At 74.0% G+C, this 461373-nt stretch carries 421 protein-coding genes, 1 tRNA gene, 1 other RNA gene, 2 pseudogenes, 1 CRISPR repeat array and 1 riboswitch (2 of these 427 cut by a window edge); of the genes and pseudogenes, 248 read left to right on the forward strand and 177 right to left on the reverse strand.

Annotated features, from left to right (window positions below; genetic code table 11):
• The 8 genes from ACQUFX_RS01100 to ACQUFX_RS01135 all read left to right on the forward strand — a co-directional run.
• Positions 1-203, forward strand: partial view of a hypothetical protein gene (locus ACQUFX_RS01100; protein WP_428964162.1) — the 3' portion only. 133 nt of this gene lie to the left of the window's left edge; only the last 203 of its 336 coding nucleotides appear in the window; its start codon lies beyond the left edge, outside the window; the stop codon is at positions 201-203.
• 88 nt (positions 204-291) lie between these two features.
• Positions 292-597, forward strand: coding sequence for a hypothetical protein (locus tag ACQUFX_RS01105; protein ID WP_157528000.1), 306 nt, complete (start codon positions 292-294; stop codon positions 595-597).
• Between the two features lie 8 nt (positions 598-605).
• A complete protein-coding gene (locus tag ACQUFX_RS01110) occupies positions 606-1319 on the forward strand; it encodes a hypothetical protein (RefSeq protein WP_428964163.1) in 714 nt (237 codons plus the stop codon).
• A 1-nt stretch (position 1320) separates the two neighbouring features.
• Positions 1321-2655, forward strand: coding sequence for a hypothetical protein (locus ACQUFX_RS01115; protein WP_428964164.1), 1335 nt, complete (start codon positions 1321-1323; stop codon positions 2653-2655).
• 135 nt (positions 2656-2790) lie between these two features.
• Positions 2791-4284, forward strand: a complete 1494-nt coding sequence (locus ACQUFX_RS01120) for an SCO6880 family protein (RefSeq protein ID WP_428964165.1) — start codon at positions 2791-2793, stop codon at positions 4282-4284.
• On the forward strand, positions 4281-6029 hold the full coding sequence (locus ACQUFX_RS01125) for an ATP/GTP-binding protein (RefSeq protein ID WP_428964166.1): 1749 nt from the start codon (positions 4281-4283) through the stop codon (positions 6027-6029). Before ACQUFX_RS01120 ends, ACQUFX_RS01125 begins: the two co-directional genes overlap by 4 nt.
• Positions 6026-7858: a type IV secretory system conjugative DNA transfer family protein gene (locus tag ACQUFX_RS01130; protein ID WP_428964167.1), complete on the forward strand. Its 1833-nt coding sequence runs from the start codon at positions 6026-6028 to the stop codon at positions 7856-7858. The genes ACQUFX_RS01125 and ACQUFX_RS01130 overlap by 4 nt, the downstream gene beginning before the upstream one ends.
• Before the next feature lie 63 nt (positions 7859-7921).
• Complete coding sequence (locus tag ACQUFX_RS01135; protein WP_428964168.1) at positions 7922-8785, forward strand: hypothetical protein; 864 nt, start codon at positions 7922-7924, stop codon at positions 8783-8785.
• Positions 8786-8810: 25 nt separating this feature from the next.
• Here the strand turns inward: ACQUFX_RS01135 and ACQUFX_RS01140 are convergent, their stop codons facing one another.
• The 6 genes from ACQUFX_RS01140 to ACQUFX_RS01165 all read right to left on the reverse strand — a co-directional run bounded on the left by ACQUFX_RS01140 (position 8811) and on the right by ACQUFX_RS01165 (position 16523).
• Positions 8811-9782 (reverse strand): hypothetical protein, encoded by a 972-nt coding sequence (locus ACQUFX_RS01140; protein WP_428964169.1) that lies wholly within the window; start codon positions 9780-9782, stop codon positions 8811-8813.
• A complete protein-coding gene (locus tag ACQUFX_RS01145) occupies positions 9779-11155 on the reverse strand; it encodes a hypothetical protein (RefSeq protein WP_428964170.1) in 1377 nt (458 codons plus the stop codon). Before ACQUFX_RS01145 ends, ACQUFX_RS01140 begins: the two co-directional genes overlap by 4 nt.
• Entirely contained in the window at positions 11152-11478 is a 327-nt protein-coding gene (locus ACQUFX_RS01150) for a DUF6403 family protein (RefSeq protein ID WP_428964171.1), read from the reverse strand. Before ACQUFX_RS01150 ends, ACQUFX_RS01145 begins: the two co-directional genes overlap by 4 nt.
• Before the next feature lie 134 nt (positions 11479-11612).
• Positions 11613-14852: an ATP-binding protein gene (locus ACQUFX_RS01155; protein WP_428964172.1), complete on the reverse strand. Its 3240-nt coding sequence runs from the start codon at positions 14850-14852 to the stop codon at positions 11613-11615.
• A complete protein-coding gene (locus ACQUFX_RS01160) occupies positions 14852-15499 on the reverse strand; it encodes a hypothetical protein (RefSeq protein ID WP_428964173.1) in 648 nt (215 codons plus the stop codon). The genes ACQUFX_RS01155 and ACQUFX_RS01160 overlap by 1 nt, the downstream gene beginning before the upstream one ends.
• The gene (locus ACQUFX_RS01165; protein WP_428964174.1) at positions 15486-16523 is read right to left on the reverse strand and encodes an endonuclease domain-containing protein; all 1038 of its coding nucleotides are present in this window, start codon (positions 16521-16523) and stop codon (positions 15486-15488) included. Before ACQUFX_RS01165 ends, ACQUFX_RS01160 begins: the two co-directional genes overlap by 14 nt.
• A gap of 369 nt (positions 16524-16892) precedes the next feature.
• On the opposite strand from ACQUFX_RS01165, the gene ACQUFX_RS01170 reads away from it, so the two are divergent.
• Positions 16893-17309, forward strand: a complete 417-nt coding sequence (locus tag ACQUFX_RS01170; protein ID WP_428964175.1) for a hypothetical protein — start codon at positions 16893-16895, stop codon at positions 17307-17309.
• A gap of 143 nt (positions 17310-17452) precedes the next feature.
• On the opposite strand, the gene ACQUFX_RS01175 is transcribed toward ACQUFX_RS01170, so the two are convergent.
• Positions 17453-18325, reverse strand: a complete 873-nt coding sequence (locus ACQUFX_RS01175) for a helix-turn-helix transcriptional regulator (protein ID WP_428964176.1) — start codon at positions 18323-18325, stop codon at positions 17453-17455.
• A 196-nt stretch (positions 18326-18521) separates the two neighbouring features.
• Between ACQUFX_RS01175 and ACQUFX_RS01180 the strand changes: the two genes are divergently transcribed.
• From ACQUFX_RS01180 to ACQUFX_RS01190, 3 genes are all read left to right on the forward strand, one after another.
• A complete protein-coding gene (locus ACQUFX_RS01180; RefSeq protein WP_428964177.1) occupies positions 18522-20027 on the forward strand; it encodes an amidohydrolase family protein in 1506 nt (501 codons plus the stop codon).
• 148 nt (positions 20028-20175) lie between these two features.
• A complete protein-coding gene (locus ACQUFX_RS01185; RefSeq protein WP_428964178.1) occupies positions 20176-20445 on the forward strand; it encodes a hypothetical protein in 270 nt (89 codons plus the stop codon).
• Positions 20445-21482, forward strand: coding sequence for a hypothetical protein (locus tag ACQUFX_RS01190; protein WP_428964180.1), 1038 nt, complete (start codon positions 20445-20447; stop codon positions 21480-21482). The genes ACQUFX_RS01185 and ACQUFX_RS01190 overlap by 1 nt, the downstream gene beginning before the upstream one ends.
• Before the next feature lie 99 nt (positions 21483-21581).
• Here the strand turns inward: ACQUFX_RS01190 and ACQUFX_RS01195 are convergent, their stop codons facing one another.
• Positions 21582-23462: a carbohydrate-binding module family 20 domain-containing protein gene (locus ACQUFX_RS01195; protein WP_428964181.1), complete on the reverse strand. Its 1881-nt coding sequence runs from the start codon at positions 23460-23462 to the stop codon at positions 21582-21584.
• Between the two features lie 250 nt (positions 23463-23712).
• Here ACQUFX_RS01195 and ACQUFX_RS01200 point away from each other — a divergent pair, with 250 nt between their 5' ends.
• On the forward strand, positions 23713-24642 hold the full coding sequence (locus tag ACQUFX_RS01200) for an LLM class F420-dependent oxidoreductase (RefSeq protein ID WP_428964182.1): 930 nt from the start codon (positions 23713-23715) through the stop codon (positions 24640-24642).
• Between the two features lie 45 nt (positions 24643-24687).
• On the opposite strand, the gene ACQUFX_RS01205 is transcribed toward ACQUFX_RS01200, so the two are convergent.
• Complete coding sequence (locus ACQUFX_RS01205) at positions 24688-24942, reverse strand: hypothetical protein (RefSeq protein WP_428964183.1); 255 nt, start codon at positions 24940-24942, stop codon at positions 24688-24690.
• A 66-nt stretch (positions 24943-25008) separates the two neighbouring features.
• Here ACQUFX_RS01205 and ACQUFX_RS01210 point away from each other — a divergent pair, with 66 nt between their 5' ends.
• Positions 25009-26274 (forward strand): FAD-binding protein, encoded by a 1266-nt coding sequence (locus ACQUFX_RS01210; protein WP_428964185.1) that lies wholly within the window; start codon positions 25009-25011, stop codon positions 26272-26274.
• Positions 26275-26289: 15 nt separating this feature from the next.
• Here the strand turns inward: ACQUFX_RS01210 and ACQUFX_RS01215 are convergent, their stop codons facing one another.
• Positions 26290-27429, reverse strand: a complete 1140-nt coding sequence (locus ACQUFX_RS01215) for a site-2 protease family protein (protein WP_428964186.1) — start codon at positions 27427-27429, stop codon at positions 26290-26292.
• Between the two features lie 458 nt (positions 27430-27887).
• Here ACQUFX_RS01215 and pglW point away from each other — a divergent pair, with 458 nt between their 5' ends.
• Positions 27888-32033 (forward strand): BREX system serine/threonine kinase PglW, encoded by a 4146-nt coding sequence (gene pglW / locus ACQUFX_RS01220; protein ID WP_428964187.1) that lies wholly within the window; start codon positions 27888-27890, stop codon positions 32031-32033.
• On the opposite strand, the gene ACQUFX_RS01225 is transcribed toward pglW, so the two are convergent.
• Positions 32034-32222: a type II toxin-antitoxin system VapB family antitoxin gene (locus ACQUFX_RS01225; RefSeq protein WP_428964188.1), complete on the reverse strand. Its 189-nt coding sequence runs from the start codon at positions 32220-32222 to the stop codon at positions 32034-32036.
• Between the two features lie 140 nt (positions 32223-32362).
• On the opposite strand from ACQUFX_RS01225, the gene ACQUFX_RS01230 reads away from it, so the two are divergent.
• The 4 genes from ACQUFX_RS01230 to pglX are packed head-to-tail and all read left to right on the forward strand — an operon-like array spanning position 32363 to position 39871.
• Positions 32363-33700 (forward strand): DUF3696 domain-containing protein, encoded by a 1338-nt coding sequence (locus ACQUFX_RS01230; RefSeq protein ID WP_428964190.1) that lies wholly within the window; start codon positions 32363-32365, stop codon positions 33698-33700.
• Complete coding sequence (locus tag ACQUFX_RS01235) at positions 33690-34574, forward strand: hypothetical protein (protein ID WP_428964191.1); 885 nt, start codon at positions 33690-33692, stop codon at positions 34572-34574. Before ACQUFX_RS01230 ends, ACQUFX_RS01235 begins: the two co-directional genes overlap by 11 nt.
• A gap of 13 nt (positions 34575-34587) precedes the next feature.
• A complete protein-coding gene (locus ACQUFX_RS01240; RefSeq protein ID WP_428964193.1) occupies positions 34588-36294 on the forward strand; it encodes a DUF262 domain-containing protein in 1707 nt (568 codons plus the stop codon).
• 34 nt (positions 36295-36328) lie between these two features.
• On the forward strand, positions 36329-39871 hold the full coding sequence (pglX, locus tag ACQUFX_RS01245) for a BREX-2 system adenine-specific DNA-methyltransferase PglX (protein ID WP_428964195.1): 3543 nt from the start codon (positions 36329-36331) through the stop codon (positions 39869-39871).
• 106 nt (positions 39872-39977) lie between these two features.
• Here the strand turns inward: pglX and ACQUFX_RS01250 are convergent, their stop codons facing one another.
• The 6 genes from ACQUFX_RS01250 to ACQUFX_RS01275 form a co-directional block, all read right to left on the reverse strand.
• Positions 39978-40433 carry a hypothetical protein gene (locus tag ACQUFX_RS01250; RefSeq protein ID WP_428964196.1) on the reverse strand — a complete coding sequence of 152 codons (456 nt, stop codon included), beginning with the start codon at positions 40431-40433 and terminating at the stop codon, positions 39978-39980.
• Positions 40434-40447: 14 nt separating this feature from the next.
• Positions 40448-41101: a hypothetical protein gene (locus ACQUFX_RS01255; RefSeq protein ID WP_428964198.1), complete on the reverse strand. Its 654-nt coding sequence runs from the start codon at positions 41099-41101 to the stop codon at positions 40448-40450.
• Entirely contained in the window at positions 41098-41736 is a 639-nt protein-coding gene (locus ACQUFX_RS01260; RefSeq protein WP_428964199.1) for a hypothetical protein, read from the reverse strand. Before ACQUFX_RS01260 ends, ACQUFX_RS01255 begins: the two co-directional genes overlap by 4 nt.
• A 19-nt stretch (positions 41737-41755) precedes the next feature.
• Complete coding sequence (locus ACQUFX_RS01265; RefSeq protein ID WP_428964201.1) at positions 41756-42040, reverse strand: hypothetical protein; 285 nt, start codon at positions 42038-42040, stop codon at positions 41756-41758.
• A 290-nt stretch (positions 42041-42330) separates the two neighbouring features.
• Positions 42331-42522, reverse strand: a complete 192-nt coding sequence (locus ACQUFX_RS01270) for a DUF397 domain-containing protein (protein WP_428964202.1) — start codon at positions 42520-42522, stop codon at positions 42331-42333.
• Entirely contained in the window at positions 42515-43393 is an 879-nt protein-coding gene (locus tag ACQUFX_RS01275; protein WP_428966820.1) for a helix-turn-helix domain-containing protein, read from the reverse strand. The genes ACQUFX_RS01270 and ACQUFX_RS01275 overlap by 8 nt, the downstream gene beginning before the upstream one ends.
• 365 nt (positions 43394-43758) lie before the next feature.
• On the opposite strand from ACQUFX_RS01275, the gene ACQUFX_RS01280 reads away from it, so the two are divergent.
• From ACQUFX_RS01280 to ACQUFX_RS01310, 7 genes are all read left to right on the forward strand, one after another.
• Positions 43759-44073, forward strand: coding sequence for a DivIVA domain-containing protein (locus tag ACQUFX_RS01280; RefSeq protein ID WP_428964204.1), 315 nt, complete (start codon positions 43759-43761; stop codon positions 44071-44073).
• Positions 44070-44324, forward strand: a complete 255-nt coding sequence (locus tag ACQUFX_RS01285; RefSeq protein WP_428964206.1) for a hypothetical protein — start codon at positions 44070-44072, stop codon at positions 44322-44324. The genes ACQUFX_RS01280 and ACQUFX_RS01285 overlap by 4 nt, the downstream gene beginning before the upstream one ends.
• Positions 44321-46357, forward strand: coding sequence for a hypothetical protein (locus tag ACQUFX_RS01290; protein ID WP_428964207.1), 2037 nt, complete (start codon positions 44321-44323; stop codon positions 46355-46357). The genes ACQUFX_RS01285 and ACQUFX_RS01290 overlap by 4 nt, the downstream gene beginning before the upstream one ends.
• Positions 46358-46460: 103 nt before the next feature.
• Positions 46461-50315 carry a phage resistance protein gene (locus tag ACQUFX_RS01295; protein WP_428964208.1) on the forward strand — a complete coding sequence of 1285 codons (3855 nt, stop codon included), beginning with the start codon at positions 46461-46463 and terminating at the stop codon, positions 50313-50315.
• A 139-nt stretch (positions 50316-50454) separates the two neighbouring features.
• Positions 50455-53154: a BREX-2 system phosphatase PglZ gene (pglZ, locus tag ACQUFX_RS01300; RefSeq protein ID WP_428964209.1), complete on the forward strand. Its 2700-nt coding sequence runs from the start codon at positions 50455-50457 to the stop codon at positions 53152-53154.
• Positions 53151-54455 (forward strand): BREX system ATP-binding protein BrxD, encoded by a 1305-nt coding sequence (gene brxD, locus ACQUFX_RS01305; RefSeq protein ID WP_428964211.1) that lies wholly within the window; start codon positions 53151-53153, stop codon positions 54453-54455. Before pglZ ends, brxD begins: the two co-directional genes overlap by 4 nt.
• A 1-nt stretch (position 54456) precedes the next feature.
• Entirely contained in the window at positions 54457-56556 is a 2100-nt protein-coding gene (locus ACQUFX_RS01310) for a DEAD/DEAH box helicase (protein ID WP_428964212.1), read from the forward strand.
• Here ACQUFX_RS01310 and ACQUFX_RS01315 read toward each other — a convergent pair.
• Positions 56549-57442, reverse strand: coding sequence for a L,D-transpeptidase (locus ACQUFX_RS01315; RefSeq protein ID WP_428964214.1), 894 nt, complete (start codon positions 57440-57442; stop codon positions 56549-56551). The genes ACQUFX_RS01310 and ACQUFX_RS01315 overlap by 8 nt on opposite strands.
• Before the next feature lie 263 nt (positions 57443-57705).
• Here ACQUFX_RS01315 and ACQUFX_RS01320 point away from each other — a divergent pair, with 263 nt between their 5' ends.
• Genes ACQUFX_RS01320 through ACQUFX_RS01335 form a run of 4 tightly spaced genes read left to right on the forward strand, consistent with a single transcriptional unit; the run spans position 57706 to position 62144 of the window.
• Entirely contained in the window at positions 57706-59181 is a 1476-nt protein-coding gene (locus ACQUFX_RS01320) for a ferric reductase-like transmembrane domain-containing protein (protein WP_428964215.1), read from the forward strand.
• Positions 59182-59183: 2 nt separating this feature from the next.
• The gene (locus tag ACQUFX_RS01325; RefSeq protein ID WP_428966821.1) at positions 59184-60647 is read left to right on the forward strand and encodes an NADH-ubiquinone oxidoreductase-F iron-sulfur binding region domain-containing protein; all 1464 of its coding nucleotides are present in this window, start codon (positions 59184-59186) and stop codon (positions 60645-60647) included.
• 17 nt (positions 60648-60664) lie between these two features.
• Entirely contained in the window at positions 60665-61225 is a 561-nt protein-coding gene (locus tag ACQUFX_RS01330) for a TlpA family protein disulfide reductase (RefSeq protein WP_428964216.1), read from the forward strand.
• A gap of 10 nt (positions 61226-61235) precedes the next feature.
• Positions 61236-62144 carry a cytochrome c biogenesis CcdA family protein gene (locus ACQUFX_RS01335; RefSeq protein WP_428964218.1) on the forward strand — a complete coding sequence of 303 codons (909 nt, stop codon included), beginning with the start codon at positions 61236-61238 and terminating at the stop codon, positions 62142-62144.
• A gap of 90 nt (positions 62145-62234) precedes the next feature.
• Here the strand turns inward: ACQUFX_RS01335 and serS are convergent, their stop codons facing one another.
• From serS to ACQUFX_RS01360, 5 genes are all read right to left on the reverse strand, one after another.
• Complete coding sequence (gene serS / locus ACQUFX_RS01340; protein ID WP_428964219.1) at positions 62235-63518, reverse strand: serine--tRNA ligase; 1284 nt, start codon at positions 63516-63518, stop codon at positions 62235-62237.
• 151 nt (positions 63519-63669) lie between these two features.
• Positions 63670-64836: a DNA polymerase III subunit beta family protein gene (locus ACQUFX_RS01345; protein WP_428966822.1), complete on the reverse strand. Its 1167-nt coding sequence runs from the start codon at positions 64834-64836 to the stop codon at positions 63670-63672.
• Between the two features lie 149 nt (positions 64837-64985).
• Complete coding sequence (locus ACQUFX_RS01350; RefSeq protein WP_428964220.1) at positions 64986-66158, reverse strand: saccharopine dehydrogenase family protein; 1173 nt, start codon at positions 66156-66158, stop codon at positions 64986-64988.
• Positions 66159-66249: 91 nt separating this feature from the next.
• Entirely contained in the window at positions 66250-67434 is a 1185-nt protein-coding gene (locus ACQUFX_RS01355; protein ID WP_428964222.1) for an alcohol dehydrogenase catalytic domain-containing protein, read from the reverse strand.
• Positions 67434-67895 (reverse strand): hypothetical protein, encoded by a 462-nt coding sequence (locus ACQUFX_RS01360; RefSeq protein WP_428964224.1) that lies wholly within the window; start codon positions 67893-67895, stop codon positions 67434-67436. The genes ACQUFX_RS01355 and ACQUFX_RS01360 overlap by 1 nt, the downstream gene beginning before the upstream one ends.
• 183 nt (positions 67896-68078) lie before the next feature.
• Between ACQUFX_RS01360 and ACQUFX_RS01365 the strand changes: the two genes are divergently transcribed.
• Entirely contained in the window at positions 68079-71018 is a 2940-nt protein-coding gene (locus ACQUFX_RS01365) for a LuxR C-terminal-related transcriptional regulator (RefSeq protein ID WP_428964225.1), read from the forward strand.
• An 85-nt stretch (positions 71019-71103) separates the two neighbouring features.
• Here ACQUFX_RS01365 and ACQUFX_RS01370 read toward each other — a convergent pair whose 3' ends face one another.
• The gene (locus ACQUFX_RS01370) at positions 71104-71652 is read right to left on the reverse strand and encodes a DsbA family protein (RefSeq protein ID WP_428964226.1); all 549 of its coding nucleotides are present in this window, start codon (positions 71650-71652) and stop codon (positions 71104-71106) included.
• Positions 71653-71803: 151 nt separating this feature from the next.
• Here ACQUFX_RS01370 and ACQUFX_RS01375 point away from each other — a divergent pair, with 151 nt between their 5' ends.
• A complete protein-coding gene (locus ACQUFX_RS01375) occupies positions 71804-73702 on the forward strand; it encodes a hypothetical protein (protein WP_428966823.1) in 1899 nt (632 codons plus the stop codon).
• A 259-nt stretch (positions 73703-73961) separates the two neighbouring features.
• Complete coding sequence (locus tag ACQUFX_RS01380; RefSeq protein ID WP_428964227.1) at positions 73962-76697, forward strand: cellulose binding domain-containing protein; 2736 nt, start codon at positions 73962-73964, stop codon at positions 76695-76697.
• 60 nt (positions 76698-76757) lie between these two features.
• Here ACQUFX_RS01380 and ACQUFX_RS01385 read toward each other — a convergent pair whose 3' ends face one another.
• Entirely contained in the window at positions 76758-77942 is a 1185-nt protein-coding gene (locus ACQUFX_RS01385) for a cytochrome P450 (RefSeq protein ID WP_428964228.1), read from the reverse strand.
• 100 nt (positions 77943-78042) lie between these two features.
• Here ACQUFX_RS01385 and ACQUFX_RS01390 point away from each other — a divergent pair, with 100 nt between their 5' ends.
• A complete protein-coding gene (locus ACQUFX_RS01390; RefSeq protein WP_428966824.1) occupies positions 78043-79119 on the forward strand; it encodes a TetR/AcrR family transcriptional regulator in 1077 nt (358 codons plus the stop codon).
• A 291-nt stretch (positions 79120-79410) separates the two neighbouring features.
• Here the strand turns inward: ACQUFX_RS01390 and ACQUFX_RS01395 are convergent, their stop codons facing one another.
• Positions 79411-79818: a hypothetical protein gene (locus ACQUFX_RS01395; RefSeq protein ID WP_428964229.1), complete on the reverse strand. Its 408-nt coding sequence runs from the start codon at positions 79816-79818 to the stop codon at positions 79411-79413.
• A 147-nt stretch (positions 79819-79965) separates the two neighbouring features.
• Complete coding sequence (locus tag ACQUFX_RS01400; RefSeq protein WP_157527263.1) at positions 79966-80115, reverse strand: hypothetical protein; 150 nt, start codon at positions 80113-80115, stop codon at positions 79966-79968.
• A 630-nt stretch (positions 80116-80745) separates the two neighbouring features.
• On the opposite strand from ACQUFX_RS01400, the gene ACQUFX_RS01405 reads away from it, so the two are divergent.
• A complete protein-coding gene (locus ACQUFX_RS01405; RefSeq protein ID WP_428964231.1) occupies positions 80746-81108 on the forward strand; it encodes an STAS domain-containing protein in 363 nt (120 codons plus the stop codon).
• A gap of 49 nt (positions 81109-81157) precedes the next feature.
• On the opposite strand, the gene surE is transcribed toward ACQUFX_RS01405, so the two are convergent.
• The 6 genes from surE to ACQUFX_RS01435 all read right to left on the reverse strand — a co-directional run bounded on the left by surE (position 81158) and on the right by ACQUFX_RS01435 (position 88516).
• Positions 81158-81964: a 5'/3'-nucleotidase SurE gene (gene surE / locus ACQUFX_RS01410; RefSeq protein ID WP_428964233.1), complete on the reverse strand. Its 807-nt coding sequence runs from the start codon at positions 81962-81964 to the stop codon at positions 81158-81160.
• Positions 81961-82938 (reverse strand): PfkB family carbohydrate kinase, encoded by a 978-nt coding sequence (locus ACQUFX_RS01415; RefSeq protein ID WP_428964234.1) that lies wholly within the window; start codon positions 82936-82938, stop codon positions 81961-81963. The genes surE and ACQUFX_RS01415 overlap by 4 nt, the downstream gene beginning before the upstream one ends.
• A 137-nt stretch (positions 82939-83075) precedes the next feature.
• Positions 83076-84197, reverse strand: a complete 1122-nt coding sequence (locus tag ACQUFX_RS01420) for a coiled-coil domain-containing protein (RefSeq protein ID WP_428964235.1) — start codon at positions 84195-84197, stop codon at positions 83076-83078.
• Positions 84198-84200: 3 nt separating this feature from the next.
• Positions 84201-84333: riboswitch (cyclic di-AMP (ydaO/yuaA leader) on the reverse strand.
• A gap of 154 nt (positions 84334-84487) precedes the next feature.
• Positions 84488-85402, reverse strand: coding sequence for a cation diffusion facilitator family transporter (locus ACQUFX_RS01425; protein WP_428964236.1), 915 nt, complete (start codon positions 85400-85402; stop codon positions 84488-84490).
• A 299-nt stretch (positions 85403-85701) separates the two neighbouring features.
• On the reverse strand, positions 85702-87819 hold the full coding sequence (locus ACQUFX_RS01430) for a HelD family protein (RefSeq protein ID WP_428964237.1): 2118 nt from the start codon (positions 87817-87819) through the stop codon (positions 85702-85704).
• A 367-nt stretch (positions 87820-88186) separates the two neighbouring features.
• Positions 88187-88516, reverse strand: a complete 330-nt coding sequence (locus ACQUFX_RS01435; RefSeq protein ID WP_428964239.1) for a hypothetical protein — start codon at positions 88514-88516, stop codon at positions 88187-88189.
• A 329-nt stretch (positions 88517-88845) separates the two neighbouring features.
• Here ACQUFX_RS01435 and ACQUFX_RS01440 point away from each other — a divergent pair, with 329 nt between their 5' ends.
• From ACQUFX_RS01440 to ACQUFX_RS01455, 4 genes are all read left to right on the forward strand, one after another.
• On the forward strand, positions 88846-89337 hold the full coding sequence (locus ACQUFX_RS01440; protein WP_067362039.1) for a DUF3145 domain-containing protein: 492 nt from the start codon (positions 88846-88848) through the stop codon (positions 89335-89337).
• 160 nt (positions 89338-89497) lie between these two features.
• Positions 89498-91219, forward strand: a complete 1722-nt coding sequence (locus ACQUFX_RS01445) for a glycoside hydrolase family 3 protein (protein ID WP_428966825.1) — start codon at positions 89498-89500, stop codon at positions 91217-91219.
• Between the two features lie 83 nt (positions 91220-91302).
• Positions 91303-92286 carry a glycosyltransferase family 2 protein gene (locus tag ACQUFX_RS01450; RefSeq protein WP_428964241.1) on the forward strand — a complete coding sequence of 328 codons (984 nt, stop codon included), beginning with the start codon at positions 91303-91305 and terminating at the stop codon, positions 92284-92286.
• On the forward strand, positions 92283-94607 hold the full coding sequence (locus ACQUFX_RS01455) for a hypothetical protein (protein ID WP_428964243.1): 2325 nt from the start codon (positions 92283-92285) through the stop codon (positions 94605-94607). The genes ACQUFX_RS01450 and ACQUFX_RS01455 overlap by 4 nt, the downstream gene beginning before the upstream one ends.
• A 35-nt stretch (positions 94608-94642) precedes the next feature.
• Here ACQUFX_RS01455 and ACQUFX_RS01460 read toward each other — a convergent pair whose 3' ends face one another.
• Complete coding sequence (locus ACQUFX_RS01460) at positions 94643-97357, reverse strand: PIG-L family deacetylase (protein WP_428964245.1); 2715 nt, start codon at positions 97355-97357, stop codon at positions 94643-94645.
• 401 nt (positions 97358-97758) lie between these two features.
• On the opposite strand from ACQUFX_RS01460, the gene ACQUFX_RS01465 reads away from it, so the two are divergent.
• From ACQUFX_RS01465 to ACQUFX_RS01500, 8 genes are all read left to right on the forward strand, one after another.
• Positions 97759-98922 carry an ROK family protein gene (locus ACQUFX_RS01465; RefSeq protein ID WP_428964247.1) on the forward strand — a complete coding sequence of 388 codons (1164 nt, stop codon included), beginning with the start codon at positions 97759-97761 and terminating at the stop codon, positions 98920-98922.
• Between the two features lie 47 nt (positions 98923-98969).
• The gene (locus tag ACQUFX_RS01470; RefSeq protein WP_428964249.1) at positions 98970-100025 is read left to right on the forward strand and encodes an extracellular solute-binding protein; all 1056 of its coding nucleotides are present in this window, start codon (positions 98970-98972) and stop codon (positions 100023-100025) included.
• 147 nt (positions 100026-100172) lie between these two features.
• Complete coding sequence (locus ACQUFX_RS01475) at positions 100173-101246, forward strand: ABC transporter ATP-binding protein (protein WP_428964250.1); 1074 nt, start codon at positions 100173-100175, stop codon at positions 101244-101246.
• Positions 101243-103030 (forward strand): ABC transporter permease, encoded by a 1788-nt coding sequence (locus ACQUFX_RS01480; RefSeq protein WP_428964252.1) that lies wholly within the window; start codon positions 101243-101245, stop codon positions 103028-103030. Before ACQUFX_RS01475 ends, ACQUFX_RS01480 begins: the two co-directional genes overlap by 4 nt.
• Entirely contained in the window at positions 103027-103872 is an 846-nt protein-coding gene (locus ACQUFX_RS01485; RefSeq protein ID WP_428964254.1) for a creatininase family protein, read from the forward strand. Before ACQUFX_RS01480 ends, ACQUFX_RS01485 begins: the two co-directional genes overlap by 4 nt.
• Positions 103869-104822 (forward strand): amidohydrolase family protein, encoded by a 954-nt coding sequence (locus tag ACQUFX_RS01490; RefSeq protein ID WP_428964256.1) that lies wholly within the window; start codon positions 103869-103871, stop codon positions 104820-104822. Before ACQUFX_RS01485 ends, ACQUFX_RS01490 begins: the two co-directional genes overlap by 4 nt.
• Positions 104823-104885: 63 nt before the next feature.
• Positions 104886-106340, forward strand: coding sequence for an argininosuccinate lyase (locus tag ACQUFX_RS01495; protein ID WP_428964258.1), 1455 nt, complete (start codon positions 104886-104888; stop codon positions 106338-106340).
• Entirely contained in the window at positions 106337-107257 is a 921-nt protein-coding gene (locus ACQUFX_RS01500; RefSeq protein WP_428964260.1) for an ROK family protein, read from the forward strand. Before ACQUFX_RS01495 ends, ACQUFX_RS01500 begins: the two co-directional genes overlap by 4 nt.
• 55 nt (positions 107258-107312) lie before the next feature.
• Here the strand turns inward: ACQUFX_RS01500 and ACQUFX_RS01505 are convergent, their stop codons facing one another.
• The 3 genes from ACQUFX_RS01505 to ACQUFX_RS01515 form a co-directional block, all read right to left on the reverse strand.
• Entirely contained in the window at positions 107313-108008 is a 696-nt protein-coding gene (locus tag ACQUFX_RS01505; protein WP_428964262.1) for a lipoprotein, read from the reverse strand.
• Between the two features lie 84 nt (positions 108009-108092).
• Positions 108093-108992, reverse strand: coding sequence for a helix-turn-helix domain-containing protein (locus ACQUFX_RS01510; RefSeq protein ID WP_428964263.1), 900 nt, complete (start codon positions 108990-108992; stop codon positions 108093-108095).
• A 42-nt stretch (positions 108993-109034) separates the two neighbouring features.
• Positions 109035-109403, reverse strand: a complete 369-nt coding sequence (locus ACQUFX_RS01515; protein ID WP_428964264.1) for a winged helix-turn-helix transcriptional regulator — start codon at positions 109401-109403, stop codon at positions 109035-109037.
• A 94-nt stretch (positions 109404-109497) separates the two neighbouring features.
• Between ACQUFX_RS01515 and ACQUFX_RS01520 the strand changes: the two genes are divergently transcribed.
• Positions 109498-110172 (forward strand): NAD(P)-dependent oxidoreductase, encoded by a 675-nt coding sequence (locus ACQUFX_RS01520; RefSeq protein WP_428964265.1) that lies wholly within the window; start codon positions 109498-109500, stop codon positions 110170-110172.
• A gap of 106 nt (positions 110173-110278) precedes the next feature.
• On the opposite strand, the gene ACQUFX_RS01525 is transcribed toward ACQUFX_RS01520, so the two are convergent.
• The 8 genes from ACQUFX_RS01525 to ACQUFX_RS01560 form a co-directional block, all read right to left on the reverse strand.
• Positions 110279-110989 (reverse strand): class I SAM-dependent methyltransferase, encoded by a 711-nt coding sequence (locus ACQUFX_RS01525; RefSeq protein WP_428964266.1) that lies wholly within the window; start codon positions 110987-110989, stop codon positions 110279-110281.
• A 224-nt stretch (positions 110990-111213) separates the two neighbouring features.
• Positions 111214-112440 carry a beta-ketoacyl-ACP synthase II gene (gene fabF, locus ACQUFX_RS01530; protein ID WP_428964267.1) on the reverse strand — a complete coding sequence of 409 codons (1227 nt, stop codon included), beginning with the start codon at positions 112438-112440 and terminating at the stop codon, positions 111214-111216.
• A gap of 1 nt (position 112441) precedes the next feature.
• Positions 112442-112681, reverse strand: a complete 240-nt coding sequence (locus ACQUFX_RS01535) for an acyl carrier protein (protein WP_067362079.1) — start codon at positions 112679-112681, stop codon at positions 112442-112444.
• A gap of 215 nt (positions 112682-112896) precedes the next feature.
• A complete protein-coding gene (locus ACQUFX_RS01540) occupies positions 112897-113844 on the reverse strand; it encodes a beta-ketoacyl-ACP synthase III (protein WP_428964268.1) in 948 nt (315 codons plus the stop codon).
• 325 nt (positions 113845-114169) lie between these two features.
• On the reverse strand, positions 114170-115339 hold the full coding sequence (locus ACQUFX_RS01545; protein WP_428964269.1) for an ACP S-malonyltransferase: 1170 nt from the start codon (positions 115337-115339) through the stop codon (positions 114170-114172).
• An 87-nt stretch (positions 115340-115426) separates the two neighbouring features.
• Complete coding sequence (locus ACQUFX_RS01550) at positions 115427-116659, reverse strand: PucR family transcriptional regulator (RefSeq protein WP_067362087.1); 1233 nt, start codon at positions 116657-116659, stop codon at positions 115427-115429.
• A 42-nt stretch (positions 116660-116701) separates the two neighbouring features.
• Positions 116702-117379 carry a response regulator gene (locus ACQUFX_RS01555; protein ID WP_428964270.1) on the reverse strand — a complete coding sequence of 226 codons (678 nt, stop codon included), beginning with the start codon at positions 117377-117379 and terminating at the stop codon, positions 116702-116704.
• The gene (locus tag ACQUFX_RS01560) at positions 117376-118566 is read right to left on the reverse strand and encodes a sensor histidine kinase (RefSeq protein WP_428964271.1); all 1191 of its coding nucleotides are present in this window, start codon (positions 118564-118566) and stop codon (positions 117376-117378) included. The genes ACQUFX_RS01555 and ACQUFX_RS01560 overlap by 4 nt, the downstream gene beginning before the upstream one ends.
• Positions 118567-118755: 189 nt before the next feature.
• On the opposite strand from ACQUFX_RS01560, the gene ACQUFX_RS01565 reads away from it, so the two are divergent.
• The gene (locus ACQUFX_RS01565; RefSeq protein WP_428964272.1) at positions 118756-119115 is read left to right on the forward strand and encodes a hypothetical protein; all 360 of its coding nucleotides are present in this window, start codon (positions 118756-118758) and stop codon (positions 119113-119115) included.
• A gap of 140 nt (positions 119116-119255) precedes the next feature.
• On the opposite strand, the gene ACQUFX_RS01570 is transcribed toward ACQUFX_RS01565, so the two are convergent.
• Positions 119256-119909 carry a hypothetical protein gene (locus ACQUFX_RS01570; RefSeq protein ID WP_428964273.1) on the reverse strand — a complete coding sequence of 218 codons (654 nt, stop codon included), beginning with the start codon at positions 119907-119909 and terminating at the stop codon, positions 119256-119258.
• Between the two features lie 223 nt (positions 119910-120132).
• On the opposite strand from ACQUFX_RS01570, the gene ACQUFX_RS01575 reads away from it, so the two are divergent.
• A complete protein-coding gene (locus ACQUFX_RS01575) occupies positions 120133-120750 on the forward strand; it encodes a copper resistance CopC family protein (protein WP_428964274.1) in 618 nt (205 codons plus the stop codon).
• A 69-nt stretch (positions 120751-120819) separates the two neighbouring features.
• Here ACQUFX_RS01575 and gltX read toward each other — a convergent pair whose 3' ends face one another.
• The 3 genes from gltX to ACQUFX_RS01590 all read right to left on the reverse strand — a co-directional run bounded on the left by gltX (position 120820) and on the right by ACQUFX_RS01590 (position 124923).
• On the reverse strand, positions 120820-122229 hold the full coding sequence (gene gltX / locus ACQUFX_RS01580) for a glutamate--tRNA ligase (RefSeq protein WP_428964275.1): 1410 nt from the start codon (positions 122227-122229) through the stop codon (positions 120820-120822).
• A gap of 88 nt (positions 122230-122317) precedes the next feature.
• On the reverse strand, positions 122318-123595 hold the full coding sequence (locus tag ACQUFX_RS01585; RefSeq protein ID WP_428964276.1) for an MFS transporter: 1278 nt from the start codon (positions 123593-123595) through the stop codon (positions 122318-122320).
• Complete coding sequence (locus ACQUFX_RS01590) at positions 123592-124923, reverse strand: GH1 family beta-glucosidase (RefSeq protein WP_428964277.1); 1332 nt, start codon at positions 124921-124923, stop codon at positions 123592-123594. Before ACQUFX_RS01590 ends, ACQUFX_RS01585 begins: the two co-directional genes overlap by 4 nt.
• Positions 124924-125115: 192 nt before the next feature.
• On the opposite strand from ACQUFX_RS01590, the gene ACQUFX_RS01595 reads away from it, so the two are divergent.
• Positions 125116-125562 carry an SRPBCC family protein gene (locus tag ACQUFX_RS01595; protein ID WP_067366626.1) on the forward strand — a complete coding sequence of 149 codons (447 nt, stop codon included), beginning with the start codon at positions 125116-125118 and terminating at the stop codon, positions 125560-125562.
• 159 nt (positions 125563-125721) lie between these two features.
• Here the strand turns inward: ACQUFX_RS01595 and ACQUFX_RS01600 are convergent, their stop codons facing one another.
• The 3 genes from ACQUFX_RS01600 to aceE all read right to left on the reverse strand — a co-directional run bounded on the left by ACQUFX_RS01600 (position 125722) and on the right by aceE (position 131018).
• A complete protein-coding gene (locus tag ACQUFX_RS01600) occupies positions 125722-126726 on the reverse strand; it encodes a hypothetical protein (RefSeq protein WP_428964278.1) in 1005 nt (334 codons plus the stop codon).
• Positions 126723-128012, reverse strand: a complete 1290-nt coding sequence (locus ACQUFX_RS01605; RefSeq protein WP_428964279.1) for a choice-of-anchor B family protein — start codon at positions 128010-128012, stop codon at positions 126723-126725. The genes ACQUFX_RS01600 and ACQUFX_RS01605 overlap by 4 nt, the downstream gene beginning before the upstream one ends.
• 267 nt (positions 128013-128279) lie before the next feature.
• Positions 128280-131018 carry a pyruvate dehydrogenase (acetyl-transferring), homodimeric type gene (gene aceE / locus ACQUFX_RS01610; protein WP_428964280.1) on the reverse strand — a complete coding sequence of 913 codons (2739 nt, stop codon included), beginning with the start codon at positions 131016-131018 and terminating at the stop codon, positions 128280-128282.
• Between the two features lie 269 nt (positions 131019-131287).
• Here aceE and ACQUFX_RS01615 point away from each other — a divergent pair, with 269 nt between their 5' ends.
• From ACQUFX_RS01615 to ACQUFX_RS01645, 7 genes are all read left to right on the forward strand, one after another.
• Positions 131288-131734, forward strand: a complete 447-nt coding sequence (locus ACQUFX_RS01615; protein WP_428964281.1) for a hypothetical protein — start codon at positions 131288-131290, stop codon at positions 131732-131734.
• Between the two features lie 20 nt (positions 131735-131754).
• Positions 131755-132159 carry a secondary thiamine-phosphate synthase enzyme YjbQ gene (locus ACQUFX_RS01620; protein ID WP_428964282.1) on the forward strand — a complete coding sequence of 135 codons (405 nt, stop codon included), beginning with the start codon at positions 131755-131757 and terminating at the stop codon, positions 132157-132159.
• 267 nt (positions 132160-132426) lie between these two features.
• Entirely contained in the window at positions 132427-135105 is a 2679-nt protein-coding gene (locus ACQUFX_RS01625; protein ID WP_428964283.1) for a transketolase C-terminal domain-containing protein, read from the forward strand.
• Positions 135106-135216: 111 nt separating this feature from the next.
• A complete protein-coding gene (locus ACQUFX_RS01630) occupies positions 135217-135654 on the forward strand; it encodes a DUF3052 domain-containing protein (RefSeq protein WP_428964284.1) in 438 nt (145 codons plus the stop codon).
• A 121-nt stretch (positions 135655-135775) separates the two neighbouring features.
• Entirely contained in the window at positions 135776-136243 is a 468-nt protein-coding gene (locus ACQUFX_RS01635) for a peroxiredoxin (RefSeq protein WP_067366641.1), read from the forward strand.
• A gap of 94 nt (positions 136244-136337) precedes the next feature.
• Positions 136338-136409, forward strand: a tRNA-Val gene (locus ACQUFX_RS01640).
• Positions 136410-136921: 512 nt separating this feature from the next.
• Entirely contained in the window at positions 136922-137242 is a 321-nt protein-coding gene (locus ACQUFX_RS01645; protein ID WP_428964285.1) for a hypothetical protein, read from the forward strand.
• A 116-nt stretch (positions 137243-137358) separates the two neighbouring features.
• On the opposite strand, the gene ACQUFX_RS01650 is transcribed toward ACQUFX_RS01645, so the two are convergent.
• Entirely contained in the window at positions 137359-137571 is a 213-nt protein-coding gene (locus tag ACQUFX_RS01650; RefSeq protein ID WP_428964286.1) for a hypothetical protein, read from the reverse strand.
• A 180-nt stretch (positions 137572-137751) separates the two neighbouring features.
• Between ACQUFX_RS01650 and ACQUFX_RS01655 the strand changes: the two genes are divergently transcribed.
• Together ACQUFX_RS01655 and ACQUFX_RS01660 are read left to right on the forward strand one after the other, a co-directional pair.
• On the forward strand, positions 137752-138456 hold the full coding sequence (locus ACQUFX_RS01655) for a HEAT repeat domain-containing protein (RefSeq protein WP_428964287.1): 705 nt from the start codon (positions 137752-137754) through the stop codon (positions 138454-138456).
• Complete coding sequence (locus tag ACQUFX_RS01660; RefSeq protein ID WP_428964288.1) at positions 138450-139463, forward strand: HEAT repeat domain-containing protein; 1014 nt, start codon at positions 138450-138452, stop codon at positions 139461-139463. Before ACQUFX_RS01655 ends, ACQUFX_RS01660 begins: the two co-directional genes overlap by 7 nt.
• A 52-nt stretch (positions 139464-139515) precedes the next feature.
• Here ACQUFX_RS01660 and ACQUFX_RS01665 read toward each other — a convergent pair whose 3' ends face one another.
• On the reverse strand, positions 139516-140025 hold the full coding sequence (locus tag ACQUFX_RS01665; RefSeq protein ID WP_428964289.1) for an O-acetyl-ADP-ribose deacetylase: 510 nt from the start codon (positions 140023-140025) through the stop codon (positions 139516-139518).
• 77 nt (positions 140026-140102) lie between these two features.
• Positions 140103-141323 carry a helix-turn-helix domain-containing protein gene (locus ACQUFX_RS01670; RefSeq protein WP_428964290.1) on the reverse strand — a complete coding sequence of 407 codons (1221 nt, stop codon included), beginning with the start codon at positions 141321-141323 and terminating at the stop codon, positions 140103-140105.
• 417 nt (positions 141324-141740) lie between these two features.
• On the opposite strand from ACQUFX_RS01670, the gene ACQUFX_RS01675 reads away from it, so the two are divergent.
• The 9 genes from ACQUFX_RS01675 (at position 141741) to ACQUFX_RS01715 (ending at position 150491) form a co-directional block, all read left to right on the forward strand.
• Positions 141741-142541 carry a GntR family transcriptional regulator gene (locus tag ACQUFX_RS01675; RefSeq protein WP_428964291.1) on the forward strand — a complete coding sequence of 267 codons (801 nt, stop codon included), beginning with the start codon at positions 141741-141743 and terminating at the stop codon, positions 142539-142541.
• Positions 142542-142551: 10 nt separating this feature from the next.
• Positions 142552-143211 carry a 2'-5' RNA ligase family protein gene (locus ACQUFX_RS01680; protein WP_428964292.1) on the forward strand — a complete coding sequence of 220 codons (660 nt, stop codon included), beginning with the start codon at positions 142552-142554 and terminating at the stop codon, positions 143209-143211.
• Positions 143212-143672: 461 nt separating this feature from the next.
• Positions 143673-144764 (forward strand): IS630 family transposase, encoded by a 1092-nt coding sequence (locus tag ACQUFX_RS01685; protein WP_428964293.1) that lies wholly within the window; start codon positions 143673-143675, stop codon positions 144762-144764.
• Positions 144765-145227: 463 nt separating this feature from the next.
• The gene (locus ACQUFX_RS01690; RefSeq protein WP_428964294.1) at positions 145228-145620 is read left to right on the forward strand and encodes an NUDIX domain-containing protein; all 393 of its coding nucleotides are present in this window, start codon (positions 145228-145230) and stop codon (positions 145618-145620) included.
• 111 nt (positions 145621-145731) lie between these two features.
• The gene (locus ACQUFX_RS01695; protein ID WP_428964295.1) at positions 145732-146283 is read left to right on the forward strand and encodes a GNAT family N-acetyltransferase; all 552 of its coding nucleotides are present in this window, start codon (positions 145732-145734) and stop codon (positions 146281-146283) included.
• Between the two features lie 164 nt (positions 146284-146447).
• A CRISPR array of direct repeats spans positions 146448-146780; the repeat unit is 28 nt; unit sequence GGATCACCCCCGCGTGCGCGGGGAAGAG.
• A gap of 538 nt (positions 146781-147318) precedes the next feature.
• Positions 147319-147921: a hypothetical protein gene (locus ACQUFX_RS01700; protein ID WP_428964296.1), complete on the forward strand. Its 603-nt coding sequence runs from the start codon at positions 147319-147321 to the stop codon at positions 147919-147921.
• A gap of 123 nt (positions 147922-148044) precedes the next feature.
• Positions 148045-148437: a YciI family protein gene (locus ACQUFX_RS01705; RefSeq protein ID WP_428966826.1), complete on the forward strand. Its 393-nt coding sequence runs from the start codon at positions 148045-148047 to the stop codon at positions 148435-148437.
• A complete protein-coding gene (locus tag ACQUFX_RS01710; RefSeq protein ID WP_428964297.1) occupies positions 148434-149684 on the forward strand; it encodes an RNA polymerase sigma factor in 1251 nt (416 codons plus the stop codon). The genes ACQUFX_RS01705 and ACQUFX_RS01710 overlap by 4 nt, the downstream gene beginning before the upstream one ends.
• 9 nt (positions 149685-149693) lie before the next feature.
• Positions 149694-150491, forward strand: a complete 798-nt coding sequence (locus tag ACQUFX_RS01715) for an alpha/beta fold hydrolase (RefSeq protein WP_428964298.1) — start codon at positions 149694-149696, stop codon at positions 150489-150491.
• 25 nt (positions 150492-150516) lie between these two features.
• On the opposite strand, the gene ACQUFX_RS01720 is transcribed toward ACQUFX_RS01715, so the two are convergent.
• Entirely contained in the window at positions 150517-151464 is a 948-nt protein-coding gene (locus tag ACQUFX_RS01720; protein ID WP_428964299.1) for an aminoglycoside phosphotransferase family protein, read from the reverse strand.
• 108 nt (positions 151465-151572) lie between these two features.
• Positions 151573-152157 (reverse strand): dihydrofolate reductase family protein, encoded by a 585-nt coding sequence (locus tag ACQUFX_RS01725; protein ID WP_428964300.1) that lies wholly within the window; start codon positions 152155-152157, stop codon positions 151573-151575.
• Positions 152158-152233: 76 nt separating this feature from the next.
• Between ACQUFX_RS01725 and ACQUFX_RS01730 the strand changes: the two genes are divergently transcribed.
• Together ACQUFX_RS01730 and ACQUFX_RS01735 are read left to right on the forward strand one after the other, a co-directional pair.
• A complete protein-coding gene (locus ACQUFX_RS01730) occupies positions 152234-152806 on the forward strand; it encodes a TetR/AcrR family transcriptional regulator (protein ID WP_428964301.1) in 573 nt (190 codons plus the stop codon).
• A gap of 99 nt (positions 152807-152905) precedes the next feature.
• The gene (locus ACQUFX_RS01735) at positions 152906-154048 is read left to right on the forward strand and encodes a polysaccharide pyruvyl transferase family protein (protein ID WP_428964302.1); all 1143 of its coding nucleotides are present in this window, start codon (positions 152906-152908) and stop codon (positions 154046-154048) included.
• An 80-nt stretch (positions 154049-154128) separates the two neighbouring features.
• Here ACQUFX_RS01735 and argG read toward each other — a convergent pair whose 3' ends face one another.
• From argG to ACQUFX_RS01750, 3 genes are all read right to left on the reverse strand, one after another.
• On the reverse strand, positions 154129-155577 hold the full coding sequence (argG, locus tag ACQUFX_RS01740; protein ID WP_067366677.1) for an argininosuccinate synthase: 1449 nt from the start codon (positions 155575-155577) through the stop codon (positions 154129-154131).
• Positions 155578-155626: 49 nt separating this feature from the next.
• Positions 155627-155830, reverse strand: a complete 204-nt coding sequence (locus ACQUFX_RS01745; protein WP_428964303.1) for a hypothetical protein — start codon at positions 155828-155830, stop codon at positions 155627-155629.
• A gap of 91 nt (positions 155831-155921) precedes the next feature.
• Positions 155922-156791: a carbohydrate kinase family protein gene (locus ACQUFX_RS01750; protein ID WP_428964304.1), complete on the reverse strand. Its 870-nt coding sequence runs from the start codon at positions 156789-156791 to the stop codon at positions 155922-155924.
• A 98-nt stretch (positions 156792-156889) separates the two neighbouring features.
• On the opposite strand from ACQUFX_RS01750, the gene ACQUFX_RS01755 reads away from it, so the two are divergent.
• Positions 156890-160279 (forward strand): SNF2-related protein, encoded by a 3390-nt coding sequence (locus tag ACQUFX_RS01755; RefSeq protein ID WP_428964305.1) that lies wholly within the window; start codon positions 156890-156892, stop codon positions 160277-160279.
• A complete protein-coding gene (locus ACQUFX_RS01760; RefSeq protein ID WP_428964306.1) occupies positions 160276-161325 on the forward strand; it encodes an SWIM zinc finger family protein in 1050 nt (349 codons plus the stop codon). The genes ACQUFX_RS01755 and ACQUFX_RS01760 overlap by 4 nt, the downstream gene beginning before the upstream one ends.
• 119 nt (positions 161326-161444) lie before the next feature.
• Here the strand turns inward: ACQUFX_RS01760 and ACQUFX_RS01765 are convergent, their stop codons facing one another.
• Positions 161445-161708, reverse strand: a complete 264-nt coding sequence (locus tag ACQUFX_RS01765) for a DUF3040 domain-containing protein (protein WP_067366688.1) — start codon at positions 161706-161708, stop codon at positions 161445-161447.
• A gap of 461 nt (positions 161709-162169) precedes the next feature.
• Complete coding sequence (locus tag ACQUFX_RS01770) at positions 162170-162841, reverse strand: bifunctional DNA primase/polymerase (protein ID WP_067366691.1); 672 nt, start codon at positions 162839-162841, stop codon at positions 162170-162172.
• A 246-nt stretch (positions 162842-163087) separates the two neighbouring features.
• On the opposite strand from ACQUFX_RS01770, the gene ACQUFX_RS01775 reads away from it, so the two are divergent.
• The 9 genes from ACQUFX_RS01775 to mctP all read left to right on the forward strand — a co-directional run bounded on the left by ACQUFX_RS01775 (position 163088) and on the right by mctP (position 172953).
• Positions 163088-164305: a helix-turn-helix domain-containing protein gene (locus ACQUFX_RS01775; RefSeq protein WP_428964307.1), complete on the forward strand. Its 1218-nt coding sequence runs from the start codon at positions 163088-163090 to the stop codon at positions 164303-164305.
• 92 nt (positions 164306-164397) lie between these two features.
• Positions 164398-164913, forward strand: a complete 516-nt coding sequence (locus ACQUFX_RS01780; protein WP_067366715.1) for a flavoprotein — start codon at positions 164398-164400, stop codon at positions 164911-164913.
• A gap of 169 nt (positions 164914-165082) precedes the next feature.
• Positions 165083-165958, forward strand: coding sequence for a Nif3-like dinuclear metal center hexameric protein (locus ACQUFX_RS01785; RefSeq protein WP_428966827.1), 876 nt, complete (start codon positions 165083-165085; stop codon positions 165956-165958).
• Positions 165955-166692 (forward strand): zinc ribbon domain-containing protein, encoded by a 738-nt coding sequence (locus ACQUFX_RS01790; protein ID WP_428964308.1) that lies wholly within the window; start codon positions 165955-165957, stop codon positions 166690-166692. The genes ACQUFX_RS01785 and ACQUFX_RS01790 overlap by 4 nt, the downstream gene beginning before the upstream one ends.
• Positions 166693-166697: 5 nt before the next feature.
• Complete coding sequence (locus ACQUFX_RS01795) at positions 166698-167909, forward strand: bifunctional RNase H/acid phosphatase (RefSeq protein WP_428964309.1); 1212 nt, start codon at positions 166698-166700, stop codon at positions 167907-167909.
• Positions 167910-168046: 137 nt separating this feature from the next.
• Positions 168047-168127, forward strand: a complete 81-nt coding sequence (locus tag ACQUFX_RS01800; protein WP_355149468.1) for a putative leader peptide — start codon at positions 168047-168049, stop codon at positions 168125-168127.
• A 114-nt stretch (positions 168128-168241) separates the two neighbouring features.
• Positions 168242-170698 carry a M14 family zinc carboxypeptidase gene (locus tag ACQUFX_RS01805; protein ID WP_428964310.1) on the forward strand — a complete coding sequence of 819 codons (2457 nt, stop codon included), beginning with the start codon at positions 168242-168244 and terminating at the stop codon, positions 170696-170698.
• A 396-nt stretch (positions 170699-171094) separates the two neighbouring features.
• The gene (locus tag ACQUFX_RS01810) at positions 171095-171298 is read left to right on the forward strand and encodes a DUF3311 domain-containing protein (protein WP_428964311.1); all 204 of its coding nucleotides are present in this window, start codon (positions 171095-171097) and stop codon (positions 171296-171298) included.
• The gene (gene mctP, locus ACQUFX_RS01815; protein ID WP_428964312.1) at positions 171298-172953 is read left to right on the forward strand and encodes a monocarboxylate uptake permease MctP; all 1656 of its coding nucleotides are present in this window, start codon (positions 171298-171300) and stop codon (positions 172951-172953) included. The genes ACQUFX_RS01810 and mctP overlap by 1 nt, the downstream gene beginning before the upstream one ends.
• 131 nt (positions 172954-173084) lie before the next feature.
• Here the strand turns inward: mctP and ACQUFX_RS01820 are convergent, their stop codons facing one another.
• Entirely contained in the window at positions 173085-173846 is a 762-nt protein-coding gene (locus ACQUFX_RS01820) for a sulfite exporter TauE/SafE family protein (RefSeq protein ID WP_428964313.1), read from the reverse strand.
• 312 nt (positions 173847-174158) lie between these two features.
• On the opposite strand from ACQUFX_RS01820, the gene rnpB reads away from it, so the two are divergent.
• Positions 174159-174577: RNase P RNA component class A (gene rnpB / locus ACQUFX_RS01825), an RNA gene on the forward strand.
• A gap of 349 nt (positions 174578-174926) precedes the next feature.
• Here the strand turns inward: rnpB and ACQUFX_RS01830 are convergent.
• A complete protein-coding gene (locus ACQUFX_RS01830) occupies positions 174927-177188 on the reverse strand; it encodes an NACHT domain-containing protein (RefSeq protein ID WP_428964314.1) in 2262 nt (753 codons plus the stop codon).
• A gap of 406 nt (positions 177189-177594) precedes the next feature.
• Entirely contained in the window at positions 177595-177801 is a 207-nt protein-coding gene (locus ACQUFX_RS01835) for a helix-turn-helix transcriptional regulator (protein WP_428964315.1), read from the reverse strand.
• 158 nt (positions 177802-177959) lie between these two features.
• Between ACQUFX_RS01835 and ACQUFX_RS01840 the strand changes: the two genes are divergently transcribed.
• The 3 genes from ACQUFX_RS01840 to ACQUFX_RS01850 are packed head-to-tail and all read left to right on the forward strand — an operon-like array spanning position 177960 to position 179083.
• The gene (locus ACQUFX_RS01840; protein WP_428964316.1) at positions 177960-178211 is read left to right on the forward strand and encodes a hypothetical protein; all 252 of its coding nucleotides are present in this window, start codon (positions 177960-177962) and stop codon (positions 178209-178211) included.
• Positions 178204-178761, forward strand: a complete 558-nt coding sequence (locus tag ACQUFX_RS01845) for a hypothetical protein (RefSeq protein WP_428964317.1) — start codon at positions 178204-178206, stop codon at positions 178759-178761. The genes ACQUFX_RS01840 and ACQUFX_RS01845 overlap by 8 nt, the downstream gene beginning before the upstream one ends.
• Entirely contained in the window at positions 178745-179083 is a 339-nt protein-coding gene (locus ACQUFX_RS01850) for a hypothetical protein (protein WP_428966828.1), read from the forward strand. The genes ACQUFX_RS01845 and ACQUFX_RS01850 overlap by 17 nt, the downstream gene beginning before the upstream one ends.
• A 29-nt stretch (positions 179084-179112) precedes the next feature.
• On the opposite strand, the gene ACQUFX_RS01855 is transcribed toward ACQUFX_RS01850, so the two are convergent.
• The 7 genes from ACQUFX_RS01855 to ACQUFX_RS01885 form a co-directional block, all read right to left on the reverse strand.
• The gene (locus ACQUFX_RS01855; protein WP_428964318.1) at positions 179113-180666 is read right to left on the reverse strand and encodes a SulP family inorganic anion transporter; all 1554 of its coding nucleotides are present in this window, start codon (positions 180664-180666) and stop codon (positions 179113-179115) included.
• A gap of 221 nt (positions 180667-180887) precedes the next feature.
• Entirely contained in the window at positions 180888-181496 is a 609-nt protein-coding gene (locus ACQUFX_RS01860; protein WP_428964319.1) for a hypothetical protein, read from the reverse strand.
• Positions 181497-181690: 194 nt separating this feature from the next.
• Positions 181691-182914 (reverse strand): S8 family peptidase, encoded by a 1224-nt coding sequence (locus tag ACQUFX_RS01865; RefSeq protein WP_428964320.1) that lies wholly within the window; start codon positions 182912-182914, stop codon positions 181691-181693.
• 109 nt (positions 182915-183023) lie between these two features.
• The gene (locus ACQUFX_RS01870) at positions 183024-183824 is read right to left on the reverse strand and encodes a DUF4111 domain-containing protein (protein ID WP_428964321.1); all 801 of its coding nucleotides are present in this window, start codon (positions 183822-183824) and stop codon (positions 183024-183026) included.
• A gap of 66 nt (positions 183825-183890) precedes the next feature.
• Positions 183891-184355, reverse strand: coding sequence for a roadblock/LC7 domain-containing protein (locus ACQUFX_RS01875; protein ID WP_428966829.1), 465 nt, complete (start codon positions 184353-184355; stop codon positions 183891-183893).
• A 2-nt stretch (positions 184356-184357) separates the two neighbouring features.
• Entirely contained in the window at positions 184358-184729 is a 372-nt protein-coding gene (locus ACQUFX_RS01880) for a hypothetical protein (protein ID WP_428964322.1), read from the reverse strand.
• A 265-nt stretch (positions 184730-184994) separates the two neighbouring features.
• The gene (locus ACQUFX_RS01885; protein WP_428964323.1) at positions 184995-185525 is read right to left on the reverse strand and encodes an NUDIX hydrolase; all 531 of its coding nucleotides are present in this window, start codon (positions 185523-185525) and stop codon (positions 184995-184997) included.
• A gap of 198 nt (positions 185526-185723) precedes the next feature.
• Here ACQUFX_RS01885 and ACQUFX_RS01890 point away from each other — a divergent pair, with 198 nt between their 5' ends.
• The 4 genes from ACQUFX_RS01890 to npdG all read left to right on the forward strand — a co-directional run bounded on the left by ACQUFX_RS01890 (position 185724) and on the right by npdG (position 189547).
• Positions 185724-185927 carry a hypothetical protein gene (locus ACQUFX_RS01890; protein WP_428964324.1) on the forward strand — a complete coding sequence of 68 codons (204 nt, stop codon included), beginning with the start codon at positions 185724-185726 and terminating at the stop codon, positions 185925-185927.
• An 82-nt stretch (positions 185928-186009) separates the two neighbouring features.
• On the forward strand, positions 186010-187044 hold the full coding sequence (locus ACQUFX_RS01895; protein ID WP_428964325.1) for a hypothetical protein: 1035 nt from the start codon (positions 186010-186012) through the stop codon (positions 187042-187044).
• Between the two features lie 172 nt (positions 187045-187216).
• Positions 187217-188647: an RNB domain-containing ribonuclease gene (locus tag ACQUFX_RS01900; protein ID WP_428964326.1), complete on the forward strand. Its 1431-nt coding sequence runs from the start codon at positions 187217-187219 to the stop codon at positions 188645-188647.
• 201 nt (positions 188648-188848) lie between these two features.
• Positions 188849-189547 (forward strand): NADPH-dependent F420 reductase, encoded by a 699-nt coding sequence (gene npdG / locus ACQUFX_RS01905; RefSeq protein WP_428964327.1) that lies wholly within the window; start codon positions 188849-188851, stop codon positions 189545-189547.
• Between the two features lie 97 nt (positions 189548-189644).
• Here npdG and ACQUFX_RS01910 read toward each other — a convergent pair whose 3' ends face one another.
• The 4 genes from ACQUFX_RS01910 to ACQUFX_RS01925 all read right to left on the reverse strand — a co-directional run bounded on the left by ACQUFX_RS01910 (position 189645) and on the right by ACQUFX_RS01925 (position 193617).
• A complete protein-coding gene (locus ACQUFX_RS01910; RefSeq protein ID WP_428964328.1) occupies positions 189645-190142 on the reverse strand; it encodes a hypothetical protein in 498 nt (165 codons plus the stop codon).
• A 155-nt stretch (positions 190143-190297) separates the two neighbouring features.
• Positions 190298-190756, reverse strand: coding sequence for a hypothetical protein (locus ACQUFX_RS01915; protein WP_428964329.1), 459 nt, complete (start codon positions 190754-190756; stop codon positions 190298-190300).
• Positions 190757-190871: 115 nt separating this feature from the next.
• Positions 190872-191756, reverse strand: a complete 885-nt coding sequence (gene panB, locus ACQUFX_RS01920; protein ID WP_428964330.1) for a 3-methyl-2-oxobutanoate hydroxymethyltransferase — start codon at positions 191754-191756, stop codon at positions 190872-190874.
• 100 nt (positions 191757-191856) lie between these two features.
• A complete protein-coding gene (locus tag ACQUFX_RS01925) occupies positions 191857-193617 on the reverse strand; it encodes an NAD+ synthase (RefSeq protein WP_428964331.1) in 1761 nt (586 codons plus the stop codon).
• A gap of 185 nt (positions 193618-193802) precedes the next feature.
• On the opposite strand from ACQUFX_RS01925, the gene glnA (ACQUFX_RS01930) reads away from it, so the two are divergent.
• From glnA (ACQUFX_RS01930) to ACQUFX_RS01950, 5 genes are all read left to right on the forward strand, one after another.
• Positions 193803-195152, forward strand: coding sequence for a type I glutamate--ammonia ligase (glnA, locus tag ACQUFX_RS01930; RefSeq protein WP_428964332.1), 1350 nt, complete (start codon positions 193803-193805; stop codon positions 195150-195152).
• A 93-nt stretch (positions 195153-195245) separates the two neighbouring features.
• Positions 195246-195671 carry a DUF350 domain-containing protein gene (locus ACQUFX_RS01935; RefSeq protein WP_428964333.1) on the forward strand — a complete coding sequence of 142 codons (426 nt, stop codon included), beginning with the start codon at positions 195246-195248 and terminating at the stop codon, positions 195669-195671.
• Positions 195672-195783: 112 nt separating this feature from the next.
• A complete protein-coding gene (locus ACQUFX_RS01940) occupies positions 195784-196053 on the forward strand; it encodes a WYL domain-containing protein (protein WP_428964334.1) in 270 nt (89 codons plus the stop codon).
• Positions 196054-196142: 89 nt separating this feature from the next.
• A complete protein-coding gene (locus ACQUFX_RS01945; protein ID WP_428964335.1) occupies positions 196143-199472 on the forward strand; it encodes an NACHT domain-containing protein in 3330 nt (1109 codons plus the stop codon).
• Between the two features lie 381 nt (positions 199473-199853).
• Positions 199854-202868 carry a carbohydrate binding domain-containing protein gene (locus tag ACQUFX_RS01950; protein ID WP_428964336.1) on the forward strand — a complete coding sequence of 1005 codons (3015 nt, stop codon included), beginning with the start codon at positions 199854-199856 and terminating at the stop codon, positions 202866-202868.
• A 228-nt stretch (positions 202869-203096) separates the two neighbouring features.
• Here the strand turns inward: ACQUFX_RS01950 and ACQUFX_RS01955 are convergent, their stop codons facing one another.
• A complete protein-coding gene (locus ACQUFX_RS01955; protein WP_428964337.1) occupies positions 203097-203594 on the reverse strand; it encodes a hypothetical protein in 498 nt (165 codons plus the stop codon).
• Between the two features lie 130 nt (positions 203595-203724).
• Entirely contained in the window at positions 203725-204600 is an 876-nt protein-coding gene (locus ACQUFX_RS01960) for a S66 peptidase family protein (RefSeq protein ID WP_428966830.1), read from the reverse strand.
• A 385-nt stretch (positions 204601-204985) separates the two neighbouring features.
• Between ACQUFX_RS01960 and ACQUFX_RS01965 the strand changes: the two genes are divergently transcribed.
• The 5 genes from ACQUFX_RS01965 (at position 204986) to mptB (ACQUFX_RS01985) (ending at position 213696) form a co-directional block, all read left to right on the forward strand.
• On the forward strand, positions 204986-205756 hold the full coding sequence (locus ACQUFX_RS01965; protein WP_428964338.1) for a type 1 glutamine amidotransferase: 771 nt from the start codon (positions 204986-204988) through the stop codon (positions 205754-205756).
• 7 nt (positions 205757-205763) lie between these two features.
• Positions 205764-208967 carry a bifunctional [glutamine synthetase] adenylyltransferase/[glutamine synthetase]-adenylyl-L-tyrosine phosphorylase gene (locus tag ACQUFX_RS01970; protein WP_428964339.1) on the forward strand — a complete coding sequence of 1068 codons (3204 nt, stop codon included), beginning with the start codon at positions 205764-205766 and terminating at the stop codon, positions 208965-208967.
• A gap of 73 nt (positions 208968-209040) precedes the next feature.
• Positions 209041-210621, forward strand: coding sequence for a hypothetical protein (locus ACQUFX_RS01975; RefSeq protein WP_428964340.1), 1581 nt, complete (start codon positions 209041-209043; stop codon positions 210619-210621).
• Positions 210622-210695: 74 nt separating this feature from the next.
• Positions 210696-212114 carry a polyprenol phosphomannose-dependent alpha 1,6 mannosyltransferase MptB gene (mptB, locus tag ACQUFX_RS01980; RefSeq protein WP_428964341.1) on the forward strand — a complete coding sequence of 473 codons (1419 nt, stop codon included), beginning with the start codon at positions 210696-210698 and terminating at the stop codon, positions 212112-212114.
• 88 nt (positions 212115-212202) lie between these two features.
• Positions 212203-213696, forward strand: a complete 1494-nt coding sequence (gene mptB / locus ACQUFX_RS01985; protein ID WP_428964342.1) for a polyprenol phosphomannose-dependent alpha 1,6 mannosyltransferase MptB — start codon at positions 212203-212205, stop codon at positions 213694-213696.
• Positions 213697-213784: 88 nt separating this feature from the next.
• Here the strand turns inward: mptB (ACQUFX_RS01985) and ACQUFX_RS01990 are convergent, their stop codons facing one another.
• Together ACQUFX_RS01990 and ACQUFX_RS01995 are read right to left on the reverse strand one after the other, a co-directional pair.
• On the reverse strand, positions 213785-214960 hold the full coding sequence (locus ACQUFX_RS01990) for a hypothetical protein (protein WP_428964343.1): 1176 nt from the start codon (positions 214958-214960) through the stop codon (positions 213785-213787).
• Complete coding sequence (locus tag ACQUFX_RS01995; RefSeq protein ID WP_428964344.1) at positions 214957-215349, reverse strand: PadR family transcriptional regulator; 393 nt, start codon at positions 215347-215349, stop codon at positions 214957-214959. Before ACQUFX_RS01995 ends, ACQUFX_RS01990 begins: the two co-directional genes overlap by 4 nt.
• A gap of 243 nt (positions 215350-215592) precedes the next feature.
• On the opposite strand from ACQUFX_RS01995, the gene ACQUFX_RS02000 reads away from it, so the two are divergent.
• The gene (locus ACQUFX_RS02000) at positions 215593-216063 is read left to right on the forward strand and encodes a hemerythrin domain-containing protein (RefSeq protein WP_428964345.1); all 471 of its coding nucleotides are present in this window, start codon (positions 215593-215595) and stop codon (positions 216061-216063) included.
• A 78-nt stretch (positions 216064-216141) separates the two neighbouring features.
• Here ACQUFX_RS02000 and glnA (ACQUFX_RS02005) read toward each other — a convergent pair whose 3' ends face one another.
• Positions 216142-217566 (reverse strand): type I glutamate--ammonia ligase, encoded by a 1425-nt coding sequence (glnA, locus tag ACQUFX_RS02005; protein ID WP_067363743.1) that lies wholly within the window; start codon positions 217564-217566, stop codon positions 216142-216144.
• 306 nt (positions 217567-217872) lie between these two features.
• Here glnA (ACQUFX_RS02005) and ACQUFX_RS02010 point away from each other — a divergent pair, with 306 nt between their 5' ends.
• Positions 217873-218286, forward strand: coding sequence for an RDD family protein (locus ACQUFX_RS02010; RefSeq protein ID WP_428964346.1), 414 nt, complete (start codon positions 217873-217875; stop codon positions 218284-218286).
• Between the two features lie 19 nt (positions 218287-218305).
• Here ACQUFX_RS02010 and ACQUFX_RS02015 read toward each other — a convergent pair whose 3' ends face one another.
• From ACQUFX_RS02015 to ACQUFX_RS02025, 3 genes are all read right to left on the reverse strand, one after another.
• A complete protein-coding gene (locus ACQUFX_RS02015; RefSeq protein ID WP_428964347.1) occupies positions 218306-219649 on the reverse strand; it encodes a hypothetical protein in 1344 nt (447 codons plus the stop codon).
• The gene (locus tag ACQUFX_RS02020) at positions 219646-220200 is read right to left on the reverse strand and encodes a SigE family RNA polymerase sigma factor (RefSeq protein WP_428964348.1); all 555 of its coding nucleotides are present in this window, start codon (positions 220198-220200) and stop codon (positions 219646-219648) included. The genes ACQUFX_RS02015 and ACQUFX_RS02020 overlap by 4 nt, the downstream gene beginning before the upstream one ends.
• A 106-nt stretch (positions 220201-220306) precedes the next feature.
• A complete protein-coding gene (locus ACQUFX_RS02025) occupies positions 220307-220996 on the reverse strand; it encodes a DUF4191 domain-containing protein (RefSeq protein ID WP_067363755.1) in 690 nt (229 codons plus the stop codon).
• Between the two features lie 224 nt (positions 220997-221220).
• On the opposite strand from ACQUFX_RS02025, the gene ACQUFX_RS02030 reads away from it, so the two are divergent.
• Both ACQUFX_RS02030 and ACQUFX_RS02035 read left to right on the forward strand, forming a co-directional pair.
• Positions 221221-221391, forward strand: coding sequence for a hypothetical protein (locus ACQUFX_RS02030; RefSeq protein WP_428964349.1), 171 nt, complete (start codon positions 221221-221223; stop codon positions 221389-221391).
• A 164-nt stretch (positions 221392-221555) separates the two neighbouring features.
• The gene (locus ACQUFX_RS02035) at positions 221556-224516 is read left to right on the forward strand and encodes a helix-turn-helix transcriptional regulator (RefSeq protein WP_428964350.1); all 2961 of its coding nucleotides are present in this window, start codon (positions 221556-221558) and stop codon (positions 224514-224516) included.
• A gap of 115 nt (positions 224517-224631) precedes the next feature.
• Here the strand turns inward: ACQUFX_RS02035 and ACQUFX_RS02040 are convergent, their stop codons facing one another.
• The 8 genes from ACQUFX_RS02040 to ACQUFX_RS02075 form a co-directional block, all read right to left on the reverse strand.
• Positions 224632-226128 (reverse strand): NAD(P)/FAD-dependent oxidoreductase, encoded by a 1497-nt coding sequence (locus ACQUFX_RS02040; RefSeq protein ID WP_428964351.1) that lies wholly within the window; start codon positions 226126-226128, stop codon positions 224632-224634.
• A 59-nt stretch (positions 226129-226187) separates the two neighbouring features.
• The gene (locus ACQUFX_RS02045) at positions 226188-227858 is read right to left on the reverse strand and encodes a hypothetical protein (protein WP_428964352.1); all 1671 of its coding nucleotides are present in this window, start codon (positions 227856-227858) and stop codon (positions 226188-226190) included.
• 213 nt (positions 227859-228071) lie between these two features.
• A complete protein-coding gene (gene lipA / locus ACQUFX_RS02050) occupies positions 228072-229121 on the reverse strand; it encodes a lipoyl synthase (RefSeq protein ID WP_428964353.1) in 1050 nt (349 codons plus the stop codon).
• Positions 229122-229264: 143 nt separating this feature from the next.
• Positions 229265-229657 carry a VOC family protein gene (locus ACQUFX_RS02055; RefSeq protein ID WP_428964354.1) on the reverse strand — a complete coding sequence of 131 codons (393 nt, stop codon included), beginning with the start codon at positions 229655-229657 and terminating at the stop codon, positions 229265-229267.
• On the reverse strand, positions 229657-230295 hold the full coding sequence (lipB, locus tag ACQUFX_RS02060) for a lipoyl(octanoyl) transferase LipB (RefSeq protein WP_428964355.1): 639 nt from the start codon (positions 230293-230295) through the stop codon (positions 229657-229659). Before lipB ends, ACQUFX_RS02055 begins: the two co-directional genes overlap by 1 nt.
• Before the next feature lie 121 nt (positions 230296-230416).
• The gene (locus ACQUFX_RS02065) at positions 230417-232240 is read right to left on the reverse strand and encodes a DUF2079 domain-containing protein (protein WP_428964356.1); all 1824 of its coding nucleotides are present in this window, start codon (positions 232238-232240) and stop codon (positions 230417-230419) included.
• Between the two features lie 111 nt (positions 232241-232351).
• Positions 232352-233251 (reverse strand): TIGR01777 family oxidoreductase, encoded by a 900-nt coding sequence (locus ACQUFX_RS02070; RefSeq protein WP_428964357.1) that lies wholly within the window; start codon positions 233249-233251, stop codon positions 232352-232354.
• A gap of 144 nt (positions 233252-233395) precedes the next feature.
• Positions 233396-234406, reverse strand: coding sequence for an aldo/keto reductase (locus ACQUFX_RS02075; RefSeq protein WP_428964358.1), 1011 nt, complete (start codon positions 234404-234406; stop codon positions 233396-233398).
• 52 nt (positions 234407-234458) lie between these two features.
• Here ACQUFX_RS02075 and ACQUFX_RS02080 point away from each other — a divergent pair, with 52 nt between their 5' ends.
• Entirely contained in the window at positions 234459-234881 is a 423-nt protein-coding gene (locus tag ACQUFX_RS02080; protein ID WP_428964359.1) for a MerR family transcriptional regulator, read from the forward strand.
• On the opposite strand, the gene ACQUFX_RS02085 is transcribed toward ACQUFX_RS02080, so the two are convergent.
• From ACQUFX_RS02085 to ACQUFX_RS02095, 3 genes are read right to left on the reverse strand one after another with little or no spacing between them, the layout of a single operon-like run.
• The gene (locus tag ACQUFX_RS02085; protein ID WP_428964360.1) at positions 234853-235503 is read right to left on the reverse strand and encodes a hypothetical protein; all 651 of its coding nucleotides are present in this window, start codon (positions 235501-235503) and stop codon (positions 234853-234855) included. The genes ACQUFX_RS02080 and ACQUFX_RS02085 overlap by 29 nt on opposite strands.
• On the reverse strand, positions 235500-236927 hold the full coding sequence (locus ACQUFX_RS02090; protein WP_428964361.1) for an AAA family ATPase: 1428 nt from the start codon (positions 236925-236927) through the stop codon (positions 235500-235502). The genes ACQUFX_RS02085 and ACQUFX_RS02090 overlap by 4 nt, the downstream gene beginning before the upstream one ends.
• A gap of 9 nt (positions 236928-236936) precedes the next feature.
• On the reverse strand, positions 236937-237428 hold the full coding sequence (locus ACQUFX_RS02095) for a hypothetical protein (RefSeq protein ID WP_428964362.1): 492 nt from the start codon (positions 237426-237428) through the stop codon (positions 236937-236939).
• Between the two features lie 310 nt (positions 237429-237738).
• Between ACQUFX_RS02095 and ACQUFX_RS02100 the strand changes: the two genes are divergently transcribed.
• Positions 237739-237972, forward strand: coding sequence for a winged helix-turn-helix domain-containing protein (locus tag ACQUFX_RS02100; RefSeq protein ID WP_428964363.1), 234 nt, complete (start codon positions 237739-237741; stop codon positions 237970-237972).
• A gap of 140 nt (positions 237973-238112) precedes the next feature.
• On the opposite strand, the gene ACQUFX_RS02105 is transcribed toward ACQUFX_RS02100, so the two are convergent.
• From ACQUFX_RS02105 to lpdA, 5 genes are all read right to left on the reverse strand, one after another.
• Positions 238113-239033 (reverse strand): LLM class flavin-dependent oxidoreductase, encoded by a 921-nt coding sequence (locus ACQUFX_RS02105; RefSeq protein WP_428964364.1) that lies wholly within the window; start codon positions 239031-239033, stop codon positions 238113-238115.
• 110 nt (positions 239034-239143) lie between these two features.
• Positions 239144-239287, reverse strand: a complete 144-nt coding sequence (locus ACQUFX_RS02110) for a hypothetical protein (RefSeq protein WP_428964365.1) — start codon at positions 239285-239287, stop codon at positions 239144-239146.
• A 113-nt stretch (positions 239288-239400) separates the two neighbouring features.
• Positions 239401-240732, reverse strand: coding sequence for a low temperature requirement protein A (locus ACQUFX_RS02115; RefSeq protein ID WP_428964366.1), 1332 nt, complete (start codon positions 240730-240732; stop codon positions 239401-239403).
• Positions 240733-240953: 221 nt separating this feature from the next.
• Positions 240954-242807, reverse strand: a complete 1854-nt coding sequence (gene sucB / locus ACQUFX_RS02120; RefSeq protein WP_428964367.1) for a 2-oxoglutarate dehydrogenase, E2 component, dihydrolipoamide succinyltransferase — start codon at positions 242805-242807, stop codon at positions 240954-240956.
• Between the two features lie 67 nt (positions 242808-242874).
• Positions 242875-244305, reverse strand: coding sequence for a dihydrolipoyl dehydrogenase (lpdA, locus tag ACQUFX_RS02125; RefSeq protein WP_428964368.1), 1431 nt, complete (start codon positions 244303-244305; stop codon positions 242875-242877).
• Between the two features lie 137 nt (positions 244306-244442).
• Between lpdA and ACQUFX_RS02130 the strand changes: the two genes are divergently transcribed.
• Positions 244443-244772, forward strand: a complete 330-nt coding sequence (locus ACQUFX_RS02130; RefSeq protein ID WP_067372572.1) for a hypothetical protein — start codon at positions 244443-244445, stop codon at positions 244770-244772.
• A 60-nt stretch (positions 244773-244832) separates the two neighbouring features.
• On the opposite strand, the gene ACQUFX_RS02135 is transcribed toward ACQUFX_RS02130, so the two are convergent.
• Positions 244833-246404, reverse strand: coding sequence for a leucyl aminopeptidase (locus ACQUFX_RS02135; protein ID WP_428964369.1), 1572 nt, complete (start codon positions 246402-246404; stop codon positions 244833-244835).
• A gap of 164 nt (positions 246405-246568) precedes the next feature.
• Here ACQUFX_RS02135 and gcvT point away from each other — a divergent pair, with 164 nt between their 5' ends.
• Positions 246569-247693, forward strand: a complete 1125-nt coding sequence (gene gcvT, locus ACQUFX_RS02140; RefSeq protein WP_428964370.1) for a glycine cleavage system aminomethyltransferase GcvT — start codon at positions 246569-246571, stop codon at positions 247691-247693.
• Between the two features lie 156 nt (positions 247694-247849).
• On the opposite strand, the gene ACQUFX_RS02145 is transcribed toward gcvT, so the two are convergent.
• The 4 genes from ACQUFX_RS02145 to ACQUFX_RS02160 all read right to left on the reverse strand — a co-directional run bounded on the left by ACQUFX_RS02145 (position 247850) and on the right by ACQUFX_RS02160 (position 252423).
• Positions 247850-249142 carry a DUF2314 domain-containing protein gene (locus ACQUFX_RS02145; protein WP_428964371.1) on the reverse strand — a complete coding sequence of 431 codons (1293 nt, stop codon included), beginning with the start codon at positions 249140-249142 and terminating at the stop codon, positions 247850-247852.
• 65 nt (positions 249143-249207) lie between these two features.
• Positions 249208-250011, reverse strand: coding sequence for an adenosylcobinamide-GDP ribazoletransferase (gene cobS, locus ACQUFX_RS02150; RefSeq protein ID WP_428964372.1), 804 nt, complete (start codon positions 250009-250011; stop codon positions 249208-249210).
• A gap of 3 nt (positions 250012-250014) precedes the next feature.
• A complete protein-coding gene (locus ACQUFX_RS02155; RefSeq protein WP_428964373.1) occupies positions 250015-252135 on the reverse strand; it encodes a bifunctional adenosylcobinamide kinase/adenosylcobinamide-phosphate guanylyltransferase in 2121 nt (706 codons plus the stop codon).
• 81 nt (positions 252136-252216) lie between these two features.
• Positions 252217-252423: a hypothetical protein gene (locus ACQUFX_RS02160; protein WP_067367868.1), complete on the reverse strand. Its 207-nt coding sequence runs from the start codon at positions 252421-252423 to the stop codon at positions 252217-252219.
• A gap of 191 nt (positions 252424-252614) precedes the next feature.
• On the opposite strand from ACQUFX_RS02160, the gene ACQUFX_RS02165 reads away from it, so the two are divergent.
• Positions 252615-252815, forward strand: coding sequence for a hypothetical protein (locus tag ACQUFX_RS02165; protein WP_067367870.1), 201 nt, complete (start codon positions 252615-252617; stop codon positions 252813-252815).
• A complete protein-coding gene (locus ACQUFX_RS02170) occupies positions 252815-253609 on the forward strand; it encodes a site-2 protease family protein (RefSeq protein WP_428964374.1) in 795 nt (264 codons plus the stop codon). The genes ACQUFX_RS02165 and ACQUFX_RS02170 overlap by 1 nt, the downstream gene beginning before the upstream one ends.
• A gap of 43 nt (positions 253610-253652) precedes the next feature.
• On the opposite strand, the gene ACQUFX_RS02175 is transcribed toward ACQUFX_RS02170, so the two are convergent.
• Positions 253653-254651 (reverse strand): aldo/keto reductase family protein, encoded by a 999-nt coding sequence (locus ACQUFX_RS02175; RefSeq protein WP_428964375.1) that lies wholly within the window; start codon positions 254649-254651, stop codon positions 253653-253655.
• Positions 254652-254732: 81 nt separating this feature from the next.
• On the reverse strand, positions 254733-256973 hold the full coding sequence (locus ACQUFX_RS02180) for a WG repeat-containing protein (RefSeq protein ID WP_428966831.1): 2241 nt from the start codon (positions 256971-256973) through the stop codon (positions 254733-254735).
• Between the two features lie 3056 nt (positions 256974-260029).
• Here ACQUFX_RS02180 and ACQUFX_RS02185 point away from each other — a divergent pair.
• From ACQUFX_RS02185 to ACQUFX_RS02195, 3 genes are read left to right on the forward strand one after another with little or no spacing between them, the layout of a single operon-like run.
• A complete protein-coding gene (locus ACQUFX_RS02185) occupies positions 260030-260881 on the forward strand; it encodes an ABC transporter permease (RefSeq protein WP_428964376.1) in 852 nt (283 codons plus the stop codon).
• Positions 260874-261716 (forward strand): ABC transporter permease, encoded by an 843-nt coding sequence (locus ACQUFX_RS02190; RefSeq protein ID WP_428964377.1) that lies wholly within the window; start codon positions 260874-260876, stop codon positions 261714-261716. The genes ACQUFX_RS02185 and ACQUFX_RS02190 overlap by 8 nt, the downstream gene beginning before the upstream one ends.
• On the forward strand, positions 261713-262768 hold the full coding sequence (locus tag ACQUFX_RS02195) for an ABC transporter ATP-binding protein (RefSeq protein WP_428964378.1): 1056 nt from the start codon (positions 261713-261715) through the stop codon (positions 262766-262768). The genes ACQUFX_RS02190 and ACQUFX_RS02195 overlap by 4 nt, the downstream gene beginning before the upstream one ends.
• Here the strand turns inward: ACQUFX_RS02195 and ACQUFX_RS02200 are convergent.
• Positions 262725-263285: a helix-turn-helix domain-containing protein gene (locus ACQUFX_RS02200; RefSeq protein WP_428964379.1), complete on the reverse strand. Its 561-nt coding sequence runs from the start codon at positions 263283-263285 to the stop codon at positions 262725-262727. The two genes, ACQUFX_RS02195 and ACQUFX_RS02200, sit on opposite strands and share 44 nt — an antisense overlap.
• Positions 263286-263350: 65 nt before the next feature.
• Here ACQUFX_RS02200 and ACQUFX_RS02205 point away from each other — a divergent pair, with 65 nt between their 5' ends.
• A complete protein-coding gene (locus ACQUFX_RS02205; protein WP_428964380.1) occupies positions 263351-264148 on the forward strand; it encodes an AzlC family ABC transporter permease in 798 nt (265 codons plus the stop codon).
• On the forward strand, positions 264142-264450 hold the full coding sequence (locus ACQUFX_RS02210; RefSeq protein WP_428964381.1) for an AzlD domain-containing protein: 309 nt from the start codon (positions 264142-264144) through the stop codon (positions 264448-264450). The genes ACQUFX_RS02205 and ACQUFX_RS02210 overlap by 7 nt, the downstream gene beginning before the upstream one ends.
• 190 nt (positions 264451-264640) lie before the next feature.
• Here the strand turns inward: ACQUFX_RS02210 and ACQUFX_RS02215 are convergent, their stop codons facing one another.
• The 3 genes from ACQUFX_RS02215 to nadA all read right to left on the reverse strand — a co-directional run bounded on the left by ACQUFX_RS02215 (position 264641) and on the right by nadA (position 268100).
• Positions 264641-265240: a DUF3043 domain-containing protein gene (locus ACQUFX_RS02215; RefSeq protein WP_067367903.1), complete on the reverse strand. Its 600-nt coding sequence runs from the start codon at positions 265238-265240 to the stop codon at positions 264641-264643.
• A 90-nt stretch (positions 265241-265330) separates the two neighbouring features.
• Entirely contained in the window at positions 265331-266743 is a 1413-nt protein-coding gene (gene murA / locus ACQUFX_RS02220; RefSeq protein ID WP_245648369.1) for a UDP-N-acetylglucosamine 1-carboxyvinyltransferase, read from the reverse strand.
• Positions 266744-266900: 157 nt separating this feature from the next.
• On the reverse strand, positions 266901-268100 hold the full coding sequence (gene nadA / locus ACQUFX_RS02225; RefSeq protein ID WP_428964382.1) for a quinolinate synthase NadA: 1200 nt from the start codon (positions 268098-268100) through the stop codon (positions 266901-266903).
• Between the two features lie 66 nt (positions 268101-268166).
• On the opposite strand from nadA, the gene ACQUFX_RS02230 reads away from it, so the two are divergent.
• The 3 genes from ACQUFX_RS02230 (at position 268167) to ACQUFX_RS02240 (ending at position 271009) form a co-directional block, all read left to right on the forward strand.
• Complete coding sequence (locus tag ACQUFX_RS02230; RefSeq protein WP_428964383.1) at positions 268167-269306, forward strand: glycerate kinase family protein; 1140 nt, start codon at positions 268167-268169, stop codon at positions 269304-269306.
• Between the two features lie 154 nt (positions 269307-269460).
• Positions 269461-269829 carry an iron-sulfur cluster insertion protein ErpA gene (erpA, locus tag ACQUFX_RS02235; RefSeq protein ID WP_428964384.1) on the forward strand — a complete coding sequence of 123 codons (369 nt, stop codon included), beginning with the start codon at positions 269461-269463 and terminating at the stop codon, positions 269827-269829.
• A 202-nt stretch (positions 269830-270031) separates the two neighbouring features.
• Positions 270032-271009 (forward strand): carbohydrate kinase family protein, encoded by a 978-nt coding sequence (locus tag ACQUFX_RS02240; protein WP_428964385.1) that lies wholly within the window; start codon positions 270032-270034, stop codon positions 271007-271009.
• A 164-nt stretch (positions 271010-271173) separates the two neighbouring features.
• On the opposite strand, the gene ACQUFX_RS02245 is transcribed toward ACQUFX_RS02240, so the two are convergent.
• The 4 genes from ACQUFX_RS02245 to ACQUFX_RS02260 all read right to left on the reverse strand — a co-directional run bounded on the left by ACQUFX_RS02245 (position 271174) and on the right by ACQUFX_RS02260 (position 273791).
• Complete coding sequence (locus tag ACQUFX_RS02245; protein WP_428964386.1) at positions 271174-271365, reverse strand: DUF397 domain-containing protein; 192 nt, start codon at positions 271363-271365, stop codon at positions 271174-271176.
• 14 nt (positions 271366-271379) lie between these two features.
• Positions 271380-272225, reverse strand: coding sequence for a helix-turn-helix domain-containing protein (locus ACQUFX_RS02250; RefSeq protein WP_428964387.1), 846 nt, complete (start codon positions 272223-272225; stop codon positions 271380-271382).
• Between the two features lie 184 nt (positions 272226-272409).
• On the reverse strand, positions 272410-272643 hold the full coding sequence (locus ACQUFX_RS02255) for a sulfurtransferase TusA family protein (protein ID WP_428964388.1): 234 nt from the start codon (positions 272641-272643) through the stop codon (positions 272410-272412).
• On the reverse strand, positions 272640-273791 hold the full coding sequence (locus tag ACQUFX_RS02260; RefSeq protein WP_428964389.1) for a cysteine desulfurase family protein: 1152 nt from the start codon (positions 273789-273791) through the stop codon (positions 272640-272642). The genes ACQUFX_RS02255 and ACQUFX_RS02260 overlap by 4 nt, the downstream gene beginning before the upstream one ends.
• Before the next feature lie 173 nt (positions 273792-273964).
• Between ACQUFX_RS02260 and ctaC the strand changes: the two genes are divergently transcribed.
• Both ctaC and ACQUFX_RS02270 read left to right on the forward strand, forming a co-directional pair.
• Positions 273965-274936: an aa3-type cytochrome oxidase subunit II gene (ctaC, locus tag ACQUFX_RS02265; protein ID WP_428964390.1), complete on the forward strand. Its 972-nt coding sequence runs from the start codon at positions 273965-273967 to the stop codon at positions 274934-274936.
• Between the two features lie 11 nt (positions 274937-274947).
• Positions 274948-275373 carry a cytochrome c oxidase subunit 4 gene (locus ACQUFX_RS02270; protein ID WP_428964391.1) on the forward strand — a complete coding sequence of 142 codons (426 nt, stop codon included), beginning with the start codon at positions 274948-274950 and terminating at the stop codon, positions 275371-275373.
• A gap of 144 nt (positions 275374-275517) precedes the next feature.
• Here the strand turns inward: ACQUFX_RS02270 and ACQUFX_RS02275 are convergent, their stop codons facing one another.
• From ACQUFX_RS02275 to ACQUFX_RS02290, 4 genes are all read right to left on the reverse strand, one after another.
• Positions 275518-275769, reverse strand: a complete 252-nt coding sequence (locus tag ACQUFX_RS02275) for a hypothetical protein (RefSeq protein WP_428964392.1) — start codon at positions 275767-275769, stop codon at positions 275518-275520.
• Positions 275770-276084: 315 nt separating this feature from the next.
• Positions 276085-277131, reverse strand: a complete 1047-nt coding sequence (gene trpD / locus ACQUFX_RS02280; protein WP_428964393.1) for an anthranilate phosphoribosyltransferase — start codon at positions 277129-277131, stop codon at positions 276085-276087.
• Positions 277132-277214: 83 nt separating this feature from the next.
• Positions 277215-277610, reverse strand: coding sequence for a hypothetical protein (locus ACQUFX_RS02285; RefSeq protein WP_428964394.1), 396 nt, complete (start codon positions 277608-277610; stop codon positions 277215-277217).
• Positions 277611-277704: 94 nt separating this feature from the next.
• The gene (locus ACQUFX_RS02290; RefSeq protein WP_428964395.1) at positions 277705-278682 is read right to left on the reverse strand and encodes a cytochrome c oxidase assembly protein; all 978 of its coding nucleotides are present in this window, start codon (positions 278680-278682) and stop codon (positions 277705-277707) included.
• Between the two features lie 108 nt (positions 278683-278790).
• On the opposite strand from ACQUFX_RS02290, the gene ctaE reads away from it, so the two are divergent.
• The 5 genes from ctaE (at position 278791) to ACQUFX_RS02315 (ending at position 284006) form a co-directional block, all read left to right on the forward strand.
• A complete protein-coding gene (gene ctaE, locus ACQUFX_RS02295; RefSeq protein ID WP_067367938.1) occupies positions 278791-279390 on the forward strand; it encodes an aa3-type cytochrome oxidase subunit III in 600 nt (199 codons plus the stop codon).
• A gap of 72 nt (positions 279391-279462) precedes the next feature.
• Positions 279463-280299: a cytochrome bc1 complex diheme cytochrome c subunit gene (qcrC, locus tag ACQUFX_RS02300; protein WP_067367943.1), complete on the forward strand. Its 837-nt coding sequence runs from the start codon at positions 279463-279465 to the stop codon at positions 280297-280299.
• A gap of 67 nt (positions 280300-280366) precedes the next feature.
• Positions 280367-281446 (forward strand): cytochrome bc1 complex Rieske iron-sulfur subunit, encoded by a 1080-nt coding sequence (qcrA, locus tag ACQUFX_RS02305; RefSeq protein WP_428964396.1) that lies wholly within the window; start codon positions 280367-280369, stop codon positions 281444-281446.
• Positions 281443-283056: a cytochrome bc1 complex cytochrome b subunit gene (qcrB, locus tag ACQUFX_RS02310; RefSeq protein ID WP_428964397.1), complete on the forward strand. Its 1614-nt coding sequence runs from the start codon at positions 281443-281445 to the stop codon at positions 283054-283056. Before qcrA ends, qcrB begins: the two co-directional genes overlap by 4 nt.
• Positions 283057-283328: 272 nt before the next feature.
• The gene (locus ACQUFX_RS02315) at positions 283329-284006 is read left to right on the forward strand and encodes a DUF4142 domain-containing protein (RefSeq protein ID WP_428964398.1); all 678 of its coding nucleotides are present in this window, start codon (positions 283329-283331) and stop codon (positions 284004-284006) included.
• Between the two features lie 101 nt (positions 284007-284107).
• On the opposite strand, the gene ACQUFX_RS02320 is transcribed toward ACQUFX_RS02315, so the two are convergent.
• The 5 genes from ACQUFX_RS02320 to ACQUFX_RS02340 all read right to left on the reverse strand — a co-directional run bounded on the left by ACQUFX_RS02320 (position 284108) and on the right by ACQUFX_RS02340 (position 289684).
• A complete protein-coding gene (locus tag ACQUFX_RS02320; protein ID WP_428964399.1) occupies positions 284108-284395 on the reverse strand; it encodes an Lrp/AsnC family transcriptional regulator in 288 nt (95 codons plus the stop codon).
• A gap of 139 nt (positions 284396-284534) precedes the next feature.
• Entirely contained in the window at positions 284535-285398 is an 864-nt protein-coding gene (locus tag ACQUFX_RS02325) for a nucleotidyltransferase family protein (protein WP_428964400.1), read from the reverse strand.
• Positions 285395-285949: an NUDIX domain-containing protein gene (locus ACQUFX_RS02330; protein WP_428964401.1), complete on the reverse strand. Its 555-nt coding sequence runs from the start codon at positions 285947-285949 to the stop codon at positions 285395-285397. Before ACQUFX_RS02330 ends, ACQUFX_RS02325 begins: the two co-directional genes overlap by 4 nt.
• Positions 285950-286012: 63 nt before the next feature.
• Positions 286013-287803 (reverse strand): RelA/SpoT family protein, encoded by a 1791-nt coding sequence (locus tag ACQUFX_RS02335; protein ID WP_428966832.1) that lies wholly within the window; start codon positions 287801-287803, stop codon positions 286013-286015.
• A 126-nt stretch (positions 287804-287929) separates the two neighbouring features.
• On the reverse strand, positions 287930-289684 hold the full coding sequence (locus ACQUFX_RS02340; RefSeq protein ID WP_428964402.1) for a DEDD exonuclease domain-containing protein: 1755 nt from the start codon (positions 289682-289684) through the stop codon (positions 287930-287932).
• A gap of 126 nt (positions 289685-289810) precedes the next feature.
• Here ACQUFX_RS02340 and ACQUFX_RS02345 point away from each other — a divergent pair, with 126 nt between their 5' ends.
• Positions 289811-291301 carry an NYN domain-containing protein gene (locus ACQUFX_RS02345; RefSeq protein ID WP_428964403.1) on the forward strand — a complete coding sequence of 497 codons (1491 nt, stop codon included), beginning with the start codon at positions 289811-289813 and terminating at the stop codon, positions 291299-291301.
• Positions 291302-291442: 141 nt separating this feature from the next.
• Here ACQUFX_RS02345 and ACQUFX_RS02350 read toward each other — a convergent pair whose 3' ends face one another.
• Positions 291443-292291: a DUF4097 family beta strand repeat-containing protein gene (locus tag ACQUFX_RS02350; protein WP_428964404.1), complete on the reverse strand. Its 849-nt coding sequence runs from the start codon at positions 292289-292291 to the stop codon at positions 291443-291445.
• A gap of 67 nt (positions 292292-292358) precedes the next feature.
• Positions 292359-292850, reverse strand: coding sequence for a hypothetical protein (locus ACQUFX_RS02355; RefSeq protein ID WP_428964405.1), 492 nt, complete (start codon positions 292848-292850; stop codon positions 292359-292361).
• A 222-nt stretch (positions 292851-293072) separates the two neighbouring features.
• Between ACQUFX_RS02355 and ACQUFX_RS02360 the strand changes: the two genes are divergently transcribed.
• Complete coding sequence (locus ACQUFX_RS02360) at positions 293073-294332, forward strand: M48 family metallopeptidase (protein WP_428964406.1); 1260 nt, start codon at positions 293073-293075, stop codon at positions 294330-294332.
• A complete protein-coding gene (locus tag ACQUFX_RS02365) occupies positions 294329-295453 on the forward strand; it encodes a glycosyltransferase family 4 protein (RefSeq protein WP_428964407.1) in 1125 nt (374 codons plus the stop codon). Before ACQUFX_RS02360 ends, ACQUFX_RS02365 begins: the two co-directional genes overlap by 4 nt.
• A gap of 151 nt (positions 295454-295604) precedes the next feature.
• On the opposite strand, the gene ACQUFX_RS02370 is transcribed toward ACQUFX_RS02365, so the two are convergent.
• From ACQUFX_RS02370 to ACQUFX_RS02390, 5 genes are all read right to left on the reverse strand, one after another.
• The gene (locus tag ACQUFX_RS02370; protein ID WP_428966833.1) at positions 295605-297368 is read right to left on the reverse strand and encodes a putative bifunctional diguanylate cyclase/phosphodiesterase; all 1764 of its coding nucleotides are present in this window, start codon (positions 297366-297368) and stop codon (positions 295605-295607) included.
• A 25-nt stretch (positions 297369-297393) separates the two neighbouring features.
• A complete protein-coding gene (locus ACQUFX_RS02375) occupies positions 297394-298170 on the reverse strand; it encodes an SAM-dependent methyltransferase (RefSeq protein WP_428964408.1) in 777 nt (258 codons plus the stop codon).
• A 204-nt stretch (positions 298171-298374) separates the two neighbouring features.
• Positions 298375-299040 carry a response regulator transcription factor gene (locus ACQUFX_RS02380; RefSeq protein WP_067368580.1) on the reverse strand — a complete coding sequence of 222 codons (666 nt, stop codon included), beginning with the start codon at positions 299038-299040 and terminating at the stop codon, positions 298375-298377.
• Between the two features lie 7 nt (positions 299041-299047).
• Positions 299048-300754 carry a sensor histidine kinase gene (locus tag ACQUFX_RS02385; RefSeq protein WP_428964409.1) on the reverse strand — a complete coding sequence of 569 codons (1707 nt, stop codon included), beginning with the start codon at positions 300752-300754 and terminating at the stop codon, positions 299048-299050.
• A gap of 14 nt (positions 300755-300768) precedes the next feature.
• Positions 300769-302574: an AMP-dependent synthetase/ligase gene (locus ACQUFX_RS02390; RefSeq protein WP_428964410.1), complete on the reverse strand. Its 1806-nt coding sequence runs from the start codon at positions 302572-302574 to the stop codon at positions 300769-300771.
• A 204-nt stretch (positions 302575-302778) separates the two neighbouring features.
• Here ACQUFX_RS02390 and ACQUFX_RS02395 point away from each other — a divergent pair, with 204 nt between their 5' ends.
• The 6 genes from ACQUFX_RS02395 to ACQUFX_RS02420 all read left to right on the forward strand — a co-directional run bounded on the left by ACQUFX_RS02395 (position 302779) and on the right by ACQUFX_RS02420 (position 308062).
• Positions 302779-303234: an SRPBCC family protein gene (locus ACQUFX_RS02395; RefSeq protein ID WP_428964411.1), complete on the forward strand. Its 456-nt coding sequence runs from the start codon at positions 302779-302781 to the stop codon at positions 303232-303234.
• A 39-nt stretch (positions 303235-303273) separates the two neighbouring features.
• On the forward strand, positions 303274-303963 hold the full coding sequence (locus tag ACQUFX_RS02400) for a hypothetical protein (RefSeq protein WP_428964412.1): 690 nt from the start codon (positions 303274-303276) through the stop codon (positions 303961-303963).
• 62 nt (positions 303964-304025) lie between these two features.
• Complete coding sequence (locus ACQUFX_RS02405; protein ID WP_428964413.1) at positions 304026-304982, forward strand: ROK family glucokinase; 957 nt, start codon at positions 304026-304028, stop codon at positions 304980-304982.
• 53 nt (positions 304983-305035) lie between these two features.
• Positions 305036-305749, forward strand: a complete 714-nt coding sequence (locus ACQUFX_RS02410) for an endonuclease/exonuclease/phosphatase family protein (RefSeq protein ID WP_428966834.1) — start codon at positions 305036-305038, stop codon at positions 305747-305749.
• A 103-nt stretch (positions 305750-305852) separates the two neighbouring features.
• Positions 305853-307253: a flavin-containing monooxygenase gene (locus ACQUFX_RS02415; RefSeq protein WP_428964414.1), complete on the forward strand. Its 1401-nt coding sequence runs from the start codon at positions 305853-305855 to the stop codon at positions 307251-307253.
• Positions 307254-307327: 74 nt separating this feature from the next.
• The gene (locus tag ACQUFX_RS02420; RefSeq protein WP_428966835.1) at positions 307328-308062 is read left to right on the forward strand and encodes an alpha/beta hydrolase; all 735 of its coding nucleotides are present in this window, start codon (positions 307328-307330) and stop codon (positions 308060-308062) included.
• A 72-nt stretch (positions 308063-308134) separates the two neighbouring features.
• Here the strand turns inward: ACQUFX_RS02420 and ACQUFX_RS02425 are convergent, their stop codons facing one another.
• From ACQUFX_RS02425 to ACQUFX_RS02435, 3 genes are all read right to left on the reverse strand, one after another.
• Positions 308135-309553 carry an alpha,alpha-trehalose-phosphate synthase (UDP-forming) gene (locus ACQUFX_RS02425; RefSeq protein ID WP_428964415.1) on the reverse strand — a complete coding sequence of 473 codons (1419 nt, stop codon included), beginning with the start codon at positions 309551-309553 and terminating at the stop codon, positions 308135-308137.
• Positions 309554-309742: 189 nt separating this feature from the next.
• Positions 309743-310585: a DUF308 domain-containing protein gene (locus ACQUFX_RS02430; protein ID WP_428964416.1), complete on the reverse strand. Its 843-nt coding sequence runs from the start codon at positions 310583-310585 to the stop codon at positions 309743-309745.
• 286 nt (positions 310586-310871) lie between these two features.
• Positions 310872-311564: a Crp/Fnr family transcriptional regulator gene (locus ACQUFX_RS02435; protein ID WP_067368608.1), complete on the reverse strand. Its 693-nt coding sequence runs from the start codon at positions 311562-311564 to the stop codon at positions 310872-310874.
• A gap of 330 nt (positions 311565-311894) precedes the next feature.
• Here ACQUFX_RS02435 and ACQUFX_RS02440 point away from each other — a divergent pair, with 330 nt between their 5' ends.
• From ACQUFX_RS02440 to ACQUFX_RS02460, 5 genes are all read left to right on the forward strand, one after another.
• A complete protein-coding gene (locus ACQUFX_RS02440) occupies positions 311895-312392 on the forward strand; it encodes a polyadenylate-specific 3'-exoribonuclease AS (protein ID WP_067368610.1) in 498 nt (165 codons plus the stop codon).
• A gap of 101 nt (positions 312393-312493) precedes the next feature.
• Entirely contained in the window at positions 312494-313042 is a 549-nt protein-coding gene (locus ACQUFX_RS02445; protein ID WP_428964417.1) for a pyridoxamine 5'-phosphate oxidase family protein, read from the forward strand.
• A 101-nt stretch (positions 313043-313143) separates the two neighbouring features.
• The gene (locus ACQUFX_RS02450) at positions 313144-314172 is read left to right on the forward strand and encodes a 6-phosphofructokinase (protein ID WP_428966836.1); all 1029 of its coding nucleotides are present in this window, start codon (positions 313144-313146) and stop codon (positions 314170-314172) included.
• Positions 314173-314243: 71 nt separating this feature from the next.
• On the forward strand, positions 314244-315062 hold the full coding sequence (gene proC, locus ACQUFX_RS02455; protein ID WP_067368625.1) for a pyrroline-5-carboxylate reductase: 819 nt from the start codon (positions 314244-314246) through the stop codon (positions 315060-315062).
• A 91-nt stretch (positions 315063-315153) separates the two neighbouring features.
• A complete protein-coding gene (locus ACQUFX_RS02460; protein ID WP_067368062.1) occupies positions 315154-315504 on the forward strand; it encodes a DUF2203 domain-containing protein in 351 nt (116 codons plus the stop codon).
• Positions 315505-315622: 118 nt separating this feature from the next.
• On the opposite strand, the gene ACQUFX_RS02465 is transcribed toward ACQUFX_RS02460, so the two are convergent.
• The 3 genes from ACQUFX_RS02465 to ACQUFX_RS02475 form a co-directional block, all read right to left on the reverse strand.
• A complete protein-coding gene (locus ACQUFX_RS02465) occupies positions 315623-316693 on the reverse strand; it encodes a DUF4397 domain-containing protein (protein WP_428964418.1) in 1071 nt (356 codons plus the stop codon).
• A gap of 145 nt (positions 316694-316838) precedes the next feature.
• Positions 316839-320630 (reverse strand): tetratricopeptide repeat protein, encoded by a 3792-nt coding sequence (locus ACQUFX_RS02470; RefSeq protein WP_428964419.1) that lies wholly within the window; start codon positions 320628-320630, stop codon positions 316839-316841.
• Positions 320627-320953: a hypothetical protein gene (locus ACQUFX_RS02475; RefSeq protein WP_067368095.1), complete on the reverse strand. Its 327-nt coding sequence runs from the start codon at positions 320951-320953 to the stop codon at positions 320627-320629. Before ACQUFX_RS02475 ends, ACQUFX_RS02470 begins: the two co-directional genes overlap by 4 nt.
• A gap of 191 nt (positions 320954-321144) precedes the next feature.
• Between ACQUFX_RS02475 and ACQUFX_RS02480 the strand changes: the two genes are divergently transcribed.
• The 4 genes from ACQUFX_RS02480 to ACQUFX_RS02495 all read left to right on the forward strand — a co-directional run bounded on the left by ACQUFX_RS02480 (position 321145) and on the right by ACQUFX_RS02495 (position 326229).
• Complete coding sequence (locus ACQUFX_RS02480; RefSeq protein WP_428964420.1) at positions 321145-322761, forward strand: glycosyl hydrolase family 18 protein; 1617 nt, start codon at positions 321145-321147, stop codon at positions 322759-322761.
• Between the two features lie 169 nt (positions 322762-322930).
• Entirely contained in the window at positions 322931-323518 is a 588-nt protein-coding gene (locus tag ACQUFX_RS02485) for a hypothetical protein (protein ID WP_428964421.1), read from the forward strand.
• Between the two features lie 94 nt (positions 323519-323612).
• Positions 323613-325016, forward strand: a complete 1404-nt coding sequence (locus ACQUFX_RS02490; RefSeq protein ID WP_428964422.1) for a class II 3-deoxy-7-phosphoheptulonate synthase — start codon at positions 323613-323615, stop codon at positions 325014-325016.
• Positions 325017-325209: 193 nt separating this feature from the next.
• Entirely contained in the window at positions 325210-326229 is a 1020-nt protein-coding gene (locus ACQUFX_RS02495; protein WP_428966837.1) for a threonine aldolase family protein, read from the forward strand.
• Positions 326230-326322: 93 nt separating this feature from the next.
• Here ACQUFX_RS02495 and ACQUFX_RS02500 read toward each other — a convergent pair whose 3' ends face one another.
• Together ACQUFX_RS02500 and pknB are read right to left on the reverse strand one after the other, a co-directional pair.
• Complete coding sequence (locus tag ACQUFX_RS02500; RefSeq protein WP_428964423.1) at positions 326323-327186, reverse strand: deoxyribonuclease IV; 864 nt, start codon at positions 327184-327186, stop codon at positions 326323-326325.
• A gap of 1 nt (position 327187) precedes the next feature.
• On the reverse strand, positions 327188-329167 hold the full coding sequence (gene pknB / locus ACQUFX_RS02505) for a Stk1 family PASTA domain-containing Ser/Thr kinase (RefSeq protein WP_428964424.1): 1980 nt from the start codon (positions 329165-329167) through the stop codon (positions 327188-327190).
• A gap of 176 nt (positions 329168-329343) precedes the next feature.
• On the opposite strand from pknB, the gene ACQUFX_RS02510 reads away from it, so the two are divergent.
• Positions 329344-329736 carry an Rv2175c family DNA-binding protein gene (locus tag ACQUFX_RS02510; protein ID WP_428964425.1) on the forward strand — a complete coding sequence of 131 codons (393 nt, stop codon included), beginning with the start codon at positions 329344-329346 and terminating at the stop codon, positions 329734-329736.
• 115 nt (positions 329737-329851) lie between these two features.
• On the opposite strand, the gene ACQUFX_RS02515 is transcribed toward ACQUFX_RS02510, so the two are convergent.
• Both ACQUFX_RS02515 and ACQUFX_RS02520 read right to left on the reverse strand, forming a co-directional pair.
• The gene (locus tag ACQUFX_RS02515; protein WP_428964426.1) at positions 329852-330934 is read right to left on the reverse strand and encodes a polyprenyl synthetase family protein; all 1083 of its coding nucleotides are present in this window, start codon (positions 330932-330934) and stop codon (positions 329852-329854) included.
• Positions 330935-331071: 137 nt separating this feature from the next.
• Positions 331072-332520, reverse strand: a complete 1449-nt coding sequence (locus tag ACQUFX_RS02520) for a helix-turn-helix domain-containing protein (RefSeq protein WP_428964427.1) — start codon at positions 332518-332520, stop codon at positions 331072-331074.
• 268 nt (positions 332521-332788) lie between these two features.
• Here ACQUFX_RS02520 and metF point away from each other — a divergent pair, with 268 nt between their 5' ends.
• Positions 332789-333700 (forward strand): methylenetetrahydrofolate reductase [NAD(P)H], encoded by a 912-nt coding sequence (gene metF, locus ACQUFX_RS02525; protein WP_428964428.1) that lies wholly within the window; start codon positions 332789-332791, stop codon positions 333698-333700.
• A 45-nt stretch (positions 333701-333745) separates the two neighbouring features.
• On the forward strand, positions 333746-334453 hold the full coding sequence (locus tag ACQUFX_RS02530) for a CDP-alcohol phosphatidyltransferase family protein (protein WP_428964429.1): 708 nt from the start codon (positions 333746-333748) through the stop codon (positions 334451-334453).
• Positions 334454-334529: 76 nt separating this feature from the next.
• On the opposite strand, the gene ACQUFX_RS02535 is transcribed toward ACQUFX_RS02530, so the two are convergent.
• The 8 genes from ACQUFX_RS02535 to ACQUFX_RS02570 all read right to left on the reverse strand — a co-directional run bounded on the left by ACQUFX_RS02535 (position 334530) and on the right by ACQUFX_RS02570 (position 341328).
• Positions 334530-336017: a phytoene desaturase family protein gene (locus tag ACQUFX_RS02535; RefSeq protein ID WP_428964430.1), complete on the reverse strand. Its 1488-nt coding sequence runs from the start codon at positions 336015-336017 to the stop codon at positions 334530-334532.
• Between the two features lie 11 nt (positions 336018-336028).
• Positions 336029-337156, reverse strand: coding sequence for a glycosyltransferase family 2 protein (locus tag ACQUFX_RS02540; RefSeq protein ID WP_428964431.1), 1128 nt, complete (start codon positions 337154-337156; stop codon positions 336029-336031).
• Between the two features lie 13 nt (positions 337157-337169).
• Positions 337170-338000 (reverse strand): carotenoid biosynthesis protein, encoded by an 831-nt coding sequence (locus ACQUFX_RS02545; RefSeq protein WP_428964432.1) that lies wholly within the window; start codon positions 337998-338000, stop codon positions 337170-337172.
• Positions 337997-338608: a GNAT family N-acetyltransferase gene (locus ACQUFX_RS02550; protein ID WP_428964433.1), complete on the reverse strand. Its 612-nt coding sequence runs from the start codon at positions 338606-338608 to the stop codon at positions 337997-337999. The genes ACQUFX_RS02545 and ACQUFX_RS02550 overlap by 4 nt, the downstream gene beginning before the upstream one ends.
• The gene (locus ACQUFX_RS02555; RefSeq protein ID WP_428964434.1) at positions 338605-339342 is read right to left on the reverse strand and encodes a monooxygenase; all 738 of its coding nucleotides are present in this window, start codon (positions 339340-339342) and stop codon (positions 338605-338607) included. Before ACQUFX_RS02555 ends, ACQUFX_RS02550 begins: the two co-directional genes overlap by 4 nt.
• On the reverse strand, positions 339339-339827 hold the full coding sequence (locus ACQUFX_RS02560; RefSeq protein ID WP_428964435.1) for a YbaK/EbsC family protein: 489 nt from the start codon (positions 339825-339827) through the stop codon (positions 339339-339341). The genes ACQUFX_RS02555 and ACQUFX_RS02560 overlap by 4 nt, the downstream gene beginning before the upstream one ends.
• Before the next feature lie 114 nt (positions 339828-339941).
• Positions 339942-340181, reverse strand: a complete 240-nt coding sequence (locus ACQUFX_RS02565; RefSeq protein WP_428964436.1) for a hypothetical protein — start codon at positions 340179-340181, stop codon at positions 339942-339944.
• 133 nt (positions 340182-340314) lie between these two features.
• Entirely contained in the window at positions 340315-341328 is a 1014-nt protein-coding gene (locus ACQUFX_RS02570; RefSeq protein WP_428964437.1) for a trypsin-like serine peptidase, read from the reverse strand.
• Between the two features lie 913 nt (positions 341329-342241).
• Between ACQUFX_RS02570 and ACQUFX_RS02575 the strand changes: the two genes are divergently transcribed.
• The 9 genes from ACQUFX_RS02575 (at position 342242) to ACQUFX_RS02615 (ending at position 353063) form a co-directional block, all read left to right on the forward strand.
• A complete protein-coding gene (locus ACQUFX_RS02575; protein WP_428964438.1) occupies positions 342242-342691 on the forward strand; it encodes an SAV_6107 family HEPN domain-containing protein in 450 nt (149 codons plus the stop codon).
• 216 nt (positions 342692-342907) lie between these two features.
• Positions 342908-343840: a hypothetical protein gene (locus ACQUFX_RS02580; protein ID WP_428964439.1), complete on the forward strand. Its 933-nt coding sequence runs from the start codon at positions 342908-342910 to the stop codon at positions 343838-343840.
• A 91-nt stretch (positions 343841-343931) separates the two neighbouring features.
• On the forward strand, positions 343932-345488 hold the full coding sequence (locus tag ACQUFX_RS02585) for a DNA polymerase Y family protein (protein ID WP_428964440.1): 1557 nt from the start codon (positions 343932-343934) through the stop codon (positions 345486-345488).
• 27 nt (positions 345489-345515) lie between these two features.
• A complete protein-coding gene (locus ACQUFX_RS02590) occupies positions 345516-348902 on the forward strand; it encodes an error-prone DNA polymerase (RefSeq protein WP_428964441.1) in 3387 nt (1128 codons plus the stop codon).
• A gap of 177 nt (positions 348903-349079) precedes the next feature.
• Positions 349080-349250 (forward strand): hypothetical protein, encoded by a 171-nt coding sequence (locus ACQUFX_RS02595; RefSeq protein WP_169807177.1) that lies wholly within the window; start codon positions 349080-349082, stop codon positions 349248-349250.
• A 56-nt stretch (positions 349251-349306) separates the two neighbouring features.
• The gene (locus ACQUFX_RS02600; RefSeq protein WP_428964442.1) at positions 349307-350074 is read left to right on the forward strand and encodes a methyltransferase domain-containing protein; all 768 of its coding nucleotides are present in this window, start codon (positions 349307-349309) and stop codon (positions 350072-350074) included.
• On the forward strand, positions 350071-351228 hold the full coding sequence (locus ACQUFX_RS02605) for an alkaline phosphatase family protein (protein ID WP_428964443.1): 1158 nt from the start codon (positions 350071-350073) through the stop codon (positions 351226-351228). The genes ACQUFX_RS02600 and ACQUFX_RS02605 overlap by 4 nt, the downstream gene beginning before the upstream one ends.
• A gap of 58 nt (positions 351229-351286) precedes the next feature.
• Entirely contained in the window at positions 351287-352546 is a 1260-nt protein-coding gene (locus ACQUFX_RS02610) for a DNA polymerase IV (RefSeq protein WP_428964444.1), read from the forward strand.
• A gap of 115 nt (positions 352547-352661) precedes the next feature.
• The gene (locus ACQUFX_RS02615) at positions 352662-353063 is read left to right on the forward strand and encodes a DUF3040 domain-containing protein (RefSeq protein WP_428964445.1); all 402 of its coding nucleotides are present in this window, start codon (positions 352662-352664) and stop codon (positions 353061-353063) included.
• A gap of 509 nt (positions 353064-353572) precedes the next feature.
• Here ACQUFX_RS02615 and ACQUFX_RS02620 read toward each other — a convergent pair.
• Genes ACQUFX_RS02620 through ACQUFX_RS02630 form a run of 3 tightly spaced genes read right to left on the reverse strand, consistent with a single transcriptional unit; the run spans position 353573 to position 358426 of the window.
• A complete protein-coding gene (locus ACQUFX_RS02620; RefSeq protein WP_428964446.1) occupies positions 353573-356044 on the reverse strand; it encodes a transglutaminase TgpA family protein in 2472 nt (823 codons plus the stop codon).
• Between the two features lie 28 nt (positions 356045-356072).
• Entirely contained in the window at positions 356073-357371 is a 1299-nt protein-coding gene (locus tag ACQUFX_RS02625) for a DUF58 domain-containing protein (protein ID WP_428966838.1), read from the reverse strand.
• Between the two features lie 2 nt (positions 357372-357373).
• Positions 357374-358426, reverse strand: a complete 1053-nt coding sequence (locus ACQUFX_RS02630; protein ID WP_428964447.1) for an AAA family ATPase — start codon at positions 358424-358426, stop codon at positions 357374-357376.
• Positions 358427-358958: 532 nt separating this feature from the next.
• On the opposite strand from ACQUFX_RS02630, the gene leuS reads away from it, so the two are divergent.
• Positions 358959-361799: a leucine--tRNA ligase gene (leuS, locus tag ACQUFX_RS02635; protein WP_428964448.1), complete on the forward strand. Its 2841-nt coding sequence runs from the start codon at positions 358959-358961 to the stop codon at positions 361797-361799.
• Positions 361800-361879: 80 nt separating this feature from the next.
• Here the strand turns inward: leuS and ACQUFX_RS02640 are convergent, their stop codons facing one another.
• The 4 genes from ACQUFX_RS02640 to ACQUFX_RS02655 all read right to left on the reverse strand — a co-directional run bounded on the left by ACQUFX_RS02640 (position 361880) and on the right by ACQUFX_RS02655 (position 366190).
• Entirely contained in the window at positions 361880-363061 is a 1182-nt protein-coding gene (locus tag ACQUFX_RS02640) for a peptidoglycan recognition protein family protein (protein WP_428964449.1), read from the reverse strand.
• A 306-nt stretch (positions 363062-363367) separates the two neighbouring features.
• A complete protein-coding gene (locus ACQUFX_RS02645; RefSeq protein ID WP_428966839.1) occupies positions 363368-363997 on the reverse strand; it encodes a TVP38/TMEM64 family protein in 630 nt (209 codons plus the stop codon).
• A 233-nt stretch (positions 363998-364230) separates the two neighbouring features.
• A complete protein-coding gene (locus ACQUFX_RS02650) occupies positions 364231-364953 on the reverse strand; it encodes a type 1 glutamine amidotransferase (RefSeq protein ID WP_067373448.1) in 723 nt (240 codons plus the stop codon).
• Positions 364943-366190, reverse strand: coding sequence for a MurT ligase domain-containing protein (locus tag ACQUFX_RS02655; RefSeq protein ID WP_067373451.1), 1248 nt, complete (start codon positions 366188-366190; stop codon positions 364943-364945). The genes ACQUFX_RS02650 and ACQUFX_RS02655 overlap by 11 nt, the downstream gene beginning before the upstream one ends.
• 356 nt (positions 366191-366546) lie before the next feature.
• Here ACQUFX_RS02655 and mraZ point away from each other — a divergent pair, with 356 nt between their 5' ends.
• From mraZ to ACQUFX_RS02775, 24 genes and pseudogenes are all read left to right on the forward strand, one after another.
• On the forward strand, positions 366547-366978 hold the full coding sequence (mraZ, locus tag ACQUFX_RS02660; RefSeq protein ID WP_428964450.1) for a division/cell wall cluster transcriptional repressor MraZ: 432 nt from the start codon (positions 366547-366549) through the stop codon (positions 366976-366978).
• Positions 366979-367191: 213 nt separating this feature from the next.
• Positions 367192-368292, forward strand: coding sequence for a 16S rRNA (cytosine(1402)-N(4))-methyltransferase RsmH (rsmH, locus tag ACQUFX_RS02665; RefSeq protein ID WP_428966840.1), 1101 nt, complete (start codon positions 367192-367194; stop codon positions 368290-368292).
• Entirely contained in the window at positions 368289-368888 is a 600-nt protein-coding gene (locus tag ACQUFX_RS02670) for a hypothetical protein (protein ID WP_428964451.1), read from the forward strand. Before rsmH ends, ACQUFX_RS02670 begins: the two co-directional genes overlap by 4 nt.
• Positions 368889-368893: 5 nt before the next feature.
• Positions 368894-371062, forward strand: a complete 2169-nt coding sequence (locus tag ACQUFX_RS02675) for a peptidoglycan D,D-transpeptidase FtsI family protein (protein ID WP_428964452.1) — start codon at positions 368894-368896, stop codon at positions 371060-371062.
• 52 nt (positions 371063-371114) lie between these two features.
• Positions 371115-372695 carry a UDP-N-acetylmuramoyl-L-alanyl-D-glutamate--2,6-diaminopimelate ligase gene (locus ACQUFX_RS02680; RefSeq protein ID WP_428964453.1) on the forward strand — a complete coding sequence of 527 codons (1581 nt, stop codon included), beginning with the start codon at positions 371115-371117 and terminating at the stop codon, positions 372693-372695.
• Positions 372692-374092, forward strand: coding sequence for a UDP-N-acetylmuramoyl-tripeptide--D-alanyl-D-alanine ligase (locus ACQUFX_RS02685; RefSeq protein ID WP_428964454.1), 1401 nt, complete (start codon positions 372692-372694; stop codon positions 374090-374092). Before ACQUFX_RS02680 ends, ACQUFX_RS02685 begins: the two co-directional genes overlap by 4 nt.
• Entirely contained in the window at positions 374089-375222 is a 1134-nt protein-coding gene (gene mraY / locus ACQUFX_RS02690) for a phospho-N-acetylmuramoyl-pentapeptide-transferase (protein WP_067373262.1), read from the forward strand. Before ACQUFX_RS02685 ends, mraY begins: the two co-directional genes overlap by 4 nt.
• A 265-nt stretch (positions 375223-375487) precedes the next feature.
• Positions 375488-376892, forward strand: a pseudogene (locus tag ACQUFX_RS02695) (FtsW/RodA/SpoVE family cell cycle protein).
• Entirely contained in the window at positions 376892-377998 is a 1107-nt protein-coding gene (gene murG / locus ACQUFX_RS02700; RefSeq protein WP_067373260.1) for an undecaprenyldiphospho-muramoylpentapeptide beta-N-acetylglucosaminyltransferase, read from the forward strand. Before ACQUFX_RS02695 ends, murG begins: the two are co-directional and overlap by 1 nt.
• Before the next feature lie 34 nt (positions 377999-378032).
• Positions 378033-379598, forward strand: coding sequence for a UDP-N-acetylmuramate--L-alanine ligase (gene murC / locus ACQUFX_RS02705; protein ID WP_428964455.1), 1566 nt, complete (start codon positions 378033-378035; stop codon positions 379596-379598).
• Positions 379595-380491 carry a cell division protein FtsQ/DivIB gene (locus tag ACQUFX_RS02710; protein WP_428964456.1) on the forward strand — a complete coding sequence of 299 codons (897 nt, stop codon included), beginning with the start codon at positions 379595-379597 and terminating at the stop codon, positions 380489-380491. The genes murC and ACQUFX_RS02710 overlap by 4 nt, the downstream gene beginning before the upstream one ends.
• A 295-nt stretch (positions 380492-380786) precedes the next feature.
• Positions 380787-381896 (forward strand): cell division protein FtsZ, encoded by a 1110-nt coding sequence (gene ftsZ / locus ACQUFX_RS02715; protein WP_428964457.1) that lies wholly within the window; start codon positions 380787-380789, stop codon positions 381894-381896.
• A gap of 9 nt (positions 381897-381905) precedes the next feature.
• Positions 381906-382649, forward strand: coding sequence for a YggS family pyridoxal phosphate-dependent enzyme (locus ACQUFX_RS02720; protein WP_428964458.1), 744 nt, complete (start codon positions 381906-381908; stop codon positions 382647-382649).
• A gap of 192 nt (positions 382650-382841) precedes the next feature.
• Positions 382842-383549 carry a cell division protein SepF gene (locus ACQUFX_RS02725; protein WP_428964459.1) on the forward strand — a complete coding sequence of 236 codons (708 nt, stop codon included), beginning with the start codon at positions 382842-382844 and terminating at the stop codon, positions 383547-383549.
• A gap of 30 nt (positions 383550-383579) precedes the next feature.
• A complete protein-coding gene (locus tag ACQUFX_RS02730) occupies positions 383580-383879 on the forward strand; it encodes a YggT family protein (RefSeq protein WP_067365236.1) in 300 nt (99 codons plus the stop codon).
• A gap of 55 nt (positions 383880-383934) precedes the next feature.
• Complete coding sequence (locus tag ACQUFX_RS02735; protein ID WP_428964460.1) at positions 383935-384732, forward strand: DivIVA domain-containing protein; 798 nt, start codon at positions 383935-383937, stop codon at positions 384730-384732.
• 71 nt (positions 384733-384803) lie between these two features.
• Positions 384804-384983: pseudogene (locus ACQUFX_RS02740) on the forward strand (hypothetical protein); the annotation flags it as partial.
• Between the two features lie 1593 nt (positions 384984-386576).
• Complete coding sequence (locus ACQUFX_RS02745) at positions 386577-386885, forward strand: DUF167 domain-containing protein (protein ID WP_428964461.1); 309 nt, start codon at positions 386577-386579, stop codon at positions 386883-386885.
• A 271-nt stretch (positions 386886-387156) separates the two neighbouring features.
• Complete coding sequence (locus ACQUFX_RS02750; protein WP_067365247.1) at positions 387157-387576, forward strand: TraR/DksA family transcriptional regulator; 420 nt, start codon at positions 387157-387159, stop codon at positions 387574-387576.
• A gap of 64 nt (positions 387577-387640) precedes the next feature.
• Positions 387641-388282 (forward strand): signal peptidase II, encoded by a 642-nt coding sequence (gene lspA, locus ACQUFX_RS02755; protein ID WP_428964462.1) that lies wholly within the window; start codon positions 387641-387643, stop codon positions 388280-388282.
• 56 nt (positions 388283-388338) lie between these two features.
• Complete coding sequence (locus ACQUFX_RS02760; protein ID WP_428966841.1) at positions 388339-389217, forward strand: RluA family pseudouridine synthase; 879 nt, start codon at positions 388339-388341, stop codon at positions 389215-389217.
• A 121-nt stretch (positions 389218-389338) separates the two neighbouring features.
• The gene (locus tag ACQUFX_RS02765; RefSeq protein WP_428964463.1) at positions 389339-390052 is read left to right on the forward strand and encodes a hypothetical protein; all 714 of its coding nucleotides are present in this window, start codon (positions 389339-389341) and stop codon (positions 390050-390052) included.
• A gap of 245 nt (positions 390053-390297) precedes the next feature.
• Entirely contained in the window at positions 390298-391812 is a 1515-nt protein-coding gene (locus ACQUFX_RS02770) for an AAA family ATPase (protein ID WP_428964464.1), read from the forward strand.
• A 138-nt stretch (positions 391813-391950) separates the two neighbouring features.
• The gene (locus ACQUFX_RS02775; RefSeq protein ID WP_428964465.1) at positions 391951-392937 is read left to right on the forward strand and encodes a DUF2567 domain-containing protein; all 987 of its coding nucleotides are present in this window, start codon (positions 391951-391953) and stop codon (positions 392935-392937) included.
• Here the strand turns inward: ACQUFX_RS02775 and ACQUFX_RS02780 are convergent.
• Positions 392852-393556 carry an LON peptidase substrate-binding domain-containing protein gene (locus ACQUFX_RS02780; RefSeq protein WP_428964466.1) on the reverse strand — a complete coding sequence of 235 codons (705 nt, stop codon included), beginning with the start codon at positions 393554-393556 and terminating at the stop codon, positions 392852-392854. The two genes, ACQUFX_RS02775 and ACQUFX_RS02780, sit on opposite strands and share 86 nt — an antisense overlap.
• 108 nt (positions 393557-393664) lie before the next feature.
• On the opposite strand from ACQUFX_RS02780, the gene hisD reads away from it, so the two are divergent.
• From hisD to ACQUFX_RS02835, 11 genes are all read left to right on the forward strand, one after another.
• A complete protein-coding gene (gene hisD / locus ACQUFX_RS02785; RefSeq protein WP_428964467.1) occupies positions 393665-394987 on the forward strand; it encodes a histidinol dehydrogenase in 1323 nt (440 codons plus the stop codon).
• 55 nt (positions 394988-395042) lie between these two features.
• Positions 395043-396113, forward strand: coding sequence for a histidinol-phosphate transaminase (locus tag ACQUFX_RS02790; RefSeq protein WP_428964468.1), 1071 nt, complete (start codon positions 395043-395045; stop codon positions 396111-396113).
• Positions 396113-396724, forward strand: coding sequence for an imidazoleglycerol-phosphate dehydratase HisB (gene hisB / locus ACQUFX_RS02795; protein ID WP_428964469.1), 612 nt, complete (start codon positions 396113-396115; stop codon positions 396722-396724). The genes ACQUFX_RS02790 and hisB overlap by 1 nt, the downstream gene beginning before the upstream one ends.
• Before the next feature lie 16 nt (positions 396725-396740).
• Positions 396741-396914, forward strand: a complete 174-nt coding sequence (locus ACQUFX_RS02800) for a hypothetical protein (protein WP_428964470.1) — start codon at positions 396741-396743, stop codon at positions 396912-396914.
• Positions 396915-396960: 46 nt separating this feature from the next.
• Entirely contained in the window at positions 396961-397581 is a 621-nt protein-coding gene (gene hisH / locus ACQUFX_RS02805) for an imidazole glycerol phosphate synthase subunit HisH (protein ID WP_428964471.1), read from the forward strand.
• Positions 397582-397630: 49 nt separating this feature from the next.
• Entirely contained in the window at positions 397631-397954 is a 324-nt protein-coding gene (locus ACQUFX_RS02810) for a hypothetical protein (RefSeq protein ID WP_428964472.1), read from the forward strand.
• Between the two features lie 18 nt (positions 397955-397972).
• On the forward strand, positions 397973-398698 hold the full coding sequence (gene priA, locus ACQUFX_RS02815) for a bifunctional 1-(5-phosphoribosyl)-5-((5-phosphoribosylamino)methylideneamino)imidazole-4-carboxamide isomerase/phosphoribosylanthranilate isomerase PriA (protein ID WP_428964473.1): 726 nt from the start codon (positions 397973-397975) through the stop codon (positions 398696-398698).
• Positions 398699-398844: 146 nt separating this feature from the next.
• Complete coding sequence (locus ACQUFX_RS02820; RefSeq protein WP_428964474.1) at positions 398845-401679, forward strand: AAA family ATPase; 2835 nt, start codon at positions 398845-398847, stop codon at positions 401677-401679.
• Between the two features lie 46 nt (positions 401680-401725).
• On the forward strand, positions 401726-402094 hold the full coding sequence (locus ACQUFX_RS02825) for a hypothetical protein (protein WP_428964475.1): 369 nt from the start codon (positions 401726-401728) through the stop codon (positions 402092-402094).
• Complete coding sequence (locus ACQUFX_RS02830) at positions 402091-402642, forward strand: hypothetical protein (protein ID WP_428964476.1); 552 nt, start codon at positions 402091-402093, stop codon at positions 402640-402642. Before ACQUFX_RS02825 ends, ACQUFX_RS02830 begins: the two co-directional genes overlap by 4 nt.
• A gap of 37 nt (positions 402643-402679) precedes the next feature.
• Complete coding sequence (locus ACQUFX_RS02835) at positions 402680-403246, forward strand: hypothetical protein (RefSeq protein WP_428966842.1); 567 nt, start codon at positions 402680-402682, stop codon at positions 403244-403246.
• A gap of 78 nt (positions 403247-403324) precedes the next feature.
• Here the strand turns inward: ACQUFX_RS02835 and ACQUFX_RS02840 are convergent, their stop codons facing one another.
• Both ACQUFX_RS02840 and ACQUFX_RS02845 read right to left on the reverse strand, forming a co-directional pair.
• Entirely contained in the window at positions 403325-403810 is a 486-nt protein-coding gene (locus tag ACQUFX_RS02840; protein ID WP_428964477.1) for an SRPBCC family protein, read from the reverse strand.
• A gap of 3 nt (positions 403811-403813) precedes the next feature.
• Positions 403814-404137, reverse strand: coding sequence for an ArsR/SmtB family transcription factor (locus ACQUFX_RS02845; RefSeq protein ID WP_428964478.1), 324 nt, complete (start codon positions 404135-404137; stop codon positions 403814-403816).
• A gap of 85 nt (positions 404138-404222) precedes the next feature.
• On the opposite strand from ACQUFX_RS02845, the gene ACQUFX_RS02850 reads away from it, so the two are divergent.
• From ACQUFX_RS02850 to hisF, 3 genes are all read left to right on the forward strand, one after another.
• Positions 404223-404690 (forward strand): MarR family winged helix-turn-helix transcriptional regulator, encoded by a 468-nt coding sequence (locus tag ACQUFX_RS02850; RefSeq protein WP_428964479.1) that lies wholly within the window; start codon positions 404223-404225, stop codon positions 404688-404690.
• A gap of 93 nt (positions 404691-404783) precedes the next feature.
• Positions 404784-405785 (forward strand): NADP-dependent oxidoreductase, encoded by a 1002-nt coding sequence (locus ACQUFX_RS02855; RefSeq protein WP_428964480.1) that lies wholly within the window; start codon positions 404784-404786, stop codon positions 405783-405785.
• A 117-nt stretch (positions 405786-405902) separates the two neighbouring features.
• Positions 405903-406670 carry an imidazole glycerol phosphate synthase subunit HisF gene (hisF, locus tag ACQUFX_RS02860; protein ID WP_428964481.1) on the forward strand — a complete coding sequence of 256 codons (768 nt, stop codon included), beginning with the start codon at positions 405903-405905 and terminating at the stop codon, positions 406668-406670.
• A 136-nt stretch (positions 406671-406806) separates the two neighbouring features.
• On the opposite strand, the gene ACQUFX_RS02865 is transcribed toward hisF, so the two are convergent.
• Entirely contained in the window at positions 406807-407268 is a 462-nt protein-coding gene (locus tag ACQUFX_RS02865) for a hypothetical protein (RefSeq protein ID WP_067365300.1), read from the reverse strand.
• A gap of 166 nt (positions 407269-407434) precedes the next feature.
• Entirely contained in the window at positions 407435-408199 is a 765-nt protein-coding gene (locus ACQUFX_RS02870; protein ID WP_428964482.1) for a membrane protein YczE, read from the reverse strand.
• A gap of 58 nt (positions 408200-408257) precedes the next feature.
• Here ACQUFX_RS02870 and ACQUFX_RS02875 point away from each other — a divergent pair, with 58 nt between their 5' ends.
• Positions 408258-409715 carry a MocR-like transcription factor YczR gene (locus ACQUFX_RS02875; RefSeq protein ID WP_428964483.1) on the forward strand — a complete coding sequence of 486 codons (1458 nt, stop codon included), beginning with the start codon at positions 408258-408260 and terminating at the stop codon, positions 409713-409715.
• Between the two features lie 141 nt (positions 409716-409856).
• Positions 409857-411164, forward strand: coding sequence for a low temperature requirement protein A (locus ACQUFX_RS02880; RefSeq protein WP_428964484.1), 1308 nt, complete (start codon positions 409857-409859; stop codon positions 411162-411164).
• A 53-nt stretch (positions 411165-411217) separates the two neighbouring features.
• Here the strand turns inward: ACQUFX_RS02880 and ACQUFX_RS02885 are convergent, their stop codons facing one another.
• Both ACQUFX_RS02885 and ACQUFX_RS02890 read right to left on the reverse strand, forming a co-directional pair.
• Positions 411218-413044 (reverse strand): AMP-dependent synthetase/ligase, encoded by a 1827-nt coding sequence (locus tag ACQUFX_RS02885; protein ID WP_428964485.1) that lies wholly within the window; start codon positions 413042-413044, stop codon positions 411218-411220.
• A gap of 55 nt (positions 413045-413099) precedes the next feature.
• Positions 413100-413345, reverse strand: a complete 246-nt coding sequence (locus ACQUFX_RS02890) for a helix-turn-helix domain-containing protein (protein WP_428964486.1) — start codon at positions 413343-413345, stop codon at positions 413100-413102.
• Positions 413346-413467: 122 nt separating this feature from the next.
• Here ACQUFX_RS02890 and ACQUFX_RS02895 point away from each other — a divergent pair, with 122 nt between their 5' ends.
• The 39 genes from ACQUFX_RS02895 (at position 413468) to ACQUFX_RS03085 (ending at position 440175) form a co-directional block, all read left to right on the forward strand.
• Positions 413468-413692 carry a helix-turn-helix domain-containing protein gene (locus ACQUFX_RS02895; protein WP_428964487.1) on the forward strand — a complete coding sequence of 75 codons (225 nt, stop codon included), beginning with the start codon at positions 413468-413470 and terminating at the stop codon, positions 413690-413692.
• 178 nt (positions 413693-413870) lie between these two features.
• The gene (locus ACQUFX_RS02900; protein ID WP_428964488.1) at positions 413871-414560 is read left to right on the forward strand and encodes a hypothetical protein; all 690 of its coding nucleotides are present in this window, start codon (positions 413871-413873) and stop codon (positions 414558-414560) included.
• Positions 414557-415096, forward strand: a complete 540-nt coding sequence (locus tag ACQUFX_RS02905) for a hypothetical protein (RefSeq protein ID WP_428964489.1) — start codon at positions 414557-414559, stop codon at positions 415094-415096. The genes ACQUFX_RS02900 and ACQUFX_RS02905 overlap by 4 nt, the downstream gene beginning before the upstream one ends.
• Entirely contained in the window at positions 415093-415614 is a 522-nt protein-coding gene (locus ACQUFX_RS02910) for a hypothetical protein (protein ID WP_428964490.1), read from the forward strand. The genes ACQUFX_RS02905 and ACQUFX_RS02910 overlap by 4 nt, the downstream gene beginning before the upstream one ends.
• Complete coding sequence (locus tag ACQUFX_RS02915; RefSeq protein ID WP_428964491.1) at positions 415611-415862, forward strand: hypothetical protein; 252 nt, start codon at positions 415611-415613, stop codon at positions 415860-415862. The genes ACQUFX_RS02910 and ACQUFX_RS02915 overlap by 4 nt, the downstream gene beginning before the upstream one ends.
• Positions 415859-416092 carry a hypothetical protein gene (locus ACQUFX_RS02920; RefSeq protein WP_428964492.1) on the forward strand — a complete coding sequence of 78 codons (234 nt, stop codon included), beginning with the start codon at positions 415859-415861 and terminating at the stop codon, positions 416090-416092. Before ACQUFX_RS02915 ends, ACQUFX_RS02920 begins: the two co-directional genes overlap by 4 nt.
• Before the next feature lie 5 nt (positions 416093-416097).
• The gene (locus ACQUFX_RS02925; RefSeq protein WP_428964493.1) at positions 416098-416319 is read left to right on the forward strand and encodes a hypothetical protein; all 222 of its coding nucleotides are present in this window, start codon (positions 416098-416100) and stop codon (positions 416317-416319) included.
• A complete protein-coding gene (locus tag ACQUFX_RS02930) occupies positions 416316-417608 on the forward strand; it encodes a hypothetical protein (protein ID WP_428964494.1) in 1293 nt (430 codons plus the stop codon). Before ACQUFX_RS02925 ends, ACQUFX_RS02930 begins: the two co-directional genes overlap by 4 nt.
• Positions 417609-417707: 99 nt before the next feature.
• Positions 417708-418607: a hypothetical protein gene (locus tag ACQUFX_RS02935; RefSeq protein ID WP_428964495.1), complete on the forward strand. Its 900-nt coding sequence runs from the start codon at positions 417708-417710 to the stop codon at positions 418605-418607.
• Complete coding sequence (locus ACQUFX_RS02940; RefSeq protein WP_428964496.1) at positions 418604-418897, forward strand: WhiB family transcriptional regulator; 294 nt, start codon at positions 418604-418606, stop codon at positions 418895-418897. The genes ACQUFX_RS02935 and ACQUFX_RS02940 overlap by 4 nt, the downstream gene beginning before the upstream one ends.
• Positions 418894-419064: a hypothetical protein gene (locus ACQUFX_RS02945; protein ID WP_428964497.1), complete on the forward strand. Its 171-nt coding sequence runs from the start codon at positions 418894-418896 to the stop codon at positions 419062-419064. Before ACQUFX_RS02940 ends, ACQUFX_RS02945 begins: the two co-directional genes overlap by 4 nt.
• Positions 419065-419070: 6 nt before the next feature.
• Entirely contained in the window at positions 419071-419580 is a 510-nt protein-coding gene (locus ACQUFX_RS02950) for a hypothetical protein (RefSeq protein ID WP_428964498.1), read from the forward strand.
• Positions 419580-419891 (forward strand): hypothetical protein, encoded by a 312-nt coding sequence (locus ACQUFX_RS02955; RefSeq protein ID WP_428964499.1) that lies wholly within the window; start codon positions 419580-419582, stop codon positions 419889-419891. The genes ACQUFX_RS02950 and ACQUFX_RS02955 overlap by 1 nt, the downstream gene beginning before the upstream one ends.
• Positions 419881-420084: a hypothetical protein gene (locus ACQUFX_RS02960; RefSeq protein ID WP_428964500.1), complete on the forward strand. Its 204-nt coding sequence runs from the start codon at positions 419881-419883 to the stop codon at positions 420082-420084. Before ACQUFX_RS02955 ends, ACQUFX_RS02960 begins: the two co-directional genes overlap by 11 nt.
• A 3-nt stretch (positions 420085-420087) precedes the next feature.
• Complete coding sequence (locus tag ACQUFX_RS02965) at positions 420088-420372, forward strand: hypothetical protein (RefSeq protein ID WP_428964501.1); 285 nt, start codon at positions 420088-420090, stop codon at positions 420370-420372.
• Positions 420373-420481: 109 nt separating this feature from the next.
• Positions 420482-421552 (forward strand): HNH endonuclease, encoded by a 1071-nt coding sequence (locus tag ACQUFX_RS02970; protein WP_428964502.1) that lies wholly within the window; start codon positions 420482-420484, stop codon positions 421550-421552.
• Complete coding sequence (locus tag ACQUFX_RS02975) at positions 421549-422328, forward strand: DUF7341 domain-containing protein (protein ID WP_428964503.1); 780 nt, start codon at positions 421549-421551, stop codon at positions 422326-422328. Before ACQUFX_RS02970 ends, ACQUFX_RS02975 begins: the two co-directional genes overlap by 4 nt.
• Before the next feature lie 216 nt (positions 422329-422544).
• Entirely contained in the window at positions 422545-422889 is a 345-nt protein-coding gene (locus ACQUFX_RS02980) for an HNH endonuclease (RefSeq protein WP_428964504.1), read from the forward strand.
• A 135-nt stretch (positions 422890-423024) separates the two neighbouring features.
• Entirely contained in the window at positions 423025-423291 is a 267-nt protein-coding gene (locus ACQUFX_RS02985; protein WP_428964505.1) for a hypothetical protein, read from the forward strand.
• Between the two features lie 9 nt (positions 423292-423300).
• Complete coding sequence (locus ACQUFX_RS02990) at positions 423301-423813, forward strand: phage terminase small subunit P27 family (RefSeq protein WP_428964506.1); 513 nt, start codon at positions 423301-423303, stop codon at positions 423811-423813.
• Positions 423755-425539: a terminase large subunit gene (locus tag ACQUFX_RS02995; protein ID WP_428964507.1), complete on the forward strand. Its 1785-nt coding sequence runs from the start codon at positions 423755-423757 to the stop codon at positions 425537-425539. Before ACQUFX_RS02990 ends, ACQUFX_RS02995 begins: the two co-directional genes overlap by 59 nt.
• A gap of 11 nt (positions 425540-425550) precedes the next feature.
• Entirely contained in the window at positions 425551-425754 is a 204-nt protein-coding gene (locus tag ACQUFX_RS03000; RefSeq protein ID WP_428964508.1) for a hypothetical protein, read from the forward strand.
• A complete protein-coding gene (locus ACQUFX_RS03005; protein ID WP_428964509.1) occupies positions 425754-427712 on the forward strand; it encodes a phage portal protein in 1959 nt (652 codons plus the stop codon). The genes ACQUFX_RS03000 and ACQUFX_RS03005 overlap by 1 nt, the downstream gene beginning before the upstream one ends.
• Positions 427712-428503, forward strand: coding sequence for an HK97 family phage prohead protease (locus ACQUFX_RS03010; RefSeq protein WP_428964510.1), 792 nt, complete (start codon positions 427712-427714; stop codon positions 428501-428503). The genes ACQUFX_RS03005 and ACQUFX_RS03010 overlap by 1 nt, the downstream gene beginning before the upstream one ends.
• Positions 428500-429828: a phage major capsid protein gene (locus ACQUFX_RS03015; RefSeq protein WP_428964511.1), complete on the forward strand. Its 1329-nt coding sequence runs from the start codon at positions 428500-428502 to the stop codon at positions 429826-429828. The genes ACQUFX_RS03010 and ACQUFX_RS03015 overlap by 4 nt, the downstream gene beginning before the upstream one ends.
• A 73-nt stretch (positions 429829-429901) precedes the next feature.
• Positions 429902-430222, forward strand: coding sequence for a hypothetical protein (locus ACQUFX_RS03020; protein WP_428964512.1), 321 nt, complete (start codon positions 429902-429904; stop codon positions 430220-430222).
• The gene (locus ACQUFX_RS03025; protein ID WP_428964513.1) at positions 430206-430760 is read left to right on the forward strand and encodes a hypothetical protein; all 555 of its coding nucleotides are present in this window, start codon (positions 430206-430208) and stop codon (positions 430758-430760) included. The genes ACQUFX_RS03020 and ACQUFX_RS03025 overlap by 17 nt, the downstream gene beginning before the upstream one ends.
• Positions 430760-431107 (forward strand): hypothetical protein, encoded by a 348-nt coding sequence (locus tag ACQUFX_RS03030; protein WP_428964514.1) that lies wholly within the window; start codon positions 430760-430762, stop codon positions 431105-431107. Before ACQUFX_RS03025 ends, ACQUFX_RS03030 begins: the two co-directional genes overlap by 1 nt.
• A 9-nt stretch (positions 431108-431116) precedes the next feature.
• Positions 431117-431398 (forward strand): hypothetical protein, encoded by a 282-nt coding sequence (locus tag ACQUFX_RS03035; RefSeq protein WP_428964515.1) that lies wholly within the window; start codon positions 431117-431119, stop codon positions 431396-431398.
• On the forward strand, positions 431398-431826 hold the full coding sequence (locus ACQUFX_RS03040; protein ID WP_428964516.1) for a hypothetical protein: 429 nt from the start codon (positions 431398-431400) through the stop codon (positions 431824-431826). Before ACQUFX_RS03035 ends, ACQUFX_RS03040 begins: the two co-directional genes overlap by 1 nt.
• Positions 431826-432086, forward strand: coding sequence for a hypothetical protein (locus ACQUFX_RS03045; RefSeq protein ID WP_428964517.1), 261 nt, complete (start codon positions 431826-431828; stop codon positions 432084-432086). Before ACQUFX_RS03040 ends, ACQUFX_RS03045 begins: the two co-directional genes overlap by 1 nt.
• A 39-nt stretch (positions 432087-432125) precedes the next feature.
• Positions 432126-432668, forward strand: coding sequence for a hypothetical protein (locus ACQUFX_RS03050; protein WP_428964518.1), 543 nt, complete (start codon positions 432126-432128; stop codon positions 432666-432668).
• A gap of 95 nt (positions 432669-432763) precedes the next feature.
• Positions 432764-433312, forward strand: a complete 549-nt coding sequence (locus ACQUFX_RS03055; protein WP_428964519.1) for a hypothetical protein — start codon at positions 432764-432766, stop codon at positions 433310-433312.
• A gap of 197 nt (positions 433313-433509) precedes the next feature.
• Positions 433510-433662 carry a hypothetical protein gene (locus tag ACQUFX_RS03060; RefSeq protein WP_428964520.1) on the forward strand — a complete coding sequence of 51 codons (153 nt, stop codon included), beginning with the start codon at positions 433510-433512 and terminating at the stop codon, positions 433660-433662.
• A gap of 3 nt (positions 433663-433665) precedes the next feature.
• A complete protein-coding gene (locus tag ACQUFX_RS03065) occupies positions 433666-436332 on the forward strand; it encodes a phage tail tape measure protein (protein WP_428964521.1) in 2667 nt (888 codons plus the stop codon).
• Positions 436332-437183 (forward strand): phage tail family protein, encoded by an 852-nt coding sequence (locus tag ACQUFX_RS03070; protein WP_428964522.1) that lies wholly within the window; start codon positions 436332-436334, stop codon positions 437181-437183. Before ACQUFX_RS03065 ends, ACQUFX_RS03070 begins: the two co-directional genes overlap by 1 nt.
• Positions 437184-437195: 12 nt before the next feature.
• Positions 437196-438266, forward strand: a complete 1071-nt coding sequence (locus ACQUFX_RS03075) for a hypothetical protein (protein WP_428964523.1) — start codon at positions 437196-437198, stop codon at positions 438264-438266.
• Positions 438266-439396 (forward strand): hypothetical protein, encoded by a 1131-nt coding sequence (locus ACQUFX_RS03080; RefSeq protein WP_428964524.1) that lies wholly within the window; start codon positions 438266-438268, stop codon positions 439394-439396. The genes ACQUFX_RS03075 and ACQUFX_RS03080 overlap by 1 nt, the downstream gene beginning before the upstream one ends.
• Positions 439393-440175, forward strand: a complete 783-nt coding sequence (locus ACQUFX_RS03085; protein ID WP_428964525.1) for a hypothetical protein — start codon at positions 439393-439395, stop codon at positions 440173-440175. Before ACQUFX_RS03080 ends, ACQUFX_RS03085 begins: the two co-directional genes overlap by 4 nt.
• Here the strand turns inward: ACQUFX_RS03085 and ACQUFX_RS03090 are convergent.
• Entirely contained in the window at positions 440172-440399 is a 228-nt protein-coding gene (locus tag ACQUFX_RS03090) for a hypothetical protein (protein ID WP_428964526.1), read from the reverse strand. The two genes, ACQUFX_RS03085 and ACQUFX_RS03090, sit on opposite strands and share 4 nt — an antisense overlap.
• A gap of 37 nt (positions 440400-440436) precedes the next feature.
• On the opposite strand from ACQUFX_RS03090, the gene ACQUFX_RS03095 reads away from it, so the two are divergent.
• The 5 genes from ACQUFX_RS03095 to ACQUFX_RS03115 all read left to right on the forward strand — a co-directional run bounded on the left by ACQUFX_RS03095 (position 440437) and on the right by ACQUFX_RS03115 (position 442567).
• Complete coding sequence (locus ACQUFX_RS03095; RefSeq protein WP_428964527.1) at positions 440437-440697, forward strand: hypothetical protein; 261 nt, start codon at positions 440437-440439, stop codon at positions 440695-440697.
• 67 nt (positions 440698-440764) lie between these two features.
• Positions 440765-441766 (forward strand): hypothetical protein, encoded by a 1002-nt coding sequence (locus ACQUFX_RS03100; RefSeq protein ID WP_428964528.1) that lies wholly within the window; start codon positions 440765-440767, stop codon positions 441764-441766.
• On the forward strand, positions 441763-442026 hold the full coding sequence (locus tag ACQUFX_RS03105) for a hypothetical protein (RefSeq protein WP_428964529.1): 264 nt from the start codon (positions 441763-441765) through the stop codon (positions 442024-442026). Before ACQUFX_RS03100 ends, ACQUFX_RS03105 begins: the two co-directional genes overlap by 4 nt.
• Positions 442027-442045: 19 nt before the next feature.
• Positions 442046-442273: a hypothetical protein gene (locus ACQUFX_RS03110; RefSeq protein ID WP_428964530.1), complete on the forward strand. Its 228-nt coding sequence runs from the start codon at positions 442046-442048 to the stop codon at positions 442271-442273.
• 12 nt (positions 442274-442285) lie between these two features.
• Complete coding sequence (locus tag ACQUFX_RS03115; protein WP_428964531.1) at positions 442286-442567, forward strand: hypothetical protein; 282 nt, start codon at positions 442286-442288, stop codon at positions 442565-442567.
• Between the two features lie 104 nt (positions 442568-442671).
• Here the strand turns inward: ACQUFX_RS03115 and ACQUFX_RS03120 are convergent, their stop codons facing one another.
• The 7 genes from ACQUFX_RS03120 to ACQUFX_RS03150 form a co-directional block, all read right to left on the reverse strand.
• Positions 442672-443091, reverse strand: a complete 420-nt coding sequence (locus tag ACQUFX_RS03120; RefSeq protein ID WP_428964532.1) for an MmpS family transport accessory protein — start codon at positions 443089-443091, stop codon at positions 442672-442674.
• Positions 443092-443258: 167 nt separating this feature from the next.
• The gene (locus ACQUFX_RS03125; RefSeq protein ID WP_428964533.1) at positions 443259-444017 is read right to left on the reverse strand and encodes a PP2C family protein-serine/threonine phosphatase; all 759 of its coding nucleotides are present in this window, start codon (positions 444015-444017) and stop codon (positions 443259-443261) included.
• Positions 444018-444221: 204 nt separating this feature from the next.
• Positions 444222-444497 (reverse strand): hypothetical protein, encoded by a 276-nt coding sequence (locus ACQUFX_RS03130; protein WP_428964534.1) that lies wholly within the window; start codon positions 444495-444497, stop codon positions 444222-444224.
• Entirely contained in the window at positions 444494-445660 is a 1167-nt protein-coding gene (locus ACQUFX_RS03135) for a helix-turn-helix domain-containing protein (protein WP_428964535.1), read from the reverse strand. Before ACQUFX_RS03135 ends, ACQUFX_RS03130 begins: the two co-directional genes overlap by 4 nt.
• On the reverse strand, positions 445657-445818 hold the full coding sequence (locus tag ACQUFX_RS03140; RefSeq protein ID WP_428964536.1) for a hypothetical protein: 162 nt from the start codon (positions 445816-445818) through the stop codon (positions 445657-445659). The genes ACQUFX_RS03135 and ACQUFX_RS03140 overlap by 4 nt, the downstream gene beginning before the upstream one ends.
• Positions 445815-445982 (reverse strand): hypothetical protein, encoded by a 168-nt coding sequence (locus ACQUFX_RS03145; RefSeq protein WP_428964537.1) that lies wholly within the window; start codon positions 445980-445982, stop codon positions 445815-445817. The genes ACQUFX_RS03140 and ACQUFX_RS03145 overlap by 4 nt, the downstream gene beginning before the upstream one ends.
• Before the next feature lie 130 nt (positions 445983-446112).
• A complete protein-coding gene (locus ACQUFX_RS03150) occupies positions 446113-447306 on the reverse strand; it encodes a helix-turn-helix transcriptional regulator (RefSeq protein WP_428964538.1) in 1194 nt (397 codons plus the stop codon).
• A gap of 218 nt (positions 447307-447524) precedes the next feature.
• Here ACQUFX_RS03150 and ACQUFX_RS03155 point away from each other — a divergent pair, with 218 nt between their 5' ends.
• Positions 447525-447947 carry a winged helix-turn-helix domain-containing protein gene (locus ACQUFX_RS03155; protein ID WP_428964539.1) on the forward strand — a complete coding sequence of 141 codons (423 nt, stop codon included), beginning with the start codon at positions 447525-447527 and terminating at the stop codon, positions 447945-447947.
• A gap of 457 nt (positions 447948-448404) precedes the next feature.
• On the opposite strand, the gene ACQUFX_RS03160 is transcribed toward ACQUFX_RS03155, so the two are convergent.
• Complete coding sequence (locus ACQUFX_RS03160; protein WP_428964540.1) at positions 448405-449319, reverse strand: tyrosine-type recombinase/integrase; 915 nt, start codon at positions 449317-449319, stop codon at positions 448405-448407.
• A 376-nt stretch (positions 449320-449695) separates the two neighbouring features.
• Complete coding sequence (locus tag ACQUFX_RS03165; RefSeq protein WP_428964541.1) at positions 449696-450325, reverse strand: TIGR03085 family metal-binding protein; 630 nt, start codon at positions 450323-450325, stop codon at positions 449696-449698.
• Between the two features lie 158 nt (positions 450326-450483).
• On the opposite strand from ACQUFX_RS03165, the gene ACQUFX_RS03170 reads away from it, so the two are divergent.
• The 3 genes from ACQUFX_RS03170 (at position 450484) to ACQUFX_RS03180 (ending at position 455040) form a co-directional block, all read left to right on the forward strand.
• The gene (locus ACQUFX_RS03170; protein ID WP_428964542.1) at positions 450484-452379 is read left to right on the forward strand and encodes an ABC transporter ATP-binding protein; all 1896 of its coding nucleotides are present in this window, start codon (positions 450484-450486) and stop codon (positions 452377-452379) included.
• On the forward strand, positions 452376-454178 hold the full coding sequence (locus ACQUFX_RS03175) for an ABC transporter ATP-binding protein (RefSeq protein WP_428964543.1): 1803 nt from the start codon (positions 452376-452378) through the stop codon (positions 454176-454178). The genes ACQUFX_RS03170 and ACQUFX_RS03175 overlap by 4 nt, the downstream gene beginning before the upstream one ends.
• A 118-nt stretch (positions 454179-454296) precedes the next feature.
• Positions 454297-455040: a DUF2470 domain-containing protein gene (locus ACQUFX_RS03180; RefSeq protein ID WP_428966843.1), complete on the forward strand. Its 744-nt coding sequence runs from the start codon at positions 454297-454299 to the stop codon at positions 455038-455040.
• Between the two features lie 40 nt (positions 455041-455080).
• Here ACQUFX_RS03180 and ACQUFX_RS03185 read toward each other — a convergent pair whose 3' ends face one another.
• From ACQUFX_RS03185 to ACQUFX_RS03195, 3 genes are read right to left on the reverse strand one after another with little or no spacing between them, the layout of a single operon-like run.
• Positions 455081-455737, reverse strand: coding sequence for a TetR/AcrR family transcriptional regulator (locus ACQUFX_RS03185; protein ID WP_428964544.1), 657 nt, complete (start codon positions 455735-455737; stop codon positions 455081-455083).
• Positions 455734-456489: an ABC transporter permease gene (locus tag ACQUFX_RS03190; RefSeq protein ID WP_428964545.1), complete on the reverse strand. Its 756-nt coding sequence runs from the start codon at positions 456487-456489 to the stop codon at positions 455734-455736. Before ACQUFX_RS03190 ends, ACQUFX_RS03185 begins: the two co-directional genes overlap by 4 nt.
• Positions 456486-457295, reverse strand: a complete 810-nt coding sequence (locus ACQUFX_RS03195) for an ABC transporter ATP-binding protein (protein WP_428964546.1) — start codon at positions 457293-457295, stop codon at positions 456486-456488. Before ACQUFX_RS03195 ends, ACQUFX_RS03190 begins: the two co-directional genes overlap by 4 nt.
• A 150-nt stretch (positions 457296-457445) precedes the next feature.
• Here ACQUFX_RS03195 and hisI point away from each other — a divergent pair, with 150 nt between their 5' ends.
• From hisI to ACQUFX_RS03210, 3 genes are all read left to right on the forward strand, one after another.
• Positions 457446-457886, forward strand: coding sequence for a phosphoribosyl-AMP cyclohydrolase (gene hisI, locus ACQUFX_RS03200; protein ID WP_428964547.1), 441 nt, complete (start codon positions 457446-457448; stop codon positions 457884-457886).
• Complete coding sequence (locus ACQUFX_RS03205) at positions 457883-459436, forward strand: anthranilate synthase component I (RefSeq protein WP_428964548.1); 1554 nt, start codon at positions 457883-457885, stop codon at positions 459434-459436. Before hisI ends, ACQUFX_RS03205 begins: the two co-directional genes overlap by 4 nt.
• Before the next feature lie 119 nt (positions 459437-459555).
• Complete coding sequence (locus ACQUFX_RS03210; RefSeq protein WP_428966844.1) at positions 459556-460092, forward strand: Trp biosynthesis-associated membrane protein; 537 nt, start codon at positions 459556-459558, stop codon at positions 460090-460092.
• 93 nt (positions 460093-460185) lie between these two features.
• Here ACQUFX_RS03210 and ACQUFX_RS03215 read toward each other — a convergent pair whose 3' ends face one another.
• Positions 460186-460449, reverse strand: coding sequence for a hypothetical protein (locus tag ACQUFX_RS03215; protein ID WP_428964549.1), 264 nt, complete (start codon positions 460447-460449; stop codon positions 460186-460188).
• A gap of 491 nt (positions 460450-460940) precedes the next feature.
• Between ACQUFX_RS03215 and trpC the strand changes: the two genes are divergently transcribed.
• Positions 460941-461373 carry the 5' portion of an indole-3-glycerol phosphate synthase TrpC gene (trpC, locus tag ACQUFX_RS03220; protein ID WP_211271943.1) on the forward strand. It continues 371 nt past the right edge of the window, so 433 of the gene's 804 nt are visible here — the first part of the coding sequence; it begins with the start codon at positions 460941-460943; its stop codon lies off the right edge, out of view.

A 461373-nucleotide genomic window follows, 5' to 3' on the forward strand; every position in this document is an offset into this window, starting at 1 on the left:
TCAACCTGCTCGCCTGGTGCATGACGGCGGCGGCGGTGGGCGGCCTGATCATCGTCGGCATCCAGATGGCCATCCAGCTCAACCGGGGTACCCCGGGTGAGGAGTCCGACCACTTCCGTGGGCTGGCGTTCATCGCCCTGGCCTGCATCCTCGGGGCCGCCGCCGGCCCGATCGTCTCCATCTTCGGCGACCTCGGTCTCTGACCCGGTCGTACCCGGTGCCCCGACGCGGGGCACCGACCCCCCGGGCCCGCCCCCGGCCCGGTCCAGCCCGTTCCCAAGGAGAAACGCCATGTTCGAGAGCCTCGCCCTGCTCGCACCGGCCGGCCTGGTCGCCCGCCTCCCACAGGCCGTACCGCAGCCGGAGCCGGGTGGTGCGCCGGAGGAGCTGACGGGTCTGGTGGACACGCTGCTGAACCTGCTCGCCTGGACGGGCACCGCCGCCGGGGTGGCCGGTGTGCTGATCACCGGCGCGATGATGGGCATCTCGATGAAGCGGGGCGAGAGCTCCGAGCACCTCTCCCGGCTCGGCCTGGTGCTGTGCGGCTGCATCCTGGTCGCCACCGCCGGCCCGGTGGTCGAACTCTTCTTCGAGTGACGGCGGGGATGTCGAGTAGTGCGGGCCGGCGGCGTCAGCGGGCGGAGCAGCCGTTCTGGACCGAGCGCAGCTTCGTCCTCTCCGCCTTCTTCGTCGCCGGCATCCTGGTGATGGCGGGGCTGGTGCTGGTCACCCGGTCCGCCGACGAGCCGACGACGCCCCGCGCCCCCGCCGGGCAGGTGGCGCTCACGGACTGTCCGCCGGTCCCGGCCGCGCCCTCGGGCCGGGCCCAGCCGCCGGAGGACGCGACGTGGCGGACCTTGGAGGCGGGCCACGTGATTCCGCTCTCCGCGACCGAGGGGCCGACCCGGGCCGAGGGGGACGTGCTGCGCTGCTTCGCGCGGTCCCCGATGGGTGCGGTGCTGGCCGCGTACACCATCCCGGTCCTGTTGCACGGCCCGCAGTGGCGCGCGGTGCTCGACCGGCAGGTGGTGGCGGGGCAGGGCCAGGAGATCCTGGCGGCCCGGCTGGAGATGCTCGCCGGCGGCCCGGTGCGTCGGGTCGACGGCCGGTACGAGGGCTTCGCCGTCGACCGGTACTCGCCCGAGGCGGCCACGGTGCAGCTCCTGGTCCGGGGCTCCACCGGCGGCTACTCGGCGAGCCGGATCGAGCTGCGCTGGGACGGTGCCGACTGGCGGCTCCAGCCCTCCGCCGTCGGGCAGTTGTACCAGCCGGTCGGCGAGGTCCTGGGCAGCGCCGGCTACACCCTGTGGAGGCCCTGACGTGGACTGTGGACTGTCGCCCTGGACCAGCGTCTTCGACATCTTCAAGCTGATCGGCGACCCGATCGGCTGGCTGGTACGGATCATCGCCAACCTGGTCCTCGCCGCGGCGATCACCCTCTTCCAGGAGTTCACCAACGAGGTGCCGACCCTCGGCGAGGGGCCGGGCGGTGGCATGACCGTACCGGGACTGATCAGCGACCAGGTCGAGTGGCTGATCGTGTACCTCGCGGTGGGCTCGATCATCTTCGCCGCGGCGAAGATGGCGATGGACCGCCGTGGCGAGGCCGGCAAGACGGCCCTGTACGGCTTCCTCCGGGTCATCCTGGTCGCCGGGGCGGGTTCCTGGGTGGCGATCAAGGCCGCCGCCGTCTCCGACAACTTCACCAGCCACCTCTTCACCGAGGCGTCGCTGACCATCATCAAGAGCATCCCCTGCATCGAGCAGGGCACCAACCTGGAGGGCTTCCTCCTGCTGGTCGTGGCGTTCCTGCTGCTGATCTCGGGGATCGTCCACGTGCTGATGCTCTACATCCGGCTCGGCGTGATGATCCTGCTGCTGGGCACCCTGCCGCTGGCCGCCGCCGCCTCGATGACGGACTGGGGCGCCGGCTGGTGGCGCAAGCACATCGGCTGGACCATCGCCTGGCTGCTCTACAAACCGGCGGTCGGCCTGATCATGTTCGCCGGGGCCGAGATGCTCGCCGAGGGCAACCGGCAGAGTTGGGCGCACGGCCGGATCGCCGGGGTCGGCATCCTGCTGCTGTCGGCGGTCGCGCTGCCCGCGTTGCTCAAGCTCGTGGTGCCGGCGACGGCGGCGCTGGGCACCGGGAACCCGGCCGGCACCGCGATCTCCGCCACCACCGGCGCGGTGGCCTCCGGCGCGAAGAAGATCGCCGGCTCGGCCCTCAGCCACAGCGGCGGCGGAGGCGGTGGCGGCCGGGGCGGTGGTCCCTCCGGATCGCGGGACACCGGCGGTGGTCAGGGCCCCGCCGGGCGCAGTTCCGGCAGCAACCCCCGCACCGGGCGGGACGGCGGCTCGGGCCGGGACGGCGGCGCCGGCTGGGGCGGCGGCAACGGCTGGGACGGCGGCTCCGGCACGGACGGCGCGTCCGGTGCGGACGGCGGCCCGGGTCGGGACGGCGACGCCGGCTGGGACGGCCGTGCCGGGGGCACCGGCAGCAGCGGCGCACGCGGGGCGGGCAGCGCCGCCGCCCGGCTCGCCGGGCCGGCCGCCGCCGCGATCGAGGTGGCGCACCGCAGCGCCCAGGTCGGCCGCCAGATGGCGACCGGCGCCATCGAGGGGGGCGACGGCGAGGCCGGCCACAACCGCTGACCACCGCCGCCACCGGGGAACACGCCCGGCCGGCCGCCGAGCGCCGGCACGGAGAGCACCGACGGTACGGGCCCACGGGGGCCGCCGGGACACCCGGCGCGCCCGCCGGCCCGGGGACAGGGAAGGGACAGGCACATGTCGACGGATGCCGCCATCGAGCCCACGTACGGCAACTGGCGCCGGCCCCGGCGGGCCGGGTTGGGCCCGTTGGGGCTGGCCGGCACGGTGGGGGTCTTCGGCGGGTTGGTGGTGGTCCTGCTCGCCTCGCTGATCTCGATCCAGGCGGCGCTGGTGGTCGGCGCACCCTTCCTGATGGGGATCGCCCCACTGGCGGTACGCACCCAGGACGGGCGCAACCTGTACCAGCTCGTGGCCCTGCGGATCGGGTGGTCCCGGCGTCAGTCCAGGAAGGAGCACCTGTACGTCTCGGGGCCGCTGTCGGCCCGCCCCGAGGGCCGCTTCCAGCCTCCCGGGCTGCTCAGCGGGGTGGTCTCGCGGGAGGGGCGGGACGCCTACGACCGGCCGTTCGGAGTGCTGCACCACAAGAACCGCCACCTCTACACGATCGTGCTGCGCTGTGAACCCGACGGCGGCTCCCTGGTCGACCCCGACCAGGTCGACACGTGGGTGGCGCTGTGGGGGGAGTGGCTGTCCCGGCTCGCCCACGAGCCCGGCCTGCGGGGGGCCTCGGTGGTGGTGGAGACCGCACCGGACCCGGGCACCCGGCTGGCGACCGAGGTGCTGCCCCGGCTCGACGACTCGGCCCCGCCCGCCGCCCGCGCGGTGATGGAGGAGGTGGTCGACGACTACCCCTCCGCCTCGTCGGAGATGAACTCGTACATCACCCTCACCTACGCCCCGGTCGGCGGTCCGCGCCGCGATCCCGAGGACGTGGTCACCGACCTGGCCATCCGGGTGCCCAGCCTGCTGACCGGGCTGATCAGCGCCGGTGGCGGGGTCGCCGAGCCGCTCACCGCCGAGGAGATCGCCGAGGTGGTCCGGGTCGCCTACGACCCGGGCTGCGCCGGTGAGGTGCTCAGCGTCCGGGCCGAGCACGGCCACACCGGCCTGGAGTGGGCCGACGCCGGGCCGGTCGCCGCGGTGGAGACGGTCGACGCGTACCAGCACGACTCCGGGGTCTCCCGGACCTGGCTGCTCACCCTCGCCCCCCGGGGCACCGTCCGCTCCAGCGTGCTGCGCACCATGCTCGACGCCTCCGCCGGTACCCGGCGCAAGCGGGTGGCGCTGCTGTACCGGCCGATCGACCCGGCGACCTCGGCCCGGATCGTCGAGTCCGACCGGCGGACCGCGCAGTTCATGGCCACCTCCGGGCGGGGCATGGTGCAGGCGCGGGCCGCCGCCGAGGTCCGCGCCGCCGAGCAGGCCGCCGCCGAGGAGGCCACCGGGGCCGGGCTGGTGGAGTTCTCGCTCATGCTCACCATCACCGTCGACCGCCACGACCAGCTTGACGACGCCTCGGTGCTGGTCCGCAACATGACCGGGGCGACCCGGATCGCGATGCGCCCGGCCAACCGGATGCAGGCGGCGGCGTTCACCTGCACCCTGCCCACCGGGATTCTCCCCTGGGAGCACACCATGCTGCCGCACGAACTCCAGGAGGCGATGTGACCGGCAGGACCGACCTGCGCGCCGGTGTCCGGACCGGCGACCTCGGTACCGGTTGGCCGGCCGGCAGCTCCGGCGCGGCCACCGCGCTGACCGGCGTGGTCGGCGACCCGGACGACGAGGCGCCGAAGCCGCCGAAGGAGACGAGGCCCGCCCGGCCGTCCCGCAGCCTGCCCGTGTCGAACCGGGGCTGGGAGGGGCCCGGCGGCGGCAAGGTCGGCTACCTCGACGCCCCCACCATGTGGCGGGCCACCACCGTGCAGGCCTGTGGGCTCTGGCCCTTCTCCGCCGGCTCCGGGGCGCCGATGTCCGGGGTCCCGCTCGGGCAGCACCTCTTCACCGGGGCCACCGTCTGCGGGGACCCGATCTCCTGGTTCACCCGGGCCCGGTACATCTCCAACCCGTCGCTGTTCATGCTCGGCATGCCGGGCCTGGGCAAGTCCACCCTGATCAACCGGATGGCGGTGGGCCTGGCGGCGACCGGGGTGGTGCCGCTGGTCCTCGGCGACCTCAAGCCGGACTACGCCGACACGGTACGGGCCCTCGGCGGGCAGGTGATCCAGATCGGCCGGGGGGTCGGCGGGATCAACGTGCTCGATCCGGGGGCGATGGGGCTGGCCGCCGAGCGCATCGGTGGGCAGGCCGGCCAGGCGCTGGCCGCCGAGACCCACGGCCGGGTGCTGAACATGGTGGCGGCCCTGCTGACCATCGTGCGGGGCCGGGCCCTGGACGACCACGAGCAGGCGGTCCTCTCGGCCTGCCTGCGGCACCTGCGGGAGCACACCCCGAAGCACCGCGCCCCGCTCCTGCCCGACCTGCTGCGGGTGCTGGAGGAGGGGCCGGACCGGGTCCGGGCGGTGACCCTGGACCGGGGTCAGGAGACCCGCTACCGGGACGCGGTGGACCCGTTGCACCGCTCCCTGCTGGGCATCCTGGACGGGGCGCTGGGGGACACGTTCGGCTCGGTCACCTCCACCCGGATCGACCCGGACGCCCCCGCCGTCTGCATCGACATCTCCCGGATCGGAGAGGCCGACACCCAGCTCACCGCCGCGGCCATGCTCGCCGCCTGGTCGGACGGCCTGGGTACGGTCGCCGCCTCGCACGCCCTCGCCGACGCCGGGCTGGCCCCCCGGCGCTGGTTCTTCACCATCCTGGACGAGCTGTGGCGTCCGTTGCGGGCCGCCTCCGGCATCGTCGACCGGATCGACGCCCTGACCCGGCTCAACCGGTCGCTGGGTCTCGGCGATGCGAAGATCACCCACACTCTCAAGGACGCCGAGGCGCTCGGCTCCGACTCCGACCGGGCCAAGGCCCGGGGTTTCGTCGAGCGGGCCGGCATCGTGGCCTGCGCCGGCCTGCCGGCGGCGGAGATGCAGGAGCTGGGCCGGGTGATCGGGCTGTCCCGGCGGGAGGTCGAGCTGGTCTCCTCCTGGTCCTCCCCGCCTGGCTGGGCGAGCACCGGCAGCAACGAGGAGCCCCCCGGGCGGGGCCGGTTCCTGATCAAGGTGGGTGGTCGGCCGGGTATCCCGATCCGGGTCTCCATCACCGACACCGAACGCCGCCTGCACGACACCAACCAGCGGTGGGTGCAGAACGGGTACGCCGCGCAGCAGGCGGCCGAGCGGGCGGCGGCCCGGCAGGCGGCCTTCGAGGCCGAGGCGGAACTGGGCAACCTGGGTACCCGACCGGAGTTCGCCCACCGGGCCGACGGGACCGCGCCGGCCGACCGGGGGTGGCGGGCGTGAGCGGGCCGTCGGGGGGCCCGCCGAAGGGGTCGGACCTGTTCTTCTGGGCCTTCAGCCTGGTGGCCCTCGCCAACCTGGGGATCTTCCTGGTCGCCTGGCTGGGCGGCAGCCTCGGGGCCGGGCTGACCGGACACGGCTGGCACCTGCCGCCGTTCACCCTGCGCTCCTACCTGGCCCTGGTCGGCGGGGACACCGGGGCGCTCTGGCCGGGGGCGCCCGCCTGGGCCGTCTACACCGGGACGGTGGTGACGGCGGCCCTCATAGTCACCCCGCTGGTGGTCGGCGGGCGGGCCCTGCTGGACCGGCGGCGGCGCGGCATCGGGCTGGCCCGGGCCCGGGACCTGGCCTCGCTGGCCCCCGCCGGGATCGCCGCCCGCGCCCGGGAACTGCGCCCCTCGCTGGCCGGGATGAGGCACCTGCCTCCGGACGAGACCGGCAACCTCCTCGGCGACCTCGCCCCGAGCGGCCCCGAGCTGCGCTCCTCCTTCGAGGACGTGGAGCTGGACCTGATGGCGCCCCGGGCCGGCAAGTCCACCGGCATCGCCATCCCCCGGGTGCTGCGGGCCCGGGGCGCGGTCCTGCTCACCTCCAACAAGTCCGACGTGTACGCGGTGACCCGGGCCGAACGGGAGCGCACCGGCACGGTGTGGACCTTCGACCCGCAGGGCATCGCGCACAGCCACCGGGAGATGTGGTGGGACCTGCTCGGCGACTGCGGCACCATCGAGGGCGCCCGGCGGCTGGCCGGGCACTTCGTGGCCTCGGTCAACGACGACACCACCAAGAAGGACTTCTGGATCTCGGCGGCGCAGAACACCCTGACCGCGCTCTTCCTGGCCGCCGCCCGGGGCGGGGCCTCCGTCGCCGACCTGCTCGGGTGGCTGGCCGACCCGGCCGACCGTACCCCGGTCGACCTGCTGCGCGACGCGGGGCTGCACGCCATGGCCGAGCAGTTGCAGGGCACGGTCCGGGGCGCGGTGGAGACCCGCGACGGCATCTACGAGACCGCCCGGCAGTGCGTGGCCTGCCTGCTGGACCCGGAGATCCTGGCCTGGGTCACCCCGGACCCGTACCTGCCGCAGTTCCGCCCGGACCGGCACGTGCTCGGCCGGGACACCCTCTACCTGCTCTCCAAGGACGGCGGCGGGTCGGCGGCCGGGGTGATCGCCGGGCTCGCCGACGCCACCCTGCGCGCCGGGGTGGTCGCCGCCGAGCGGATGGGCGGGCGGCTGGACCCACCGATGACGGCGGTGCTGGACGAGGCGGCGAACGTCTGCCGCATCTCCGACCTGCCCGACCTCTACTCCCACCTCGGCTCCCGGGGCATCAACGTGGTCACCCTGTTGCAGAGCTACCGGCAGGGCTCCCGGGTGTGGGGGGAGGCCGGGATGGACGCGCTGTGGGGGGCCGCCACCATCAAGCTGCTCGGCGCGGGCCTGGACGACGCCGACTTCGTGGAGAAGGTCTCCAAGCTGGTCGGCCAGCACGACGTCAGCACGGTCAGCGTCTCCCGCAGCCGGGACGGCTCGTCGCGGTCCACCTCCTACCGGCAGGAGCACGTGCTCCCGCCGGACCGGATCCGGGCCCTGTCCAAGGGCACCGCCCTGCTGCTGGCCACCGGCATCCGCCCGGCGGTGATCACGCTGCGTCCCTGGTACAAGGAGCCGGACGCCGGCCGGATCTCGGCGCAGGCCAAGCGGGAGGTCGCCGCGATCACCGAACGGGCCGCCGCGCGGGCGCTGCCCGGCGCGGCGCACCCGGGGCCCCCACCGCCCCCACCGTTCCCACCGGTAGTCGACGGTGGCGAAAAGCACCTCCGGAGCGCCTGAACCGGGGTGCCGGGCCGGCCGTAGAGAGAGCGTCATGCTCCCACGCAGCAGAGAGGTACGCGGATGCCCAGACAGAGCCAGTCGGGAAGCGGGTCGAACAGCGGCGACGAGATCGGCCCGGAGCAGGAGCAGCAGTACTCGTACCAGATGTACCCGTACCAGACCACGAACGCCGCGTCGAGCAGCGTGTACAGCCACGCCAGCGACAGCAGCTACTACCAGGAGTACCAGCCGAGTCCGGTGGGGAGCACGAGCACCACGTCGTTGCCCGCCGGGTACGGCCAGTACACGGCGAGCGACTACCAGGCGTCCCTGCCCAACGTCTCCGCCAACTCCTCGGTGGAGCGCCTGGAGAGCGCCTTCGACGGCCACAACTTCGACGTCGAGGGCCAGTTCTACCGGATGGAACCCCGGGCCAACGGGCGGGGCTTCGACCTCCAGCACTGGACCGGCCAGGCGTGGAAGGCCATCAAGAACGAGGAACGGCGCAACCAGGTCCTGCTGGGGGCGGCCTTCGTCACCCAGGCGATCGGCACCCTGGCGGGATGGCCGAACGTCTACGCCGGTGGGGTCGGCGCGGGCGGGGCGCAACTGATGAACACCGTCCTGACCGCCGCCTACAACCAGTGGCAGATCCACCGGAACCCCCAGAACCCGCACCCCAAGCCGAACCTCTGGCAGATCGTGCCCGCCGTGGCCAACGCGGTGGGTCAGGGCGTCTACGGTGGCCTGACCCCGTCGAACCCGCAGGCCGCGGGGTACGGCGCGGCCGTGGCCGGGCTGAGCTACGTGGCGAGCGGCCTGCTGCCCCAGCAGGGCCAGTACGTCCCGCCCACCACCCAGCCGAACACCTCGTCCGGGCAGCAGAACCAGAGCAACACCACGGGGACGCAGCTCCCGCCCTCGGGCAACGTCCGCCGACGGTGACCCGCGCCGAGGCAGGGTCGGGCGCTCACCGGCCGGGGCGGTCCGTCCGGTCGGCGAGCGTGGTGGCCTCCCGGCCGAGCGCGTCGACCCGCTCCCGGAGCCGCCGGACGGCGGCGGCGTCACCGTCGACCGTGGCGAGGTCGTCGAGCAGGGCGACGTACCCGGTGGTCAGGTTCCGGTAGCCACGGAGGAACGCGTGGTCCTTACCGGCGCGGGTGGCCTGGCGGTGCACCTGGGCGTACCGTCGATCCAGGTCGATGATCTGCTGGGCCAGGACGGCCGCGGCGGCGCTGAGCGCGCTGCGGCCGTCCGCGCTCTCGTCCCGGCGGGCCCGGCGCACGGCCGCGAGCCGGCCGGCCCGGCGACCGCCGACGTAGAGCGCGGTCGCGCCGGCGACCACCCCGACCAGCGCCGCGCCGGCGAGCAGGAAGCGGGGCAACGAGGGGCTGATGGTGCGCCCGCCGTCCGGGACGATGGCGGCCCGCACCAGCCGGTCGTAGTTGACGACGACGACCTTCAACGCCTCCAACGGGCGGTCGACGAACCCGTCGGTGCCCCGGGAGATGGTCGTCTCGGCCACCACCGCCTTGCCGAAGTCCTTCGCGTCGTCACCGGTGTACCGGGCGCAGCCGTAGGTGTCCCAGTCGTCGCCGTCCGCGCTCATCACCAGCACCAGGGTGCCCTTCGCCGCCTGGCCCACGTCCTGGCAGGCGGCGCGCAGGTCGGCACCCGGCGCCATCAGCAGCACCACCAGCCGGCGGTTGCCGATGATCCGCTCGGCGGCGGCCCGGTCCAGGTCGACGCCGGGGGCGGCGTACACCGAGGAGGTCCGCACCTGGCGGGCCATCGGCCCGTCCAGCAGGCCGCCGGACCACAGCGCCCAGCCGGCCAGCACCACGCAGGCCAGCACGGCCAGGCCGAACGGGGTGCTGACCAGGTCACCGAGCCAACGTCGGACGGCGGGGCGGGTGAACCACCGGCGTGCGGCGGGGATCACGACAGCCTCCCCTGGAGGTAGAGGTGCGGACGGTAACCGGCGATGCCCAGCGTGCGGGCGGTGTCGTCCAGTTCGGCCGTCGCCGTGTCGAGCAGGCGGGTCACGTGCCGGTCCGGCAGCCCCTCGTCGAGCGCCTCCCGGGCCGCCTGGAGCGTGACGATGCCCCGGGTCAGCGCGGGGTTGCTCCGTGCGTCGGTGAGCAGGGAGACCTCCAGCGCGAGGGCGGTGAGCCCGGCCAGCCGGGCGGGCACCCCGCCGCGCTGCGGGTCGCCGGGACGGGCGAGCAGGCCCCCGCCCGAGCGGCGCAGCGACCGGATCGACAGGACCAGGAACGCGGCCACGCAGCCGGCGAAGACCCACGGCAGGGCGGGCAGCGCCACCCGCAGCGGGTCGAGCGGCCGGTACGGCAGGGGCCGGTCGAACAGCCCCGCGTACCGGATGTCGGTGACCTGGTTCAGGTACGCGGTGAGCACGTTCTGCTGCGGATAGGCGTACCGGCTGAGCCGGCTGCCGAACTGGGCGTAGAAGCTCGCGGCGGCCAGTTCCGCGAACTCCTCCCCGGCCGGGCCGTGGTACTCGATCCAGGTGCCGTACATCAGCACGATCGGCTCGTCGGGGAAGAGCCGGGTCAGCACCGGCCCGTACGCGGGCAGCGGCTCGCCGTGCGGCTGCGCGGGCAGCACCACGTACCGGGCGCCGTCCGGGAAGGCGTTGCGGGCGGCGTCGGCCGGTACCCGGGTCAGGGTGGCCCCGGCGGCGACGTGCGGCCGGTCGGCGCGCAGGTCGGCGGCGACCCGCTCCACCTCCGCGTCGGTCGGCTCGCGCCAGCGCAGCTCGTCCCGGTCCTCCGGGCGGGGGTCCTTGTTCAGCGTGGTGATCAGCGTGACCAGCAGGTCGGTCACGTCGTGGGTGGCGAACTGCGCCCGCCAGCCGGGGATCCGGTCCGGGGTGACCTCGTACAGGCCGCCGCTGACCTGGGTGCCGATCACCCGGATGGTGGCGTTGTCGACCTCGCGCAGGTGCTTGCGCTGCTCCTCGTCGAGGCCGGGCGGCGCGACCAGGATGCGCACGTCGTGCGCGCCGATCGCGTCCCTGACCCGGGACTCGTTCCAGGCGGCGACGGCCCCGGGCAGCCGGACCACCGGGTCGGCGGCGACCAGCGCGGTCATCTCCTCGACCGAGGGCAGCGTGACGTCGCTCAGCTCACCGGCCGACCCCTCCTCGATCCGGCCCGACGCCGACGGGGACTGGCCGTAGCTGACCTCGACGCTCTGGTGCTGGGCGAGCAGGAACACCACCAGGACCACCACGGCCACGCCGAGGAAGACCCAGCGCAGCCGGTCGGCCCGGCGCAGGAGCTGACGGCCGGTCACGCCGTACCTCCCCCGGCCCGGTGGCCCGCCCGCCACAGCTCGTCGGCGCGGCGCGCGTACCCGGTCGCCGTGCGGGCCGCCGTCGGCCCGCCGCGCCCGGCGGCGAGGTGCTCGGCGCGGGCCAGCAGGTGCTCCGCCTCCGGCACCGGGTGCCGGGCCGCGTCCCGGCTGACGGCGGCGCTGTCGATCGCCGCCCGCGCCGCCGACCAGGCGACGACACGGTCCTGCGCGCGGGCCCGCCACCGGGGCAGCAGGGCTGTCACGAAGCCCGCACCGAGCAGCAGGACGCCACCGAGCAGCCAGACCAGGAGGGGTTGTGCCATGTGCTCCAGCCGTCCCAGGAGGTGTTGTCTGCGTTCCTGTCTAGCGCAGGTGCGCCAGTGCTGCTCAGGTGGGGTGCGCGGCGGGCCGGAGGGTCGCCGGGCGGTGCCGGGGCGGTGACGGATGGTGTCGGACGCTACGGGTTGCGGGCCCGCTCCAACACCTCCTCCACCGTGAGCGGACTGGCCGGGTGGTGGCTCAGCGACAGCGGGGTACGGATCTTGACCGGGGCGGCCCCCTCGGCGGCGAGGTAGAACTCCCCGGTGCCGAGCCGGGAGATGTCGGGGACGTCACCACCCTTGGCGCGGGCCATCTCGCGGGCGGCCTCGATCTGCACCGGGGCGTTGAGCCGGCCGTAGAGCTGGGTCGCCGCGTTGCCCGGGATCCGGTTGTGCAGCGACTTCGGCGACTGGGTGGCGAAGACCAGCCCGAGGCCGTACTTGCGGGCCTGGGCGGCCAGGGCCAGCGTGCTGTGCGTACAGGCGGTCATCGCGCCGGAGGGGGCGAAGGTCTGCGCCTCGTCCATCACCAGCAGGCCGAGTAGCGGCCGGTCGTGGGCCGGGTTCCGCTTGATCCAGGCGAACAGACTCAGTTGCAACTGGTTGACGAAGCTCTGCCGGGTCTCGTCGGAGTTCAGACCGACCAGGTTGACCACGGAGATCCGGGCCGAGCGCCCCGGTGGCGGGGTGAGCAGCAGCCCCGGGTCCACCGGACTGCCCTCCCCGCCGAACAGCGGGTCGTTGACCATCGCGGCGGCCAGCGACTGCGCCAGGGCGGCCCCGATCCTGTCGGCGCCGTCGATGTCCACCAGGCCGTCCGGCAGGTCGGCGAGCAGGTCGACCAGCCCCTGGACCCGGCTGCCGCCCCGCCGGCCGTAGTGCTCGACGGCCTTGCGCAGCACCGCCAGGCCCAGGTGGGCCCGGCTGGTACGGCCGGTGAGCTGGGCACGGGGCGCCAGCGCCGCGACGGCGGCCTCGACCGCCTCGGTGAACTCGTCCGGGTCGTCGAGCACGGCCCGGAAGTCCGGCAGCGGCTGGAAGCTCAACGGGCGCCCCGCCGAGCGGCGCGGGGTCCAGACGGTCACCTCGGTCCCGGCGAGGTACGCGGCGGCCCGCTCCGCGTCCCCGGGACCCCAGTGCTGCGGGGGCTGCGGCCACGCGTCGCCGAGCCGGGCCAGGTCGTTGTTCGGATCCAGCACGATGGCGGAGACGCCCTGGAGGGCGCACTCCTCCAGGATCCGGCGGATGAGCACCGTCTTGCCCGACCCCGAGCCGGCGAAGATCGTGGTGTGCTTGCGCAGCGCCTCGAGCGCGAGCCGCACCGGCGTACCGTCGCCGTGGTCGTGCCCGACGGTGAACACCGGGCCCTCGTCCCGGGGCCGGGCGGGCGTCACCCGACCACCGCCCCCGTCCTGCCCGGTGGGGGAGCTGTCCGGCCCGGCGGGGGAGCCAGCGGAGGGCTCGGCCGCTGTGGTGGCGCCTGCTGTGGTGGCGCCTGCTGTGGTGGGCTCGCCGGGGGGCGGTGCGGCCGGGAGCCAGTCCCCGACGTCGGCGAGGGCCCGGCGCAGGACGGCGACGTCCCGGGCGGGCCGCCGCGCGGCCAGCCACCCCCGGACGTCGACCGGCGCCTCCGCCAGCAGGCCCCGCAGCGCCCACAGGGTGCGCAGGTCCTCGTCGGTCAGGGGCAGCGTGGTCCCGCCGGCCCGGTGGAACGCCTCGACCGCCAGCTTCGTCTTCGCGCCGCCGGACCAGGCGGCGTTGCGCAGCAGGAACAGCCTGCGTCTGGCGACCCGTTCGTCGAGCCCGGTGGCGGTGCACGCCTTGCGCAGCCGGGTCAGCGCCGCGATGGCGTGGTGGCCGTCGCTGACCGCCCGGAAACACCAGTGGACCTGGTCCTCGGTGGCCTCGTCGAGGGTGAGCCGCAGGCGCGCGTGCAACGGCGGGTCGGCGCTGGGCGGCGGGTCGACGCTGAACACCCCGCCGGTCTCGCCGCGCTCCAGCACCCAGGCGGTGAGACCGGCGGCGAGCAGCGCCGGGACCGTGCCGTCCTCGGTGTCGCGGGCCAGCGGGGCGGCCACGTCCGCCTCCGCCCGGAGCTGGGCGAACCGGGCGTCGAAGCGGGCCAGGTCGGCCGGTGCGCAGACGTCGACGGGCGGCGGCGGGGCCGGGTCGGTGCCCGGGTCGCCGAGCCGGGCCAGTTCCCGTACCTCACCGGCGGCGAGACAGGCCCGGATGTGCCGGTCGATGTCGATCAGCAGTTGCCGGGGCGTCATCGCGCCGGCCCCGGCGAACGCGTCCGGCAGCACCGGCCAGGACGGGTACGGCGGCACGAACCCGAGGTCCGCGAAGTGGAGGGCGAAGCGCTTCTCGATGATGGCCCGGCCCAGGTCGACGTCGTCGATCGTCTTGAGCTGGGGCGGCTGGCGGAACCGGTCACCCACCGTGTCCACGGTCTGGTTGCGGATGATCGTCCAGGACGTGGGCAGGCAGGCGACCAGGGTCAGCGTGCGGCGGGTCAGTTGCCGCAGGGTCATCAGCCCGTCGGCGAAGCGGGCCAGCGCCGCCGCCTGCTCCGGGTCGTCGCGGACGTCGACCCGCTGCTGGGCCGGGTCCGCGACGAGCACCGACTGCGCGATCATCGTGTCGATCTGGTCGACGGCGATCACCGTCGGGCCGGTCAGCGCGAGCAGCCAGGAGAGGTCCTGCACGAGCTGCTGCGGGGGACGGGGCGCGCGCCGCATCCCCCACGCCGCCCGTTCCGCCGGTGTCTCCTCCTCGCCCGAGGCGAAGTAGTTCTCGGCGATGTCCCGGTGCGCGACGTCCTCCGACACGCTCAGCGCGAGCGCCCGTACCGTGTCCTGGCAGCGGGTCACCACGTGCCGGTCCAGCCGGGTCAGCCCCGCGACGAACGCGTCCAGCGCGGCCCGGGTCAGCTCGGTCTCCCCCATCACCGCCCGGCGCGCGGCGCGGGGCGCGCCCACCATCGCCGACAGCCGGCGCAGCAGCAGCCGGAGCTGGGTCTGTCCGGCGGACACCGGCCGGGCCAACCCGTCGAGGACGGCGGTCAGCACGCTGTTCCAGAAGCCCTTCGGGTCGAGCAGGCCGACCAGGAAGAAGTACCCGTCCTGCGCCTGCACCTGCTGGCGGGTCCAGCCCAGCAGGTGGGTCTTGCCGGAGCCGCGCTGCCCCTGCAACACCAGGCCGATCGGGCTGCCGTCCACACTGGCGCGGGCGTCGGCGAGCCCGTCGAGCACGTCCCGCACCACCGCGCCGTGCAGCCCCTCGACGTGGAAGGGGGAGGGCCGCCAGACGTCGTCGGGTACCGGCGCCCAGTTGAACCTGATCGCCGCCAGGGCGGCGCGTTCCGCCTCCCGCATCACACGCCGATCGCCAGCAGGTGCTTGTCCTGGCCACCGATCCGTACCGCCGCCGCGACGTCCTGCGGGGTCAGCATCTTCTGGTTCGACTCCGGCACGATGTTCACGTCCGGCTCCCGCTCCAGGCGCCGCAGCGCCTCGTCGAGGTCGGCGACGTCGACGTCGCCGAAGAACGGCCGGAGCCGGGTCAGGCCGACCCACTCCCCGGGGCCCGTGGCGAGGGCCGCGTACGCCTGCCGGAGCCGGGTCCGCAGGACCTGCGGTCCGCCCGTCGGCGGGGTCGCCGCCCGCAGGTCGGTCAGCGCGAACAGCTCGCCGAAGGACCGGTAGTCGTCGCGGGGGGCGATCCGGTCCCGCAGGTTCGCCAGCAGCAGGGTCAGCGCGCCGCCGAGGGCGCGGGCGCCCCGGGCGTCGAGGGGGAGGTCGTGTTCCACCCGGGCCCAGCCCCGGTCGGCGAGCTGGTGCAGGTACGTCCGGCCGGACTTGCGGCTCTCGACGTACCGGAGCCGGTTGAGCTTGTCCCGGTACCCCTTGCGGACGTCGATGTGGTACCGCTCCTTCAGTTCGGTGTTGGGGATCTCCCGCGCCACCGCCATCAACGCGACCAGGATCGCGCTCTCGCTCGGGGTGAGGTCATCGCCGGGCATGGAACCTTCCTTCCGCCATGGCACGTCGCCGGTCCCGCAGGTAGGTGCCGATCTGGTGCACCACCGAGCCGACGTCGTGGCTGATCCGTGCGTTGGTGAAGCGCAGGACGGCGTAACCGTCCAGTTGCAACCGGACGTCGCGCTGCCGGTCCGCCTCGAACCGGGCCGGGTGGCAGTGCTCCGGCCCGTCGACCTCGACCACGCAGCGCTCGGCCGGCCACACCAGGTCCAGCCGGACCGGCGCGGTGAGGACGTCCGACTGGTACGACTGGTTCCACCGGCGCCCCGCCGCCCAGCTCTCGGCGGCCAGGGCGGCCTCCAGCGCGGCCTCGGCGGCGCTGGCCGGGTGGGGCCGCCCGACCACCGGCGGCGGCGCGGACCGACCCGGCGTCCCGCCGCCCGCCGGCCCGGTGGCAACCGGGCCGGGCCGGGCGAGGTGGACGACGGGGACCCGGTCCACCCGCAGCGCCCCGCCCACCAGCCAGACGCCCAGCCGGCCGTGCTGGGCCAGCCACTCGGCCGCCGCGACGAGGGCCTGCTCCGCCTGCTCGGTCGGGTCGGCGGGGAGGTCGACGAGCAGGACGAGCCCGGACCGGTCGAAGCCCTCCGCGACTACCCGGGCCAGCCCGAGGCAGCGCTGCTCCAGCGCGAAGGCGTCGCCGCGCGGGCGTCGGCCGGTGAGCGCGGCGGTGGCGAGGTGCGTCAGGAAGGCCGCGGAGTGCCGGGAACCACGGGCCCGGCCGGTCGCGGCGGCGCGCACGGCCGCCAGGCTGAGCGGATCGGTACGGCCGACCTGCGCCGCCTCGGGGAGCCATCCGGGCAGCAGCGCGTACGCCACCTGTTCGAGCCGGTCCAGCGTCGTGCGGACGACGTCGAGCGGGCCACCCGAGCCGGGGTCGAGGACGACGGCGGCATGGTCGGTCAGGCACCGGGCCGCCGTCTCGGCGACCACCTCGACGGTGGGGCCGCCGAGGTGGACGACCCGGTCGGTCGGGAGGCCGGCGAGGTCCCGGGCGAGCGTCATGCCGGGCCGGGCGCGCGCGGGGGACGGGCGGCGGATGTCAGCGTTCTCAACCCCTCGGGCGGCCGGCGTCGGGCGAACCCGAACACCCTACGAACCCCGACGGTGCCGCACCATAGCGATCCGGGTCACCGGCTCCGCCGGGCCGGCTGCCCGCCGGGTCGTCCACCGTGGCCGGTCCGCCGGGGCGGGGGCATCCGCGCTGGTGGGGACGGCCGTTCCGGGTGGCCACCGACGGGGACCGGTGCGCCGCCACCGATCAGTCGGGCATCGGACACTCGCCGGGACCGGGCTGGCCACGACACCACCGGACCGGCGGGCTGAGTACGGGTACCCATCCGTTCCGTCGGGCGGACCGGAATGATCAGGGCCGTGGACACGTCGACACGTACCCGCTCCCTCGCCGGGGCTCTGCTCCTCGCCGCCGCGACGGTGGCGGTGTGGTGGGCGTGGCTGGGCTGGCACACCGGCCACCCCACGGACCCGCGGACCGGCTCGGCGGCCGGCGCGTACGCCGGTTGGCAGGTCTTCGGGGTGGTGCTCTCCCTGGTCGCGGTCGCCGCCGTCGCCGGGTGGCTGCTCAACCCGTGGCTGGTGGTGCCGGTGATGACGGCGGCGTTCACCGTCGCCTGGTCGCAGCAGGCGTCGGCCGGCGCCGAGTCGGGCCTCTGGGCGATCAGCGCGATCCTGGTCCTGGTCGGCATGGCGGCCGGGGCGACCCTGGTCAGCGGCGGAAGTCACCTGCTGCGCGGCTCCCAGCACCGTTCGGGGGTTCCCGCCGGGACCTGACCCGGCCCCCGTCGGCCGGTACCGGCGCGGGGGAGGCCGACCCCGGGGGGAGCGTCGTGGGGTCGGCGCCGGTACCGGCGTCCACCGGCCCCGCACGCGGTCCTGGTTGGTCGCCCCGCACGCCGTTCTTGTGCGGGTCGGCCTCACGCCGTCGGTCTGCGCCCCGGCCCCGGCGGCCGTGCCGGTGCCGTCCGGTCCCGTCGGGTCGCGGCGAGGGTGCCGAGCAGGGTGAGCGCCTCGGCGCTGCGGCTGCCCGGCTCGGCCTGGTAGACGATGAGCTGCTGGCCCGGGGCGTCCCGCACGTCGAAGGTCTGGTACGTCAGGGACAGCGCGCCCACGTCCGGGTGGTGCAACTCCTTGCCGTCGGTGGTCTTGCCCCACACGTCGTGGGAGTTCCACAGGGCGAGGAACTCCTCGCTGGCCCCGCCGAGGGTCCTGATCAGCGCGTGCAGCCGGGGATCGCCGGCGTCGTGCCCCACGGCCTGCCGCAGGTGCGCCACGGCGGCCCGCGCCGCCCGGTCCCACCGGGCGTGGAACCAGCGCCCCGTCGGGTCGACGAAGATCATCCGGGCCAGGTTGTCCGCCGCCGCGAACGGGGCGAACAGCGCGTCCGCCAGGGCGTTCGTCGCCAGCACGTCGAGCAGCCGGTTGGTGACGAACGCCGGTGCGGTGAGGTGCAGGTCCATGAGCTGCCGCAACGCGGGGGCGACGGTGTCGCGTACCGTGCCCCGGCGGGCGGTGGCGGTGAGCCCGGCCAGCCGGTACAGGTGCTCCCGGGCGTCCGGGTCGAGGTCCAGCGCCTCGGCGAGCGCGTCGACCACCTGCGCCGACGGGTGCCGTTCCCGGCCCTGCTCCAGGCGGGTGTAGTAGTCCACGCTCACCCCGGCCAGCACGGCGAGTTCCTCCCGCCGCAGCCCCGCGACGCGGCGCTGCCCGTACCGGGGCATGCCCACCTCCTCCGGCCGACGGCGGGCCCGGCGGGCCCGGAGGAATTCGCCGAGTTCGTTGGCTGCCATGCCTCGACGGTAACCAGCCACCCGGCCGGCTGCCTGGGTGTGTCGCACCCAGGCAGCCGCCGCCCCGCCGGTCCGTGCCCGGACGGCGCGCACCCGGGCGGGGTGCGCCCCGGCGCGAGGTGCCCTGCCGCCGGCCGCCGGAGCCGCCGACAGTGGGCCACGGCAGGCGCGTTTCTTCGACCCCGGAGCAGCTGACATGACCAGGACCACCCCCGACGACCTGCGGCAGGCCCACCGGACCGGCCGCCCGATCCTGCTCACCGGCGGCACGATCGTCACCATGGACCCGGACCTCGGCATCCTCGACCGGGGAGACCTGCTGATCCGGGGAGACGTCGTCGCGGCCGTCGGCACCGACCTGCGATCCGGGGCCGCCGTCGGCACCGACCTGCGGTCCGGGGCCGCCGTCGGCACCGACCTGCGGTCCGGGGCCGCCGTCGGCACCGACCTGAGGACCGGGGCCGCAGCGGGCGGTGCGCGGCCCGGGGCCGCGACCGAGGGCGCGCTCGTCGTCGACGTCACCGGCGACATCGTCGCGCCCGGGTTCGTCGACACCCACCGGCACGCCTGGCAGGGGCAGTTGCGCCGGATCACGCCGGACGTGGACGACCTCGGCGCCTACCTCGGCACCACCCTGGCCGGGTACGCCCCCGCCTACACCCCCGAGGACATGTACGTCGGCACCCGGCTCGCCGCGCTCACCGCCCTCGACTGCGGCATCACCTGCCTGCTCGACTTCTCGCACAACTCGCGCTCGGCGGCGCACTCCGACGGGGCCGTCCAGGCGCTGCTCGACACCGGGATCCGGGGCGTGCACGCGGCGATGCGGCCGCACTTCGGCGCGTGGGACCGGCAGTGGCCGGCCGACCTCGCCCGGCTGGTCGACCGGTACGGCGACGACCCGCTGCTGACGGTCCGGCTGGCCGCGCTGGCCACCGACGAGATCGCCGGCCCGGACCTGGCGTACCGGCCGGAGCTGGCCCGGCTGGCCGGGGAGCTGGGGATCGGGGTCAGCGTCGACGCCGTCTTCGGGGCCACGTCGTCGTCGGCGATCCTCGGCTGGGCCCGGGACGGCCTGCTCGGACCCGACATCACCCTGATCCACTGCACCGGGCTGACCGGTGCGGCGTGGCGGGCGATGGCCGACACCGGCACCACGGTCTCCCTGGCCCCCACCTCGGAGCCGCACCTCGGGCTGGAGAACGCCGTGCCCGCCGTGGACGAGGCCCTCGCGGTCGGCATCCGTCCCGGGCTGGGCATCGACGTCGAGGTGGCGCTGGCCAGCGACATGGTCACCCAGATGCGGGCGCTGTACGCCATCCAGCGGATGCGGGCCGTCGAGGCCGGGTACGGCTCCGGCGCGTCACGCCCCCGGCTGCGCGCCGCCGACGTGCTCGACTTCGCCACCCGGCAGGGGGCCCGGACCAACGGGCTGGGCGACGTCACCGGGTCGCTGACCCCGGGCCGGCAGGCCGACCTGCTGGTGGTGGGGGCGGCGGAGCTGAACACCATGCCGCTCAACGACCCGGTCGGCACGCTCGTGCTGGGCAGCGACGCCCGCAACGTCACCGCCGTGTTCGTCGCCGGCCAGGTCCGCAAGTGGGACGGCCGGGTGCTGGACGTCGACCTGGACCGGCTCCGCGCCGACGTCCACCGGTCCCGCGACCGGATCCTGCGCGCCGCCGCGCAACCGGCTGGCTGACGCCGGCGGGGTCCGATGGTTGACCGGCAGCAGCCGGCGCCCGGTCGTTGTACCAGGTGAAACCGGGTTCCACCTCCACCCGGGGCGGACCCGGTCTCCCATCCGGCGCCGCCGGTCGTGCCGACCGGCCGGAAGAAGGGAGGCGGGGATGGCCACACCCACCGTCACCGCCACGTTGCACAAGTCCAGTTTCGTCTCCGGCGAACCGATGCTGCTGACCGTGCTCTACGGCCACCCGGACGGCCACCCGGTGACCGTCACCGTGGTGCTCACCGACGCCGCCGGCCGCAGCAGCGCGCCGGTGAGCGTCACCACCGGCTTCGAGCCGCTGACCGTCACCGTCACCGACGACTCCGGCCGGGTCTGGAGCCGGCTGTCCGACGACGGGGCCACCGCCGTCCACCAGGCGGTGGCCTGATGCCCCGGGTCACCGTGGCGGTGCGCGACAGCGCCGGGCGGACCGCCACCGCCCACGTCGACTACGCCGTCCTCGCCCCGGTGCTCGGCGGCTACTACCTCTCCGGCAACGCCGACCCCACCGCCGACATCGCGGGGAGCAACATCCGCTCGCTGACCCAGTACCGCAGCCTCGCCGACGGGTACGTCTTCCCCGGCTGGCAGAAGCCCTGGCTGGTCACGCTGGGCCGGCAGGGCGTCCGGCTCAACATGGTGCTGGAGCTGAAGCACTACGGCGCCCCGGACGCCGGGCCGCAGACCGTCACCGTCGACGGGGTCAGCTACCCGGTGCCGGCCCCGAACATGACCATCCAGCAGCGGCCGGGCACCACCTGGCCGAGGGCGTACGGGTACGGTCAGGTCCTCGCGGGTCAGTGTGACGGCCTGCTGGCCCGCGCGCTGTCCCAGTACCGGACCCTGGGTTTCGGGGTGAACCTCCAACTCGCCTCCGAGCTGGACACCGACCACGAGTTCGGCACCACGGAGGGCGGGGTCGGGTACACCTGGGCGCAGGCGGACGCCCGCGCGGTGAGCGCGATGCGCTACGTCGTGGACTGGTTCCGGGCCCGGAGCCTGCCGGTCGGGACGACCTTCTCGCTCGGCGTCGGAGGCTGGGACCGGACCGCGTACCGGCGGCTGCACCCGGAGTCGCTGATGAGCCGGCTCGACTTCCTCCAGTGGAACGCCTACGCCACCGACGCCGCGCACACCGCCCTGGCCCGGTTCCGTCGTACCAAGGACTGGGTGGTGGCCGACCTGGGGCCGGTGGCCCGGTCCCGGCCGGTCCTGATCGCCGAGTGGGGCGTCCGGGCGGCGGAGGTACCCGACCAGGCCGGCTGGATCGCCACCGTGCCGGCCGCCGTCGCCCAGCTCAACGCGGAGGGCGGCCCGCAGATCGTCCGGACCAACTACTTCAACTCCGGCTGGGGCACGCTCACCCCGAAGTCGACCGGCCTGGTCGCACTGCGCGCCGCCTACCTCCGCCCCCCGTACGCCTGACCCGCCCGCTGAGAAGGAAGGGCCCCTTGTTAACAGGCCGAGAGTGAGAGGGGTGACCTTCTCTACCGTAGGCGTTAACAAGGGGCCCTTCCTTACACCTCAGCGCCAGGTGCCGGTGATGGTGCCGCCGGCGGTGGAGACCCGGTTCGCGCCGCTCTCCCAGACGGTCTGGCCGTTGCCGATCTTCACGAGCTTCCACTCGAAGGAGGCGCCGGCCGGCAGGTCCACCGTGCCGGTCCAGCTCGGGTAGGTGCTCGTGCCGGTGCTGAGCTTGACGCCGCTGCCCGGGTTCCAGTTGCCGAGCTGCGGGATCGAGCCGACCACGTAGACCTCCTGGCCCCAGTTGGTGGTGGCGGTCACCGTGAAGCGGGTGGCGCCGGCCGGGATGGTCGGGCTGGGGCTGCTGGTCGGGGTGGCCGTCGGGGTCGGCGTCGGCGTGGCGGTGGGGGTCGGCGTCGTGCCGTCGGTCCGGGCGTTGACGTGCAGCGCCACGCCCCGGTCGGCGGGGATGCTGGTGGTGAAGCTGCCGCCGGTGACCGTGATCGTGCCGCCGGTGCACGCCTTGGTGGCCGGGTTGAAGGTGCCCCGGGCGACGTTGCAGTACGTGCCGTTGGGCAGGTTGGTGCTGAACGACCGGCTCCACGCGCTGCCGGTGGCGTTGAAGGCCGCGTACCCCCGGTTGCCCCGGGCGAAGGCGAGCCGGCCGTTGCCGTCGGTGAGCTGGTTGCTGATGCCGGTGCCGGCGACCGCGTTGCGGAAGCCGGGCATCCCGGCGACCTGCTCGTTGCGGTGCTCGCAGATCCACTCGGAGCTGGCGCAGTTGGTGGCGTTGGTGGTGCCGTTGCCGCTGCTCGGCGGTCCCTGCCCGTGCACCGACCCGAAGGCGTAGCTGGACATCAACTGCGGCCGGCCGTACGGGTGGGCCATCATGAACGAGTCGGCCAGGTAGTACCGGGCCCCGCTCTTGTAGGTCAGCGTGGGGCTCTCGCGCTGGGTGTCGTGGTTGTCGATGAACACGATCGCCTGGCTGGCGGTGAGCCCACCGTAGTTCGGCATGTTCCCGAGCTGAGCGATGTTGCCGTCGCGGAACGCCGAGGCGACCGAGCGCTGGTAGTCGAAGTTGGTCACCCCGCCGTACGGGGCGTACGCGGTGTAGGGGATGGTGCCGTCGCCGTACACCTCGTGGAACAGGTCCGGCTTGCCGCCGAAGACCGGGACGTCCTTGAGCCGGCTGATGATGTCGGCCAGGTGCGACTCCTGCACGTGCTTGGCCGCGTCCACCCGGAAGCCGGCGACCCCGAGGTCGATCACCGAGTTCATGTACTTGGCGACCTTGCGCCGGACCTCCGGGTCGGCGGTGTTCAGGTCGGCCAGGGCGAGCAGTTCGCAGTCCTGCACCTCGGCCTTGTTGCCCCAGTTGCTGATGGTGCGGTAGCAGGGGCCGAAGTCGGCGTACCGGTAGCTGTCGCCGGAGCCGTCGTTGAACAGGTTGGGGTACTCGTACTTGCTGTAGACGGTGCCCGCGCTGCCCGGACCGCTGCCCACCGAGCCGGTGCCGGTCATGTGGTTCAGCACCATGTCCACGTAGATCTTGACGCCCTGGTCCCGGCACCGCTGGATCATGTCGACGAACTCGGCCTTCGTGCCGCGTCGGGTCTGTTCCACCCGGTACGACACCGGCTGGTAGTCCTGCCACCACGGGTAGGTGGCGCCCTCCGCGGTGGGCAGCACCACGTGCTCCTGCGGCGGGGAGACCTGCACCCCGCCCCAGCCGTTGGGGCCGAGGGTGGACTCGCACTCCTGCGCCACCGAACTCCAGCGCCACTGGAACAGGTGCACGATCGAGTCGCCGTTGGCCTGGGTGGCGGCGGTCTGCGCGACGGCCGGCGGTCCGGCGGTGAGGGCGGTCAGGGTGGCCGCCACCATGGTGGCGGCCAGGGCGGCGGCCGGTACGGCGACCTTGGGTCGGGGAAGTCTCATCCACACTCCTCGGGGGACGGAGGGATGCCGCGGACAGGCAACGGCAAGGTTTCCTGCAAGTTGCGCAAGAAGTTGCGGGTTGCCGAGACCGTAACAGTGATGCGGGTGATTGTGAACCACGGATTTCCGGGCAACCGCCTGATGGCATCGTTGTTGCCAGGGCTGCAAGCTCCTGCAAGACTTTGCGAATGCCGTCTTCCCGGGTGGGTGTCCGGAGACGCGGTCGGGCGCGTCTCCCTATGCTCGGCTCATGGAACTGCGGATCTTCACCGAGCCCCAGCAGGGCGCCAGCTACGACCAGTTGCTCGCCGTGGCCCGCTGCGCCGAGGACGCCGGGTACGGCGCGTTCTTCCGTTCCGACCACTACCTGAAGATGGGCTCCGTCAGCGGGGACCCCGGACCCACCGACGCCTGGATCACCCTGGCCGGCCTGGCCCGCGACACCAGCCGGATCCGGCTCGGCACCCTGATGACCGCGGCCACCTTCCGGCTGCCCGGCCCGCTCGCCATCGCCGTCGCACAGGTCGACGCGATGAGCGGCGGCCGGGTCGAGCTGGGCATCGGCACCGGCTGGTACGCCGAGGAGCACACCGCGTACGGGATCCCGTTCCCGCCGCTGGCGGAGCGCTTCGACCGGCTGGAGGAGCAGCTCGCCGTCATCACCGGCTTCTGGACCACCCCCGCCGGGCAGACCTTCGACCACGCCGGCCGGTACTACCCGGTGACCGCCTCACCCGCGCTGCCCAAGCCGGTGCAGCGGCCCCGCCCGCCGATCCTGCTCGGCGGCATGGGCCTGAAGCGGACCCCGCGCCTGGCCGCCCGGTACGCCGACGAGTTCAACCTGCCCTTCGTCTCCGTCGAGGACACCGTCGACCAGTTCGGCCGGGTCCGCGCCGCCTGCGCCGCGATCGGCCGCGACGCCAAGGAGCTGACCTGGTCCAACGCGCTGGTGGTCTGCTGTGGGCGGACCGAGGAGGAGATCGCCCGGCGGGCCGCCGCCATCGGCCGGGAGCCGGCCGAACTGCGTGCCAACGGCCTCGCCGGCACCCCCGCCGAGATCGTCGAGCGGATCGGCCGGTACGCCGAGGCCGGCAGCCAGCGGATCTACCTTCAGATCCTCGACCTGGCCGACCTGGACCACCTCGAACTCGTCGCCGCCGAGGTGGCGCCCCAGGTGTAAGGAAGGGCCCCCTGTTAACGCTTCCGGTAGAGGAAGGGCCCCTTCCTAACCAGCCGGCCGGCCCGCCCCGGCGCGCGGCGGCGGGCCGGGTGGCCCCGGCGGGGGAGTGGGGGAGGGCGCGGGTACCGGCGCCGGCGGTGGTCCCGGCAAGGGCGCCGGCTCGGTGTCGTCCCGGAACGTCACCCGGTACGCCGGCCCGGGTGGCGCGCTCGACGGCAGCGGGCCGATCCCGGTCGGGTCGAGCTCCTCTTCGGACGGGTGGACGTCGCCCCGCAGGGTGGGGTCGCGGTAACTGCTCATCGTCGTACTGTTCCCCGTTCCCACGACGGCAACCGTGGACGGCCGGCGGCCGGTATCGTCGCCGGGATGGCGACGACTCCCGTGGCGGACGACGTACCGCGACGCAACTGGGCGGGCAACGTCCGCTACACCGCCCGGCGGTACCATCGCCCGACCTCGCTCGACGAGCTGCGCCGCCTGGTCGCCGGCAGCACCCGGCTGCGCGCGGTCGGCAGCGGACACTCGTTCAACACCCTCGGCGACACCGCCGGGGACCTGGTCACCCTGGCGGGCCTGCCGCCGACGCTCCGGCTGGACCCCGAGCGGCGTACCGTCACGGTGGCCGCCGCGCTGCGCTACGGCGACGTGGCGACCAGGCTGCACGCGCAGGGGTACGCCCTGGCGAACCTCGCCTCGCTGCCGCACATCTCGGTCGCCGGGGCGGTCGCCACCGGTACCCACGGCTCCGGCCCGGCCAACGGCAACCTGGCCACCGCCGTGGCCGGCCTGGAGCTGGTCACCGCCGACGGGGACCTGCTGCGGGTGGACCGGCACACCGGCGGCGACGAGTTCGCCGGCATGGTGGTCGGCCTCGGCGCGCTCGGCGTGGTCACCGAGGTCACCCTGGACGTGGTGCCCGCCTTCGAGGTGCGCCAGTACGTCCACCACGACCTGCCCCGGGACGCGCTCGACGCGGCGCTGTCGGCGGCGTACAGCGTCAGCGCGTTCACCGACTGGCGCTCGCCGCGCTTCGGCCAGGTGTGGCGCAAGCAGCTCGCGGCGCGGCCGGCGCCCCCGCCGGACTGGCTGGGCACGACGGCGGCCGACGGCCCCCGGCACCCGGTGCCGGGGATGCCGGCGGAGAACTGCACGGCGCAGCTCGGCGAGCCGGGCCCGTGGCACGAGCGGCTGCCCCACTTCCGGCTCGGCTTCACCCCGAGCAACGGCGACGAACTCCAGTCGGAGTACCACCTGCCCCGCGCGGCGGCGGCCGGGGCGCTGGCCGCGCTGGACCCGGTCGCCGACCGGATCGCCGCCGTGCTCCAGGTCTGCGAGCTGCGGACGGTCGCGGCGGACCGGCTCTGGCTCAGCCCCAACCACGGCCGGGACAGCGTCGCGGTGCACTTCACCTGGGTCGGTGACCCGGTCGCGGTGGCCCCGGTGGTGGCCGAGGTGGAACGCCGGCTCGCCCCGTTCGGGCCGCGCCCGCACTGGGGGAAGGTCTTCCGCCTCGATCCCGCCTCGATCGCCGCGACCTACCCGCGCTGGGGCGACTTCGCCGCCCTGCTGGCCCGCCTCGACCCCGCCGGCACCTTCCGTACCGACCTCCTGGACCACCTCTTCCCCCGCTGATCCCGGCCGGTCGGCTCAGCGGTCGGTGGTGACCTGGTCGCGCAGCGTTCCGCGCTGCACCGCGCGGCTGATGTCGGTGGGCGAGACGATGCCGACCAACTGGTCACCGGTGACCACCAGCGCCCGGCCGTCGGCGCAGGCGCTCAGCCGGGGGAGCAGGTCGGTCAGCTCCTCCTCCGGCCGGGCCAGCACCAGGTCGTCGGCGCGGCAGGCCACCTCGGCCAGCCGGGTGGTACCCCGCTGGTCGGGTGACACCCCGCGGACCCGGTCCAGGGTGACCAGGCCGACCGGCCGGCCCTGCTCGACCAGCGGCAGCGCGGTGTGCCGGTACGCGAAAAGGTAGTGGTCGACGAAGTCCGCCACGGTCATCTCCCCGGAGGCGGTCTGCGGCTGCGCGGTCATCACGTCACCGACCCGTACCCCGCGCAGCGCGCTGCCCACCCGGGCCTGCCGCTCCTCCAGGCCGGCCGCCCCGATCAGGAACCAGCCGATCAGCGCCAGCCAGAGCCCGCCGACCCCGGCGCCCACCAGGAACCGCCAGAGCCCGAGACCGATCAGCGCCACCCCGAGGACCCACCCGGCGCGGGCGGCCACCACCGAGCCCTTCGTCCGGTCCCCGGTCGCCTTCCACACCGCCGCCCGCAGCAGCCGCCCACCGTCGAGCGGGGCCGCCGGCAGGATGTTGAAGACCGCCAGCAGGACGTTGATCCCGGCCAGCCAGGAGAGCGCGCCGAGCAGCAGCCCCCGCTCCCCGGTGACCGCGACGGCCAGCGCGATGCCGCCGAAGAAGAGCCCGAGCAGCAGGCTGACCAGCGGGCCCACCCCGGCGATCCGCAACTCGGCCCCCGGGTCCTTCGCCTCGCCGCGCAGCTCGGCCACGCCCCCGAAGAGCCAGAGCGTGATCCCCTCCACCGCCAGCCCGTTGCGCTTGGCCACCACCGCGTGCGACACCTCGTGGGCGAGCAGGCCGAGGAAGAACACCACCGCCGCGCTCAACCCGGCGAGCAGGTACGCCCAGCCGGGCCGGCCCGGGTACACCTGGGGGAACTGGCTGGCCGACAGGGCCCAGGCGATCAGGGCGAAGATGACCAGGACGCTCCAGTTGACCCCGACCGGTACGCCGGCGACCCGACCGATCCGGAAGCTCGCCCTCATGCCCGGCTGGTACCCGTTTCCGGCCCCGCCATGCTCGCGGGCGAGGTGTCGGCAGGATGCCCGCTCGGGCCGTGTCGAGCTGAGTCGTCTGCGTCGTCAGGTCGACAGGGTTTGGCGGGTGCGTCGGTGGCGCACCGCAGGCTTCTTGGTGTGGTGCCCTGCGGCTCCTGTCGACCTGCACTCATAGACGGGGCAGGGCGCGGCGGGCGTACCAGGCTGAAGGCGGGCCGGTGCGGTGGTTGCCACTCGTGTAACGCCAGCACCTGGATGTCGATCGCTCGATCCCGGAGCTCGTCGGGCATCGGAAGCCGCTGAGGAGGACACGCCAAGGATGGTGCCATTTTCGTGTACCGCGCATAGGCAGCGGTCGGGGGCGGCCGAACCAGTGGTTCTTCGGATCGTTGTCCGGCAGGTAAGGTGCGGTGGCTGGGCCGGACAGCGGGTGGAGGGAGCGGCCGGTGCGTGAGGACTCGCCGCGCTGGAAGCAGATCAACGCCAGTGCCTACCCGTGGGAGCAGGACGGGCTGCGGGAACTGGCCAGCTACCTGCCGGACGCCGACCCGTACCACGTCTGGGCGAACGTCGAGTTCGTCGGGACCGACGGCTCGATCAACGAGGTCGACGCCCTGGTGCTCACCCCGAGCGGCCTGTGGGTCTTGGAGCTGAAGCACTGGCACGGGGAGATCCGGGGCGACGGCGCACAGTGGGTGCGCCGGGCACCGAACAGCCGGCTCATCCCGGAGGACAACCCGTACGTCCTGGCCAACCGGAAGGCCAAGCGGCTGGCCAGCGTGATCCGCTACTACGCCCGGCAGCAGGGCCGGCAGGACGACACCCCGTACGTCGGTGCTGCCGTGTTCCTGCACGCCCGGGGGATGCGGGCGGACCTCGACGCGCTCGGTGGCCAGCACGTCTACGGTCTCGACGGGCACGACAGCGGCCTGCCCAGCCTGAAGACCTTCCTGACGGCTGCGCCGCGCAACCCGGCGCATCTGGTGGGGGAGGAACGGGGCCGGCAGATCGTGGAGCTGGTCCGGGGCGCGAAGATCAAGCCGTCGGTGGCGGACCGTAAGGTCGGCCAGCTCCTGGTGCATCCGAAGCCGTTCGCCGAGGGGCTGGGCTGGCAGGACTTCCTCGCCGGCCACACCCTGGACACGTCGTTGGTCCGGCGGGTGCGGTTCTATCTGACCAGCCGGGCGGCCGAGCACGAGGTGCCGAGCATCCGCAAGGCGGCGGAGCGGGAGTTCCGCCTGTTGCAGGGCATCCACCACCCCGGGGTGGCCCAGGCACACGACCTGGTCGAGCACGCCTGGGGGCCGGCGGTCGTCTTCGAACACCAGGAGGAGTGGGTACGCCTGGACCAGTGGCTGCTCCGCCGGGGTGACACCCTGACCCTGGCCCAGCGGCTGAGCCTGGTGCAGGAACTCGCCGAGATCATCCACTACGCGCACTCCCGGCGACTGGTCCACCGGGCCCTGTCACCCCGGGCGATCTTCGTGAAGGACCCGGACGGGTCGGCGCCCACGCTGGTCGTGACGGACTGGCAGACCGGGGGCCGGATTCCGGTCACCAGCCTGACCCGGCTCGGCCCCTCCAGCGACCCCGCCAGCCTGGAGCTGTTCTTCGACGACGAGGTACGCCGCTACCAGGCCCCGGAGGCGGAGAACGCCGCCCGGCTGCCGGGGCACCAGCTCGACGTCTTCTCCCTCGGTGCGCTGGCGTACCGGATCTTCGCCGGGCGGGCTCCGGCGGCCACCAGGGAGGAGCTGGTCAACGAGGTCCGGGACAGCGGTCTACGGCTCGACGCCGCCGTCGACGGCATGCCGGACACCCTGGTCACGCTGGTCTACGACGCGAGCCGGGGGGATCCGGCGCAGCGCCTGTCGGGGGCGTCGGCCTTCCGGTCGGGCCTGGAGAAGGTGTGGGAGGAGTTGACCGCCCCGGATCCGGAGCCGGTGGTCGATCCCCTCTCCGCCCACCGGGGGGACCTGCTCGACGGCGGGTTGACGGTCAAGGACCGGCTCGGTTCCGGGGCCACCGCCGTCGCCCTCCTGGTGACCCGCGAGGGGGACAGCCGTGACCTGGTGCTCAAGGTGGCCCGGGACGAGCAGCACGAGGAACGGCTGACCGCGGAGGCCCGTACCCTCGGGGGTTTGAAACACCACCAGGTGGCCGCGCTGGTCGACGGCCCGGTGCGGGTCGGTGGCCGGACCGCCCTGCTGATGGAGAGCGCCGGGCCGCGGACCCTCGCCGAGGAGCTGCGCGGTGGCCGGCTCGCCCTGGACCTGCTGGAACGGTACGGGCGGGATCTGCTCGACATCGTCAACTACCTGGATGGGCAGGGGGTCTGGCACCGGGACCTGAAGCCGGCCAACCTGGCGGCCCGCCCCCGGCCGAAGGACAAGCAGCAGCACCTCTGCGTCTTCGACTTCTCCCTCTCCGCCACCCCGGCGGACCAGATCGCGGCGGGGACCGTCGGCTACCTGGATCCCTTCCTGGGGCCGCCGCGCCGGCTGCGCTACGACGCGGCGGCGGAACGCTTCGCCGCCGCCGTCGTCCTGTACGAGATGGCCACCGGCAGCCTGCCCCGGTGGGGCGACAACGCCAACCCGGCGGCGATCAGCGGCGAGGTGACCCTCGACCCGGCGGTCTTCGACGCGGCGGTCGCCGACCGGCTGGTGGAGTTCTTCCGGCGGGCCCTGGCCCGGGACGCGGCGGCCCGGTTCGACACCGTCGACGAGATGACCGACACCTGGCGGGCCATCTTCCAGCAGGTGCCACAGCCGGCGGTCACCCCGGTCGGGCCGGTGCCGCCGGTGGTGGGGGTGACGGTCGAGTCGCCGCTCACGGCCACCGACCTGACGGCCCGGGCCCGCTCGGCCCTGGAACGGCTCGGCCTGCACACGGTCGGCGAGCTGCTGGATGCCGAACCGTCCGCGTTGACCCGGGCCAAGGGGGTGCCGGACGCCACCCGTAAGGAGATCCTGGCGCAGGCGCGGGCGTTGCGGGCGATGCTGGTCGTCGAGGACGGCGGGCCGGCCCCGGTCGACGACCAGCCGCAGGGGCAGGGCGTCGAGAAGCTCTGCGCGAGCCTGCTGCCCGCCCCCAGCTCACGCCACCACCGGACGATCGCCGTCCTGCTCGGGCAGGCCCCGACCGCTGAGGGTCGGTTCCTGTCGTGGCCGGCGCAGACCGATGCGGCCAAGGCCACCGACCGGTCCCAGCCGCAGATCTCCAAACTGCTCGCCACCTGGTCGAAGACGTGGCTGGCCAACCCGGGGGTGACGGCGGTCCGCGACGAGATCGTCGCCCTGCTCGACACCCGGGGCGCGGTCATGTCGGCCGAGGAGCTGGCCCGGGCGCTGATCGCGGTCCGGGGTTCGTACACCTCCGGTCCGAAGCGGCTGCCGCAGGCGATCGGCCTGGTCCGCGCCGCCGTCGAGGCCGAGCTGAGCACCGGCGGCGACTCCCGGGTGGACCTGTACCGCTGCCGGCCCTCGGGGGTGGTCCTGGTCGGCCGGGAGCCGGACGACCCGACCGCCGAGTTCACCGCCGCCGACTTCCTCGGGTACGTGGTGGAGCTGGGTAACCGGGCCACCGAGCTGGCCGGTGCCGATCCGTTGCCCAGCCCGCAACGGGTGGTCGAGGAGCTGCGCCGGCTGGAGCCGCCCGAGGGGATGCCGACGCTGCCGGACCTGCGACTGGTGCAGCTCGCGGCGGTCGGCTCCAACGACCGGGTGGACCTCAACGCGCAGGGGCAGCTCTACCCGGTGGACATGCCGGCGAAGCGGGCTCTGGAGCTGTCGATCGGCACCCTGACCGGCCACAAGCTCAGCCCGACCCGGATCCAGGAGCGGGTGCAGGGCCGCTTCCCCCGGGCGCAGTCGATCCCCGGCCGGACGGCCCTCGACGACCTGCTCAGGGAAGTCAAGGTTCCGCTGACCTGGCACGTGGACGACCGGGTGTACGTCCCGGTGATCGCCGAGACCGCGGCCACGGCCACGGCCACCCGGATGTCCACCTGGACGCCTACCCCGCACGCACCGCTGCTCCGCCGATCCGCCGCCGACGAGGTGGCCGCCCGGCTCGCCGACACCGTGGACCGCAACGGTTTCCTCACGGTGCTCGCCCCGTGGCATCGACTGGTCGAGTCCCGGCGGGCCCTGCTGGCCCGGTTCCCGCTGACCGAGGTGGACGTCACGGCGATCCTGTTGGACCGGCTGCGCGCGCAGGGCCTGCCCTGGGATCTCATCGTGGCGGCGGACAACGGCCAACCGCTGGACCCCGACTTCCGGAGCCTGGTGGACCTGGTCCGCCACCACGTGGTCCCGGCGGTCGACGCGGCGATCACCGCCGCCGACGGGCCGGTGCTGATCACCGAGGCGGCCCCGCTGGCCCGCTACGGTCAGCTCGAACTCGTCGGAGAGCTCGCCGACCCGACCCGCCCCCGCCCGGCGGCCCGACTGCTGCTGGTCCCGGCCCGCCGGGTGAACCCGGTGGTCCTGGACGGGGTCCAACTGCCCCTGACCTCCCCGGCCAGCCAGTCCCTCTGGCTCGCCGCCCCCTGGATCGACGAGCCCCGGACGCACGTCGGGGCCACGTGATCAGTCGACGTGGCCGGTCAGGTCGGGTAGCCCTCCGCTCTTGAGCCAGTCGGCGAACTGCCGTCGCTTCTCCCGGTCGACGACATTCTTGAGGGCGGCGTTCACGGTGGCCTTCTTGGTCGTGGTACCCAGGATTCTGCCCGCTTCGGCGAGCAGTTCGTCATCGACGTCCAGGACCGTCCGGCTCACGGTTCGCTCCTCCGGTAGGCGGCACCCGGTCCCTGATCTCAAAGTCGCCCCAGATTGATATCACGGCCGCAGGTCGCGTACGGCGGTCTACCCACTCGCAGGGTCCACAAAGGATCACCGGCTGTGGTAGGACTCTAGGAATGCCCCTCAGCAAGATCGTGTTGGAGAACTACCGGTGTTTCCGGGAGCGGCAGGAGATCGAGCTGGCCCCGGTGACGGTGGTCCTCGGCAAGAACAACTCCGGCAAGAGCGTCCTGACCCGGGCGCCGTTGGTCATCGCGACCGGCTTCGACACGACGAGCACCGCGCCTCTCGACCTGGACCGCCTCGGGCCGGAGATGGTCGACGACTTTCGTGAGCTCTTCCACGACCACCTGACCGGTCGCCCCATCAAGCTGGGCCTGACGGTCGAGGGCGGAGCCCGGCGCTTCGCCCTCGAAGCCGCCATCCAGTACGTCGACAGTCTCAACAGCGCGGTGGTGTCGAGCCTGGACCTCATCTCCCCGGAGTTGAACGCGCTGTTCCTCTCGACCCGGCTGACCGGGACCGAGCAGTACGACACCCCGGACATCGACGGCATCTCCCCGACGCCGCAGGCCCGCATCAGCGCGGGAGAGAGCCTGGAATACGGCATCGAGGTGATCAGCCGGAAAATGAAGAGACAACGGTTGACCCGACGGGTGGGCTTCCGGGGGCTGCTGCCGGACCTGACCACCGTGCCGGAACTCGAGAAGTTCGGTGCGCCCGAGCTGAGCCCGGGGCCGGTCCGCTACCTGAGCCCCTACCGGGAGCGGGTCGCACGGCACCACCGGTTGCCGATGGGCACCCCGAGGGAGTTGGGTGTGCAGGGGGAGGGGACGGCGGGGATTCTCGCCGACGATGCCAGGCGGGCCGGTGGGGCGCTCGTCGACCGGGTCAACGAGTTGTTGGCCGACATCGTGCCGGGCTGGCGGATCGAGGAGATCCCTGCCGGGCCGCTCTGGTCGACCGTGTTGACCCGAGGCGGCAGCGACGTGCGGGTCAACCTGGCCGACGCGGGCACCGGGCTGGCCCAGATGCTGCCGATCCTGGTGCAGTGCGCCCTGGACGAGTTGCGCGGCAAGCCGCTGCGGGCACCGTTGCAGATCATCGAGGAACCGGAGATGCACCTGCACCCGGCGGCGCACGCCGAACTGGCCGACCTCTACCTGAACACCTCCCGGACGACGAGGACCCGGTTCCTCATCGAGACGCACAGCGAGACCCTGCTGCTGCGGCTACGGCGACGGATCGCCGAGACCGACAACGACATCACCGCCGACATGGTGAAGGTCTACGTCGTGGAGCAGCAGGACGGCGCCTCGACCGTGCGAAACGTCGACATCGACGAGCTGGGCAACCTCGACGACAGCTGGCCGGACGGCTACTTCTCGCAGGACTACCTGGAGGTCAAGGCGCTCGCGGCGGCGCAGATGGAGCGGCTCGACGATGCTTCTTGACATCCAGGTGGAGGTCTTCGACGGGCCCGATCACTCGCCGCTGATCCAGATTCTCACCCTCGTCGCGAAGGACCGACACGAGTGGCGGCCCAGCCCGGCGGCGGCGGTCCGGGCGACCTCGTTCGTGGCGAGCCTGGACAAGGCCAGCCTCAGGGTGCCGGTGCTGAAGCTCTGGGCGCAGAAGGAGGCCGAGGCGGCCGCCGATCGGGGCCGATCAAAGGCGGCTGCGCCTGCGACGGGTCGTCCGGTCGTCCGCATCACCCCGGAGACGGTTACGGCGATGGCCGAGGACCTCGGCAAGCCCGCGGTGCTGGTGGTGGAGAACCGGATCGGTGACGGCGGATTCGTCCGGGCGGTGGCCGCGGCGCTGCAGGATGAGCGGGTGGTGCGTGCCCTCCGGAAGCGGTGGCTGAAGTTCTGTCACGCCGGGGGCACCGGACAGATGGCGGAGCTCGCGGTCGACGAGTGCGGGGACTTCAATCTCGTGGTCCGGGTCGCGATGCTCATCGACAGTGATCGGAACAGCCCGGGACAGCCGAGCGGCAACGAGAGGAAGGTCGACCGGGCCCGCGCCGGTGGGGTCTCCCACGTCCACATGTTCACGTGGCGGATGGTGGAGAACTACGTGCCGTACCGGGTGTGGGAACGGCACTTCGCCACGACGAAGGCTGACAAGATCAGGGAGCTGCGGAGCTGGCCGCCCGCGACCCGGGGGTACCGGCATCTGAAGACCCACTTCGTGGGGGACCGGAAGATGCCCTCGCCGCTCATGCCGGAGGGGATGCGGCTCACCGAGGCCGACTTCGACGAGTTGGGGCCGGGAGTGGTAACCGAGCTGCGGCAGGTGCTCGCCATGATCCACATGATTCTGTAGGACACTGGCAGCCATGTTGAGCGACCGGGGCGAGAGCCGGCTCGATTCCACCATCCTGCACCTGGACGATGTCCTGGACGACATCGCCGAGGGCAGGATTCAGATCCCCGTCTTCCAGCGGCCGTTCGTCTGGCGGCCGGAGCAGATGCTGGAGCTCTTCGACAGCATCGAGCGCGGCTACCCCATCGGGAGCGTCCTGGTGTGGGAGACCAGGCAGCCGATCGAGTCGCTGCCCAGCGTCGGTGACGTGCAGGTGCCGCCGGCACCGGCCGGCCAGATGGTGTCCTACGTGCTCGACGGGCACCAGCGGCTCTCCACCCTCTTCGGGGTGCTGCGCCGGCTGGGTCGCCCGCCGCGCGCCGACGACCAACGGGAGTGGAAGTGGCGGGTCTACCGCGACCTGACGCCGAAGTCCGACACCGAGCGCTACCGCCACCACCGGGCCGCAGGCGAACCACCGCCCCCGGCACCGGACCACTACCTGCCGATACGGGTGGTGGGCAGCACGTTCGACTTCCTCAACTTCAGCCGTACGCTCGAACTGCGGGTGGGGCCGGCGCGGGCGGAACGTCTGGTCCGGGAGGCGGACCGGGTCGCCCAGCGGATCCGCAGCTACAAGCTCAACCTCATCCGGCTTCAGGGCGGCAACCTGGACCAGGCGGTCGACGTCTACACCCGGCTGAATCGCAAGGGTGTCCGGATGGACGCCGACCAGATGGTGTCGGCGTTGACCCACCGGCAGGACAAGCCGACCCTGGCCAGCCGGATCGACGAGATCGTGGAGTCGGTGGCCAGCACCGGGTTCGGGGAGCTGCCGAGACTGGCCCTGTTCCGGGTGGTGCTGGCGTTGGCCGGCGAGCAGGACGTGATGACCCCGAGATGGGAGGCGGTTGCCCGGCGGCTGCAGGACCACCTCGTCGACGCGGTGCCCGACGCCAGCCTGGCGGTCCACCGTACCGTCGACTTCCTCAGGTGGGCAGGGCTGCCGCTGGCCCAACTGCTGCCGTACGCGCACCAGCTCGTGGTGCTGGCCAAGTTCTTCCACCACTGTCCCGAGCCGAGCGAGGAGCAGCGGTACGAGCTGCGGCGCTGGTTCTGGGTGACCGCCTGGGCGGGGTCCTTCGCCGGAGCCACCTCGACCACCCTGCGCACGAAACTGCGCGAGATGCAGGACTTCGCCGAGAAGGGCACGACGCTGCCGCTCGACCTGGCCGACGTCCAGCCCATGCCGGACACCTTCAATCTGAACAGTGCCCGGACCCTGGCCTACGTGGCGTGGGAGATCGGGGAGTTCCCCAAGCGGCGGAACATCCTGGGGCGCGAGTTCGACGTAACCCAGCAGATCGCCGCCGGTGCGACCCAGGCCTACCGGCCGGTGGTCGCGGTCAAGGACATCCAGTCCAAGCCGGCGAACCGGCTGGTCCTGCCGACCGTACCGGGGATGAGCCTGTTGAAGTCGTTGCTCGAGCTACAGGTCGTCGGTGGGCTGCCGAACGACGGCTCCTTCAGTGTGCTCACCTCGGACGGGGCGAAACGAGTCCTGGCCAGTCACGGCATTCCGGAGCGGGCGTGGTCGGGGCTGCGGCAGTCCCGACCTGAGGTGTTCGTGGAGGAGCGGACCCGGCTGCTGGAGGAACGGATGCGGGCGTTCGCGGCCGGCATCGGGATCCCGCTCGGGGACCGCCTCGAAGGTGTGGCCGACGACGACTCGACGGAGTAGTGGTGGCGGGCACGACAGGCCATAGAATCTGGCGGTGCCGACGGTGAGAGAGCTCCAGGAACAGGCCAAGAAGCTCGTGGAGGACCTGAAAAGGGGCATCCTCGGCAAACTTGTCGACGACCTGCGGGTGCAGGTCGCAGGGGATGCGACGCTGCGGGCGGAGCTGCTCCAAGAGCACCGGGACGCGCAGGCGGCCGAGCGGGTCGGGGCCAGCTTCGAGACCTGGCTGGAGGACGTGCTCGACCAGGCGGCGGTGGCCTGGGTGCTCGGCTGTGTCTTCGTCCGGTTCTGCGAGGACAACGACCTGCTCACCGGAAAGCTGTGGATCGGCGGGGCCGAACCGGCGGCCCCGGCCGAGCAGGCGATGCAGCACCGGCAGGCGTACCTGATCGCCAACCCCCGGCACAACGACCGGCACTGGCTGCGGGAGGCCTTCGGCTACCTGGGCGAGCTGCGGGCCACCGCCAAGATCTTCGACCGGCACAACCCGCTGTGGCGGTTCGACCTCTCCGGCCCGGCGGCCGAGGAGCTCAGCGACTTCTTCCGCCGGGGCCCCGGCCAGCTGTCGCTGCGCCGCGACGACCTGGACACCCGCTTCCTCGGCGACCTCTACCAGGACCTGTCGACGCACGCGAAGAAGACGTACGCGCTGTTGCAGACGCCTGAGTTCGTGGAGGAGTTCATCCTCGACCGGACCTTCGAGCCGGCGGTGAAGGAGTTCGGCCTCAGCGAGACCAGCGTCATCGACCCGACCTGCGGCTCCGGCCACTTCCTGCTCGGGGCCTTCGGCCGGCTGTTCGACAAGTGGCGGGACCGGGAGCCCGCCACCGACGCCAAGATCCTTGCCGAACGGGCGCTCGGCCAGGTCACCGGGGTGGACATCAACGCCTTCGCGGTCGCCATCGCCCGGTTCCGGCTGCTGATCGCCGCCATGAAGGTCACCAACACCCGCACACTCGAACGCACCCCGGCCTGGCCCATCCGGGTCGCCACCGGCGACTCCCTGCTCCCCTGGGACAAGTACCGCTCCCGCGCCCAGGGCGATCTGTTCGCCGAGATGGAGGGCAGGGAGATCTTCGCGTACGACAGCGAGGACGCGGACCTGCTCGCGGAGTACCTGGCGGAGAACCAGTACACGGTGGTGGTCGGCAACCCGCCCTACATCACCGTCGCCGACGGCACCCGCAGCAAGCTCTACCGCAGCATCTACCCGACGGTCTGCCACCGTCAGTACGCCCTGACGGTGCCGTTCGCCAAGCGCTTCTTCGACCTGGCCAAGTGGTCCGACGAGCACGGCGAGGGGGCCGGTCACGTCGGCCAGATCACCGGCAACGCCTTCATGAAGCGCGAGTTCGGCAAGAAGCTCATCGAGGACTACTTCGCCCACGAGGTCGAGCTGACCGAGGTCATCGACACCTCCGGCGCCTACATCCCCGGCCACGGCACCCCCACCGTCATCCTCATCGGCCGCCCCAACAAACGCCGCCGCTCACCGGTCATCCGCACCGTCCTTGGTATTCGAGGCGAGCCGGAGACGCCAGAAAACCCGGCTGACGGCTACGTCTGGAACGCCATCGTCAACCAGGTCGACGGCCAAGCTTCCGAGTCTGAGTGGGTAACGGTTGCTGAGCTGGCACGCACGAGGATGCAGGTGCACCCGTGGACCCTTAAGGGGGGAGGTGCAACCGAGCTTACCCGTTTACTCGAATCGGGTGGACGAATTCGTTCTCTCTTATTAAGGGTTGGCTTCTTCGGGGACACCCATTCTGATGAGGCGTTTACGCTACCAGCTCGCGGGCCGCTTGCGAGGCGTGCAGAGGGGCTGCTGGGGCGTTTTTCAAGTCGCGGCGACCAAGTAAGGGACTGGGCGGCGATCGAGTCGGATATTGCGGTCTTTCCGTACGATGAATCGAAGAATGTTCTGGCATCTAGAGCCCTTCCCGGCGGTTTTGTTCAGCATTTCTGGCCACTCCGAACTGATCTTTGGTCGCGTGGAACCTTTGGTGGTGGAACCTACAGGAGTTCTGGGCGCGAGTGGTGGGAGTGGCATCAGCTTCCGAAAGACATTGGCGCTCATCCGTGGTCAATTTCGTTTGCATTTGTGGCTACGCATAATCATTTTGTGTTGGATCGGGGTGGGAAGGTCTTCAACCGGTCGGCGCCGGTGATCAAGTTGGCGGAGGGGGCGACGGAGGACGATCACCTGCGGCTGCTCGGGGTGTTGAACAGCTCGACCGCCTGCTTCTGGCTCAAGCAGGTCAGCCAGAGTAAAGCCGGCAGTGGTATCGGGCGTGGGATCCAGCCTGAGGCATGGATGGATCGGTGGGAGTTCACCGGGACCAAGTTGGAAGAGTTTCCGTTGCCGTCGGCGTACCCGGTGGGGCGGGCTCGGGAGCTTGATGGGCTGGCGCAGCGGTTGGCGGGCTTGACCCCGGCGGCGGTGGCCGCCTCGGGGGTGCCGACCCGGCAGCGGCTTGCGGAGGCCGAGCGGGAGTACCACTCGGTGCGGGCGCGGATGATCGCGGTGCAGGAGGAGTTGGACTGGGAGGTCTACCGGCTGTACGGGCTGATCGACGAGGACCTGACCTGCGCCGACCCGCCGGAGCTGGCGTTGGGGGAGCGGACCTTCGAGATCGTGCTGCACACCAGTGGGGCGCAGGCCGAGTGGTTCACCCGGCACGGGTCGAAGCCGATCGACCGGCCGAAGGCGGAGTGGCCGGCGGAGTACCGGACGCTGGTGGAGAAGCGGCTCGCCGCCATCGCCGACAACCAGCACATCAAGCTGATCGAGCGGCCGGAGTGCAAGCGGCGGTGGTCCACCGACGGGTGGGCGAAGATGCAGAAGGAAGCCCTGCGGGACTGGCTGCTGGACCGGTTGGAGGCTCCGGAGCTGTGGGGTGGGCCGCCGACGCCGCTGTCGGTGGCGCAGCTCGCCGACCGGGTCGCCGGTGACCAGGACTTCCGCGCGGTGCTGGAGCTGTACGTCGGGCACGACACCTACGACCTGACCCGGGAGCTGCGGGAGCTGGTCGCCACCGAGCACGTGCCGTACCTGCCGGTGCAGCGGTACAAGCCGGGGGGGCTGCGCAAGCGGGCCCAGTGGGAGCGGACCTGGGAGTTGCAGCGCCGGGAGGACGCGGGGGAGACCGTCGAGATCCCGGTACCGGCGAAGTACACCTCGGCGGACTTCATTCGCCCGTCGTACTGGAAGGCGCGCGGGAAGCTGGACGTGCCGAAGGAACGGTTCATCTCGTACCCGGAGGCGGGGCGGGACACCGACGGCACGGAACTGCTCGGCTGGGCCGGGTGGGACCACGTGGCCCAGGCCCAGGCGCTGGCCACTGTCTATCTTGACCGGCGAAACCAGGAGGCGTGGCCAGCACACCGCCTGCTGCCGCTGCTCGCCGGCCTGGCCGAGATCGAGCCCTGGCTGCACCAGTGGCACACCGAGGAGCGACCGGAGTACATGGGATCGCCCGCCGATTTCTTTACGATGTTCATCGACACCGAGGTGCGGCAGCTCAGCTCCGACCGGACGGCCCTGTCACTGCTCAGGGGAGTGCCGGAACTGCCCTGAAGGTGCCCTGACCTCAGTCCGGATGGACGGGTGGAAGCAGCCGCATGATCGGCCTAGGACACGGCCGAGCGCTTCGGCGTCGAAGTCGCCCGGGTGCAGGTCGTCGTCAGATGTCGGCGACCATCAGGAACCCGTAGTTGCCAGGACCGACCGACCGGTCGAGGGTCCGCCTGACGCGGTCGGGGTTGTCGGAGGGACCCTGCACGAAGTGGGGACGACCCTCCCAACCGAAGGTGATCCGGCCGGGTGGTTGCCACGGCCCCAGGTGGGCCGCCGCCGAGTAGTAGTCCGGGTGCGGTTCGAAGCCCAGACCCCGGGCGTACGCGACGGAACCGTGGACGAGCTCCTCAATCAGGCTGATGGGGGCGGGCATCGGCGGACGGGAGTACGCCCCGAAGAACTCGTCGATGAAGGGGGACACGTCCGGACCCGCCAGCGTGATCGCAGGCAGGGCGTTCTTCGCCCCGAGACAGTAGGTGTCGAGCAGGAAGCCGACCAGGCTGATCCGCTCGCCCTCCTGCCGGGCCACCACGATGGCGGTCAGCCCGGCGGTGTCAAACACCTCGGCCGGACGGGTCAGATCGCGGCTCGGTAGGCGGCCAGGCCGTCGGCGCAGCCGGTGAGTTCGCCGACCGAGTCGAGCACGTGACCGCGTGCGTCTTCCAGCCGGGCGTCCAGGGTGAGGACGATCTCGGGTCGGCCGCCGGCGAGTACGGCGTTGAGGGCGTTCTGGGCGTCCCACATGGCGTTGTGGATCTCGACGAGCTGCTTCGAGGCTGCGTTGAGCTGCTTCACGACCGCGTCCAATCCGCCGATAACCTGCCCGACGATGCTGACCGGGGCTCGGGAGCGCGCAACGGACGCCACGGTGCCGGGAGATCCGGCACTCCCCCCACTCGCATGACGCCAGCTTCGGGCCGCCCCGGCCCCCGTGGACGAGGTAGTCGCGGCCCGTTGCTCCCGCCGCTCCCGGATGTGGTCGAGGGACGCGGCGATGAAACCCTTGCCGACGCTGCCGAGCGCTCCACCGACGATCGCGCCGGTGATCACCGAGGCCGACGGGGGCAGGCCGGCCTTGCTGCCGAAGAGGCCCGCCAGGGCTCCGAGCGCGGCTCCGGCCTGTTGCACGAGGTTCCCACCACCCTCCTTCGCAGTCTCGAAGCCGATCCGTCGGACGTAGGCGCGCTCCGGCCTTTCCCCGGCTCGGTACTGCCGACGACGCCAGCTCATTGAAGGACGGGATCGAGGAAGCCGCATCCCGTGGCGATGATGAGCGGAAGGTGGTTCGCGACCTCGGTGGCAACTTCGGCAGGGGTCATGCCGAGTGGCTCCTCGTCCTCCATCAGTTCTTCCTGGTCGGCTGCGGCGTAGTAGACGCAGGCCTCCCACAGGCTGGGGCTCTGGAACGAGAATGACCAGAGACCGTAGACGCTGTTGGGGACAGCCAGGATGGGTTGGTTGGCGAGCCCTACCCGATGAAGGTGGGGTGCCTCGGCGGTGGAGCCGAGGCCCTGGCCGAGGGGTAGGAGCTTGTGGCGGCGGAAGATGGGTTCGAGGTTGCCGTCGGTGTCGAACTCGACGAGGAGGCCGCGTTCGATGAGTCCGTCGACCAGGGTGGTGGCCTGGGGCTCCGGCTTGGGGGCGGTCTCCAGGAGCCGGATCAGGGATTCCCGGTTGACCTGGAGCTTGGCGTGCCGTTCGGCGTCAACGAAGGCGGCGGCCCAGACGGCGGCCTCGGTCTCGGTCAGCTCAACCAGGTCGTCGCCGAGGTGGATCTCGTAGCACTCGGGGATGGGGTCCGGGGGGCGCACGTAGCGGAAGCGCGGGCCCATCGACAGGCCGGCCGGGACGATGACGCGGGGCATGGGGAGCCTTTCCGGGGGATCAGAAGCCGCTGGAGTACCGCTGGGTGGCCTCGACGGCACCCAGCGCGAGCTGGGATGCCTCGCCAAGTTTGGCTCTGACCTGCTCCATCCGGGCGATGGCTTCGCCGACGGCGGGGTGGCCCGTGCCGGCGGTGACCGCGCGGAGCATGGAGAGGCTCTGTTCCAGCGAGTCGTGGATCGCGCGAAGCTGGGCCACGTTCTGTTGGGTCTCCTGGCCGAACCGGTTGATCCCGGCCTTGACCTCCTCGATCGACGCCACGGCGACGGCTCCTCCCCAGACCATGAGCGTTACCGTGCGACCGTACCGGATCATGCACGCTGAGTCAGCCCCAGTCGCCTGTCGGACAGTGTGCGTGCACGGGCGCTTCAGGATCGGAGGGCTGTGAAAGCGACCGGTGGCCCGACGGTGGCGACAACGGCCGGGCCGGGTGCGGCGCTCGACCCCGCCCGGCCCGGCCTTGTGCACGCCGACGTCGCACGTTCTTCGCTCTCACCGACGTGCCGAGCCCTGCCCCGTCTATGGGGGCAGTTCGAAAGCCGGGAGGTCGGGCAGGGCTCTCGTCGGTACTCCGCTCAGTCGTGCTGCTTGACACCTTCGACGAACCGGGACCACGCCGCCGGCCCGAAGGTGAGGATCGGGCCGGTGGGGTCCTTGCTGTCGCGCAGGCCGACGACGCCAGGCAGGTTGTCGGCGACCTCGACGCAGTCGCCACCGTTGTTGCTGCGGCTCGACTTGCGCCAGATGGCACCGGTCAGGTCAGGCACGGGAGTACTCCTCTGCGACATCGTGAATGAGCTTCTTCGAACGGGATTCGTCGAGGGCGCGGTCCGCCAGGTCGGACCAGATGCTGTCGTAGGCGGCGGTCTCGTGAGGTTTGTCGAGGTAGATGGCACCGGTTGCGGCCTCCAGGTATGCCACCGGCGGCTCTGCCTCCTTGCCGTTGCTGTCCTCGGGGAACTCCATGATCGAGAAGGCACCCGCCATCGCTCCGGCGTGTAGCCCGGCAGAAAAGTCCAGCACCCGGACCGTCACGTTCGGTAGCTCTGCTGCCTTCAAGATCTGGTGGAGTTGTTCCACCATGATCGTGGCGCTACCGGCTGGGCGGCGCAATACTGCTTCGTTCAGGATCACGCTCAGTTGCGGAGCGCCGAAGCGGGTGAGCAGGCCCTGTCGCTCGATCCGAAGTTGGATGGCACGTTCTCGCTCTTCGTGATCTGCCGCGTTGACCGAACCTCCGGGCATTTCGAAGACCTGGGCCGCGTAGGCGCGAGTCTGGAGCAGGCCTGGCACCAGTTCAGGTTGGTACTTGCGGATTTTCGTGGCTGATGCTTCCAGACCGATGTAGAGCTGAAACCAGCGCGGTAGGCCCGAGCCGACGTAGTCGTGCCACCAGTTCTTGTTCTCCCGCGTGGCTGCGGCCATCGCCAAGACCAGCTCGGTGTCGTCATCCGATGCGCCGTACAGATTGAGCATCTCCTTGACGTCCGCTGCTCGGAAGCGGACGTTCTCTGCGCCGTTCTCGATCCGGTACAGGGTGGCCCGAGCGCGATCGAGCGCTTCGGCTGCCTGTTCCATGGTCAGTCCGGCCGCCTTGCGCAGGGCTTCGAGCTTCCTGCCGAGTTGTCGCCGAAGCATTGTAGATCCGGTCACGGACTGTGACACCGCCTGCCTCCGTTGTTTCGACCATGGTGGACGTGTCTCGTCTAATTAAAACCACTTCGTGTATCAGAATCAATAGACACGTCACGCTGAGTTCTATAGCGATGCGAATCTCCGAGAGAGTGGCGATTGTTAGACGTTGCATTTAAGGGTCGCTGATGCTTGACTGCGTTCGCGGCCACTGTGGATATGCGCAGGTCAGAGCCGTGTGGAGCCCTGCTGTCGTACTGCTGGTCGTGGCTGCGGTGGTAGGTGCCGGGGTGGGGCCGTCGGTTCGCGGCGGGCCGACGGACCCATCCCTCCCGACAGGTCAGTACCGACGGTGAGAGGCGGGTCCGGTCATGCCCTTTCTTCTTCAACTCAGGCGTCGCCAACTGCCGGTTCGGCAGCAGCCCACCTGCTACCGATCGGCGGCGTACCGGCCGTTGTCGCCCGGCCAGGTGCGGCAGCGGCGGTTCGGCTCGACCTCGGTGGGGCGGCGTGGGCTCGACCCGGCCGAGGTGTACGCGTTCCTCGACCGGATCGCCGGGGAGCTGTCCGCCGCGTACGACGCCCTGGCCCGCAGCCGGGAGGAGGCCGACCGGGTCAGGGCCGCCCTGCGGCGGTGGCAGTCCGAGCAGTTCCAGGCCCGCAGCGAGGGGCGGTGGCAGGGATGAGCGGGCGGTGGGTCATCCACCTGCCGGTGGGTGCGCCGGACCTGGCCGCCGCGCAGCGGATCGCCCGGGTGATCGCCCGGTGGGCCCGGATCCTGCCGCAGGTCGACCCGGGGGAGCTGACCGTCTCGGCCGAGGACGGCCAGGGCGTACGCCATCGGGTCTTCTGTGACCGGTTGCTGCCCGGCGGCCGGCGGTGCCAGCTCCGGGCCGACCACGACGGTGACTGCGCGGGCCGGATGGTGCTGCGGTGACCGGCGCGCCCACGGTGACCTGCCCGGACTGTTCCGGGCTGAGCTACACGATCACGCGGTGCGAGTGCGTCGGCGGCGGAGACCAGCTCGTCGTGGACGGGGCGGCCTACCGGGGCGAGCCCTACCGGGACTGCCGGCTGTGCCGGGGCGACGGCAGCGTGGTGCGGCCGTGCGTCTGGTGCGGGCGGACCGGGACACGCCGGGCGGAACTGGTGGTGTCGGTGGTGAACGTGGACACCGGGGCCGCCGCCTCCGAGCGGATCCGACCCGGCCGGATCACCGCGCGGTGCGACCCCGACGGTGCCTGGACGATGCCGATGCGCCCGGTCGTGGACCGGCTCGCCGCCCGGGTCGGTGCCCTCGACCTCCACCCGGCCTCGGTGGCCGGCGCGGAGCCGGACGGCCCGCTGGTGTGGCTGCCCCGTGACTGGCGGCCGGACCTGCCGGACGAGCAGCGGAAACGGATCGAGGCCACGGCGTTGGTCCGGGGCGACCACTCGCCGTGGCGGGTGCTCCTCGGCCGCAGCACCCCGGCGGCAGGTGCGCCGGAACCCGGCCGGCACCTGGGCTGGCTCTGCCGGGTGGCGAACCTGCTCCACCTCGACCTGGTGGTCGAGGCCCGGGAGCAGCACGGCCAGGTCGGCTGGGACGTCCGGTTCGAGATGCCCGGCGGGGTGGTGCCGGTCGACCCCGGCCAGTACGGGACGGACCTGGCCGCCGCCGTCCGCGCCAGCACCGTCGGCACGGCGACGGCCCGGCTCGCCGAGGCCGGGCTGACCGCCCCGGCGTACACGGTCCGCTCCTCGCTGGGGGTGCTGCCCGCACCCGAGGTCGTCGACCTGGCCGAGCTGGACCGGTGGATCCGGGTGGACCTCGCTGGTGGGCCGGGTGCGCAGGCGATCTGGCGCAACGGCCGGTGGTGGCACACCCCGTTGCGCGCGGGCACCCCGGTCGAGGAGCTGCACGAGTGGGACACCGGGCAGATCGTCCGGTTCGTCACGCCCCGCCTGCTGCGGGCCACCGAGCCGCCGGAACCGGCCTGGTGGGGTGCCCCGGTCCGGCACCGGCAGTGCCCGGACTGCCGGCCCGACAGCCGGCTGCGTCGGTGCCCCTGTCGGCGCGGGGACGCCGACCCGGACCGGGACTGTCCGCGCTGCTCCGGGGCGGGGATGGCCCCCGGCTGGGGGAACTGCGCCACCTGCGGGGACAGCCGCCGCCTCCCCTCGGCGCTGACGGTGACCGTCACCGACCTGACCCGCGCCGCCCACCGGCTGTGGCGGCCCGCCGCCGGTGAGCCGGTGACCCACGTCGGCACCAACCCCGACGGCACCCCGGTCCTCCAAGTGGGCGAGGACCGTCGGGTCGGCGGCCTCGCCGCCGCCTTCGGGGTGGCGGCGGAGCACCTGACCCGGCTCGACGACGGGCACCCCCTCAGCCAGAGCCTGCTCGACGGCACGGTCAGCGGCGTCGGGCCGGAAGAGGACCCGGCGGTCCGCCACGTCGAACAGGCCGCCCGGGGGTTGCCCGGGGCCCGGCTCGTGGTGCTGGCCCAGCCACCGGCGGCCCCACCGGTGACCGACCTGATCCGGGCCGGGACCGGGCTCGACCTCGCCGTCACGGTCGTCGCCTGCGACCACCGGCTCGACGACGCCGACCCGAACCGGCTGCACGGGAGGCGCTGGCGGGTCGACGTGACCGCCCCGGTGGTCCCGCCCGACCTGAGCCCACCCTGGTGGCCAAGCCTGGAGGCAGCCGTCGCGGACCGCCTCGCCCACCTCGGTACGGCGCTGCGGGAGTCGGTGCCGGCCGCCCCCAACCGCCCGTTGCCGGCTCCCACGACCCTCGGGCCGGTGGACGTCGGAGACCCGACAGCGGCACTGCGCCGGCTGGCCCGCCGGCACGCCGGACTGGTCGTCGCCGCCCGCCTCGAACGGAAGGGCTGCCAGTTCTGGCTGGCCGGGTCGACCGGGCCACGGGCGTTGACCCCGCCGGTGCCCCTGACGACCGCGGTGAGCACCCTCCGGCTCGACTGACGCCTGCTCGTCGCCCCGCTGTCCACGCCAGGTAGGCACTAAGATGCGGCGGGTCGCCGGTCGACCTCCGGCGGCCCGGGAAGCGGCTGAGTTGAGGAGCGGTATGACCCTGCTGCGCGACGTGATCGACATTCCGACCTCGGTCGGGGACGGCGACTTCGTGGTCAAGGCCGCCGAGGGCGCCGACCTGCGTCGCTATGTCGTCACCGACCAGCTCCGGGAGAGCTTCGCCGCCGCGCTCGGCAGCATCGGTCACGCCGTGACCACCGGGCGCTCCCAGGCGGTCTTCCTGCACGGCTCGTTCGGCTCCGGCAAGTCACACTTCATGGCGGTGCTGCGGGAGATCCTCCAGCACAACCCGCACGCCCGCCAGATCCGGGGCCTGGCCGAGCCGGTCCTCGCCGCCGATCCCTGGCTGCGGGACCGCAGGCTGCTCACCCTCACCTTCCACATGCTCGACGCCCGGTCGGTGGAGCAGGCGATCCTGGAGGGCTACCTCAACCAGGTCACCGTGCTGCACCCGGAGGCGCCCCGGCCCGCCGTGCACCGCTCCGACGCGCTCCTCGACGACGCGGCCCGGCTGCGGGCCCGGATGGGGGACGAGGCGTTCTTCGCCGCGCTGCACGACGGGGGCGGCGCGGCGGCCGGCGGGGGGCTCGCCGCCGCGCGGGCCCGGGCCGCCGGCTGGACCCCGCAGCGCTACGCCGCAGCCGCGGCGGACCCGCCCGGCACGGCCGAACGGGACCTGCTGGTCACCTCGCTGACCAGCAGCTTCTTCACCGGGGCGGTGCGCAGCGGAGAGTACCTCGACCTGGACACCGGCCTCGCCGTGATCACCCGGCACGCCACGTCCCTCGGGTACGACGGGTTGGTGCTCTTCCTCGACGAGCTGATCCTCTGGCTCTCCACCCGGATCAGCGACCACACCTTCGTCAACACCGAGGGCGCGAAGCTCAACAAGCTCGTCGAGTCCGCCGACGCCACCCGTCCGCTGCCGCTGATCTCCTTCGTGGCCCGGCAGCGCAACCTGGAGGACTTCCTCGGCCCCCAGGTCGGCGGCACCGAGCGGGAGGCCCTGGCGCACCTGATGCGCAGCCTGCAGGGCCGCTTCGGCGAGATCGTCCTCGCCGACACCAACCTGCCCGAGATCGCCGAGGGGCGGCTGCTCAAGCCGGCCACGGAGACGGGCAAGGCGATCATCGACAACGCCTTCGCGGCGGTGCGGGGCAACCGGGAGGTGTGGGACACCCTGCTGCTCGGCGCGCAGTACGGTGACGCCGGAATCGGCTCCGACGCCGCCGCCTTCCGCAAGCTCTACCCCTTCTCCCCGGCCCTGGTCGCCACCCTGGTCGCGCTCTCCCAGGCGTTGCAGCGGGAACGGACCGCGCTGAAAGTGATGACCGAGCTGCTCGTGCAGCGTCGGGACACCCTGCGGGTCAACGACCTGATCGGGGTGGCCGCGCTCTTCGAACCGCTGGTGCTGCGCGGCGAGCTGCCGGACCGGCCCAAGCTCAAGCAGCTCTTCCAGTCCGCCCGGACCCTCTACACCCAGAAGCTGCGCCCGATCCTGCTCAACCTCAACGGCATCACCGAGGAACAGGCGACCGGGCACCAGCAGTTCGAGCTCGACGACAAGCTGATCAAGACGGTGCTGCTCGGTGCCCTGGTCCCCGAGGTGCCGGCGCTGCACAACCTCACCGCCACCAAGCTGCACGCGCTGAACTTCGGCTCGATCACCGCCCCGATCCCCGGATACGAGCGCACCATCGTGCTCAACCGGCTCGGTCGGGTCGCCGACGCCGCCGGTGAACTGCACCTGACCAAGACCCCCGACCCGGTGATCAGCCTCACCCTGCACACCGTCGACTACGACAAGTTGCTCGACCTGGTGCCCGATCGGGAGACCACCACCACCGGGGTGCGCCAGCAGCTCATCCGGGAACTGGTCACCGCCGAGATGGGGATCGTCGGCGGCGAGGGGCAGCTCGGCGAGCTGCTCTACTCCCGGCCCTGGCGGGGACGCGCGCACACCGTCCAGGTCAAGTTCGGCAACGTCCGCGACGCCGACACCATGCCGGCCGACGCGCTGATCGCCACCGGGGATACCTGGCGGGTGATCATCGACTATCCGTTCGACCCGGAGGGGTTCGAGCGCAGCGCCGACCGGGCCCGGATCGAGAGCCTGGAACGCGGCTCCCGGACCCTCTTCTGGCTGCCCTTCTATCTCACCGACGACCTGATGACGAAGGTCGGCCAGCTTTCCAAGATCAATTATCTGCTCGGCAACGGCACCGGTGACCGGCTCAACTCACTCGCCGCCGACTGGCCGCTGACCGACCGGCAACAGGGCCGGGTCTACCTCCAACAACGCCAGAGCCAGCTCCGGGGCACCCTGATCAGCGCGCTCATGCAGGCGTACGGCTCGGCCACCTCCTCCGGCACGGACGTCCAGGACGACAGCATCGGGGTCTTCCACACCCTCGCCGAGGGACTGCACCCCGGCGACCCCCGTGGCGGCACCCTCGCCGAGGCCTTCACCAACCTCACCGGGGAACTCCTCGCCTGGTCCTACCCGGGCCGCCCGGCCATGCCCGACGACGAGAAGCCCGTCACCCGCAGCGAGCTGACGAAGGTCCTCGAGTACGCCCGCAGGGCGGTCGCCGACCCGGCCCGGGGAATCAGCGTGCCCACCGCCGCCGACCAGCGCATCCTGCGCCGGATCTGCAACAACCTGGGCCTCGGTGAACTGAACGACGGCCGGTACGTGCTGACCACCTCCACCTCCCGGTGGACGCGGCACTTCCTCCAGGCCGCCGCCAACGAGGGCTACACCGAGCACTTCCCGGTACGCCTGCTGCGCCGGCTCATCGACGAGCCGGCCCCCTTCGGCTTCGACCGTGACCTGCAGAACCTCATCATCCTCCTGTTCGGGCTCGACCAGCAGCTCGCCTGGTACCAGCACGGCGGCAAGATCGAGGTGACCAACCCGGCCGGTGTCCGCGACGAGCTGGAGCTGCGACACCCGCCGATGCCCGACGAGCAGGCATGGGCGGACGCGGTCCGCCGGGGATCGGCGATCTTCGGCACGGTGCTGCCCACGTGGCGTACCCCGGCCAACCTCCCCGAACTGGCAAAGACCCTGCGCGAGGCGGCCCGCGAGCGCAAACTGTCGACCATCACCCTGGTGGACGCCCTGACCCGGCACGCCGACGTGCTCGGCCTGAAGCTCGACGAGCCGACCGGCCGGCTCGCCAGCGCCCGGCGGACCGCTCGACTCGTCACCGACGTCGCCGGCGAGACCGACGACGTGGTGCTGGTCGAGACCGTCGCCCAGGCCGACCTCGGCGACCTCGACGACGAGGCCGTCGGCGTGATCGTCGGTCAGGCCGCAGACCTCAACAAGGCACTGGCGGGAACCCACCAGTGGGCGCTGCTGCAGGGGATCGTCGCCCGGGCCGACCGCGACGAGCGGGCCCGGGCGATCCTCGAACGGCTTCGCGAGGTGGCCCGACACGAACAGCACGGCCAGGACCTGGTCCCCGCCCTGCACCAGGCGGCCGGCGAGTCGGCCGCGCTCCTCGCCGCCGAACGGCCGACGCCGCCCACCCCGCCCCATCCGCCGGCCGACCCGCCGGGTCACGGCACCCCAGGTGGAACCTCAGGGGCGGACTCCTCGGGTGCGGGCTCCTCGGGTGGGGCGGCCGTCCCCGGGAGGCGTCTCCCGGTCGACGGTGGCGTGGTTCAGGTGCCCGACGGAGATACCGCGGGCTCGGGCGAGCCCGGTGCCGGTTCGGTTGCCACTGGTGCCGGCCCGGGGACGTCCGGGGCCGGCACCGCCACCGTCGTCGCCCAGCATCGGACGGTCGTCGACGCCGCGCAGTGGCGAGAGGTCGCCGCCGAGATCAGCGCCGAGATCGAGGCGGGCCGGCAGATCGTGATCAGTTGGGAGCTGCGGTGACCAGCGACCACAGCCAGATCGTGGAAGCGGACGTGCCAGCCACATTCCCCAGGCGGGAGATCTTGGAAGATTCCGGCCCTCATAGGGGCCATTCCGTTCCAAGGTCTCTCAGGGCGGGCCCCGCGAAACGGGGGGTTTCATGAGTGGGGCAGTGGGGGTGGCGCAGCCGGACGCGGTGCGGCGCAAGGTCGAGGCGTGGCTGGCCGAGAACGATCCGGGCGAGGTCATCGCGCTGAAGGCCCGCCCGGAGTGGCCCGACGATCTGACGCTCACCGTCACCGGCCTCCGGATCACGGTGGTGCCCTGCCCCACCCCGCTGGCGGCGCGGGCCGCCCTGCACGACCGGTCGGCCGGCGAACGGCTCGTCCTGCTCACCGACCTGGACGACAGCGAGTTGGGGGACGGGATCCTCGCCCACCTCAGTCGACAGAGGGTGCGCACCATCAACCAGTGGGACCTGGTCCGGCAACTGTTCGGCCGGGTGGCAACCCTCGACCCCACCCTGGTCAGGGCGGGTTCCTGGGGGGTGGCCGGTGCGCTCATCGACCACGTACCGGCCGACGGGTGGCCGACCCCGCCGGGCAAGATCCTCACCCGGGACCATGCCCTTCGCAGCCTCACCGCCGAACTGCTCGACGTGCCGCCGGGCGAACTCGACGACAGCGGCCTGATCCAGTGGAGCGCACGCCCCGACCGGCAGATGCGCTTCAGCAACCTTCCGGAGAAGGTCGCCGACGGGGTCACCGCGTACCTCACCGAGACCGCCGGCCCCGTCGCCGTGGCGGTCATGGCGGCTGTCCGGGCCGGGCACGGGGTCGACGCGATACCCCTGGGACTGCTCGCCGGGCTGCTCTGGCCGGCCCCCGACGGTCGGGGGACCACCGAGGTGGAAGCTGCCATCGGTCGTACCCGGCTGGAGCGGTGGTTCGGCGGGCACCGGCCCACCCGGGAGCAGGCCGAGGCGTTGCACCGGGCCGCCGAAGCATGGGTGTACCGGACGATCGACCTGGACAGCAACGGGCGGGACGAAGCCATGCGGATGCTGCGCCGAGCCGAGACGATCGCCGCCGAGGTCGAGGTCACCGGCCTGCTGGCGGCCTCCACCGTCCTGCCCAGCGGTTTCCTCCAGCGGCTCCGGGCCTTCGCCGACGCGGTACGGCTCGCCGTACCCGCCGCCGGCCCGGTGCCGGCCGCAGCCGTGGTCCGGGCGCAACGTGCCCTCGACGTGGTGGAGGCGCACCGGGCCGCCGAGCCGCGTCGGCTGGAGACCGCCCGGATGGCCGTGCGTCTCCTACGCTGGCTGCACACGGCCGACGGGCCCCCGCCGGCCACCCTCCTCGACGCTCTGCACCGGCAGGTCCGGCAGGACGGCTGGGTCGACCGGGCCCGGCTCGACCTCTTCGCCGGTGACCCCGACGAGCAGGTCGGCGAGGCGTACCGCCTGCTCCACCAAGCGGTGGGCGCCCGCCGCTCCCGGCACGACCAGCAGTTCGCCACCCTCCTCGCAGCCACCACCGGGGCGGAGTCGGAACCAGGGGCGCTGCTACGGGTCGAGGACGTGCTCGACCGGGTGGTCCAGCCGATCGTGGACCGGGGACGGCGGGTGCTGCTGCTCGTGCTCGACGGGATGGGGGTCGCCGCCGCCACCGAGCTGGCCGAGTCGGTGACCCACAGCGGCACCTGGGTGGAGTTCACCCCCGACGGCGGCCCCCGGACCGGGGTGCTGGCCGCCCTGCCCACGGTGACCGAGGCGAGCCGGTGCAGCCTGCTCAGCGGCCGGCTCGCCGTCGGCGACCGTAACGCCGAGAAGAAGGCCTTCACCCAGCGCTTCCCCACCGGGCGGCTGCTGCACAAAGCAGCGCTGCGCACCGGAGCCGGTACGGCCATCGACCCGGAGGTGCTGGCCGCCCTCCACGATCCGGCCATACCGGTGGTCGCCGCCGTGGTCAACACGATCGACGACGCCCTCGACCGCAGCGACCCGGCGACCACCGTCTGGGGCAGGGACACCATCACCGCCGTCGGTGACCTGCTCGCCACCACCACCGACCGGGTGGTCGTCCTCGTCTCCGACCACGGCCACGTCGTCGACCGGGGACCGGAGTCGACCGTGCTGCCCAGCACCGCCGGCGAGAACCGGTGGCGCCCGTCCGGCGGTGCACCGGCCGCCGCCGAGGTAGCCGTGTCCGGGAGCCGGGTCCTGCTCGGCGGCGGCTCGGTCATCCTGCCCTGGCGGGAGGAGGTGCGGTACGGCCCGCGCAAGGCGGGCTACCACGGCGGTGCCGCAGCCGCCGAAGCGGTGATCCCGCTGATCCTGCTGGCACCCGGGGACGAGCAGCCGGTGCCGGGCTGGGCCGGGGCGCCGGTGGCCAGCCCGGACTGGTGGCGGGAGCCGCTGACCGAGACCTTGCCCTCCGCCACCGCCGTCGTGGAGCCCCCGCGTCGGCCCGCCAAGCGGAAGGCACCGCAGACCGAGCAACTCTTCGACCCTGACCCGAGGCCCAGCGCCGCCCCGGAGCCGCACCCCGCCCCGGACACGGTGTCGGCCCTCCTCGCCAGTGCCCGGTACGCCCAGCGACGCGGTGCCCGGGCAGCCCTGCCCGACGACCGCGTCGCCGCGTTGCTCACCACCCTCATCGCCGGTGGCGGGCGGGCGAGGATGGACACCCTCGCCGCGCGGGCCGGCATCCCCGCGCACCGCATCACCGGCGCCGTCACCGCGCTGCGCCGCCTGCTCCAGGTCGACGGGTACGCGGTGATCAGGCTCGACCCCGACGGCCGGACCCTGCATCTCGACGAAGGGCTGCTGATCGAGCAGTTCGAGCTGGAACCACGGTGACCGTGGACATCTCCGCGCGCCGCCGCCGGGACATCATCGACGCCCTGCGACGGGGAGTCGTACCGAGCAACGGGCTCGACGCCCTCGCGGTCGGACTGGGCCGCTTCAGTGCCGCCCTCGACGACGACCTCGACCGGGTCGCCGGCGGCGGCAGCGTCTTCAAGGCGGTACGTGGGGAGTACGGCGCCGGGAAGACCTTCTTCACCCGGTGGCTGGCCGAACGGGCCAAACGACGCGGCTTCGCCACCGCCGAAGTGCAGATCTCCGAGTTGGAGACGCCCCTGCACCGGATGGAGACCGTCTACCGGCGGTTGGTCGAGCACCTCAGCACCGAGCAGTTCGCGCCGAGCGCGTTCCGGCCCGTGCTGGACGGCTGGATCTTCGCGTTGGAGGAGGACGTCCTGGCCGGCGGGACGGTCGCCGAGAACGATGCCGAGGCGCTCGAACGGGCGGTCAACGAGCTGCTGGAACGCCGGTTGGGGGACATCTCCCGCAGTACCCCCGGCTTCGCGTCAGCCCTGCGCGGATACCGGTCGGCCACGGCGACCGGAGACCACCGCACCGCCGAGGGCATCGCCGCCTGGCTGGGGGGCCAGCCGCACGTGGCGGGCCAGGTACGCAGGGCGGCGGGGGTGAAGGGGGACCTCGACCACTACGGGGCCCTGAGCTTCCTGCGGGGCCTGCTGACCGTTCTGCGCGACAGCGGACACCACGGGTTGCTGCTGGTGCTCGACGAGGTGGAGACGTTGCAACGGGTCCGTACCGATGTGCGGGACAAGGCGCTGAACTCGTTACGGCAGCTCATCGACGAGGTGCACCTGGACCGGTTCCCGGGCCTGATGGTGCTGATCACCGGAACTCCCGCGTTCTACGACGGACCGCAGGGGATCCAGCGCCTCGCGCCACTCGCCCAGCGCCTCGCCACGGCCTTCGACCAGGAACCGCGCTGGGACAATCCCCGTGCCACCCAGCTACGCCTGCCCGGATTCACGACCGACGCCCTCGTCGAACTCGGTACCCGGGTCCGGGAGATCTACGCCAGCCCGGCGGTCGACTCCCGGGTGGACGACGACTACCTCGCGACCCTGGCCCGAGCCGTCACCGGGGCACTCGGCGGGCAGGTCGGTGTGGCCCCCCGCGTCTACCTCAAGAAACTGGTCGCGGAGGTGTTCGACCGGGTCGACCAGTTCGCCGACTGGGACCCCCGCCGGCAGTACCACCTCACCCTGCGCGCCGACGAGTTGACCGAGATCGAACGCAACGCCGCCGCCTCGGCCGACGACATCGAACTGCCGATCTGACATGCCGCCGGACCTCGACCCGGTCGTCCTGCACCACGTGGTGAACACCCTCGGCTGGCGTGACCTGCGCCCGATGCAGCGGGCCGCCGTCACCCCGGTCCGGGCCGGCGCGGATGCCCTGCTCCTCGCGCCCACCGCCGGCGGAAAGACCGAGGCCGTCCTCTTCCCGCTGCTCACCCGGATGCGGGAGCAGCAGTGGACGGGCACGTCGGTGCTGTACCTCGCCCCACTCAAGGCACTGCTCAACAATCTGCAACCACGGATCGAGCGGTACGCGGACTGGCTGGGACGTCGGGCCGGGACCTGGCACGGCGACGTCAGCACGTCGCGCCGCCGGGCCATCCTCCACGAGCGGCCGGACATTCTGCTCACCACCCCGGAGTCGGTCGAGTCCATGCTGGTGAGCGCCAGGGTGGACCACCGGTCGTTCTTCGCCGGGCTGCACGCGGTCGTCGTCGACGAGGTGCACGCCTTCGCCGGTGACGACCGAGGATGGCATCTGCTCGCCGTGCTGGAGCGGCTGAGCCGGGTGGCGGGCCGACCGCTGCAGCGGATCGGCCTGTCCGCCACGGTCGGTAACCCCGCGCAGCTGCTGAGCTGGCTGCAGGGCTCGGGAGCCGGCCAGCGCCCGGCCGAGGTGGTCGCCCCCGAGACCGTCGAGACACCCAGCGGCCCGCCTCCGGGCGACATCGAGCTGGACTACGTGGGCTCCCTCGTCAACGCCGCGACGGTGATCGCCGGCCTGCATCGCGGAGAGAAGCGTCTCGTGTTCTGCGAGTCCCGGGAGACCGTCGAGAAACTCGGTGAGCTGCTCCGGGAGAAGGGTGTTACCACCTTCCTCTCCCACGCGTCCCTCTCCACCGACGAGCGTCGCCGGGCCGAACGGGCGTTCACCGAGGCCCGAGACTGTGTCATCGTCTCGACCAGCACCCTCGAGCTGGGCATCGACGTCGGCGATCTGGACCGGGTGATCCAGATCGATGCCCCGGCCACGGTTGCCTCGTTCCTGCAACGCCTCGGCCGCACCGGCCGGCGTACCGGGACCACCCGCAACTGCCTGTTCCTGACCCTCAGCGGCGACGCCCTGGCCGAGGCGGCGGCGTTGCTGCTGCTCTGGTCGCGGGGCTGGGTGGAACCGGTGAACGCACCGCCTGAACCGCGACACATCGTCGCCCAACAGATGCTCGCGCTCTGCCTGCAGGAGCACCGGATCGGCGACCGGCTCTGGACGCAGGCCTGGAACGGGCTGGGTCCCTTCGGCGAGAGCGCGGAGCCGATCGTCCGGCACCTCGTCGAACAGGGCTACCTCGAGCGGGACGGCGGCATGCTGTTCATCGGTCCAGCGGCCGAGCAACGGTTCGGTCGGCGGCACTTCATGGAGCTGACGGCGGTCTTCACCGGTCCGCCGGAGTTCACCGTGCTCACCGGTCGGGACGAGCTGGGTCGGATCGACCCGAGCCTGCTCACCGAGGAGGTGCGGGGGGACCGTCGCCTGCTGTTGGGCGGCCGTAGCTGGCGGGTCACCTACATCGACTGGCGTCGCCGGCGATGCTTCGTGGAGCCGGCCGACGCGGGGGGCCGCGCCAGATGGCGGGGCGCTGGCTGGGCGTACCTGGGCTTCGAGTTCAACCGTGCCGTGCGGGAGGTGCTGCTGGACGCCGATCCACCGGTACGGGTGACCCGCCGCGCGGCCGGCCGGCTGGCCGAGGTACGAGCCGAGAAGGCCCACCTGGTGCACCCAGGAGGCACGGTGATCGTGCGGGACCGAGACGGTGACCTGCGGTGGTGGACCTGGGCCGGCTTCCGCGCGAACGCCACCCTGACGGCGACCCTCGGCGAGGTCGTGGATCCGATCGAGAGGTTCGACGACTGCAGCATCCGGTTACGGGAGGACCTCACGGCGCAGGCCTGGCGGTTGCTCACCGCGGACGCCGCGCAGCGGCTGTGCCTGCCGGCGGTCGACGAGAAGGCGCTCACCGCTCTGAAGTTCACCGCCGCTCTGCCGAATCGGCTGGCCACAGCGACCATGGCGGCTCGGCTGGCGGATCTGGATCGAGCGGCTGCTGTGCTCGGTGAGCCTTCCCGATTCGTCGTCACCTGATGGCGTCGACGACCACGACGGGGCTGCCCGGTGGCACCTCGGCCAGGAGCAGGCGTTGGGCGCTGCGGGTCAGCCGGACGCAGCCGTTGGTGGTGCTGCGGCCCAGTTCGCCGTCGTGGTGCCAACTGTGGATGCCGATGTGCGCGCCGCGCAGGCTGGCCGGCACCGCGTCCAGGTCGTCGGGGATCGAGCCGAGGGCGTAGATGTCCACCCCGCCGTACACCGCCCCGGTGGGGGTGGTCCGGCCGAGGACGAAGGTACGCCCGAGCGGGGTCTCCTGGCCGCGCCGGCCGAGGCTGACCGGCCAGGACCGGCGCGCGACGCCGTCGCGGTACCAGGTCAGCCGGTGCGCCCGCCGTTCCACCACGATCTGGTCGCGCAGGTCGGTGGTGGTCCAGCCGCCCGCCGGCAGCCAGGCGAGCCGGCGGTTCGCCGAGGGCAGCAGCACCGCCACCCAGCCGGTCCGGCGCTGCGCGACCGGCAGGGTCAGCTCGACGCCCCGGATGGTCGGGTCGAGGAAGGCGAGCGGTCGCCCGCCGGGGGCGTCGTACGCGGCGATCCGGCGGGTCGGGCGCAGCCCCTCGGTGAGCGGGTCGACGTCCATCGTGCCGGGGTCGGCCGGGAACCCGGCGGGGGCCGGGTCGTAGTCCACCACCGGCAGGTCGTCGGGGGCGGACGCCGCCTCCGGTACGGCCTCGACGGCGTCGCCCGACGGGGACGGCGCGGACGGTGACCGGGTGGACGGGGCGGTCGTGGGTGGGGCGCTGGCCGGCGGCGCCGTCCCCCGGGTCAGGGCCAGCCCGGCGAGCAGGGCGGCCACCACGAGCGCCGGTACCGCCAGCACGGTGCCGAGCCGCCCCGGTCCACGGAATCCCAGGTACCTCATGAATCTACTTAAACCACACAATTCGCCGGGGCGGCGGAGGTACACGAGTTTCGGGCCGTACCGGTTCGACGGACCGGCGGAAAAATTCCGGGGCCGGGGTGATCCGCTCGTGCCGTCCGGCCGTACTCGATGGGGGAGCAGGGTCGGCCGGCGGTGCGCCGCCGTTAGACGATCGGGGAGCGATGGCCCGGGCAAAGCAGAAGCAGAAGGCCACGAGCGTCCGCACCATGAGCAGCAGCCGAGGGGGGAGGACGCGCTCGCCGATGACGATCGTGCTGCTGATCGGCTCGGCGCTGGCCCTCCTCTGGGCCGTCACGATGCTCACCAGCCTCGGGCAGGCGGTGTACGCGTACTCCTTCTTCTTCACCGACTACTTCGCCGGGGTGGTGGCCCTGGTCGCGTTGAGCCTCACCGTGATGATGGGGCTGCTCGCCACCGACCGGCTGGTGTTGCAGATCCCGCACCGGGTGCTGATGCAGTCCGCGCACCGGGCCACCGGCATCATCGGCGTGGCGGGTCTGGTGTTCCACGTCATCACCAAGATCGCCATCGGTCGGGCCGGGCCGACCGACCTCCTCGTCCCGTTCGTCGGCGGTCGGGGCCTCTACGTCGGGCTCGGCACGGTGGCCTCCTTCATGATGGTCAGCGTGCTCTGGACCGGCCTCATCCGGGCCCGGTTCGCCGGTGCCGGTCCGAAGTGGCTCTGGCGCGCACTGCACTCGACGGCGTACGTGTCCTGGCCGTTCGCGCTGATCCACGGGCTCAACGCCGGCCGCCCGGCGGCCACCTGGGTCAACCTGAGCTACCTCGTCTGCGTGCTGTTGGTGGTGGTGGCGCTCTTCGTCCGGCTCTCCGTGACCCTCGGCAAGCGCAGCCGCGAGCAGAGCCAGGCCGCCGCGCTGAACAAGGCGATGGCCGGCAAGCCGGTCGACCAGGGCATCGGCCGGTCGCTGCTGGCCAACCTGACCGGCCGCGGGGGCGACGGCGGCGAGAAGGAGTTGAGCAGGTCGGTTCGGGGGCGCGGAACCCGGGCCGGTGGCTGGGCCGAGACCACCACCGGCGGCTGGGCCACCGCGCCCGGCGCGCGACGCGGCGATCCGGACCGGTTCACGGTACCGGTGGTCCCCGAGCCCGGCACCCTGCGCGAACCCGTCCGCGCCGGCCGGCGGCGCGACGAGGAGCCGGCACGTCGGCGGCGGGACGAGGACGACCTCGTCCCGGCGGCCCGGCGCGACGACGAACGGCCCACCCGGCGACGCCGGGACGACGCCGGGGTCGAGGTGACCTCCCGGCGGTCCCGGTCCCGCGTGGAGGCCCGGTCGCGCTACTCCGCCCCGCCGGCCACCGCCGACGGACCCGAGGAGCCGTGGGACAGCCCCCGCCGCTGGGAGTCGGCCGACCCCGTCTCCGCCGCGCCCGTCGACCCGGTCTCCGCCGGCCCCCGCGAGCCGATCTCCGTCGCGCCGCGCAGCGGCGGTGGCTCTCTCGCGCCGCGCAGCGGCGGTGGCCGGCACAGCGCCGAGGACGAGGTGCCGGACGAGGTCCCCGACTACTGGCGTCCGCCGGGCCGGTACGTCGCCGACGACCTGCCGGTCGACGACACCCCGACCCTGGTCGACCTCGCCTCCCGGCGGGCCCGCCGGGCCGCCGGCGACAACCGGTCGAAGGGCCGTCGACGGGCCACCGCCGACGCGGTGGACGGCGCGTACTGGGCCGGGCTGCGGGGTGAGGCGAAGTGACGATGCGGACCACGGTGCCCCCGGTGGCATGCGTCGGGGAGCCCCGGCTGACCGCCGGGTTCGCCGAGTTCGGCCGGCTCGACCTGTACGCCCACGAGCAGGTGCACGGCCCGATCGGCCCGATGGAGCCGGCGAACCTGCTGGGCCTGGCCGAGGCCATCCAGCTCAAGGGCAAGGGCGGGGCGGGATTCCCGTTCGCGAGGAAGCTGCGGGCCGTGCTGGAGTCCTGCGAACGGCAGGACCTCTCGCCCGTGGTGGTGGTCAACGCCACCGAGGGGGAGCCGGCGAGCTGGAAGGACAAGGTGCTGCTCACCCGGGCCCCGCACCTGGTCCTCGACGGCGCGGCGCTGGCCGCGTACGCGGTGGACGCCGAGGAGATCGTCATCGGGGTGGCCGACGACGACATCGGCCGGGAGTCGCTGACCCTGGCGCTGGAGGAGCGCCCGATGCCGGTCGACACCAGCATCGTCACCGTGCCGCACCGGTTCATCTCCGGCGAGGGCGGTGCCCTGGTCAACGGGATCAACGGGCTGCCGCACATCCCGCCCGGCACCAAGAAGCGCTCCAGCGACTCGGGCGTGAACGGGCTGCCCACCCTGCTCTCCAACGCCGAGACGTACGCCCAGCTCGCCGTCGCCGCCCGGCTCGGCCCGTACGAGTACGCCGCGCTCGGCACCGACGACGAACCGGGCACGGTGCTGCTCACCGTCACCGGCGCGGCGGCCCGGCAGGCCGTGGTGGAGTGCGCGGCCGGCACCCCGCTGCGGGAGATCCTCGACCTGTGCGAGGTGCCGGAGGGGCCGGGCATCCTGATGGGCGGCTACCACGGCAAGTGGATCACGTCGGCGGCGGCGGACATGGCGGAGGTGTCCCGCAGGGGACTCGCCGCCGTCGGCGGCACCCTGGGCGCCGGGATCATCGTCCCGCTCGGCACGGACACCTGCCCGCTGGGCGAGGCGGCGCAGGTGGTCCGCTACCTGGCCGGCGAGTCGGCCGGCCAGTGCGGGCCGTGCAAGATGGGCCTGCCCGACCTGGCCCGCGCGGTCGACCTCGCCGTCTCCGGCAGCGCCCCGGTGGAGATCGTCCGGGCGGCGGCCGGCGACGTGAAGGGGCGCGGCGCGTGCAGCCACCCCGACGGTACGGCGCGTTTCGCCCTCTCCGCGATGGAGGTCTTCGCCGACGACCTGCGGCTGCACACCACCGGGGAGGGGTGCGGCCGGCGGGTCAAGGGCGTGATGGGGCTGCCCGGGGCGCCCGACGGCAACCCCCAGAAGCTGACCCTGGACTGGTCCCGTTGCGACGGCCACGGGCTCTGCGCACACGTCGTACCGGACTTCATCCGGCTCGACGCCAACGGTTACCCCGCCTTCCCGCCCACCCCCGTGCCGACCTGGCTGCGGGAGGGCGCCCAGAAGGCGGTCAAGGTCTGCCCGGAACTCGCGCTGCGGCTGGTCAAGGCCACGTAGCGGAGAGGAGCCCACGGATGCGCACGCGAGCCGTCACCGCGGTCGTGCTGGCCGTCGCCCTGCTCGGCACGGCGTCCTGCGCCGACGGTGGGGCGCTGCCCCGGCCGGTCGGCGTGACCCAGTCCACCGGCGCCGGGCCGGCCCCCACCGGGGTGCCGGCCAGCGCCGCGCCGGCCCCGGAGACGCTCCGGTTCACCGGGCGCACCCTGGACGGTGCGCCGTTCTCCGCGGCCGGACTGGCCGGGCGTCCGGTGGTGCTCTGGTTCTGGGCGCCGTGGTGCGCCACCTGTGCCAGTCAGGCGTGGACGGTCGCCGAGGTGGCACCCGCCTACCGCGACACGGTCCCGGTGATCGGCGTCGCCGGCCTCGGCGAGCGGCAGGCCATCCGGGACTTCGTCACCGAGTTCGAACTGGAGCGGGTGCCGACGCTGGACGACCGGGAGGGGGCGATCTGGCGGCGGTTCGAGGTGGTCGAGCAGAGCACCTTCGTCCTCATCGACCGGAACGGGCGGGTGACCTACCAGGGCTTCCTCGACGGGGAGGCGTTCACCCGGCGGCTCGCCCAACTCGCCGGCTGAGCGGCGCGGCGTGACCGCCCCGCTGCTGCTGTCGCTGACCGCCGGGATGCTCGGCGCGGTCAACCCGTGCGGCTTCGCGTTGCTGCCGGCGTACCTGTCGTTGCTGGTGGCCGGCCCGTCCGGCGCGGGCGGCGGCGTGGGGCGCGGCTGCGCCGGGCGCGGCGCGGTCGGCCGCGCCCTGACCGCCGCCGCCGCGCTGACCACCGGGTACGTCCTGGTCTTCGGCGCGGTCGGCCTGGCGCTCGCGCCGCTGGCCGGGTGGCTGCGGCCCCGGCTGCCCTGGTTCACCGTCGGACTCGGCCTGCTCCTGGTCGGGCTGGGCTGCTGGTTGCTCGCCGGTCGCCGGCTGCCGGCCCCACCCGGGCTCACCCGGGCCCCGCGCCTGACCCGCACCTGGCCGTCCATGGTGATCTTCGGCATGGCCTCCGCGCTGGCCTCGCTGACCTGCGCGATCGCCCCGTTCCTGGCGATCGTGGTGACCAGCGTCCAGGCCGGTTCCCCGCTGCGCGGCCTGGCCCTCTTCGTCGCGTACGCGATCGGGATGGGCCTGGTCGTGGCGGTGACCGCGCTCGCCGTCGCGGTGCTCCGGGGTCACCTGGTGGCCCGGATCCGGGGCGTCGGCGCGGTGGTACCCCGGCTCAGCGGGGCGGTGCTGCTCCTCGCCGGCGGCTACGTCGCCTGGTACGGCTGGTACGAGATCCGGCTCGCCGCCGGCCGGCGCGACGCGCTCGGCGACCCGGTGGTGGCCGTCGCCGCCCGCCTCCAGCGGGCCCTGGTCACCGGCCTCGACGCCGCCGGTCCGGTCGCCCTGGCCGCGCTGCTCGGGGTCCTCCTGGCACTGGCCGCCCTGCTCCGAGCCAGGTCGGTGAGCGGGTCGAGGGCCGACCCGGACGGCGCTGCGGATGGTCACGTCCGGTGATGAGCCTGCGGGCGTGCGGGTCGACTGAGGGCTCCGGCGCGGACCGGTGCCCGCCACACCCGGTGTCGTCGGGTGTGGCGGGGTGGGCCGTCAGCGGGGGGTGAGGCGGTCGGTGCCGACCCGGTCGCGGAGCACCTCGGGCACCAGCACCGAGCCGTCGGGCTGCTGGAACTGCTCCAGGATCGCCGGGAAGAGCCGGCTGGTGGCCAGCGCCGACCCGTTGAGGGTGTGCACGAAGCGGGTCTGCTTGCCGCCCGGCTCGCGGTAGCGGATGGCGGCCCGGCGGGCCTGGTAGTCGCCGGCCCAGGAGACCGACGAGACCTCCTTGTACTTGCCGGTGCTCGGCATCCACACCTCGATGTCGAGGGTCTTCTTCATCGAGGCGCTGGCGTCGCCCGCGGCGAGCAGGCTGCGCCGGTAGTGCAGGCCGAGCGCCTCGACCAGGCCCTCCGCGTGCGCCAGCATCTCCTCCAGCGCCGCGTCGGCCTGCTCGGGCAGGGTGAACTGGAAGATCTCCACCTTGTTGAACTGGTGGCCCCGGACGGTGCCGCGCTCGTCGGAGTGCGACCCGGCCGACTCCCGCCGGTAGCAGGGGGTGTACGCGAACGCCTTCAGCGGCAGCTTCGCGGTCTCCAGGATCTCGTCCTGGTACGCGCCGAGGATCGCCGTCTCCGAGGTCGGCAGCAGGAACTGCCCGCGCGGGGCGCTGTCGGCGTCGAGGTGGTACACGTCGTCGTAGAACTTCGGGAACTGCCCGGCGGCGTACCCGGCCGAGTTGAGCAGCAGGTGCGGCGGCAGGAGGAACTCGTACCCGGCGGCGAGGTGCCGCTCGACGAACCAGGTGACCAGCGCCCACTCCAGCCGGGCCCCGGTGCCGGTGTAGATCCAGAAGCCGGAACCGCCGAGCTTCACCCCACGCTCGTAGTCGACCAGGCCCAGCGCCCGGCTCAACTCGACGTGGTCGCGCACGTTCTCGATGGCCGGCGGCTCACCGAAGACCTTGACCACCCGGTTGGCCTCCTTGCCGCCGGGGACGATGTCCTCGGCCGGCAGGTTGGGCAGTTCGCTCATCCGGTCGCGCAGGCGGGACTGCACCTCGTCGAGCTGGGACTCCAGGTCGGCGACCTGCTTGCGACCCGCCTCCGGCGCGGAGGCCTCCGGCTCGGTGCCGGCCCGCTTCGCGGCGGCGTACGCCCGTGCCTCCGCCTTGCGGCGCTGCCGCTCGGCGTCGATCTCGGTGATCAGGCTCCGCCGGTCCCGGTCGAGCTGCTGGATCTCGTCCAGCGCCCGATTGACCTCGGCCGGATCGAGCCGCTTGGCCAGCGCGGTCGCCACCGCCTCGCGATCCTTCCGGATCAACTCCATGTCGAGCATGCTGCTCCGTACGCCTCCGTCCGGCCCGTCAGGTGGGAACCCCCGAATGCTACCGTCGCCGCCGGCTCGCGCCGCTGGCGGTGGAGCGGTGCCCCCGTCCACCGGGCCTGCCGGGCGGCCCGATCAGCGGCGGGACCGGCGCGGGCGGTGGTCAGAGGCGGATCGGCATGAGGACCGAGAAGAGGTCCGGGTCGTCGGGACGACGTATCGCCAGCGGGCCGATCGGCCCGTCCAGCTCCAGCACCAGTTGCCGGGCCCCGGCGGCGTCCAGCGCGTCGAGCAGGTACCCGCTGTTCACCCCGACCCGCAGCGGTCCCGGCCCGTCGGAGACCGGCCCCTCCGGGGTCAGCTCACCCGGCCCGAGCGGGCGCAACCCGTCCTGGTCGTGCAGCCCGAGCACGGTCACCCGGTGGGCCGTCCCCGCGTGCTCGCGCAGCACGGTGGGCGCGGTGCGCAGCGCCGCCCGCAGGGTGGGCACGTCCACCGGTACCCGTCGGACCGGGCGGTCGTCGACGGTCCGCCGCAGCAGCCGGCGGTAGTCGGGGAAGTCGTCCGCCGGCAGGTCCGCGCGGACCCGCCGGCCGGCGACGACGGCGGTGACCACCCCGGCGTCGAGGTCGACCGTGACGCTGCCGGCGGAGCCCTCCCCGGGCGGCGTGCGGGCGTCTCCGGCCGACGGGCCGGCCTCCGCGCGCGACGGGCCGGCCTCCCCGGCCGGCGGGCCGGTGAGCAGGCTGCGGAGGGCGTCGACGGTGGCGACCGGGACCGGGGCGCGGACCGCCGGGCCGGTCACCCGGGCCGGAGCACGGCCGAACGCCATCCGGTACCGGTCGGTGGCGACCAGCCGTACCCCGTCAGGGTCGACGTCGAACAGCACCGCCCCGAGCATCGGCAGGTCGGGGTCCATCCCCACCGCGAAGCGGACCGCGTCCAGCGCGGCGGCCAGGTCGACCCGGCGCAGCACCAGCCGGGTGGCCGCCGGCGCCGGCGCCGGCTCCAGCAGGGACCGTATCCGGGTCAGTTCGGTTCGGGCGTCGGCCAGCCCGTCCTCCAGCCGGCGCAGGTGGGCGTCGAGCAGCCCGCGCACGGCGGCCGGCTCGCCCCGGTGCCGCAGCACGGCCGCGATCCCGGCCAGCGGCATCCCCACCCGGCGCAGGCCGGCCACCAGCCGGGCCGGCAGCACCTGTTCCTCGGTGTACCACCGGTACCCGGTGACCGGGTCGACCAGGGCCGGCGGCAGGACCCCGGAGCGGTCGTAGAAGCGCAGGGCGCTCACGCTCAGCCCGCTGGCGCGGGCCAGTTCGCCGATGCTGCGCAGGTCGCCGTGCCCGGCCGGGGAGCTCTCCACGGCCAGGGATCCTGCCACCTCGACCAGGTCGAGGGTCAACCCGTCGACCGGCACGCTCCGCCGTCGGGTGTTTGGAAGGGGCCCTTCCTCTACCGAAAGCGTTAACAGGGGGCCCTTCCTTACTCCAGGACCTGGAAGGTGAGGCCGGCGCGGGTGAGGCGGTGGAGCAGGGCGTCGCCCATCGCGGTGACCGGGGTGACCTGGCCGGCGGTGGCCGGCAGGTCGTCGAGGGCCAGGCAGAGCGCCGACTCGGCGAGCATCTTCGCCGTCTCGTCGTACCCGGGGTCGCCGCCGGACACCTCGGTCACCACCCGGCGGCCACCGCCGGCGCCCACGAACCGGACCCGGAACCAGGACTTCGCCCGCTGCTCGGCGGTCGGCCCCTGCCCGGAGGCGAGCCGACCGAGCAGCCACCGCCGGGCGGGCGGTACCCGTACCAGGGCGGCCAGCCCGCCGAGGCCGGCCGCGCCGGCCAGCACGGTGGGCAGCCGTTTCACCGCGGCGAAGTGCCGGTAGCGGAAGTCCGGGCCGTACTCCGGGCGGGCCGCCGCCGAGCGGCGGACCACCTGCGGGTCGATCGTCGGCAGCGGCACCGCCCACCCGCCGGTCTCCGCCGACCGGCCGACCCGCCCGGGTACCGCCCGGACCCGCCGGTCGGTGGGGCGGGGTTCGACCGCGCGCCGTTCCCGTGCCACCCGGCTCGCCTCCCCGGCGCGGGAGAAGGCGGTGAGCGCCGAGTGGTACGTGCCGGCGGAGAACCGCCCACCGGCCCGGACGTACCCGTCGACGGTGATCGGCACGTCGGTCGGCAGGTGCCGGACGGTGAACCAGACGCCCAGGTCGTGCGGGACCGAGTCGAAGCCGCAGGCGTGCACCAGCCGGGCCCCGGTGCGGACCGCCTCGGCCTGGTGGCGCAGGTACGTGAGGTCGACGAACTCCGGTTCCCCGGTGATGTCCAGGTAGTCCGTGCCGGCCCGGGCGCAGGCGGCGACCAGCGGGTCACCGTGCTGCACGTACGGGCCGACCGTGGTGGCGAGGACCCGGGTGCTCCCGGCGACGCTCCGCAGCGCCTCCTCGTCGGTCACGTCGGCGGTGAGCAGCGCCAGCCCGGCCAGCCGGGGCTCGACACCGACCAGCCGGTCCCGGACCCGGGCCAGCTTCTCCGGGTTGCGGCCGGCCAGCGCCCACCGCAGGTGGGCCGGAGCGTGCCGGGCGAGGTACTCGGCGGTGAGTCCCCCGGTGAACCCGGTCGCGCCGAACAGGACGAGGTCGTACGGTCGGTCGTCGCGCATCGACCCACTCTGTCACCCACCCCGCACCGGCGCGCGGCGACGGCCGTCAAAGGTCAGGCGGTCGTGAGCCGGGGCGTCGGGTCGGGTCCGGTCATCCGGCCCGCTCCTGCGGGGTGAAGACCACCCGGACACAGCCGTCGGCCCGCTCCCGGAACAGGGCGTAGCCCCGGGGCCCCTCCTCCAGCGGCAGCCGGTGGGTGGCCAGGCGTTCGGCCCGGATCTCGTCGCGGGCCATCAGCTTGAGCAGCATCGGGATGTACCGCTGCCCGTGCTGGCGCGCGCCGCGCACGGTCAGCCCCTTGTGCAGCACCGCGCCGAGCGGGAACGCTTCCACGAAGCCGGTGCCCGCGCCGAGCACGGCGACCGTGCCGCCCTTGCGGCAGGCGTGCACCGCCTCGCGGACCGCGAGGGAACTCCCGGTCTGCCGGCCGCCGCCGAGGAGCCGTTGCCCGAACCCTCGCGCCTCGGTGCCGCCGTCGCCCGCCCCGGCCGCCTCCACGCACACGTCCGGCCCCCGCCCGCCGGTACGTTCGCGCAGCTCGGCGGGGATGTCGGTGCGCCCGTAGTGCAGGGTCTCCACGCCGATGTCCCGCTCGACCATCCGCAGCCGCTCGTCGTGCCGGTCGACCACGATCACCCGCTCCGCGCCGCGCAGCAGCGCGGCCAGCGCGGTGAGCTGCCCGACCGCGCCCGCGCCCCAGACCGCCACCACGTCACCGGGGCCCACCCCGCCGAGGTCGGCACCGAGCCAGCCGGTGGGTGCCGCGTCCGAGGCGAAGACCGCCCGGTCGTCGCTGACCGCGTCCGGCACCGGGAACGCGCCGACGTCGGCGTACGGCACCCGGACGTACTCGGCGTGGCTGCCGGCGAAGCCGCCGGCCGACCGGGGGTGCCCGTAGCAGCCGCCGGCCGGCTCGCCCCACGGCGGCTCGGCGACCGTCGGCTCGGTGCTGCCGCCGTTGTCGCAGCAGGAGAAGAGCCCGCGCCGGCAGTACCAGCACCGGCCGCAGGAGACCACCGAGCAGACCACCACCCGGTCGCCCACCCGGTGCCGGCGGACCTCCGGGCCCACCTCGACCACCTCGCCGAGGAACTCGTGGCCGAGCACGTCACCGACGCCCAGCCCCGCGTCGCCGGGCGACAGCAGCGGCAGGTCGGCCCCGCAGGTGGCGCTGCGGGAGACCCGGACGATGGCGTCCTGGGTGTTGCGCAGCCGGGGCTCCGGCACCTCGCGGACCGCCAGCCCGTCCCCGCCCACCCAGCACAGGGCCCGCATCACCGCACCTCCGGGCGCAAGCCCCCGCCGTCCCCGGGCCGGTCCGGCGGTCCGACGCCCGCCCGCAGCACCTCACCGGTCTCGGCGAGCTGCTTGACCTGCCGCAACGCCCGGCGGACCAGCAGGCCGGGGTCGTCGCCGAACAGATGCGCGACCAGGCCGGGCAGGGGTGGGCCGTCGGCGCGCAGCCGGGCCGCCAGTTCGGTGCCGCGCGCCCCCGGGGCCGTCCCGACCTGGACCTCCACCGCCCCGTCGAGCCGGCGCAGCGGCTCCGGCCAGAGCCCGCCCGGCAGGACCTCGGCGGGCGGGCGGTTCACCGTCACCACCTGCCAGCGGCCCGCCCCGGTCGCGGTGACCGACCGGCGGGAGTGCCGCCGGCCCGCGCCGACCAGGGCGCGTCCGGCCGCCACCCCGCTCGCCGCCACCACGATCATGATCCCGGTACGGGTGTTGCGTCCCATCCGTCCCACCTGCCCTCCGGTCCTCCCGGTCGCAGCGCCGGGCGAGACGGTCCCCGCCTCGCCCGGGTGCCCCCAGCATCGGCCGTACCCGGGTGAGGAGGGCTCCCCCCGAAGGGGTGAAGCCGGCCCCGACGGGTATCCCGCCTGGCCGCACGGGCGACGCGGATCCCTGGGGAGGGTCGGATGCCGGAGGAGCACCACAGCACACCACCCCTGTTGGCGTCCCGGCTCACCCCGCCCCCACCGCCCGCGCCGCTGCTGGTGCGCCCGCGCCTGTTGGCCCGGCTGGACGAGGGGAGCGCGGGCACGGTCACCCTGGTCTCGGCCCCGGCGGGCTTCGGCAAGACCACACTGCTCGCCTCCTGGGCCCGCGCGGCCCCGGAGCCGGCCGGCCCCGGCTGGCTGTCGGTGGAGGCCGGCGACACCGGTGACCGGTTCTGGGCGTACCTGACCCGCGCCCTGCACGCGGCGACCGGAACCGCCGCAGCGCCCGGCCCGGAGCCGGCCGGTGGGGCCTCCCCGCCGGACCCGGCCGGCGCATCGTCCGGCCCGGAGCCGGCCGGTGGGGCGGCGCCCCCGGGGACCGCGCAGCTCGAAGCCCTGGCCGCGACGCTCGCCGCCGCCGAGGCTCCCGTCCTGCTGATCCTGGACGACCTGCACCGGATCACCGAGCCGGGGGCGCTGGCCGGGCTGGAGTTCCTGGTCCGGTACGCCGACGGCCGGCTGCGGCTGCTCATCGGGGCGCGCGGCGACCTGCCGGCGGCCCTGCACCGGCTGCGGCTGGCCGGGGAGCTGACCGAGATCGGCCCCGACCAGCTCGCCTTCACCGACGACGAGGTCGCCGACCTGCTCGTCGCACACGGCGCGCACCTGCCGGCGGCGGCCGTGCCCCGGCTGCGGGACCGCACCGGCGGGTGGCCGGCCGCCCTGCGCTTCGCCGCCCTGGCGGTCCGCGGCCAGCCCGACCCGGCCCGCTGGGTGCACCGGTTCGGCGGGGACCACCCCGACGTCGCCGGGTACCTGCGGGCCGAACTGCTCGACGGGCTCGACCCCGCCGACCGGGACACCCTGCGCCGGTGCGCCGTCACGGCGGCGGTCCGGGCCGACCTGGCCGGCGCGTTGACCGACCGCCCCGATGCCGACCGGGTGCTGGCCGTCCTGGCCCGCGACGGTGGCTTCCTGCACCACGACGACAGCAGCCCGCCCTGGTACCGCTGCCACCCGCTGCTGGCCGACCTGCTCCGCGCCGAACTGGCCGGACTCGGCGACGACGCGGTCCGCGACCTGCACCGGCGGGCCGCCGGCTGGTACGCCGGGCACGGACGCCCGGCCGACGCGCTGCGGCACGCGCTGGCGGCGGGGGAGTGGGACCGGGCCGCCGCGCTGCTCGCCACCGACTGGCCGGAACTGATCCCCTACGACCGGGACCTGCCCGCCGTCCCGCCCCCGGCTGTCCCGCCGCCCGAGGCCCGGCACGGGTACCCGGACCTCGTGCTCGCTCTCGCCGTCGAGCGCGCCGCCGCCGACGACCCGACCGCCGCCGACGGGCACCTGCGGGCCGCCACCGAGCTGGCCCGGAGCCTGCCGCCCCCGCAGCGGGCCCGGTACCTGCGGCTGGCGACCGTGCTGGAGCTGACCCTGGCCCGGCGGGCCGGCGACCACCGGGCGACCCGTGCCCTGGCCGACCGCCTGCTCGACGCCACCCGTCCCGGCGGGGACGCCACCTGCCCCGGTGGTGGCCTCGACCGTCCCGTTAGCGACCCCGACCGTCCCGGGAGCGACCCCGACCTCTCCGCGTCCGCGCCGGCCACCACCACCGTCGACGTCGACGGGCGGGCCGTGGCCGGGACGGCGCGCGGGCTGGTCGACCTCGCCGACGGGGACCTGACGGGGGCGCTGGAGCACCTGCTCCCGGCGCTGGCGGCGGCCCGCGCGGGCGGGCGGGGGCGGACCGAGCTGGTCTGCGCCAGCCGGATCGCCCTGCTCCGCGCGGTCGGCGGTGACCTGGTGGCCGCCGAACACGCCGCCCGGGAGGTCCTCGCCATGCCGGCCTGCCAGGGCTGGGCCTGCCTGGAAGACTGCGCCCACGGGTACCTCGCCCTGGCCGTGGTGGCCCTGCACCGGGACCTGCCCGACGAGGTCGAGGCGAACCTGGCCCTCGCCGGGCCGGCCGCCCACGAGCCGGCCGTCGGGGCGATCGTCGCGCTGTGCCGGGTGCCGCTGCTGCGCGACGCCGGGGAGTTCACCGCCGCGTACCGGGTGCTCACCGAGGCCCGGCAGCGGGTCGCCGCGCTGCCCGCCGCCCGCGACCTGACCGACCGGCTGCTCGCCGCCGAGGCCGACCTGCTCGTCGCCCGGGGCGACCTGGCCGGGGCCCGGCACCTGCTGACCGACCGGACACCCCCCGCCCCGTCCAGCGGCCCGGCGGCCGCTGGGGCGGTTCCAGTGGGTGGTGGCGTCACGTCCGGTGGGGTGGCTCCGGCCGGCGGGGCCGGCTCGGCGGGTGGAGCGGGCTCGGCCGGTGGAGCGGGCTCGGCGGGTGGGGCGGCGGAGCCGGCGGTCGCGTTGGCCCGGATCGAGGTGCTGGCGGGCGACCAGCGGGCCGCCGCCCGCGCGCTGCCCGCCTGGGACGGTCCGGACGCCGAGGGCCTGCCGCTGCCGGTACGCCTCGACGCCGGGCTGCTGGACGCGGTCCTGGCGCGGGCCGGCGGCGACGAGCGGCGCGCCGGCCGGCTGCTGGAACGGCTGCTCGACCTGGCCGCGCCGCAGGGGTACCGGCGGGTCTTCACCCAGGCCGTACCCGGGGTGCGGGACCTGCTCGCCGGGCACCTGGACAGCGGCACGGCGCACTGGGCGACCGTCACCGACCTGCTCCAGGCGGTGGACGCGCCGGCCGGTCGGGCACCGGCGGAACCGGTGCCGGGGCTGGCCGAGCCGCTCACCGAACGGGAGCTGACCATCCTGCGGTACCTGCAGAGCATCCTGTCCAACGTGGAGATCGCCGGTGAGCTGTCCGTGTCGGTCAACACGGTCAAGACGCACGTCCGCAACATCTACCGCAAACTGGACGCGACCCGGCGTCGGGAGGCCGTCCGCCGGGCCCGCGACCTGCACCTGATCTGAGCCACCCCACCCGCCCCGGGCCGCCCGCCCCAGCGGTTAGCAGGGGGCCCCTTTACTACCGAATGCGTTAACAGGGGGCCCTTCCTTACGCCTCGGCGGCGCGGTCGGCGGCGGTGAGCAGGTCGGGCAGGTCGTACCCGCCGTCGTACGGGACGCCGTTGACGAACAGGGCCGGTACGGCGGAGACGCCGCTGCGGATCCCGCCGACGAAGTCCCGCCGGACCCGGTCGGCGTGGGCGTGCCCGGTGACCTCCGCGTCCACCTCGTCGACCGGCAGGCCGAGCTGCTCCACGCCGAGCGACAGGTGCACCGGGTCCAGTTGGTCCTGGTGCTCGAAGAGCCAGTCGTGCATCGGCCAGAACCGGTCCCGCCGGGCGGCGGCCTCGGCCACCTCGGCGGCCTGCTCGGCGTACGGGTGGATGTTGGCGACCGGGAAGTGCCGGTACACCAGTCGGACCGTCTCGCCGCGCTGCCCGAGCAGATCGGTGAGGTTGTGGTACGCCGCACCGCAGAACGGGCACTGGAAGTCGCCGTACTGGATCAGGGTGACCGGGGCGTCCTGCGGGCCCCGGACGTGGTCCTCGCCGGTGACCGGCGCACGCAGCCGGGGTTCGACCTGCAACGGTGTCGCCATGGCCGCAGCGTTCCCCGGAGCGGGTGAGGTCAGCTCACCCGCTCCGGGTGGGCCGGCGGCCGTGTCGGTGGGACGGGAGTGACATCACGGCCTTCGATAGGTCATCATGGCCCGGCTACCGGTCGACGACAGCCGGTGACGAGGGTGGATGATGGGTACCCAACAGCAGGAACCGGTGGCGGACACGCCGGATCCCTCCGTGTCCGCCACGACGTCGGCCGATGCCGCAGCCGACGCGACACCGGCCCCGGGCGGCGCGAAACCGGTCCCGGCAGACCCGGCACCGGCCCCGGCGGACGCGCCAGCGGCCCCCGCCGAGGCGACGTCGGCCCCGGTGGGGTGGGCGGCCCGTGGCGGCGCGTTGGTCCGCCTGCTGCGGCACGAGTGGAGCCTCCTGGTGCTCGGCAGCATCGCGCTGGCGGTGCTGCTGACCTGGCCCACCATGCGCCATCCGGCCACCACGATCCCGCAGGACACCGGTGATCCGACCCTGCAGGCCTGGCAGATCGGCTGGGGCGGGCACGCCCTGCTGACCCAGCCGTGGCAGCTCTGGCACTCGAACACGTTCTTCCCCGAGCCGTACACCTACGCGTACTCGGACACGCTGCTCGGGTACGCCCTGTTCGGGATGGTCGGCTCCGGTCCGGAGGCCGCCGTCGTCCGGTACAACCTGCTCTACGTGCTGGTGCACGCGCTGGCCTTCGTCGGGGCGTACGCGCTGTCGCGGCAGTTGGGGGCGGGCCGGGCCGGGGCGGCGGTGGCCGGGGCGTCGTTCGCGTACGCGCCGTGGAAGCTCGCCCAGGCCGGGCACCTGCACGTGCTCAGCATGGGTGGGATCGCCCTCGCGCTGGCCATGCTGGCCCGGGGGCACGGCTGGTCGCTGCGGGACGGGTACCGGCCGGAGCGGGCCCGGCCGGGCTGGGCGGTGGCCGGGTGGCTGGTCGCCGCCTGGCAGGTCAGCCTCGGTTTCGGCATCGGCCTGCCGTTCGTGTACGCGTTGGCGCTGCTCTGCCTCGGTGCGGTGGCCGGTTACGGGCTGTCCCGGGTACGCCGGGGGGCCTGGCCGGTGTTCCCGCGCCGGCTGCTCGTGGCCGACCTGGGGGGTGGCCTGGCGTTCGGCGCGGTGACCCTGCTGATGGCGGCGCCCTACTTCGAGGTGGTGGCGCGGCACCCGTCGGGCCGGCGCACGATCGAGCAGATCGCGATGTTCTCCCCGCCGCTGCGGGGGTTCCTCACCGCCCCGCCCGAGTCGTGGCTGTGGGGGGAGCGGCACGCGGTGGCCCGGGACCAGTTGGGCTTCGCCGGGGAGATGACCCTGCTGCCCGGGGTGGTGCTGGTCGGGCTGGCCGCCGCCGGGCTGTTCCTCTCCGCCTGGCCGGTCCGGTACCGGCTGACGCTGGCCGCCGGGGTGGTGGTGAGCGTGGCGCTGGCCTCGGGGACCACGCTCTTCGGCGACGGGAAGCCCGGCTACGTGACGCTGGTCGAGCACGCGCCCGGCTGGGACGGCATCCGGACCCCGGGGCGGCTGGTGATCTGGACGACGCTGCTGCTCGGGGTCCTGGCCGCCGGGGCGCTGACGGTACGGGAGAGCGATCCGCAGCCGGCCCGGTGGTGGCGGCGACCGGCGCGGCTGGCGCTGCTCGTTCCGCTGCTGCTGGTGCTGGTCGAGGGGGTGAACCGGACCCCGCACGCCGAGGTGCCGGCGCAGCCGGCGGTGCTGCGCGGGCTGACCGGCCCGGCGCTGGTGCTGCCCAGCGAGGGCACCCGGGAGTACCACGTCATGCTCTGGTCGACCGACGGGTTCCCGCGCCTGGTCAACGGCGGGGCCTCGTTCGTCCCGCCCAGCCAGGACCGGCTCCGGGCGGCGAGCATGTCGTTCCCGGACCCGGCCGCGGTGGCCGAGCTGCGGGCGGCGGGGGTGCGCACGGTGGTGGTGCTGCACGGGTACGTGGTCGGCACCCCGTGGCAGGACGTGGCGCAACGCCCGGTGACCGCACCCGGCGTGCACCGCGAGGAGCACCCCGACGGGGTGGTGTACCACCTGGACTGAGCCCGCCCCGGTCCCGAGGGCCCGCCCGGTCGGGCTCTCGGGACCGCCGACTGTCGAAGCGCTTCACATGGCCTGAACTCATCGGTTAGGGTGATTTCCTTCCTCGGCAGCGGGAGCCAGCATGCCGGCGGGGATGCCAGGGCAGCCTCCCCGCACACCGCACGACCCTCGATGTCGCTCCGGGCACGGTCGTCCACCGACCGTCGGCGTCGCGTGCCGTCCCGTCCTCCCCCACGGGCACATCCGAGAGGAACCGCAGATGCGGAGAAGTCTCGCCGGCGCGGTCGCATCCGCGCTGGCCGCGGCCACGGCGATCGTGGCCGTACAGCTCACCGTGGCTCCCGTCGCGCCGGCCGCCGCCGCCGCGTCGGAGCCGTACACCTGGAAGAATGTCCGGATCGACGGCGGCGGCTTCGTTCCCGGCATCGTCTTCAACCCCACCGAGAAGAACCTGATCTACGCCCGCACCGACATCGGCGGGCTGTACCGCTGGGAGCAGGCCGCCCAGTCGTGGACGCCGCTGCTGGACTGGGTGGGCTACGACAAGTGGGGCTGGAACGGTGTGCTGAGCGTCGCCACCGACCCGGTGCAGACCAGCCGGGTGTACGCCGCCGTCGGCATGTACACCAACGACTGGGACCCGAACAACGGGGCGATCCTGCGCTCGACGAACAAGGGCGCCACCTGGCAGGCCACCGAACTGCCGTTCAAGGTCGGCGGCAACATGCCCGGCCGGGGCATGGGGGAGCGGCTCGCCGTGGACCCCAACCGCAACAGCACCGTCTACTTCGCCGCCGAGGGCGGCAACGGCCTGTGGCGCAGCACCGACTCCGGGGTGACCTGGGCGAAGGTGACGAACTTCCCCAACGTCGGCAACTACGTCGCCGACCCGAACGACAGCAGCGGCTACCAGAGCCAGAACCAGGGCCTGACCTGGGTGAGCTTCGACAAGAGCACGGGTACGGCGGGGAACACCACGCAGACCATCTACGTCGGGGTGGCCGACAAGCAGAACCCGGTGTACCGCAGCACCAACGGCGGTACCACCTGGGAGCGGATCCCCGGTCAGCCCACCGGGTACCTGGCGAAGAAGGGCGTCGTCGACCACGTCGGCGGCCACCTCTACATCGCCACCAGCGACACCGGCGGCCCGTACGACGGGGCCAAGGGTGACGTGTGGAAGTTCACCCGCTCCACCGGCACCTGGACGCAGATCAGCCCGATGCCGTCCAGCAGCGCCGACACGTACTTCGGCTACTCCGGCCTGACCATCGACCGGCAGAACCCGGACACGCTGATCGTGGCCACCCAGATCTCCTGGTGGCCGGACGCGATCTTCTGGCGGACCACCGACGGCGGCGCGACCTGGAGCCGGATCTGGGACTGGGGCAGCTACCCCGAGCGGGTCAAGAAGTACAAGATGGACATCTCCTCGGTGCCGTGGCTGACCTTCGGGGCCAACCCGCAGCCGCCGGAGGAGACCCCGAAGCTGGGCTGGATGAACGAGTCGGTGGAGATCGACCCGCACGACTCCGACCGGTTCCTGTACGGCACCGGGGCGACCATCTACGGCAGCACCGACCTGACGAAGTGGGACACCGGCGGCCAGCTCACCATCAAGCCGATGGTGAAGGGGCTGGAGGAGACCGCCGTGCTCGACCTGGTCAGCCCCCCGTCCGGGGCGCCGCTGGTCAGCGCGCTCGGTGACATCGGCGGCTTCCGCCACGACAACCTCGACGCGGTGCCGGCGAAGATGTTCACCCAGCCGGTCTTCACCAGCAGCACCAGCCTGGACTACGCCGAGGCGAACCCGTCGGTGATGGTCCGGGCCGGCAACTTCACCGACGCCGACCGTCCCAACGACAGCCACGTCGCCTTCTCCACCGACGGCGGGTCGAACTGGTTCCAGGGCAGCGAGCCGTCCGGGATCAACAGCGGCGGTACGGTCGCCGCGGCGGCCGACGGCAGCCGGTTCGTCTGGGCCCCGGGGGACGCCGGCCAGCGGGTGGTCCACTCGGTCGGCTTCGGCAACTCGTGGACCGCCTCGACCGGGGTGCCGGCGAACGCGACCATCGAGTCCGACCGGGTCAACCCGAACACGTTCTACGCCTTCTCGGCCGGCACGCTCTACGTCAGCACCGACGGCGGGGCCAGCTTCACCGCCTCGGCGGCGACCGGGCTGCCCACCACCGACGTCAAGTTCAAGGCGCTGCCCGGCCAGGAGGGTCACCTGTGGCTGGCCGGCCCGGGTGGGCTGTGGCGGTCCACCAACTCGGGGGCCAGCTTCACCAAGATCAGTACGGTCAGCCACGGGTACAACGTGGGCTTCGGCAAGGCGGCTCCGGGGCAGACCCACCCGGCGCTGTTCCTCTTCGGCACCGTGGACGGCCAGCACGGCGTCTACCGTTCGGACACCGTCGGGGCGAGCTGGGTGCGGATCAACGACAACCAGCACCAGTACGGCAACGCGGGCGAGGCGCTGACCGGCGACCCCCGGGTCTACGGCCGGGTCTACCTGGGCACCAACGGCCGGGGCATCCTGGTCGCCGACCGGCAGGGCGGCCCCACCACCCCACCCACCACCCCGCCGACCACGCCACCCACGACGCCGCCGACGACCCCGCCCACCACGCCACCCACCACGCCGCCGACGACGCCACCCACGACCCCGCCGACCACCCCGCCGGTGGGCACCGGGTGTGCCGCCACCTACCGGGTGACCGGCTCCTGGACCGGCGGGTTCCAGGGTGAGGTGGTGGTCCGCAACAGCGGCAGCACGCCCGTCGCCGGCTGGACGGTGACCTGGTCCTTCCCGAACGGGCAGCAGATCACCCAGCTCTGGGGTGGTACGCACACCCAGACCGGGGCCGCCGTCTCGGTCCGCGACGCGGGCTGGAACGGCGCGCTCGGCGCCGGGGCGAGCACCACCTTCGGCTTCCTCGCGAGCTGGACCGGCAGCAACGGGGCACCCACCCCCACCTGCACCCCCCGCTAGCGTGCAAGGAGGGGCCCCTTGTTAACACACGTGTGTTAACAAGGGGCCCCTCCTTGCACGTCAGAGCTGGACGGGGAGGGTGAGTAGTCGCCAGGTTCCGGGGTCGGGGGCGCGGTGCGCGCCCGCCGGGGCGAGGGCCAGGTCGGGGCTGCGGCGCAGCAGCGCGGTGAGCGCCACCTCGGTCTGCACCCGGGCCAGCGCGGCGCCCAGGCAGAAGTGCGGCCCGTGGCCGTAGCCGAGGTGGGCGCTCCGGTCCGGTACCCGGGCCAGGTCCAGCCGGTCCGGGTCGGGAAAGACCTCGGGGTCGCGGTTGGCCGCGACGACGGCCACGGTGACCGGTTCCCCGGCCGGCACCGGTACGCCGTCGATCGTCACCTCCCCGGTGGCGAACCGGGGGACGGTCAGCATCTGCGGTGGGCTCCACCGGGTCAGCTCCTCGACCGCGCGGGGCATCAGGTCGGGCTCCGCGCGCAGCGCGGCGAGCTGCTCGGGGTGGGCGAGCAGCGTCTCCACCGCGTTGGCGAGCAGGTTCGCCGGTGTCTGCCCGGCCAGCACCAGGTGCCAGACCAGGCTGACCAGTTCGGTCTCGGAGAGCCGGTCACCGTCGTCGTCGCGTACCCGGATCAGGTCGGTGACCAGGTCGTCGCCGGGCGCTTCGCGACGCTGGGCGACCACCGACCGGGCGCTGTCGATGATCGCCGGCAGTGCCGCGACGAAGGTCGGCCCGTCGCCGGCGGCCACCGCGGCGCCGAAGGCCCGCCACTGCGGGCGGTCCGCCTCGGGCACGCCGACCAGGTCGCAGATCACCGCCGTCGGCAGCGGCCGGGCCAGGTGCGCAACCAGGTCGACGACGCCGTCGGTGGCCTGCCGGGCGGCGTCGTCGAGCAGCCCCGCCACCACCGCCTCGATCCGGGTCCGCCGGTCGGCGGCCCGGCGGGCGGTGAACGCGGGCGCGACCAGCCGGCGCAGTCGCCCGTGTTCCGGTCCGTCGATCTCCATCGTGCGCAGGTACGGCCGGTACGCCTCGGGCACGCTCGGGCGCAGGTAGCTCTCGGCCCGCAGCTCGAACCGGGGATCGGTGAGCAGGGTCCGGGCGGGGGCGTGCCGGGTCACCGCCCACATCGCGCCGAAGCCCGGGGTGACCAGCCGGACCACCGGGGACCGCTCCCGGGCCCGCCGGTACGCGGTGAACGGGTCGCTCAGCACCGCCGGGTCGGTCAGCTCGATCTCGGGAACCTCCGCCATGCCGCCTCCATCTCGAATGAGCAGAACAGATGATGCCATCATCTGAATGGCGAAGATATCTTGACCGGGGCGGAGGGGCAACACCGGAACAGGGGTGACGATGGCGCGGCTCACCAGGGCGCAGCTCCAGCAGCGCAACCGGGCACGGGTGCTGGCGGCGGCCCGGCAGGTCTTCACCGAGCAGGGCTTCCGCGACGCGCGGATCGACGACATCGCCGAGCGGGCCGAGCTGACCCGGGGCGCGGTCTACTCGAACTTCCCCGGCAAGCGGGCCCTGTACTTCGCGGTGCTCGCCGCCGACGCGCAGGAGGTGCCCGAGCCGCCCCGGCCGCCGGCCACCGCCACGGCCGGCGAGGTGCTCACCGAGTTCGCCCGCGCCTGGCTGTCCCGGCTCCCGCTCGCCGTGGACGAGCAGGCCGACGGGGCCCGGCTGGGCCGGGACCTGATGCCGGAGATCCTCGCCGACGAGGCCACCCGGGTGCCGTACGCGGAACTGACGAGGCTGTCGGCCGTCCTGCTCGGGCTGGCGCTGGAGCCGTTCGGTCGGCCCGGGGCGCGGGCGGCCCGTCGGGTCCGGACCGCCGAGGCCGCGCTCACCCTGCTGCACGGCGCGGGGCAGTTGGCCGCCGCCGCGCCCGGCTTCGGTGACCCCTTCGACGTGGTGCGCGCCTGCGCGCACCTGGCGGATCTCGACCTCGACGACCGCTGGGCCCCGCCCCACCTGCCGTACGTGCCGAGGGCCCGGCCGGCCGACGACCCCTGGCGCCCGCCGGCCGCCACCGACCTGCTCCGGGAGGTGCCCGCGCGGCTGGACGCCGACGGGGTGGTCACCGTCCTCGGGCTGCACCGGCTCGGCGCGGTGGAGGAGGCCGTCCGGGCGGCGCCCGCCGCCGTGGTCACCGCCGTCCTGGTCACCGGCCAGGCCGGGGAGCTGCTGCCCCTGGCCCGGCTCACCCTGGTCGAGCTGCGGACCTGCCTGCGCCGGTCGGTGCCGCCGGACGCCTGGCCCCGGGTCCGGGTGGTCTGCGACGAGTCCGGGGCGGTGGCCGCGGCGGCCGGCGTTCCGGCGGTGAGCGACGCCACCGAAGCCGCCGTCCGGGTACGGGGCGGGCGGATCGTCGCCCGCGCGGACGGGCACGGGGCCGCCCACGCCGCAGCCGTCACCGCCACCGGCTAGCCCGCCCGACGGGTAAGGAAGGGCCCCCTGTTAACGCATTCGGTAGAGGAAGGGCCCCCTTTTAACGCCCCGGAGCGCGCGACCCCGTGCGGCGGTGCGGCGTGCGACCCCGTGCGACGGTGCGGTCCCCGTGCAAAGGTGCGGCGTGCGGTCCCGTGCGGCGCGTGCCGGGGTAGGGAAGGGCGGGAAGGGCGGGAAGGGCGGGACGCCGGCGGGACCACCTGCCGGGCATGACGTGGCCCCGACCGCTGAATGGGTGCGGTCGGGGCCGGGTGGCGCAGGGTCGTCGGGTCAGGTGTCCAGGCCGACCGGGGAGTTCGGCCGGTCCACGTCGACGAACTCGATGTCGTCGGCGGGCCGGCTGTCCCGGGCCGCCGCCACCCGGGCCGCCGAGCTGGCGGCCCAGCCGATGGCGGCACCGGCCAGCGCCGCGCCGATCAGCAGCGCCCAGGGCAGCGCCGGCCGCCGGCCGGCGAGCGCGTCGAAGGCGCGCACGGCCCGCTGCCGGGCCTCGTCCGCGGCCGACCCGACCAGGTCGCTGGCGTCGTCGGCCAGCCCGGAGCCGTTGCGGCGGGCCGACCGGGCGGCCTCCCGGACACTGTCCCCGGCGGTGTTCACGGCCGAGACCAGGTGCTGCCAGGCCTCGTCCGCGATCCGCTCAGGCTTGCTGCGGCGCTCCAGCAGGTTGGTTCCGAACATCGTGGTTACCTCCTCGGGTGCCGAAGCCGGGGCCACTTCGGATTACGGCGTCAGTCCGGCGGTCGTGGGTTCGCGTACCCCGCCAGTGCCCAGCCCGGTCGGCCGGCAAACCCGTCGCCGGCAGCGGGTCCGCACCGGTTGCCCGACTCAGCGGGTGGCGACCACCGCGATCCGGGCGCCCGCGAAGTCCTCGTCGTCGTCGTCATCGTCGTCGTCCCCCGCGCCGCCGCCGATGGCGCAGGCCAGCATCAGGGCGAGCGCGGCGGCGGCCCCGGCCAGGGTGGCGAGTCTCCTCATGGTGGTCTTCCTCTCGGACTCGGGTGGTGAGAACGGTCCGATGCTAGGCAGGTCGGTCAATCCGTCCCAGGCTGTCCCGTCGATCCACCCCGGCTGCCGGGGGGATGCCCCCCGGGGCGCGACGTCGATCCCCTGGTCACCCGGGCGCCCGGCGGTGCGGGGGTGTCGGCGCCCGGCGGCGAGATGACGGACACCTGTCGGCATCGGGACACCTGCCGGTCACGAACATTCACATCGGTCGGGTATGTTGTCGCGCGGCACGTACTGTGGGGTTTCACCCTCCGCGACCACCTGCCCCCGGGGGTGCGTACCGCCCGGTCGGTGGGTCGTGGTCGGTGCGACGACGCGGGGGTCGGTGCGGCGCGGGGCCACGCCGGTGACGGTGGTGTGGGCACTCGGTCGCGGCGACCGTTACTCTGGTTCGGCGACGCGTCGGCCCAGGGTCGATCGTTGGACAAGAAGCCGATCAGTGGACAAGAAGACGAAAAGTGCGGACAAGGGCGGAATGCCGTGCCCGACCCGCAAATTGCTCATCCCGAGGGGTGGCGACCGAGGCCGTGGGAGGAATACTCTCGGTCGCGGCCCGCGTACTGATGAGGCGCCCGACAACGGGCGAGTGGAGGTGCTCGCGTGAGCCTGTCGATCGTGAAGTCGGTTCTTTCCGGTGGTGTCATCGAGATCGCCCCTCGGGGTGAGATCGACGTGGACACCGCGTACGAGGTGCGCGAGGCGATCACGGAAGTGCTCGCCAAGGGGCGTCCCGCCCGTATCGAGCTCAACATGCGGCTCGTCACCTTCATCGACTCCGTCGGTATCAGCGCCATGGTCGCCGGCTTCCAGACCGCCGAGGTGAGCGGCGTCAAGCTCGTCGTCACCGAGCCGAGCCGGTTCGTGCACCGGCAACTCTGGGTGACCGGGCTGCTCGGTCTCTTCGGGGCTCCGGAGCCCTACTACGCGGGCGCGCCCACCCCGGAGGTCCTGCCCGGCGCCTGAGCGTCCGGCGCGACGGTGACCCGGGGCACCGGAGACCCGGCGCAGGGGCTCACAGGTCGACGTCGGTCACTTCGGTGACGGCGCGGATCGCGGTGACCGAGGCGTACCCCTCGGCGAGCAGGGCCAGGTCGCTCCCGGGCTGCACGGCCTGCCCCGGCTCCTCCAGCGAGGTGCGGACGAAGCCGTGCCCGGCCTCCGCCACCGTCATCTGCACCTGACCGAAGGCGGACAGCGAACCCCGGCGTACCCCGCGCAGCCGGTCGGGTGGCAGGTCCGGCACGTTGACGTTGAGCACGTTCTCCACCGGCGCGGCGGTGAGCCGGGGCAGCAGGTCCAGCGCCACCCGGGCGGCTGTCGCCCAGTGCCGGTCGGCGTCCCGGACCAGGGCGGCGGCGGCCACCGCGGCACCGCCGCTGCCGGCGGTGGCGTCGGCGGCCGAGAGCACGTCGAGGGAGACGGCCAGGGCGCGGCAGCCGTTGGCGGCGGCGGTGAACGCCGCGCCGACCGTCCCGGAGTGCAGCACCGCGCGGCCCGCGTTCGCCCCCCGGTTGATCCCGGCGAGCACCAGGCCCGGCGCCGGCCCGAACGCGCCGTGCAGGGCGATCAGCGTGATGAAGCCGGGGGAGCCGCCGACCGCGAACGCCGGCACCCCGGGCAGCTCCGGCAGGCTCTGGTGGTGGACCACGACCTGGCCGTCCTCCTCGACGGCGGTCATCGCGGCGCTGCTGCCGCTGGCCTCCTCCCGGGGCGCGGCCACCACCACGTCCAGCCCCCGGTCCACCGCCGCGCGGGCCAGTTCGGCCAGGCCCGGGGCGGCGATACCGTCGTCGTTGGTGACCAGCACCCGTAGCGTCACCGCTCGACCACCCGGTGGGCCAGGTCGTCCGGGGTGGTCCGCTCCTGCGGCCGGGAGCCGGCCGGGACGAGGCGGACCCGGTCCACCAGGCCGGTGATCGAGTCGAGCCGGCCGGTGCCCAGCCCGTGCCGGGTGACGTTCAACGCGCCGGCCGCCGCGCCGGTGCGGATCGCGGTCCGGATGTCCCCGCCGACGGCGACCACCGCCGCCACCCCGGCGGTCATCGAGTCGCCCGCGCCGCGCGGGTCAGCGGCCTGGAGGCGGGGCATCTCCACCTCGAACACCTCCCCGTCGACCAGGGCCAGCGCCGGCTCGTCGGCCCGGCTGACCAGCACCGTCTGGGCCCCGGCGTGGTGCAGGTCGTAGAGCACGCCGGTCAGCTCCTCGGCGCTGTCGTCGCGGGCCAGCCCGTCGCGGAGCAGCTCCTCGTGACTGATCTTGCAGAAGAAGACCCCGCTGTCCAGGACGGCGGTGAGGTGTTCCCCGGAGAGGTCGACCACCACCCGGCTGCCGTTGTCGCCCAGGTCGGCGGCGAACCGCCGGTACACGTCGGGCGGGACGAGGGACGGCTGGTTGGGGCCGCTGAGCACGCTGACCGGGGCGCGCAGCCCCTCGCCGAGCGCCAGGTTGTAGAGCTCGTCCAGCTCGTGGCGGGTGAGCGGGTGGCCGGGTACGTCGACGACCTCGTGCCGGACGCCGTCGCGGCGGTCGTGCACGTACCCGCCGTTGGTGGAGTGCCGGCGTACCGTGCGCAGGTCCACCCCCTCGCTGCCCAGCAGCGGCTCCAGCACCTGGCCGATCTCGCCGCCGATGCTGGCGCAGAGCACCACCGGCACGCCGAGGGAGGAGATCATCCGGGCCTGCCAGACCCCCTGCCCGCCGGGGTGCAGGTGCAGTTCCGGCTCGTCACCGGGCTGTTCGACGGTGACCGTCAGCAGCGGGGTCGGGGCGAAGACCATCACGTGCCCGTCCATCGTGACCACCTTTTCGTCCTCCACGCCGGGTCGCTCACCTGATAACCCCCGGTACGGCGTCACGGGCACGGTCCGGCGCGGACGAAAACGCCCGGTGTCCCCCGTGACGGCGGGACACCGGGCGGTCGGCGTACGGGTCAGTAGACCGACAGGTGCACGTGGTTGGTGTGGTCGCTGGACGGGTCCCCGTTCGCCCCGCTGTACGACTTCCAACCGCTGCTCGGCAGCCAGATCTGCCGGTACCAGATCACGTACAGCACGGCGAGCCGGTCGGCGTTCCTGACGTAGTACGCCGCCAGGTTGTTGCCGTACGTCCGGTCCCCGCCGGTGGCGTCGCCGCCGAAGCCGTTCTTCTGCGCCGCGAAGTCGCAGGCCCGGCCCTTGGGGTGCTCACCGGAGCCACCCGGCCGGTAGCAGGAGACGTACCGGGTGAAGCCGGCCGCCTTGGCCTGGTTGAGCGCGTGCAGCGTGCGGGGGGTGATGCAGCCGTTGGCCGGGGTCGGGTCGTTGACGCTGCACGACTCGCGCGGCCAGGAGCCGTCGGGGTTGCGCGGCGCGGCCTTGGCGGTCTTGGTGCTCGTCCCGCCCGGCCCGCTGGACCCGCTGGACCCCGCGTTGCTGCGTTGCTGCGCCTGCTGCCGGCGGCGCTCCTGCGCCTCGCGGGCATCCCGCGCGATGGACGCCTCCAGAGCCTGTTCGGCCTGCTCCTTGCGCTTGGCCATGGTCGCGACCTGCTTGCGCTGCTCGCGGACCTCGCCGTCGAGGGCGAGCTTGGTGCGGGCGGACGAGTCGCGGGTCTCGCGCAGCCTGCGCAGCTCCCGCTCCTCGCTGGCGGCGACCTGGTCGAGCGCGGCGGCGCGGTCCAGGAAGCCCTCGGGCGAGTTCGCGTTGAGCAGCGCGTTCGCCGCGCCGAGCCGGCCGGTGCGGTACGCCACCTGGGCGATCTCACCGACCTTGCCGGTGCGGACCGCCAGGTCGGCCTCCAGGGTCTTGAGCTGGCCGGTGAGGTCCTGCTGCCGCTTGGCCGACTTCTCCAGCTTGGCCTTCGCGTCGAGCCAACCCTTGCTCGCCGCCTCGAGCTGGTTGCGCAGGGCCGGGGTGCCACCCTCGGGGTCGTCGTCCGGCGCGGCCAGCAGGCCGGCCCGGGTGGCGGCGGACGTCGGCGTGACCGGCGCGATGGCGGCGCCGACGGCGAGCGCCGTGACGAGCACGGCCGCCAGCCGGGCGGTGATACGTCGCGGTGATGCCACTACTGCCAAGACATGTCCTTCCGTCAGCCGCCGACCGGGTTAGCTGACGGGTTCGGGACGGAAGATCCCTACCGCGCTGACGCGGATGCACCCCACGGACGTGGTTCCCCGGCTCGCCACCGTGGCGATTAGGCGACGGCCACCGCCGGCGCCGGTGGGCGCCGCCTGGCGGAGGCCGGAACCGAGCCTACCGGTGCGGGTGTGACTACTGCAGTCACCGTGACCGCTGACGTCCGGAGGGACACCAGTTAACTCGGCATGAACCGGACAATACGCGCCCAGATTTAAGCGTGCGCTAATTACCAGCCGACCGCCCCGCAGGCCCCCGGTGACGCTCCGGGCTCGATCTGCAACGTGGCGTGCTCGATGTGGAAGTCCTCGCGCAGGGCCGTCCGGGCGGCGGCGAGGACCGTGCCGACCTCGGCGCCGGGGGTGGTGGTCAGGTGCGCCGAGGCGACCTCCATGCCCGAGGTGAGGGTCCACAGGTGCAGGTCGTGCACCTCGGCCACGCCGGGGACGGCGGAGAGCCGGTCGTGCACCTCGGTCACCTGGAGGTGCTCCGGGGCGGCCTGGACCAGGATCCGCAGCGCGGCGCGGGCCAGCCGCCAGGTCCGGGGGAGGATGAAGGCGCCGATGGCGACCGCCACCAGCGGGTCGGCCCACCACCAGCCGGTGACCATGATCACCAGTGCGGCGGCGATCACGCCGAGCGAGCCGAGCAGGTCGGCGAGGACCTCCAGGTACGCCCCGCGCAGGTTGATGCTCTCCTCGGCGCCCTTGCGCAGCAGCCCGAAGGCGACCACGTTGGCGAGGAGGCCGAGCAGCGCCACGACCAGCATCGGGCCGGTGAGCACCTCCGGCGGCTCGCCGAGCCGGCGGACCGCCTCGATCAGCACGTAGACCGCGACCCCGCTGAGCAGCAGCGCGTTGGCGAGGGCGGCGAGCACCTCCAGGCGGTAGAGGCCGAAGGTGCGCTGCGGGTCGGCGGTGGCCCGGCGGGTGGCGGTGATCGCGGCCAGCGCCAGCCCGATGCCCAGGACGTCGGTGAACATGTGCCCGGCGTCGGAGAGCAGCGCCAGCGACCCGGTGCCGAAGGCGCCCACGGTCTGCACGACCGTGAACGCGGCCAGGATGACCAGCGCGGCCCAGAGTCGCCCCCGGTGCCGGTGTGCGGCGTTCGCCACCGTGGCCTGGTGATCATGCCCTGCGCCCACGTCCACACCCTCCGCCTGTCGTCCGGACCCGGTCCAACATATGCTCACATCGCTATGTGTGCAAGTAAACTGTCGGTATTCGGCCGTTGACCGGTGGGTGACAGGTCGACCCGGGGGATCAGGCCGCCGGGACACGGCGGGGCGAGCCCGCCGGGACACCGCCGGTCAGCCCGCCGACCACCCGGCGGGCCGGCGGGTGGGTCGGGCAGAACGGCAGGCCGGTGGGCGGACCGCTGGCCGGTGGGTCCGGGCAGGCCGCTGCCGGCGGGCGGGTCGGGAGGCGGGCCGAGGCCGGTGGCTCAGCCGGTGATGTCGAGCGTGGTCAGGCGCTGGGTGGCCCGGGAGAGCGCGACGTACAGGGTGCGGACGCCGGAGCCCGGATCGGCCCGGATCTCGCCCGGCGCGACCAGCACCACCCCGTCGTACTCCATGCCCTTGGCCTGGAGGCTGGTCACCACCTGGAGCCGGGTCCCGCCCCGCTCGCCCAGCCAGCCGGCCACCTCGTCGCGGCGCGGCACCGGCGTGATCACCCCGACCGTCCCCGGCACCTCGGCCAGCAGCGCCTCCGCCGCCGCGACGGTCGCCGCCGCCAGGTCCGCCGCCGGCACCAGCCGCCGCACCGGCTCCACCCCGGTGGAGCGCACGGCGGTGGGCAGTGGCAGGTCCGGGTCGATCCGGCGGATCTCCGCCGCCGCCACCGCGAAGATCTCCGCCGGGTTGCGGTAGTTGGTGGTCAACGTGAACCGGTGCTGCCTGCGCCGGCCCAACGCCTGGTCCCGGGCCCGGGACAGCTCCGCCGGGTCACCCGTCCAGGCCGTCTGGGCGGGGTCGCCGACCACCGTCCAGGACGCCAGCCGACCCCGGCGGCCGATCATCCGCCACTGCATCGGCGAGACGTCCTGTGCCTCGTCGACCACCACGTGGGCGTACTCCCGGTAGTCCTCCGGCCGCTGCCGGGCCGCCGCCCGGGCGGCGCGCTGCCGGTCGGCGTGGGTGCTCAGCTCGCGGACCCCACCGGCCAGCGTGTACGGGTCCCGCTTGCGCCGGGCCGGCTGCACCGGCTTGCCCAGCAGCGTGTCCAGTTCGTCCAGCAGGGCGATGTCGGCGATGGTCAGGCCCTCGGTGTCCAGGGTGCGCCAGGCCGCGTCGAGCAGCCGGATCTCCGCACGGGAGAAGATCCCGCCCGCGTACCCGCGCAGCCGCTCCGGCCGGGCCAGCCAGCCGAGCACGTGCCTCGGGTGCAGGCGGGGCCACCAGGCCTTGAGGAACTCCCGGAACTCCGGCCGGTCGGCGATCTCGTCCTCGAAGGCGCGCTGCTCCGGCAGCCGGCCGACGCGCAGCTTGCGGGCCTGCGCCCAGAGCGCGGCGAAGATCCCGTCGAACCCGGCCCGGCGCACCTCGTTGCGGCGGGCCCCCCGGGGCAGCGCCCGCTCCCGGATGGCGTCCAGCTCCGCCCGGGTCAACCGGAGCAGCTCGCCCCGGTAGAGCAGGCGCAGCTCGGTCGGGCCGTCCGGCACCGCGTCCCGGGCGGCCCGCTCCAGCACCCGGCGCATCCGCAGCGACCCCTTCACCGCCGCCACGTCCGGCGGGTCGGTCCGGGTCGAGGTCAGGCCGGTGAAGAGCGTGCCCAGCGAGCGCAGGGTGGCGCTCTCCTCGCCGAGCGACGGCAGGACCGACGCGACGTACTCGACGAAGACCGAGGAGGGGCCGACCACCAGGATGCCGCCGCCGGCGTACCGGTTGCGGTCGGAGTAGAGCAGGTACGCGGCCCGGTGCAGGGCGACCGCCGTCTTGCCGGTGCCGGGACCGCCGGACACGATGGTCACCCCGGAGCCGGGGGAGCGGATCGCCTCGTCCTGCTCGCGCTGGATGGTGGCGACGATGTCCCGCATCCCGCGCCCGGTGGCCTTCGACAGGCTGGCCAGCAGCGCGCCGTCGCCCACCACGGTCATCTCCGGACCGGCGGCGGACGGGTCGAGCAGGTCGTCCTCGATCCGGGTGACCCGCTCGTCCGACGACTGGATCGTCCGCCGGCGGACCACGCCCAGCGGAGCCGCCGGGGTGGCCCGGTAGAACGGCTCGGCCGCCGGGGCCCGCCAGTCCACCACCAGCGTCTCGGCGTTCTCGTCGCGGACCCCGAGCCGCCCGACGTACAGCGTCTGGCCCCCGCGCAGGTCCAGCCGGCCGAAGACCAGCCCCTCGTGCTCGGCGTCGAGCAGGTGCCGGCGCTGCGCGGCGTGGAACACCATCGCGTCCCGTTCGACAAGCGCGCCGAAGGTGCCGACCCGGGCCAGCCGGTACCCGTCGCGCTCCGCGCGGGCCGCCGCCCGGCGCAGCTCGGCCAGCCGGGCGTACACCCGGTCAAGCTGCCGCTGCTCGACGGCGATCTCCCGGTCGAGGCTGGTGTGGTCGGTCAACGCAGCAAGCTCCCGTGGCACGGCGGCCGGAGCCGCGGTGGGCGCGCCGGCGGTGTGCCGGGCGACCGGGTGAGACTACGGGAGGGCTCCCGGCGCATGTCACGGCCTTGCCGATCAGCGGTCCGGCCCACCTCGGGCGACCCGGGTACCCGTCGTTCCCGTGGTGAGCCGCCCCCGGCCCGGCGATGACGGTTCTCCGACGCGACGCCGGCGCAGGTATCGGTTCCCGCACACCGCACTCCGATGACGCCCCGGCGCACACCGCAGCGCGATGACGTGTGTCGACACGGCAGTACCGCCCGCCGGCGCGGCCGACGGGCGGTACTCGGGTGGCGCGGGTGAGGGCGGGGACGCCCTCGGGGAGGGCTCAGCCCTCGAAGACGCCGGCCTCGACGAGACGCTTCTCGGTGTCGTCCCAGCCGTGGCCCGGGTGGGCGGCGGCGAGGGTGGCGATCTCGGCGCGGATCTTGGTGGCGTGGCCGGCGGTGGCCAGCGTGCGGATCTCCTCGACGAAGGCCTCGGAGTCGGTACGCAGGTGCGCGGTCTTGCCGTTGGTCAGGTTCCGGACGTAGGCGTGCTTGCCGCCGTTGAGCGGGATGAGGTACTTGAACTCGCCCAGCACGCTGAGGGCGCCACCCTGGCCAGCCTGGCCGGCCCGGACGGACGCGCGCGCGGTCTTTGAGGTGTTGCTCGCCACGGAGGTGCTCCTTGTGAGACGTACGGGAGGACGGGACGTCGTCCGGGGGCTACGGCGGGTGACGCCCGGGAGGAGCCCGGACCTCGACCCACCGAAGATGTGCGGCGGCATAAACCGCCGAGGAAACTGTACACGACCATGGACCCCGGACGGTCCCCACGGCCTGTCCCAAACGTGCGTAACCACCCCGTCGGGTGGGACTATTCCGGACCGCGAATTTTCCGATTCCCTGGCGCACCATCCGTCACAGCAGTCATCATGTCTTCGCAGACCATTCGGTGGACGCGAGGTCGTAGGGGAAGACGCACCTCGCTCTCCGGGAGGTCACCGTGCCAACGCGTGGCGTCGTATACGTCCACTCGACCCCGCTCGCCGTGTGCTCGCACGTCGAGTGGGCGATCGCGCGCGTCCTTGCCGCGCCGGTCAACCTGCAGTGGACAGCCCAGCCCGTCGACCCCGGCGCCCGGCGCGCCGAGTGCGGGTGGACCGGTCGCCCGGGGACGGGCGCCGAACTGGCTGCTGCCCTCCGGCAGTGGCCCATGATCCGTTTCGAGGTGACCGAGGAGCCGAGTCCGGGGGCCGACGGGGAGCGGTTCATGCACGTGCCCGGCCGGGGGCTGTTCCGGGCGACCGTCGGCGCCGCCGGGGACATCCAGCTCGGCGAGGACCGGCTGCGCAGCATCATGGCGACCGTCCGGGCCCCCGAGGGGCTGGCCCACGCCCTCGACAAGGCGCTCGGCACCGCCTGGGACGCCGAGCTGGAGCCGTACCGGCACGCCGGGGACGGGGCCCCGGTGACCCTGCTCACCCGGGTCGGCTGAGTCGCCGGGGGCGGCGGGGCGTTACCCGTGCTCGCGCGGGCGGCTCACCCGCGTCCCCGGTGCCGGGGTGACTTGCCCCGATAAGGGATGAGCTGTTGGGATGGGCGGCGTGTCGACCTCCCCGCGCCACGCCACCCCGCCGCCCGCCGCCCGCTCCGCCCTGCCCCGCCGCCTCGGGGTCGCGTTCGTCGCCCTGACGTTGCTGCTCGCCACGGGCTGCGCGGGCGAGCGGGAACGCCCCGCCGCCCCCACGCCCGAGCCGACCTCGTCGTCGGCGACGGCGACCCCCACCCCGGGCGCCGCCGCCGACGACCCGGCCGGCCGGGCCGCGGACCTGGTCGCCACGCTCGGGGACGAGGACCTGGTCGGGCAGGTGCTGATGGCGTACGCCTACGGCGACTCGGCGACCACGGTCTCCGCCGGCTCGGCGGCCGGCAACCGCGCGCTGGCCGGCGTCGACACCCCGGCCGAGATGATCGCCAAGTACCGGCTGGGCGGGCTGATCCTGGTCGGCTTCACCGCCGACGACCCCACCGCCGGCAACCAGGCCACCACCAACGTCGACAACCCGAAGCAGGTCCGCGAGCTGACCGACGGGCTGCGCGCGGCGGCGGGGAAGCTGCCGGCCGGCGCGGCGCCGTTCCTCATCGGCACCGACCAGGAGTACGGCGTGGTCACCCGGGTCACCCAGGGGGTGACCCTGCTGCCCAGCGCGCTGGCCGCCGGGGCCGCCGACGACCCGGCGCTGACCGAGGCCGCCTGGCAGGCCGCCGGCACCGAGCTGGCCGCGATGGGGATCAACCTGGACTTCGCCCCGGTCGCCGACGTGCTGGTCAGCCGGAGCACGGTGATCGGCTCGCGGAGCTTCGGGGCCGACCCGCAGCGGGCGGCGAAGCAGGTCGGCGCGGCCGTGCGGGGGCTGCAGTCGGCCGGGGTGGGGGCCACCGTCAAGCACTTCCCGGGCCACGGGCACAGCGCCGACGACTCGCACACGGAGCTGCCGGTGCTCGGGCAGAGCAAGGCGAAGCTGGCGAAGGAGGCCTGGCCGCCGTTCACCGCCGGCATCGACGCCGGTGCGCTCGCCGTGATGTCCGCCCACCTCGACGTCCGCTCGGTGGACCCGGGCACCGCCGCCACCTTCTCCCGCAAGGTCCTCACCGACGTGCTCCGGGGCCAGCTCGGCTTCCAGGGCGTGGTGATCACCGACGGGATGAACATGGCGCCGGCGCAGAAGTGGTCGCCGGGGGAGGCCGCGGTCCGGGCGCTCACGGCCGGCAACGACCTCATCCTGATGCCGCCGAACGTCACCAAGGCGTACGACGGGCTGCTGGCCGCGCTGCGCGACGGGTCGCTGCCCCGGGACCGCCTGGTCGAGGCGGCCACCCGGGTGCTGACCATGAAGTTCCGGCTGGCCGACCGCCCCGCCCCGGCCCTCGACACGCTGAACGCCCCGGCGCACCGGCAGGCCGCCGAGAAGCTCGCCACCGCCGCGGTCACCGTGCTGCGCGGCCCGTGCGGCCCGGCCCCCGTGCTCGGCCCGGTCACCGTCACCTCCTCCGGCGGCCGGGACGGCACCCGGCGGGTGCTCACCGAGGCGCTGACGGCGGCGGGGGTCGAGGTGGTGCCCCGGGGCGGCCGGGTGGTGCACCTGGTCGGGTACGGCGACGGGACCGGTGACCTGCGCTCCGGCGCGGCGGTCACGGTCGCCATGGACACGCCGTACCTGCTGGCGCGGGCGACGTCCCCGGTGCTGCTGGCGACGTACTCGTCGAGCCGGGCGTCGATGACCGGGCTGGCCCGGGTGCTGGCCGGCAAGGCGGAGCCGACCGGACGGTCCCCGGTGAAGGTCGCCGGCCTGCCCGCCACCACCTGCGGCGACTGACCGGCGCGGAACCCGCCGCGACGCCGGGCCCGCTGGTAGCGTTCGGCTGTCCGCCAGCCAGCCGAACCCGGGGGGCGCGCGCCGTGACCGGACCGGAGCCGACGCTCTCCGTGGTGATCCCGATGTTCAACGAGGAGGGTGTGCTGCCGCTGCTCGCCCACCGGCTGCGGGCCACCCTGGACGGACTGGCCGAGCCGTACGAGGTGGTGGCGGTGGACGACGGCAGCACCGACGGCACCCCGGCCCGGCTGACCGGGCTGCGGGCGGACTGGCCCCAGGTCCGGGTGCTGCGGCTGCGCCGCAACAGTGGACACCAGGCGGCCCTGCTCGCCGGCGTGTTCCGGGCCCGGGGGTCGTACGTGGTCAGCCTCGACGCCGACCTCCAGGACCCGCCCGAGGTGATCCCGGAGATGCTGCGCCGGGCCCGCGCCGACGACCTGGACGTGGTCTACGGCGTCCGCGCGGACCGCAGCCGGGACACCGTGTTCAAACGCTGGACCGCGACCGGCTACTACCGGCTGATGCGGCGGCTGGTCGGCAAGCAGGTGCCCGCCCAGGCCGGCGACTTCCGGCTGCTCAGCCGGGCCGTGGTGGCGGCGCTGCGGGACCTGCCCGAGCGGGCCCCGGTGCTCCGGCTGGTGGTGCCCTGGCTGGGCTTCCCCAGCGGGGAGGTCACCTACCAGCGGGCGGAACGCGCCGCCGGGCGGACCAAGTACCCGTTGTCCCGGATGGCCGGGCTGGCCGCCGAGAGCGTGACCAGCTTCTCCGCCGCGCCGCTGCGCGTCGCCACCTGGCTCGGGTTGGCCGGGGTGGCGGTCTGCGGGGTGCTGCTGGTGGTGGCGGTGGCCGCCTGGGCCGCCGGGGCCACGGTGACCGGCTGGCCCTCGCTCTACGTGGCGGTGCTCTTCCTCGGCGCGGTGCAACTGCTCTGCCTGGGGCTGCTCGGGGAGTACGTGGCCCGGATCTACACCGCCGTGCAGGCCCGCCCCGCGTACCTGGTCGCCAGCGACACCGCCGACGACCGGGTCGCCGACTCCCCGGTCGAGCTGGCCGACAGCCTGCGGTGACCGCGCTCGCCACCGGGGCCGCCCCCGGCCCGACCGCCGCCCGGCCCCGGCCCGGCCCGGTCCGCTGGGCGCCGGCCCTCGTCGGGTACGCGGTGGTCGCCGCCGCCCTGCTGGCCACCGGCACGCCGCCGGTGGCGCTGGCCCGGTGGAGCGGGTACGCGCTGCTGGCCGTGCTGCTGCCCGGCACCCTCGTCTACCGGTCGCTGCGTCGCCGCCCGCACACCCTGGTCGAGGACCTGGCCATGGGGGCGGCGGTCGGGCTGGTGCTGGAACTGGCCGCCTGGGCGGTGACCGTCGGCCTCGGCGCGCCCGGCTGGCTGCGGCTCTGGCCGCTGGCCGTGGTGCTGCCCTTCGCGGCGGTCCCCGGGCTGCGCCGGCACTGGCGACCGACCGGGTACGCCCGGGTGCCGGCCGGCTGGGCCTGGTCGGTGACGGCGGTGCTGGCCGGGTTCACCCTCTACCTGGTCGAGTCGTTCCTGCGGGTCAACCCGGTGCTGCCCACCGAGGAGGGCCAGGCGCAGTACATCGACCTGGCGTTCCAGCTCTCCATCGCCGGGGCGGCGACCCACCAGATGCCGCCGCAGGTGCCGCAGGTGGCCGGCGAGCCGCTGCACTACCACTGGTTCGGCTTCGCCCACCTGGCGGCGAGCAGCCTGGTCAGCGGCGTCGACCTGCCCACGGTCTTCTTCCGGCTGGCCGTACCGGCGCTCTGCGCGCTGGCCGTGGTGCTGGTCGCGGTGGTCGGCTGGCGGATCACCGGCCGGCCGTACGCCGGGGTGGCCGCCGCCGTGCTGATGTTCACCGTCGGCGAGTTCGGCTACGAGAACGGCCTGCGGCAGCTCTTCGGCACCCAGGTCACCTTCATCGTCTGGGGCAGCCCGTCGATGACGTACAGCTGGGTGCTGCTGCTGCCGTTGCTCGCCGCGCTCGGGGAGATCGTCGGCCGGGCCCGGGGGGTGACCGTCCCGCCGCTGGGGCGGGGCGCGTGGGCGCTCGCGGCGGGTTTCCTGGCCGCCTCGACCGGTGCGAAGGCCAGTTCGGTGCCGGTGGTGCTGGCCGCGCTCGGCCTGGTCGCGGTGGTGCTGGCGGTGGCCCGGCGGCGGCTGCCCCGGGCGGTGCTCGCCGCCGCCGGGCTGACCCTGGCCGCGCAGCTCTTCGCCACCGCCGTGCTCTTCGCCTTCGTCAGCCACGGGGTCACCGTCGAACCCCTCGCCGGCCTGCGCGGGTACGTCGACGACGCCGTCGACCGCCCGGCGGCGGTGACCGGGCTGCTCTGGCTGGTGGTCCTCGTCGCCTTCCTGCTCAACCTCCAGCTCCGGCTGGCCGGCGCGGTGGCGGTGCTGCGGTACCGCCGCTGGCGGCCGGAGCCGGTGCAGGTGTTCCTGCTCGGCGGGGCGCTCGCCGGGCCGGCGGTGTACCTGCTGGTCGCCCACCCGGGCAGCAGCAACCAGTACTTCCTGCGGGCCGGGTTCACCTTCGGGGTGATCCTCTCCGCGTGGGGCTGGGCGGAGGTGGTGGACCGGGCCGGGCTGGCACGGCGCGGACGGCTGCTGCTCGTCGGGGCGGCGGCGTGCTTCGCGGTGCTGCTCACCGCGTACCAGTGGCGGTTCCCGGCGAGCGGGCCGACCCAGGGGTACGGCGCGGTGCTGCCGCTGCTGGTCTGGGCGGCGGTGCTGGCCCTGCTGGCGCTGCTGGTGGCGCTCTGCTGGCCGGCGCTGGTGGGCCGGTGGCCGGGGCTGGCCGGTCGGGGCGGGGCGGTGCTGCTCACCGGCGTCCTGGTGGCCGGCGCCCCCGGCCTGGTGCTGGACGCCGCCGCGGCCCGCACGTACCCCAACGGCGGCGCGTACGCGGTGGTGCCGATGCCGGCGTCGCGGGTGGAGGCGGCCCGCTGGGTCCGGGCGCACAGCGCACCCGGGGACGTGCTCGCCACCAACGTGCACTGCTGGCGGGTGGTGGACGACCGGTGGTGCGACGCCCGCTCGTTCTGGCTCAGCGGGTACGCCGAACGGTCGGTGCTGGTGGAGGGGTGGGCGTTCGTGCCCCGGATGGTGGGCCTGCCCGGTGGCCCGTACGCGGCGTTCTGGGACCCCGACCGGCTGCGCGCCAACGACGCCGCGTTCACCGCCCCCACCGAGGCGGGCCTGGCCGACCTGCGCGACCGGTACGGGGTGCGCTGGCTGGTGGTGGACCGCTCGGTGGAGCTGGAGTCGCCGGACCTGCCCGAGCTCGCCGACCTGCGGTACGACACCACCCGGATGGCCGTCTACCGGCTGCGCTGGTCCGCAGCCGGTGGACCGGCCGGGCGGGACGGTGGCGGCTGATCCCGTCCGCCACCACCGTCCCGCCCGGTGCCGGGTCAGCGGCGCACGATCACCTGCTGGGCCAGGGCGCCACTGCCGTTGGCGGCCTCGAAGGCGGCCAGCACCCGGGCCGGGTCGCCCCCGTCCACCGGGATCAGCACGTTGACCGGGCGGTCGGTGCGCAGGTCGACGCTGCGGCTGCCGCGCGAGGTGTCACCGTCCCAGGCGTACAGGTACGCGGTGCCGCGCCGGTCGGCGCGCACCGTCACCTCGATCCCGCCGCTGACCGTCCGGACCCCCGTCACGGTGAGGGCACCGGCGGGCAGCTTCCGTACCGCGGCCGGAGCCACCCCGTCCAGCGCCGACTGGGCGAGGGTCTGCGGGCTGTGCACGCTGCGCGCGGCGGTGTCCGGGAAGACCGGGGCGCTCGGCTCCCGCTGCGGCGGGGTGTACCCGGGCAGCGTGGCCAGGCCGTACCGGTACGGGTCGGCCCGGACGCCGGTGAAGGTCGACCAGCCGAGCCGGGACTGCGACGACAGGTCCTGCGTGTCCGAGTCGTAGACCAGCACGTTGAAGCCCATCCGCTGCGGGTCCACCGCGTCGGGCAGCACGTCGAACGGGATGCTCGCCTCGATGGTGTACCCGGTGTACGGCTCGCTGACCTTGCTGACCACCCGCATGCCGGGCGCGGTCTGCTCGCCCGGACCCTGCCGGTTGTCGGCGTCGCGCTGCCAGCACGGCGGGTTGCCGTTGGCCGGGTCGTCGGTGATCGGGAAGATGCCCGCCTTGAACACCGTCGAGGTGTCCGAGGAGTTCCCCTTCGGGTCGACGATGATCTCGATGCTGTCGGTCCGCCGCTGCCGCTTGCAGTCCTGCGGGACCACCTTGCGGCCGAGCACGTCGTCGGTGACCTCGACGAAGACCTTCAGCGCGTCCGGCGTCCAGGCGACGCGGCCCTTGGCCGAGGCGTCGGCCGGGGTGACCGCCTGCCCCTCCCAGATCCGGGAGAAGTCCAGCTCCTCGCCGGGGTACTCGCCCTCGCTCGCCACCCCGTCCGTGGCGTGGTCGTGGCCGGCGTGCGGGATCTCGGTGGTCGGCACGATCTCCAGCGCGCCGGTCTCCACCGTGCTGCCGGTGCTGCTGGTGGTGGTGATGGTCAGGTCGTAGTCACCGTTGACCCCACCCTCGTTCGCGGTCGGCAGGGTGTCGTCGCTGTTGGTCACCGTGAAGGTGACCGCGCCGGTGGCGCCGGCCGCCAGGTCGCTGTAGCTCTTCGTAACGGCGTCGGCGGTGAAGCCCTCCGGCAGGCCCAGGGTGACCGTGCCGCTCTGCGGGGTCGTGCCGTGGTTGCGCAGGTCGACGGTGACCTCCCGGCTGCCGCCGGAACCGACGGTGAGCACCGGCTTGATCAGGGTGTCGAGCTGGCCGTACCCGCCCTCGGCGGCCCAGGTGCGGAACAGCCCCACCTCGGGCAGCGCCTCCAGGGTGCCCCGCACGTCGGCGACCACCCGGACCGCCTCGTCGGTGGTGCCGGTGCCCTGGCCCTTGGTGGTCAGGGTGGCGGTGAGCAGCTTCTGCACGCCGGTGTCGGCGCCCTCGGGCACCGTGACGCTGAAGACGGCCTTGCGGGCCTTGCCGGCCGGGACGGACGCGCCGACGCCCTTGACGGTCCGGACGGTCCAGCCGTCCGGGGCGCGCAGCGCGACCCGGGGCACCTCGATCGTCTGGTCGGCGGCCGACCGGACGTGGGCGGTCACCTCGATGGTCTGGCCGGGGGCGACGTCGAACCGGTCGGTGGTCAGGTACAGCTCGGTGCCCCGGCGCAGGCCGCCCTTGACGGACGGCAGGACCGAGCCGCGCAGGATCGCCTCCGGGGAGGTGTCCGTCGGGTCGTACGGGACCCGGCTGTCGACCAGGGTGTAGAAGTCGCAGCGGATGTTCGCCGGGTCGGTCGGGGCGGCGGCGCTGCTCGCCCAGCCCTGGGTGACGTAGTCCCGGCGGGCGTCGACCTCGATCTCCGCCCAGGTCCTCCCGGACGCGCTCGGGGTGCCCTCCCAGATGCCGAAGACCTGGTCGGTGGGGACCGTCGGGCGGAAGCTCGTGGCGCAGCCCGGGCCGGTCGAGGAGGTGCCGGTACCCCCGGTACGCAGGAACTTCGCCGGCCGGAAGAGGCTCAGCCCCTCCTGGTGCAACTGCTCCGGGAAGGCCTTCGGGTCGGCGGCGGCGTGGAACGCCTCGGCGGCGAACCGGGCGGCCTGCTGGTGGTTGCCGTGGTTGCCCGGGGTGGGGGAGGGGTTCATCGTCATGATGATCTCGGGCCGGGTGGTCCGGATGATCCGGACGATCTGGGCCAGGGTCTCGTCGTGGCCCCAGATCTGCTCGGACAGCGGCGCCGAGGCGGTGTACCAGAAGTCGACCCGGTCCAGGTTGTAGAGGTGCTCGACGCCGGCCCGGCCGATCGCGGTGCGCTCCTCGCGCTCGCGGATGATGCCCAGCGGCGGGCCCTCCTCCAGGCCGATGGCGTTGCCGCCGCCCTCGCCCCGGGTGATGGTGACGACGCCGGCCTTGACGCCGTGCTTCTCCTTCCACTGGCCGAGGGTGGCGAGGCTGGACGCCTCGTCGTCGGGGTGGGCGCTGACGAAGAGCACGTCGAGGTCGACGGCGTCGCGGGGACGCTCGGCCTGGGCGGTCGGCGCGGCCAGGGCGGTGCCGGGGGTCGCGGCCAGGGTCAGGGCCAGGGCCACGGGTAGGAGGAATCTCGGTGTTCGCATGCAGATCCTTCCGGTTGCGAGGTCCGAACAGCGTCCACCGTGGACGGTCGCGGCAGGGCGCGAGCCGCCGTGGCGGGGTGGTCGGATCGCTGACGGGACCGGCCGGGCGCACCGCGTGGGAGCGCCCGGCCGGGTACGCAGCGGTACGGGAGTCCGTACACACTGGAAGGCCTTCGCCCGGTGACGCTAGGGATGATCAAGGCCGCTCGTCAATGCTCTTCCTCGTTTTTCTTCATTCGCAGAAGAAATAAATCCCGGCCGGATCGGTGGGTTGACACCCCCGCCCTCCGTTGCTCGGGCTTGGCCTCCCTCGATGTTTCCGCTGCTCAGTGCCGTGCTGGCGAAGCTCCGAGACCCATTCGTTACTTGACTCGATAGTTCGTTCTCCGTAGGAAGGAAGTGTGACTGACGTGGTGACGCCACCAACGAGCCCGGTGAGCCGGGAGCGGTCGAAGGAGATCAAGCGCCTCTCGGTGATCTCCACCGCCCGCCAGGTGCGGGTGCTCTCCCGCGCCGAGCTGACCGAGCTCACCGGGCTGAGCCCCGCCACGCTCACCCCTCTCGTGCGGGAGCTGATCGCCGAGGGGTACCTGATCGAACGCGGCCCCGGCACCTCCCGCGCCGGCCGGCCCCGCGCCATGCTGGAGTTCAACCCCCGCGCCGAGCTGGTCGCCGCCGTTGCGCTGGAGCCGGCCCGGATCAGTTGCGAGATCGCCGACAGCGACGGGACGGTCGTCGCACACCGCACCATCCGTCTCGCCGGGGACATCGTCGACACCATCTGCCGCTCCGTACCCGAACTGGCCGGCGACGGGCTGCCCGCGCTGCGTGGGGTGGCCATCGCGGCGCCCGGCGTCTCCTCCGGCGGCGCGGTCCGCCTGGCCCCCTCGGTGGGGCTGGTGGAGGGGCGGCCGATAGGGGAGTCGGTCCAGCGGCACCTCGGGGTGCCGGTGGTGGTGGACAACGACGTGAACCTGATGGCCGCCGGCGAGCACGCCGCCGGGGCCGGCAGCGACGTCGCCGACCTGCTCCTGCTGCACGTCGCCGACGGCATCGGCGCCGGACTGGTCCTCGACGGCCAGGTGCGCCGGGGCTCCGGCGGGGCCGCCGGGGAGGTCGGTTTCCTGCCGCTGGACCCGGCCGACCGGGGGCACGACGGGATCGGCCCGTTCGAGGCCCGCTGGTCGGAGAACGCCGTCGCCGAGCGGGTCGTCGCGCTGGCCCCCGGGCGGCGGCCGGACGCGCCGGTGGCCGCCCTGGTCGAGCTGGCCCGCACCGACGGGCGGGCGGCGGCGTACCTCGACGAGGTGCTGGCCGCCTGGTCCCGGCTGATCGTCTCCTGCGTCTGCGTGATCGACCCGGGCCGGGTCCTGCTCAGCGGGGCCGCCGCCGACCTCGACGACGCCGCCGTCGACCGTCTCCAGACCCTGGTCACCGCCAGCGCGCCGGCCGCCACCGAGGTCCGCCGGGCAGTCCTCGGCGACCGGGCGGTGCTGCACGGCGCGGTCAGCTACGCCCTGGCCGCGGCGGCGGCCGGCCTGCCCGCCCTGCTGCCCAGCCCCTGAAGCCCTTCCAGCCCCTGAACGACCCCTTTCCCCTCGGAGGTACACCCATGAGACGTCGGATTCTCCTCGCCGGAGCCCTCGCCACCGTGCTCGCCGCCGGCACCGCCTGCGGCACGGGCGACTCGGACGACGCGGCCAGCGGCAACGGCGGCGGCGCCGAGCAGATCACCATCTACACCGCGCGCGACAAGAAGGTCGCCGACTTCGTCGTGGAGAAGTTCACCGCGAAGTACCCCGAGTACCAGGGCAAGGTCGAGATCCTCAACATCGGCGCCCAGGAGATCCTGGAGCGGGTCCGGGCCGAGAAGGCCAACCCGCAGGCCGACGTCTGGTGGGGCGGCACCCAGCAGGGCCTGGCCGCCGGCGCGGCCGAGGACCTGCTGGAGCCGTGGCAGCCGTCCTTCGCCGAGAAGATGGACGCGCAGTACAAGGACGCCGAGGGTCGCTGGTTCGGGGAGATCCTGCTCCCCGAGGTGATCATGTACAACAACAAGGCGCTCACCCCGGAGCAGGCGCCGAAGGACTGGGACGACCTGCTCGACCCGCAGTGGAAAGACAAGATCATCATCCGGGACGTGGCCGCGTCCGGCACCATGCGGTCGATCTACGCCTCGATGATCCAGCGCCTGTCGCCCGACGGCAGCAACCCGCAGCCCGGGTACGACTGGCTGAAGCGGCTCGACGCCAACACCGGCTCGTACGCGGCCAACCCGGCCGACCTGTACCTGAAGCTCTCCCGGGAGCAGGGCGTGCTCAGCGCCTGGAACCTCCAGGACGTGCTGCTGCAGGCCAACCAGTCGAACATGCCGTTCGGCTTCGTGATGCCGGCCTCCGGTGCCCCGGTGCTGGTCGACGGCCTCGCCGCGGTCAAGGGCGGCAACAGCGAGGGCGCGCAGAAGTTCATCGAGTTCCTCTTCGACGACACGCTCCGCGCCGACCTGGCCAAGGACTACTACCAGATCCCGGCCGTGGAGATCGCCGACCAGCCGGAGTGGCTGGCCCAGCTCGACCTCAGGCCGATGAACGTCGACTGGGACGTCATCGCCAAGAACGAGACCGAGTGGATCAACCACTGGAACAGCCAGATCAAGAACAAGGGCTGACCGGAGCGACGCCGGGTGCGCAGCCGACCGCCGCGCACCCGGCGGCATCCGACGGCCTGACCACGTGAGAAGGGGCACCTTCTCGACCGGAGGCGTTAAGAAGGTGCCCTTCCTTCCAGTCGCCGGCAGCACACGAAGGAGGACATCATGATCGATGTCACGCTGGAGTCGGTGAGCAAGCGGTTCGCCCGCGCCGGCGACACCGCGGCCGTCGACGACGTCGACATCACCATCGCCGCTGGTGAGTTCTTCACCCTGCTCGGCCCGAGCGGCTGCGGCAAGACCACCACCCTGCGCATGGTGGCCGGGTTCTACTTCCCCACCTCGGGGCGGATCAGGTTCGGCGCGGAGGACGTCACCCGACGCCCGCCGAACAAGCGCGACACCGGCATGGTGTTCCAGAACTACGCCCTCTTCCCGCACATGAGCGTCGCGCAGAACGTCGCGTACGGCCTGAAGATCCGCAAGGTGGGCCGGGCCGACGCGCGGCGGCGGGTCGAGGAGGCGCTCGGCCAGGTGCACCTCGCCGGGTACGGCGGGCGGCGCATCGACCAGCTCTCCGGCGGCCAGCAGCAGCGGGTGGCGCTGGCCCGCGCCCTGGTCATCCGGCCCCGTACCCTGCTGCTCGACGAGCCGCTGTCCAACCTCGACGCCAAGCTGCGCGAGGAGACCCGCACGGAGATCCGGCGGATCCAGAAGGAGAGCGGCACCACCGCCATCTACGTCACCCACGACCAGGCCGAGGCGATGGCGATGTCCGACCGGATCGCGGTGATGGAGTCCGGCCGGGTGCAGCAGATCGGCGCCCCCCGGGAGATCTACCACCGGCCGGCGACCGCCTTCGTGGCCCGCTTCATCGGCCGCAGCAACGTGCTCTCCCTGCCGGTGACCGGCGGCACCGACGAGAGCGTGACCGTCGGGCTGCCCGACGGCGGCGAGACCGTGGTCGCCGCCCCGGTCGGGCACGGCCTGCGCGCCGGGGAGACCGCGCTGGTGTCGGTCCGCCCCGAGCACATCGGCCTCACCTCCACCACCGAGCCGGGGGCGTTGCCCGGCCGGGTGACCGAGCTGGAGTTCACCGGCATGGCCACCAACCTGATCGTGGACGTGGCCGGCGAGTCGGTGCAGGTGGCCGCGATCGACGTCCCGGCCGGGCTGGCCGTGGGCGACCAGGTCGGGCTGCGGCTGACCCGGGAGCGGATGTGGGTGGTGCGACCGTGACAGCCGCCCCGACCGCCGCCACCGTCCCCCCGGTCACCGGGGAACCGAAGCCTTCCGGGCGGGACCGCCGGCCCCGCCTCGCCGACCGGCTCTCCGGGGGCGCCAGCTCGCGCTGGTTCCCGTACGTGCTGGTCTTCCCGCTGGCGTTGATCCTCTTCGGGTACGTCGTCCAGCCGATGTTCGCCACCTTCGCCGAGAGCGTCGGGGTGGACGGGGTGGCCAACTACACCGAGTTCCTCAGCGGTGAGGGGGTGGCCCGCTCCTCGCTGCTCACCTCCCTGCTCATCTCGGCGGCCAGCGTGCTGCTCTGCGGCATCGTCGGCGTGGCGATGGCGTTCCTGCTCAAGCGCTTCCAGTTCCCCGGCCGCCGGCTGATCGAGGCGATCATCCTGGTGCCGGCGGCGCTGCCCCCGCTGATCGGGGCGATCTCGTTCCAGCTCCTCTACAGCGAGACCGGCATCCTGCCGCGCGGCCTCCAGCAGCTCTTCGGCACCGAGAACCCGGTGCTGCCGTTCACCGGCATCGCCGGGGTGCTGGTGGTGCACACCTTCACCATGTACCCGTTCTTCTACCTGGCCGCCTCCGCCGCCCTGGCGGGGATGGACCCCTCGGTGGAGGAGGCCGCCTACAACCTCGGCGCGGGCCGGGTGCGGGTCTGGCGGACGGTGCTGCTGCCGATGCTCACCCCGGCGCTGGTCTCGGCGTCCCTGCTGGTCTTCATGACCTCGCTGGCGTCGTACACCGCCCCGCTGCTGTTCGGGGTGGACCGCACGATGACCATGCAGATCTACATCAACCGCACCAACGGTGACCTGCCGATGGCCTCCGCCTACGCCTCGGTGCTCGCGGTGGTGTCGATCCTGTTCCTGCTCGGCATGCGCTGGTACGAGGGGCGGCGCAGCTACCGCTCGCAGTCCAAGGGCGTCGCCGCGCACCGGCGGGAGATCACCAACCCGTTCGGCAAGTGGGCCGCGCTGGCCGCCTCGATCCTGGCCACCGTGGTGCTGCTCGCCCCGGTGGGCACCATCGCCCTGGTCGCGTTCAGCGCGGACGGGTCGTGGACCACCGAGGTGATCCCGTCGGCGTACACCTGGCAGAACTTCGTCACGATCTTCTCCGACCCGAAGGCGTTCCAGCCGATCCTCAACTCGTTGCAGATGAGCCTGCTGGCCACCGTCGGCTGCGTGGTGGTCGGCGTACTGATCGCGTACGCGGTGCGCCGGCTGGACTTCCGGGGCCGGGCGCTGCTGGACGTGGCGGTCATGCTGGCCTGGGCGCTGCCCGGCACGGTGGTGGCGATCAACCTGATCTCGGCGTTCAGCACCGGCAACGCGTTCAGCTTCGGGCAGGTGCTGATCGGCACCTTCTGGATCATGCCGCTGGCGTACTTCGTGCGGTTCCTGCCGCTGGTGTTCCGCTCCAGCTCGGCGACGCTGGCCCAGATCGACCCGTCGCTGGAGGAGGCGGCCCGCAACCTCGGCGCCTCCTGGTGGCGGGCGTTCGGCACGGTCACCCTGCGGCTGATGGTGCCCGGCGTGGCGGCCGGCGCGCTGCTGGCCTTCGTCAACGGGGTCGGCGAGTTCGTCGCCTCGGTGCTGATCTACACCTCGCAGACCGCGCCGATCTCCGTCGAGATCAACAACCGGATGTACTCGTTCGAGATCGGCACCGCCGCCGCGTACGGCATGCTCCAGGTGGTGCTGATCTTCGTGGTGATGGTGGTCTCCGGCCGGCTCCAGAACGGCCGGTCGGCGTCCCGGGAAGCGGCGAGGTGGTCGGCGTGACCGCCACCTGGCCGGAGAGCGGCGGACTGCTGCCCGTCACCCGGGTACCCGGGGGCGAACTGGCGGAGGTCGCCGCGCGGGCGGACTTCGCGGTGCTGCCCGTCGGGGCGGTCGAGTGGCACGGCCCGCACCTGCCGCTCGGCACCGACCTGATCCTCGCCGAGGGCTTCGCCGCCGAGAGCGGGCGCAGCCCCGGCGGCCCGCGCGGGGTGCTCTTCCCCGCCGTGCCGTACGCGGCCTGCCCCGGGCAGACCCGGCCCTGGCCCGGCACCGTGGCGATCCGCCCGGAGATCGCCGTCGGCTACCTCGCCGACGTGATCGAGGGGATCGTCGCCGCCGGGTTCGGCCGGCTGCTGATCGTCAACGGGCACGACGCCAACATGTCCACCGTCCGGGCCGCCATGGAGTGGGTCTCCGGCCGCCGGCAGGCCAGCCTGCTGCTGGTCAACTGGTTCCAGTTGGTCACCCCGGCGGAGACCGGCGAGATCTACGGCGAGCTGCCCTCGCGCGGCCACGGCGGGGCGTACGAGACCTCCGGGGTGCTCGGTTTCGACCCCGACGCGGTACGCCTCGACGCGGTCACCGACCTGCCGCCGAAGCCGAAGCTGCCGGTGGCCCACCCGTACGTGCTGGTGGAGTCCCGGCCCGACCCGTGGCAGGGCTGGTCCGGGCACATCTCCCTGGCCAGCGTGCCGGCCGGGGACCGGGTCCGGCAGGTCGCCGGGGCCCGGCTGCGGGAGATCGTCGCCGCCTGGGTGGCCGCCCCGCCGCCCGCCCCGCCGACCGCCGACCCGCTCCCGGAACCGCCGGCGGCCACCCCGGGTGCGGAGGTGCCGTCGTGACCGTCGACCGGGGAGTGGAGATCGTCGACTTCCACCTGCACTTCCGCATCGGCGCGGACGAGACGATCCACGCCTGCGAGGAGGCCGCCGGGATGCACCCCGGCGGGGCGCACGAACGGGCCGTGCGCTCCGCCGCCTCCGCCCCGTACGCCACCGCGTGGCGGCAGACGTGGGGCTTCCCCGACCCGGAGCCGCCCGCGCCGGACTGGCGGGACGAGGCCGACCGGTGGGCCGGGGAACTGCGCCGGGTCGGCGTCCGCAAGGCGGTCTTCGTCACCGGGGGCGGCAACGACGCCGTCGCCGACGTGGTCGACCGGCACCCGGACCTGCTGCTCGGCTTCGCCCACCACGACCCGTACGCCCCCGGGGCCGCCGCCGAGCTGGAGCGGGCGGTGACCGAACGGGGACTGCGCGGGCTGAAGCTCTTCGCCCCGCTGCTGCGCGGACCCCTCGACGGCGAGGACCTCGACCCGCTCTGGGGCGCCGCCCAGCGCCTGGGCGTGCCGGTGCTGATCCACATCGGGCACTACGGCAGCGCCGGTGGCCTCACCGTCGGCCGGTACGGCGGCCCGGCGGAGCTGGTCCGGATGGCCCGCCGGTTCCCGGAGCTGACCGTGGTGGTGCCGCACTTCGGCGTGCAGCACGTGCAGGACCTGCTCTTCGCCGCCTGGGGCTGCCCGAACATCCACGTCGACACCTCCGGCTCCAACCAGTGGGTGCGCTGGATGCCGTACCGGCTGACGCTGGAGGACCTCTTCCGGCGCTGCTACGAGACCATCGGCCCGCACCGGATCGTGTTCGGCAGCGACTCGTCCTGGTTCCCGCGCGGGTACGTCACCCGCTACCTCGACGACCAGCTACGAATCTGCCGGGAGCTGGGCCTGCCCGACGACCACCTGCGCGCGATCTTCGCCGGGAACGCCGAACGACTGCTCGGCCTGAGCGACTGACCGGCCGACCGCCGGGGCGGCCACCCGTGCCGACCCGGCCTGGAAGGAAGTAAGGATCTCCTGATGAGCACACCCGCGCTGACCACCTACCAGCGGCACCACCTGCGCCCCACCTACGACCACCACGTCGGGTACCTCTTCCCGGCGATGGTGCGGGCCAGCCAGGCGCACGTGGTGATGCTGACCGAGCAGGGCCTGGTCCCGGCCGAGCGGGGTGCCCGGCTGCTGCGGGGACTGGCCGAGCTGCGCGCCGACCCCGCCGCGCCGCCGGCCTTCGACGGCAGCTTCGAGGACACGTACTACCTGGTGGAGAAGCGGCTCGCGGCGGCCTGCGGAATCCCCACCGCCGACCTCGACGTGCAGATGGCCCGCAGCCGCAACGACCTCGACGCCGGGGTGTTCCGGATGCTGCTGCGCGACCAGGTGGCCGGGGTGCTCGACCGGGTGCTCGCCACCGGCGCGGTCGCCCTGGACCGCGCCCACCGGTACGCCGACGTGGTGATCACCGGGTACACGCACCGGCGGCCCGCCCAGCCCACCACCATCGGGCACGCCCTCGCCGGGTACGCCGAGGCGCTCGCCGGGGAGGCGGTCGCCTACGCCGACCTGCTCGACCAGCTCAACGTCTCGCCGCTGGGCTCCTGCGCGTTCGCCGGCACCGACCTGGACATCGCCCCGGCCCGGGTGGCCGAACTGCTCGGCTTCCGCGCCGTGGTCACCAACTCGTACGAGGCGGTGGCCGGCGCGGACCACCTGGTCCGGGTGGGCACCCTCAACGCCCAGGCGCTGGCCACCGGGGCGCGGCTGGCCCGCACCCTGATGGACTGGCTGAGCTGGCGCTGGGTCACCACTCCCGGCGACTTCACCCAGGGCAGCAGCATCATGCCGCAGAAGCGCAACCCGGTGGTGCTGGAGCACCTGGTGTCGTACGCCGGGCAGGCCGCCGCCGACGCCGCCTCGGTGCTGAACAACGTCGGCGCGGCCTGGTGGGAGGACTCCAACAACGCCACCACCGACGTGCAGGTCCGGCTCTGGGAGAGCAACGACCGCAGCGACCGGTTCTTCGCCCTGCTCGGCGGCTTCCTCGCCGAGATCGAGCCGCTGGAGCCACCGTCGGCGGACGAGATCGTCGCCTCCGGCGCCACCACGACCGCCGCCGCCGACGCGCTCACCCGGCACGGCGTACCGTTCCGGGCCGCGCACTCGGTGGTGGGCCGGCTGGTCCGCGCCGGAGCCCCGGCGACCTGGACCGCCGCCACGGTCCGCGAGGCCGCCGAGGGGCTCACCGGCCCGCTCGCCGACGCCGCGGTCGACGACCTGATCGCCGCCGCCGTCCGCCCGGCCCTGGTGCTGGCGCGGGCCCAGGTCGACGGCCCCGGGACAGCCGCCGTCCGCGCCCAGGTCGACGTCCTGCGCGGCACCTTCGACACGGTGACCGGTCGGCTCGCCGCGCTGCGGGACCGGCTCGCCGCCGCCGACGCCGCCCTCGACCAGACCGCCGAAACGATGGCCCGATGACCGGCGTCCAGGTGGCGGGGCGGTCGGCGGTCCAGGCCGGCACGCCGGGCGGGCTGCTGCTCGGCGTCGACTTCGGCGGCACCAAGATGGCCGTCGGGGTGGCCGACGGCCAGGGCCGGCTGCTGGCCCACGAGCGGGTGCCGACGCACGCCGAACAGGGTGCGCCGCAGGCGTTGGAGCGGGCCCTGACCCTCGCCGCCGAGCTGGTCGCCGCGCACGGTGGCCGGCTGGCCGCCGCCGGCATCGCCTCGCCGGGGGTGGTCCGCCCCGACGGCATCGACCTCGCCCCGAACGTGCCCGGCTGGGAACGGCTGCGGCTGGCCGACGCGGTCCGGGAGCGGCTCGACGTGGGCACCGTCGCGGTGGACAACGACCTGAACGCCGCCGCCCTCGCCGAGCTGCGCCTCGGCGCGCTGCGCGACGCCGACCCCGGCCTGGTGGTCGGGATCGGCACCGGCGTCGCGGCGGCGGTGACGGTCGGCGGCCGGGTCGTCGCCGGGCACCGCGGCGCGGCCGGCGAGATCGGGTACGCGGTCACCGGCGCCCCCTGGCCCGGGACCATGCTGGAGCTGGAGTTCTCCGGCCGGGCGCTGGACCGGCTCGCGGCCGAGCTGGGCGTACCCGGCGGGGCGGCCGGTCTCGCCGACCGGGCCGGCGACCCGGGCCGGTTCCGGGACGTGCTGCTGGCCCGGGTCGACGAGCTGGCCCGGCACCTGGTCACCTGCTGCCTGCTGCTCGACCCGCAGCGGGTGGTGCTGGTCGGCGGGGTGGCCGGCAGCGACCTGATCCGGGGCCTGCTCGCCGACCGGCTCGCCGAGGTGCTGCCGCACCGCCCCGACCTGGTCCTGTCCGCCTTCCCCGACCAGGCCGCCCTGCTCGGCGCGGTCACCCTCGCCCGCGAGGCCGCCCTGGTGTAAGGAAGGGCCCCCTGCAATCGTTTCCGGTAGAGCAGGGGGCCCTTCTTAACACCTGTCAGCCGGCGGCGGCGAGAGTCCCGGTGGCCAGCCGGTACCCGGGCAGCACGTCCCCGGGCTCGGTGATCAGGCTGGTGTTGACACTCAGCAGGACGGTCCGGTCACCGGCCCGGACCGCCAGCGCCCACCCCCGCCGCGCCTGGTCGTCGACCAGCGTGTTGGTGATGGTCCAGGTCGCCTCGACCGCGTCGAAGGCCCCGGCCCGCACGTCCCGGTACTGCGCGTCGGCGACCGTCACCCCCGGCAGGCTGACGCCGTTCATCGTCTCCCCGGGCTGGTGGCCAGCGGCGACGAAGGCCTCCAGGGCCGGTCGGGACTCCACCCCCGGCTTGTCGACCGTCCACACCTGGAAGAAGCCCGACCCGACCTCCAGACCGCCGATCTCGCACCCGGTGGTGGCCCCGCCCCGCCGGATCGATGCCTTCAGCGCGTCGGCGAACTCTCCCTCGTCGGGTACCTCGATACGCTTGGCCTTCATCTCCTCCGGTACCGAGAAGGTGACCGGCAGGTCGCAGCCGCCGCCGGCACCGACCGTGCTGCCGGCCGCCGCCGGCTTGATCTCGTCGTGCCAGGGCGGCCCCCCGACCACCGGGGTGGTGCCGGCGGCGGAGGCCGGGGGATCGGCCGCCTCCGTGGCGCAGCCGGTGGTCAGGATCAGAGCGAGTGCGGCCAGTGCGGCCACGCGTCGATGCATGTCACGTCCTCGTGGATGGTCCCGTCGATGATTCGACGGCGCGAGGATGGTAGCCGGCGCGCGGATGTCAGCCCGCCGCGGCGATCAGCCACGCCGTACCCGCAGGGCGGCGATCAACCACTCCACGGCCGGGACCATGGACGGGAAGGCCGGCCGCCGGTTGAGCACGCCGACGAGTTCCCAGTACCGCTCCACCCGCCGGTCGGTGAAGACGGCCATCCGGTCGGCCAGCGCCACCCGCTCCCCGGCGGGCACCCCGGGGAAGATCCGGTCGACGACCTCCCCGGCGGCGGGGGAGTCCGGCGTGGTCCCGGCGGCGAGGGCCTCCCGGGCGGGGGTCACGTCCGGCAGCGGCTCCGGCGGGGTCTCCTGCTCCGCGCCGGCCACCGCCATCTCGCGGGTCCGGCGGCGGAACTGCGGGTCCTGTACCAGCTCGGCCAGCTCCACCCAGGCGTCCACCTCGGCGTCGGTGGGGTCCTCGGGCAGCTCGGCCGGCATCATCCGCATCGCCTGCGCGATGCCGGCGCCCGGCGGGTCGGTGGGCAGGTCGGCGAAGACCTCCGCCACGAAGTCGTCGATGATCAGTTGCCGCTCCCGGGCGGAGAGGCGGGCCAGGTCGTTCACGAGTCTCAACTCCTCGGTCGTGCCAGCACGTCGGGTGACCGACCGCAGCACCGCCCGGTGCAGCCGCAGCGCCCTGATCTCGGCGTCCAGGGCCCGCACGTGCGCGGTGGCGATCTCCGCGACGGTGGCCTGACGGTCCAGCACGGCCCGGGTCTGCGCCAGCCCCACCCCCAGCTCCCGCAGGGTGCGCAGCAGCTCCAGCCGGGCCACGGCGGTGCCGTCGTACAGCCGGTACCCACCGGCCGAGCGGCCGGTCGGTTCGAGCAGCCCCTCGTCGGACCAGAACCTGATGGTACGGACGGTCAGCCCGGTACGGCGGGCGAGCTGTCCGATGGTGAACAGCTCGGTGCGGTCGTTCACACCCCTCACCCTGGACCCTCCAGCGGCTGGAGACTCAAGTCCTCACCCGTCGCCGGTGTACGCGCGGCGCGCGGCCAGCACCTCGGGCAGGTGCGCGTCGCTCCACCGGCGGGCCGCGTCGAGCAGGTCGAGCAGGCTGCGGCCGAGCGGGGTCAGCGCGTACTCCACCCGGGGCGGGTTCTCCGGGTACTCGGTCCGGGTGAGCAGGCCGTCGCGGCGCATCGCCCGCAGCGTCTCGGTGAGGACCTTCGGGGTCACGCCCCGCAGGGCCGACCGTAGCTCGGTGAAGCGGCGGGGGCCGGACGCGAGGCAGCGCAGCACCATCCCGGTCCACTTGTCGCCGATCTGCACCGGCAGCCCCACTCCCGGGCAGGCGGGGTGGAACAGGTCCGGCGGCAGCGGGTCGCCCATCGACCGAGGGTACCGCCGGTTTCGTTGCGGTAACCGGCCCCCGGTGCCGTACCGTCCGCCGGTCGGCACGATCGAGCGGGGCAGGGGGAGCGGCATGGACGGCATCGTGGTCTTCGGGGCCGGCGGCAGGGCGGGCCGGGCGGTCAGCGCCGAGGCGGTGCGGCGCGGGCACCCGGTCACCGCCGTGGTCCGCGACCCGGCCCGGCACCCCGGAATCGACGTACCGGGGGTCACCGTCGTCGCGGGGGACGTCACCGACCCGGCGGCGGCCGCCCGGCTCCTGCCCGGTCACGCCGGGGTGGTGGCGGCGGTCACCCCGGCCACCGACCCGGCGGCCCTCGCCGCGCTCGACCGATTCGACGACCGGTTCTACGTCCGCGCGGTCGACGCGCTGCTGCACGGGGCCGAGGCGGCCGGCGTACCCCGGCTGGTGCTGGTCGGGCTCTTCGCCACGCTGCGCGACGCCACCGGTCGGCGGGTCCTCGACGACCCGGCCGCCTTCCCCGCCGGGCTCCGGGCGTTCGCCCGCGCCCACGACGCCGGCCTGGACCGGCTCCGCGCGGCCCGGACCCCGGTCGACTGGCTGGTGCTCACCCCGACCGCCACGCTTCAGCCCGCCGGCCCGCGCACCGGCCGGTACCGCACCGGAGGCGACACCGTCCCGACCGACGAGGCCGGCCCGCTCTCCTACCGTGACCTGGCGGTGGCCGTGGTCGACGAGATCGCGTCGCCCACCCACCACCGCACCCGGGTCGCCGTCCACACCTGACCGGCGGCTGACCGTCAGGCCGACCGGTGGGCAGCCGTCGGGTAAGACGGCGGGCGGCCGTCGGGCGGGACGGCGGGCGGCCGTCAGGCGGGACGGCGGGCGGTGGTCAGGTGGGACGGTGGGCGCGCAGCATCAGCGACACCCCGGACAGCCCGCGCACCGGCAGGTACCGCTCGGCCGCGACGACCGCCCGCAGCCCCAGGTTGACCACGGTGGGCACGCCGCCCAGGTCACTGCCGGTGGAGGTACGCCGCCGCCAGGCCGCCACCGGGCGCAGCAGCACGTTCCAACTCCACAACCCGTCCACCACCAGCCCGGCCTTGGCCACCACCGTCCGCAGCGACTCCCGGTCGTACCGGCGGACGTGCCCGACCGCCTCGTCGTGCGCCGACCAGAGCGCCATGTCGGCCGGTACGGCGATCAGCGCCGTCCCGCCCGGCCGCAGCGTCCGACGGATCTCGGCGGCGGCCAGGTGGTCCTCGTCGACGTGCTCCAGGATGTCGAAGGCGACCACCAGCCCCAGGCTCGCCGAGGGCAGCGGCAGGTGCCGGGCGTCGGCCCGGATCACGTCCAGCCCCCGCTCCCGGGCCACCTCGGCCCCCTCGGCGCTGTACTCCAGCGCCACCGGCCGCCACCCGTGATCACGCAGCACCCGCGTGTTGCCGCCGCCGGCCGCCCCGATGTCCAGCGCCCGCTCCGGTCGCGTACCGGTGGCGGCCAGCCGGCGCAGCGCCCGGCCCAGCAGCACCCGCCGTTCCCGGTACCACCAGTGGCTGTCCTCCAGGGCGGCGAGCTTGCGGATCTCGGTCGCTTCCACGACGTGCTCCTCGGTGTAAGGAAGGGCCCCCTGCAATCGTTTCCTGCATAGGAGGGGCCCCTTTTTAACATCCGAAGATGGCCGCCAGGCGTCGGCACGGTGGCGGTGAGTCCTCCGGTTGATCCAATGCAAGGAAGGGCCCCCTGCTAACACCCGTGTGTTAACAAGGGGCCCTTCCTTGCACCCGGCGCCGCCGGCTCGGGGGCGTCGGGGGTGGTGCGTGCTCAGGCCCGCGTGAAGACGAGCGCCACGTTGTGTCCGCCGAAGCCGAACGCGTTGTTCAGCGCGGCGGGGACCTCCAGGTGGCGTGCCTTGTGCGCGGCGACGTCCAGGTCGAGGTTGTCGTCCGGGTCGTCCAGGTTGATCGTCGGCGGCACCACCCCGTCCCGGATGGCCAGGATCGTGGCGATCGACTCCAGCGCACCGGCCGCGCCGAGCAGGTGCCCGGTCATCGACTTGGTGGCGGAGAGCACCGGGTGGTCACCGAGCGCGGCCCGCAGCGCACCGATCTCCAGCATGTCCCCGACCGGGGTGGAGGTGGCGTGCGCGTTGACGTGCACGATGTCCGACGTGGCCACGTCCGCGTCGGCGATCGCCTTGCGGATCGCCCGGATCGCGCCCTCACCCTCGGCGTGCGGCTGCACGATGTCGTACGCGTCGGAGGTGACCCCGGCCCCGGCGAGCCGCGCGTACACCCGGGCGCCCCGGGCGGCGGCGTGGTCGGCCCGCTCCAGGACCAGCACCCCGGAGCCCTCGCCGAGCACGAACCCGTCCCGGCCCTTGTCCCACGGGCGGGAGGCGCGTTCCGGGTCGTCGTTGCGGGTCGACATGGCCCGCATCGAGGAGAACCCGGCGATCGGCAGCGGGTGGACGACCGCCTCGGTGCCGCCGGCCACCACCACGTCGGCCCGGCCGGCGCGGATCAGGTCCAGCCCCAGCGAGATCGCCTCCGCGCCGGTGGCACAGGCGCTGGCCACCGAGTGCACGCCGGCCTTCGCGCCCAGCTCCAGCCCCACCCAGGCGGCGGGACCGTTCGGCATCAGCATCGGCACGGTATGCGGGGAGACCCGGCGCGGGCCGGACTTCTCCAGGATGTCGTCCTGGGCGAGCAGGGTGGTCGCGCCACCGATCCCGGAGCCCACGCTGACCGCCAGCCGCTCCGGGTCCAACCCGGAGTCGGCCAGCCCCGAGTCGGCCCAGGCCTGCTGCGCCGCGATCAGGGCGATCGCCTCGGACCGGTCCAGCCGGCGCAGCTTGACCCGGTCGATCAGCTCACTCGGGTCGACGGCGAGCTGGGCGGCGATCCGTACCGGCAACTGCTCGGCCCACTCCTGGGTGAGCGGACCCACCCCGGAGCGGCCGGCGAGCATGGCGTCCCAGGTCGACGCGACGTCCCCGCCCAGCGGGGTGGTCGCGCCGAGCCCGGTGACGACGACGTCGATGCGACTCATGTCAGGACTGCGCCTCGATGTAGCTGACGGCGTCTCCGACGGTCTTCAGGTTCTGCACCTCGTTGTCCGGGATCTTGACGCCGAACTTCTCCTCGGCGGCGACCACGACCTCCACCATGGAGAGCGAGTCGACGTCCAGGTCGTCGGTGAAGGACTTCCCCTCGGCCACGTCCTCCGGGTTCACCCCGGCGACCTCTTCGAGGATCTCGGCGAGGCCGGTGGTGATCTCTTCACGGGTCATTACGGTGGTTCCTCTCGATACGGTTCGCTCGACGGGCGGCGACGCGCCGCCCGGTCACGTCCGGCGCAGGCACCGGAACGGGTCTACGGGGTACGACCGGCGTCGGCGCCGGACGTCGGGGGTACGCGCCCGGCGCGCTCGCGCCGGACCGCCGGGCAACGAACCGGCGCTCGCGCCGGACCTGCCGGGCACGGAGCCGGCGCTCGCGCCGGACCTCATGGGCAGCGGACGACCTGGCCGGCGTAGGTCAGGCCGCCACCGAAGCCGAACAGCAGGACCGGCGCCCCGGAGGGCACCTCCCGCCGCTCGACCAGCTTGGACAGGGCCAGCGGCACGCTCGCCGCCGAGGTGTTGCCGGACTCGACGATGTCCTTCGCGACGACCGCGTGGGGCATCCCCAGCCGGCGGGCGATACCGTCGATGATCCGGGTGTTGGCCTGGTGCGGCACGAACGCGGCGATCTCCTCCGGGGCCACCCCGGCCCGCTCGCACGCCTGCAGGGCCAGCGGGGCCAGCGAGGTGGTCGCCCACCGGAACACCGACTGCCCCTCCTGCCGGACGTACGGCCGCCAGCCCTCGATGCGGACCGCGTCGCTCTTCTCCGGCACGGAACCCCAGACCACCGGGCCGACCCCGGCGGGCTCGCCCTCACCGGTGGCGGTGAGCACCGCGGCGCCCGCCCCGTCGGCGAAGATGATGCAGGTCGTCCGGTCCGTCCAGTCCACGACGTCGGAGAGCTTCTCGGCGCCGATCACCAGCGCGTTGCGGGACGCCCCCGCGCGGATCGCGTGGTCGACCGTGCCGAGCGCGTACGCGAAGCCCGAGCAGGCGGTGTTGATGTCGTACGCCCCGGGGGCGGTGATGCCGAGCTTGCCGGCGACCCGGCAGGCCACGTTCGGGCTGCGGTCGGCCGCCGTGCAGGTGGCCACGACGACCAGGTCGATGTCGGCGGCGGTGAGCCCGGAGTTGGCCAACGCCTTGTCGGCTGCCGCGGCGGCCATGTCGGCCACCGACTCGCCGCTCTCGGCGATCCGGCGCGAGACGATGCCCACCCGGTCCCGGATCCACTCGTCGTTCGTCGAGACCAGCTGCGCGATCTCGTCGTTGGTCACCACCCGCGACGGCTGGTAGTGACCGAGCGAAACGATCCGACTACCACTCACGCTGCCACCTCGCTGCGCTCCGCGTCCGCATGAGGACCGAGATTGATGATTCGCTCGCTGTGCTCGCTCATGCCGCCACCTCGCTGCGCTCGGCGTCCGCATGAGGACCGAGATTGATGATTCGCTCGCTGTGCTCGCTCATGCCGCCACCTCGCTGCGCTCGGCGTCCGCATGAGGACCGGCCTTGATGATTCGCTCGCTGTGCTCGCTCATGCCGCCACCTCGCTGCGCTCGGCGTCCGCATGAGGACCGGCCTTGATGATTCGCTCGCTGTGCTCGCTCATGGCGGATACCTCCCTGAGGTAGGTGCCCCGGGCCGGCGCGATCATGCGGGACCGCCGATGCGGGCCAGGGGCTGCCCGGGAGCGACCGGGGCGTGGTGGGGGGCGAGCCACCCGGTGAGAATCCCGGTGCCGTGCGCGGTCACCTCGACCGGCCCCTGCCCGGTGACGACCCGGCCGATGACCTCGCCGGTACGCAGGTGGGTGCCCTCGGCCAGCTCGGCGGCCGGCTCGAAGGTGCCCGGCGCGGGGGAGACCACCACCTGGAAGGCGGGGGTGGGCCGCGGACCCGGCGTACCGCCGTGCCGGGCGATCAGGTCCCGGGCGGCGGGCAGGTCGTCGGGGGTGTTCAGGGTGACGATCTCCGGCGCGCCGGCGCCCTTCAGCTCCCGCTTGACCAGGCCGGCGAGCGTGCCGGCCGGCGGGAGCTCGAGCACGCCGGTGACCCCCAGGTCGGCCAGCGTCCGCATGCACAGGTCCCACCGGACCGGGGCGGTGACCTGGCGGACCAGCCGCTGCACCATGTCCCGGCCGTGGCCGACCGCCGAGCCGTCGAGGTTGGACAGCAGGATCCGGGTCGGGTCGGCCGGCGTGATCCCGGCGGCCAGCGCGGCGAGGGTCTCCTCGGCCGGCGTCATGTGCGGGGTGTGGAACGCCCCGGCCACCTTCAGCCGGACCACCCGGGTCTTCGCCGGCGGCTCGGCGGCGAGCTTGTCCAGCCCGGCGAGGGTGCCGGCGGCGACGACCTGGCCGGCGCCGTTGCGGTTGGCGGGGTACAGGCCGGCGGCGTCGACGGCGGCGAGCACCTCGTCGGCGTCACCGCCGAGCATGGCGGCCATGCCGGTGGGCTCCAGCGCGCAGGCGGCGGCCATCTCCCGGCCCCGGACCCCGGCCAGGGTGATCGCCGTCTCGGCCGACAGCACCCCGGCCAGCGCCGTCGCGCCCAGCTCACCGACGCTGTGGCCGGCGGTGACCGCCACGTCGTGCATCGGCAGGTGCTCGGCGGCGAGCAGGGCCGCCGCGACCAGCAGCGGCTGGGTGCGGGCGGTGTCCTTGATCTCCTCGGCGTCGGCCGCGGTGCCGAGGTGGACCAGGTCGACCCCGGCCAGCGCCGACCACCAGCGCAGTCGCGCCTCGGTGCCGGTCAGGTCGAGCCATGGGGTCAGGAAGCCGGGTTTCTGCGAACCCTGGCCGGGCGAGAGGACGGCGAGCACGCTTATGACTCTTCCGGATACTCGGAGGTTGCGCTGTGTCGACGTGCACCAAACCGCACTAGAACCTTTAGAGGGATCCTACAAAGATCAGCGCTGGTCGTCAGACTTCTGGGCGGTTCTGCCGCCGGATGCCGTTTTGGTCGGGCTGCTGGGCACCGGGTCCAACCGTCCGATCGTCAGCGCCATCTGGAGGGTGAACGCGTCCCGGGGGGCGAGCGGGGAGAAGCCGGTCACCTCGCTGACCCGGCGGAGCCGGTACCGCACGGTGTTGGGGTGCACGAAGAGGGCGCGGGCGGCGCTCTCCAGCGTGCCACCGGCGGCGAAGAAGGCGTCCAGGGTCTCCAGCAGTTCGCCGCCGACCCGGACCAGCCCGGCGTACACGTCGTGGCGCAGCCGTCGGCGGGCCTCGGCGTCGCCGGCCAGGACGCGCTCCGGCAGCAGGTCCGCCGCCGGCACCGGGCGGGGCGCGGTGGGCCAGGCCGGGGCCGCCCGGAACCCGGCCAGCGCGGCACGGGCCGACTCGGTCGCCCCGTCCAGGCTCGGCACCGCCGGTCCCACCACGACCGGCCCCTCGCCGAACGCCTCCAGCAGCTTCTCCGTGGCGGCCACCGGGTCGGCCGCGCCGCCCAGCACCACGACCAGCCGGTCGCCGTGCACCCCGCCGATCACCTCCACCCCGATCCGGCGGGCCTGCCGGTAGACGGTGTGCAGCACGGCGGAGACCTCGCCGCCCGGGGAACGACCCACCGCCACCGCCACCGGCGGCGCGTCCGTCCAGCCCAGCGCCGCCGCCCGGCTGGCCAGTACGTCCGGGGAGTCGCCGCGCAGCAGCGCGTCGACCAGCAGCGCCTGCAACCGGGCGTCCCACGACCCCCGGAACTCGGCGGCGCGGGCGTACGCCCGTGCGGCGGCGAAGGCGATCTCCCGGGAGAAGCGCAGCACCACCTCGCGGAGCTGCTGCTCCTCACCCGGGGCGGCGAGCTGCCCGGTCTGCTCCTCGACCACGTCGATGGTGACCTGGATCAGGGCGACGGTCTGCTGGAGACTGATCGAGCGGGCCAGCGAGTGCGGGGCGGTGGCGAAGACCTCGTCGGAGACCTCCTGGCTGCTGTCCGCCGTGCCGCCGCCGTCGCGCAGCCACTGCACCAGGGAGCGGACGCCGGCCTGGGCGACCAGCATGACCCAGGAGCGCTGCTCGGCCGGGAGCGCCCGGAACCAGGGCAGGGACTCGTCCATCCGGGCCACGCTGGCGGTCGCCAGCGCCCCGGCGGCCTTCTCGATGCGCCGTAGCGTCGCCGACAACTCGGTACCAGACCCCACGCCCCCACCCTGCCATCACCGGTACCGCGCGGGCGCGGCGGGTCAGTCGGGTGGCGCGGGCAGGGCCAGTTCCTGGGCCAGGATGGCGGCCTGCACCCGGCTGCGCAGCTCCAGTTTCGCCAGGATCCGGCTGACGTGGGTCTTGGTGGTGCTCTCCGCCATCGCCAGCCGGTCGGCGATCTGCTGGTTCGACAGGCCCAGCCCCAGGCAGGCCAGCACGTCCCGTTCCCGGGGCGTCAGCGTCCCGACCGCCGCCCGGGTCGCCGCCGACGCTCCGGGGGTGGTCGCGGCGAACGCGCTGATCAGCCGCCGGGTCACCGCCGGGGCGATGATCCCCTCGCCGCGTGCCACGGTCCGTACCGCCGCCACCAGCCCCGCCGCGTCGGTGTCCTTGAGCAGGAACCCGGCCGCCCCGGCGCGCAGCGCGCCGAAGACGTACTCGTCGAGGTCGAAGGTGGTCAGCACCAGCACGTCGGCCAGGCCGTCGGCGACGATCTCCCGGGTGGCCGAGATCCCGTCCAGCACCGGCATCCGCACGTCGAGCACGGCGACGTCCGGCCGCAACGACCGGCACAGGCGCACCGCCTCGCGTCCGTCGGCGGCCTGCCCGACCACGGTGACGTCCGGTGTCCCGGTGAGGATCAGGGCCAGGCCCGCCCGTACCGCCTCCTGGTCGTCGGCGAGCACCACCCGCACCGGACCCTCCGACCGCTCGGTCATGTCGCCTCCGTCGTGGGTAGTTCCGCGCGGATCCGCCAGGTGCCGTCCACCTCGTCGGCGGCGAAGGTGCCGTCGAGCAGCACCGCCCGCTCCCGCATCCCGATCAGGCCGGCGCCCGCCCCGGCCAGCCCGTCGCGCCCGGCGCGCACCGGGTTGGTCACCGTCACGACCACCACCCCCGGCCGGTACGCGATCTCCAGCGTCGTCTCGCCGGCACCGTGCTTGAGCGCGTTGGTCAGCGACTCCTGCACGATCCGGTACCCGGCGAGGTCCACCGCCACCGGCAGCGGCCGGGGCACCCCGTCCACCCGGTCGCGTACCGCCAGGCCGGCCGCCCGTGCCCGGGTCACCAGCACGTCCACCTCGCTGAGCCGGGCCCGGGTGGCCTCCTCGGCGAGGTCCGTGCCCGGTCCGTCCCCGGCCGGCTCCCGCAGCAGGCCGATCATCTGCCGCATCTCGGCCAGGCCCTGCACGCTGTTCTCCCGGATCACCCGCAACGCCGAGTCCACCTGCGCCCGGTCCAACCCGGGCACGGAGAGCGCGGCGGTGGCGTGGATGGCCACCGCGCTGAGATGGTTGGCGATCACGTCGTGCAGTTCCCGGGCCATCCGGGACCGCTCCGCGCCGACCGCCTGCCGCCGGTCCCACTCGACCAGCCGGGCGGTCTGCTCGGCCCGGATTCTCTCGGCGGCGGCCTGGTCCCGGTACTGCCGCACGGTGGTCCCGGTCAGCACCGGCAGCAGTCCGACCAGCGCCACCAGCACGCCGAGCGCCACCGCGCGCCAGTCCCGCAGCAGCGCCACACCGACCACCGGGACGACCACGGTCAGCACGACGGTGACCCGCAGCAGCCGGCGCCACAGCCGGGTGGAGCCGTACACGCAGGAGTCGTAGAGCACCTGGGTGTAGACGAGTGAGGTGGCCAGGGAACCGCCGAGGAGCAGGTCCCCGAAGATCGCGGCGGTGCCCAGCGTCAGCCCGGTGCGGGTGGCCACCCGGCGCAGGCCGACCGCCACGCAGACCACCACCAGCGGTACCAGGAAGACGGCCCGTGGCACGACCGGGTACCAGCCGACGCCGGCGCGCAGGCCCAGCCCGTGCAGGACCAGGCCGCCGGCCAGCGACAGGCCGGCCAGCATCAGGTCACGGCCGGCCGTCCCGGACCCGAGCCACGCCGGCACTCGCACGCCGCGATCACACCACACCGGGCGCCGCCGTACCTCCGACCCGGGAACGACCCCGACCGGCCGGGCATCCGTCGAACGGCCCATCCGGTCCGCCCGGCCGGGGGCTGTGTACCGCCTCGGGGCCGGCCAGTACGGTGACAGGGCACGTCGGGGACGATCCTCCGGCGCTGGCGAAGGTGAGGAGACCGGATGGCGCACGGGGAGGCCGAACACGGCTGCGCCCAGGGGGAGAGCTGTCGGCCGGGTCACCACGAGCAGTCGGCAACGGCCACGGCGCACCGCCGGCCCGCCTGCGCCGCGTCCCACCCGGCCCTCTGCCCGGCGTCCCAACCTCTGGAACAGCCGACCACCTGGGCCGGCGAACGGGTCGAGGAGGAGCTGCCGGTGCCCCGGCAACGCACCGGCGAGACGGTCGCCGAGGCCGGCGCGGAGCTGGCCGGCGGTTGCCTCAGTGAACTTCCGGGGTGGGCCGGGGCGCACCGGCACGGGCCGGTCCGACCGCGCCGCCGGTCCGGTCGCCGGGCCCGCCCGCCGCAGCGGTGGTGCTGAGCCCGCCCCGACCACCCGCTGCGCCGCCCGGGTCGCCCCGCTCCGCCGGCTGCGGCCACCGGCCCGCCGGCCGGGGCCGGCCCCCGGCACCGGGTTGGGAGGTCCGGGCGACGGCCCGGCCCCTCGGCCGGGCCACCGGATCAGCGGGTACGGCGGCGGACCAGCAGCGCGATGCCGGCCAGCCCGGCGGTGATGGTGACCACCACCGCGACGTTGAGCAGCAGCAGCCGTTGCAGCTCGCCCATCGTCTCGTCGATGCTCTTGCGCGGGTCGAGCGAGTCGTCGGGGATCACCCGCTCGCCGCCGCCGACCCCGCCGGTGAGGGTGTCGAGTTGCCGCTCCAGCGGGACGCCCGCGATGCGCAGCGTCTCGGACATGTTCAGCCGGCCCAGGAACCAGCCGGCGGAGACCTTGCGGTCACCCGGCTGCTTGGCCGGCCGGTAGACCCGGGGACCACCGGCGGCCTTCGGGTACAGGTCGTAGGTCTGCTTCGGCTCGTCGCCGGCGAGCACGACGACGGTGTACTTCGGACCCAGGTCGGCGGCCTTCGGGCCCTTGCTCTGACCGGTGCGGCCGAGCCAGTTGACCTGGTCGATGACGGCGTTGACGTGGGCCGGCTGCGCGCCGGCGCGCAGTTGCAGCGGTGCGGCCAGACCCTCGCCGGTGATGTCCACCCCGGCCGGTGGTGGCTTCGGCGCGGCTGCCCGCGCCGTGCCGGCGGCACCCAGGGACAGCGCCCCGGCCACCAGTACTCCGGCCAGCACCCGCGACAGTCGCCTCGTCTTCTCGCCCATCGGCCGCCCCCTCCGCCCCGTCGATCGATGGCTGTGCTGCTGCAGGTTACGCGTGTGGTCGTGGACGGACGTGACCGTGCCACGGCCGGTGTCCACCTCAAGGGTTGCAGAACGGCGCCCGATTGCAGCTTTTGGCACAGTAATTGGAACTATCTGCGATCGCGAATCGACCAATGACCAGCCGTTTGATCAGCGGGCGGATCTTACCTTTGCGGAGGTGTTCATGGGGGGCAGGGTGGTACGCGTGGCGCGGGCCTCGCTGGCCGTTCTCGGTGCCGTGCTCGGAGTGACCCTGCTGCTGCCGGCGTCACCGGCCGCGGCACACAACTCGTTCACCGGCAGCAACCCGCGCGACGGGGCCCGGGTGGCGAAGGCGCCCGAGTCCGTCGAGCTGCGCTTCCTGGCGAAGCTGCCGGAGAATACGACGAAGATCACAATCACCGGTCCGGACGAGGCCTCCGCCGTGGGCGGTGAGCCGGAGTTCGCCGGCAGTCGGGTCCGGGTGCCCTTCACCCCCGGCCCGGCCGGGGAGTACACGGTGGCCTACGAGGTCCCCTCGGCCGACGGGCACCTGATGAAGGGGAAGGTCACCTTCACCCTCACCACCGGCGCCCCGGTGGAGCCCACCGCCGAGCCCACCCCCTCGGCGGAGCCCTCACCCAGCCCCGAGCCGGCGGTACCCTCCGCCGAGCCGACCACCGCGCAGCCGGCGGCGAGCCCGGTGCCGGCGGCGGAGAGCAGCACCGACGACGGCCGGCCCTGGCTCTGGGGACTCGGGGGCCTGGCCCTGGTGGGGGCGCTCGCCGCCGGCCTGCTGCTGCGCCGTCGCGCCACCCGCTGACGACCGGACCCCCGCTCCACGACGACCCCGGCCCGCAGCAGCGGGCCGGGGTGGGGCGGGCCCGCTAGGTCAGGGCAGTCGGAGGCGGGCCGCGCGCAGCCGGGTCAGGGTCCGCTCCCGGCCGAGCACCTCCAGCGACTCGAACAACGGCAACCCGACGGTACGGCCGGTGACCGCGACCCGGACCGGCGCCTGCGCCTTGCCCAGCTTCAGGCCCCGCTCCGCGCCGACCGCCTCCAGCGTCGACTTGAGCGTCTCGGCGTCCCAGGTGGCCTGCGCCTCGAAGGCGGCGATCGCGGCGTCCAGCAGCTCGCCGGCGCCCTCCTTCATCGCCTTGGTCCAGGCCGCCTCGTCGATCAGCGGGTCGGCGAGGAAGAGGAAGTCGACGTTGGGCACGATCTCGCTGAGCACCGCGATCCGGGTCTGGGCCAGCGGCGCGACCGCGCCGAACGCCGCCGCGTCGAACTCCTCGGGCTGCCACGGCGGCGGCGGGATGGTGTCGGTGCCGGTCAGCCACGGCTGGCAGGCGGCGACGAACCCGTCGACCGGCAGCGCCCGGATGTACTCCCCGTTGAAGGCGCGCAGCTTCTTCTCGTCGAAGAAGGCGGGGGAGGGGTTCACCTCCGCCAGCCGGAACTCCTCCTCGATCACCGACCAGGGCACGATCTCCCGGTCCCCGGAGGGCGCCCAGCCCAGCAGCATCAGGTAGTTGCGCATCGCGTCGGCGAGGTACCCCTCGTCCCTGTACGCCTCCAGCGCGACCTTGTCCCGGCGCTTGGACAGCTTCTGCCGCTTCTCGTTGACCACCACCGGCACGTGCGCCCAGACCGGCGGCTTCACGCCCAGGGCGTCCCAGAGCAACTGCTGCTTGGGGGTGTTCGGCAGGTGCTCCTCGGCCCGGATCACGTGGGTGATCCCCATGCTCATGTCGTCGACCACGTTGGCCAGCAGGAAGACCGGCGAGCCGTCGCCCCGGGCGATGACGAAGTCCTCGATCAGCTTGTTCTCGAAGGTCGGCTCGCCCCGGATCAGGTCGACCACGACCGTCGCGCCCTCGTCCGGGCTGCGGAAACGCAGCGCCCGCCCCGGCGCCGGCTCCAGCCCCCGGTCCCGGCAGTACCCGTCGTACCCGGAGTACTGGGATCCGCTGCGCGCCTGCACCGCCTCCCGGGTGCAGTCGCAGTAGTACGCCCGGCCACCCTCGTACAGTCGCTGCGCGGCGGCCCGGTGCTCGCCCGCGTACGACGACTGGAAGTACGGGCCCTCGTAGCTGCCCCGCTCGATGCCGATCCAGTCCAGCGCGGACAGGATGCCCTCGGTCCACTCGGGCTTGTTGCGGGCCGCGTCGGTGTCCTCGATCCGCAGCACGAACACCCCGCCCTGCTGCCTGGCGTAGATCCAGTTCTGGAGCGCGGAGCGGGCGCCGCCGACGTGGAACATACCGGTCGGGGAAGGGGCGAAGCGTACACGTACCGTCACGTCCCCCAGCCTACGACCGCCCGCCGTGGGTGTAAGGAGGGGCCCCTTATTAACAGACGTCTGTTAATAAGGGGCCCCTCCTTACACCTCAGGGCACTGAGCGGATCTTCAGGACGAGGGCGCTGCCGAGGAGGGTGACCACGGCGGTGACCGCGTACAGGGTGGGGTAGCCGCCCAGGTGCACGACGATCGGCGCGGAGAGCACCGGGCCGAGGACCTGCGGGGCGCTGTTGGCGATGTTGATGACGCCGAGGTCCTTCGCCCGGTCGGTGGCCCGGGGCAGCACCTGTGTGATCAGGGCGGCGTCCACCGACAGGTACACCCCGTACCCGGTGCCGAGCGCCAGCGCGGCGACCAGCGCCGCCGGCCAGGTCGGTACGGCGGCGAGCAGCAGCGCCGCCCCGGCCATCACCACCCCGGCGACGATCACGTAGACGCGGCGCTTGCCGGAGCGGTCGGAGAGCCGGCCGGCGACGACGGCGGTGAGCATCAGCCCGGTGGTGTAGAGCAGGATCAGGATCAGCAGCGCGCCCTCCGGGTCGGCGTGGCGCACCTTGTCGGTGAGGAAGTACAGCAGGTAGAGGGTGGCCAGGGCGTTGCCCACCTGCACCAGGAACCGGGTGAGCCAGGCCCAGGCGAAGTCGGGGTGCCGGCGCGGGTCGATCCACAGGGAGGCGAGCAGGGCCCGTGGCCGCAGCGGTGGCCGGTGCCGGCGGGGCAGCGGGTCGTCGGCGGTGAGCAGGGCGAACGGCAGCGCCAGCACCAGCACCGCCACCGCGACGGCCAGGTACCCGGCGGCGTTTCCCCGGATCAGGGCGGTGACCAGCACCGCCCCGGCGACCAGGCCGAGCGCCTGCGGGATGCCCACCCAGCCGGCCACCCCGCCGCGCTGGGCGACCGGCACCCGGTCCGGGATGGCCGCGGTGAGGCTGGCCAGCATCGCGTTGAAGCAGACCTGCGCGGCGACCCAGCCGAGCGCCACCCCGAGGATGGTCTGCTGCCGGGCGAGCAGCACCAGGGCGAGCGCGCCGAGCACCGCGCCGCCGGCGGTCCAGACGTGCCGGCGGCCGAACTCCCGCCCGCCCAGCCGCAGGCAGGTCCGGTCCGACCAGGCCCCGGCGAGCGGGTTGGCCAGCACCGCGGCGAGCGCGCCCAGCCCGGTGACCACGGCGAGCATGGCCTCCTTGTCGCCGGGCGCGATCCGCTCCACCTGCTGCGGCAGGAGCACCTGGATGGGGGTGAGGAAGGCCATCCAGACGCCCAGGTTCGCCGCGAAGATCAGCGCGATCCAGCCGCGCCGGACCGGCACGGTCGGCTCGGCCAGCGCCGCCGGCAGGGACGCCGGTGTCGGGTCGACGGTGGTCACGGCCGGTGGGCCGCGATCAGGTCCCGGAACCAGGCGTACGAGGACTTGGGCGTGCGGGCCTGGGTGTCGTAGTCGACGTGCACCAGGCCGAAGCGCTTGTCGAAGCCCTCCGCCCACTCCCAGTTGTCCAGCAGCGACCAGACGAAGTACCCGGTGACGTCCACCCCGGCGTCGAGCGCCGCCCGGACCGCGCGCAGGTGCCCGTCGAGGTACGCGATCCGCTCCGGGTCGTGCACCCGCCCGTCGGCGTCGGGCCTGTCGTCGTACGCGCAGCCGCTCTCGGTGACCTGGATCGGCGGCAGCGCGTCGCCGTACTCGGCGTGCAGCCAGGTCAGCACGGTACGCAGCCCGTCCGGGACCACCGGCCAGTCGCAGGCGGTGCGCGGGTACCCGGTCAGGTCGACGATCTCGAAGGGCAGCGGGGCGTCCGGCGGCGCGGCCCGGATCCCGGTCGGGTTGTAGTAGTTCACGCCGAGCAGGTCGAGCGGGGCGGCGATCACGTCCAGGTCGCCGTCGCGGAGCACCGGGGACTCGAAGCCGGGCGGGTACCCCCGGCCGAACAGCGGGTCGGTGAAGAGCCGGTTGTGCAGCGCGTGGTACGCCGCCTGGGCGGCCCGGTCGGCGTCGGTGTCGCCGGCCGGCACGACCGGGGAGTAGTGGTTGGTGACGGCCACCGCGCCGGCGCCCCGGGCACGCAGCGCGGCGACCGCCAGGCCGTGCCCGAGCAGTTGGTGGTGGGCGACCGGGAGGGCGTCCATCAGCAGGGCGTGGCCCGGGGCGTGCTCGCCGGTGCCGTAGCCCAGGCTCATGTGGATGAACGGCTCGTTGAGGGTGATCCAGAGTTTGACCCGGTCGCCGAGGCGGGCCGCGAGCAGGTCGGCGTACTCGGCGAAGCGCTCGGCGGTGTCCCGGTTCAGCCAGCCGCCCGCGTCCTCCAGCGGCTGCGGCAGGTCCCAGTGGTACAGGGTGGCGACCGGGTCGATCCCGGCGGCGAGCAGGTCGTCCACCAGACGCTCGTAGAAGTCGAGGCCGGCGGGGTTGGCCGCGCCGGTGCCGCCGGGCCGGACCCGGGGCCAGGCGACGGAGAACCGGTACGCCGAGACGCCCAGGTCGGCGAGGAGCGTGACGTCCTCGCGGTGCCGGTGGTAGTGGTCGCAGGCGACGTCCCCGCTGCTGCCGTCGGCGATCCGGCCCGGGGTGCGGGCGAAGGTGTCCCAGATGGACGGGCCCCGCCCGTCGGCGCTCGCGCCCCCCTCGATCTGGTACGCGGACGTGGCGACGCCCCAACGGAATCCGGCGGGGAACGCGGGCATCGGCGCGGTCGTCATGCACCCTCCCAGGACGCGAGCAGGAACGTGAATTGTGCTCGCACTCTAGGGCTCCGGGGCGGGATGCGCCATAGGCGGTCAACGATCCGGGCGCAAGGGCTTTCGGCGTGTCTTTTCCGAACCCGTCCCAACAAGTCCGTTTTGATGCATAGAGTGACGAATATCGCGGATGTCCTCAATGGGGGAATAGAAATGATCCTCGTGGAACGCAGTGCGCACGTGGCGGCGCCGGTGGAAGCGGTCTGGGACGTCGTACAGCGGGCCGAGCAGTTGCCGGCCTGGCTGGCGGGGGTCCGAGCGGCCGAGGTCCTCTCGGGGGAGGGCTTCGGCCGCCGACAACTGGTCCAGGCCGGGCGCGGTGCGGCGCACGAGGCGGAGGTGATCGCCTACCAGGAGCCGACCCTCATCGGGTGGCGGGAACGGGCCAAGGGCGCCGGTGCCCGCGCCGAGGCGCGCACGGAGATCTACGTGCAGCTCACCGCCGACGAGGAGCAGGGCGGCACCGTCGTCCGGCTGATCGTCGTGCGCTGGCCGGCTGGTCCGGTCAAGGCGGCCCTGCTCCGGCTCGGGCTGCGTCGGGTCGGCGCCGACCTGGAGGACTCGCTGGCCCGGCTGACCGACCTGGCCGCCGTCGGCTGACCGGGTCCGCATCCCGGGCGTCACCCGCGAAGGGCGGTGGCCCCGGCGTCCCCGCCAGGGACGTCCGGGACCACCGCCTGCTTTGCTGCCGATCTTTCCCACCCCACCCCCGCGCTCCCGGTCGACCGAGGGGCCCGTGCCGGGCCCCCGACCGACCTGTCAGGCGGTGAGGGTGAAGGCGGCGGTGCGGACCCTGTCCTGGTGCCGGAACTCGAAGAAGAGACGGTACGTGCCGGCGGACGGCACCGTGACGCCGAAGGCCAGCACCGAACTCGGCTGGCTGGCCGCTGCCGGGTGCACGTGCAGGTAGGCCAGGTCGCCGTGGCGCAGCGCCACCAGGTGCCCGTACGCGCCCAGGTGTGGTTGCAGGTCGTTGACCGGCTGACCGTCGCGGCCCAGCCACACCAGAATCTGGTTCGACTCGCCCGGCCGCAGTCCACCGTCGAGGGTGACCGTGTAACCGTCCACGAGGACGGTCTCGTGCAGGTCCTCCGGTGGCGTCGGCGCGTACCGGCCGGGAACCGGTACGTCCACGCCCAGGGTGACCGCCATCGGGGCGCCGGTCGGCCAGAAGTCGGCGATCGCCCGCAGCGGCCCCGGCGCGCCCGGGGTGACCGTCACCCGCCACGTGCCGTCCGGTGCCATCTCCGGATGGACGTGCTGGTATCCGGTCAGGTCCCGGCCCACCAGGATCAGGTGCATCGTCCGCTCGTGCGTCACCTGGAAGGACGTCACCGCGGCGCCGGCCGCGTCGGTGATCCGGAACACCAGTTCGCCGGGGCGGCCGGCGGTCAGCGCCGGGGTGTCCAGGGCGAGACCGTAGCCGTCCCGCGACACCTGAAGTCCGCCCGGCCCGTGGTCCATGTGTGCCATGGCCGGTGCCGGCCCCCGTACCCGGGCGGTGTCCGACCCGCCGGCCCGTCCGGCGGCGAAGCCGAGCGCCAACGTCAGGCCGAGCACCAGCGCGGCGGCGGCGTACCGGTGTCCCCGGCCGCCAGGGCGGACCGGCAGCAGCCCGTTCCCGTCCGGCCCGGGGGCGGTCGGCTGGCCGGCGGCGGGGTCCGGGCCGGGACGCCCCGGGTGGGGCATCCCCTCGATCGCCGGGGTGGCCGGGGCGGCGGCGCGGCTCGCCGTCGCCACCGGCCGGTCACTGGTCGCGGTCACGACAACCGGGGCTGGAGGACGAAGAGCCCCTGCTCGATCCCGCTGACCACCACGATCCCGCTCGGGAAGTACGGGTAGACGCTCCACGCCCCGTTCATCGAGGCGCTGTTGCTGGACGGGTACACGTCGAAGTAGCCCGCCTCGGTGGCCTGGCCGGCGGCCACGTTGCGCACGTCCAGGATGCGCAGCCCGGCCCGGTAGTTGGCCTGGTAGCTGTAGTTGCCCCTGACGTACTGGTTGTGGTCGGTGGCGAGCACCCCGGCCGGGGCGCCGTAGGTGCCGATGTGGCGCGGGCTGTCCAGGTCGGCCAGGTCCCAGATGTACGTCTGGGTGGTCACCCCGCGCCGGGTCTCGTCCAGCTCGTCGTCGAGCAGGAAGTACCGCTGGTTCTCGGTGAACCAGCCCTGGTGGGTGTACGCCCGGCCGGTGTACCCGATCCGGGACAACTGCCGGGGCGCCGACTTGCTGGTCACGTCGACGACGGTGACGGTGTCCTCGTTCGAGCTGACGCAGATCTCCCGCCCGGTGTACGCGGTGTCCGGCCCCCGGTACACCACGCACTGGGTGTCGTGGGTGTAGCCGTCGTTGCTGACGCAGCCGGCCGCCACCGGCGACTTCGGGGTGCGGATGTCGACCATGTGCAGCCCGCCGCTGCACGTGTTCGACCCGACCGCGTACGCGTACCCGGTCTCCTCGTTGATGGCGATGTTGTGCGAGTTGCCGAACCCGGGGTAGTGCACGTCCGCCGTCCAGGTCCGGGGCGTGCCGACCCCGCGCAGCCGGGTCAGGTCGAACACCTGCATGCCGTGCCCGGAGACGTCGGCCACCACGTACGCGTGGTCCCGGTAGACCTTGATGTCGCGCCAGATCGCGGTGCGGTTCTGGTGCGCCGGCAGGTTGCCCAGGTACACCGGCGCGGTCGGGTTGGACACGTCCACGAACGAGGTGCCGTTGCGCCGGCCGACCAGCGCGTACTCCTTGCCGGTGGTGCTGTCGCGCCAGCCCCAGATGTCGTTGGCCTGGCTGCCGCCGATGTCCGCCAGCGGCAGGAAGGACAACAGGTCGACGTTGCGGCACGGGTAACCCGCCGCCTGCCCGTTGGTGCAGGTCGCCGCCGCTGCGGCGACCAACTGCTGGGAGGGTTCACGTTGGGCCATGAACTCCTGTGCCGACGCCCGCCCCGCGGGCGTGGCGGGATCGTGGGCCACCGAGGGCGAGCCCGGCCCGAGCATCGACACCACGAGGGTGCCGAGCGCCAGGGCGATGCCGATCCGGACGGTTCGCATGAAGCGACTCCCTACCGTCGCGCCGCCGTCGCGGCCCGGCGTTCCCGACCGGTGGCGGACGGGCGCGACGGGGTGTCCACCGGACCGGCCCGGGTGCCCGCGTGGTTCGCGCGGCGCCCTGAACGCATCGAATCCCTTATAGAGGATTGTGGATGCGTTGTGTTTCCGGTGAAACACGCGGGCCGATACCGTTCGCGTCATACCGTCCACGACGGGGCGGGGCCCGGCGCGGTGTCCACCGCGCCGGGCCCCGCCGTCGTCCGTCGGCTAGCTGTCGCCGCCGGTCTCGCCGACCGGGGCCGCGCTGACGTCGTCGATCGCGTACTTCTTGGCCGCCTCGGCCGGGACGGTGGCCGGCACCGCGCCGCGCAGCGCGAGCTGGCGCAGCGTCGCGACGGCGACCGACTCGGCGTCGACGTGGAAGTGCCGGCGCAGGGCGTGCCGGGTGTCGGAGAGCCCGAACCCGTCGGTGCCCAGCGAGGTGTAGTCCCCGGGTACCCAGCGGGCGATCAGGTCCGGTACCGCGCGCATCCAGTCGCTGACCGCGACCTTCGGCCCCTCGGCGTCGGCCAGCTTCTGCTGGATGTACGGCACCTTCGCCTCGCCGCCCAGGTTGAGCAGGTTGTGCTCCTCGCACTGCACCGCGTCGCGGCGCAGCTCGGTCCAGGAGGTCACCGACCAGACGTCGGCGGCCACCCCCCAGTCCTGGGCGAGCAGCTCCTGGGCCTTGAGGGCCCACTGCATGCCGGTGCCGGAGGCCAGGATCTGCGCCTTCGGGCCGTCCACGTTCGGGGCCGGGGAGTACCGGTAGATCCCCTTGAGCAGACCCTCCACGTCCACGCCCTCGGGCTCGGCCGGCTGGTGGATCGGCTCGTTGTAGATGGTGAGGTAGTAGAAGATGTTCTCCGGGTCCTCGCCGTACATCCGGTGCAGACCGTTCTCCACGATGTGCGCCAGCTCGTAGGCGAACGCCGCGTCGTAGGAGACCACGGCCGGGTTGGTGGCGGCCAGCAGCAGCGAGTGGCCGTCCTCGTGCTGGAGGCCCTCACCGTTGAGCGTGGTCCGGCCGGCGGTGGCGCCGAGCACGAAGCCCCGGGCCATCTGGTCGGCCGCCGCCCAGAACCCGTCACCGGTGCGCTGGAACCCGAACATCGAGTAGAAGATGTACATCGGGATCATCGGCTCGCCGTGGGTGGCGTACGCGGAGCCGGCGGCGGTGAACGAGGCCACCGAGCCCGCCTCGTTGATCCCCTCGTGCAGGATCTGCCCGGCGGTCGACTCCTTGTACGACAGGAACAGCTCCCGGTCGACCGAGGTGTACTGCTGACCGTGCGGGGAGTAGATCTTCTGCGTCGGGAAGAGCGAGTCCATCCCGAAGGTACGGGCCTCGTCCGGGATGATCGGCACCCAGCGCTTGCCGAACTCCTTGTCCTTCATGATGTCCTTGAGCAGCCGGACGAAGGCCATCGTGGTGGCGACCTTCTGCTTGCCCGAGCCGCGCTTGACGTCGGAGAAGCGCTCGGAGCCGGGGATCTTCAGCGCCTTGCCGGTGGTCCGCCGGGAGGGGAGGTACCCGCCGAGCTGCTGACGCCGCTCCTTGAGGTACGCCAGCTCGTCGGACTTCTCACCGAGCTGCAGGTACGGCGGGAGGTACGGGTTCTCCTCCAGCGTCGCGTCCGGGATGTCCAGGTAGAGCCGGTCGCGGAAGGTCTTCAGGTCCTCCAGCGTCAGCTTCTTCATCTGGTGCGTGGCGTTGCGGCCCTCGAAGTGCGAGCCGAGCGTCCAGCCCTTGATCGTCTTGGCCAGGATCACCGTCGGCTGCCCGGTGTGCTCCATCGCCGCCTTGTAGGCCGCGTAGAGCTTGCGGTAGTCGTGGCCGCCCCGCTTCAGGTTCCAGATCTCGTCGTCGGTGAGCCCCTCGACCATCTTGCGGGTCCGCTGGTCGCGGCCGAAGAAGTGCTCCCGGACGTACGCGCCGGACTCGGCCTTGTACGTCTGGTAGTCGCCGTCGAGCGTGGTGTTCATCAGGTTCACCAGCGCGCCGTCGGTGTCCGCCGCGAGCAGCGGGTCCCACTCCCGGCCCCAGACCACCTTGATGACGTTCCAGCCGGCGCCCCGGAAGAACGCCTCCAGCTCCTGCATGACCTTGCCGTTGCCGCGCACCGGCCCGTCGAGGCGCTGGAGGTTGCAGTTGATCACGAAGGTGAGGTTGTCCAGCTCCTCGCGGGCGGCCACGCCGATCGCGCCGAGCGACTCGACCTCGTCCATCTCACCGTCACCGAGGAACGCCCAGACGTGCTGGTCGGAGGTGTCCTTGATGCCCCGGTGGTGCAGGTACCGGTTGAACCGGGCCTGGTAGATCGCGTTCAGCGGGCCGAGGCCCATGGAGACCGTGGGGAACTCCCAGAAGTCCGGCATCAGCCGGGGGTGCGGGTACGACGGCAGCCCGCCGCCCGGGTGCGACACCTCCTGGCGGAACCCGTCGAGCTGGTGCTCGGTCAGCCGCCCCTCCAGGAACGCCCGCGCGTACATGCCGGGCGAGGCGTGGCCCTGGTAGAAGATGTGGTCACCGCCGCCGGGATGCTCCTTGCCCCGGAAGAAGTGGTTGAAGCCCACCTCGTACAGCGACGCCGAGCTGGCGAAGGTCGAGATGTGCCCGCCGACCCCGATCTCCGGGCGCTGCGCGCGGTGCACCAGCATCGCGGCGTTCCACCGGACGTACGCCCGGATCCGCCGCTCGACGTGCTCGTCGCCGGGGAACCACGGCTCGCTCTCCGGAGCGATCGTGTTGATGTAGTCGGTGGTGGTCAGCGACGGCACCCCGACCTGGCGCTCACGGGCCCGCTCAAGGAGGCGGAGCATGACGTACCGGGCGCGTTTGGTTCCGCGCTCGTCGATGACACCGTCGAGCGACTCGACCCATTCGCCGGTCTCTTCAGGGTCGATGTCCGGAAGCTGGCTCGGCAGACCAGCGGTGATCACCGGGCGCTTGCGTTCCGTAGCCACAGGCGTTCCCTCGGTTGTGTGTGGGACAGGTCTCTGTCGCTATCCTGCCCTTTGGTGGCACCCCTCGTCACCTCTGCGACCCACAGACGCGACACTCGACACAGGTACTCACTGGTAACTTCCTGGCAACACGGTGTTTTTCGGCCCTTCCGACCGGTACCGCGGATGCGTGGGCGACCGGTAGAGATCACTCTGGGTGACCCCTCTGCGGCCCCTTTCCGGCGCGGGCGCGCCGGCCGGCTTGCCCCCGGGGCCTACCGTGCGGAGGCATGACGATACGGCGGGCCGTGGCGAGCGTCCTGACGCTGGTGGGCGGGCTCATTCTGCTGTTGGCGGTGCTCGCGGCGATCGGCGGTGACCTGCGGGTGGCTCCGTTCGGGTTACTCGGGCTGCTGTTGTTGGGCGTGGGCCTGAAACTGCTTCTCGACAACGGTGAGAACGATGTCCCGTACGGCTACGCGCACACCCTGCCGGCCCAGCCCGGCGCCTACCCCGCGCCGACCCCGGACCAGTACGCCGGACAGGGCTGGCCGGACGACCACGGTCGACCGGGTCAGAGCGGGTCGGGCGACGGCGGTTCCGCCGGATCGGAGCCCGCCGGGTCGACCTGGTCCGGCTCCGGCGGTGCGTCGGGCTGGTCCGGCGACAGCGGGTCCGGCTGGTCCGGCGGCGGCTCGTCGGGAGACTCCGGCGGCGGCGGGGGCGGCGGCTGGTGACCTGCGGCAGAATGCGGCGTATGCGCAGCGAGGTGGTCACCGTACAGACCGGTTCCCGGCCCACCGTCCGGGACATCACCAGGGAGGCCGAGAACTTCGTCGCCGGGCAGGGCGACGGGCTGCTGCACGTCTTCGTGCCCCACGCGACCGCCGGGCTGGCGATCATCGAGACCGGAGCCGGCTCCGACGACGACCTGCTCACCGCGCTCGACGACATCCTCCCGACCGACGACCGCTGGCGGCACCGGCACGGGTCGCGCGGGCACGGCCGCGACCACGTCCTGCCCGCCTTCGTCCCGCCGTACGCGACGGTGCCGGTCCTCGACGGGCGGCTCGCCCTGGGTACCTGGCAGTCGATCTGCCTGGTCGACACCAACGGCGACAACCCGACCCGGAAGGTCCGCTTCTCCTTCCTGCCCGGCTGACCGACCGGTGACGGCTGGCCGGCTTGGTGTTCCTCGGTCGGGCGGCGGCGGTGAATCCGGTTTCGGACTCTGCCGGGTCCGCCGGTCCGGGTGGCCGTCCCGGCAGACCGCGTCGTCCGTCCCTGCGGATGATCCCCTGACCTCGCCATCGGTACCCGACGGCGGCGACGGTCGTCGATGCCCGTCGGGGTCGGGCGCCGCCGGTCCGGGGGTGCGGAGATATCCGCCGGCGAGTGTCTGAGTGGGCGGACCCGGCCGGATTCGGTAATGCTGTCCGACGTGACCACCCCGCAAGATCTCGACGAGCGGTTCCGGGAGGCGCTGGCCGCGCTGGCCGCCCCGCCGCAGCGACGTGACCTGGGCGATCCTGTCCCCGAGACGGCCGACCAGGCCGCCGACCGGGCGGAGCCGGCACCGTTCGCCGGCCCGGCGGAGGACGCGTCGACCGAGGTCCCGCCGGCTGCCCCGGCGACCGTCGACCCGGGCGCGTCGGCGTCGACCGGTGACGAGACCGCTCCGGCGGCGACGGCCGGGGCCGGGCTGACCGGTGCCCGGGCACTCGACCTCTTCGACGCGCAGATCGTCAGCCGGCAGTTGGACCTCGCCGGCCGGTGGCTGCGCAGCTTCGGCGAGGGCTTCTACACGGTCGGGTCGGCCGGCCACGAGGGCAACGCGGCGGTGGCCGCCGCGCTGCGCCCCACCGACCCCGCGCTGCTGCACTACCGTTCCGGGGCGTTCTACTGCGTGCGCGCCGCCCAGGTCGACACCGGCCCGGAGGTCGGGGAGGACGGGCCCGGCGGCCCGCCCGGGGCCGCCGCCACCCGGCACGCCGGCAGCAACGGTACCCCTGAGGAGGCCGCTGCGGGGCGCACCGACGCCGACGTACCCGGGGAGGGGTCGACGCCCGACGGGGCCGAGGCCGGGGACCGGCGCGCGGGCGGGGCGCAGCCGGGGGAGGGGGACGCCCCGACCGCGACGGGCGCGGGGGCCGGATACCTCGACGCGGCGCGGGACGTGCTGCGCGGCATGGTCGCCTCCGCCCGCGAACCGATCGCCGGTGGGCGGCACAAGGTGTTCGGGCGGGCCGACCTCAGCGTGGTGCCGACGACCGCCACGATCGCCTCCCACCTGCCCCGCGCCGTCGGCCTGGGGCTGGCCCTGGAACGGCTGCGCCGGCTCGACGGCACCACCACCGGGGACGGCGCGGGCACCGCAGCGGCGGGTGGGTCGTGGCCGCCGGACGCGATCGTGGTCTGCTCGTTCGGCGACGCCTCGGTCAACCACGCCACCGCCACCGCCGCGTTCAACACCGCCGGCTGGTGCGACCACACCGGGCTGCGGGTGCCGGTGCTCTTCGTCTGCGAGGACAACGGGCTGGGCATCAGCGTCCGCTCCCCGCAGGGCTGGGTGGAGCAGACGCTGCGCTCCCGGCCCGGCCTGCGGTACTTCGCCGCCGACGGCGGTGACCTGGTCGGGACGTACCGGGTGGCGGCGGAGGCGGCGGCCTGGGTACGCCGGCACCGACGCCCCGCCGTGCTGCACCTGAGCACGGTACGGCTGATGGGGCACGCCGGCGCGGACACCGAGGCGGCGTACCGCAGCGCGGCGGAGATCGCCGCGGACGCCGAGCGGGACCCGGTGCTCGCCACCGCCCGGATGCTGGTGTCGGCGGGCTTCGTCACCGGCGAGGACCTGCTGGCCCGGTACGACGAGGTGGGCTGGCAGGTGCGCCGGCTGGCCGAGGAGGTGATCGGCGAGCCGAAGCTCGACGAGCCGGCCGAGGTCGTCGCCCCGCTCGCCCCGCGCCGCCCGGCCCGGGTCTCCCGGCTGGTGGCCGACGCGGCGGCGCGGGCCGCCGGGCCGGGGGCCGCCGCCCGCGCGGAGGCGTTCGGCGGGAAGCCGCCGGAACTGGCCGGGCCGCTCACCCTCGCGCAGAGCATCAACGCCGCGCTGACCGACGCCATGCTGGACCACCCGCAGATGGCGGTCTTCGGCGAGGACGTCGCGGCCAAGGGCGGGCTGTACGGGGTGACGAAGGGGTTGCGGGACCGGTTCGGCCCGGCCCGGGTCTTCGACACGCTGCTCGACGAGACGTCCGTGCTCGGGCTCGGGCTCGGTGCCGGGCTGGCCGGGATGCTGCCGGTGCCGGAGATCCAGTACCTGGCGTACCTGCACAACGCCGAGGACCAGTTGCGCGGCGAGGCGGCCACCCTCCAGTTCTTCTCGCAGGGGGCGTTCCGCAACCCGATGGTGGTCCGGGTGGCGGGGCTGGCGTACCAGGAGGGGCTGGGCGGGCACTTCCGCAACGACAACGCGGTGGCCGTGCTGCGCGACGTGCCGGGCCTGGTGGTCGCGGTGCCGGCCCGGCCGGACGACGCCGCGCCGATGCTGCGTACCTGCCTGGCCAGCGCGACGGTGGACGGCACGGTCTGCGTCTTCCTGGAGCCGATCGCGCTGTACCACACCCGCGACCTCTACACCGACGGTGACGGGGAGTGGCTCGGCGAGTACGCCGAACCCGGTGCGTGGCCGGCCGGGCACGCACCGATCGGGCGGGCCCGGGTGTACGGGGTGGGCTCCGCCGAGGACGTCACCATCGTGACGTTCGGTAACGGGGTGCGGATGTCGCTGCGGGCGGCGTCGACGCTGGCCGACGAGGGGATCGGGACCCGGGTGGTGGACCTGCGCTGGCTGGCCCCGCTGCCCGTGGCGGATCTCATCCGGGAGGCGTCGGCGACCGGCCGGGTGCTGGTCGTGGACGAGACGCGGCGCACCGGCGGCGTCGGCGAGGGGGTGCTCGCCGCGCTGGTGGATGCCGGATATGTGGGTGCCGCGCGCCGAGTAGCCGCAATTGACTCTTTTATACCATTAGGCCCGGCGGCGCGTCGGGTGCTGGTCTCCGAAGAGGCCATTACCCAGGGTGCCCGTACCCTGCTGGCGCGGTAAATTCCGTTCCACCCGGTGCGCCACTTGCGCGCGGCGGCACAAGTGTGTGGACTTGCCCTGACGGCGTCATGACACGATGCCGGTCAGCACGAGATGAGGAGGCACGCGACAGTGAGCGCGACCGCAGGTCAGGCCGCCGACGGGGTACGCAGCCTGGCGGACCGGTTCGGTATCGAGCCGGGGATGGTCGTCATGGAGATCGGGTACGACGAGGACGTCGACCACGACCTCCGTGACGCCCTTGCCGACCGCTGTGGAGAGCTGGTCGACGAGGACACCGACGAGGTGGTCGACGCGGTACTGGTCTGGTACCGCGACGGCGACGGTGATCTCTTCGAACTCCTCGTCGACGCCCTCGGCCCGTTGGCCGGCAACGGTGTCGTGTGGCTGCTGACGCCCAAGGCCGGGCGGGACGGGCACGTCGAGCCGAGCGAGGTCGCCGAGTCCGCGCAGACCGCCGGCCTCCAGCAGACCTCCACCATCAACGCCGGCGTGGACTGGAGCGGGGCCCGCCTGGTCCTGCGCCGGGGCAGCAAGAGCAAGAAGTGACGGTGTCCGCTCCGGTCGGCGACGGGCCGGCCGGGGTGGCGTCACCGCCCGGTGGACGGGACGGGCCGCCGTCAGCCACGTGTGGCAGGCTGGTGCCACCGTGACTACCCAAGGAGCTCGCATGCCGATCGAGGTTGGTGCCGAGGCGCCGGACTTCGTGCTCAAGGACCAGAACAACCAGGAGGTCCGGCTCTCGGACTACCGGGGCAAGCGCACCGTCCTGCTGGTCTTCTACCCCCTCGCCTTCACCGGCATCTGCTCCGGCGAGCTGTGCGAGGTGCGGGACAACCTCAACCAGTACGTCAACGACGACGTCCAGGTGCTCACCGTCAGCGTCGACTCGGTCTACGCGCACAAGGTGTGGGCCGACAAGGAGGGCTACCAGTTCCCGCTGCTGGCCGACTTCTGGCCGCACGGCGCGACGGCCCAGGCGTACGGGGTGTTCAACGACATCGCCGGGATCGCCAACCGGGGCACCTTCGTGATCGACAAGGCCGGCGTGGTCCGGTTCGCCGAGATGAACCTGCCCGGCGAGGCCCGGGACCAGGAGTCCTGGCGCAAGGCCCTGGCGGAGACCGCCGCCGCCTGACCCTCCGACGGGCGATCCACGATTGATCCCGTTCGACCGGGCCGGTGGCCGGCAGGTAAGCTGACCAGCCACCGGCCCGCCGCACGGGCGTACCGGGCGCGTAGCTCAGTGGGAGAGCACTCGCCTTACAAGCGAGGGGTCGCAGGTTCGAAACCTGCCGCGCCCACAAACCCCCCTCCACCAGGGAAAACGCCGGCGTCGTGCCAGTTGGCCGCAGCGTTCGTTTGCTCACGCAGCACCCGCTCAACGCGTACGCCTCCACCGCGACGTGGCGGAACGCAACGCCACACAAGCCGCGCGGGCGACCTAGATTCCATCGGCCCATGCCTGGACTACCCCCCGGCTGCGATGACCGACCAATCTCAAGAGTTGCTACTGCTACCTAGCTAGCCGCCTGCGAGTGGGGCACTCGGACACTGTCGGCGACTCGACAATCTGAGTGCCTGTCAAAACGACCAACCGCCCCCATCATCGCCTGATGCGTATCCGCCACTGCCTGACAGCCGCAGCCCTTACCGCAGCCCTCGCCGCCTGCGGAAGCAACACCCCGCACCGAACCCGGCCAGCGCTCCCGATCCCGCAGGACCAGCACCCGCCGCGACCGCTGCCGCTGCCCTCGACGCCCGCGCCGTTCTTGACGGCCTCAAGGCTGCCGACGTCGGACTACGGAAGCCCGCTGTGCAGAACGAGGACACCGATCCGAACAACCTGCTCGGCAGGCCCAACGGCTACCTGTCCCGCGCCAGCGCCGAGCTGCCTGGGGGCAACGGCGAAGCCGACCGGTATACGGTCGACCGGGGGTTGGCGATCGAGGTTTTCACCACCGCAGCCGAAGCGGATCGACGCTCGGAGTACATCCAGGGCCTGCAGGAGGCGGCGCCAATCCTCGGAACCGAGTACCACTACCGGGCGGATCAAGGCCGGGTCCTGGTGCGCGTCACCGGGAAAGTCAAGCCATCGGCGGCGAAGAAGATCGAGCAGGCCGTAGCCGACCTGTGACCCATGAACCGGATGCCAAGCGTGATTGACGTGCGGGTGTCCGGGCTCCGCTTTTGGACGGCGCGGAACCGGGCTGGTGTGGTATTGGGCGGGGTCCGGGTTAGGCCGAAGGGCGTCTACTTCTTCTCAGCCTGCTGGCGCAGTCGCCGGAGTTGGAGCAGCAGGTTTAAGACGATGATCGTCGTCAGTAGGGGCAGAAGATCCGTCAGCCACGCCAGCTTCCGCCACTCGCCGGGCTCGAAGAGGAGCGTCATGGTGAAGGCGAGGGCGATGACGATCCCCGAGATCTGCGCGGTCGACACCACGAGGTGACGGATCGTGTGACGCATCCAGACCCCCCATGCCGTACCCGACGTGATGGTTGTCGATTATCCCGACTCGCCACTCGGACGGCATGCCATGTGATGGGGTATGAGTCGGTTGGTGATACTTGTCGGTTTCGGTGTGTGCGGCGGCTGGGCCGGGGGTTGACCTTGACACTGTGACAAGGTCTTCACTGGTGGTCGGAGGTGGTTCCCATCGACACGGCACACAGGCAACCACAGGACACCCGACTGCTCGACGCACTGGCCGCCGGGGACTCGTCGACGCGGCTGAAGGCGGCCCTGGCGATCGGTACGCGGCCCGAGCCCGGCTTCGTGGACGCGCTGGTGGCCCGGTGCGCGGTCGAGCCGAACTTCTACGTACGCGACATGCTCACCTGGGCGCTGACCCGCCTCCCGGCGGAGGTCACCGTCCCGAGGCTGCGCACGGAACTCGGGTCCGACCGTACCCAGGCCCGGAGCCAGGCGCTGCACACCCTGTCCAAGATCGGGGACCGGAGCGCGTGGCCCGCGATCACCCGGTCGCTGCTGCACGACGCCGACGACGAGGTCGCGCGGACCGCTTGGCGTACCGCCGTCGTGCTGGTGCCCGACGGGGAGCGGGAGGCGCTGGCCGCCGAGTTGGCCACCCAGTTCGGCCGGGGTGACCGGGAGGTACGGCTGAGCCTGAGCCGGGCCCTGGTCGCGCTCGGCGAGGTGGTCGAGCCGGTCCTGCGGACGGCGGCGACGCACCACGACGCGACGGTCCGGGCGCACGCGCAGGCCACGGAGCGGCTGCTGCACGACCCGGAGGCCGGGTTCGACCTCGCCGTCGACGAGGCGATCAAGGTCGTCGCGCTCGGCCCGGACCGGAAGGGGTCGTCGGACGGGGAGGAGACGACCGCGTGCTGATCGGTGAGGTGGCCCGCCGCTCGGGGGTGAGCGCCCGGATGCTCCGGCACTACGACACCCTGGGGCTGGTCCGGCCGACCGGCCGCACGGTGGGCGGCTACCGGGAGTACACCCCCGACGATCTCCGGAGGATCTTCCACGTGGAGGGTCTGCGGTCCCTGGGGCTGTCGTTGCGCCAGATCGCCCGCGCTCTCGACGACCCCGGTTTCACCCCGTCCGCGCTGGTCGGCGACCTCATTCGCAGGACCGAGGAGCGGCTGACCCGGGAGCAGGAACTCCTCGACCGGCTCCGGACCGTCGACGCGGCCGGGCCCGCCGGCTGGCCGGACGTCGCGCGGATCGTCGAACTCCTGCACGGGCTGAACTCGCCGAGCGCCGCGCGGCGACAGCAGGCCGTCCTGGCCCCGGCCGACCCCCTGTCGGTACCCACCGATCTGCTGGCCGGGGCGGTCCTCGCCGAATCCGATCCGCACGTGGCGGGGGCCCTGCGCTGGGCCCTCGCGCGGGCCGGCGGTGACGGGGTGGCGACCCTGGCGGCCGGCCTGGCCTCCGACGACGTGGACGTCCGGCGGCGCGTGGTCCTGGCGCTCGCCGAGCTGCCCGACGACGAGGCGACCGCGCTGCTCACGGACGCGCTCGACGACCCGGACCCGGCGATCCGGCGGCGGGCCGCTCTCGCGCTGGGCGCGCGGGGCGTGACCGCCGCCGTGCCGACGCTCGTCGCCATGGTGGTCGAGGGCGCGAACGACGTCGAGGCGGCCGAGCTGCTGGCCACGCTGGCCCGGGACGCCTCGTGGGCAGACCGGATCATGGGTACGCTCGCCGCCGAACTCGCCGCCCACACCGGGGACCTCACGGTACGGATGCGGCTGACCCAGGCGCTCGCCGAGATGCCGGGGACCGTCGCGCTCGACCTCCTGCGGCACCTGTCCCACGACGACGACCGTCGGGTGGCCCTCTTCGCCGCAGCCCTCGTCACAGCGCTCGAAGACCGTCCGCCCGGTTAGGAAGGGGCCCTTTTACTACAGGAAGCGTTAACAGGGGGCCCTTCCTTACACCTCAGCCGGGGGCGGCGAGGGCGGTGCGCAGCAGGCGGTACGTGGCATCGTCGAAGGCGACCAGGCGGATCCGCTCGACGGCGGTGGGCGTGGCCCGCAGGGTGGTGACCGCGATCGTCGCGGCCTCCTCCGGCGGGTACCCGTACACGCCGGTGGAGATGGCCGGGAAGGCGACACTGTTCGCCCCGATCCCGTCGGCCACCGCCAGGCTGCGCCGGTAGCAGGAGGCCAGCGTCTCGGCCTCGCCGTCGCCGCCGCCCGTCCACACCGGCCCGACGGTGTGGATGACGTGCCGGACCGGCGGGTGCAGGTCGAACGCGGGCGTGGCGACCGCGTCGCCCGGCACGCACGGCGCGAGCGCGGCACCGGCCTGCGCCAGGCGTGGCCCCGCCGCCCGGTGGATCGCACCGTCCACCCCACCACCGCCCATCAGCGACTCGTTCGCCGCGGTGACGATGGCGTCGACGTTCTCGCGGGTGATGTCACCCTGCACCACTTCGATCTCGGGCATGTCCTGATCATGTCAGCCGGAGACCACCGACGCAGGTCAGGGAGCGCCGCGAGCAGGTCGGACGGCGATCCGCAGCGTCAGACGGCGATCCGTAGCGCCTCGGCGAGGCGGACGATCCCGGGATGGGGTCTCCCGCAGCGGCGCAGCAGGGCGCGGATCGTCTCCCGGGCGGCGGGGCGGCTGCGGACCTCGGCGGGCGCGGCCCGGTCCGCGAGCAGCAGCGCGCGGCTGGCTTCGGGCAGGTCGTTGAGGCGTAGGCAGCCGTGTGCCACGTCGAGCAGGTGGGCGGCTCGGGGTTCCGGGGGTAGCTGGTGGAACGCCGTCGAGTCGAGCACGCTGCGGTGCCCGGTGACGGCGGCGGCGTGCTGGTCGAGGTCGAGTGCGGTGACGATCCGGGCCAGCGCGACCACGACCGGCCCGAAGCTCGTACCGTGGTCGTGCCGGTCGTCGCCGACCAGGGTGGCGACCTCGTCGGCCTGGTCGAGGAGGTCGGTGACGCCGGTCCGGTCGCCTCGGCTGGCGGCTCCGCGTGCTGCCTGGAGGAGCAGGCTGCCGTACCCGGTGAGGAGGGTGGGTGGGGCGGTGCGGGGGTCGGGTGGGGTGAGCCGGTGGGCGACGGTGAGCGCGACCTCCACGGTGTGCCGGTGGCGGCCCAGGGTGTGCAGGACGCGGGTGAGGTGCACGGTGGCCGACAGGGTGAGGGCGTCGTCGTCGGTGTCCCGGCAGACCGTCATCGCCCGGTCGGCGGCGAGCCAGGCCAGGCCGGGATCGCCGAGCTTGCGTAGCACCGTCGAGGCGAGCTGGTAGCCCTGTGCGAGCTGGTGGCAGGCCTGCGGGTCGTCGGGGTGGGCCGCCCGGCAGCGGTGGCCGTCGCGCAGTAGGCCCGGCAGTGTGCCGAGCAGCGTCCGGTAGTCGGCGTGCTGGAGCGCCAACCAGGCATGGCCGATGCCGCGCCGCAGGCCGGTCGGGTCCGGTTCCGCGCCGTCGGGCGGGGCCAGCGTCGCGTCGTACGCGAACAGGGCCGCCCGGAGGACGTCCAGCTCCCGGCCGCCGACCGGGCCGACCGGCGTGGTGGTCGGGCCGGCCGCCGCCGGCTCGGTGCCGGTGTCGGTGCCGACGAGGACGTCGACGTCGACCCGGAGCGTGCGGGCGATCTCCCGGAGGTTGGAGAGCTTGTCCAGCCGGCGGGTACCCCGCTCCACCTTCGACTTGCCGAGGGCGTCGGCGAAGGCCTGCTGCGACATCCCGCGCTGGTTGCGCCAGTACGCCAACCGCCGGCCGACGGGTAGCTCAGCCACGGCACCGGTAGCCGCGTCGCTGGCCGTACGTGAGCAGGGGAGCGCGCCGCTGGGCGAGCGGGACGAGCCGGGTCGGCCCGTCGTACCACCGGTGCCGCCCGCCCTCGGGCGTACCGCGCTGCCGCTCGGCCTCATCGAGGATGCGCCGCTGTGCCGCCCGAAACTCCGCCTCCTGACCAGCCCGTCCGGTGTCGACCGCCCGATGACGTCGACGCCAGCAGGCTCCCCGCCATTGCCACCTGGCTGCCAGCCGAAGCGCAGCGGACAGCCGACCCACCGATCCATGCCTGCCAGTGATGCCCACGCCAACCTCACCACGTCAACTAGTCCTCTAAAGGAGTTGAATGGACAGTAGGGCGCGGTCGCTCTATGCGTCAAGTCCTCTAGAGGACTATGCTGGCGGGCGGGGAGGTCCTGATGAGTGATCAACTTGGCGGCAAGGCGCCCAAGTATCAACGCATCGCCGATGAGCTGCGAGAGCAGATCAAGAGCGGCACCTACGAGCCGGGAGCACGGCTACCGGCCGAATCGGTCCTGCTCGAACGATTTCGTCGGCTCTTCCCGACCCTGTCTCTCCAGACGATGCGTAACGCCATCGGGCTCCTGCGGAGTGAGGGTCTTGTCGAGTCTCGGCATGGCGTCGGCACATTCGTCAGCGCGCACCGTCGGCTACAGCGGAGATCGAGGCACCGCTACGGCCGAGCCCGTGACGACCGGGCACTGCTGACGGCCCACCTGCGTCACGAGATCGTGTACGCCGGGCGCGGCGAGCTGCCGGAGCATGTGGCGCTTCCCGCCGGACTGCCGCCCGGCACCGAGATGGTGGTCCGGCGGCGTGTCCTCTTCGACCGGCAAACCGGTAAGCCGTGTGAGCTGGGTGCCAGCTACCTGCCGGTGTCCATCGCCGGAGACACCTTCCTCGAAGAGCCGGTGGTGGTGCCCCAGGCGCTGTTCCTCTGCGTCGAGGAACTGAGCGGCAAGCGGTACGCGCGGGCTCGCGACCGGTGGCAGTGGAGGATGCCGACCTCCGCCGAAGTCGACGCCCTTCACCTCGCCTCCGCGACGGGAGTGGTGCACCTCGTCCACGTGGCGCGAGCGGCGGACGACACGCTTCTCGAAGTCTCCGAATCGGTCTGGGCGGCCGACCGCATCGAGATCATCGACGACTACGACATCTCGCAGGGCCCCGAGGGCACTGTCGGGCTGTCGGACATCTGAGGGCAGGGTCGTGACCATCGAGCATGTCAGCCGTATGCGGGACCACTGGTGGTGGCGGCCCGGCTGGCGCGTCGGCCGGCACTTCTACGCCTGTCACTTCACGTTGGCAGATCACCCCGCGTTGGTGGATCTGGTGGCGCGCTACCAGTCGGCGTTGAGCGGCGTTCCCGGGCTCGACCTCATCCCCGCGCAGTGGCTGCACCTGACCACGCAGGGAATCGGATTCGTAGACGAGGTGAGCGACGTGCAGCTTCGGGACCTGAGACTGCATCTGGACGCCTGCTTGGCCGAGCTGCCCGCGCCTACGGTGACCTTCCATCGTCCCGTCGTCCGGCCGGAGGCCGTGTACCTGCCGGCGGAGCCGGCAGCGCCGGTCGCGGCGGTTCGATCTGCCCTCCGCCGAGCCGTCGCCGAGGTGCTTGGTGCTGGCCGAGTCGAGGCGGACCCGGTGCAGGGCTTTCGCCCGCACGTCAGCGTGGCGTACTCGAACGGGGAAAGGCCTGCCGAACCGATCGTTGCTGCTTTGGCAGAGGTCGACGCAGATCCGGTCGCCGTGACGCTGTCCCGTATCGACATCCTGGCGTTCCATCGGGACAACCGCATGTACGAGTGGACCAGCGCAGAGGGAACGCCTATCGGACACGGGTCCCGGCACGGTCGCCAGGCGTGACGCCGGAGTGGACCAAGGGGAAGAAGTCGTCTCGCTGTACTGCGACAACAGGGAAGCTGTCTCCTTGTGCCCTGTCGTGCGGGGATCGGCTGACGGCTCTGGAGACCTTGGAAGAAGGTGGCCCAGAGAGGGGCCGCAATCTTCCAAGGTCTCTGCAACAGAGTCCGCGCTCAGCTCGTCCCGTTAGGAATTGACCCCTGTGTGCACAGGGAAGGGATCAGTCGCGCGGCCACGGTCGTCACCAACACGGGATCACCCCCGCCTTCGCGGGGAAGAGTGCCAGCGGCCGATGCTGCTGACCGACCCGCCGGGATCACCCCCGCCTGTGCGGGGAAGGGGCAAGTTTAGCTGTGATGGTCTGCTAGTGCCTCGTCTTGGAACGTCGAACGGGTAATCCGTCGGTTTCTGAGGATGGATCGGGCAGGCTGTCTCCCAGCACTCGTGATGGGAGGTGATGGCCGGTGGGCAGACGGCCGGAGGTGTTCGTCCGACAGGTGTCGATGGCCGAGGGTCAGCGGTTGCAGAAGATCACCAGGACCGCAAGGGACCCGGTGAAGCTGCGGCGGGCGATCGTGGTGCTGATGTCCGCCCAGGGGCAGCCAGCCCCGGACATCGCCCACCTGCTGACGGTGACCGACGACTACGTGCGCGATGTGATCCACGCGTTCAACGAGCGGGGGTTCGACGCCCTGTCCCCAAAATGGAGCGGGGGCGCACCGAGACGGATCGATGAGCAGACCCGCGACTGGATCTGTGTCATCGCCCGGTGCGACCCCCGCTTCCTCGGCCAACCGTTCTCCTGCTGGTCGTTGGCCAAGCTGCGCGACTACCTCACCGCCGCCGGCTATGTCACGACGATCAGCGTCGAGACCGTGCGCCGTGTCCTGCACGAACGCGGGGTGACGTGGCAGGCCACCAAGACGTGGAAGGCCAGCACCGACCCCGACTTCACCTCGAAGATGCGCCGGATTCTGGACCTCTACGACCATCCACCCTCCGACGGCAGGGTGCTCTGCGTTGACGAGTTCGGGCCGTTGAATCTGCAACCCCGCCCCGGACGGGCCTGGCGACCCGTCGCACACCCGGTGCGACTACGGGCCACCTACACCCGCGACCAGGGCGTACGGCACATGATCGCCGCCCTGGACCTGGCTACCGGCAAGCTGCACTACCGCATCCGCGACCGCAAACGCTGGCGGGAGTTCCTGGCCTTCCTCAAGACCCTGCGCGCCCGCTGGCCCGACCAGAAGCTGTATCTCATCCTGGACAACTTCTCGCCGCACAAGCACCCCGAGGTCCGCGCCTGGTGCGCCGCCAACCGCGTCGACCTGGTGTTCCTACCCACGTATGCCTCGTGGCTGAACTGGATCGAGGCCGAGTTCGCCGCCGTGCGGTACTTCGCCCTCAACGGCACCGACCATCGCACCCACGCCGAGCAGGACGCCGCCCTCGGCGACTACATCCGCTGGCGCAACCAACGCGCCCGACCCAAGACCGGATTCGCCACCGGCTCCAAGATCCGCCACCCGGATTACCCGTTAAAGGCTGCATGACGAGGCACTAGAAGATCGGATCAGTCCCGCGTGTAGCGAAAACGATGTTCGCCAGCCACACCGGTAACCTGCTGGGTCGAGCTATGGAAGCCTGACGAAGCCCCAGCCGTGCTGCGGCTGCTCTGGAACGGCACCACGGACCAGTCGCGCAGACGGATCTACGGGGCCGTCAAATTTCCCGGGCAGAGCTTCTGAACGGCGAGTCGAGCAGGTGGCGTCGTATGCCGTCACAGCAGTGGAGTCGGTTGCCGGTCCGACTTCGCAGAGGAAGTTCGAGCGGTGAGTGGGTCTGCTTCTGGAGGGGTGAGAAGCCGGCTGGGTCTCAGTAAGGTGGGCATGTGGCGCTGGCTGAGGACATGCTCGCCGAGGGTGAGCCGGAGCAGGAGTTCCACCGGGGTATCGCGAGCCGGTTGCCACGCAAGCGCGTCGCGAGGGAGCCCTCCTCCGGGATGATGCCGGTCAGGTGCTTTTCGTGGTCCCCGGCTACAAGCCGTTCCTCGACATACCCGGCGGGATCGCCGAGGCCGACGAGTCACCCCGGGAGGCCTGTCGCCGCGAAGTCCGGGAGGAGACCGGCCTGGAGCTGCCCGCTATGCGGCTGCTGGTGGTCGACTGGATACCAGGTCATGGCGTCTGGCCTGACGGGATCATGTTCATCTTCGATGGTGGTCAGCTTGACGAGCAGACGGCGACGAGCCTCGCGCCTACCGATCCGGAACTGACCGGTGTCAGGCTCCTTCGATACGAGGACGCCGTACCGCTGCTTCGGCCCTCCATGGCGCGGCGGCTGCGTTCGGCATTGGACGCGCTGGACCAGGGCGAAGTGAGGTACGCCGAGTTCGGCAGAGCAAAGTAGAGGTAGCAGCAGCGTTCCCGGTTGCTGCCGACGCGCACGAACTGGGGCGGGCTGATGGGTTCCGGCCTGCAACGGCTTCAGACTTGCAGGTCGGTAGCAGGAGGAACTTTCTTGTCTGAGGAGAGTGGGGCGGCGATCTACGTGGGCGTTATTTACACCAGGCATGACGGGAGCACCGCCCCGGTTCACTTCCCTAAACTGGTCGAGATGTACGCGCGGGTGTACGCCGAGCCGCCGTACGAAGAGGGGCCGGAGCAGGTATCCCGCTTCGCTTCACTGCTGCCGAACGAGGCGGCGCGGCCCGGTTTCACGCTGATCAGTGCGGAGCGAAACGGGGTACTGATCGGTGCGGCATACGGGTTGCGGATGGCCGCCGGCCAGTGGTGGTCAAGTACCGAACAGGAGCCTCCGGCGCACCTTCTCGATGCGGACAAGTTCGCCTTGATGGAGTGGTTTGTCGTCCCGGACGAGCAGGGCCAAGGGGTGGGGGCTGGGCTGATGACGCGGCTTCTCGCTGGTCGCCCTGAGCCCTGGGCAATGCTTGCCGCAGATCCCCGTGCGCCGGTCCGAGAGATGTACTCCCGTGCAGGTTGGCGGCAGGTGACACGGATCTCCGCTCCGTGGGGACCGTCGATGGACGTCCTCGTCCGGGCGCTTGACTGAGTGCCGGGTCGCTGCCGAGCCTAGTTCTGCTTGGCACTGAACGGATCACCCCCCCCGTGCGCGGGAGAGGGGCGCGGTCGGAAGCGAAAACGCCACGTTGGCGGTGTCGTCGGCGCGTGCGCGGGGAAGAGATCACGAAGCCTGCCCTAACAGGGGATCTCGGGGGATCACCCCCGCGTGCGCGGGGAAGAGGCGTCTACCTGGTCGGCGGCTCACCGTCCGAGCGGATCACCCCCGCGTGCGCGGGGAAGAGGGGAGAAGATCATCCCGCGTGAGGCGGCGTGGGGATCACCCCCGCGTGTGCGGGGAAGAGATGAGTGCCTGTACCTGTACCCGGATGCGCAGGGGATCACCCCCGCGTGTGCGGGGAAGAGCGGGACGCCGCGGTCGACCCGCGCCCGGAGGACGGATCACCCCCGCGTGTGCGGGGAAGAGTTCCTGCCGGCGGCGGGAGACGCCGTGCGCGCGGGATCACCCCCGCGTGTGCGGGGAAGAGGAGGTCTGCTCGAACACCGACGCGCGGGCGACCGGATCACCCCCCGCGTGTGCGGGGAAGAGATGCCTGATCGTGAACTACCAGGAGGGCAACAGGGATCACCCCCGCGTGCGCGGGGAAGAGAGCAGGCTCCGTAGGCGGTCGACGATCCAGTCCGGATCACCCCCGCGTGCGCGGGGAAGAGCTGATCGCGGACATGCGGGACGCCGCAGGACAGGGATCACCCCCGCGTGCGCGGGGAAGAGGCACGCTCCTTCGCTTCGGCTGCCCGCTCGTACGGATCACCCCCGCGTGCGCGGGGAAGAGGCACGCTCCTTCGCTTCGGCTGCCCGCTCGTACGGATCACCCCCGCGTGCGCGGGGAAGAGACTTCTTGACCTCGAGCGCTGTAGATCAACATCTCGGATTTTGTTCACTTTGCTTCTGGCAGTGGCACCAGGTGCGGCCTGGCGGCGGAGAGTCCACGAGACTGGACTCTAGTCCGGATCGTGGGCTGGCCGCTGTGCTCCCGTGTGGACGGGGGCGGCGATCATGGGCGGTATGGGGGAGACCGTTGCCATCGCGCTCATCACCGCTCTTGCCACGCTGACCGCCGCCGGGCTCACCGGTCTGGTCACCGCGCTGACGGTGCGCCGGCAGGTGGCGGGGCAGCTCACCGCCGCCCGGGAGGAGCGCGCCGAGCAGCGGGCGCAGCGGCGGGACCAGGACCGGCGGGACGCGTACCTCGGGTTCCTGGCCGCCTGCGACCAGGCGTACCGGGAACTGGACCGGGACTGGGTCGGGCCGGACGGGTCGCGGGGGACCGGCGTGGACAGCCCGTACGCGGCGCTGCGCGGGCTCGACGAGGCGTACAACCGGGTGTTGCTGGCGGGGCCGGAGCCGGCCGCCGACGCCGCCGGGGCCGTGGTGCGCAGCGTCAACGAGGAGTACGCCGGGCAGCGTCGGCTCACCCCGGCGGCGGGGACGGGTGGCGAGCCGCTGGCGGGACGGTGCCGGCCCGAGCATCGTGCCGCGATCGGGGCGCGGGCCCGCCAGCGGGACGAGTTCGTGGCCGCCGCCCGGCGGGTCCTCGATCCGGGCGGTGCCGCCGCGCTGGCCAGGGGTCGGGACGCCACGCCGGCCGACGTTTCCACCCGCGCCTGACCAGCGTCGGAAAATTTTCCCGGAAAGATGTCGGCGGGGATGTCGAGACCGCCGGAGCAGCGTCGACCCCCGGGTGAGCGCGCCGGACGGGTGCGCGGACGTGAGGAGACGCACGTGAAGTACATGCTGTTGATGCAGTTCAACACGACGGGGGCCGAGTTCCCGACGGTCGACACCTGGACGCCGGAGGAGATCAGGGCGCACATCGCGTTCATGGGCGAGGTCAACGGCAAGCTGATGGCCGCCGGTGAGTTCGTCGACGCGCAGGGGCTGGCCATGCCGGACCAGGCGCGGATCGTCCGGGCCGGCGAGGGCGGGCGGCCGGTGGTCACCGAGGGGCCGTTCGCCGAGACGAAGGAGTTCCTGGCCGGGTACTGGATCGTCGACACCGAGACCGTCGAGCGGGCGGTGGAACTCGCCGCGTACATCTCGGCCGCGCCCGGTCCCGGCGGGGCGCCGGTGAACATGCCGATCGAGGTACGCGCGGTCATGTCGGGGCCACCGCAGGACCAGTGACCGACCGTAACCCCGCCGTCGGACACCTGCTGCGCGACCTCGCGCCGCAGGTCACCGGCGTGCTCACCCGCCGGTTCGGGGACTTCGCCAGGGCCGAGGACGCCGTCGGCGAGGCGCTGCTGGACGCCACCGTGCAGTGGTCCCGCGACGGGGTGCCGGAGAACCCGCGCGGCTGGCTGACCCAGGTCGCGTACCGGCGGATGGTCGAGCTGGTCCGGGGCGAGCAGGCGCGGCGTCGCCGGGAGGACCTGGTGGCCCGGCGGGAGCCGGCGGACCGGCGGTGGGCCGACCCGGCGGACCTGGACCGGCCGGCGGACCGGGACGACACGCTGACCCTGCTCTTCCTCTGCTGCCACCCGGCCCTCACCACGGCGTCGGCCATCGCGCTGACGCTGCGCGCGGTGGGCGGTCTCACCACGGGGGAGATCGCCCACGCCTTCCTGGTGCCCGAGGCCACGATGGCGCAGCGGATCAGCCGGGCCAAGGAGCGGATCAGGTCGTCGGGCGTCCCCTTCCGGATGCCCGACGACCGGGACCGCGAGCGCCGGCTCGCCACCGTGCTGCACGTGCTCTATTTGATCTTCAACGAGGGGTACGCCAGCAGTTCCGGCGGCGACCTGCGCCGGGTGGACCTCGCCGAGGAGGCGATCCGGCTCACCCGGGCGGTGCACGCGCTGCTGCCCGACGACGGCGAGGTGGCCGGCCTGCTCGCGTTGATGCTGCTCACCGAGGCGCGCGGCGCGGCGCGGACCGGGCCGGCCGGCGAACTCGTCACCCTCGCCGAGCAGGATCGCAGCCGGTGGGACGCCGCCGCGATCGCCGAGGGGGTCGCCCTGGTCACCCGGGCGCTGCCGGTCGGTCCGGTCGGGCCGTACCAGATCCAGGCGGCGATTGCCGCGCTGCACGACGAGGCGCCGACCGCCGAGGCGACCGACTGGCCGCAGATCCTCGCCCTCTACCGGGAGCTGGAGCGGCGTACCGACAATCCGGTGGTGGCGTTGAACCGGGCGGTGGCGCAGGCCATGGTGCACGGCCCGGCCGTCGGCCTCGACGCGCTCGCCACCCTGGCCGCCGACCGCCGGCTCGCCGGGCACCACCGGCTGCTCGCCGCCCGCGCCCACCTGCACGAGATGGCCGGTGACCGGGCGGCGGCCGGCACCGACTACCGGGCGGCGGCGGCCGGCACGAGCAGCCTGCCCGAGCAGCGGTACCTGCTGATGCGGGCCGCCCGGCTGACCGACCGGTGAGGGGGTGACATGGCGTACGCGGAGGTCAACGGGGTGCGGCTCTGGTACGAGACGCACGGCTCGGGCCGGCCGTTGGTGCTGCTGCACGGCGGGTACGGCGCGACGGAGGACTTCGCCCCGATCCGGCCCGCCCTGGCCACCCGCCGTCGCCTGATCGCCGTCGACCTCCAGGGGCACGGCCGCACCGCCGACGTCGACCGGCCCCTGCGGTACGAGTCGCTGGCCGACGACGTGGCGGCCCTGCTGGGCCGGCTCGACCTGACCGGGGTGGACCTGCTCGGGTACTCCCTCGGTGGCGGGGTCGCGCTGCGCACCGCGATCCAGCACCCCGGGCTGGTCCGCCGGCTGGTGCTGGTCTCCACGCCGTACCGGCAGCGAGGCTGGTACCCGGAGGTGCTCGCCGCGATGGTCGCCCAGGACGAACGGGCCGGGGAGCGGATGCGCGGCACGCCGGCACACGAGGTGTACCGGCGGATCGCCCCCCGGCCGCAGGACTGGCCCCGGCTCTGGGCGCGCAGCGCCGACCTGCTGCGCCGCGACTACGACTGGTCGGCCCAGGTCGCCGCCCTCGACACCCCCACGCTGCTGGTCTACGCCGACGCCGACGCCATTCCGGTGACCCATGTGGCCGAGTTCTACCGCCTGCTCGGCGGGGGTCGCCGGGACGCCGGCCGGGACGGCACCGACCGGCCCGTGTCGCGGCTGGCCGTGCTGCCCGGCCTGACCCACGCCGACATTCTCACCTCGCCCGCCCTGCCCGGGGTGGTGCTGCCCTTCCTCACCCATCCCCTGGGCACTCCCGGCTGACCCTGGCCCAGGGGCGGGTGCCGGCTCAGGGGCGGTCGAGGGCGAGCCGGCGGGTCACCCAGGGCAGCACCGCGTCGGCCTGGGCCCGCTGGAACGCCCGTACCGTCGGGATGCCCGGCGGCGGAGGCTGGCGGGAGCCGTCGAGGAAGAACCCGGCGATACCGGCCAGCACCCCGGTCACCACGTCCGGGTCGACGTCGGCGGTGAGCGGGGTCCGGCGCAACAGGGCCTCGGTGTCGTGGCCGCCGTGGAACTCCACGTTCACCAGCAGCAGGACGGTGTCCAGCCAGGCCGGCCCCCGGCACGCCCAGGGCCAGTCGACGACCGTCACCGAGCCGTCCGCGCCGAGCAGCAGGTTGTCCGCCCGGATGTCGGCGTGGCAGAGGGTGTCCCCGGTCAGCGCGGCGTACCCCCGCTCGGCCGCCGCGCAGAGTCGACCGAGGTGGCCGCGGAGCCACGGGTCGAGTCCGGCGGGCGGGTCGTCGGCGAGCCGCCGCCAGCCGAGGAAGTCGTACCGGAGGTGCTCGGCGGCGGTCGGCACGTGCGGTACCGGGACGGGGGTGAGCGCGCCGGCCATCCGGCCCAGCGCCGCCAGGACCCGGTCCAGTTCGTCGGCCCGCCACGGGGTCGCCGGGTGCCGGCCGGCGACGTCGGTGAGGACCAGGGCCACCCAGTCGCCGTCGTCGTAGCAGCCGAGCAGCCGGGGCGCCGGGGCGTGCGGCGGCATCCCGGCGGCGATGCGTGCCTCCCGCCGGCACAGGAGCACGCTGCGCTCGTTCTGTGCCGGGCTGACCGCCTTGACGAAGGCCCGCGAGCCGCCAGCGGTGACCACCCGGTCGGCGGTGCCGGGGGAGAAGCCGCCGGGCTGGGAGACCGCCGAGACGACCCGGTCGCCGAGGATCCCCTCGACCCCGGCCCGCACCCGGGGCGGGAGGTCGGCCCAGCCGATCCGGACGTTCGTCAGGGTGTCCACCCGGTCACGGTCGCGGACCGCCCCCGCCCAGGGCAAGGCGATTTACGCCGGCCGTGACCCGGACGGGCAGCGCGGTGACGCCGGCCGGGTGCCGGACGGGCAGCGCGGTCAGGCCGGTCGCGGGCCGGCGGGGGCGTACCGCAGGACGACCGTGCCGTTGTCGAACGGCCGCGCCTCGACCAGGGTGAACCGGCGCGGGTCGAAGCCCCGGTCGACCAGCGGGATGCCGCTGCCGAGGACGTACGGGTACAGCTTGACGAACAGCTCGTCGATCTCGGGCAGGAGTTGCCCGGCGAGGTTCCCGCCGCCGCAGAGCCAGATGTCGCGCCCCTGCTGGCTCTTCAGGTCACGCACGAAGGCCAGCGGGTCGCCGGAGACGATCTCCACGTCGGGGTAGTCGGCCGGCGGCAGGGTGCGGCTGACCACGTACTGCCGCAGGTGGGCGTAGGGGCTGGTGACGCCGACGGTACGGGCCGGGTCGTAGCTGCCCCGGCCCATCACCACCGCGTCGAACCGGGCGTTCGGCGGATCGCCGCCGAGCACCGACCGGTGCGCGGTGGGGACCGTCTCGGGCACGGTCGCGTTGAGGTACGTCGCGTGGTCCCCCACGGTCGGGAAGAAGTCGTACTCGCCGTCCGGCCCGGCGATGAACCCGTCGATGGTGCTGCCCACGTAGTACACGAGCTTGCGCATACAGCCTCCCCGAATCACTACTGCTGTCGTGGTTGAAGGTACAACACCTGTCGTGGTTATTGCTAGGGTGTTCGGCATGGCGAAGAATCCGCAGCGCCGCGCGGCCCTGGCGGACGCCGGGCTGCGGGTGCTGGCCGCGACCGGCGCACGCGGGCTGACCCACCGGGCCGTCGACGTCGAGGCGGGGGTGCCGGTCGGCACCGCGTCCAACTACTTCCGGTCCCGGGACGCGCTGCTGGGCGCCCTCGGCGAGCGGATCATCGAACGGTTCGCCCCGGACGAGCAGGTGCTCGCCGAGCTGGGCGCCCGGGAACCCTCGCGGGAACTGTTCAACGACTACGTCCGGTACATCGTCGAGCGCACCACCCGCCACCCCGAGCTGACCCGGGCCCTGATCGAACTGCGCCTGGAGGCGGCCCGCCGCCCCGACCTCGCCCGCATCCTCGGCGACACCCTGCGCCGGGGCTACCGCGACGACGTGGCCTTCCACCTCGCCGCCGGACTGCCCGGCGGGGCGTTCGAGGTGGCGCTGCTGCACTACGCCGTCGACGGCCTCCTGCTCGACCTGCTCACCACCTCGATCGACGCCGGCTTCGACCCCGACGAGGTGGTCTGCGCCCTGGTGTCCCGCCTGGTCGCCGACCCGTAGCCACGGTCAGGGCCGCGCGCCGGAGCGGCATGTCGGGGCCGGCAGTGGGAAAGCCCGGCAGACCGTGCCCGGTACGGCGGGCGGAGGAGGGGCGGGCGGATGAGGGACGGCACCGGACTGACCATCGGGGTGCTCGGCTCCTACGGCGGGCGCAACCTCGGCGACGAGGCGATCCTCACCGGTCTCCTGGCCGACCTGCGGGCACAGGAGCCGCACGGGCGGATCGTGGTCTTCTCCCGCAACCCGGAGCACACCCGGCTCGCTCATCCGGATGTCGAGGCCGTGCCCTGGGAGGGCGTCAGCCGGGTCGACTCGTCGCCGATCCTCGGTGGGCTGGACCTGCTGATCCTCGGCGGCGGCGGGATCCTCTACGACCGGGAGGCCCGGCGGTACATGCGGGTGGTCCGGTCGGCCCAGGAACGGGGGTTGCCCCTGCTGACGTACGCGGTGGGGGTGGGGCCGCTCACCGACGGGGTGGACACCGCGATGGTGCGGGAGACCCTCTCCGGCGCGGTCGAGGTGACCGTCCGGGACCAGGAGTCCCGGGTGGTGCTGGAGGAGGCGGGGCTGCTCAATCCGATCACGGTCACCGCCGACCCGGCGTTCCTGCTGCAACCGGAGGACTTTCCGACGCAGCTCCTGCGCGAGGAGGGCGTACCGGCTGGTCGCCGGCTGGTCGGGATGAGCGTGCGGGAGCCCGGCCGGGCCGCCGAACGACTGGACGTCGACGGGTACCACCGGCTGCTCGCCCAGATCGGTGACTTCCTGGTGCACCGGATCGACGCGTACGTGCTCTTCGTCCCGATGGAGCGGGACGACATCCGGCACTCCCACGGGGTGATGTCGCACATGACCGCCGCCGACCGGGGGCGCATCCTGCACGGCGACTACGCACCGGAGCAGGTGCTCGGCCTGATGCGGCACTTCGACCTCGCGGTGGGGATGCGCCTGCACTTCCTGATCTTCGCCGCGATGGTCGGTACCCCGTTCCTGCCCCTGCCGTACGCCGGGAAGGTCTTCGACCTGGCCCAACGACTCGGCGTGCCGGCGCTCAAGGGCGTGGCCCGCGAGGTGGAGGGGCCGCTGCTGGCCGAGGTCGACCGGCTGTGGGACGAGCGGGAGGCGCGGGCCGCCGCCACCGCCCTGCGGGTGAGTGAGGTGTGCGAGCAGGCCCGGGGGACCTCCCAGGTCACCCGGGCCGTGCTCGACACCATCCGCAACCGCGCCCTGGTCCGCAACTGACGGCGTCCGGGACCGACGGCGTCCGCGGCCGACGGCGACTCCGGGCCGGGACCGGGCGCGACCGCGCGGGCGGACCGGTGTCAGTCGACGCCGGCCTCCATGGCGGCGCGGTCGAGGGCCTCGTCCTCCTCGGAGGTGATGCCCCGGGAGGCGATCGCCTCCGCGCCGCCCTGCGGCATCGCCCCGATCAGCCCGGTCGAGGCCGCCTGGGCGGCGCCGACGAGCCGCTGCGGGGTGGAGCCGACCATGCCCAGGGTGGCGTACTGCTCCAGCTTCGCCCGGGAGTCGGCGATGTCGAGGTTGCGCATGGTGAGCTGGCCGATCCGGTCCGCCGGCCCGAACGCCGAGTCCTCGGTCCGCTCCATCGACAGCTTGTCCGGGTGGTAGCTGAACGCCGGGCCGGTGGTGTCCAGGATCGAGTAGTCCTCACCCCGCCGCAGCCGCAGCGTCACCTCGCCGGTGACGGCCGTACCGACCCAGCGCTGCAACGACTCGCGCAGCATGAGCGCCTGCGGGTCGAGCCACCGGCCCTCGTACATCAGCCGGCCGAGCCGCCGGCCCTCGTTGTGGTAGTTCGCCAGGGTGTCCTCGTTGTGGATCGCGTTGACCAGCCGCTCGTACGCGACGTGCAGCAGCGCCATGCCGGGGGCCTCGTAGATGCCCCGGCTCTTGGCCTCGATGATCCGGTTCTCGATCTGGTCCGACATGCCCAGGCCGTGCCGGCCGCCGATGGCGTTCGCCTCCAGCACCAGGTCCACCGCGCTGGCGAACTCCTTGCCGTTGATCGTGACCGGCCGGCCCTGCTCGAAGCCGATGGTGACGTCCTCGGTGGGGATCTCGATCGACGGGTCCCAGAACCGGACCCCCATGATCGGGCTGACCGTCTCGATGCCGGTGTCCAGGTGCTCCAGCGTCTTGGCCTCGTGGGTGGCGCCCCAGATGTTGGCGTCGGTCGAGTACGCCTTCTCGGTGCTGTCCCGGTACGGCAGGCCGTGGGCGAGCAGCCACTCCGACATCTCCGTACGCCCACCCAGCTCGGTGACGAAGTCCGTGTCCAGCCACGGCTTGTAGATCCGCAGGTGCGGGTTGGCGAGCAGGCCGTAGCGGTAGAACCGCTCGATGTCGTTGCCCTTGAACGTCGAGCCGTCGCCCCAGATCTGGACGTCGTCCTCGATCATCGCCCGGACCAGCAGCGTCCCGGTGACGGCCCGGCCCAGCGGCGTGGTGTTGAAGTACGGCCGCCCGGCGGAGCGGATGTGGAAGGCGCCGCAGGTCAGCGCGGCCAGGCCCTCCTCGACCAGGGCGGCGCGGCAGTCGACCAGGCGCGCGACCTCCGCCCCGTACGCCAGGGCGCGACCCGGCACCGAGGCGATGTCGGGCTCGTCGTACTGGCCGATGTCGGCGGTGTAGGCGCACGGGACGGCGCCCTTGTCGCGCATCCACGCGACCGCGACCGAGGTGTCGAGGCCTCCGGAGAAGGCGATCCCGACGCGCTCGCCGATGGGCAGGGAGGTGAGAACCTTGGACATGGGAAAAGTATGCACTGCTGTGCATGGTCATTCAAAATCGAATGTTGTCTCAGCTCGCGGCGGTGCGCCAGCGGTACCGCCAGCCCTGTGCTCCGGCCGTCGACTCCAGCTCGTATATCTGGGCCCCGGCCAGCCCCTCCCCGCCCAGGTGGTGATGGGTCAGCGGCGGGCGGCCGTTCGAGTCCAGCTCGACCGTGACGGTCTGTCCGTCGGCCGTGCCACCCACCAGCGGTATCTGCACCGTGGAAGCCATGCGCCCATCCTGCCCCGGCCCGGCCCGGCCCGCAGCGGATAGCGGATCAGCCCGCCGGCCACCAGGCGGCGCGACGGGTCGGCGGGGCGGGTCAGCGCGGCGGCAGCAGTCCCGGCGGGTACTCCATGCCGTCGTGGGTGCAGGCCGTGGCGGCCACCCGGGCCGCGTACCCGGCCGCCTCGGGCAGTGCCGCGCCCCGCGACCGGGCGGCGACCAGCCCGGCCACGAAGGCGTCACCGGCGCCGTTGGTGTCCACCACCGGAGCCGGTGCGGGGGCCGCCGGGATCCGGACGGGCGGACCGTCGGCGTACAGGTCTGCGCCGTCGGCGCCCCGGGTGACCAGCACCGTCCGGGGAGCCAGTCCGGCGGCGACCGCCGCCGCCCGGTCACCCAGCCGTACCCCGCTGACGAACACCAGGTCGGCGGCGTCCGCGAACGGCCGGTGGTACGGGTCCACGCCGTCCCAGTCGTGCAGGTCGGTGGAGACGAGGGTGCCCCCGGGCAGCGCGGCGCGGACGGTGGGCAGCGACGCCGCCGCCCAGTCCATGATCGAAACGTGGACGTGGGCGGCCTGCCGCACCAGGTCGGCCAGCTCCCGCGCCGGGAACGGCGACGGCCCGGCCCACGGGCGCGGATCGTAGAGCGACATCCGTCGCCCGGCCGGGTCGACCAGGTTCACCGACCGTCGGGTACCGGCGGGGGCCTCGGCCAGCACCGCCGTCACCCCGGCCCGCGCCAGGGCCGCCCGGACCACGTCACCGGCCGGGTCCGCACCGAGCACGTCGACCACGGTCACCCGCAGCCCGAGGGCGTGCCCGGCGAGCGCCACCCCGGCTCCCGTGTTGCCGACCCGCAGCTCGATCGGGTCGACGGTGCAGGAGTCGACGGTGGGCAACGGGAAACCGGGCACCCGCACCCGGACGTCCACACCGAGCCCACCGAGGACGAGCAGATCGATCACGACGCAGAACGTACCCGGCGTCGCGGACGGGCGCGTCCCACGGCCGGGACACCGGGCCGGCCCGATATCCTCGGCAGTCGTCGTGCGGAGGGGGCCGGGTGCTGGTCGTCCACGGGGTGTGGCTGCCCGGTGCCGGGCTCGCCGTCTGGGCCGAGGAGAGCGTCCCGCCGGAGCGTGTCCCACGCCGCCCCGGCCGCCCGCCCCGGGACCGCCCGCACCCCTTCGCCGCCGACCACACCACGCTGACCGCGCTGCTCGCTGCGGACCCGGGGGGTGCCGGGGCGGCGGCCCCGTCCGCCGAGGCGGGCAGCACGCTGCTCACCCTGCCCACCCGGGGCGGGGTGCCGCTCGACTCCCCGGAACTGGTCCGGACCACCGAGGGTGACCCGCCGCGCGGTCGGGTCACCCTCGCCACCTGGCGGGCCCCCTCGCTGCGGTACGCCCCCGCCGCCGCCCGTTCCTTCCTGCTGCGCCCGCTCGCCGAGCCGACCACCGGGGCCGGTACCCGTGCGGAGGCGGTCGGAGCCGGCGAGCAGCCGTGGGCGGTCGGTGCGACGCTGCGCTGGCTGGTGGAGCTGGCCCGGTTCGCCGAGGACCTCGTCGGGCGGGGGCGGGTGCTGCCGGGGGTGGCCGCGCCGGACCCCGGCGCGGCCGCCCCGCCGTCGGGGCGACAACCGGCGGGTACCCGACGGGCCCGCACGCCGACCCGCTCCGGCGCTGCCGGGGCCTCCGGTGCCTCCGGCCGGTCCGGTGCCGCCGGGGGCTCCGGTGCCGCCGGGGAGGTGGCGCGGGCGGTGTGGCGACCGCTGCTCACCGGGGCCGACGCCGCCTGGGCGCGGTCGCTGCTGCTGGCCCTGCCGCCGGCTGTCCGGGCCGCCGTACCGGCCGACGACCCGGTGGGGGAGCCGGAGCCCGCGCTGCTCGTCGCCGACGCGCTGGACGCGCTGACCGACGCCGCCGTCCGGGCCACGCTGACGCGGGGCGGGCTGGACCGTGCCGGGCTGGCCCGGGGCGGCCCGCGCGGCGGCGCGGCACCCGCCTGGCTGGCCGCGCTGACCGGGCCCGACGGAGAGTTCAGCGCCGCGCCGGCCGCCCTCGCGGCGCTGAGGGCCGAACTGGAAGCCTGGCAGCGGGACGCCGCCGGTGGCGCGGTCCGGGCGAGCTTCCGGCTGGTCGAGCCGGTCGACGATCTCCCACCCGACCCGCTGGCCGGGCCGGCCCCCGACGGGCCGCTCGTCGCGGCCGACCGTGACGGGCCGCTCGTCGCGGCCGACCGTGACGGGCCGCTCGTCGCGGCCGACGGCGGGACCTGGCGGGTGGAGTTCGGCCTCCAGGTGGCCGACCAGCCCGGCCTGCACATCGACGCCGACCAGGTCTGGCACGCCCCGCCGGAGCCGGTCGGCGGCGACCTGACCACGGTCACCGGGCCGGCGGGCCGGGCGCACAGCCCGCAGGAGACCTTCCTGGCCGAGTTGGGGCGGGCCAGCCGGCTCTGGCCCGAGCTGGAGTCCGCGTTGCGGACCGCCACCCCGCAGGGGCTGGACCTCGACGTCGAGGGCGCGCACCGGTTCCTCCGCGAGGGCGCCCCGGTGCTGCACGCCGCCGGCTTCGGGGTCCTGCTGCCCGGCTGGTGGCGACGGCCGTCGGCCCGCCTCGGGGCCCGGCTCCAGGCGCGCGGCCGGACCGCCCCGGGCACGGTCGCCGGCGCGGGCGGCGGGGTCGGGCTGGACGCCCTGGTCGACTACCGCTGGGAGGTGGCCCTCGGCGACCAGCCGATGACCGCCGACGAACTGGCGGCGCTCGCCGAGCTGAAGACCCCACTGGTCCGGCTGCGCGGCCGGTGGGTCGAGCTGGACCCGAAACGGCTGGCCGCCGGGCTGCGCCTGCTCCGCTCCTCCGGTGAGCTGACCGTCGCCGACCTGCTGCGACTCGGGCTCACCGACGCCGACACCGCCGACACCCTGCCGGTACTGGAGATCAGCGCCGACGGGGCCCTCGGTGACCTGCTGGCCGGGGAGGCGGAACGGCGGCTCACCCCGCTGGACCCGCCGCCGTCCTTCACCGGGACGCTGCGGCCGTACCAGCGGCGCGGGCTGGCCTGGCTGGCGTTCCTCCAGTCCCTCGGGCTGGGCGGGATCCTCGCCGACGACATGGGGCTGGGCAAGACGGTGCAACTGCTCGCCCTGCTCGCCGGGGACCCGCCGCAGGCCGGTCCGACGCTGCTGGTCTGCCCGATGTCGCTGGTCGGCAACTGGCAGCGGGAGGCCGCGAGGTTCACCCCGGACCTGCGCGTGCACGTGCACCACGGCGCGGAGCGGGCGCGGGGCGAGGAGTTCGCCGCCGCCGTGCACGACGCCGACCTGGTCCTCACCACGTACGCGGTGGCCGCCCGGGACGCGGTCGACCTGGCCGGTGTCGACTGGCACCGGGTGGTGGTGGACGAGGCGCAGGCGATCAAGAACGCCGCGACCCGGCAGGCCGAGGCGGTCCGGGCACTGCCCGCCCGGCACCGGGTGGCGGTCACCGGTACGCCGGTGGAGAACCGGCTCGCCGACCTCTGGTCGATCATGCAGTTCGCCAATCCGGGGCTGCTCGGCCCGGCGTCGAGCTTCAAGCAGTCGTACGCGGTGCCGATCGAGCGGCACGGCGACGCGACCACCGCCGCCCGGCTGCGCCGGATCACCGGCCCGTTCGTGCTGCGCCGGCTCAAGACCGACTCGTCGATCATCTCCGACCTGCCGGAGAAGCTGGAGATGGAGGTGGTCTGCACCCTCACCGCCGAGCAGGCCGCGCTCTACCGGTCGGTGGTCGACGAGATGCTGGCGAAGATCGAGTCCAGTGACGGGATGGAGCGCCGGGGTCTGGTGCTGGCCACGATGACCCGGCTCAAGCAGGTCTGCAACCATCCGGCGCACCTGCTGCGCGACGGCTCCGCGCTGCCCGGCCGCTCCGGCAAACTGGCCCGCCTCGAGGAGATCCTCGACGAGGTGCTGGCGGCCGGGGAGAAGGCGCTGCTGTTCACCCAGTACGCCGAGTTCGGGGGGATGCTCCGCGCCCACCTGTCCGCCCGGTTCGGCCGGGAGGTGCTGTTCCTGCACGGCGGGGTGGGCAAGGCCGACCGGGACGCCATGGTCACCCGGTTCCAGTCCCCGGACGGACCGGCGATCTTCGTCCTCTCGCTCAAGGCCGGCGGGACCGGGCTCACCCTCACCGCCGCCAACCACGTCGTGCACGTGGACCGGTGGTGGAACCCGGCGGTGGAGGACCAGGCCACCGACCGGGCGTTCCGGATCGGCCAGCGCCGCCGGGTGCAGGTCCGCAAGTTCGTCTGCGCCGGCACGGTCGAGGAGAAGGTCGCCGCGCTGATCGCCGGGAAACGCGACCTGGCGGCCCGGGTGGTGGGCAGCGGCGAGCAGTGGATCACCGAGCTGTCCACCGACCACCTGCGGGAACTGTTCACCCTGGACGCCGGGGTGGTGGTGGAGTGAGCGACCGGTACGCCGACTACGGCCGACCCCGCCGGGTCGACGGCGGCCTGCGGGCCCGCAGCACCCGGGGGACGATCGGCAGTTCCTGGTGGTCACGGCGGTTCCTGGAGGTGCTGGAGTCGTTCGCGCTGGGTACCCGGCTGACCCGGGGCCGCGCGTACGCCCGCGCCGGGCAGGTGCTGGCCCTGACCGTGGCCCCGGGGCTGGTCACCGCGACCGTGCAGGGCTCCCGGCCGCAGCCGTACCAGGTGCGGATCACCCTGCCGGCGTTCCCGGCGGCGACCTGGCAGCGGATCGAGGCGGACCTGGCCGCGCAGGCGTTCTTCAGCGCCCGGCTGCTCGCCGGGGACCTGCCCGCCGAGCTGGAGGATGTGTTCGCCACGGCGGGCACGCCCCTCTTCCCGGCCGGGGTGGGCGAGCTGACGCAGCGGTGCTCCTGCCCCGACGTCGCGGTCCCGTGCAAGCACCTCGCGGCCACGTTCTACCTGCTCGCCGAGGCGTTCGACGCGGACCCGTTCGAGCTGCTGCACTGGCGCGGACGCAGCCGCCCCGAGCTGCTCGCCCGGCTGCGGGACCTGCGGGCCGCAGCCGCCGCGATCCGGCCGTCCGCTGACCCGACCGCCGCCGGCGGCCCGGCGCCGACGGGCGGACCGACCACAGTGGACGTGACCGGGATGGTGCCGGTATCCGGGGCGGTGCCGGCGGCCGGGACGGGCTCGGCGGTCGGGGCGGTGCCGGCGGTCGGGGCGTACCGGGCACTCGCCGGGCAGCCGGCGGCGTCGCTGGTGGACGGCCTCGACCGGTACTGGGTGGCACCGGTGCCGCTGCCGGCCCGGCCACCCACCCTCGCCACCGAGCCGGAACTGCTGTTGCGCCAGCTCGGTGCGCCCGGGGCCGCGATCGGCGGTCCGGGCCTGGTGGAACGGCTACGCCGGGCGTACCGCGTCTTCGGTGGCCCGCCCGGCGACGGCGTCGACGCGGGCGGACCCGACGACCCCGACACCGACCCCGACGGCACCGAAACGGTCGCCAGCGACCGGAGCTGACCGGGTCGCCCCCGGCGTCGGGTCGCCCCCGGCGTCGGGTCGCCCCGGCGTCGTGGGGCCGCCGGCGCCGACCGCACCGACCGGGGTCGGCGCGGGCGTCGGCGGCCCCAGGGGTGAGGTCAGAGCAGCCGACGGCGGTACCGCCACAGCAGCCCGGCGTTGGCCAGCAGCACCACCGCGAAGGCGGCGCCGGTCGGCCGGCCGGCGAGCACCGTGACAGCCGGCAACGAGGCCCACAGCACGATGGTCAACAACATCAGGTACCGGCCGCGCCGGACCCGGGAGCGGGCCCGCTGGTCCAGGCGTTCGAAGAAGCCCGGATCGCTCTGCCGCAACTGGCGGGTGATCGCGTCGAACCTGCGCTGGTCCTCTTTGCTGAGCATGGCGGTGCCTTCCCCTCAGGCGTTCGGGGTGCGTCCCCTCAGGCGTTCAGCGGTGCGGCGGAATACCCGCTCAGGCCAGGGATAACGCGCTCCTGCTGCCGCTACTTTTCGCGCCGCCCGCCCGCCTGGACATGGTGTCGGTGAGCGACATACCTGACGGGTATGAGAATGCTTGTCAGGTGTGCCGATCGCCCGGGTCTGTCCGCCGGAGCGCGACACGCCCGAATCGGACGTGGGGGCCGAGGCCTGCGGGGATGGTCACCGACGGTGGTGGCTGCCTCGCGCTCCACCGACCGTCGGTCGGCCGAACGGACGTGTCCGTCGGGGCCGTCGTGACGCCGGGGCTTTGATCGTCCAGAATGGAGAACGAGTCCCGTCAATAGGACACGTCCGGGTTCCGGCGGGGAGGTCGCCAGGCAGGGTCGCCGGGTGGCGGTGGCAGGGGCCGGTACGTGCGGCGGTCAGGTGGCGCGGCGGGGCAGGGGCAGATGGGTGGAGAGCAGTTCCGCGGGGAACGTGGCGCCGGTGGCGCGCAGCGCGTCGATCAGGGCGTTCTGCACCAGGTAGGAGTCGGGCAACTGCCAGCGGGCCTGTTCCGGGGCCACCGCCCAGCGGACCGGCCCCTCCGGCAGCCGCGTCGGGGGCGCCGCGATCCACGAGCCGAGGCCGTGCCGGACCACGTCGAAGCAGTGTTCCAGCTCCGGGCGGAGCGGGTCACCGGGGCGGACCAGGAACATCCACCGTCCGGTGGGGGTCACCACCACCGGGCCGCGGACGCCGAAGCCGGCCGGGTGCGTGCCGACGGCGGCGAGCACGTGCCGGCCCAGGCTGGTGGGGACCTCCAGCACGTCGAACGCCCGACCGGTGGGCAGCAGCACGCCGTGGGGACGGGTGTGCCACCAGGTGGCCACCCGGGCGGGGTCGGTGCTGGCGGCGTGCTCCCAGTTCTCCAGGGCGGGATGACAGCCGACCGTCGGGCAGCCGGCGCGTCCACAGACGAATCGGCTGCGGGCCAGGCAGGCCCCGGGGGTCACCTCCCAGCCGTGCAGGGCGTACCGCACGGCGATCCGGCGCAACCGGACCCGCTCCAGCGGTGACAGTTGCGCGACCCGCGGTCCGACGTTCCGCCACATTCGCTCGGATCTCCCCTCACCTGTTCCATCTGCGTGACTAATTCGCATGTCGAGCGCCGTCACTGCGGCTGATCTGTGGTCGTTGAAGCCGACGAACGGCTGATGCAACTTGCACGAAAACTACGAGGACCGGCTGTACGGGTGACGTACAGCCTGTGCGACCAGCGAAAACCTGAATACGGCGGGTTGGCGTGCCACCGCCGTCGACTGATAGCTCCGATCCGATCGGAGCCGGGGAGGACCGATATGGACGAACTGCCCATCGGCCGGCGAGTGGCGTACTGGCGAAGCCGGCGCAAGCTGTCGCAGCAGGTCTTCGCGGACCGGTTGGGCAAGTCGAAGAGCTGGGTGGACAAGGTGGAACGCGGGGTCCGCCGGCTGGACAAGTTCTCCGTGCTGCACGAGATCGCCGACATCCTCCAGATCGACGTGCAACTGCTGCTCGGCAAGGACCCGGAGCGCCGCGGCGACGCGCCCAACGGCATCGACCAGGTGGAGGTGCAGGAGATCCGGGCCGCCCTGGAGCGGTACGACGCGATGACCGCGTACTTCGACGCCGCCCCGCAGCCGCCGCCCCTGGTCGACCTCGCCAAGGCGGTCAACCACGCCTGGCTCACCTACCAGTACAGCCGGTACGGCGAGCTGACCCGGTCCCTGCCGAAGCTGCTGCGCGACGCCCAGGCCGCCGACGCCGGCTCGGCCAGGGACGAGATCAGGCTCGCCGCCAACCTGCTCGGCCAGGTGTACCAGATCGCCTCCTCGGTGCTCCGCAAGATCGGCGAGTGCGAGCTGGCCTGGCTCGCCGCCGACCGGGCCACCGCGGTCGCCCAGCGGGCCGACGACCCGCTGCTGGCCGGCATCGCGACCACCCGGGTCGGCAACGCGCTGTTGGCCATGGGGCGGGCCCGGCCCGCGCTGGAACTCAACGTCAACATCGCCAACCGCATCGACACCAGCGACGGGGACCCGGCCGCCCTGTCGGTGCACGGGCAGCTCCTGTTACAGGGGGCGATGGCCGCCGCCCGGCTCGGCGACTCGGCCACCGTCGACGACCTGCTGATCGGGGCCGAGGAGGTCGCCGGCCAGGTCGGCGGCGACGAGAACCACTACTGGACGTCGTTCGGGCCGACCAACGTCGAGCTGCACCGGGCCGCCGCCGCCGTCGAACTCGGTGACGGCGGGCGGGCCGTGGAGACCCACCAACGGCTGGCGGAGCCGCTGTTCAACGCGTTGCTGCCGGAACGCCGCGCGCACCACCTGCTCGACCTGTCCCGGGCGTACGCCCAGATCGGCGACGTGGGCACGGCCGGTGAGATGCTGCTGCGCGGCGACCGGCTGGCCCCCGCCGAGATCCGCTGCCGGCCCCTCGCGCACGAGGTCATGGCCGACGTGCTGCGCCGGACCCGGGGTACCCCGCACTGCCACCTGGCCGAGCTGGCCGAGCAGATGGGGGTGGGGGTGTGAGCGGTACCGTGCCGCACCAGAGCGACGGCCCACCCGTCGGCGTCGCGTCGCCGCCCGCCGCCGACCCGCCCGGTGCCGCCGCCCGGCGTCCGGTGCTCTACGTGGTGGCCTGCGGCTCGCCCCTGGCCCGGCACGTCGGGCGGCTGGTCGGGGCCGCCCAGCGTGACGGGTGGGACGTCTGCGTGGTGACCACCCCCGACGGCGCGAAGTTCCTCGACCACGAGGCGTTGGCCCGGCAGACCGGTCACCCGGTGCGCAGCCGGTACAAGCAGCCCGGCGACCCGGACCTGCTGCCCCCGGCCGACGCGATGATCGTCTGCCCGGCCACGGTGAACACGGTCAACAAGTGGGCCGCCGGGATCACCGACACCCTCGCCCTGGGGCTGCTCGTCGAGGCGCAGGGCCGGGGCGTACCGATCGTGGCCGTGCCGTTCACCAACTCGGCGATGGCGGCCCACCCGGCGTTCCTGGACGGGCTGACCCGGCTGCGCGGCTGGGGGGTGCGGGTGCTCTTCGGCGAGCACGTCGTCCCGCTGCACCCGCCCGGCACGGGCGAGGCCCACCTGCACGCCTTCCCCTGGCAGGCGCCGCTGGCCGCGCTGCGGTGAGCGGCGGCGCCGGCTCTCCGGACGCGGTCCGGCCCGCCGGGACCAGTCCGTCGGCCGCGCGCCGGTAAGCTGGCCCGCCGTGAGCACAAGTGCACCCCGAGCCGGCGGTCCGGGCGCGGCCACCACCGCCGGGCCCCGGGATCCGGGTGCCCCGACCGTGGCCGACGTCGTGGCCGAGCTGGCCCGGCGGTACCCGCCGGCCTGGGCGGAGGACTGGGACCGGGTCGGGCTGGTGCTCGGCGAGCCGACCGCCCCGGTCCGCCGGGTCGCCTGCGTGGTCGACGTGCTGCCGGAGACGGTCACCGAGGCGCTCGACGCCGGGGCCGACCTGATCGTCGCCCACCATCCGCTGCTGCTGCGCGGGGTCTCCTCGGTCGCGCCCACCACCTGGAAGGGGCGGATCGTGCACCAGTTGATCCGCGCCGGGGTGGCCCTGTACACCGCGCACACCAACGCCGACGTGGCCCGGCCGGGCGTCTCGGACGCCCTCGCCGCCCGGTTCGGGCTGACCGGGCTGCGCCCGTTGCAGCCGCCGGCCGAGGGCAGCCCGGCCGCCGGCTCCGGGCGGGGCATCGGGCGGGTCGGCGAGCTGCCCCGGCCGGCGACCCTGGCCGAGGTGACCCGGCTCGCCGCCGCCGTGCTGCCCCCCACCTCCTGGGGGGTCCGCGCCGCCGGGGACCCGGCGCGGGTGATCCGTACCCTGGCGGTCTGCGGCGGGGCGGGGGACAGCTTCCTGGCCGCCGCCACGGCCGCCGGCGCGGACGCGTACCTCACCTCCGACCTGCGGCACCACCCCGCCGGTGAGTACCTCGCCGCCGACGGGCCCGCCCTGCTCGACGCCGCCCACTGGGCGACCGAGCACCCCTGGCTGGCCGACCTGGCCGCGCACCTGCGGGAGAGCCTGGCCGTCGAGGCGTACGTCTCCGACCTGGACACCGACCCGTGGACGCTGCACGCCGTCCACCCCACCGGCCGACCGCAGCCGGCCGACCCCACCCCCACCGACCCGCCGTACCCCGTGGACGAGAAGGAGCCCCGCCCGTGAAGGCAGATCCGAAGGTCCAGCGCCGCCTGCTCGACCTCCAGGCGATCGACACGAACCTGGCCCAGCTCGCCCACCGCCGCCGGACCCTGCCCGAGCTGGCCGAGCTGGACGCGCTGGCCCGGGAGCTGTCCGCGCTGGAGGACGAGCGGGTCCGCGCCCAGGTCAGCGTCGACGACCTGGACCGGGACATCACCCGGCTGGAGAAGGACGTCGACCAGGTCCGCGCCCGCAAGACCAAGGACGAGAACCGGCTCGTCGCCGGGGGCGTCCCGGCCCGGGAGCTGGAGGCGCTCCAGCACGAGCTGGTCTCGTTGAACCGCCGCCAGTCCGACCTGGAGGACGCCGAGCTGGAGCTGATGCAGCAGCGGGAGGACGCGCAGGGCGTCCTGGGCGGCATCGAGCAGCGGCTGACCGAGGCGCGCGGCCGGCGGGCGGCCACCGAGCAGCGCCGCGACGAGACCCTGGCCGAGATCGCCAAGGAGGAGGAGTTCAAGCGGTCGGCCCGCCAGCCGCTCGCCGCCGACCTCCCGGCCGACCTGGTCACCCTCTACGACCGGATCCGCGCGGACACCGGGCTGGGCGCGGCCCTGCTGACCGCCGGCCGCTGCGGCGGCTGCCGGCTGGAGCTCTCCGGCGCCGACCTGGCCCGCATCCGTAAGGCGGACCGGGACGAGGTGGTGCGCTGCGAGGACTGCCGGCGCATCATGGTCCGCAGCACCGAGTCCGGGCTGTAGTCCCGGTGGGGGTGGGCAGGGTCGTCATCGAGGCCGACGGTGGATCCCGGGGCAACCCGGGCCCGGCCGGGTACGGGGCGGTGGTCCGTGACTCGGCCAGCGGGGAGGTGCTCGCCGAACGCTCCGAGGCGATCGGCGTGACCACCAACAACATCGCCGAGTACCGGGGGCTGATCGCCGGTCTGGAGGCCGCCGCCGAGCTGGGCGCCGCCGAGGTCGAGGCGCGGATGGACTCCAAGCTGGTGGTCGAGCAGATGTGTGGCCGCTGGCAGATCAAGCATCCCGGGCTGCGCCCGCTGGCCGCGCAGGCGGCGGCGCTGGTCGGGCGGTTCGGGGCGGTCCGGTTCACCTGGATCCCCCGGGAGCGCAACAAGCACGCCGACGCGCTGGCCAACGCGGCGATGGACGCCGCCGCCGGCAAGGCGCCCCGGGAGGCGGCCCGCAGGGCCGCGCCGTCCGCCGGCGAGCCCGCGCGCGAGGTGGCCGCCCCCGACTCGGCGGCCCGCGTGCGGGCCCGGGAGGTCGCCGCCCGCGCGGCGACCGGCCGGGGCGGCACCGACCCGGCCACCGTGAAGCCCTCCTGGGAGCCGCGCCCCAGCGACAGCGCCACCCGGCTGATCCTGGTCCGGCACGGCGAGACCGAGTACACCGAGCAGCGCCGCTACTCCGGCCGGGGCGACGTGCCGCTGTCGGCCCGGGGCCGGGCCCAGGTGCGGGCGACGGCCGAACGGCTCGCCCAGCTCACCCCGACCGCCGCGGCCGTGGTCAGCTCCCCGCTGTCCCGGTGCACGGCGACCGCCGGGGCGATCGCCGAGGCCCTCGGCGACCCGCCGGTGCGGACCCGGGACGACCTGATCGAGTGCGACTTCGGCGCCTGGGAGGGGCGGACCTTCGCCGAGGTGCGCGAGGGCTGGCCGGGGGAGTTGGACGCCTGGCTCGCCTCGACCCGGATCGCGCCACCGGACGGGGAGTCGTTCACCGAGGTCGGGCTGCGGGTCCGCCGGGCGGTCGCCGCGCTGCGCGAGGCGTACCCGGGGGAGACCGTCGTGGTGGTCTCGCACGTGTCGCCGATCAAGCTGGTGCTGCGGGACGCGCTGGCCGCCTCGGACGCCTTCCTGCACCGGCTCTACCTCGACGCGGCGGGCATCTCGGTGCTGGACCTCTGGCCCGACGGCGGCGTCGCCGTCCGCTCCGTCAACGACACCGCCCACCTGTAAGGAAGGGCCCCCTGTTAACGCATTCGGTAGTGGAAGGGCCCCCTTTTAACACCGGAGGGTAATCCCTACCACTTTAGAGGGTATTACCGGTCGGGAACCGTTGACAGCGTGCCCGCCGCCCGCTGAAGATCGATGACGTGCGCAGCGTTCACCTGACGAAGCGGGGTCACATCGACCTCCTGCGCGTCGCCAGCGCGGCCTGTCGACGCTCCCTCTGACGCCGGGTCACCCTCCCTTCTCGCGCACGCCGTCGGCGTACCCCATCACCCGCAGGTCTCCGGCCCCGCGGGTGCGGCGGCCTGCGCGCTCTCCCGACAGGAGAACCGTCCCTGATGTCCACGACACGACTCCACCGGTTGACCGGGGCGACGGTGGGCGCCGCCCTGTTCGCCACCCTGGCCCTGACACCCCCGGCGGCGGCCTCCGCCCTGCCCGAGGTACCGGCCCGCCCGATCAAGATCAGCGACGTCCGCGGCTACCCGCAGCAGAACGTCCTGCCGGTCTGGCCGGACAACCCGGCCGACGCCTCCCTGCCCATCGGCACCATCGCCTACGACGACATCGCCCCGAAGCTCAACGCCCTGCAGAAGGCGAGCAACCGGGTCTCCGCCCGGGTCGCCGGCAAGTCCGTCGGCGGCTACGACCTGTACGCGGTCACCGTCACCGCCCCGGAGAGCCGCAAGGAGGCCCAGCAGCAGGAGACCTGGAAGCGGCTCATCGAGGAGGAGCCGGCCAAGGCCCAGCGGGACCGCAAGCTGCTCGCCGAATACAAGACCCCGCTCTTCGTCAACGCCAACATCCACGGCAACGAGTGGGAGGGCACCGACGCCGCGCTGCGGGTCATCGAGGACCTCGCCACCGACCGCAGCCCCGAGGTGGCGGGTCTGCTGGAGCGCAACCGGCTGGTCTTCAACGTCACCGCCAACCCGGACGGCCGGGTCGCCGGCACCCGGGCCAACGGCAACGGGTACGACCTCAACCGCGACCTGACCATCGTGTCGCAGCCGGAGACCAACCTGATCCGCGAGCTGGTCATCGACAGCAAGCCGATCATCACGCTCGACCTGCACGGGTACGTCAGCCCGACGCTGCTGCACCCGAGCACCCCGCCGCACAACGTGAACAACGAGTACGACCTGTTCATCAAGCACGCCCTGCCGAACGCCCTGGCGATCGAGGAGGACCTGCGCGACCTCGGGTACGCCGAGACCCAGCGGGCCCGGATCCCGTTCCGTGACGACGAGCCCGGCGTGTGGGACGACTTCCCGCCGATCTACGTACCGTCGTTCGCGCTGCTCCAGAGCAGCATCCCGTACACGATCGAGGCGCCGCTGAATCCGCGCGGCACCACCCTCACCCCGGCCGAGCGGCTGCGCCGGTCCGCCATCAACACCGACGTGCACGAGGTGTCGATCCGTACCTCGCTGCGCTACATCGAGGAGAACCGGGCGCAACTGCTGCACGACCAGGCCGAGGTGTACCGGCGTGGCTGGCAGGGTGAGCCGCTGCGGGACATCCCCGACGGGTACGTGCCCGGCTGGGGTCCGGAGGACAACTACAACACGGTCTTCCCCCGCGCGTACGTGATCCCCACCGGCGCCGGACAGCGCTCGGAGCCGGCGGCGGCCCGCCTGGTCGACCTGCTGATCAGCAGCGGCGGTCGGGTGTGGACGGCGAAGAAGGCGTTCACCGCCAACGGGAAATCCTACCCGGCCGGCTCGTACGTCATCGACCTGCACCAGCCCAAGCGCGGCCTGGTCAACTCCCTCCTGGAGCCGGGCATCGACCTCACCGACCGGGTCGACGACCTGTACGCCGGGCCGGCCGCCTGGAGCCAGGCCCTGACCTGGGGCGCCACCGTGGACACCCTGTGGGACGCCAAGCTGCCGAGCGTCAAGCTGGACCGGGTGTACGACGGCACCGCCACCGGCGAGCTGCCCGGCGGCAACGGTGACCTGCGGCTGGACCTGCGCGACGCCGCCGACCTGCTGGTGGTCAACTCCCTGCTGGACAAGGGTGTCGCGGTGCACCGGCTGGCCGACGGCTCGGTGGTCGTCCCCGGCACCCCGGGCAACCGCAAGCTGGCCCGCGAGGCGGTCCGCGCCCACCAGGTCACCTTCACCACCGCGCCGAAGGGCTGGCGGGGCACCCGGCTGGAGCGGGTCGTCGTCGGGTACCTCGGCGGCGTCGAGGCCCGGGACACCCTGGGCGCGCTGGGCTTCGAGGCCCGGCCGGTGACCGCCGCGACCCTGGCCACCACGCTCACCGCCGACGTGGACGTGCTGCTGGTCGCCGGCACCCTCAACCTGGCGACCCTGACGGCGGAGAACCGGGCCGCCCTGGACGCCTTCCTCGCCCGGGGCGGTGGCCTCGTCGGGCTGGGCACCGCCGGGGCGCGGGCGAGCACCGACGCCGGCCTGGTGTCGGTCACCGCCACCGCCGGCCCGAGCCTGGCCAGCGGCGTGGTGAACGTGGTCAACAGCACCGGCCCGGTGGCCACGAACGCGATCCCGCACTCGTTCGTCAGCCAGCCGGTCTGGTTCACCGACCTCGGCCCGAACGCGGTCGTCGAGCAGTCGTACGCCGCCGACCCGCTGCTCGCCGGCTGGTGGGCCCGGACCGGCGCGACCGGCCGGTCGGCCGCCGCCGGCCAGGCCAGCATCGTCCGGGGCGTCTCCGAGGCCGGGAACCCGGTGGTGCTCTTCGGCACCTCGCCGACGTTCCGCCTGCACCCCAAGGGCCTCCAGCCCCAACTCGGCCGCGCCCTCCTCTGGGCCGCAGGGGTGTAAGGAGGGGCCCCCTGTTAACGCTTTCTGTATAGGAAGGGCCCCTTCCTAACACCCTTCGGCGGCAACAGGGACAGCAACGGGCACGGGCCCGGGTGCACGACGCACCCGGGCCCGTGCGCGTGACGGGGACGGCGCGGCCGGTGATCCATCGATGGGGACCGCTGGGCGCAGGATGCGCTCCGTTGGGCGCAGCATCACGCACAGGTACGGCGTGACGGCGGTCACAGGGTCGTAGCCTCCGGCGGTCGGAGTCACCACCACCGGAGGTGCCAGATGGCCGAAGCACGGGAGCCGGAGCCGGGAAGTACCGAATCCCGGCCGGATCCGGCGAGCAGCGGGCCGGCGAGGGGCGGGTCGGCGAGCAGCGGGTCGGCGGGGGGCGGGTCGGCGCGGAGGGTGCGGGCCAGGGACCACAGTCCGTGGAACTGGCTGCTCTTCGCGCCGATCGTGGTACCGCTGGTCCCGGCGCTGTTCAACGCCGACTCGCCCCGGCTGTTCGGGTGGCCCCGGTTCTACTGGCTGCAACTGGCCTTCATCCTGCTCGGCGTCGCCACCACCACGCTGGTGTACCAGCGGACCAAGAAGCGGGGTGAGCGCTGATGTGGCGCGACCATCTCACCGAGATCATCATCTTCACCACGCTCTTCCTGCTGGTCAGCGGGATGGGGTTCGTGGCGAGCCGGTGGCGCGCCCCGAAGGACATGGCCCATCTCGACGAGTGGGGGCTGGGCGGGCGCAGCTTCGGCGGCTGGATCACCTGGTTCCTCATCGGCGGGGACCTCTACACCGCGTACACCTTCGTGGCGGTGCCGGCGCTGATCTTCGGGGCCGGCGCGGCCGGGTTCTTCGCCGTGCCGTACACGATCGTGGTCTATCCGTTGGTGTTCCTGGTGCTCTGCCGGCTCTGGTCGGTGTCGCACCGGCACGGCTTCGTCACCCCGGCCGACTTCGTGCGGCGGCGGTTCGAGTCGCCGGTGCTGGCCCTGCTGGTCGCGATCACCGGCATCGTCGCCACGATGCCGTACATCGCGCTGCAACTCGTCGGCATCGAGGCGGTGCTCAAGACCATGGGGGTGGCCGGGGAGAGCGCGCTGGCGCGGCACCTGCCGATCATCGTGGCCTTCGCCATCCTGGCCGCCTACACGTACCAGTCGGGGCTGCGCGCCCCGGCGCTGATCGCCTTCGTCAAGGACTCGCTGATCTACATCGTCATCCTGGTGGCGGTGATCTGGCTGCCGTACCAGCTCGGCGGCTGGGGGGCGATCTTCGACGCCGCCGACGCCAAGTTCGCGGCCACCCCGAACCCGAACGACGGCATCCTGCTCACCGGCAACAACCAAATCCAGTACGTCACCCTCGCGTTCGGCTCCGCGCTGGCGCTGTTCCTGTACCCGCACAGCATCACCGGGGTACTGGCCAGCCGGAACCGGGACGTGATCAAGCGGAACATGTCCGCGCTGCCCGCGTACAGCCTGCTGCTCGGGCTGATCGCGCTGCTCGGCTTCATGGCCATCGCCGCCGGGGTGACCCCGCTGCCCGGGTCGAAGGAGGGCACCGTCGACAGCAACACCGTCGTACCGGTCCTCTTCGACCAGCAGTTCCCGGACTGGTTCGCCGGGGTCGCGTACGCGGCCATCGGCATCGGCGCGCTGGTCCCGGCGGCGATCATGTCGATCGCGGCGGCGAACCTGTTCACCCGCAACATCTACAAGGAGTACCTGAAACGGGACGCCACCCCGGCCCAGGAGGCCAACGTATCCAAGATCACGTCGCTGGTGGTGAAGGTCGGCGCGGTGGCCTGCATCGTCTTCCTCGACCCGCAGTTCTCCATCGACCTCCAGCTCATCGGCGGCGTGATCATCCTCCAGACGCTGCCGGCGGTGGCCCTGGGCCTGTACACCCGCTGGTTCCACAAGGGCGCGCTGATCGCCGGCTGGACGGCCGGCATGGGGCTCGGCCTGTGGATGCTGTACCAGATCCCGAACGCCGCCACCGGACGGCAGCACTTCGGCGGGTCGGCCTTCCCGCTGGCCGACTTCGGCCTGGACACGCCGAAGACCATCTACGTCGGCATCGTCGCCGTCGGCGTCAACCTGCTCGTCGCCGCCCTGGGCACCCTCGCCCTGCGCGCGGCCCGCGTCCCGGACGGCGGCGACGGCACCGAGACCGACGACTACTTCGCCGACGAGGGCGACCCCCGGGTCACCCCCGGCCCCCGCACCGACGCCGCCACCGCCCCGGAGCCGGTCGCGTGAAAGGAGGGGGCCCTTGTTAACGCATTCTGTAGAGGAAGGGCCCCTTCCAAACACCCCGGCACCCCGCCCGGCCCGCGCGCTGACCCGCCCGCACCGGCACCGTCACGTCGAGCCGGGGACGGCGGGCGGGATCAGCGGAGGGCGCGGTAGAGCAGGTAGAGGCCGATGCACGTGCCGAAGGCGACGATCACGGTCTTGAGCACCACCGACGGCAACCGCCGGGCCAGCCGGGCACCGACGTACCCGCCGACCAGGGTGGCCGGGGCGACCAGCGCGACGGCCGCCCAGTTCACCGGCCCGAAGAGGGCGAAAATCGTGACCGTGGTCAGCCCGACCACGGCCGACACCAGGTTCTTCACCGCGCTCACCCGGGCCATGGTCGCGTCCAGCACCAGGGCCAGGCCGGCGACCAGCATCACCCCCAGCGCCGCGCCGAAGTACCCGCCGTACACCGCGCCGACCCCGACCATCACCTGCGCCGCCAGCGCGCGGCGGCGCGGGCCCCCGTCACGGGGGTGGCCGACCAGCCGGCGCAGCGGCTCCTGGAAGGCCAGCACCGCCGTCGCGGCCAGCACCAGGAACGGTACGACCAGCTCGAAGGCGCGGGCCGGCGTACCCAGCAGCAACAGGCAGCCCAGCAGCGAGCCGACGACCGCCGTCGGGACCAGCGGCAGCCACTCCCGCCGGGCCGGCAGGTCCACCCGACTGCCGGCCACGGCGGCCAGGTACCCGGGACAGACCGCCACCGAGTTGCTGACGTTCGCCGCCACCGGTGGCAGGCCGACCGCGATCAGGGCGGGGAACGTGATGAGGGACCCGCCGCCGGCCACCGCGTTCATGGTGCCGGCGGCGAGACCGGCGGCGACCAGCAGCACGGCGTCGGTGAGTTCCACGACCGCCGAGGCTACCGACGCCGTCGCCCCCGGCCCCCACCCCGGGGTACGCCGACCAGCGTCCACCCGGTGCGTGCCTCGGAGGCCCCGCACGGGAGGGCCGCCGCCGCGCCGCCCCCTGGCCCCCGCCGCCGTCCAGGTGATCAAACGCCGGCCAGCCCTCGACCGCCGTGGCCGCGCTCTGGACCTGATCGGGTACCAGAGGAACTGTCGGTCGTCGTCCGGCCCGGCGCTGGCGTCCGGGCGGCAGGGGGTGGGGGCGGGGTGGCAATAGCCGGCATGCTGGCATCGTTACGATGAGAGCGCGACGGACGAGTCGACCGGGCGGTCGCGTCGACGGGCTCCGGCCCGTCGCCGAGGAACGTCCGGACTCCAGAGGGCAGGGTGGTTGCTAACGGCAACCCGGGGCGACCCGCGGGACAGTGCCACAGAAAACAGACCGCCGCCCCCATAAAGGGGACGGTAAGGGTGAAACGGTGGGGTAAGAGCCCACCAGCACCCCGGGTGACCGGGGTGGCTCGGTAAACCCCACCCGGAGCAAGGCCAAGAAAGGGCCGTCACCGCAAGATGACGACCCGCGCAGACGCTTGAGGGCTGCCCGCCCGATGTCTGCGGGTAGGCCGCTGGAGCCTGTCGGCAACGGCAGGCCGAGATGGATGACCGCCGCCGACGCGGACCCCGCAAGGGGTACGCGACGGGCACAGAATCCGGCGTACAGGTCGACTCGTCCGTCGCCCACCAGCTCAGAGCCCCGATCAAGGCTTCGAGTACTCGGGCGCCCCTGGTCGTGCTTGGTAACACTGGTCGCTGTCGGGTGTCGTCAAACTCCCTGAGGTTAGATTAACCCGGTCTGCAAGGGCTAACACGACCAAGGCAGCGGTTCTGCCTCCGTCGCAGACTTGCTGCTCGTTTCGTCGTGCGGTATCCGGCCGTTGTCGTTGGTTTGCCACCCCGTGTCGAGGTGGGCGGAGTGCCGGATCCAGGAGGATGCGACTACTGTCTCTAAGCGTTCATACTAGTTCCCTAAGTTGATGATCATGAATAAGTTCCGAGTGTCGGGTGATAGTTGTTTGAGGCGTCCTAGATCTGGAGGGATGCCGGAGTGTCTAGCGCTTGCATGGCAGCCTGCCGTTTGCCCTTAACAGGTAGGTATATCGTTGTCGAGCCGCGTCCGACTTTGGTGAGCCACTTGTCGGAGACGAGTCGTGCAAGCACGTCAGGGACAAGTTGGCGATCGGTCTGACTCAAGCCGCGAGACAAGGCGCCCTCCTTTCTTCCGGATCCGCGCTGTGCATATACTTTCTTAAGAATGGTGAGTGCTACGATGGTCTTGCGGGGAAGGGGTAGCTGTGCAATCCCTGAAGTAGTATGGGAGGCCTGAGAAAATTCCTGCACTTCGCAGTTCTGAAATTTATCTGCAAGGAACGGTGGTATATCGGATACCCCATCCACAAAGCCGAAAAGGCATTTGTCGAAGTGGGGGGATTCGCTTGGGGATGAGACGCCGGACAGGTCTAGCGTCTCAATGACAGAGTCCTTGATGTGGAGTAAGGAAAGCGTTGGGAATTCCCCGACCGAGAGGTAGTCAAAGTACACTCCCTCCACAATGTATCCTGGGGGCTTGATGTCTGATCCAATCTCGTTGGCAACACCAATCAGGTCAGCAAGAATTGAATCATTTAGCCCTTGGGAATCACGATGCTTCAATGCGGCTTTTACCGCTCCAAGGCCTACGCCATTTTGAATCAGGACGTGGGCTGCTACCGCAAGCGTTAGCTCATTCGATGCATTTGCCCAAGATGCTGGCTGTGTAAGCGGGTGTCCTTGATAAGGGCTGGAAATATACTTTGCGAGATCATCGCCAAAAGCAACGTCGGATAGTGCTTGATCGGCAAATACCCGCTCCTCGAGCCGCTTGGACTCATCCCCGGATGAGGTCAACCCAGGAAGTCGCAGTAATAACTGGATTCCTTCGTCGTCTGGGCGCCGTCCATTCACCTCGTAGAACGCCTGCTCCATGTGACCCATGTTTATCGGGCCGAGTGCATCACCGCCACTCCGTGCAAGGGTTGCTACGCGCCCGAGAATTGCCCGCACTATATCTGGGCGAACTCCAGAAAGCGCCCGTGCCTCCCGTGCGCATACTTCGTCTAGGAGTTTGTTCCATGCCGCAGCCCTAGGCGTATCATTCTGGTCGGAAAGGTTGGAGAGCGCTCCAGAGTTCAGCAAGTATGCGAGAAGGAGTGGGCGAGTTGGCAGCCATTCCGGCAAATCAGATGAAGCTGCGCTCAGGAACCGCTGGACCTGATTGGAATCAAAATCTGTCAACTCAAGTTCTAGGTCATCAGGCGTCAAGCCGAGGGCGTCGCGACACTCGGTTAGTGACGTGAAGTAATGAGCGCGGCCACAAACGGCAATCCCCGTTTCTTCCCGCGCATCCTGTATAAGTCTCCGCACAGGGTCCAGTGCCTGCCATCGCACCGTTCGGAGGTCTGAAACGTTGCCGAGCCAGCGGGTCGGAGTAACCTCATCGAAGCCATCCAGGAGCAGCACACAAGCTCCAGCGCGCCAAGCAGAGATTAGACTCCTGTCACCCTCAAAACCAATCTCTTCTGCGTGTCGTCGCAGTATTTCTGCCGGAGAGCGGAGGCCGATGCAGTCTCTGAGATTTATATGCAGTGGGAAGCGCTGTTCTTCGGGGTTCTTGGAGTATTGTGCTCGAAGTCGAAGATACAGCTTTTTAAGCGCATGACTCTTGCCGACTCCGAATTGGCCGTGCAGAAGGATTCGTCGCCCCGCAGTCAGTTGTTCAGCGAGTCCTTGCATGTTGAAAGCGCTGTCTCTGGCGGCAAAACTCTGGTCGACATCGGTGGTTCCCCGAGCTGGTGAGAATCCAACACTTCCGAAAGGATAGTTGTCGCGGGATCGGAGATAGCTGCCTACGTCGCACAATCGCCGCTGTAGAGTGCGTAAACTGATGCAGTGAATTTTGGTGGCGTGCGGGGACGCCTTGTTCGACTCCCGCTTTACGGCTTCCCTTTGGTCTCCCGTTGGTTCTTCGCGAGTTACGAACCAACCCACGATGCTCTTGAAAGAATTATTCGGAACTTTTGAGAGCCGTTGGATGATCTTTCGCAGTTTTTCGGCATCGTGTTCGGCTTTGGCTTTGGTGCGAGATGTTGTGAATTCGTAACAGTTTATTGAGTCGTCCGATGAAAAGATCGCATCATGCTCTACTCCGTCTATCATAACTGCCCCCTGGAGGAACAGGGGATCGTGAATTGCGCGCGCCACATTGAGAGCGCGAACCTCGAATTCTTGCCCCGTCTCAGATGAGGTCAAGACCTCTCCCTTGTTGCAAGGTGGAAGGAATTTGGTAATGACATCTATTGCTCACTCCACAATGTACTGAGCGGGCCATCCTACCCCGAGATGCGCTGTGGGTAAATACGAGTGGTTGCATGTTCGCGGGCGACGGCAGCCCTGACAACTGTGACGAAGGGGACGTTCTGCTATGCCCGACGCTGCTGGCGCCTGAAAATCTGGCAGTGCCCCGCAAGCCTTCTAGCGGATAGGCGCTGGTCAGGCGCATTGCAGCGTCTCTTTGGGGTGCAGGCCGACTTGCCTGTTGGCCACGTTTGGGGGACGAGATCCAGACTGTCGATCCGGGTTCGCGCTGAGTTTCGGTCGGCGGTCAGGCGTCGAGCGGGTTGGGCTTCTTCAAGATTCCGGTCGACAGGTAGCTGCCTCAGCTCTGGTCGTCGCCGTCGGTGGGGCTTGGTTGCCGGTGCTCGGCGATCCACTGCTCGATGTCTTCGGTGCGCCACACCTTGCCGGCGCGCAGGATCGCGTAGGGCTTGGGGAAGGTGGGGTAGCGGGCGAGTTGCTGGACGCGTTGACGCGACACGTCCAGCCGGCGGGCGATCTCGTACGGACCCATCAGGGGCTTCCCCATGTCGGTAGACCGTAGGCGGGCGGAATCTAGTCAATAGGCAGTAGTCGATTGACTAGCTGAGGGTGATGGAGCATGAGCGGAAGGTGCCCCCGTCCGGTGGAGGATCTTCCCGGCGGGCGGGGGCACCGCAGGAGTCGACGACCCCGTGCGGAGGCCCGATGAGACGCCCACACCTGCCGTTACGCCCGCTCTGGATCTGTGCCGCGTGTGCCCGCCCGTGGCCCTGTGGCGAGGCGCGCGTCGACCTCGTCCGGCGGTACGCGGATGACCCTGTCGGGCTGGCCGGTCACCTGGCCGGGCTGCTGCGGGAGGCGACGACCGATCTGGACTGGATCTGCCCGGAGCCGCCCGACCCGGCGACGATCCGGCGGCGGTTCCTGGGCTGGTTGGAGCGGATGCGGCATGGTTGACCAGGTGATTGTCGTCCTGCTCGGGCTCAGCCTGGGGCTGCACCTGCTGACGCTGCGGTCCCTCCGCCTGACCGCCGACGAGTGGAGTCGGGGTGCCGACGACCGGGGTGCCGACGAGGGGAACCCATACGCCGACGAGGGCGGTCCGCGTACCGGCGAACGGTTGGTCTCATTGCCGGGGCAGCTCGACAGCGTCCCCAACAGCGGTACCCGACCCGCCGGCTTGCCGGTGCCGGGCGGCCGGCGGGGTGAGGCTGGCCCGCCGGCCCGGCACCGCGGGGCGACGCTGCACGAGCCGACGCGGGCGTACCCGATCGTCCGGGCCGGCTCGCCGGTGAACCGGCCGCCGGACGTGCGGTTCGCCAACGACCTGACGGGCCGCACGAAGGCGGACCCGCCCGCGCCGCAGGAAGGCCGGGCCGGCGGGCGGACGGGTGGGCCGGAGATCGGCGGACGATCCCGGCCGCCGGGGCGGCAGCGGGTCGGCGACGAGCGGCGGGGCGGTCCGGGGGGAGGGGACGCCGGTGGACGGGCTGCCTTCCCCCGGTGACGTCGTGCTGGTCACCCGGGCCGCGTCGGTGCAGTTCACCAGGCCGATGATGTTCCGGGTGATCCGCGTGATCGAGGAGTGGGTCACCTACCACGACTGGGTCTGGCTGCACGGGTACTCCCTTGACGAGCGGGGTGACGCGGTCGCCAAGCGGGACCTCTTCGTGCGGCCGGCCGGGCTCCAGATGATGCGTCGGCCGCAACCGTCGCCCCGGTCACCGAACCAGCGGCCGAGCCGACCGGCCCGCCGGCCACCACCCGCGCCGGCACCGGCGGGGCAGCCGCCGGTGCCGGCGGGGCAGCCCCGACCGCTGCGCCGCTGAGCGCGGGGTGACGACCGGGTCGAGCGGGGTCAGCCGGTCGGCCGTCCGGCCTCCCCGTCGCCGCCCGCCGTGCCCTCCACAACCGCCTCGGACGAGGCCGCCTCGGCCGGGGCGATCACCTGGACCGGTACCTCGGCCTGGGTGTTGTGGGTTTCCACCCACTGGTCGAGGGCGGTCCGGCAGGCGTGGTCGACGTGCCGCAGGCCGCGCAGGTCCAACCGGACCCGGCGGTCGGCGGGCAGGGCGTTCAGGGCGGTGAGGATGGTGGGCAGCCGCAGGAACGTGGCGTTGCCGGTGATGGTGACGTCGATCGGGGCGGACCCGTCGTCGTGGACGGTCACCCGGATGTGCGAGGTCTCCCAGGCGGCCTTCACCACGGCCAGGCCGAGACCGACCAGGACGCCGGTGAACATGTCGGTGGTGCCGATGGCGACGGCGGTCACCACCAGGACGACCGCCTCGCCCCGGTGCTCGCGCCAGAGCGCCGGCAGCGCCCGGACCGGCATGAGCTTGACCCCCGCGTGGATCAGCACGGCGGCCAGCGCCGGCAGCGGGATCAGCCCGATCAGCCCCGGTACGGCGGCGACGAAGAGCAGCAGCCAGAGCCCGTGCAGCACCCGGGACGCCTTGGTCCGCGCGCCGGCCTGCACGTTGGCCGAACTGCGGACGATCACCGCCGTCATCGGCAGCGCGCCGAGCAGGCCGCAGACCGTGTTGCCGGTGCCCTGGGCGACCAACTCCTTGTCGAAGTCGGTGCGGGGGCCGGTGTGCAGCCGGTCGACGGCCGCCGCGCTGAACAGGCTCTCCGCCGAGGCGACCAGGGTGAACGTGGCGATGGTGGCGAGGACGCCCAGGTCCGTGAGGTCCCGCCAGTGGCCGAGCGAGGGTTGCATCGCGGCGAGCAGCCCCTCCACCTGGATGGTCTGCACCGGCAGGTCGAGCAGCGCGGTCAGCGCGGCGGCCACGACCACGGCGACCAGCGCGCCGGGGACCATGCGGAGCCGGGGTACCCGGCGGCGCAGCGCGTCCCACTGGGTCATGGTGCCCAGGGTGGCCACGCCGACGGTCAACGCGACCTGCGCGGTGGGCGAGGTGACCACGTCGGCGACGAGACCGGGCAGGCCGGTGAACTTCCCCGGCCCCGAGTGCGGGGTGGTGGCCCCGGCCAGGACGTACAACTGGCCGGCGACGATGAGCAGGCCGATGCCGGCGAGCATGCCCTGCACCACGGCGACCGAGATGGCGCGGAACCACCGGCCGAGCCGCAGCAGGCCCAGCCCGATCTGGAGCAGCCCGCAGACCAGCACGATGGTGCCGAGGCCGGTCAGGCCGTAGCGGTCCACCGCCTCGGCGACCAGCACCGTCATGCCGGCGGCCGGGCCGCTGACCTGGAGGCTGCTGCCCGGCATCAGGCCCACCAGCAGGCCGCCGACCACGCCGGTGACCAGGCCCAGTTCGGCGGGTACGCCGGAGGCGACGGCGATGCCGACGCAGAGCGGCAACGCGACGAGGAAGACGACGAGGGACGCGGGCAGATCGGCGCGCAGCGCGACACGCCAGGTCGGACGGGCGTACGTGGTCATGGTCCACCTCCGGGAGGCATGGGGCGGGGAAGCCGGTGCGTCCACCCCTCCGGCGGGTACGCCGGGCCGCCTCGTCGTTGACGCGGTGTCGGTGCGGATGCGGGCCGGCCCGGGGACGTCGGTGCCGACGCGGTGGGACGGGAACGGCCCCGGGTCGCGCGGGCGCGACGGGCGGGGACGCCTCAGGTGGTGGTGTGCGGGTGCGAGTGGACGCGCGCCGCTCAGCAGCGCAGCACCCGGCATCCGGCCAGGTCGGGGCCGGGCTGCGCGGTGAGCGGACGGCCGTCGGCGGCCTTCTCCCACCCGACGGGTACGCCCCGGCGGGCCGCCCGGTCGGGCGGGACCGGCTCGCCCCGGCGCTCACCACCCGGGGCGCTACGACCGGCCCGGCTGAACGCCCCGTGCACCGTCGCTGCGCAGCCGGTGACCAGCCGCGCGCCCCGGCCCGGCCCGACGGGCGTACCCGTGGTGGGGCCGGCACCGAGGGCGCGCAGATCCGGGGCCGGCCCGGGGACCAGGGCGGCCCGGCCGGACCGCTCGACGTCGGACTCGTGGCCACGGGAGCCGTCCGGAACGCGGTCGGGACCGGCCAGTTCGGTGCCGGCGGCCAGTTCGGTGCCGACGGTCGCGTCGGAGGTGACCGCCGGGATGGCGTGGAGGGCCGGGGGAGGGAGGGCCGGGGCGGGGCGGGCGGCCAGCGCTCCGGCGGCGGGCCGCCCGGCGGGGTCGGGGACGACCGGGCCGGCCAGGGCCGGGTGACCGGGGAGGGCGAGGTGCAGCAGGAACGCCTGGACGAGCAGCGGCCCGACGACGAGGACTCTGCGTCGCACCGCTCACCCCCAGGTCGAGACCGTGCTCGGGCCGCCCCGGCATGGCACGGTTGTCCAGTCAAACCTGACGATGGGGGGATCGGTTACGGGCCGTTCCAGCAGGTGGGCGGGGGTCTCGGGGTGCCCGGTCGGCGGTGGCGGGGCACACGGGAACGGCCCCGGGGCGGGTGCCCCGGGGCCGTCCGGCAGGTGGATCAGAGGGTCGGCGCGACGTACAGCAGGCGGTTCGGGGAACCGGTGCCGGGGTTGCTGATGGTGCCGGTGGTGGCGGTGGTGGTCAGGTACGAGGCGACCTGGGCCGGGGTCCAGGAGGGGTTCACCTGGAGCACCCGGGCGGCCGCGCCGGCCACGTGCGGCGACGCCATCGAGGTGCCGTTGATGGTGTTCGTCGCGGTGTTGCTGGTGTGCCAGGCCGACAGGACGGCCGAGCCCGGGGCGAAGATGTCCACGCAGGTGCCCCAGTTCGAGTACGAGGCACGGGCCCCGTTGCTCTGGGTCGCGCCGACGGTGATCGCCGCGGCGACCGCAGCCGGCGAGGAGTTGCAGGCGTTGGCGTTGCTGTTGCCGGCCGCCACCGCGTAGGTGATGCCGTCGGCGATCGAGTTCGCCACGGCGGTGTTCAGCGACGGGTTGAGCCCGCCACCGAGGCTCATGTTCGCCACCGCCGGCTGGCCCGCCGCGTGGTGCGACGTGACCCAGTTGACCCCGCCCACGACGCCCGCGATCGTGCCGCTGCCGGCGCAGTTCAGCACCCGGACGCCGATCAGGCGCACGCCCTTGGCCACGCCGTAGGTGCTGCCGCCGACGGTGCCGGCGACGTGCGTGCCGTGCCCGTTGCAGTCGGTCGCCGGCAGGGCGCCGTCCACCGCGTCGTACCCGTCGACCGCACGGCCGCCGAAGTCGTTGTGGGTGGTCCGGATGCCGGTGTCGATGACGTACGCGGTCACCCCGGAGCCGGTGCTGTTGTAGGTGTAGGAGGCGCTCAGCGGCAGCGCCGTCTGGTCGATGCGGTCCAGACCCCACGGCGGGTTGACCTGGGTCGCCTGGATGCTGACCGTGTGGTTCTGCTCGACGAAGGCGACCGCCGGGTCGGCGGCGAGCCGCTTCGCGGCAGACTCGGACAGCTTCGCCTCGAAGCCGTTGAGCGCGCTGCCGTACACCTGGGCCACCGCGCCGCCGTACCGCTTGGCGAGGCTGCCCGCCGAGGAGGTGACGGCGGCCTGCGCGGTACCGGCCTTGCCGCCCACGGCCGAGTCCTTCAGGACGACGATGTAGCTACCCGTGACAGCGGTGGCGCCACCGGCGAGACGGATCTCGCCGGTCGCCGGTGCGGCCGACACCGGGCTTCCGATCATCGTGGTGGCCATGGCCGTCGCGGTCAGTACGCCGAGCGCGGCCAGTCTGCGGGGGAGGGTCATCTGTTCTCCTCTGTCCACCGGGTCGACCCGGGACGGTGGCCCCGGGCTGCCCTGATCCTGGAGGAGAGACTATCGAGACATTCAAACTTGAGAATATATACCGGTTGGGTCATAGCGTGGCGCGGCGAATCTCGTCGAGCACCCCGCGCTGGAACTCCCGCGCCGCCCGTGCGCCCGGCGGCGGACCACCCCGCCGGGCCGCCACACACCGCTCGATCAGATCGGCGTACCCGCCCGTCGGGTCGGCGGTGAGCCCGGGGTCGCCGGTGGCCAGCAGTCGCCGGCCCGCGTCGACCTTCGACAGCCACACCCCGTGCCGGACCCGCACCAGCGCGCGGCAGGCCCCGAGCACCGCGTCCTCGGCTCCGGGCGCGTCCCCGGGTGGCCCGGGGCGGGCGAGCCACCAGGTGAGCGCGTCCACCAGCAGCCGGCGCAGGTCGGCCGGGGAGACGTCGGCGAAGACCGTCGCGGCCGGCGGGCCCAGCAGGGCGTACCCGTGCTGGTGCAGGATGCTGCGGTCCAGGGCGTACCAGAACCGGCCGTCGGCGGCGGGCCGGTCACCGACCGCGTACGTCGCGCGCGACGGCATCGCCCGGCCGGTGTTCAGTTCGACCTCGAAGCCGGGTTCGGCGGTGCCGGCGGCGGCCACCTCCCGCCGGTACGCGACCAGTTCCAGTCCCCGCGCGGGGCACGGCAGCGCCTCGTGCCGCAGCGCGGCCACCAGGGCGCGCTTCGTGGCCCCGCTCAGGGTGTCGGCGCTGACCAGGGCCACGTCGACGTCACTGCGGCCCGGCTGGTACGCGTCCAGCGCCACCGAGCCCGCCGCGTACGCCCCGACCAGGCCGTCGCCCAGCAGGTCACGGGCCCGGTCGACCAACTCCGAGAGGTACTGCCGGACGTCAGGGTGCATCGCCGCATTCTCGCTCACCCGCGTCCCGGGTGGCGGGCCGGTTGCGGCGGCCCGCCCCGGTGCCGGTCAGGAGCCTGCCAGCAGGGCGGCGATCCGGGCGGCCACCGGCGGGGCGTGCAGGTGCAGCCGGGCCACGTTGATCGCGTCGTGCCCGACCACGGCCAGCAGCGCCTGGCTGCTCACCGCGTAGACGCTCAGGTACCCGCCGGCGTTGCGGACGGTGGACTGCTGGAACTCGCCCTGGCGCAGCCGCACGCCCACCTGCCGGCCGAGGCCGAAGGTGGTCGCCGCCATCGCGGCCAGGTCGTCGGGGTCCAGGCCGCTCGGCACGTCGTGGGCGATGAGCAGCCCGTCCACGCCACCGAGGACGCTGCCCTGCACGCCGGGGATCTGGAGTCGCAGCTCGGTCAGCTCGGTGCCGATCGCCGGATACGGCAGCCCCGGGTTGCCGGCCAGCGACGGCGGGAGCCGGGGCGGCGGTGGGACCTCGGGCCGCTGCGCGGTGCGACGGGGGAGGATCGTGTCGCCCATGGTCACAGTTCCAGTTGCTCCTCGATGGTGCGGAGCCGGTGCCGGGCGAGCGCCAGGTTGGACCGCGTCTTGCTGAGCATCAGGTAGAGGAAGAGGCCCTTGCCGGTACGACCGGTGAGCGGCCGGATGATGTGGTACTGACTCCCGAGGGTGATCAGCATGTCCTCGATCTCGTCGTTGAGCTGCAACATCTCGATGGTGCGCAGCTTCGCGCGGACCACGTCGGTGTTGCCCGCCGCCGCGACGGTCAGGTCGATCTCGGGTGTCCCACCGGCCACGCCGAGGGTCATTCCGCTTGTGTAGTCGACCAGCGCGATGCCGATGGCACCGTCGATGGTCATGGCTTCCTTCAGGGCGGTGTCGAGGTTGGCCACGTGTGCCTCCAGGGTCAGCAGACGAGTGTGCCCGCGCAGCGTAGTGCGCTTTCGCGGGGCTCCCACGAGGCCCCGCGAGAAAAGCTCGGCCGAGAGTCGCACACCGACCTGCCCGTCCGCACCCGCGCCGGGTCGAACGGACTGACCGGCCGTGGGCCGGCGACCGCCGGGCCGGCAAGAGCGCCGCTGCGGTGGATGGCTGCCCGCCCGGTCCGCCTGCTACCCGGCCCTCGGCCGGCCCGGCCACCTGCGGATACCGGCCCGCTCAGGCGCTGCCGCTGCGGGCGCCCTGCGGTGTCGTGGCGGTCCAGTCGCGCCAGTCGTCGCCGGCCGGCAGGTACCAGACGTCGGTGTCCGGGCCGAGCGCCCGCGCCAGCACCAGCCGGGCCTGCGGGTCCAGATCGGGCAGCCGGTCGAGGGGGAACCACCCCACCGCCTCGGACTCGTCGTCGTTGACCCGCGCGGTACCGCCCAGCAGGCGACAGCGGAACCCCAGGTTCAGGTACTCGCAGCGGTCCCCGTTCGGGTACGTGTGCGGGTGGGAGATGACGCTGGTCAGCCGCTCCGGCGCGACGCGTACCCCGGTCTCCTCCTCGACCTCGCGCACGACGGCGGTCGCGGGCTGCTCGCCCGGCTCGACGAAACCGCTGATCAGCGACCACTGGCCGTCGTCGGCGCGCTTGCCCAGCAGCAGCGCGCCCTCGGCGTTGGTGACCACGGCGCTCACGCTCGGCAGCCAGAGCAGGTCGTGGCCGACGTGGGTGCGTAGCTGCCGGATGTAGTCCGGTAGACCCATCCGCCGACCCTACGCCGCGCCGGCCGGCTCACCGTCGCCGGCGCACCCGCCCCGCCCCGCCGGCCGGGCGTGCCCCGGCGGCCGGACGGGTTCCGCCAATCTCCCACGGCCGGTGAGCAGCACGTCTACTGTGGAAGACATCAACGACTTTTCCCGGAACCGGTGGCGGCCGGGCGCTGCACGGTGCACAGTGATCCCATGAGCGACAGCGGACGTGGTGGGCGCTACTACTGGTGCACCCGACACCACCGGGTCGAGACCGGCGCGGACGTGTGTGCCGCGCGGCACGTGCTCGGCCCGTACACCTCCGCCGCCGACGCGGAGAACGCGCTGCAGACCGTGCAGCGGCGCAACGAGGCGTGGGAGGCCGAGGACGCCCGTTGGGCCGGGGAGGACGAATAGACGGCGCGGGACGGCCCGCGTCGAGGAACTCCGTGCTCCGTGCGGAGCCACGCGAGAGCATGTCCCCAAGGAGGGAACCGAGATGGCCGAAGCACAAAAGGCCACCACCCGCCCGGCCGCCGAACGTACGACCGCGACGAAGGCCACCACGGCGCAGCGGGCCACGGGCGGCTCGACCGGTACGGCACGGTCCACCACGGCCCGCCGGTCCGGCACGACGGCCGCCGCGTCGGCCCGCACGGGCACCGCCGGCCGCGCCACCGCGAAGAAGACGCCGGCCGGCGCCGGCCGCGCCCCGGCCACCAAGACCACCGCCGCCGCCGGTCGCGCCCCGGCGAAGAAGGCCACCGCCGCGGAGAAGGCCCCGGCGAAGAAGGCGACCACCGCGAAGAAGGCCCCGGCGAGGAAGGCGACCACCGCGAAGGCGACGACCCGCAAGGCCGCCACGAAGCGGACCCCTGCGACGAAGGCACCCGCAGCGGCGAAGAAGAGCTCTGCGGCGGCGAAGAAGGCCCCCGCCAAGGCCGCCACCACGGCCCGCAAGGTCACCTCGACGGCGAAAAAGACCACCGCCGCCGCCGCCGGCCGGTCCACCGCCGCCGCGACGAAGACCCCGGCCCGCAAGGTCGCGAAGAAGACCACCGCCCGTAAGGCCGGGACCACCCGGCCGACCACGCGCGCCACGGCGGCCCGCAAGGCCCCGGCGAAGAAGGCCACCGCGAAGAAGGCCACCGCGAAGAAGACGACCGCGACGAAGTCGGCCGCGAAGAAGAGCGCCGCGAAGAAGACCGCCGCGACGAAGAGCACTGCGACGAAGAGCGCCGCGACGACATCGGCCGCGACGCGGACGGCGGCAGCGCGGACCGCCACGGCGAAGGCCGCCGCGACGAGGGCGACCCCGACCCGGACGGCGGCGACCGGGACCGCGGCGGCGAAGACGATGGCCAAGGCCACGGCCGGTACCGCCACCACCGGTCGCTCGGCGGCGACGAGGACCACCGCCGGCACCCGGGCCGGCGCCGCCGGTCGGAGCACGGCCAGCCAGGCCCCGGCCCGACCCACCGCCGCGCGGGCCACCGCCGCCCGGACGACCGCCAGCCGGGCCGCCACGAGCTGACCGCAGACCCGCCCCCGCTCACCCCGGCACCCGCCCCGTCCGCCCGGCGGGCCGCCCGTCGACCGGCCAGGTCGCCCGGCACGGCCCGCGGGGCAGGACACACACCTGCCCGCGCCGTGTTCCGCCCGCGTCCGGGTGGGCGGAACACGGCGGGCGCTGCCAGGATTGGTCCGTGGTCATCCGACGGGTGCTGGCACCCCGCATCGACTTCGGCGCGCTCCGCCGCGAACTGGGGCTGCCCGAGGAGTTTCCGTCCGCCGCGCAACGGGAGGCCGACGAGGCCGCCGCCGCGCCGCTGCCCGCCGGGATCGACGACCGGACCGACGTACCGTTCGTCACCCTCGACCCGGTCGGGTCCCGCGACCTCGACCAGGCGATGCAGCTCAGTCGCCGGCCCGGCGGCGGCTACCGGGTGCGGTACGCGATCGCCGACGTGGCCGCCCACGTCCGGCCCGGCGGCGCGCTGGAGGAGGAGACCTGGCGGCGGGGGCAGACCGTGTACCTGCCGGACGGGAACGTGCCGCTGCACCCGCACACCCTCAGCGAGGGCGCGGCGAGCCTGCTGCCCGACGTCGACCGGGCCGCCGTGGTGTGGACCATCGACCTCGACGCCGACGGCGGCACCGTCGCGGTCGAGCTGGCCCGTGCCCGGGTACGCAGCCGCGCCAAACTCGACTACCCCGGGGTGCAGGCCGCCGCCGACGCCGGCCGGCTGCCCGAGCCGATCGCCCTCCTGCCGGAGCTGGGTACCCTGCTGACCGCCCGTGGCCTGCGCCGGGGCGCGATCAACCTGCCCCTGCCCGAGCAGGACGTCGAGCCCGACGGGGACGGCTGGCGGCTGGTCCTGCGCGCACCGGTGCCGATGGAGGAGCACAACGCGCAGATCTCCCTGCTCACCGGGATGGCCGCCGCCGAGATGATGCTCGCCGGCCGGATCGGGCTGGTGCGGACGATGCCCCCGCCCAAGCCCGAGGCGGTGCAGCGGCTCCGCGCCGCCGCCGCCCCGCTGGGCGTGGCCTGGCCGGAGGGTACGGGGGTGGGGGAGGTGCTGGCCGGGCTGGACCCCGCCCAGCCCCGGGCCGCCGCCTTCATCGACCAGGCGGCCGAGCTGATGCGCGGCGCCGCGTACACCGCCTTCGACGGGGAACGGCCGGAGCAGCCCGGACACGGCGGGGTGGCCGCCGCGTACGCCCACGTCACCGCGCCGCTACGGCGGCTGGCCGACCGGTACGCCACCGAGGTCTGTCTGGCCCTGCACACCGGACGTCCGGTGCCCGACCACGTACGGGCGGCCCTGCCCCGGCTGCCCGAGGTGATGGCGTCGACCGACCGCGCCGCCGGTGCCGCCACCCGGGGCGCGATCGAGCTGGCCGAGGCGGTCCTGCTGGAACACCGGGTGGGGGAGACCTTCGACGCGGCGGTCCTGGACGTCACCGCCCCGTCGAACGGGCGACCCGGTCGCCGCCCCGGCGGCACCGTGGCGCTGGACGACCCGCCGGTCCGCGCCCGCTGCACCGGTGAGCTGCCGCTCGGCGACCGCATCCGGGTACGCCTCGTCACCGCCGACCCCACCACCCGCACCACCCTCTTCACCCACCCCTGACCCGCCCCCTGCCCCTCACCCCCGTCCCCCGCCCCGGTCTCCCCGCGATCTTGCAGTTGTCGCCCAGGCAAAGGGGGCATAGCGGAATTGTCGTGGACCCAAAGTGCAAGATCGCGGGGGTGAGCGCGGGGCGGGGCAGGGATCGCGCGGAGGCGGGCGGGGTGGGTGCCGGGGCGGGGTGGGTTTTGCGAGGATGTCCGGATGGCATATGACGCGAGCACGCTGCCCGACGTGTCCGGGCTGACCGTCGGCATCATCGGCGGGACCGGCGACCAGGGGCGGGGGCTGGCCTACCGGTTCGCCCGGGCGGGGCAGACCGTCCTGATCGGGTCCCGGTCCGCCGAGCGGGCCGTCGAGGCGGCGCGGGAGATCGCCGCCCTGCCCGGGGTGCCGGCCGGTACCGGGGTCGACGGCGGCGACAACGCCGAGGTGGCCCGGCGCAGCGACGTCGTGATCGTCGCGGTGCCGTGGGACGGGCACGCCGCCACCGTGGCCGCCCTGGCCGAGCCGCTCGCCGGCAAGATCGTCGTCGACTGCGTGAACCCGCTCGGCTTCGACAAGCAGGGCCCGTACGCGCTCACCGTGGCCGAGGGCAGCGCCGTGCAGCAGGCCGCCGCGCTGCTGCCCGACTCCCGGGTCTGCGCCGCGTTCAACCACGTCAGCGCGCCGCTGCTGGCCGACCCGACGATCGACCGGATCGAGCTGGACGTGCTCGTCTGCACCGAGGAACGGGAACTGGTCGGGGTGGTCGGGGCGCTCGCCGCCCGGATCCCCGGCATGCGTGGGGTGTACGCGGGCCGGCTGCGCAACGCCCACCAGATCGAGGCGTTCACCGCCAACCTGATCGCGATCAACAAGCGGTACAAGACCCACGCCGGGATCCGGGTCACCGACCTCTGAGTCACCCGCACCGGCGAGTGGCCCGGCGGTCGTGCCGGGCGCTCACGGTGCGGCCCCGCCGGTATGCCGACGGGGCCGCGTCCGGTGGTACCGGCCGTCAGAGGTTCAGGGTGACGCCGTGCTTCTTGCAGGCGGCGTCGAGGTCCTTGCCGGCCTTCACGGCGGCGGGGTCCTCGGCGACCTCCGCCGGGTCCGTCGCCTTGGCGGTCTTGCCGAGGTCGTCGGCGACCACCTTCAGCGCCGGGGCGATCTCGCTCTCGGCACCGGCCGTGGGGACCAGGGCGGTGAGCTTCTGCTCCAGCTCGGTCATGATCTCCTTGGTCGCCGCCGTGATCGCGCTCTCGTCGGTCGACGTCACGGCCTTGGCCATCGCGTCCTTCAGCTTGTCCCGCATCTCGGCGCTGGCCTGCTGCACGGACTCGCAGAGCTCCTTGTCGCTGACGGTCTGCGCGGCCGGGGTGGTGGCGGCCGGGGCGGCCGAGGAGGAGGTGGGGGCCGGGGCGGCCGAGTCCGAGGTGTCCTCGCCGCCGCAGGCGGTGAGGGTCAGAAGGGTGGCGCAGGCAAGGGCTACGGGAAAAGTGCGGAATCGAATCACGGGCGGGAACGATAGCGGATTCCACACAGGACGGTCGAAGCACCCCCTAACGGGCGGCGTTCGCCCCGCCCACCCCACGGGACGGCGGGGGAACGTCCCGCTCTCCGGCGCGGCCCCGCCGTCCCGCCGGGGGCCGCACCGGGTGGGACCGGCCGTCAGAAGCTGACGGTGACGCCGACCTTCTGGCACCCCGTCGTGACGTCCTTGCCGGCCTCCAGGGAAGCCGGGCCACCCATGGCCGACAGGGGGTCGGCGGCGGCTGCCGCCTTGTCGATCTCCGTGTTGATGGTCTTCAGGCCGGTGACCACCGCACTGTCGGGGCTGCCGTTGGCCGTCAACTCGGTCAGCTTCGTCGACATGTCGGTCAGCAACTTCTTGATCTCGTCCGGGGCCGGCTCACCGGCCATCGCGGCCTTGACGATGGCCTCGGTGTTCTCGTTGGCGAGCTTCTGCGCAGCCTCGCAGATCTCCTTGTCGCTCTTCGCCTCGGCCGCCGGGGCCGAGGAGTCGGCGGGGGCGGAGGTGGCCGGGGTGGTGGTGCCGGCGGCGGCCGGGGCCGCGTCCTCCTCCCCACCGCAGGCGGTGAGGGCCAGCAGGGAGGCGCAGGAAATCACGACGGCAAACGTACGAATTCGTTTCACGGGGGCGAACAATAGCTGATGCCGAGGTGTCCGGAGGCTCTGCCCGCCGGGGACCGGCGGGCCGCCGGGCGGCCCGCCGGCGGTCGGCTCAGAAGGTGTGTTCGGCCGCCGGGAACCCGCCGCCGCGTACCTCGTCGGCGAAGGTGCGCGCCGCCTGCGACAGGGTGCCCGCCAGGTCGGCGTAGCGCTTCACGAAGCGCGGGGCCTTCCCGGTCCGCAGACCGGCCATGTCCTGCCAGACCAGCACCTGCGCGTCGGTGTCGGGGCCGGCGCCGATGCCGACCGTCGGGATCTCCAGCTCGGCGGTGACCCGCTTGGCCACCTCACCCGGCACCATCTCCAGCACCACCGCGAACGCGCCCGCCTCGGCGACCGCCCGCGCGTCGGCGAGCACCTCCTCGGCGGCGTCGCCGCGCCCCTGCACCCGGTACCCGCCGATGGCGTGCTCCCGTTGCGGGGTGAACCCGACGTGCGCCATCACCGGGATGCCGGCCCCGGTGATCGCCGCGACCTGCTCCGCGTACCGGCGGCCACCCTCCAGCTTGACGGCGTGGCAGCCGCCCTCCTTCATGAACCGGACGGCGGTGCGCAGCGCCTGCGTCGGGCCCTCCTCGTACGAGCCGAACGGCAGGTCACCGACGACCAGCGCGTGCCGGGTGGCCCGGACCACCGCCCGGACCAGCGGCAACAGCTCGTCGGCGGTGACCGGCACCGTCGTGTCGTAGCCGAAGACGTTGTTCGCCGCCGAGTCGCCCACCAGCAGCACCGGCACCCCGGCCGCGTCGAAGATCGAGGCGGTGTACTGGTCGTACGAGGTGAGCATCGGCCAGCGCTCGCCGCGCTCCTTGGCGGCGAGCAGGTCGCGGGTACGGACCCGGCGGGTGACCGGCCCCCCGTAGAGGGCGGTCACCTCCGCCGGGGCGGTCGACGCGGAACCGTCCGGCGTCAGGCCGGTCGGCGTGGACTCCACCATGACTGTCTCCTTCCTCGAGGCCGCTGGCGCGGTCCCCGGGCTCCGCCGCCATCGTCACACCGCCGGCGCGGCGGTGACAGGCGGCAGTGGAGGATGTCACTCAGCCGCGTTCGCGCCACCGGTTGGTGATCGGCAACCGCCGGTCCCGGCCGAAGGCCTTCATCGAGATCTTCGTGCCGGGGGCGGACTGCCGGCGCTTGTACTCGGCGGTGTCCACCATCCGCAGGACCTTGTCCACCACCGCCGGGTCGTGGCCGGACTCGACCAGCCCGTCCCGGCCCAGGTCGCCGTCGACGTACCCGATCAGGATCGGGTCCAGCACGTCGTAGTCGGGCAGGGTGTCGCTGTCGAGCTGCCCGGGGCTCAGCTCGGCGCTGGGCGGCTTGCCGATCGAGTTCTCCGGGATCGGCGGGGTCTCCCCGCGCCGGGCGGCCTCGGCGTTGCGCCACTTCGCCAGCCGCCAGACCAGCGTCTTCCACACGTCCTTGATCGGGTTGAACCCGCCGACCGAGTCGCCGTAGAGGGTGGAGTAGCCGACCGCCAGCTCGCTCTTGTTGCCGGTGGTGAGGACCAGCGGGCCCTCCTGGTTCGACAGCGCCATCAGGATCACGCCCCGGACCCGGGCCTGGAGGTTCTCCACCGTCACCCCGGACAGCGACATGTTGGCCAGGAAGGTGTCCACCATCGGCTGGATCGGCTCCACCCGGAAGTCGAGCCCGGTGCGCTTGGCCAGGTCGGCGGCGTCCTCGCGGGAGTGCTCCGAGGAGTGCTGGCTGGGCATCGACACCCCGACCACCCGCTGCGGGCCGAGCGCGTCCACCGCCAGGGCGGCGACCACCGCCGAGTCGATGCCGCCGGAGAGGCCGAGCACCACCGAGGGGAAGCGGTTCTTGTCGACGTAGTCGCGCAGGCCCAGCACCAGCGCCTGCCACACCTCCGCCTCGTCGGCCACCGGCTCGATGACCTCGCCCCGGGCGGCCGGGCCGGTCGGGGCGGGCAGCTCCTCGCTGACCGTGACCCGGGTCACCCGCATCCCGTCGGGCAGCTCGCCGTCGGTGGTCGCCGGCCCGCTCGCCGCCGGCAGCTCCACGTCCTGCACGACCAGGTGCTCGACGAACTGCGGGGCCCGGGTGAGCAGGGCGCCGTCCGGCGTGACGATCATCGAGTCGCCCTCGAAGACCAGCTCGTCCTGGCCGCCGATCATGTTCACGTACGCGATGGTCGCCCCGGCCTCGGCGGCCCGGCGGCGGACCAGCGGCAGCCGGACGTCGTCCTTGTTCAGCTCGTACGGCGAGCCGTTGATGTTGACCACCAGCCCGACCCCGGCGGCGCGGGCCACCGCGAACGGGCCGCCGGCCTGCCACAGGTCCTCGCAGATGGTCAGGGCCACGTCCACCCCGCCGACCCGGGCCACGCTGAGGGTGTCCCCGGAGACGAAGTAGCGGTCCTCGTCGAAGACGCCGTAGTTGGGCAGGTGGTGCTTGAAGTAGGTGGTCGCCACCGTGCCGCCGTGCAGCAGCGCGGCGGCGTTGCGCGCCCCCCGCCCCGGCTCGGCGTCCCCGCTGACCTGCGGCGGACCGTCGGAGTCGAGGTACCCGACGACCACCGCGACCTCGCCCAGGCCGTCCGCGGCGAGGTCGGTGGCGAGGCGGCGCAGGGCGGCCTGCGACGCCGCGACGAACGACCGGCGGAAGACCAGATCCTCCACCGGGTACCCGGTCAGCACCATCTCCGGGAACGCGACGAGGTGCGCGCCGGCGTCGGCGGCGCGGCGGGTCCAGGAACGGATCAGGTCGGCGTTACCGGCAAGATCGCCAACGGCCGGGTTGACCTGGCAGAGTGCGAGACGCAGGGTGGGCATGACCTCATCTTGCCCCAGTAGGGTGGCCCCGACACGTCGGCCGGGCGGTACCGGTGGGGGTGGGACACCACGGGACGCCGCGCCGGAGGGTCGCGTAACGTCTGCGTAACGGGGTCAATGGAGACTGGGCGGTCAGGTCGCCTCGACCAGACCGGTGGCGGACAACAGTGTCGCGAGGAGTGGAAGTGGACCGTCAGCAGGAGTTCGTCCTCCGCACGCTGGAAGAGCGCGACATCCGGTTCGTCCGGCTGTGGTTCACGGACGTGCTGGGCACGCTCAAGAGCGTCTCGGTGGCTCCCGCCGAGCTGGAGGCGGCCTTCGACGAGGGGATCGGCTTCGACGGCTCGGCGATCGAGGGCTTCGCCCGGGTCTTCGAGTCGGACATGGTCGCCATGCCCGACCCGACCACCTTCCAGGTCTTCCCCTTCGAGGGCGGGGTCAGCGGCGAGAGCGCCCGGATGTTCTGCGACATCCTGCTCCCCGACGGCGGACCGTCCTGGGCCGACCCCCGGCACGTGCTGCGCCGGATGCTCTCCAAGGCCGCCGACAAGGGGTTCACCTTCTACACCCACCCCGAGATCGAGTTCTTCCTGCTGGAGAACGGTCCACTGGACGGCTCGGTGCCGGTCCCGGTGGACACCGGCGGCTACTTCGAGCACACCACCCACGCGGTGGCCCGCGACTTCCGCCGGCAGGCGGTGCTGGCGCTGGAGCGGATCGGCATCTCGGTGGAGTTCAGCCACCACGAGGTCGCCCCCGGCCAGCAGGAGATCGACCTGCGCTACGCCGACGCGCTGACCACCGCCGACAACATCATGACCTTCCGGCACGTGGTCAAGGAGGTGGCGCTCTCCACCGGCGTGCAGGCCACCTTCATGCCGAAGCCCTTCACCGACCAGCCCGGCAGCGGCATGCACACCCACCTGTCGCTGTTCGAGGGGGAGCGCAACGCGTTCCACGACGCCGGTGACCCGATGAAGCTGTCGAAGGTGGCGAAGTCGTTCATCGCCGGGCTGCTCATGCACGCCCGGGAGTACACCGCCGTCACCAACCAGTGGGTCAACTCGTACAAGCGGCTCTTCCCGCAGGCGCTGCCGGACCGGATCACCGAGAGCCCGGCGTACGTCTGCTGGGGTCACCTCAACCGGTCCGCCCTGGTCCGGGTGCCGGCGTACGGCAAGCCGAACTCGGCCCGGGTGGAGGTCCGCTCGCTGGACTCGGCGACCAACCCGTACCTGGCCTTCGCGGTGATGCTCGGGGCCGGGCTCAAGGGCATCGAGGAGGGCTACGAGCTGCCCCCGGGGGCCGAGGACGACGTCTGGTCGCTGACCGCCGCCGAGCGCAAGGCGATGGGGTACGAGGCGTTGCCGGAGAACCTCGCCGAGGCGATCGACGTGATGGCCGGCTCCGAACTGGTCGCCGAGGTGCTCGGCGAGCACGTCTTCGACTTCTTCCTGCGCAACAAGCGCGCCGAGTGGGAGCAGTACCGCCGCGAGGTCACCCCGTACGAGCGGCAGCGGTACCTGTCCCTGTGACCCTCGGGGCTGCCGGGGCTGGCACGGTGGGGCTATCGTCTCGGTCACCCGTGCCGGCACCCCCGCCGGCCGTCGGTGGTCGGGAGGCAGTCGGTGCTGGAGGACCTGCTCAGCGGAGCCTGGCAGAGCGTGGTGTTCGGGGTCGTCGGGGTGGCGCTGATGGCCGCCGGCTTCGGCCTGGTCGACCTGCTCACCCCCGGCCGGCTGCGGGAGCTGATCTGGGTACGCCGTAACGGCAACGCGGCCCTGCTGCTCGCCGCCAACCAGCTCGGCGTCGCCGGGATCGTCTTCACCGCGATCCTCACCAGCTACCACGACTTCGCCAAGGGGCTCGCCTCCACGGTCATCTTCGGGCTGATCGGGCTGGGCATCATGGCGCTGGCCTTCGTCGTGCTGGACCTGCTCACCCCCGGCAAACTGGGGCAGATCATCGCCGCCGACGAGACCCACCCGGCGGCGAAGGTCAGCGCCGCCACCCACTTCGGGGCCGCGCTGATCGTCTGCGCCTGCATCGCCTGAGCCGGTCGCTGTCGCAGCCGTGGCGTAGCGTCCCCGGCGTGAACCGGACGGACCGTCTCTGCGCCCTGGTGGAGGTGTTGCGGGCGGTGTCGCCCCGGCCGCGCAGCGCCCGGTGGCTCGCCGGGCGCTGCGAGGTCAGCTCCCGCACGACGCCGACCAGCACAGGACGGTCTCGGTCCGCGACGTCGAGCCCGTCGGCTACCTCGGCAACCCCACCCACTGGTACCTGGTCACCTGGTGTCGGCTGCGCTCGGCGCCGCGCTGTTTCCGCACCGACCGGATCCGCGAGGTGACGATGCTGGACGAGCCGGTGACCCGGGAGCTGCGCGGGGCGGACCTGGGCCTCCCGCCGGGGCACCTGCGCTCGCTCAGCCTGGTCTGACCGGTCGACGGGCCGCGTGCGAATCCGGTGGCGTCGACACGAGCCATCGGTGATCCTGATGGGTCCACCGTTCTCCGGGGAGGAATCCGGTGTCCGACACGCTCAGCTACGCCGACGCGGTCCGGTTGCTCGGCGGCGGGAGGAGCAAGTTCGTCGAGTGGGCCGACCGGGTGACCGGCTGGACCCTGCTGGGCGCCTCGGCCGCCGGGGTCGGGGACGCGCTGGGCATCTTCGACGCCAAGGCCGAGCTGGTCCGGCTCGGTCACGACCTGGTACGCGGGGTCGCCGAGCAGCGCTCCGGGCTGTCCCGGTACGGGCGCAGCCAGCGGCTGGCGGCGGCCCACGCGGTCCTCGTGGTGACCGCCTTCTTCGAGGCGCTGGACGGCATCGAGCTGCCCGTCGACGTGGCCCGCGTCCGGATCACCGCAGCGGAGAAGCTGTCCCTGGCGGGGGCGGGGCCGGTCGACCCGACGGCGTTGACCGAGGCGCTGTTCGCCACGGCGGCCCCCACGCCCGGCCCGCACCTGCCGTACCCGCGGTTCCGGGCGGCGGTGACCGCCTTCCACACCGACCTGACCGACCGGCTCAGCCGATTCCTGCACGGCCTGAGCGTCTGGGACGAGGCCACCGACGGCGAGCGCCGCCGGATCGGGCCGGCGCTGGAGCAGCTTCCCGAGCTGGCCGCCGAGCGGCACCGGGAGCTGCTGGCCCGGCTCGCCGTGGACTTCCCCGAGGTGGGCTTCTGGATCGGGCTGCACGAGCACGAGGCCACCCGGGCGCAGGTCCAGGCGTTGGGCACCGGGCTGGACGAGATGCGCCGGCTGCTGCGGGAGATCTCCACCGGGGCGCCGGCGGAGCACCTGCGCGCCGCGCTCGCCACCGCGTACGGCGCGGAGCTGGGCCGGCCGATCATCGCCGCCGGGGACGACGTCCCGGCCGGGCTGCGGGTGCCGCCGCTCGGCGCGGCGTACGTGCCGCCGCTGTGCCGCATCGTCGAGCTGACCCCGGGCGCGCGGCCCAGTGACGAGTCCTGGTGGGACGGGCAGCCGCTGCGCGACGACCTGTGGCAGTCGCTCGTCGTGCACCTCACCGGCCCCGGCGCGGTCCGGGCCCCGCTGCTGCTGCTCGGCCAGCCCGGCTCGGGCAAGTCGGTGCTGACCCGGGTGCTCGCCGCCCAGTTGCCGGCCGCCGACTTCATGGTGGTGCGGGTGGTGCTGCGCGACGTGCCCGCCGAGGGTGAGGTGCAGGACCAGATCGAGCAGGCGGTCCGCCAGGACACCGGGGAGCGGGTCGACTGGCCGGTGTTGGCCCGGTCGGCCGGGGACGCGATGCCGGTCGTGCTGCTGGACGGCTTCGACGAGCTGCTCCAGGCGACCGGGGTGAGCCAGACCGACTACCTGCTCCGGGTGGCCGCCTTCCAGCGGCGCGAGGCCGCCCAGGGGCGGCCGGTCGCGGTGCTGGTCACCAGCCGGACCAGCGTCGCCGACCGGGCCCAGTCGCCGCCGGGCACGGTGGCGGCCCGGCTCGAGCCCTTCGACGAGGGACGGGTGCGCGCCTGGGTGCACACCTGGAACCGGACCAACCGCGAGGCGTTCCAGCAGGTCGGGGTGGCGCCGCTGGAGCCGGCGGCGGTGCTGGCCCACCGGGAGCTGGCCGAGCAGCCGCTGCTGCTGCTGATGCTGGCCCTGTACGACGCCGAGGGCAACGCCTTGCGCACCGCCGGCCGGTTGCGCCGGGGCGAGCTGTACGAGCGGCTGTTGCGCCGGTTCGTCACCCGCGAGGTGACCAAGCGGCGGGTCGGGCTGCCGCAGCGGGAGCGGGACGACGCGGTCGAGGCGGAGCTGCGCCGGCTGGCGGTGGTGGCGTTCGCCATGTTCAACCGGCGGGCCCAGCAGGTCACCGGGGCGGAGCTGGAGGCCGACCTGGCGGCGCTGCCGGTCGGCGGCGGGCCCCCGGCTGACCGGGCCGGCCTGCGGCCCCCGCTGCGCGCGGCCGAGCTGCTGCTGGGCCGGTTCTTCTTCGTCCACCGGGCGCGGGCCTCCGTCGGGGGCGACCAGCGGGAGACGTACGAGTTCCTGCACGCCACCTTCGGCGAGTACCTGGTCGCCCGGTTCACCGCGACGGTGGTCGACGACGTGGTGGCCCGGGGGACCGCCAGCAGCCTCGGCGGCTCCGAGGCCCCCGCCGACGACCTGGCGCACGCGCTGCTGTCGTACGCGGTGCTCACCACCCGCGCGCCGGTGCTCGGCTTCCTGGCCGAGTCGCTGGCCACCGGCGGCGACGCGCGGCGGGCCACCTGGGCGCAGGTGCTGCTGCGCCTGTTCCGGCAGGTCCCCGCGCTGACCGGCGGCCGGCGCTACGACGGGTACCGGCCCCGGGTCCTGCCGGTCACCGCCCGGCAGGCCGCGTACAGCGCCAACCTGTTGCTGCTCACCATCTGCGCGGCCGGCGAGGTCTCCGCCCGGAGCCTGTACCCGGACACCACGGAGGTGGTCGAGTCGTGGCGGGTGCAGGTGCGGTTCTGGCGCTCGCAGCTCGGCACGGAGGGCTGGCAGAGCCTCGTCGACTGGCTCGCCCTGGCGCGCTGCCGCGACGAGCGGGGGCGCTACGTGGTGGTCTCCCGCGACGACGGCTTCTTCACCGTCCCGCCGGTCGACCTGGCCTGGACGTACGACCGCCGGCTCCCCGCCGAGCCGTCTGCGGGCCCCCCGGCCGTCAGCACCGTCCGCGATCTCGGCGCGCGGCTGGCCCGGGGCGTGCACCTGGAGTGCGGGGTGGCCGACGACACCGCCCGGCACGCGCTCGCCCCGCTGACCACCCACCTGCCGTCGGCGCTGGGGGACCTCGTCGACCCCGGCTCGGGCGGGCTGACCTCGGCCGCGCACACCCTGCTCGACCTCTGGCTCCTGCCGGTGCGCCCCACCACCGCCGAGGACCGCGCGACGGTGTACCTGCGGTGCGCGGCGACCGCCGCGACGTTGCGGGCCACCGGGCGGGAGCACGTCGCGGCGCAGCACGTGACGTTGCTGCTCGACCGGCTGGCGGAGGACCAGGACGCCGATCCCGGGTTGGTGTTCGAGGTGCTGCACGCCACCTGGCCCAGCGTGCTGACCCCGCAGGCCCGCCGGGGCGGGCTCCGCTGTCTCCTCACCGCCCTCGGCCGGGACAGCGTGGCCGACGTGGCGCTGGCCGACCTGGTCTTCGACGGGTACCTCCGGGAGGGTGGCGGGCCGGACTGGTTCGACGAACTGGCCGCCGAGGTGGTGGTCCGGCTGCACGAGCGGGGGCTGCCGACGGAGCGGATCTGGCCCACCGAGGTCGCGGGCTTCCGGGAGCGGTACGGGCAGCGGCGGCCCGACCTCGTCGCGCGGCTGTGGTCGATGGCGGACCGGCCGTCGTCCGCGCCGGCACCGTCCTGAGAGAACACCGACAGGACGGTGTCGGGGCGGGGGTCGAGGCTGGGTGCTGACGGATCCGACCGGGAACCAGTTCGGCGTCTTCGCGTCCCCCGCCTGAGTGCTCGCGGCGGATGGCCGGGGGCGGCCGGGGGCCCGAGAACGGGGGTGGGTCGCTGGTCGGCCCCCGGCCATCCGCTGACGAGCGTCAACTCTGCAAGACATTTCCGTATCTGCCGACCATTTCCGTCGGCTTCCGCAAGGTTTTCCTACGTCTGATCGGATGAACCCCCTGGTTTCGGCGTATCCAAGCTGGTAACTTCCTGGCACCGCGCCTGCAACTTTTTGCAGCGCCTTCAGTGTCTTGCGCCCGCTGCTGCGGGCGCGGCTGTCAGGAGAGCCACCATGAGACGGACCACCACCACCCTCCGTCGCCGGTGGGGAGCGCTCGCGCTCGTCACCGGCCTGGCCGCCGGCCTGCTGCCCCTCACCGCAGCGGTCGCGGCCAACACCGTCACCGTCTACTACCAACCCCCGACGGCCTGGGGAAGTTCGGTCAACATCCACTACGGCGTCGACGGCGCGGCCTGGACGGCCGTGCCCGGCGTCGCCATGGAGAGCGCCTGCACCGGGTGGCGTCGCCGGACCGTCGACCTCGGCACGGCCACCGGGCTCCAGGTCGTCTTCACCAACGGCGCCGGGGTCTGGGACAACAACAACGGGGCCAACTACCGGCTCGGCACCGGCACGGTCACCGTCGCCGCCGGGCGGACCGGCACCGGGAACCCGTGCGCCACCGGCACCCCGTCCCCGACCCCCACCACCAGCCCGTCACCCGGGGGCGCCCGGGCGGAGGTCTACTACCGGCTCACCACCCGGGGCTGGTCCACCGCGAACATCCACTACCGGCCGACCGGCGGCACCTGGACCCCCGTCCCGGGGGTGGCCATGGAGGCCGCCTGCGCCGGCTGGGTCCGCCGCAGCATCGACCTGGGCACGGCGACCGGGCTCACCGCCGCGTTCACCAACACCGCCGGGGCCTGGGACAACAACAACGGGGCCGACTACACCATCGGTACCGGGCGCAGCACGGTCTCCGGGGGCACGGTCACCGCCAACGCCCCCGACCCGTGCGCGACGCAGGCACCGGACACCACCGCGCCCTCGGTACCGGCCGGGCTCACCGCCACCGCCGCCGGGTTGTCGGTGACGCTGGCCTGGACCGCGTCGACCGACGACCGGGCGGTCACCGGGTACGAGGTGACCCGTACCGGCGGCGGTGGCGGCGCGGTCACCGTCACCAGCACCGCCACCCGGTACGTGGCGTACGACCTCGCCCCGAACACGGCGTACACCTGGCGGGTGCGGGCCCGCGACGCGGCCGGCAACTGGTCGGCGGCGAGCGCCCCCGCCACCGCGACCACCGGGACCCGGCCCGCGGTGGGCGGCTCCCCGCTCGGTGGCGACCCGCGCGAGGACAGCATCTACTTCGTGATGACCGCGCGCTTCGCCGACGGGGACGCGGGCAACAACCGGGGCGGCAGCCAGCACGTGAAGTCGGGCAACGCGGCCAACGACGATCCGATGTTCCGGGGCGACTTCAAGGGCCTGATCGACAAGCTGGACTACGTCAAGGCGTTGGGCTTCTCCGCGCTCTGGATCACGCCGGTGGTGCTCAACCGCTCCGACTACGACTTCCACGGGTACCACGGCTGGGACTTCCACCGGGTCGACCCGCGACTGGAGAGCCCCGGCGCCAGCTACCAGGACCTGATCAACGCCGCGCACGCCAAGGGCATCAAGATCTTCCAGGACGTGGTCTACAACCACAGCTCCCGCTGGGGGGCAAAGGGCCTGTTCACCCCCACCGTGTACGGCACCCGCGACGAGCAGTGGAAGTGGTACTACGACCAGCCGCAGGCCGGCCGGGAGTACAACCCGTTGGAGGAGCACCAGGGCACCGACCCGAACCTGACCCCGGCGCAGAACGCCCAGGCCAAGGGGCGGCCGTACAACGGTGACCTGTGGTCGTCCACCCCGCCGGCCGGCAACCAGTGCCTGAACTGGGGCGCCCCCACCGGCGGGCGCAGCCAGGAGGGCTACACCCTGTACCACTGCCAGTGGCCGGTCCCGACCAGCAAGCTCTTCCCCGCCGACCTGTACCACCAGTGCTGGATCGGCAACTGGGAGGGCGAGGACTCCCGGAGCTGCTGGCTGCACGAGGACCTGGCCGACTTCAACACCGAGAACGAGCGGGTGCAGCAGTACCTGATCGACGTGTACAACAAGTTCATCGACATGGGGGTGGACGGCTTCCGGGTCGACACCGCCGTGCACATCCCCCGGGTCACCTGGAACCGGCGCTTCCTGCCCGCCATCCAGCAGCACGCGGTGGCCCGGCACGGCGAGAAGGGCAAGGACTTCTACGTCTTCGGCGAGGTGGCCGCCTTCGTCAACGACAAGTGGAACCGGGGCTCGGTCAACCACTCCGCGCAGTTCTTCACCTGGAAGGAGCGCCGGGAGTACAGCCCGGACGACGTGCGCGCCGCGATCGAGCAGTACGACTACGAGCAACTGCTCGGCCCCAGCGGGCAGCCCACCAGCGACAACGCCTTCCTGCGCGGCAACAGCTACCACGCCCCCGACCACTCGAAGTTCTCCGGCATGAACGTCATCGACATGCGGATGCACATGAACTTCTCCGACGCCGGCAACGCCTACGGCAACGGCAAGGACTCCGACGACAGCTACAACGACGCCACGTACAACGTGGTCTACGTCGACAGCCACGACTACGGGCCGAACAAGTCCGGCACGCGGTACACCGGGGGTACCGACGCCTGGGCGGAGAACATGAGCCTGATGTGGACGTTCCGGGGCGTCCCGACGCTCTACTACGGCTCGGAGATCGAGTTCCAGAAGGGGGCGCGGATCGACTGCGGGCCGAGCTGCCCGCTGGCCACCACCGGCCGGGCGTACTACGGCGACCACCTCGCCGGCACCGTCACCGCCACCGACTTCGGGGTGGTCGGCCAGGCCACCGGGGAGGTGGCCCGCACCCTGGACAAGCCGCTGGTCAAGCACGTGCAGCGGCTCAACCGGATCCGCCGGGCGATCCCCGCCCTGCAGAAGGGGCAGTACTCCACCGAGGGAATCACCGGCGGCATGGCGTACAAGCGCCGGTACACCGCCGGTGGGGTGGACAGCTTCGCCCTGGTCACCGTCTCCGGTGGCGCGACGTTCAGCGGCATCCCGAACGGCACGTACCGCGACGCGGTGACCGGCGACGTGCGGACCGTCACCAACGGCACCCTCACCGCCTCGGTCAGCGGCAAGGGCAATTTGCGCGTCTACGTCCTGGACCTGCCCGGCAACCCCGCGCCCGGCAAGATCGGCACGGACGGCCCGTACCTGAGGTGACCGCCTGCGACGTGCGCGCCGGCCTGGGTGCGGGCTGCTCGCCGGCCCGTACCCGGGGTGGCCGCCGGTCCGTGGCCGGGGGTGCACCTCGCCGCCGGCCGGGGTGACCGACGCGCCGTCCGTACCGGAAGTCACCGGGACGGACGGCGCCGGTCGGTCGGGCCCCGCCGGGGGGATCGGCCGGTCGTCGCGTGCGGCGGCCGGACGGCACGGCGGGGCCCGTCCGGGTCACTTGCCGGTCGAGCCCTCGCCGGCGCCGTGCGGGCCGCCGCGACCGGGGCCCCAGCCGCCGCCCGGGAAGACCCCGGACTCGACGGCCTTGACGATCGCGTCCGCCTGCTCCCGGGTCAGCTTGCCGTCCTCGACCGCCTGGTCGAGCCGCTCGGTCAGCTTCGCCTGCCGGTCGGCGGCGTCCCCGCCCCGCCAGTCGCCGCGCTCGCCCCGTTCGGGGCGCTCGGACGTGCGCTGCTCGCGCAGCTTCTCCAGCGCCGAGGTCACCTTCTCGGTGTCCACCCCCAGCTCCTTGGCGAGGGACTCGGCGAACTCCGCCTGCCGCTCGGCGTGCCGCTGCTCACGATCGGTACCGGCGCTGGCGCTGGCGCTCGGGGCCGGGGTGCCGGTGTCGTCCCCGGCGGCGGCCACCGCCGGGGCCGCGAGACCCACCCCGAGCACGCCGGCCGCGGCCAGCCCGGCGAGGAGCTGCTTCTTCGACATGGTGCGGGACATGCGGTCCTCCAACTCATGGTGATGTTCGGACCGACCCACCGTGACCGGCCAGGCTGGGCGAGACCCGTGCCGACCCTGTCACCAAGCTGAAAGTTCCACCGCCGGTGGGGTGGGTACGCCCAGAGTGCCGTCAGCGGACGGCGGGGGCGGTGGTGAGGGTGGCGGTGGTGGTGTCGAGGGTGGCGGGGGTGCCGAGGGGGACGGTGAGCTGGTTGGTGCCGTGGCCGACGGGCAGACCGCCCAGCACCGGTACGCCCAGGTCGCCGAGGCGTTCGGTGAGCACGTCGGCGACCGTGGTGGCCCAGCCGTCGGCGCAGTTGGTGAACTGGCCGACGGCCACCCCGGCCAGGCCGGTCAGCGCGCCCGCGCGACGCAAATGGGTGAGCATCCGGTCGACCTTGTACGGCGGCTCCTGCACGTCCTCGATCAACAGCACCGCCCCGGTCAGGTCCGGCATGTCCGGGGTACCGATGGTGGCGGCGAGCAGGCAGAGGTTGCCGCCGAGCAGGGGGCCGGTGGCCCGGCCGGGCACCCGTACCGCTGCGGTCTCGGCGTCGGGGTCGGCGGTGAGGGTCACCGGTGCGGTGGTGGTCAGCGCGGCGTGCAGCGACTCCGCCGAGCGCAGCGGGGTCCGCTCGTCCAGCCAGGCCGCCCCGGGCCCGTGCACCGTGGCCAGTCGGGCGCCCCGCCACAGCGCCAGTTGCAGCGCGGTGATGTCGGAGAAACCGGCGACCACCTTCGGATCCCGCCGGACGGCGGCCATGTCGATCGCGTCGACGATCCGCTGGGCGCCGTACCCGCCCCGGGTGCAGATCACCCCACGGATCTCGGGGTCGGCGAAGGCGGCGTTCAGGTCGGCGGCCCGCAGCGCGTCCGTACCGGCCAGGTAGCCGTGCCGGGCGTAGACGTGCGGGGCGAGGACCGGGCGCAGCGCCCAGCCGGTGAGCAGTTCGATGCCCCGGGCGACCCGTTCGGGGCGGGTGGGCCCGGAGGGCGAGACCAGCATCACCGCATCGCCGGGGCGCAGCGCGGGCGGCCGTACCGCGACGTCGACGCCGACGTCGACCGGCCCGCCACCGGCCGGGTGGCCCGCGGGGTCAGCGGCGCCGTCGACGGGGTAACCGGCGGCGACCGGTGCGGTCGCGGTCGTGCGGGCATGGTCCGGGCTCACAGCGGCCGAGCCTAGCCCGGCCGATCAGCCGGGCCGACCGGATCCGGCCCGCAAGGGCGCGGCCGGGGTCGCCGGGTCCCGCCGCCCCCCGCCGGGCGGGTGCGCCCAGCCCGGCGGGTGAGAGGGGAACCCTTCTCTACCCCAGGCGTTAACAGGGGGCCCTTCCTTACCCCCCAACGCGGGCCGAGGGGGTGGGGTGCGACCCGATAGCCTCGACGTCGTGGGAACCGCGCTGGTGATCGAGAACGATGCGTCCGACGACCTCCGTCGGCTGGGGGAGTGGCTGACCGAGGCAGGGCTCGAGCTGCGGGTGCTCCGCCCGCACGCCGGGGACGACCTGCCGGCCGACCTGTCCGGGTACGTGGCCCTGGTGGTGCTCGGTGGGGACCAGCACGCGTACCCGGCCGCCGACGGCACCCCGGGGGCACCCTGGTTCCCGGCCGTCGAGGGGCTGCTGCGCAAGGCGGTCCGGCACCGGGTGCCGACCCTCGGCGTCTGTCTGGGCGCCCAACTGCTGGCGACCGCCCACGCCGGGCTGGTCGAGCGCAGTCCCGCCGGCCCGGAGATCGGCCCGGGGGTGGTCGGCAAGCGGGACGCGGCCGACGGTGACCCGCTCTTCCGGTACGTGCCGTTGATCCCCGACGTCTTCCAGTGGCACGTCGACGAGATCACCGAGCTGCCCCGGGCGGCGACCCTGCTGGCCGCCTCCACCCGCTACCCGCACCAGGCCTTCCGCCTCGGTGACCGGGCGTGGGGGCTCCAGTTCCACGTCGAGTGCGACCCGGCGATGATCGCGCAGTGGTGCGCCGCCGACGCGGACCTGCTGGCCGACCTCGGGTACGACCCCGAGCTGGTGGTGGCCGCCTGCGAGGCGGTGATGGTCGACGTCGAGGAGGTGTGGCAGCCCTTCGCCGCCCGGTTCGCCGCGCTGGCCCTCGGCGAGCTGACCGACGCCACCGTCCGGCCCACCCTGCCGCTGCTCGGGCACTGAGCCGGCGATGAGCAGACCGACCAGCACCCGACTCGCCCGGTACGGCTTCGGCACCGCCGAGGGCGAGGACGTCACCCGCGCCGCCGACCTGCTCGGCCCGGACGGGCTGGGCCTCTGGCGGCCCGAGGGCCAGGAACCGGTCGACGAGGAGGCGGCGACCCTGCTGTCCGCCCTGTCCCGGGCCGCCGATCCCGACCTCGCCCTGCGCCAGCTCCACCGGATCGTCGAGTCCGAGCGCCGGGCCGCTCCCGAGACGCCGTCGGCGATCCTGGCCGCGCTGCGGGAGGACGCCGGGCTGCGTCGCCGGGTCGTCGCGGTGCTCGGTGCCTCGTCGGCGCTCGGCGACCACCTGGTCGCCAACCCCGACCAGTGGCACACCCTGGCCACCGCCGCCGACGGGCTCGCCCCGGTGGCTGACGGCAGCCTCCACCTCCCCCCGGCCGAGCCGGCGACCGCCCTGAACCCGGCCGGGGGGTCGGCGACCGGACCCGGCGCGGCCGGCGGGTCGGCGATGGCCCCTGGTCCGGCCGGCGGGCCGGTGGCCGGCAACGGCGTGGGGGCGGGCGGGGGGACGGGTGTCGGGCAGGAACGGCCCCGGGTGCGGGGGCACCGGCGGGGCGGCCCGACCGGCAGCGGCCCACGGATCGCCGCGCTGCGCACCGCGTACCGGCTGGCGCTGCTGCGGATCGCGGCGGCCGACCTGACCGGCGGGCGCGGCCTGGAGCAGACCATGGCGGCGCTCTCCGCGCTCGCCGACGCCACCCTCGCCGCCGCCTACGAGATCGCGGTGGACGAGCTGCCCGAGGGGACGTCCCGGCCCCGGCTGGCCGTGGTGGCGATGGGCAAGTGCGGCGGGGACGAGCTGAACTACGTCTCCGACGTGGACGTCATCTTCGTCGCCGCCGACGACGCCGACCTGACCGCCGGCACCACCGTCGCCACCCGCCTGATCCACATCTGCGGGCTGGTGGCCTGGCCGGTCGACGCCGCGCTGCGCCCCGAGGGCAACCGGGGGCCGCTGGTCCGGACCCTCGCCAGCCACCTGGCCTACTACCAGCGCTGGGCGCGGACCTGGGAGTTCCAGGCCCTGCTCAAGGCCCGCCCGGCCGCCGGTGACCTGGCGCTGGCCCAGGAGTGGCTCGACGCGCTCGCCCCGCTGGTCTGGCGGGCCGCCGAACGGCCCGAGGCGGTCGAGGACGTCCGCTCCATGCGCAAGAAGATCATCGAGAACATCCCGCCCGGGGAGCAGGAACGCGAGATCAAGCGCGGGCCGGGCGGGCTGCGCGACATCGAGTTCGCCGTCCAACTGCTGCAACTGGTGCACGGCCGGGGCGACGAGAAGCTGCGGGTGACCGGGACCGTCCCGGCGCTGCGCGCGCTGGTCGGCGGCGGCTACGTCGGTCGCGCCGACGGCGAGGGGCTGCTGCGCGGGTACCGCTTCCTGCGCACGGTGGAGCACCGGCTCCAGTTGCAGGGGCTGCGCCGGACCCACACCGTGCCGACCGACCCGGCGGGGCTGCGCTGGCTGGCCGCCGCGCTGGACTACACCGCCACCGGCGGGCGCAGCGCCGTCGAGGCGTTCCGCGCCGACTGGGTCGCGCACGCCACCGAGGTACGCCGGCTGCACGCCAAACTGCTGTACCGGCCGCTGCTGGAGGCGGTGGCCCGGGTACCCGCCGACGGGCTGCGGCTGACCCCGGAGGCGGCCCGTACCCGGTTGGAGGTCCTCGGGTTCGCCGACCCGGCCGGCGCGCTGCGCCACCTGGAGCGGCTGACCGGCGGGGTGAGCCGGACCGCCGCCATCCAGCGGACCCTGCTGCCGGTGCTGCTCGGCGAGTTCGCCGACGCCCCCGAGCCGGACCGGGGCCTGCTCAACTACCGGCAGGTCTCCGACAAGCTCGGCAGCACCCCCTGGTACCTGCGCCTGCTGCGTGACTCCGGGCCGGTGGCCCGGCGGCTGGCCCGGGTGCTGTCGCTGTCCCGGTACGCCACCGACCTGCTCTCCCGCGAGCCGGAGGCGCTGCGGCTGCTCGCCGAGGAGAGCGAGCTGGCCCCGCGTACCCGGGAGGCGCTCTGCGACGGCTTCGTGGCCGCCGCCGCCCGGCACACCGACCCGGTCCAGGCCACCCACGCGGTCCGCGCCCTGCGCCGGCGGGAACTGGTCCGGCTGGCCTGCGCCGACGTGCTGAGCCGGGCCGACGGGATCGCCCCCCGGCCGCCCCGCAGCGAGGGGGCCGCGCGCCGACCGGCCGCGCTCGCCGACATCGTCACCGCCGGCAGCGCCCTCGCCGCGGTCACCGACGCCACCCTCACCGCCGCGCTGCGGACCGCCCGCGCCGCCCAGCCGGGCCCGCCCGGCCTGCGCTTCGCGGTGATCGGCATGGGCCGGCTCGGCGGGTACGAGTCGAACTACCTCTCCGACGCCGACGTGCTCTTCGTCTACGACCCGCCGGCCGGCGTGCCGGAGAGCACGGCCAGCGCCGCCGCCCACGCCATCGCCGAGGAACTGCGCCGGCTGCTCAGCACGCCCGCCCCCGACCCGGCGCTCGGCGTCGACGCCGACCTGCGCCCCGAGGGCCGGCAGGGCCCGCTGGTGCGCAGCCTCGCCGCGTACTCGTCGTACTACTCCCGCTGGTCGAAGACGTGGGAGGCGCAGGCGCTGCTGCGCGCCCGGTTCGTCTGCGGCGACGCCGACCTGGGCACCGAGTTCGAGCGGATGGTCGACCCGGTGCGCTACCCGGACCGGGGGCTGACCCGCGAGCAGGTGACCGAGATCCGGCGGATCAAGGCGCGGGTGGAGCACGAGCGGCTGCCCCGGGGCGCAGACCCGGCCACCCACACCAAGCTGGGCCGGGGCGGGCTCGCCGACGTCGAGTGGGCGGTGCAGTTGCTCCAACTGCGCCACGCCGGGGCGGACCCGGCGCTGCGCGGCACCCGTACCCTCGACGCGCTCGGCGCGGCCCGGGACGCCGGCCTGGTCGACGGGGCCGACGCCGAGGCGATGGCCGCCGGCTGGACCATGGCCGCCCAGGTCCGCAACGCGCTGATGCTGGTCCGGGGCCGGGCCGGTGACCAGCTTCCCCGGCACGGCGTGGAGCTGGCCGGGGTGACCCGCGTGCTCGGCCGCGACGACCCCGGCGAGTTCCTCGACGAGTACCTGCGCACCGCCCGCCGCTGCCGCACCGCCATGCAGCGCGTCATGGAGGCCTGACGTGCAAGGAAGGGCCCCTTCTTATCGCTTTCCGGATAGCAGGGGCCCCTTCCTAACGCCGGGGGCGCTCACCGTGGGCGCGGCGGTCGCGGCGGCGGTGCTGCTCGGGGTGGCGTTCCTGCTCGCCCCGCCGATGGGCACCGACCTGGCCGCCCAGGTGGCGCGGGCCGGGTTCGTCGAGCGGTACGGCCTCACCCCGGTCGACCTGGGCTGGTACGGCGGGGTGCACCAGCACGGCTACAGCCTCTTCACCGCCTGGCTGGGCGCCCAGGTCGGCGTACCCCTGCTCGGGGTGCTCGCCGCGGTCGGCGGCGCGGCGGCGTTCGGCTGGCTGCTGGTGCGGCACCGGGCCCGCCGGCCGCTGCTCGGCGGGGTCCTGGGCGCGGTGGTCCTGGTCGGCAACCTGGTCAGCGGCCGGGTGACCTTCGCCGTCGGGCTGACCCTCGGCCTGCTGGCGCTCTGCGCGGTCTCGCTGGACCGGCCGGGCCGGGTGCTCCGGCTGGCCCTGGCGGCGTTGCTGGCCGCCGCCGCCACCTGGGCCAGCCCGGTCGCCGGGCTGTTCACCGGGCTCGCCGGGGGTGCGCTGCTGCTGGCGGGGCTGCGCCGGGAGCAGGGCGGGCCGGGTCGGCGGCTGCCGGGCGGCTGGTGGGTCGACCGGCCGCTGGCCGAGAGCCTGGTGCTCTGCCTGGCGCCCGCCCTCGCGCTGGTCCCGATGGCGCTGCTGTTCGGCAACGGCGGCACCCAGCCGTACTCGCCGGAGTCCATGAAGATCAACGTGGCGCTGGCGGCGTTGACCTTCCTCGTGCTGCCCCGCCGCCGTCGGGCGCTGCGGGTCGGCGCCGTGCTCACCGCGCTGCTGCTGGTCGGCGCGTACTACCTGCCCAGCCCGATCGGTTCCAACGCGCTGCGGCTGTCGATGCTCTTCGCCGTCCCGCTGGTCGCCGCGTTCGCCGCGCTGCCCCGCGCCGCCCTGGCCGGACTGCTGGCCGCCCTGGTCTGGTGGCAGCCCCCGGTGATGCTCGACGACCTGGGCCGCGCCGGGTCGGCGGCGTCCGCCGCCGACTTCTACCGGCCGCTGGTCGAGGAACTGGGCCGCCGGCAGCCGGTCGGCCGGGTCGAGGTGGTGCCGCTGCGCGACCACTGGGAGTCGGCGTACGTGCCCCCGGAGGTGCCGCTCGCCCGGGGCTGGGAGCGGCAGGTCGACACCGCCCGCAACGCGCTGTTCTACGAGGGCACGCTCACCGCCGACCGGTACGCCGACTGGCTGCGCCGGCAGGCGGTCAGCTACGTGGCGCTCGCCCCGGACAGCCCGCCGGACCGGTGGGGCCGGGCCGAGGCGGCGCTGATCGAGGCCGGGCTGCCGTACCTGCGCGAGGTGTGGCGGGACGACACCTGGCGGCTGTACGCCGTGACGGACCCCACACCGCTGGTCGCCGCGCCCGCCCGGCTGCTCTCCGCCGACCAGGCGGCGGTGCGGTTCACCGTCCCCGCCCCCGGGGAGGTGACCGTCCGGGTGCGCTGGTCCCGGTGGCTCACCCTGACCGGCCCGCAGGGCTGTGTGACGCCCGGCGACGAGGGGACGGTCACCGTCCGGGTCACCGCCGCCGGGGAGTACCGGCTGGGCAGTTCGCTGCGCCCCGCCGGGCACTGCTGACCGGCCCGCCGGCCCGGGACGCGGCGGTGACGCCGCCGCTGCGTCGCCGGCACCGGGCTGGCAGCATGGCGGGCGTGTCTCACCACCTCGTCCGCTGGGCCGGCTTCGCCGGGTCCGTCCTGCTCGCCGTGTCGGCGTACCTCGGGGGTGCCCTGCCGTCGTCGCCGCTGCGCAGCTCACCGGTGGCCATCTGGCAGAGCCGGCACGGGCCGGTGGTGCTCGCCGCCTGGCTGGTCGGTACCGGCCTGATGGCCTGGGCCTGGTGGGCCCTGCGCAACCGGGACCTGCACCCGCGCCGGGTGCTGGTCACCGCCGGGCTGTGGCTGCTGCCGATGCTGGTGGCCCCACCCTTCGGCAGCCGCGACGTGTACGCGTACGCCTGCCAGGGGGCGAGCTTCGCGGGCGGGATCAGCCCGTACGAGCAGGGGGTCTCGACGCTGCCCTGCCCCTGGCTGGAGACCGTCTCCCCGATCTGGCGGGACACCCCGGCACCGTACGGGCCGCTGTTCGTGCTGATGGCCGGGGCGGTGGTCGGGATCACCGACTCGCTGACCGCCAGCATCGTGGCGTTCCGGGTGATCTGCCTGCTCGGCGTGGTGGCCACCGCGTACGCCGTCCCGCCGCTGGCCCGGCGCTGCGGCGTACCCGTCGGTCGGGCGCTCTGGCTGGCGCTGGCCTGCCCGCTGGTCGCCGTCCACCTGGTCGGCGGACCACACAACGACTCGTTGATGATCGCTCCCCTGGTCGGTGGCCTGGCGGTGGTGGCCAGCCGGCCGGGGCGACGCTGGCCGCTGCTGGGCGGCGGGGCGCTGCTCGGCGTCGCGGTGGCGGTGAAGGTCACCGCCGTGGTGGTGGTGCCGTTCGCCGTCCTCGCGGCGGTCGTCGGCCCGGCCACCCTCCGGTCGGTGATCCGCGACGGCGGCTGGGTGCTCGTCGGAGCCGTCGCCACGATGGTCGGCATCACCTTCGGCGGCGGGTTGGACTTCGGCTGGATCGGCGGGCTCACCACCGGCGGCGCGGCCGTCGCCTGGACCTCCCCGCCGACCGCCGTGGGGCAGACGATCAACTCGGTGGCCCAACTCTTCGGAAGTGGGATCGACGCCATCCCGGCGGCGCGCGCCGCCGGGGTCGTCGTGCTCGCCGGCACGCTGGTGTGGATGTGGTTCCGGGCCTGGCACCAGGACCCGCTGCGCTACGCCGGGCTGGCGCTGGCCGTCACGGTGGCGCTCGCCTCGGTGGTGCACCCGTGGTACTGGACCTGGCCGCTCGCCGTGATCGCGGCGACCACCGTCCGGTCGACCTGGGCCGCCCTGGTGGCACTGGTCAGCCTCTTCCTGATCCTGCCCGACGGGGTGGGGCTGGCCCGGTACACCAAGATTCCCGGGGCGCCCCTGATGACGCTGTTGCTGATCCTCGGCGCGGTCGCGTTGGTACGGTCGTTCCGGGCCGAGGACCGGCTCCGCGCGGCCGAACGCGCGGGACGGACCGGGTGACAGCGCGCACGCGACGCCGCTGACGTACGCAGAGCCGGTGACGCGGGTCGGGTGGCGGCCGGGCGTCGACCCGTGAGGAGGGAGCCGGGTGAGCCGTCCCGGCCCGACCGACGACGTGACCGCCCCGGGCGTCGGCCCGGTGGCGGCCCGGGTCGTCCGGTGGGCCGGGTTCGCCGGGGCGGTGCTGCTGACCGTGGCCGGCTGGTCCGGCGGCGCGCTGCCGGACGTCCCGGCGAGCCGCTGGGACGGGGTGCCGGTGCTCGCCGGCTGGCTGGTCGGCACGCTGCTGATGACCGGGGCGTGGTGGACGCTGCGCCGGGGCGCGCCGTCGACCCGGTGGGCGTACCTGACCGCCGGGCTGTGGCTGCTGCCGCTGCTGGTCAGCGCCCCGCTGGGCAGCCGGGACGTCTACTCGTACGCCTGCCAGGGCTGGGTGTACGCCGACGGCGGCGACCCGTACGCCACCGGGGTCGCCGAGGCCGGCTGCCCGTGGACCGAGGCGGTCTCCCCGCTGTGGCGGGACACCCCCGCCCCGTACGGGCCGTTCTTCCTGCTCCTCGCCGCGCTGGCGGCCACCCTCGGCGGCGGCCTGACCGGCACGGTGCTGCTGTTGCGGCTGTTCGCCCTGGTCGGGGTGCTGCTGGCCGCGCTCTGCCTGCCCGGCCTGGCCCGCGCCGCCGGGGTGCCCACCCGCCGGGCGGCCTGGCTGGGGCTGGCCAGCCCACTGGTCGGGGTGCACCTGGTGGCCGGCGCGCACAACGACGCGCTGCTGGTGGGGCTGCTGCTGCTCGGCCTGCTGGTGCTGGTCCGCAGCCCCGGCAAGCCGCGCCCCCTGCTGGTCGCCGGGGCGCTGCTCGGGCTGGCCGTGGCGGTGAAGGCGACCGCCCTGGTGGTGCTCCCGTTCGCCGCGCTCGCCGCCGTGCTCGGCCGCTACACGGTACGCGCGCTGCTGCGCGACGCCGGCTGGCTGGCCGCCGGGGTGCTCGCCGCGCTGGCCGCGACCTCGCTGCTGTCCGGGCTCGGCCTCGGCTGGGTGGCCGCCCTGGCCCGCACCGGCGACTCCGAGCAGTGGACCTCCCCGCCCACCGCGGTCGGCTTCGTGCTCGACTACCTCCTGGAGTTCGCCGGCCGGCGGCCCGGGGCGGTACCGGTGACCCGGTTCGTGGCGGTGCTGCTGCTCGCCGGCTTCCTGGCCGGCCTGTGGTGGTGGTCGTGGCGGTCGGTGCGGCGGCTGGGCGGGGCCCGGCAACGGGTGCACCGGCTGACCGCCGCCCGGGTCCGGGTCACGCTGCTCGGGGCGGGCCTGGCGCTGGCCGCCACGGTCGTCCTGACCCCCGTCTTCTACCCCTGGTACGCCACCTGGCCCCTGCTGGTGCTCGCGGTGGTGGCCACCCGGACCACCTGGTTCGTGCTGCCGTGCGCGCTGGCCAGCTTCCTGACCCTGCCGGACGGTACCTCGCTGGCCCGGTTCGCCAAGGCCCCCGGCGCCCTCGCGATGACGGCGTTGGTGCTGGTCGCAGCGCTCTGGGCGGCCCGCCGGGCGGGTGCAAGGAAGGGCCCCTTCTTAACGCCTACGGTATAGAAGGGTTCCCTTCTCACGCTCGCCCCGCCCGACGGGGCGCGCCGACCGCCCGGCGAGGACTGCGGGCGGCGGGTGGTGGACCGACCGGTCAGTTCGGCCTGCCGCAGGTGGGGCAGCGCGCGTCGGACCGGCCCGCGTCGGACCCGTTCGCGCCGGGCCGGGACGTCGGGCCGGACTGGACCGCTGAGCCGGGCTGAAGCGTCGGGCCGGGCTGGGACGTCGGGGCGGGCTGGATCATTGAGCCGGACTGGAACGTCGGGGCGGACTGGGACGTCGGGCCGAATGAAAGGGTCGGGCCGGGCTGGAGGGGCGAGCGGAACCGGAGCGGCGGGGCGAGGCGTCGCCGGACGGCCACCGCGAGGGGCAGCAGCAGTGGACCGGCCAGGGCGACCACCAGGGACGAGCCGACCAGGGTGGGATAGGTGGGGCGCGGCGCGCCGCCCAGCCCGTCGACCGCGCCGGCGAGCAGGTGCACGGTCAGCAGGCCGATCGGGGTGAGCAGCACCAGGAGGGCCCAGCCGCCCCGGTGGTCCTGCCGCATGGCCAGCCCCACGCCGAGCAGCACGGTCACCGCGAGCAGCAGCCCCCCGGCGGGCGGCAGGATGGTCTCGGCCGTCCAGCCGTAGTAGCCCCAGTACGTGCCGCGCCCCACCACGCCCTGCATGGTGGCGGCGGCGAGCGCCGCGCCGGCCAGCGGGGCGTACCGGGTCAGGGCCGCCGGACGGGTCGGCAGTGCGAGCGCCAGCGCCCCCAGGGCCGCCTGCGGGGCCAGCACCAGCAGCGGCGGGCGGGGCAGGCCGGTCGCGGCGGCGACCGGTACCACGGCGACGGTGAGCAGCAGCGCGCCGCCGATCGTGAGCCGCGCGGCCCGGCCGGGCGCGACGGCCAGCACGAGCGCGGCGAGCAGCCAGCCGGCCCAGACCACGACCCCGAGCGAGACGAACGGGCCGAAGCCGGGCACGCCGTACCCGGTCGGCGCGCGGAGTTCGCCGACGGCCCAGATCCCGGCGAGGGTGGTCGCGGTGAGCAGCGCGAGGGCTGCCGCGAGGCGTACCCCGGGGGCCAGGTCGTCGGCTCCGGCGGCCCGCAGCCGCTGGCGGACGCCGCCGCGCAGCAGGTCCGCGGCGTCCGCCGGGGAGGGCCAGCGCCGGCCCGGTCCGGCCAGGTCGAGGTACGTGCCGACGAGTTCCGCGCCGCGTTCGCGGCGGTAGTCGGCCGGGTACGCGCGCAGCAGCCACCGGTAGCGGCGTTCCAGGTCGGTCATGCCAGCCCTCCGGCGGTACGCGGGGTGCCGGGGCGGGTGGCGCCGCCGGCCCGGTGTGGGGCGGTGTCGGCGGCGGCCCGGTCGCGCAGCCGGCGGCGGGCGGCCTCGACGTTGCGGCGCAGCCGCTCGGTCTCGGCGGCCAGGGTGGTGTGCCCGGTGTCGGTGAGCCGGTAGTAGCGGCGCAGCCGGCCGTCGACCACCTCCTCGCGGTCGACGTCGATCAGGCCGGCGTCGGTGAGCCGGTCCAGCGCGCCGTAGAGGGTGCCGGGACGCAGGGCGAGCCGCCCCTCGGAGAGGGCAGCGACCTCGCCGATGATGCCGTAGCCGTGCATCGGCTCCCGGGCCAGGGCGGTGAGGATCAGGAAGGTCGGTTCCTGGATGGTGGCCATGCCCACAATATATCGCTGACGAAGGTGTGACGTCAGCGAAGTTGTCGGTCGTGGCTGAACTTTGGCGGTTTTCCGACGTTTCCCCCGACGTGTCGCGGCGATGGCGGGCCGGGGGATCTCCTCGCGGTCGATGCCGGTTAGAGTGACGGGAGCGTCGCGTGCCGGTGGCAGGCTGTGCCAGGCATGGAGGCGCCGAATCACGAAGGAGCACGACGATGATGACGTCGTTCCCTTCGCCCTCGTGTGACTGAGGGCGAGCGGACCAGGCTGATCGCCTGGAGTCAGGAGATGCGCACCGTCCACGAACGGCTGCGCGAAGCCCTACGGGTCACCCGGGAGGCGGTGGACGGCGGTGCGGAAGCCGAGCCGGCCACCCGCGATCTGCTGCTGTTCTGTCACGGGTTCTGTGCCGCGCTGACCGGGCACCACGAGGGCGAGGACCGCCACCTGTTCCCCGCGATCGCGGCGGCGCACCCGCAACTACGCGACACCCTCCGGTACCTGAAGCAGGACCACTCGATGATCGCGCATCTGCTCTCCGGCCTGCAGGCTGCCGTGGAACGGGCCGCGACACCGGTGGAGATCGACCGGCACCTGGAGGGGATCGCCGCCATCATGGAGAGCCATTTCCGGTACGAGGAACGTCAGCTCCTGTCGGTGCTCGACACCCTCGCCCTGGAAGCGGACCCGCGCGAGGTCCTGGGGCCGCTGTAGGTCTCACCGGGTGCGGCCGGGGACACGAGAAGGCCCCCAGGACGTCCTGGGGGCCTTCTCGCCGGTACGACGGACTGCTCAGCAGTCGAAGTACATGGCGAACTCGTGCGGGGTCGGGCGCAGGCGGACCGGGTCCACCTCGTTGGCCCGCTTCCAGTCGATCCAGGTGGAGATCAGGTCCGGCGTGAAGACGCCGCCGTCGAGCAGGTAGTCGTGGTCGGCCTCGAGGGAGTCGAGCACGGCGGGCAGCGAGCCCGGCACCTGCTTGACGTCGCCCCACTCCTCCGGGGGCAGGTCGTACAGGTCCTTGTCGATCGGCGCCGGCGGCTCGATCTTGCTCTTGATGCCGTCCAGGCCGGCCATCATCATCGCCGAGAAGGCGAGGTAGACGTTCGCCGACGGGTCCGGTACGCGGAACTCGACCCGCTTGGCCTTCGGGTTGCTGCCGGTGACCGGGATCCGGGTGCAGGCGGACCGGTTGCGCTGCGAGTAGACCAGGTTGACCGGCGCCTCGAAGCCCGGCACCAGGCGACGGTACGAGTTGACCGTCGGGTTGGTGAAGGCCAGCAGCGACGGGGCGTGGTGCAGCAGACCACCGATGTACCAGCGGGCGGTGTCCGACAGGCCGGCGTAGCCGGTCTCGTCGTAGAACAGCGGCTCGCCGTTGAGCCAGAGGCTCTGGTGGGTGTGCATGCCCGACCCGTTGTCGCCGAAGAGCGGCTTCGGCATGAAGGTCGCGGTCTTGCCGTTCGCCCAGGCCTCGTTCTTCACGATGTACTTGAAGAGCTGGAGCTGGTCACCGGCGTGCAGCAGGGTGGAGAACTTGTAGTTGATCTCGGCCTGACCGGCGGTGCCCACCTCGTGGTGCGAGCGCTCCACGGTGAAGCCGGTGTCGATCAGCCGCCGCACGATGCTGTCCCGCAGGTCGGCGTAGTGGTCGACCGGCGGCACCGGGAAGTAGCCGCCCTTGTACGGGGTCTTGTAGCCGCGGTTGCCGCCCGCCTCTTCGCGGCCGCTGTTCCAGGCGCCCTCGATCGAGTCGATGTAGTAGAACGACTGGTGCGCCGAGGTCTCGTGGCGGATCGAGTCGAAGATGTAGAACTCGGCCTCGGCGCCGAAGTACGCGGTGTCGGCGATGCCGCTGGCGGCGAGGTAGGCCTCGGCCTTCTTCGCCACGTTCCGCGGGTCCCGGGAGTAGGCCTCGCGGGTGAACGGGTCGTGGATGAAGAAGTTCAGCGCGAGGGTCTTCTGGGCGCGGAACGGGTCGATGAAGGCGGTCGCGACGTCCGGGAGCAGGAGCATGTCCGACTCGTGGATCGCCTGGAAACCGCGGATCGACGAGCCGTCGAACGCGAGGCCGTCGGTGAAGAAAGCGTCGTCCACGGATTCGACCGGCAGGTTGAAGTGCTGCATCACGCCGGGCAGGTCACAGAACCGTACGTCGACGAACTTCACGTCCTCGTTCTTGAGGTATCGCAGGAGTTCCTCGGGATTGGCGAACACACATCCTCCTGGCACATGCACGGGGCTAGGCTCCTGGCGACGCTATGACCGTGGGGTTGCCCGGCCATGTCTTGAGTGTTTCTGCCGTGTTACGTCGCTCGCGGAGGGTCATCCTCACCGCTCAGCCACCGTTGATTGTCCGTTCCGACGATACCGGTCGCCACCAGGGACCGCGCGGCGAAGGGGCGGAACCCCGCCCGGCCCGCCGTCGCAGCCCTCGGTAACCGGCCGTCGACCCGGCCTGTTCACCTTCCCCACCGCCCCGCCGGGCCGGTCCGGGGTACGCCCCGGATACCCTTGGTCGCTGTGACCACGCCGCAGCCCCCGGCGCCACCCGCCGCGGACCAGTCCTTCGTCCCGCCCAGCCTGGGCCGCCGGTTCGGCGCCCTGATGATCGACTGGATCCTCTGCCTGCTGGTCTCCTTCCTCTTCGCCGACCCCACGCGCGACGCCTGGTCGACGGTCGCCGTGCTGATCGCCGAGTACACCTTCTTCCTCGGCCTCTTCGCCCAGACCCCCGGCATGTACCTGAACAAGATCGCCTGCGTCTCGTACACCGACGGCGGCCGGATCGGGGTGTTCCGGGCGCTGCTGCGCGGGGTGCTGCTGGCCCTGGTGGTGCCCGCGCTGGTGATGGACGGCGACCGCCGGGGCCTGCACGACCGGCTCGCCAACTCGGTGATCGTCTCCGCCCCCCGCCGGAAGGCCGTCCGCCCCTGACCGGCGCGCCCACCGCCGGTCAGCCCAGCGGGACCTCCGTGTCGTCGACCCGGGCCCGGGTGGCACCGGGCGGGAGCAGGGCGGCGTGGCGGCCGGCCGGCTGCCAGCGGCCGTCGTCGTCCAGATAGCTCAGCGCGGCGTCCTTGCGGGCCACCAGCCAGCCCCGGTCCCCGGGTAGCCGTACCCGCACCGGCAGGACGGCCGTCGGGTCCACCTCCTCGCCGTACACCCGGATCACCTCGCCGTCGACCGGGTGGGTGGCGGCAACCACCGGCCGGATACAGACGACCGTCCGGACCGGGTCCCCGCCGAGTCGCAGGTCGCCGGCGACGAACATCTCCCCGGCCGGGGTACGGCCGTACGCCATCCAGTCCGCCACCGAGCCGATGCTGAACGGCGGGTCGTCGCCTGCGCGCGGGTTGTCGCAGCCGAGCAGTTGCCGTACCTGCTCCAGGTCGAGGCCCGCACCGTACGGCTCGACCGGGAACAGCGCGGGCTGCGAAGCGGGTACCCCGGCATTCGGTGGAGTGCGCCAGTTCAGGCCGGGGTCGTCCGGCACCACCTCGGGGTCGGTCAGGTTACCGATCTTGAGGTGCGTGCCGGAGCCGTCGCGGATCGCCAGGGGGTACCGGTCGCGCTGTGGGGGCACCTGCACCACCGCCGCGCCGTCGGAGAAGCGCACCGGTCGCCAGTCGGTGCGGGTGACCCGGTCGGAGTGGTAGACCCGCTGCGGGGACCACTCCACCTCGTCGCCGACGTCCAGCACCACCAGCACGTCGCGGTCCGGGCCGGTCAGGAAGGCTCGGCTGTCCCAGCCGAACGGCTCCTGGGGCGGGCCGAAGACGTCCGAACCGACCGGTTCGGGCTTCCCGGCGGCGTCGGTGCCGATGAACCGGATGAAGGCCGAGGGCCGGTCGTGCCTGCTCCACATCCGCTGCACCACCGCCGCGGCCGGACCGGCCGGGGTGGTGCCCGCCCAGGTGACGTGCGGTTCCCCGGCAGGACGGTCGGTCAGCCCCAGCCCGTGCACCGGGCTGTCGTCGCGGGTGCGCTCGTAGGTGGCGAGCACCTCGTCGAGCCAGTCGCGGTCGTCGGCCAGATCACCCCGGGTCGGCTGGTCGAGCAGGAGGTCGGCGACTCCGGTGAGGGGGGCCACCGCCGGCGGCCGGTGCAGGCGGACGACACCGGTCGCGCCACCGGCGAGCAGCAGCACCGAGACCGCGCCGGCCAGGACCCGTCGGCGGCGGACCCGGCGTCGGCCGCCGTGCCGGACCCGGTGCAGCAGGTCGGGTGTCGGGCGTACCTCCTGCGCGGCCACCGCCAGCGCCCGGCGGAGCGGATCGGGGTGCAGGTCGTCGGTCATGAGGTCCTCCGGACCGGGATCGGGGTGGATTCGCGCGGGCCCAACAGGTCGTGGTGCAGGCCGGTCTGCGCCCGGAGCCGGGCCAGGCCGCGCGCCGAGTGGCTCTTCACCGCACCGACCGAGCAGCGCATGACCTGGGCGGTCTCGGCTTCGGAGAGGTCGTCGAGGTACCGCAGCACCACGGCGGCCCGCTGCCGGGGCGGCAACGTGCGCAGCGCCCCGAGGACCGCCTGCCGGACGGCGACCTCGTCGGCGTGGTCCCCGCTCGACGGGAGCACCACGTCGTGCAGCGGGGCCTCCGGCCGCCGGCCCCGCCACCGCCAGCGGTCGGTGGCGCGGTTCACCATGATCTTCCGGGCGTAGGCGTCCGGCGCGCTGCGTGCCCGCCGCCACTTGGCGTACAACCGCTCCAGCACCTCCTGGAGCAGGTCCTCGGCGGCGTGCCGGTCGGTGGTCAGCAGGTACGCCGAGCGCAGCAGCGCGGGCGAGCGGCTCCGGACGAACTCGTCGAACGAGTCGCCGGGTGTCGTCGCGTCATCGTCGGTGGTCATCGCCGGTACAAACGCCGGTGGCCGGCGGCAGGTTTACCCGGTACGCGACAGCCGGGCCCGTCGAGGACGGACCCGGCTGTCGGGGTGTGCCGGCGGGACGGCCCGGTCAGCGGCCCCGGGACTGGCGGAAGGCGCCCTTGGGCGGGCGCATGTTCTTCGGGATCGCGCCCTTGGGGAGCTGCGGGCGGGCGGTGAGCGCCTTGAGCCGCTTGTCGAGGGCGTTGACGTCCTTGCCGCTGAGCGTGCGGGGCAGGCGCATCAGCGTCATCCGCAGCTTGCGGATCGGCAGCTCGCCCTCGTCCCGGCCGATCACGTAGTCGTGCAGCGGGGCGCTGCCGATCACCTTGGCCAGCCGGCGCTTCTCCTGCCCGAGCAGGCCGCGCACCCGCTGCGGGTTCCCCTCGGCCAGTAGGATCACGCCCGGCCGCCCGATGACCAGGTGCACCATGTCCATCTGGGTGGTGGAGCTGACCGCCGGGGTGACCCGCCAGTCACCCCGCATGTTCTCCATGATCTGGGCCGCCGCACCGGGCTGCCCCTCGGCGGCGTTCATCATCGCCGTGTTGGACCGGAGGTTGAGCACGATCAGCACCGCGAGCAGGGTGAGCAGGATGCCCAGCGGCAGCCAGAGCCAGCCCCAGAGGATCACCGCGACCACGGTGAGCGCGAGCGGGATCAGCACCGCACCGGCGACCAGCGGGGCGAACCAGCGGTCCTGCTTGGCGGTGAACCGGAACACCATCCCGATCTGCTTCAGCCGCTGGCCGAACGAGACCTTCTCCTGGGGCTTTGCCATGCCGCTGAGTCTAGTGGGCGGCGCCGAACCGGTTGACCCGTGGCCGGCGGGCTGAGGACCTTACCCCGTCACCGGCCCGACCGGGCCCCGCGCTAAGGCCCCGCGACACCCCCGGTAAGGCAGGACGGGGACGCCGGATCAGGCGGCGTACCGATGCCCGGCGCGCACCTTCGCGCGGAGGGTGGACCTCGACAGCGACGCCGACGCCCGACGGGAGCCCGCCCATGTTCAGCAACGACTCCGAGTTCATGCTCGCCCTGCACCGGTCCCACGCGGCCGAGTTGCAGGCCGAGGCGGCGCAGGAGCGCCTCGCCCGTGCCCTGCCCCGCCGACGGTCCCGGGGGTGGCTGGGCCGCCGGCGCCGCCCGGTCCGGACCGACGACGCCCGCCGTTGAGCAGCCAGCCCCGGCGACCGTCGCCGCTGACGAGTCCGCCCCGGCGACGTCCGCAGTCCACGAGGCCGCCCCGGCGGCCTCCGCCGGTGGCCCGGCCCGCCGTCGCCCCCGAGCGCGTCCTTCCCGGCAGCGGGAGCGAGGGGGTGCGTGGCATGCTCGGTGCCGTGACCGTCCGTGCCGCCAGCAGCGTCCTCGTCGGCCGCCAGCACGAGCTCGACGCGCTGCGCGGTGCCCTGTCCCGGGCCCGGGCCGGCGAGCCCACCACCGTCCTCGTCGGCGGCGAGGCGGGGGTGGGCAAGACCCGGCTGCTGGAGGAGTTCGCCGGGCGGGCCGTCGCCGACGGGGCCCGGATCCTCGTCGGCCCCTGCCTGGAACTGGGCGAGTCCGGGCTGCCCTTCGCGCCGTTCGCGGCGGCCCTGCGGGAGGTGCTGCGCCGTGACGGCGCGGACGCCTTCGCCGGGTACGAGGCGGAGTTCTCCCGGCTCCTGCCGGAACTGGGTCGGCTGCTGCCGGCGGGTACCCCGCCGCACGCCGGTCCCGCCCTCACCGACGCCCCGCGCGGGTACCTGTTCGACCTGGTCGCCGAGCTGTTCCACCGGCTGGCCGGCGCGCAGCCGCTGGTGCTGGTGATCGAGGACCTGCACTGGGCCGACCGGTCCACCCGGGACCTGATCGGGTTCCTGGTCCGGGCCGCCCGGACCGCCCGCCTGCTGCTGGTCTGCACGTACCGGACCGACGAGCTGCACCGGGGCCACCCGTTGCGGCCCTTCCTCGCCGAGCTCGACCGGGCCCGGGGCGTGGACCGGGTCGAGGTGGACCGCCTCGACCGGGACGGCACGGCGGCGATCCTCACCGCGCTGCTCGGCGTCGAACCCGCCGCCCGCGCCGTCGACGAGGTGCACGGGCGCAGCCAGGGCAACCCCCTGTTCATCGAGGAACTGGCCGCCGCCGGTGAGCCGCTCGGCTGCGCCACCCTGCCGGAGACCCTGCGCGACCTGCTCCTGGCCCGGGTGGACCGGCTGCCCGAGGAGGCGCAGCGGGTGCTGCGCATCGCGGCGGCCGGCGGTACCCGGTTCGGTCACCCGCTCCTCGCCGAGGTGGCCGGCCTGCCCGAGCCGCACCTGGAGGACGCCCTGCGCGCCGCGGTCGCCGCGCAGCTCGTGGTCGCCAACCCCGACGGCGACTACGAGTTCCGGCACGCGCTGGTCCGGGAGGCCGTCCACGACGAGCTGCTCCCGGGCGAGCGCACCCGGCTGCACGCCCGCTACGCCGCCGCCATCGAGGCCCAGCCGACGCTGGTCGCCGCCGGCCGCGCGCCGGCCGAGATCGCCCACCACTGGTACGCCGCGCACGACCACCCCCGGGCGCTGTGCGCCGCCCGCGACGCGGCCCGCGCGGCGGCGGAACGGTACGCGTACGCGGAGCAGAGCCGGCTGCTGGAACGGGTGCTGGAGCTGTGGGAGGTGGTGCCCGACGCGGTCGACCGGCTCGGCATGGACCATCTCGCCCTGCTGGAGGAGACCCGGGCCGCCGCCACCGCCGCCGGTGACTACCAGCGGGCGCTCACCCTCACCCGGGCCGCCCTGGCCGAGGTGGACCGCGACACGGAGCCGCTGCGCGCGGCGCGGCTGCTGAGCTGGCGGGGCCGGCTCAAGGCGCTGCTCGGCAAGAGCGACGGCGGGGCCGAGCTGCGGGAGGCGTACCGGCTGCTCGACGCCGTGCCGGACCGGTCGAGCACGGTCCGGCTGCTGACCACCATCGCCGCCCACCTGGTCCGCGTCGACCGCGCCGAGGGGATCCGGATCGCCGCCGAGGCGCTGGCCGCCGCCCAGGCGCTCGGCGAGGACGTCACCCTGCTGCCCGCCCGGCTGGCGCTGGTCTCCCGGTACGGCGCGACCGTCGCGCCGCCGACCGGGCGGCCGGAGCCGGCGGTCGGGCCGGGGCCCGGTCCCGGGGGCGCCTCCGCCGCCGGGGTGGCCGAGCTGCGGCGGGCGATGACGCTGGCCCGTGAGGTGGGCGACGGGGAGGCGTTCGTGGTCGCCTCGGTGTACCTCTCCGACGACCTGTTCCGGCTGGGCCGGTACGAGGAGTCGGCGCGGGCCGCCGCCGAGGGGGTGGCCGAGGCCCGCCGGTTCGGGATCAGCCGCTCCACCGGGGCGTACCTGCTGTCGAACCGGGCCGAGGCGCTGATCGCGCTGGGGCGCTGGGCCGAGGCCGACGAGGTGTGCGGGGCGGCGGCCCGGATCGACCCGCCCGGCATCACCGCCGTGCACTGGCTGCAACTGCGGGCCGGGCTGCGCCTGGCGCAGGGCCATCCCAGCGCCGACGACCTGGTCGGGCGGGCGCTGGCCTTCCTCGGTCACCCGTACCTCTGGCCGACCCACCGGTTGCCCCTGCTCGAACTGCGGATCGACGCGGCGCTCGCCCTCGACGACCACGCCGAGGCGGTCCGGGCCGCCGGGGTCGCGCTGGCCGACGACCGGCTGGCCCCGACGCCCCGGGAGGGGTGGTCGCTGCTGGGGGCGGTGGCCCGGACGGTCCGGGCGACCCGGGACGCGGGCCTGACCGCCCGGCTCGCCGCGACCGCCCCCGCCCTGGCCGCCGACCACCTGATCGAGCGCGCCTACGCCGGGGAGGTGGCGGCCACCCTCGCCGGTACCGTGCCGGCCTGGCGGGCGGCGGTCGCCGGGTGGCGGGCCGTGGGCCAGCCGTACCCGCTGGGGCGGGCGCTGCTGGCCCTGGCCGAGGCGGCTGCCGCGGCGGGGGAGCGGGACGAGGCCGCCGTCGCCGTACCGGAGGTCACCGCGATCGCCGACCGGCTCGGCGCGGCGCCGCTGGGCGCGCAGGCCGCCACCCTGGCCCGCCGCCTCGGGCTGCGCGGCGCGGGCGCGGGTCGCGGCGGCGCCGACCTGCTGACGGTACGGGAACGGGAGGTGCTGCGGCTGGTCGCCGAGGGGGACAGCAACAGCCGGATCGCCGAGAAGCTGTTCATCTCGCCGAAGACCGCCAGCGTGCACGTCTCGCGGATCATCGCCAAGCTCGCCGTCGGCAACCGGGTCGAGGCCGCCGCCCTCGCCCACCGCCTCGGCCTGCTGGCCGACGCACCGCCCGGCCCCACCGCTTAGCCCCGCCCCGCGCCACCGGGCGGTCCCGCCCCGCGCCGCCGCCCCGCCCCCGCCGCGCCGCTGGTTAGGAAGGGGCCCCTTTACTACCGAATGCGTTAAGAAGGGGCCCTTCCTTTCAGGCGACGGCGCGGCGGGGCATGACCGGGGCGGCCCGGCCGGTGCCGTGCCGTCCGTCGCCGGCCGCCGGGCGCCCGTCGCCGGTCTCCTCCTCGTGGTACGACTCCTCGACGTTGACCGTCCACACGTCGTGCGCGGTGCCGTCGACGATGTTCGCCGCGGTGAGCATCGCGGTGAGCATCGAGTGGTCCTGGTTGTTGTACCGGTGCATGCCGTTGCGGCCGACCGGGTGCACGTTCGGCACCGCCTCGGCGAGCCACCGGCGGATCGTGTCGACCGCCTGCTCGTACCCCTCGTCGTAGACCGGGTACGCCTTCGGCATCCGGACCACGTACCCGTCGGAGACCGCGTCCGGGGCGACCAGGCCGAGCCGGGCCAGTTCGGCGGTGCCGAGGGCGACCAGGTCGTCGTCGTCGGCCGTCCACAGGTCGTCGCCGACGTTGACGAAGTACTCCAGGCCGAGGCAGGTGTACCCGTCCCGCACCAGGAACGGCGACCAGGAGCCGAAGTTCTGGATCCGGCCGACCCGTACCCCGGGGGTGTGCACGTAGATCCAGTTGTCCGGGAACCCGGCGTCGGCCGGCACCACCAGGGCGACGGTGAGGAAGTCGCGGTGCCGCAGCGCGTCGGCGGCGGCCCGGACCTCCGCCGGGGCCGGCGGGTCCATCGCCCGGACCAGGTCGGAGATCGGCATGCTGGAGATCACGTGGTCGGTCGGGACGCGGCGCTCGCCCTCCGGGCCCGCCACGGTCACCGCCACCGCCCGCCCGTCGGCCCGGTGCACGGCCCGCGCCGAGGTGTTAAGGGTGACCGTCCCGCCGGCCTTGACGACCCGCTCGGCGCAGCGTTCCCACATCATGCCGGGGCCGTACTTCGGGTACTGGAACTCCTCGATCAGGCTGGTGATCGCGGTCTTGTCCCGGCTGGGGAACAGGGCGTTGCGCACCGCGCCGGCCAGCGACAGGTTCTTGATCCGCTGCGCCGCCCAGTCGGCCTGCAACTCGGTGGCCGGGATCCCCCAGACCTTCTCGGTGTACGTCTTGAAGAACATCCGGTACAGCCGGGTGCCGAAGCGGGCCGACACCCAGCCCTCGAAGTGGCTCTGGTCGGCGGGGGGACGGACCCGGGACCAGAGGTACGAGCCGACGCAGCGCACCGCCTCGACCACGCCGAGGTTGCCCAGCGCGTTGCCGGCCCGCAGCGGGTAGTCGAACAGCCGGCCCCGGTAGTGGATGCGGCTCATCCGGGGCCGCAGCAGGAAGTCCTCGTCCGGCAGGATCTCGTGCCAGAACGCCTCCACCTGGGGCACCTTCGTGAAGAACCGGTGGCCGCCGATGTCGAAGCGCCAGCCGTCGCGCTCGACGGTACGACTGATCCCACCCACCACGTCGTCGGCTTCGACGACGTCGACGGCGACGTCGCGCCGGGTCAGTTCGTAGGCGGCGGTGAGCCCGGCGGGGCCGGCTCCGATGATGACGGTGTGTTGCGAGGGCATGACTAAATTCATCACCTTCGAAACATGGCGGCAACCACCTGATCGAGGAATGGGACGGGTCAGGCAAGATTCAGGTAGATGCGGTACCCATCGACAACCATCAGGCGAACAAGATCCGGCCGTTCGGCCGGTCGACGATCGAGCACGCGCACCGTCGGTGACCTGGTCGGCACCACGTGAGCGGTCCTCGTCGACGCCGCCACCGCCCGCCGGTACGGCGGATACCGGTCGAAGCCCGGGGTGAGATCGTCGTCGACCACGGCGCAGACCACCTCCTCGCCGGTGGCGAACGTCAACCGGTTGCACGTCCAGTACGGCGCCCACACGTGCCGTACGCCGAGCCGCCGCAGCGTGGCGACCAGCGCGTCGTGCCGGGCGGCGTCGGCGCGGGCCGCCGGCACGGTCCGGACCGCGTCGACCGTGGCGACCGCCGCCGTACCCCCGGTCGCGGCCAGCACCACGACCGCCACCGCCCCGACCAGCCGCCGTGGCCCGACCAGCCGTGCGGGGCCGGCGGACTGCTCCGCGCCGGCGGGTCGGTCCCGGCTGCCGGCTCGGGCCGCCGTCCACAGCGGCCAGAGCAGCGCCGGCACCGCCACCAGCAGGCACGACAGGTACCGGGAACTCTCCACCGGGGTCCGCCCGGCCGCGTTGCTGAGCGTGTACGCGGCCAGCGTCCCCGCCGCGCCGGCCAGCAGCGCCAGCCGCACCGCCGCCCCCGCCCGGCCCGCCGCGCCGTCCACCGGGCCCTCCGCGTCGCGGCGGGGGCCGGTGGCGCGGACGGTGCGCCACGCGGTGTACCCGGCGACGGCGAGCAGCACCGGGAAGGCGAGGGACCACCACACCTGCCAGGGCGCGCAGTGCCCCGGGGAGCAGAAGCCCATGCCCAGCGCCGGGCCGAGCAGCAGCCCGCCGTGCAGCCGGTCGGCCCACCCGGCGGGCTGGTCGGCGCCGCTGGCGGTGAGCACGGCCGCCACCGGGTTCCGGCCGGTCAGCACGGCGTCGAGCAGCAGCGGCCCGGTGCCGACCAGCGTGGCGACCGCGACCACCACGCCGGCCCGGCCGCGCAGCTCCCGCCAGCGGAACCGGAGCAGCACCGCCCCGGTCGCCGCGATGTACGGCAGCAGCAACGGGTCCACCCAGATCATCAGCCCGGAGACGAAACCCCAGGCCGCCCAGCGGGGCAGGTGCCGTCCGCCGGCCGGGGCGGCGAGAGCGAGCGCCAGCAGGGCCAGGGCCAGGGCCGCCGGACCCATCTCCGGGTACCCGCCTGCGGCGATCACCTGGTTCTTGACGATCCGGTCCGAGCCGAGCGCCAACAGCGCCACCACCAGCAGGGTGAACCAGCGGTCCCCGGTCAGCCGCCAGGTGAGCCGCCAGGCCAGCGCGATCAGCAGCACGTACATCGCCAGGGTGGGCAGCCGCAGGCCGAGCACCGAGGGCCCGGTGAGCGCGAGGACCGGCGCGGCCAGCCACGCCTCCAGCGTGCCCATGTACGCCTGACCGTAGAAGAGGGCCGGGAACTCCCGCCCCTGCGCGATGTGCAGCGCGGCGAGGCCCATGGTCGCCTCGTCGCTGTTCGTCGGGGGCGCGTCGGCGAGCACCAGCCCGATCCGGTACCCGACCCCGCCCAGCGCCGCGACCAGGGTCAGGACCGTCGGCAGGCGCCCGGCCGGGGTCGGTAGCCGCCCGGTGGACGCGGTCGGTGTCTGACGTACCCCCGTGGTCATGTCGCCGATCATGGCAAAAGGGACGTGCCGGGGTGGCCGATTGCCCGCCGCCTCAGCTCAGCCCGGCGGGTCGGCGTCCCGTCTCCCGCGCCCGGCGCGCCCACCTCGTGCGTGCCCGGTGTTCCACCTCGTGCGTGCCCGGCGTCCCGCCTTGTGCGTGCCCGGCCGCTCCGCCTTCGTGGGTCCGGCGGTCGGTGGCCGGGACGGGGTCGGTCAGCCGGCGGTGACCGGGGCGCCCTCGCGGGCCTCCAGCGCCTGCCGGTACAGCCGGCCGGCCCGGTACGACGAGCGCACCAGCGGGCCGCTCATCACCCCGGCGAAGCCGATCTCCTCGGCCTCCTCGCGCAGCTCGACGAACTCCTCCGGCTTCACCCAGCGCTCCACCGGGTGGTGCCGGGGGGTGGGGCGCAGGTACTGGGTGACGGTGATCAGCTCGCAGCCGGCGTCGTGCAGGTCGCGCAGCGCCTGGGAGACCTCGGCCCGCTCCTCGCCCATGCCCAGGATCAGGTTGCTCTTGGTGACCAGGCCGGCGGCGCGGGCCTGACGGATCACGTCGAGGGAGCGCTCGTAGCGGAACGCCGGACGGATCCGCTTGAAGATCCGGGGCACCGTCTCCACGTTGTGCGCCAGCACCTCGGGGCGGGCCCCGAAGACCTCGGCGAGCTGCTCGGGGACCGCGTTGAAGTCGGGGATCAGCAACTCCACCCCGCAGCCGGACTGGAGGGCGTGGATCTGCCGGACCGTCTCGGCGTACAGCCAGGCCCCGCCGTCGGGCAGGTCGTCACGGGCGACACCGGTGATGGTCGCGTACCGCAGCCCCATCGCGGCCACCGACTCGGCGACCCGGCGCGGCTCGTCGGCGTCGAACTCGGCCGGCTTGCCGGTGTCGATCTGGCAGAAGTCACAGCGCCGGGTGCACTGGTCGCCACCGATGAGGAAGGTGGCCTCCCGGTCCTCCCAGCACTCGTAGATGTTCGGACAGCCGGCCTCCTGGCAGACCGTGTGCAGCCCCTCGCGCGAGACCAGCCCGCGCAGCTCGGTGTACTCCGGCCCCATCTTGGCCTTGACCTTGATCCACGGCGGCTTGCGTTCGATCGGCGTCTCGGCGTTGCGGGCCTCGATGCGCAGCAGTCGCCGCCCCTCGGGCGCCGCCGTGGCGGTGCGGCTGGCCGGCTGGGTCGTCGGCGTGGAGTGCTCGATCGTCACGAAACCGAGCCTACGCCGGGCGGCGGCGGTCGATGAACGTCGGGCGACGCCCGTCACCTCGCAGATGTTGTGACGCCGGACACCGCCCCCACCGACTGAGGTGTAAGGAAGGGCCCCCTGTTAACGCATACGGTAGAGAGGGGAACCCCTCTCACACCGCAGGTGTTAAGAAGGGGCCCTTCCTTGCATCCCGGGGTGGGTCAGGTGGGGCCGAGGAGGTCCCAGGGGTTGCCGACGAGGTCCCGGAAGACCGCCACCCGGCCGTACGGCTCGGTGCGGGGCGGGGACACGAACTCCACGCCCGCCTCGACCATCCGGCGGTACGTGGCCTCGAAGTCGTCGACCCGCAGGAAGAAGCCGACCCGGCCGGCGACCTGGTTGCCGACGGCGGTGGCCTGCTGTTCCCCGTCGGCGCGGGCCAGCAGTAGCCCCGTCCCGCCGCCGGGCGGGCGGACCACCACCCAGCGCTTCGGGCGGCCGTCGTTGGTCAGCGAGGGGGAGTCCTCGGCCAGTTCGAAGCCGAGCACCTCGGTGAAGAAGACGATCGCCGGGTCGTACTCGGCGACGACCAGCGTGACGAGGTCCAGGTGCATCAGGCGAACAGGGTGGGCAGGTGGCGCTCGACCACCGGCAGGACGTCGGCCACGGTGACCGGGCGGCCCAGTTCGGCGCTGATCGAGGTGACACCGGCGTCCCGGATGCCGCAGGGCACGATCCGGTCGAAGAACGTCAGGTCGCAGTCGCAGTTGATCGAGAAGCCGTGCAGGGTCACCCCGCGCGCCACCCGGATGCCGATGGCGGCGACCTTGCGGGCCGGACCCCGGTCGTCCTGCGGCACCCACACCCCGCTGCGCCCCTCGATCCGGTCGGTGACCAGCCCGAACTCGGCGCAGACGTCGATCAGCAACTGCTCGGTGCGCCGGACGTAGGCGACCACGTCCACCGGGTCGGGCAGGCGCAGGATCGGGTACCCGACGAGCTGCCCCGGCCCGTGCCAGGTGATCTTGCCGCCCCGGTCCACGTCGACGACCGGGGTGCCGTCCATCGGCCGGTCCCACGGCTCGGTGCGCTTGCCGGCGGTGTACACGCTCGGGTGCTCCAGGAGCAGCACCGTGTCGGCGCCGGTGCCGGCCACCACCGACTCGTGCAGCCGGCGTTGCTCGGCCCAGGCGGCCTGGTAGTCGAGCAGCCCGGCGCGGACGGCCGTCAGGCCGCTGGTCGTCACGGTCACGCCGTCCAGCCTAGTCCGTCACCTGCGGGAAGAGAGCGGTGAGCCGGCTCACGACGGTCCCGCCACCGCAGCGCGCCCCGCCCCGCCACGGCAGCGCGCCCCGGTGCGGTGGCGGGACGGGTCAGGCCGGCGGGATCGTCCACAGCCAGACGTCGTCGACCCGCTGCGGCGGGCCGAGCAGGGCGGTCGCGGTCCGCCGCAGCGCGTCCGCGTCGATCGGGTACTTCGCGCCGTGCACCCGGTCGGGGAGCACCACCGCCTCGACGCCCCAGTACCGCAGGTCGGCCCGGGACAACTCGACGCTGCCCTCGGTGACGATCGGCACCAGCCCGGTCCGCCCGGCCTGGTCCATCAGGCTGTCGAAGGTGCGCGGCGGCGGCCCGATCCGGCCCCGGCCGTCGGGCCCGCCGGGGCCCAGGAAGAACCCCGCCGGCAGGGCGAACTCCCCCTGCCGGTGGGACAGCGCGTACGCCTGCCAGCGCTGCCCGTCGGGGGTGACGTCCAGGGTCAGCGGTACCGGGGTGAGCACCCCGCCCGGGGAGACGTACTCCCGCCAGGTGCCGGCGGTGATGAACCGGGGGACCGGCTCCCGCTCGATGGTCAGCAGGGGAGTGGGCAGCAGCGGCAGCAGCGCGACCGCGAGGCCCAGCGCCCAGGCGGGCCGGGCCCACCGGTGCCGGGCCGGGCGGGTGCGCACGGCGTCGACCAGGTACGCCAGCAGGATGCCGATGACCGGGGCGACGACCAGGGCCAGCCGCGACGGCAGCGCCGCGTTGACCACGGGCAGGCTCCCGAGCAGGTCGAACGGCAGCGCGACGTCGTACCGCCGGCCGTTCCACTTCACCTGCGGGCCCCAGGAGAGCACGGTGAAGACCACGCCGGTGACGCCGAGCGCGAGCAGGGTGGCCCGCCGGGCCGGACCGGCCCACCGCCACAGCGCCACGAAGCAGGCCACCGTGAGCAGCAGCAGCGGTACGCCGAAGAAGGAGTTCTCCTCGGTCGGGTTCGGGGCCAGCGAGGTGTCCAGCCCGGCCGCCCCGGCCAGCGACCGCTGCGGGTACGCGCCGAACGCGGCGATGTCCTCGGCGTGGATCACCGGGTCGAAGCCGGTGCCGTGGAACCGTTGCGGCCCGGCGAAGTGCAGCCAGAGCGGGTACGCCAGCAACGCCCCGGCGGTGACCGTGGTGATGCCCAGCCCGCGCAGGAAGCCCGGCAGCGCCGCGCGGGCCTCCGCCCGGCGGGCCGGGTGCAGGGCCCAGACGACCACGAAGAGGCCGAGCGCGAGCGCGGTGAAGAACAGCCCCTCGGCGGCGACGGAGAAGGCGACCGCCACCGTGACGCCGAACAGGATGCCGTTGCGCAGCAGGTGTTCCGGACGGCGCAGGGCGAACAGCCGCCAGATCAGCAGCGGGACGAGCCAGCCGGCGGTCCAGTTCAGGTGGGCGTTGGCGTGCGAGACCATGCCGGGGGAGAAGGCGACGAACAGCGCCCCGAGCGCGGCGGCCGGCCGGCTGCCCACCAGGTGCCGGGAGAGCAGCCAGTACCAGGCGAGCGCGGTGGCGACCAGGTTCAGCGTGAGGATCACCAGGAACGTCGCGGGCGGCCCGACCAGGTACGTCAGCGGGGCGAAGAGCACCGCGTACACGGTGATCGAGGTGTTGACCGCGAGGTTCACCCCGTCGGGGACGTTGAGCAGGTGGGTGAAGAACGGGTTCTGCCCGTGCGTGACGGCGTGCCCGCCGAAGGCCAGCAACCATTCGAAGAGCGCCTGGTCGCTGGAGTTCGCCGTGATCGCCCGGGTGTCCGGGCCGCGCCACAGGCCGCTGGTCACCCACCCGGCCAGGGCCAGCGCGACGAGCACCACCACCAGGTCGACGCGGCGCCCCCGGGGCGGCGCGGGCGGGGGCGGCGACGGGTCGGTGACCGGGGACGGCGAGGTCGGCACGGAGCGGACGTTACCAACCGGACCTGGACACGCCGGTCAGACCCGTGGGAGGAGCCCCCGGGACGGCGGTCCGCCGGGGCCGGCGGCCGGCGCCATCCGGTCCGCCGGGGCTCAGTTGTGCAGGGCGGCGTGCAGCGCGGCCGGCAGGTCGGCGTACCGGTAGCCGAAGCCGGCCCGGGTCAGCACCCCGGGCAGGACGCGGGTGCTGGTCAGCGCCTCCTGGGCGAAGCCGCCGAGGGCCACCTTCAACGCCAGGGCGGGGATCGGGATGATCGCCGGGCGGCGCAGTTGGCGGGCCAGTTCCCGGGTGAACTCGGCGTTGGTGACCGGCGCGGGGCCGACGCCGTTGACCGGCCCGGCGAGGTCGTCCCGGTCGAGCAGGAACGCCGCCACGGACAGCCAGTCCGCCATCGAGATCCAGGGCAGCCACTGCCGGCCGCTGCCCAGCCGCCCGGCGATGCCCAGCCTGAACGGGAGCAGTTGCGGCTTGAGCAGGCCGCCGTCGCGGTGCAGCGGCAGCCCGGTACGCAGCCGCACCACCCGTACCCCGGCGTCCTCGGCCGGGCGGGTCGCGGCCTCCCACACCCGGCACACGTCGGCCAGGAAGCCCTCGCCCGCCGGTGCGTCCTCCTCGACCGCCCGGTCGCCGGTGTTGCCGTACCAGCCGACGGCGGAGGCGTTGAGCAGCACCGCCGGCCGGTCGGCGGCGGGCAGGCCGGCGATGGTGATGGCCAGCGTGCTGGTGGTGTCCACCCGGCTGGTGCGGATCAGCCGCCGGTACCCGTCGGTCCACCGTCGGTCGCCGACGCCCGCGCCGGCCAGGTTGACCACCGCGTCGGCGTCGGCCAGCACCGCCGGGTCGAGTTGCGCGGCGGAGGGGTTCCACTGCCGTTCGTCGGCGGACCGGGCGGGTCGCCGGACCAGCCGGGTGACCTGGTGCCCGTCGGCGGTGAGCCGGTCGACCAGCCGGGTACCGAGGAAGCCGGAGACGCCGGCCATGAGGATCCGCATCCTCCCATCTTCGACCACCACCCGGCGGTCGGCGCGCCGACCGCCCGGAAGCCGTCCCGGAAGCCGTCCGTCGGCGGCCCTGCGCCGAAGCCGGCGACCCCCGCTCGCGCCGGCGGTCTCCGGGCTACCGGACTCCGGTGCGGGTCAGGCGGCCGGTACCGTGCGCAGGTCGGCGAGAAGCCGCTCCACCTCGGCGAACGCCTCGTCGCTGAGCGGACCGAGGGCGAGCGTGCCGAAGTTCTCCTCGGCCTGGGCGACGGTGCGGCACCCGGGGATCGGCAGCGTGCGCGGGCTGCGGGCCAGCAGCCAGCCCAGCGCGCCCTGGGCGAGGGTACGGCCGTCGGCGGTCAGGGCCGCCCGGACCTGGTCGACCCGGTCGGCCCACTCCGGGGTGGCCACCCCGTCGGCGAACCAGCTCAGCCACTCCGGGGCGCGGCCCCGGACGTCGTCGTCGCCGAGGCGGCCCGCCGCACCGTGGTACTTGCCGGTGAGCAGCCCCATCGCCAGCGGCCCCCGGTTGACGCTGGCCTGGTCGACGGCCTCGCACACCGACAGCATCCGTGCGTTGTCCTGGAGCACCGACTGGTCGTGCTGGATCGCCGCGCAGTGCGGGCCGGCCGCCGCGAAGGCGAGCGCCTTGTCCGGGTTGTCGGTGCTCCAGCCGTACGCGCGGATCTTGCCGGCGGTGACCAGGTCCTCCAGCGTGCCGACCAGGTCGAGCGCGGCGTCGGTCGACAGCGCGCCCAGGTGCAGTTGGTACAGGTCGACGTGGTCGGTGCCGAGCCGGCGCAGCGACTCCTCCAGGCTGCGCACCGCGTACGCCGGGCTGGCGTCGCTCCCGGTCGCCAACCGGGTGGCCTCGTCGGAGATGTTCCCGAACTTGGTGGCGATCACCGCCTCGTCCCGCCGGCCGGCGAGGGCCCGCCCGAGGACCCGTTCGCTGTGCCCGGCCCCGTAGTTGCTGGCCGTGTCGAAGAGGGTGACCCCGAGGTCCAGCGCCCGGTGGACGGTCCGGATCGACTCGTCGTCGTCCACCTCGCCCCAGCCGAACGGCTGCCAGTTCTCGCCCCACAGCGGCCCGCCGATCGCCCAGCACCCCATGCCGAGGGCGCTGACCTCGATGCCGCTGCGACCCAGTACGCGTGTCGTCGTCATGCCCACAGCCTGCTTGCTGGAGCGCACTCCAGGTCAAGTACCGTCGAGCACCATGGATGGGTACGGTCCCTCGGAGGCGGCCCGGCGCACCGGGTTCAGCCTCGACACACTGCGGTACTACGAGAAGATCGGCCTGCTCAGCGGGGTCGGCCGCACCTCTGGTGGACGCCGGGTCTTCACCGACGACGACCTGTCCTGGCTGTTCCTGTTCCGCTGCCTACGCGACACCGGCATGCCGATCGCGCAGATGCGCCGGTACGCCGACCTGGCCCGGGCCGGCGAGCACACCAGCCACGAGCGGCACGCGCTGCTCGCCGAACACGCGCAGCGGACCGAGGAGCAGATCCGACTGCTCCAACGCCAGTACGACCACCTCCGCGAGAAGATCAGCTTCTACGAACGCGTCCACCAACTACGGAGGCCGAGGCCGGTGGAGGCATCGCACCTCAGTGAGGCGGCGAACGCCATTCCTTGACGGTTCGGTCGATGTCGGCGACCAGCCGGCCCCAACTGTCGAGCCGTGCGACCGGACCGTCCGGGTCCAGGCGCTCCAGCAGTTGACGGCGGTGCTGGTTGAACCGCTTGGTCATCGTATCCCGCCGCCGACCGCTTACCTCGGCGGCTTTCAGGAGGCAGTTCCGGAGAAGGTCTTTTGGATCCGCGATCGACTCCACTTGGTGATGTTTCGGCAAACCGATCTCGGCACGTCCACGCGGGTTGCCCGCCACCTGACGGATTGTCGCTTCGTCTAGGAGCAGCCATGCCTCGGTCATCCGTACCGGGATGACCGGAATCACTGCCGTCGTATCGCTGATTGGCCGCACCGCCGCAATTATCTCCTGTTGCCGCGCATGATGCCCTGCGTTGTCCGCGTCTCGGTGCACGACGACGAGATCGACCGAACCACCTACCAGGCGTAGTCCGGCCTCGACCCGTGATCGAACGTCTTTTGGAACTCTGGGTAGCAGTGAGTAGTCGGGCTTGCTCAGCCGTACCGTGACCCCGAGTCGGACGAAGATCGACTCAACAAGATCAGCAAGCGGTAGGTCTGAGGTGCCCTCCGACACGAACAGGCCGGAGTAGAGGCGGTGGGTCATTCCGCGATATCCAGAGGAAGTCGAAGTTGCGCGCCCACGGGAGCGGCAAGGTACGCAAGGACGTCGGCCATCGAGAATGTGGCTTGGCTAGCAGCAGCGCGCCAGGTGTCATGGAACGGAAGTAGCGCCAACGACTGGACTGCCTTACCGCGCAGTCCACCGTGTCGCCGGACGTCCGCAAGGAGTAGGTCGGCTGGGTCACAGAGCTGCACCAGCCAAGGGGAGTGCGTGTTGACGATGACCTGACGGAACGGATTGTTTCCACCAGGAGCCTCGGACGGGTCCACCGCAAGATCACGTACCAGGTTCAACATGGCCGGTAGGTTCGCTGGATGGATGCCGTTCTCTGGCTCTTCCATGCAGATGAGTCCGGTGAAGCTGGGGTCTTCGAGAAGTACACACAATGCGAGGAATCGGAGTGTTCCCTCCGACAGGGCTCGCGCGGGCAGGCGCAGGTCGCCTCGCTCTTCCATGAACAGGGTGAAGACCTCGCGAATCTGATCGAGTTCGACGGCCACGCCCTTGACGCCGACACCGATCAGGTCTGACAGCCGGTTGGCAACTCTTGCATAAACGGCGTCGGGGTCGCTCCCGTGGTGGTTGCCGACAGACTCATTGGCGATGCGGTAGAGAGTTGCCGCCAGATGGCCACCATCGGCCCGAAGTGATCGCGGTGCGGCAAAGCCGTCGGGTGCTCGCAGGGCTGATGGCTCCAGCGCCAGCCGTTGCCAGCTCTGCATCTCGCGACGGGCGGCCAGGATAGTTGGATAGTCGTTCGTCGTCACTGTGCTCAGTACGGTCCGTCCGGCACGGGCTGCTGCTCTTGGCTGAGGCTTACCGCGACTCCCGCCGTCGCCGTGGACGTTGATGACGGTGCCGGATTCACGGCTTTCCGTTGACAGAAAAGGTCCTCCACGCCGCTCACCCCGAAGGACGGCGTTGCGAAATCTGCTCGCGCTGTGTGGGAAACGTAGGTGCTTTGGCGCCTCGCCTCGCGTGATGTGCCGGAGTTCCTCGCCAAGCAGGCTCAATCTGCCAATGCTGCCCTCCTTGACCGGTGGCTCGAACCCGAGGGCCACTTCGTAACGGAGGAAGGTGGTGGTGGCCTGTGCGGGTGTGCCGAGGTCGTCCTCTACCTCGGCAGGCACGACCATCTCGGCTGCGAGTTTGATCCGATGCCGATGGTCCCGATAGCCGTCCCAGAAGAGATCGCGTGGATCCCCTCCGCGGAGGCCAGATGCCCCTCGCACGCGCTGAGACGCCTCCACCAACGTGTCGCTGGACAGGTAGGAGAGGAACTCGATGGCATCGAAAATATTCGACTTCCCCATGCCATTGGTGCCCGCAATGCAGGTGAACGGACCAAACTCGATCTTGACGTCGAGCAGGTTCTTGAAGCCCTGCACCTCCAACCTGGTCAACATGATCCAAGCTTAGACAGTCGGGCGGCAGGCACGTGCCGCTGGCTTCCCGGCGTGGCGCTCGCCGTGTCTCTGGTTCACGTCATGCTCGCTCTCGGCCTGGCTGGTAACTGGTCGTGCTCTGGTGTTGCGGCGGGCCCAGCCGACAAAGCGGTCGAAGAGGTGCCCGGGAGCGGGGGCCTCGGCCGGGTTCAGCGCGTGGAGATGTTCGTCCGCCTCGGCGAGTTGCAGGCTCAGGTAGATGATCAGGGCGATCCGGTCACCGTGGTACTCGCTGGTCAGGGCGAGGCGGGCGGTGGCGCAGGACCGGCACAGCCAGAGCGGGCGCAGCGGCGCGTGCCGGCCGGGACGGAGATCGGGTACGTCGGGCGGGCCGGTCACCAGCGGCCCTCGTTCGGTCGGCGCGACCGTCGCGCCGTCGAGCGGGTGTCGGGTGGGGGAGTTGGTGGCTCGGTCGGGACGGTGACATGCCGGTCGGGGCAGGTCGTCCAGCGCAGACCGCACGTACACCAGCGTCGCCAGCCCCGCCAGGTCGGGCGGTGCACGGGCGCGAGCGGTACGGGCGGCTGCCGACGTGTCCGTGGTCGCATGCTGCTCTCCATCGGAAGGTGGCGCGGAACCCAGGGCACCCGGCCAGCCCCGGGGGTGGGGTCGGCCGGGTGCGTCCTACAGGACGGCCAACTCCGGGTTGCAGACCAGGGAGCCGGCTTGCGACGAACTTTGTCAGACTAGTCTGACAAAGTCAATGAACTAGTCCAGTCTTGTCCTGCAAAGTGCGTTGTGATCGAATGGCGGTGCAGACCAGGGAGCCGCCATGCCCGTCAAACCGAAGTGGACGCAGCTTGCGGAGCACATCCGTGGGCAGATCGCGTCCGGGGAACTCAATCCCGGCGACAAGCTGCCATCCACCGCTCAGCTCTGCAAGGAGCACGGTGTCTCGGCCGGCGTCGTGCGCCAGGCGATCCTTGTTCTACAGACTCAGGGAATCGTCGAGGGCGTGCACGGGCTCGGCGTGTTCGTGACCGAGCGAGCGGACCCCGCCACCTGATCGGGCGGCGGGACGCCCGCGCGGCGACCGGGCGAGCCCGGGATGGCCTGCAACTACCGGGAAGTAGTCCCCACGAGCGGGCCCCGAGGTCACTACCACAACGAAGTTGCCGCCTGCCGCTCAGTTGACGGCGGGGCCGCTCAGTGGCCGGTCAGGCGGGGTAGGAGCGGGGTCACCTGGTCGAACACGTCGGCGCGTACCACGAAGCGGGTGACGCCCCAGCGGCGCTGGTGTCGCTCGACGGCCGTGACGATCTCGTCCTCGGTGCCGACCAGCACGTAGGGGCTGGCGAGCAGGTCGGCGACGGCCAACCCGGTGTCCTGGGCGAAGTCGGCGACGGCGGCCTCGGCGTCGTCGGTCACCGCGAACCGTTGGACCAGGGCCTCCAGCGCGGGCGGTTCGGCCCGGTCAGCCGCGCCCTCGGCGACCAGCGTCAGCTGCGCCTCGATCTCCTGCTCCCGCCAGCGCACCTGGTGCGCGTACCCGTCGGGGAGGGTGCGGCCGAGCCCACTCAGGCCGACCACGTCGGCGTGCGCGCCGGCCCAGCGCAGCAGCGCGGTGTTGTTGCCGCCGACGGTCAGCGGCACGCGCTCCTGCACGGGACGCGGTGCCGTCAGGCGGGCGGCGCGCACGGTCAGGTCGGGGCTGTCCACGGTGACCTCCGCGCCGGCCAGCAGCTCCCGCACGGCCTCGGCGACGGCCCGGAACCGGCGGACCCGACCGGCCACGTCGGGGCGTTCCCGGCCGACCGCGCGCCACTCGGCCGGGGTGTGGCCGGCGCCGAGGCCGAGTCGGGCCCGACCGCCGGAGATCAGGTCGAGACTGGCCACCGCGACGGCGAGCGGCATCGGCTCGCGGATGCCGGCGTTGGCCACGTACGGGCCGAGGCGGATGGTGGAGGTCACCGCCGCGGCGGCGGCCAGGGCGAGGAACGGATCGGCGATGATCCCGGGGTGATCGGCGCAGTGCAGCGTGTCGAAGCCGGCCGCCTCGGCCGCGCGGGCGAGCCGCAGGAAATCCTCGGCGTTGTCGGGCCGGGCCTGGAGGGAGAAGACTGCCATCGGCCCAGCATGCGTGCCCGACCCGAGTACTTCGAGGATTTCTGCCAGCGGCAGATCAGCCGGGGAGGTGGATGACGATGTTGGTGTCGAGCAGACCCCGCGCCGGGCACTCACCACTCACGGTCGGACAGTTCCTGGTCGACTGCGGCGTCCAGGCCGGCCCGGAAAGTCTCCGGGGTGAGCACGGGAGCGGACGCAAAGGCGGCGACCACCTCGGCGCGCGGCACGACGCTCCACTCCGCACGTGATCGCACCCGAGCTGCGCAAGTCGCGTGGGTGAACTCGCGGGACGCACGCTCGGCCACGCCGCCAGGGTATCCGATGTGCTACGAAGTGCTACGTCAGCAATTGGTCGGCGGGTCTCGGGTCAGCGGGTGTCCGGGTCGTCGTGGTGCCAGCGGCTGCGCCACTGCGCCTCCCGCGCCTCGTGGGCGGTGCGCTCGGTGAAGACCGCGTGGCGCAGCTCGGCGCGGGCCTCGGACATCGTCACCACCTCGGCGGCGGCCAGGCCGACGCAGACCACGGTGGCCATTACCAGCGCGGCCAGCGCCGGCATCCGGAGGGCGACCGGGATCAGCGCCGCGAGCAGCAGCAGTGTGCCCAGGCGTAGCCAGGTGACGGTGTGCAGGGTACGGAGCTGGAAGAGCATGTCCCCGGCCAGGTAGCAGATCAGGCCGCCGAAGAGCAGCGGTACGCCGGGACCGGGCAACGCCGTGCCCAGCGGCATCGGGTGCGGCTCGGTGAGCCACTTCAGCATCTCCTCGGCGCCGAGGGAGAAGAGGATCAGCCCGGCGATCATGGGCAGGAAGATGTATGCGTAGGCGTCCCGGGCCATGGTGACCCGGCGCCGTCCCTTGGCGGCGTGCAGGGCGATCCGGGCAGCGGGGCCGATCACGTCGAAGTGCCACCACCAGAGGGCCGCCGCCAGCAGGATGCTGATGCCCGCGGCGGCGATCGCCGGCCAGTGCACCGCCTGGGGGAAATTGGTGGCGGTGCCGAGGCCGACGGAGAGCACCGACTCGCCGAGGGCGATCATCAGGATGAGGTCGTACCGCTCGGTCCAGTGCTCGGCCGAGGTGACCCCGGCGCTCCTGGACCCGAGGAGCAGCCCGGTGGCGTACTGGGAGAGGACCACGGCGGCCCAGCAGCCGTCCCGGACCAGGGTGCTGATCATGGTGTCGGCGATGAGGATCGGTACGAACGCGGCGGCGAGCAGCAGCCCCGTGCTGGCCACCGACTCGGCGACGAGGCGGTTCAGGTACCGGATCTCGGCCGACTCCCGGTGGGTCACGTGCCAGAAGATCCAGAAGTGGACCGCCCGGACGACGAGGTAGCTCACCGCGACGGTGATCGGGCCGGCCAGCCCCTCCCCTTGGGCGTGGATCGCCTGCGGCACGGCCAGCGCGAAGGCGAAGAGGGCGGCCATCCCGACGACCATCACCACCGGTACGAAGCCCTCGCCGAGCCGTACCGCGGTGGCGACCACGCTGTGGATCACCCAGCACCACCAGAGCACGGCCAGCACGAGCAGGCCGCGCAGCAGCGTACTGCTGTTGATCTCGGCGGCGGTGGCCCGGACGATGACGAAGAAGGAGAAGACGAAGACCAGGTCGAAGAAGACCTCGAAGCGGTCCACCCGGGCGCCGGGCGCGATCGGTACGGCCGGCCCCAGCCGCCCCCAGCCCCGGTTGCCGCCCACCGGTCGAGTCTGTCAGTGCCCCACGTGCCGGCGGGTCGATTCGACCCAACCAGCCCGGCCGGCGCGGGTGGCCCGCCGATCCGGTGGGGCGACCCGCAGGCCGCGCAGCGGCTGTGGCAGGTCTCAAGGAGACCCTGTGAGCGGCCTGAGCCCGGCACCCGCGACGGCGACGGGCGCCCCGGTCGGTGTGACCGGAGCGCCCGTCGCGTGGCACAGCGGGGTTACAGGCCCAGCTCGGCCTCGAAGTTGCCGTTCTCCAGCCGCTCCTTGACCGCGACCAGGAAGCGGGCCGCGTCGGCGCCGTCGATCAGCCGGTGGTCGTAGGACAGGGCCAGGTAGACCATCGACCGGACGGCGATCACCTCGCCCAGCTCCGGGTCGTTGACCACGACCGGGCGCTTGACCACGGCACCGGTACCGAGCATCGCCGACTGCGGCGACGGCACGATCGGGGTGTCGAAGAGGGCGCCCCGGCTACCGGTGTTGGTCAGCGTGAAGGTCGCCCCGGCCAGCTCGTCCGGGCTGATCTTGTTGGCCCGGGTCCGCTCGGCCAGGTCGGCGATCCGCTTCGAGATGCCACCCAGGTTGAGGTCACCGGCGTTGTGCACGACCGGCACCATCAGGCCCCGCTCGGCGTCCACCGCGATGCCGAGGTGCTCGGCGTCGGGGTAGGTGATCGTGCCGGCGTCCAGGTCCATGGTGGCGTTGACGATCGGGTACGCCTGCAACGCCTCGATCGCCGCGAGGGCGAAGAACGGCAGGAACGACAGCTTCACGCCGTGCCGTTGCTGGAACGACTCCTTGGCCTTCGCCCGCAGCTTCGCCACCTTGGTGACGTCCACCTCGACCACCGTGGTGAGCTGCGCCATCTCGTGCAGCGACTGCTGCATCCGCTTGGCGATGGTGGCCCGGATCCGGGGCAGCTTCTCGGTGGTGCCCCGCTTCGCGCTCGGCTGCGGCTTCGCGGCCGGCTTGCTCGGGGCGGCGGCGGCCGGCTGGGCGGCCGGCGCCGGGGCGGCCTTGGCGGCCTTGGCCTTCTCGGCCGCCTCCAGCACGTCCTGCTTGCGGATCCGGCCACCCACACCGGTACCGCTCAGGGCGGCCAGGTCGACGCCGTGCTCGGCGGCGAGCTTGCGCACCAGCGGGGTCACGTACCCGCCGGCCTCGCCCTCGCCACCGGCGGGGGTCGCCTGCGGCTGCGGGGCCGCAGCGGGCGGGGTGGCGGCCTGCTCGGCCTGGGCCGGCTGGGCGGCAGTCTCCGCCTCGGCCGCCGGCTCGTTGTACGACAGACCCGGGGTGGGCTCCTCGACCTTGGCCGGCTCGGCCTTCGGCTCCGGCTCGGCCTTCGGCTCCGGCTCGGCCTTCGGCTCCGGCTCGGCCTCGGGCTCCGGCTCGGCCTTCGGCTCCGGCTTGGCCTGGGGCTCCGGCTGGGCCGGGGCGGCACCGGCGGCGCCGATCACGGCCAGCTCCGCGCCGACGTCGGCGGTCTCGTCCTCGGCGACCTTGATCTCCAGCAGGGTGCCGGCCACCGGGGACGGGATCTCGGTGTCCACCTTGTCGGTGGAGACCTCCAGCAGCGGCTCGTCCACCTCGACGGACTCGCCGACCTGCTTGAGCCAGCGGGTGACCGTACCCTCGGTGACGCTCTCCCCGAGGGCCGGCATCTTGATCGGGGTGCCCCCGCCCGACGGCGTCGGGGCGGCCTGGGCGGCCGGCTCCTGCACGGCCGGCTGCTCCGCCTCGGCCTCGGGCTCGGCGGCGGCCTCCTCGGCCTGCGGGGCCGGGGCCTCCTGCTGCTGCTCCTGCTTGGCGGGCTGCCCGCCACCGGTGGACTCACCCTCACCGGCGATGACGGCCAGCTCGCTGCCGACCTCGGCGGTCTCGTCCTCACCGACCACGATCCGGCTCAGCACCCCCGCCGCCGGGGACGGGATCTCCGTGTCGACCTTGTCGGTCGAGACCTCGAGCAGCGGCTCGTCGACCTCGACCGTGTCGCCCTCCTGCTTGAGCCAGCGGGTGACGGTGCCCTCGGTGACGCTCTCGCCGAGCCGGGGCATGGTGACCGATACCGGCATGTTCTTCAGACTCCTTCGTTCCCTGGTGGGGTCATCGCCCGTCGCCGGACGCCGCGGTTTGCGTGGATCAGGCGTGTGCGTGCAGCGGCTTGCCGGCCAGGGCCAGGTGCGCCTCGCCCAGGGCCTCGTTCTGGGTGGGGTGGGCGTGCACGAGTTGGGCGACCTCGCTGGGGTAGGCCTCCCAGTTGGTGATGAGCTGCGCCTCCCCGACCAGCTCCCCGACCCGGGCGCCGACCATGTGCACGCCGAGCACCGGGCCGTCGACCAGCCCGACCAGCTTGATGAAGCCGGTGGTCTTGAGGATCTGGCTCTTGCCGTTGCCACCCAGGTTGTAGTTGTAGGTCTTGACCTTGTCGGCGCCGTACTTCTCCTTGGCCTTCGCCTCGGTCAGCCCGACCGAGGCCAGCTCCGGCTCGGAGTAGGTGACCCGGGGGATGCCGACCTCGTCGATCACGGCCGGGTTCTTCCCGGCGATCTCCTCGGCGACGAAGATGCCCTGCTGGAAACCACGGTGGGCGAGCTGGAGGCCGGGCACGATGTCGCCGACCGCGTAGACGTTCGGCACGCCGGTGCGCAGCCGCTCGTCGGTCAGCACGTACCCCCGGTCCAGCTTGACGCCCTGCTCCTCGTACCCGAGGTTGGCGGTGTTGGGGCCCCGGCCGACGGCGACCAGCAGCAGCTCGGCCTCGACGGTGTCGCCGCCGGCGATGGTGACCTTGACGCCCTTCTCGGTCTTCTCGACCTTCTCGAAGGGCTTGCCGACCTTGAAGTTGATCTTCCGCTTGCGGAACGCGCGCTCCAGCGCCTTCGACGACTCCTCGTCCTCGGCGGCGACCAGGCGGGGCAGCGCCTCGATGATGGTCACGTCGACCCCGAAGGACTTCCACACGCTGGCGAACTCGACGCCGATCACGCCGCCACCCAGCACGATCGCCGAGGCGGGGACCCGGTCCAGGGTCAGCGCGTGGTCGCTGGTGATCACCCGCTCGCCGTCGACCTCCAGGCCGGGCAGGCTCTTGGCGTACGAGCCGGAGGCGAGCACCACGTTGCGCCCGGTGTACCGCTTGCCGTCCACCTCGACGGTGTCCGGCGCGACCAGCTTGCCGGCGCCGGAGACCAGGGTGATGTTCTTCGAGCCGCCGACCAGGCCCTGCAGGCCCTTGTACAGCCGGGAGATCACGCCGTCCTTGTACGCGTTGACGCCCGCCATGTCGATGCCGACCAGCTCGGCCTTGACCCCGAACTGCTCCGACTCCCGGGTCTGGTCGGCGACCTCCGCCGCGTGCAGCAGCGCCTTGGTCGGGATGCAGCCGTTGTGCAGGCACGTCCCGCCGAGCTTGCCCTTCTCGACCAGCGCGACCTTCAGGTCCAGTTGGGCGGCGCGCAGCGCAGTGGCGTAGCCGCCGCTGCCCCCTCCGAGAATCACCACGTCGAAGGTCGCGTCGTTCGGCTCGCTCACATCCAACTCCCAGGTCGCGTCGCTGCTACGAGGGGGCATGCCAGGTAAACGGGCATACTCGCCTCGGTCATCTTGTCACCACCGGGTCCGGAGCGCGTAGTGAGGTGCCCAACGACACGTCCCCGACACGTACGCTTGGCCAGGTCGCATTGACGGAAACTGGAGGGATACGACCGGTGGGTCTGTTCCGACGACGCAAGCAGGCGAGACCGGACAACCGGGAACGGGCCGCCGAACGTGCCGACCTGGAGCATCTTGCGAACTTTGTCCGCAGCCGCAAGGGCGTCGAGGCGTTCATCGAGCCGAAGACCACGGTCACCGAGACCACGGTGATCCTGATCGCCGACGACGGGGAGTGGACCCGGCGGCGGATCGACGGGCCGGACGGGGCGCGACGGTTCGCGCACCACCTCGGCATCCCGGTCTACGACGTCCGGCTGATGGGTTACCCACAGCGCATGCGGGACTACAACGAGCGCCGCAAGCGCCGCCCCGAGCTGTACTAGGTGTAAGGAAGGGCCCCTTCTTAACAGACGTCTGTTAAGAAGGGGCCCTTCCTTACACCCTCAGCCGTTCGCGGCGACGTCGTCGATCAGGTGCAGCAGGGTCCGCACCGGCACGCCGGTGCCGCCCTTGGTCAGGTACCCGGTCGGCTCGCCGGTGTGGAAGCTCGGGCCGGCGATGTCGATGTGCGCCCAGGGGACCTCGTCGGTGACGAACTCGCGCAGGAACACGCCGCCCTGGAGCATGTGACCGGCCCGGTCCATCCCCGCGTTGACCTGCGAGATGTCGGCCACGTCGGAGTCCATGCCCTTGCGCACCTCGTCCGGCAGCGGCATCGGCCACGCCGGCTCGCCGACCGCGTCACCGGCGACCCGGACCCGCTCGCACAACTCCGGGGTACCCATCACGCCGGAGACCCGCTTGCCCAGTGCGATCACCTGGCCGCCGGTCAGGGTGGAGGTCTCGAACAGGTAGTCGCAGCCGTCCGCGCAGGCCCGCGCCATCGCGTCGGCCAGGATCATCCGGCCCTCGGCGTCGGTGTTGAGCACCTCCACCTTCTTGCCGTTGAACATGGTGACCACGTCGCCCGGCCGGTACGCGCTGCCCGACGGCATGTTCTCCGCGATCGGCAGGTACGCGGTCACCGCCACGGCCGGCTTCAGCGCGGCCACGGCCAGCATGGCCGCGCCGACCGCGGCGGCCCCGCCCATGTCCGACTTCATCTCCCACATGCCCTGCGCCGGCTTGATCGAGACGCCACCGGTGTCGAAGGTGATGCCCTTGCCGACCAGCGCCACCCGGGTGCCGTTCCCGCCGTCGGCCGGGGTGTAGCTGATCCGCACCAGGCGGGGCGGGGCCTCGGAGCCCTGCCCGACGGCGAGGATGCCGCCGTACCCACCCTCGGCCAGCGCCGCCTCGTCGAGCACCTCGACGTCGAGCCCGGCCTCGCGGGCGGCGGTCGCCACCGTCTCGGCGAAGGCCGGCGGGCGCTTGTCGTTCGGCGCGGTGTTCACCCAGTCCCGGGCGGCCCGCACCGCCCCGGCCGCCGCCCGCGCCCGGCTCACCTCCGCCAGCGCCGCCGCGTCGGCCGCGTCCGGCACCGCCACCAGCACCTCGGCGACCGGCTCCCGCCGGGCCGGCTGCGGCCGGGTCTTGTACCCGGCGAACCGGTACCCGCCGAGCAGCGCGCCCTCGGCGACGGCCCGCACCGCGGCCGGCGCGTCGGCGTCGTCCGGCAGCGGCAGGCTCAACGCCACCCGGGCCGCCCCGGCCAGCGCCCGGACCGACGCCCCGGCGGCCCGGCGCAGCGTCTCCGGGGCGGGCGCGGCGCCGGTCGGCTCCGGCCCGAGGCCGACCGCGGCGACCAGCGGGGCGGTCACCGTGCCCAGGGTGGCCAGCTTGATCACCTCACCCGGGGCGCCGGTCGCCCCGAGCAGCGCCAGGGTCTCGGTCAGCCGGCCGTCGAACGAGGCGGCGATGCTCTCCGCGCCACTGGCCAGCAGCAGGGCGCCAGCGGGTCCGCTGGTGGCGTCCGGCTCACCGGTCTGGCTGTGCACGCCGATCACGATCGCGTCGACGGCGAGTTCGGCGGGGTCGGTGTCGACCAGGCTCAGGGTGGTGCTGGGCGATGTCAAAGCAACTCCGGGCGGGCCGGGCCGGCCGCGTCGTCGCGTACCGGCGGTTTGTCGGTGGTCTCCGGCGCAACGTACCCGCCGGAGGACGGCTGCGTCCCGTCCGCGTCGCCGACGGGGTCCCGCCGATGCTAACCAGCGGTGCGGACCCCGGTAAGTTGCCACCCATGACCGAGGTGACCCCCGACGCCGCCGCGACCCGGCTGCGTCGTTCCCCGCTGCACGAGCGGCACACCGCCGCCGGCGCCAAGTTCGCCCCCTTCGGTGGCTGGGAGATGCCGCTGGAGTACACCGGGGGCGGAGTGCTCAAGGAGCACACCGCGGTCCGGACCGGGGTCGGCGTCTTCGACGTGTCGCACCTGGGCAAGGCACGGGTCACCGGGACCGGGGCGGTCGACTTCGTCGACGCCTGCCTCAGCAACGACCTCGGGCGCATCGGCGCCGGCCGGGCGCAGTACACGCTCTGCTGCGACGACGCCACCGGCGGCGTGGTCGACGACCTGATCGCCTACCGGTACGCCGACGACCACGTCTTCCTGATCCCGAACGCCGCGAACACCGCCGAGGTGGTGCGCCGGCTGAGCGCCGCCGCCCCGCCGTCGGTCACCGTCACCGACGAGCACGAGGCGTACGCGGTCCTCGCCGTGCAGGGGCCCCGCTCGGCCGACCTGCTCGCCGCCCTGGGCCTGCCCACCGACCACGGGTACATGAGCTTCTCCCCGGCCACCCTCGACGGCGTCGAGCTGACCGTGTGCCGGACCGGCTACACCGGAGAACTCGGCTACGAACTGGTGGTGCCCGCCGCGCAGGCGGTCCCGGTGTGGGACGCGCTCTTCGCCGCCGAGCCCGCCCCGCGCGCCTGCGGCCTGGCCGCCCGGGACACCCTGCGCACCGAGATGGGGTACCCGCTGCACGGGCAGGACCTCTCGCTGGAGATCACCCCGGTGCAGGCCCGCGCGGGCTGGGCGGTGGGCTGGGACAAGCCGGCCTTCTGGGGCCGCGACGCGCTGCGCGCCGAGAAGGCCGCCGGACCGGTGCGTACGCTGCGCGGGCTGGTCGCCCTGGAGCGCGGCATCCCCCGCCCCGGCATGACCGTCCGGGTCGGCGACACCGTCGTCGGCGCCATCACCAGCGGCACCTTCTCGCCCACCCGCAAGGAGGGCATCGCCCTGGCCCTGATCGACACCGCCGCCGCCCTCGCCGACGGCGACCAGGTCGAGGTCGACATCCGCAACCGCCCCACCCCCATGCGCCTCACCCGCCCCCCCTTCGTCACCCCCTCCGTCCGCTGACCCCCACCCCCACTGCCCTCCCCACCCCCTCCCCCCGCCCTGCGCGTTGATCATGGAGTTGACGGCACGGCGGAGCGGGGCCAGTGCCGTCAACTCCATGATCAACCCAGGAGGGTGAGGGTGGGGTGGACGGGGAGGGCAGTGGGGGTGGGGTGGTCAGGGGGTGGTGGGGGGTTGGCCGGCGTCGAGGACGGCCTGGGTCCAGCCGCCCTCCAGGACGCCGGTGGCGCCGAGCAGCGCCCAGTCGACCACGTCGGCGGTCGCCACCACGACCGGGGCTCCGATGCGGACCGCCGGGTCGGCGGCGGCGTCGCTGGCGCTGGCACCGGTGATCCGCTCCGGGTCCTCCCACGCGGTCACCCCGGCCCAGACGTACTCGGGGCCGTCGGCGCCGGGCAGGGCGTACTTGACCACCAACTGCGTCTCGGCGGGCAGCGCGCCGGAGAGGAACCGGGAGCGCACCTCGTCCAGCCGGGACCGCGCGGTGGACACCGCCGTCGACATCGCGTCCCCCGGCCGGGTGTAGCGCACGTCCGGCTGGATGCCGGTGAACAGGGTGGCGCAGGCGGCGGCGAAGTACCGGCCGTCGGTGCCCGGGTGCCCCAGCGGCGGGCGGAGACTGAGGAACGAGTCGGCCTCCGGATCGGTGGCCGGGTCCAGTTCCAGGCGCAGCAGCACCGGCGCGGTGGCCCCGTGCTGCTCCGGGTTGCCGTACGCCACCGCGATGTCGTGTCCGGTCACCGTGGCGAGCACCGGCAACGGGACGAACGCCGGCACCTCCTCGCCGGTCAGCCCGTCGGCCCAGTCCCGCAGCAGCCGCCGGGCCGCCCCGGTCATCACCGCGCCCCAGGCCCGGGTGAGGTGGTCGGGCACCCCCTGGGTCTGCAACTCCAGCAGCCCGAAGCGGCGCAGCCCCTTGGTGGTGAACCACAGCCCCTCCGCGTCGGAGGAGTACGGCACGAGGATCCAGTCGACCAGCCGGATCCGCCCCCGCTCGTCGGGCAGTGACCGCAGCGCGGTCGCCGGGTCGAGGAACTGCAACCCGAACACGTCGACCACGTCCCCGTCGGCGGACTCGGCGACCGCCGCGGCCACCGCCCGGGCCGCCCACTCGTGTGCCGGCGGCCACCCCGGCCGGTACTGCGCCTGCACCACCACCACGTGACTGGCGGCGGCCAGCCGGTCGAGCTGCGCCTCGGTGGCGCCGAACGCGGTGAGCAGGTCCGGTGGCAGTTCGGGGAACTCGCCGATCGGCCGGGTCTCCACCGACATCAGCGGGCTGTCCAGCATCTGCCGGGCCAGTCCGTACACCGGCTCGGCCAGCCGGTCGGCCAGCGCCGCCACCGCCGTCTTCGTCCCGACCCGTGGCAGCCCGGCCATCGGCACCAGGTAGGTCGCGGTGAGCGACTCCGGCACCGGTACCGGCAGGAAGTCGTCCGTGATGAGCATGTCGTCCCCGATCCTGACGCACCGGTGCTGTCGATCCGAAACGCTACCCGGCCGGCGGGAGCGGCTCAGCCGGACAGCAGCAGTCCCAGGTAGACCAGCGTGGTGGTGATCTCCACGACGGCACCGAGCACGTCGCCGGTGATCCCGCCGAGGCGGCGTACCACGTGGCGCAGCAGCGCCACCACGACGGCGAGGGCGACGGCGACGGCGAGCGGCCCCTGCCACGGCCGGTCCGGCACGGCGGCGACCGCCACCACCGCGACGGCGACCGTGCCGGCGGCCAGCGCCAGCGGGCCGACCGTCCCCGCGACCAGCGCGCCCAGCCCCTGCGGCCGGGCCGCCGGCACCCCGCGCCGGCAGGCCACCGTCACCCCGACCCGGCCGGCCGCGACGGCCGCCACCACCGCCGCGAGCGCCGCCGGGCCGGACCGCCCGGCCAGTTCCGCGAGCGCCGCGGCCTGCACCAGCAGGACGACGACCAGCGCGACCACCCCGAACGGTCCCACGTCCGGCTGCTTCATGATCTCCAGGGCGGCCGGCCCCCGCCGGTACGAGCCGAGGGCGTCGACGGTGTCCGCCAACCCGTCCAGGTGCAGCCCCCGGGTGAGCAGGGCCGCGCAGCCGACCGTCACCGCGGCGGCCACCAGCGGCGCGGTGACCGCCGACAGGGCCAGCAGCACGCCGGCCAGGACGACGCCGAGCAGCGCCCCGACGGCCGGGGCGAGCGCCATCGCGGCCCCCGCCGTCGCCCGGTCGACCCGCCCGGCGGGTACCGGCAGGACGGTGAAGGTGGTGACCGCCAACCGGAGGCCGGCGGAGAACCGGCCGGCCTGCCGGCCCGGACCGCCCGTGGCGGCACCCTCCGGCACGGGTCAGCCGGCCTGCCGGCCGGTGTCCGGCACCCGCTCGGCACCGGCGCCCGTGGTGGCGGTACCGGCACCGGCGCCGGTGGGCGTGCGCGGGCTGCCGGTGTCGGTGCTGCCGGTGGCGGTGTCGGTGCTGCCGGATCCGGTGGCTTCCGTGTCGGTCGTGGTCGGGCCGGGGTCGGCCGGCTGCGGTTCGGCGAACTCCCGGTCGTCGTCGGCGGCGTCCCGGTCCGTGCCCTGGTCGTCGTCGGGTGCCGCCGGAGCCTCCGCCGGGGTCGCCGGGCTGCCCGGGGCTTCCGCCGGGGTCGGCGGGGAGTCCGGGGCGGTGGCGGCGGGGTCCGGGGTGGCGGCGGGGTCCGGGGTGGTGCCGGGGGCCGGGCGGGCCGGCAGCCCGGCGGCGACGGAGAGGACCGAGCGCAGCATCGGCAGCACGGTCAGCGCGTTGGCGCCCTCGCCGAGGTCGAGCCGCAGGTCGACCAGCGGGCTGAGACCGAGCACGTCGGCGGCGAGCCGGACCGCCGGGTGGCCACCGGTGTCGGTGAGCAGGCACCAGTGCCGGGCCTGCCCGGCCAGGTCCCGGCTGACCATCGCGGCGGCCAGCCCGACCGGCCCGTCGAGCAGGACCGGCAGCCGGCGCGCGGTCGCCCCGAGCAGGACGCCGGTGGCGACGGCGATGTCCCCGCCGCCCAGTTCGGCCAGCACGTCCTTGGCCTCGCGCGAGGTCCGGCGGGTCCGGTGCAGCGCGTCGCGCACCGCCGCGCAGCGGCGCATCCACGCCGCGTCGTCGATGCGCCCGTCGGTGTCGACGACCCGGCCCAGCACCGCCGACGGCTCCGCCCCGGCGGTCGCCCCGAGCACCGCGGCGGCTGCCGCGTCGGTGCCGCCGCCGCACGAGCCCAGCACCAGCAGGTGGACGCCGGCCTCGGCGGCCTCCTCGGCCAGTTGCCAGCCGAACCGCAGCGCGGCCTCCACGGTCTCGGCGGTCAGCGCCGGACCGTGCTCGATCGCCCCGGCGGCGGGGACGTCGACCACCTGGATGGCCGTCCCGGTCCCGTCGGCCAGCCGGCCCAGCAGGCCGGCGCCATCCTCGGCCTGCTGCGCCCGGCGGGCGGACTCGCCGGGCACGGTACCGGCGGCGGAGCCGCCCTCGTGGTCGCCGTTGAGCAGCAGCAGCCGTACCCGTTCCCACGGGACGGGCGTGGCGGTGCCCTGCGTCGCCGCGGCGAAACTGACCAGCCGTTCCATGGTGCCCAGACCGGTACCGGGCAGGTCCAGGGTGGCCAGCCGCTGTACCGCCTGCGGGCCGGCGAGGTCGTCGGGCATCGGCAGGTCCATGCCCGGCTGGATGACCGTCCCGGCGGTGACCACCGGCAGCGACTCGGTCGGCCCGGACCACGCCGGGCGGCTCGCCCCGGTGCTGTCCGCCGGGGTGGGCTGCGGCCCGGTGGAGGTCGCCGGGGTGGGTTCGGGCGCGGGGGGCGGCGGGGTGGCCGGGGGAGTCGTGGCGTCCATCAACGCGCCGACGGGGACGGTCTGGGCCGGGCCGCTCTGCGCCGGTACGGTCGCCGGCCGGGGCGGGGCGGCCGGCTTGAGCCAGCACGGCTGGCCGGCGACGACCAGGACGACCGTGTCGCAGGCGTCGGCGACGGCCCGGTTGGCCGCGCCGAGCGCGTCGGTGAAGGCCCGGCCGACCGGCGTGGTCGGCACCAGGGAGAGCCCCACCTCGGGGCTGACCAGGACGATCCGGGCCGGGCAGGCGCGGATCGCCCCGGCCAGCTCGGTGATCGTGGCGGTGTCGTCGGCGGGCTGGTGGGCGGGGTCGAGCAGGACCGTCACCCAGCCACCCAGGTCGTCCACGAGCAGCGTCTCGTGCGGCTCGGCCGAAGAGATCACGTCGGCCAGGCGGCGGGGATCGGCGGCGGTCTCCTCCGTCCGCCAGCTACCCGGCCGGCGGCTGCGGTGGGCGGCCAGACGCTGCGCCCACTCGGTGTCCTCCGGATCGCCCGGCGCGGAGGTGGCCAGGTACCGGACGGTCGGCGCGTCACCGACCAGGGACTCGGCGAACTCGGACTTGCCCGACCGGACACCGCCGAGCACCAGGACCTTGTGCCACCCGTCAACCGACATGTGCGTACCTTAGAGCCATCCGGACCCACGGCGGCGCGGAGGTGCTGCCCCGGGGCCCGCGTGAGGGCTTCGGCGGCCAGGTCAGCGCTGCTCGGGGCCGTGGTACTGGTAGTCGTTGGGATTCACGTCGGCCGGCTTCGGGTCCTCCTGCCAGGCGCCCTCGCCGGGCCGCGCCACCAGGGCGTCGACCAGTTCCTCCCGGTCCATCGCCTCGGTCCCCTCGATGCCACCCCGTACCGCGATCCTCCGCAGCTCCTCCGTGTCCATCTCCTGCAACGGCCGTACCATCTCGCTCCTCCCGCACCGTCCTGGCCGCGCCTGCGCGCGGTGTGTCGTGTCCGCTCCATACCCCCGCTGCCGCCGCAGGAACCCGTGACGGGCGGTGTCCGGCGGGCCACCGCCGGGTGCGGTGCGCCGGAAGGCGACTACGCTGGCTGAGTTCGTCCCGGCGGGACTTCAGCGGCGAGGGGAGACGCGGCATGGCGTGGAGCTGGCGGTACGAGGGCACGGACGGCGCGGCGGTGGACGGACCGGCGGAGTCGTTCGGCAGTCAGGCCGACGCCGAGTCCTGGATCGGCCAGACCTGGCGGGAGCTCGCGGCGTCCGGCGTCACCACCGTCATCCTGCTGGAGGACGACCGGGTCGACTACCGGATGAGTCTGCTGCAGTCGGGCGACTGATGGGGTACGACCGCCCGGGAGAGCCGCTGGTGCTCGGCGTGCCCCGGGCGGCGTTCCGCCCGAGCCCGGTCTTCCTCGCCCTGGTCGCGCTCTTCGTGACCAGCGGGACGCTGGCCTGGAACCAGGTCGGCAACGTCCGGGTCGACGTGTTCCTCTTCGTGGTCTCCGGCTGGTTGGTCTCGCTCTGCCTGCACGAGTACGCGCACGCGGTGGTGGCCTTCCGGGCCGGTGACCGCAGCGTCGCCCACCGGGGCTACCTCACCCTGAACCCGTTCAAGTACACCCATCCGCTGCTGTCGGTGGTGCTGCCGGTGGCGGTGGTGCTGCTCGGCGGGATCGGCCTGCCCGGCGGCGCGGTCTGGGTGGACCGGCACGCCATTCCCGGCCGGCTGCGGCACACCCTGGTCAGCCTCGCCGGCCCGGCCACCAACGTGCTGTTCACCCTGGTGCTGGTGGCGGCGCTGCGGATCGGCACCGGTACCGGTGGGTCGGTGGAGTTCTGGGCCGGCCTGGCCCTGCTCGCGTTCCTCCAGCTCACCGCGAGCGTGCTCAACCTGCTGCCGGTACCCGGCCTGGACGGCGGCAACATGATCCAGCCGTGGCTGACCCCGCAGTGGCGCCGGATGTACGACCTGTTCGCCCCGTACGGGTTCATCCTGCTCTTCGCGCTGCTGTGGAACCCGCGTATCGGCGGGTGGTTCTTCGACGCGGTCTTCGCGGTGGCGAACCTGCTCGGCCTGCCGCCCTGGCTGTACGCCGCCGGGCTGGACCTGATCCGCTTCTGGCAGGGCTGACTCCGGGCCGGCGCGGTGGTCGCGCCGGCCCGGAGCCGGTGGGTCACGGGCGGCGGGCCGGGCTCTCGGTCTTCGACGGGTCCCGCTCGGTGACCGGGTCGACGATCTCGTCGATCGCCTTGAGCAGCTCGGCGTCGAGCTTCACCCCGGCCGCCTTCACGGTGTCGTGCACCTGCTCCGGACGGGAGGCGCCGATGATCGCCGAGGAGACGTTCGGGTTCTGCAGGACCCAGGCGACGGCGAGCTGGGCCATGGTCAGCCCGGCCTGCTCGGCCAGCGGCTTGAGCCGCTGCACCCGGGTCAGCACCTCGTCGTCCAGCCACTTGGCGATGAAGTCCGCACCGGACTTCTCGTCGGTGGCCCGGGAACCGGCCGGCGGCGGCTGCCCCGGCAGGTACTTGCCGGTGAGCACGCCCTGCGCCATCGGCGACCAGACGATCTGCCCGATCCCCAGCTCCTCGCTGGCGGGCACCACCTCGGCCTCGATGACCCGCCACAGCATCGAGTACTGCGGCTGGTTGGAGACCAGCGGGATGCGCAGCTCCCGGGCGAGCGCGTGCGCCTCGCGTAGCTGCGACGCCTTCCACTCCGAGACGCCGATGTAGTGCGCCTTGCCGGAGTGGACGATGTCGGCGAAGGCCGACATGGTCTCCTCCAGCGGGGTGCTGTAGTCGTACCGGTGGGCCTGGTACAGGTCCACGTAGTCGGTGCGCAGCCGGCGCAGGGAGCCGTCGATCGACTCCATGATGTGCTTGCGGGACAGGCCCCGGTCGTTGCGGCCCGGCCCGGTCGGCCAGAAGACCTTGGTGAAGATCTCCAGCCCCGCGCGACGCTCCCCGGCGAGGGCCTTGCCCAGCACCTCCTCGGCGCGGGTGCCGGCGTACACGTCGGCGGTGTCGAAGGTGGTGATACCGGTGTCCAGGGCGGCCCGTACGCAGGCGACCGCCGCCTCCTCCTCGACCTGGGAACCGTGGGTGATCCAGTTCCCGTACGAGATCTCGCTGACCAGCAGGCCCGAGCGGCCAAGGTGTCGGAATTCCATGGTCCCGACCCTAACTCCGGTGCCGCCGCCGCTCACCCTGACGCCCCCGCCCGCGCTGGCCCTTCCCCGCCGGCCCGCCGGTCAGAGGACCGGTGAGGCGTCGGTGAGCAGCCGCTCGATCTCGGCCAGCACCTCGTCGCGGTCGCGGTGCACCAGGTCGATCAGCGGCTCGCCGTGCCGGTCGAGCGCGCCCCACCGGCCGCCCCCGTCACCGACCAGGAACGCGACCGGATGGATGACCAGCACCGGGTGGGTCGGCTCGACGACCATCCGGCCGGTCCGGTCCAGCACCCCCTGCCGACCGCCCACCTCGACCACGGCCAGCCCCTCGTCGGTGAAGCCCGCGACCCGTCGACCGTCGCTCAGCGTGGTGGCGAAGCCGCCGTACCGGGTCGGCACCACGACCCGCCCGTTGGTGTCCACCGCGCCCCAGCCCTCGCCCCGGCGCACCGCCGCCCGACCGGCCCGGTACGGGCGTACCTCGTCGAAGCCCTGGTGCGCGACCACCTCGCCGTCCGGGTCGACGGCCAGCCAGGACCCGGAGCCGTCGGGCGAGACCCAGGCCAGCCCGTCCGAGAAGGGCCGCACCGCCGGCCAGGCGGACTCGAAGCGGGGTACGCCGTGCCGGTCGAGCAGCGTCCACCCCGGCGAGTCGGGCCGGCGTACCCAGGCCAACTCCTCGTGGAACGGCTGCGCCGCCGCGTACTCCGGGGCGATGACGAAGTCGCCGTCGGGATCGGCGTACCCCCACCGCTCCCGGTCGCCGTCGCGCGCCGGCACCGGCAGGACCGGCCGCTCCAGGAGTTCGTCCCGGCTGCGGGGGTACGGCCCGAAACCGCCGTCCCCGGCCCGCCGCTGCACCGCGTCCAACGCCTGGCGTACCCGGGCCGACAGGTCGGCATCCCCGTCACCGCGCAGGTCCAGTGCCCGCTCGAAGTGGTGGCACGCCTCGATCAGCCGCCCCTGGTCGTAACAGGACCGTCCGGCGTGCTCGTGCAACGCGGCGCGTAGCCGGTCGGGCAGTTCCGGCGAGTTCGCCCTGGCCAGGAGCCGGTCGGCCTCGGCGAACTCGCCGCGCCACCGCAGCACGTTCGCCAGCCGCGCCTGCACCAGCGCGGTCCGGCGCAGCTCACCGGTCGCCTCCGCGTAGGTCAACGCGAGCCGGCCGTCGGCGAGGGCGTCGTCCAGTTCTCCGATCAGCCGGGACGCCACCGCCCGCAGACTGAGCAGCCGGGCGCGGGCCCGGTTGTCGATGGCCGCGCCCAGCTTCTCGGTGAGCCGTCGCCGGATCGTCCGCAGGTCGTCCGGGCTCTCCACGATCTCCCGGAGCGTCCCGGGGTCGATCTCCCAGCGGTAGCTGGTCAGCGCCTGCTCCGGGTCACCCTGGACGTCGACCGGCCGGGCCGCCGGCGTCTCCCCGGCCACCCTTGCGTCAGCTTGCCCGCTCCGGCCGACCGACGGGTCACCCGACCCGGCTCCGTTCCCGGCCCCCGAACCGTCCCCGGCCCTGGCCTTGGCCGCCGAACCGTTCCTGGCCCCCGAGCCGGCCTCGGTCTCCTGGGGCTCGGAGGCGGACTCCGGTGCCGTGTCGGCGGCCGGCGATGCGAGGGCTGGCGGCGCGGGTGCCACCACTGTCGGAGCCGGCTGCGCGGTGTCCGGCCGTGCGGTGTGCGGCGGGGCGAGAGCCGGCTGCTGGGGTGTCGGCGGCGTGGGCGCTGGCGGCGTGGCGGTCGGCGACGCGGATGCTGGCGGTGCCGAAACCGGCGGTGCGGAGGCCGGCGGTGCGGAGGCCGGTGGTGCGGAGACCGGTGGGGCAGAGACCGGTGGCACGAGGGGCGGTGGCTCGGGTGCTGGCGGCGTGGAGACCGGAGCCGGTGGGAGCGTTACGAGCACGGGGCTGTCCGGCTGGTTCTCCGGGCTGTCGTGATCGGCCGGGAGCGCGGACACCGGACTCGCTGGCGGCGCTGAGATCGGTGCTGCTGGTGGCGCGGAGGTCGGCGCTGCTGGCGCAGTCGGGACCGAGGCAGGCGGCGCCGTAACCGGGGTCGCCGGTGGTGCGGAGACTGGTGCGGCTGGCGGGGCGGCGACCGGTGCCGTCGGCGCTGCCGAAACCGCGTCCACCGGTGGCGCGGAGATGTGTGGTGCCGGTGCGGCAGAGACCGGGCGGGCTGGTGGTGCGGACACCGGCTGGTCGGGTGACAGCGGGACCGCGTCGACCGGTGGCGGGGCCGTGTCGACCGGTGGCGGCACGGTGCCGTCGTCAGCAGCCGTTGACGCGGGGCGGGACTCGGCCGGAGGCGCGCTGACCGGCCGAGCCGGCACGGACTCGACCGGCTCGACGGTCAGGGCTGCGAGCTGCTCCGGCGGGACGACGTTCTGGTCGGCTGCGGTATCGACCGGTGGTGCGGAGATCGGCGCTGCGTCGGTGACGTGCGGCGAGGGGACAGAGCCGGCCTCGTCGGCCCCGGGCATTCCGTGGTCCGGATCGCCGTCGCTGTCCGCAGGGCCGCCGCCGGCTGCCGGGGCGGACCGCTCGGCCGTCTCGACCCCAGGGGTACCCGGCTCCGCTGGACCGTCCGGCCGCGCTGCCGCCGGCTCGGCGACGACCGGTCGCTTGGGACGGAACCACGCATCCGCGCCGCCCAGCGCGGACGGCTCGGAGCCGGGCCGACTCGCCGGTGCCGGCTCGGGCCGCGCCGGCTCGGTCGACGCGGGCCCGCCCGGCGGGGGAACGTACGGCCGGGGCAGGTCCGGGGCGACGGCCCAGGAGTCTGCCGGCCTCGATGCGGGGGCGTCGGCCGGTCCCTCGGCCGACGGCGGGTCGGCGTCACGGGGGTCCGGCTCGGTGGGCCTGGCGTCAGCGCGGTGCTCCCGGGGCTCGGCCTCCGCCGGGCGGTCCTCCGCCGACCCGGGTGCCGGGTCGGTGGAGAGGGGAGAGTTCCACTGTCGAGCTGATGTCGTCACCGAGTCAGCCGGCGATGTCGTATCCGATTCAGCTCGACAGTCGTCGTCGCCAGGTGTCGCGGCGGGCCTCGCCGCCGGAGCGGCACCGGCGTCGGGCCGACCGACCAGGGGAACCTCGGCCCCACGGTGTCCAGCCGCGACCTCCTCCGCACGCGGCTTGGCGTCGGCCGCCGGGGTGGCACCGGCCGCCGGGGCGGTGTCGGCCAGGGGGTCGGAGCGGGTCGGGTACGGAGCCGGGGTGACCGGGCCGGGCAGGAACTCCATGCGCAGCCGGGCCGCCGGGGACACGGGCGCCGAAGGGAGGTCGACGTCCCCGGCCGGCGTAGTCTCCCGGGCTGGCCTGGTCTCGTGCAGGGCGGCGGCCCCCGCCCGGGGTGCCTCCGACTCACGCGGCGGTACGACGTCGTGCCGCCGCGCCATCTCCTGCGGCGTCGTCGCCTCCTGCGGAGCTACCGACTCCCGGGACGACACCGTCTCACGCGGCGACACCTGTTCGCGGGGCGTCACCGACTCGTGCCAGGACACCGGTTCCCTGGGTGGGGCGGCGTCGCGGGGTGGGGCGGCGTCGTGTGGTGGCGGGGGCTCGTGCGGCGGCACGGGCCCGCGTGGCGGTGCGGCGTCGGCCGGTCGGAGGGGCTGGCGCGCGGGCGTACCCGTGCGGGGTTGGTCCTGCGGGCCGGACGTGGCCGGTCGGGGCCGCTCGTAGATCGAGTGGGGTCGCTCGGTCGGCTCCGGGGGCGTGGGCGGCCGGCTCCACTCGCGGGGCTCGGCAGGCCGCGCCGAACGGGCCCAGTCCCGGGGCTCCCCCGGGTTTGAGGGGCGGCCGGACTCGCGCGGCTCCGAGGGGGCGGCGGGACGGCCCGGTTCACGGCGGTCCTGGGGTACCGGTGGACGTCCGTCCTGCCAGGAGGGACGGCCCGGCTCTGCCGGGCGGGAGGTGTAGCGCGGCGGCGCGTCGGGCTGCCCGGTGCCGGCGTCGCCCGGGTCCGTCGAGCGGCGCTGCTCCGGGCGACGGAACAGGTCGGGCCGGATCGGGCCGGGTGCCGGCCAGGGCAGTCCCTCGTCACGCCGGGCGGCCGGTCGCGGGCCCGCCTCGCGGTGCGGCTCCGGTGCCGGCTGCCGTCGATCGGGATGCTCGGGACGCGCCGGAGCAGGTCCCGGTGGCTGCTGCCGGCCCGCGCCCCACCGGTCGGTCGGATGCCACTGCTCGGCCGAGGCGGCCGGTCGACGTGGGCCGCCCTGGTCCGGCCGGGGGCGCTGGGTCGCCGGAATGTCCTGGGGGTGCGGGCTCCACTGGTGCTGCGGGCGGCCGTCCTCCGGGGACCGCCGCTCGGCTCTGGGCGTCGGCCGGTCGTACCCGGCGGCGGGTCGTTCGGCCCGGCGCGGTGGGGCCTGCTCCTCCGGTTCCGGCATCCAGCCCGGCTCGGGTCGCTCCGACCGGGGCGCCGGCGAGACCGGACGGGTGCCGTGACCGGGGCGGGGTGCCGGGGAGACCGGTGGGGTGCCGTAGCCGGCATCGGGCGCGGGTGAGACGGGTGGCGTGCCGTAGAGGGGCGCGGGTGAGACGGGCGGGGTGCCGTAGGTGGGTGCGGGGGAGACGGGACGAGACCCGTACTCGGGACGTTCGGGACGGGCGCGACGGCCGTCGTAGCGGTCGCGACCCCGGTCGCTGTCCCAGTCCCGGCCCAGGTCGCGGCTCCGGTCCCGGTCGTGGTCGCGGCCCTGGTCCCGGGTCCGGCCCTGGTCCCAGTCGCGACTCCGGTCGCGGGTGTGGTCGGGCTCGGGTCGGTGCCAGCCGGTCTCGCGGGACGGCGTGCGCTCCGGCGGAGCGGGCCGGCGTCCGGGCCGGTCCGCCTCGCCGCCGGTCGGCCAGCGGTCCGGGTCGGGGCGCGGCGACGTCGGCCGGTCGCGCTGCCAGGTCGGTTCCGCGTGGGGCCGGCGATACAACTCGTCGGAGCGGCGCGCGTCGCGCGGGTCGGGTCGCCCGCCCCCGGGGGCGGGCTGGTCGTCGGGGTCCTCGTCGTCCCAGACCCAGCCCACCCGGTACGTGCCGTCGGCGCGGGTCGGGGCCAGCGGCGGCACCTCGGCACGGCCCACGGCGGCGGCCCGGCCGGTGGGCGGGGGAGCGTACTGCACGCCGATGTCGCCCGGGTAGCGCTGGCCCGGGAACTGTGGCTGCCACTCGTTCGTCGGAGCGAAGACCCAGGACGGCTCGGCCGGGTCACGCCACCGGTCGACGTCGCCGCGACTCATCGGCGGGCCCCGTCGCAGCCCGCGTGGCGCGCCCCGGTGGCCGGCTCGCGTCGCTCGCTCACGGCGGTGTCACCTCGTCGGAATATTGTCGCGCTGGGCGCCCCACCCCCCGGTAGAGTCACGCGTCCGGTGCGGGATGGCTGCGGATGGAGGGTAGCGGCGTGGGCTCGGTCACCGCCACTGCGGCACCGTCCGCGCGTCCACACGTTATCCTACTGATTCGGACATTCGCCGCAATAGTCGGATCGGGTTTCCGGCGATACTCGACATACCGCCAGGCCACGGTGGCCGGAGTGGCGACCAACACGGTCTTCGGCATCCTCCGCTGTTACGTCCTGCTCGCCGTGGCCGGGGAGGCCGGCACGGCGGCCGGGTACGACCGGGCGCAACTCGTCACCTTCGTCTGGGCCGGGCAGGGGCTGCTGGCGGTCGTGCTGCTCTGGCGGTGGACGGAGTTGTCCGACCGGATCCGCACCGGCGAGATCGTCGCCGACCTGCTCCGGCCGGTCCACCCGGTGACCAGCTACCTCGCCGCCGACCTGGGCCGGGCCGGGTACGCCGGGCTGGCCCGGATGGTGCCCCCGCTGCTGGTCGGGCCGCTGCTGTTCGAGGTCCACCTGCCGGCCCGCTGGTCCACCGTGGCGTTCTTCGGCTGCTCCGTGCTCCTGGCGGTGGTGGTCTCCTTCGGCTGCCGGTACCTGGTCAACGCCACCGCCTACTGGCTCGGGGACGCCCGGGGGCCGCTGCTGCTCTGGACGCTCTGCTCCGCGGTGCTGGCCGGGCTCGCCTTCCCGTTGCGTTTCCTGCCGGAGTGGCTGTACGTGCCACTGTGGTTGCTCACCCCGTTCCCGAGCCTGCTCCAGGCCCCACTGGACGTACTGGTCGAACGGGACTCCCCGGCGATCCAGGCCGGCCTGGTCGGGGTGCAGCTCTGCTGGGCCGTCCTGCTGCTGGCCGGGTGCCGGTGGGTGCAGCGGCGGGCGGAGCGGCGGCTGGTGGTGCACGGTGGCTGAGCGGTGGCCGGCGGTCCGGCGCGGCGAGCGGGCCGGCGGGGCGCTGGTCGCGTACCGGGCCCTGCTGGGCGCGCAGGCGCGGGCGCAGACCACGTACCGGGCCTCGTTCGTGGTGGACCTGACCGGCAACGTCGGGGCCACCGTGTTCGACGTGCTGGCCGTCGTGGTGCTCTACGGCGTCACCCGGGAGTTGGGCGGCTTCACGCTGCGCGAGACGCTGGTCGTGGTCGGGCTCAGTGCCACCGCCTTCGCCCTGGCGGACCTGCTCTTCGGCAACGTCGAACGGCTGCCGGTGTACGTGCGCAGCGGGCTGTTCGACGCGGTGCTGCTGCGTCCGCTCGGCGCGCTGCCCCAACTGCTGCTGATGGACCTGCCGCTGCGCAAGGCGTCCCGGGCCGTGGTCGGGGTGGCGGTGCTGGTCGCGGCGGTCACCTCGGCGGGGATCGACTGGACGCCGGGGCGGGTCGTGCTGGTGGTGCTCGCCCCGCTCGCCGGGACGGTCTTCTTCGGCTCGATCTTCGTGGCCACCGCCACGCTCACGTTCTACTGGACCGAGTCGGGCGAACTGGCCAACTCGGTCACCTACGGAGGGCGGGACTTCACCTCGTACCCGGTCACGGTCTTCGAGGGTTGGTTCCGCGCGGCCTTCGCGTACGGCCTGGGGTTCGCCTTCGTCAGCTACCACCCGGCGCTGGCGCTGCTCGGCCGGGCCGACCCGCTGGGCCTGCCGGCCTGGGTCGGCTGGGTGTCGCCGGCGGTCGCGCTGGTCGCCGCCGGGGTCGCCGCGCTGCTCTGGCGCGCCGGCGTCCGTCACTACCGGAGTACGGGGTCATGACGATCATCGAGGCGTGCGACCTGCGCAAGGAGTTCCCCGTCCGGGTGAAGGTCGGCCGGTGGCGCCGGGCGCGGCGGACCGTGCGGGCGGTGGACGGAATCGACCTGCGGGTGGCCCGGGGCGAGACGCTCGGCTACATCGGCGCCAACGGCGCGGGCAAGTCGACCACGCTGAAGATGCTCACCGGCGTGCTAGCCCCGTCCGGCGGGACGGTCCGGGTCTGCGGCCTGCGCCCGGTGCCGGACCGGACCCGGCTGGCCCGCCGGATCGGGGTGGTCTTCGGCCAGCGGTCGCAGCTCTGGTGGGACCTGCCGTTGCGGGACTCCTTCGACCTGCTGCGGCACATCTACCGGGTACCGTCCGCCGAGCACGCGGCCCGGCTGCGCCGCTGCCGGGACCTGCTGGACCTGGACGCCTTCGCCGACACCCCGGTCCGGCAGCTCTCGCTGGGGCAACGGATGCGGGGCGAGTTGACCGCGGCGCTGCTGCACGGCCCGGAGGTGCTCTTCCTCGACGAGCCGACCATCGGACTGGACGTGGTGAGTCGGCAGGCGGTCCGGAGCTTCCTCGGCGAGCTGAGCCGGACCGGGGACACCACGCTGGTGCTCACCACCCACGACCTCGCCGACATCGAACGGCTCTGCCGGCGGCTCGTCGTGGTCGACCACGGTCGGGTGGCGCACGACGGCTCGATCGCCGACCTGCACGCCCGGTACGGCTCGCGCCGGCTGGTCGTGGCCGACCTGGACAGCGCGCCGGCCGCGCCACCGGTGCTGACCGGCGCGACCCTGCACCGGGTGGAGGCGGACGGGCACCGGCTGGTGTACGCCTGCGGGGCGGCGAGCGCGGCGCAGGTGGTGGGCGCCCTGGCCGGGCTGGTCCCGCTGCGCGACATCTCGATCGTGGAGCCGGACATCGAGGAGGTGGTGGCCCGGCTCTACCGCTCCCCGGCCGGCGAGGCCCCGGCGCGCGAGTCCCCGGCGGGCGAGTTCCCGGCCGGTGCCGGGCTCACGGGTGCTCCATCACCAGGACCGCGAACGTCCCCGGAGTGAGCGCCTCGTACCGGTGCGGGACGTCACCGGGGAAGGTCACGTAGTCGCCGGGGTCCAGGTCGACCAGGTCGGTGCCGGGCCCGGCGCGCAGCCGCCCGGCGGCCACCACGACGTGCTCGACGCTGCGCGGGGTGTGCGCCTCGGCGACCCGGACCTGCCCCGGCTCCAGCGCGATGACGTACACGTCCCGGCGGACGTGCGGTGACCCGGCGGCGAGCAACGTACTGGTGAAGTCGGCGTGCTCGGAGCGGACCCGGGGCCCCTCGCCGGCCCGGATCACCCGGACGGCGGGCGGGGTCGGCTCGACCAGCCGGCTGAACGGCACGTCGAGGGCCACCCCCAGGGCCCAGAGCGTCTCCACGCTCGGGTTGCCCAGCCCCGACTCCAACTGGGACAACGTCGACTTGGCGATCTTCGCCCGGCGGGCCAGCTCGGTCAGCGAGATGCCGGCGCGCTGTCGCTCGCGGCGCAGTGCCGCGGCGATGGTGGCCAGTGGGGGAGCGGGTTCGGTCGTCATGTTCGTTCCATCGTACCGTTTGTTCGGTTTGACGAACGACCCTGCGGCTGTTCATCATAACGAACATGCGTACGGCAGAGCGAACAGTGCGGGTCGGACCCGATCGCGCGGTGCTGCGCGACGTGGCCGCCATCGGCGCGGCGATGGTCGCGGTCGGCGCCTCGTTCGGCGCGATGGCGGTCGCCGCCGGCCTGCCCCTCTGGGCCCCGGTGGTCATGTCGATCCTGGTGTACGCCGGTGGGGCCCAGTTCATGGCCGTCGGCCTGGTGGCCGCCGGCAGCCCGGTCGCCGCGGTCCTCGCCGGCCTGCTGCTCAACGCGCGGCACCTGCCGTTCGGGCTGACCCTCGGCGGCACCATGGGTGGCCGACTCTGGCAGCGGCTGCTCGGCAGCCACCTGATGACCGACGAGACCACCGCGTTCACCCTGGCCCGCCCCGCCGGCCCGGCCCGCCGCCGCGCCTTCTGGATCGCCGCCACCCTGCTCTTCCTGGCCTGGAACCTCGGTACCCTGATCGGCGTGCTCGCCGGCGGCGCGCTCGGCGACCCGGCCGCCTTCGGGCTGGACGCGGCCTTCCCGGCCGGTCTGCTCGCCCTGCTGTTGCCGAGCCTGCGGGACCGCGACACCCGGCGGGTGGCCCTGGTCGGCGCGGCGCTGGCGGTGCTGACCACCCCGTTCCTCCCGGCCGGCCTGCCCGTGCTGCTCGCCCTCGGCGGCCTGCTCGTGCTCTTCCTGCCCCGCCGCTCCACCACCCCGCCGACCCCTGCCGCCCCGGATGATGCCGGCCCGGTCAATGGTGACGCGGTGGGCGTCGGGTCGGCGGCCGGGGCGCGGGCCGGGCGGCCGGAGGGGGCGCCGTGCTGATCGCGGTCATCCTCGCCCTGGCCGCCGGTACGTTCGGCCTGCGGCTCACCGGTGTGCTGCTGCGCGACCGGCTGGACCTGCCCGAGTGGTCCCGGCGGCTGCTGCCGGTCGGGGCCGCCGCGCTGCTCGCCGCGCTGGCCGCGACGGCGGCGCTGACCGAGGCGGCCCACTTCGCCGGGTACGCGCGCCCGGTCGGGGTGCTGGCGGGGGTGCTGCTCGCCTGGCGTCGTGCGCCGTTCGTCCTGGTGGTGGTGGCTGCGGCCGGGGTGACCGCCCTGCTCCGCCTGCTCGGCGTGCCCTGACCCGCTTCGGGCCCGGCCTGCCGGCCCGGGTGGGGCGGCGTAGGTGCCCGGCGGCCGCTGCGTGCCCGGCCACCGGGCTGCTCCGCGCACCGGCGTGCTGGGTCGGTCCACGTGTCGCCGCGCGCCCCCGGGTGTTAGGAAGGGGCCCTTCCTCTACAGAAAGCGTTAGGAAGGGGCCCCTCCTTACACGTCAGACCTTGTCGCCGAGCTTGACGCGGGGCTCGGGGGCGCGCATCCGGCGGAAGGTGATCGACCGCATGATCGCGTACAGGTAGAGCGAGCCCATCCGCTCGCCGCTGCGCGGGTAGCGTTCCCGGACCAGCTTCTTGATCTTCCGCGAGATCAGGATCGAGTCGATCACCACGCCGAGGGCCAGCGCTCCCCAGAGCAGGTTGGAGACCAGCCGGACGATCGGCGGCATCGCCGCGTTCGAGCCGATCAGCACGATCAGCGCGCCACCGAAGAACCAGGTGCCGATGGTGCGGCGGGAGTCGACCACGTTGCGGGCGAGGAGCCGCTCGGGGCCCCGGTCGCGCGGGCCGCCCTCCCGGCGGAACTCCGCCGCCGCCTCGGCCCGCAACTGGCGGCGACGTTCCTTCGCCTCCTCCTTGGTCAGCGGCTTGGTGGACCCGCCCGGTCGGCGGGCGGCACCCGGCCGCTTCGGCGTCTCACGGCCCTTCGCCGGCGTGTAGCCACGGGGCTGGGCGGCGACGGACTCGTCGTCGGTCGTCACCGGGGTGACGGACTCGTCGACGACGTCGGTGGACTTGCGGCGGAAGAGCGAGGGCACGCGGCAAGGGTAGCCAAACGCCCGCGCCCGGTGCACATCGGTGCGGTGGGCGCGGGCGGAGGTGAGCCAGGTCATGCCCGGCCGGTCGGGTCAGGGACGCTCGACGTGGGCGCCGAGGTCGGCCAGCTTCGCCTCGAAGTCCTCGTACCCTCGGTTGATCAGGTCGACGCCGTACACCCGGGAGGTGCCCTCGGCGGCGAGCGCCGCGATCAGGTGGCTGAACCCGGCGCGCAGGTCCGGGATGACCAGGTCGGCGGCGTGCAGCTTGCTCGGGCCGGCGATCACCGCGGAGTGCTTGAAGTTGCGCCGGCCGAACCGGCACGGGGTGCCACCCAGGCAGTCCCGGTACACCTGGATGTTGGCGCCCATGGTGTTCAGCGCCTCGGTGTAGCCCAGCCGCTGCTCGTACACCGTCTCGTGCACGATCGACAGGCCCCGGGCCTGGGTCAGCGCGACCACCAGGGGCTGCTGCCAGTCGGTCATGAACCCGGGGTGCACGTCGGTCTCCAGGGCGACCGACTTCAGCTCCCCGCCCGGGTGCCAGAACCGGATGCCGCCCTCCTGGCCCGGGTCGCCGAGCTTCGGCGGCCGGGCGTCGGTGACCTCGTACTCGCCGCCGACCGAGCGGAAGATGTTCAGGAAGGTCATCATGTCGGCCTGCTGGGCGCCGAGCACCTCGACGTGGCCCCGGGTGGCCAGGGCCGCCGCCGCCCAGCTCGCCGCCTCGATCCGGTCCGGGATCGGCCGGTGGGTGTACCCGTGCAGCTTCGGCACGCCCTGGATCTCGATCACCCGGTCGGTGTGCACCTTGATGATCGCGCCCATCTTCTGCAGGATGCAGATCAGGTCGATGATCTCCGGCTCCACGGCGGCGTTGCGCAGCTCGGTGACGCCCTCCGCCATCACGGCGGTGAGCAGCACCTGCTCGGTGGCGCCGACGCTCGGGTACGGCAGGGCGAACTTGGTGCCGTGCAGCCCGTTCGGGGCGGACAGGTGCAGCCCTTCCGGCCGCTTGTCCACGGTCGCCCCGAACTCGCGCAGCGCCTGCAGGTGGAAGTCGATCGGGCGCGGGCCGATGTGGCAGCCGCCCAGGTCGGGGATGAAGGCGTGGCCCAGCCGGTGCAGCAGCGGGCCGCAGAACAGGATCGGGATCCGGCTGGAGCCGGCGTGCACGTTGATCTGGTCGGTGCTGGCGCTCTCGACGTTGGCCGGGTCGAAGACCAGCTCGCCGTCCTCGTCGCCGTCGGTCACCTTGACCCCGTGCAGGCCGAGCAGCCCACGGACCACCTCGACGTCACGGATCCGCGGCACGTCGAACAGCCGGCTGGGGGTGTCGCCCAGCAGGGCGGCGACCATCGCCTTGGAAACCAGGTTCTTCGCGCCGCGCACGCGGATCCGCCCTTCCAGCGGACTTCCTCCGTGTACGACCAGGACGTCGTCGGTCAACGCAACCTCCAGCGCGTCGGTGCTGCCGTGTTGAGGGGTGGGGCCCACGATGGTCATCGCTACCCGGAACGCGGCCACGTCAAAAGAAGCCGCCGTTGTCGTCGCATCCGGCAGCATAGCCCTCGGTGACCAGAATGACTCGGTCACACCGCCTGCGGCGGCATGAATCGGTGAAACCGGTACGTCCCCGTACCAATGTTGTCACGAAACGTGATCAGGCCGCGCCCGGGGGTGGGGTGTCCGCGCCCGGCAGGGCGAGCATCTGGTCCAGCGCCACCCGGGCGTGGTGCGCGGTGTCCGCGTCCACGGTGATCTGGTTCACCACCCGCCCGGCGACCAGCTCCTCCAGGGCCCAGACCAGGTGCGGCAGGTCGATCCGGTTCATCGTCGAGCAGTAGCAGACCGCCCGGTCGAGGAACATGATCTGCTTGTCCGGGTGGGCCAGCGCCAGCCGGCGGACCAGGTTCAGCTCGGTGCCGACCGCCCACGCCGAACCGGCCGGGGCGGCCTCGATGGTCCTGATGATGTACTCGGTCGAGCCGACGTGATCGGCGGCGGTGACCACCTCGTGCCGGCACTCCGGGTGGACCAGCACGTTCACCCCCGGCACCCGCTCCCGGACGTCGTTGACGCTGTCCAGGGTGAACCGGCCGTGCACCGAGCAGTGCCCCCGCCAGAGGATCATCTTCGCGTCGCGGAGCTGCTCCGGGGTCAGCCCTCCGTTCGGCTTGTGCGGGTCGTAGAGGACGCAGTCGTCCAGCGACAGGCCCATCTCCAGCACGGCGGTGTTGCGGCCCAGGTGCTGGTCGGGCAGGAAGAGCACCTTCTCGCCCTGCTGGTACGCCCAGTCCAGGGCCCGGCGCGCGTTCGACGAGGTGCAGACCACCCCGCCGTTGCGCCCGACGAAGCCCTTGATGTCCGCCGAGGAGTTCATGTAGGTCACCGGGACGGTCCGCTCGGCGACGCCCAGGTCGGTCAGCACCTCCCAGGCCTTCTCGACCTGCGACAGCACCGCCATGTCCGCCATCGAGCAGCCGGCGGCCAGGTCGGGCAGGATCACCCGCTGCGCGTCCGTGGTGAGGATGTCGGCGCTCTCGGCCATGAAGTGCACGCCGCAGAAAACGATGTACTCCGCGTCCGGGCGGGCCGCCGCCTCCCGGGCCAGCTTGAACGAGTCGCCGGTGACGTCGGCGAACTGGATCACCTCGTCGCGCTGGTAGTGGTGGCCCAGCACGAAGACCTTCGTGCCCAGCGCCGCCTTCGCCGCCGCCGCGCGGGCCACCAGGTCCGGGTCGCTGGGCGCCGGCAGGTCCCCCGGGCACTCGACGCCGCGCTCGGTGGCAGGGTCACTGCCCCGGCCGAGCAGCAGCAGGGCAGTCGCGGTGTTGGAAGGTTCCACCCAGGTCGAAGTCACGTCCCCATGGTCCCACAGCGTGGCCGGGGCGGAACTTCTACCGCTGTGGCCTGCCACACTGCTCGGATGCGCGTGCTGCTCTGTCCGGACAAGTTCGCCGGCACCCTGCCGGCTCAGGAGGTGGCCGTCGCGGTCGCCGAGGGCTGGCGGGAGGTGGCCGAGGGCGACGACCTGGTGGTTCGGCCGCTGGCCGACGGCGGTCCCGGCTTCGTCGCGGTGCTCGCCGAGGCGCTCGGCGGGCGGCGGCTGCCGGTGTCGACCGTCGACCCGCTGGGCCGCCCGGCCGCCGGTGAGATCCTGCTCACCGCCGACGGCTCGACCGCGTACCTGGAGAGCGCCCAGGCGTGCGGGCTGCACCTGCTCGACCCCGCCGAACGCGACCCGAAGGCCACCACCTCGTACGGGCTGGGGCTGCTGGTCACCGCCGCCGTGGAGAGCGGCGCCCGGACGGTGGTGATCGGGCTGGGCGGCTCCGCCACCAACGACGCCGGAGCCGGGATGCTCACCGCGCTGGGCGCGACCCCGCTGGACGGGACCGGCCTCGCCCTGCCCTACGGGGGAGCGGCGCTGGCCGCCGTGGCCGCGCTGGACGGCACGCCCCGGCTGCGCGGCGCGACCCTGGTGGCCGCCACCGACGTCGACAACCCGCTGCTCGGGCTGCACGGGGCCAGCAACGTGTACGGCCCGCAGAAGGGGGCGAGCCGCGAGGACGTCCTGCTGCTCGACGCCGCCCTGGAGCGCTTCGCCGCCGTCCTCGAGAAGGACCTGCCGGGGTGCCCGCCGCAGCTCGGCGCGCTGCCCGGTGGCGGCGCGGCCGGCGGGCTGGGCGCGGCGGTGCTCGCCCTCGGTGGTCGCTGCGAGTCCGGTATCGGGCTGGTCACCCGGGCGATCGGCCTGGACGCCGCGCTCGACGCGTGCGACCTGGTGATCACCGGGGAGGGCTCCTTCGACCACCAGTCGCTGCGCGGCAAGGTGGTGGCCGGGGTGGCCGGCGCCGCCCGGGACCGGGGGGTGCCCTGCGTGGTGGTCGCCGGGCGGGTCAGCACCGGCCGCCGGGAGGCCGCCTCGGCCGGGGTGACCGACGCGTACAGCCTGGTGGAGCACTTCGGCGGGGAGGAGCGCGGCGGCGTCGAGGCGGCCATGGGCCGGCCCGCCGAGGGGCTGCGCGAGCTGGGCGCTCGGCTGGCCCGGCAGTGGAGCCGGTGAGCTGGGCCACCCCCGCGTGCGGGTGCCCGCTGCCCGGGTGGCGACGCCCGGGGCGGGCCTACAATCGAACACGGACCGCAGTGGGAATCACTGGACCGGCGGGTGACGTTGGCCAGAACGACGACCACACCTACGCGTGCAGGGAGAATTCCACGTGACCACGCCAGCGCAGACCGAGTCGACCGAGGCCAAGGCCCCTGTTTCCGTCGTCCTCACCGACGTCGCGGCGCAGAAGGTCAAGGCCCTGATCGAGCAGGAGGGCCGCGACGACCTGCGGCTGCGGGTCGCCGTGCAGCCGGGCGGCTGCTCCGGCCTGCGGTACCAGCTCTTCTTCGACGAGCGGTCGCTCGACGGTGACGTCGTCAGCGACTTCGGCGGCGTCGAGGTCGTCGTCGACCGGATGAGCGCCCCCTACCTGGCCGGGGCGACCATCGACTTCGCCGACCGGATCGACGCCCAGGGCTTCACCATCGACAACCCCAACGCGGGCAACTCCTGCGCCTGCGGCGACTCGTTCAGCTGAGTCGACGCACCCGGCCGACACGGCGGAGCCACCCCGGGCGGGGTGGCTCCGCCGTTCGCCGTCGGGGGGCCGTCCCATTTCCGCCACCGGGCGTTCCCACGGCGACCTGGGCAAGTCCGGTCCGCACCGCACGAGGCCGTCCGGTTTCCCGGGCGGACCGGTAGGCTGACCCGCGCCGTGCTGCCGACCGTCGAGGGTTGACATGAAGATCGCCGTTACCGGCTCGATCGCCACCGACCACCTGATGAGCTTCCCCGGTCGGTTCGCCGACCAGTTCATCGCGGATCAACTGGACAAGGTGTCGCTCTCCTTCCTCGTGGACGACCTGGTCGTCCGCCGGGGCGGGGTGGCGGCGAACATCGCCTTCGGGATGGGCCAGCTCGGCCTGCGCCCGGTGCTGCTCGGGGCGGTGGGCGCGGACTTCGCCGACTACCGCTCCTGGCTGGAGCGCCACGGCGTGGACTGTGACTCGGTGCACATCAGCGAGGTGGCGCACACCGCCCGCTTCGTCTGCACCACCGACACCGACATGTGCCAGATCGCCTCGTTCTACGCCGGGGCGATGGCCGAGGCGCGCAACATCGAGATCGCCCCGGTGGCGCAGCGGCTCGACGGGCTTGACCTGGTCCTGGTGGGCGCCAACGACCCGGCGGCGATGCTGCGGCACTCCGCCGAGTGCCGGGAGCGCGGGTACGCCTTCGTCGCGGACCCCTCCCAGCAGCTCGCCCGGATGGAGGGCTCGGACGTGGTCGGGCTGATCGAGGGCGCCGAGTACCTGATGACCAACGACTACGAGAAGTCCCTGCTGCAGAGCAAGGCCGGGCTCTCCGACGCCCAACTGCTCGACCTGGTCAAGGTCCGGGTCACCACGCTCGGCAAGAACGGTGTGGAGATCGTCGGCCGGGACGTCGAGCGGATCCACGTGCCGATCGCCCGGGAGGCCCGCGCGGTCGACCCGACCGGGGTCGGTGACGGGTTCCGGGCCGGCTTCTTCGCCGCCCTGTCCTGGGGGCTGGGCCTGGAGCGGGCCGCCCAGGTCGGCTCCCTGCTGGCCGCCCTGGTCCTGGAGACCGTCGGCACCCAGGAGTACGAGGTCCGGCGGGACCTGTTCGTCAAGCGCCTCGCCGAGTCGTACGGCGACACCGCCGCCGACGAGGTCCGCCCACACCTGCTCCCCTGACCCCTTCCCTTCCCGCCCCGCCCCGCGCCGTCCTCCGCGCCCGCGCCGTCCCGTCCCCGCGATCTTGCAGTTTGGGCCCCGACAGATGCCGTACATGCGACATTTCGCCGACCCGAACTGCGCGATCGCGGGCGGGGGCCTTGTGCGGGCGCGGGGTGGGGCGGTCAGCGGGTGGGGGGCGCGGCGGCGAAGGCCGCCCACGACGGCGGCGCGAAGGTGAGGGTCGGCCCCGACCGGTCCTTGCTGTCACGGACCGCCACGAGGTCGGGCAGGTACGCGCACTCCACGCAGTCGCCGTTGTTGGCGCTGCGGCTGCTGGTGAACCAGTAGGCGGTGGCGAGGTCAGGGGTGTCCACGGCAGCCTCCGGGATCAGGCGCCAGCGTGCTCCCGGATCAACGCGCGCGACTCGGCAGGGGAGAGCGCGACCTGGCGCAGGTTGTCGGCCACCATGCTATACGTCCGTACCCCGTCCGGGTCCTGTACGTACATCGCCCCGTCCAGCAGTTCGGTGTAGGCGATCGGCCGCACGTGGGCGAAGTCGAGCACGACGAACTTGCCCACCGGCGTCGCCGAATGTGATCCGTCCTCGGGTCGGAGCACCTGAACGGTGACGTTCGGCCGCTCGGCCATCGCGGCGAGGTGACGCAACTGGGCGCGTCGGGTCTCGTCACCGTTGACCCGCAGTCGCAGCGCCGCCTCGCCGATCACCGCGTGCAGGGTCAGCGGCTCGTCGTCGGTGAGCCGGCGGGCCCGTGCCTGCCGGAAGGAGACGAACCGCTCGGCGTGGTCGGGGCGGACGAAGCCGGTGCCCAGGGTCAGCGCCTGCGCGTACTCCTCGGTCTGCAACAGTCCCGGGATCACCATCGACTCGAAGACGAACGCGCCGTCGGCCAGGCCCTCCAGCCCGACGTAGGTCTTGAACCAGTCCGGCATCACGTTGGCCCAGGGCGCCCACCAACTTCGCGCGTCGGAGCGCTGGGCCAGTGTGGTGAGCCGGTCGATGGCGATCTGCTCGGCGCCGCAGGCCCGCAGCACCGTCGCGATGTCCTCGGGGAACTGCTGGTAGCGGCCCATCTCCATGTGCCCGAGCTTCGGCTTGCCGATGCCGGTGCGGCTGGCGAGCTCGCTCAGCGTCAGCGGCACCTCGCGGCGGTAGCGGCTCAACTCCGCCCCGATCAGCCAGCGCAGTGCGGACGGGTCGGTCCGGGTCCCCATCGATCACCTCCGGTGCGAATGGCGCCCGGTCATCATGCTGTCACTCCTTCCGCAACGCAAGCTCGTTAGCTATACGTATATCTATCCACGCCTGCTCTGGCTCGACGCCCCGCTTGCTTCTCCGCTCCACCGGCGGTGAGAGGGGAACCCTTCTCTACCGTAGGCGTTAATAAGGTGCCCTTCCTTACACCGAGCGGCGGACGTCGTAGCCGGGGCCGTCCGGGCCGGTGATCCTGCCGACGAACTCCTGCCCGCGCATCCGGCACCAGGCGGGGATGTCCACCGCCGCCGCCGGGTCGTCGGCGAGCACCCGTACCACCGTGCCCACCGGCAGCTCGGGCAGCCGGCGGGCGACCGCGATCACCGGCAGCGGGCAGCGCTGGCCACGGCAGTCGAGGAGTTCGGCGGGAATGGTCACAGCCCCACCACCCCCGCCTCGGCCCGCAGTCCGGCGATCACCTGGGGCAGTTCGGCGAGGAACCGGTCCACCTCCGCCGCCGTGGTCTCCCGGTGCAGGCTGACCCGGACGTTGCCGTGCGAGAGCACCCCCATCGCCTCCAGCACGTGCGAGGGGCGCAGCGTCGAGGAGGTGCACGAGGAGCCGGAGGAGACCGCGAAGCCCCGCCGGTCCAGCGCGTGCAGCAGCGCCTCCCCGTCCACGTACAGGCAGGAGAAGGTGACCAGGTGGGGCAGCCGGTCCGCCGGGTCGCCGACCACCTCGACGTCGGGTACCTCGGCGGCGACCCGGGCCCGGATCAGGTCCACCAGCGGGGCCAGCCGGGCGGCCTCCGCCGCCGCGTCGGCCGCCACCGCGCGCAGGCTCGCCGCCGCGGCCACCACCGCCGGCAGGTTCACCACCCCCGGGGTACGCCCGGCCTCCCGCTCGTCGGCCGGCCAGGGCGACTCCCAGCGGGTGCCCTTGCGGACCACCAGCAGGCCCACCCCGGGTGGCCCGCCCCACTTGTGCGCGCTGGCGGTCAGGATCGACCAGCCCGCCGGCACCGGCAGCCGGCCCACCACCTGGGCGGCGTCGACGGCCAGCGGTACCCCGGCGGCGGCGCAGGCCGCCCCCGCCTCGGCGACCGGCTGGACGGTACCCACCTCGTGGCTCGCGGCGATCAGCGCGGCCACCGCCACCCCGGGCGCGGCCACCGCCGCCGACCAGGCCTCGCGGTCCAGCCGGCCGAGCCGGTCCACCGGCACCGACACCGCCGTGCCGCCGTCGGCGACGTGCCGCTGCGCGGCGTGCAGCACCGCCGAGTGCTCGATCGCCGAGTGCACCAGCGTGTCCCCGGCCCGGCGTCGCCCGGCCAGGCCGCCGAGGACGGCGGAGTGCGCGGCGGCGGTACCGCCGGGGGTGAAGGAGAGTTCGTCGGGCCGGACGCCGAGGGTCTGCGCGGTGGCCTCCCGGGCGGCGTCGAGGAGTTGCCGGGCCCGGCGGGCCCGGGCGTAGAGCTTGGCCGGGTCGGCCCAGCCGTCGTCGAGCGCGGCCAGCAACGCCTGTCGGGCGACCGGATGCAGCGGCGCGGCGGTGGCCGCGTCCAGGTAGACCGGGGGAGCGCTCACGGAAGGCAACGCTACCGCGCGGAGGCGCCACAAGATCCCCCGACGGGGCGGACGACGACCCCCAAGGCCGTGGAGTCCCTCTAGGTCGAGTAATCTGCGACCGTCGGTGACGCCTTTGCCGCCGGTGTCCTGGGGGAATCCCACACCGCGGCGCGCTAGGGAGGCAGGACCAGGTGGTCGCAAGGAGTTCGGAGGTACGGCCCTCGGCCGTACGGCACAACGCTTCTCCGGGAGCCGGTCGGCGCCGGCGGCGTGGTGCTGGTCGGGTCGCCGGGCTCGGCCTCGGAGCGGTGGCGCTGCTGGTCACGCTCACCGGCTGCGACGTCGGGGCGGCCTTCGGCGGCTTCGGCTGGCCGCAGGGCGGCATCACGCCGGAGTCCCGCCGGATGTACGACCTCTGGATCGCCTCCTGCATCGCGGCGCTCGCCGTCGGTGTCTTCGTCTGGGGCCTGATCTTCTGGTGCGTGGTGCGCTACCGGAAGCGGGGCAACGAGCTGCCGGTGCAGACCCGTTACAACCTGCCGATGGAGTTCCTCTACACCATCGCGCCGATCCTCGTCGTCTCGGTGCTCTTCTACTACACGGCGATCGTGCAGACCGACGTGAACAAGGAGTCGGCCAACCCCGACGTCACCGTCGAGGTCGTCGCCTTCAAGTGGAACTGGCAGTTCAACTACCGCGACGGCCAGGGCGAGGACGCCAACACCGTGGCGTCGGTGCTCGGCACCAGCGAGGTCATCCCGGTGCTCGTGCTGCCGACCGAGCGGTCGATCCGGTTCGAGGAGACCAGCCGCGACGTCATCCACTCGTTCTGGGTGCCGGAGCTGCTGTTCAAGCGGGACGTCTTCCCCGGCAAGATCCGTAACTCGTTCGAGGTCTCGGAGCTGCTCCAGGAGGGCGCGTACGTCGGGCGCTGCGCCGAGCTGTGCGGCAGCTACCACGCCTTCATGAACTTCGAGCTGCGCGTCGTCTCGCCCGAGCGGTACGAGCAGTTCCTCGCCGCCAAGCAGGACGGTCGGTCGACGCAGGAGGCCCTCCAGTCCATCGGTGAGGAGCCCCTCGCCACGACCACGAAGCCGTTCGACACGCGCCGGACGGCGAGCAACTTCAACCCGGACAACGCTCCGGCCGGCGCGGGAAGCTGAGGGGTACGCCCATGAAGACCGAGTGGCGGATCTTCCTGATCATCGCTGTCTTCCTGGCCGGCACCGCCGTGCTCTACGGCGCGTGGACGGCCGGGGACACCGGGCACATCGAGTGGATCGGCACCACCGCCCTGACGCTCTCCTTCCTGCTCTGCGCGATGTGCGGCGGCTTCTTCTGGTTCGTCTCCCGCCGCATCGAGCTGCGCCCGGAGGACCGTCCGGACGCGGAGATCGCCGACGGCGCGGGCGAGGTCGGCTTCTTCAGCCCGGGTAGCTACTGGCCGTTCGGCCTGGCCCTGGCCGCCTCGATCGCCGGTCTCGGGCTGGTGTTCTGGCAGCTCTGGCTGCTCGGGATGGGGCTGGTCCTGGTCATCTTCGCCGTCTCCGGCCTGCTCTTCGAGTACTACAGCGGCACCCGGCGGACCGCCGAGCACTGACCGGCCCCGCTGCGTCGTCCACGTCGAAGCCCGCGCCCCGATCCGGGGGCGCGGGCTTCGACGTGTCGGCGGTGACGCCCTCGCCGGTGCGGCGGTGCGCCGGCTGCGGGCCGCGCGGACGGCCGGCAGCGGGGGGACCGCCGGTCAGGCGGCGTGGCGGGGGGAACCGCGTCGGGTGGTGGCGCGGGGCCGGCTGCCGACCGGGGAGCCGGTGGGCCGGTGCCGCCGGGCGGCGGGCCGGGGCGCGGGACCGGGCGGGGCGCCGAGGAGCAGCGCCGCGCCGCAGCGGGTGCAGGCCCGTTCGGGGCAGTCGGCGCCGTGGCCGTCGCGGCACGGCGGCACCTCGAAACGCTGGACGCTCCCGCAGGTGTCGCAGTGGAACTCCTGGTCCGGCACGGTGCTCCGCCTCCTCGCTCCGCCGGCCCACCGGCCGGACCGCGCCTGCGCGTCGGGGCCGGGTGGGCGTCGGGGCTCAGCGGGTGACCCGCGAACGGCCTGGTGGACGGCCCGGCTCCGACACGGCGGCGCGGGAACTACTCCCGTGTAGTTTCGCACGCAGGTAAGACAGTCGCCCGGCTCGGCCCGGGACCGCCGGCCGTCGACCGGCGGGCGGCGGGCGGCCGGAGCCGACCGGGTGGCAGCCGCCCGGCCGTCGGCCGGTGGGCGGTAGCGGGCCGGGTCCGGGTCCGGGTGGGTCCGGCTCGGGGTGGGTCAGGCGGAGCGGGCGGTCTCGATCCAGCGGTCCAGGGTGCGCGCGGCGGAGCCGGAGTCGATGGACTCGGCGGCCCGGACCATCCCGGCGCGCAGCGCCTCGGTCAGGTCGCCGTCCAACGGCCCCTGGGTGGCCACCGCCACCGCCGCGTTCACCAGTACGGCGTCGCGGACCGGGCCCGGCTCGCCGGCCAGCAGCCGCCGGGCCACGTCCGCGTTGTACGCGGCGTCACCGCCACGCAGGTCGCCGGGGGTGGACCGGGGGACCCCGAGGTCGACCGCGTCGAGCAGGGCCGCTCTGACGGTGCCGTTCTGGGCCACCCAGACCCGGGTCGGCGCGGCGGTGGTGAACTCGTCCAGGCCGTCCTCGCCGCGCATCACCACCGCCGAGTCGCCCCGGGCGGCGAAGACGCCGGCCATCACCGGCGCCATCCGCAGGTCGAAGCAGCCGATCGCGCCGGACCGGGGCCGGGCCGGGTTGGCCAGCGGGCCGAGGAAGTTGAACGCGGTCGGCACGCCCAACTCGCGTCGGACCGGGCCGGCGTGCCGGAAGCCCGGGTGGAACCGGGGGGCGAAGCAGAAGCCGATGCCGGCCTCGACCACGCAGTGGGCCACCTGAGCGGGGTCGAGGTCGAGCGGGACGCCGAGGAACTCCAGCAGGTCGGCGGTGCCGCAGGAGGACGAGGCGGCCCGGTTGCCGTGCTTGACCACGCGTACCCCGGCGCCGGCCACCACCAGCGCGGTCATCGTGGAGATGTTCACCGTGTGGGCGAGGTCACCGCCGGTGCCGACCACGTCGAGCGCGGTGGCCCGGATCTCCTCGGGCAGCTCGACCGGGACCGCGCGGGTCAGCATCGCCTCCACCAGGCCGGCCAGCTCGGCCGAGGTCTCGCCCTTGGCCCGCAGCGCGGTGGCGAAGCCGGCGATCTGGGCCGGGGTGGCCGCACCGGACATGATCTCGCCCATCGCCCATTCGGTGTCGGCGGTGGCGAGTTCCTCCGCCCGCAGCAGCGTGGCGATCAGGTGCGGCCAGGTCCGTTCGCCCATGGTGGGCCTCCCGAGCGGGCGTGGGGTGCGGGGTGTGGTGGGGTACGGGGCCGCGCGGCGACGGGCCGCGCCGGCCGGCGCGCTCAGGCCGGGGCGTGGGCGCGGAGCAGCTCGGCGACCGTCGCGCCGGTGGTCACCGGGTCGAGCGGGTGCACCAGCGTGGCCTCGACCTGGGCGTACGCGGCGAGCCAGCGGTCCGCCGAGCGGGCGATCACCAGGCAGACGGGGGGCGTGTCGTCCCGGTCGTCCTTGATCTGGCGGGCGATGCCGATGCCGCCGGCCGGGGTCGCCTCGCCGTCGAGCAGCAGCAGGTGGATCTCGTAGTCGTCGAACAGCCGGATGCACTCGTCGTAGCTGGCGGCGTCGACGAACTCGACCGTGAGGCCGGGCGCGGGCCGGGTGCCGACGGCGAGCCGCATCTGGTCGCGGACCCGCGGGTCGTCGCTGTAGAGCAGGACGGTGTAATGACGATCGCTCATCGCTGGCTGGCTCCCACGTCGTAGCTGCCCGCCGATCGTACCGGTCGGTGTGTCCGGGGCGACGTCCCGCCCGGGGCGGACCGCCGGCCGCCGGTCACCCGACGGACTGCGCGGCCCGTTCCCGGGCCTCCTGGCGATCGAGTTCGCGGTCGATCCGGCGGGCCTCCCGTTCGGACTGGCGCACCCACTGGACGACCAGCACGGCGAGCATCGTCACACTGACGAACTCGCCACCGGCCCAGAGGATGCCGCCGGCCACCACCTGGTCCTCCCAGGGGTCCGCCCAACCGAGGTTGAGCGACGGGTACCAGTCGCCGCCGAAGAGTGTGCTGCTCTGCATGATGGTGAGCCCGAGCACGGTGTGGAACGGCACCGACAGCAGCATCAGCAGCGCCCGGCCGGGGTACGGCCAGCGGGTCGGCAGCGGGTCGAGGCCGAGCAGCGGCCAGAAGAACACGCAGCCGGTCATGATGAAGTGCGCGTGCACCACCTCGTGCGCCCAGGCGTGCTCCAGCGTGTAGCGGTACAGGTCGGTGAAGTAGAGCACGAACGGGTTCACCACGAAGATGGCGAACGCCACCAGCGGGTAGCTGTAGATCTTGGCGACCCGGCTGTGCAGCACGGCCAGCAGGCGCTTGCGCGGCCGGACCGGCAGGGTGCGCAGGGCCAGCGTGATCGGCGCGCCGAGGGCCAGGAAGATCGGCGCGACCATGGAGAGCACCATGTGCTGGACCATGTGCACCGACAGCAGCGTGGTGTCGTAGGCGTGCAGCCCGCTGACGGTGACCGAGGCGATCCCGCCCAGCCCCGGCCCGAGGAAGAAGATCGTCCGGGCCACCGGCCACCGGTCGCCGCGCATCCGCAGCCGGTACACGCCGTAGAGGTAGAGCCCGGCGGCGAGGACCAGCCCGAGCGCCAGCCAACTGTCCAGCCGGGTCTCGGTGAACACGGCGGTGACGCTGAACGGCGGGGGCCCCGGTTCGGCGGGGGCGGCGAGCCCCGCCACCGGCGGGGCGGGGGCCGTGCCCACCGCCGCGCGGAGGGCGCTGAAGATCGGATCGACGTGCAGCACGCTTTTCAGGCTAGGCCAGGCGAAGCGGACCTGGTCCGGGGGGCCACGAAAGGCGTCGGATCGCGACCCCGCTGATCGCCGGTCCATGTCACGGGCAATAATGACCGCGTGACTGCGGCCCCAGCCATTGACAAGAGCCGGATCCACTCCCTGACCCGACCCAACATGGTCAGCGTGGGGACGATCGTCTGGCTCTCCAGCGAACTCATGTTCTTCGCGGCGCTCTTCGCGATGTACTTCTCCATCCGCGCGGCGGCACCGGAGCAGTGGGCGGAGCACACCCAGGTGCTCGACGTGCGCTACGCGACCATCTTCACGGTGATCCTGGTCGCGTCCTCGATCACCTGCCAGCTCGGTGTGTTCGCCGCCGAGAAGGGCGACGTGCACGCCCTGCGGCGCTGGTTCACGATCACCTTCGTGATGGGCCTGATCTTCATCATCGGCCAGGTCAACGAGTACGTGACCCTGGTCGGTCACGGCGTCAAGATCAACGGAGACGGGTACGGGTCGGTCTTCTACCTGACCACCGGCTTCCACGGCCTGCACGTCGCCGGTGGTCTCGTCGCCTTCCTCATCTTCATGGTCCGCACCACCATGGGCCGGTTCACCCCGGCCCAGGCCACCTCCGCGATCGTCGTGTCGTACTACTGGCACTTCGTCGACGTGGTGTGGATCGGGCTCTACGGCATGATCTACTGGCTCCAGTGATCTTGGCGTCGCCGCCGACCGCGCCGCCGCTCCCTTCCTGAGACAAGGTCCCCCCGGTTAAGGACACAGGTCATGACTTCTGACAACGACCGCCGACGCGGTCTGCTCGGGCGGTTTCGCCGCGAGCGGTCCGCACCGCCCAGCAGGGGCCGTCGCCGGCTGGGCGCCGCGGTCCGGATGATCGCCGCCCTGGCGCTGGCCGGCGGCGCGTACACCCTCTTCGCCCCCGGCGTGCAGGCGCAGGAAAACCCGCCGCTCACCGGCGCCGCGGCCGAGGGCAAGGCGCTGTTCGACGTGAGCTGTGTGACCTGTCACGGCCGCAACGCGCAGGGCGTCGAGGGGCGCGGGCCGAGCCTGGTCGGGGTCGGTGCCGCCTCGGTCGAGTTCCAGGTCAGCAGCGGCCGGATGCCGATGGCCCGGCAGGAGGCCCAGGCGGCCCGCAAGCCCCCGGTCTTCACCGACGAGCAGACCCGCCAGCTCGCCCAGTACGTCCAGGAGCTCGGTGGCGGTCCGATCGTCCCCGAGGGTGACCTCCAGCGGGGCGCCGACCTCGCCGTCGGCGGCGAGCTGTTCCGGATCAACTGCTCCCAGTGCCACGCCTTCGCCGGTGGTGGCGGCGCGCTCTCGTCGGGCAAGTACGCGCCGAGCCTGGCGCCGGCCAGCGACCGGCAGATCTACGCCGCGATGCTGAGCGGCCCGCAGAACATGCCGGTCTTCGGTGACAACCAGCTCTCGCCGGAGGAGAAGGCGGACATCATCGCCTACATCCAGCAGACGCTGAAGGCCGACCAGGACCCGGGCGGCTTCAACCTCGGTCGGTACGGGCCGTCCACCGAGGGGTTGGCCGTCTTCTTCGTGGGCATCGTGGCGCTCGTCTTCACCACGCTGTGGATTGCGGGTAAGTCGTGACCGAGTGGATTGTTGGTGGCAGTGCTGTGGTGCCGGGCGCCGGCGCCGCCCGTAGGGAGGTGACGGCGTGAGCGCGAAGATCGACAGCCCGGCACCGCGCGAGCCTTTCGACGTGAACGACCCCCGGCTGAGCCGGTTCGACATCGTCGAGGAGGGCGCCCGGCGGGACGACATCGAGATCGTCCACTACGAGCCGCAGGTCGTCCACGGCAGCAAGGCCGAGCGCCGGCTGACCCGCCTGGTCGCAGGGCTCTTCCTGCTGACCGGCGCGGCGTCGACGGCCTTCCTGATCATCTACATCTGGTGGCCCTGGGAGTACGCGCCGGGGCGCGGCGGGGACAAGTTCTACACCCCGCTGCTCGGGCTGACCCTCGGCGTCTCCCTGCTCGCCGTCGGGTTCGGCATCCTCATCTGGGGCAAGAAGCTGCTGCCCAAGGAGGTGTCGATCCAGGACCGGCACGAGGGCCAGTACGACGCGGAGTCCGGTCGCATCGCCGGCGAGACCATGCTGTACATGGCCGACGAGCTGGGCGTACGGCGTCGTCCGCTGCTCGGCATCTCGCTGCTGGCCGGGCTCGTCCCGGTGACCGCGGTCGCCGCCGCCCCCCTGGTCGGTGGGCTGATCTCCGACCCGCACAAGAACAACCAGCTCGCCACGACCGGGTTCGCCCCGGTCGACGGCCAGCCGGTCCGGCTGATCCGCGAGGACGGCCGGCCGATCCGCCCGGCGGACATCAGCGCCGGTGGTCAGATCACCGTCTTCCCCGGCATCGACCACGGCGTCAGCAACCGGCACGCGGACTCGCCGACCCTGCTGATCCACCTGCGGGAGGACGACGCGCAGCGCTCCCGTGAGGCCAACGAGCGGGTCGGCCACGGCGGCTACATGTGGGGCAACTACGTCGCCTTCTCCAAGATCTGCACGCACGCGGGCTGCCCCGCCAGCCTCTACGAGCAGCAGACCAACCGGTTGCTGTGCCCGTGCCACCAGTCGCAGTTCTTGATCACCGACAATGCGAAGCCGGTTTTCGGCCCGGCGAGCCGGCGACTGCCGCAGTTGCCGATCGAGGTCGATTCCGAGGGCTTCTTCGTCGCGAGATCCGATTACACTGAGGTCGTCGGCCCGGACTTCTGGGAGCGTCCATGAAGCGTCGCAAGCTTGATGTCGCCGCCATGCCGGGCAGGACGGCACGGGGGTTGGATGAGCGGTTCAACGGGGCGACCCCGCTCCGGAAACTGCTGAACAAGGTCTTCCCCGACCACTGGTCGTTCCTGCTCGGCGAGATCGCCCTCTTCTCGTTCATCATCCTGCTGATCACCGGCGTCTTCCTGACGTTCTTCTACGAGCCGGCGATGACCGAGGTCATCTACAACGGCAGCTACGCGCCGCTGCGGGGCACCCCGATGTCGGCCGCGTACGCCTCCAGCCTGAACATCTCGTTCGACGTTCGCGGTGGTCTGATCATGCGGCAGATGCACCACTGGTCGGCCCTGCTGTTCATGGCCGCCATCGTCGTGCACATGATGCGCATTTTCTTCACCGGCGCATTCCGGAAGCCGCGCGAGACCAACTGGATCATCGGTTCGCTGCTCTTCTGGGTCGGCTTCCTGGCCGGTTTCACCGGTTACTCGCTGCCGGACGACGGCCTCTCCGGCACCGGTCTGCGGATCGCCTCGGCGATCATGCTCTCCATTCCGGTGATCGGCACCTGGGTCACCTCGGCGATCTTCGACGGTGAGTTCCCCGGCACGATCATCATCAGCCGGTTCTTCATCGCCCACGTGCTGCTCATCCCGGCCCTGCTGGTGGCACTGATCAGCGTGCACGTCGGGCTGGTGTTCACCCAGAAGCACACCCAGTGGCCCGGCCCCGGCCGGACCAACAACAACGTGGTGGGCGAGCGGATGTTCCCCCGCTACATCATCAAGCAGGGTGGCTTCTTCATGGTCATCTTCGGCGTGATCGCGCTGATGGGTGGCCTCTTCCAGATCAACCCGATCTGGTACTTCGGGCCGTACGAGGCGTGGGTGGTCTCGGCGGCCAGCCAGCCCGACTGGTACGTCATGTTCCTCGACGGCTCGACCCGACTCATGCCGGCCTGGGAGATACACATCCCGATCGGCGACGGGTACGTCATCCCACCGTTGTTCTGGCCCACCGTGGTGCTCCCCGGCATCCTGGTCGGACTCGCCGTGATGTACCCGTTCCTCGAGGCGCGGAAGACCAAGGACTACCGCAGCCACAACCTGCTCCAGCGGCCCCGGGACAACCCGTCCCGGACCGGCGTCGGCGCGATGGCCCTGACCTTCTACATCGTGCTGACCCTCTCCGGCGCCAACGACGTCATCGCGGACAAGTTCCACATCAGCCTGAACGCGATGACCTGGGCCGGCCGGATCGGCCTGCTGATCCTGCCGCCGCTGGCCTACTACATCACCCACCGCATCTGCCTGGGCCTCCAGCAGCACGACCGCGAGGTGCTGGCCCACGGCGTGGAGACGGGCATCATCCGGCGGCTGCCGGACGGTCGCTTCGTCGAGGTGCACCAGCCGCTCAGCAGCGGCCACGAGGAGCTGGAGTACGCCGGCTGGGTGGTGCCCAAGAAGATGAACCGGCTCGGGGCCCTCGGCCCGGCGATCCGGGGCTTCTTCTACCCGATCGAGAAGCCGGCCGAGGCGCCGGTGTCGCCGGGGCACCCCCCGGTCGAGCCGCTGCCCGAGCGGGAGAAGATCGGCAGCGGCGACCAGCGCTCCTGACCACCGGGACCGACACGACGGCGCCCACCGGGGTTCAACCCCGGTGGGCGCCGTCGTCGCGTTCACCCCTTCTCCGCGCCGTCGCGGTGGCGCCGGCCCCAGGTGCACTGGCCCCCGTGACCACCACGTCGGTGGGCGGCCGTCGTGGTACCCGGTGTCGGGTGTGGGGCGGAAGCTCCGGTTGCGGCCTCCCGGCGGTGGGCCCGCGCAATCGCAGGAATATCCCGCCTCAGCCGGGTATCCGTGCGGTCCAACGAAAAAGGGGGGGAAACATGTTGGGTCTCAAACGCCTCGGTCTGCTGACCGCCCTGGTGGTGGTCGGACTGGCGCCCGCCGCGGCGGCGCAGGCCGCGGCGCAGCCGTCGACGCAGGACACCCAGTACCTGCAGGCGCTGCACCAGGTCAACCTGTACGAGGTCGCCGCGGGTGAGCTGGCCCAGAAGAAGGGCCAGAACCAGCAGGTCAAGGACCTGGGCCAGCAGTTCGTGACGGACCACACCACGCTCGACGAGTCGGTGAAGAACCTCGCCAACCAGTTGAACGTCGACCTGCCGGACAAGCCGACGGCCGACCAGCAGGACGTGCTGGACCGGCTCAACGGCCTCAGCGGGGCGGAGTTCGACAAGGCGTGGGTGACCACCGAGCTGGCCGGTCACGTCCAGGCGATCCAGGCCACCCAGACGGAGATCTCGCAGGGCTCCGAACAGTCGGTGGTCCAGTTGGCGCAGGACGCGCTGCCGGTCCTCCAGGCGCACTACGACGCGCTGGTGGCCCTGGCCCAGACCCTGGGCATCCCGGTCCCGCAGACCAGCGCCAGCGGTACGCCCAGCCCGGGTGGCACCGGCACGCCGGCTCCGGGTGGCACGGTGACCGAGACCCCGGCTCCGGGCGGCACCACCGAGTCGCCGGCCCCGGAGACCACCGAGGCCCCGGTTCCGACCGAGAGCTGACGCGCGGCGACACCGTGGCCGGTCCGTCCCACGGGACGGACCGGCCACCGCGTGTGTGCCGTCGAACCGCCGCCGGTGGCGGCGTACGCCCCGGCCGGTCGTCAGTCGGCGCTGGCCAGGCCGATGGCGAAGGCCTCCTCCAGGTCGTGCTGGGAGTAGGCGCGGAAGGCGATGTGCGACTCGGTGTTGATCACCCCGGGGACCTTCGAGATGCGACCGGCGATCACCTCGGCGATCTGGTCGAACTCGCGGACCCGCACGATGGCGATCAGGTCGACGTGCCCGGCCACCGAGTAGACCTCGCTGACCCCGGGCAGGTCGGCCAACGCCTCGGCGACCTCGGGAATCGAGTCGGTGGCGCAGTCGATCAGTACGATCGCGGTGATCACTGGTCCGCCCTTCGTCGTGCCTCACGGCGCCGGCTCCGGTGCCCGCGCCGTGGACCATGCTAGACGCCGTGCCCCCAGGCCAGCATGACGCCGTGTCCCGGGCCGGCTGACGCGTGGCGTGCCCAGCCGGCCACGCTGCTCAGCCGGCGGGGACGGTCAGCCCGTCGGCGGTACGGACCACGTCGACCAGGTGCTCTCCGGTGTGGACCTCGGCACCGGGCCAGAGCACCGACCGGGTCACCGTGCCCCGGACGACCGCGCCCGCGCCCACCACCGCCCGGTGGCAGCGCCCGCTGACCGAGGCGGTGGGGTGGACCAGGTTCCCGTCGCCGGCCGCGTGCAGGTTGGCCGCCAGGTAGTCGGCCGGGGTGCCGGTGTCGTAGAAGGTTCCCCGGTACGGCACCACGGCCAGGGTGCCCGCCGCCTCCGCTGGCCGCCAGACGGCGCGGACCAGGTCGCCGAAGGTCGGCGGCAGGTCGCGGACCAGCCGCCAGGGCAGCAGCGAGAAGCCGACGAAGCGGTGGCCGTCGAAGGTGCCCGGCTCGGCCGGGTCGGGTGCCGGCTGGCCGAGCAGGCGTACCGTGTCGCCGTCCCAGCCGTCGAGCAGGGCGGCCAGGTCGGGCCCGGGCGGGGCGGCCGGGTCGGCCAGGTACGCGTCGGCGTTGCCGACCAGCACCCCGCGCCCGGCGATCCAGTCCCGCAGGTTGCCGATCCCGCCGGCGGTACCCAGCGGGTCACCCGGCTCGACCGAGCGGTGCGCGCGGTCACCGACCCGCTCGACCACCTGGTCGCCGAGGTAGCAGGCGTTCACCGCGACCCGGTCGCAGCCGGTGAGACCGAGCCCGGCCAGCCGGTCGAGCGCCCGGTCGAGCAGGGGCTCGTTGCCGACCGGGCAGAGCGCCTTGGGCAGCCGGTCGGTGAGCGGGCGCAACCGGGTGCCCGCCCCGGCGGCGAGCACCACCGCGCAGATCCCGCCGGGCCCACCGGTGCCGGCTCCGGTCACCGACCCGGTCCCGGGAAGGTGTCGGGCAGGGGCGGCGGGAAGTTGCCCGCCTCCGGGCCGATGCCGTAGTACCCGAGCAGCCGGGCGGTGGGCCAGCTCAGCCGGGGCAGGTCGTCCAGCGGGTGCCAGACGGCCTCGAAGACCTCGGCGCCGTCGACCTTCAGGGGGGTGCTGGACGCCGGCACCTCGGTCTCGAACACCATGTCCACCCAGCCCTTGGCGTGCACGATGGCGTTGGGGGTGGCCGGTCGCAGGCGGGTCGGGGGCAGCCGGATGCCGGTCTCCTCGAACAGTTCCCGGGCCGCGCCGACGATCGGTGGTTCGGCCTTCTGCAACAGTCCGGCGGGCAGCGTCCAGCTGTGTCCCGGGGGTTGCCGCAGCATCAGCAGGCGACCGGCGCCCCCGGCCTCGGCGTCCCGGACCAGGGTCACCGCGCCGACGACGTACTTCGGAACGGCGAGCCGGACCAGCCGGCGCCGGACGGGATAGGGCAGCCGGTAGAAGACGCGGTACCCGATGGCCCGTCCGGTGGCGCGGGTGCGGGGGATCATGCCCTCAGGCTAGTGGTCGCGGCGGGCCGGCCGGGCTCCCGGGGAGGGTATCCGGCCGGGGGTTCACTGTCGGTGGTCGACGAGGTCGATGAGCTGGCGCACCAGCGCGTCCGGCTCGACCGTCCGGTCGAAGACCGCGACCAGGAGGGTCTCCAGGTCGGGGTAGCCGAGCTCCTCGGCGAGGCGGAGCAGGGGCAGGTCGCTGGCCAGCCCTCGGTTGTGCTGACGCAGGGTGAGCCCGATGGCGGCCCGGCCGAGGCGTACCTTGTCGGCGATCGAGATGCCCGGCTCGGTGTGCTCGGCGAACCAGCGGTTGATCTGCATCTGGGCGTGCGGGGACTTGACGAACCCGAGCCACTCCCGGCGGGGCCCGCGCGGCGCGGCGTCGGCCTCGAACCCGCTCTCGGCGTCGTTCTCGGTGAAGATCTCCACCACGTCGCCCTCGTCCAGCTCGGAGGAGAGCGGGGCCAACCGGCCGTTGATCCGGGCCGCCAGGCAGTGGTCCCCCCGGTCGCTGCCCAGCTCGTACGCCAGGTCCACCGGGGTGGCGCCGGCCGGGAGGAGCACCTGCCGGCCGTCGGCGAAGACCTGGATCTGCGCCTCGGCGAGGTCGCAGCGCAGCGACTCCAGGAACTGGGCCGGGTCCGGGGCGTCCTGCTCCCAGTCGAGCACCCGGCGCAGCCAGTCGAGCTGCTCGGCGCGGGCGGCGGCCTTCCCCTTGGCCCGGGGGAAGCGGAAGTCGGCGGCGATGCCGTACTCGGCCGACCGGTGCATCTCGACGGTGCGGATCAGCACCTCGACGGTGCGGTTGCCGGGCCCGCAGACGCTGGTGTGCAGCGAGCGGTAGAGGTTGTTCTTCGGGGAGGCGATGAAGTCCTTGAACCGGCCGGGGACCGGACGCCACATGCCGTGGATCGCGCCCAGGGCGGCGTAACAGTCGGTGGCCGGCCCGTCCACCACCACCTCGATCCGGGGCAGGTCGAAGGGGATGCTGTGCCCGCCGGCGACGGTGTCCTTCCAGATCGAGTAGAGGTGCCGGGGCCGGGGGGCGACCGTCGCGGTGACCCGGTCCCGGCGCAGCGCCACCCGGGTCCGGGCGACCACGTCGCCGAGGTACGCGTCCCAGCCGGGCCGGTCGTGCACGTGCCGGGCGATGCGGGCGTGCGCCTCCGGCTCCAGGTGCAGCAGGACCACGTCGTCCAGCTCCCGTTTGAGGGTCTGGATGCCCAGCCGGTCGCAGAGCGGGACGAGCACGTCCAGGGTCTTGCGGGCGATCCGCTCCCGGGAGGCGGCGGAGCGGACCCCGAGGGTCCGCATGTTGTGCAGCCGGTCGGCCAGCTTGATGATCAGCACCCGGACGTCCTTGCCGGCCGCGATGATCATCTTGCGGGTGGTCTCCGCCTCGGCGGCCTTGCCGTAGAACGCCTTGTCGAACTTGGTCACCCCGTCGACCAGGTGGGCCACCTCGTGTCCGAAGTCGTCGGCGAGCGCCTGGAGGGTGTAGCGGGTGTCCTCCACGGTGTCGTGCAGCAGCGCCGCGACCAGGGTGGTGCTGTCCAGGCCCAGGTCGGCGCAGATCTGCGCGACGGCCAGCGGGTGGGTGATGTAGGGCTCACCGCTCTTGCGGAACTGCCCGCGGTGCATGTTCTCCGCGATCGTGTACGCCCGGCGCAGCACGGCCGCCTCGGCGCTGGGGTGGATCGCCCGGTGGGCGCGGACCAGGTGGGTGACCGGGTCGGTCTCGTTTGTCGGCCAGGTCAGCAGCGAGCGGAGGCGGCGGGTCAGCGGCAGCTCACCCGGCTGGTTGGACAACGCGCCCCCCAGGGCGGCCCCATGTCCGGCGTCGACGTCCACGTGGGACACCTCCTCACCCCGGCTCCTCAGCCACCGTCCGGCAACCGGAAGCAGGCCCACGAATCGGGCAGGACTGCACTCCCTTAACAGCCTAAGTGAGGCGAGGTCGTCCGAATGGTCACTTGCTCATGGGCGTTCGGTCGAGAGTTGTTGCGTCGCCGCGCCCTCGGCCTTGGCCAGCAGGCCCCGGAACCGGGCCGCGCCGGCCACCGGCGAGGACCACGCCGAGGTCATCTCGACCAGCCGGGTCTCCGGGCGTTCCAACCAGGACAGGATCCGCTCCGACTCCTCGGCCGAGGCCGCCGGGACCGGGCCGTGACCGGGCGTGACCGTCTCCGCCGTGGCCCGGATCAGGGTCACCGTGGGTCGCGGGTGGACGCCGGGCGGCGACACGCCGGCTCCGGCGAGCCGGCCGTGCCGCACCAGCGCCAGCTCCCAGCCGCCCCCGGCGGCCGGCCGCGCGGCGGCCAGCTCGGCGATCCCGGTGAGCGCGGCGAGCCGCTGCATCCGGACCGTGGCCCGCAGCACGGCGGCCAGCCGGGCCCGGACCACCGCCGCCTCCTCGTACCGCTGCGCCGCCGCGAGCGCGTCGATCCGGGCCAGCAGCGTCGCCACCACCGGCCCCGGGTCACCCGTGGTCGCCGCCCGGAACGGCGCGACCGCGCGGTGGTCGTACTCCTCGGGGGTGATCCGGTGCTCGCAGGGCGCGGCGCAACGGCCCAGCTCGGCCAGCGCGCAGGCCGGCGTGACCGTGCGCAGCGACAGCCGGTGGGTGCACTGGCGCAGCCCGGTGGCGTCGTGGAAGCCCGCCGCCGCCAGCTCCGCCGCGCGTCGGGAGGTGAACGGCCCGAGGTACGCCTCGTCGCCGGGGGCCAGGCCGCGCGCCACCGACAACCGGGGGTACGCCTCGTCGGTGAGCTTGAGCCAGACCACCCGCTCCGGGTACTTCGACCGCCGGTTGTACGGCGGGGCGTGCGCGGCGATCAGCCGCAGCTCCCGTACCTCGGCCTCCAGCGAGTGGGCGCACCCGACCGCCTCCACCCGCTCGGCGGCGGCGAGCATCTCGGAGATCCGGGCCCGCTTCTCGGCGGCGGTGAAGTAGCTGCGGACCCGGGTGGCGATGTCGCCGGAGGTGCCCACGTAGAGCGGCCGGTCGTCGGCGGCCCGGAAGATGTAGACCCCGGGCGTGCGCGGCAGCCCGTCGGCCAGGTGCCGCTTGCGCCGCTGGGTCGGGGTGACCGCGCGGGCGAACTCGATCGCCTCGCCGACGGTGTCCACCCGGTGCCCGCCGAGCCGGCCGATCAGCCCGTGCAGCACGTCCACGGTGGCCTTGGCGTCGTCCAGCGCCCGGTGCGTCGGCTGGGTCGAGGTGCGGAAGTACGCGGCCAGGGTGCCGAGTTTGCGGTTGGGCACCTCGTCGCGGCTGAGCACCCGCCGGGCCAGGGCCGCCGTGTCCAGCACCCGGGGGTTGGGCCAGCGGTAGCCGTGCTTGGCGCAGGCCGCCTTGAGGAAGCCCACGTCGTACGGGGCGTTGTGGGCGACCAGGACCGCGTCGGCGAGGAACTCCAGGAAGCTCGGCAGCACCCGCTCGACCGGCGGGGCGGGCAGCAGCATGGCCTGGGTGATCCCGGTCAGCACGGTGATGAACGGCGGGATCGGCACCCCGGGGTTGACCAGCGTGGCGAGCACCCCCAGCTCCTCGCCGCCCCGGACCTTGACCGCGCCGATCTCGGTGATGCCGCCGCCGTCGGGGGCCCCGCCGGTGGTCTCCAGGTCGACCACGACGAAGGTCGCCGCGTACAGCGGCAGCGCCGGGTCCACCCCCGACCCGGTCGGGTCCAGCCCGGCGAGGGCCTGCTGGACGTACTCCCCACCCGTCACGCGGGCACGGTAACGGCTCGGTCCGACACTCCGGCCACACCCGTCCCACCAGTCACCACAGGGATAGGATGAGAGAACGGCTCACTCACCGGGCGGTGGGCCCGGCCCCGGTGGGAGACTTGCCACATGCCCCTCACCGAGCCGTACGACGACAACCTCCCCGAGGGGGAGGTCGACGCCGCGCGCGCCGCCGGTGGGTACGGCCGGGCCCCGGGCGCCGAACCGGCGACCGGACCCGGATCCGGGTCGGGGGACCCCGTGGCGGACGTGTCCGAACCCGAGCCGGCAGGGCCGGAACCGGAGCAGGCGGGGCCGGAGCCGGTGCTGCCCGAGCCGGTCCGGCAGCGGATCGTGGCGCTGACCGCCACGGTGCTGCCCGGCCTCCCCGCCGACGAGGTGCCGGTGCCGCTGCGCCGGGTGGCCAAGTTCGCGCCCAACCGGCGGGCCCGGCTGGGCGCCCCGATGATCGCCGCCCAGCTCACCGCCGACCCGCTGTTCCGGCAACGGGTCGCCAACCGGGCGCTGGCCGACGCGGGCGACCTGGGCGCGGCGGTGGTCGACGGGACCGCCCCGGCCGCCGCCGACCCGGTGGAGGTCGCCGCCCTGGCGTACCTGGCCCGGCCGCAGGGCTGGCGGGGCCTGGTCGAGGCCAGCGGCGCGGCCGTGCAGGCCGAGGCGGACAGCGCCGTGGTGGCCGAGCTGGTGCGGGAGGCCGAACAGCGGGCCACCCGGGCCGAGCACGACCGGGCGGTGGCCCGGGTCGAGGCGGAGAAGCTCCGTGACGAGCTGGCCCGGGTCCGCGAGGAGCTGGGGCAGGTCCGCGAGGAGGCCCGGCAGCTCGGCCGGGCGCTGCGCGAGACCCAGGCGCGGGAACGACGGGCCGGTGAGCTGCTCGCCACCGAGCGCGGCCGGGCCACGCGGGCGGCGGCCGACGCCGAGGCCGAGCTGCGGCGGGTCCGGGCCCGGCTGGCCGAGGCGGAGGCGACGGCCGGGGTCGCGCGGGCCAGCGCCAAGGAGGCCAGGTCGGTCGACGACGCCCGGCTCTGGCTGCTGCTGGAGACGATCGGGCAGGCCGCCGTCGGGCTGCGCCGGGAGCTGGCGCTGGACCCGGTGGAGAAGCTGCCCGCCGACTTCGTCGCGGACGCCTTCACCGGGACCGCCGCGGCGGCCGACGCGGCGGCGGCCACCCGGGCCCGGGACACCGACGACCCCGCCCGGCTGGACCAGCTACTCGCCCTGCCCCGGGCGCACCTGGTCGTCGACGGCTACAACGTCACCAAGCGCGGGTTCGGCGAGATGTCCCTGGAGCAGCAGCGCAAGCGGCTGATCAGCGGGCTGGGCGGGATCGCCGCGCAGACCGGCGACGAGGTCACCGTGGTCTTCGACGGGGCCGAGCGGATCCACGGGCTGCCGCCCGCGCCGCGCGGGGTCCGGGTGCTCTTCTCCCGCAAGGGGGAGACCGCCGACGAGCTGATCCGCCGGCTGGTCCGGGCCGAGCCGCCCGGCCGCCCGGTGGTGGTGGTCTCCTCCGACCGGGAGGTCGCCGACGGGGTGAGCCGGCACGGCGCGTACCCGCTCGGTGCGGACTCGCTGCTGCGCCGGCTGGCCCGGTCCTGACCGCCGTCGCGGCCGGGGGCTGACCGCCGCCGGGGCCTGACCGCCGCCGGGGCCTGACCGGCGTCGGGGCCTGACCGGCGTCGGGGCCTGACCGGCGTCGCCGCCGGGTCCTGACCCGCCGTCGCGGGCCGGGCCGGGGGGTCAGCGGCGGCGGATCACGATGTCGCCGAAGGAGGTCCGGGCGGTCACCTCGACGGTGCCGGCCGGGGTCGGGGGTGGTGCGCAGGAGGCGAGGTCGTTCTCCACCCGGCCGTACCGGGTGTGCAGGTCGAGGTGGGCGGCGGTGCCGGCGGGGACGCCGACGGCGACCTCGCCGCGGTTGGTCCGCAGCGACATCCGGCCGGCCACCGCCTCGTCGACCCGCAGGTCGCCGTTGGCCGTGGTGGCGGTGACCGTGCCGGTGGCCCGTTCGATCACGATGTCGCCGTTGGCCGACCTGGCCTCCAGGTCACCGGCGACGGAGCCCACGGTGGTGTCGCCGTTGGAGGTGCGGACGGCGAGATCCCCGCCGACCGCGCCGACCCGGACCTGACCGCTGCCGCTGGTGACCCGGGCGGACCCGTCGACCCGGTCCACCGTGATCTCCCCGGCCGAGGCGGTGGCGTCGAGGGTGCCGGTGTGGTGCAGGGCGAGGTCCCCGGCGGCGGTCCTGAGCCGGCACTCGCCGAGCTGACCGGTGCTGCGGATGGTCGCCGCCGCCGCCGTGTCGGCGTGCAGCCGGGAGCCGGTGGGCAGGGCGATCGTCAGGTCCACCGTGCCGGACCGGCCGAGCAGCCCGAGGCCGCGTCGCTTCGGCATCCGGACCACGAGGCGGCCGTCGGTGAACTCGACCCGGGTCTGCTCGGCGGCCCGGACGTCCGCGTCGGTGCCGTCGTCGCGCGGGCGTACCTCGACGATGGTGTCGGTGCGGTCTGCGGGGGTGATCCGGACGTCGGCGGCCAGCAGGTCGAGCGTGACGGTGACGGGGCCGGGGGTGTCGAAGGTGGGCACGAGTGGATCCCTTCTCGGCGGGGTGGGGGCTGGTGGCGAGCGGGACGGGCGGCGGGCGGGGACGGCGTCAGCGGACCCAGCCGGTGTACCGCTCGCCGCCCACCGGCGCGCGCCGGTGGGCCCGGCCGGTGCGGTGGGCGTCGGCGGCGGCGCCGGCGGCCCGGACGAGCCAGGCGTTCACCGACAGCCCCGCCCGGCCGGCGGCCTCCTCGATGCGCCCCTTGAGCTGCTCGGAGAGGCGGAAGTTGATCCGGGCGGTGGCGGCCTCGTCCCCCTCCGTCACGCCGGCGGTGGGATCGGGGGCGGGCTGCTCGGCGGGGGGCGGGGTCACCACGAAGTCGGGCCCGGTGGCGCGCAGCCGCAGCTCCACCGAGCCGGGCGCCAACTCCCGGGTGATCTCCTCCGCCGCCGCCGTCAGGGCGTCCAGCAGGGCCAACCGGAACGCCGACTCCAGTGGCCCGGTCAACTGCTCGGCCAGCGCCCGCGCCTGCGGGCCGCCGAGGTCGCCGGCCCGGCTCAACTCCCGCCGGAGGTGGTCGAGGTGTGCCGTGAGGTCCATGGTGCCATCATGACACCATATTGGCATCATTTCAAGTCAGGATGGCGTCACTGCGGTGCCACGGCGCGCCCCGTCGCCCGGCGGCGACCGACCCGCCCGCATCGGCGGACACCCCGCCGGAGAGGTCCGGGCGGGCCATAGGATGAGCGCTCACGGCGGGAGGAGCGGCATGACCCGGGTACGGCGCGACGGCGGCAGACCCGCGCGCGGCGGGGTGCCGAGGTGACCCCGCGCGGCTGGGCCGTCCTGACCCTCGCCGGGCTGCTCGTCGCCCTGGCCGTGGCCGCCGCCCTGCTGGTGCCGTGGCAGCGCCCACCGGCGCCCCGGGCCGACCAGCTCGCCGCGCTGCGGGACCTCCCCGCCGACCAGGTCGCGCACAGCCGGGCCCTCCGCGCGGCCCTGCGCCCCGGCCGGTACACCGGGCTCGTCGTCGGGCTGCTGGTGGCGCTGGCGCTCGGCCTCACCCCGCTGGGCGGTCGCCTGGTCGAGCTGGCCGGGCGTCCCTTCGGCGGGCACTGGGTCGCCCAGGCGGTGCTCGGCGGGCTGGCCGTGGTGCTCGTCGCCGACCTGCTCACCCTGCCCTTCTCCGCCTGGCGGCACGCCGTGCTCACCCGGTACGGGCTGAGCGTGCAGGGCTGGGGCGGCTGGACCGTCGACCTGCTCAAGTCGTACGCGGTCAGCGCGGTGCTCGGCGCGGTCGTGCTGCTCGGCTTCTACACCGTCACCCGGCTCGCCCCGCGCTGGTGGTGGGCGGTCGGCGCGGCCGGTGCCGCCGGGCTGGTGGCCCTGCTGTCGTTCGTCCTGCCGGTGCTGGTCGAGCCGGTCTTCAACCGGTTCACCCCGATGGAGCCGGGGCCGCTGCGCACCGAGCTGATGGCGATGGCCGCCCGGGACGGCGTACCGGTGAAGGACGTGCTGGTCGCCGACGCATCCCGGCGGACCCGGGCGGTGAACGCGTACGTCTCCGGGCTGGGGCCGACCCGGCGGGTGGTGGTCTACGACACCCTGCTGCGGGAGGCCACCCCGGCCGAGGTGACCAGCGTGGTCGCCCACGAGCTGGGGCACGCCAGGGACCGGGACGTGGCCGTCGGCACGCTCACCGGCGCGCTGGGCGCCGCCGCCGGGGTGGTCGCCCTCTACCTGCTCGGCTCCGCGCGCCCGCTGCTGCGCCTGGCCGGCGTGGACTCCATCGCCGAGCCCCGGGCGTTCCCCCTGCTGCTCGCCCTGGTCACGGTGGCCGGGCTGGTGGCCACGCCGGTGCAGGCGGCGGTGTCGCGCCTGGTGGAGGCGCGGGCCGACGCGCACGCGCTGGCCCTCACCGGCGACCCGGCCACCTTCGAGGCGATGCAGCGCCGGCTGGCCGGGGTGAACCTGGCCGACCCGGACCCGCCCCGCTGGGAACGGCTCTGGTCGGCGTCGCACCCGTCCACCGTGGAGCGGATGGCCGCCGCCCGCGCCTACGCCAGGGAGACCGGCCGGTGAGCCGTACGCTGCTGATCACCAACGACTTCCCGCCCCGCCCCGGTGGCATCCAGTCGTTCGTGCACAACCTGGCGCTGCGCCAGCCCTCCGGCTCGGTGGTGGTGTACGCCTCGACCTGGGGCGACGCCGCGAAGTTCGACGCCGACCAGCCGTTCGAGGTGGTCCGGGAGCGCACCGGCATGCTGCTGCCCACCCCGGTGGTGGCCCGGCGGGCGGCGCGGCTGGCCCGGGAGTACGACTGCGACACCGTCCTGTTCGGCGCGGCGGCGCCGCTCGGGCTGCTCGCCGCCGGGCTGCGCCGCCGGGCCGGGATCCGGCGGGCGGTCGCGCTGACCCACGGCCACGAGGTCGGCTGGGCGGCCCTGCCCGGTGCGCGGAGCGTGCTGCGCCGCATCGGACGCGGCCTGGACGTCACCACCTACCTCGGTGAGTACACCCGGGTCCGGTTGGCGCGGGCGCTGCACGGGGTGACCGACCTGCACCGCCTGGCCCCCGGCGTGGACGTGGCGACCTACCACCCCGACGTGGACGGCGGGCCGGTGCGGGTCCGGCTCGGCCTGACCGGCCGGCCGGTGGTGGTCTGCGTCTCCCGGCTCGTCCCGCGCAAGGGGCAGGACGTGCTGATCCGGGCCCTGCCGGAGATCCGCCGCCGGGTGCCGGACGCCGCCCTGCTGGTGGTCGGTGGCGGCCCGTACCGGGGCACCCTGGAGCAGCTCGCCCGGCAGCACGGCGTGGCGCGGGACGTGGTGTTCACCGGATCGGTGCCGGCGGCCGAGCTGCCCGCCCACTACGCCGCCGGTGACGTGTACGCGATGCCGTGCCGGACCCGCAACCGGGGCCTGGACGTGGAGGGCCTCGGCATCGTCTACCTGGAGGCGTCGGCGACCGGGCTGCCGGTGGTGGCCGGTGACTCCGGCGGGGCCCCGGACGCGGTCCGCGCGGGGGAGACGGGCTTCGTGGTCCGGGGCGACGAGGTCGCGCAGGTCGCCGACCGGGTGGCCACCCTGCTCGCCGACCGGGACCTGGCCCGCCGGTTCGGGGCGGCGGGCCGCGCCTGGGTGGAGCGCGAGTGGCGCTGGGAGACCCAGGCGCAGCGGCTGGCCGCCCTGCTCGCCGGCTGAGCCGGCCACCGCCACCGCCGGCTGAGCCGGCCACCGCCACCGCCGGCTGAGCCGGCCACCGCCACCGCCGGCTGAGCCGGCCACCGCCGCCACCACCACAGGCTGAGCCGGCCACCGCCGCCGGTCGAGCCGGCCAGCGTCACCGCCGCGGTCAGGCGATCCGTTCCAGGACCCGCTCGGGCGGCCCGGGACGGCCGAAGTGCCAGCCCTGGCCGGCGTCGCAGCCGATGGCCCGCAGCCGCTCGGCCTGGTCGGCGGTCTCCACCCCCTCGGCGGTGACGGTCAGGTCCAGGGCGTGGGCCATGGCGACCAGCGAGGCGAGGATCTGCTCGTCGGTACGGCTGGCCGGATCGTCCGCCGGGGACCGCAGGCCGGTGACGAAGGAGCCGGCCACCTTCAGCTCGGTGACCGGCAGGTGGCGCAGGTACGCCAGGTTGGAGTACCCGGTGCCGAAGTCGTCGATGGCGATCCGTACGCCCAGGTCGGCCAGGGTCCGCAGGGCGCGGGCGGGCTCCTCGGTGGTGGTCATCATGGTGCTCTCGGTGATCTCCAGTTGCAGCCGCTGCGGCGGCAGCCCGGTCTGGTCGAGCAGGTCCCGCACCTGGCGGACCAGGCCGGGGGTGTGCAGTTGCCGGACCGCCAGGTTGACGCTGACGAACGGGGCCGGCCCGCTGCCCGCCGGCCACTGCCCGGCCTGGCGGCACGCCTCGGCCAGCACCCACCCGCCGAGCCGGACGATCAGCCCGGTCTCCTCGGCCAACCCGATGAAGCTGTCCGGGCGGATCAGGCCCAGCTCCGGGTGCCGCCACCGGACCAACGCCTCCACCCCGAGCACCGTGCCGTCCCGCAGCGAGGTCAGCGGCTGGTAGTCGAGGAAGAACTCGCCCCGGTCCAGTGCCGCCGGCAACGCGGCGGACAGCGCGTGCCGGGCCAGCTCGGCCCGGTTGCGTTCCGGGTCGAACAGCGCCCAGCGGGCCCGGCCGGCGGCCTTGGCCCAGTGCACGCTGCTGTCGGCGGCCTGTATCAGGTCGCCCGCGCAGGCCCCGCCGACCGGGCGTTCCACGATGCCGGCGCTGGCCGAGACGCTCAGCTCGTGGCCCTCGATCCGCACCGGCTCGTGCACCGCGGCCAGCGCCGTCTCGGCGACCAAGACCACGTCGTCGGTGGAGCCGGTCCGCTCCACCAGGATGCCGAACTTGTCCCCGCCGAGGCGGGCGACCAGGTGCCCGCCGAGGGCCCGCCGCAGCCGCCGGGCCACCGTCGCCAGCAGCAGGTCGCCGACCCGGTGGCTGAGCGAGTCGTTGATCACCTTGAACCGGTCCAGGTCGAGGATGCAGACCCCGATCCGTTCGCTGCCCGGGGCGGCCGCGTCGATGGCCGCGGCGAGCCGTTCGGCGAACAGTTTCCGGTTGGGCAGGTCGGTGAGCGGGTCGTGGACGGCCTGGTGCCGGAACCGGGCCTCGCTGTGCCGCAGCTCCAGCTCCGCCTGCTCCCGGGCCTGCAACGCGGCCCGCCGGATCATCTCCTGCTCGTCCAGCGTCCGGTCGCGCAGCGCGTGCGCGAACCCGGTCGCCACCGCGCCGAGCAGCCGGGCCAGCCGGTCCTCGACGTCCGCGCCGACCAGCCCCAGGTCGCGCAGCAGCCGGAGTTGGATGACCTCGATGGTGCGACCCAGCCCCTCCGGCGCGGCGATGTGCGCGACGACCAGCTCGGCGCCGACCCGGGTGCCGGCCCGCAGGTCGAACGGCTCGGCCACCAGCGCCGCCGCCAGGTGCTCGGTGAGCCGGTGCAGGAACGCCTCCAGCTGGGGCCGGCTCAGTGGCAGGTAGCTGGTCCCGGCGACCGCCCTGGCCCAGGCGCGGGCGAAGGTCGTGGGGCAGGACGGCGCCCCGGACCGCTCATCCGCCTCCGCCACCGTGGTGCCGGAGCACTGCCGCAGCTCACCCACCGAGGCGTCCGACGCCACCCATGAACACCGCCTGTTCGGCGTGCTCGGCGGCCTCCGGGGTCTCCGGATGCCACTCGGGCACCCAGACCACACCGGGTTCGACCAGCTCGAACCCGGCGAAGAGCGCGGTCAGCTCGTCCCGGCCGCGGAACCACAGCGGGTTGTCGGTGCTCTGGTAGACCCGCTCCGCCTCGTCCTGTTCCGGGGTGCCGCCCCGGAGGTCCGGGCTGACCTGGGAGAGCACCAGGTAGCTGCCGGGTGCCAGCGCGTCGCGCAGCGTCCGGAGGATCTCCGCCGGCCGCTCCGAGTCCGGTACGAAGTGCAGCATCGCCACGATCATCACCGCCACCGGCTGGCTGAAGTCCAGCAGCCTGGTCACCTCGGGGTGGGCGAGGATCCGCTCCGGCCGGCGCAGGTCCTCCTGGAGCGCGGTGGCCCGGTCGTTGCCGGCGAGGATCTCCCGGCTGTGCGCCACCGCGATCGGGTCCACGTCGACGTAGACCACGCGGGCGTCCGGCGCCGCCCGCTGGGCGATCTCGTGCACGTTGCCCACCGTGGGGATGCCGGAGCCGATGTCGAGGAACTGCCGCACCCCGGCGTCGACCAGGAACTGCACGGCCCGGCGGAGGAAGGCCCGGTTGGCCTGGGCCATCAGCGGGGCGTCGGGCACCGCGGCCATCATCGCGCAGGCCGCCGCCCGGTCGGCGGCGAAGTTGTGCGAGCCGCCGAGGTAGTAGTCGTACATTCGGGCCACGCTGGGGCGTTCCATGTCGATCGTGCCGGGGCTCCAGTCGGGCCGCTCCGGGTTCTCATCCGTTTTGCCGATAACGCGAGAATCATCACCTGCGCGGGTCACCCGGGTATTCTGCCCGCCCCGTGCCCGGCTGAGAAGAGCGGCACCACCCGGGTCGCTGAACGTGACGAAGGCCCGCCCCACCGGTGGTGGAGCGGGCCTTCGTCCCCGGTGTCCGGGTCAGAACTTGGGGGCGTCCGGCGCCTCCAGCAGGCCGAGCCGCAGCGCGGTCATCAGCGCCTGCGCCCGGTTGGCCGCGCCCAGCTTCTCGTACAGCTTCGAGATGTGGGTCTTGGCGGTGGACTCGCTGACGAAGAGCTGCTTGGCGATGCCGGCCACGCTCATGCCGTCGGCGAGCAGCCGCAGCACCTGTCCCTCCCGGGGGGAGAGCTGCGGGCCGGACGGCGCCAGCCGGCGCTTCATCGCCTCGGCCAGGTCGGCGGCGGTGAACGCGCTGGGGGAGGAGGCGGCGTGCCGGGCGGCGGCCACCACCTCGTCGGCCGGGGCGGTCTTCGGCACGAACGCGCTCGCCCCCGCCTCCAGGGCGCCGAAGAGCTGGTCGTCGCCGGCGTACATGGTGAGCACGACGATCCCCATCGACGCGCTGGACTTGCGCAGCGCCCGGGTGGCCTCCAGGCCACTGCCGTCGGGCAGGCGCAGGTCCATGATCACCACGTCCGGCTGGAGGGCACCGGCCTGGCGTACGCCCTCCGCCGCGGTAGCGGCCTCGCCGACGACCTCGAACTGCCGGTCACGCTCGAAGGCGTGCCGTAGGCCCTTGCGGATCAGGTCGTGGTCGTCGACAAGGAGGACCTTGGTACGGGTGGCCGGTGTCGGAGTGGTCATCCTCGGGTTACTCCCCTTCTGCTGCGGCTGCTGCTGCGCTACCGCGCACGTTATCGCGCCGGGGCGAGGAGCCGACCACCACCGCCACGGTCGTCCCGCTGGGTTGCCGTGGCCTGATCTCCAACCGGCCCCGGATACGTTCCGCCCTCTCGGCCATGATCGCAAGACCGTAGCGCCCGTCGGGCCGCTGGTCAGCGATACCGTGACCGTCATCCGACACTTCGATCTGGGCGTACGGGGGATCGACCTCGCAGGTGACCCAGAGGTTCGCCGCACCGGCGTGCTTGCGCGCGTTGGTCACCGCCTCCTGGGCGATGCGCAGCAGCTCGGCCTCGGTGGCGGCGGGCAGCCGGGCGGTGGACTCGTCCAGGGACAGGTGCACCCGCAGCCCGCCGGAGGCGCCCACGGTCCGGGCGTACTCGGCGATCGCGGCGGCCAGGCCACCGTGCCGGTCCACCTCGCTGCGCAGCTCGAACAGGCTCAGCCGCAGCTCGGTGATGACCCGGGTGACCTCCTGGCGCAGGGTACGCAGCGACTCGGCGGTCTCCTCGGTGTCGTCGTGCACCGTGGCCAGGGCGTTGTCGATGCCGTACCCGACCATCACCAGTTCCTGGGCGACCCCGTCGTGGATCTCCCGGGCCAGCCGTTGCCGTTCCTCGTTGGTGGCCAGCGAGCGCACCTCGTCGAAGAGCAGCGCCGCCTCCAGCCGCAGCGCGGCCGGGCCGGTCAGCGCGGTCACCCGGGACACCACCGGCGGCGGGTACGCCTGCGGGGCGTCGGCCTCCAGCACCACCAGGCCGACCGTGCGGACCCCGGCGGCCAGCGGCACGATCAGCGCCGAGACGTCCCCGCCGCAGTGCGAGCGGGCCTGCGACCGGGCGGCGGTCTGCGGCTGCTGGCTGGCCCAGGCGTCGGCGATCGCCGAGTCCGCGTCCAGCGTCGTCTCCCAGTCCACCCGCTCCGCGCCGACCTGCGCGAGGACCACCAGCCGGCCGCCGCCGCTGGCGGAGAGCACCGCCGCGCGGTCGGCGCGGGCGACGGTCCGCAGCTCCTCCAGCAGGTGCTCGGAGATGCCGCCCGGGTCCAGGGTGGCCCCGGGTAGCTGCCGGGCCACCGTGCGTAGCTGGGTCAGCAGTCGGGTCGCCTCGGCGTACGGCTGCGGCTTGCCCTCGCCCCGGACCCGCATGAGCTGGTGCAGCACGCTCGCGGTGTAGAGGCCCAACCCGGCCAGCAGCAGCCACTGGGCGCAGACCGCGAGGTAGCCGGGCTGGGTGAGCTGCCGGACGCCGTCGACCCGGGTCACCACGCCGCACACCACCAGCGTGGTCGCGGTGACGCCGAGCAGCACGGCGCCCTCGACGAAGCGGCGGCGCAGGGCGGTGACGGTCACCGGCACCGCCAGGTACGGCAGCACCGCCGACGCGCCGAGGCCGTACGCCGCCGCGCCGGTCGTGCCGACGGCGGCGACCTGGCTGGCGGCCAGCCCGAGCACCACCGCCTCGGCGACCCGGCTGAGCGGGCCGAGCAACCGGTGCTGGGGGGCCAGCAGGGCGGGCAGGCCGGCGGCGGCGAGCAGCGCCACCCACCAGAGCTGTCCGGCGCCGTCGGTGGCGAGCACGGTGAGGACCGCGACCAGCGCGAGCATCACCAACCGGGCGGCGACGGCCAGCGGATGCGGGTGGGGGTGCGGGCGGGTGGGTGTCGAGGCGGGCACGTGACGGATCGTAGTCAGCGGCGGTAGATGTCGGCGATCTCCGGCGCGTACGTCTTCTGGACGACCTGCCGGCGGACCTTCATCGAGGGGGTCATCTCGCCGGTCGCCTCGGTGAAGTCCCGGGGCAGGATCCGGAACTGCTTGATCGCCTCCGCCTTGGAGACGGCCTGGTTGGCGGCGTCGATCGCGCCCTGGACCTCCGCCCGCAGCGCCTCGTCGTCCCGCAGTTGCTCGACGGTGGCCCCGGCCGGCAGCCCGGCCGACTCCCGCCAGGCCGGGAACGCCTCCTCGTCGATGGTGACCAGCGCCGCGACGAACGGCTGCCGGTCGCCCACCACCACGCACTGGCTGATCAGCGGGTGCGCCCGGACCTGGTCCTCCAGCACGGCCGGGGCGACGTTCTTGCCGGCCGCGGTGACGATGATCTCCTTCTTCCGGCCGGTGATGCTGAGGAACCCGTCGTTGTCGAGCTGGCCCAGGTCGCCGGTGCGGAACCAGCCGTCGCTGGTGAGCGCCTCGGCGGTGGCCTCCTCGTTGTGCCAGTACCCCTGGAAGACCAGGTCACCGGCGATCAGGATCTCGCCGTCGTCGTCGACGCGGATGGTCACGCCGGGCAGCGGGCGGCCCACGCTGCCGATCCGGGTGGCGTCGGGCAGGTTCGCCGCGGCGGCGGGGGAGGTCTCGGTCAGGCCGTACCCCTCCAGCACGGTGACCCCGACGCCCCGGAAGAAGTGGCCGAGCCGGGCGCCCAGCGGCGCCCCGCCGGAGATCGCGTCCCGGCACCGGCCGCCGAGCGCGGCGCGCAGCTTGCTGTACACCAGCCGGTCGAAGAGCGCGTGCTGGACGCGCAGCCCGAGACCGGGCCCGCCCGGGGTGTCCTGCGCCTCGCTCCAGGCGATGGCGACCTTCTCGGCCCGCTCGAAGATCCGGCCCTTGCCGCCGGCCTCGGCCTTCTGCTTGGCGCCGTTGTAGACCTTCTCGAAGACCCGGGGCACCGACAGCACGAAGGTCGGGCGGAAGCGTTGCAGCTCGGCGACCAGGTTGGTGGGGTCGCCGCTGTGCGCCATGGTGGCCCGCGCCTGCACCACGCCGATCTGGATCAGCCGGGCGAAGGCGTGTGCCAGTGGCAGGAACAGCAGCGTGGCCGCCCCGGCGTTGAACAGGTTCGGCAGCACCGGCACCGCGTTGGCGATGTCGGCGTACATGTTGCGGTGGGTGAGCACGCAGCCCTTGGGCCGGCCGGTGGTGCCACTGGTGTAGATGATGGTGGCCAGGTCGTCGGCCCTGAGCGCGGCCCGTCGCCGCTCGATCTCGGTCGGGTCGACCGACTCGCCGGCGGCGACCAGGTCGGCCACCCCACCCAGCTCGATCTGCCACACCGTGCCGAGCTGCGGGGTCCGGTCGCGGATTCCGGCGACGAGGGTGGCGTGGGCGTTGCTCTCCACCACGGCGGCCACCGCGCCCGAGTCGGCCAGGATCCAGGCGGCCTGCTCGGCGCTGGAGGTCTCGTAGATCGGCACGGTCACCGCGCCGGCCGCCCAGATCGCGTAGTCGACCAGGGTCCACTCGTAGCGGGTCCGGCTCATCAGCGCGACCCGGTCGCCCGGTGCGATCCCGGCGGCCACCAGGCCCCGGGCCACCGCGACCACCTCGTCGCGGAACTGGCGGCAGGTCACGTCGACCCAGTCCGGCCCGCCGGCCGGGTCGGGCCGGACGAACTGCACCGTGTCCGGGGCGGCCTCGGCGTTGGCCCAGACCGGGTCGGTCAGGTTGGCCGCGTCGCCGACGGTGACGATCGGCGGGACGGAGAACTCGCGCACCCTGACGCTCCCTCGTGCTCGTACGGGCCCGGTCACCGGCGCGGCGAACGGGTGGCCGGCTCTGTGGAAACCTACCCGCCCACCCGGTGGACGCGGGCAGGCAGGCCGGTGCGGGCACCCGGGGCGCCCCTGGTGACGGCGGCGGGCCCCGGGCCGAGGGTGGCACCCGGCGCGGGGTCGGGCGGGGCCGGGTAGCCTCCCCACATGGCCGACTCCTCCACCCAGTCGATCGTCGTGGCCGCGCCACCGGAGCGGGTGGCGGCGGTGATCTGCGACTTCCCCCGGTACCCGGAGTGGACCGAGGCCGTCCAGCGGGTCGAGGTGGTCGAGGAGTACGAGGACGGGTACGCCAGCCAGGTCCGGTTCACCCTGGACGCCGGGGTGATGGCCGACGACTACACCCTGGCGTACGCCTACTCCGAGGACCTGTCCCGCATCGAGTGGCACCTGGTCGCGCCCTCGAAGATGCAGCGCTCCCAGGTGGGCTCGTACGACATCGTCGGCAACCCGGACGGCACCTCGACGGTCACCTACACGCTGGAGGTGGAGCTCTCCGTCGGGATGCTCGGGATGTTCCGCCGCAAGGCGGAGAAAATGATCATGGATGCCGCGTTGAAGCAACTCAAGCGCCGGGTAGAGACACCCGGAGCCGCGCAGTGACGCGCCCGACGGCACGGTCGCCACGGTAGGGAGCCCACCATGGGTGGTACGGAACCGGGTTCGGCCCGGGAAGAGGCGGAGCGGCTGGTCGCCACCCTGCTCGCCGCGGCCCGGACGGCCTCGTCCGCGGCCGGGGCGTCGCCCTGGGGTCCGCTCGGTGGGATGCTCTCGGGTGTCCTCGGTCACAGCGCGGGCCAGGGCGGGTCACCCCGTCCCGACCCCGCCGCCCCGGGCGGTTTCGCCACCGGCACGCCCGAGTGCTGCGTCTGCCCGGTCTGCCGGGCGATCGTCGCGATGCGCGACCCGAGCCCGGAGTTCGCCGAGCGGCTCGCCACCGGCGCCGGGGATCTGGCCGCCGGCGTGGCCAGCCTGCTGCGGGCCTTCGCCAGCCCCGACGATCGACCACCGTCGTCGCCCAACCCCGCCGCGCCGCCGCCGTCCACCGCCGCCGCCGGTGACACCGGCACACCCGGTGCGAACGCGGAAGCGGATCACGTCTGGCGCGAGGCCACCCGTACCGGGCATGATTCTGCACCGGCGCCGGAGCATGACGTCTGGTCCGCCGCGACCCGTACCGGGGACGCGGCTGCTCGGGCCGCCACCGTACCGCCCGTCGACGGCGACGGGCCGGGCGAGCCGGCGACGGGCCGGCCGCCGGCCGACCGTCCCGTGGTGCCCGCTACCCGGGCGCCCGACACGGGTGAGCACGCACCGGGCGACGGGGCCTGACCACCGGACATCCCGTCCCGACCGGCACCGCCGGTGCGGGGCCGGCAGCACAGCAGAGGGGAGTGGCAGCGGTGACGCTGACCATCGGAGTCGACGTCGGTGGCACGAAGGTGGCCGGCGGTGTCGTTGACGACACCGGCGCGGTGCTGGTGCAGGTCCGACGGGACACCCCCGCCGAGGACGTCGGCAAGACCCGGGACGTCATCATCGAGGTGGTCACCGAACTGGCCGCCGGCCGCGCGATCGACGCGGTCGGGATCGGTGCCGCCGGCTGGATCGACGCGAGTCGCTCCACCGTGCTCTTCGCCCCCAACCTCGCCTGGCGGGACGAGCCGCTGCGACAGTACGTCAGCGACGCCGTCGGCCTGCCGGTGATCGTGGAGAACGACGCCAACGTCGCGGCCTGGGCCGAGTTCCGCCACGGCGCGGCCCGCGACGCCGAGGACTCGATGGTCATGTTCACCATCGGCACCGGCGTCGGCGGCGGGATCGTGCTCGGCGGCGACCTGGTCCGGGGCGCCCACGGCATCGCCGCCGAGTTGGGCCACATGCTCACCGTCCCCGACGGCCACCAGTGCGGCTGCGGCCGGCTCGGCTGCATCGAGCAGTACGCCAGCGGCAACGCGCTGGTCCGGTTCGCCCGTGCCGGGGCCCGCCAGGAGCCGCACCGGGCAACCGCCCTGCTGCGCCTGGCCGGCGGCGAGGCCGAGGCGATCACCGGCCCGATGGTGACCGCCGCCGCGCAGGGCGGCGACCCGGTCTCCTCCGAGGCGTTCGCCCAGATCGGCCGCTGGCTGGGCACCAGCCTCGCCGACATGGCCCAGATTTTGGACCCGCAGGTGCTGGTCGTCGGCGGTGGCGTGATCGACGCCGGTGACCTGCTGCTCGGCCCCACCCGCCGGTCCTTCGCCGACGCGCTGGCCCAGCGCCGCCGGCTGCCGGTGGCCGACATCCGTCCGGCCGAGCTGGGCAACAGCGCCGGCGTCATCGGCGCCGCCGACCTGGCCCGCCGGCTGTAGGGAACGCGCGTGAGGGAACGCGTCGTGGGAAACGCGAGGAGCAACGGGTGAGCATGTCCACCGGCACCCCGGCCGACGGGGTGCGGCTGCGGGTGGTGTCGTACAACGTCCACGGCCAGCGGGACGACGCGGCGGCGCTGGCGGCCGTGGTCCGGACCGCCGAGCCGGACGTGGTGATCGTGCAGGAGGGCGCGCGCCGGTTCCGCTGGCGGCAGCGCAACGCCGCCCTGGCCGCGTCGTTCGGGCTGGTCGTCGCGGCCGGCGGGCTGCCGTCGCTGGGCAACGTCCTGCTGACCAGCCTGCGGGTCCGGGTGCTCGACACCCGGTGCCGGCGGTTCCCGCTCACCCCGGGGCGGCACCTGCGGGGCGCGGCGTTCGCCGACTGCCTGGTGGGCGGTGCCCGGTTCACCCTGGCCGGCTCGCACCTGTCCACCGACCCGGCGGAACGACCCGCCCAGGCGCGGGCGCTGCGACAGGACCTCGCCGGGGCGCCGTGGCCGGTGATCGCCGGAGCGGACGTCAACGAGGGGCCGGACGGCCCGGCGTGGGCCACCCTCGCCGAGGGGCTGACCGACACGGCGGTGGCGATGGACCGGGCGGACCGGCTCACCTACTCCTGCGCCGACCCGCGCCGCCGGATCGACGCGCTCTTCGTCGACCCCCGGATCGCCGTGCTCGACTACGACGTGGTGGACACCCCGCAGACCCGCCGGGCCAGCGACCACTTCCCGATCCTGGTCGACCTGCGCCTGCCGGTCACCGACTGAACGCCGCTGCGGCGCGCCGCGTGCCGCGCTGGACAACCGGCGTCGATGTGGAGAGGATTTCGCATCGACCGGCACGGGTGCCGCACATAAGGAGTCTTCCCGGGTGTCCTCCTCCACCGACCACGGCCGTCCCGACCCCGACGCGACGGTCGCGCTGGCCCCGGACGGTCGCTCCGTCTCCGACCGTGGCGACACCGTCTGCGTGATCGGCGCGGGCGCCAGCGGCCTGGCCGCCCTGAAGAACCTCCGCGAGCACGGTTTCGGGGTCGACTGCTACGAGCGGGAGACCGGCGTCGGCGGCGCCTGGAACTGGCGGCACGACCGCAGCCCGGTGTACGCCAGCACCCACCTGATCTCGTCGCGGCCGTTCACGCAGTTCCCCGACTTCCCGATGCCCGACGACTGGCCGGACTACCCGCACCACGGCCAGCTCCTGTCCTACTTCGAGCGGTACGCCGACCACTTCGACCTGCGCTCGCACATCTGGTTCGGCACCGAGGTGATCCGGGTCGAGCCGGTCGCCGGGGACCGGTGGGACGTCACCACCCGCTCCACCGGCGGGTACGGCCCGGAACGCACCTCCCGGTACGCCGCCGTGGTGATCGCCAACGGCCACAACTGGTCGCCGAAGCTGCCCGCGTACGAGGGGCTGGAGCAGTTCCGGGGCGAGATCATGCACGCCTCCTCCTACAAGGACGCCACCCAGGTACGCGGCAAGCGGGTGCTGGTGGTCGGCGGCGGCAACACCGGCTGCGACATCGCCGTGGAGGCCGCCCAGCAGGCGTCGCAGTGCTGGCACTCCACCCGGCGCGGCTACTGGTACACCCCGAAGTACCTGCTCGGCCGCCCCGCCGACCAGGTCAACGACGGGCTGCTCGCGTGGCGGGTGCCGCTGGCGGTACGCCGGTGGCTGCACCGCCTCGCGCTGCGGCTCACCGTCGGCGACCTCACCCGCTTCGGCCTGCCCCGGCCCGACCACAAGGTCTACGAGACGCACCCGATCGTCAACAGCCAGCTCGTCCACTACGTCGGGCACGGCCGGATCGCCCCGGTGCCGGACGTCGCCCGGTTCCACGGCGCCTCGGTGGAGCTGACCGACGGCCGGCAGATCGAGCCCGAGCTGGTCGTCTTCGCCACCGGGTACCTGCCGCGATTCGAGTTCCTCGACCCGTCGCTGCTCGGCGACGACGGGGCGGGGCAGCCCCGGCTCTGGCTCAACGCCTTCGCCCCCGGCCAGCCGACGCTCGCCGTGGTCGGGCTGGTGCAGTCGGACTCCGGCCTCTTCCCGCTGTCGCACTGGCAGGCGGTGCTCTTCGCCCGGCTGCTGCGGCAGCGGGTGGAGCGCCCGGAGCGGGCGGCGGCGTTCGCCGCCCGGGTGACGGCCGGCGCGGGGCAGCGGTACGCCGGCCGGGTCGTGTCGAGCAGCCGGCACGTCTTCGAGGTGGCGCACACCGAGTACCTGCGCGCCGTGCAGCGCGCCCTGGACGAGCTGGAGGCGGCGTGAGCGCGCGGACCGGGCGGGTGCGGATCCTGCGGGGCCGGGAGTGGGCCCGTCCGGTCCGGCCGGCCCGCCGGGAGATGGTCAGCGCCCTGCCCGAGCTGGAGGAGGGGCGTCCGCCGCTGCTGTTCGTCCCCGGGTTCGGCCACGGCGCCTGGGCCTTCGCCGAGCACTGGCTGGGGCACACCGCCGCCCGGGGCTTCCCGGCGTACGCGGTCAGCCTGCGCGGGCACGGCGGCAGCGCCCCGGCGCCGGAGGCGACGCTGCGCGCGTACGTGCACGACGTGACCCAGGCGGCGGCGAGCCTGCCGCGCCAGGCGGTGCTGGTGGGGCACGGCGCCGGGGCGCTGGTGGTGGCGCACGCGCTGGCCCGCTACCCGGCCCGCGCCGCGGTGCTGGTCGCCCCGGTGCTCGGCGGCTGGGGCACCCTCGGCGCGGCGCTGCGGCACAACCCGGCCGGCACCGTCCCGGCCGTCTTCGGCGGCCCGTTGCGGCTGACCCGTCGGCAGTTGTTCAGCCACGACCTGCCCGACCCGCAGGCCCGCCAGTACGTCTCCCGGCTGGGCCGGGCCGGGCGGCGGGCCCAGTGGCAACTGCTGGCGCACCGCGCGCCGGAGCCGGCGGTGGGCGCCCCGCCGGTGCTGGTGCTGGGCAGCCCGGACGACCGGGTGGTGCCGCCCGCCGCGCTGACCCGGGCCGCCCGGCGGTACGGCTCCGCGCCGCTGCTCTTCCCCGGCATGGGGCACGACCTGATGCTCGACGCACGCTGGCCGGAGCCGATCGACGCGATCCTGGACTGGCTGGCCAAGGTGTGAGCCGGGGTCGCCCGCCGCCGGCCCGGCGGGCGCGGACGACCCCGGGGGCTCACCCCGCGGGCGGCCCGTGGCTCAGGCGGGGCCGCCCAGGCGGTGCAGCAGCGAGCCGCCCTCGTCCAGCGCGCTGAGGTAGGAGCGGGCCCAGGCCCGGATGTCGTACCGGTGCAGGTGCGCCCGCATCGCCCGCATCCGGGCGGTGACGTCCGCCGGGTCGGCCTCCAGCGCGGAGAGCAACCCCTGCTTCAACCCCTCCAGGTCGTGCGGGTTGACCAGGTACGCCTGGGACAGCTCGGTGGCGGACCCGGCGAACTCGCTGAGCAGCAGCGCGCCGCTGTCGTCGACCCGGGCGGCCACGTACTCCTTGGCGACCAGGTTCATCCCGTCACGCAGCGGAGTCACCGCCATCACGTCGGCGACCCGGTACAGGGCGGCCAGCTCCGCCCGGTCGAAGGGCTGGGTGAGGTAGTGGATGGCCGGCTCGCCGACCCGGCCGAACTCGCCGTTGATCCGCCCCACCTCGCGCTCGACCCGGTCCCGCAGGACCTGGTACTGCCCGACCCGCTCCCGGCTGGGCACCGCCACCTGGACCAGCACCGTGTCCCGGACCTTGACGTGCCCGCTGGCCAGCAGCTCGCTGTACGCGGTGAGCCGCTGCTCGATGCCCTTGGTGTAGTCCATCCGGTCGACGCTGAGGATGACGTGCGCGGGGTCGCCGAGGTCCCGGCGGAACCGCTGGGCCCGCTCGGCCACCTCGGGGCTGCCGGCCAGCGCGGACATCTCGACGGTGTCGATGGAGACCGGGAAGGCGCCGATGCGGACCACCCGGTCGTCGACGGCGATCCGCCGGTCGGTGGCGGAGACGCCAAGGACCTTGGTGGTGAGCTGGGCGAAGTTGTGCGCCGCCTGGGCCCGCTGGAACCCGACCAGGTCGGCGCCGAGCATCCCGCGCAGCAGCTCCGCCCGGCGGGGGAGCTGCATGAACAGCTCCGGGGGCGGGAACGGCACGTGCAGGAAGAAGCCGATCCGCAGGTCGGGACGGAGCGCCCGGAGCAGGCCGGGCACCAGTTGCAGGTGGTAGTCCTGCACCCAGACGATCGCGCCGGGCTCGGCCACCGCCGCGGTCGCCTCGGCGTACCGCTGGTTGACCCGCTGGTACGCCTCCCACCAGCGACGGTGGTGTTCCGGCTGCTCGACGGCGTCGTGGTAGAGGGGCCACAGGGTCGCGTTGGCGAAGCCCTCGTAGTGGTCCCGGAGGTCGTCGAGAGTGAGGGGGACGGTGTGCATCCGCACGCCGTCCACGTCCGGCAGACTCGGCGCCGGGCCGCTCCCGCCGGCCCAGCCCACCCAGGTGGCGGGCGTCTGCCGGAGCAGGGGGTGCAGGGCGCTCACGAGTCCACCCGGGCTGCGGCGCCACTCGCAGGCGCCGTCGGGAGCCACACTGTCATCGATGGGGAGGCGCATCGCCACCACTACGAGGGAACTCTGTCGCATCTCGGGGCATTCCGATCAGCCGAGACCAACCGCCACGAGGGAGGGAAAACCAGGCAGCCGGTGGGGGAAGTGACGGACAGCGGTATTCCTACTGACGGTAAGTTACACCACTGTTGCGCCGGTCCGTCAGGTGGACCACGTCCCGGCATCCGGTCACGGTGCGACGACGCGGCGTCATCCGCCGCGGGCTCAGACGACCGCGCCGTCGTCCGGGTCGTCATCGGCGTCACCGGGACGCAGCCGCATGATCAGCGTGACGAACCCGGCGAGGATGCCGGTGAACCCCAGCAGCGTGACCACCGACCGGTCCACCGGCAGCAGCGACGGGAAGAGGAAGAGCACGAACCCCAGGACGATCGCCAGCACGCCCACCACGGCGTACTTCGACACCCGGGGCAGCGGGGGCGGGGGCGGGGGGACGTAGCGCTCGTCCGCGTCGTCGTCGGGCAGGTGCGCGCCGAAGGTGTCCAGCCCGTCCAGCAGCGACGGCTCGTCGACGCGGTCCCGGTCCCGGCCGACGGAGATGCCGGAGATGTCGGCCGCGTAGGGCAGCCGCCGGACGTCGGTGGCGGTCGAGGTGCTGCCGTCCTCCGTGCCGGTGCGGGTCGCCGTCGCGCCGGCCGGCCCGTCGTCCTCCACGTCCTCCGCCGCCGGCCAGGGACGGCGGTCGGCCGGCGCGGTGGAGTCGTGGTACCCGGCGACGATGCGCGCCCACTCGGCGTCGATGTCGGGCTCGGCGTCGCGGGAGCGCTCCGGCGTCGCCTCGTCGGCGAGCTGGGTGAGGTAGTCCCGGGCGGTGGTCAGGTGGGAGCGGTCGACGTACAGCCGGTCGACCGGGCGGGCGGGCACGGTGGTGGTGCGGGTGACGGGGTTCAGGTCGGCGGAGGGCTGGAGATAGGCCGCGATCCCGCCGGCGGCGAGCACGTCGAGCAGGTGCTCGCCGACACGCGGGTCCACGTCGCCGGCGACGGCGTACTCGCTCGCGTCGAGCCCGTTGTCCCGCCGACCCCGGCGGGCCCCACCCGATGACACCGGACATCCTCCTCACCGCGCGCCGCGTCGCGCCCGCGTCCAGCCCCGCGCGCCGACCCACACGCCGTGCTCTGAATCGTGACACGACCGGGCGACTTCCGGGAGTGTCTTGTGTCGCGTCTGCCAAAGTACGCAAGCGCGGCGGCCCCGGACGCGTCCATGCCGGGCGGCCGATCGGACCGGTTCGGCGACCCCGTCGGCGGCGCGGACCGCCCCGCCGGCGGGGCGGTCCGGTGGGTTGTATGTCGGAATTGGCGTAGGGTGCCGAGCTGGCTGTCGGACCAGGTCAGCGGTCGCTCATGCCGGCGCGGCGGCGCAGCGCGGCCACGTCGGTGACGACGATCCGCCGGCCCTCGGTCCGCAGCCAGCCCCGGCTGGCGAACGAGCCGATGGCCTGGTTGACGCTCTGCCGGGAGCCGCCGGCCATCTCGGCGAGCTGGCTCTGGTTCAGCTCGATGGTGATCATCGGGGCCTGGCTCTCGCCGGCCAGCCGGACCAGCGTCTTGGCCACCCGGCCGGGCAGGTCGAGGAAGACGTGGTCGGCGTTCTGCTCGGTCAGCCGGCGGATCAGTCCGCCGAGTGAGCGCATCACCGCGTCGAGGATGCGCGGGTTGGAGTGGACCAGCTCCATGAAGGCGCCCCGGGACAGGGCGAGGGCGGTGCAGTCCTCGATCGCCTCGGCCGACGCCGACCGGGTGGAGGCGTCGAGCAGGGAGACCTCGCCCAGCACGTCCGGTGGGCGGACCACGGACAGCACGGCGCGCTCGCCGGTCGGCGCGGTCCGGAACACCGCCACGGCTCCCCGGCGCAGCACGATCAGCGACTCGCCCGGGTCGTTCTCCACGAAGAGCAACTGGCCCTTGCGGTAGGTGCGGGGCACCGCCGCCGCGATCACCCGCTGCCGGACCTCCGGCTCCAGGCCGGCGAACATGTCGACACCCGTGAGCGCGTCACCCGGCTCCGGCAGGCGCATCTCCACGTCCTGACCCCTCCCCGGTTAAGGACCAATTCGCAGCCTGGTGAACCTGACAGCCCCCGCTGCGAGGCGACTGGTGAACCGGTTCGGCGGCCGGTGACGGTACACATCAGATCATGACGTCCCGGTCGCTTGCTGTACACCCCTCAAATCACCTGCGTGACAGCCGCGACCTGCGCCGGGACCGACGGCGGTGTCGGACGACCCGACCGTCGGTCGGGATCGGACCGACCGGCCGAGGGGCCACCAGCCGACCGGCCGGCGGCGGACCGCCGCCCCGACGCCGGGCCCCCGGCGTCGGGGCGGCACCCGAGGTGGGCGAGGATGGTACGGATGGTCTACCGCTACTTCTACGACTGCGAGTTCATCGAGGACGGCCACCTCGTCGACCTGGTGTCGATCGGCGTCGTCGACGAGTACGGCCGCGAGTTCTACGCGGTCTCCACCGAGTTCGACGACTCCCGGGCGATCCCCTGGGTACGCCGTAACGTGCTCGACAAACTGCCGTCCCCGGCCGACCGGGCGTGGCGGTCCCGGGAGCGGATCCGCGACGAGCTGTACGAGTTCCTCGTCGAGCCGGTCCGGGGGCGTCCCGGCGAGCAGGTGGAGCTGTGGGCCTGGTACGCCGCCTACGACCACGTGGCGCTGGCCCAGCTCTGGGGGGCGATGCCGGCGCTGCCCCGGGAGATTCCCCGGTTCACCAAGGAGCTGCGCCAGCTCTGGGACGACCGGGGCCGGCCGAGCCTGCCGGAGGCCGCGTCGGCCCGGCACGACGCCCTGGTCGACGCCCGGCACAACCTGGCCCGCTGGCGGGCGATGACCGGCGGCTGACGGCCGGCGGGGCGATCCGTCGGGAGGTGCCGAACAGCAGGTTTGACCGGTTCTGTCCGGGGCACCGGTTCGACTGTCGCCGTCGATGCGAGGGGTACGCCATGAGCCGTGGACCGACCGCCGCCGCCGAGGCCCGCCGCCGGGTCACCGACCTGGTCCGGCGGGCCGGGGTCGCCATGCTCACCACGATCGACCTCGACGGTCGCCTGGTCAGTCGGCCGATGGGGCTGCCCCAGGAGGAGTTCGACGGCGACCTGTGGTTCTTCGCGCACGCGGGCTCGGCCACGCTCCGCCACATCCGGGTCAACCCCGAGGTCAACGTGGCCTTCACGGACCAGCGGCACGCCTTCTGGGTGGCGCTGACCGGCATCGCCGGCGAGGGGTACGACCGGGCGCGGGTCGAGCGGCTGTGGCGGCCGGCGCTGGCGGCCTGGTTCCCCGCCGGGCCGGACACCCCCGGGCTGACCCTGATCAAGGTGCACGCGATCGCCGCCGACTACTGGGACGCGGCGAGCGGCACCGTGACCACCCTGCTCGGCCGGGCCCGGCCCGCGGGGCCGGGGGGAACGGGTCGGTCCGGTGCCGACGAGGCCCCCGGCACCCGGGGCGCGCGGTCGGCCGACGAGCACGCCGACTACAGTTCGCAGTGACGGCCCGCCCCGGGCCGGCAACGGTGCCGATCGGTCTGACCTGACCCATATCCTGGGGCACAATCCGGGCTTACCTGATGCTTCGGGAGGATGAGCAGATCATGCGTATCGGCGTGCTCACCGGCGGCGGCGACTGCCCAGGTCTGAACGCGGTCATCCGCGCGGTGGTCCGTAAGGGTGTCGGCACCTACGGTCACGAGTTCGTGGGCTTCCGGGACGGGTGGAAGGGCCCGTTGGAGGGCCTGTCCAAGCCCCTGGGCATCGCCGAGGTGCGGGGCATCCTGCCGCGGGGCGGCACCATCCTGGGCTCGTCCCGGACCAACCCGTTCAAGATCGAGAACGGCGTCGAGAAGATCAAGGAGAACCTCGCCGAGCAGGGCGTGGACGCCCTGATCGCGATCGGCGGGGAGGACACCCTCGGGGTCGCCACCAAGCTGCACGAGCTGGGGGTCAACGTCGTCGGGGTGCCCAAGACCATCGACAACGACCTCGGGGCCACCGACTACACCTTCGGTTTCGACACCGCGGTCAACATCGCGATGGAGGCCATCGACCGGCTGCACACCACCGCCGAGAGCCACCACCGCACCCTGGTGGTCGAGGTGATGGGCCGGCACGCCGGCTGGATCGCCCTGCACGCCGGCCTGGCCGGTGGCGCGAACGTGATCCTGCTTCCCGAGCGGAAGTTCGACGTCGAGCAGGTCGCCGGGTACGTCAACAAGCGGTTCGACCACCAGTACGCCCCGATCGTGGTGGTCGCCGAGGGCGCCCAGCCGATCGACGGCCAGATGGTCCTGCACAACCAGGAGCTGGACTCCTTCGGTCACGTCCGGCTCGGCGGCATCGGCCAGTGGCTGGCCGAGCAGCTCGAGGCGAAGACCGGCAAGGAGGCCCGGACCGTCGTCCTCGGCCACATCCAGCGCGGTGGCACCCCGACCGCCTTCGACCGGGTGCTCGCCACCCGGCTCGGGCTCCAGGCGATCGACGCCGTGCACGAGGCCGACTGGGGCAAGATGGTCGCCATGCAGAGCACGGACATCGTCCGGGTGCCGCTGGCCGACGCGACCCGCGAGCTGAAGACCGTGCCGCTGGAGCGGTACGCCGAGGCCGAGGTCTTCTTCGGTAGCTGATCGTCGTAGCCGGCGACGCGGTGGGCCGCAGGGCCCGCCGCGTCGCCGCCGTCATGGAGGGGGTACGGCCGATGGCGACGCCGGTGCACACCGTCGCGGTGATCGGTGCGGGCAAGATCGGCGAGCTGGTGCTCTCCGGGCTGCTCCGTTCGGGCTGGCCGGTGGACCGGCTGCTGGCCACCGCGCGGCGACCCAGCCGGGCCGAGGAGCTGACCGCCCGGTACGGCGTCCGGGTGGTGGACAACCACACCGCCGTGGCGGAGGCGGAGGTCCTCGCCGTCGCGGTGAAGCCGCAGGACGCCGCCGCCCTGCTGGCGGAGATCGGCCCGAAGGTCCCCGCTGACAAGCTGGTGATCTCCCTCTGCGCCGGCCTGCCGACCACCTTCTTCGCCCGCCGGCTGCCCGAGGGCACCCCGGTCGTGCGGGTGATGACCAACACCCCCGCCCTGGTGGACCAGGCGATGACCGCGATCTCGGCGGGCGCCCACGCCACCGGCGCGCACCTGGCCCTGGCCGAGGAGATGTTCACCCCGCTCGGGGCCACCCTCCGGGTGCCCGAGTCGCAGCAGGACGCGGTGACCGCCCTCTCCGGCTCCGGCCCGGCGTACTTCTACCTCCTGGTCGAGGCGATGATCGACGCGGGCATCCTGCTCGGCCTGCCCCGGCAGGTGGCCCACGACCTGATCGTGCAGACCGCGATCGGCTCGGCGGTGATGCTGCGTGACTCGGGCGAGCACCCGGTGAAGCTGCGCGAGGCGGTCACCTCACCCGCCGGTACCACCATCTCCGCCATCCGGGAGCTGGAGCGGCACGGGGTCCGCGCCGCGCTGCTGGAGGCCCTGGAGGCCGCCCGGGACCGCGCCCGCGAACTGGCCGCCCAGGCCGACTGAGCACCCGGCCGGGCCGACTGGACATCCGGCCGGGCCCGCCGACGGTGCCGGCGGTCGATCGGCCGGTGTCGTCGTGCCGCATACTGGCGCGGTGTTCACTCTCGCCCAGGCCCGCTCCCTGGTCTCCACCCTGCGCCCCCGGGTCGACGAGCTGATCCGGATCCGGGCCGACCTGACCGAGCTGCGGGCCGACCTGGCCGCACACGGCGTCTCCGTGCTCGGCGGCCGGCCCGAGGTGAAGGCCCTGGAGGCGCGGCTGCACGCCGTGCTGGAGGAGCTGAACGGGCACGACATCCAGGTCAAGGGCATCGCGCCGGTGCTGCTCGACTTCCCCGGGGAGCGCGACGGCCGCCCGGTGCTCTGGTGCTGGCTGGAGGGGGACACCGACCTGCGCTGGTACCACCGGGTGGAGTGCGGCTTCGCCGGCCGCCGCCCGGTCTAGCCCACCGCCGATCCGGCCGGCGCGCCGGCCACCACCGCGACCCCGGGGGCCGCGCCGGCCGCGACCAGCCCGGCCAGCGGCGATCGGCGGTGCCGGACTCCCGGGCCGGGCCGGCCGGTCACCGGCCCGGCCGCCACCGGCGTCGCCGCAGCGCCCGCCCACCGGCGACCGCCAGCGCGGCGACCAGCCCGCCCAGGAGCACCGGGTACGTCCCGACGGGCCACCCGGCCCCGCCCCCGGCGCGGGCGTCCCCGGCGGTCGTGGTTCCGTCCGCGCCGGGTGGGCTGGTGTCCGCGCCCGGCGGTGCCGGCTCCCCGGCGGCCGGGGCGTCGGAGCCGGGGCTCGGTGTGGAGCCGCCGCGCAGTGCCAGGCCGCCGGCACCGGTGTCCACGCCACCGGTCGGGGTGACCGCGCCGCCCCGGGCGTCCTCGCGCAGTTCGGCGGTGAGCCTGCTCCGCTCGGCGTCGAGCACCAGCAGCGAGTAGACCGCCCCCGGCGTCAGCGTGACCCGGGTGTCGGCGGTGGGCCCGTTCGGCCCGCCCAGGCGCAGTCGCCACGGCCCCGGCTCCACCGCCCGGTACCCGGTGGTGGTGGCGAACCGCACGCCCTCGGCGATCACCGGCCCGTCGGCGGCGGCCACGTCCAGCACCGGGGCGCGGACCGAGGCCTGCACCACCCGGACCTTGGCCTGCCCGGCCGGCGGGGCGCTCAGGTCGTCGTCGAGCACCCGCAGGCCGAGGTCGGCGTACCGGCCCACGCCGGCCACCGTGTACGCCTCCCCGGCGGTCACCGCCACCTCCGTGGTCAGCACCGGCTGCTCGTCGGCGGGAGCGCCGGCCGTGCGCATCGCCACCGCGTACCGGCCGGCCGGCACCGGCAGGTACGCCGACACCACGCCGTACCCGACGGCGGGGAAGACCTGAGGCTCGTCGGTGTCCGGCGCGCTCAGGTACACGTCGACGGCGGGGGTGTCGGGGGAGAGGTGCGCCAGCCGCACGTACCCGACGGCGCCCGCCCGGTCGACCTGGTACGCCGCGCCCGCCCGCTCGGCCGCGGCCCGGTGCGCGGCCGGGGCCGCCGGGTGCGCCCCGACGGCCGGCGGACCGGCGGCGAGGGCCAGGCCGGTGCCGAGCAGCAGCGCGGCGAGGGCGGCCGAGGGCCGGTGGACAGGGGAACGGGACCCGCGCATCACGCCTCCGCTGGGTTGACCGGACGAACACTGCGGGTAACAGGGTCCCGTGGACGGGACTGGGTGGCAAGTCCGCTGGCCAGCCCCGCCGACGCCCCCGCCGCCGGGCGGACCGGCCGGGTCCGGCGACGCGGACAGCCCCGGCTCAGCCGTCGCCGGTGCCGCCCCCGCCGCCCCCGCTGCCCTCGCTGCCCTCGACGGCCTCGACGGCCTCGACCAGCGTGTCGGCCAGGTCGGGCGGGACGGTGTCGCGCAGCACCCGGCGCAGGCCGTCCGGACCCAGCCGTTCCCGCAGGTCGCGCAGCGCGGCCACCGTCTCCACCGGCCAGTCGCCGTGCGCCCCGCGCCACGACCGGGCCGCCTCGGCGAGCCACGCCGCCGCCTGGTCGTACCGCTGCTGCTCCGACGCGAGCCGGGCGAGGTGGTGGCACGTGACCACGACGCCCGGCAGGTGGTCGGCCTCCCGGTACAGGCCGAGGGCCGTACGGTAGCGGTGTTCGGCTTCGGGCCGGCGGCCACGGTCCCGGGCGACGGTGCCGAGCCGGTGGTGCGTGTCGGCGACGCTGACCGGCTCGCCGACCTCCTGGTAGCTGGTGAGCGCCTGCTCGTAGTGGCTCTCCGCCTGGTCGTACCGCTGCTGGCGCTGGGCGACCGTGCCGAGCTGGTGGTACGTGTCGGCGACGCCCTGGTGGTCGCCGCAGGCGCGGAACGCCACCAGGGCGTCCCGGTAGTGCGCCGCGGCGTCGTCGAAGCGCTCCTGGGCCTGGGCGAGGGCACCGAGCTGGTGCCGGGTGTGCGCGGCGCCGTGCCGGTCCCGGTACTCCTGGAGGATGGTCAACGCCTGCTGGTAGTGGTCGGCCGCCTCGGCGTGGCGGCCCTGGTCCTGCGCGACGATCCCCAACTGGTGGTACGCGTAGCCGGCCTTGTGCCGGTTGCCGACCGTCAGAAAGCTCGCCAGCGCGGCCTGGAAGTGCTCGTCGGCCTGGTCGAGCTGGCCCTGTTCGTGGGCGATCATGCCGAGGTGGTGGTAGCTGAAACCGGCCAGCTCCCGGTTGAACCGGAGGAAGCCGGCGAGGGCCGCGCGGAAGTGCTGCTCGGCCTGGTCGAAGCGGCGTTGGGACTGGGCGAGCATGCCCAGGTGGTGGACGATGCGGGCGCTGTTCTGCTCGTCGTCGAACTCGTCCAGGATGGTCAGCGCCTGCCGGTAGTGCTCCTCCGCGTCGGGGTGCCGCCGCTGCTCGTGGGCGAAGGCCCCGGCGAGGTAGTGGAAGGTGGCCAGTTCCCGGCGCAGCGGCCCGGCGGCGTCCCGGCGACGGTCCAGGACCAGGCCCAACAGGTGCCGTCGGGACTCCTGCTGCTTCTCCTGGTCGAGGTACTCCTCCAGGCACAGCACGAGCGGCCCGACCGGTTGCCCGGTCCGCAGCCCGTGGGCCAGGGCGCCGCGCAGGTTGGCGTACTCGACGCCGGCCCGCAGCCGGCCGCTCGCCCGCTCCCGGGGCTGGGTGGAGACGAGGCGTCGGTGGATCCGTCCGGCCAGCACGGTGTACAGCCCGTAGTGCGCCTGCCGGGTGGCCGCCTCCAGGGCGGGGAACTCCCGCAGCCGGGTCCGCAGGAAGTACGGCAGCACCGGCAGGGTCTGCACCCAGCCGGCACGCCGGGGGTGCGGCGTGGCCAGGCCGACCCGGACCGCCTCGGCGACGGCGGCGGCGAGGTCGACCGGCCCGAGGGCGCGGACCGCCGCGTGGGTGGCGAGCCGCTTGCGGTACGCGTCGAGGACGGTGAGCGGGATGCTGCCGGTGAACGGGGCCAGCAACAGCAGCGCGTGCTGCGTGGCCGGGTCGAGCTTGCCGTGGCTGTACGCGATGGCGGTGCTGATCAGGCCGAGCGGGTCCGCCTCCGTGCCGCCCTGCCGCAGGTCGGCGAGGACCTGGGCCGGGGTGTGGCTGGCCACCGTGGGCAGCACCACGGCCAGCGGCAGCGGGTACCCCCCGAGCAGACCCCGCAGCTCCTCCAGCGCCTGCCGTTGGGTCTGGTCCCGGAGGTGGTGGGCGCCGCCGTGACGGCTCAGGATGGCCTCGACGAGCACCGACGCGGCCTGCTCGTCCAGGCCGGGCAGGGTGTACGTGTTGTCGCCGAAGGTCCGCGCGGCGAGCCACCGCTCCTCCTCGCGGGAGCCGACCAGCACCAGGGTCCGGCCGCCCTGTAACGCGCCCAGGAAGTCGGCCAGCCGGTGCCGGGCGGACTCGGACAGCGCGTGCGGGATCGCGGCCGGCGCGGCGGTGACCGACTCGGCGTTGTCCAGCACCAGCAGGTACCGGCGGGCCCGCAGCAGCCGGACGATCCGCTCGGTGCGGGCGGTCTCGGTCAGCTCCTCCGCCCACCGGACCCGCTCCACGCGGCCGAGCAGGTCACCGGCGATCGTCTCGACGATCTCGTCGACGGTCCACGCCCGCTGTTCGTAGCTGAACCAGAAGACCATCTCCACCAGCCCGGTGCGCTGCCACCACCAGCCCAGGTGCCGCAGCAGCGTGGACTTGCCGGCCCCGACCATGCCCCGCACCAGCAGCATGGTGCGGTCGTCGCGGATCAGCAGCCGCCGCTCGATGGCCAGGATGTCCAGGTCGCGGCCGACGAACCCGTACTCGGGGCGGGGCTCGTCCCGGACCCGGGCCTCGTACTCCAGGAACCGGTTCTCCTGCTCGACGGACATGTCGGCCAGCGCCAGCCGGACGTCCTGCTGGCTGAAGAACACCGGCAGGACCCAGTCCTCCAGGTCGAGCTGCTGGTCGAAGTACGCCCGCCGGCCCTTGGCGTCGAACAGCGACCGACGGGCGGCCTGGACGGCGCCGATCAGGTCGTCGCCCTGGGTCAGGGCGGCGTAGAGCAGGGGCATCGCCAGTTGGGCGGCCGACACCGTCACCGAGTACGCCATCCCGATCGCCACCGGGACCCCGGCGGCGACCAGCCGCTGCGCCAGGCTGGACTCGCTGGCCGGCTCCTTGGCCGACTGGCAGGCGTTGAGCACCGCCACCGGCACCCGGTGCTCGGCCAGCAGGTCGGCGACCTCGTGCGCGGAGACCGCCTCGGCCCGGCCCTCCTCCTCGGTCTCGAAGAAGAGGAAGGCCCGCTCGCCCTCGAACGCGGCCGGCCGGCTGGAGAAGGTGTACCCGGAGAAGGTGTACCGGTCGGCGGCGCGGCTGCGGGTCAGCTCGGCGAAGCCGGCCACCGCGCCGTGCACGTCGAAGTGGATCACCTGGTAGTGGCCGGAGCCGTGCAGTTTCGTCTTCCAGCGCAGGTGCTGCCGCAGCGCCTGCCAGGTGCCGGGGCGGACGAGGTCGACCACGACCGGCCGCTCCGCCCGGCGCAGCCCCTCCAGCAGCGGCCGGGAGATGGTGCGGTACCCGACGTCGGAGCGTCCGTTCGGGCGGGCGGTGACCACCAGGATGTTCAGCGTCGACGGCGGCGGGGGCAGCTCGAAGCCGGGGGAGGGCAGGTCCACCCGGCGGGTCACCGGCAGCCGGAGCACGGACGGGACCCGCAGCGTCGGGTCGTACAGCGCCTCCCAGTGCAGCCGGTGGAAGGCCGCCGACCCCTGCACCTGCAACTGGCACCCGTCGAAGCCCCGCCGGGCCAGCGCGCGGTAGTGCGTGATCGCCTCCCCGGCGAAGACCTGCCCGAAGAGCCGTTCGCCGTACGCCCGCAGCCGCTGCTCGGCGTCCTCGGCCAGGTCCCGGTCGAGGAAGGGGAACCGCAGGTGCTCCTCGAAGTACCAGGCGAACCGCTCCTCGTCGCCGGGCTCGGCGGGGTCGGTGAGCACCACCTCGAACTCGGTGGTGTCGGCGAAGGAGACCCGGGTGACGAACGCGCCGTCGGGCCGGCGGGACCGCTCGGTGACCCGGATGACGGTCGGGGGCGCCGGGGCGGTCGACGCGTTCACCGATGGCTCCGGCGCACCCGTATCACCACCACCCGGTCGTCGCCGGCGACGGTCTCGACCAGCTCCAGCTCGGTGACGTCCACCGCCGGGCGGTGCTGGGTGACCAGGCGGCGGATCAGGTCGTAGAGGAGGGTGCTGGCCAGGTTCACCGCCAACGGCACCCAGATCAGCTCGGCCGGCCCCGGCCAGAAGGAGCCGGGGGTCTGGTGGCGCAGCGACGCCGTCCCCAGCGCGGCTGCCTCGTCGTCGTCGTCCCAGCTCCGGGCCAGCGTCGCGGGCGAGACGCCCGTGGCCGGATCCACCGCGATCACCAGTCGAGCCATCGGTCGGCCTCCAGACGAACACGTGTCGTGTCGACCACGGTGGCACAGCGTGGCAAGCGGGCACTGGTCGCGCTCCCATCGACCGATTCGGCAGGGATCGAAGCACGTACATCTTGACGGATTGATGAACTCGTGAGTAGCGTCTCAGCATCGTTTTAGGAAACTTTCCTAACTGTTAGGGGAGACGCGCCATGAAGAGATCGCTCCGCCGGGCCCTCTGGGTCGGCGCCGTGGTCGCGGTGACCGTCGCGACGGTACCGATGGCCGCCGCGTCCGGTGCCGGGAGTGTCACCGCCACCTTCGTCAGGGCGCAGGACTGGGGGACCGGCCACGAGACGAAGGTGACCATCACCAACGGGTCGTCCAGCACGGTCAGCACCTGGCGGATCGAGTTCGACCTGCCGGCCGGCACCTCGATCAGCAGTTCCTGGGACGCCGACGTCACCAGCAGCGGCAACCGCTACGTGGCGGTGAAGAAGAGCTGGGCCGGCAGCCTCGCCCCGGGCGCCTCGTTCAGCTGGGGCTACAACGGCACCGGGGCGTACCGGGCCCCGACGAGCTGCACCATCAACGGGGTCTCCTGCGCCGGCGGCACCACGCCGACCACCCCGCCCACCGCCACCCCGCCGACCACCCGGCCGCCGACCACCCCGCCCACGACGCCGCCGGTCACCACGCCGCCGCCGGACCCGGGTGGCAAGAAGGTGGTCGGCTACTTCGCCCAGTGGGGCGTCTACGGCCGCAACTACCACGTGAAGAACATCCACACCAGCGGCTCGGCCGGCAAGCTCACCCACATCCTGTACGCCTTCGGCAACACCACCGGCGGCCGGTGCACCATCGGGGACAGCTACGCCGACTACGAGAAGGCCTACACCGCGGCGGACAGCGTGGACGGCGTCGCCGACACCTGGGACCAGCCGCTGCGCGGCAGCTTCAACCAGCTCCGCAAGCTCAAGAAGATGTACCCGCACCTGAAGGTGATCTGGTCGTTCGGCGGCTGGACCTGGTCCGGTGGCTTCACCCAGGCCGCGCAGAACCCGACCGCCTTCGCCGAGAGCTGCTACAACCTGGTCGAGGACCCGCGCTGGGCGGACGTCTTCGACGGCATCGACCTCGACTGGGAGTACCCGAACGCCTGCGGTCTGACCTGTGACAGCAGCGGCCCGGCGGCCTTCCGGAACCTGGTCTCCGCGGTCCGGACCAAGTTCGGCTCCTCGGCACTGGTCACCGCCGCGATCACCGCGGACGGCAGCAACGGTGGCAAGATCGACGCCGCCGACTACGCCGGCGCGGCCACCCACCTCAACTGGATCATGCCGATGACGTACGACTACTTCGGCGCGTTCAACGCCCAGGGGCCCACCGCCCCGCACTCCCCGCTCACCTCGTACCCGGGCATCCCGCAGCAGGGCTTCTGGTCCGACGCGGCGATCCAGAAACTCAAGAGCAAGGGCATCCCGGCCAACAAGCTGCTGCTCGGTGTCGGCTTCTACGGCCGGGGCTGGACCGGGGTCACCCAGAGCGCCCCGGGCGGCACCGCCACCGGACCCGCCCCCGGCACGTACGAGCAGGGCATCGAGGACTACAAGGTGCTCAAGAACACCTGCCCGGCCACCGGCACCGTCGGCGGCACCGCGTACGCCAAGTGCGGCAGCAACTGGTGGAGCTACGACACCCCGGCCACCATCGGCGGCAAGATGACGTACGCGAAGAACCAGGGCCTCGGTGGTGCCTTCTTCTGGGAACTCTCCGGTGACACCAGCAACGGTGAGTTGATCGGCGCCATCAAGGGCGGTCTCGGCTGAGCCGAGTCCGACGCGGTACCCACCAGGCGGGGAGGGGTCGGTCGACCCCTCCCCGCCCGTCGGGTGGTCGGGCCGCCGGCGAGTCGCGGGCGGCCCGGGATGCAGCCGGATCGATGTGCCAGACTCGCGGTGACGAGGTGGATCGATGCGGTGACCGGCGGGAGGACCCATGGCGGTGCGGACCGGGAAGGCGGCGCTCGCCGTCGCCGTGCTCGCGTTCCTGCCGGTCGCGATGACCGGCTGCGGCTTCGGCGACGACTCGACCGCCGAGCCGGCGCGCACGCCCGCCGAGGACGTCGCCGCGAAGTCGCGGGAGCGGGTGCAGGCGTACCTCGACGCCATGGTCGCCAAGGACGTGGCCGGCGGGCGCAACCAGCTCTGTGCCCCGCTCCAGGACGCCTTCGACGCCCACGCCACCGGCCCGAACGGTGACTTCGCCGACCACTTCCGGGTCACCGAGGCGGCGGTCACCGACGTCCAGCCGGGGCCGCGCGGGCAGGAGGTCACCACCACCCTGACCGTCGCCGCCGGCAAGCGCACCGCCGTGCGGGCGCTGGACTTCACGGTCACCCGCAGCGGCACCGACTGGTGCATCTCCGGGGAGGCCCCGGGCACGCCGGCCCCGACGGCGAGCCCCGCCGGGCCGGGCGCCAGCGGCGCGCCCGAGCCGCCCCGTCCGGGCGGTGTGACGCCCCCGTCCGGCGATCCGGACCTGCCGGCCGCGGACCCGACGGCACCGGGTGGGGACGCCGGCTAGCGGTACCGCGCCGCGCCCGTCCGTGATCTTCCATCTGCCGGAACCGTCCCCCTCGACGTGGGGTCCGGCCGAGAGCCGCCGTACGCTTTCTGTCATGCGCCATGAGTGGCACCAGTTGAGCCATCCCGGGGTGGACAGCCCCGGCCTGCAGACCAGCCGACCCACCGTCGAGTCCGAGGACGCCGCCCTCGGCCTGGACCGCTGGCGGGAACTGCCCCGCGCCCAGACCCCGCCCTGGCCGGACCCGGCCCAGGTCGCCGAGGTCTGCCGGGTGCTGGACACCGTGCCGTCGGTCGTCGCGCCGTACGAGGTCGACGAGTTGCGCCGGCGTCTGGCGCTGGTCTGCGAGGGCAAGGCGTTCCTGCTCCAGGGCGGCGACTGCGCGGAGACCTTCGCCGACAACACCGAGAGCCACCTGCTGGCCAACGCCCGCACCCTGCTCCAGATGGCGATCGTGCTCACCTACGGCGCGTCGCTGCCGGTGATCAAGGTCGCCCGGGTCGCCGGCCAGTACACCAAGCCCCGGTCGCTGCCGACCGACGCCCGGGGGCTGCCGGCCTACCGCGGCGACATGATCAACTCGCTGGAGGCGACGCCGGAGGCGCGGGTCGCCGACCCGCAGCGCATGATCCGGGCGTACGCCAACTCGGCCGCCGCGATGAACATGCTCCGGGCGTACCTCGCCGGTGGGCTGGCCGACCTGCACGCGGTGCACGACTGGAACAAGGGCTTCGTGCGCAACTCCCCGGCCGGCGAGCGGTACGAGGCCATCGCCCGGGAGATCGACCGGGCCATGGCCTTCATCCGGGCCTGCGGGATGACCGACGACGAGGCGCTGCGCACGGTCACCCTCTACTGCTCCCACGAGGCCCTGGCCCTGGAGTACGACCGGGCGCTCACCCGGGTCTCCGGCAACCGGGCGTACGGCCTGTCCGGGCACTTCCTCTGGATCGGCGAGCGGACCCGGCAGCTCGACGGCGCGCACATCGACTTCATCTCCCGGATCGCCAACCCGATCGGGGTCAAGCTCGGCCCCGGCACCAGCCCGGACGAGGCGATCGAGCTCTGCGAGAAGCTCAACCCGGACAACGTGCCCGGCCGGCTCACCCTGATCAGCCGGATGGGCAACCACAAGGTCCGCGACGTGCTGCCGCCGATCGTCGCCAAGGTCACCGCCGCCGGGGCGAAGGTGGTGTGGCAGTGCGACCCGATGCACGGCAACACCCACGAGTCGTCCAACGGGTACAAGACCCGGCACTTCGACCGGATCGTCGACGAGGTGCTCGGCTACTTCGAGGTGCACCGGGGGCTGGAGACCCACCCCGGCGGCCTGCACGTCGAGCTGACCGGTGAGGACGTCACCGAGTGCCTCGGCGGCGCGCAGAACATCGCCGACCTCGACCTGCCGGGCCGGTACGAGACCGCCTGCGACCCGCGACTGAACACCCAGCAGTCGCTGGAACTGGCCTTCCTCGTGGCGGAGATGCTCCGTGGCTGACGCGAGGAGTGAGCTTGCGAGCCCCGCAGTCGGCGGCCAAAGGGATCACAGTGGCTGACGCGAGGAGTGAGCTTGCGAGCCCCGCAGTCGGCGGCCAAAGGGATCACCGTGGCTGACGCGAGGAGTGAGCTTGCGAGCCCCGCAGTCGGCGGCCGGAGGGATGACAGTGGCTGACGCAAATTCCACTCGGGGTCTGGTCGATCTGCGGTCGGACACGGTCACCCGGCCGACCGCCGGGATGCGCGCGGCGATGGCCGACGCCGAGGTCGGCGACGACGTGTACGCCGAGGACCCGAGCGTGAACGCCCTGGAGGCGGAGGTCGCCGCGCTCTTCGGGCACGAGGCGGCGCTGTTCGCCCCGACCGGGTCGATGGCCAACCAGATCGCCCTGCAACTGCTCGTGCCCCCCGGCGAGGAACTGCTCTGCGACGCCGACGCGCACGTCGTCACGTACGAGATCGGCGCCGCCGCCGCGTACGGCGGGATCTCCTCGCGGACCTGGACCAGCGTCGGCGCGGACATCGACCCGGAGGTCGTCGCCGGGATGGTCCGCCCGGACGGGTACCACGCGGTGCCGACCCGGGCGATCGCCGTCGAGCAGACCCACAACCGGGGCGGCGGCGGGGTGATCCCGCTGGGCACCCTGCGCGACCTGCGCCGCGTCGCCGACGACGCGGGGCTCGGCCTGCACTGCGACGGCGCCCGGATCTGGCACGCGCACGTCGCCGACGGCGTTCCCCTGATCGAGTACGGCCGGCTCTTCGACACCCTGTCGGTGTGCCTGTCCAAGGGGCTCGGCGCGCCGGTCGGCTCGGTGATCGTGGGCAGCGCCGAGAAGATGACCCGGGCCCGGCTGCTCCGCAAGCGGATGGGTGGCGGGATGCGTCAGGCCGGTGTCCTCGCCGCCGCCGGCCGGTACGCCCTGGCCCACCACGTCGAGCGGCTCGCCGAGGACCACGCCCGCGCGGCCCGGCTCGCCGAGGCGGTCGCCCCGTTCGGGGTGCTCGCCGCCCCGGTGCGGACCAACCTCGTCCCCCTGGACCTGGGCAAGGCGGCGCTGGACGCACCCGGCCTGGCCGCCGCGGCCCGCGCCGAGGGGGTGCTGGTCTCGGTGCTCGGGCCCCGGATCGCCCGCCTGGTCACCCACCTGGACCTCGACGACGCCGGGGTGGACCGGGCCGCCGACGTGCTGACCCGCATCCTGCGCGGCTGACCCGCCGGGCGTCCCGGCGCGGCCGACCCGGCCCGCCGGGGTGCCCGCTGCGCCGATCCGCACCCGCCGCGTCCCTGAACCCCGCCGCCGGGGTCAGGGACGCAGCCGCTTGAGCACGGCGATGTCCGCCGCGTGGCCCTCGTGCTTCTCGCCGCTCGGCGTCTCCACCAGCACCGGGACGCCGTCCGTGGCCGGATGCGTCATCAGCTCGGCGAAGGCCGGCTCCCCGATGCTGCCCTTGCCGATCGACTCGTGCCGGTCCCGGGTGGAGCCGCAGAGGTCCTTCGAGTCGTTGGCGTGCACCAGCTGAAGCCGGTCCGCCCCGACCGTCGCGACCAGGGTGTCCAGCGTCGCGGTCATGCCGCCCTCGACGGCCAGGTCGTGCCCGGCGGCCCAGGCGTGGCAGGTGTCGAAGCAGACCCCGAGCCACGGGTGCCGGTCCACCGCGTCGAGGTACGGGCCGAGGTGCTCCACCCGGGAGGCCAGTGACCGGCCGCCACCCGCGCTCGGCTCGACCAGCAGGCGGGGCCCGTCGGCCGCCATGACGCTGTCCAGCAGGGGCAGCAGCGTCTCGCGGACCTGCCGCATCGCCGTCTCGGCGTGGCTGGCGTCCACCGCGCTGCCGGCGTGGAAGACCACCCCCCGGGCGCCGATCGCGGCGCCCCGGCGCAGCGCGTGCTCCAGGGTCGCCGCCGACTTGCGGACCGTCTCCGGCGTCGGTGAGCCGAGGTTCACCAGCAGCGAGGCGTGGACGAAGACGGGCAGGTCGCGCTCGGCGCAGCCGTCGCGGAACAGGGCGTCCTGGGCCGGGTCACCGGCCGGCAGCGCCCAGCCCCGCGAGTTGCCGACGTAGACCTGCACCACCTCGGAGCCGGCCGCGTCGACGTACGGCAGGGCCGCGCGGGCCAGGCCACCGGAGGTGGGGGTGTGCGAGCCGACCGGTCGGGTCACCGTCATGTCAGAAGCATCCGATGGTGATCTGGGTGCCCGGGGGCACCTGGGAGTTCTCGCCCGGGTTCTGGAAGCGGACGGTGCCCTCCGGGTTGAACTGCACCGACACCGGGAAGCCCTGGCCCTCGAGCTGCTGCTTGGCCTGCTGGCAGGGCAGGTCGACCACCCGGGGCACGGCCACCTGCGGCGGGCCGTTGCTGACCTGGAGCCGCACCTTGGTGCCGCGCTCGACGCCCGCCCCGTTCTTCGGGTCCTGGTCGAGGACCTCGTCCCGGGGCTTGTCGGATTCCTGGCGCTCCTCGACGACCTCCAGGCCGAGCCCGGCCAGCGTCGACCGGGCCTCGTTGAGGTTCTTGCCGACGAGGTTGGGCACGGTGATCGGGGCCCGCCCCCTGCTGAGGATCACGGTGATCTTCGTGTCCGGCCGGACCTCGGTGCCCGCCGCCGGCTTGGTCTCCACGACCACGCCCTCGGGCAGGCTGTCGTCGTACCGGGGGCTGCCCTTCTCCACCACCAGACGGGAGCTGACCAGGTCCGCCTCGGCCAGCTCGAAGTCCTTGCCCACCACGTCCGGCACCGGGAACCGCTCCGGGCCCAGGGAGAGGGTGAGGGTGATCGAGCCACCCTTGAGGATCCGCTCGGCGGAGGCCGGGTCCTGCCGGATCACCCCGTCGCGGGGCACCTCGGCGTGGTGCTGCGGGTCGGCGTACACCAGGGTGAAACCGCCCCGCGTGGCCTGCGCCTCCGCCTGGGCCTTGGTCAGGCTGACCAGCTCGGGCGCGACCGTGTACCGGCCCACCCCGAACCACCACCCGCCCGCCGTGGCGACCAGCACCAGGGCCAGGACGGCCGCGACGATGCCCAGTCGGCCCCGGGAAGCCGCCGCCACCCGCTCCCGGACGACGCCCAGGCGGTCGACCAGACCGGGCTGGGCCGGCGCGGCCCGGCGGCGGTGCGGGCGGGCCTCGGCCTCCGGCAACCGGGCCCAGGACGGCCGCTGCGCCGGCTGCACCGCCGCGACCACCATGGTCGGCTGGGACACCGGCATGTCGTCGGTGACCCGGCGGATGACGGCGGTGCGGGTGTTCTGGTTGCCCAGGTCCTCCCGGGCCGCCTGCGCCTCGGCCAGCAGCGCGCCGGCGTCGGTCGGCCGGGCGCCGGGATCGCGCCGGGTGGCGCGGGCGACCAGCTCGTCCAGCGCCCGGGGCAGGCCGGGGACCAGCGTCGACGGGGCGGGCACGTCCCGGTCGACGTGCTGCCAGGCGACGTCCACCGGGCGGTCGCCCTCGTAGGGCACCCGGCCGGTGAGCATCTCGAACAGCACGATGCCGGCCGCGTAGACGTCGGTGCGGGCGTCGGAGTGCCCCTCGGTGACCAGCTCCGGCGCCACGTACGCGACGGTGGCCATGAGCTGGTTGCCGTTCGCGTCGTCCGCGCTGGCCGCGACCGCGCGGGCCAGGCCGAAGTCGGCCACCTTGACCACGCTGTCGACCAGGTTGGCCGCGCCGCCGGTGGGGGCCTCGGCGACCAGCACGTTCTCCGGCTTGACGTCGCGGTGCACCAGGCCGGCCCGGTGGGCGGCGGCGAGCGCGGCGAGCATCTGCTCGGTGATGGCCAGCGCCTCGTCGGGGTGCAACCGGCGCCGCTCGGCCAGCACGTCGCGCAGCGTCCGGCCCCGGACGTACTCCATGACCAGGTACGGCAGGCCCTGGTGGATGCCCTGGTCGTAGACGGCGACCACGTTGGGGTGGGTCAGCCGGGCGATCGTCTTCGCCTCGTCGGTGAACCGGTGCCCGAACCCCGGCCCCCGGCCGCGGGCGTCGGACGCCTGGGACGGATGAATGATCTTGACCGCGACGGTGCGCTCGAGTCGCTCGTCGGTGGCGGTGTAGACGGTCGCCATGCCACCACGGGCCACGCGACCGCGGATGCGGTAGCGCCCGTCGAGCAGCGAGCCCAGCAACGTGTCGGCGACCTGTGTGTCCATCGGCGAGAAGTGTAAGTCTCCAGAGGGTGGCAGCAGAACAGGATGCTACCGCCGGGGTGCGACAGTCGGGGAGTCGGCGCGTTCGGGCAGCTCACGGCCGGTCCGGTCGGACCTGTGACGGCCGGCGCGCCGGGGTGGCCGTGGTCGGCCGGGCCGGCACGTGGCAGGGTGACCGGGTGACCGAACCCGTTTCCGCCAACCCGGGGCCGACCGAGGCCGACCTCGCCGGGCCGACCGATCCCGCCGGCTGGCTCACCCTGCCCGACGTCGCCGAGCGGCTCGACCTGTCGATCAGCAAGGTCCACCAGATGATCCGGGACCGGGAGCTGCTCGCCGTCCGTCGCGACGGGGTCCGGCGGATCCCCGCCGACCTGGTCGCCAACCGTACGGCGCTCAAGCACCTGCCCGGCGTGCTCCACCTGCTCACCGACGCCGGTTACGGCGACGAGGAGATCGTGCGCTGGCTCTACGAGCCGGACGAGACGCTGCCCGGCGGCACCCCGGCGGCCGCGCTCGGCAGCGACCAGGCCCGCGAGATCAAGCGCCGCGCCCAGGCCCTCGGCTTCTGAGCCCGCCCCCACCGAGCCGCCGCCCCCGGGCCACCACCGTCGTTCCGTCGAGCCACCGTCGTTCCGTCGACCCGGGCCCGCCGGCCCGTCGCTCCGTGACCCTCCGCCGGTCCGCTCAGTCGGACCGGCGGGTCGCGGCGATGGCCAGGTCCACCAGGGCCTGCCGGGCCTCGGTGCCGAGGTCGACGGCGGTCAGCGCGGCCAGCGCGGCGTCGGTCAGCGTCACGATCCGCTGCTCGGTCCGGGTCAACGCTCCGCTGGCGACGATCAGCTCCCGCAGCCGGATCACCCCCGCCTCGTCCAGCTCCGGGTCACCGAGCGCGCCGAGCAGCACCTCCCGCCCGGGGTCGTCCAGCGTCTCCACCGCCGCCGCCACCAGGTAGGTCCGCTTCCCCTCGCGCAGGTCGTCGCCGGCCGGCTTGCCGGTCTGCGCCGGGTCGCCGAAGACCCCCAGCACGTCGTCGCGCAACTGGAACGCCTCGCCCAGCGGCAGCCCGTACGCCGAGTAGGCCGTCCGCACGTCCGGCGGCGCGTCGGCCAGCGCGGCGCCGAGCAGCAGCGGCCGTTCCACCGTGTACTTCGCCGACTTGTACCGGGCCACCTTCCCGGCCCGTTCCAGCGAGGTGTCGCCGGTGGCCTGGGTGAGCACGTCGAGGTACTGGCCGACGGTGACCTCGGTGCGCATCTCGTCGAAGACCGGCCGGGCCCGCGCCACGGTCTGCGGGGGGAGCCCGGCCGAGTGCAGCACCTCGTCCGACCAGACCAGGCACAGGTCCCCGAGCAGGACCGCCGCCGCGTCGCCGAAGCCGTCCGGGTCACCGCCCCAACCGGAGCTGCGGTGCCGGGCGGCGAACCGCCGGTGCACCGACGGCTCGCCGCGCCGGGTGTCCGACCGGTCTATCAGGTCGTCGTGGATCAGCGCGCTGGCCTGCACGAACTCCAGCGCGGCGAGGGCGGTCACCAGCTGGTCGGAGTCGGTGCCGCCGGCGCCCCGGTACCCCCAGTAGGCGAAGGCCGGCCGGAGTCGTTTGCCGCCGCCCAGCACGAACGACTCGATCGCCTCGGCCACCGGGGCCAGGGCGGCGTCCACCCCGGCCATCCAGGCCCGTTGGTCGGTGAGGAACTCCGTGAGGGCCTTGTCGATACGGTGCCGCAGGTCCGCGCGGTCGACGGGGGATACAGGAGCAGCGTGGGTCACGTCCCCGACGCTATCGGGTCGCGGCTCGGCGGTGGCGCAGGACCGTCCGTCCGACGCGCGGGGCTTCCGCCGTCCGACGCGGGGGGCTTCCGCCGTTCGGCCGAGGGGCCGCCGGGTCCGCCACCCCGGCCGGTGGGTCACGGGCGGGCCGGCGGCACCGGCCGGGGCAGGTACGGGATGGCCGCCGTGACCAGCGCGAGGTGCCGGCGGGCGGCCGGGGTGTCCCGCTGCGGGCCGAGGCCCCGCCGGAACCCGGTGAGCTGGTGTACCGCCCGGGGCGACCCGGCCCGGATCGCGTCGAGCAGCGCGGTGTCGGCCGTCGCGCAGGCCCGCTGCACCTCGCCGAGGTGCAGGTGGGCGCGGGCGAGCCAGCTCCCGTAGACGGCCCGGCTGCGTGGTCGCCCGGGGCGTCGCCCGGCGTCGAGCAGCGCCACGGCCCGCCGGGGACGGCGCAGCGCGACCAGGGTACGGCCGGTCATCGCGGCCAGCTCCGGGCCGTCCAGCCAGTACAGCCAGGGCGGCTCACGGCCCGGGTCGCCCCGGTCGGCGGCCCGGTGCGCGGCGGCCAGCGCCCGCCCGGCGGTCCGCGGCCGGCCGCCCAGCGCGGCGGCCAGCGCCACCCGGTGCAGCAGCAGTGCCCGCAGCCCCGGGCTCGCGGCGGCCCGGCAGCCGGCGTACCCGGTGGCGGCCAGCACCAGCGCGCCGTCCGGGTCACCGGCCCCGGCGAGCAGGTGACTGGCCGAGCCGAGCACGTGCCCGGCGAAGGCCGGGTCACCGGCGGACACGGCGGCCCGCAACCCGAGCCGGTACGCGTCGAGACCCTCGACGCACGCGCCGGCGTCGGCGGCGAGCCAGCCGCAGAGCTGCGCGGCCTCGGCGAGCAGCGGCATCAACCGGCGGCGGTCGGCCGGCCCGGCCCCCGCCAGGCCGCGCGCGATCCGCCGCAGCTCACGCCGCCCGGTACCGGTCAGGTCGGCGCCGCCGGCCAGGTCGTCGAGGCGACGCAGACCGGCCAGCCGGGCCGCCGCGTCGTCGGCTGCGCGGTCGCCGCCCATCCCGGCGGAGAGGTCGTCGGGCGCCCCGGCGGGAAGGTCGCCGCCCATCCCGGCGGAGAGGTCGTCACTCCTCGCCGGGGAGGGCTCGCCGTCCGTTGCGGTGCTGCGGTCGTCGCCCGTTGCGGGGTAGGGGTCGCCGGTCACGAGCCAGGTGGGGACGGCGCCGAGCGTCGGCCCGTGCGGGTCGGCGAGCCAGCGTTGGGCCAGGGCCAGCAGCGCCGACCGGGACCGCCCTCCGGCGCCGCCACCGGCGGCGGCCGGCCCGGTGCCGAGCCGCCTGGTCCACGCCGCCGCGTCGAGCAGCAGGTCGCCCGGGGCCGCCAGGACGACCGCCAGCCAGCCGAGCCAGAAATCCCCCGGCACCCGGAGCTGCCGCTCCCAGCGGGACACCTCGTGGCGGCTCAGCGTCGGCACGCCGGCGGCGGCGCAGAGCTCGGCGGCGAGCCGGGACTGGCTCCAGCCCAGGGCGAGCCGGAGCCGGGCGATCGACGGCCCGATCAGCGGCGGGCCGGGTGGTGGGGGCGGGATCATCGCATCCTCCGGGCACGGGTCGGCACGGCGACGAATCCGGCCCGGCCGGGCCGGAACGCCACCGGTGGGACTGACCCCCGCGCGTACCCCCGGAACCCCCCGGCCCCGCCCGCGCGGCTCCAGTCATACCCGCCCGGTACGACGATTCCCCGGCGGCCGGGCTGTCTCCGCTGGCCGGGCCGTCTCCACCGGCTGTGCCCGTACCCGTGCCCGTGGCCGGGCGTGGGAAGGGCGTGGCCGTCACGGCGTGGCCCGCTAGAGTCAGGGGGTGGCTCTCGGTCTTCCCTCGGTCCTTCCCCCGCAGCCGGCCATCGGGGAGCTGATCCGTGCCGGCCAGACCTTCTCGTTCGAGTTCTTCCCACCCAAGACGGCCGAGGGTGAGCGCCTGCTCTGGCAGGCGATCCGCGAGCTGGAGTCGCTGCGCCCGTCGTTCGTGTCGATCACCTACGGGGCGGGCGGCTCGACCCGGGACACCACGGTCGCGGTGACCGAGCGGGTCGCCACCGAGACCACCCTGCTGCCGATGGCCCACCTGACCGCGGTCAACCACTCCGTCGCCGAGCTGCGCAACGTCATCGGTCGACTCGCCGGGGTCGGGGTCCGCAACGTGCTGGCGGTCCGGGGCGACCCGCCGGGCGACCCGGCCGGCGAGTGGGTCCGCCACCCCGAGGGGGTCGGCTACGCCGAGGACCTGGTCCGTCTGGTCCGCGAGGCGGGGGACTTCAGCGTCGGGGTGGCCGCCTTCCCGTACAAGCACCCCCGCTCGCCGGACGTGCACAGTGACACCGAGCACTTCGTCCGCAAGTGCCGGGCCGGTGCCGAGTTCGCGATCACGCAGATGTTCTTCGACGCCGACGAGTACCTGCGGCTGCGGGACCGGGTCGCGGCGGCCGGCTGCGACACCCCGATCCTGGCCGGCGTGATGCCGGTCACCCAGATGCGTACCATCGAGCGCTCGGTCCAGCTCTCCGGCGCGCCCTTCCCGACCGCCCTGGCCGCGCAGTTCGACCGGGTCCGCGACGATCCGGAGGCGGTGCGCCGGCTCGGCATCGAGCAGGCCAGCGAGATGTGCCGGCGGCTGCTGGACGAGGGGGTGCCGGGGATCCACTTCATCACCCTCAACCGCTCCACCGCCACCCGCGAGGTCTGGCAGAACCTGCGGGTGGGCGCGCGGGTGTGAGGGGTCGCCGGGGCGACACCTGACCCGCGCTGAGACAGTTGATCAGTGGTGGGCAGGCAACTGAACTGGGACGAGTACGCGACCGCGTGGGCGCGGCTGCACGGCGGCTTCGACCCCCGGGTGGCGGCGCCGGTGGTCCGCGCCTGGCTGCGCCTGGCCTACCACCTCGGGTACGTGCTCGGCCGGCTACGGGTCACCCCGACCGCGGTGACCGTCGCCGGGGTGCTGCTCTGTTTCTGCGTACCGCTGGTCGTCGGCCGGACGCCGAACGGGCCGTTCTGGGCGGCGTTGTTCGTGCTCCTCGCCTCGGTGGCGGACAGCGTCGACGGTGCGGTGGCGGTGGCGACCCGCCGGACCAGCCGGCTCGGCTACGTGTACGACTCGGTCGCCGACCGGCTCGGCGAGATCGCCTGGCTGCTGGCGTTCTGGCTGCTCGGTGCGCCGGGTCCGCTGGTGGTCGCCGGGGGCGCGCTCTCCTGGCTGCACGAGTACGTCCGGGCGCGGGCGGTCTCGGCGGGGATGCGGGAGATCGGCGCGGTGACCGTGGGGGAGCGGCCCACCCGGGTCTGCGTGGCCCTGGTGGGGCTGCTGGTGGCCGGGCTGACCGGGCTGGTCCAGGCGGACCTGGCGGCCGGCACCGCCACCATGGCCGTCGCGGTCTGGGTGCTGCTGGCCGGCTTCGGGCTGGGGCACCTGCTCTCCGCCGTCCGCCGCACCCTCCTCCCCGACGCCGCCCCCGGCGGCCCCGAATGAAACCGGCTCTCCGGGAGCGGCGTCGGGGTGAGAAGGGAAACCTTCTCTACCGGATGCGTTAACAAGGGGCCCTTCCTTACCCCGCGGCGCCGACCTCGGCGGCGACGATCTGCGCGGAGAGGGTGACCATCGGCAGCCCGCCGCCGGGGTGACTGGAGCCGCCGACCAGCCAGAGCCCGTGCACCGGGCCCCGGTTGGCCGGGCGCAGCAGCCCACCGGCGGTGCCGTAGATCGCCCCGCCCGGGGCGCCGGTGGTGGCGGCCAGGTCGGCGGGGGTGCGGATCTCGCGGAACAGCAGCCGGTCCCGGACGTCCACGCCGCGCGCGGCGAGCACGTCGAGGATCCGGTCGGCGTACGCCTGCGCCAGCCCCGGCCGGCGCCAGTCCACCGCCCCGGCGGCGGTGCCCTGGCGGGCCGCGTTCACCAGCACGAACCACGCCTCGTGCCCGTCGGGGCGGACCGTCGGGTCGTCGGCGACGGTGACGAAGACGGCCGGGTCGACGGCCGGGCGGGCCCGGACCCCGCGCCCGGGGTCGCCGAAGACCGCGTCGAACTCGGCGTCGTAGTCGGTCGGGAAGAAGACGTTGTGGTGGGCCAGCCCGGAGTCGCCGCGTACCCCGAGCAGCAGGACGAACCCGGCCAGGCTCCGGTCGGCCAGCCCGGCCAGCCGACGCGGGCTGGGCAGCAGGTCCCGGTAGACGGTGAGCGCGTCGACGTTGGCCACCACCACGTCGGCCGGCAGCGGTGCGGAGACGCCGGCCAGGCGTACCCCGTGCACCCGGCCGCCGGCCGCGTCGATCCGGGTGACCGTGGCGCCGGTCTGCACCACCACCCCGAGGTCCAGGCAGCGCGACAGCAGCGCGTCGGCGAGGGCGCCCAGGCCACCGCGCAGGTACCAGCCGCCGAAGGTCAGTTCGGCGTAGGGGACGGCGACCAGCGCGGCGGGGGCCCGGCGCGGGTCGGCCCCGGTGTAGGTGGCGTACCGGTCCAGCAGCATCCGCAGGCCCGGCTCGCGCAGGTGCCGCCGGCCCAGGCCGCGCAGGGTCCGCCCGGGGGCGATCGCGGCCAGGTCGCCGAGGCGCCAGGCCAGCGCGGCGAGGTCGCGGGGGGAGTCGACCCGTCGGCGCAGGACGTCCCGCCAGGAGGCGTCCCACACCCGCCCGGCGCGTCGCCACAGCCGCTGCCAGTCGGCGGCGGCCCGGTCGCCGAACGCCGCCCCGACCCGGGCGGTGAAGACCTCCGGGTCGGCGCAGGAGTCCAGGGTCGGCCCGCCGTCGGCGAAGACGTGCCGGACGATCGGGTCCACCGGCACCAGGTCCAGGTACTCGTCGAGTTTCGCCCCGGTCGCCTCGAAGAGGTCGTGGAAGACCTGGGGGAGGGTGAGCAGGCTCGGCCCGGTGTCGAAGTGGAACGAGCCGGCCGGGGTGTCGTGGACGTACCGGCCGAGCTTGCCGCCGACCGTCTCGGCCTGTTCGCAGACGGTGACCTCGTGCCCGGTGGCGGCCAGCCGGGCGGCGGTGGCCAGCCCACCCACCCCGGCGCCGACGACCACGATCCGCGCCATGCCGCGCCCTCCTAGGTGATCGGGCGGCCCCGCCAGGACAGCCGCCGCCGCTTCCGCAGATGGTACGACCGCAGGGTCAGCCAGCCGAGGACCACGACGGACACCGGGTGCGCCAGCGCGTCGGGCCACCACCGTCCGCCGGTGGCCCGCGCGGTGGTCACCCGGCCGGCCACCCCGAGCAGGTACCCGGCCAGCGCGGTCGCGGCCACCACGGGCGCCCCGGCCAGCGCCGCGCCCACCGCCACCAGCGGGGGAGCGGTGTAGAGCGCCAGCAGCAGGCCCACCACGACCGCCGCCGCCCCGGGGTGCCCGAAGGTGGCCCAGAGGGACTTGCTGTACCCGTCGCGCAACTGTGGCCAGTCGTCGTACATCCGACAGGCGGCCAGCCGGGAGCCGTCGGCGAGGGCGATCCGGCCGCCGGAGCGCTTCACCGCGCGGGCCAGCTCGATGTCCTCCAGGACCCGGTCCCGCACCGCCGCGTGCCCACCGGCGGCGGCGTACCCGGCCCGGTCCAACACCAGGAACTGCCCACCGGCGGCGGCCAGCGACGGGCGCGGCGAGCCCTCCATCGCGCGCAACGGCAGGAAGGTCAGCCACAACCACTGCAACAGCGGCTGGACCAGCCGGTCGGCCACCGACCCCACCAGGATCCTCGGGTACGGCGACAGCAGCGTCGCCCGCGCCGCGCGCAGCTCGCCGACCGCCGCCGCCACCGCGTCCGGGGCGAGCACCACGTCGGCGTCGACGAAGACCAGGACGGTGGCGGCCGGGTCGGCCCGCGTGGCGAGCTGGTGACAGGCGTGCGGCTTGCCCAGCCAGCCGGCCGGCGGGGTGAGGCCGGTCAGCAGGGTGACCCGGGGGTCGTCGCCGGCCACCGCCCGGACCACCTCGGCGGTCCCGTCGGTGGAGCCGTCGTCGAGCACCACGATCCGCAGGTCGGGCACGCCGCGCTGGGCCAGCAGCGCGCGCAGGCAGCCGGTGACCCGGGTCGCCTCGTCGCGCAGCGGCAGCAGCGCCGCGACCGGTTCGGTGACCCGGGCCGGCCGGTCGGTGGGCCGGCGCAGCCAGCGGGTGGCGTTGACCCAGGTGTGCGCGGTCAACCCGGCCACCCCGAGCACCAGGGCGAGCAGGAGGCTCATCCGCCGGGCCCGCTCACGCGGCGGCGTCGACCGGGTCGCGCGGCCGGTCGGGGTGCCGTCGCCGGTCGTGCCGTCGCCGGCCCAGGGCCACCGCCAGCGGTACGGCGGTCACCGCCATGCCGGCCGCGCCCCAGAGCGCCGAGGCGGGCAGGGCGAGGAAGACCGCGTGGGCCAGCACGCTGGAGGCGTACGTCCACAGGTAGAGCGCGTGCATCGGGGCGTCGGCCGGCCCGGTGCGGTCGACGGCCGGCCCGGCCAGCGGGCGCAGCGCGGTCATCATCAGCACGGCGAAGAGCAGCCAGCCCAGGTAGTTGCTGACCGGGATGCCGGGCAGGCCGGGCAGCGCCGGGTCCGGGTCCGGCCAGCGCCAGTACCCCTCGGCGACCATCTGCGGGTCGAGGAAGAGGTCCCAGGCGGCCAGGCCGACGGTGGCCAGCGCGATCCGCCGCAGCCGGTCCGCCCCGTCCGGGGCGACGCCCCCGGTGAGCCGGACCGCGGCGAGCCACGCCGGCCAGGCCATCCAGGTCCAGGCCAGCGGGATGATCAGCGGTACCCCGGCGAGCTTCGGCCCGAGCTGGCCCGAGTAGTCGTAGGTGCCGAACGGGAAGCCGGTCGCCACGCCCAGCGCCTCGATGGCGAACCCACCCCCGGTGGCCACCGCCACCAGCGCCGCCGCCGTCCGGGGCCCCCGGGTGAGCAGGGCGTGACCGACGGAGAGCAGGTATCCCAGGAGCACGGTGGCCACGGTCAGCCGGGCCCGGGTGGCGCCCCCGGTCAGCGGGTAGCAGACCTGGGCCAGCACCAGCGCGCCGAGCAGCAGCCAGGGCAGGTACCGCCGGATCACGGGGTGGCGTCCGGGCGGGACCGCCCGGCGGCGGATCCGGGGGCGTCGGCCGGGGCGGGGGAGCCGGCGGCGGGCAGCGGCAGGTCCCGGCCGAGCACCCCGAACGGGCGTTCGTCACCGGGGAAGCGGAAGTTGCGCAGCACGTCGACGAAGCCGAACCGGCGGTACAGCCGCCAGGCCCGCGACCGCTGCTCGTCGGCCTCCGGGGTGGAGAGCAGGGTGGTGCCGCCGGGGGCCATGGTGAGCAGCGCGCGCAGTTGCCGCGCCCCGACCCCGTGCCCCTGCGCCGCCGGCCGGACGTGCAGCTCCACCACCTCGAAGCAGTCGGTGAGCCAGCGCTGCCGGGCCGCCGGGTCCAGCGCCCGGTGCACCTGGTCGTGCCACCACTGGCCGATCGAGCCCTGGTAGCCGTACCCGAAGCCGGCCAGGTGCCCCTCGCGGGTGAGGCTGGCGACCGCGCGGAAGCCGGGCCGGCGCACGTGGGTGGCGATGTAGCCGCGCCGGGCCTCCAGCAGTTCGGCGCGGTAGTTCATCGCCTCCCCGTAGACGGCGACCACGTCGTCCAACCGCCGGACGAGATCGTCCGGGGTCCACCGCACCAACCTCACGCCTGCCCGCCCTTCGTCGTGCCCGGGTCGCCGTCCGCGACCCAGCCCAGTACCGTCCGGTCACCCACCACGTCGCGGACCGCGAACCGCGCGAAGAGCTCCTCGGCGTACCAGCGTTCGCTGGCCGTCCGCGTGATCGCGGCGCGGTGCTCGGGGTGACGGTACGCGAACCCGACCAGGTCCGCCGGTTCGCGCCACACGGTGACCGTGCCCTGCCACCCCACCGGGGCCTCGCCCACCCCGAACCGGGCGAGCAGCCCCGGCGCGGCGTGCAGGGCGGCGGCCACCGGGGGGACCGCCCGCCAGAAGGTGGCCGCCCGCGTCGGCCGCAGCCGGGCCCGGGTCAGGGCCAGCACCGGCCCGGTCACCCGCCCGCCGGCCGGGTCGCCGAACGGGCGCCGGCCGGACCACTCGCCCCGGCTGGCGAGCGGGCGCAGGTCGACCCGGACGGTCGAGGTGGCGATCCGGGCCCAGGCCCGGCCGACCGGCGAGGCGTCGAAGCGGGCGGCGGCGGCCGGGTCGGCCCAGACGGTCAGCGCCGCCCACCGGGTCGGGTCGGCGTCGCCGGGCCCGAAGCCGGTCCCGGTCCCGGTGCCCAGGAGCTTGCCGAACCGGACGCCGTCGGTGGCCCGCAGCCGGCGCGGGTCGCGCGCCATCCGCAGCAGCGCCCGGGGCAGCGCGCCCCGGGAGACCCGCCACACGTGCAGGGTGACCAGGTCGGCCGGACTGTTCACGCCACCTCGACGGCGGTCCCGCCGGTGAACCGCAGCAGCTCCGGGTAGGTGGTCGGGAAGACCGCGCGGGGCACCCCGCCGGCCGCCCAGATCTCCGTGTGCCCGCCGAGCGCGGTGTCGACCAGGGTCCGCAGCGGGTGCGGGTGACCGAGCGGGGCGACCCCGCCGATCGGCTGCCCGGTGTGCGTCCGGACGAACTCGGGGGTGGCCCGGCGCAGCCGGGCGACCCCGATGGTGGCCGCCAGGCCGGTGGTGTCCACCCGGTGCGCCCCGGAGGTGAGCACCAGCACCGGCGTCCCGTCGGCGTCGAAGATCAGCGAGTTGGCGATGGCGCCGACCTCGACGCCGAGCGCCTCGGCGGCAGCCGCCGCGGTGTGCACCGCGTCGGGCAGCAGCCGGACGGCGGTGGGGGTGCCGGCGGCGTCGCACGCCTGCGCGGCGTCGAGGGCCTGTTGCACCGCCCGGACGTTCGGGTGTGGTTGCATGCCGTCATTCTTCCCCGTACCCGGTCAGCGGCCTCAGCCGGCCGCGCTGCCCCGCGCGGGCCCGCCCGCCGGGGCCGTCCGGGCCGCCCGCGCCGAAACGCGGGACGGGGGTGGTCAGGGCTCCCGGCCCTCGGGCATCGGGGCCGGCCGGGCGTCGCGCATCCGCTCCGGGGTCCAGTAGTCCCCGGTGTCACCGGGGAGGTCGATGGAGCGGCTCGTCTCGCTGATCCCGGCGGGCGGGCCGCCGCCGCCCGGCCGGTCGCCGCCGGCCCGCAGCAGGCCGGCCACCCCGGCGGCGCCGCCGAGCAGTGCGAGGACGGCGACACCGGTGAGGACCATGGCTCGACCGGACATCGGACACCTCCTCGGAGAAACGGGTTCGCCGTCATTCTGGCACGCCGGCCGGCCACCGGGTCGCCGAACCGGAACCGGTGGTCCCGGCCTGTCCGGGACCACCGACTCGTGAAGGGAATTCGCGCTTGGCGGATCACCAGGTCCGGTTCGCGTACGCGCGGTACAACGTGCCGACCACGGCATCCGAGAAGTACGGCGAACCGATGTACGAAGGATTGTCGCGGTCGTTGGTGTAACTGGTCACCCCGTGCACGTCACCGATTCTCGTGGTGTTGTCGTAGCGGTAGTACCAGGGGCCGCCACTGGACCCGCCGCCCCACGGGCAGCCCATCTCGATCCGGTTGCTCCCGGCGTCGGAGGAGGTGCCGGAGCAGGACCACTGCACCTCGCCGCCGTCCCGGTTGCTCGGGTAGCCGAAGATGTCGTACCGGTACGACCGGCCACCGCCGGTGAGCAGCCCGTTGGCGCCGACCGCGTCCACCACCGACCGGCTGCCGTACACCAGCGCCACGCCGACGTCGTACTGCCGCTCCCGGGTGGTGATCCAGCCGGTCGGGACGGCCAGCGTGGACCAGGTCCAGGTGCCGTAGGGCTGCGCCCCGTTGCGGTAGGACGGAACGAACAGCCAGTTCGCGGTGTGCCAGGTGCGGCCGGGGCCGTCGTGCAGGCAGTGCGCGGCGGTGAACACCATGTTCCGGGCGGCGCTGTTGACCACGCTCGCCGAGCAGTAGTTGCCCACGCCGGTGGTGGAGTTGGTGAAGAAGATCTTCCCCACCGTGATCGACTCGTTGAGCTGCACCGCCCGCCGGGCCGCCTCCCCCGGCGCGGCCACCCCGGTGGCGTGCCGGACCACCGGTGCCGGCCGGGGCAACGGGGACAGGTCCCCCTTGGTCGGCGCCACGGTCTCGTCCAGCGGGGTCGCCGCGGCCAGGCGCTCCGGCGTCCAGTACCGGCCCGGATCACCGGCGGTGGCGGCGGTACGGGTGACCCGGGTGGTGCCGTCGACGCCGGCCGTCGCGCCGGCGGTGGCAGCGCCGGCGGCGGTCGCGCCGACGGCGGTCGCGCCGACGGCGAACAGCATCGGCGCGACGAGCGCGGAAAGGATCAGCAACCGTCTGCCGGCGCTGCGAATCGGAATGTGCTGCACGTTTCCTCCGGGCTGCTGGGAATGGTGGTGTCGTGTGTCGCGCGACGTCGACAGCGAAGCAGCGGACGATTATCGGTGTCAACGGTTGTCGCGATTTCCCGGCTGTCGTACACCTGACCGGCATTGATTATCGAAAATTGCGGAGAACGGGAATTCCGTACCGCCCGACCCGCCGTCCCGGGGGTCGGGCGGCGACGGTTCTTCCGGTTCGGGGGAGCCGTCGTCCGGGTGCCGGGTCGGGCGGCGAGGGGCGGCTCGGGCGGCGGGTGCCGTCGCCCGTGGCCGGCCGGGCGGTGCCGTCGCCCTGCGGGTCGGCGGACGGGCGGTGCGGCGGTACGCCTGCCGTGGCCGGGTACGGGGGCTGCGGGCGGGTGCGGGGGCGGCGGCCTCGGCGTCGGGTCGGGGGTGGCTGGTGTCCGGCCAGGTGGCGGCGGCCCCGGGCGGCGGCCCCGGGTGGGGTCGGCGCGTGGTGGGGCCGGATCGCGTCAGGGCCACCACACGTTGCGTTTTTGTCGGCGGGAAGGTGTACTGTCAGCAGTGTTAGAACGAGTGTTCGATTAAGGGTCGAAGCCTGCAGCTTGACCCGACGCGTCGCACACCCGTTCCGACGTCCGGGAGCGGTGTTTCGCGGCACCGGCTCCCGGCAGGTGCGGTTCCGCGGGCCGCGCCGGGTGCCGGGCAGTCGCGAGTCCGGTCCCCGTCAGGCAGGAGCACCGCCCGCCGCCCACGACCCCCGGGCGGCGGGCGGTGACCCCGCCGGTTACGCCGGCCGGGTGTGGTGTGGGGAAGCGTCCACACCCGGCCGGCCGCCACCACGGCGCGTCTTCCTCCGCGCCACTCGACCCGGTCGCCCGCCGGTGGATCCGATCCGCCGGCCCGGGCGACTGCCTCGGCCACGTGGAGGAGACGTCCCATGCCGACCAGTCCGGCTCAGGCACCGACGGTGCCGGCGCACGCGCTGCCGCACCGCACTCCGACCCAACTGCTCGCGGTGGCCCGACGCGGGCTGATCGAGGCTGCCCAGACCCGTCCCGACGGGCTCCGCTACGCCGCGGCCCACCTGGCCGCGTTGCGGGCCGCCGCGGCGGTGCTCGCCGCCCGTGCCCGCCCCGCTCCCACCCGCCGGGGCCGGATCACCAGCGTCTGGGTGCTGCTCTCCGGCGTCGCGCCGGAGTTCGACGAGTGGGCCCGGTTCTTCGCCGCCGCCGCCGGCAAGCGGGCCGCTGCCGAGGCCGGCATCCCCCGGGTGGTCAGCAGCCGGGAGGCGGACGACCTGCTGCGGGCGGCCGAGCAGTTCGTGACGGTGGTGGAGGGGGCGCTCGGGCTGGCCCACCAGCCGGCGTTCGACGGCCTCGCCGCCTGAGTCACCGCGCCGCCCGGCGACCACGGCGGATCGACCTGGTCCGGGCGGTGCCGACCTGATCCGCCAGGGAGGCCAGATCAGGCGGTGCCGACCTGGCCTCGGCGGCGCCCGGCACGACATCCAGCAGCACCCGACACTCAGCAACACCCGACATCCAGCAGTACCCGACATCCAGTAGTGCACGACGCTCGGCAGCAACGACGGGGGGTAGGTCCGATGGCGGGCCGGATGGTGGTCGGCTCCACCGCGCTCGCCGGCCTGGTCCGTCCGGCGAGCGCGCCGGACCCGGCGGGGGGACACCGGGTGCTGCCGGTGGCTCCCGAGCTGACCGGGCTGCTGCCCAACCGGGGGTTGCGGCGGGGCAGCACGGTCGCGGTCGCCGCCGGCCGCCCCCGGCACCACGGCGGTACCTCGCTGGTGCTGGCCCTGCTCGCCGAGGCGTCCCGGGCCGGGTCGTGGTGCGCCGTGGTCGGGGTGCCCACCTTCGGCGCCGGCGCGGCGGCCGAGGTCGGCATCGCCCTCGACCGGCTGGCCCTGGTGCCGGACCCGGGGCCGGAGTGGGCGACCGTGATCGCCGCGCTGATCGACGGGGTGGACGTGGTGGTCGCGGCGGTGCCGGGCGCGGTGGCCCCCTCGGTCGCCGACCGGCTGGCCGCCCGCGCCCGGCAGCGGGGCAGCGTGTTCGTGCCGTACGGGCGGTGGGACGGCGCGGACGTCACCCTGCGGGTGGTCCGGGGCGTCTGGGAGGGGCTCGGGCCGGGGCGGGGCCGGCTGCGTCGCCGGGAGGTGACGGTGTCCGCCCGGGGGCGGGGTGCCGCCGCCCGGCCCAAGGAGATCAGGATCTGGCTGCCCGGGGAGCACCTCACCCGGGTCATCCCCGGCCCGGCGGGGTCGGACCGGCGACGCGGGACGGCTCCCGCGCGCCCGTCCGCCGTCGCGCCGGGGATCTCGTCCGGGGCCGGCGCGGGCCGGTCGTTCCCGGCCACCGCCGGTCGGGTGGCGTCGGTGGCGGGGGGCATCGACCCGTCGACGCCACCCGGGCCGGTCACCGGCCGGTCGGCCGCGGGTCGGCTCCGGGCGGTACCGCCGGCCGGGGCGGTGGAGGGGACCGCCCCGGCCGGCATCCCCACCGTGGTCGGCCCGTCGTGAACCGGCCCGTCGTGAACCGGCCCGTCGTGAACCGGCCCGGTGTGGGTCGGCCCGGTGGGGAGGGCACCCGGAGGCGCCCCGGTGGTGTCGGGTGACCCCGGTCCGGACCCTGCTGCTCTGGTGCCCGGACTGGCCGGTCGTCGCCGCCGAGATCGTCGACGGGATTCCGGCCACCGGCCCGGTCGCCGTGCTGCGCGCCAACCGGGTCGTCGCCTGCTCCGAGCGGGCCCGGGCCGAGGGGGTACGCCGTGGACTGCGCAAGCGGGAGGCGCAGGGCCGGTGCCCCCAGGTGACGGTGGTCGAGTACGACCCCGACCGGGACGCCCGCGCGTTCGAGCCGGTGGTCGCCGCCGTCGAGGAGGTGGTCGCCGGGGTGGAGGTGCTCCGTCCCGGTGCCTGCGCGGTGGCCGTCCGTGGCCCGGCGCGGTACCTCGGCGGCGAGGAGGCAGCCGCCGAACGGCTCGTCGAGCACGTGGCGCAGAGCTGCGTGGTGGAGAGTCAGGTGGGCATCGCGGACGGGGTCTTCGCCGCCGGGCTGGCCGCCCGTACCGGGCGGATCGTGCCGCCCGGCGCGACGCCGGAGTTCCTCGCCGGCCTGCCGGTCGCGGCGCTCGGCCGCCCGGCCCTGGTCGACCTGCTGCGCCGGCTGGGGATCCGCACCCTGGGCGAGTTCGCCGCGCTGCCCGCCGGTGACGTCCTGGCCCGGTTCGGCTTCGACGGCGCGCTGGCCCACCGGCTCGCCGCCGGCCGGGACCATCGTCCGCCCGCCCCCCGGCAGCCGCCGGCCGACCTGACGGTGACCGCCGGGTACGACGAACCGCTGGACCGGGTCGACGCGGCGGCGTTCGCCGCGCGGGCCCTCGCCGAGCAGTTCCACGACCGGCTCACCGCGCACGGGCTGGCCTGCACCCGGCTCGGCATCGAGGCGGTCACCGCGCACGGGGAGGAACTGCACCGGGTGTGGCGGCACGACGGCCTGCTCACCGCCGGGGCCGTCGCGGACCGGGTCCGCTGGCAGCTCGACGGGTGGCTCTCCGGCGGCCACCACCGGCGGGGGGCCCGGCCGCCCCGCCCGAGCGCCGGGATCGTCCGGCTCCGGCTGGTGCCCGACGGCCTGCTCGCCCAGGTGGGGCTGCAACCCGGCCTGTGGGGGGAGAGCGGTGCGGAACGGGAGCGGGCGCACCGGGCGCTGAGCCGGGTGCAGGGCATCCTCGGGCCCGACGCGGTGGTCACCGCGGTGCTGGGCGGCGGGCGGTCCCCGGCCGAGCAGGTCCGCCTGGTCCCCTGGGGGGACGAACGCCTGCCGGCCCGGTCGGACGTCCCGCCGTGGCCGGGACGGCTCCCCCCGCCCGCCCCGGCCCTGGTGCTGCCCAGCCCGCTCGCCGCGACCGTGCGGGACGCCGCCGGCCAGCCGGTCGGGGTGAGCGCCCGGCTCCAGCTCACCGCCGCCCCGGCCGACCTGACCGTGGGTACGGCGGCACCGGCCGAGATCGTGGGGTGGGCCGGCCCGTGGCCGGTGGACGAGCGCTGGTGGGCGCCGGCCGAGGCGAGCCGGCGGGCCCGGTTCCAGGTCTGCCTGGCCGACGGTACGGCCCTGCTGCTCGCGGTGGCGGCGGGCCAGTGGCGGGTGGAGGCGATCTATGACTGACCGCACCGCCGGTGACGGAGGGGGCCGGTGAGCTTCCACAATCCGAGGCTGCCCTGGTCGGAGCTGGAACGGGTGCTGTCCGGCCGACCCGCCGGCGGGGCCGGGCGCGGTGACGGCGGGCGGCACCTGCACGTGGTGGACCCCCTCGCGGTCGACGCCGACGGCGGGGACGCCCCGGCCTGGAGCCGCAGCCGCCAGCCGTACCGGCCCCGGACCGACCGGGACGGCCCACCGGGGCGGCCCGCCACCGAGGTGCCGTACGCCGAACTGCACGCGCACAGCACGTTCAGCTTCCTCGACGGGGCCAGCCACCCGGAGGACCTGGCCGAGGAGGCCGCCCGGCTGGGGCTGACCGCGCTCGCCGTCACCGACCACGACGGCTTCTACGGCGTGGTCCGGTTCGCCGAGGCGGCCCGGACGCTGCACCTGCCGACCGTCTTCGGCGCCGAGCTGTCGCTGGGGCTGCCCGGCCCGCAGAACGGCGAACCGGACCCGCACGGCAGTCACCTGCTGGTGCTCGCGCACGGCCACGAGGGGTACGCCCGGTTGGCCGCGACCATCGCCCGCGCCCAGTTGCGCGGCGGCGAGAAGGGCCGCCCGGTCTACGGGGAGCTGGCCGAGGTCGCCGCCGAGCTGCGCGACCACGTGCTGGTGCTCACCGGCTGCCGCAAGGGGCACGTGCCGGCGGCGCTGCTCACCGAGGGGGTGGACGCGGCGGCCCGGGAGCTGGACCGGCTCACCGCCCTGTTCGGCGCGGAGACGGTGGCGGTGGAGCTGACCGACCACGGCCACCCGGTCGACGCCGACCGCAACGACGCCCTCGCCGAGCTGGCCGCCGCCGCCGGGCTGCCCACGGTGGCCACCAACAACGTGCACTACGCCACCCCGGGGCGACGTCGGCTGGCCACCGCGCTGGCGGCGGTACGGGCCCGGCGCAGCCTGGACGAGATCGACGGGTGGCTGCCCGCCGCCGGTACCGCCCACCTGCGCAGCGGGGCGGAGATGGCGGCCCGGTTCGCCGCGTACCCGGGGGCGGTGGCGCGGGCCGCCGAGTTCGGCGCGGAACTCGCCTTCGACCTCCAGTTGGTCGCGCCGCAGCTCCCGGCGTACCCGGTGCCGGCCGGGCACACCGAGATGAGCTGGCTGCGCCGGCTCACCCTGGACGGCGCCCGGGAGCGGTACGGCCCCCCGCAGGCGCACCCCGAGGCGTACGCGCAGCTCGACCACGAGCTGAACATGATCGAGGAGCTGGGCTTCCCCGGCTACTTCCTGGTGGTCTACGACATCGTCACGTTCTGCCGGGAGCAGGACATCTACTGCCAGGGGCGGGGGTCGGCGGCGAACTCGGCGGTCTGCTACGCGCTGCGGATCACCAACGTGGACGCGGTCCGGCACCGGCTGCTCTTCGAGCGCTTCCTCGCCCCGGAACGCGACGGCCCGCCCGACATCGACGTGGACATCGAGTCCGACCGCCGGGAGGAGGTGATCCAGCACGTCTACGCCCGGTACGGCCGGGAGCACACCGCCCAGGTCGCCAACGTCATCTCGTACCGGCCCCGGTCGGCGGTGCGGGACGTGGCCAAGGCGTTCGGGTTCTCCCCGGGGCAGCAGGACGCCTGGAGCAAGCAGATCGACCGCTGGGGCGCGGTCGCCACCGTCGACGTGGAGGACATCCCCGAGCAGGTGGTGGCGTACGCCGACGAGGTGCAGACCGTCCCCCGGCACCTGGGCATCCACTCCGGTGGGATGGTGATCTGCGACCGGCCGGTGATCGAGGTCTGCCCGGTGGAGTGGGGGCGGATGCCCGGCCGCAGCGTGCTCCAGTGGGACAAGGACGACTGCGCCGCCGTCGGGCTGGTCAAGTTCGACCTGCTCGGCCTCGGCATGCTCTCCGCCCTGCACTACGGCTACGACATGATCGGCATGACCCTCGACCTCGGCGACATGACCCTGGACGACCCCGAGGTGTACGACATGCTCTGCCGGGCCGACTCGGTCGGGGTGTTCCAGGTGGAGAGCCGCGCCCAGATGGCCACCCTGCCCCGGCTGAAGCCCCGGGAGTTCTACGACCTGGTGGTGGAGGTGGCGCTGATCCGGCCCGGCCCGATCCAGGGCGGCTCGGTGCACCCGTACATCCGGCGCAAGAACGGCCAGGAGCCGGTGACGTACCCGCACCCGCTGATGCGCAACGCGCTGGAGAAGACCCTCGGGGTGCCGCTGTTCCAGGAGCAGTTGATGCAGCTCGCCATCGACCTGGCCGGCTTCGACGCGGCCGGGGCCGACCAGCTACGCCGGGCGATGGGGGCGAAACGGTCGGTGGAGCGGATGGCGCAGCTCGCCGACCGGCTCTACGCCGGGATGGCCGAGCGGGGCATCACCGGCGAGCTGGCCGACGACGTGTACCGCAAGCTCACCGCCTTCGCCAACTACGGCTTCCCGGAGAGCCACGCGATGAGCTTCGCCTACCTGGTGTACGCCAGTTCCTGGCTCAAGCGGTACCACCCGGCCCCGTTCCTGGCCGCCCTGCTCAACGCCCAGCCGATGGGCTTCTACTCGCCGCAGACCCTGGTCGACGACGCCCGCCGGCACGGCGTCGAGGTCCGTCGCCCGGACGTCAACGCCAGCGGGGCGAAGGCCACGTGCGAGTCCACCCCGCAGACCCGGTGGGGCAGCCGGCCCGGGGAGCCGCCGCACGAGTGGGGGCTCGGCGGCCCGGCCGTCCGGTTGGGACTGTCCGCCGTGCGGACCCTCGGCGCGGAGGTGGCGGAGCGGATCGAGCGGGAACGCGGCCTCGGCGGCCCGTACCGGGACATGCCGGACCTGGCCCGGCGGGTCGGTCTCACCGCCGCGCAGCTCGAGGCGCTGGCCACCGCGGACGCCTTCGCCTGCTTCGGGCTGACCCGGCGGCAGGCGCTCTGGGCGGCCGGGGCGGCGGCCCAGGACCGGCCGGGCCGGCTGCCCGGCACGGTGACCGGTGCCGCCGCGCCGATGCTGCCCGGGATGGCGGCGGTGGACCGCCTGGTCGCCGACGTCTGGGCGACCGGGCTCTCCCCGGAGAGCCACCCGGCCCGGTTCGTCCGCGACCAGCTCGACGCGCTCGGCGCGGTGCCGATCGCCCGGCTGGGCCAGGTGGAGCCGGGGCGGCGGATCCGGGTCGGCGGGATCGTCACCCACCGGCAACGCCCGGCGACCGCCGGCGGGGTGACCTTCCTCAACCTGGAGGACGAGACCGGGATGCTCAACGTCGCCTGCTCGCCGGGGCTGTGGCAGCGGTACCGCCGGGTGGCCCGGACCAGCGCCGCCCTGGTGGTCCGGGGGCGGCTGCACCGGCACGAGGGGGTGACCGGTCTCACCGCCGACCGGCTCGACCCGATCGTGCCGCCGGTCAGCCCGGCCTCCCGCGACTTCCGGTGACCCGGCCCGCGCCGCCGGCCCCGGCCCCGGTTCGTTGTCTTCTTCACACCGGTGTTTACCGCACCGACCGGTGGGAGAGACCCTGACGTGGTCAGCGGACGGGATCATCTTGCTGATCCCGCAGCCACCGACAAAGATCTGGTAACCCCGTCGTCCGTGGAAAGGAAGAACGACAGGATGAACAACGGCTACAACGGAGTGGCCAACGCGCGGCGGACCCGTCTCGTCGCGGGCTGGGTTCCGGCGCACCACCCCGAACCGCGCGAGTACGCGGTGACCGACGGCCCGGTGGCCAACGTCCGCCGGTCCCGGGCGGAGGAGGAGCCCCCGACGGGGGCGCGGATGTGAGCCGACGCCGGCCGGCGTGGCCGGGACGCCAGGCGGTCCCCGCGACACCGGCCGGCGTGACTAGGCTCGACCGGGTGGAGCAGACCCGAGACCCGCTCACCGGGCCGCCGTTGACCCCGCGTACCGCCGTGATCTGGTCCGTCCTGCGGGCCGAGCTGGACCGTCGCGCCGGCACCCGACTCACCGTCCTCGACGTCGGCGGCGGCACCGGCGGCTTCGCCGTGCCGCTGGCCCAGGCCGGCCACCAGGTCACCGTCGTCGACGCCAGCCCCGACGCGCTCGCCGCGCTGACCCGTCGGGCCGCCGAGGCCGGCGTCGCCGACCGGGTCCGCGCGGTGCAGGGCGACGGCGACGCGCTCGCCGGGCTGGTCGAGCCGGGCAGCGTCGACCTGGTTCTCTGCCACGCCGTGCTGGAGGTGGTCGACGACCCCGCCCCGGTGGTGGCCGCGCTGGTCGCCGCGTTGCGGCCGGGCGGCGCGGCGAGCGTCCTGGTCGCCGGCCGGGCCGCCGCGGTGCTCGCCCGCGCCACCAACGGCCACCTGGACACCGCCGCCGCGCTGGCCGCCGACCCGGACGGCACCGCCGGCCCCCGGGACACCCTGCGCCGCCGCTTCGACGTCGAGGGCGCCGCCGCGCTGCTGCGCTCCGCCGGGGCCGAGGTCGAGGAGATCCACGGGGTACGCGTCCTGGCCGACCTGCTGCCCGCCGCCGTCGCGGACGGCCAGCCGGCCGCCCTGGTCGAGCTGGAACGGGCCCTGGCCGGCCGGTCGCCGTACCGGGACCTCGCCGCCGCGCTGCACGTCTTCGCCCGCCGGCCGGCATGACCGACCCGCACCCGCTCAGCCCGGTCTCCCCCCGGTACGGCGGGGACAGCCTGGCCGACGTGCTGCCCGCCGCGCTGGCCGTGCTCGGGGTGCCCGGCGCCGTCGACCGGCTCGGGCTGCTGCCCGGCCTCGCCGGGGTCCGCCGGATCGCCGTCCTGCTCGTCGACGGCCTCGGCTGGTACCAGCTCCCCGTCGCGGCCCGGCACGCGCCGACCCTGGCCGGCCTCGCCGCCACCGTCGGCCGGCCGATCGTCACCGGCTTCCCGTCGACCACCCCGACCAGCCTGGTGACGCTCGGCACCGGGGCGCCGCCGGGACAGCACGGGGTGCTCGGCTTCCGGGTCCGGGTGCCCGGCGGCGACCGGGTGCTCAGCCACGTCGAGTGGGCCGACGACCCGGACCCGCTGCGCTGGCAGCCGGTGCCCACCCAGCTGACGCGGGCCCGCGCCGCCGGGGTCGCCACCACCGTGGTCAGCCGGCCGGAGTTCGCCGGCAGCGGCCTGACCCTGGCCGCGAACCGGGGCGGTGACTTCCGGGGCGCCGCCGACGTCGACGCGCTCGCCGGGGCGGTGCTGACCGCCCTGGCCGCCGGGTCCGGGCCCACCCTGGTCTCCGCGTACCACCCCGACCTGGACCGGTACGGGCACCTCGACGGCGTCGACTCGCCCCGCTGGCAGGCCGCCGCGACCGAGCTGGACGGGCTGCTGGCCCGGCTGGTGGACGGCCTGCCGGCGGACGCCGCGCTGCTGGTCACCGCCGACCACGGGCAGCTCAACGTCCCGGTGGAGCACCGCTTCGACCTGGACACCGACCCCCGCCTGCGGGCCGGGGTACGGCTCGTCGCCGGCGAGCCCCGGGTCCGGTACCTGCACGTGGAGCCGGGCGCGCAGGCCGACGTGGTGGCCGCCTGGTCGGCGGTGCTCGACGGGGCGGCCCGGGTCACCACCCGCGACGAGGCGGTCGCCGCCGGCTGGTTCGGGCCGGTGGACCCGGCGCACCTGGCCCGGATCGGGGACGTGGTGGTGGTCTGCCGGGACACGTACGTGGTGGTCGCCACCGCCTCCGAGCCGCCGATGGCGGCCCGGCTGGTCGGGTACCACGGCGCGGACACCGCCGCCGAGATGACCGTGCCCCTGCTGGTCGTCCGGGGCTGACCCGGCCGGTGCGGGGTTGGTCGGCGAACCTGTCGGACCAGGGGGCTAGCCTGCCGGAATGGGTCGGAGCCAGTCGTTGCCACGGGGCGGTGACCCACGCTTCGGCCCGGACGCCGACGACACCGGGTGTCCGATCCTGCACGTCGACATGGACGCCTTCTACGCCTCCGTGGAGGTGCGGGACCGGCCGGAGCTGCGCGGGCGGCCCGTCGTGGTGGGCGGGACCGGCCCGCGCGGCGTGGTCAGCTCGGCCAGCTACGAGGCCCGCCGGTACGGCGTCCGCAGCGCCATGCCCACCGCGCGGGCGCGGGCGCTCTGCCCGCACGCGGTCTACCTCCCGCCGGACTTCACCCGGTACACGGCGGCCTCCCGGGCGGTGATGGACGTCTTCCGGGACGTCACCCCGCTGGTCGAGCCGATCTCCCTGGACGAGGCGTTCCTCGACGTGGCCGGGGCGCGCCGGCTGTTCGGCCGACCGGCCGAGATCGCCCGCTCGATCCGCGCCCGGGTGGCCGAGGAGACGGGGCTGACCTGCTCGGTCGGGGTCGCGCCGAGCAAGTTCGTGGCCAAGCTCGGCTCGACCCGGGCCAAGCCGGACGGCCTGCTGGTGGTGCCGGCCGCACGGGTGCTCGACTTCCTGCACCCGCTGCCCGTGGCGGCGCTGTGGGGGGTGGGGGAGCGGTCGGAGCAGACCCTGCGCCGGTTGGGGCTGAACACCATCGGCGAGGTGGCCGAGGCGCCGTACGGCATGCTGCGCCGGGCGCTCGGCGAGGCCGCCGCGACCCACCTGCGGGAGCTGGCCGCCGGGCGGGACCCGCGTCGGGTCAGCCCCGAGCAGGTGGAGAAGTCGATCGGCGCCGAGGTGACCTTCGACGTCGACGTCACCGACCGGCGGGAGCTGCGGCGGGCGCTGCTCGCCCTCGCCGACAAGGTGGGTGGGCGGCTGCGCCGGGCCGGTCAGGTCGGGCGGACCGTGGCGCTCAAGGTGCGGATGGCCGACTTCCGGACGGTCAGCCGGTCCCGCACCCTGGATGTGCCCACCGACACCGCCCGGGAGATGTTCGACACCGCCTGGGCGCTCTTCACCGCCCTCGACCCGAGCGAGCCGATCCGACTCGTCGGGGTCCGGATGGAGGGGCTCGCCCCCGCGGCGCAGACCCCACGGCAACTCGCGCTCGGCGCGCCGGAGCGGGGATGGCGGGAGGCGGAGGCCGCCGCCGACGCCGCGGCTGCCCGATTCGGGCGGTCCGTCATAGGTCCGGCTAGTCTGCTCGGCAGAGCCGATCCCCACCGAAATGAAAATCCACCCCGGCCATAGGTCGTCCCGCTTTCCGACGCGCGACCCCCCTCGTAGACTTGCGGGTAAGCAGCCGGATGGCTGCCACGGTCTGTCGACCCGACCGGGCCGACCAACGTGACCGGGGAGGAGTGCCGTGCCGCTCTCGGAGCACGAGCAGCGGCTGTTCGAGCAGATCGAGCGGTCGCTTGCCGAGGACCCCAAATTCGCCTCGGCCGTGCGCGCCAGCGACCCGCGTTTCCACGCGCGGCGTCGCCTGCTCGTCGCTGCCGGTGTGATCATCGCTGGTCTCGCCCTGCTGGTCTATGGCGCGGTGATCAAGACTCCACCGCTGGCGGTGGCGGGCTTCGTCGTCATGCTGGCCTCGGCGGCCTTCGCGGTGCAGTCGCACCGTCGGTCGCAGTCGCCGGACCTGCACGTGGTGGGCGGCACGACGAGCCGTCGACGTCCCCGTGGCGGGGGCCGATCGGGGCGTCGGTCGTCGCTGCTGGACCGGATGGAAGACCGGTGGCGGCAGCGCCCGGAGGGGCACCGCTGACCGGACCCGGCCGCTGACGCGGCCGGGTCGACAGGCGGTGCTCGGGGTCACCGGAACGCGCCGGTGACCCGCCGGGCCCCGGCATGCCCGCGCCACCCACCGGAACGACGAGCGTCCGCACCTGGGCCGGGTGCGGCCGTGGATGAGCGTCCGCGAGCCTTTCGAGCTGCCCCACCTGTGAGACCACCCCCACGCCCGGGTGGCACACCGCATACCGGCCGGCAGCCGACATCGGCGCTCGACCCGCACCTTCCGGGCCCGCTCACGCCGACGTCGTTCGCTCTCGCTTCTCGCCGGCGCCGAACCGGTCTCACCGTGCCGAGACCTGCCCCGTCTCTGAGGGCAGCTCGAAAGGAGGCCGTGCGCACCACACCGAGAAGCCCGAGGCGAGGCGGCGGAACGCCCGGTGCCGGCGGCGACCCCACGCAGCCGGAGGAGCGGCCGACCACGCGGTGGCGAGGCAGGCACTACCGGGGGCCGAGGCGGACGCCTCGGCCCCCGTCGTCGGCTCAGCGGCTGGCGCGGCCGGCGATGAGCCGGCGCGGGTTCCAGCGCAGCAGGCGGTACCGGATCCGGCCGGTCGCCGTCACCAGCCGCGCCGAGCCCTCCGCCAGCGCCGTGCGCCAGCGCAGCAGCACCGACGGGGGCAGCACCGCCGCCGCCAGCCGGGTCCGCCGGTCCGCCCGGCCGGCCAGGGCACCCCGGACCGCGTGCAGGGCGGGTGGCAGGTCCTCGCCGGTGAGCGGGTCGCGGGCGTACCGGGCCCGCTCCTCGGCCCGGCCGAGCAGCCGGACCGCCGCCGTGGCGGACTCGTCGCCGGTCAGCGTGTCGGCGGCCAACCGGTCGGCGGTGGCCCGGGGGGTCTCCGTGCGGTCCACCCGGACCCGGTAGTCGACAAGCGTGTCGAGCAGTTCGTCCCAGGCCGCGTGGGCGTGCGCGCGGGCCTGGTCGACGTCCACCCCGACCGTCACCGGCCGGGCCCCGGCCACCGGGTCGGCGTCACTGTCCACCCGGGGCGCCGGTACGGCGACGGCCACCCGGCGGCCCCGCCGCCGACGCAGCGACCACCGGCGCAGTGCCGGCACCGCCAGCAGCGCGAGCACCGCCAGGACGGCCAGCGCCCACCACGGCCAGCGCGGCGCCTCGTCGATCGGTGCGCCACCGGCCGGGTCGAAGCCGGGGTCGACGTCCTCCTCGAGCTGGTCCGGCTGGTTCGCCGGGGCGGACGCCCCCGGATCGTCGGGCGTCACCGGGGTCTCCGCCCCCGGCGTGGTCGGCTCCGGCGCGTCGGTGTCCGGGGCCCACTCGGAGCGGTTCCACCCCTGCACCCCGTAGGTCGGCGTGGCGTCGAACGGCACCCAGCCGATCCGGTCGAAGTAGACCTCCGTCCAGGCGTGCAGGTTGCGGTTGGTCAGCGTGTACGTGTTGCCCTCGCGGTCGCTGCCGTTGGTGAACCCGAACGCCACCCGGGCCGGGATGCCCGCCGCCCGGACCAGCCACGCCATCGCCGCGGCGTACTGCTGGCAGAAGCCGACCTTGTTCTCCAGGAAGTCGACGACGTCCTGGCCGCTGGTGCCGCCCTCGGTGCTCAACCGGTAGCTGAACCCGTTCTCCGCCGAGAAGTGGTCGTAGATCGCCCGCACCTTGTCGTACTCGGTGCGCGCGCCCTGGATCAGCTCGGTGACCAGTTGCTCGACCTCACGGACCGGCGGGGTGACGGTGTACCGCCGCCGCAGCTCGTTCTCCGCCGGCAGCGGAGCCGCCTCCCGCAGCACCGCCGGGGTGTACGTGGACCGTACGTAGTCGAAGGTGTAGCTCTTGCCCCGGGAGTTCTCCCGGTTGGAGAAGAGGACCTGGAGGTTGCGGTCGTAGAGCCAGTTGCCGCTGAGGTCCTCGGTCCGTACCGGCTCGGCGTAGGTCGGCATCAGCGGCATGGTCAGGTTCCGGGTCACCTCCACCGTGGCCCGGTACTGGCGCTGCTCGACCCCGCGTCGTATCCCCTGGCTCGGGTCGGGCAGGTCCTGGGTGACCGGCCGGCCGGTCGGGCTGCGGACGCTGAAGCCCTCCGGGCTCAACTGGTCGGCGACGCCGTACCGCAGGTAGAACGGGTCCTCCTCGTTCGTGGTGACCTTGACGAAGTCGGTGACCTGGGACTGGTTGAGCTGCCCGCTGAGCGAGGCGAACAGGTCGATCCGGCCGGGGGCGCCACCCTGCCCGAAACCGCCGGTGCCGTTGCCCGCGCCGCTGCTCAACTGGTTGAGCAGCCCACCGGACATCCCCGGCACGGCCAGCGGCACGGCGATGGCCAGCGCCACCCCGACCACCGCCAGCCGCCGGCCGGCGGCGGCCAGCGGAGAGGCCTCCCACACGTCGACGTCGCGGCCCTCGCCGGTGAACCGGCGGCCGAACCGGCGTACCCGGTCGATGTTGTCGGTGACCAGCAGCCACAGGTACCCGGCGGCGCCGACCACGAACGGGACGGCGGGCACGCTGTCCACGTAGATGGCGACCGGCACCGAGTAGACGGCGAGCATCGGCAGCCCGGCCAGCGCGGGCCGGCGCAGCCCGACGGCGAGCAGGTCCACCATCACCGCGACCGACCCGATCCCCAGCACGGCGATGAAGAGCAACGGATCGGTGTCCGGCACCTTCACGCCGTAGGAGCGCATGTCCTCGACCGAGGCGTTCAGCAGCGCGCCGAAGTGGTCGAAGGTGGCCGGGGTGGGCACCAGCGCGGCCAGCCCGGTGCCGCCGGGGAACAGCCAGGTCAACGCCAGCAGCAGGCCGGCGAGCATGCCCAGCGCCTGACCCCACACCGGGGCCCGGACCAGCCGGGTCAGCGCCGCCGCCCCGGCCACCGCGGCGACCGCCACGGCCGACTGGAGCAGCCACGTCCACCGTTCGAAGATGGCCGACAGCGGCGCCGAGGCGAGCAGCGTCGCCACGGCGGCGACGAACCCGAGATTACGGTGCGCGGTCACCGGTACACCCCGTTCCCGTGATGGATCCTCACTTCACGCCCCCGGCGACCGTCTCGGCCATCGCCGCCCGCTGCGCGAAGCCCTGCGAGCCCCGGGCGACCTGCGGCCACAGCGCCGGGAGCCGGGCGCCGTGGTCGACCCCGATGACCCGCCAGCCGTTCTGGAGCAGGGCCAGCGCGGCGGTGCCGTGCGCGTGTTCGGCCTCGGCCCGTGCCTTGTCCGGCAGGTTGAGCCAGGTCGAGCTGTCCAGCGCGAATCCGACGCAGGTCGCGCCGGTGCCCCGCAGCCCGGACAGCAGTTCGGCCTCGGCGGTGTCCAGTGAGCCGAGCAGCGCGATGATCAGACCGCCGTCGGAGCGCTGGCGGACCCGCTGCACCAGCGAGGTGATCTCGGTGTGCTTGTCCAGCCGGACGTCGGCCAGGTGGTCCAGTAGCAGCCCCTCGCCGGTGCCCTCCCCGGCGTCGACGTCCACCCCGGAGCCGGTGACCAGGCGCAGCTTGTACCCGGCCTGCCGCAGGTGCACGGCGATGCTCGCGGCGGCGGAGACCGCCCACTCGAAGCTGGCCGTCGGCCCGTCGCCCCGGTGGCCCCACGCCCGGGTGTCCAGCACCACGGTCGCCCGGCTCTCCCAGGGCTGCTCCTCCCGGCGCACCATCAGCTCGCCGGTGCGGGCGGTGGACTTCCAGTGCACCCGGCGCAGGTCGTCGCCGCGCCGGTACTCCCGGGTCGCCGCGTCGTCCTCGCCGTGCACCGCCACCGACCGGGCCCGGCTCTCGCCGCTGCCGGCGTACTCCCCGGGGAGCCGGACCGACGGCAGCGGGACGACCTGGGGGATCACCGTGAGGTGGTCGGTGCTGGGGAAGGACCGGCTCAGCTCGCAGAGCCCGAACGGGTCGGTCATCCGGACCACCAGCGGGCCGACCTCGTAGCGGCCCCGCACGTCGGCCCGGACGGTGTACGCCACCGAACTGGCCTGGTGCGCGCCGAGGCGTTCCAGCACCACCCGGGGCCGGCTGCCCAGCGCGTAGGGCAGCCGGTCCTCCAGCAGCAGGGTGCCGGTGGGCAGCCGGGACAGGTTCTGCAACCGCAGCACCACCCGGGAACTGGCCCCCACCGGCACCCGGTGCGGATCCAGCGACCGGCTGCACGCCAGCTTGTACCGGCTCCGCCCGACGTAGGCGGCACCGAGCAGCGGCAGGATGGCCAGCAGGACGGCCACCCGGAGCAGGTCCTTCTCGCCGAGGATCGCGGCGGAGATGGCCGCCGCCACCGCCGCGGCGAGGAAGGACCGACCCCGGGTGGTCAGGCCGCGCAGCCCGTCGCGCACGGTCACGGCCTCCGGGGCTCGTAGGGCGGGCGACCGTTGCCGGCGCTCGGCCGGGTGTCGTACGGGGACCGCTGCCGGTCGTGCGGCAGCGGCAGCCGGTGCACCAGGTCGGAGACGATCGCGTCGGTGGTGCGCCGGGCGAGCTGGGCGTCCGCCGTCGGGATGATCCGGTGCGCCATCACCGGCACGGCCAGCGCCTGGAGGTCGTCGGGGAGGACGTAGTCCCGCCCCTCCAGCGCGGCCACCGCGCGGGCGGTGCGCAGGAGCTGGAGGGTGGCCCGGGGGGAGGCGCCCAGGCGCAGCTCGGGGGCCTCGCGGGTGGCGGTGACCAGGTCGATCGCGTACTGCTTGACGGCGTCGGCGACGTGCACCTGGCGGACGTGCGCGATGAGCTGGCGGACCGTCGCCGCGTCGGAGACCGGCCGCAGCTCCTGCAACGGGTCGGTGGCCCCGTGCCCGTCCAGCATCGCCAGCTCGGCGGCCTGACCCGGGTACCCCATGGCGATCCGGGCGGTGAACCGGTCCCGCTGGGCCTCGGGGAGGGGGTAGGTCCCCTCCATCTCGATCGGGTTCTGGGTGGCGATCACCATGAAGGGGGTCTGGAGCTGGTAGGTGACCCCGTCGACGGTGACCTGCCGCTCCTCCATGCACTCCAGCAGCGCCGACTGTGTCTTCGGCGAGGCCCGGTTGATTTCGTCGCCGACGACGAGGTTGGCGAAGACCGCGCCCGGGCGGAACTCGAAGTCGTGCGTCTCCTGGTTGTAGACGCTGACCCCGGTCACGTCGCTGGGCAGCAGGTCGGGGGTGAACTGGATGCGCCGTACCGAACAGTCGATGGAGCGGGCGAGCGCCTTGGCCAGCTTGGTCTTGCCCACCCCCGGGACGTCCTCGATGAGCAGGTGACCCTCGGCGAGCAGGACGGCCAGGGCGAGGCGCACCGTGGCGGTCTTGCCCTCGATGACCTGTTCGATGTTGGTCACGATGGCTTCGCTGGCGGCGCGGAACTCGTCGTGCGGCAACAGGCCGCCCACCTCGTCCCAGGTCTGTTGTGTCACGGGCCTCCTCCTCGTCGCCTCCGACGGCAGCTCGCCGGCGAGCCCCGGTCGCCAGCGGCGCGCCGGAACCCTCGTGTCGCGACGTCGAGCCTCGTCTGCCGCAGGAATCTCACTGGTCTCTCAGGCTAACCATGTTTGTCGTCATCGCCGACCCCCGCAGGTAGACGGTCGGTTACGCCCCGATATTCGCCAGGTCGGGGGAGTTGCCGACGCGCCGGTGCCCGGTCGGTGACCACTCTCGGTCACCGGCGTTCCACCCGAGAGCACGGATCCGGCCACCAGGGATCACGGATCCGGGTCGGCTCCGGTTCACCGCCGGTGTCGGTCACGGCGGACGATAACGGGTTCGCGCGGCGGGGTAGACTGCCGACGTGGCCGGAGTCTTCCTGCTTCTTACCGGGCCGTGCTGACGCGCCGACGACGCGGCGACAGCACGGCGGCCCCTCCTGCGTGAGGGGCTTTTTCGTGCCCACGGCAGTGCCCGCAGCAGACTTCCCACCGACTACGAGACGACCGCGCCGAGGAGAACGCCATGAGTGAGGCCGCCGCACCGACGGGCGACATTCCCCCGTACCGGTACACCGCGGAGCTGGCCGGCGAGATCGAGCGCCGGTGGCAGGACACCTGGGAGCGGGAGGGCACCTTCCACGCCCCGAACCCGACCGGCCCGCTGGCCGACCCGGCCCACCCCCGCGCCGGCGCGGAGAAGCTGTACGTGCTGGACATGTTCCCGTACCCCTCCGGGGCCGGCCTGCACGTGGGGCACCCGCTGGGCTACATCGGCACCGACTGCTACGCCCGGTTCCAGCGGATGGCCGGGCGCAACGTGCTGCACGCGATGGGCTTCGACGCGTTCGGCCTGCCCGCCGAGCAGTACGCGGTGCAGACCGGCACCCACCCGCGCACCACCACGGTGGCCAACATCGAGCGGTACAAGGCCCAGCTGCGCCGGCTGGGACTGGCCCACGACGAGCGGCGGTCGGTGGCCACCATCGACACCGACTTCTACCGCTGGACCCAGTGGATCTTCCTGCAGGTCTTCAACTCCTGGTACGACACGGACGCGCGCCGGGCCCGCCCGATCGACGAGCTGGTCGCCGCGTTCGAGGCCGGCACCCGGCCCACCCCGGACGGGCGCCCCTGGGCGGAGCTGACCCCGGCGCAGCGGCGGGCGGTCGTCGACGACCACCGGCTGGCGTACGTCTCGCAGGCGCCGGTGAACTGGTGCCCGGGGCTGGGCACCGTGCTGGCCAACGAGGAGGTCACCGCCGACGGCCGCTCCGAGCGGGGCAACTTCCCGGTCTTCAAGCGGAACCTGAAGCAGTGGATGATGCGGATCACCGCGTACGCCGACCGGCTGCTGGACGACCTGGACACCCTGGACTGGCCCGAGCCGATCAAGCTGATGCAGCGCAACTGGATCGGCCGCTCGACCGGCGCGCACATCGACTTCCCGACCGCCGCCGCGCCGGTGCGGGTGTTCACGACCCGGCCGGACACCGTCTTCGGGGCCACCTACATGGTGCTGGCCCCCGAGCACGAGCTGGTCGACGCGCTGGTCCCGGCGGCCTGGCCGGCGGGGACGAAGGACGCCTGGACCGGTGGGCACGCCAGCCCCCGGGCGGCCGTCGAGGCGTACCGGAAGGCGGCGGCGGCCAAGACCGACGTCGAGCGGCAGGCCGAGACCCGGGAGAAGACCGGCGTCTTCGTCGGGGCGTACGCCACCAACCCGGTCACCGGCGGCGACATCCCGGTCTTCATCGCCGACTACGTGCTGGCCGGCTACGGCACCGGCGCGATCATGGCGGTGCCCGCCCAGGACCAGCGGGACTGGGACTTCGCCGAGGTCTTCGACCTGCCGATCGTGCGCACCGTGCAGCCGCCCGAGGGCTTCGACGGCACGGCGTTCACCGGGGACGGGCCGGCGGTCAACAGCGCCAGCGTCGAGCGCGGGGTGGACCTGAACGGCCTGGGGGTGGCCGACGCCAAGGCCCGGATCATCGAGTGGCTGGAGGCCGCCGGCCACGGCAGCGGCGCGATCACCTACCGGCTGCGGGACTGGCTGTTCTCCCGGCAGCGGTACTGGGGCGAGCCGTTCCCGATCGTGTACGACGCCAGCGGCGCGGCGATCGCGCTGCCCGAGTCGATGCTGCCGGTCGAGCTGCCCGAGGTGGACGACTTCGCCCCGCGCACCTTCGACCCCGAGGACGCCGACAGCGACCCGGAGACCCCGCTGTCGCGCCGGCGTGACTGGGTCGAGGTGGAGCTGGACCTGGGGGACGGCCCGCAGCGGTACACCCGAGAGACCAACGTCATGCCGCAGTGGGCCGGCTCCTGCTGGTACGAGCTGCGCTACCTGGACCCGACCGACAGCGGGCGGTTCGTCGACGCGGAGAACGAGCGGTACTGGATGGGGCCGCGCGACGCGGGCGACTGCGGGGGCACCGACCTGTACGTCGGTGGCGCCGAGCACGCCGTGCTGCACCTGCTGTACGCCCGCTTCTGGCACAAGGTGCTGTACGACCTGGGGCACGTGTCGTCGTTCGAGCCGTTCCGCCGGCTGTTCAACCAGGGCTACATCCAGGCGTACGCGTACACCGACGCGCGGGGCGCGTACGTGCCGGCCGAGGAGGTCGTCGAGGTCGACGGCCGGTTCCTGCACGGCGAGACCGAGGTCCGGCGCGAGTACGGCAAGATGGGCAAGTCCCTGCGCAACGTGGTCACCCCGGACGAGATGTGCGCCGCGTACGGGGCGGACACCTTCCGGGTGTACGAGATGTCGATGGGCCCGCTGGAGGTCTCCCGCCCCTGGGAGACCCGGGCGGTCGTCGGCTCGTACCGCTTCCTGCAGCGGGTCTGGCGGGCGGTGGTCGACGAGCAGACCGGCGCCTCCCGGGTCACCGACGACCCGGCCGACGAGGCCACCCGCCGGCTGCTGCACAAGGTCGTCGACGGGGTCCGGGGCGACATGGCGGGGATCCGGTTCAACACCGCGATCGCCAAGCTGATCGAGCTGACCAACGCGGTGACCCGGCTGTCGGCCACCCCGCGCGAGGTGGCCGAGCCGCTGGTGCTGATGCTGGCCCCGTTCGCCCCGCACATCGCCGAGGAGCTGTGGCGGCGGCTGGGGCACGCCGGCTCGCTGACCTACGTCGACTTCCCGACCGCCGACCCGGCCCTGCTGGTGGCCGAGACGGTGACGTACCCGGTGCAGATCAACGGCAAGGTCCGGGGCCGGGTCGAGGTGAGCGCCGACGCCGACGAGGCGACGGTCCGTGCGGCGGCGCTGGAGGCGGTCGCCGCCACCCTGGCCGGCAAGGAGCCCCGCAAGGTCATCGTCGTGCGCGGCCGGATGGTCTCCGTCGTCGCCTGAGGTGTAAGGAGGGGCCCCCTGTTAACGCTTTTTGTTGTACAGGGGGCCCCTCCTCACACCCGGCCGCGCGCCCGGTGGGGTCAGCGGCGCAGGAGGGTGGTGCGGAACGCCTCGCGGACGCTCCCGCCGACCACCGCGCACCAGGTACGCCGGTCCACCTCGCCGGTGGCGGTCAGCCCGTGCCGGGTCTGGAGTTGGCGGACCGCCTCCCGGGTGGCGGTGTCCAGGGTGCCGGTGGCGGTGACCGGGTACCCCCGGACGGCCAGGATGCTCTGCAACCCGGCGACCGGTTCGCCGGTGCCGCCGGCGGCCACCGGCACCACCAGCAGGTCCCAGGTGCTGTCGCGGATCTCGCCGAGGCCGGTCGGGGTGATCCCGTTGCGCCGCTGGAAGTCCTCCACGGCCGCGACGGTGGCCGGGTCGAAGGTGCCGCTCGCGGTGACCGTGTACCCCCGGGCGCGCAGCAGGTGCTGGGCCACCCGGACCGTCTCGCCCCGGCTGCTGGACAGGATGTCCGGCCAGGTGCGCTCGGGGATGGCGGTCAGCGCGGTGCCGAGCCGGCGGGCGACCTCCCGGCGCAGCGCCGGGAACTGCCGGTAGAAGGCGGCCCCGGGGCACTGGGTGAGCTGGAAGTCCCAGTGCCCGAAGATCCGGTGCGCCCCGATCCGGTACTGGACGCAGACCGCCACGCAGAGGTCGACCAGGGCGTCGACCTGCCGCTGCGGCGGCGACTCGGTGACGTAGATGCCCTCGTTCTCGATGCCGATGCCGCGTCCGTTCTCCCCCGGGGAGTGGGCGCCCACCACCTGCTGGGTGCCGCCGCGCAGGCCGGCGAGGCTCTGGTGCCGCCCCTCCAGCAGGTACCCGCCCCGGCTGACCGTGAAGTGCTGCCCGGAGTCCGGCCACCCGTTGCCGTCCTGGTGCAGGCGCTGGATGTCGCGGGCCAGCCAGATCGCCTGGTTGACCGAGTAATCGGTGCTGTTCGGGTAGGCGGTGTGGTGCACCACGATCTTCTGGGTGGTGCCGGTGTTCATGGTCAGCGGGCTGGTCGGTGGCCGGGCCGCCCAGGAGCCGCAGGTGATGATCTCGCCGATCGTCTGCGCCGGGGTCGGCGTGGCGGCCGGGCGGGGCGCGGCCGGCGCGGCCGGCGCGCTCGCGGCGGGGACGAGCGCGCCGGTCGCGCCGGCCACGCCGAGGGTGGCGGCGCCGAGCCCGGTCCGGAGCAGGGCGCGGCGGTCGAGATGCGGAAGCTGGTCGGGCATGCCGGTCCTTCGGGGTACGGCGACGCGCGGTGCGCCGCGACGGACAGCTCCTCGGTGCTTCTTGACGCTGTTGCCGTACAGGATGAAGGAAATTTCCGTAAATGGCTATGCCTGTCGATGTCTCGACGGTGGGTCAGGCGGTGTCCCCGCCCGCGCCGGCCGGCGGCGTGGTGTCGAGGGGGCCTACCGCATCTGAGCCGCATACCTCACAGGTATATTTGTACCTGTCAGGTTTGCCTCCCCAACGCGGTATCGCTGCGGGCCGCGACACGCCGACCGCAGGGCATGGCCCATCGGTCGGAGGGGTCATCGGCCCGGGGGAGAGGTGTCGGCGGCGCGGCCACGTTCCGCCCGCCACCAGCGGGCGACCAGCACCGCGCTGGCGACCAGACCCAGCGCGGCCGGCGCGGCGGCGTACCAGTCGACCCCGCCGGGGGTGGTGACCGAGGCGCCCACCGCGGCGTAGCCGAAGGCGGTCGGCGCGGAGGCGAGGACGCTACCGACCAGGTACGGCAGCACCCGCGCGGCGGTGGTGCCGTACCCGTAGCTGACCAGCCCGAAGCCGGCGATCGGCAGCAGCCGTACGGTCATCACGCCGAGCACGCTCTGCCGGGCGAACCAGCGGTCGAGCCGGGCGAGTCGGCCGCGTACCCGCTCGGCGACGAACTCCCGCCCCAGCAGGCGACCGATCGCGAAGCCGAGCACCGCGGCGAGCAGCGCCGCGCCGAGGGCGTACAGCGCTCCGGTGAGCGGGCCGAACACCGCACCGGTGGCGAGCGTGACGAAGGTCCGGGGGACCAGGGCGACCAGCAGCAGCGCCCCGCCAGCGATCGCGGCGACCGGGGCGACCGGGCCGAGCCGCTCGGCCAGACTCGGCAGTTCCCCCGGCGCGGGCAGCGGCACCACCAGCAGCAGCAGACCGAAACCGGCCAGCATCGCCAGCAGGAGGAGGAACCGGCGACCCGACGGCTGGGCGGCCAGCCGCCGGAGCGCGGCGAGCAGCACGGTCGGGCCGGGAAGACGCCGCCGCTGACCGGCCGGGGCCGGCATCGGCTTCTCGTGGCCGGCCGCCGCCGACGCCGGCTTGTCCTCGCCGGCCGCAGCCGGCATCGGCTCGTCCCCGCCACCCCCGGCCGGGAACCGCCCGTGCGGCTCCCGGCCCTGCGGGGTCACGGTCGGGCGGCGGCTGCCACCGCGTGGCGGCGTTCGGAGCGGAGCCGCTCGTGCCAGGTGTCGTTCAGGGGTGGGAGCTGGTGGACCCCGGTGGCCCAGCGCAGCAGCAGGTCGGCCAGGGCGGGGTTGCGGGCCAGGGCCGGGCCGTGCGAGTAGGTGCCGAGCAGCTTGCCGCGCCAGGCACCCTCGGTCTGCCCGTCGTTGCCGACCCCGGCGCTCACCCGGGCCAGCGGGGCCACCCCGGGGCCGAGCCGGGTCCGTCCGCCGTGGTTCTCGAAGCCGGTCAGGTACGGGATGCCCAGCCGGGGGTCGACCTCGCCGGCCAGTTCGCCGACGGCCCGGGTGGGCCCCCGGTCGGAGGCGAGGTCCAGCAGCTCCAGGCCGCGGTACTGGGTGCCCTTGGCGAAGAACGAGGTGCCGAGGAGCTGGTACCCGGCGCAGACCCCGAAGACCACCGAGCCCTGGGCGACGGCCCGGTGCAGGCCGCCGTCGGCGAGCAGCCGCTGCGCGCCGAGCGCCTGCGGCCCGTCCTCGCCGCCGCCGATGAGGTAGATGTCGGCGGTGGCGGGCAGCCGCTGGTCGGAGCGGACCTCCAGGGTCTCCACCGGCATCCCGCGCTGGCGGGCCCGCCGGGCCAGGATCAGCAGGTTGCCCCGGTCACCGTAGGTGGAGAGCAGGTCGGGGTAGATCCAGACGATGCGCAGGCTCTCAGTTGACACGGTCCAGCTCCGCTCGGATGTCCTGGAAGGCGGTGTAGTTGGCGATGACCTCCAGGCGCCCCGGCGGGACCGCCCGGACCGCCTCGCCGAAGGTCTGGACGTGCTGGAACGGCACGTCGTTGACGTCCAGGCGGACGGCCAGGTCGTACGCCCGGTCGCCGGTGATCAGCACCTGCCGGCCGCGCAGCGGCGCGAAGTCCACGTCGAACAGCCAGGAGGTGTCCAGCCCGTCGGGGTCGCGGGCGTTGATGGAGAGCAGCGTGGGCGCGTGGTCGGCCATGTCGAACGCCTCCAGCCAGCTCGCCGGGTTCTTCGCCAGCAGCAGCCGGATGTTGCGTCCGTCCCGGTCCACCTGGGCGTACCGGCCGGCGACCGAGGCGACGCTGCCCAGTTGCAGCACCGCGTCGACCGGGCGGACGCCGAACTCGGCGGCGACGGCGAGCGCGGTGGCGGCGTTGCCGATGTTCACCTTGCCGGGGAGCTGGAGCTTGACCTTGTGCCAGGCGCCGGTCGGGTCGAGCACCCCGTCGTCCTCGACGACCCACTGCGGCTCGGGCCGGCGCAGCGGGCAGCCGCTGCACCACCACTGCACGCCGGAGCGCTGGATGGTCGAGCCGCACTCGGGGCAGACCCAGGAGTCGTCGTGCCAGCGCTGACCGGCGCTGAACCAGGTGACGTGCGGCGGCGCGATCCGCGGGTCGTGCTGGGGCGGCGGGGTGGTCGCCCAGACCACCATCGGGTCGTCGGCGTTGGCGACCACCCGTACCTCCGGGTGCTTGACCAGCGCGGACCGCCAGAGCTGCGCCATCATGGCGACCTCCTTGGCCCGGTCGAGCTGGTCGCGGGAGAGGTTGAGCAGGGCCACCACGTGCGGGTCGGTCGCCTCCAGCACCTGGGCCAGGTAGTGCTCGTCCACCTCCAGCACCGCGTACGGGGTGCTGCCGGCCTTGGCCAGGGCCGAGGTGTGCCCGGTGGGCATGTTGGCGCCGAACGAGTTGGTGGCGACCCGACCCAGGACGCCGACGGCGGCGGCGGCCAGCCGGGTGGTGGTGGTCTTGCCGTTCGTGCCGGAGATCAGCGCGATGGCCCGTCCCGCCGAGAGGTGGGCGAGCAGGTCAGGGTCGATCTTGAGACCGATCCACCCGCCGATCACCGACCCGTCGCCGCGGCCCGCCGCCCGCGACAGCGCGGCGGCGGTGCGCGACACGGAGCTGGCCACCTTTGCCCGCAAGGGCATCTTCGCGTCCGTCACGCGAGCGAGGTTACCGGACCCGCGCCCCGCTCAGATCGCGGCCGAGGACGATCCGTCCGGTCGATCGGCACCCGCCGGACGACCGGAGCCCGCTCCTCCGGATGGAGTCGATCAATGTCGGAAAGCGGACGCCCTCGCGGGGGGCGCGCCGGCCCTCCACTCCGCTCCACCCGTTCTGACGTGCGGTTTTGCTGACCGGGGCGGCGCGCCACGCGGGCGAATCTGGTTGCAGGTGGAGGGAAGTGGAGTAGAGTGGGGCCCGATGGTGAGGCCGGGAGGGCCCACCGGCCCGGGGGGTCAGCGGCGCCGCGAACGCCGCTCAGGGCGAGGGGGTTGGGCCGATGTTCCTCGGCACCCACACCCCACGCCTGGACGAGAAGGGCCGGTTGATCCTTCCGGCGAAGTTCCGGGACGAGTTGGCGGGGGGTGTCGTGATCACCAAAGGGCAGGAGCGCTGCCTGTACGTCTTCCCGATGCCCGAGTTCCAGCGGATCGCGGAGCAACTGCACGCCCAACCCGTGACGAACAAGGCGGCCCGTGCCTACAGCCGGGTCTTCTTCGCCAGTGCCCACGACGAGGTCCCGGACAAACAGGGCCGCGTCACCATCCCGGCCCACCTGCGGGCGTACGCCGCGCTCGACCGCGATCTCGTGGTCATCGGCGCCAGCACGCGGGTGGAGATCTGGGACCGGGCGGCGTGGGAGAGCTACCTCGCCGAGAGCGAGGACGACTTCGCCGACATCTCGGAGGGGGTGCTGCCCGGCGGTCTGTAGGGCGTGGCGGCGCCCGACGACGTACTGCGAGATCTCCAGCCGCTTCGAGGTCCTGGCATCCCTTCCCCGGTGCCAGGGGCACGATCTGGTCCAGGCGGGACGCGACCCGCGTGGGCCGGCGGAAGCGGATGGGGATCTGGCGGTACGACGCAGGCGCCGTTGCGACGTACGGAACGCGAGACAAACGATTCGGTGCAACCAGTGGGGGTCCAGATGGGGGAGCTACGCGGCACGCACGTGCCGGTGCTGCTTGAGCGGTGTCTCGAGTTGCTGGCCCCCGCGCTGGGCCGGGGCGGGCGGACGGTCCACGTCGACGCGACACTGGGGCTGGCCGGGCACGCCGAGGCGGTGCTGGCGGCGCACCCGGAGACCATCCTGATCGGCCTGGACCGGGACACCGAGGCCCTCGCGCACGCGCGGGTCCGGCTGGCCCGGTTCGCCGACCGGATCCACCTGGAGCACGCCGTCTACGACGAACTGCCCGAGGTGCTGGCCCGGCTGGGCTACCCGGCGGTCGACGGGGTCCTGTTCGACCTGGGGGTCTCGTCGCTGCAACTCGACGCGCCCGACCGCGGGTTCGCCTACGCGCAGGACGCGCCGCTGGACATGCGGATGGACCAGACCCGGGGGGTGACCGCCGAGGAGGTGGTCAACACCTACCCGCACCCGGACCTGGCCCGGGTGCTGCGGGTCTACGGCGAGGAGAAGTTCGCCGGGCGGATCGCCTCGGCGATCATCCGGGAACGGGAACGCGCCCGGATCACCTCGTCGGCGCGGCTGGCCGAGTTGGTCCGTGAGTCGATCCCGGCACCAGCCCGACGAACCGGTGGACACCCGGCAAAGAGAACGTTTCAGGCTTTACGGATCGAGGTAAACAGAGAGCTGGCGGCGCTGGAGACGGCGTTGCCGGCCGCGCTCGACAAGCTCACCGTGGGCGGTCGCCTGGTGGTCCTGTCCTACCACTCGCTGGAGGACCGGCTCACCAAGCAGGCGCTCGCCGAGCGGGTCCGGAGCACGGGCCCGATCGACCTCCCGGTCGAACTGCCCGGGTCAGGTCCGACGTTCCGGCTGCTCAGCCGGGGCGCGGAGCTGCCCGGGGAGGAGGAGGTCGCCGCGAACCCGCGCGCCGCGTCGGTGCGGTTGCGGGCCGCGGAACGGATCGACCCCGAGCAGGCACAGCACGGGCGGACCGACCGCGAACGGTACCGCCGACGGGTGAAGGCCATGCACCAACCGGGGACGGCCGCGGGATCCGGGCGGGATCCGCAGTGGTCGGTGCGGGACGGGACGGACGAAGAGGGGGAGGGAGCATGAACGTCAACAGGCACGGCCGCCGGAACGACTCCGGCGTCGGGCAGCGCGCACCGCGGTCGGGGGGCCGGACCGCGGCGGAGCGGGCCACGCAGGTCGGATCGGCGTCGGGGGCGCCACGGGTCGACCGGTCGGACACTCGCGCCCGGGGGGCGCGCGAGTTCCCCACCCAGGGCAACGTCGCCCTGCGGCCGGCCGAGCGGGCCGTGCCGGCGCCGGCCAGGACGCCGCGGCTGCGGGTCGCCCCGCCGCCGCCGGTGTCGGTGCCCAGGGCGCCCTTCGCGGCCCTGATCGTGGTGCTGGTCGTCGGCGGGGTGCTCGGCATCCTGGTGGTCAACACCAAGATCAACGAGAACGCGTTCCGGCTGGAGAAGCTCCAGCAGCAGCAGGCCAAGCTCGATCTCGACCAGCAGGAGCTGGAGAAGGAGATCGCCAAGCAGCAGGCGCCGGGCAGCCTGGAGGCCAACGCCCGCAAGCTGGGCCTGGTCGAGTCCGCCGAGCCGGCGTACATCCGGCTGCCGGATGGCAAGATCATCGGCGTGCCCCGGCCGGCCGACGGCGCTCCGTCGGTCACCAGCCAGCAGGGCAGCGGAGGCTGATCGCCGTGCCACCGAGGCAGGAGGAACCGCGCCGGGACGCCACGGGCTCCCGGCGCGGTTCGTCCCGTGCGTCGGGAGCCCGCTCCGGCGACCCCGGTGGCGGTGGCATCTCCGACGCCCGCGCGTACACCCCCCGGGGGCGGAGCATCCGCGAGGCCGGCACCGGCCAGCAGCGGCGTACCCCCCGGGGTGGCCGCTCCGGCGACCCGTTCCGCCCGGCGTTGCAGGTGCTCGACGGTGGCCGGGCCGAGCCCGCCCGGACCGGGCGGCGCGACGCCGCCCCGACCGGCCGGGGTGGCGTCATCCGCACCGTGCCGACCCGCCCGGCGTACGACGAGCCCGACGACGAGCCGCCCGCCCCGCCCCGCCGCCGCCCCGGCCCCCGGCCGGCCCGCTCCGGCGCCCGGCGGCCCACCCGTAAGCCGCGCCGGCCGCCGAAGCTCGCCGACCCGCGCCGCCGGCTGCGCCTGGCCACCGTGCTCACCCTGGCGATCTTCGCCACCATCGGTGTCCGGCTGGTCGTCCTGCAGGCGGTGGACGTGCCGGAGTGGGCCGGCGCCGGCCGCAGCGACCGGCTGGTCCGGGTCGACCTGCCGGCCCCGCGCGGCGCGATCTACGACCGCTGGGACGCGCCGCTGGCCAACAGCGTGGAGGCCCGGTACGTCTTCGCCGACCCGACCCGCGTGCAGGACCGGGAGGCCACCGCGCGGGCGCTGTCCCCGCTGCTCGGCATCGCCGCCTCGAAGCTGTCCGACCGGATGCGTCCCCGGACCCGGGAGAACGGCGTGCCGTCGGAGTTCGAGTACCTGGCCCGGGGGGTGCCGATCGAGACGGCGCGGCAGGTCATGGCGCTGGAGCTGGCCGGCATCAACGTGCACCGCGACGAGCGGCGCGAGGTGCCCAACGGCGACCTGGCGGCCAACCTGATCGGCTTCACCAGCCCCGACATGGTCGGCCTGGAGGGGCTGGAGGCGCGCTACGACGACCTGCTCAGCGGGGTGGACGGGCGGCGGGTCTACGAGGCCGGCCGGGGCACCCTGGCGGCCCCCATCCCCGGCGGCTTCAGCCAGACCACCGAGGCCGAGCCGGGCAGCTCGTTGCAGTTGACCGTCGACGCCGACCTCCAGTTCCGCACCCAGCGCATCCTCGCCGAGCAGATGGCGAAGACACAGGGCAGCACCGGCGCCGCCGTGATCATCGAGGTCGCCACCGGGGAGGTGCTGGCCCAGGCCAGCTATCCCGGGTACGACGCGGCCAAACCGGAGGAGAGCGAACCGGTCGAACGGGACGACGCGGCCACCAGCTTCGTGGTCGACCCGGGCTCGGTGCACAAGGCGATCACCTTCGGCGCGGCCCTGGAGGAGGGCGTGATCACCCCGGAGACGACGTTCCCGGTGCCGAACGCCGTCCGCAGGGGCGACACCTGGTTCGCCGACACCCACCCGGCGGGCGGGCGGACGATGAGCCTGGCCGGGATGATGGCGCACTCCTCCAACGTCGGGACCATCACCATCGCCGACAAGCTGGGCCGGGACAAGCTGATCGAGTACCAGCGCCGGTTCGGCCTCGGCCAGCCCACCGGGGTCGGCATGCCGGGCGAGGCCGCCGGGCGCATCCTGCCCGCACAGGAGTGGAGCGACTCGTCGTACGGGTCGGTGCCGATCGGGCACAGCGTGGACGCCACTCCGTTGCAGATGGCCGCCGCGTACGCGGCGATCGCCAACGACGGCGTGTACGTGCAGCCCCGGCTGGTCCGGCAGACCATCGCCCCCGACGGCACGCGGACCCCCGCCGAGGCCCCGAAGACCCACCGGGTGCTGAGTTCCGAGAACGCGGCGGCGCTGCGGACCATGCTGGAGGCGGTCACCACCGTCCCCGACGCCACCGGCGTGCAGGCGGCGGTGACCGGCTACCGGGTCGCCGGCAAGACCGGCACCGGCTGGCGGCTGGTGGACGGCCGCAAGCAGCCGGGCGAGGTGGCCTCCTTCATCGGGATGGCCCCGGCGGAGAAGCCCCGGTACGTCATCGCGGTCTTCGCGCACACCCCGTCCGGCGGGGGCGGCCAGATCACCGCACCGGCGTTCCGCGACATGATGCGCTTCACCCTCCAGCACTACCGGGTGCCGCCGTCGAGCGGCGCCGACGCACCGAACTTCGTGGTCTATCCCCGCTGACCGGCCGTCGCGCGACATCATCGGTTGGTGCGGACGAACCACCGGGGCGGCTGTGCGGTCGGAACCGGACGACCGGGTAGGGTCTGACGCCGTGCCCGGCAATCCACGCCCCCGTAGCGTGTCTCCCGTCCGACTCGGCGACCTGGCCACCCGGCTCCCGGCAGCGACGCCGGCCGAGCTGGTGGCCCCCGCGGCGGACGCCGCGGACCGGTCGGTGACCGGGGTGACCCACGCCAGCCAGGAGGTCCGCCCCGGCGACCTGTACGCCGCCCTGCCCGGTGCCCGACGGCACGGCGCGGAGTTCGCCGCCGCCGCGGCGGCGGCCGGCGCGGTGGCCGCGCTCACCGACCCGGCCGGTGCCCCCGCCGTGGCCGAGGCGGGCCTGCCCGCCCTGGTGGTGGCCGACCCCCGCGCGGTGCTCGGCGTGCTCGCCTCCGCCGTCTACGGCGACCCGACCGAGGGGCTGACCGTCATCGGGATCACCGGCACCGCCGGCAAGACCTCCACCGCGTACCTGGTCGAGTCGGGCCTGCGCGCCGCCGGCCACGTCACCGGCCTGATCGGCACGGTGGAGACCCGGCTGGGCGACCTGGTGCTCGACAGCGTCCGGACCACCCCGGAGGCCACCGACCTGCACGCCATGCTCGCCGCCGCCCGGGAACGCGGCGTCACCGCCGTGGTCATGGAGGTGTCCAGCCACGCGCTGGCCATGGGCCGGGTCGGCGGGGTCCGGTTCACCGTCGGCGGGTACACCAACTTCGGCTCCGACCACCTCGACTTCCACGCCGACGCGGCGGACTACTTCGCGGCCAAGGCCCAGCTCTTCGACGGTCGCTGCGCGGTGGAGGTGCTCAACCACGACGACCCGGCGCTGCGCCCGCTGGTCAAGCCGACCACGGTCGGCTACTCGGCCGCCGGTGACCCGGCCGCCACCTGGTGGGCCGGCGACGTCGACGGCGACGGGTACGCCCAGCGGTTCACCGCGCACGGCCCGGACGGCCTCGTCCTGTCGGGCGGGGTGGCCCTGCCCGGCCGGCACAACGTGGCCAACGCGCTGCTGGCGATCGCCGCCCTGGTCGGCGCCGGGGTCGACCCGGCCACCGCGGCGACCGGCGTGGCCGCCTGCGGCGGGGTGCCGGGGCGACTGGAACTGGTCGGCGCCGGCCCGGTGCGGGGCGTCGTCGACTACGCGCACAAGGCGGACGCCATCGTCGCCGCGCTGGCCGCGCTGCGGGAGCTGAGCGCCGGCCGGCTGATCTGCGTGATCGGTGCCGGCGGCGACCGGGACCGGGGCAAGCGCCCGGTGATGGGGGCCGCCGCGGCGGAAGGGGCCGACGTGGTGCTGGTGACCGACGACAACCCACGGACCGAGGACCCGGCGGCGATCCGGGCCGAGGTGCTGGCCGGGGCGTACCGGGCCGGCGCTGCCGCCCGGATCATCGAGGTGCCGGGCCGGCGCGCGGCCATCGACGAGGCGGTCCGGCTGGCCGAGCCGGGCGACGTGGTGGCCCTGCTCGGCAAGGGGCACGAGCGCGGGCAGGAGGTCGCCGGGCAGGTGCACCCCTTCGACGACCGGACCGAGCTGGCCGACGCGCTGCGGGTCCGCTTCGGTGACCTGGCGGGTCGCCGATGATCCCGCTGAGCCTGGCCGAGGTGGCCGCCGCGGTCGGTGGCCGGCTGGTCGCCGCCGACCCCGAGGCCCGGGTCACCGGGCCGGTGGAGTTCGACTCCCGCAAGGTCGGCCCCGGCGCGCTCTTCGTCGCGTTCCCCGGGGAGCAGGTCGACGGGCACGACTACGCGGCCCGCGCGGTGGCCGCCGGGGCGGTGGCCGTGCTCGGCACCCGCGAGGTGCCCGGGGTGCCGATGGTGCTTGTCGACGACGCGCTGCCGGCGATGGGGCGGCTGGCCCGCGCCGTGGTCGACCGGCTGCCCGGCCTGACCGTCGTCGGGCTGACCGGCTCCTCCGGCAAGACCAGCACCAAGGACATGATCGCCCAGGTCACCGCCGGGCTCGGGGAGACGGTGGCCCCGCCCGGCTCGTTCAACAACGAGCTGGGGCACCCGTACACGGCGTTGCAGGCCGGGCCGGCCACCCGGTACCTGGTGCTGGAGAAGGGCGCCCGGGGGGTGGGGCACGTGCGCTACCTCTGCGACGTGGTGCCGCCCCGGATCGCCGTGGTGCTCAACGTCGGGGTGGCGCACCTCGGCGAGTTCGGCTCGCGGGAGACCATCGCGCTGGCCAAGGGGGAACTGGTCGAGGCGCTGCCCGCCGACGGGCTGGCCGTGCTCAACGCCGACGACCCCCTCGTCGACGCGATGGCGACCCGTACCGCCGCCCGGGTGGTCCGCTACGGCGAGGCGGCGCACGCCGACGTCCGGGCCGTCGACGTCACCGCCGACGAGCGGGGCCGGGCGGCGTACACCCTGGTCACCCCCGAGGGGAACGCGCCGGTGCGGCTGGCGCTGACCGGCCCGCACCAGGTGTCGAACTCCCTGGCCGCCGCGGCGGTCGCCCGCGAGCTGGGGATGTCGGTGACCGAGACGGCCGCCGCCCTCGGCGCGTTGCGGCTGGTCTCCACCCGGCGGATGGACGTCTTCGACCGGGCCGACGGGGTGACCGTGATCGACGACTCGTACAACGCCAACCCGGCCTCGATGGCGGCGGCGCTGCGTGCGCTGGCCGACCTCGGCGAGGGCCGGCGCAGCGTCGCGGTGCTCGGCTACATGGCCGAGTTGGGGCCGTTCGAGCGGGACGGCCACCTGGAGGTCGGCCGGCTCGCGGCCGACCTGGGCGTCGACCGGCTGCTCGTGGTGGGCGAGCCGGCGGCGCCGATCCACGAGGGCGCTACAGCAGTGAGGGACTGGGGAGGAGAGTCGGTGCTGCTCACCGATCAGGCGGCGGCCGTCGAGGTGCTGCGCAGCGAGCTACGACCGGGCGATGTGGTCCTGGTGAAGGGCTCCCGGTACCGCACCTGGGAGGTGGTCGACGCGCTGCGCGCCGAGGCGACCACCGGGGGTGGCGCCGCATGAGGGCGGTCATCGTCGCCATCGGGGTCGCCTTCCTGGTGTCGCTGTTCTGCACCCCGATCGCGATCCGGGTGTTCACCCGGCTCAAGGCCGGGCAGCCGATCCGGGCCGAGGGCCCGCAGATGCACCAGGGCAAGAAGGGCACCCCGACGATGGGTGGCGTGGTGTTCATCCTCGCCACGGTCATCGCGTACGTCGCCGGGCACCTCGCCCTGACCACCCTGCCGGACGCGCAGATCGCCCAGGTCGAGCCGACCATCACCGCCCTGGTGCTGCTGGGGCTGATGGTCTTCTGCGGCGCGGTGGGCTTCATCGACGACTTCCTCAAGGTCCGCAAGCGGCACAGCGGTGGCCTGAGCGCGCGGGGCAAGCTGCTCGGCCAGATCCTGGTCGGCGCGGTCTTCGGGGTCGTCGCCCTGTACTTCCCGAGCACCATGACCGACGCCAGCGGCGCGCTGACCAACACCGAGACGGTGGGCAGCACCACGCTGAGTTTCATCCGGGACATCCCGGCGCTGGACGTCACCAAGATCGGCGCGGTGGTCATCTTCATCTTCGTGGTGATGGCCTCGACGAACGGCGTGAACCTCACCGACGGCCTCGACGGCCTGGCCACCGGCGCCTCGGTGATGGTGCTCGCCGCGTACGCCCTGATCGCCTTCTGGCAGTACCGGCACTGGTGCGCCGACCCGACGTACACCGCCAACCCGAACAACTACTGCTACACGGTGCGGGACCCGCTGGAGATCGCGTTGATCGCCGGGGCGGCGGCCGGGGCCTGTGTGGGCTTCCTCTGGTGGAACACCTCGCCGGCGCGGATCTTCATGGGCGACACCGGCGCCCTCGGGCTGGGCGGTCTGATCGCCGGGATGGCGATGTCCACCCGGACGATCATGCTGCTGCCGATCATCGGCGGGCTGTTCGTGATCATCACGATGTCCGTGGTGATCCAGATCATCTCGTTCAAGACCACCGGCAAGCGGGTCTTCCGGATGTCCCCCCTCCAGCACCACTTCGAGTTGGCCGGGTGGAGCGAGGTCAACATCGTGGTCCGGTTCTGGATCATCGCCGGCATCGGGGTGGCGATCGCGCTCGGCCTGTTCTACAGCGACTTCCTCGCCAACATGGGCTGACCCCCGCCGCGCCGCCCGCCCCGGGTCAGGTGTTAGGAAGGGGCCCCTTTACCACCGTATGCGTTAACAGGGGGCCCTTCCTTTCCCGGTTCGACACGCCGAGTCGGGCGTTGGGCGGGTGGCGGTGCCGCTGAGCGGCAATGATGAACGGGTGGGGGAGGACCGAGGCTCCGGCGGGACAGACGTACGGCAGCGGGAGAGGGCGGGCGCGAAACGGTCCGCCGACCCGCCTGCCGGGCTGCGCGGGCTGGACGCCACCGGGCCGTTGGCGGCGCTGCGCGGCCTGCTGTCCCGGCCCCTCGCCTCCTACTACCTGTTGATCTCCAGCGCGGGCCTGCTGCTGGTGATCGGCCTCACCATGGTCTTCTCCGCGACCAGCGTCCGGGAGTACGCCACCGGCGGCAACGCCTTCGCCGCGCTGACCAAGCAGGCCATGTTCGCGGTGATCGGCATCGTCGCGTTCTGGGTCTGCCAGCGGCTGCCCGCCCGCACCTACCGGGTGCTGAGCCGCCCCGCCCTGGCCGTGGCGGTCGGGCTGCTCCTGCTGCTCAACCTGATGCTCGTGGTGGCCCGGCTCAGCGGGCAGGACTCCGCGCAGTTCGGGCCGCTGGAGGCCCGGCTGCTCTGGCTGATCCTCGGCGGCATCCAGGTGCAGCCCTCCGAGCTGGCCAAGTTCGCCCTGGTGCTCTGGGGGGCGCACGTGCTGGCCCGCAAGGGGGCGGCGCTGGGCTGGTGGCGGGAGCTGGCCACCCCGCTCTTCCCGGTGGTCGGGCTGCTCTTCGTCCTGGTCGGGTACAACGACGTCGGCACCATGCTCTGCCTGCTCGCGGTGGTGGTCGGGCTGCTCTGGGCGGCCGGCGTGCGGGCCCGGGTCTTCGCGGCCCTGTCGGTGGTCGGGCTCGCCGGGGTCGGCCTGCTCATCGCCGCCGCCTCGCTCGGCGCCGGCTCCGGGGCGCGCGGCGAGCCGAACTACCGGCTGGCCCGGCTGACGTACTTCATCAAACCGCCGGAGCAGTGCTTCGAAGAGGGCTGCTACCAGATGGGCCAGGGCCGCAACGCCATCGACAACGGCGGGTGGTTCGGGGTCGGGCTGGGCAAGAGCGTGCTGAAGTGGGACTGGCTGCCCGAGGCGCACAACGACTTCATCTTCGCCATCGTGGCCGAGGAGCTCGGCGTGGTCGGCTGCGCGGTGATCCTCGCCCTGTTCGCGGTGCTGGCGTACACCGGGCTGCGGATCGCCCGGCGGGTCGACGACCCGTTCCGCCGGCTCGCCGCCGCCGCCGTCACCACCTGGCTGGTCAGCCAGGCCGTGATCAACATCGGCGGGGTGGTCGGCCTGCTGCCGATCACCGGCGTACCCCTGCCGTTCATCTCCGACGGCGGAAGTGCCCTGGTCGTGACGCTGGCGGCGCTCGGCATGCTGGCGTCGTTCGCCCGCGCCGAGCCCGACGCGGCCCGAGCCCTGCATGCCCGTCCGCCGGCCCGATGGGTCCGACTACTCTGGGCCCCGTTGCCGCCGCTCCCCGCCGGGCGTCGCCGGCCGGCGCCGAAGGCTGCCCGCGCTCCGGCCCCCCGGGCGCGGACCCGGCGGCAGGAGAATCCGGGCCGCACCCCGCGGCGCCCGGCCGACCCGGACGGGCGCCGGGGCGGCGACTGAGAGGAGACGTTGATGGGTCCGCTGCGTTCGGTGGTGCTCGCGGGAGGTGGCACCGGGGGACACATCTACCCGTTGCTCGCCTTCGCCGACTGCCTGCGCCGACACGACCCCGGCGTCCGGATCACCTGCCTGGGCACCCCCAAGGGCCTGGAGAACGAGCTGATCCCGCCGCAGGGCTACGACCTGCGGCAGATTCCGGCGTACCAGCTCCCCCGGTCGGTCAACATGAACCTGGTCAAGACCCCGGGTCGGATGTGGACGGCGGCCCGCGCGGCGGGCCAGGTCATCGACGAGGTCCGCGCCGACGCCGTGGTCGGCTTCGGCGGGTACGTCTCGGTGCCCGCGTACCTGGCCGCCTGGCGGCGGGAACTGCCGATCGTCATCCACGAGGTGAACGTCCCGCCGGGCGTGGCGAACCGGCTCGGGATGAAGTTCACCAAGCACGTCGCGGTGGGCTTCCCGCACCAGCCGCAGCAGGCCGAGGCGCTGCGCGACGCCCGGGTGGTCGGGGTGCCGCTGCGCCGGGGCATCGCCGGGCTGGACCGGGCCCGCAACGCCGCCGCCGCGCGTGCCCACTTCGGGCTCCGCCCCGACCTGCCGGTGCTCTTCGTCGCCGGGGGCTCGCAGGGCGCCCGCTCGATCAACCTGGCGGTCTCCGGCGCGGCCAAGGAACTGGCCCGCAACGGCATCCAGGTGCTGCACGTCATCGGCGCCCGCAACGAGCCGGTGCCGGTCCCCACCGACCTGCCGGTGCCGTACGTGACCCTGCCGTACCTGTCCCAGATGGAGGCCGGGTACGCCGCCGCCGACCTGATGCTGGGCCGGGGCGGGGCGATGACCTGCGCCGAGGTGGCCGCCATCGGGCTGCCCACCATCTACGTGCCGTACCCGCACAGCAACCAGGAACAGAAGCGCAACGCGCTGCCCGTGGTGGAGGCCGGTGGCGGGCTCCTCGTCGACGACGCCGAGCTGACCCCGGACTGGGTGGAGCGGACGGTCGTCCCGCTGATCCGCGACCCGCGGCGGCTCGCCGCGATGGGCGCGGCGGCGGCGGCGTACGGGCGGCGCGACGGCGACGAGGCGCTGCTGAACTTCGTCTACGAGGCGGTCAACCGGTGAACGCCGCGCCGACCGCGACTGGAAGGTACCCGTCATGAACACCGCGCAGTTCACCCCGGCCGGCACCCTGACCGCCGAGGACCTGGGCACGATCCACCTGATCGGGGTGGGCGGGGTCGGCATGAGCGGCCTGGCCCGGCTGTTCCTCACCCGGGGCCTGCCGGTCTCCGGCAGCGAGCTGCGGGAGTGGCCCTCCCTGGCCGGGCTGCGCGCGCTCGGCGGGACGATCCACATGAGCCACGAGGCGACCAACCTGGACGGCGTCGACACCGTGGTCTACTCCACCGCGATCCCGCAGGACCATCTGGAGCTGGTCGAGGCCCGCCGCCGGGGACTGCGGGTGCTGCACCGTTCGGAGGCGCTCGCGGCGGCGATGACCAACCGCCGCGCGGTCGCCGTCGCCGGCACCCACGGCAAGACCAGCACCACCTCGATGGTGACCATGGTGCTCCAGCAGGCCGGGCAGGACCCGTCCTTCGTCATCGGCGGGGAGATCTCCGAGGTGGGCTCCGGCGCCCACCACGGCACCGGTGAGCACTTCGTGGTGGAGGCCGACGAGAGCGACCGGTCCTTCCTGATCTACCGCCCGTTCGTCTCGATCATCACCAACGTCGAGGCGGACCACCTGAACACCTACGGCGACCTGGCCACCCTGGAGGCGGCCTTCGCCGACTTCGCCCGGCTCACCGACCCGGACGGGTACGTCATCACCTGCGCCGACGACCCGGGCGGCCGGCGGCTGGCCGAGACGCTGCGCGCCGAGGGCCGGCGGGTGTACACCTACGGCGAGGCGCCCGACGCCGACCTGCGGTTAAGCGCGATGGCCTCCTCCGCGCGCGGGGTGCGGTACCTGGCCGAGATCGATGGGGAGTCGCTGGGCGAGATCCGGATGCCGGTACCGGGGCGGCACATGGCGCTCAACAGCGCCTCGGCGGTGCTCACCGGGTACCTGCTGGGGCTGCCGGTGGCGGCGGCCGAGGCCGCGCTCGGCGCCTTCCCCGGGGTCCGGCGGCGGTTCGAGCGCAAGGGCGTCGCCGACGAGGTGCTGGTCTACGACGAGTACGCCTACCACCCGACCTCGATGACGTTGGCCCTGCAGACGCTGCGCGAGGTGGCCGGGGACGGCCGGCTGATCGTGGTCTTCCAGCCGTACCGGGTCTACCGCACCCGCGACCTCCAGGCGGAGATCGCCGCCGCGCTCGGCATCGCCGACGAGCTGGTGCTGCTGGAGGTCTTCGGCCCCGGGGAGCTGCGCCAGCCGGGCGAGGGCTCGGCCGCGCTGGTCGAGGTGGTGCCGCTGCCGGCCGAGCACAAGGTCTTCGTCGACTCCTGGGACGACGCGCCGGTGGAGGTGGCCCGCCGGGCGCGCCCCGGTGACGTGGTGGTCACCATGGGCGCCCCGCCGATCTCGCTGATGGGCGACCAGTTGCTCGACGCCCTGCTCGCCCGGACCGGTGTCGCCACGCCCGGCCCGATCCTGACCCCGGGCACGCCGGGTGCGCCGGTGACCGCCGGCCCGACCGGGGCCACCGGGACGCCGGGCCCGGCGGCGCCGGCCACCGGCGGCGGTCCGGACGGCGCGGCGCCCGCCGCCGGATGAGCCCGGGCCCGTCCCGGGGCCGTACCCCCGGCCCACGCCGGGGCGCGGCGGCGGCCCGCACGCCGGAGGGCGGCGGCCGGCGGGGGGCCGAGGGCGGGGGCCGGCGCGGGCCGGACCCCGGTGGCGGCCGGCGCGGCCCGAACCGCCGGTGGCAACTGGTCCGGGCCGGCTCCGACGCGGTGCCGGCGTCCACCCGGCGCTTCATGGCCCGCGCCCGGCAACGCCGGGTCCGGGCGGCGCTGCCCTGGGCGGTCGCGGCCGGGGTGCTCCTGCTCGCCGGGCTGGTCGCCTGGACGCTCCTCGGCACCGGCCTGTTCGGGGTCCGGGAGGTCCGGGTGGTCGGCGCCGACCTGGTGACCCCGGTGCAGGTCCGGGACGCGGCGGCGGTACCGGACGACACGCCGCTGGCCCGGGTGGACCTGACCGCCGTGGCCGCCCGGATCGGCGACCTCGCGCCGGTGGAGCGGGTCACGGTGGACCGGCAGTGGCCGGACACCCTGGTGGTCCGGCTGGTGGAGCGGACCGGGGTGGCCGTGGTGCCGCAGGGGGACGCGTACGCGGTGATCGACCGGACCGGCGTGGTCTTCCGTACCCTGGCGGAGCCGCCACCGGCCCTGCCGGTGGTCCGGGTGGCCCGGCCCGGGCCGGCCGACCCGGGTACCCGGGCCGCGCTGGAGGTCCTCGGGGTGCTCACCCCGGAACTGCGCGAGCGGCTGCGGGACGTGCACGTGGAGGGGTTGGCCCGGATCAGCCTGCGGCTGCGCGACGAGCGGACGGTGTTCTGGGGCGACGCCACCCGGGGCGCGGAGAAGGCGCGGGTGGCCACCGCGCTGCTCGGCCAGCCGGCCGAACGGGTCGACGTGAGCGCCCCGGACGTGGTGACCGTCAAGTGACCGGGGCCGCCCGTCGTGCGGTGGGGTGAGTCGCCGCTCAGCCGGCCCGTGTTCCGGCCGGTCGGACGTGACTCGTGGCGCTCCGGCGGCGACACGCCGGGCAGGTCCTTGGCTCATCGCGTGAGGGCGCTTACGTTGCCCCGAAGAGGATCAGTGGTTGACATAACTGTAAGCCTCTAGTAGAGGGTTAGGGTTCAGTCTCGATCCTCCACAGGGGACAGCTGTCGTCGGCCGCGGATCTGGCCACGCCGTACCGGGGCGGCGCGAAGCCAATCTCGAAGGGAAAGGACCGGAGATGACACCTCCGCACAACTACCTGGCGGTCATCAAGGTCGTCGGCATCGGGGGCGGCGGGGTCAACGCCGTCAACCGGATGATCGAGGTTGGGCTCAAGGGCGTCGAGTTCATCGCGATCAACACCGACGCGCAGGCGCTGCTGATGAGCGACGCCGACGTCAAGCTCGACGTCGGGCGCGAGCTGACCCGGGGGCTGGGCGCGGGCGCCAACCCCGACGTCGGCAAGAACGCCGCCGAGGACCACCGCGACGAGATCGAGGAGGTGCTCAAGGGCGCCGACATGGTCTTCGTGACCTGCGGCGAGGGCGGCGGCACCGGCACCGGCGGCGCGCCGGTGGTCGCCAACATCGCCCGCAAGCTCGGCGCGCTGACCATCGGCGTGGTGACCCGGCCGTTCTCGTTCGAGGGCAAGCGCCGCCAGGTGCAGGCCGAGGCGGGCATAGAGGAGCTGCGCAACCAGTGCGACACGCTCATCGTCATCCCCAACGACCGGCTGCTCGCCCTCGGTGACCGCAACATCAGCATGATGGACGCCTTCCGCACCGCCGACCAGGTGCTGCTCTCCGGTGTCCAGGGCATCACCGACCTGATCACCACCCCGGGTCTGATCAACCTGGACTTCGCCGACGTCAAGAGCGTGATGAGCGGGGCCGGCAGCGCGCTGATGGGTATCGGCAGCGCCCGGGGGGAGAACCGCGCGGTCGAGGCGGCCGAGGCGGCCATCTCCAGCCCGCTGCTGGAGCAGAGCATGGACGGGGCCCGGGGCGTGCTGCTCTCCATCGCGGGCGGCTCCGACCTGGGGCTGTTCGAGATCAACGACGCGGCGCAACTGGTCACCGACGCCGCGCACCCGGACGCCAACATCATCTTCGGCGCGGTCATCGACGACGCGCTCGGCGACGAGGTGCGGGTCACCGTGATCGCCGCCGGCTTCGACGGTGGCGTGCCGGCGTACAAGACCAGCGAGCAGACCCGCAAGCCCAACCAGAACCAGCCCACCCCGCCGAGCACGCCGCCGCCGGCCGCCATGCCGCCGCCGGCCCAGTCGCCCCGGCGGGTGCTCTTCGACGACGTGGACGTGCCGGACTTCCTCAAGAACGGATCCTGAGCGGCGCCGATGACCGATCGAGACGGCACGGTACGCCCGGACCGGCGGGCCGAGATCGCCGCGGGGCTGGCCCAGGTCCGGGCCCGGATCGCCGACGCCTGTGCCGCCGCCGGCCGGGACCGCGCCACGGTGACCATGATCGCGGTCACCAAGACGTACCCGGCGTCGGACGTGCTGGCGCTGGCCGGCCTCGGCGTGCACGACATGGGGGAGAACCGCGACCAGGAGGCGGCCGGCAAGGCCGCCGAGGTCGCGGCGGCCGGGGTCCGGCCCCGCTGGCACTTCGTCGGCCGGTTGCAGCGCAACAAGTGCCGTTCGGTGGTCCGGTACGCCGACGTGGTCCACTCGGTGGACAGCGTCCGGCTGGCCGGCGCGCTCGACGCGGCGGCGGCGGACCGGGGTCGGCCGTTGGACGCCCTGGTGCAGGTCAGCATCGACGGCGACCCGTCCCGGGGCGGCGCGCTGCCCGGCTCCGCCGACCCGGACGTCGGGCTGGGTCCGGTGGCCGCCGCGGTGGCCGGGTCGGGCGCGCTGCGGTTGACCGGCCTGATGGCGGTGGCCCCGCTCGGGTGGGAGCCGGAGCGGGCCTTCGCCCGGTTGGCGGAGGTGGTCGCGGCGTTCCGCGCCGAGCATCCGACGGCCACCGAGGTGTCGGCCGGGATGAGCGGCGACCTGGACGTCGCGATCGGACACGGTGCGACACAGGTGCGAGTCGGTAGCGCGTTGCTCGGAATGCGTCCCACGCTGCGGTAGCCTGGCTCGGAAGAAGCAAATTACATCGCTGTTGTTTGACGGATCGGCACTCCGTATGTCCCGGGGTACGGCGGGCGGCCCGCGAACCGCTCACCGGGGATTGCCGTTCCGGTCGGGTGGGCACTTGGGGTCCATCACGACATGCGACACGGCATGGGGGCACGTGCCGCACGGCGGACGGAAGGGCGCGGGATGGGTGCACTGCGCAAGGCGGGGGTCTGGCTCGGTCTGGTCGAGGAGGACGACGAGCGGGCCTACGACGACGGTGGCTACGACAAGGGTGGCTACCGGGAGTCGCGGTACCGGCAGAGCCGGTACGCGGAGGAGTTCGCCGACGAGGACGACGACGAGGCCGACGAGCCGCCCACGCCGCCCCGGCCCCGGGCCGGCGAGCGGAGCCGGCTGAGTGACCGGTCCACGGCGCGCTCGCTGGACACTGACCGGTCCGACGCCGACCGGCCGGAGCGCCCCGAACGGCCCGAGCGCTCCAGCGTGCGGTCGATCACCCGGGCCAGCGCCGGGGAGGGGTCGGGAACCCTGTCGTACCACACCCGGGACAACCTCGCCCTGGCGCCGCAGGCGCAGCCCCGGGAGCGTCCGGCGGTGGTCGAGGAGGAGCAGCGGTACCAGATCACCACGCTGCACCCCACCACCTACCGGGAGGCCCGGACCATCGGCGAGCACTTCCGCGACGGCGTGCCGGTGATCATCAACCTCACCGAGATGGACGAGGCCGACGCCCGCCGACTGGTGGACTTCGCCGCCGGTTTGGCTTTCGGACTGCGCGGTACGATCGAGCGCGTGACCAATCGGGTGTTCCTGCTCTCACCGGCCAACGTCCAGGTCACCGCAGAGGACAAGGCCAAGATCGCCGAGGGTGGGTTCTTCAGCCTCAGTTAGACCCGCCCGAGCGAGGGACATTCACCTGCCGTGTTGTCGATCCTGCTGCAAGTCCTGTATCTCGTCCTCTACGTCTTTCTGCTCCTTCTTCTGTCCCGGTTTGTCCTGAGCGCCGTCCTGCAGTACGGTCGCCGCTGGCAGCCGGGTCGGGGCGCGTCGGCGGGACTGGAAACGGTGTGGAGCGTCACTGATCCACCCCTCAAGGCGTTGAGGCGTGTGATCCCTCCACTGCGAATTGGTACCGTGAGCATCGACCTGGCCTCCCTTGTGCTCCTGGTTATCCTGTTCGTGCTGATGGAGTTCGTGTTGAAGCGGCTGATCCTCGGGTGATGCCAACCCGCAGGTACAGCCCGCTACGCGGCCGCAACTGACCCGAGGAGTTTCGATGCCGCTGACCCCGGCCGACGTCCACAACGTCGCCTTCAAAAAGCCACCGATCGGCAAGCGGGGGTATGACGAGGAGGAGGTCGACGCCTTCCTGGACGAGGTCGAGCGTGAGCTCGCCCGTCTGATAGAGGAGAACAACGAGCTGCGTGCCCAGGTGGAGCGCGGTGGCCGCGGCGCTCCCGCCGGCCCCGGCGGCGACGCCCGCCTGGCGGCCGAGCTCAACGACGTCAAGGCCCAGCTCGACCGTGTGCAGCGCGACAAGGCCGCCGCCGAGCAGGCCGCCCGCGCCATGCAGGCGGAGCTGGAGCAGGTGCGCGCCGCCGGTGGCCCGGCCGTGACCGGGGACGGTGAGCAGCAGGCGCTGCGGGTGCTGATGATGGCCCAGCGCACCGCCGACGACCACGTCTCCGACGCCCGCCGTGAGGCCGACCAGCTCCTCTCCGAGGCCCGGTCGAAGGCCGAGGAGGTCACCCGCGAGGCGCGGGCCAAGGCCGACGCGCTGGAGCGGGACGCCCGCCAGCGGCACCAGGAGGCGATGGGCGGTCTGGACGCCAAGCGCACCGCCCTGCAGAAGCACATCGAGGAGCTCAAGCAGTTCGAGCGGGAGTACCGCACCCGGCTCAAGGCGTACCTGGAGAGCCAGCTGCGCGACCTCGACGGCCGGGGCCAGGGCCTGGAGGCCGAGATGACCCGCGCCGAGGGCAGCCGATCCGTCGGCGGCAACGGCCTCGCGGCGGCCGGCCTCGCCGGCTCCTACGGCGGCGGTCGCTCCGGAGCGCTCGAAGCCGGTCGCTGATCCACGGGTCGACGGCCGTCATGGCACGGCCGTCGACTCGCCAAGCCGGTCCGAGTCGGCGGGGGTGAGCCGTGCTAGTCGCCAGTCTGCTGCTCATCCTGCTCGCCGTCGTCCTGTTGGTCCTCGGTCTGACCGGCGGCTCCAGCGTTTTGTTGATCATCTCGATCGCGGCCAGCCTGCTGGCCGCTGTCGCGTTGGTGGTCGGCGCCCGCCAGGCGGTCGCCACCCGCGCGGCGGCGGACCGGGCCCCGCCGGCGACCCGGCGTCGGGAGACCCCCGCCGCCGAGGCAGCGTCCAACCCGGCGGAGTACGCCGGCCCCGAGCCGGCGCGGACCCGCTCGCCGTACGGCCCGGTCGCGTACGGCCCCACGGGGTACGGCGGCCTGGACGAGGTGTTCGGGACGGGCACCGATCCGCCGGAGGACGTCCCCGGCCACGCCGGGACGCGCTCCGAGCCACTGATTCCGGTCCAACACGTCCCGATATCGGTCGACACCGGCGACCCCGGGTGGCGGCAACCACCCGGGTCGCCGATGACCGACCTGCCGCCGGAGATCGACCTCGACGCCGAGCCACCAGCCGACCTGGCCGACCGGTGGCCCCCAGCGGCCCCTGATCCGCAACGGTCGTCGAGTCCCACCGCGTCGAGTCCCCCCACGTCGGGCCCGGCCGGGCCGAGCGCCTTCGGGCCCGGCCCCTTCGGATCGCGCCCCGCCGCGTCGAGTGCGCCCGCGACCGGCGCCTCCGCGCCCCGCGCCGCCGGAGCCGGCCCGGAACTCGCCACCTCGTGGACCCCGGTCGACCCCGACCTCGACACCGACGCTGACGACTCTCTCGCCGACCGGTTGTTCCGGCCCCGTGACCGGGCCACCGAGCCGGTGACCACGCCACTCGCCCGGCCGGACCCGGCGACGGACCGGCCGACCGCCGCGACCGCGTCACCGGACGGGCCGCCGGACCCCGCTGCGGCTCCGCCGGACGGGTCGCGGACCTCCGGGGCGGACCCGCTGGACGCGGTGTGGAACCCGGCGACCTCGCAGCCCCAGCCGGCCCCGGCGGCCCCGCAGCCCCAGCCGGCCCCGGCGGCCCCGCAGCCCCAGCCGGCCGACGCCGACCCCGACGCCCGGCCCGGCCCGGCCCACGCCGATCCGGCGGCCTGGCCGGTCGCCCCCGATCCGGCACCCTGGTCGGTGGAGCCCCACGGGACGTCCCGGCCGGCCGCCGTCGAGCCGGAGCCACCCGCCCCGGCCCAGTCCGCCCCGGAGTCGTCCGCCCCGGCCCAGTCCACTCCGGAGTCGCCTGCCCCGGCTGAGCCCGCCCCGGAACCGGACGCCCCGGAACCGGACGCCCCGGAACCGGACGCCCCGGAACCGGACGCCCCGGAGCAGTCAGCCCCGGAGTCGCTCGCTCCGGAGTCGCCCGCTCCCGAGTCGCCCGCCTCGGCGCGGTCCGTCCCGGCGCAGTTCGTCCCGGTGTCCCCGGCCGCCGGGCCCGATCCGGCGGGCCGCGCGGTGGAGGGCGACCGGGCACCCTGGTCGGCCGGGTTCGACCCGGTGCCCTGGTCGGTCAGCCTCGATCCGGGGCCCGTGGAGCCGGCCGACGAACCGGCCGCCCAGCCGGTCACGCTCGCCGACTCCGCCCTGGTGGCGCGGCTGGACACCGAGGTCCAGGTGGTCGACGGCCGGCCCCGGTACCACCTCGACGACTGCGCGCACCTGTTCGGCCGGGAGTACGAGCCGCTGCCCGTCTCGGAGGCGGTCGCGCTCGGCTTCACCCCGTGCGGGCGGTGCTGCCCGGACACCGTGCTGCTCGCCGAAGCCGGGCCGTACTGACGGGGCGCCGCCGTGACCAGTGCCGACGACACGTACACCGTCGCCGTGCGGGTGAAGCCGGGCGCGGCCCGCTCCCGGGTCGGTGGCCGGTTCGACGGGCCGCACGGCCCGGCCCTGGTGGTCGCCGTGCACGCCCCACCGGTGGACGGCCGGGCCACCGAGGCGGCCCGCCGGGCGCTCGCCGACGCGCTCGGGGTCCGGCCGGGGACGGTGTCGCTGCGCACCGGGGCGGCCAGCCGGGACAAGCTCTTCCTCGTGGACCGGCCGCCGGCCGGCCTGGCCGACCTGGTGTCGCGGCTGCGCGACGGTACCGACCGGTGAGGCGGGCCCAGGGTTCGGCGAGTACGGCACGAAGCGTCGGGGCGAGCTGCTAGCGTACCTTTTGCCCCGCTCAGGGGCGGTTCGCGGCGAGTTCGCGGTGCGCCGGTGCGGCACGTTGTCGTACCAGGCATACGTTCCGTATTCTTGCCAACCTCGGGAGTGCGCGGCCGACGTGCCGCGCGCCCCTTTTCGTACCCGGGGGACGCCATGGCGGCGGCCCCCGCCGGGGCACCGCCGACCGCCGCGGATTCCGTGGCCGAGGGAGCTGACGATGGCGAAGCCAGCCGACACCAGGACCGCCGGGCGTAAGCCGGCGGCGAAGGCCACCCGCAGCACGGCGGAGACCGAGAAGATCCGAGCCGCGCTGGCGGCCCGACGCGACGAACTGACCGCCGAGTACGATCAGACGCTGAGCGAGATCACCGAGCTGCAGCGCGACCGGCTGACCGACTCGGCCGGCGACGACCAGGCCGACACCGGGACGAAGACGTTCGAGCGGGAGCAGGAGATCTCTCTCGCCAACAGCATCAAGGAGCGGATCACGCAGGTCGAGCGGGCACTGGAGCGGCTCGACGAGGGGCACTACGGCTGGTGCGAGCGGTGCGGCAACGCCATTCCGGTGGAGCGGCTCGCCGCCTTCCCGTCGGCGACGCTCTGCGTGACCTGCAAGCAGCTGGAGGAGCGGCGCTGAGGTCCGCTCCCCGGCGGCCGGCCCAGCCGGTGACCGTGACCGCGAGAGTGTCGATGGGGAGCAGATGAGCGCAGCACCGCCCGCCGGATCCGGCCGCGCCGAGCCCGGGGGCGGCCGGGCCCGGCCCCGGGCGGTGGCGATCCTCTTCGGACTGGCCCTGTTCCTGCTCGTCGCCGACCAACTGCTCAAGGACGTCGCGCTGGGCGGCCTGGAGGACCGGGACGAACCGGTGCGGCTGCTCGGCGGGGCGGTCTACCTCACCCTGGTCCGCAACAGCGGGGCCGCGTGGAGCATCGGCTCCGGCTACACCTGGGTCTTCCCGATGATCACGACCGGCGTGGTCGCCTGGATCTGCTGGATGGCGCTGCGGCTGCGCTCGCTGCCCTGGGCGATCTCGCTCGGCCTGGTGCTCGGCGGGGCGCTGGGCAACCTCGGTGACCGGATCTTCCGCGCGCCGGGGCACTTCGTCGGGCACGTGGTCGACATGGTCAGCCTCTTCGACCCGTACGGCCGGATCATCCCGGTGTTCAACCTGGCCGACAGCTCCCTGGTCTGCGGGGTGATCCTCGCGGTGCTGCTGGAACTGACCGGCCGGCAACGGGACGGCACCCGGCTCACCGACGACAAGGACCCCGACGACAAGGACGCCGACGGCGTCACCGCGTCCAGCCCGGACGACCCGGCCGAGCAGCGGGAGCGGGCGTGAGCGCCCCCGCCGGCCGGGACCGGCGTTCCCTGCCCGTCCCCGACGGCCTGGACGGGATGCGGCTGGACCAGGCGGTGTCCCGGCTGTTCGGGCTCTCCCGGACCGCCGCGGCCACGCTGGTCGACGCCGGCGACGCGCTGGTCGACGGCGCGGTCCGGGCGAACTCCCACAAGGTCAAGGCCGGTTCGTGGCTGGACGTCACCCTGCCCGCCCCGGTCGCCGCGCCGACCGTGGTGCCGCAGGCGGTGCCCGGCCTGCGGGTGGTGTACGCCGACGAGGACATCGTCGTGGTGGACAAGCCGGTCGGGGTGGCCGCGCACCCCAGCCCCGGCTGGTCCGGGCCGACCGTCATCGGTGGGCTCGCCGCGATCGGGCACACCATCGCCACCAGCGGGGCCGCCGAGCGGCAGGGGGTGGTGCACCGGCTCGACGTCGGCACCACCGGGATCATGGTGGTGGCCAAGAGCGAGTCGGCGTACAGCGCGTTGAAGCGGGCCTTCAAGTACCGCGAGGTGGACAAGCGGTACCACGCCGTGGTACAGGGGCACCTGGACCCGCTGCGCGGCACCGTCGACGCCCCGATCGACCGGCACCCCACCCACGACTACCGCTGGGCGGTGGTCTCCGGTGGCAAGCCCAGCATCACCCACTACGACACGGTCGAGGCGTTCCCCTCGGCGAGCCTGGTCGACGTGCGGCTGGAGACCGGCCGCACGCACCAGATCCGGGTGCACTTCTCCACCCTGCGCCACCCCTGCGTCGGTGACCTCACCTACGGCGCGGACCCGACCCTCGCCGCCCGGCTGGGGCTCGACCGGCAGTGGCTGCACGCGCGGGCGTTGAGCTTCCTGCACCCGGGCACCGGCGAGCAGGTGACCTTCGTCAGCGAGTACCCGGACGACCTGGCCCGCGCCCTTGCCGTTCTCCGCGACTGACCGGGCCGGGCCCGGGGCACCGCCGGCCGGGCACGAGGAGCGCCCGGCCGGACCGCCGGCTGGGGCGCGACCGCCCGGCGGCCGGCGACCCCGGGGTCTCACCGTCACCGCGCTGCTCTGCGTGGGCGCGGTGCTGGTCGCCGCCGCCCTGATCCGGGACCGGGAGCCGGCGCCGGACCGAACGGTCGGCGAGGTGACCCGGGTCGGCGTCGCCGACGGCGGCTCGATCCCGGACTACCTGCGCGCCGCCGCCACGGAACTCGCGGCGCTGCCGGCCGCCGCCGAGCCCGGCACCTGGGCGTTGGTCTCGTTCACCGGGTACCTGCCGCCGGACCGGCTGGCCGAGGTCCTCGGCGACGTCGGGGTGTCGCTGGTCGTCGGCCGGGTGCCGCTGCCCGGCCGGCAGACCGAACTGGTCCGGATGACGGCGATGCGCCTGCCCGACGACGTGGCCGCGGCGATGGCCGAGGTGGCCGCGCGCAAGGAGCGGGAGGCCGCCGACCAGCGCGCCCGGTCGGCCGCGCTGACCGACGCCGACCCCGACCGGGCGCACCTGCGCCGGGTGTACGACAGCGGCGCGCAGGTGGCCGACGCGGAGGCGCGGGCGTACCGGGCGGGCTGCGCCTGCGTCCACGCCGCCGTGGTGCGCGCGGCCCCGGCGGTGCTGCGCGACCTGGCGACCCGCGCCGGGGTGCGGGCGGTCGACCCGGCCCCCGAGGTGTCCCGGCTCGACCGGACCGTCTTCACCCCGCCCCTGCCCGAGCAGCGGGACCTCGCCCGACCCCCGGCTGACGACCTGCTCGGGCCGCTGTCGCCGTCGGCCGACCCGTCGTGACCGGTCAGTGGGTGGACGTGGCGTCCCGTACCGTGGGCGGTTCGCCGGTGCTGGCACCCACCGTGACGGTCGGGTCACGGGGGTCGCCGGTGGCGGTGCTCGCCGGTGGCACGCCTGTCACCTCGGACGATGGCGTCGGGGTGGCGCGCGCGCCGGTCGGGGCCGGTGATCTGGGCGACGGGGGATGTGCGCAGACCGGTGTGGCCCGAATAGGGTTTGCTTCGTAGCCTGTCAGGCGGGATCCGATGGCGCTGGGAGGGCGAGCCGTGGACGGCAGCGAGACCGGCTGGGGTCGGCCGGCCGAACCAGCACCCCGATGGCGGGCGCTGCTCGACCGGGCCCGGCTCGGTGGTCGCCACGCCGATCCGGCGGAGGTCGACCACCGCGCGGAGGAGCCGTCGGCGCCGCCCGAGCCGCTGCCCCGGCGCACGTCGGGTCAGGGCTACGCCGGGCGGGCCTCGGCCGTGGGCCGCGCCGCCGATCCGGGGTACGCCCCCGACCCGGCGTACCGGGCCGAGGCCGGCTACCGGGTGGACCCGGCGCACCGGGCGGAGCCGTCGTACCGACCCGAGCCGTCGTACCGGCCGGAGCCGTCGTACCAGCCGGAGCCCACGTACCGACCGGAGCCGTCGTACCAGCCGGAGCCGGGTTACCGGGGCGAGCCGGGGTACCGCCCCGAGCCGGCCCGCCCGGAGCCCCCGCCCCGCCCCGAGCCGGTCGAGTCCCGGTACGCGCTGCTCGACAACGGGTACCGTCCGGAGCCCCCGCCCGGCGAGTCCCGGTACGCGCTGCTGGACAACGGGTACCGGCAGCGGGCGTTCCAGGCCCCGCCCGAGCCGCCGCCGGCGCCACCCGCCCCGCCGGCCGCTGCCCCGGCGGCCCCCGCCGCGCCGGTGGCGGACCGGGGGTTCGCGGGCCCGCGCCTGGAGTGGCGGGCGCAGAGCGGCGAGAGCGAGCTGGAGCGCGCCGCCGGGGTGCTGCGCCGGGAACTCGGCGGCCCCCGGGTGCTGGCGTTCGCCAACCCCAAGGGCGGGGTGCACAAGACCACCGCCACCGTGCTGGCCGCCGCGACCGTCGGCAGTGTCCGGGGCCGGGGCGTGCTGGCCTGGGACGACAACGAGCTGCGCGGCACCCTCGGGCTGCGGGCCGGCAGCGCCCGGCACGCCCGGACCATCCGGCACCTCATCGCCGACCTGGCCCAGATCGAGATCCTCCAGGGCAACACCCTGCTGGAGCAGCTCGACGACTACCTGCGGCACGCCTCGGACGGCTCGTACGACGTGCTCGCCGGGGAGGAGAGCCCACGCTTCGCCCAGCGGCTGGACAAGTACACCGTCCGCCGGGTGCTGGAGCTGCTGCGCCGGACCCACGACGTGGTCTGCGTGGACACCGGCAACAACGTGGAGAGCCCCAACTGGCGGACGGTGATGCAGGCGGCCGACCAGTTGGTGGTGACCACGGTGCCCCGGGAGGACGCCGCGTTCAGCGCCGACTGGATGCTGGACCTGCTGCACGAGGTGGGGATGGGGGAGCTGGCCGACAACGCGGTCACCCTGATCTCCTGCCCGACCCCGGGCCGGTCCCCCCTGCAGAGCGACCTGGAGCGGCACTTCGCCACCCGGACCCGCGCGGTCGCCGTGGTGCCGTACGACCCGGCGCTGGAGACCGGCTCGTCGATCGAGTACCACCAGCTCCAGCCGGAGACCCGGCAGGCCTGGCTGCGGGCTGCCTCGATGATGCTCGAACCCTTCGCCCGCTGACCGGTCCGGCCCCGCCCACCGGGCGGCCGGTGGCCGGCGCGTCGGGCGTGCCAGCAATTTCATGATCAACAGAACGGGTCGGTGGATGTCGGGTCGCCAGCAGCGTCATCGGAGTGGACGGCCTGAGAGGATCATCGGGTGAGCCCGGATTCCTCCGACCCCGACCGTCCCACCGAGCGCGCCGAGGCGGCGTCGGTGGCCCACCCCGGGCCCCCGGCACCCCCGGCCGCCGTACCGTCCGGTGCCCCGGACCTGTCCCCGGTCGAGGGTCCGGTCGAGCCGCCGGTCGAGGGTCGGGCCGGGCCGGGCGCGGCGTACGCGAGTCTGCTGCGCCTGCACTTCGACGAGCCCAAACTGCCGGGCCGCCGGGCCGCCGGGCTGGTCGGCGCCGTCGTGCTGGGGATGACCCTGCTGGGGGCGCCGCTGGGCCTGCTCTGGGTGCTGGTGGCCCCGGCCACGCCGGTTATCAAGATCACCGAGGGGGCGATCTACGCCGAGCCGCAGCCGGAGCAGCCGATCGCCGCCGACGGTTGGTTCAGCCTGCTCGGGCTCGGGTTCGGGGTGCTCGCCGCGGTGGCGCTGTGGTTCCTGCTGCGCGCCCTGCGCGGCCCGGCCGGGCTGCTCGCGGTGACCGTCGGGGGACTGGGCGCCGCCCTGGTGGCCTGGCAGGTGGGCCGGCGGATCGGCTGGTCGACCTACCAGCGGCTGCTCGCCGAGGCCCCACCCGGGCAGTCCTTCGACAAGCCCGTCGACCTGCGCGCCGGTGGGGTGGACCGGGTCCTCGGCGTGCTGCCCGTCCCGTACGGCAACGTCCTGCTGGTCGCGTTCGGCGGGGCCGTGGTATACACCCTGCTGGCCGGCTGGTCGCGCTGGCCCTCGCTGCACCCGGAGCCGGACCTTGCGCCCGACCTCTGGCCCGCGCCGACCCCCGGTTTCGGCCCGGGTCCGCTGGCCGGCCCGTCGCCCGGCGGTAGCCCACCCGACCCGTCGTCCGAGGACGGCCCGCCCGGGTCGCTGCCCGGTGCCGGTGCGGCCGGGGTCAGTTGGGGGACGGGGGCGTCGCCAGCTCCGTCAGCGGCACCGGAACCGCCCGCACCTGACGCAGCAGAGCCGCCTCGCGGTTGAGCATCCGCAGCTCGGCCCGGAGCCGGGCGGCGGTGTCGTCGACGGCGAGCAGCCGCTGCCGGTCGGCCACGGTCAGCGCCGCCGTGGCCGCCACCAGGTGTGACAGCACGGTCGGGTCCTCCGGGAGCTGCTCGGACAGCTCCTGCTCGTCGGCCCGCACGAGGGTCAGGTACTGCCGGAAGACCGCGATCACCCGGGCGGCGAGCAGGGCCGTCGACTCGTCCGGGCCGGTCGGCTCGGGCAGCCACTCCACCTCGGCGGTCAGGTACGGCGCGGCGCCCTCGTCCACGCTCGCCACCCGGAACCGGCGCCGGCCGACCGTGACCAGGTCGAAACCGCCGTCGTCCAGCTCGGTGACCTGGCGGACCTCGGCGGTGCAGCCCACCTCGTGCAGGGTGACCGCGCCGCCCCCGGGGATCGGCCGCCCGCCCGGCCCGGTCGGCGCGACCTCCCAGCCGGCCTGGATCGCCACCACACCGAACTCGCGCGGGGTGCCCTCGGGCAGCTCCACCAGGTGCCGGACCAGCGCGCGGTACCGTTCCTCGAAGATGTGCAGTGGCAGCACCAGGCCGGGAAAGAGCACCGTCCCGAGCGGGAAGACCGGCAGCCGAGCAGTCACGTCGTCGAGCCTAGCCCGACCGGCCCACCCCGGCGTGGCTCGCCTCACGCATCCCGGACAGCGGGCGCGGCGGGTGGTTCGCCCGCGGGGCAGCCTAGACTCGCAAGGGTGCTGACTCGGATCGACCTGCGTGGCGGGGTCCGTGACCCCCGCCGGCTGCTGCCCCGTGCCCAGCTCGACGTCTCCGTGGCCGTCGAGCGGATCCGCCCCCTCGTCGAGGCGGTCCGCGACCATGGGTACCCGGCGATCCGCGAGGCCAGCGAACGCTTCGACGGCGTCGCGCCGGAGCGGCTGCGGGTGCCGGTCGAGGCGATCACGGCGGCGGAGGGCACCCTCGACCCGGACGTGCGGGCCGCGCTGCTGGAGTCGATCACGCGGGCCCGCCGGGTGCACGCCGACCAGCGCCGCACCGACCACACCACGCAGGTGGTGCCCGGTGGCACGGTCACCGAGCGCTGGGTGCCGGTCGACCGGGTCGGGTTGTACGTCCCCGGCGGCCTGGCGATGTACCCGTCGACCGTGGTGATGAACGTGGTGCCGGCCCAGGCGGCCGGGGTCCGCTCGCTGGTCGTGGCGAGCCCGCCGCAGCAGGAGAACGGCGGCCTGCCCGACGCCCGGGTGCTGGCCGCCTGCGCGCTGCTCGGCGTCGACGAGGTGTACGCCGTGGGCGGCGCCCAGGCGGTGGCGATGCTGGCGTACGGCTCGACCGCCGACGCCGACGGGGCGACCCGCTGCGACCCGGTCGACATGATCACCGGGCCGGGCAACATCTGGGTGACCGCCGCCAAGCGGCTGCTGCGCGGGGTGGTCGGCATCGACGCCGAGGCCGGCCCGACCGAGATCGCCATCCTGGCCGACGACACCGCCGACCCGGCGCACGTCGCGGCCGACCTGATCAGCCAGGCCGAGCACGACCCGCTGGCCGCCAGCGTGCTGGTCACCCCGTCGACGGCACTGGCCGACGCGGTGGACCGGGAACTGGCCCGCCAGGTGCCGGCGACCAAGCACGCCGAGCGGGTCACCACCGCGCTGCGCGGCGAGCAGAGCGGCGTGGTGCTCGTCGACGACCTCGACGCCGGGCTGCGGGTGGTCGACGCGTACGCCGCGGAGCACCTGGAGATCCAGACCGTGGACGCCCGGGAGTGGGCGCTGCGGGTCCGCAACGCCGGGGCGATCTTCGTCGGCCCGTGGGCGCCGGTCTCCCTCGGCGACTACTGCGCCGGCTCCAACCACGTGCTGCCCACCGGCGGCTGCGCCCGGCACTCCTCGGGGCTGTCCGTGCAGTCCTTCCTGCGCGGCATCCACCTGGTGGAGTACACCGAGGCGGCGCTGCGCGAGGTGGCCCCGCACGTGGTCACCCTGGCGACCGTCGAGGACCTGCCCGCGCACGGCCAGGCGGTCACCGCCCGCTTCCCCGGGGGCCTGGCGTGAGCGCGAGGAGTGAGCCGGTTTTGCGAGCCCCGCAGTCGCGAACCCAGGAGGCGGCGTGACCACCCTCGACGACCTGCCGATCCGGGACGACCTGCGCGGGCTGTCCCCGTACGGGGCGCCGCAGCTCGACGTGCCGGTGCGGCTGAACACCAACGAGAACTCGTACGCCGTGCCGGAGCCGGTGGTCGAGGCGATCGGCAAGGCGGTCGCCGCCGAACTGCGCGACCTCAACCGGTACCCGGACCGGGACGCCACGGCGCTCCGCGCCGACCTGGCGGACTACCTCGGCCACGGTCTCACCGCCGACCAGGTGTGGGCGGCCAACGGCTCCAACGAGGTCCAGCAGCAGCTCCTGCAGGCCTTCGGCGGGCCCGGCCGCACCGCGCTCGGGTTCACCCCGGCGTACTCGATGCACCCGCTGCTGTCGCTGGGCACCGGCACCCGCTGGGTGCCGGGCCGGCGCGGGGCCGACTTCGGGCTGACCGCCGCCGACGCGGTGGCGCAGGTGCGCGAGCACGTCCCGGACGTGGTCTTCCTCTGCTCGCCGAACAACCCCACCGGCACCGCGCTGGACCCGACGGTCGTCGCCGCCGTGCTGGCCGAGGCCCCGGGCATGGTGGTCGTCGACGAGGCGTACGCCGAGTTCGCCCGCCCCGGCACGGTCAGCGCCCTCGCGGTGCTGCCCGGCCACCCCCGGCTGGTCGTGACCCGGACGATGAGCAAGGCGTTCGGCTTCGCCGGCGGCCGGCTCGGGTACCTCGCCGCCGACCCGGCGGTGGTGGCGGCGGTGCAGCTCGTCCGGCTGCCGTACCACCTCTCGGCGCTCACCCAGGCCGCCGCCCGCGCGGCGCTGGCGCACCGGGAGGCCCTGCTCGGCACGGTCGACGCGATCAAGGCGCAGCGTGACCGGATCGTCGCCGAGCTGCGCGCCCGGGGGCACCGGGTGGCCGACAGTGACGCCAACTTCGTCCTCTTCTCGGTCGACGGCGACCCCGCCGCGGCCTGGCGTACCCTGCTCGACGCCGGGGTGCTGGTCCGCGACGTCGGGCTGCCCGGCTGGCTGCGGGTCACCGCCGGCACCCCCGCCGAGACCGACGCCTTCCTTTCTGCGATGGAGAAACTCTGATGAGCCGGACCGCCCGGGTGGAGCGGATCACCAAGGAGACCAAGGTCCTGGTCGAGATCGACCTCGACGGCACCGGCCAGGCCGAGATCGGCACCGGGATCGGGTTCTACGACCACATGCTGAACCAGATCGCCCGGCACGGCGGCTTCGACCTCACCGTGCGGACCGTCGGCGACCTGGAGATCGACGCCCACCACACGATGGAGGACACCGCGCTGGCCCTGGGCGCCGCGTTCGACCAGGCGTTGGGGGACAAGGCCGGCATCCGGCGGTACGGCTCGGCGACCGTACCGATGGACGAGGTGCTGGTCCGGGCGGCGGTCGACCTCTCCGGCCGGCCGTACGTGGTGCACGACGAGCCGGCGCTGGCGCCGTACATCGGGCCGGTCTACCCGACCAGCATGACCCGGCACATCTTCGAGTCGTTCGGGCAGGCGGCCCGGATCACCCTGCACGTGGACGTGCTGCGGGCGGCCCGCCCCGGCGGCCACCCCGACGCCCACCACGTGGTCGAGGCGCAGTTCAAGGCGGTCTCCCGCGCCCTGCGCGAGGCCACCGCCATCGATCCGCGCTCCGCCGGCGCGATCCCCAGCACCAAGGGGACGTTGTGACGGGCGGGCGGCGCTGATGGGCTCGGTGCTGCCGATCCTGTTGCTGGCCCTGGCCGGGGTGCTGGTCGGTGGGGCCGTCTCGCTGCACCGGCAGGGCGCGGCCCGGGGCGCGGTGGTCACCGCCGGGGTGCTCGCCGTGCTGGCCGCCGCTGGCGGGGTGCTGTACCTGTTCCCGGGGGAGAACGCATGAGCGAGCGGCAGTGCACGACCCGTCGACGCGGCGTCGGGAGGCCGGCATGAGCCGGGTGGTCGTCCTGGACTACGGCTCGGGCAACCTCCGCTCGGCCGAGCGGGCGTTGCAGCGGGCCGGGGCGGACGTGACCGTCACCGACGACCTCGCCGCCGCGGCCGTCGCCGACGGCCTGGTGGTCCCGGGTGTCGGGGCGTTCGCCGCCTGCATGGCCGGGATCGAGGCGCTCGGCGCCGGCCCGGTGATCGCCGACCGGGTCGCCGCCGGCCGGCCGGTGCTCGGCATCTGCGTCGGGATGCAGGTGCTCTTCGAGTACGGCGACGAGCACGGGGTGGTGACCAAGGGGCTCGGGCTGCTGCCCGGGTCGGTGACCGCGCTGCCCGCCCGGCGGCTGCCGCACATGGGCTGGAACACCGTCGCGCCGCCGGCCGGGTCGGTGCTCTTCGCCGGCCTGCCGCCGCAGAGCCGCTTCTACTTCGTCCACTCGTACGGGGTGGTGGACCGCGCGGCGCTGGCCGACTCGGGCGCGCTGGTGACCACCGCCCACCACGGGGCGGACTTCGTCGCCGGGGTGGAGCGGGGCGCGCTGTCGGCGGCCCAGTTCCACCCGGAGAAGTCCGGCGACAACGGCGCGGACCTGCTGCGCAACTGGCTGGCCACGCTGTGACCCGAGGCTGGGCGGGCCCGGTGGCGAGCGCCCCGGGCGTGGTCCGCCGGTGAGCAAGGAACGGGCCCGGCTCCGAGCCGCCCGGGAGGCGGAACAGGCCCGCCAGCGGGCCGCCCGGGAGCGCCGGGTGGCCCGCCGCGACCGGCGGCGGGCGCTGCTGCGCCGGCTGACGCCCCGCTGGCGGCGACGCCGTACCGGTCGGCTGCTCCGGCACAGCCGGCGCGAGCGGCTCGCCATCGTGGCGCTCACCGGCGTCGCGGTGCTCGGCATCTGGGTGCTCGTCGACAACCTGGCGCTGCGCCTGGCCCTGATCGCGTTGCTGTTGCTCGTACTCCCGGCGATCGTGGTGATCGCCCTGGACCGTCGTACCTGATGCGAGGAGAAGAAGACCGTGAGCCTCACCCTGTTGCCCGCCGTGGACGTCGCCGACGGCCAGGCCGTCCGGCTCGTGCAGGGCGCCGCCGGTAGCGAGACCGCCTACGGCGACCCGCTGGAGGCGGCGCTGGCCTGGCAGCGCGACGGGGCGGAGTGGATCCACCTGGTGGACCTCGACGCGGCGTTCGGTCGGGGCTCCAACGCGGACCTGCTCGCCGACGTGGTCGGCCGGCTCGACGTGCGGGTGGAACTCTCCGGCGGCATCCGGGACGACGCCTCGCTGCGCGCCGCCCTCGCCACCGGGGCGGCCCGGGTCAACATCGGCACCGCCGCCCTGGAGGACCCGCAGTGGTGCGACCGGATCTGCGGCGAGTACGGCGACCGGGTGGCGATCGGGCTGGACGTGCGGGGCCGTACCCTCTCCGCCCGGGGCTGGACCCGCGACGGCGGTGACCTGTACGAGGTGCTGGAGCGGCTCGACAAGGCCGGGGCCTCCCGGTACGTGGTCACCGACATCACCAAGGACGGCACCATGCGCGGGCCGAATCTCGACCTGCTGCGCGAGGTCTGCGCCCGGACCGACGCTCCGGTGATCGCCTCCGGTGGTGTCTCCACCCTCGACGACCTGCGGGCCCTGGCGACCCTGGAGCCGGTCGGGGTGGAGGGCGTGATCGCCGGCAAGGCGCTGTACGCGGGCGCGTTCACCGTGGCGCAGGCCCTGGCGGTGCTCGCCACCGCCTGACGCCCCGGGGCAACCGCCTGACGCTCCGGGAAACCGCCTGAGGCCCAGGGAACCGCCTGACGGCGGCGGGAAACCGCCGGTACGGCTGGGCGCGACCCGGTCGTCCGGTCCTCGACCGCCCCACCCGCCGCTGCCAGACTGAGGTGGTGAGCGGGGCGACCGTCGGTCGGGAGCCGGAGATCGACCGGGTCCGGCACGCCCTGGGCGAGGGACGGCCGGTCCTGGTCGAGGGGCCGGCGGGGATCGGCAAGACCGCCCTGCACCGGGCGGTGCTGGCCGGCGTCGCCGAGGACGGCTGGACGGTGCTCGGCTGCGCGCCGACGGAGACCGAGGCGGCGCTGCCGTTCGCCGCGCTCGCCGACGTCCTGTCGCCCCTGGCCGACCTGGTGCCCGACCTGCCCGTCCCGCAACGGACGGCGGTGACCGGCGTGCTGCTCTCCGGCGAGGTCACCGACCCGGTGGACGAGCGGACGGTGGGCGTGGCCACCCGGGCCCTGCTCGACGCCGCCGCCCGTGCCCGCCCCGACACCCGGCTGCTGGTGGCGGTGGACGACGCGCCCTGGCTGGACGCGCCGAGCGAACGGGCGTTGCGGTTCGCGCTGCGTCGACTCGGGTCCCGGGTGGGCGTCCTGGCCACCGCGCGGGCCGACCCGCCCGGGGTGGACCCGGCTCCGCTCGGGCTGGCTCACGCCGGGGTGCTGCGGGTGGCGTTGGGGCCGCTCGGGGTGGGGCCCCTGCACCACGTGCTGCGGGCCGAGGTCGGCGCCACCCTGCCCCGGCCGCTGCTGGTCCGCATCGCCCGCGACGCCGGGGGCAACCCGCTGCTCGCCATCGAGGTGGCCCGGGCGGTGCTGCGCCTGCCGCAGCTTCCGGCGCCCGGCGCGGACCTGCCGGCCGGCCCCTCGCTGCGGCACCTGGTCGCCGACCGGGTGGCCGCGTTGCCGCCCCCGACCCGGCGGGCGATCCGGCTGGCCGCGCTCTGCGGCACCCCGACCCTGGCCGACCTGGCCCGGTGCGACGTCCCGGCGACCGCCCTCGACGCGGCGGAGGAGGCCGGGCTGGTCGCCGTCACCGAGCAGCAGATCACCTTCACCCACCCGGTGTACGCCGCCGCCGTCCGGTCCGGCATCCCGCCGGGCGTCCGGCGTGGCCTGCACCAGGTGCTGGCCGGTACGGTGACCGACCCGGACGAGCGGGCCCGGCACCTCGCCGCGTGCGCGACCGCGCCCGACCCGGACGCGGCGGAGCGGATCACGGCGGCGGCGGCCCGGCACCGGGCCCGGGGAGCGGCGGAGGCGGCGGCCGGCCTCTACGACACGGCGGCCCGGCTGACCCCGCCCACCGACCACGACGGGTACGCCCACCGCCGGCTGGCCGCCGCGGGGTGCCGGTTCGACAGCGGTGACTACCCGGCCGCCGCGCTGGCCGCCGACCGCGCGGCGGCGGAGCTGACCGGTACCGCCCGCGCCGAGGCGCTGCTGTTGCGCTCGGTGGTCGCCTGGTGCGCCGAGGACCTGTCGACCAGCCTGTCCGCCGCCGACCTGGCGCTGTCCGCCGCGCCGGCCGGCTCCCCGGTCGCCGGTCGGGTGCACGCCCACCTGGCGCTGTACCGGGACGCCCCGGACCCGGCCCGGCGGCACGCCGAACAGGCGGTGGCCCTGCTCGCCGCCAGTCCGGCCGACCGGGCGGTGCACGCGGCGGCGCTGCTGCTGCTCTTCTTCAACGAGGTGCGGGCGGGCCTGCCGGCCCGGACCGACCTGCTGGAGCGGGCGCTGCGGTTGGAGGGGGACGAGCCGTCCTGGCTGGCCGGGACGGTGCCGGCGGTGTGGTGGAAGGGGGTCGACGAGCACGACCGGTCCCGGGAGCGGCTGCGGTGGATGCTGGACCGGGCGGTCGCCCGGGGGGACGAGCCCTCCCAGCACGAACTCCTCACCCACCTCGGCGAGACCGAGCTGTTCGCGGGGCGCTGGCCGGCGGCGGCGGAGCACATCACCGCCGCCCGCGAGCTGGGCGAGCAGTCCGGTGTCGAGCCGGTGGGCGCGGACTGGCTGGCCGGGCTGCTCGCGGCGGCGCAGGGGCGGCTGGTCGAGGCGAACCGGACCGCCGAGGCGGGACTGCGCCGCGCCGACGAGCTGGCCGACGGCTGGCGACGTCGGATCCACCAGCAACTGGCCGGGTTCGCGGCGCTCTGCGGCGGGGCGTACCCGGTGGCGGCCGGGCACTACGGCGCGCTGGCGGCGACCGTCGACGGGATGGGCCTGGCCGAGCCGCTGGCGCAGCGGTTCGAGGCGGACTGGCTGCAGGCGTGCGTCGGCGCGGGCGACCTGGGCACCGCCGAGGCGGCCCTGGAACGGTTGACCGCCCGGCACCGCCGGCTGCCCCGGCCCTGGACGACGCTGGGACTGGCCCGCAGCCGGGTGCTGCTCGCCGGGGCGCGGGGCCGGGATCCGGGCGACGCCCTGGCCGACCTGGTCGCGGCGCGGGCCGCCGTACCCGCCGGGGTGGTGCCGCTGGAGCGGGCCTGGTGCCTGCTGGTGGCGGGGGTGGCGTACCGCCGGGTCCGGCGTCGCCGCGAGGCGCGGGAGGCGCTGGCCACCGCCGCGCGGGAGTTCGACGCCCTCGGGGCCGCCGGGCTGGCCGCCCGGTCCCGGGCGGAGGCGGCGCGCCTCGGTGGCCGCCCGCCCGCCCCCCGCGAGCTGACCGGCACCGAGTTGGCGGTGGCCCGGCTCGCCGCCGCCGGGCGGACCAACCGGGTCATCGCCGACACGCTGTTCGTCAGCCCGAAGACGGTCGAGGCGAACCTCGCCCGGATCTACCGCAAGCTGGGTGTGGCCAGCCGCGCCGAACTGGGCGCGACGATGGCCCGCGAACCCTGGGTCCCGCCGGCTGCGCCGGGCACGGTCCCGCCGGCTGCGCCGGGCACGGTCCCGCCGGCTGCGCCGGGCACGCTCCCGGCGGCTGCGCCGGGCGGCGATCGGTAGGGAAACCCCCGATTACCGCAGGCCCGCGCCGACCTAACGTCAGGTCGTGGCCCGTCGACTCTTCGCGCTCGAACGGTACGACCGCGTCGCGGGTGAGGACGCCGACGACGCGATCGACCGGCTGACCACCGGGACGACCCGGCTCCGCGGCGCGGTACGGCTCCCGACCGACGGGGTGGTGCTCGCGTTGGTCGAGGGGCCGGACGCGCAGACGGTGGCCGCGGTGGCCGCCGCCGCCCGGTGGCGGGTCGACCGGCTCGGGCCCGCCGAGTGGCTCGGGTCCGCCGAACTGCTCGGGCCTGCGGAGTTGCTGGGCCGTGCGGAACCGATCGGGCCTGCGGAGCCGCGCGGGCCTGCGGATTCGCTCAGCGCGCCGGAGTCGCCGGCGCCGGGGACCGGGGGAGACCTGCCATGATCGACGTGCCGACCAGCCGTGCGCCGTACCGCCGGGCCGTGGTGGCGCGGCGTCGACTCCGCGCGTCGGCGGTCGCGCTGCTCCTGGCCACCGGCCTGGTCGCGTGCGCCGAGCCGCCGTCGGTGCCCGGGGCGGGGCGGGTGCCGGCCCCGGCGTCGAGCGGTACCGCCCCGACCGGTGGGGAGGCCGCCGCACCGGATCCCTGCACGCTGCTCACCGCCGCCGAGGTGACCGAGGTGATCGGCGAGCACGGCGGGCCGCGCCCCGGCACCGACGGCTGCGGGTGGGAGAACCCGGAGACGTACCACTCGATCACGCTTAGCATCGGCCGGACGGGTACCGCCGTCGACGGGAACCTGCCCACGCCCGACCCGATCCTCGGCACGCCCGAGCCCGGACCGGACGGTATCCGGTTCGTGCGCACCGGTGCCGCCGAGTTCGCCGTGGGGGACCGGTACTGCGAGCTCACCGTGGTCACCTCGGTCACCGACGACCGGGACCGACCCACCCTGGTCCGCCTCGTGGGCCTGGTCCGTACCCGGCTCTGAGCATCGTCCCGACCGACAGGAGTCCCTGGTGAAGCAGATGCGACGTGGTACCCGCCGGGCCGCGCTCGGGCTGGTCACGCCGGCCGTCGTGGCGCTGGCCGCGCTCGGGCTGACCGGCTGTGGCGGCCCCGGCGAGCCGGTGCCGTCCGGGGCCGGGGAACCGCCCGTGCCGAGCGCCGAGCGTCCGGCGGAGCCGGGGACCGAGCCCTCGGCGGAGCCGGGGGAGCCGACGGGCGCAGCCGTGCCGGAGGCCTGCGCGCTGGTCGACCAGCGGGAGGCCGAGCAGCTCGCCGGCACCGCGCTGAACGAGCCCGTGCCGGTCCGGGAGACCTGCACGTACACCGGGCCGGTCGACGGGCCGACCGCCCAGGTCGAGGTCTTCGTCGGGGACGGGGCCGCGAAGTTCCTCGGCATCGAGCGGGAACTCGGGCACGAACTGCGCCCGCTGGCCGGCGTCGGCGACGAGGCGTACGCCACGCAGGAGGCGGTCTTCGTCCACAAGTCCGGGGTGTGGGTCTCGGTGCGCCTGGTCCGGCTCAACGACCCGGCCGAGAACCGGGCCCCGCTGGAGCGGGTCGCCCGCACGGTGGCCACCCGCTTCTGACGGCACCGCCGGGCGCTGCCGTCGCTGCCGGGTTCCGAGGTCACTGCCGGGTTCCGACGTCGCTGCCCGGTCCTGCCGTCACCGCCGGGCGGGCGGCAGCACCCGCCGGTAGTAAGCGATCAACGCCTCGTCCGGGCCGCCGCCGGGCGGCGGGGTCCCCCCGGCCAGCGTCGCGGCGAGGTCCGCGAGGCAACGGTCCCACCCGGCGGCGGTGTGGGCCGTCCAGTCCGGGTCGAGCACGGTGTTGCTCAGCCGGAGCAGGCACCCGCCGCCGTCCTCCGCCAGGGTCCAGCGCAGGTGCTCCCCGCTCCAGGTGAAGGCCAGCACCCGGGGCGGGTCGAACTCGGTGATCGGTGCGGTCTGCGGCGTGCTGTCGCCGAAGTCCAGGGTGAGCGACCCGCCGGGGCGGGCGTCGATCTCCACCCGGCAGGGGAACCACCGGCTCAACTCGGCCCCGGTGGTCAGCGCCGCCCACACCCGGGCCGGGGGGTGCGGGTACCGGCGGGCGAAGTGCAGGACCGGCCCGTCGGGGCCGCTGGTGTCCAGGGTGACGTCGGTGCCCATGGCTCAGGTTCCTTCCGGAGGCGTGGTGCTGTCGAGGTGGTCCGCGAGGTCGTCCAGGCGCTGGACCCAGAACCGCCGGTACGGTGCGAGCCAGGCGTCCAGTTCGCGCAGCGCGTCGGGCCGGAGCCGGTACCGGCGGCGTTGCCGCTCGACGGTCTCGGTGACCAGCCCGGCCTCGCGCAGCACCCGCAGGTGTTTGGAGACGTTGGGCTGGGAGAGGTCGAGCGCGGCGGTCAGCTCCTTGACGATCAGCCCGTCGCCGCCCCGCAGGGTGTCCAGGATCCGCCGGCGGCTCGGGTCCGCCAGCACGGTGAAGAGATCGACCACGCCTCATAATGCTTCGCTGATTATATAACTGTCAAGGCATATAATGTAAGTCGCGCACAATCGAATTGGGCGCTACGGTCGAGGCGTGACCGATCCGCCGGGGGTACGCCGACAGGTGTGCTTCGCGCTGTACGCGGCGCAGCGCGCCCTGACCGACGTCTACCGGCCGATCCTCGACGAGTTCGGGCTGACCTACCCGCAGTACCTGGTCCTGCTGGTGCTCTGGGAACGGGACGCCGTCGCCGGCCCCGGCCGGACCGCGCCCACGGTCTCCGAACTCGGCACCGCGCTGCGGCTGGACTCCGGCACGCTCTCGCCGCTGCTGAAACGGCTGGAGGCGGCGGGGCTGGTGCGACGGCGGCGGTCGAGCCGCGACGAGCGGCGGGTGGAGGTGACGCTGACCGACGCCGGCCACGCGCTGCGGCAGCCGATGTGCCAGGTGCCGCAGCGCGTGGCCGCGGCGACCGGCCTCACCGAGGCGGAGCTGGTCGGCCTGCGCGACACCCTCACCCGGGTCACCGAGACCATCCACCGAGCGACGGAGCGGTCGTGACCGTCGGCACCCCCGGGCCGCCCGCCGGCCCGGGTACGCCACCGCACGGACGCGACCCCCGACAACCCGTACCGGCGCCCGAAAGGCAGGCCCATGAGCACCGTCAACCGTGAGATCCACCTCGCCTCCCGCCCCACCGGGTGGCCGACGGCGGAGAACTTCCGCCTCGTCGAGACCGCCGTGCCCACCCCCGGTCCGGGGCAGATCGTGGTGCGCAACCAGTTCGTCTCCGTCGACCCGTACATGCGGGGCCGGATGAACGACGTCAAGTCCTACGTGCCGCCGTACCGGCTCGACGCCCCGCTCGACGGTGGGGCGGTCGGCGAGGTGGTGGCGAGCGAGGCCGAGGGGTTCGACCCCGGCGACGTGGTGCTGCACGGGCTCGGCTGGCGGGAGTACGCCCTCCTCGACGCCACCGCCGCCCGCCCGGTCGACCCCACCCTGGCCCCGGTCACCGCGTACCTGTCGGTGCTCGGCATGACCGGGCTCACCGCGTACGCCGGGCTGCTGGAGGTGGCCGCGATGAAGCCCGGCGAGACCGTCTTCGTCTCCGCCGCGGCCGGCGCGGTGGGCAGCCTCGTCGGCCAGATCGCCACGCTCAAGGGCGCCGGCCGGGTCATCGGCAGCGCCGGCTCGGCGGCCAAGGTCGACCGGCTGCGTGCGCTCGGCTTCGACGCCGCGTTCGACTACCACGACGGCCCGGTACGGGACTCGCTGGCCGCCGCCGCCCCGGACGGCGTCGACGTGTACTTCGACAACGTCGGCGGCGACCACCTGGAGGCCGCCATCGCGGCGATGAACCTCCACGGCCGGGCCGCGATCTGCGGCATGATCGCCCAGTACAACGCCACCGAGCCGCCGGCCGCGCCGCGCAACCTGGCGCAGGTCATCGGCAAGCGACTGACCCTGCGCGGGTTCCTCGTCGCCGACCACGGCCACCTGCGGGAACAGTTCGTCACGGAGGTGGCCGGCTGGCTGCGCGAGGGGAAGCTGTCCTACGACGAGACGATTGTCGACGGTCTCGAGCAGGCGCCCGAGGCCTTCCTCGGCCTGCTGCGCGGTGACAACCTCGGCAAGATGCTCGTCCGGGTGTAAGGAAGGGCCCCCTGTTAACGCCTCCGGTAGAGAAGGGTCCCCTTCTCACATCCCCGGGCACCCCGGGGGCAGGCCGGGGCGGCAGGTGGCGGGGCGGGACGGGATAGGCTTTCCGGCATGACGGTGGCGGTACGGGTGATCCCCTGTCTGGACGTGGACGCCGGGCGGGTGGTCAAGGGAGTCAACTTCCTCGACCTGCGCGACGCCGGTGACCCGGTGGAACTGGCCGCGGCGTACGACCGGGCGGGCGCGGACGAGCTCACCTTCCTCGACGTCACCGCCTCCTCCAGCGACCGGGGCACCATGCTCGACGTGGTCCGGCGGACGGCGGAGTCGGTCTTCATCCCGTTGACCGTCGGCGGTGGGGTCCGGCAGGTCGCCGACGTCGACACCCTGCTGCGGGCCGGCGCGGACAAGGTCGGGGTGAACACGGCCGCGATCGCCCGGCCGGAGCTGATCGCCGAGATCGCCGACCGGTTCGGCCGGCAGGTGCTGGTGCTCTCGCTGGACGTCCGGCGGGCACCGGCGGGCACCACGCCCAGCGGGTTCGAGGTGACCACGCACGGCGGCCGGCGGGGCACCGGCCTCGACGCGGTCGAGTGGGCCGGCCGTGGCGCCGAGCTGGGGGCGGGCGAGATCCTGCTCAACTCGATGGACGCCGACGGGACCAAGGCCGGCTTCGACCTCGCACTGATCGGCGCGGTCCGGCAGGTGGTCGACGTGCCCGTGATCGCCAGCGGGGGCGCCGGTGAGGTGGTCCACTTCCCGCCCGCGATCGGCGCGGGTGCGGACGCGGTCCTGGCCGCCAGCGTCTTCCACTTCGGCGAGCTGACCGTCACCGAGGTCAAGGACGCCCTGCGCACCGCCGGGCACCCCGTCCGCTGACCCGCCGACCGCCCGGTCGACCGCCCTTTCCGCACCCCGGCCCGGGGGCGGCACGCCCACGCCGCCCGTCGTCGACGGGCGGCACCCGGCGCTTCGGCATCGGTGGTCGGCCCCGAGGGCTGCGGCCGTCGGCGGCTCAGCCCTGGCGGGGATGTCCCTCGGGGGAGCGGCGCGGCGCCGGGATGGAGCGGACGAAGTACTCCTGCACCGCCGCCGCGTGTTCGGCCTCGTCGAGGTCCCACTCGACCGCGCCCGGGGCCTGCCGCCGGCTCAGGACGCCCTGCATCTTGTCGACCGTCGTGCCGAGGCCGGCGCTGGGCCGGGTCCGCCACAGCCGCTCGCCGTCAGGGGTGATCCGGAACCAGCCGTCGGTGACGCTGACCAGCCCGGAGCCGACCAGCCGCCGGACGGCCTCCTCCACCTCGTGCCGCTGCGGGATGGCCTGGTTGAGGTGGTCCGCTGTGGACAGCACGTCTGCCAGGCGTACCCCCTCGGGACGCCGGGTGGTGGCGGCGCGGCGATGCCGCCCGGCACCGCTCGCGATCACCAGCGAGACGAAGATCCAGGCGTCGGTCCACCGCCAACCGTTCTCCCCCATGCACCAGATGATGCCTGGCGCGGGCGGCCGAGGAAACACCGTCTTTTCGGTCGGGACGTCCGGGCAGGTCAGCGGGGTGGGTTCGGTGCGGCGCGGCTCACTCTCCGTCGACCGGACCCGGCCGGGCGTGAGCGCGCCGGGCGTCGGGCGTGAGCGCGCCGCGTGCTCACCCGACCGGCGGGGCGGCGGGCTGCGGGGCGGCGGGCTGCGGGGCGGCGGGCTGCGGGGCGGAAGCGGCGTGCGGCCGGGTACCACTCGGGTCCGTGCCACCGCGCGAGGTGCCGGCGGCCTGTCCGCCCGGCGTCCCGGTGTCGGGCCCGGCCGGGGGCGCGACGGTGAACATCGGGATGAACACCTGGGCCAGCGGGCCGATCGCCAGGGCGTACGCGACGGTGCCGATGCCGACGGTGCCGCCGAGCAGCCAGCCCAGGGCCAGCACGGTGACCTCGATGACGGTACGGACCAGCCGGATGGAGCGGCCCGGCCGGCGGGCGACGTACCCGCTCATCAGGCCGTCGCGGGGGCCCGGACCGAAGCGGGCGCCGAGGTACAGGCCGGTGGCCAGGCCGTTGCCCACGATCCCGACGACCAGCAGCCCGATCCGGGCGGCCAGGGGCATCCCGGTGGGCAGCAGGGCCAGGGCGAGGTCCACCACCACCCCGATGACCAGCACGTTGCTCACCGTGCCGAGGCCGGGACGCAGCCGCAGCGGAATCCAGAGCAGCAGGACGAGGATGCCGGTGACGATGGTGGCGGCGCCGATCGACATGCCGGTGATCATCGATAAGCCCTGGTGGAAGACGTCCCACGGGTTCAGGCCGAGATCCGAGCGGATCATCATGGCCATGCTCGTCCCGTAGAGCACGAGCCCGAGGTAGAGCTGGACGAGTCGCCGCGCCGGTCGGTACCGGAGATTGCCAGTTGGTGCCATGCATGCCACCCTAGGGTCCAATTCGCGAGATGAAAGAGCCAATATTGGAGGGGTGGCGGTGACGAGCCAGGTACGGGGAAGCCAATTGGCCCGACTGCTGGGGCAGTGGCATGCCCTGCCGGGCCGTCGGCGCAGTCCGGACTACGCCGCCCTGGCCGCCGCCGTCCGGGGTTTGCTCGCCGACGGCCGGCTCCCCCTGGGGGTACGCCTGCCGGCCGAGCGGGAGCTGGCGGACGCTTTGCGGATCAGCCGGACCACGGTCAGCGCCGCGTACCGGCAGTTGCGCGAGACCGGCCACCTGGCCAGCCGGCGGGGCGCCGGGAGCTGGACGATGCTCCCGGGCACCCACCGGGTGGCCAGCTCCGGGCTGTGGACCCCGTCGGACGACCGGGACATGCTCGACCTCGGCATCGCCGCGCTCGCCGCCCCGCCGCAGCTCCTGCCGGCGGCCCGGGCCGCCACCGAGGACCTGCCCCGCTACCTCGGCGGCGCCGGGTACCACCCGACCGGGATCATCGAGCTGCGGGAGGCGGTCGCCCGGGGGTACACCGAGCGTGGCCTGCCCACCCGGGCCGAGCAGATCATGGTCACCAGCGGTACCCAGCACGCGCTGGACCTGGTGCTGCGGCTGATGCTCCCGCCCGGCGGCGGGGTGCTCGTCGAGTCGCCGACGTACCCGAACGGGCTGGCCTCGCTCGCCGCCCGGCGGGCCCGGATCACCACCCACGGCCTCTCCACCGACGACGCCGGCTGGGACGGTGAGCTGCTGCTGGGCAGCCTGCGGCAGGGCCGGCCGAAGCTGGCGTACCTGATCCCGGAGTTCCACAACCCCACCGGCCACCTGATGCCGGCCGAGCTGCGCGAGCGGCTCGTCGCCACGGCCCACTCGGTCGGCACCGACCTGATCATCGACGAGTCGTTCGTGGACCTGCCGCTGGACGACACCGTGCTCCCACCGCCCACCGCCGCCTACGACCGGCACTCCCGGGTGATCTCCATCGGGGGGATGAGCAAGCCGTACTGGGGCGGGCTGCGCATCGGCTGGGTCCGGGCCTCCGCCCCGCAGGTGCAGCGGCTCGCCGCCGCGCGGGTCGGGGTGGACATGGCCAGCCCGGTGCTGGACCAGCTCGTCGCCGTCCACCTGCTCGCCGACGCCCCGGCCATCGTCGCCGACCGGCGGCGGCAGCTCACCGCCCAGCGGGACGTGCTGATCGACGCGCTGGCGGCCCGGCTGCCCGAGTGGCGGGTCACCGTGCCGCGCGGCGGGGTGACCCTCTGGGCGGAGCTGGACGGGCCGATCTCCAGCGCTCTCGCCCGCGCCGCCGAGGACGAGGGGGTACGGCTCGCCCCGGGCCCCCGGTTCGGGCTGGACGGGACGCTGGAGCGGTTCCTCCGGCTGCCCTTCACCCTGCCCGCCGCCGACCTGGTCGAGGCGGTCGGGCGGCTCGCCGCGGTCCGGTACGACCTGGACCGCGCCGTCCGCCCGCAGTGGCGGGAACCGGCGGTCATCGCCTGACCCCGGCCCGACCCGGCCGCCGCCCACCCGCCGGCCCGCCACCGGAGCCGGGGCCGACCCCGGGCCGGCCCCGAGCCGGAGCCGGGCGCTGGTTCCGGCGATCGGGTCCGGGCCGGCCGGACCGGCTGGGAGACTGCCCAGGTGGCCGTAGAAACCCGATCCGGGCTGGTCAGGCTGGGTGCGCCGGGCTCGCGGGTCACCCGGTTGGAGCTCTTCTACGACCTCGTCTTCGTCTTCGCCTTCCTCAACGTCACCTCACTGACCGGGTACTACCCGAGCGCCGCCAACGTGTTCCGCTGCCTGCTGGTGCTGGGGCTGCTCTGGTGGTGCTGGACCGGTTTCGCCGGGCTCGGCAACGCCGTCCGCGCGGACCAGGGCCTCCTGCCGCTGGTCGGGTTCGTCACCATCGCCGCCACCTTCCTGCTCGCGCTGAGCATCCCCGGGGCGTTCGGGGAACGACCGGGCGGGCTGGACGGTCCGCTCGTCTTCGCCAGCTGCTACTTCCTGGTCCGCGCGTCGCAGCTCGCGGTCTTCGGCTGGATCGTCCGGGACGATCCGGCGCGGCTGCGCCGCTGGGCGCTGCTCGCCGTGCTGCCGGTCGTCGCGGGGGGCCTGCTGGTCGCCGCCGCGCTGGTGCCGCCCCGGATCGCCCACGGCGGGGTGGCGACCGCCCTGCAACTGGGCTTCTGGACCGGCGCGTTGCTGCTGGAGTACGGGGCGGGCGTGACGCTGGGCAAGGCGTACTGGGTGGTGCTCTCCGCCGGGCACTGGGCGGAACGGCACGCGCTGATGGTGCTGATCGCCCTCGGTGAGTCGATCATCGCGCTGGGGCTCAGCCAGAAGTTCGTCACGAGCCAGCTACCGCTCACCTGGCCGGTGGTGGTCGCCGCGGTGACCGGGATCGCGGTCGCCGCCGCGCTCTGGTGGGCGTACTTCGACACCCTGGCGCCCGCCGCCGAGCAGGCCCTGCACGCCACCCGCGACCCGACGGCGCGGGGCCGGCTGGCCCGGGACGTGTACACGTACCTGCACCTGCCGATCGTCGCCGGGATCATCCTGTTCGCCCTCGGCATCAAGGACCTGCTGGTCGAGGCGGCCGACCCGGTGTCCCCGCCGTGGGGCGAGCCGCTGGGCGGCTTCTGGATCGCCGTGCTCTACGGCGGGGTCGCGCTGTACCTGCTCAGTCTCGTCGTGTGCGGGCTGCGGGCGCTGCGGGTGCTGCGCTGGCGGTCGCTGGTCGCGGTGGCGGTGCTGGGCGCGCTCGCGCCGGTGGGCGCCCGGATCGCGGCCCTGCACGCGCTGCTGCTGCTGGCGCTGGTCTGCGTCGGGCTGGTCCTCTGGGGCACCCGGGGGGAGGGGTCGCGCCGCGCCCGGGTCCGGCAGGTGGCGCTGGCCGAGCAGGAGGCGGCCGAGGTCGAGGCGAGCCGGTGGCGGCACGAGCACCTGTGAGCCGCCGGCGGGGTCGGGCCCCGGGCGGGACCCGACCGCCGACGGTCCCGGGCTCAGAGTTCGGCCAGCGAGCCCTCGTACATCTTGTCGATCTGGGGGGCGAAGTTGGTCTCCACGCCCCGCCGCTTGATCTTCATGGACGGGGTCATCTCGCCCTGCTCGATGGTGAGGTCCCGGGGCAGCACGGTCACCTTCTTGATGGTCTCCCACCGGTTCAGCTTCGCGTTGAGCTGCCCGACGTACTCCTCGACCATGGCCTGGGCCTGGGCCGAGGTGACGACCTCGGCGTACGGGCGGCCGGCCAGCGGACCGCCGGCGGCCCAGCCGGCGATCGCGTCCGGGTCCAGGGTGACCAGCATGGTGCAGTAGTTGCGGGCCTGGCCGATGACGACCGCCTGGGAGACGTACGGGCAGATCGCCTTGAACATCCCCTCGATGTGCGAGGGCGCGATGTACTTCCCGCCCGAGGTCTTGACCAGGTCCTTCTTCCGGTCGGTGATCTGCAGGTAGCCGTCGGCGTCCAGGCTGCCGATGTCCCCGGTCCGGAAGAAGCCGTCCTCGGTGAACGCGGCGGCGGTCTCCTCGGGGAGGTTGTGGTACCCGCGCATCACCGGCCGGCCCCGCAGCAGGATCTCGCCGTCGGTGTCGATCCGGCACTCCAGGTCGCCCATGGCCTGCCCGACGGTGCCGATGCGCTGCTGGCCGGGCCGGTTGACGAAGTTGCCGGCGCTGGTCTCGGTGAGCCCGTACCCCTCGGAGATGGGCAGGTTCGCGGCGGCGAAGAAGGTGGCGATGTCCGGGCTCAGCGGGGCGGCGCCGGAGACCAGCACCCGGATCCGTCCGCCGAGGCGGGCCTGGAGCTTGCTGAACACCAGCTTCTCGGCGATCGCGTACTTCAGCCGTAGCCCGGCGGGCAGCGGGGTGCCGGCCTGCGTCAGGGCGACCTTCTCCTTGCCGACCGCCACCGCCCAGGCGAAGATCTTGGCCTTCGCCCCACCGGCGTCCTGGGCGGTGGTGACCGCCTTGTTGTAGACCTTCTCGAAGACCCGGGGAGCCCCGCACATCAGCGTCGGCTTCACCACGCTCAGCAGGTCGACCAGCTTCTCCACCCGGCCGTCGACGTAGGTGGGCACGCCGACGTGGATGCCGCCGCAGAGCAGCGTCTTGCCGAACGAGTGCGACAGCGGCAGCCACAGGTAGTGCAGGTCCTCGCGGTTGAGCAGGCCGGTCTCGGCCTGCACCACGCCCTCCCAGCACCAGCCGCCGTGCAGCAGCTCGACGCCCTTGGGGCGGCCGGTGGTGCCGGAGGTGTAGATGAGCGTGGCCACGTGCTCGGGGCCGATGCCGGCGACGATGCGGTCGATCAGGCCCGGGTCGGCCGCGAGCGCCCGCGCCCCCTGCTCCTCCAGCTCGGCGAGGGTGAGCTGGGGGACGGCGGCGGCGGGGTCGGCGGCCCCGTCGAAGAGGACCACGTGGGTCAGCGCCGGCAGGCTCGCCCCGGCGATCTTCGCCGCCTGGGCCGGGTCCTCGGCGAACAGCACCCGGGAGCCGGAGTCGCCGATGATGTACGCCGCGTCGTCCGGCTCGGTGGTGGGGTAGACGGTGGTGGTGGCGCCCCCCGCGCACATGATGCCGAGGTCGGCGATCACCCAGTCGAGGCGGGTGCCGGCCAGGATCGCGACCGGGTCCTCCGGGCCGACGCCGAGGCCGTGCAGCCCGGCGGCGACCGCCTTGGCGCGGTGACCGACCTGTTCCCAGGTCAACCAGACCGGCCCCGAGTCGTCCGGGGCGGGGTGGGCGAAGGCGGGCCGGTCGCCGGACGCGGCCACGCGCTTGAGGAACATGTCGGGGATGGAACGGTACGGTACATCGAGAGACATCGCTGTAGCCGCCTTCGGGGGGTGGAGGCGTGACGGGGGTCACGTCGTTCTGCGGTTACGGAAGGGTATTTGCAGTCGACGGGGTCGGCAAGAGATCGGCTACGTGGATTCCCAGCTCGTCCGCCACCTTCTCCAGGTCGTCGAGGTCGAAGGCGACACGTCCGTCAACGCGCCGTGCCAGGTAGGACTGGGACCAGCCGAGGCGGCGGGCGAGTGCGGTGACGCTGATGCGCTCGCGGGCTAGTCGTGCCCGGAGCTCCCCTGCGGTGTACTCACGGAGGGTGGTCTTCGCGGTCCTCATGGCGAGGATTCTAAGCGCTTAGCGACTAGGCGTCACGCCCCGGGCTTGATTGGTCTCTCGGAGTTGAAATAAGTCGCTGAGTGACTTGACATGTAAGTCACTCAGCGACTAGACATGTCGCCATGCAACAAGACGAGGCGCTGATCAGTACCCAAGTTCGGGCGCTGCTCGATGAGCGATCCCTGAGCGGGTCGGAACTGGCCAGGCGCATCGGCGCCAGCCAGTCCTACGTATCCCGGCGGCTGCGCGGGGAGGTCCCGTGGAGGGCATCTGACCTCGGCCGCATCGCCAAGGTCGTCAACGTGCCGGTCGCGGATCTGGTCGACCCGGCGCGGACCACCGCGTGACCCCCGGCCCGTCCGGCCCGAGCCCGTCCGGCCCCGGTAACCCCCGGCCGATGGCTCCCCCGCGACCCCGCTGATCGATCTGGCCGCATCACGAGTTCGGGGCCACGGCGTGCAGGCCGTGACCCCGGGTTCCCGACCCACTCACCAACCGGCATCAGAACGGAAAGGACTGGTCGAGATGACCAACGTACCGCAGCAGAACGGATCCGCACCGCCCACCGTGACGGTGGGCCGGCTGCCGGATCTCCCGGTGTGCGGTGGCCCCGCCACCCTCATCGTCGAGATGTTCGCCGACCCGGCGCGCGGAGTGCTGCGCGGCTCGGTGTCGGTGTGCACCGGCGACGAGGCCTACGTCATGGCGGCGCTCGCCGACGCCGCGATCCCGGCCGAGGTGCACGCCGTCGCCGGTATCGCCCGGTGCGGGGACGGCCGGGACCACCTCGCCGACGCCCGACTGACCGGCCCGGTGATCACCGACGGGGCCGGGCAGCCGGCCGGCGTCCGGATCGCGCGGGCCGCGATGGCACGGGAGATCACGCGCCGCTCGTACGCGATCGACGGCCGTCCGGCGCTGCCGGCCCCGTCCGAGATCCGGTTTCCGGGCCGGGCCGTCAACGACCTGGTAGCGATCATCGGGCTGGACACGATCGAGCAGGCGCAGGCCTGGGCTGCCGCGATCGGCGCGGCGCGCGGCGCGTCCGTGCGGGACACGGTCGGCCGGACCGGCAACCCGGAGCGGGTCTACTGCGCCTGGGCGCTCTGGCGGGGCTGGTCCGTGATGGTGACCGCCACCGAGCCCGGTGACGGCGCCCGGGTGCCGGCCGAGCCCGCGCCGGCTCCGATGCCCGCCGGGGCGGTGGTCCGGTGACCACGGCCGAGATCCTCGCAGCGCTCACGTCCGGCGTCCGCTACGCGGCACCGGAGATCCTCGGACTGCTGCTGACCGTGCTGCTGGTCGCGGCCACGCTCTGGCTGGGCATCTGGTGGCGCGAGGTCCGGGACCGGCTGGCTGCCCGGTGGGTGGCCCGTCGGGGCCGGGTGCAGCGCCGCCGGCGGGCGGCCCGGGTCGCGGCGGACCGCACGGCCCGCCAGCGGCTGTCCGCAGCACCGGGGCTTCCGCCGCCAGGACGCGACGGCTGGCCGGTGGCGACGGGCCTGCTGGTCGCCCTGGTGGTGCTGGTCGCCCTGGTGGCCGGTGCCGCCCGCCGGGGATCGGTGACACCGGGGATCCTCGCCGCGCTGATCGTGGCGGTGTTGGCCTGGGTCGGCGCGGTGGCCGTCACGATGATCCTGGCCGACCGGCGGGCCCGCCTGGAGCGGTACCGAGGACTGCACGCCGTGTCCCGACCCCTCTACGACCGGGGCGAGTGCCCGCAGGTCCTCGGGATGGGAGAACCCCGGTGAGCGGGGACATCAGCCGCACGCCCCCGGGCACCCAGGTCCGACTGGAGATCCCGCGCGCCACGATCGTGGCCCACGGGGACCTCCAGATGCGGGTCACGTTCCCCGGGCGCCCGAACGACGTGATCGTGCTGCCCCTCGTCGACGGCCGGTACGAACCGACCGTCTACGTGCACCCGTGCGCGCCGCAGGTCCACGCCGGGCAGACGTGGCGAGCCGTCGAGCACGGCCTGTTGTTCTTCGCCGTGCGCTGGCGGGCCGATGAGTCCGACGTCGGTACCGACTGGCTGATCGCCGCGCAGGGCGGCGCCTGGTATAGCCCGGAGCAGGCCGTCGAGGACTTCGGTCAGCTCGCGTTGGTGGCCGAGTACCCGCCGTACGACTTCACCCCGCCCGCCGTCGACCCGCCGGCCGCTGACCCGTCGCCGACGGGCACGGCCCGGGACGTCGCCGGCCCGGCGGACCTCACCACCACGGCGGTCATCCCCCGGATGCCGGCGGCCGAGGCCCGGCCCGCATGAACACCCGACCGGTGGTGTGCCTGGACTGCGGCCGGCCCGTGCGCACGGCGGTGTCCCGGGCCCGTCGTGTCGGGTCGGGCTGCTGGCGGGAGCGCCGCCGGGCCGCCCGCGCCCAGGCCGCCCCGGTCGCGCTGCCCGGCCTCGGCACCCTGGCCGGTCACGGTGACCAGGCCGGCCACGACGGGGAGAACCTGCTGACCGGCCTGGCTGCCCCGGCCGCCGTCGACGATCCGGCGGCCCGGCCGTGACCGCCCGGCAGCCCCGGCTGTGCGACGCCTGGGATCCGGACCCGGACCTGCCGCCGGACCACCGTGACCGGCAGGTGTGCCGCACCTGCCGCCGGGTCGGCACCCCGGACGACGCCGGGCACACCCCACCCGCCCCGACCCGATCCACCCGTACCCGCCCGCCGTCGCCCGACCTGCTGGCGGCTGCGCGGGACCGAGACGCCGCGATCCTCGGCGAGCGAGAGGACTGACCGCCGTGACCATCCCGCCGTACTCCGACAGCGACGTCGACCTGGTCGCTGCCGTGCTCTGGCAGCAGACGGGCACCACCCCGACCGCACCCAGCGAGTGGTGCCGGATCGAGGCCCGCGCCGTCCTGGACGCGCTCGCCGCCGCCGGCCGGCTGACCGCCGAGGCGCTGCCGTGTCCGCCGGCCCCGGTGCCGCCGGCGGACACGGCGCGGAGGGCCGACCGGTGACCGTGACGGTGCTGACGTCCACGGTCGAGGTGGCGCGGGCCCGCGCCGAGCGCATCCGCGCCGGCATCCGCTCGTACCTGGAGACCGTCGAGGAAATCGCCCTCGCGTGGGAACGTCGAGACTGGGCGGTGCTCGGGTATGCCGACTGGGCGGCGTACGTCACGGGCGAGTTCACCGCCGACATGCTGCGGGTGCCGGAGGTGCACCGGGCCCGCGCCGTGGAGGCGCTGCGGCTGGCCAACATGTCGAACCGGGCGATCGGCGCCGCGCTGGGTCTGTCCGAAGCGACGGTCCGCCGGGACCTGGCCCCGGCCGTCGCCGCCGGTCGGGTGCCGTCAACGACCCGGGGCGCGGATGGCAAGACGTACGCCACCACCCGCCCGACACCGGCCGCGCAGGTCGCCGTGGCCGGTGTCGGGCCGGCCCCGGATGAGCAGGTGTGGATCGCTGCCACCCGCAAGGGCATCCCCGGACACGGCCTGCACTCCCCGGCGTGGACCCGGTGCAACCGGGCCACGGCGAACGGGGAGACGCTGTCGGCCGGGGATGCGCGGGAGCGGTACGCACCGACCTGGTGCCGGACGTGCTGGCCGGATGAGACCGCCCGTGGTGCGGCGGCTGACCCGGGCGGGGCGGACGGCCACGCCTCCGCTCCGGCCGCCGACCCGGACCCGCTCGCCGGGGTCGGCAGCGAGTACCACTCCGACCCGGCCCGGCGGATCGCCGCCGTGGCCGAGGTCGCGCCGGCCTACGTCCGGCCTGTCGAGACGGCCGCCGGGGGCAGTGGGGCCCCGGCGGATGGGCCGGACGCGCGGGGAGGCGCGACCGGCCCAGCTCCCGCCCCGCCGCCCCCCGGCGGCGGGGCGGGGGTAACCCCCACCACCGGGCCGGCCGGTCTGGGCCCGGCGACCATCACCCGGGTCCGCGCCGCGCTCTACCACCTGCGGGCCGTCGGCGGCCGACGCACCGCGCCCCACCAGTACGAGCTGCCGCACACGTCGACCGCCCAGGCCCTGCACCGTGGCGGCACCAACCCGGTCGACGTCGTCGACGTCCAGTGGTGGCCGCCCACCGACCTGTCCATCCGGTGGCTGGCCGGCGGCGGCCGGTACGAGCCCGTCGGCGGCACCGACATCTACCCGGCCAGCGTCGATCAGGCCCTGGACGTGCTCTGCGCGCTGGGCATCCTCCCGGCCCACCTCTCCGCCCTGTACGCCGCCGGCGTCCAGGCCGGTCTGCGCGCCGGCGACGCGATCGACGGAAACCTCAAGGAGAACCAGAGTGCCTGACCAGCCCGACGAGCAGCGTTACAACCCCGACGGGTGGGGCTGCGCGACGCCCGCCGCCGTGGCCGTGATCGTGGCCGTGGTGGCGCTGCTGGTGGCGTCGTGGTGACCCCGGACGCGACGGCGGCCCCGCCGGTCTACCAGGGCTGGCGGGCCGTCCCGGACGGCCTCCACACGCGGACCCAGTTGGCTGATCTGGACCTGCCCCGGGTGCCGGCCGGGCTCGTGCGCGCCCGGGTGCAGACCAGCGACTGGCGCGGCAAGAAGGTGCTGCTCGACCTGTACGCGCTGGCCGAGTCGGAGCCGTCCTCGGCGACGATCGGCCACCTGGAAGCGGCCCGACGGCGGGCCGGCGGCGGCCGGGTGTGCGGCGGCTGCGGCGCCCGCCCCGACCGGCCGCTGATCTGGGTCAACGGGCGCCACCTGTGCCGGCTGTGCACCCGGATCCGGCAGCTACGCGAGTTCGTGGACAAGGCGAGCGCCGAGCGCGTCGACGTCGTCCGCTGGGCCCGCCAGATCCTCGCCGACCGGCCGGCGGTGGTGCTGCGCGTCCAGACGATCCTGCGGCCCCCGGCACCGTCCGGCCGGCAGGATGCATCGCCGGTCGCCCTGCGCGTCGACGCCGTCGACGTCGCCGGCCGGCGGCTGGTCGACACGACGATCCGCACCGCCGGCCCCCGGGTCCGCGCCGTCCCACCGCACGCCGTCGACCCCGACACGGTCGCCGAGCAGATCCGCACCCTGCTCGCCACCCCGGTCATCGTCACCTGGTCGCCGTCCGAGGACACCGGCCTGCGCCGCCTGTACGGCGCGGACCCCCTCCGGATGCCCGTCAACCGGAACGACCTCGGGTGGCGCGTCAGGTACTGGCGCGGCGACGTCGACCCCGACGCGGCCGGCCACTTCATCCGCCGGCCGGCGATCCACCCGGGCCGCGCCGACCGGATGCTGCTGCTCATCCGCCGCATGGCCGCCACCGAGATCCCGGACGGCCCGTCATGACCGCCATCGGCACCCGCAGCGTCGGCGTCAGCTTCCTGCACTTCGACGATCAGCCGGCCTGCGCCGGAGCGGACCCGGGCATGTTCTTCGACGAGGACAGCGCCGAGGCTGCCCAGGTCGCGGACCTCCTGTACTGCCAGCGCTGCCCCGTCCGGGCACGGTGCGAGGCGTGGGCGATGGCGCAGCCCCCGTACAGCCTGCACGGCATCTGGGCCGGGCAGAGCCACCCGCAGCGGCTCGCCGCCCACGGCCACCAGACCCGCCGCAACGGCCACCCGGTGACCGCGTGACCCCCGGCCAGTGGCTCGTCGCGTCGGCCGTGCGCGGCCGGCCAGTCCTCGTCGACGAGCCGTACCCGCACCTGTGCGGCGCCACGGTCACCGCGACCCGCACCGGCCGGCCGTACCGGTACACCCGCCGGGACTGCCCGGTCTGCCCACAGCAGGCCCGGGGGTGACCGGTAATGACGAAGGACGACCTGCTCGCCGCGCTGGCCGTGGAGCGGTTCGGGCCCCGCCCGCTGCCGCCGGCCGCGCCCCCGCACCCGGTCGACCGAGCCCTGGCCGGCCGTGCCGCCGAACCCCCGCCGGCCGGCCGCCGCCGCAAGCACCTGCTGGTGATCGACGGCAGCCGACTGCACGCACGTACGAACGGAGACACCATGGAGATCGTCCTTGAGGTCGAGCAGGTGGAGCTGCTCGCCGCAGTCCAGCGCGGGCAGGTCCACATGGACCCCCGCATCCGCCGGCCGGACTACGAGCGGCTGTCCGACAACCGGCACCACACCCGCCGCGCCACGGCCCGACTCCGCCCGCTCAAGAAGGCCGAGCTGGTCGAGCTGGCCGAGGCTGCGGACCACGACGGCGTCCGGCTCTACCGGCTGACCGACCGAGGCGAGGCCGTCCTTGCCGCCGCCCAGCAGCAGGCCGAGGACGCGAAGGCCAGCGACACCAGCACGCCGGGCGCCGCCTGATGAGCGACCAGGCCAGCACCACCGAGACGGTCACCGCGCCGTCGGACACGACGAACGCGGACCGCAGTCACCTCGACGACGCGGTGGCCCACATGCGCAACCTCGCCCGGTTCACCGAGCAGGTCGTCAAGCGGCTGGACGAGGGCTATGTCCACCCGGACCAGGAAGCGCGGTGGCGCGGCCGGCAGGACGCGATGATGGAGCTCGCGCGCACCAATGCGCTGGTCTCCATCGCCGAGTCGCTCGCCGTGATCGCCGGCCGGGCCCGCCCGGCGTCCGCCCCGGCTGGTGGTGACACCGATGCGGCCTGAGACTCTGTGGCTGATCCTCGGCCTGGCCGTGCCGGCGGTGCTGCTCATGGCCTACGCACGGATGGTTCACAGCCGCCTCGTGTCGGCTCTGGCTGGGCTCCTGGCCGGGCTGATCACCCTCGCCATGGTCGCCATCGTGGTGCTGGCCGCCCTGGGGATGCTCCCGGCGCCGGCCGCCGTGACGGAGGGCTGACCGGTGCCCCGCGCGTACCGGCCCCCCAGGGGGCGCACCCCGTGGGAGCGGGACCTTGCCGCCCGGGAGGTCCGCAGCCCCGAGCAGGCCGCCGAGCGTGCCCGCAAGGGCCGTGCGCTGGTCGACAAGGCCCTCACCGGGCAGGTGCCCGGGGACGACGACCCGGGCGAGGTGCCCGAGGCCAAGGCGTCGCCCCCGGCCGGCTACGAGTACGTGTCCTGCGTCGGCTGCTACCGCCCCACGTGGGGCCTGCCCGGATCCCGCTGCCCTGCCTGCCGGCCGGCCTGACGGACTCCGACCTGCTCAACCCACGGCGCGGTCACCCCCGAGGTGGCCGCGCCGTCGCCGTTCCGGAAGGACCATAGATGTTGATCACTCACTGGGTCGGGGGTCGCTGATGCCCTGGGGGCGTATCGACGACCGGCTGGCGATGAGCGTCAAGGTCCGGGGCTTGGCCGACCCCGGGGCCACCGGGCTGCGCGCCAAGAAGCAGCGTGCCGAGGCGCTGGGCGTGTGGGTCCAGGTGCTGTCCTGGGTGTCCGGGGAGCGCTCCGATGGGTTCCTCACCGCCGACATCCTCGACCTGCACGGCTGGGATGAGGCCAACGCGCGGCTGTTCCGGGCCCGGTACGGCCGGGCCCCGCTGCTGCACCGCCGGGAGGACGGCGAGCAGTGCGAGTGCATGACCGGCCGGACGTGGGTCGACGACTACGAGTACCTGATCCACGACTACCTCGACCGCAACCCCAGCCGCAGCGAGAACGACGTCCACAAGGCCAAGGCCAAGGAGCTGAAAAACAGCGCCCTGAAGGCAGCCGTGCGGGCCCGGGACGGCGACGTCTGCCGCTACTGCGGCCGGACCTGCCAGCACTCCGACAGGGTCAGTGACGCCGGCCTGACCTTCGACCACGTCGACCCCGAGGTGGCCGACGGCATGTCGAACCTCGTGGTGGCCTGCCGTGGCTGCAACCGCCGCAAGAGCAAGCGGACCCCCGAGGCGGCCGGCCTGGTCCTGCTGCCCGCCCCCGGCGAGCAGCCGCCCGCGCCCGCTGGTGCGGCACCTGGACCTGGACCTACGTCGGATCTAAGTCCTGACCCAGGTCCGGACCCAAGTCCCGACCCAAGTCCGGACATAGCTCCGGACCCAAGTCCAACACTCGTCACGTACCCCGTGACCAGTACCAACGCGCCCGCATACCCGCAGACCAGCGACGAGACCAGCGCTCTGACTCAGGTCGCGTCGTCTCCCGGGACGGGACGGGCCGGGTCGGGCACCGCTCCCCCCACAGGTCCCCCACGCCCCGGACTCCCCACCCCGCACCGGATCGGACCCCCGACCACCCCGCGCGGACCCCTGCACGGATCTCCCTACCTCCGCCACGGCCGCCCCCTGCCCGAGCACCACGCCGGACACCCACCCCAGCCCCCGGACCCAGACGCCCCGATCCCTGCCGAGGAACAGCCATGACCGACACCTCGCACACCTCGCCCCGTCCGGGCCCGGCCGGGGCGGCCAACGTCCGCGAATCGGGCCGCCGCCGGCAGCTCGTCGACGAGCTGCGCGGGATCGCCGCCCAGCTCACCGACACCTACCGCACCCACGTCCCGACCTACACGAAGACCCGGGGCGGCCGGATCAAGCTGGTCGGCGTACACACCGAGGACCACCCCGGTCTGCTGGCACAGCTCGACGACGTCGCCGTGCACGGCGTCAGCTCCACCGACGACACCCCGGGCGCCCGACCGGTGCCCCAGTCCCGGCCGCCGGGCACCTGGGACCCCCTGGCCGCCTACGTCGAGATCGACGCCGAGATCGCCGGCTGGTGCGCCGCGCTCGACCTGCGCCGGCGGGCCACGGTGCAGGGCGACGTGCGGCAGCTGGCCGGCGCGGCCGGCGAGCCACGGATCGTCAACGACGACCAGGCGGACGCGCTGTACCGGGCGATGCGCGCCTGGCGAACCCGGGCGGCGGCCCTGATCGGCTGGGCCGCCGAGCCGTACCGGCCGCGCGCCACCTGCCCGGTGCTGACGTGCGGGCGGGCCGGCACGCTACGGGTGGCCCTGGCTCGCCGGGCCGCGTACTGCACGGATTGCCGCAGCGTTTGGGATGACACCGACGGCAGCATCCGAGTACTCGCCGAGCACATCGCCGCCCAGACTGACGCCCGGTCGGTCACGAGCGAGCGGGTCCGGTCCGGACGGTCCGGGCACGGCGCGTGGCTTCCGGAGCAGCCGATCGGCTAGACCTCGACCTCGGGATTTGCGCGAATGTCCGAATCCGGTGCATGATCGGCGTGGCGCATTCTGCCCGCCGCACGGTCTGCTCAGCCAGTCACCCGGGATCGGCTCCGGGACGGTGGGGCTCCGCATGGTGCGGGGCCCCACTGGCATCCCCCCCACCCCCCGGGGTTGCCCCGCCCTTCCCCGGTTTTGTCGGAGGTTGCCGTGCCGACCGCGCCGATGAGCCGCTGCGCCGAGCAGGGCTGCCGGACCCTGGTCGTACGCGGCCGGTGCGAAGAGCACCAGCGGCCGGCGTGGGCGGGCCGGGCACCGTTCGAGCAGCGCTACGGCATGAGCCGGTCGGAGTGGGACGCGCTGAGCCAGCGGATCCTGGTCCGCGACGACTGGACGTGCTACGTCTGCCACCAGCAGACAGCGACACAGGTCGATCACAAGATGCCGGTTTCGGAGGGCGGATCGCCGCGCGAGCCGGACAACCTCGGCGCGATCTGCGAGTCGCCCTGCCACGAGAGCAAGAGTGAGGCGGAGCGCATCCGTGCAGCTCGCCGGGCACGTGCGGGGTAGGGGAGTTGCGATCACGACGGTGGGGGCCGGGGACACCGTCGGCGGTAGTGAAGCTCTCCAAATCTCAGAATGAAATTTCGCGGGGGCACCTCGAAAACCGGCATCCAATTGGCGCTGATCGATAAATGGGGGGCGATGGTGAAGGTTCGAGTGGTCGGATTCCTGGACCCGGAGCGGGGCGGCACGATCGGCGGAGACGTGGTCGAGGCCACGGTCTCCAGTGAGGGAGACCTGAGCGTCACGGTCGAGGACCGCGACGGCAACCCGACCGGCTGGGCGATCTACGCGCGGGGCCACTGGTCGTCGGTGGTGCAGGTCGAGCCGCCCGCTCCCGAGGTGATCGCGGCTGTTGCCGAGCGTCGGCAGGCCGAGCGGCCCCGGCCGTCCCGCACGCGCTTCTAGGAGGTCGAAGTGGCACGTACCCCTGAGCCGGCCGGGCTGCGGCTGCTCAAGGGCCGGGGGAACGGCACGGACTCCGGCGGCCGGAAGGTGGCCGAGTCGCCGGCGTTCGAGCGGGCCGCGCCGAACCCGCCGACGTGGCTGTCGAAGGAGGCGGCGGCGGAGTGGCGGCGGGTGGTGCCGGAGCTCGGCCGGATGGACCTGCTCAAGAAGATCGACCGGGCGATGCTGTCGGCGTACTGCGAGACCTGGGCGACGTACGTCTGGGCGACCCGGGAGGTGCATCTGCAGGGCCTGCTCGTCGAGGTGGTCACCGTGCGGAAGGACGGCAGCGAGTCGAAGCGGCTGGCGGCCAACCCGAACGTGGTGATCGCCCGCGCTGCGGGCAAGGAGTTGCGGGCGTTCGCTACGCACTTCGGGTTGAGTCCATCCGCCGAATCGGGGCTGGTGAAGGGCGACGGCGACGATGGCGACGAAAACCCGTTCAGCGGGGCGGGAGGCGGTCCGGTCGGGCTCACCGGCTGACGTCCCGACCGCGTTCCTGCCGCCGGCGGCGGAGCTGGAGCGGCTCAAGCTGTCGCCGGAGGTGGCCTGGTACCTGGTCAGCCGTGGCATCGCGCTGCCGGACTGCCCGCCCCGATGGAAGACGCCCGAACCCAGAGACGTCGACGGCGCGGCGTTCGACCCGGACCGCGTCGACCGGGTCCTGGCCGCGTTCCGGCAGCTGCGCCACACGCAGGGCCGGCTGGCCGGCCTGCCGCTGGTGCCGGACCCGTGGCAGGTGGCGTACATCCTCGCGCCGGTGTTCGGGTGGGTGCGCTGGGACGAGGACGCCGACGCGTACGTACGGATCATCCGGACCCTGTACGTCGACGTCCCCCGCAAGAACGGCAAGAGCACCCTGTGCGGCGGGATCGCCATCTACATGGCGTGCGCCGACGGGGAGCAGGGCGCCCAGGTCGTCACCGCGGCGACCAGCGAGCGGCAGGCCGGGTTCGTTTTCAACCCGATCAAGACCCTCGCCGCCAAGAGCCGGGCGCTCGCCCGGTTCGTCAAGGCCCTGGCCAAGAAGGTCATCCACCGGCCGTCCGGCTCGACGATCGAGGTCGTGTCCTCGGCGGCCGACGCGCAGCACGGGGCGAACATCCACTGCGGCGTCGTAGACGAGCTGCACGTCCACAAGACCCCGGACCTGCTGGAGGCGATCGAGACCGGGACCGGTTCGCGGACGCAGCCGCTGATCGTCATCATCACCACGGCGGACTCCGGCCGGCGGGAGACCGCCTACGACCGCAAGCGCCGGTTGATCGAGCAGCTCGCGTCCGGGGTGCTGGTCGATGAGACGACCTACGGTGTGATCTGGTGCGCCGACCCGGCCGACGACCCGTACGCCGAGGCCACCCAGCGCAAGGCGAACCCGGGGTACGGCATCAGCCCGACCCGGGCGTACCTGCGCAGCAAGGCCAACGGGGCACGCAACTCGCCGGCGGAGCTGGCGGCGTACCAGCGGCTGCACCTGGGCGTGCGGACGAAGCAGGAAACGAAGTTCCTGACGCTGGAGTCCTGGGACCGCAACGCCGGCGTCGTCGACGAGCAGGCGTTGCACGATCGGGAGGCGTACGGCGGTCTCGACCTGGCGTCGACGTCCGACCTGATCGCGTTGTGCTGGCTGTTCCCCGACGACGACGGCGGCTACGACGCGCTGTGGCGGCTGTGGACGCCAGAGGACAACGTCGCCGCCCTGGACAAGCGGACGGCGAAAGCGGCGTCGCGGTGGGTCCAGGCGGGGCTGTTGCGCACCACGCCGGGCAACGTGGCGGACTACGACGTCGTCCAGGCGCAGATCGAGGAAGACCTTGGCGCGTTCGACGTGCAGTCGTTGGGCTTCGACCCGTGGAACGCGACCCAGCTGACCAACAACCTGGCCGCCGCCGGTGCGCCGCTGGTGAAGGTCCGCCAGGGCCTGCAGACGCTGTCGCCTCCGCTCAAGGAGGTGCAGCGGCTGCTGCTGGCGGGCCGCGAGGATCGGCCGCTGCTGCGCCACGGCGGCAACCCGGCCGTGCGGTGGCAGGTCGACAACCTGTCCGTGCACACCGACCCGGCCGGCAACGTCAAGCCCGACAAGGCCAGATCCGCCGAGAAGATCGACGCCGTGTCGTCGTTGGTCACGGCCATGTCCGAGGCGATGGGCCGCGCGCCGACGGTCCGGTCCGCGTACGCCGACGAGGGCGCCGAGCTGACCGTCATCTGAGGGAGGTACCTGTGAGGTCGTACCGCCGCCACTGCGGCCGTCAGGTCCTCGTGACCAGCGGCGACACCACGTTCGCCGGCCGGCTCGTCGACGCGCGCCGCCACCAGCTGGAGCTGGCCGCCGCGCATCTGGTCGCCGAGGACGGCAGCCGCACGCCGCTGGAGGGTCAGCTGATCGTCGAGGGCGCCGGGGTGCGCTGGGTGCAGGTTCTCTGATGGTCGCGTTCGCCACTCTCGCCGAGTTGGGCGAGCATCTGGCCGGCCGGCCCGGACTCGAGGTCGTGGACCCGGGTGTGCCGCTGTCGGAGTACGCGGCCCGCGACGTCAGTGCCCACACCGTGTGGAAGACCCAGCCGTCTGTGCGGAAGGTCGTCGACTTCATCGCCCGGAACGTGGCGTCCGTCCCGTTCCACCTGTACGAGCGGGCGTCCGACACCGACCGGCGGCGGGTGGTCGATCACCCCCTGGCCGCGACGCTGCGGGCACCGCGTCCGCGCCTGACGCCGTTCCGGTTCTGGCACGCCATCGTCGTCGACTGGATGATCTACGACCGGTGGTGCGCGGCGAAGGTTCCCACCGACGACGGTGGGCTGCACCTGGTGCGGATCCCGGCTCGCCGGTTCCGGCTCAAGGCCGACGCGCTCGACGCGCCGACAGCGGTCAAGATCCGCAACCAGCACGGCCGGTTCGAGGAGTTCCCGGTGGAGGACTTCGTCTTCGACCACGGGTACGCGGGGCGCGGCGCGAACGGCACCAGCCCGATGCAGACGCTGCGGGACCTGCTCGACGAGCAGCGCGAAGCGGTCGCGTACCGGCGGCAGGTGTGGGCCAACGGCGCCCGGGTGCCGTTGGTGATCAAGCGGCCGGCCGGGGCGCCGGACTGGAACAAGAACGGCGGCCGTGACCGGTTCATCGCCAGCTGGCGTCGGTTCCTGCGCGGCGGCGGCCGGGAAGGCGGCACCCCGCTGCTGGAGGACGGCATGGAGCCGGTGAAGGTCGACGCGTTCAGCCCCCGTGACGCCGAAGACCTGCAGGGCCGGCAGCTGACCGATGTGGAGGTCGCGGCGGCGTACCACATCGCGCCGGAGCTGGTCGGAGCGCGGGCCGGCAACTACGCCAACGTCGACGCGTTCCGCCAGTCGCTGTGGAACACCGCGTTGGGTCCGTACATCCTGCCGCTGGAGCAGGTCACCAATGTCATGCTGACCAGCGACTTCGGCGACCCGAGGCTGTACGTCGAGGCGCACGTCGACGCGAAGCTGCGCGGCAGCTTCCTGGAGCAGGCCCAGTACCTGCAGTCGGCCGTCGGAGCGCCGTACATGGTGCGCAACGAGGCCCGGTCCCGGCTCAACCTGCCGGCCATCGAGGGCGGCGACGAGCTGGTGACCCCGCTCAACGTCGTGACCGGTGGGCTGGCATCCCCGCGCGACACCGCCCCGAAGCGCGCCCGCCGGCGTGGGATGAAGGCGGACCGGCCGGACGACCTGGCCGACTTCGACCGGGAGTCGGCCGGGCTGGCCACCGCGCTGACCGCGTACGCGCAGCGGCAGGCGGACGCGCTGCTGGACCGGCTCGGCGAGAAGACCGACGGGCCGCCGGACCTGTGGGCGGTGTGGGGTGCCGAGCAGCCGGAGCGGGAGCAGCAGTTGGCCGCGTTGGTGCTGTCGTGGGCGCTGCGCCTGGCCGCCGTGGGCGCGTGGGAAGTCCTCGCGCTGTGGAACCCGGACGGCGACGGCTGGTCCGAGGACGTGATGACGGCGTGGTTGGCCAAGGCGGCGGCTGCGCACGCGCACGAGGTCGAGCAGGGCGGCTACGACGCCGCCACCGCGGCGATCACCGCCGCCAGCGGGAACCCGGACCAGACGTGGAGCGACGCGCTGCGGACCGCGCTGGCCGCCTGGGTGACCCGGGCCGCGACGCACGCCGCCACGGTGGCCACCGAGGCCCGGTCCTTCGGCGGGCACGATGCTGCCCGCGCGTCCGGGCTGGCGACGAAGACGTGGCGGACCCGGTCGTCGAACCCGCGCCCGTCGCACGCGGTGCTCGACGGTCAGACCGTTGGCGTCGACGACGTGTTCGGCAACGGTGGCCGGTGGCCGGGCGACCCGGCGCTGCGCACCGACGAGAAGGCGAACTGCAAATGCACGGTCACGTACGCGAGAGGTGACGACTGATGCTGATCAAGACCGCGCCGGCGCGTATCAAGGCGGCCGGCCAGGCGGACGGCCTGGGCGACGGCGAGTTCGAGGCGATCGTCTCGGTGTTCGGCAACGTCGACAGCTACGGCGACGTCGTCATGCCCGGCGCGTTCACCGACGTCCTCGCCGACTGGGCCGCGACGGGTGACCCCATCCCGGTGATCTGGTCGCACAACTGGTACGACCCGTTCGCCCACATCGGCACCGTGCTGGAGGCGCGCGAGACCGACGTCGGTCTGTGGGTCAAGGGCCTGGTCGACCTCGACCCCGAGGCCCGCACCGCCGCCCAGGTCTACCGCCTGCTGCGGGGCCGCCGCGTCACCCAGTTCTCGTTTGCCTACGACGTCGCGGAGGCGTCGTGGGCCGAGCGGGACGGCCGCGACGTGTACGAGCTGCGGAAGTTCGGCGCGCTGTACGAGGTCGGTCCGTGCCTGGTCGGCGCGAACCAGGACACCGACCTGCTGTCGGCCAAGGCCCGCCTGCTGGCCGCCGGGGTGAAGGAGGGCCGGGTCCTGGCCCAGGCCCACCTGGACCGGCTCAAGGAGGCACACGGCGCGCTGGGCGAGGTCATCGCCGCCGCCGAACAGAAGACCACCGGCCCGAAACGGTCGGGAAGCACCGCCACGCGTACCGCCGGCCAGCCGGCTGATCCGACCAACGACGACCCGGCCGCGCCCGGGAAGTCGTCCGCCGCGTCCGATCGGTCCCGGTCCGCCCAGGCAGCCGCACGGCTCCAACTCATGACACTGACGGGAGACGCGCAGTGAACCTGCGACAGCAGCTCAAGGCCAAGATGGCCCGGGTCGCGGAGCTGGCCAAGGCCGCCAAGAGCCGGGACCTGACCGACGACGAACTGACCGAGGTGGACACCCTCGCCGACGAGGTCGCCGACCTGCAGGCCAAGGTGCGCAAGGCCGACGTCGCCGCCAAGCGGCTGGCCGGCCTCGCCGGCGGCGACCAGGACGACGACGAGGACGACGAGGACGACGACGAGGACGACGACGGGGACGCGCCGGCCGGCCGCAAGACCGGCGGTGCCCGCGCCGTCGACCGCGTCGAGCGGCTGCACGCCAAGCGGCTGGGCAGCAAGTTCGTCAAGTCCGACGCGTACAAGGCGTTCCGCAAGGCCCACCCGGGCGGTGTCGGTCAGGGCACGCCGATCAACATCGGGCGGGTCAAGGTCGGCACGATGGAGGACTGGCACGACGGCCGCCGCCGCCGTAAGGCCACGCTGACCACCCAGGTCGGCCGGGTCCAGCCGATCCGCTACCCGACCGTGGACATGGTCGAGCGGGACAACCTGACCATCCTCGACCTCATCAGCCGGGGTGAGGCGGACGGCGCGTTCGACTACGTGCAGGTGACCGGGGTGACCCGCAACGCCGCCGTGGTGCCGGAGTCCACCAGCCCGACGGACACGGCCGCGCTCAAGCCGGTGTCGGACATGGCGACGCAGATCGCCGAGGCCAAGCCGTACACGTACGCCGACGGGTACGACATCACCAACCAGCTGCTGACCGACGCGCCCGCGATGGCCACCTACATGGATCAGGAGCTGGCGTACAGCCTCGACTGGGTGATCGAGGACAAGCTGCTGGCCGGCACCGGCACCAACGGTGAGCCGCGCGGCCTCCTGCACACCACCGGTGTGCAGGAGCTGACCTACACCCCGGGCGCGGACGCCCGCGCCCAGGTCGTGGCGATCCGCCAGGCCATCACCCGGGTCACCCGGCTGCGCGGCGGGCAGGTGACCGCCGTGCTGATGTCGCCCGAGGACGACGAGGCGTGGGACCTGCTCAAGGACAACCAGGAGCGGTTCCTCGGGCAGGGCCCGTTCGGGGTGGGCCCGTCGACGAGCTGGGGCCGGGCCCGCGCGTTGTCCGAGCGGCTCGCGCCGGGCACCGTGATCCTCGGCGACTGGCGGCAGATCGCGCTGCTCGACGTCGAGGGCCTGAGCATCCTCGCCTTCAACCAGCACAAGGACTACGCCCAGCGGAACATGACCTACGTCCGCGCCGAGCTGCGCGCCGAGCAGGTCATCTGGAAGCCGAACCGCCTCATCGTCGTCAAGCCGGCCGAGGACGAGGACTAACCCTCGCACACCGTCGCGCGGCCCCGGGCATCCGCCGGGGCCGCGCGGCTGTCATGACACCACACCGGGAGGGATGAGCAGCATGGTGGACCACAAGATGATCGTCATCGACGGGGTGCGGTACCGCAACGAGGACGCCCGCCGTCAGGGCCTGGTCGACGGGGCCGGAAAGCCGACCGGCGCGGCCACGGCGGCCCGCACGGCACCGCGCCGGCACACCGGCAGCGTGGCCGGCCCCGACGACGGCAAGGGCGCCGGCGGCCGGACCAGCCGCACCAGGAAGACGGCGGCCGGCGACGGTGCCGCCACGGGCGACGCCGGCGGCGGGTCCGGTGACAGCGGCAGCGACGCCACGGGCGACGCGGGCGGCGGGCCCGGTGACGGCACCAGCTGACCCGCCGTACCTGGCGGACCCGGCCCGGCTGGCCCGGCTGCTCGGTGTGCCCGACGACGACCCGAGGATGCTCGACGCCCTGGCCGCCGCGTCAGGTCGGTTCCGGGGACAGGTGCACCACTCGGTGCACCTGGTGGAAGGCGACGAGGTGTGGTTGGACGGGGACGGCTCGACCGAGCTGTTCCTACCGGCCGCGCCCGTCGTCGCCCGCCCCCGCGTGTTCGTCGACGACCGGGAGCTGGACGCATCGGAGTTCGAGTGGTCGCGGAAAGGCATCCTGCGCCGGCGGGCCGGCTGGCCTGACCGGCTCGACGCCGTGCGAGTGCTCTACGACCACGGGTACGCGCAGATCCCCGCCGACGTCGAAGAGGTCGTCATCGACCAGGCGCGGGTGATCCACGAGGTCACGCCCGGGGTGCAGACGGTGCAGGCCGGCGGCGAGTCGGTCACCTACGGGTCGACCGCGACCACCGGTGTGACCGCGCAGTGGACGACCGCCGTCGAGGCGTACCGCGTCGGTCGAGGGGACCGGGCCTGATGTTCCGGCAGACGCTGATCGTGGTGCGGCCGGGCACCCGCACCGACCGGTCCGGCAGCACCGTGGACGACTGGTCACCGCAGGCCGTCACCCGGATCCCGGTGACCCGGGTCAGCGTGCAACCCAACCAGCAGGCCGAACAGGTCGGCGCCACCCGCACCGTCGTCACGACCGGGCTGCGGGTGCTGTCCGCCCCCGGCACAACCCCGGACGTGCGGGCCGCCGACCGGGTCGAGTACGCCGGCCTGACCTACCAGGTCGTGGGCGAGGTGGCCCGCTGGCCGGACCCGACCAACAGCACCCGGGTGCATCACGTCGAGTTCACGATGACCCGCGTCACCGGATAGGAGGCCCTGGTGTCGTACAGGATCGAGGTCGAGGTGGACTACGCCGGCATCGGCGAGGTCGCCCGCTCCGACGAGGTGCGGCAGATGGTCAACCAGGCCGCCGACCGGATCGCCGCCGCCACCCGCACGGCGGTCGGCCCGGACATCCCGGTGACCGTCAGCGAGTACACCACCGACCGCGAGGCCGCTGCGGTCACCATCGCCGACCGGCGCGGTCTCGGTCTGCAGGCCCGGGACGGGGTGCTGACCCGGGCGGCGTCCGGCATCGGCGCCGACGTGCGGATCCGCTGATGCGCCCGCTGGTCGTGTTCGGCGACGCCCAGGCCGCCGCCGCCGGCGTGCTCCGGACCCGGCTGCCCGACCGCCCGGAGCCGTACGCCGCCGGCGTCACCGTGGCCGGCCGGCTGCCCGCCGACCGGTCCCCGGAGACCCCGCACCTGCCGTTCGTCCTGGTGGCCGTCGACGACGACCGGCCCACCTACCCGGTCAGCAGCCTGGCCGTGCTGCGGCTGACCATCTGGCACCACGACACCGACGCCGCGTACGACCTGGCGCAGATGTGCCGGGGCCTGCTGCTGGTCCACACCGGCCCGGTCATCCGCAGCTGCCGCGTCGCCGGCGGCGTCGGCCCGCTGCGCGGCGTCGACCCTGACACCGGCATCGACCTGGCCACCACCACCGTCGAGGCGTACGTACGCCCCACCCCGCTGGAGACCTGATGCGCGTACCGACCGAAGCCGAGATCCGGGACCGGGCCGAGCAGCTCGGCGTGCTCGCCCCCGACGGCACGCTGCCGCCGGCGCAGCGGGCCCGGGTCGCCCGCGCCATCGTCGACGAGCAGACCACCGCGGCGACCGCCGCCCGGCACGCCGAGACGTCCCGGGAACTCGTGCTGTCGCGGTCCGTCGTGCGGGTCGCCGACGGGCACCTGGTGGTCGAGGTCCGGCACATCGCCGACTCGCCCGCCCCCACCACCTGACCGCACCATCCGATCCGCTCAACCACCAAGGAGGACGCCGTGGCCGGCGACCCGAGCAAGGCGTCTCTGTGGGCTGACGCCGACGTGTACATCGCTGACGACCTCGACACCGACAACCCGACCGACATCGACGAGCCGTTCGGCACGGGATGGGGCCTGGCCGGTCTGCTCGACGGAGAGGCGGGTTTCGAGGAAGGCCGGGAGGAGGACAAGACCGACCACTACGCGTGGGGCGGCATCCTCATCCGCACCAGCCGCAAGAACTTCAAGATGACCAAGAAGTTCATCGCGCTGGAGGACAACCCGGTCGTGCGGGGCCTGATCTACCCCGGGTCGACGCACAGCACGATCGTGGTTCCGCGCCACGGCCCGAAGAAGGTGGCGTTCGAGGTCCGCGACGGGGCCCGCAAGGAGCGGCTGATCACGCGCCGCCACGCGATCGTCGACACGATCGGCACGATCAAGGACGGCGAGGACGAGCTGAAGAAGTACGAGACGACCCTCGGCATCTTCCCCGACGGCAGCGGCGTGCTCTTCGACCGGCAGACGACCGACCCCGACCCCGACGCCGGCACCCCGTAGGCGTCTCCCTGATCCCGGGGCGGCGGCGTGCGCGCAGGTCCGCCGCCGCCCCGCCACCCTGACCTGCGCGCATCATCGAAAGGACCCTGCGCACGATGAGCAAGAAGAACCGCCGCGCCCGCCCGTACCCGGTCGGGCGGATCCGGGCCGAGGCGACCCCACCGCCGGCCGCCCCGCCGGTGGCTGTCCCGGCCGAGGCGTCGCCGGCCGGCTGGCAGCCGTCGCCGGCGGCGTTGGCCCGCCTGGCCCAGCTGCAGGCACCGCCGCCGGCGGACGTCGACGAGGACGGGCTGACCGCCGCCGACCGGGAGTGGGTCGACCAGCAGATGCGGCTGGCCGGGCAGGGGCCGAACCGGGAGCAGCGCCGCGCCGGCGGCACCCAGGAGCAGATCGACGTCACGGTCACCTGGCGCGACCGCACCTGGCGGGTCCACGTCGACAAGGCCAACCTGTCCGTCGACCTGCTGGAGTGGTTCGAGGAAGGCAAGACCACCCTGGCGTTGCGGGAGCTGCTCGGCCCGCAGCAGTGGACCGCGTTCAAGGCGTTGAAGCCCGGTCACACCGGCCTCAACGCCATGTTCGAGCTGCTCGCCCGCGAACTCGGCTTCACGAGCGCGGGGGAATCGTCAGCCTCGCCCGCCTGATCCGCCGCCACGCGGACGCGGTCGAGGCCGACCTGCAGCGCTACTACCGCATCGATCTGGCCGACCTGTGGCGTGGCCGGCTGACCCTGCGCCGGCTGGCCACGCTGCTGCGGTACCTGCCGGCCGAAGCGGCGACCCTCGGCACGTACGGCGACCCGGCCGCCGGGTGGACCCGCACGCACTACCTGCTCACCGACGTGTTCCACGCGGTCACCGGTAAGCCGCACCCGGCCCGGCCGGCGCCGCCGAGCCGCCGCCGCGACCCGGCCGAGATCCGCCGCCGGGACAACCTGCTGCACGAGCGGGCCCGCCGCCGTGCCGAGGAGCTGACACAACTACAGAGGGGGTGAGCTGTGGCCACTGTGGGATACGCGACCCTGCAGGTCATCCCCAGCTTCCGGGGCTTCGCCGGGATCATGGTGAAGGAGACCACCGGGGCTGCGTCCGACGCCGCCCGGCGGGTGGAGGGCGAGCTGACCAAGGCCGGTGACACCGCCGGCCGGTCGGTCGGGCAGTCGATGCGCGCCGGGCTGGAGCAGGTCCGATCCGTGGTCGGCGGGATCGCCGGCGACATCGCCGGCCTGGGCGTGGCCGCCGCCGGGATCAGCGGCGTGATCGCGGCCAACGCCAACAAGGGGCAGATCCAGGCCGCGCTGGGCATCAGCCCCCAGGAGGCCGCCGAGGCCGCGAAGGTGGCCGGCACCCTCTACGCCGAGGGGTGGGGCGACAGCCTGGAACAGGTGTCCGGCGCGGTCGTGGTCGTCAAGCAGCAGCTGACCGGGCTGGCCGGTGGCGACGACCTCGCCGGGCTGGCCCAGCGGGCGCAGACCCTGGAGAAGGTTTTCGGCATCGACCTGACCGAGTCGGTCCGGACGGCCGGGAAGATGGTCAAGACCGGTCTGGTGCCCGATGTCCAGTCGGCGTTCGACGCCCTGACCGTCGGCGCGCAGCGAGGCCTCGACGCCAGCGGCGACCTGACCGCCACGTTCGACGAATACTCGCTGTTTTTCAAGCAGTTGGGCGTCGACGCGCCGACCGCGCTGGGCCTGATGTCGCAGGCCGCCGACGCGGGCGCGGTCAACGTGGACAAGGTCGGCGACGCCCTCAAGGAATTCAACCTGCGGGCGGTCGACCTCGGCGACACCGGCGCCCAGGATGCCTTCAAGGCGCTCGGGCTGTCCGGGGAGGCCATGGCCCGGGACGTGGCCGGCGGCGGCGAGAAGGCTAACGCCGCGCTGCAGAAAGTCCTCGACGGTCTGCGCGGCGTCAAGAACCCGGCCGAGCAGGCCACCCTGGCCATGGCGCTGTTCGGCGGGCCCGGTGAAGACCTCGCCGGTGCCCTGTACGCCCTGGACCCGGCCAGCGCCGCCGCCGCTGGCGGATTCGACCAGGTCGCCGGGGCGTCCGGCAAGGCGGCCGACGCGCTCGCCGGCGGCGTCAGCCCGGTGGAGCAGTTCGGTCGGTCGTTCCAGCAGACCCTGACCGTCCTGGCCGGCGAGGCGCTGCCGGTGCTGCAGCCGATCCTGACCTGGCTGGAGCAGGCCGGACCGGCGGTGGCGCGGGTGGCGGTCGCGTTCGTCGCGCTGGTCGCGGTGAACAAGGCCGTGGGGGCGGTCCGGGCCGTCGCCGGCGGGATCCGCGACACCATCGGTGTGGCCCGGTCCGCCGCGACGGCGACGGCCACGGCCGGCCGGGCGATCGGTGCCGCCGGTGCCGCGTCCGGTCAGGCCGCCGCTGGCGCGGCCCGGTGGGCCGCCGCGCAGACCGCCTCGGCCGCCGCGTCCGCTCGGGCGGCTACGTCGGCGGTCGCGTCCCGGGTCGCCACCACGGCGTCCGCTGTCGCGTCCCGCACGGCCGCCACCGCGACGGCGGCGTGGAACCTGGTGGTCAACTCCAGTGTCGTCGCGCACGCCCGCGCCGGCGCCGCGCTGGTCGCGTCCCGGGTGGCCATGGTCGCCGGCACGGTGGCCACCGGCGCCGCGACGGCGGCGACCTGGCTGCTCAACGCCGCGATGGCGGTGCTCACCTCACCGATCACCGCTGTGGTCGTGGCGATCGCGTTGCTCGTGGCCGGCATCATCTGGGCCTGGAACAACGTCGACTGGTTCCGCGACGGGGTGCTCACCGCCTGGGAGTGGATCCGCAAGGCGGTGACCGTCGCCGTCGACGCCGTCCGCACGGTGATCTCCACCGTCTGGGGTTGGATCTCCACGTACATCACCACGGCGGTGGGCGTGTGGCGGACCGTGATCAGCACCGCCTGGTCGGTGATCTCCACCGTCGTGACCACCTACATCACCATCGTCCGCACGGTGATCTCCACCGTCGTCGGGTGGATCACCACCTACTGGCGGACCAGCATCAACATCTGGCGCACGGTGATCAGCACGGTCATGTCGGCGATCGTCGCCGTGGTTCAGGGCGCGATCGACCGGGTCCGGGCGGTCATCGCCGGGATTTCCGCCGTGGTCGGGGTGATCCGCTCGGCGTTCGGCGCGGCCCGCGACGCCGCCGTGTCCCGGCTGGAGAGCCTGTTGTCGTTCGTTCGCGGGTTGCCCGGCAAGGTCACCGGGGCGCTGTCCGGGCTGCGCGGCAAGCTCGTCGAGATCGGCCGCAACGTTGTCCAGGGCCTGCGCGACGGTCTCTCCGACGCCTGGCACCTGGTGACCTCCAAGGTCGAAGAGCTGGTCAACCGCATCCCCCTGGCGATCCGGAAGATGCTCGGCATCGCCTCACCGTCGAAGGTGATGCGCCGGCTGTTCGGCCATGTCGGCGAGGGTGCCGCCCTCGGCGTCGGCGACGGCGAGGGCCTCGTCGAGCAGGCCGCCGCCCGGCTGGCCCGCGCGGCGGCCGTGCAGCCGCCGCCGGCCGACGCGATCACCACCGGCGGGCTCGCCGGCCGGGGCGGCCCCCGCCGGCAGGCCGGCATGACCATCGAAAACCTTAACGTCCGGGGCTACACCGACCGGTTCAGCCTCGCCCAGGTCATGGACGAACTCGCCATGCACGGAGTCCACTGATGGCACTCACCGAAGGCCAGGCGCAGATCGGCTCGCTCGTGCTCGGGCCCGGCACCCCGTACGAGCTGCTGTCCGAGGTCAACCCCTGGAACCGCGCCGTGCGCGCCGGGCAGGGCGGCGAACGGGCCTGGGGCGACGGGTCCTGGTCCGGCGCGGAGTGGGCAGAGCAGATCGTCGTGCCGCTGCAGATCTACGTCGAGGCCGCCACCGGCGGCGAATGGCTGGCCCTGCACCAGCAACTGCTGGCGGCGTTCGCACCGTCGCACACCGATGTAGACCTGCGGTTCGTGTGGGGCGGCACCGAATACCTCATGCGCGGCAGGCCCCGCATGGTCGAGCCGGACGTGACCGCGATCGCGTCCGGCTGGTCCGTCACCAAGGCCGCGTTCGTGGCGCTCGACCCGGCGATCTACAGCGGGGTCGAGCACACCGCGACGCTACGGCTGCCGGTGACCGGCGGTGGCCTGACCGTCCCGATGACCCTGCCGGCGGCCGTCACCGCGACGGTCACGGCCGGCCGGGTGAACATCACCAACGCCGGCACGAAGCCCACCAGTCTGCGGCTGCGGGCGTACGGGCCGGTGCCCGAACCTCGGATCAGCCTGGTCACTCCGGCCGGGACAGCGATGATCCGCTACTGGTCGACGCTGTGGTCCTACCAGTGGTTGGAGATCGACACCGCGAGCCGGACGGTCTACCTCAACGGCGAGGCCTCCCGGCGGGGGCAGGTCACGGTGGAGGGGCTGGGCTGGCCGGTCCTGCCGCCCGGCACCTGCGAACTGGCCTACGACTCGCCCGTCTACAACAGCGGCACCCGCCTGGACGTGGCCTGGCGCGACGCCTGGCACTGAGGAGACACGATCATGCCCGACCCCCTGTGGATCAACGCCTTCGAGGGCGCCCCCGCATACAACGCCGCCGAGCTGCGCCAAGCCATGGCCCTGGCACTCACCTACGACGGGCGGCTGCTCGGCGGCCGTGCCGGCGTCCGGCCGGGCGGCAACGCCATGCGCGTCAGTCTGTCCGGCGCGACGCTGACCGTGCAGCCCGGCGTCGCGTGCGTCGACCCCGGCCTGTCCAGCCCCCAGGGCCCGTACTGGGTGGCGCTTCCCGTCGCCGAGACCCACGCCCTGGCCGCCGCCGTGCCCGGCGCGGCCCGCCGCGACAGCGTGGTGCTACGGGTGTACGACCACGACGAGGACGCCTCCGGTCTGCGCCTGGCCCGCAGCGAGTACCTCCAGGGCGTACCCGGATCGGGGGTCGAACCGCCGCTGCCCGCCGGCTGCAACCTCCTGTCGACCATCGACGTGCCGGCGCTGGGCGGCGGGTCGGCGGTCGTGTCCGACCGGCGGTTCTACACCGCCGCCGCCGGCGGCATCGTGCCCGTCACGGCCGCTGGCGACTACCTGCCCGGCAGCGCCGGCCGCTACCGCGACCGGCTCGACACCGGCGACCTGGAGCGGGACAACGGCAGCGCCTGGGAGACGGTGGCCTCGCCCGGCGCCTACTCGGACTGGACGCAGGTCACCCCGCCGACGCTCACCTGGACGGCCGCCACCACGAACCCGGTCCTGGGCAATGGGGCCGCGACGCTGCGACACAAGAAGGTCGGCCGGACGGTCAACGTGCAGCTCAAGCTGTTCTGCGGCACCGGCACCACGTTCGGTGCCGGAGCCTGGCAGCTCGGCGGCTGGCCGGCCCAGCTCGACCGGTCGCAGTCCGACATCGTGCTCTACGGCGCGGCCATCGACGCCTCGCAGAACGCGCCGTACCCGATCACCGCGCAGCTCACCACCTCCGGCTCGGTGGCGGTGCCACGGATGGGCGGGCACTCCGCCACCGGCGCGTTCGGCCTGGTATCGGCCACCCACCCGTTCACCTGGGCGTCCGGCGACGTGCTGACCCTGTCGGGCACCTACCAGAGCGCCGCCTGATGGCCACGGTCGTGACCTGGCTGGGATGCGACCTGGTCAGCGGGGCCATCATCGACGAGCTGCCCGAGATCGTGCCGGGCGGGCCGCTCAGCCACCTGCTCGGCGCGTACACGTCGACGCAGCTGGTACTGCCGATCGCGCTCGGCGGGCACGGCGCTCCGCCCCGCGACTGGGAAGCCGCCACCGAGCCGTGCCGCACCATGATCGTGGCCGTCCTCGCCGGCCGGCCGGTGTGGGCCGGCATCGTCCTGACGCGCCGGGGCGGCACCGGAGCCACCGTCGAGCTGGCCTGCGCCACCGTCGAGGCGTACACCGACCGCCGGTTCGTGCGGGATCACGACTTCGTCCAGGTCGACCAGGCGCTGATCGCGGCGAGCCTCGTCGACGACGCGAACATCGAGGGCATCGGGCTGATCGCGGACGCCCCGCCCACGGGAACCTTGCGCGACCGCACCTACCGTGACGGCGACGACGCCTCGGTGTACTCCCGGCTGCGGGAACTGATGGGCGTCACCGGCGGCCCGGAGTGGATGGTGCAGCTGGAGTGGTCCGACGTCACCGAGACGGCCGTGTCGAAGATCGTGCGGGTCCGCAAACGCCTGGGGTACGCCAGCGGCCGACCCTCCGCCGTGTTCGCCACCGGCACCGCCTCGGCGGTCACCTCCACCCAGGGGGCTAGCGAGGCCCGCTACACCTTCACCGAGGACTACAGCGCCGGATCCGGGGCGAACCACATCGTGGCCACATCGTCGGGCGAGGGCGACTCCAGGCCGGAGTCCGACCCAGCCCGCGACGAGGCGCTCCTGTCCGCCGGCTGGCCCCGGTGGGAGCACCGCTACAGCCCGTCGAGCAGCATCACCGAGAAGAGCACCCTCGACGCGCACGCTGCGCGTGCGCTGTCGCTGATGGCCCGAGGCGCCCGAACCCTGACGATCAGCGCCAGGGCCGATGCCTACCCCGTCCTCGGCCGCGACTGGGCGACCGGTGACGACATCGGGTACGAGCTGGTGGGCCACCGCCACCCCAACGGCCTGGTGGGCGTCGCCCGCGCGGTCGGCTGGGACCTCGACGCCGTCGCCGGCACCGTGTCCCCGATCCTGCTCGCCCCCGGAGAGGACATCATCTCGTGATCCCGTCCGACCAGCGCCCCGCAGGATCCGACTGGCTCGTGCGCCGTGTCACCGACCTGGAGCGGCAGGTGCGCGAGCTGCAAGCCGGCCGGCGGCTGGAGCGGGCGACGATCGGGGACGGTGGCCTGACCGTCACCGGCACCGGCGGCGTCAACATCACCGGCAGCGGCCGGGTCGGGATCTCCGGTGACGGCCGCCTGGTCCTGTACGCGCCTGACGGGTCCGCGCTGATCGTGCTGGGCAGACTCACCGGGTTCGGCGACGGGATCGACCGCAGCGGCCTCGCCGCGTGGCGCACCACGGCCAACGGCGGAACCCTGGCCATGTCCTTGTATGACGGCATCTGGGCTGTCTGGGACCGGGCCGGAAACGTGGTGCTATCGACCGACGAGAACAGCGGCCAAGGCCTGGGCCGGCCGTGGCTGCCAGTCACCTGGGCCGGCAGCGACTACGAGCAGTGGCCCGGCACCACCAGCGGCACCTTCACCCAGCTGTGCGAGACGGCGCTACCGAAGCAGCAGCCCAGATTGTTCGCACGGATCCGGCACACGACCGACGTGTCCGGCACCACCGGCCAGATCCGGCTGATGTGCAACGGCGAGCAACTCGGGCCGACGACAACCGTGACGTTTGCGATCGGCTACGTCGACATCGGACCGCTGGCGCTGCCCACCAGCGGATTCGGCGACATCCTCGGCCTATCGGTCGACGGCCGCCGAACCGCTGGAACCGGGCGTGTCCGCGCCACGGTCACCGCGTCCTGGACGCAGCAGAGCTAGTCAGTCGGGGTTGGGCTGGGGGCCGGGCAGCGCGGGCTGATCCCGATCTCCTGCGGCAGGCACCCCATCGTCGGCCACGGCGGCGGCGGGCCGGCCACCGGCGGCCCGTCGCCCCCGCTGTTCGCCGGCGGCGCGGGCGGCTCCGGCTCCGGATCGGTCGGCGGGTCCGTCACGGCGGGGTCCGCCGGCGGCGCCCCGGTCGTCGGCTCGCTCGTCTCGGTCATCTGTGCCCTCCCCACGGCAGCCGGTCGGCTGCTCGACGTGTCGCCGCTCTCGGCCGCCGCCGGCGTGGTCACCGCGGCGGCCGGCGACGGCACCCCACTATCCACCGCCGGCGTCACCACCGTCACCGCCGCCGGGGAGCTGCTCTCGACGGTCTCGATGGTCTGTTCCGCCACCGGCCGGGTGGCCGGCCGCTCGGTCGTCGTGGTGGCCGCTGCGACAGCGCCCACCCCGGTCAGTGCGGCCACAGCCACCGCGATCGTCACGGCGCTGGCCGTCCGAATGTGTCCCATCAGCTGAGTGTGACCGGGGCGGGCCACTCCGCGCTGCCCCGTCACCACCCCGTCACCACCTCACGGAGGACCCGATGACCCGTGCCCCGGCCAACCTGCTGGCCGTCCGCACGCTGCTGTTGCGGCATCTCAACACCGACCCCGGACGGGTCCGCGAGAACGACCTCGAACCGGCCGAGGTCGGCATCGTCGGCGACGCCGCCCACCGAGGCGGCTACCACTGCGGGTCCGACCGGGTGGTGCCCAACGACTACTCCGTCGTCGAGTCCCCGCGCGACCGCGCCGGCCTCACCCTCGACGCCTCCGCCCTGGACATCGGCTGGTTCGAGATCCGCATCGGCAAGGCCACCCACAACCTGTACACGTTCAACCGGTGGGTGGTCGCGCAACTGGAGGCGGGCACCCCGGACTCGCGGGACATCCGCGAGTGGATCTACACGCTCGATGGGAAGACGGTCCGCCGGTGGGACCGCCTCAAGCGCCGGTCTACGGGCGACAAGAGCCACCTGTGGCACACCCACGGGTCGTGGTTCCGCGACGCCATCAAGGCGGGCCGGGACCAGACCCCCCTGTTCCGCCGCTACCTCACGACCATCGGACTCCTGGAGGACGACATGCCCAGTGCCGCCGAAGTGGCCAAGTACCTGATGGAGCAGTACCGGACCCCGGACGGCCGCACGCTGGCCGGGAGTCTGGACGCGATGCTCAAGGCGGCCGGTGACAACGCCATCGGCCGGCAGCTGACCCGTTCGGACACCGTGCCGGCGGTCCGCCCGCCGTACCACAACAGCGACTACGGCGACCCGAAGAAGGCGGACCAGGGCAACAAGGAGTGGACCGTCGGGTACACGTTGCAGACCATAGCCGAGACCGGGCGGGCCACCCGGGCGCAGCTCGCGGAGGTAGGGGCGCTGGTGGCGCAGCTCGCCGGACGGCAGCCCGCCGACGTCCCCGCGATCGTCGCCGGCGTACTCGCCGGCCTGAGCCCGGAGGCGATCGCGGCGGCGATTCCCGCCGACCTGGCCGGGCGAGTGGCTGACGAGCTGGGCCGCCGGATCGGCCAGGCACGTGGGTGAGCTGGGAGCGCCTCAAGCAGCACGTCCGGGACTACGCCTGCATCACCGCCGGGCTCAGCATCTTGTACCAGCAGACCTGGGTAGCCGATCCGGGGCAGCACTCCGAGATCCTCGTGACCGCCGCAGTCGCCCTGCTGACCGGCCCGGCGGTGGGCGGAGCGATCGCGCTGCGCAGGGAAACCCGCGCCACCTCCGCCGAGTCTGGGTCTCCCTCGGAGGCCTCGTCATCGCCGCCGGACTCGTCGCGTCCAGCGTCGTGATTCGGGGCGGGTGGAGCGGATGACCGCCCGCGCGTGGCGGGCCCTGGTCCTCGTCCTGGTGACCGCCGTGATCGGACTTTCGGCGGCCCTGATGGTCGCGCTGCGGGCCCTCAGCGTCGCCGAGCAGCGATCGTGCGCCCTCGTCGTGGCGCTGGACTCCACCTATCGCCAGGCACCACCACAGACCCCCGCCGGTCGGGAGATCGCCGACCGGATGGCGCAGCTCCGCGCCGACTACGACTGCTGATCGGAGATGACCATGGAACACACCACGACTGCCGGACCGGAACCTGCGCCAACGCAGACCCGCCACCCGTGGCGTGCGACCGTCCGGACGGCGTTCGCCGCGACCGTCGGCGCGCTGTCGCTGATCCCGGTGGCCGCCGCCACCGCCGGCATCGACACCGTCCCGGCGGTCACCCAGGCCGTGGTGGTCGCCGGCGCGATCACCCGCGTCCTGGCCCTGCCCGGGGTGGACGCCTGGCTGCGCGTCTATGTGCCGTGGCTGGCGTCCGAGCCGCCGGCCGACGCTGCCCGGTAGGCTCTCCGGCGCGGTGTCGTACCGGGCGCCGGACCCGGCCGGGCACCGACCAACATGCGAGCGCCCCCGCTGGCTACGGCCAGCGGGGGCGCATCACGTTCAGGTCAGAGGTTATCGGCGGTGCAGGTCACCACCGCGAACTCACCGCTGGACTTGTTCTCCTTCGCCAGCTTCCCATCGATCGTGATCCGGCACTCGATCTCCCCGGACCCCTTCGACTGGGCCACGATGGTCGGGATGATGATCGTTTCCTTGGAGGTCAGCTCCTTCTTCCACGGGAGCTTCGCGTCGTTCTCCTGGGACTGGTCGGTGCCCAGCCCGTAGGTGACGGACGCCGTCTTCGGGCCGGTCACCTCCAACACGATCTTCTTCTCGCCGTTCTTCTTCCCAGTGTCGCCCTTCGGGGCGTCCGCACCGGCTTGTTCCTGCGCCCCCGGGCCGGCCGTGTCGCTCTCACCGGCGCCGCAGGCGATGGCCATGACGGCGAGCAGCGCGAACCCGGCCGCAGTGAACTTCCTACGCAACGAAACTCCTCATCATCGCGCGCCGGAGACGGCCCGGCGCGGGCAAAGGCACGACGGTAGGGGCCCGCCGCACTGGCACGGAATTGTGCTGTCGGGCAGCCGATAGTGGAACTGGGCGAACGTCGAGAGACATGGGCCGGTCGGGTACCGCCGGTCCGGCAGGTGCGTCAGATGACGCACCTGCCGGGCAGGACCACCACCGTGGCGTCGTCGCGGTACCCGGTGGCGTTGTCGTCGGGGCACGCCGAGACGATCGCGTTGGCGAGCTGCTGCGGACAGGTGTGGGTGCGCAGTAGTGCGACCAGGTCGGCGTGCGCGACGGCGTCGTGGACGCCGTCGGTGGTGAGCAGCACGAGCCCGCCGGTCAGGTCTTGATCGTGGTCGGGGATCCACACCTGCCTTACGGTGGCGGCCGTGGCGGCGGACAGGCCGATGAGTAGCCAGTGGTCGTGCGTGGCCGCGATCTCGGCGGGTGTGCCGCCGCTGGCCCGTAGCTGGTGGCCCATGGTGTGGTCGGTGGTGTACTGGCGTAGGTCGTCGCCGTTCCAGTGGTATGCCCGGCAGTCGCCGATCCAGGAGACGACGGCGGGCCCGTCGCCATCGGCCGGCATGGTGGCGAGGACGGCGGCGGCTTCGTGCTCGTCGTCGGCGAGCAGGTCGCCGGCGGCGATGAGGCCGGCCATGCCGCCGTGGCGGGATCCGGTGCGGGCGGCGAGCTGGGCCAGGAAGTCCGTGAGGTGAGCCAGCTCGGCGCTGTTGCCGGTGCCGTCGATGACCGCAGCGGTGGTGCCGTTGGCGCCGTGGTGGACGTAGGCGGCGTCCGCGTTGTGGTCGCGGCTGCCTCGGCGGCTGGCCATCCCGATGGCCTGGCTGGTCGTCATCGTCGTGCCCTTCGTGTGCTCCGGCAGGTGCGTCGGATGACGCACCTGCCGGGGATGTGGTGATCATGGGTGTCCGGGCCCGGACGTCGGTGGCCTGCTGAACTTCGCCGCCCCACCACCACGCGGGCGCGGCCGACGGCTGGAGAGTGGCCACGCCGACGAGTGCCACCCTCCACCACGGCGGCCGGGCCCGGCAACCCGCGCCGGACCGGCCTGTGGACAACCGCCGACCTGTGGACAGTCGCCTGATCACGGCTCCGGTGTGCTAGCGACCGCGTCGTAGAGCACGTCCAGGCGTACGGCGACCCGCACGCACCATGACCGGGCGCAGGCGCCCGGCCCTGAGCACTCCGGCAGATGCCCGCGTACCCACACCATGCCGACCGGTGCCGGCGGGTTGGCGGTCCCCTGCACGGCCACGGTCCGTACCTCCAGCGGTGCCGCTCCGGGCAGACCCAGGTGGCTCGCCCACTCGCCGGCGGCGAGGGACAGCCGGGTGCCGGCCGGCACCGCCAGCGCCCTCACCGGGCCACGTCCACGCCAGCGGCCTCCGCCACCGCCAGCAGCGCCGGGTCCGGCCGGCCCACGGCGAGCAGCTCGGCCAGCGCGGCCCGCCCGGCAGGCCGCAACCGGACCTCCGCCGGCGCGAGCCGGTCCGCCGCCAGCAGAGTCCGGCCCGCGCCGATCGGGTCACCGGCCAGCGCGTACGCCGGCGCGACGTCGACGAGGTGCGCGGCGCGGTGCTCCAGGGGCAGCAGTCCCCACCCCGGGCCGGCCGTCAGCGCCTCGTGCAGGTCGACGGCGTGCCGCCCGTCGCCCAGGGCTGCCGCTGCGGCGACTCGGGCGGCGTCGACGGCAGCGCGCTCCGGTGCGGCCGGCGCGGTCATCCCGTGCGCGTCGTTTAGGAGCTCGGCAACCGTCGGCGGGTCGTGCTGCTCGGCGGCGGCCAGCGCGGCCTGGAGCAGCAGCGCCGCGCACGCGGCCCGCTCGGCGGCCGTCCCCTCGTCGTCCAGCGGCACGACCTGGTGCGCGCTGACGATCGCCGTCTCGAAGGCGTGGCGGTGCCGGCCGGCGGCGCGCAGGGCCTGCCCGAGCGGCGCTGCGGCGACGGCCGCCAGCACCGGATCGTCCGTGCCGGCGGCCACGGCTAGGCCCCGGTCGGCGGCCAGCCACGCCAGGTCGATAGCGCCGACCTTCACCAGGGTCAGCGTGGTGAGCCGGTACACGGCCGCCCGGTGGTCGGCCGCCGCGCGGTGGCTGTCGTCGAGCAGGCCGGGCAGCAGGCTGAGCAGCGCCGGGTACCGGCCGTGCCCGTACACCGCGTCGGCGTGCACGACCCGGGCCCGCCACCGGCCCGGGTCGGGCGCCGGGGTGGTCGGGCAGAGCGCCAGGCCGGGGTGCCGGGTCAGCGCGGCGCGCACGTCGTCGATCAGGTCCGCCAGATCCGCCAGGTCGCCACCGGGCTGCGCCGCGTCGGGCTGGTCGCCGACGACCAGGGCGTCCGGGTCGACCCGGAGCACCTCGGCGATCTCCTGAATCACGGAGACCTTGTCCAGTCGGCGGACGCCCCGTTCGACCTTGTCCACCCAGCTCTTCGACTTGCCGAGCCGGTCGGCGAACTGCTGCTGCGACATGTTCCGCCGGCCCCGCCAGTACGCCACCCGTCGACCTATCGGGACCTCGCTCACCGCGCTGCCACCTGGTCCCGGAACCACCGCGCCTCCGTGCAGTCGGCGGTGGTGCCAGGTCCGCACCGCCGGCAGGGCCGGCCGGCCTCGTGGGCGGCGATGACGCGGCGGGCCACGATGGCCACGCTCACCGGGTCGACCGCCTCGTCGACGCTCACCGAGGCCTCCGCCCGACGCGCACGGCCTGCGTGACGTCGTCGACCGGGGTCCGCTCGGCCTCGGCCTGGTCGAGGATCCGCTGCTTCGCCGCCTCGTGCTCGGCGGCCTGGATGTCGGGCCCGGAGACCTCCGGTGCGGATGAACGCCGACTACGTCTGATCATCGCCATCCCCTGGGTAGCCGGGGACGGCTCGCCGCCCCGCAGGAAAGAGTGAGAGGGGCGGCGGGAGCTCTGGTGGAAGGACCGTCACCGCCGCCCGCTCAGAAGATAGGACGGCGTCAGTGCTCGCGGACTAACAGCCAGTTAGGTCGGGGTCGAGGGGGTCGATGCCCAGACGCACGGCCAAGTCGCGCAGCTCGTCAGAGCCCCGCCGCCGTGCATCCCGGACCATCTGACCGGTGATTTCCCGCACCTGCGACCTCGACCGCAGTTCCTGGGCGGAGATGTCGTCCGCCGCCAAGAACTGCCGGACCGCCCGCTCGGTATCGCCGGCGAGATAGTGGCCTCGGCCCGCGTCGATGTGCAGGCGGGCCCGCCGCTGCGGCGCCCGCAGTGCGGTCCGATCGACCCGCCGGGCGTACTCCGGGGCACGCTCCGGCTCGCCGTTCTCCAAGGCGATGGCCACCCGCCACGTCGCCGCGTTCGCCGCGCTGAACTCCATTCGCCAGCGGTCCGGCCCGTCCGCGCGACGTAGCGCGCCCTCTGCCTCTGCGTAGTGGGTGGCGGCATCACCGCCCCGACCGAGGCCTGCGGCGGAGATCGCGGCGTGCAGGTGGAGCAGCCCGTACCAGGCAGCCAGGTCCCCGGTGGCCGTGTCACCGACCTGCTCGGCCGCCACTGTGGCCAGAGTCAGCGAGCGCCGCTGCGACCCTCCGGTCAGCGCGACTTGCGCGGTGGCGAAGTCTGCGGCGGCGATCTCGTCAGGCTCGCCGAGCATCCCGGCGGCGAGCTGGGCGCGTTCGGCCAGCCGCATCGACAGGTCGACGTGCCCGAGGCTCTTGAGCCCGACCGCGCCGGCGAACGCCACTCGGACGAACAGGGCCAGGCCCTGCCGCTCTGTCCTTGGCGCGCTGGCCAGGTGCCGGGTGTCCGCGACCAGGCCAGGCAGCATCGCCGCGTAGGCCACGTAGTCGCAGGCCATCCGGGCCCGCACGACCTCTTCGGCCCGACGCGCGACGTCGTCGACGTCCGGCGGCGGCCCGTCCGGGTCCTCGTCGAGGGCCCGCCGGATCCCTGGCGCTGCGCTGTAGACGGCCAGTTCGGAGGAGTCCCGAGGCGTCCGGGGCTGGGCGGTCAGGTCTTCTACGCGCACACCCAAAGCGGTGGCCAGGGCGATGATCAGGCTTCTCTTCGTCACGGCCCGTTTGCCGCCCTCGATCATGGCGATGTAGGCGCCGGAGACGCCTACCCGGTCGGCGAGCTGCTGTTGAGTGAGGCCGGCGGTGGTCCGCCACCTGGCGATGCGCAGGCCGATGTAGTCAGCCACGGTGCCCTCCCGCACGAGGGTGACCGGACCTCGCACGGTCCGATGCTGTACTTCGCACCGTACGTGCTGTCGTCGATGCCTGCTACTGTGACTCGCACGCAAGGGGGCCGGACCGCACTCCGGCCCCCGTTTCCTGTTCACGGGCCGGATCGTTGTCGAGATTGGGATAGACAGCTAGACCCATAGCGGCGCCCGGTGGACTGCCTACGCTCCGTAACGTGATCTACCCGGGGCGGGGTCCGGTCGGCTACCGAGAGCTGGCCGGCCTGCTGCGTGACCGGATTGCCTCCGGGGAACTCCGCCCGGGTCAGCGGCTGCCCTCGGAGACCACGCTGGCCCAAACGCACGGTGTGGCGCGAATGACGGCCCGCGAGGCGCTCCGGATGCTGCGGGCCGAAGGGCTGGCCGCAGCGGTGCGGGGGTACGGGATCGTGGTTCGGGAACACGTCGAGCCCGAACTCGTGCTGGTTGACGCGGAGGACCGGATCTCGGCGCGTCCGCCGTCGCCCCATGAGCGTGACATGTACGACGTCCCTGAGGGGGTGTCCATGCTGGTTGTGACGCACCCGGACGGCCTGCAGGATTTGTATCCTGCGGACAGAGTTGTCCTGGCTTATCGGCGAGATTCGTCGCCTGATTAGCCCACCCCCCTACCCGAACGGTACTGAGCTGTTACACGGTTCGATCTTACGTAGCGCCATTTGCAAGATCCTGTCCGTAACCGTGACTTGATCCAGTTCCGTCGTTGAGACTCGATCGCCATGAATGCCACGTGGGGAAACGGCAACGACGCCGAAAGAACAGACACAACAGGCACACCTGGCACAGCGGGTCGGACCAGTGCCCTCCGAGCGGTCATCTGGGTCGCCGCCGACCCAGAGTGGGAGCGCCACGGCGCACGCTGCTTGGACTTCTGCACCCGGATGGGCTACGAGGTCGTCGCTCTGGTCTCCGAAGGCAGCGGAGGGCAGTGGTCCGACGTCTATCAGCTCGTGGTTGTGGACCAGCGTGCTGAGGTGTGCGTGATCGCTGACCGCGACCAGCTTCCTCGGGACCGGGTCCCGAGGATCGAGGCCGTGGCCGACGAGCGGCACCGGCTCACGCCGGGTCCGGGCCGGAAACCGGGTTCGGGGGCGCTGGCGCGGCGGGCGGCGCGGGAGGCGGCACCTCGGCCGCAGTTCCTGCGTCGGGGATGAACGGCATAGCGGCGATCGCCTCCCGCAGTCGCGCTGCGGTGACCTGGGTGTAGCCCTCGGTCGTCATGCTGGAGGCGTGGCCCATGAGCTCTTGGGTCACCCGAAGGTCGCGGTATCGCTCTTGCACCGTGGTCCCGAAGAAATGTCGCAGCCGGTACAGGGTGATGGGCAGTCCGTGCCGGCGGAGGTGGTAGGCGCCGTTGCGGGACACGTAGGCGGCGTCGACGGGCTGCCCGGTCCGCCGCGCGAGCAGCGGGCCGGGCGGCCGGGACCACACCGTCTCCCAGATCAGCGGATGGGTCGGGATGGCCCGGCTCTTGCCGCCCTTGCCGACGACCGTGATGGCCTGCGCGGTGATGTCCTCGCGGCGCACGGTGGCGACCTCGCATGGGCGGAGGCCGGCCAGGGCGGTGAGCCGGCTGACCAGCCGCCATGGCTCGGGCAGGTTGAAAATGGCGTACTCGGCGGTGTCGTGGTCGGCGGGCCGGGGCAGGCCGCGCCGGGCGTCGGGCCGGCGCAGCCCAGCCGACGGGTCCATGCTGAGCCACGGGTCGACCGGCCGTGCTGCCCATCGGTAGAAACGCACGACGTGCTTGTAGTAGGTGGCGACGGTGTTGCGGGACCACCGGCCGGCGGCGAGCCATGCGGCGATCTCGTCGCCGGTGGATCCGTGGAGCCCTTCGGGCAGCGCGCGGTGGAGCCGGTGCAGGGTCTTGTCGGCGTCGCAAATGGTGGTGTCGGCGTAGTTGCCGGCACGCATCCAGGCGAGGTGGGCGGCGATCATGTCCAGGGGAGTGGCCATACGTGACCGTGACATGGGGGCAGTCCTGTTCGGGGTCGGCCGGTCAGGCAGGCAGAGGACGGGAGATCATGGCCGGCCGGCGGGTATCCGCACGCGGGGTCGTCCCGCCGGGGCGTGACGGTGGCCGATGGGTGGCGCGGGTCGACCGTTTGGGGGACGTGGCCGCTGACCTCGCCTTTTTGGCCGATACGGGATTCGGAAGGGTATTTCGTACCCACCGAATCGGCCAGTCCTGGGCTCCCGGCGTTGGCGAACCGTTGCCCGAGGCGGCGGCGGGTGCTCCGGTCCCCGGTGGTGGTCGCCCCGCCGTCGACCACCCCCGGTCGCCTGTCGGATCCCCGTCAGGTGATCCGATCCGGACCGCCCCGCCGTGACACCGGACCCGCCCCGGTCAGAACCCCAGCGACGCGGTCCGCAGCCGCTCGGCGGCCGGCGGCGGCCCGTCGATCTCGACCCGGGCCACCCGCTGCCGCCCGGAGAGGAAGAGCACCAGCTCACCCGGGGCGCCGACGACCTCCAGCCGGTCCCCGCCCCGGCCGGCGTCGAGCTGCCCGTGACCGGGCGCCCGCAGGGCCAGCGTGGCGGGGAAGCGCCGCAGCGCCAGCCGGGCCACCGGGCCGACCCGCCGCCACAGCGCCGCGTCCAGCCCGGCCGGCAGGACCCGGGGCTGCCAGTCGGGCCCGCCCCGGCGGACGTCCTCGTGGTGGATGAAGAACTCCATGAGGTTGGTCAGTTCGTCCACCACCGGGTTGCTGACCGGGCTCCACAGCGGTGGCCGGCGGACCTGCCCGACCAGGTCGGCCCAGTCCCCGGCGGCGATCCGGCGGCGGACCCGCTCGGCGTACCCGGCCAGCGGCGGGAGGAGGATGCCGGCCGCCGCGTCCGGGCGGCGCTCCCGCACGACCAGGTGCGCGGCCAGGTCCCGGGTGACCCACCCGGTGTTGACCGTCGGGGCGTCGGGACCGACGTCGAGCATGAGATCGGCGAGCGCCGCGCGCTCCGACCGGGCGTACCGCGACATGCCCCGATCGTAGGCCCCGGGGCGGCGGTCGGCACGGTGGGCGCGGCGGCCGGCCGCGCCACGCCGACGTGACCGTGGACATATCGCGGTGGGTCGGCGGACGTGGCATCGAACGGTAAGGATGAGGGGGGTACGGGCAACTTACGGCGGGGGAAAGCGTGGCGAGCAGGGCGAGTCGGGATGTGCTCCGGCGGGGGCTGTCGGTCCTCGGGCTGGCGATCCGGGAACAGCCGAGGATCTTCGCGGTGGCGGTCGCCGGCAGCGTGGTGTTCGGCGTGATGGTGATCGCCAGCGCGTACGTGGTCGGCGCGGTGGTCGGGGACGTGGTGGTGCCGGCCGTGGCCCGCGGGTCGGTGGCCGTCGGCGCGCTGGCGGCGGCCGCGGCGGCCCTGTTCGGCCTGAGCGTGCTGCGGGTGGTGGGCATCTTCGGCCGCCGGCTCGGGGCCGGCTTCATGCAGTTCCGGCTCCAGGCCGCCTACCGGCGCCGGGTGACCCGGCGGTACCTGGACCTCCCGCTCTCCTGGCACCAGCGCAACGCCACCGGGACCCTGCTGTCCAACGCGAACTCCGACGTCGAGGCCGCCTGGCACCCGATCGCGCCGCTGCCCTTCGCGGTCGGCACGCTGGTGATGCTGGTCGGGGCGATCATCTCGCTCTTCGTCACCGACTGGGCGCTGGCCCTGGTCGGGCTCGCCGTGTTCCCGGCGCTGTTCACGCTCAACGTCGTCTACTCCCGTCGGATGGCGCCCCGGCAGCAGCGCGCCCAGCGGCTGCGGGCCGAGGTCTCCGGCATCGCCCACGAGAGCTTCGACGGCGCCCTGGTGGTCAAGACGATGGGCCGCGAGGCGCAGGAGACCGCCCGCTTCGCCGCCCGCACCGGACAGCTCCGGGACGCGCTGATCTCCGTCGGCCGGCTGCGCGGGCTCTTCGACCCGCTGCTGGAGACCCTGCCCAGCCTCGGCACCCTGGCCGTGCTGGTGGTCGGCGCGGTCCGGCTGCGGCAGGGCGCGATCACCGTCACCGAGCTGGTCAGCGTGGCGTTCCTCTTCACCGTGCTGGCCTTCCCGGTGCGGGCCATCGGCTGGGTGCTGGCCGAGCTGCCGCGCAGCGTCGCCGGCTGGGACCGGGTCCGCCGGGTCCTCGACGCCACCGGCGAGATGTCGTACGGGGACGTGACGCTGGACCCGGCCGACCCGCGTCCGGCCACGCTCGGCTTCGCCGACGTCCACTTCGCCTACGAGCCGGCCGAGGCGCACCTGCCGGGCACCCAGGTGCTCGGGGAGGTGACCTTCACCGTGCCCGCCGGCCGGACCGTGGCGCTGGTCGGGCCGACCGGCGCCGGGAAGTCCACCATCGCCTCGCTCGCCGTCCGGCTGGTCGACGCCCGCTCCGGCACGGTCACCCTGGACGGGGTGGACGTGCGGCGGCTCACCGCCGGGTCGCTGTCCGGGACCGTCGCCCTGGTGGCCCAGGTGCCGTTCGTCTTCGACGACACGGTCCGGGCCAACATCGCCCTGGACCGGCCGGGCATCGGCGACGAGGAGGTCTGGGCGGCGCTGCGGCTGGCCGAGGCGGACGGCTTCGTCGCGGCGCTGCCGGACGGGCTGGACACCATGGTCGGCGAGCGGGGCGCGTCGCTCTCCGGCGGGCAGCGGCAGCGGCTCACCCTGGCCCGCGCGCTGGCCGGCCGGCCCCGGCTGCTGGTGCTCGACGACGCCACCAGCGCGGTCGACCCCCGGGTCGAGGCGGCGATCCTGGCCGGGCTCCGCTCGGCCGGCCCGGACACCCCGGCCACCTCGATCCTGGTGGTGGCGTACCGGCGGGCGACCATCGCCCTCGCCGACGAGGTGATCTACCTCGAACAGGGCCGGGTGGTCGCCCGGGGCACCCATCCCGAGCTGCTCGCCACCGTCCCCGGGTACGCCGACCTGGTGACCGCGTACGAACAGGCGGAGGCCGAGGGGGAGCAGGCCGGTGGCCCCGGCGGCCGATCCCGGCCGTACGAACCGGTGGTCCCGCTGAACTCGGGTCTGGACGTGGAGGTGGACCGGTGAGCGCGACGACGAGCACCGACCGGCGGCAGTCCCCGCCGACGGGGTCCGCGTCGACCTGGCAGACGCTGCGCCGGGGCCTGGCCCTCTCCCCGGAGCTGCGGGTCGGGCTGGCCGGCACGCTGGCTTTGGCGCTGGTGTACATGGTCGGCCGGGTGGCCGTGCCGGTCGCCGTCCAGCAGGGCATCGACCGGGGGCTGACCGTGCCCGGCGGCCCGGACCTGGACGTGATCACCACGGTCGTGCTGCTCACCGCCGCCGTGCTGGTGGTCACCACCACCTGCGGGTACCTGATGACCCGCCGGCTCTTCGTGGTCAGCGAGACGGCGCTGGCCAACGTGCGGACCCGGGCGTTCCGGCACGTGCACGACCTGTCCATGCTGCACCAGCAGAGCGAGCGGCGCGGCTCGCTGGTCTCCCGGGTGACCAGCGACGTCGACCAGATCACCCAGTTCCTCCAGTGGGGCGGGGTGCTGCTGCTGGTCAACCTCGGCCAACTGGTGGTCACCACCGTGGTGATGCTGGCGTACTCCTGGCAGTTGACCCTGGTGGTGTTCGCCGCCTTCGGGCCGGCGGTGCTGGTCATCCGGGTGCTCCAGCAGCGCCTCGGCGCGGCGTACGGGGTGGTCCGGCAGCGGATGGGCACGTTGCTGGCGGCCATCGGGGAGAGCGTGGTCGGCGCGCCGGTGATCCGGGCGTACGGCATCGCCGGGCGGACCGCCCGCCGGCTCGACGCGGCCATCGACAGCCAGCGCCGGGCCCAGCAACGGGCGATCCGGATCAGCGTGCTGGGCAGCTCCGTCGGGGAGCTGGCCGCCGGGCTGGCGCTGGCCGGGGTGGTGGTGCTGGGGGTGACCCTCGGGGTGGACGGCACGCTCTCGGTCGGGCAGCTCACCGCGTTCCTGTTCCTGGTGACGCTCTTCATCCAGCCGGTGCAGATCGCCACCGAGGTGCTCAACGAGGCGCAGAACGCGATCGCCGGCTGGCGGCGCGTGCTGGACGTGCTCGACGTCGCCCCGGACGTGGCCGACCCGGGCGAGCAGGGGCGGGACCTGCCGGCGGGGCCGCTGGACGTCCGTTTCGCCGGGGTGTCGTTCGCGTACCCGGGCGGGGCACGGGTGCTGCACGACGTCGACCTGGAGATCGTGGCGAAGAGCCGGGTGGCGGTGGTCGGCGAGACCGGCAGCGGCAAGACCACCTTCGCCAAGCTGCTCACCCGGCTGATGGACCCGAGCACCGGGGAGGTGCTGCTCTCCGGTGTGCCGCTACGGCAGGTCCGGTTCGCCTCGCTGCGCTCCCGGGTGGTGATGGTGCCCCAGGACGGCTTCCTGTTCGACGCCACGGTGGGGGAGAACGTCCGCTTCGCCCGCCCGGAGCTGACCGACGAGCAGCTCGTCGCGGCCTTCACGGAGCTGGGCCTGGCCGACTGGCTGGACGGCCTGCCGGCCGGGCTGGACACCCCGGTGGGGGAGCGCGGCGAGGCGCTGAGCGTGGGGGAGCGGCAGCTCGTCGCGCTGGCCCGCGCCTACGTCGCCGACCCGGACCTGCTGGTCCTCGACGAGGCGACCAGCGCCGTGGACCCGGCGACCGAGGTCCGCCTGCAACGCACCCTGGACGCGGTGACCCGGGGCCGGACCACCCTGGCGATCGCGCACCGGCTCTCCACCGCGCAGGCGGCCGACGAGGTGATCGTGGTGGACCGGGGCCGGATCGTCCAGCGGGGTCCGCACGACGAGCTGATCCGCGACCCGGAGTCGGTGTACGCCCTGCTCTACGCCTCCTGGTTGGAGCAGACCCGGTGAGGCGGGGGCGGCTGCCGGGGCGGGTGCGTGGACGTGAACGGGGTCGGTGCTCTAGGGTGCGAGTTAGGTAAGCCTAACCTACTTCCGGAGGTGCGTCGTGCGCCCCAGCCCCGCCGTCGTGCGGCCCAGCCCCGCCGAACTCGTCCGTACCCTGATGGCCGGGCGGCTGCCCGCGCTCGCCCACGTCGCGCACCGCCCCGGCCCGCACCACGTCCGGCACGTCACCGACCCGGACGGGCAGCTCCTGATGCTCGTACCGGTGGTCAGTGACCTCTCCGCCGCGTTGGAGCCGGTGGCCGGGGACGACGTCGCCGTGGTCCTCGACGTGCTCGACCTGCCGCCCGTCGCCGGCGCCCCGTCGCTGGGCCGGGCCTGGGTCTCCGGCTGGGCCACCCGGCTGCGCGACGACGCGCAGCGGCAGGCCACTCTGGACTTCGCCGACACGGCCCCGACCGGGGACCTGCTCGACGTCGGCACCCGGTTCCGGCTGTACCGCTTCGAGGTGGCCGAGGCCCGGCTGGAACGCGCCGACACGGTGCTGCGCGTCGACCCCGAGGAGTACGCCGCCGCCGAGCCGGACCCGCTGCACCCGGTCGAGGCGCAGGTGCTCGCCGACCTCGCCGACCACCACGGCGCGGAGGTCACCGGGTACGTCCGGCGGCAGCTCGGTGACGCGGCCCCGGCCGGTCCGGTCCGGCCGGTCCGGGTGGACCGCTACGGCCTGGTCGTCGCGTACGGGCCGGTACCCGAGCGCCACCAGCTCCGGCTGGCCTTCCCGCACCCGGTGGACCACCCGGGCGAGCTGGCCCGCGCCCTGCACCCGGTGCTCTGCCGGGCCCGCGCCACCCGCACCCCCGACTGACCGGCCTTCCGCGTCCGGCGCGGGTCCACCCGCGCCCGGCTCAGGTCAGGTCGCCGGTGAGGTACCGGTGCACGGCGGGGCCGACGGCGGCCACCAACGTCTCCGGCGACGCCGACGCGACCGGCTCCAACCGGAGCACGTACCGGGTCACGGCCAGCCCGACCAACTGCCCCGCCACCAGTGAGCCGCGCAACGGCAGCTCGGCCGGGTCGGTGTCGAGGTGCTCCAGCAGTCGGCGCAGCACCTGGGTGACCAGGAAGTCGCGCAGCATCCGGGCGGTCCGGTCGTTGGTCATGCTGGAACGCAGCAGGGCCACCGCGCCGGCCCCGGCCGGCGAGTCCCACACCGTCAGGAAGAGCCGGACCAGCCGCTCGCCGAGGCCCCCCGGATCACCGGCGGTCACCTGCGGGATGACCGCGGCGGGGTCGGCCGGCGCGTCCAGGGCGGCCAGGAAGAGCCGGTCCTTGGCGCCGAAGTAGTGGTGCACCAGCGCCGGGTCCACCCCGGCCGTGGCGGCGACCGCCCGGATCGACGCCCCGTCGTAGCCGCGTTCGGCGAAGAGCCTCCGCGCCGCGTCGAGGATCGCCTCCCGGGTGTCCGGGTTGCCGGGTCGCCGCCCGGTGCGGCGGGTCGCCCGCCGTCCCGCCGCGCCGTCCCCGCCGCTCGTCCGCTGCGCGGAGCGGTCGCTGCCACTCATCCGCTGCGGCGGCGCAGGGTCGCCGCCGCCAGGACCAGGGCGACCACCGCCGACCCGGCGACGATCGCCAGGTCCCGCCACATCAGGCCGGTCGGCTCGGCGTGCGCGCCGACCTCCTGGAGGGCCTCCACGGCGTACGACAGGGGGAGCACGTCGCTGATCGCCTGCAACCAGCCGGCCATCTGCCCGCGCGGCACGAAGAGCCCGCAGAGCAGCACCTGCGGCAGCACCACCACCGGCATGAACTGCACCGCCTGGAACTCGGTCCGGGCGAACGCGCTGCACAGCAGGCCGAGCGCCACCGCCAGCACCGCGTTGACCGCGGCGATCAGCACCACCAGCCGGATGCTGCCGGCGGTCCGGAGGCCGAGCAGCCAGTACGCCGCCGCCGAGGCGATGCCCGCCTGCACCGCGCCGGCCAGGCCGAACGCGATGCCGTACCCGAAGAGCAGGTCCAGCCGGCGCAGCGGGGTGGTGAGCAGCCGTTCCAGGGTGCCGCTGGTCCGCTCGCGCAGCATCGCGATGCTGGTCACCAGGAACATGACCACGAACGGGAAGAAGCCGAGCATCACCAGGGCCACCCGGTCGAACAGCGACCGCTGGCCGGGCGGGGCGGGCTGGTCGGCGTACATGGCGTGGACCAGCACCAGCAGCACCGTCGGGACCACCACCAGCAGCGCCACGGTCCGCCGGTCGTGCCGGAGTTGACGCAGGATACGGCCGGTGGTGGCGGCCAGGATGCGCCGGCTCACGACGTCTCCTCCCGGCCGGGCCGACGCCGCTGCGCCGCGCGGGTGTCGTCGGGGGAGCGCCGGTCCGGCGGGTGTTCCTCGCTGGCGCGGATCAGCCGCAGGAACGCCTCCTCCAGGTCGTCGGTACCGGTGCGGGCGCGCACCGCGGCCGGGGTGTCGTCGGCGACCAGCCGCCCCTCGCGGACGAGCAGCAGCCGGTCGCAGCGGGCCGCCTCGTCCATCACGTGGCTGGAGACCAGCAGCGTGGTGCCCTCGGCCGCCATGGCGTGGAACCTCGTCCACAGCTCGGCGCGCAGCACCGGGTCCTGCCCGACGGTCGGCTCGTCCAGCACCACCAGCTCGGGGCGGCCGACCAGCACGCAGGCCAGCGAGGCGCGGCTGCGTTGGCCGCCGGAGAGGGTGGCGACCAGTTGCCCGGCGGCGTCGGCCAGCCCGACGTCGGCGACGGCCCGGTCGGCCTCGGCCCGGCCCCGGCCGTGCAGCGCGGCGAAGTACCGGGCGTTCTCCCGCACGGTGAGGTCGACGTAGACGCTGGGCGCCTGGGTCAGGTACCCGACCGTGCGGCGTAGCGCGGGGCTGCCGGCGGGTCGGCCGAGCACGGTGACCTTGCCGGCGCGGATCGTCTGCACCCCGACCACCGCCCGCATCAGGGTGGTCTTGCCGCTGCCGCTGGGCCCGAGCAGCCCGGTGACGGTGCCCCGCCCGACGGCGCAGCTCACCCCGTCGAGGACCCGGCGCCCACCCCGTTCGACCACCAGGTCTCGCACGTCGATGGCGGTGTCCGTCGGGGTGGCCGTGGTCGCCATCGGGACCTCCGGGTGAACTCGTCGGGTGTTGAATTCAACGGTAGGTGAGTTCCCCGGCCCTCCGCAACAGGTTGTCGTGCGATGACGCCCGGACGAGGCCCGGTGGGCCGGGTGGCCGGGGACCCGGGTGGGTGCGGACAATGGGTCACTGTGCCCGTACCTGACGCGCCGGTGACCGGCGCCCACCCCAGCCCCACGGGGCCGACGCCCGCCGGCTCGGCCCGCCCGTCCCGGCTCGACCCGGCCGTCGCGGCCCGGCTCAAGCGCGACGCCGACGGCCTGGTCGCCGCCGTGGTCCGCCAGTACGACACCGGCGAGGTGCTGATGGTCGGCTGGATGGACGACGAGGCCCTGCACCTGACCCTGACCACCGGCCGGGCCACCTACTGGTCGCGCAGCCGGCAGGAGTACTGGGTCAAGGGCGACACCTCCGGGCACCACCAGTACGTCCACTCGGTGGCGCTGGACTGCGACGGGGACGCCCTGCTGGTCAGCGTGGACCAGGTCGGCGTGGCCTGCCACACCGGCGAGCGGACCTGCTTCCACACCGAGCTGCCGGTCACCGGCGGCGTCGCCGGGGCGGGATCGTGACCGACGGCGCGGTCAGCCCCGACCTGACCACCTTCACCGAGCTGGCCGGCCGCTGGCGGGTGGTGCCGGTCGTCCGGCGGCTGCTCGCCGACGCGGAGACCCCGGTCGGGGTCTACCGCAAACTCGCCGGCGGGCCGGGCACCTTCCTGCTGGAGTCCGCCGAGCAGGGCGCCGGCTCGGCCGGGCTGGCCTGGTCCCGGTACTCCTTCATCGGCGTGCGCAGCAGCGCCACCCTGGTCGAACGGGACGGCGTGGCGACCTGGACCGGCCAGCCGCCGGCCGGCCTGCCCACCACCGGCGACCCGGTGACCGTGCTGCGGGCCACCGTCGACGCGCTCGCCGGCCCGGCGCAGGACCCGGCGAGCGGGCTGCCGCCGCTGACCGGCGGCATGGTCGGCTACCTCGCCTACGACTTCGTCCGCCGGTTCGAGAAGCTGCCCGGCCTGACCCGCGACGACCTGGGCGTGCCCGAGCTGGGCATGATGCTCGCCACCGACCTGGTGGTGCTGGACCACTACGAGGGCTCGGCGATCCTGGTCGCCAACGCCGTCCTGCCCCCGTCGGACGCGCCGGACCGGGCGGCCGAGGTCACCGCCGCGTACCACCACGCGGTCGGGCGGCTGGACGCGATGACCACCGCGCTGTCCCGCCCGATTCCGCCGATGATCTCCACGGTCGAGCGTCCGCCGGCCGGCGAGGTGGTCGCCCGGACCCCGGCCGGCGGGTACCCGAAGGCGGTGGAGGTGGCCAAGGAGGCGATCCGGGCCGGGGAGTGCTTCCAGATCGTGCTCTCCCAGCGCTTCGAACGGGCCACCCACGCCGACCCCCTCGACGTGTACCGGGTGCTGCGCACCACCAACCCCAGCCCGTACATGTACCTGCTGCGCTTCGACGGGTTCGACGTGGTCGGCTCCTCGCCCGAGGCGCACCTGAAGGTGACCGCGACCGCCGACGGGCAGCGGCGGGCCCTGCTGCACCCGATCGCCGGTACCCGCCCCCGGGGCGGCACGCCCGCGCAGGACGCCCGGCTCGCCGCCGAGCTGCTGGCCGACCCGAAGGAACGCGCCGAGCACGTCATGCTGGTCGACCTGGGCCGCAACGACCTGGGCCGGGTCTGCCTGCCGGGCAGCGTCGAGGTGCCGGAGTTCGCCACCATCGAGCGGTACAGCCACGTCATGCACATCGTCTCCACCGTGGTCGGCACGCTGCGCCCGGACCGCACCGCCTTCGACGCGCTGGCCGCCACGTTCCCGGCGGGCACCCTCTCCGGGGCCCCGAAGGTCCGCGCCATGGAGATCATCGAGGAGCTGGAACCGGCCCGGCGCGGCCTGTACGGCGGCACGGTCGGGTACTTCGGCTTCGGCGGCGACCTGGACATGGCGATCGCCATCCGGACCGCGCTGATCCGCGACGCTCGGGCGTACGTGCAGGCCGGGGCGGGGGTGGTGGCCGACTCCGACCCGGCCGCCGAGGACCAGGAGACCCGGAACAAGGCCGCCGCCGTGCTGGCCGCGATCGCCGCCGCCGAGACCCTGCGGCCCGCCCGGTGACCGGCGCCGACCCGACCGGGGGCACACCCGGCGGGGCCCCGGCTCCCGGGGGCGACGGCAGCGCGCCGGCCGCCCCGGCGACCGTCGCCGCCGGGACGCCCGATCCCGGCCGGCGCGCACTGGCGTACGCGGTGCTGCTCTGCCTGGCCGGGGCGGGCCTGGCGGTGTGGGCGGCGACCCGGACCTGGTCGGTGGAGGTGACCGTCCGTCCGGTGCCGCTGCCCGCGTTGCGCGAGGGGCGTACCGGGGTGGGACTTGTGCCCTGGGTGCCGGCGCTGGCGCTGGTGGCGCTGGCCGGCGGCGGCGCGGTGCTGGCCACCCGGGGTCGCCTCCGGCGGCTGCTCGGCGCGCTGCTGCTGGCGCTCGGCGCGGCGGTGGCGGCCGGCGGCGGCTACGGGCTGGTCGCCGAGACCGGTGGCGAGCCGAGCCGGCAGTGGCCGGCGCTGTGCCTGGTCGGCGGGGTGCTGGTCGGACTGGGCGGCCTGCTCACCCTGCTGCGGGGGCACCGCTGGCCGGCGATGGGGGCCCGGTACGAGCGGCCGGTGCGCGGGGCCCGGGCCGCCCCGGCGCCGGAGCGGGCCGGCCCGGTGACCGGGCGGCGCACCGTCGAGGCGTGGGACGCGCTGGACCGGGGCGAGGACCCGACCGCCGGCTGACCCGTCAGTCGACGGTCGGCCGACCCGGCCACGCGGGTCCAGCCGGTCAGTCGGCCGGGTGTGCGGGCCGACCGGTCGTGCGGGCGGGCCCGGTCAGCCGACCGGTTGCCGCCGCGGGGTGGTGGCGCGGTCGGCGCGGGCGGCGGCCAGCTCGGCCACCATCCGGTCCAGTTCGGCACGGCGGTCGGCGCGGGCCCGGTCGGCGCAGACCGCCTCCCAGGCGTTGCCCCGGGCGGTCCGGATCCGGGCCTCGCCGACCACGGCGCGTTCCACCGAGTGCACCATCCCGGCGGCCAGCGACGCGACGGTCCGGGAGACGGTGGTCAGGCCGATCGGGTTGGGCTTCTCCGCGCTCATGTCTCACCCCGTACGAGAAGTGGGTCGACGTGGGCAGGCACGCCGTCGAGTCTGCCGCGTCCGTATGCTGCCGGCCGCACGTTTCACCATGGTGACCGACGGGTCAACTGTCCCTCCGGGGCAACGGGCCGAACCGGGCCGACCTTCCTTGATCTTCGTCACAGCATCGACAATCATGATTGCACTGCGCCGCGCTCGCCGGCCGGCGATGATGGAGGCAGTGATGGGGTGGTCGACGACGCGACGCTCACGGTCGGTCCGGGTGGGTGACGAAGGTCGATGGGAGCGGTGGCGCTGGGTGACATCTCGTTCACCGGAGGTCGGCCATTATGCCCCAGCCCGTCTCGTGAGCAGCGCCATACCCCCGGCGGTCTTCGCCAGGTGGCGCCACCTAGCATCGGCCCATGACGCCCGGAGAGGGGAGTCCGTTGGTGACTGCTGAGCATGGGCACGCGGAGGGGGACGAGGCCGGTCCGGCGGCGCCCGCTAGCGTGCTCGACGAGATCCTGGCCGGTGTCCGCGAGGACGTCGCCCGACGGCAGGAGCAGGTTCCGCTGGAGCGGATCCGCGAACTGGCCGCCGCCGCGCCGCCGCCGTTGGACGCGTACGCGGCGCTGCGCAAGCCCGGCGTGGCCGTGATCGCCGAGGTGAAGCGCTCCTCGCCGTCCAAGGGGCGGCTGGCGGAGATCGCCGACCCGGCCGACCTGGCCGGGCAGTACGCCTCCGGTGGGGCGCGGGCGATCAGCGTGCTGACCGAGGGGCGCTGGTTCGGCGGCTCCCTCGACGACCTCGCCGCGGTCCGGGCCGCCGTCCGGGTGCCGGTGCTGCGCAAGGACTTCGTGGTCTCCAGCTACCAGGTGCACGAGGCGCGGGCGCACGGGGCGGACCTGGTCCTGCTGATCGTCGCCGCGCTGGAGCAGAACG

Source organism: Micromonospora fluostatini (genome assembly GCF_050410825.1).
GTDB classification, from domain to species: Bacteria; Actinomycetota; Actinomycetes; order Mycobacteriales; family Micromonosporaceae; genus Micromonospora; species Micromonospora rosaria.

Bases quoted from the DNA above. Each gene is read 5' to 3' on its own strand.
- ACQUFX_RS01105 (WP_157528000.1), top strand. From the start codon at position 292: ATGTTCGAGAGCCTCGCCCTGCTCGCACCGGCCGGCCTGGTCGCCCGC.
- ACQUFX_RS01110 (WP_428964163.1), top strand. From the start codon at position 606: ATGTCGAGTAGTGCGGGCCGGCGGCGTCAGCGGGCGGAGCAGCCGTTC.
- ACQUFX_RS01120 (WP_428964165.1), top strand. From the start codon at position 2,791: ATGTCGACGGATGCCGCCATCGAGCCCACGTACGGCAACTGGCGCCGG.
- ACQUFX_RS01135 (WP_428964168.1), top strand. From the start codon at position 7,922: ATGCCCAGACAGAGCCAGTCGGGAAGCGGGTCGAACAGCGGCGACGAG.
- ACQUFX_RS01150 (WP_428964171.1), bottom strand. From the start codon at position 11,478: ATGGCACAACCCCTCCTGGTCTGGCTGCTCGGTGGCGTCCTGCTGCTC.
- ACQUFX_RS01155 (WP_428964172.1), bottom strand. From the start codon at position 14,852: ATGCGGGAGGCGGAACGCGCCGCCCTGGCGGCGATCAGGTTCAACTGG.
- ACQUFX_RS01160 (WP_428964173.1), bottom strand. From the start codon at position 15,499: ATGCCCGGCGATGACCTCACCCCGAGCGAGAGCGCGATCCTGGTCGCG.
- ACQUFX_RS01165 (WP_428964174.1), bottom strand. From the start codon at position 16,523: ATGACGCTCGCCCGGGACCTCGCCGGCCTCCCGACCGACCGGGTCGTC.
- ACQUFX_RS01175 (WP_428964176.1), bottom strand. From the start codon at position 18,325: ATGGCAGCCAACGAACTCGGCGAATTCCTCCGGGCCCGCCGGGCCCGC.
- ACQUFX_RS01180 (WP_428964177.1), top strand. From the start codon at position 18,522: ATGACCAGGACCACCCCCGACGACCTGCGGCAGGCCCACCGGACCGGC.
- ACQUFX_RS01185 (WP_428964178.1), top strand. From the start codon at position 20,176: ATGGCCACACCCACCGTCACCGCCACGTTGCACAAGTCCAGTTTCGTC.
- ACQUFX_RS01190 (WP_428964180.1), top strand. From the start codon at position 20,445: ATGCCCCGGGTCACCGTGGCGGTGCGCGACAGCGCCGGGCGGACCGCC.
- ACQUFX_RS01195 (WP_428964181.1), bottom strand. From the start codon at position 23,462: ATGAGACTTCCCCGACCCAAGGTCGCCGTACCGGCCGCCGCCCTGGCC.
- ACQUFX_RS01200 (WP_428964182.1), top strand. From the start codon at position 23,713: ATGGAACTGCGGATCTTCACCGAGCCCCAGCAGGGCGCCAGCTACGAC.
- ACQUFX_RS01205 (WP_428964183.1), bottom strand. From the start codon at position 24,942: ATGAGCAGTTACCGCGACCCCACCCTGCGGGGCGACGTCCACCCGTCC.
- ACQUFX_RS01210 (WP_428964185.1), top strand. From the start codon at position 25,009: ATGGCGACGACTCCCGTGGCGGACGACGTACCGCGACGCAACTGGGCG.
- ACQUFX_RS01215 (WP_428964186.1), bottom strand. From the start codon at position 27,429: ATGAGGGCGAGCTTCCGGATCGGTCGGGTCGCCGGCGTACCGGTCGGG.
- ACQUFX_RS01230 (WP_428964190.1), top strand. From the start codon at position 32,363: ATGCCCCTCAGCAAGATCGTGTTGGAGAACTACCGGTGTTTCCGGGAG.
- ACQUFX_RS01235 (WP_428964191.1), top strand. From the start codon at position 33,690: ATGCTTCTTGACATCCAGGTGGAGGTCTTCGACGGGCCCGATCACTCG.
- ACQUFX_RS01240 (WP_428964193.1), top strand. From the start codon at position 34,588: ATGTTGAGCGACCGGGGCGAGAGCCGGCTCGATTCCACCATCCTGCAC.
- ACQUFX_RS01255 (WP_428964198.1), bottom strand. From the start codon at position 41,101: ATGAGCTGGCGTCGTCGGCAGTACCGAGCCGGGGAAAGGCCGGAGCGC.
- ACQUFX_RS01260 (WP_428964199.1), bottom strand. From the start codon at position 41,736: ATGCCCCGCGTCATCGTCCCGGCCGGCCTGTCGATGGGCCCGCGCTTC.
- ACQUFX_RS01265 (WP_428964201.1), bottom strand. From the start codon at position 42,040: ATGGTCTGGGGAGGAGCCGTCGCCGTGGCGTCGATCGAGGAGGTCAAG.
- ACQUFX_RS01275 (WP_428966820.1), bottom strand. From the start codon at position 43,393: ATGCTTCGGCGACAACTCGGCAGGAAGCTCGAAGCCCTGCGCAAGGCG.
- ACQUFX_RS01280 (WP_428964204.1), top strand. From the start codon at position 43,759: ATGCCCTTTCTTCTTCAACTCAGGCGTCGCCAACTGCCGGTTCGGCAG.
- ACQUFX_RS01285 (WP_428964206.1), top strand. From the start codon at position 44,070: ATGAGCGGGCGGTGGGTCATCCACCTGCCGGTGGGTGCGCCGGACCTG.
- ACQUFX_RS01295 (WP_428964208.1), top strand. From the start codon at position 46,461: ATGACCCTGCTGCGCGACGTGATCGACATTCCGACCTCGGTCGGGGAC.
- pglZ (WP_428964209.1), top strand. From the start codon at position 50,455: ATGAGTGGGGCAGTGGGGGTGGCGCAGCCGGACGCGGTGCGGCGCAAG.
- ACQUFX_RS01310 (WP_428964212.1), top strand. From the start codon at position 54,457: ATGCCGCCGGACCTCGACCCGGTCGTCCTGCACCACGTGGTGAACACC.
- ACQUFX_RS01315 (WP_428964214.1), bottom strand. From the start codon at position 57,442: ATGAGGTACCTGGGATTCCGTGGACCGGGGCGGCTCGGCACCGTGCTG.
- ACQUFX_RS01320 (WP_428964215.1), top strand. From the start codon at position 57,706: ATGACGATCGTGCTGCTGATCGGCTCGGCGCTGGCCCTCCTCTGGGCC.
- ACQUFX_RS01325 (WP_428966821.1), top strand. From the start codon at position 59,184: ATGCGGACCACGGTGCCCCCGGTGGCATGCGTCGGGGAGCCCCGGCTG.
- ACQUFX_RS01330 (WP_428964216.1), top strand. From the start codon at position 60,665: ATGCGCACGCGAGCCGTCACCGCGGTCGTGCTGGCCGTCGCCCTGCTC.
- serS (WP_428964219.1), bottom strand. From the start codon at position 63,518: ATGCTCGACATGGAGTTGATCCGGAAGGATCGCGAGGCGGTGGCGACC.
- ACQUFX_RS01350 (WP_428964220.1), bottom strand. From the start codon at position 66,158: ATGCGCGACGACCGACCGTACGACCTCGTCCTGTTCGGCGCGACCGGG.
- ACQUFX_RS01355 (WP_428964222.1), bottom strand. From the start codon at position 67,434: ATGCGGGCCCTGTGCTGGGTGGGCGGGGACGGGCTGGCGGTCCGCGAG.
- ACQUFX_RS01360 (WP_428964224.1), bottom strand. From the start codon at position 67,895: ATGGGACGCAACACCCGTACCGGGATCATGATCGTGGTGGCGGCGAGC.
- ACQUFX_RS01365 (WP_428964225.1), top strand. From the start codon at position 68,079: ATGCCGGAGGAGCACCACAGCACACCACCCCTGTTGGCGTCCCGGCTC.
- ACQUFX_RS01370 (WP_428964226.1), bottom strand. From the start codon at position 71,652: ATGGCGACACCGTTGCAGGTCGAACCCCGGCTGCGTGCGCCGGTCACC.
- ACQUFX_RS01375 (WP_428966823.1), top strand. From the start codon at position 71,804: ATGGGTACCCAACAGCAGGAACCGGTGGCGGACACGCCGGATCCCTCC.
- ACQUFX_RS01380 (WP_428964227.1), top strand. From the start codon at position 73,962: ATGCGGAGAAGTCTCGCCGGCGCGGTCGCATCCGCGCTGGCCGCGGCC.
- ACQUFX_RS01385 (WP_428964228.1), bottom strand. From the start codon at position 77,942: ATGGCGGAGGTTCCCGAGATCGAGCTGACCGACCCGGCGGTGCTGAGC.
- ACQUFX_RS01390 (WP_428966824.1), top strand. From the start codon at position 78,043: ATGGCGCGGCTCACCAGGGCGCAGCTCCAGCAGCGCAACCGGGCACGG.
- ACQUFX_RS01395 (WP_428964229.1), bottom strand. From the start codon at position 79,818: ATGTTCGGAACCAACCTGCTGGAGCGCCGCAGCAAGCCTGAGCGGATC.
- ACQUFX_RS01400 (WP_157527263.1), bottom strand. From the start codon at position 80,115: ATGAGGAGACTCGCCACCCTGGCCGGGGCCGCCGCCGCGCTCGCCCTG.
- ACQUFX_RS01415 (WP_428964234.1), bottom strand. From the start codon at position 82,938: ATGGACGGGCACGTGATGGTCTTCGCCCCGACCCCGCTGCTGACGGTC.
- ACQUFX_RS01460 (WP_428964245.1), bottom strand. From the start codon at position 97,357: ATGCGAACACCGAGATTCCTCCTACCCGTGGCCCTGGCCCTGACCCTG.
- ACQUFX_RS01470 (WP_428964249.1), top strand. From the start codon at position 98,970: ATGAGACGTCGGATTCTCCTCGCCGGAGCCCTCGCCACCGTGCTCGCC.
- ACQUFX_RS01475 (WP_428964250.1), top strand. From the start codon at position 100,173: ATGATCGATGTCACGCTGGAGTCGGTGAGCAAGCGGTTCGCCCGCGCC.
- ACQUFX_RS01495 (WP_428964258.1), top strand. From the start codon at position 104,886: ATGAGCACACCCGCGCTGACCACCTACCAGCGGCACCACCTGCGCCCC.
- ACQUFX_RS01500 (WP_428964260.1), top strand. From the start codon at position 106,337: ATGACCGGCGTCCAGGTGGCGGGGCGGTCGGCGGTCCAGGCCGGCACG.
- ACQUFX_RS01505 (WP_428964262.1), bottom strand. From the start codon at position 108,008: ATGCATCGACGCGTGGCCGCACTGGCCGCACTCGCTCTGATCCTGACC.
- ACQUFX_RS01515 (WP_428964264.1), bottom strand. From the start codon at position 109,403: ATGGGCGACCCGCTGCCGCCGGACCTGTTCCACCCCGCCTGCCCGGGA.
- ACQUFX_RS01520 (WP_428964265.1), top strand. From the start codon at position 109,498: ATGGACGGCATCGTGGTCTTCGGGGCCGGCGGCAGGGCGGGCCGGGCG.
- fabF (WP_428964267.1), bottom strand. From the start codon at position 112,440: ATGAGTCGCATCGACGTCGTCGTCACCGGGCTCGGCGCGACCACCCCG.
- ACQUFX_RS01535 (WP_067362079.1), bottom strand. From the start codon at position 112,681: ATGACCCGTGAAGAGATCACCACCGGCCTCGCCGAGATCCTCGAAGAG.
- ACQUFX_RS01555 (WP_428964270.1), bottom strand. From the start codon at position 117,379: ATGACCGAGCGGTCGGAGGGTCCGGTGCGGGTGGTGCTCGCCGACGAC.
- ACQUFX_RS01565 (WP_428964272.1), top strand. From the start codon at position 118,756: ATGGCGCACGGGGAGGCCGAACACGGCTGCGCCCAGGGGGAGAGCTGT.
- ACQUFX_RS01570 (WP_428964273.1), bottom strand. From the start codon at position 119,909: ATGGGCGAGAAGACGAGGCGACTGTCGCGGGTGCTGGCCGGAGTACTG.
- ACQUFX_RS01575 (WP_428964274.1), top strand. From the start codon at position 120,133: ATGGGGGGCAGGGTGGTACGCGTGGCGCGGGCCTCGCTGGCCGTTCTC.
- ACQUFX_RS01590 (WP_428964277.1), bottom strand. From the start codon at position 124,923: ATGACGACCGCGCCGATGCCCGCGTTCCCCGCCGGATTCCGTTGGGGC.
- ACQUFX_RS01595 (WP_067366626.1), top strand. From the start codon at position 125,116: ATGATCCTCGTGGAACGCAGTGCGCACGTGGCGGCGCCGGTGGAAGCG.
- ACQUFX_RS01605 (WP_428964279.1), bottom strand. From the start codon at position 128,012: ATGCGAACCGTCCGGATCGGCATCGCCCTGGCGCTCGGCACCCTCGTG.
- ACQUFX_RS01615 (WP_428964281.1), top strand. From the start codon at position 131,288: ATGACGATACGGCGGGCCGTGGCGAGCGTCCTGACGCTGGTGGGCGGG.
- ACQUFX_RS01620 (WP_428964282.1), top strand. From the start codon at position 131,755: ATGCGCAGCGAGGTGGTCACCGTACAGACCGGTTCCCGGCCCACCGTC.
- ACQUFX_RS01625 (WP_428964283.1), top strand. From the start codon at position 132,427: ATGCTGTCCGACGTGACCACCCCGCAAGATCTCGACGAGCGGTTCCGG.
- ACQUFX_RS01635 (WP_067366641.1), top strand. From the start codon at position 135,776: ATGCCGATCGAGGTTGGTGCCGAGGCGCCGGACTTCGTGCTCAAGGAC.
- ACQUFX_RS01650 (WP_428964286.1), bottom strand. From the start codon at position 137,571: ATGCGTCACACGATCCGTCACCTCGTGGTGTCGACCGCGCAGATCTCG.
- ACQUFX_RS01665 (WP_428964289.1), bottom strand. From the start codon at position 140,025: ATGCCCGAGATCGAAGTGGTGCAGGGTGACATCACCCGCGAGAACGTC.
- ACQUFX_RS01675 (WP_428964291.1), top strand. From the start codon at position 141,741: ATGAGTGATCAACTTGGCGGCAAGGCGCCCAAGTATCAACGCATCGCC.
- ACQUFX_RS01700 (WP_428964296.1), top strand. From the start codon at position 147,319: ATGGGGGAGACCGTTGCCATCGCGCTCATCACCGCTCTTGCCACGCTG.
- ACQUFX_RS01705 (WP_428966826.1), top strand. From the start codon at position 148,045: ATGCTGTTGATGCAGTTCAACACGACGGGGGCCGAGTTCCCGACGGTC.
- ACQUFX_RS01715 (WP_428964298.1), top strand. From the start codon at position 149,694: ATGGCGTACGCGGAGGTCAACGGGGTGCGGCTCTGGTACGAGACGCAC.
- ACQUFX_RS01725 (WP_428964300.1), bottom strand. From the start codon at position 152,157: ATGCGCAAGCTCGTGTACTACGTGGGCAGCACCATCGACGGGTTCATC.
- ACQUFX_RS01730 (WP_428964301.1), top strand. From the start codon at position 152,234: ATGGCGAAGAATCCGCAGCGCCGCGCGGCCCTGGCGGACGCCGGGCTG.
- ACQUFX_RS01735 (WP_428964302.1), top strand. From the start codon at position 152,906: ATGAGGGACGGCACCGGACTGACCATCGGGGTGCTCGGCTCCTACGGC.
- argG (WP_067366677.1), bottom strand. From the start codon at position 155,577: ATGTCCAAGGTTCTCACCTCCCTGCCCATCGGCGAGCGCGTCGGGATC.
- ACQUFX_RS01745 (WP_428964303.1), bottom strand. From the start codon at position 155,830: ATGGCTTCCACGGTGCAGATACCGCTGGTGGGTGGCACGGCCGACGGA.
- ACQUFX_RS01765 (WP_067366688.1), bottom strand. From the start codon at position 161,708: ATGCTCAGCAAAGAGGACCAGCGCAGGTTCGACGCGATCACCCGCCAG.
- ACQUFX_RS01770 (WP_067366691.1), bottom strand. From the start codon at position 162,841: ATGTGGCGGAACGTCGGACCGCGGGTCGCGCAACTGTCACCGCTGGAG.
- ACQUFX_RS01775 (WP_428964307.1), top strand. From the start codon at position 163,088: ATGGACGAACTGCCCATCGGCCGGCGAGTGGCGTACTGGCGAAGCCGG.
- ACQUFX_RS01805 (WP_428964310.1), top strand. From the start codon at position 168,242: ATGTCCACGACACGACTCCACCGGTTGACCGGGGCGACGGTGGGCGCC.
- mctP (WP_428964312.1), top strand. From the start codon at position 171,298: ATGTGGCGCGACCATCTCACCGAGATCATCATCTTCACCACGCTCTTC.
- ACQUFX_RS01835 (WP_428964315.1), bottom strand. From the start codon at position 177,801: ATGGGGAAGCCCCTGATGGGTCCGTACGAGATCGCCCGCCGGCTGGAC.
- ACQUFX_RS01840 (WP_428964316.1), top strand. From the start codon at position 177,960: ATGAGACGCCCACACCTGCCGTTACGCCCGCTCTGGATCTGTGCCGCG.
- ACQUFX_RS01845 (WP_428964317.1), top strand. From the start codon at position 178,204: ATGGTTGACCAGGTGATTGTCGTCCTGCTCGGGCTCAGCCTGGGGCTG.
- ACQUFX_RS01855 (WP_428964318.1), bottom strand. From the start codon at position 180,666: ATGACCACGTACGCCCGTCCGACCTGGCGTGTCGCGCTGCGCGCCGAT.
- ACQUFX_RS01865 (WP_428964320.1), bottom strand. From the start codon at position 182,914: ATGACCCTCCCCCGCAGACTGGCCGCGCTCGGCGTACTGACCGCGACG.
- ACQUFX_RS01870 (WP_428964321.1), bottom strand. From the start codon at position 183,824: ATGCACCCTGACGTCCGGCAGTACCTCTCGGAGTTGGTCGACCGGGCC.
- ACQUFX_RS01875 (WP_428966829.1), bottom strand. From the start codon at position 184,355: ATGGGCGACACGATCCTCCCCCGTCGCACCGCGCAGCGGCCCGAGGTC.
- ACQUFX_RS01885 (WP_428964323.1), bottom strand. From the start codon at position 185,525: ATGGGTCTACCGGACTACATCCGGCAGCTACGCACCCACGTCGGCCAC.
- ACQUFX_RS01890 (WP_428964324.1), top strand. From the start codon at position 185,724: ATGAGCGACAGCGGACGTGGTGGGCGCTACTACTGGTGCACCCGACAC.
- ACQUFX_RS01895 (WP_428964325.1), top strand. From the start codon at position 186,010: ATGGCCGAAGCACAAAAGGCCACCACCCGCCCGGCCGCCGAACGTACG.
- npdG (WP_428964327.1), top strand. From the start codon at position 188,849: ATGGCATATGACGCGAGCACGCTGCCCGACGTGTCCGGGCTGACCGTC.
- panB (WP_428964330.1), bottom strand. From the start codon at position 191,756: ATGGTGGAGTCCACGCCGACCGGCCTGACGCCGGACGGTTCCGCGTCG.
- ACQUFX_RS01925 (WP_428964331.1), bottom strand. From the start codon at position 193,617: ATGCCCACCCTGCGTCTCGCACTCTGCCAGGTCAACCCGGCCGTTGGC.
- ACQUFX_RS01950 (WP_428964336.1), top strand. From the start codon at position 199,854: ATGAGACGGACCACCACCACCCTCCGTCGCCGGTGGGGAGCGCTCGCG.
- ACQUFX_RS01955 (WP_428964337.1), bottom strand. From the start codon at position 203,594: ATGTCCCGCACCATGTCGAAGAAGCAGCTCCTCGCCGGGCTGGCCGCG.
- ACQUFX_RS01960 (WP_428966830.1), bottom strand. From the start codon at position 204,600: ATGCTGGTCTCGCCCTCCGGGCCCACCCGCCCCGAACGGGTCGCCCGG.
- ACQUFX_RS01970 (WP_428964339.1), top strand. From the start codon at position 205,764: ATGAGCAGACCGACCAGCACCCGACTCGCCCGGTACGGCTTCGGCACC.
- ACQUFX_RS01990 (WP_428964343.1), bottom strand. From the start codon at position 214,960: ATGACCGACCTGGAACGCCGCTACCGGTGGCTGCTGCGCGCGTACCCG.
- ACQUFX_RS01995 (WP_428964344.1), bottom strand. From the start codon at position 215,349: ATGGCCACCATCCAGGAACCGACCTTCCTGATCCTCACCGCCCTGGCC.
- ACQUFX_RS02015 (WP_428964347.1), bottom strand. From the start codon at position 219,649: ATGACCGACGACCTGCACCCCGATCCGCTCCGCCGGGCGCTGGCGGTG.
- ACQUFX_RS02020 (WP_428964348.1), bottom strand. From the start codon at position 220,200: ATGACCACCGACGATGACGCGACGACACCCGGCGACTCGTTCGACGAG.
- ACQUFX_RS02025 (WP_067363755.1), bottom strand. From the start codon at position 220,996: ATGGCAAAGCCCCAGGAGAAGGTCTCGTTCGGCCAGCGGCTGAAGCAG.
- ACQUFX_RS02030 (WP_428964349.1), top strand. From the start codon at position 221,221: ATGTTCAGCAACGACTCCGAGTTCATGCTCGCCCTGCACCGGTCCCAC.
- ACQUFX_RS02040 (WP_428964351.1), bottom strand. From the start codon at position 226,128: ATGCCCTCGCAACACACCGTCATCATCGGAGCCGGCCCCGCCGGGCTC.
- ACQUFX_RS02045 (WP_428964352.1), bottom strand. From the start codon at position 227,858: ATGACCACGGGGGTACGTCAGACACCGACCGCGTCCACCGGGCGGCTA.
- ACQUFX_RS02055 (WP_428964354.1), bottom strand. From the start codon at position 229,657: ATGCACCTGGACCTCGTCACGCTGGTCGTCGCCGAGTACGACCCGGCG.
- ACQUFX_RS02070 (WP_428964357.1), bottom strand. From the start codon at position 233,251: ATGCGGATCCTCATGGCCGGCGTCTCCGGCTTCCTCGGTACCCGGCTG.
- ACQUFX_RS02075 (WP_428964358.1), bottom strand. From the start codon at position 234,406: ATGACGACGACACGCGTACTGGGTCGCAGCGGCATCGAGGTCAGCGCC.
- ACQUFX_RS02080 (WP_428964359.1), top strand. From the start codon at position 234,459: ATGGATGGGTACGGTCCCTCGGAGGCGGCCCGGCGCACCGGGTTCAGC.
- ACQUFX_RS02085 (WP_428964360.1), bottom strand. From the start codon at position 235,503: ATGACCCACCGCCTCTACTCCGGCCTGTTCGTGTCGGAGGGCACCTCA.
- ACQUFX_RS02090 (WP_428964361.1), bottom strand. From the start codon at position 236,927: ATGTTGACCAGGTTGGAGGTGCAGGGCTTCAAGAACCTGCTCGACGTC.
- ACQUFX_RS02100 (WP_428964363.1), top strand. From the start codon at position 237,739: ATGCCCGTCAAACCGAAGTGGACGCAGCTTGCGGAGCACATCCGTGGG.
- ACQUFX_RS02105 (WP_428964364.1), bottom strand. From the start codon at position 239,033: ATGGCAGTCTTCTCCCTCCAGGCCCGGCCCGACAACGCCGAGGATTTC.
- sucB (WP_428964367.1), bottom strand. From the start codon at position 242,807: ATGCCGGTATCGGTCACCATGCCCCGGCTCGGCGAGAGCGTCACCGAG.
- lpdA (WP_428964368.1), bottom strand. From the start codon at position 244,305: ATGCCCCCTCGTAGCAGCGACGCGACCTGGGAGTTGGATGTGAGCGAG.
- gcvT (WP_428964370.1), top strand. From the start codon at position 246,569: ATGACCGAGGTGACCCCCGACGCCGCCGCGACCCGGCTGCGTCGTTCC.
- ACQUFX_RS02145 (WP_428964371.1), bottom strand. From the start codon at position 249,142: ATGCTCATCACGGACGACTTCCTGCCGGTACCGGTGCCGGAGTCGCTC.
- ACQUFX_RS02155 (WP_428964373.1), bottom strand. From the start codon at position 252,135: ATGTCGGTTGACGGGTGGCACAAGGTCCTGGTGCTCGGCGGTGTCCGG.
- ACQUFX_RS02160 (WP_067367868.1), bottom strand. From the start codon at position 252,423: ATGGTACGGCCGTTGCAGGAGATGGACACGGAGGAGCTGCGGAGGATC.
- ACQUFX_RS02165 (WP_067367870.1), top strand. From the start codon at position 252,615: ATGGCGTGGAGCTGGCGGTACGAGGGCACGGACGGCGCGGCGGTGGAC.
- ACQUFX_RS02170 (WP_428964374.1), top strand. From the start codon at position 252,815: ATGGGGTACGACCGCCCGGGAGAGCCGCTGGTGCTCGGCGTGCCCCGG.
- ACQUFX_RS02175 (WP_428964375.1), bottom strand. From the start codon at position 254,651: ATGGAATTCCGACACCTTGGCCGCTCGGGCCTGCTGGTCAGCGAGATC.
- ACQUFX_RS02195 (WP_428964378.1), top strand. From the start codon at position 261,713: ATGACGATCATCGAGGCGTGCGACCTGCGCAAGGAGTTCCCCGTCCGG.
- ACQUFX_RS02200 (WP_428964379.1), bottom strand. From the start codon at position 263,285: ATGACGACCGAACCCGCTCCCCCACTGGCCACCATCGCCGCGGCACTG.
- ACQUFX_RS02205 (WP_428964380.1), top strand. From the start codon at position 263,351: ATGCGTACGGCAGAGCGAACAGTGCGGGTCGGACCCGATCGCGCGGTG.
- murA (WP_245648369.1), bottom strand. From the start codon at position 266,743: ATGACCATCGTGGGCCCCACCCCTCAACACGGCAGCACCGACGCGCTG.
- ACQUFX_RS02230 (WP_428964383.1), top strand. From the start codon at position 268,167: ATGCGCGTGCTGCTCTGTCCGGACAAGTTCGCCGGCACCCTGCCGGCT.
- ACQUFX_RS02240 (WP_428964385.1), top strand. From the start codon at position 270,032: ATGAAGATCGCCGTTACCGGCTCGATCGCCACCGACCACCTGATGAGC.
- ACQUFX_RS02250 (WP_428964387.1), bottom strand. From the start codon at position 272,225: ATGGGGACCCGGACCGACCCGTCCGCACTGCGCTGGCTGATCGGGGCG.
- ACQUFX_RS02270 (WP_428964391.1), top strand. From the start codon at position 274,948: ATGAAGACCGAGTGGCGGATCTTCCTGATCATCGCTGTCTTCCTGGCC.
- trpD (WP_428964393.1), bottom strand. From the start codon at position 277,131: ATGGGCGAACGGACCTGGCCGCACCTGATCGCCACGCTGCTGCGGGCG.
- ACQUFX_RS02285 (WP_428964394.1), bottom strand. From the start codon at position 277,610: ATGAGCGATCGTCATTACACCGTCCTGCTCTACAGCGACGACCCGCGG.
- qcrC (WP_067367943.1), top strand. From the start codon at position 279,463: ATGACTTCTGACAACGACCGCCGACGCGGTCTGCTCGGGCGGTTTCGC.
- qcrB (WP_428964397.1), top strand. From the start codon at position 281,443: ATGAAGCGTCGCAAGCTTGATGTCGCCGCCATGCCGGGCAGGACGGCA.
- ACQUFX_RS02315 (WP_428964398.1), top strand. From the start codon at position 283,329: ATGTTGGGTCTCAAACGCCTCGGTCTGCTGACCGCCCTGGTGGTGGTC.
- ACQUFX_RS02330 (WP_428964401.1), bottom strand. From the start codon at position 285,949: ATGATCCCCCGCACCCGCGCCACCGGACGGGCCATCGGGTACCGCGTC.
- ACQUFX_RS02345 (WP_428964403.1), top strand. From the start codon at position 289,811: ATGCCCCTCACCGAGCCGTACGACGACAACCTCCCCGAGGGGGAGGTC.
- ACQUFX_RS02355 (WP_428964405.1), bottom strand. From the start codon at position 292,850: ATGGACCTCACGGCACACCTCGACCACCTCCGGCGGGAGTTGAGCCGG.
- ACQUFX_RS02375 (WP_428964408.1), bottom strand. From the start codon at position 298,170: ATGGAACGCCCCAGCGTGGCCCGAATGTACGACTACTACCTCGGCGGC.
- ACQUFX_RS02380 (WP_067368580.1), bottom strand. From the start codon at position 299,040: ATGACCACTCCGACACCGGCCACCCGTACCAAGGTCCTCCTTGTCGAC.
- ACQUFX_RS02395 (WP_428964411.1), top strand. From the start codon at position 302,779: ATGGCCGACTCCTCCACCCAGTCGATCGTCGTGGCCGCGCCACCGGAG.
- ACQUFX_RS02400 (WP_428964412.1), top strand. From the start codon at position 303,274: ATGGGTGGTACGGAACCGGGTTCGGCCCGGGAAGAGGCGGAGCGGCTG.
- ACQUFX_RS02410 (WP_428966834.1), top strand. From the start codon at position 305,036: ATGTCCACCGGCACCCCGGCCGACGGGGTGCGGCTGCGGGTGGTGTCG.
- ACQUFX_RS02420 (WP_428966835.1), top strand. From the start codon at position 307,328: ATGGTCAGCGCCCTGCCCGAGCTGGAGGAGGGGCGTCCGCCGCTGCTG.
- ACQUFX_RS02425 (WP_428964415.1), bottom strand. From the start codon at position 309,553: ATGCGACAGAGTTCCCTCGTAGTGGTGGCGATGCGCCTCCCCATCGAT.
- ACQUFX_RS02440 (WP_067368610.1), top strand. From the start codon at position 311,895: ATGGTCTACCGCTACTTCTACGACTGCGAGTTCATCGAGGACGGCCAC.
- ACQUFX_RS02445 (WP_428964417.1), top strand. From the start codon at position 312,494: ATGAGCCGTGGACCGACCGCCGCCGCCGAGGCCCGCCGCCGGGTCACC.
- ACQUFX_RS02450 (WP_428966836.1), top strand. From the start codon at position 313,144: ATGCGTATCGGCGTGCTCACCGGCGGCGGCGACTGCCCAGGTCTGAAC.
- proC (WP_067368625.1), top strand. From the start codon at position 314,244: ATGGCGACGCCGGTGCACACCGTCGCGGTGATCGGTGCGGGCAAGATC.
- ACQUFX_RS02465 (WP_428964418.1), bottom strand. From the start codon at position 316,693: ATGCGCGGGTCCCGTTCCCCTGTCCACCGGCCCTCGGCCGCCCTCGCC.
- ACQUFX_RS02475 (WP_067368095.1), bottom strand. From the start codon at position 320,953: ATGGCTCGACTGGTGATCGCGGTGGATCCGGCCACGGGCGTCTCGCCC.
- ACQUFX_RS02480 (WP_428964420.1), top strand. From the start codon at position 321,145: ATGAAGAGATCGCTCCGCCGGGCCCTCTGGGTCGGCGCCGTGGTCGCG.
- ACQUFX_RS02485 (WP_428964421.1), top strand. From the start codon at position 322,931: ATGGCGGTGCGGACCGGGAAGGCGGCGCTCGCCGTCGCCGTGCTCGCG.
- ACQUFX_RS02490 (WP_428964422.1), top strand. From the start codon at position 323,613: ATGCGCCATGAGTGGCACCAGTTGAGCCATCCCGGGGTGGACAGCCCC.
- ACQUFX_RS02500 (WP_428964423.1), bottom strand. From the start codon at position 327,186: ATGACGGTGACCCGACCGGTCGGCTCGCACACCCCCACCTCCGGTGGC.
- pknB (WP_428964424.1), bottom strand. From the start codon at position 329,167: ATGGACACACAGGTCGCCGACACGTTGCTGGGCTCGCTGCTCGACGGG.
- ACQUFX_RS02520 (WP_428964427.1), bottom strand. From the start codon at position 332,520: ATGATCCCGCCCCCACCACCCGGCCCGCCGCTGATCGGGCCGTCGATC.
- ACQUFX_RS02535 (WP_428964430.1), bottom strand. From the start codon at position 336,017: ATGGCGCGGATCGTGGTCGTCGGCGCCGGGGTGGGTGGGCTGGCCACC.
- ACQUFX_RS02540 (WP_428964431.1), bottom strand. From the start codon at position 337,156: ATGAGCCTCCTGCTCGCCCTGGTGCTCGGGGTGGCCGGGTTGACCGCG.
- ACQUFX_RS02560 (WP_428964435.1), bottom strand. From the start codon at position 339,827: ATGCAACCACACCCGAACGTCCGGGCGGTGCAACAGGCCCTCGACGCC.
- ACQUFX_RS02565 (WP_428964436.1), bottom strand. From the start codon at position 340,181: ATGTCCGGTCGAGCCATGGTCCTCACCGGTGTCGCCGTCCTCGCACTG.
- ACQUFX_RS02575 (WP_428964438.1), top strand. From the start codon at position 342,242: ATGCCGACCAGTCCGGCTCAGGCACCGACGGTGCCGGCGCACGCGCTG.
- ACQUFX_RS02580 (WP_428964439.1), top strand. From the start codon at position 342,908: ATGGCGGGCCGGATGGTGGTCGGCTCCACCGCGCTCGCCGGCCTGGTC.
- ACQUFX_RS02595 (WP_169807177.1), top strand. From the start codon at position 349,080: ATGAACAACGGCTACAACGGAGTGGCCAACGCGCGGCGGACCCGTCTC.
- ACQUFX_RS02605 (WP_428964443.1), top strand. From the start codon at position 350,071: ATGACCGACCCGCACCCGCTCAGCCCGGTCTCCCCCCGGTACGGCGGG.
- ACQUFX_RS02610 (WP_428964444.1), top strand. From the start codon at position 351,287: ATGGGTCGGAGCCAGTCGTTGCCACGGGGCGGTGACCCACGCTTCGGC.
- leuS (WP_428964448.1), top strand. From the start codon at position 358,959: ATGAGTGAGGCCGCCGCACCGACGGGCGACATTCCCCCGTACCGGTAC.
- ACQUFX_RS02640 (WP_428964449.1), bottom strand. From the start codon at position 363,061: ATGCCCGACCAGCTTCCGCATCTCGACCGCCGCGCCCTGCTCCGGACC.
- ACQUFX_RS02645 (WP_428966839.1), bottom strand. From the start codon at position 363,997: ATGCTGGCCGGTTTCGGTCTGCTGCTGCTGGTGGTGCCGCTGCCCGCG.
- ACQUFX_RS02655 (WP_067373451.1), bottom strand. From the start codon at position 366,190: ATGCCCTTGCGGGCAAAGGTGGCCAGCTCCGTGTCGCGCACCGCCGCC.
- mraZ (WP_428964450.1), top strand. From the start codon at position 366,547: ATGTTCCTCGGCACCCACACCCCACGCCTGGACGAGAAGGGCCGGTTG.
- rsmH (WP_428966840.1), top strand. From the start codon at position 367,192: ATGGGGGAGCTACGCGGCACGCACGTGCCGGTGCTGCTTGAGCGGTGT.
- ACQUFX_RS02670 (WP_428964451.1), top strand. From the start codon at position 368,289: ATGAACGTCAACAGGCACGGCCGCCGGAACGACTCCGGCGTCGGGCAG.
- ACQUFX_RS02685 (WP_428964454.1), top strand. From the start codon at position 372,692: ATGATCCCGCTGAGCCTGGCCGAGGTGGCCGCCGCGGTCGGTGGCCGG.
- mraY (WP_067373262.1), top strand. From the start codon at position 374,089: ATGAGGGCGGTCATCGTCGCCATCGGGGTCGCCTTCCTGGTGTCGCTG.
- murG (WP_067373260.1), top strand. From the start codon at position 376,892: ATGGGTCCGCTGCGTTCGGTGGTGCTCGCGGGAGGTGGCACCGGGGGA.
- murC (WP_428964455.1), top strand. From the start codon at position 378,033: ATGAACACCGCGCAGTTCACCCCGGCCGGCACCCTGACCGCCGAGGAC.
- ACQUFX_RS02710 (WP_428964456.1), top strand. From the start codon at position 379,595: ATGAGCCCGGGCCCGTCCCGGGGCCGTACCCCCGGCCCACGCCGGGGC.
- ftsZ (WP_428964457.1), top strand. From the start codon at position 380,787: ATGACACCTCCGCACAACTACCTGGCGGTCATCAAGGTCGTCGGCATC.
- ACQUFX_RS02720 (WP_428964458.1), top strand. From the start codon at position 381,906: ATGACCGATCGAGACGGCACGGTACGCCCGGACCGGCGGGCCGAGATC.
- ACQUFX_RS02725 (WP_428964459.1), top strand. From the start codon at position 382,842: ATGGGTGCACTGCGCAAGGCGGGGGTCTGGCTCGGTCTGGTCGAGGAG.
- ACQUFX_RS02735 (WP_428964460.1), top strand. From the start codon at position 383,935: ATGCCGCTGACCCCGGCCGACGTCCACAACGTCGCCTTCAAAAAGCCA.
- ACQUFX_RS02750 (WP_067365247.1), top strand. From the start codon at position 387,157: ATGGCGAAGCCAGCCGACACCAGGACCGCCGGGCGTAAGCCGGCGGCG.
- lspA (WP_428964462.1), top strand. From the start codon at position 387,641: ATGAGCGCAGCACCGCCCGCCGGATCCGGCCGCGCCGAGCCCGGGGGC.
- ACQUFX_RS02760 (WP_428966841.1), top strand. From the start codon at position 388,339: ATGCGGCTGGACCAGGCGGTGTCCCGGCTGTTCGGGCTCTCCCGGACC.
- ACQUFX_RS02770 (WP_428964464.1), top strand. From the start codon at position 390,298: ATGGCGCTGGGAGGGCGAGCCGTGGACGGCAGCGAGACCGGCTGGGGT.
- hisB (WP_428964469.1), top strand. From the start codon at position 396,113: ATGAGCCGGACCGCCCGGGTGGAGCGGATCACCAAGGAGACCAAGGTC.
- ACQUFX_RS02800 (WP_428964470.1), top strand. From the start codon at position 396,741: ATGGGCTCGGTGCTGCCGATCCTGTTGCTGGCCCTGGCCGGGGTGCTG.
- hisH (WP_428964471.1), top strand. From the start codon at position 396,961: ATGAGCCGGGTGGTCGTCCTGGACTACGGCTCGGGCAACCTCCGCTCG.
- ACQUFX_RS02830 (WP_428964476.1), top strand. From the start codon at position 402,091: ATGATCGACGTGCCGACCAGCCGTGCGCCGTACCGCCGGGCCGTGGTG.
- ACQUFX_RS02835 (WP_428966842.1), top strand. From the start codon at position 402,680: ATGCGACGTGGTACCCGCCGGGCCGCGCTCGGGCTGGTCACGCCGGCC.
- ACQUFX_RS02840 (WP_428964477.1), bottom strand. From the start codon at position 403,810: ATGGGCACCGACGTCACCCTGGACACCAGCGGCCCCGACGGGCCGGTC.
- ACQUFX_RS02855 (WP_428964480.1), top strand. From the start codon at position 404,784: ATGAGCACCGTCAACCGTGAGATCCACCTCGCCTCCCGCCCCACCGGG.
- hisF (WP_428964481.1), top strand. From the start codon at position 405,903: ATGACGGTGGCGGTACGGGTGATCCCCTGTCTGGACGTGGACGCCGGG.
- ACQUFX_RS02865 (WP_067365300.1), bottom strand. From the start codon at position 407,268: ATGGGGGAGAACGGTTGGCGGTGGACCGACGCCTGGATCTTCGTCTCG.
- ACQUFX_RS02870 (WP_428964482.1), bottom strand. From the start codon at position 408,199: ATGGCACCAACTGGCAATCTCCGGTACCGACCGGCGCGGCGACTCGTC.
- ACQUFX_RS02885 (WP_428964485.1), bottom strand. From the start codon at position 413,044: ATGTCTCTCGATGTACCGTACCGTTCCATCCCCGACATGTTCCTCAAG.
- ACQUFX_RS02890 (WP_428964486.1), bottom strand. From the start codon at position 413,345: ATGAGGACCGCGAAGACCACCCTCCGTGAGTACACCGCAGGGGAGCTC.
- ACQUFX_RS02895 (WP_428964487.1), top strand. From the start codon at position 413,468: ATGCAACAAGACGAGGCGCTGATCAGTACCCAAGTTCGGGCGCTGCTC.
- ACQUFX_RS02900 (WP_428964488.1), top strand. From the start codon at position 413,871: ATGACCAACGTACCGCAGCAGAACGGATCCGCACCGCCCACCGTGACG.
- ACQUFX_RS02915 (WP_428964491.1), top strand. From the start codon at position 415,611: ATGAACACCCGACCGGTGGTGTGCCTGGACTGCGGCCGGCCCGTGCGC.
- ACQUFX_RS02940 (WP_428964496.1), top strand. From the start codon at position 418,604: ATGACCGCCATCGGCACCCGCAGCGTCGGCGTCAGCTTCCTGCACTTC.
- ACQUFX_RS02950 (WP_428964498.1), top strand. From the start codon at position 419,071: ATGACGAAGGACGACCTGCTCGCCGCGCTGGCCGTGGAGCGGTTCGGG.
- ACQUFX_RS02955 (WP_428964499.1), top strand. From the start codon at position 419,580: ATGAGCGACCAGGCCAGCACCACCGAGACGGTCACCGCGCCGTCGGAC.
- ACQUFX_RS02960 (WP_428964500.1), top strand. From the start codon at position 419,881: ATGCGGCCTGAGACTCTGTGGCTGATCCTCGGCCTGGCCGTGCCGGCG.
- ACQUFX_RS02970 (WP_428964502.1), top strand. From the start codon at position 420,482: ATGCCCTGGGGGCGTATCGACGACCGGCTGGCGATGAGCGTCAAGGTC.
- ACQUFX_RS02975 (WP_428964503.1), top strand. From the start codon at position 421,549: ATGACCGACACCTCGCACACCTCGCCCCGTCCGGGCCCGGCCGGGGCG.
- ACQUFX_RS02980 (WP_428964504.1), top strand. From the start codon at position 422,545: ATGAGCCGCTGCGCCGAGCAGGGCTGCCGGACCCTGGTCGTACGCGGC.
- ACQUFX_RS02985 (WP_428964505.1), top strand. From the start codon at position 423,025: ATGGTGAAGGTTCGAGTGGTCGGATTCCTGGACCCGGAGCGGGGCGGC.
- ACQUFX_RS02995 (WP_428964507.1), top strand. From the start codon at position 423,755: ATGGCGACGAAAACCCGTTCAGCGGGGCGGGAGGCGGTCCGGTCGGGC.
- ACQUFX_RS03005 (WP_428964509.1), top strand. From the start codon at position 425,754: ATGGTCGCGTTCGCCACTCTCGCCGAGTTGGGCGAGCATCTGGCCGGC.
- ACQUFX_RS03010 (WP_428964510.1), top strand. From the start codon at position 427,712: ATGCTGATCAAGACCGCGCCGGCGCGTATCAAGGCGGCCGGCCAGGCG.
- ACQUFX_RS03020 (WP_428964512.1), top strand. From the start codon at position 429,902: ATGAGCAGCATGGTGGACCACAAGATGATCGTCATCGACGGGGTGCGG.
- ACQUFX_RS03030 (WP_428964514.1), top strand. From the start codon at position 430,760: ATGTTCCGGCAGACGCTGATCGTGGTGCGGCCGGGCACCCGCACCGAC.
- ACQUFX_RS03040 (WP_428964516.1), top strand. From the start codon at position 431,398: ATGCGCCCGCTGGTCGTGTTCGGCGACGCCCAGGCCGCCGCCGCCGGC.
- ACQUFX_RS03045 (WP_428964517.1), top strand. From the start codon at position 431,826: ATGCGCGTACCGACCGAAGCCGAGATCCGGGACCGGGCCGAGCAGCTC.
- ACQUFX_RS03055 (WP_428964519.1), top strand. From the start codon at position 432,764: ATGAGCAAGAAGAACCGCCGCGCCCGCCCGTACCCGGTCGGGCGGATC.
- ACQUFX_RS03070 (WP_428964522.1), top strand. From the start codon at position 436,332: ATGGCACTCACCGAAGGCCAGGCGCAGATCGGCTCGCTCGTGCTCGGG.
- ACQUFX_RS03075 (WP_428964523.1), top strand. From the start codon at position 437,196: ATGCCCGACCCCCTGTGGATCAACGCCTTCGAGGGCGCCCCCGCATAC.
- ACQUFX_RS03080 (WP_428964524.1), top strand. From the start codon at position 438,266: ATGGCCACGGTCGTGACCTGGCTGGGATGCGACCTGGTCAGCGGGGCC.
- ACQUFX_RS03090 (WP_428964526.1), bottom strand. From the start codon at position 440,399: ATGACCGAGACGAGCGAGCCGACGACCGGGGCGCCGCCGGCGGACCCC.
- ACQUFX_RS03100 (WP_428964528.1), top strand. From the start codon at position 440,765: ATGACCCGTGCCCCGGCCAACCTGCTGGCCGTCCGCACGCTGCTGTTG.
- ACQUFX_RS03110 (WP_428964530.1), top strand. From the start codon at position 442,046: ATGACCGCCCGCGCGTGGCGGGCCCTGGTCCTCGTCCTGGTGACCGCC.
- ACQUFX_RS03115 (WP_428964531.1), top strand. From the start codon at position 442,286: ATGGAACACACCACGACTGCCGGACCGGAACCTGCGCCAACGCAGACC.
- ACQUFX_RS03145 (WP_428964537.1), bottom strand. From the start codon at position 445,982: ATGATCAGACGTAGTCGGCGTTCATCCGCACCGGAGGTCTCCGGGCCC.
- ACQUFX_RS03160 (WP_428964540.1), bottom strand. From the start codon at position 449,319: ATGTCACGGTCACGTATGGCCACTCCCCTGGACATGATCGCCGCCCAC.
- ACQUFX_RS03165 (WP_428964541.1), bottom strand. From the start codon at position 450,325: ATGTCGCGGTACGCCCGGTCGGAGCGCGCGGCGCTCGCCGATCTCATG.
- ACQUFX_RS03185 (WP_428964544.1), bottom strand. From the start codon at position 455,737: ATGAGTGGCAGCGACCGCTCCGCGCAGCGGACGAGCGGCGGGGACGGC.
- ACQUFX_RS03195 (WP_428964546.1), bottom strand. From the start codon at position 457,295: ATGGCGACCACGGCCACCCCGACGGACACCGCCATCGACGTGCGAGAC.
- ACQUFX_RS03215 (WP_428964549.1), bottom strand. From the start codon at position 460,449: ATGAGCGCGGAGAAGCCCAACCCGATCGGCCTGACCACCGTCTCCCGG.